The following is a 461373-nucleotide window of genomic DNA, read 5'->3' as shown; positions in this document are numbered from 1 at the left end:
AGCCAAGTTTGAAATGATCCCACTCGCTTTGTTGGAGAGCTGCATCAGATCGCGTTTGCTGTAGCTCTGCTAACCAAGCCGGAATGCGCCGCTGCCGAATGTCTACCACGTCTTCTTTAAGTGCATTTAATGCACGCAATCTCGCCTGTATTACATCAAGTTCTCGCCGCCGCAAATCAAGTGTCTTTGCGAGTTGTTCGTGTCGTTTAGCTCTGACTTCTTGGCCTTTGCCAACAAGGACATTACGATCATTTTGATCCTGCGCGATTTGTTTTGTTAACTCTGATTGCTGCTTAATTAGCGCAGGTAGCTCTTGCTTTAACTGTCTTTCCTGCGTCAGTGCATTTGATGCAGCTTCAAACTCTTGTTCATGTCGAACGCGCTGCTCGATAGCAGCAGCGGATCGTATCGCATAAAGTTCCTTGAATGAGCTGGTACCTTCACGTTCCTCTACCGGGTGTGCACTGAAAATGACACGTTCAATTTCATCTACTAATGAGTCCGCCATACCTTCTGCCGAACACAAATTTTCAACAAATTGTTGTGACAGATATTGAACCCTTGGTGTGTCCTGTAGCTCTTCAAAGTCAATATGTATAAGATCGTTTCCAGTTTCCTCGTTGTTTTCCCATGAGAGGACAGAACGGCTGTCAACAAGATATTCCTTCGCACGCACAACAAAGGATTGCTTATTTAACCTCGCACTTACCGCCAGGCCGCCAGCCGCAATCAGATCAGCTAGAGCCGTCTTTCCAGACCCCCTTGCACCAATAACCGCGATAAGACCTGGATTCAAAGACACTGTCGATGGAATCATCCACGAGGCATTTGAAACTTTGAGCGTCTGTATGGTATGTCCAGCAAGCGAACCTCGCGGTGGCTGAGAACCGATATACACTCGTCCTTCAGGTTCTATGCATGCCTGACGCAGTGACTCAAAGGTCAAATCTCCCTTAATCCAGCAAAATCGCTCGTTGACTGGTGCCCCTACACGAACATCTTCGTGCGCATCGGAACCATGCATACAAGGTTTCATGCCACCCCACTTTGACTCAAGGTCATCTAATGTCGCACCCTTACGCCCTAGCCAGAACTCAATCTGGGATGGATTTGCAGAAAAAATGATGTGTGCAAAAGCCTCGATGTTTTTTCTCAAAGCGGCACCCGAGTCAGCGGCATCTCGTAGACCCGACGTACCGTCGCGCTCACCTGCCGCGACTGCTACAAGACAGTTCCGCCGAACCCACTCACTCTTGCGCCACTCATCCTGCAATTGCACGAAGTCAACCTTGAACTGGTTAACTCCAACAGACAATGCCGCGTCATCGGTATTGGCCGATGGATCATGCCTACGCCCAAGGCGAATTAAGTCGGCTTTGCAGCAGCAATAGCTTTCGCGCGGATCACGAAACTCTAGCTTATGGAGGAATCTATTGATTTCCTCGACGTGGTTTGGATCATCCGGGGAGAAGAGCAAGTGGACGTTAATCCATGATCCCTTGGACGTTTCGATTCCGAAACGCATCTCCACGTTTGGGAAGATGAGACCGACACCGGGTAGATGACCAGCATCACGCTGTCGAATGGCCTCCTCATACTGCTCGATAGATAAGTAGTCAGTGATGCCCAGTGCACGAATCGTGGGTTGGGACTTATTTACTTTGGTGAGGAATGATTCCCAGGGATTCTCGCCACCATACTGGTCATTCAGCAATGTTCCCGGCGTATGGATATGAGGATCCCATCGATTCCAAACTGATCCTCGACTATCAGAAACTGATGCTTTAGTTACCATGCTGCGCCTCCCCACCTAACTGCAATTTAGGTTGCTATACACGAAACACTTTCATCACCTCATCACCCAGATGATTGATGACCTTCACCGCGATCCGCCCGGACTTGGGTTTATCGAAAGGCCGCGAGGTGTCGCTGTTCAAGGTCGCCCACGCCTCCGGGTCAATCTCCGCTTTCAGCGTGGTCTTGAGCGCGCTGTAGGGGTCATTGGCTCCAAGGAAGTAAGCGTGGCGGACGAAGAAGCTCTCTTCGTTGTAGTCGGTGTCGATGAACCAGCAGGCGATGCCGTCTGCACCATCGCTGATGACTTCGCCGGTTTGGGGTTTGAAGACATCCACGCCGTTCACCTTCACGCATAGCTTGCCGTCTGCTTGCGGCAGCAGGTCGATGTCCGGCTCGCCGAAGATGACGAACAGGTTGCCCTTGCCGGTGTTCTTCAGGTCTTCGGCCATGTGCAGGTCGGCGTTCATGCGCGCCTTGAGCACGGGGATGCGCCCCAGCTTGCTGAACTCGGTGGCGTGCGCCTCGTAGTTGAAGGCGCAGGCGATCAGCACATCGAATCCGGCATCGCCACACTCGCGGGCGGCTTCCACCAGGTCACTGCGTTGCACGGTGCCAAATTCGGGACCGATGAAGATGCCGGCGCGTTTCTCGGTGTCGCCTTCCATGTAACGGCCTTCGGCACAAACCGATCCCTCGCCCGGCCACGGGGTGAGCGCGGTGAAGGTGATGCGGTCTTCCTTGTGCGCCTGCTGCACCCCGGCGGTCTTGAGGTTTTCCAGAATCATCTGCGGGAAGGATTGTTTGGCGGCGTATTCGGCGTTGTCCTGCTTGAGGGTGTCGATCAGTTCATCGTTCTCATCCACGCCCAGCATACGGTGAGGGCTCAGGCTCTCCACGGTGAAGGGGCCGGCCACGCGCACACACTTCTTGTTTTCGTAGGGCTTGTCGTAGAGGTACTCGAATTCGGCCTTGGCCGCGATGGACTTGTCGATCTCCTGCTGCCGGGCGATGCGCGCCTGCCACCAGTCGGCGTGCAGTTTCTTCGCGGCGTCTGGCCACTTGGCATCAGTTTCGCGCGGAATCTCCCATTCCTGCCAGGTCTTCTTCAGCGCCGCATTCAGATTCTCGCGCAAGGGCTCCAGCTTCGATTGCCACTGCTCCCAGATGACATCGATCTCGGCGTTCTTGGCAACGGAACTGAGCATGATGTGCGGCACGCGCTCATAGACAAAGCCGTGGCGAATGTTGCCGTGCACCGGCTGCGAACTCGGCGCGGTGCGGGTGACTTCGGCTTCCTTGAGCTGGCCTTCGCGGGAATCGGCCAGCAGGTAAAACGGATAGCGCGCGCCCATGATGCGGGCACGGGCCAGCGCCAGCGCCACGCGCGAGGTGTCTATCGTGATCCAGCGGCGGCCCCATTGCTCTGCAACGGTGGCGGTGGTGCCAGACCCACAGGTTGGGTCGAGTACAAGGTCGCCGGGGTCTGTGGCCATCTGGATGCACCGCTCGATTACCTTCGTAGAGGTCTGCACTACGTAAATCTTGTCCATTCCGCTACCTGAGGCGGTGTCGGCCCACAAGTTGGACACTGGATTGACAGGGTTGTCTGCAACGAACCGTACGTAATTAATCGTGCGGCCTGATTGGGCGACACGATCTGCGCGTGTCAATCGCTGCATGCCCTCCCGATTTGTAGACCAACTGCGACCGGCGGTTGGTTCATAGGTTTGGCCTTGAAAGTCTGTCGGATATACACAACTTGGCGTACGGCCAGCTGCCAACAGGATTTGGAACCTCGCGTATCTATTTGGATCAATTGACTCGCCGCTGGCCACTCGCCGGAAATGTCCGACAGTTTCCTTAACCAACGTGTATGCGCCATCGGACTCTGGATCTTTGTCGGTGAATAGCAATCGGCGCTTTGCGGCTTCCTTGCTCTTTGAATACCACAGCACAAAATCGGTGACTTCAGCCATCAAACCTTTCCCAAGGCCAGCAGTCTTCTTTACAGTGATTATGGTGACGAAATTATCATCTCCAAACACTTCATCCATCACCGCCCGAACTCGGTGGACATTTTCATCGCCGATTTGCACGAAGATCGAGCCGGACTCTGTGAGCAGATCGCGAGCGACGGTGAGGCGGTCACGCAGGTAAGTCAGATAGCTGTGGATGCCATCGCGCCAAGTATCGCGGAAGGCCTTGACCTGCTCCGGCTCGCGCGTGATGTGGTCGGCCTTGCCGTCCTTCACGTCGTTGCTAGTCGTGCTCCACTGGAAGTTGCTGTTGAATTTGATGCCGTAGGGCGGATCGAAGTAGATGCACTGCACCTTGCCGCGCAGCCCTTCGCGCTCGGCCAGGCTGGCCATGACCTGCAGCGAATCGCCGAGGATCATGCGGTTGGTCCAGTTCTGGTCGTGCTGGTAGAACTCGGTCTTGTCCACGCCCTTGGGGATGCCGTTGAAGTCGGCGAACAGGTCGGCGGTGATCTGCCCGGCTTCATGCTCGCGCTCCTTGGTTTCGCGCAGCAGGTCATCGATCAGCGCCTTGGGGTGCACCTTCTCCTGGATGTAGAGCGGCGGCGCGTGGACGACGAGGTCGCTCCAGTCCTGCTCGTCCTTGCCGCGCCAGACGAGCTGCGGGTCGAGGTCGGTGTTGCGCGGATATTTCACCTTGCGCGGCTGCTCATGCTCCTTCTGCACGATGGACTGCTGCTCGGCAGAGGGGATGTTCTTGCGCTTGGCCTCGTCGTGGGTGAGGGATTCGACGGATTTCAGTGTAGGTGGTTTCTTGGCCATGATTATTTCTTCCCTGCCCCGTTTGTGTTGCGGCGGACTCGATCATTTTGTTGAACTCGCTTTCGACCTTGGCTTTGAAGTCGGCCTCGATCTGGTACACCTCGGTGAACTCGGCAAACGCCCAGCGGCCATAGCTGCCGAGATGGTTTACGCCGGGCACCCAGTAGGTGTCCATGGTGGATTTTTTCTCCTTGGCGTCCTCGCGCCGGTAGCCCTTGATCTCGACGACGAGATGCAGCAGGTCATCGTCACCGTGGCCGTCATCCACCAGCACGATGAAGTCGGGCAGATACTTGCGCATCTCGGAGGCGTAGCGATACGGCACTTCCAAACCGAGGCCGTGGTTCTTCACATAGGCCAACACCTTGGGGTGCGACTCGGCGACCCGGCAGAATTCGGCTTCCCAGTCGCTGTCGAGCACCACCCAGTTGATGTGGCAATGCATTGAACTCGTCTCCCAGCGGTCGTGCTTGGATGTGTTGAAGCGCACATGCCGAGTCGAACCGGTGGGGTTGTAGGGATCGAGCAGTGCCTTGATCGGCCGCTCGTCGAGGAAGCGCCGGTGATGCCGGCGTGATCTTGTTGCAGGCCATGTCGGCCAGCTCTTGGTACATGAGCAAGCCCGGATAGGTGTCCCCCTTGCAGACCAGGCAGGTGTCGAGCCATTGCTTGGCGATCCGCTTGAGCTGGCCGAAGAGGGATAGCTTCGGTCCCTTCGCCCGGGTCGCGCCATTTGGTGTAGAGCAGGCGCTGGGTCAGCTGGAAGACAAGCGTGGAGGGCCGCAGGTCCCCAGGTGCTTGAGGCTCAGGTCCACGCCTTCGCCGATGATGCCGGAGTTGTGGGTGATGGATGGGCCGACCAGATCGGGGTCTGAGTATCAGGATGGAATCGTCGTTGAACTCGGCGGTCAGGCGTTCTTCCGGCAGCTCGACGCGATAGCCCTCGACGCGCGGGAACCGGATTTCCAGGTGGTCGCGATCCGGCCGCACGGCCTTCACCTGCACCGTTTCGCGCGGCGGCTGCGGCGGGGCGATGACCGGCTTGGCGGTGAAGTCGAAGGGGATGCCGAAGACGTCGGCGTATTCGACGTTGAACAGCCCTTCCTCGTTGAGGTCGTAGGACTGGCGGCGCAGCGCGCGGCCGATGACCTGCTCGCACAGGAGTTGCGTGCCGAAGGCGCGGATGCCGAGCACGTGGGTGACGGTGTTGGCGTCCCAGCCTTCGGTGAGCATCGAGACCGAGACGACGCAGCGGATCGAGCCGCCGAGCTGGCCCGCCTTGCCGACGGTGTTCATGACCTCGCGCAGCAGTTCCTGGTCGGTGATGTTGTCGCCGGCGTGCGCGTCGCCGGTGCGTTCGACGATCTCGCGACGGAAGCGCCCGATTTCGTCGGCGGCCATGCCGCGGAAATTGTCGTCGAGCGCGTCGCCGGCTTCGAGCTGCTCGCTGTCGATGAGCAGCGTATTCGGGCGCGGCAGCGGGTTGCCGGTGGTTTCGTCGAAGTTGCGGAACAGGGCGAGGCGGCCGTTTTCCAGCGTGGTGGTGCCATCGTCGTTCTTGCGCTGGAAGCCCGAGATGAAGTCGTAGACGAGCTTGGAGATGGCGGTGTTCTGGCAGACGATGATGAAGCAGGGCGGCACCTTGATGCCCTTCTCCTGCCACAGCTTGAAGGTCTTCTCGTAGTGGCCGTAGAGCGCTTGCAAGGCGGTCTGCAAGCGGGTGGGAAGCTTCAGCGGGTCGAGGTCCTGATTCGAACCCCGGCCCTTCTTCGGCATGTCCTTGCGGATGTTCTCCCACAGGTTGCGGAACACCGGCATCTCGTCGCCGGGGATGTTCTCCGCCACCGGCACACGCGGCAGCTTGACGATGCCGCATTCGATGGCGTCCATCAGCGAGAAGTCGCTCATCGTCCAGGGAAACAGCGTGCCTTCGGCATAGCCCGAGCCGCGCAGGAAGAAGGGCGTCGCCGACAGGTCGATGACGCGACTGAGGCCGAGCTTGCGGTTCACGGCTTCGAGGCCGGAGATCCAGAGGCGCGCGGCCTCGTTGTTCTTCTCCCTGGCCTCCTTCCTTCTCGTCCCCTTTGGCCTTTTCGTCGTCTCCGGTCATGCGGCTTTTCACGGTAGCAGTGGTGCGCCTCGTCGTTGATGACCAGGATGTTCTTCATGCCCATCAAATCAGGCATCACACGCTGGAGCATCTGGCCTTCGGTTTCGAGTGTTAGTGGTGCATCGCCAGTACGGCCCTGGAGCAGTTGACGTCCGCCCTTGGTCAGGTCAATGCGCTCGCGCAGCTTGAAGGCGTGGTAGTTGGTGATGACGATCTTGGCCCGATTCACGTCGTCGAGCATGTCGCCGGGCACCAGCTCGCGGTCTTTGTAATAGCTGTTGGGGTCGTTGGGTTGCAAAACACGTAGACGATCCTTGATGGTCAGGCCGGGGGCACAGATCAAAAATCCTCGTGTGAAATGTTTGCTGGTTGGGCGGCGTACCGCATTGATCGTCTGCCACGCGATCAGCATCGCCATGACGGTCGTCTTCCCCGCCCCGGTCGCCAGTTTCAAAGCCAGGCGCATCAACTCCGGATTGGCATCTTTGTTCGCGGCGGCGAGATGATCGAGCACGCGCTTGCCGTGCTTGGATTGGGGGGCGACCTCCGTTAGCCAGATCGCGGTTTCCACCGCTTCTACCTGGCAGAAAAAGGGGCGAATGGAGTTGAACTTATGATGGCGCCAGTGTTGTAAAAGCCGAACAGTCTCAGGGGTGACCTGCCACTGATTGGGATTGGGTAAGGCGCGCCAGGTATCCACATGGCCGCGCACCTCATTGATAATCGAAGTAGGGTCGTATTGCTGCTCCTTCGTCGAAAGTCCTGCGCCGTCATCGAAAACAAATCCATCCTGTTTGGCCGCGCCCTTGCGCTTCTTGGGCTTCGGGATCGGCGTGATGAACTTAGCGGGGCGGCGGGTTTCAAGAGTCTTCTGCGTGGGCTGACCGTCATCATCAAGCTCCCAATGTCTCATTGGACATTCGTAGGGTGAGTTCAGAATTGGGTGGTCAAAGAATGGATTGCTCATTGAAGTATTTATTGATTTTAGTTTTATCCCCTTTGGATGGTATCCCGAGGCGGACCGCTGAACAATACCTGAGAATATATAGGCCTTTCGAATCCCATTGTCCATCCCATGACAAGATGCAGCGAAATATTGAAGCCCAGGCATCGCTGCCCAGGCTTCTAATCAGGCGACGCTAACCCTGACCTCCTCTCGCATCTTCCCCCGATACTGCTCCAGATCGACACCCTGTAGCTCGACCACCTTCTTGTAGTCCACATTGCCCGCCTTCCAGTACCGGGTGACCGCCACACCGAAGCCAGACTCGCGCGAATGTTTCGTCAGCTCTACCAGCTTGGCTTTGGCGGCATCCGCCTTGGCCGAGGCTTCGTCGGCCACTGATTTCCAGCCTCGGTACTCCTCGGCGGCGGTCTGCCACTTGTGATCTGTTCGGATACAAGTGTCTTGGTCAGTGAGCGGTGGCGGTGTATCCCCGTCGAGGAACGGCTGAAACAATTCCCAGCACTCCCGAATCCGAGCAAAGATGATTTCGTCCGGCTGGATCAGGTTCTTGATGCCGACGTTGCCGTCGTACACCCAGAGATACGCTTGCCTTGCCCCCGTCACCATCAGCTGGTGCTGCACCTGAAGCTGGTAGTGCTCGGGCACCGTGCCTGACTTTACCGACTGCCATAGCTCGGATACCGCCCCCTTGAAGGGGCATTTGATCTCCAAGAGGGTATCGCCGCCTAGCGTGATGCCGTCCAAACTGGCTGAGTACAGCCCATCGACCACCACCTGTGGTTGCATGATGAGTCCGGAGACCTCCTCGAAAGCGGCACGCGCAGCGGGCTCCATCTGGGTGCCGTGGCGCATGGCTGCATTCTCCTCCACGACTTTGCGGCCAGTCTTCACCAGCCATAGTTCGTAGGGCGTCATCCAAGGCGACGCACCGCATACCGCTGCGGTCTCGCTGGCATTGCGGTACTGCGCACGATGCGCGTGCCACTCCGGGCTACCCTGTACCATCTTCATGAGCGCTTTCATGCTGCCTCCTTGCGGTTGCCTTCGAGCATCTTCAGGACACGGTTCACCTCGACCTTGGGGATGTTCTCCAGTGCGTCGAAGCCAAAGAAGCCAAGTAGCTGTTCTTCGTCAGTGCCGGTTTCAGAGATCAGTTTCTTGATGAAACGCAGCTGATTGACGGTCAGCGGCTCGGTTGAGTCGCTCACCGCTTTGGGCTTCTGGAACTGCCGTACCGTGGGTGACGATGGTGATGGTTGTGACGGTGTTTTAGGATCATTTTGTTCATCGGGTAAATCCTCTCCGGCATAGATATAGAGCCCCAAGCCGTGCAGGGCGATGGCCTTGACCAAGCAGCGCTGAATCGAGGTGTTGATGTCGAAGGCGCTGGGGGTGAGCAAGGGGCGGTTTTTACTGTCGAGCACCGGATGAATCTGTGAGAGCGTGATGCTGCGCACGGTGACGGAGACTTCGACATAGCAGCCGGTGTCTGTTGCCAGATACGGCAGGCCGTCGAAGCGTTTCACTTCCCACGTTGCGGTGGCGTCGAACTGCCGTAGCTGGGCGACAGCGAACGGCCAGCTCAGATAGGAGAACTGGCCTTTGCGTTCGATGTGTTCGTTGACGTTGATCTTCGCCAGCTCGGCGAAATAGTTGGATTCGATTTTCATGATGAGACCTCTCTAGTGTGTGTGACGGAAAGAAAGAAGCCCGGCAGACTTGCGTCAGGCCGGGCTTCGGGTTCAGCGATAAAGAGCTGCTGAGAGTGTTGCGACGTTTCCCTTTTTATCGAGCACCGTAAGTCGCCAAAGGCTCTTGTTGTTATGACTGCTCCGCGCGGCTGATCAGACCGCGAGGGTGTTGCTTATGCGGTGAGGGCTAATGCCTGTTCGAGCGCACGCTGCTTGATGGCAGCACCTTGTCCGAACCACGCAGAATCCAGCCGGTTGTCTGTGCTCCGCGCTCGGCGTTCATGGTCGACGAACTGCGTGACGGCATTGAGCAGCCCCCACGCGGTGTCGTTCGCGGCGGCAAGGTCGGCACCTTTGCCCGCCCCGGCGTACAGATCAAACACGCGGTTGGGGGCTTTGCCGTTGGGCTGGCTGTGGAAAGGCAGATTGGCATCTCCCATCAGTTCGACCAGATAGCGCCGCGCCTCGAACGGATGCACGGGCCTGTCGGACAGGCGCCGCATCTCTGCGATGAAGCGCTGCCAGCTGGTGATGCCGATGCCGAGCTGCTGCTTCACCTTGTCGGGGTCGAACTTGGTGGAGTGCGGCACTTTGATCGCGCCTGCACTGTCGCTGGTGGCGATAGCAAGGGTGTTGTTGCACACGACGCGGACGGAGGTGAACTGGGCGGTGGTCGCCAGCGTGCCGTCGCACGCGGTTGCCAGCAGCAGGTAGGCTTTCACTTGGTCGTTACCCTTGAGATATGTCTCTTGCCCTGTGCGGGCAAGTGCCCAGAGCTTCTTGCCGCCTTTGAGTACGCCTGCGGTTTCCAGCTCGAAGCCGCCGACCTCAACGAGATCGCGGTAGAACTCCAGCACTTCACGGGGTTGGACGACCTGATAGCGGTTGGAGACCACGGACAGGGCATCGTGGGTGTCGGAGCGATACAGCACCTTGGCGTCATTGAACTGACGCAGCGTGTCGCCTTGGTAATGCACGGGGGAGGATTGGATAGACCAGTCCATCCCGGCTTGGTGTAGCCAGACCTCCAAAGGTTGGTTGGGTGTGAGGGGGTTGCCGAGGCCGTGCCACGGGGTTTCGTTGGCATAGGCCATGGTTTGAACGAGATGCGCCATTTTATTTCTCCTTAAAATGAAAAAGCCCAGCTGGGTTAGCTGGGCGGTTAGAGCAAGATGCGCCATCCATTGCGGATGACTTGACGGGCAATCTCAGCGATTGCCGTCCAGAGGAAGACGTCGAGCAGCGGTTTTAATCCACGTTGAGCCTCCACTTTCCGATGTAGTAGAGGTCGCCGTCGATGTAACCGAAGAGTCTCTTCAGGCCCGAGGTCATGAGGCTGGTCATCAGGCCAGCGACGGTAGCGGCCATCACGCCGCTGAATGTCCCCCAGTGAATCAGCAGCACCAAACAGCTCACCAGTATGTCGATCAACATATCGTGCTTCAAAGCGCGCAGCAGTATCCGTCGCGGGAGCTTGACGAAAATAAGTGCAACGCCGAGAAAAACCATGAATCCGGTAATAAACATGATTTTTCTCCGCTATACGTTTGGGCGGGTTTCGACCCACGCATCACGCACCTCAGTGAAGCTTTGGGCCAGTGCTGAAGGCGCTTTCTTGCCTTGCTCGGCAACCGAGCGAACTGTTTTGAAAACGGTCAAGGCGCAGCGCTTGAGGAGGCTGGACTGGGAAGTAGGTTTGGCTGCTTTGCTTAGATGGATTGTGTTCATGATGGATCTCCTATGAGGTTGTGTAAGTGAGATTACTTACATGAAGCTCGTAGGCCGCAGCGCGGCTTTTCGCGCTGCGTAGATTTCAGAAATCAGAAACCGAATCCGAAGTGGGGTGGCTGTTTGGGACGGGGTGGGAGGGGATGCTGGCGCGAGGGAGTTGAAAAAAAAATTATAAAAATTTGGGGGAGCGAATAAGTTGTCCGAACTAAGGGCTGTGTGAGTCAGCTTATAGGATCAGTGCTATGGTCTCCCAAACTAGCATGTGGAACTGACGGCAATTCGGCCATAGCTGAGAGCTCTGTAACCGCGTTATAGAACGTTCGTCCTGTCAATTGCATCGTAGAAAACGGATGACTTTCATACCACCAACCGTAGACCACCACACAGATACTGCGACGCGCCAGAAACAAAACCCTGGAAAAATCCGTGAGCGCAAAAGTGTTATATCAGACGAAGATTATCTGGCTTGTGAACTGAATTCTCCAAGCGATAGGACGTTTGAGGTAAACCTGCCACCCGTGCCATCAGAACCCCATGTATTTGACAAAGACGGACGCCCGGGCTATCCAGAGAACTGCAGATGGCTGTCGCCGTCCGAGTGGTCGTGTAAATGAGCGGCCTGCGGTGAACAGTTTCAAATGCTCAGTTGCGGCAGCCACTTATTCTGCATCACCCCCAGCGCCCCCCGCAGCGCCTCATACTGTTCTCGCTTCCCGTGCCCGCTGGCAGCCAGCCAGCTCGACCCCACCCCCGCAACCAGTCCCAGCCACCAAGTCTGCGTCACGACCATAGCAACTTTGCCCACCGCGCTAGACACACCCGCCTTGGCCGAGCGAGTACCAAACACGGCACCCTTTTCGCGCAGGCTGCCTTCCTTGTTCATAAACACTGAGAGCGCAATCACCGCCAGGCCGATGCTGGATGGCACCAGGTCGCTTGCATCAAAAGCAGTACCTCCATGAGTGGCTGCATCAACTTTGGCCTGCAAAACTGTTTCGCTGATTCCGCTGTCATGTGCGTTCTGCGCCAGGCCCATGGCCACCAACTGGCCGTGCACTTCGCTGGTCGTCATCACATCAATGTTGGGGTAACGTTCCAGCGCGTCCTGCACGTAGCTGGCCGACTCTGTCGCTTTGGCTTGCAGTAGTTCGTTGACGTTCCCTTGTGCATCCGTGATCTGGATATCCCAGCCCGGCTGGGTAACACTCTGGGCAAGTTCAGCGCGGAACCCGTCCGGCAGTCCACCTTCGTTCAGGTGGTCCACCAGTTCAATTTCAAAGAGCTTGCCCTTAATGCTGGAAACCAGCCCAGTCAACTGGTCGCTGGACATGCGGTTGACGGCATCCGCAAACGATTCAGTTTGTGTCAGCCCTGGATAGGCCAAGTCGAAAGCACGTTCGATCTCTGGTGGCACGCCCGCAGGGTTGCGGATGGCTTGGGCCAGGGTAATGCCGCCGACCACCAGCAAGTCGAGCAGTTCGGCTTTTCGTTTGCCGCGCTTGGCAGATGCGATCTTCCGCATCAGTACCTCGGCCCGCTGCATTTCTTTCTGGCCCAAGGTGCGCAACTCTGAGCGCATGGCGTCGATGCGGGACGCGGGCAGTGCTGCTGCGTCCACAGCGTTGGATGTGATCTCGACAGCACCGCGCACAACACCACCTACTGCGCCGCCAATCGCTGGTGCTGACCGTTCGGTAACACGGCCCGTAGCGGCTGTCACCTTGCCCAGCACCGTGGCGGCATTTGCAGTCACCCCTACGGTGTGGGTGGCAACCTTGGTAAGCCCCCATGCCAAGAGACCTGCGCCCTTGCGCCAGCCGCTTGCTGGCCCTGTACCGACGATGGAGTTTTGTGCTGCATCGGCCAGACGCGATGCGTTGCTGTGGAGGGATTGGCTGGCCTGCTGGGACGCTGCGGCGAGGCTGCCGCCCATTTTATCGAGGCCGCCGCCAAGCACCTGGGTGACTACCTGCGCACCATCAGCGACGCGCCCGTCATTGCGGGCGACGAAATTGGTGGCAGTGTGTATGCCGTTAGCCGTGGCTTCGGCGCCGCGCTTGACGGCGCTGGCGGCGGTTCGACCTCGCTCGTTCCATTTTTCGGACATGGTCATTCTCCCTACGTCAGCACTGTGGCAGACGTTTGTGGAAACGTCAACGGATAGACTCTGGGCGTTGATGCGCGCATCAAATTACCCATACTGCGCGATTAAGACTACCCATCAGATTTTGCTGTACTGTGTTGCCCAGTACGGGAAATATGCCATATCACTCTGGGTAGTTAGGCTTACGCAAACTGGGTAATCCGACCTGCGCAAAACAACAGAGCTTGAAGCCTTGGCGTGAGATTGCAATGCTGTTATGGGGTCGGAGCGGTTCATTACTGATGTTTGTGGTGGCTGATATTGAAATTACTAGATTTAAAGATTTTCATCTAGTACATTTTTATAGAACCATTCTCGGTCAGATAGGTTGGCCAATAATGATATAGGTGCAATCTTGGCCCCTAGCGCTAGCAAACGAAGACATATGGCTAATTGCCTATAATGTACTGCCCAAACAAGCGGCATATTTTCTAACGAAAACGCGTCGAGGCTCTCGTTGGGGTCTGCCCCCTTGAGAACCAGATTCTCAAACTCATCAATAAATCCATATCGCGCAGCGATACAAAGCTGCACACAATACCCATTTGGAGTTTTAACTCGGTCTGTGGATGATGCAGTGTGGAGCATCGCTCTTGCGATAATAGGTTCACAACGTTTAGCTCCGGTGGCAATTGACTCCAACCATAAATTGTTAAGTTTAACAAATGCACTCAAACCATTTGGTGTGTAATCAATCAACTTTTGCAGGAGTGCCGAGTTATCGTTATACAGCACAACTTTGCTCGATTCATGCGCAAGCATCGCCCCATGCTGCATCAGCCAATCACAGATATACAACTCATTCTGCGATACAGCACTTGCAAGCAACATGTCATATCCAGCATCATCCGCACTAACAGCCCCCCCCGATAATGCCCGTCCACTTAGTGCTTCTCGTAGTAGCGCACGACCTGTTGGTGGGTTTGTGCTCTGAGTGTCGCGGCGATGTTGCCAGAGTCATCGAAAAAGCATAAGCGGGCGCATCACATAGCAATCTGAGCAGGATTTATGCTTTGGATGCTGCCAGCGGATGCTCATATAAACCCATACAATACATGGTATTAGCGGTATAATCCGCACATCGCACGAAGCACTTCGAACGATGATCTGTGTGCGAAGAAGGGAGTTGTCAGCCATGCAGAAACTTACAGCCCGCCAAGCCCGTTTTGTCGAAGAATATTCCATCAGCCGCTGCGCTTCGGACGCCGCGCGAAGAGCGGGGTTCGCTGTATCCTCGGCCCATGTTACCGGCTCGCTGCTGTTAAGAAATCATAAGGTTTTAGCCGCTCTAGCCGTGCGCGAGGCACAGACCGCCAGAGAGCTCGATTTAACGCGCGCAGAGGTGCTTCTGGAGCTTCAGGATGCCATCCATGTGGCGAAACTTAAGAACGACCCCGCCACGGTCATAGCAGGCTGGCGTGAGATCGCGAAGATGTGCGGGTTTTATAGCCCAGAACGGCACACGGTTGATGTGACCGATAGCGGCAAAGCCTATCTCTCCAGACTTGAGGCTATGAGCGACGAGGAACTGCTGGAAATAGCGCGCGCTGAGCCATTTTGAGTGAATAGGAAGGGTGGGGCTTAGTGATTTGTGCGTGACAATGACTACCCAGGCCTTAGTGTTTTGTGCGTGACTTTTGCGTAAATCAGTTATGAACGGTTATGCATTGTGGTGCAACAGTTGCAACGGTCGCCACGGCATTATCGGTTAATAATCATATGGATACGCTTTCAGTTTGGAACTACGAACCAAGGGGTCAGGAGTTCGAATCTCTTCGGGCGCGCCATATAATCAATGGGTTAGGTCAAATATGATCTAACCCATTTTTCTTTCCACTGGGACTTTTTTGGGACTTTCATTCCCAAGCCTTTCCCGTCGATTCATGGCTAGGCTGCGATTCATCCGACTGCGTTTATCAGTGATGCAGTTTGACGCATCCACAAGCTCATCAAGCTGTACGACTGAACAATGAGCCCATGCATTGGCGCGTGTGCCGCAGGATGTCGGAAATTGTTTCTTTGCGACTAAACCGGAGCGGGCTCAGGCCACGTTTTTTCCTGCATCTATGGATGCCGCGTTGTCTGCTTGGCATTATGGTTTGGCAATTGATGCATTCCTCATACAATACACATCCATATGCCTATCCTTTCTGTTCGATCTCTCATCACTTCTTTGCACAGCGGTGCGGCCATCGTCAATGGCATCTCGTTCGACATCGAGGCTGGCGAGACTTTCGCACTGCTCGGCGAATCGGGTTGCGGCAAGTCGATGTCGGCGCTGTCATTGATGCGGTTGCTACCGGACGGGGTGGAGAACGCAAGCGGATCCGCGAAGCTGGGAGACGTGTCTTTGTTCGAACTTGCCGAACGTGACATGCGCGAGGTGCGCGGCGGCAGGATGGCGATGATCTTCCAGGAGCCGGGGCTGAGCCTGAATCCGGTGATGACGGTAGGAGAGCAGATCTCTGAATCGCTGGCGCTGCACAAGGATTTGCAGGGTAACGCCGCGCTTGCACGTAGTATCGATTTGCTGGAGCAGGTGGGCATCCCGGACGCGGCGCGGCGTGTGCATGAGTATCCGTTCCAGATGTCTGGCGGCATGAAGCAGCGCGTGATGATCGCGATGGCGCTGGCGGGAGAACCAGAACTACTCATCGCCGACGAGCCGACCACCGCACTGGATGTAACGATACAGGCGCAGGTGCTGCAACTGCTACGCGAGACACAGCGGCAGAGCGGCATGGGGGTGCTTCTCATCACGCACGACCTGGGTGTGGTGGCGGAGAATGCACACCGCGTCGGCGTGATGTATGCCGGGCAGATCGTGGAGCAGGCGACGCGTGAACAATTGTTCGAGCAGCCGTTGCATCCGTATACCCGGAAATTGTTTGCTGCCTTGCCGGATGCAAGCCACAGCGGAAAACCATTGGTGGCTATTCCGGGCAGTGTGCCGCCGTTGGACGGCATCACGGAGGGCTGTCGTTTCGCGCCGCGTTGCGACCGGGCATGGATGTTGTGCCATGAGCAGGCGCCGGAGTGGACGGTTATCGATGGGAAGGGGGTACGGTGCCATCTTTATCGGGATGCGGGATACAGGATACGGGATACAGAAACTGGCACCTCCCGCATGCTTGCGGAGGAGGGATCCCCGAATCCTGTATCCCGTATCCTGAATCCTCTTCTGCAAGTCGCCGACTTGCGCGTTCATTTCCCGATCCGCAAGGGTTTGCTGCAGCACACGGTGGGGCAGGTGAAGGCGGTGGATGGCGTTTCCCTGGAGATACCGCAGGGACGCACGCTGGCACTGGTGGGGGAGTCGGGCTGCGGCAAGACGACGCTGGGCAAGGCGTTGCTGAATTTGAACAGGCCGACTGCAGGACAGGTAATGTTCGATGGCGTAACACTGGATGGTGCGAGACATTATGCCGGGATGCAGATGGTGTTCCAGGATCCCTATGCCTCGCTGAATCCCAAGATGCGCGTGGCGGAGATACTGGAAGAGGGTATGAGTGCGCTCGGCATCGGCGGCGACAGCGCTGCGCGTCAGGTACATATCGATGAGCTGCTGGACAAGGTGGGGCTGGCGCGCGACAGCAAGTGGCGCTATCCGCACGAGTTCTCCGGCGGACAACGGCAACGTATTGCCATCGCGCGCGCGCTGGCGGTGTCGCCCAGACTGCTGATCTGCGACGAGCCGACTTCGGCGCTGGATGTATCGGTGCAGGCGCAGATACTGAACCTGCTGAAGTCGCTACAGGATGAGCTGGCGTTGAGCTACCTGTTCATCACACACAATCTGGCGGTAGTCGAATATCTCGCGCATGAAGTATGTGTGATGTATCTGGGACGTATCGTCGAACGGGGCACGACGGAAGAGGTGATGCACAATCCCCAACATCCTTACTCGCAGGCATTGTTGTCGGCTGTGCCGCGCATAGACACCAAGGGCCGGAAATTCATCCGGCTGGAGGGCGATCTGCCATCGCCGGCGAACCCTCCCCCCGGTTGCCATTTTGCGCCGCGTTGTCCGCAGGCGGACGAACGTTGTCGCCGTGCCTATCCCGAAGAAGCCATGTTGTCATCGGCGCATGCAGTCCGGTGTCATTTATACACGCGATAACGGTACTTCGGTTGACGGGGATAGGTAATTGGTTTAAAAAGAGGCAGGGGTATCTGGAAGCTTTCTGGATGTTTCCGGGTACTGGTTGCAAATCTTTCAGTTACTACTAAAAGGAGTGGATCATGAGCACCAAGTCGGTAAGCGTGACAAGGGATGTCAGCAAGGAAAAACTCGCGCAGGACATGCGCGCAGTGGTGAATGACGCGGAAGAGCTGTTGCATGCAACCGCCGGACAGGCTGGCGAAAAAGTGGCTGCTGTGCGTGAGCGCATCCAGAAGAATCTCGCTGTTGCCAAGGAACGGCTGCTGGAAGCGGAAGAGGCTGTGATCGAGACAACGAAGCAGGCGGCCAAGGCGACTGATGAGTATGTGCACGAGAATCCTTGGTATGCGGTGGGAATCGCTGCGAGCGTCGGTTTGGTCGTCGGGATGCTGATCGGGCGCGGTCGCTAAGTGATGTCGGAGGCTGGTCAAGGACTGATGGCATCTGCCAGACAGTTGCTTTCCACGCTGGTTTCTATCGCTTCGACGCGGCTCGAGTTGCTGGCGAACGAGTGGCAGGAGGAGCGTCTGCGTCTCTCGCAGATGCTGCTCCTTGCTCTGCTGGCGTTATTCTGTTTCGGTGTAGGCGCGTTGCTGCTGACGTTGTTCATCGTGCTGTTGTTCTGGGATGAACACCGGCTTGTGGTGACTGCCGTGATGAGTGTGCTTTTCATTACGGCCGGCACCCTCATTGGGGCATTGCTGCACCGCATGTTGCAGGAAAAATCAAGATTGTTTTCCGTCAGTCTGGCCGAGTTGGCCAAAGATCGTGAGCATCTCGATGCCGACCGCGAATAGAAAAATGGCCGATGTGATGCAGCGTCGCAGCGAATTGCTGGCGAAGATTTCCGCGCAGCGCGAAGAAGTGGCCGGGGTCGGCGCGCGCTGGCAAACACCTCTGGCATTCGCCGACCGTGGCTTGGCTGTGCTGAATTATCTGCGCGCCAGGCCGGTGCTGGTGGCGGGTGCGGTGATGCTGTTCGTGATCCGCCGCCATGGCGTCGTTGGCTTGTTGCGGAGCGGCTGGCTGGTATGGAAGGGATATCGCTATTTTGCCGCGTTTTCCGAAAGGTTTGCTTCGCGTCACTTGTCTTCGTGAGGTGCGCTCACGCGGCGTAGCGTCCATCCGGTACGACTACCGAATCGACGCTTTCTATATCAACCGCCGGATCCCGACAGGCGGATAACCTGGCCTACCCTGATCCTTTTCAAAGAACCATTCCATCTTTTCAGCTTGGCGATGCTGACATGATAGCGGCGCGCGATCTGTGACAACGTCTCGCCCTTGCGTACCCTGTGTTTGATTGCGCGTCCACGGTCATTGGTGGGGGAGAGATGCATGTTGAAAGCCGTGAACTCGTCGTCCGTTTCGCTCTCTTCGCCATTGATGGGAACCAGCAGGGTCTGCCCGGTACTGATGTTCGAGCGGCGTGACAGGCCGTTCACCGATTTCAGTTTTTCAACGGAAAGTCCCAGACGCGGGGCCAGCCGGTCAAGGCGTTCGCCTTTTTTGGGTTGGTAGGCCTGCCAGCTGACCAGCGGCTTGTCATATGCTTCCAGATTCGCGCGGAAGGTTTCCATCTTGTCGATCGGCAGCAGGATCAGGTCGCTGTTGTCCTGCAGGATCACCGGACGGTTGTGCGCGGGGTTGAGTGCGGTGAATTCCTCCACCGAGATGTCCGCCAGCTGCGCGGCCAGTTCCACATCGATATGGTGAGCGGTGGAAACAGCGGCAAAATACGGTTTGTTGGGGATGTCCTGCAATACCAGGCCAAAGCTGGCCGGATTCGCGATGATGTTTTTGATGGCCAGCAATTTGGGTACATAGTTGCGCGTTTCATTCGGCATCTTCAGGCTGGTGTAATTCACCGGTAGCCCGCGCCTCCGGTTGCGTTCCTGCGCGCGCTGTACGGCGCCCTCGCCCCAGTTGTAGGCAGCCAGTGCCAGTTCCCAGTCTCCGAACATGTCGTGCAGTTTCTGCAGGTAATCGAGCGCACCGTTGGTTGCGCTGACGATATCGCGCCGGCCGTCATACCACCAGTTCTGCTGCATGCCGAAGTTCTTGCCGGTGGACGGGATGAATTGCCAGATACCGGATGCGCGGCTGGTCGAGTAGGCGCCGGGGTTGAAAGCGCTCTCTATCATCGGCAACAGGGCGATCTCGCTAGGCATGCCGCGCCGTTCGACTTCACCGGTGATGTAGTAAAGATAGAGGCGCGCCCGGTCGGTCATCCGCGCGACGTAATCGGGGCGGTTGGCATACCAGTGCTCATGTCTGGCTACCAGAGTGCTGTCAAGATCGCGCATCGCGAATCCGCTGCGGATGCGTTCCCACAGATCGCCCATGACGGCATCATCGTCTGGGATGATATCGAGTTTGATGTTGCGTGCCGAGGTGAGGGACAGCGGAGCCGAGGGAGTTTGCAGCGAGGTACTGAGTGCGAGGCTTTCATCCGCATGTGCGAGCAGTTCTTGGTCTGCATGAGCGAAGGGGGTGAAGAATAAAATTCCGCTGGCGAGCAATGCAGAAAAAAACTGCCGGATCAATGACACAGACACAACTCCTAGAGTAAATTCGGATTTGCGCGATGTTAGCCGAGAGGCTATGGCAAGGTCAACCGAAATAACGTCAGATAATCAGGCGAGATGCCGCAAAAAAGCGGGATTCATCCGGATGCCCGATTGGCGGGGAAGGATGGCATGGTTTTGGCTCCGACATAACGCCCGCCTTGGCGGGCATGAGTCTTCACCGAAACCCGGTCGTGAGCTATTTGATTACTTCCCTCAACTGTTCGAGTATGGCCGGGTTTTGGCTCCGACATAACGCCCGCCTTGGCGGGCATGAGTCTTCACCGAAATCCGGTCGTGAGCTATTTGATTACTTCCCTCAACTGTTCCAGTATGGCCGGGTTTTGGCTCCGACATAACGCCCGCCTTGGCGGGCATGAGTCTTCACCGAAACCCGGTCGTGAGCTATTTGATTACTTCCCTCAACTGTTCGAGTATGGCCGGGTTTTCCAGTGTCGAGGTGTCCTGCGTGATTTCCTGACCCTGTGCGATGGAGCGCAACAGACGGCGCATGATCTTGCCGGAGCGCGTCTTGGGCAGGTTGTCGCCAAAGCGGATGTCGTCCGGTTTGGCGATGGGGCCGATCTCCTTGCCTACCCAATTGCGCAGCGTGTCGACTAGTTCTTTTGCCTTGACCGCATCGGTCGGGCGTGCGCCCTTCAGCACGACGAAAGCGACGACCGCCTCGCCCTTGATGTCGTGCGGGCGACCGACCACGGCGGCTTCCGCTACCAGCGGGTTGGCAACCAGGGCCGATTCGATCTCCATCGTGCCCAGGCGATGACCGGAGACTTTCAGCACGTCATCGTTGCGGCCCATGATCCAGACATAGCCGTCTTCATCGCGATAGGCCGAATCGCCCGCCAGGTAGTAGCCATGCAATTCTTCCGGGAAATAGTTCTTCCTGAAACGATCCGGGTCGCCCCAGATGGTGCGGATCTGTGAAGGGAACGGTTTCTTGATGACCAGTGAGCCGCCATGTCCCTGTTCGACATCGGTGCCGGTTTCGTCCACCACGGCGACCTCGATGCCGGGAATCGGCAGGGTGCAGGAGCCGGGCTTGATCGGCAGGGCGCCGGGCACGGGCGCGATCATGTGGCAACCGGTTTCGGTCTGCCACCAGGTGTCGACGATGGGGCAACGGTTCTGGCCGACGGTTTCGTAGTACCACATCCAGGCTTCCGGGTTGATCGGCTCACCGACGGTACCGAGCAGGCGTAGCGAGGACAGGTCGTATTGTTTGGGCAGTTCACCGCCCAGCTTGATCAGCGAACGGATCGCGGTCGGCGCGGTGTAGAACGTGGTGACCTTGTGGTCCTGGATCATTTTCCAGAAACGCCCGGCATCCGGCCAGGTCGGAATGCCTTCAAAGATGACTTCGGTGGCGCCCATCGCCAGCGGGCCGTAGGTGACATAGCTGTGACCGGTGATCCAGCCCACGTCTGCGGTGCACCAGAATATGTCGGAATCCTTGTAGTCGAACACCCATTGCATGGTGACCATGGTACCCAGCAGATAGCCTGCGCTGGAGTGTTGCACGCCCTTGGGTTTGCCGGTGGAACCGGAAGTGTAGAGGATGAATAACGGATGTTCGGCATCGACCCATTCGGGTTCGCAATGGGTGGGTTGCGAATTGAACAAGTCGTGCCACCAGATATCGAGGTCGTCGTCCCATTCGACATCGTTGCCGGCGCGGCGATAGACGATGACGCTATGCACGCATTCGCAACCGTCCATCGCGAGTGTCTCGTCGACGATGGGTTTCAGCGGCATCAGCTTGCCGCCGCGCATCTGCGCATCGGCGGTGATGACGGCGCTGGCCTGTGCATCAACGATGCGTTCGTGCAGGCTTTTGGAGGAGAAGCCGCCGAACACCACCGAATGGATCGCGCCGATGCGGGCGCAGGCCTGCATGGCGACCACGGCTTCGACGCTCATCGGCAGGTAGATGACGACACGGTCGCCTTTCCTGATGCCGCGCGACTTCAGGCCATTGGCGAACTGGCTGACGCGTCCGTGCAACTCGCGGTAGCTGACCTTGCTGACCTTGCCGTCGTCCGCCTCGAAGATGATCGCGGTCTTTTCCGGCTGGGTGGCGAGGTGTTTGTCGAGGCAGTTCCACGAGACGTTGAGCTTGCCGTCCTCGAACCATTTGTAGAATGGCGCGCTGCTGTCATTCAGGGATTTTTCAAAAGATTGGTGCCAATGGATGTTTTTGCGCGCCAGTTCAGCCCAATAACCGGCGTAGTCATTTCTGGATGCATCGACCATCGACTGGTAGGCGGTCATGCCTGAAATGTTGGCATGGCTGACAAATTCATCGGAAGGGCTGAAAACACGGGTTTCATGCAATACGGACTGGATGTTGGACATGCTGACTCCTGAATGGCGGTTCTGCGTGCTGGATGTAATTACATTGCCATCCAATGTAGTTTTTTTGAGGTTTTCAGTCAACCGCAGAGCCGTGATAAATTACGCGCAGGAATTTTGATGGGAGTCGCTTTTACGGTATCATCGCGCCCCATGACCAAGTACATCTTTATCACCGGCGGCGTTGTCTCTTCTTTGGGAAAAGGCATCGCCGCCGCTTCTCTGGCAGCCATCCTCGAATCGCGCGGGCTCAAGGTGACGATGCTCAAGCTCGATCCTTATATCAACGTCGATCCGGGGACGATGAGTCCGTTCCAGCACGGCGAGGTGTTCGTCACCGAAGACGGCGCGGAAACCGACCTGGATCTGGGGCATTACGAGCGATTCATCTCGGCCAAGATGCGCAAGGCCAACAATTTCACCACCGGACAGATATACGAAAGCGTGATCCGCAAGGAGCGGCGCGGCGAGTATCTGGGCAAGACGGTGCAGGTGATCCCGCATATCACCAACGAGATACAGACTTTCGTCGAGCGCGGCGCGGCCGCTTCGCATGACGGCAAGGCCGACGTGGCGATCGTCGAGATCGGCGGCACGGTGGGCGACATCGAATCGTTGCCGTTCCTCGAGGCCGCGCGGCAGATGGGTTTGCGCAAAAGCCGCAATCAGGTGGCCTATGTGCACCTGACGCTGGTTCCCTATATCGCGACTGCCGGCGAACTGAAAACCAAACCTACACAACATAGCGTCCAGAAGTTGCGCGAGATCGGAATCTTTCCGACCGCGCTGTTGTGCCGTGCTGACAGGCCAATCCCGGACGACGAGCGGGCCAAGATCTCGTTGTTCGCCAACGTGCGTGAAGATGCGGTGATCTCGATGTGGGATGCGGCGAGCATCTACATGATCCCGCAGATGCTCAATCGGCAAGGCCTGGACCGCATCATCTGCGAAGAACTGGGTCTGGACCTGCCGCCCGCGGATCTGTCGGTGTGGATGAAACTGGTGGATTCGCTGGAGAACCCACAGCACCGGATCACCATCGGCATGGTCGGGAAATATGTCGATCTGACCGAATCTTACAAGTCGTTGATCGAGGCGCTCCGCCATGCGGGCATACACACCGCGACCAAGGTCGAGATCGAGTACATCGATTCCGAGGATATCGAGGCGTCGGGTACGCAAAGCCTGGCGCATTTCGACGCGATCCTGGTGCCGGGAGGCTTTGGTAAACGCGGTACGGAAGGAAAGATCGCCGCGATCCGCTTCGCACGCGAGAACAAGGTGCCGTATCTGGGCATCTGTCTTGGAATGCAGCTTGCGGTGATCGAATATGCACGCCACGTGGCGGGCATGGCCGACGCGAACAGCACCGAATTCAATCCCGATACCGAACATCCGGTCGTCGCATTGATCACCGAGTGGCTGGATCGCGATGGCAAGGTCGAGACGCGTAGCAGCGATTCCGATCTGGGCGGCACCATGCGCCTCGGTTCGCAGCGCTGTCCGGTCAAGGCCGGTACGATGGCGCAACGCATCTACGGTGACGAGGTGAACGAGCGTCATCGCCATCGCTATGAGGTCAATAACCATTACGTGCCCGAGCTGGAAAAGACCGGGCTGGTCATTTCTGCGCGCACGCCATCCGAGAATCTGCCGGAGATGATGGAACTGCCGCAATCCCTGCATCCATGGTTCGTCGGCGTGCAGTTCCACCCAGAATTCACCTCCACGCCGCGTGACGGACACCCGTTGTTCAAGTCGTTCGTCGAGGCTGCCTTGCAGCGTCAATCGGCCGTTAAACCAGAGAAGGCGACGGTATGAAGCTGTGCGGATTCGATGCCGGGCTGGATAGCCCGCTGTTCCTGATTGCCGGACCGTGCGTGATCGAGTCGCAGCAGATGGCCATCGATACGGCCGGACAGTTGCAGGAAATCTGTCGCGAATTGAACCTTCCGTTCATTTACAAGTCTTCATACGACAAGGCCAACCGCAGTTCCGGGAAATCCTTTCGGGGTTTTGGAATAGATGAGGGTCTGAAGATCCTCGCTGAAGTGAAAGCGCAACTGGACGTGCCGGTTCTGACTGACGTGCACGGCATCGAAGAGATCGAGCCGGTCGCAGCGGTCGTGGATGTGCTGCAAACCCCTGCATTCCTGTGCCGCCAGACGGATTTCATCCACGCGGCGGCGAGATCCGGCAAGCCGGTGAACATCAAGAAGGGGCAGTTCCTGTCCCCGTGGGACATGAAGAACGTGGTGGACAAGGCGCGCGAAGCAAGCAGTGCCGACAACATCATGGTGTGCGAGCGCGGCGTGTCGTTCGGCTACAACAACCTGGTTTCGGACATGCGCTCGCTGGCGGTGATGCGCAATACCGGTTGCCCGGTGGTGTTCGACGCCACGCATTCGGTGCAGTTGCCAGGCGGGCAGGGTACGGCCAGCGGCGGACAGCGCGAATTCGTGCCGGTGCTGGCGCGCGCGGCGGTGGCGGCCGGGATCTCCGGCCTGTTCATGGAGACGCATCCGGCCCCGTCGCAAGCGCTGTCGGACGGGCCGAATGCCTTTCCGCTGGGACAACTGAAAGCACTGTTGAAGACGTTGATGGTGCTGGATGAAACGGTCAAGCAGCAAGGTTTGATTGAAGAAGCAGTCGATTTGAGAAACGTTTAGAAAATTAAAGGAAATAAGGAAAAGTATGAGTGCAATAGTTGATGTGATCGCCCGCGAGATTCTGGATTCGCGCGGCAACCCTACCGTGGAAGCGGACGTATTGCTGGAATCCGGCGTGATGGGACGTGCGGCGGTGCCGTCCGGCGCCTCCACCGGAACGAAGGAAGCAGTCGAACTGCGCGATGGCGACAAGCAACGCTATCTGGGCAAGGGCGTATTGCAGGCCGTCGAATATGTGAATACCGAGATCGCCGAAGCGATCATCGGTCTGGATGCCTCCGAGCAGGCATTCATCGACCAGACCATGATCGATCTGGACGGCACCGAGAACAAGTCGCGTCTGGGTGCGAACGCCATCCTGGCGGTTTCCATCGCGGTCGCCAAGGCGGCAGCGGAAGAATCCGGCCTGCAACTGTATCGCTACCTCGGTGGCGCGGCGCGCATGGAGATGCCGGTGCCGATGATGAATATCATCAATGGCGGCGCGCATGCCACCGGCGGCGCGGACATCCAGGAATTCATGATCGTGCCGGTCGGCGCGCAGAGTTTCCGCGAAGCGCTGCGTTGCGGCGCTGAAGTGTTCCATAACCTGAAGAGCATCCTGCACAGCCGCGGACTGAGCACCACCGTCGGCGACGAAGGTGGTTTCGCACCGGCGCTGGGCTCCAACGAAGCGGCGCTGAAAGTGATCGTGGAAGCGATCGAGGCTGCCGGTTATGTGCCGGGTGCAGACGTGGCGATCGGTATCGATGCGGCCGCGTCCGAGTTCTACAAGGACGGGCAATACCACCTGAAGGCGGATGGGCTGGTGCTGAGTTCCGCGCAGATCATCGACCTGTATGCGACCTGGGTGGACAAGTACCCGATCATCACCATCGAAGACGGCATGAGCGAACACGACTGGGACGGCTGGAAGGCGCTGACCGACCGTTTGGGCAAGTCCGTCCAGTTGGTCGGCGACGACGTGTTCGTCACCAACACCAAGATCCTGCGCGAAGGCATCCGCAAGGGCATCGCCAATTCCATCCTGATCAAGGTCAACCAGATCGGCACGCTGACCGAGACGTTCGCCGCCATCGAGATGGCGAAACGCGCCGGGTACACCGCCGTCATCTCGCATCGCTCCGGCGAGACCGAAGACTCGACCATCGCCGACCTGGCTGTTGCCACCAATTCGCTGCAGATCAAGACCGGCTCGCTGTCGCGTTCCGACCGCATGGCCAAGTACAACCAGCTGCTGCGCATCGAAGAGGATCTGGGCGACAGCGCCTCCTATCCGGGGCGTGAGGCCTATTACCAGCTTGGCTGATGCGTCGTGCGGTCACACTGATACTGGTCGTCCTGCTGCTGCTGTTGCAGTACCCCCTGTGGCTTGGCAAGGGCGGCTGGTTGAAAGTGTGGGACCTGAACAATCAGGTCGAGGCACAGAAACAGGCCAACCAGCAGACCCAATCGCGTAATGCGTTGCTGGATGCCGAGGTGCGTGATCTGAAGCAGGGCACCGAAGCCATCGAGGAACGTGCGCGCAGCGAGCTGGGCATGATCAAACGCGACGAGGTTTTTTTCCAGATACTGGAAAGCCCATCATCTCAAGCAACAGGGAAGCAGGCGGCAGCATCGCCTGCTTCTGCTGTTTCTGGCGTTCACCGTTAGAGCGCATCTCTTAAGTGATACCCGCAGCTTTCACTGCACAGGATATGGGCAGTGATTTGCTTTTCCGGAGCAAGTTCGATGGACATCAAAGATTTTTCAGAAGCCAAGACCAACATCCTGAGCGGCCTTACCGTCGCACTCGCACTGGTACCCGAAGCCATCGCCTTCGCCTTCGTTGCACAGGTCCATCCACTGGTGGGGCTGTATGCCGCCTTTATGGTCGGCCTGATCACCTCGCTGATCGGAGGACGCCCGGGCATGATCTCCGGTGCGGCCGGTGCGCTCGCGGTGGTGATGGTGGCTCTGGTGGTGCAGCACGGCGTGGAATATCTGTTCGCCGCCGTGGTGCTGATGGGGATATTGCAGATCGGCTTCGGGCTGGCCAAGCTGGGCAAGTTCATCCGCATGGTGCCGCATCCGGTGATGCTGGGCTTCGTGAACGGCCTGGCGATCGTGATCTTCCTGGCGCAACTCGGACACTTCAAGACACCGACGGGCGAATGGATGACCGGCGTGCCGTTGTACACCATGCTGGGGCTGATCGCCGTGACCATGGCGATCATCTACCTGCTGCCCAGGCTGACCAACGCGATCCCATCCGCTCTGGCTGCCATCGCTGCGGTGTCTGCCTTGGTGATCTTCACCGGCATCGAGACCAGGACCGTGGGCGAACTGGCATCCATCGCGGGCGGCTTGCCGACCTTTCACCTGCCTGATGTCCCGCTGGATTGGGAGACACTGAAGATCGTGTTCCCCTACAGCCTGATCCTGGCCGGCATCGGCCTGATCGAGTCCTTGCTCACACTGAACCTGATCGACGATATGACACAGACTCGCGGCAAACCGAATCGCGCCTGCGTGGGGCAGGGCGTGGCCAACGTTGCGACCGGTTTCTTCGGTGGCATGGGCGGCTGCGCGATGATCGGCCAGAGCATGATCAACGTGACCAACGGTGCACACAAGAATCTGTCCGGCATTTCGGCGGCGCTGTTTCTGCTGAGCTTCATCCTGTTCGCCTCGGAGTGGATCGAGATGATTCCGCTCGCCGCCCTGATCGGCCTGATGTTCGTGGTGTCAGAAAAGACCTTCGAGTGGGGCAGCTTCCGCCTGTTCGGGAAAGTGCCCAATGCTGATGTGTTCGTCGGTATCACCGTTGCCGTAGTCACCGTGCTGACCGATCTGGCGATTGCGGTGATCGTCGGGGTGATCATCTCGGCGCTGGTGTTCGCCTGGCAGCACGCCAAGAACATCGAGGTACGCGTCTCGACCGAAGAGCACGGCTGGAAAGTGTATGACTTGCACGGCTCGTTGTTCTTCGCTTCGACGCAGAATTTTCTCGGACTGTTCTCGCCCAAGGACGACCCTGAAGAAGTGGTGATCGATTTCAGGAACGCGCGCGTCAAGGATCACTCCGCGCTGGAAGCCATCGACCTGCTCGCGGAGCGCTACACGCAACTGGGCAAGAAACTGCATCTGCGCCACCTCAGCCCGGACTGTCTGGAGTTGCTCGACAAGGCCAAGGGCATGATCGAAGTGAACGTGCTGGAAGACCCGCTATATCATCCGGCAGACAATCGTCTGGGTTGACGATCCAAAGTTCGGCCTTTGTTCAAGAACGGTGCGACTACGGAGCCTTTGGCGGTTCCGCATCATCATCTGAGTCTTCCGTGGACTGTGCTTTTTCCATCCCCATGGACTGGGCTTTCAGGGCCGCCACTAGGGGCACGATGAAGACGACCCTACCATCAGAAAAACAATACCCATTTCTTATCCCATCTCACTAGTGTCCGGTTAAAAACGATTCCATGACTCTGAAATCCTTATTTGATGCCGCATCCGGAGATTTTTATAGTGTCTCCGACTTGAACGGCGAACCAGCCTTGGTGCAGTCTGGCAGCTTTCCTGCTGCTGGAGACTGCGATGTACGTTGGCAAGCCCTTGTTCGCCCAAGTCATGGACTTCCTGCCATGGAAGACCTTTCATCGCATCGTGGCTCGGCATGGCGGCGATCATCGCGTCAGGACATTGTCCTGTGCCGAACACTTCCGTATTCTGGCCTTCGCTCAACTCACCTATCGCGAGAGTTTGCGCGACATCGAGGCCTGCCTCTCGGCACAGGCTGCCAAGCTCTACCACATGGGCATCAGAAGCACGGTATCCCGTTCGACACTGGCCGATGCCAACGAACTGCGCGACTGGCGCATCTACGCCGAATTCGCTCACCGTTTGATTGCTCAAGCCAGAACGCTTTACGCCAGCGAAGACTTGGGCTTGGATTTGACCAACACAGTGTACGCACTGGATTCGACCACCATCGATCTGTGCCTGTCGGTATTTCCATGGGCGCATTTCAGAACGACCAAGGCAGCGGTGAAGATGCATACGCTGCTGGACTTGCGCGGCAGCATTCCCAGCTTCATCCACGTCTCCGATGGCAAGATGCACGACGCCCGCATCCTCGACTTGTTGATCCCGGAGCCGGGTGCTATCTATGTCATGGATCGGGGCTACGTCGATTTCGTGCGTTTGCATCGGCTGCATCTGGCCGGGGCGTTCTTCGTCACCCGCGCCAAGTCGAATCTCGACGCGCACCGGATGTATTCTGCCAAAACCGACCGCAGCCTCGGCATCATCTGCGATCAGACGATTGCGCTCGACGGGTTTTATACCCGACAGGATTACCCGGAGCCGTTGCGCCGCATCCGCTTCAAAGACCCGGAAACCAACAAGACGCTGGTGTTTCTCACCAACAACTTCACGTTGCCGGCGGCAACGATCTGCGCGCTCTACAAGAGCCGCTGGCAGGTGGAGTTGTTCTTCAAATGGGTCAAGCAGCATCTTCGTATCCAACGTTTCTATGGCACGTCCGAGAATGCGGTGAAGGCGCAAATCTGGATCGCCGTCTCGGTCTACGTCCTCGTCGCCATCATCAAAAAGCGCCTCAATCTGGACGCTTCGCTCTACACTTTGCTACAGATTCTATCGGTCACGCTGTTCGAGAAAATGCCCATCCAGCAAGCCTTGCAGGGCATCGGTGGGCAGCCAGAAAACACCGATTTCAACAACCAACTGAATCTATTCGATTCTTAACCGGACACTAGTGATCCCATCTAAAAAATCACATTGGGACTGAGTCCCGTTCTTTTCACAAAATCACGGGCTCCGTCCCCATATCACCCGTTTGTACGCTTATAAATAATTCGACTCCGGTACCTTTTACCTCCGGGTAATTAATTCGATGCTGACCCGTTTAGCTTGGTACATCAATGCCGAAGTCATAATCACCGCTGCTGATTTTCTTCTGCGCTTTCTTGAAAAAACGCTCTGGTGGAGTAAGGCTACTGATGCGGATAGCATCCATGCGTGCCATGAGTGAATCAAATTCCGCTTTAAATGAATCAAAGCCATCCAGCGCGGTAACGCACCACGCTTGGCGGAAACGATCTTGTAACACCTTAAATTGGTGGGCATCCTTCGCTAGTGTGCCGAGGTTTACGTCGAAATCAAGTGCCTTATAGACCGCAGGCATCAGGCCTGCTAGTAGGGCGCAAACAGCAGTGACCCACTGGAAATCATTTTGGTTCGAAAGCAGCGGCCAAGTTGCTATGCCACCCATGATGATCGGTAACACGACAAAAATTACGCGCCACCAGCGCATCGACTTCAACCACTCAAAAAGAGTAGTTGAAGTATAGAGGCAGGATTCTTCTTGGCGCTTGCACTCTGCGATGAGGTTTTGTGTCTGTTCGTTCATCACGAGGTTCGTGGAATATCTGTCCCGAATATCTTCTGCCATTCATCGCCAGCTTCAATAATGCGATTATCGTACTCATACGAGCACGCTTTTAAGGCGCGGCGATAGGCAGACTCCACTCGGCTCTGCCAATCGTTCCCCAACGACATGATCTCGAAAGTACCTGGCACCAAAACTACGCCATTTGCCCGATGGTAGATGAAGTAGAAAAAATCCCGAATGATCCAGTCGAAGTAAAACCAGCTGTTTAGCCGCCAAGGCGATTGTGCGATAAATTCGGCTGCTAACAGTTCAAGGTGGAATGACTTAATTGGCACCGAACAATATGCCTGCCATGCCTTCAACATGCGGATGAGTGGTCGCAAATTTCCCGCATTAGTCATATCGGCAGTTTCGAGATGACCCATCTCGCTCCAAGGTGCAGTTTCCTTATACAAACCGCCGTTGTGAGTGTCGCAAATCCAATAGCGCCCTTCTGTCGCGAGTGCGAAGGCAGGGACAACCTCCACACAGTAACTTCCAAAGTTGACTACGACCACTTGGCCGTCGCCGCTCATGTCAGTGTTTGTGTAGGTGAGTGAAAGCTGGTTCTTTACTTCCTGTAGGAGCGCAGACTGCCGGTTATAGGTGTAATTCTGAAAGCGGTGGTAAACCGCGGCGGGGAGTAGGAAATACACATCTATGTCACGCGGCGGACGAATAGTTGTGTTCTTTCCCCAAGAGCCAACGAAAAAACTATTATCGCTTTCAGAGCTCGTCCCATAGTAAGCACGATTGAGGCAGCTTACGACGCCGGCATATTTGGTGTAGCCATCCAGCTGCTGCGTTGGAGTTAGTCCCAAGTTGCTGTGAAATTGTTCGAAGCGCTGCGAAACTGCAACCCAAGGTAGAGCGGCGGAAACTGCAAGTGGATTCAGCAATCCCAAAGCCCCCAAGCTAGGACTCCGGGGAGCAATTACCTGTTGTGCAGAGAATAAGCCGCTCATGGATCACCCACACGCCCCGATCGCGCCGCAACTGGTGCAGAACTCGCAGCCGTCCTTCTTGATCAGCGTGGCGTTGCCGCATTCCTTGCAGTGCTTGCCGGTCAGCGGTTTGATCGAGGTTGGCTTGATCTGGCCTTCCGGGATCTCCAGCACGCCCATCTGTTGCACCGGGTAGCCATGCTGGTCGAGGATGCCGAGCATGGAGTAACGGTGGATGATGAGCCGCGCGACGTAGGATACGGTCGAGGGGTAGCTCTCCATCTTGGCGTCGCCCGGCACGCGTGCCATGAAGTCGCCGAGCGGTTCGCCGAAGTTGAGCAGCTTGCGCAGTTTCATGCCGATCCAGGCCGGATCGATCACGCGCATGTCCAGGCTCAACACCTTGCACAATCCGTCCAGTGCGCGCGGATACACGCCGGATAGCCACATCGAATAGGGACGGCGCTGTCCGTCCGGCAGCACCAGTTCTTTCAATCCCAGCACGAAGTCGTCGCCCGAGCCCCCATTGGCGATGTCCACCGTCCAGCTCATCGTGCCGTCGGTTCCGGTCTTGGGTTCCTTGCGGGCGAACAGCGCATCCATCATCGGCGTGGTCATGCCGTCGCAGATCTCCAGCGCCCCCAACTCTTCGATGCGGTATTTCAGCAGGTGCGCGAACGCGGCTACCAGGCTCGGCATGCGCATCACTTCGCCGGTGGGCGGCATCGGCATGTCGAACGCGTCGTCGCCGGCCGATTTCATCAGCATCTCCAGCTTCATGCGGATCCACACCGGGTCGCGCGTGCGCATGTCCATTGACAGCGATTTGGCCAGCGCGCCGAGGCCGCGCGGTTGTTCGGAGCCGTTCACCCATACCTCGAACGGATGGTTGCAGCCGTTCTTCGTGTGCGACACGAATGCGACGAAGCTGCCGAGCGGATGCTTGACCACTTGCGAGGTCCAGCCTTCGCTACCGGCGGGCAGTTCCGGACGGCCCGGCCAGCGCAGCGAGGCGAGCGCCGGTTTCGGCGTGGATTCCAGTACGATGCGGCGGTCCTGGTCGAACACGAAGTCCTGCGGCTGTTCTTCCTTCTTCTCCGGCGTGACCGACAGTACTGCGCCCAGTACGCTGTTCGGCCTGTAGGTCGCCAGGCCTTTCAGCCCGGCCTTCCAGGCTTCGGTATAGAGGTCCTTGAAATCCTCGTAGGGATAGTCGGCGGGCACGTTGACGGTCTTGCTGATCGAGGTGTCGATGAATGGCGCGACCGCAGCCACCATCTTCATGTGGTCGATGGCGCTGATCTCCAGCGCGGTGACGAAGGAGGACGGCAGGTTCTCCACGTCGCCGCCCATCTGCTTGAACACGCGCCAGGCGTGGTCTTCCACCGGATAGTCCTTGGTGGTGCCGTCCATCATGCGCTTCTTGCGCGTGTAGAACCACGAGAACGCCGGTTCGATGCCGTTGGAGGCGTTATCGGCAAAGGCCAGCGAGATGGTGCCGGTGGGCGCGATGGAGAGCAGGTGACTGTTGCGGATGCCATGCTTGCGGATGTCGTTCTTCAGTTCATCCGGCAGGCGCGAGGCGAAGCGCGGTGCGGCCAGATATTGGTCGGCATCCAGCAGCGGGAACGCGCCGCGTTCCCTGGCCAGTTCGACCGAGGCGCGGTAGGCCTCGTCGCGCATGATGCGCGTGATGTCGGAGGCAAAGGCACGCGCCTCGTCGGTGTCGTAACGCAGGCCGAGCATCACCAGCGCATCGCCCAGGCCGGTGAAGCCCAGCCCGACGCGGCGCTTGTTCGCCGCCTCTTGTTGTTGCTCCGGCAACGGCCATGCGGTCACGTCCAGCACGTTGTCCAGCATGCGGATCGAAGTGCGCACCAGTTGCTTGAACGGCTCGTAGTCGAAACCGGCATGGTTCGAGAACGGGTTCTTCACCATGCGCGTCAGATCGATGGAACCGAGACAGCAGCAGCCATACGGGGGCAGTGGTTGCTCGGCGCAAGGATTGGTGGCCTCGATCACTTCGCAGTAGGACAGGTTGTTGTCGCGGTTCATCAGGTCGATGAACAGTACGCCCGGCTCGGCGTGGTCGTAGGTGCTCTCGATGATCTGCTTCCACAGGTCGGTGGCGCGCACCTTGCGATACACCCATTTGCCGTCGGCACGCTGTGCTGCTCCGGCCTCCCTGAGCGCGGCGGAAGGTTCGGCGGCATGCACCAGTTCGAATTCCTGGTCGGCTTCGACAGCCTGCATCAACGCGTCGGTCACGCCGACCGAGATGTTGAAGTTGCGCAGGTCGCCCTTGTCCTTGGCGCTGATGAATTTCTCGATGTCTGGATGGTCGCAGCGCAGCACGCCCATCTGCGCACCGCGCCGCGCACCGGCTGATTCCACCGTCTCGCAGGAACGGTCGAACACGCGCATGTAGGAGATCGGGCCGCTGGCGCGCGAATTGGTGCCCTTAACGTGCGCGCCTTCGGGACGGATCGAGGAGAAGTCGTAACCGACGCCACCGCCGCGCCGCATGGTCTCGGCGGCCTGCTGCAATGCGTCGTAGATGCCCGGTCTGCCGTGATGGATGCCGGAGATAGCGTCGCCCACCGGTTGCACGAAACAGTTGATCAGCGTGGCCTGTATCTTCAGCCCGGCTGCCGAATTGATGCGTCCGGCCGGCACGAAACCGTTCTCCTGCGCTTCAAAGAATACCTGCTCCCATTTGGCGCGGTCGGCGGGTTTTTCTGCCTGCGCCAAGCCGTGTGCCACGCGGCGACGCACATCCTGCAACGATTTTTCGTCCGCTTCCGCGTATTTTTCCAGCAGGACTTCGGTGCTGATCTCTTGTGGCATGGCTGTGCCTCCTTCCAGAGCCGTATCGCTGGCGATGTTATTGGTGAGTTTGGCAAGGAACGACTGTCCGGTCATGGGTGGCTTGGAGGTGCCTTCAGATGCGGAATCGTTACGGGTGGAGGCTGGTGACAAAACATTTTCGGTATTCAACACGAGACATTCCCCTGGTTGCGCGGGCTGCTTGGGCCCAAAAAACAAAACCACTATATGTAGTGGTTGATCGCTTGGTTTGAACTAATTCTAGTGGCCGAGCTGTTTTTTGCAAGCGAAATATTGCCCTGAATATATTTGACTTTGATATCCAACAGCTTAGGCGATTTTGCGTAAAAATGACCGGCCGGGACTCTTGACAGCCCGGTCAACTGGTGTTTTTGCGGGCGCAAAATCCACATGAATGATCCCGTCAATGGTTGTCGAAATCTGCCGAAGATGCTTTGCGCGCTTCCTTGGCGAGTGCGCTGCGGAACCCTTCCAGCTTGCCGTGGAAGTCGTCGGCCTCGCCGTATTCGAGGAAGCGGTCGTAGCGCGCATGCGCGGTGTGCATCTTGCGCGCATGCTTGATCGGGCAGAAATATTCCTCGGTACGCGCGATGACCTCCTGTGCATAGGCGACCAGCCCGACCGCATATGAGCAGTACAGACAATGCGCCTTTTCGACGATGTTCAGGTAGGCAAGGTGCTGGTGGTCGAACACGATGTAATCGCCGCGCCTGACCCTGGCGATGCGATACACGGGGAAGCAGATCGATTGGTACAGGGTAATGCTCAGGTCGAACAACGCCAGCGGAATGCCGGCGCCGTAGATGACCGGCATGGTGAGGTAGTTCTGCGGGCGTATCGTGAGGAACCAGCGGAACACGCCCATCCTGACGCGTTGGTGCGCTTCGCGCAGGGCCTGTTCGAACACCACGCGCCGGCCCTCGATCTGGTAGCGAAGGCGTGCCTCGCGTTCGGCGATGAGCGAGTCCAGTTCGCTCTCGAGAGTGGCGATCTGTTCGACGACCTGGCTGATCCGGCTGTTCATTGCGCTGCCCCCTTCAAGGTTGCGGCGCGTGTGCGCCGGATGCCGTGCCGTCCCGGGACAGGATCAGTCCAGCACGTGGGAAGCCATGCCGTCCGCCAGCTTGGGCTCGAACCAGGTGGACTTGGGCGGCATCACCTCGTTGGCGTCGGCGACCGCCATCAGGTCTTCCATGCGGGTGGCGAACATCGAGAAGGCTACCGCCATCTCGCCGCTGTTGACGCGTTTCTCGAGTTCCGCCAGGCCGCGGATGCCACCGACGAAATCGATGCGCTTGTCGCGGCGCGGGTCGCTGATGCCGAGCACCGGCGCGATCAGATGGTTCTGCAGCAGGCTCACGTCGAGGCTGGCTACCGGGTCGCCGGCCGGGATCAAATCCGCGCGGATGTTCAGGCGGTACCACTGGCCCGGCAGGTACATGCCGAACTCGCCGGGTTGTGCGGGTTTGACCTGTTCGCCACTGGGTTGTACCGAGAAGTTTTCGCCGATACGTTGCAGGAACGCAGCCGTGTCCATGCCGTTCAGGTCGACCATCACCCGGTTGTAGTCGAAGATCTTCATCTCGTGGTGCGGGAAGATCACCGACAGGAAGTAGTTGTAACTTTCCTCGCCGTTGTGCGCCGGATTGGCGGCGCGGCGCGCGGCAGCCACGCGCGAGGCGGCGGCCGAGCGGTGGTGTCCGTCGGCGATATAGATGGCATGCATGGCGTCGAATGACTCGGTCAGTTGCCGGATCGCGGCAGCATCGCGGATCACCCACAGGCTGTGGCGGATGCCGTCGTCTGCCCTGACATCCGCATCGGGCGTGTCGCCGGAAACTGCCTTCAGGATCGCGTCCACTTGCGGCGCATCGGGGTAGGCCAGCAGTACCGGGCCGGTCTGCGCGTTCAGCGCATCGATCTGGCGCACCCGGTCGTCCTCCTTGTCGGGGCGGGTGAACTCATGCTTGCGGATGCGGTTGGTGTCGTAATCCGCCACCGAAGCCGCTGCGACCAGGCCGGTCTGGATGTGGTCGCCCATCACCAGCCGGTAAGCGTAATAGCAGGGTGTCGTGTCGCGCGCCAGCACGCCTTCCGCCAGCATCCTGCCGAGGTTCTCCGCCGCCTTGGCATAGACCTCGGGTGCATAGGGGTCGGTGCCGACGGGCAGGTCGATCTCCGGCTTGGAGATATGCAGGAAACTCCATGGCTTTCCATCGGCGCGCGCGCGCGCCTCTTCAGTGGAAAGCACGTCATAGGGCGGCGCGGCGACTTCGGCGGCACGTGACGGGGCGGGGCGCAAAGCTGTAAAAGGGCGGATCAGGCTCAATTGAAACTCCTCGGGATTATCGATATGACAAGAATAACGGGTGGGCTATTTTACCGTTCTGTCCAGGCTCGGTTCATAATAATTCGCATGAGTCGGCGTAACCGGCATTACCGACCCGCACTGCATCTTGTTGGCGGAGCCTGGCTGTCCTGATAACGAGCCCTCCTGCCGGGGAGGACGATGCCACTCCTTTCTCGGTTGATCGGATTGATGGCTTTATATCCCGGACCGGGCCGCATATGATGTACGCACATTCCGGATACTGAACCAACCACCCTACCTGTCGATCATGCCAAAACATACCATCCCCGATCATGCGCGGCTTGACCGTGTTGTCGCCGAAGCGCGTCGGCAACGCGAAGAACGGGAGTCGAGCTATCGCGAGCGGGCACTCAAGTTGTTTCCATGGATATGCGGTCGTTGCGGCCGCGAGTTCTCAGGAGTCCGCCTGCGCGAGCTGACGGTGCATCACAAGGATCACAATCACGACAATAATCCGGCAGATGGCAGCAACTGGGAACTGCTGTGCCTGTATTGTCATGAGAACGAGCATGCGCGCGTTCTGGACGAGGCGGCAAGGGGGAGGGCTTCGGGCGATCAGCCTGCGGCGGCGACCCACAACCCATTCTCGGTTTTGCAGGAAATGCTGAAAAACAAGGGCGGATAGTTGCGCGGTCGTCGTTGTCGACTTTAGCATTCCGGAAAATTCCTTGTTTCCCGGGTAAATGTGTTCACAGTTGCGCCGGAATCCAGTAAAGTGCGGTTCCCTATCCTCAATACAAAGAAGAGCAATGGCATGAGTGCGAAAGGACAGCAATTACAGGATCCGTTCCTCAATACGCTGCGCAAGGAGCATATTCAGGTTGCGATCTATCTGGTGAACGGCATCAAGCTTCAGGGCCATGTCGATTCATTCGACCAATATGTGGTGTTGTTGAAGAATACCGTTACCCAGATGGTCTATAAACACGCCATTTCCACTATCGTTCCGGTGCGCGCAGTCAATATTCCACAAGACGACGCAGCCGAGTAATGCAACAAAAATCCGCCGGGGACAAAAAGCCTTTGTCCGGGCGCGCGTCCGAGGTTGCCGTTCTGGTCAGCCTTGATTTCGGCGAACCTGATTATGTCGAGAACCGGGAGGAACTCCGCCTGCTGGCTGCCACGGCGGGTGTGCGCACCGCGGCCATCGTCGAGGGCAAACGGCAACGTCCGGATGCGGCCTTGTTTGCCGGCAGCGGCAAGGTCCAGGAAATCGCCGACGCGATCGAAACGCATGGCGCAGACGTCGTCATTTTCAACCATGACCTCACCCCGGCGCAGATGCGCAACCTGGTCGCCAAACTGGATACCCGTGTGATCGACCGGACCATGCTGATCCTGGACATCTTTGCGCAACGGGCGCAAAGCCACGAAGGCAAGGTGCAGGTGGAGCTGGCGCAACTCAAATACCTCGCCACGCGGCTGGTCGGGCAGGGTGTCGACATGGGGCAACAAAAATTCGCGGTGGGCGCGCGCGGTCCGGGCGAAACCAAACTGGAGCTGGACAGGCGCAAGCTGGCCAAGCGAGTGGACCTGCTGAAAGGACGGCTGGAAAAACTCAGGCACCAGCGCGTGGTGCAGCGCCGCGCGCGCAGCCGCGCCGATGTGATGTCGGTTTCCATCGTCGGTTATACCAATGCGGGCAAGTCCACCCTGTTCAATCAGTTGACGCGTGCCGGCGTATATGTGGCCGACCAGTTGTTCGCCACGCTGGATACCACTTCCCGCCGCATGTTCCTCGAGGGGCCGTGCGACATCGTGGTGTCGGACACGGTCGGTTTCATACGCCATCTGCCTCACTCGCTGGTTGCGGCCTTCCGCAGCACGCTGGAGGAGACGGTGCGGGCCGATCTGTTGCTGCATGTGGTGGACGCCAACAATGCGAATCGGGACGACCAGATCTCGGAGGTGAACAAGGTGCTGGCCGAGATCGGCGCGGCGGACATCCCGCAAATACTGGTATTCAACAAAATCGACTTGCAGGATGTGCCGCCAAACGTGCAGCGTGACGACTATGGTAGAATCTCACGCGTTTTTCTGAGTGCCAAAAGCGGCGCGGGGCTGGACGGTTTGCGGCTCTCCCTGGCGGAAGCCAGTGCCGCGCGTCATGCATCCGGAACAATCGAAAATCAAACTAGCCAAGCGAGTAACGAGTTATGGGATTGAACGATCCGCAATGGGGCAACAAGAATAGTGGCGGCCCGCCAGACCTGGAAGAATTGCTGCGCAAACTGAATGAAAAGGTTGCGTCGCTGATGGGCGGCAAGAATGGGCCGGGCAGAGGAGGTTCAGACGATACCGGCAGAACCCGGGAGCAGGGCTTTGGTGGCGGCATCGGACTGATCGCCTTGATCGCCGCCTTGATCTGGATGGGAAGCGGCTTTTACATCGTCGACGAGAGCCAGCGCGGCGTGGTGCTGCGTTTCGGCAAGCTGGTCGAGACGACACAACCCGGCCCGCGCTGGCATCTGCCGTTCCCGGTCGAGACGGTCGAGATCGTCAACCTGAGCCAGGTGCGTACCGTGGAGGTCGGCTACCGCGACAACGTCAAGAACAAGATGCTGAAGGAGTCGCTGATGTTGACCGACGACGAGAACATCATCGACATCCAGTTCGCGGTGCAGTACTTCCTGAAGGACCCGGCCGATTACCTGTTCAACAACCGCACGCCGGACGAGAACGTGCGCCAGGCTGCTGAAACCGCGATCCGCGAAGTGGTCGGCAAGAGCAAGATGGACTTCGTGCTGTACGAGGGGCGCGAACAGGTGGCCGCCTCGGCGACCAAGCTGATGCAGGACATCCTGGATCGCTACGGTTCCGGCATCGTGATCAGCAAACTGACCATGCAGAACGCACAGCCGCCCGAGCAGGTGCAGGCCGCGTTCGACGATGCAGTGAAAGCGGGGCAAGACCGGGAGCGCCAGAAGAACGAGGGGCAAGCCTATGCGAACGATGTGGTGCCGCGTGCGCGAGGCACTGCGGCGCGCCTGATCCAGGAGGCGGAAGGTTACAAGCAGAGCGTGATCGCCAACGCCGAGGGTGATGCCAGCCGCTTCAAACAGATCCTCGTCGAATATGAAAAAGCACCCGCCGTGACGCGTGAACGGATGTATCTGGACATGATGCAACAGGTGATGGGCAACGTCAGCAAGGTGATGATCGACCAGAAGAACGGCAACAGCCTGCTGTACCTGCCGCTGGACAAATTGATGGAAAGTACGCGCGCACCCGCCGGGACTCCGGAAACGGCGGCTCCGCCCACTACGGAATCGAACGATAGCGAGGCGGCGCAACGCGCAAGAGACTCATTGTTGAGTCGCGACAGGAGGGCTCGTTGATGAACAGGAATGTGACTAATGTATTGATCGGCGCCGTCGCCGCGCTGATTTTACTGAGCATGACCGTGTTCGTGGTGGATCAGCGCCAGAACGCCATCGTGTTCCAACTGGGTGAGGTGGTCAGCGTGAAGACCGAACCCGGGCTGCATTTCAAGATCCCGCTGATGCAGAACGTGCGTTATTTCGATTCGCGCATCCTGACGCTGGATGCCGGCGAGCCGGAGCGTTTTATCACGGCTGAAAAGAAGAACGTGCTGGTGGATTCGTTCGTCAAATGGCGCATCGTGGATGTGAAACAGTATTACGTCAGCGTTGGCGGTGATGAGGAACGCGCCAAGACGCGGTTGCTGCAAACGGTCAATTCCAGCATGCGCGAGGAGTTCGGCAAGCGCACCATCCACGAGGTGGTGTCGGGCGAGCGCGACATGATCATGGAAGTGCTGCGCACCAAGACCGATAGCGATGCACGCAAGATCGGCGTCGAGGTGCTGGATGTGCGACTGCAGCGCGTCGACTTCCCGTCCGAGATCAGCGATTCGGTCTATCGCCGCATGGATGCCGAGCGCAAGCGCGTTGCCAACGAGTTGCGCGCTTCCGGCGCGGCCGAGGGCGAGAAGATCAAGGCCGATGCCGACAAGCAGCGCGAGGTGATCCTGGCTGAAGCCTATCGTGAAGCGCAGAAGACCAAGGGTGAAGGTGATGCCCGTGCCTCGGCGATTTATGCGGCAGCTTTCGGGCGCAATGCCGAGTTCTACTCGTTCTATCGCAGCCTGGAAGCCTACAAGCAGAGCTTCAAGGACAAGAACGACATGATGGTGCTGGACCCGAGTTCGGCATTTTTCAAATACCTGAAGAATTCGAACAAGTCGGGTAGGTAGTGTGCTCGAGTACTGGCTGCTCGGTTTTGCGATGATGCTGGTGATCGAAGGTTTGATGCCGTTCCTGTTTCCGGATCAATGGCGCGAGACCTTCCGCAGGTTGCTGGCGATGTCTGACGGGCAGTTGCGTTTCATCGGCCTGACCTCGATGCTGGCCGGATTGATGTTGTTGTACTGGATGAAATGATGCAGAACTGGTTACTTCCCGAATATGTCCAGGACATGCTGCCCGACGAGGCATGGCGTGTCGAGCGGATGCGCGCGCAATTCCTGGAGTTGATGCGCCGTTCCGGATATCAGTTGGTCGCGCCGCCATTGCTGGAGTACGCCGAATCGTTGCTGATCGTAGACAGCCACGACATGGATCTGCGCACCTTCAAGCTGGTGGATCAGCTCAGTGGCCGCACCCTGGCGGTGCGCGCCGATATCACCCCGCAAGTGGCGCGCATCGATGCGCATTTGCTCAACCGCCGGGGCGTTGCTCGACTGTGTTATGCGGGCAGTGTGCTGCATACCCAGCCGGTCGGCCTGACGCGTACCCGCGAGCTGTTGCAGATTGGCGCGGAACTGTACGGCCACAGCGGACTGGAAAGCGACCTCGAGATCCAGCAACTGATGCTGCAATCGTTGACCCATCTGGGTGTGGAAGGCGTGCATCTCGACCTCGGGCATGTCGGCGTATTCCGCGCGCTGATGAACCACGCAAAACTCGACCAGGATATGGAGAACACACTGTTCTCGGCACTGCAAGGCAAGGATGGTGCGGCTTTGCATGTCCTGACGCAACCGCTGGAAGCGACGTTGCGCAACGCACTGTTGGCATTGGCGACGTTGTATGGCAGTTGCGCGGAAGTGTTGGCGCGTGCGCGCGCTGAGCTCCCGGATTATCCGGGAATCCGCGCCGCGCTCGACGACCTGCAGGCCGTCTCCGGAAAATTGCAACCGCTGGTTGCCAGCGTGGGCATCGATCTGGCCGACCTGCGCGGCTATCACTATCACAGTGGCATGGTGTTCGCCGCCTACCATTCGGGCAGTCACGACGCGATTGCGTTGGGAGGGCGTTACGACGATCTGGGCAAGAGCTTCGGGCGGTCCCGTGCCGCGACCGGGTTCAGCATGGACCTGCGCCAGTTGTATCGCCTGCTGCCCGCGCAATCCCCGAAAAAAGGAGTGAGAGCTCCGTATTCGGACGATGCTGCACTGCATGACAGGATCGCCGGATTGCGCGCTACCGGCGAAGTGGTGGTCGTAGACCTGCTGGGCAATGCGGATGCCGAGCTGCAATGTGATCGTGAACTGGTGTTGCGCGACGGCGCATGGCAGGTTGTCTCCCTATAAAATTATTTAATCCGGAAGCTTTGCAATGGCTAAGAACGTGGTGGTAATCGGCACCCAGTGGGGTGATGAAGGCAAGGGCAAGATCGTCGATTGGCTGACAGATCATTCTCATGGCGTGGTGCGCTTCCAGGGCGGCCACAATGCCGGACACACGCTGGTGATCGGCGGCAAGAAGACTGTGCTGCACCTGATCCCGTCCGGCATCCTGCGCGAAGGAGTCATGTGCTATATCGGCAACGGCGTGGTGCTGTCGCCGCAGGCGCTGCTCAAGGAAATGGACGAGCTCGAAAAGGCCGGTATAAACGTTTACGAGCGCCTGAAGGTCTCGGAAGCCTGCCCGTTGATCCTGCCTTACCATGTGGCGCTGGACCAGGCGCGCGAAGCGGCCAAGGGCAGCGGCAAGATCGGCACCACCGGGCGCGGCATCGGCCCGGCGTATGAAGACAAGGTCGCGCGTCGCGCGATCCGGCTGCAGGACATCTTCTACCGCGAGCGTCTGGCTGCCAAGCTGGGCGAGGTACTGGACTACCACAACTTCGTGCTGAAGAATTATTTCAATGCAGATCCGGTGGATTTCCAGCAGACGCTGGATGACACGCTGGCGCTGGCAGAACGCATCGAGCCGCTGGTGATGGACGTCCCGCGTGCCCTGTATGAGGCCAACCAGGCGGGCATGAATCTGTTGTTCGAGGGCGCACAGGGTGCGTTGCTGGACATCGACCATGGCACCTATCCATTCGTCACTTCCAGCAACTGCATCTCCGGTGCCGCTTGCGCGGGCGCGGGTGTGGGACCGCAGATGCTGCATTATGTGTTGGGCATCACCAAGGCCTATACCACGCGCGTCGGCTCCGGGCCGTTCCCGACCGAGCTGTACGACGCGGTGGATAAATGCGACCCGGTCGGCGAAGGGCTGGCCAAGCGCGGCCACGAGTTTGGCTCCACCACCGGACGTCCGCGCCGTTGCGGCTGGTTCGATGCGGCCGCGCTCAAGCGCTCGATCCAGATCAACGGCGTATCCGGACTGTGTATCACCAAACTGGATGTGATGGACGGCATGGAGACCGTGCAACTCGGTATCGGCTACCGGATCAACGGCGTCGCCAGCGATATATTGCCGGCAGGTGCGGATGCTTTGGCCGATTGCGAGGCAGTGTACGAAGAAATGCCGGGCTGGAGCGGCAGTACGGTCGGCGTAAAACGCTACGAAGACCTGCCACAGGCCGCACGCGATTATCTGGAGCGGATCGCGCAGGTCTGCGGTGTGCCGGTGGACATGGTTTCGACCGGCCCGGACCGCGATGAGACCATCGTGCTGCGCCATCCGTTCGAATAAGGTTCGTGCCGCCCGCGACACAACCGGCGGCACTTCGGTGTTCCGCGCGCGAAAAATAAAATGGCCCGCTTGCGCGAGCCATTGTTTGTAACTGGTGCCCAGAAGAGGACTCGAACCTCCACACCTTGCGGCACACGGACCTGAACCGTGCGCGTCTACCAATTCCGCCATCTGGGCTTCGTTTTACCGAAGGCGCGCAATTTAATTGTTAAAGGATTTATTGTCAATGAAAAAGAAAAATAATTTGCGTCTGCAGGACCCTCATCTGGAGCGCGAGCGCGAGAAATATCCGCATCCGTTGCCCAGTCGCGAGTTCGTTTTGCAGGTGCTTGCCGAGCAGGGCGGTCCGGTCGGAGAAGAGGAGTTGCTGCAACTCCTGCACATCGCGCAGCATGAAGAGGAATCGTTCCTGCGCCGGCTGGGTGCGATGGAACGCGACGGCCAGGTGATGCGCAACCGCAAGCGCGCGATCTGCGTGGTGGACAAGCTCGACCTGGTCAAGGGCAAGGTGCAGGGTCATCCGGACGGTTTCGGGTTCCTGATACCGGAAAACGGCAGCCCGGACATGTTCCTCAGCGAGAAGGAAATGCACAAGGTGCTGCACGGAGATGTGGTGATGGTGCGGCAATCCGGCGTGGACCGGCGCGGTCGTCCGGAAGCCAAGATCGTCGAAGTGCTGGAGCGCGCCAACAGCCGCGTGGTGGGCCGCCTGTACGAAGAGCACGGCATCCAGTACGTGGTGGCGGAGAACCGCCGCATCACCCAGGATATCCTGGTCGCATCGGGCCAATCGGGCGATGCCACGACCGGGCAGGTGGTGATCCTGGAGATACTCAAGCATCCCGATAAACATGCGCAGCCGATCGGGCGCATCGTGCAGGTGCTGGGCAACTATGCCGATCCGGGCATGGAGATCGAGATCGCGCTGCGCAAGCACGACCTGCCGCACGAGTTTCCCAAGGATGCCGAGAAACAGGCCAAACACTTTGCTCCCGAGGTCAGGCCGGAGGACTGGGCCGGACGCGAGGATATCCGCAGCCTGCCGCTGGTCACCATCGACGGCGAGACGGCGCGCGATTTCGACGATGCGGTGTATTGCGTGCCGGAGAAGGGCGGCTACCGGCTGGTGGTGGCGATCGCCGACGTCAGCCACTATGTGCAGACCAACGATGCGCTCGATCGAGAGGCGATCCTGCGCGGCAACTCGGTATATTTTCCGCGCCGCGTGATCCCGATGCTGCCGGAGGAACTATCCAACGGCCTGTGTTCGCTGAACCCCCAGGTGGAGCGCCTGTGCATGGTGTGCGACATGCACGTCAGCAACAGCGGCAAGATCGGCAAGTACCGTTTCTATCCTTCGGTGATGTATTCCAACGCGCGCCTGACCTATACGCAGGTCGCCGAGATGCTGGGCCAGCCGGACGGAGAACTGGCAAAGCGCAATGCAAAGATCCTGCCTCACCTGCAACATCTCCATGAATTGTTCCAGAAGCTGCTGCATGCGCGCGAGAAGCGCGGTGCGATCGACTTCGAGACGGTCGAGACGCAGATGATCTTCACCGACCAGGGCAAGATCGAGCGCATCGTGCCGGTGGTGCGCAACGACGCGCACAAGCTGATCGAGGAATGCATGCTGGCGGCCAACGTCTGCGCCGCCGACTTCCTGCACGCGCACAAGCACACCGTGCTGTATCGCATCCACGAAGGGCCCACGCCCGAGAAACTGGAAGCCCTGCGCGAATTCATGAAGGAATTCGGATTGCAGTTGACGGGGGAAGATGACCCGCAGGCGGCCGATTATTCAAAACTGCTCAAGCGCATCAAGGGACGTCCCGATGCGGGCTTGTTGCAGACCGTGATGCTGCGCTCACTGAAACAGGCCAAGTACGAGCCGGAGAACGTCGGCCACTTCGGTCTGGGATACGAGGCCTACACCCATTTCACCTCGCCGATCCGCCGCTATCCCGACCTGCTGGTGCATCGCGCCATCAAGGCCGTGTTGCACGGCAAACAATACAAGCCGGCACAGAAATGGTCCGAGCTCGGCATGCACTGCTCGATGACCGAGCGCCGTGCCGACGATGCGACGCGCGATGTCGAAGCCTGGCTGAAATGTTTCTACATGCGTGACCATCTCGGCAGCGTGTTTACCGGCACGGTTTCGTCGGTCACGGGTTTCGGCATGTTCGTCTCGCTGGACGACCTGTACGTCGAAGGGTTGGTACACATCTCCGAACTCGGCAAGGACTACTACCAGTTCGATGCCGCCAAACACCAGTTGCTCGGCGAACGCACCGGACAGCGCTATCGCCTCGGCGATCGCGTACAGGTGCGCGTGGTGAAGGTGGATATGGAAAGTACCAAGATTGACTTTGTGCTCGATGGACTGATCGAAACCGGCGGAGAAGGGCGCAGCACAGGCAAAGCAGCAAAAGGAAAATCCAGAGGAAAGAAACACCATGGCTGACCTGCGTCTCATCTACGGCTTCCATGCCGTCACCTCGCGCATTCGCCAGAACCCGGACGGCGTGCTGGAAATCTACCTGCAGGCGCAGCGTCACGACCCGCGCATGCGCGACCTGGTCAAGCTGGCGGAAGACAACGGCGTGCGCGTCATCCCGGTGGACGCGAAACGTCTCGACGGCATGGCGGGCGGCTCGCGGCATCAGGGCGTCGCCGCGCGCGTCGATGCGGCTCGCCGTGTACAACACCTGTCCGATGTGCTGGACACGCTGGAAGAACCGCCGTTGCTGCTGGTGCTGGACGGCGTGCAGGATCCCCACAATCTGGGCGCCTGCCTGCGCAGCGCCGACGCGTTCGGCGTGCATGCGGTGATCGCACCCAAGGATCGCGCGGTCGGCATCACCGCAACGGTGGAGAAAGTCGCCTGCGGCGCGGCCGAGACCGTGCCCTACATCACCGTTACCAATCTGGCGCGTACGCTGCGCGAATTGCAGGAACGCGACATCTGGGTGGTCGGTGCGGCGGGCGAGGCGGAGCAGGATCTGAACAGCTTCAGGCACACCCGCGCGCTGGCCTGGGTGCTGGGCGCGGAAGGCGAGGGCCTGCGCCGCCTGACGCGCGAGACCTGCGACGAACTGGTACGCATTCCGATGCTCGGCAGCGTGGAAAGCCTCAACGTCTCGGTCAGCGCCGGCATCTGCCTGTTCGAGGCACGGCGTCAGCGGCAGGGTGGGGCGTAAGCCCCGGGCACCCACCGGCGTACTCCTTGCGGGTGCAGCGGCAGGGTGGGGCGTAAGCCCCGGGCACCCACCGGCGTACTCCTTGCGGGTGCAGCGGCAGGGTGGGGCATAACCCGGGGTAACCACCGGCCTACTCTTTAAGCGGAGGGCAGTCGGAAAAATGATATTTCGCGATCGTGAAGATGCAGCACGGCGGCTGGCGAAAGCGCTTGTGCAGTATCGCGGACAGCATCCGCTGGTACTGGCGATCCCGCGCGGGGCGGTGCCGATGACACGGATCATCGCGGACGAACTGGGCGGCGAGATAGACGTGGTGCTGGTGCGCAAACTGCGCGCGCCGGCCAATCTAGAATTCGCGCTCGGCGCGGTGGACGAGACCGGCTGGACCTATCTGGCCGATTACGCGGAACAGGTAGCGGGCAGTCCGCGCTACATCGAAACCGAGATAACCGCACAGCTTGAAACGATGCGCGAACGGCGCGCCAGCTATACGCCGGTGCGCCCGCCGCTCGACCCTGCGGGCCGTATCGTTATCGTGGTGGACGATGGACTGGCAACCGGCGCTACGATGATTGCCGCGCTGCACACGCTACGCGCCAGACATCCGCAAAAACTGGTCTGCGCGGTGCCGGTCGCACCACCCGACACGCTGGAAAAGGTGAAACCATATGCCGACCAAGTGATTTGCCTGACCGCACCGGCGATGTTCTATGCGGTGGGCCAGTTCTACCAGTCGTTCCCGCAGGTGGACGATGACGAGGTGATTGCACTGCTGGGCGGCACTGCGTAACCCGTAACCGGAATTCTCGCGCGAATCCAACGACTGCTGCTGGAAACAATGCCTGCCTAATCCATGGTCAGGAGCGTGCCACAAGGAGACATTGGACGGTGCTGTCCAGTATGACTGGCCTTGTTATTCATAGAGAAGTTAGATAGCCTTCGCCACTTCAATAGGTTATGGAAAACTGCCGTGTCCGTATTATCAAAACATGCCCTGACGAGTCTGTCATATGAATTTAATAACGGTTAGCCACATGAACGAAGCTCCTTTTCGATATACCCACACTTGGCCTGCAAAACCTTTGGTAGCTGTTCTGGCGGTGATAGGCGCAACGGTTTTTACTTTTGCCGTTTATTCCGTAGAAGAGGCTCCAGTATTTATACAAATTGCCCTTGGATTATTTGCGCTGATAAGCCTGATGGTTGCGATGGGCGCGGCGATCGGTACCACCGTCGAAGTAGATGCCGATGGTAACCTTGCCATCATCAAAATGATGGCTGGCTTTCCATTCAATAGCATCCGCATTCAATCGGGCGAGATTATAAAAGTTGAATTGAATCGCCAAATGTCAGCGGGGTCTCCCAAATCAAGTGATATGGGTTCCAACCCAAGCACTCCACGGTTTCGTATTGATATAGTGCATGCGCAAGGAAAAGTTCTGGTTGTAGCCAACTCGGGAAATTTAGATACCCAAGCCAATCGTCTTGCTGAAGCCATGAATTGTCCTATGGAGAAAATAGGCGACTGGAGATGACTGTTGGCTTTTCCAAAACATAAACCTAGCCCAGAACCTATAATGAACCGTCAATGGCGGCTTTATGGCGATGATTCCAGCGAGTTGACTAATTGCTATGTGCCAATTGCGGAAGTACAGCTTCTGGTTCTGATTGGCTCCCCAGTTCGTACCAGAACCAGCACTAAAAATGCATAGACTTTTTTCCGCTTGTGCCTGAGGGTTTTTGCCGATAGATTGCGTTCCCATGTCACCGAAGTACTATTTTCCTGCCGACCCCTCGTGGCGTGAACGTCAGCTTTTCCGCTACTTGCGGGGGATACATGTACTCACCCTTCAGGAAGAAGGCCGCTTAAGAGTCAAGAAACAGCATAGCTATCAAACAATTGGAGATATACGGCAAGATTCAACAGAAGGAACCAAGTCGACTTTCATCCAAGGTCCTGGCTACTTTACTGGCCCACAGGCTAAGGCCATCCTTGGCTTCAATGTTCACTCAGTCACAGTCAACGATGGAGGGCTCATGCGTTTTCAACATAAGCTGTCCTTGCCGCCCGCATATATGGTGAGCACCTCTGCAACCCGTGGAACGCACCTGTTGAATCGCTTCGGCGTGAACGACTACTTTACGATTACAAACGTTGAACTCTTTCTGACAATATTGGCCCGCGAGATTTATAAGCAGATAAAAATAGAAATTGTAGCCTTCGACAAAGTGACATACGTCAGACAAAAGTCACGCACTTATACGATGCCGCAGGCTGCCAAGCTGCCCAATACAATCCACAGCGTAGATGTCGCAGAATATTTCAAGAAGACACTCAACTACGCGGTAGAGGCCGAATACCGCTTTTTATTCTTGACCGATGCTAAAGATGCGCCCGAGTATCTGGACTTGCAGCTTCCGCTATCAGAAGTCCATGCTTGCTGCCACTTTAATCACGAAATGGGGACGGAGCCCAAATAATTTCAGTGGCTCATCCCTATCTGCGTTGAACTTCCGCAACGTGTCGATAGCGCCATGCCACGACAATCCGCTTTCTGGTGGCAATGAATACACAATACTGTAATGAGCAATCCCGGCAGTTAATATTCGCCCATCCTGACTGATTGGCGTTAATATCGGCACATGTCTTGCGCCTGCATTCCTTTCCCGTTATCCATTTTTTCACGACATGTTTTCATGGCTGATTAAACTGAAACTGCACTGGCAGATTCTGATCGCGCTGGTGCTTGCCGTCATTGCCGGTACGCTGGCCGGGACGGATGCGGGGTTGTTCGGCGTGCGCTTTTATGCGGTGTTCGATTTTATCGGTACACTGTTCCTGAATGCGTTGAAGATGCTGATCGTGCCGCTGGTGGTGTCGTCCATCATCGTGGGTGTCGCGGGCATCGGTTCGGGCGGCGCATTCGGCAGGCTGGGTCTGAAGACGCTGACGTATTACATGGTAACCAGCCTGTTTGCGATTCTGGTCGGTCTCGTCATCGTGAACATGGTGGCACCCGGCATGACGGACGGCGTGCCGGCAAAGGATATGGTCAGCATGTCCGGGAATGTCGATGAGGTGGTCGCCAGGGTGGAAGGCAAGGGTACCGGCGACCTGGTCGGGATTTTCCTGCGTATGGTGCCGGCCAATGTGGTCGCGGCGGCGGCAGAAGGGCAGATGCTCGGGCTGATCTTCTTCAGCCTGTTGTTCGGCTTTTTTATGACGAGGGTCGAGACTGCCCATGCCGAGACCCTGTATAAATTCTGGCAGGGCGTGTTTCAGGTGATGATGAAGATCACCGATTGGGTGATGCTGTTCGCGCCGATAGGCGTGTTCGGTCTGGTCGCCAAGGTGGTCGCCAGTACGGGCTACGCTGCGTTCGTGCCGCTGGCGTGGTTCTTCGCCAGCGTGATTGCCGGTCTCGCGGTGCATTTTATGATCGTGTTGCCGTTGCTGCTGTTCTTTGTCGGGCGGGTCGATCCGCGACGCCACTTCCGCGCGATGGCGCCTGCGCTGCTGACCGCGTTCTCCACCAGTTCTTCCGCCGCCACTTTGCCGCTTACGATGGAATGCGTGGAGAAGAAGGCGGGCGTTTCCAACCAGACCAGCAGCTTTGTGCTGCCGCTGGGGGCGACGGTCAACATGGACGGCACCGCGTTGTATGAATGTGTTGCGGCGATATTCATCGCGCAGGCTTATGGGATCGAGCTGGGTTTCGTGCAGCAATTCACCATCGTGCTGATGGCGCTGGTCACTTCCATCGGCGTGGCCGCGATCCCCTCGGCGAGCTTGGTCGCGATTGCGATCATTCTGTCTGCTGTTGGCTTGCCGGTTGAGGCGATCGGCCTGATCCTGGCGGTGGATCGTGTGCTGGACATGTGCCGCACGTCGGTGAATGTGTTCAGCGATTCATGCGGGGCGGTGATCATCGCGCGCCTGAGCGGCGAAGCCAATGTGCTCGGATCGCGCCCGTATGCGGGGAATAGTTTTTTTAAAAAAGCTGGAAGAGATAAATGATCGCAATATTATTAATGATTGCCGGGATACTGTTCCTGGCTTTGCAACTGGAAGATAAATTAAAGGTGCCATCGCCGCTGGGCCTGATCGCGCTATCTTTTGTGGCCCACTACGGTTTCCAGCAGGTGCCGGTGCTGACCGGAGACGCCGAACACTTTGCGACACTGGTGATCTTCCTGCTGCCGATCCTGCTGATTTCGGACTCGCTCGAAGTCAGGCTTGCCGACCTTAAAGAACACAAGTTCAGCCTGCTCTATCTGGCGGTGGTGGCGGTCGTGCTGTCGGTATTGATGGCGCTCGCGATTTCCGATTGGCTGTTCGCCGACTACGCGCTGTCCAATGCCGCGGTCATCGTGCTGTTCGCGATGGTGCTGGCAACCGATCCGGTTTCCGTGGTCAGTATCTTTTCCAAGTTCGAACTTCCGCACCGGCTCAAGATACTGGCAGAGGGCGAAAGCCTGCTCAACGATGCCACCGCGCTGATCGTGTTTGTCTTCGTCGGCCTGTTCGCGTTGTCCGGCGGCGAGATCGGCACCGCCTATGTGGCGGGCATCAGCGGTGAAGTGGTGCTCGGTTCGGTCGCGGTGGGTCTGCTGGTCGGCTTTGCCGGACTGATCGTGATGAAGTCGACGGAGAACCGCATCGCCGAGATGATGGTGTTGATCATCACCGGCTACGGCGCATTCGTTATCGCCGAGCATTTCTACGAGATTCTCAACCTGCTGGGAGGTCACTCGCACCTGCACCTGTCCGGGATACTCGCGGTGATCATCGCGACGATCACGGTCAATCACGTGATGACGCAGGCGGTCATCGAGGAAAGCGCGCAGATCGAGCGTGACGAGGCGGAACTGCAACTCGAGGCCCGGAATCAAAACAGTTCATCCGGCGTCATCGGCAATGTGCTGAACCGCATCAAGGCGACCGTCGAGGAGCGCGACCGGCATCTGCGCAGCAAGGAGGACGTCCAGTTGCTGGCGCTCGTCGCCAATACCATCCTGTTCATCGCGATGGCGGAGATGATCGACCTGAACCTGTTGTGGCACTACAAGGTGGAGATACTGGCGATGTTCCTGGCTACCACGCTGATCCGCGGCACGATGATGGGGCTGTTTGCATGGCTCGCCAACAAGACAGGAAAGATGGTCAACATCAGTTTCCGCTGGTGGAGTGTCCTGACGTTCGCCGGCATCAAGGGCGGATTATCCATCGTGATGCTGACCATGATCCCGGACTCGTTCGAACACCTCGAGATGTTCAAGGCGGTGGTGATCGGGATCATCATGCTGTCCACCTTCCTTTATTCCACAGCCCTGTTGTTCGTCATCGGCAGCAACAAGGAGCGTTTCCTCGCGGAAAAGCTTGAAGAAGGACATTAAGGCCGTTTCCGGGATCAGCGATGCGGCTTTGCCGATCTTCCCAACATCACCGGGATGCGGCGCGCACCGAACGGCTGGCCGAATGACTCGAAATGCCCGGCGATCTTCGCGTTGCAGTCCGGGCAGTGGCCATCGGGCGTAAGGCGGTAGCGGTTGATCTCGTACCAGTCGCGCTCGATCAGCTTTGCATGGCAAGACGGGCAGAAGGTCGTGTCGCCTTCCTTGTCATGCACGTTGCCGGTGTAGACGTAATTCAGCCCGGCATTCATGGCGATGGCGCGCGCGCGGGTCAGCGTGGCGGGCGGCGTGGGCGGCACGTCGGCCATCTTCCAGTCCGGGTGGAACGCGGAGAAGTGTAGCGGCACGTCCGGCCCGAGTTCCTGCGCCACCCATTTCGCCAGTGCGGTGAGTTCGGCGTCGCTGTCGTTGTGGCCGGGGATCAGCAGCGTGGTGAGTTCCAGCCAGCAATCGGTTTCGTGGTGCACATAGGCCAGCGTATCGAGCACTGGCTGCAAGTGCGCACCGGTCAGCTTGACATAGAACTGGTCGGTGAAGCCTTTGAGGTCGATGTTAGCCGCGTCCATGCGGGCAAAGAATTCGCGTCGCGGCGCGTCGTGAATGTAACCGGCAGTCACCGCGACGGTCTTCAGGCCCTGTGCATGGCAGGCGTCCGCTGCATCCAGCGCATATTCAAAGAACACCACTGGGTCGTTGTAGGTGAACGCGACGCTCTTGCTACCGTATTGATGTGCGGCCTGCGCGATGGCTGCAGGCGAGGCGCTGTCCATCAGCCGGTCCATGTCGCGCGACTTGGAGATGTCCCAGTTCTGGCAGAACTTGCAGGCGAGGTTGCAGCCGGCGGTGCCGAAGGAGAACACGCTGCTGCCCGGATAGAAATGGTTGAGCGGCTTTTTCTCGATCGGGTCGATGCAGAAGCCGGACGAGCGCCCGTAAGTGGTCAGTACCATCTGATGGTCTGCGACGCCGCGCACGAAACAGGCGCCGCGCTGCCCCTCGTGCATCTTGCAGTCGCGCGGGCACAGGTCGCACTGGATGCGCCCATCGTCCAGCTTGTGCGAGTATTTCGCGGGATGACGTTCGTCAGGATGGATGGCTTCATCCATGTCATTTCCCTTCGCGGAATTTCTGCACGCCGTAGCGTGACAGTCGGACATCGTGCGACCAGAATCCGGCGGGCAGCCCGGCCTTGTTCTTCAGATGTGCCATGAACAGTTCGGGTTGCGGTAGTTGTTCCCAGACCTGCGGCAAAAAGGTGCTGCGATATCTGCCGTATTCAAACACGACGCCGTCGATATCCGGGCGCAACTGCGCCAGCGCGTCGGCCTCATCCCGGAATGTCATCGGCTGGCTCGGCGTGAGCAGCGAGACCTCTACCGCTACGTTATCGAATTCCGCTGCGGTCAGCGGTGCGAAGCGCGGATCCTGGAAGGCGGCTGCCAGCGCATTGCCGCGCACGTCGTCGATGAGCGGGCGGTAGGCTTCCAGTGAGCCGATGCAACCGCGCAATTGTCCGTTCAGCGTCAGGGTGACGAATACCGCACCGCGGGTTTTCAGCCAGTCGTGATGCGGCAATTCTGGCTCGGGCGTGCCGAAGTGTGCGGCAATGGCATTGCGCGCCAGCGCCAGCAGCGTCTTGCCTTGTTCATTGTCCAGCATGCTCATGTTCTCCGGTGAAGGCGAACGCGGAGTAACCCACGACCCGGTCGGGCGTGCCCGCCGTGTCACCGGAATTGCGCAGGTCGAGGAGATGGGGCTTCAGGCCGTGCCGGTGTGCCGCCAGGATCAGGCCGCTGATCGGCGTGCCTCCGCAGGCGTGATCGTGGGGAATGGGTTGGTGCAGTTGCAGGATGTCGTTGGCGGTCTGCGCGTCCACGCTTTGCGCGCGGGCATAGGGCAGGTAGTGTGACAGGTCGGAACTGATGACGATCAGTGTCTCATCGCCACCCCACACGGTCTCAAGCACTTCCGCGACCTCTTCCGGCGTAGCCATGCCGACCGCCAGCGGCAGCAGGATGAAGTCCGGCAGTACGCTTTGCAGGAACGGCAACTGCACCTCCAGGGAATGCTCCAGTTCATGGGCTTCGCTGCTGACGACCACTTGCGGCAGATAGGCGACGGCGCGCATCGCCTCCGTGTCCAGTGTCACTTGTCCGAGCGGGGTCTCGAAGGCTTCGGCATCCGGCAAGGCCAGGCCGCGCACCGCGACGCGATGGGTCGGGCCGAGCAGCACCACGCGCCGGATGCGCGTGGCGATCGGGAGTAGCGTGGCATAGGCAGTGGCTGCGATGGCGCCGGAATAGACGTAACCGGCATGCGGCACGATCAGTGCCTTGGGGGTGAGTTCGAACGGGCGTGCCCCGGACAGGAAATGTTGCACGTCATGCGCGAGTTTCCCGGGTTCGGCGGGGTAGAACATCCCTGCAACGGCAGGGGGGCGGATGGCAGACATGGCGACCTCCTTTTGGCTATATCTCGGATATGAGGACAGTCCGGGAAGAATCAAGTCGGGTAGCAGTGGAACGGCTTACCCCAGCAGATGCTTCACATGTTCGCGTTCTTCGAGCAGTTCGTTATGACTGTCCTGCATGTGCTTGCGCCCCAGTTCGCTGATCGGCAGTCCCTGCACGATGGTGTAATGACCGTGTTTGCAGGTGACGGGGAAACCGTACAGCACGCCCTCGGGGATGCCGTAGCTGCCGTCGGAGGGGACGCTCATGGTCACCCAGTCGTTGTGGTGCGAGCTGAGCATCCAGTCGTGGATATGCGAGACTGCGGCGTTGGCGGCACTGGCCGCGCTGGACAGGCCGCGCGCTTCGATCACCGCCGCGCCGCGCTTCTGCACGGTCGGGATGAATTCGCTTTCGATCCAGTCTTCCCAGTTGTTCTGGATCAGCACGTCCCGCACCTTGCGGCCGCGGATCTCGGCGTGGTCGAGGTCGGGATACTGCGTACCGGAGTGATTACCCCACACCACCATCTTCTTGATATCGCGTATCGGCTGGAACAGCCTGAGAGCGACCTGCGCGATGCCGCGGTTGTGGTCGAGGCGCATCATCGCGGTGAAGTTGCGCGGGTCGAGGTCGGGCGCGTTCCTCATCGCGATCAGCGCGTTGGTGTTGGCGGGATTGCCGACCACCAGCACTTTGACGTGGCGCGCGGCATATTCGTTGAGCAGTTTGCCCTGCGCGGAGAAGATCGCGCCGTTGGCTTCGATCAGGTCCTTGCGCTCCATGCCCTTGCTGCGCGGGCGGGCGCCGATCAGCATGGCGATCTCGGTGTCGCGGAAGGCAACCTTGGGATCGTCGGTGACGATAACCTGTTGCAGCAACGGGAAGGCGCAGTCCTCCAGTTCCATCGCCACGCCGCGCAGCATTTGCTGGGCCTGTGGCAGATCGAGCAGTTGCAGGATGATCGGTTGTTCGCGTCCCAGCATGTCGCCGTTGGCGATGCGGAACAATGTAGCGTAACCGATCTGTCCGGCGGCGCCGGTGATGGTGATGCGGACGGGGGCTTTCATCGGGTATCTTCCGGACAAAACAATATGCGCATGATAATTCTTTTGCACGGCCTCTGCATGGCGTACGGCGCAGGTACTTTTCGTTTTATCAAAATCATACAAAGGTGTAGCATGGCGGCCTTCGTTTTTATGTTGCAGAGATCGGCCATGAATCAGAAACGCCCGAAGCACCTTGCGCTGCATTTGATCAAGTTACCGCTTCCCGGTTTTGTCTCCATCCTGCATCGCATCAGCGGCCTGTTTCTGTTTTTGGCGTTGCCGCTGTTCTTGTGGATGCTGCAATGCAGCCTGCGCTCCATCGAAACCCATACCCGATTGATGGAGTTGTTGGCCCAGCCGTTGCTCAAGTTGATGTTGCTGGGCTTGCTGTGGGCGTTCCTGCATCATTTCTGCGCCGGACTGCGTTATCTGGCCATCGACCTGCATTATGCGAGCAATCTCGTGCGGGCACGCAGCAGCAGTTGGGCGGTGATGGTGGTGAGCCTGTCGCTGACGGTCTTCTTCGGGGTGAAACTATGGTGAATCGCGTTGTGGTCGGCGCGCATTACGGATTGCGCGACTGGCTGATCCAGCGTATCTCGGCTGTGGTGATGGCGCTGTATGGCACGGCATTGGCGGGCTATCTGCTGTTGCAACCCCGCATGGACTACAACGCGTGGACGGCGCTGTTTTCCAGCCAATGGGTGCGCACCTTTACCTTGTTGTTCCTGTTGAGCGTGTTCTATCACGCGTGGATCGGAATGCGCGACATCGTGATGGATTACGTGAAGCCTGCCGGGATCAGGTTGCTCATCCATGTGCTGGTGATCCTGGTGCTCATTATTTATTCGATCTGGTCGATGCAGATCCTGTGGGGAATGTAATGACGGTCGCAAAACGGACATTCGATGTGGTGGTGGTGGGTGCGGGCGGTGCCGGGATGCGCGCGGCGCTGCAATTGGCCGAGGCAGGCTTGAAGGTGGCGGTACTGTCCAAGGTGTTCCCGACCCGTTCGCACACCGTCGCGGCACAGGGCGGTATCGCCGCCTCGCTGGGCAACGTCAAGGAAGACAGCTGGCACTGGCACATGTATGACACCGTGAAGGGCTCGGACTATCTTGGCGACCAGGACGCGATCGAGTTCATGTGCCGCGCAGCGCCGGAAGTGGTATACGAACTGGAACATTACGGCATGCCGTTCGATCGGCTGGCCAGCGGCAAGATCTACCAGCGGCCGTTCGGCGGGCACATGCAGGAATACGGCAAGACGCCGGTGGACCGCGCTTGTGCGGCGGCGGACCGCACCGGCCACGCGCTGCTGCATACGCTGTACCAGCAGAACGTGAAGGCAAACACGCATTTCTTCATCGAGTGGATGGCGCTGGATCTGATCCGCGACGAGGACGGTGATGTGCTCGGCGTGACTGCGCTGGAGATCGAGACCGGCGAGGTGATGATCTTTCAGGCGCGTGCGACGCTGTTCGCCACCGGCGGGGCGGGACGCATCTTCCAGTCCAGCACCAATGCCTACATCAATACCGGCGACGGGTTGGGCATGGCGGCGCGCGCGGGGATCCCGCTGGAGGACATGGAATTCTTCCAGTTCCATCCGACCGGCGTGTATGGCGCGGGGGTGCTGATCTCCGAGGGCGTGCGCGGCGAGGGCGGTTACCTGCTCAACAAGAACGGCGAGCGGTTCATGCCGCGCTATGCGCCGACCGCGAAAGACCTGGCCAGCCGCGACGTGGTGTCGCGCGCGATCACCGTGGAGATCAACGAGGGACGCGGCTGCGGTCCGCACGGTGACCACATCCTGCTCAAGCTCGATCATCTCGGCGATGAAATGATCCGCAGCCGCCTGCCGGGGATACGCGAGATCGCGCTGAAGTTCGCCCATGTCGACCCGGCTGTTGAGCCGATCCCCATCGTGCCGACCGCGCATTACATGATGGGTGGTATCCCGACCAATTACCACGGGCAGGTGGTCGCGCCCTACAAGACCGGTCCGGACGAAGTGGTGCACGGGTTGTATGCGGTGGGCGAATGTGCCTGCGTGTCGGTGCATGGCGCGAACCGGCTGGGCTGCAATTCGCTGCTCGACCTGCTGGTGTTCGGCAGGGAAGCGGGCAGGCAGATCATCGAGGACCTGAAGAACAACCCGCATCCCAAGTTGCTGCCGGCGAATTCCGCCGACTATTCGCTGTACCGGCTTGCGCGTCTGGAAGACCGGAAGGATGGCGAGTCGGTCGCGGAAGTCGGCGATGCGATGCGCAAGACCATGCAGAAGCATTGCGGCGTGTTCCGTTTCCCCGGCTTGCTGGCCGAAGGCGTGGAGCAGATCAAACAGGTTGCCGGGCGTGTCGCGCAGACTGCTATCCGGGACAAGAGCAAGGTGTTCAATACGGCGCGCATCGAGGCGCTGGAACTGGATAACCTGATCGAGGTGGCGCAGGCGACGATGCATGCCGCCGAAGCACGCAAGGAAAGCCGCGGCGCGCATGCGCGCGACGATTTCCCGGAACGGGACGATGCGAACTGGCTGAAGCACAGCCTGTATTTCCGCGAAGGGAACCGGCTGGACTACAAGCCGGTGCGCCTGAAACCGCTGACGGTGGAATCGTTCCCGCTCAAGGCGCGGGTGTACTAGAGAGGTCGAGCCGATGAAATTCAGGATTTACCGCTACAACCCCGATACGGACAGCGCGCCGTACATGCGGGACTATGAACTGGAACCCGGGCCGAACGACAAGATGTTGCTGGATGCGTTGCTGAGACTCAAGGAGCAGGACGATAGCCTGTCATTGCGCAAATCCTGCCGAGAGGGTGTGTGCGGTTCGGATGCGATGAACATCAACGGACGCAACGGCCTGGCGTGCATCACGCCGCTGGCCGGTTTGCATGAGCCGGTGGAATTGCGTCCGCTGCCGGGATTGCCGGTGATCCGCGACCTGATCGTGGATATGACGCAGTTCTTCAAGCAGTATCATTCCATCAAGCCGTACCTGATCAACAACGATCCGCCGCCGGAGACCGAACGCCTGCAATCGCCGGCGCAACGTGCGCACCTGAACGGCCTGTATGAATGCATCCTGTGCGCCTGTTGCACGACTTCGTGTCCCTCGTTCTGGTGGAACCCGGACAAGTTCGTCGGTCCGGCCGGACTGCTGCAGGCCTACCGTTTCATCGCCGACACGCGCGACCAGGCGACCAGCGAGCGCCTGGATGATCTGGAAGACCCGTATCGCCTGTTCCGTTGCCACACCATCATGAACTGCGCGGATGTGTGCCCCAAGGAGTTGAATCCGACCGAGGCGATCAGCCACATCAAGGATCTGATGACCAAACGCATGGTCTAGGAGATGCCGTGAAACATCTGGAGCGCGTGCGTTGGCGGAGCAGAAGGGGATTGCTGGAACTGGATATCGTGCTGGCGCGTTTCGTCGGGGCGTATTACGCGCAGCTCGCCGATGATGAGAAGCGGGTGTTCGAGACGATGCTGGATATGCCCGACAACTTGCTCTGGGATATGATTGCGGGCAGGAGGGAGGCGACGCAGGGGGAACAGCACGCGTTGCTGGAAAAAATCAGATCGGCGTGAACCACAATGCCGTATTTATGAACATTGATCGAGAAGGGTAGAGAGACGGATGGAAAACAATAACAGTAATCTTCGCCAGAGTGGCCGCATCGCAACCTTGACGCTGGATGATGGCCGCAATATCGAGCTGCCCATCCTGTCTGGCACACTGGGGCCGGAAGTGATCGATATCCGGTCCCTGAGCAAGCTTGGCATCTTTACCTATGACCCGGCTTTCGTCTCGACCGCCAGTTGCACGTCCGAGATTACTTTCATCGACGGGGAGGTTGGGCTGCTGTATTACCGTGGCTATCCGATCGAGCAGCTGGCCGAACGGTCGGATTTCCTGGAAGTCTGTTATTTGTTGCTGAACGGCGAGTTGCCGACCGGAGAACAAAAGAAAAGATTCACCGACCTGGTCTCCCACCACACCATGGTGCATGACCAGTTGGCGCGTTTCTATAACGGTTTCCGCCGCGACGCGCACCCGATGGCGGTGATGGTCGGCGTGGTCGGAGCGCTATCGGCGTTCTATCACGATTCGCTGGATATCAATAACCCGAGCCACCGCAAGGTGTCGGCGCACCGCTTGTTGTCCAAAGTGCCGACGCTGGCTGCGATGGCCTATAAATACAATGTCGGCGAGCCGTTCATGTATCCGAAGAACAAGTACAGTTACGTGGAAAATTTCATGTACATGATGTTCGGCACGCCGATGGAGGACTATGTCCCCAACCCGGTGCTGGTGCGTGCGCTCGAGCGCATCCTGATCCTGCATGCGGACCATGAGCAGAATGCTTCCACCTCGACCGTGCGTCTGGCCGGTTCGAGTGGCGCCAACCCGTTCGCCTGTATCGCTTCCGGTATCGCGGCGCTGTGGGGGCCGGCGCACGGCGGTGCAAACGAGGCTGCGCTGCGCATGCTGGAAGAGATCGGCGACGTGTCGCGCGTGGAGGAATACGTGCAGGGCGTAAAGGACAAGAAATACCGGCTGATGGGCTTCGGTCACCGCGTCTACAAGAATATGGATCCGCGCGCCAACGTGATGCGCCAGACCTGCCATGAAGTGCTGAAAGAGCTGCATCTGGAGAACGACAAATTGTTCGAACTGGCGATGGTGCTGGAAAAGACCGCCCTGAGCGATCCGTATTTCATCGAGCGCAAGCTGTATCCGAACGTGGATTTCTATTCCGGTATCGTGTTGCGCGCGCTGGGCATCCCGCTCAACATGTTCACGGTGATCTTTGCCGTGGGGCGCACCATCGGGTGGGTGTCGCAATGGAACGAGATGATCGCCGATGCCGAGCAGAAGATCGGCCGTCCGCGCCAGTTGTATCGCGGCGAAGTCCGTCGTGATTTTGTGCCGATCGATCAGCGTTGACCCGGATCATGCCGAAATGACCGCCCCGGAAGACAATTATCTGCGACAGATGCAGGATACCTCGTTGTTGTTCGGCGGCAACAACGTATTCGTGGAGAGTCTTTACGAGGACTATCTGCGCAGCCCTGCCAGCGTGCCTGCCGAGTGGCGTGATTACTTCGACCGCATGCAGGCAAGTGGTACGCAGCCGGATATTGCGCATAGCCCGATCCAGCACAGTTTCGCGGCCTTGCCCAGGAGCGATGCGGCGGCGGCGACGCGGACCGACGAGATGCGCAAACAGGCTTCGGTGTTGCAGTTCATCAACGCCTACCGGTTCCTTGGCGTGCGCATTGCCAACCTTGATCCGCTGGCACGGCATGTCAAGCCGGCGGTGGCCGAACTGACCCTGTCTTATTACGGACTGGGCGAATCCGACCTGGATTCGACTTTCCATACCGGTTCGCTGGTGGGTGGCGCACGCATGACGTTGCGTGAAATCGTGCAGCGTTTGCGCCGCATCTACTGCAGCAGCGTCGGCGCGGAATACATGTACATCAGCAATGTGCCGCAGAAGCGCTGGATACAGGCGCGCCTGGAAGGTCCGGACGGCGAGCCCAGCTACCCGGTGGAGGTGAAGAAACGCATCCTCGAACGGCTGACTGCCGCCGAAACGCTGGAGCGTTACCTGCATACCAAATATGTCGGGCAGAAACGTTTCTCGCTGGAAGGCGGCGAAACGCTGATCCCGTTGCTCGACCATCTGATGCAGCGTGCGGGAAGCCTTGGTGTCAAGGAATGTGTGATCGGTATGGCCCACCGCGGACGTTTGAACGTGCTGGTGAATACGCTGGGCAAATTGCCGCAGGTGTTGTTTTCGGAATTCGAAGGCGTCCATCTCGGGCAGCTCACTTCCGGGGACGTCAAGTACCATCAGGGCTTTTCGTCGGATATCGCGACGCCGGGAGGACCGATGCACGTCACGCTGGCCTTCAATCCGTCGCATCTGGAGATTGTCAACCCGGTGGTGGAAGGTTCGGTGCGCGCTCGCCAGCATCGCCGTCTCGACCATAAAGGCAAGCAGGTCATCCCCATCCTGTTACACGGCGACGCCGCTTTTTCCGGCCAGGGTGTGAATCAGGAGACGTTCAGTCTGTCCCAGACGCGCGGTTACGGTACCGGCGGAACGGTGCATATCGTCATCAACAACCAGATCGGGTTCACCACATCGGATGCGCGCGATTCGCGTTCTTCGCCGCACTGCACGGACGTGGCCAAGATGGTCGATGCGCCTATCCTGCATGTGAATGCGGACGATCCCGAGGCGGTGCTGATGGTCGTCGAGATCGCGCTCGATTTCCGCATGCAGTTCGGCAAGGATGTCGTGATCGACATGGTGTGTTTCCGCAAGCTGGGGCACAACGAACAGGACGAGCCGCTGGTCACCCAGCCGTTCATGTATCGCTATATCAACCAGCATCCAAGCACGCGCGCCTTGTATGCCAAACATCTGGTGGATCGTGGCGTCCTGTTGGCGGATGCTCCGGACGAGATGATTGCCGCCTACCGCCGCGCGATGGATGAGGGCCGCAATCCTGCCCAGCCGGTATTGACCGATTTCAAGCATGAGCATGCCGTGGACTGGAAGCGGTTCCTGGGCGGGCTACCCTGGCATACACCGGTCGAGACAGGTTTACCCCTGGCGCGCTTGCAGCATCTGGCCGAACGGCTCACCGCCATCCCTGATAATTTCAAACTGCATTCGCGCGTGGAGAAGATCATCTCCGACCGGATCGCGATGGGACGGGGCGAGTTGCCGCTGGATTGGGGGATGGCGGAGAATCTGGCTTATGCCAGTCTGGTTGCGGAGGGTTATCCGGTGCGCCTGTCGGGAGAGGACAGCCAGCGGGGCACGTTCTTCCACCGCCATGCCGTTCTGCACGACCAGAACCGCACCCAGTGGGACAAGGGCTACCACGTTCCCCTGCAGAACATCGCGCCCGATCAGGCGGATTTCGTGGTGATCAATTCCATCCTGTCGGAGGAGGCGGTGCTGGCGTTCGAATACGGCTATGCCATCGCGGAACCCGACACGTTGACCCTTTGGGAAGCGCAGTTCGGTGATTTCGCCAACGGTGCGCAAGTGGTCATCGACCAGTTCATCACGTCCGGCGAAGCCAAGTGGGGCAGGCTGTGCGGGTTGGTCATGCTGCTGCCGCACGGCTACGAAGGACAGGGACCGGAGCATTCTTCGGGACGCATCGAGCGCTATCTGCAATTGTGCGCCGACTACAACATCCAGGTGTGCGTTCCTTCCAATGCGGCACAGATATTCCATCTGCTGCGCCGCCAGATGCTGCGCCCGATGCGCAAGCCGCTCATCGTATTCACGCCGAAGAGTTTGCTGCGCAGCAAGGATGCGGCTTCGCCGCTGGACGATTTCGTCAAGGGCGGTTTCCAGCCGGTGATTCCGGAGGTGGACGCGCTGGATGCCGGCAAGGTGAGACGGATCATCGCCTGTTCCGGGAAGATCTATTACGAACTGCTCAAGCTGCGGCGTGAACGCGATATTGGCAACATGGCGATCATCCGGCTGGAACAGCTCTATCCTTTCCCGCACGATGGTCTTGCCGCGCAGATCGCCGCCTACCCGAATGCAAGCGAGGTGGTGTGGTGCCAGGAAGCGCCGGGCAACCAGGGCGCATGGCACCGCATCCAGCATTATCTGTTGCGTCATATGCGCCCCGGCATGAAGCTTGGCTATGCGCTGCGACCGTCTTCCGCGTCGCCGGCCGCCGGTTATCTCGCGATTCACAACGAACAGCAGAAGGCGGTGATCGAAGCCGCGTTCCGCCCCGATCTTGAAATCAAGAACAATCCAGGAGCAAGACGCCATGAGCATCGTTGAAGTCAAAGTCCCGCAGCTTTCCGAATCCGTTTCCGAAGCGACGCTGCTTGTCTGGCACAAGAAGGAAGGCGAGGCCGTCAATGAGAGCGAGAACCTGATCGATATCGAGACCGACAAGGTGGTGCTGGAGCTGCCTGCGATCAAAAGCGGGGTGCTGGTCAACATCATCAAGGGCGATGGCGCGAAGGTGACGGGCGGCGAGGTCATCGCCCGGATCGATACTGCCGCGGCGCTACCCGCATCCTCCGCGCCCGTCCACGAGAAAACGGCAGAGGTGGCGCCTGCGGCATCGCCTTCTGCACGCAAACTTGCCCATGAACATGATGTGAACGTCGGCCAGTTGAAGGGTAGCGGGCGGCATGGCCTGGTGACCAGGGAAGACGTGCTGAATGCTGTGCAGCATGCCGCACCGGCCCTGCCGCAGGCCGCCGCATCCGTGGCGCCGGCAGGTAGCCGTCCGGAGCAACGCGTGCCGATGACGCGCATCCGCCAGCGCATCGCCGAACGCCTGCTGCAATCGCAACAGAACGCTGCGATCCTGACCACCTTCAACGAGGTGAACATGCAGCCGGTGATGGATCTGCGCAACAAGTACAAGGATGCCTTCGAGAAGAAATACGGCGTGAAACTGGGTTTCTCCTCTTTCTTCGTCAAGGCGGCGGTGATGGCCTTGCATAAATTCCCCGTCGTCAACGCCTCGGTGGACGGTACTGACATCATCTACCACGGTTATTTCGACATCGGCGTGGCCATCGGCAGCGAACGCGGCCTCGTGGTGCCGGTCATTCGCGATGCAGACAGGTTGTCGCTTGCCGATATCGAGAAGCGCATCGTGGATTTCGGCGCGCGCGCCAGGGATGGCAAGATCACCATGGAGGAATTGAGCGGCGGCACGTTCTCCATTTCCAACGGCGGTGTGTTCGGTTCCATGTTGTCCACGCCCATCATCAATCCGCCGCAAAGCGCCATTCTCGGCATCCACGCCACCAAAGAGCGTCCAGTCGTCGAGAACGGCCAGATCGTCATTCGTCCGATCAATTACCTCGCCCTGTCCTACGACCATCGCATCATCGACGGGCGCGAAGCCGTATTGTTTCTGGCCGCCATCAAGGAGGCTCTGGAATATCCCGGGCGGGTGTTGCTAGACCTGTAAATAGTTTGGAATCATTTCACGCTTACCGGATCTTTGAGGAGGGCGGAAGATCCGCCGGGCGCTTCGTCGAGCTTCAGCTTTCCGACCTCGACCCCGGCGAGGTCGTCATCCAGACCCATTACTCCAGCGTGAACTACAAGGATGCCCTCGCGGCGACAGGCGCGGGCAAGGTGGTGCGCCGCTTTCCCTGCGTGGGTGGCGTGGATGTGGCGGGGACGGTGGCCGATTCGTCCGATGTCCGATTCAAGCCGGGCGATGAGGTGATTGTGACCGGCTATGGCATGGGCGTGGACCATGACGGCGGGTTTGCCGGATATGTGCGCGTCCCGGCGGACTGGGTTGTACCGCTGCCGCAAGGTCTGACGCTGCTTGAGGCGATGGCGCTGGGCACGGCGGGTTTTGCTGCGGCATTGTCTGTCCATCGCCTGGAACAGAACGAATTGACGCCCGGGAATGGCCGGGTGATCGTGACGGGTGCGACTGGCGGGGTGGGCAGCTTGGCAGTCCAGATGCTGGCGCAACTGGGCTATTCGGTCGTGGCATTGACCGGGAAGGACGGCGAGCACGCTTACCTGGAATCGCTCGGCGCTTCGGAGATCCTGTCGCGCAACGATTTGGCGATGGGCGTTCGGCCGCTGGAAAAGGCGCAATGGGCCGGCGCAGTGGATACGGTGGGCGGCGAAACGCTGGCATGGCTGACACGCACCATGCGCCAGAACGGCGCGATTGCGAGCGTCGGCAACGCGGGAGGCATCGAACTGCATACCACCGTGATGCCCTTCATTCTGCGCGGCGTGCGGTTGGTCGGCATCGACTCCGCCGCGACTGCGATGGCGTTGCGCCGTATTATCTGGCAGCGACTGTCTTCCGACCTGCACCCCGGCTCGCTGGACAAAGTGACGCGCATCGAGTCGTTTGGCGATTTGCCGCAGGTGTTTGCCGGATTGCTGCAAGGCAAGCTGCGCGGACGCACGGTAGTGGGAATAAAACCCGAAGCTTAGTGCTATAATCCGCCCCCAAAGCTGGAAGCGAAAACAGCGCGGAAGTGGCGGAATTGGTAGACGCACTGGATTTAGGTTCCAGCGCCGCAAGGTGTGCAGGTTCGAGTCCTGTCTTCCGCACCAGCACCTAATTCAACTTAAATCTCAAGGAAATACAGTATGTCCAGCGTAGAAACCGTAAGCGCATTAGAACGTCGCCTGAACGCATCGATCCCTCAGGAAGCTATTCGCGGCCAGATTGCCGCACGTTTGAAGAATATCGGGCGCACCGCGAAGATTGCAGGATTCCGCCCCGGCAAGGTACCGACAAAGATTCTTGAGCAATACTATGGCGAGCAGGTCCGCCAGGAGGCGTTGGGCGAAGCGCTGCAACAATCGTTCGATGCCGCCGCGCAGTTGAATAACCTGAGGGTGGCCGGTTATCCGCAGTTTGAGGTCAAGACCCAAGACCTGAGTGCGGACCAGATCGAGTACAGCGCGACTTTCGAGGTGTACCCGGAGGTAGTAATCGGCGATGTTGGCGCGGAGTCGATTGAGCGTGTCACTTACGAATTGAACCAAGCGGATGTGGACAATACGATTGCCACTTTGCGCAAAAAACACGCCACTTATCATCCGGTCACGCGCGCCGCACAAGTCGAGGACAACGTAGTCGTCGATTTCGTCGGCAAACTCGATGGTGAAGCGTTTCAGGGCGGTGAGGGCAAAGGTTATCCGGTACTGCTGGGCTCGGGCAGCATGCTGCCCGAATTCGAGGCGGCCATCGTCGGCATGCAGCCGGGAGAGACCAAGTCTTTCGACATGACTTTCCCTGAGAATTATCACGGCAAGGATGTGGCAGGTAAGCAAGTCACATTTTCGATTACTTTGCAGAGTGTCGAGGAGCCCAAACTGCCGGAAGTGGATGCGGGGTTTGCAAAGTCGATCGGCATCGAAGATGGCGACGTCAGCAGAATGGAAGATGAGATTCGCAGCAACCTGGCGCGCGAAGTATCGCGTCGCCTGAAAGTGCGCAACAAGGAAGAGGCGATGAATGCATTGCTGAAGGTATCCAATTTCGATCTGCCCAAGGCGCTGGTTGAATGGGAATCGCAGAGCCTGATGCAGCAAACCATGCAGGATATGGAGGCGCGCGGGATGAAGATCGGAGGCGTGAGGCTGCCACTGGAACTGTTCAGGGAGCGTGCCGAGAAACGCGTCAAACTGGGGCTGGTCCTGGCCGAACTGACGCAGAAGTATGAACTGAATGCCAAGCCGGAACAGGTCCGTGCGCTGGCCGAAGATTACGCGCAGAGCTTCGATCACCCGGAGGAAGTGGTGCGCTGGTACTATGCCGATCCTGCCCGTTTGCAGGAAGTGGAGAATCTGGTGCTGGAAGAGAACGTGGTGGCTTGGGTGATGTCGCATGCCAAGGTGACCGATAAGGCGCTGGCCTTTTCCGATCTGATGGGGAATTGATATGCAGCGTGATGAGCCGCAAAACATTGGCCTGATCCCGATGGTTGTGGAGACCAGCGGGCGCGGCGAACGGGCGTATGACATCTATTCTCGCCTGCTCAAGGAGCGCGTGGTATTTCTGGTCGGCGAGGTCAACGATCACAGCGCGAACCTGATCGTGGCACAGATGCTGTTCCTGGAATCGGAGAATCCGGACAAGGACATCCATTTCTACATCAACTCTCCGGGTGGTTCGGTGACTGCGGGCATGGCGATTTACGATACCATGCAGTTCATCAAGCCGAATGTCAGCACACTGTGCGTCGGACAGGCGGCAAGCATGGGGGCGTTCCTGCTGACGGCCGGCGAGAAGGGCAAGCGTTTCTGCCTGCCCAATTCACGCGTGATGATCCATCAGCCGCTCGGCGGTTTTCGCGGACAGGCTTCGGATATCGAAATCCACGCAAAAGAGATCCTGTACCTGAAGAAGCGATTGAACGAATTGTTGGCGCAGCATACCGGGCAATCGGTGGAAACAATCGAACGCGATACGGATCGCGACAATTTCCTGAGTGCCGGAGATGCGGTGAAATACGGATTGGTGGATCAGGTGCTGGAAAAGCGCGTTTGAAGGACAGATTTTGTGTGCCGATAACACGACGAAAGGTTGAACTATGACTGGCGATAAGAAATCCGGTGACAAGTTGCTTTATTGCTCATTTTGCGGAAAGAGCCAGCATGAGGTGCGCAAGTTGATTGCGGGGCCTTCGGTGTTCGTGTGCGACGAGTGCATCGCGCTGTGCAACGACATCATGCGCGAAGAAAATCAGGGTGAGGATGTCAAGGGTGTCAAGACGGATCTGCCCGCGCCGAAAGAGATTTGCTCGACGCTGGACGAGTATGTGATCGGTCAGGAAAGAGCCAAGCGCATCCTGTCCGTTGCGGTGTACAACCATTACAAGCGTCTCAAGAGTGATGACAAGGATGGTGTGGAGCTGGCCAAGAGCAATATCCTGCTGATCGGTCCGACCGGTTCCGGCAAGACCTTGCTGGCGCAGACACTGGCGCGTTTGCTCGATGTGCCGTTCGTGATGGCGGATGCGACCACGCTGACCGAAGCGGGCTATGTGGGCGAGGATGTCGAGAACATCATCCAGAAACTGTTGCAGGCTTGCGATTATGATGTTGAAAAAGCGCAGCGCGGCATTGTGTACGTGGATGAGATCGACAAGATTTCGCGCAAGTCGGATAACCCTTCGATCACCCGCGATGTGTCCGGGGAGGGTGTGCAACAGGCGCTACTCAAGTTGATCGAAGGTACCAAGGCATCAATCCCGCCGCAAGGCGGGCGCAAGCATCCGAATACGGAATTCCTGCAAGTGGATACGACCAACATCCTGTTTATCTGCGGCGGGGCGTTCGATGGTCTGGAAAAGGTCATTCGCAACCGCTCGGTAAAGGCGAGCATCGGTTTCGGCGCGACTATCAGCAGCAAGGACGATCGCAAGACCGGTGAGACGTTGCGCGATGTGGAACCGGAAGATCTGATCAAGTTTGGCTTGATCCCGGAGTTCGTGGGGCGTCTGCCGGTGGTGGCGACGCTGGAGGAACTGGATGAGCCCGCTTTGGTGAAGATTCTGACCGAACCGAAGAATGCGCTGACTAAGCAGTATCAGAAACTGTTTTCGATGGAAGGGGTGGAGCTGGAATTCCGCGAAGGCGTTCTGCTGGCGATCGCCAGTAAGGCATTGGCGCGCAAGACCGGCGCGCGCGGGTTGCGCTCGATACTGGAACAGTCGCTGCTGGATGTGATGTTCGATCTGCCTTCGATGGAGGATGTCAGCAAGGTGGTGCTGGACGAATCCGGTTCTGGTGGAGAGATCAAGCCCATGGTCATCTATGCCGACACTCCCAAAGCAGCCTGATTGAACAGGCCGAGTACGACATCAGGCGGTTTGTTCTTTAATGTCTTGTTGTGATGCGGATGCTTGAATTCCATCAGGCCGTCCCCATCTGGCCTCCCAGTTAACGAATTAAGGTTATTGCCATGATTGAACAGGATTCTCCAGGCATCACGACTGCCGATTTGCACCCGCTATTGCCATTGCGAGACGTGGTGGTGTTTCCGCACATGGTCATCCCGTTGTTTGTCGGTCGTGCCAAATCCATCAAGGCGCTGGAGACCGCCATGGAAGCCGGCAAGGGTATCGTTCTGGTGGCGCAAAAATCGGCCGCCAAGGATGAGCCGGGCACGGACGATCTGTACACTATCGGCAGCATGGCCAATATCCTGCAAATGCTCAAATTGCCCGACGGTACGGTCAAGGTGCTGGTGGAGGGTACGCAGCGTGTCAACGTATTGCGCGTGTTCGATGCCGAAAGCCATTTCAATTCCGAGGTGCAGGTCGTGCCTGTCGAGGATGGATCGGACAGTGAGTCCGAGGCGATGCGCCGCGCGCTCATTGCTCAGTTCGACCAGTATGTAAAACTCAACAAGAAAATCCCCCCGGAAATCCTGACTTCGCTGGCTGGCATCGATGATGGCGGGCGTCTGGCCGATACGATTGCAGCGCATCTGCCGCTCAAGCTGGAGCAGAAGCAGGAAGTGCTGGAGATTTTTGGCGTCCGTAAACGCTTGGAACATTTGCTTGGCTTGCTGGAGGCGGAGATCGATATCCTTCAGGTGGAAAAGCGCATCCGTGGCCGGGTCAAACGCCAGATGGAAAAAAGCCAGCGCGAGTACTATCTGAACGAGCAGGTGAAAGCGATCCAGAAAGAGTTGGGAGAGGGCGAAGAGGGTGCCGACCTTGATGAAGTCGAAAAGAAGATCAAGGCCGCCCATATGCCGAAAGAGGCACGTGCCAAGGCAGAAGCCGAATTGAAGAAGCTGCGCATGATGTCGCCGATGTCGGCCGAAGCAACGGTGGTGCGTAACTATATCGATGTCTTGGTAGGTTTGCCGTGGAAGAAAAGAACCAAGATCAGTGCCGATCTGAAACAGGCCGAGGTGGTGTTGGAAGAGGATCATTACGGCCTGGATAAGGTCAAGGAACGTATCCTCGAATATCTGGCTGTACAACAGCGCGTCGACAAGCTGAAGGCACCGATCCTGTGTCTGGTGGGCCCGCCTGGTGTGGGCAAGACTTCGCTGGGGCGATCCATCGCGCGTGCCACCAACCGGAAGTTCGTGCGCATGTCGCTGGGGGGGGTGCGCGACGAGTCCGAAATTCGTGGCCATCGTCGCACTTACATTGGCTCCATGCCGGGCAAGATCTTGCAGAACATGAGCAAGATTGGTGTCAAGAATCCGCTGTTCCTGCTCGATGAAGTGGACAAGATCGGTATGGATATGCGCGGCGACCCTTCGTCTGCCTTACTGGAGGTGCTCGATCCGGAACAGAACAGCACGTTCGTCGATCATTATGTCGAGGTGGAATACGATCTTTCGGATGTGATGTTCGTGGCGACGGCGAATACCCTGAACATTCCTGAACCGTTGCTGGATCGCATGGAGATCATCCATGTTTCCAGTTATATGGAAGACGAGAAGATCAATATTGCTACGCGCTATCTGGTGCCCAAGGCCATCAAGAATAACGGTCTGAAGCCGGAAGAGATTCACATCTCCGAAAGCGCATTGCGAGACATTGTGCGTTATTACGTGCGTGAGGCGGGCGTACGTGGGCTGGAGCGCGAGATTTCCAAGGTTTGCCGCAAGGTGGTAAAGGCACTTTCGTTGAAGGAGCGTGACAAGAAGGTCGTCATCAATGCGCGTAATCTTGACAAATATCTCGGGGTGAGGCGCTATTCTTATGGTATTGCAGAAAAGAACAACCAGATCGGGCAGGTGACCGGACTGGCGTGGACGGAAGTTGGCGGTGAGTTGTTGACCATCGAAACGGCGGTGCTGCCAGGCAAGGGCAAGACCACCACGACCGGCAAGCTTGGCGAGGTGATGCAGGAGTCCATCCAGGCCGCTCTCAGTGTAGTACGCAGTCGCGCCAAGCGGCTGGGAATAGACGAGGAGTTCTATCACAAGACCGATCTTCACATCCATTTGCCCGAGGGCGCGATTCCCAAGGATGGGCCGAGCGCGGGGATCGGTATGTGCACGGCGATGGTCTCGGCATTGACCGGTATTCCTGTGCGTGCAGATGTGGCAATGACAGGCGAAATTACATTGCGCGGAGAAGTATTGCCAATCGGCGGGTTGAAAGAAAAACTTCTGGCGGCACAGCGTGGTGGAATCAAGAAGGTATTGATACCCGAAGAAAATACCAAGGATCTGGCGGAGATTCCGGACAATATCAAGAATAAACTGGACATTCACCCAGTGAAGTGGATAGATCAGGTGTTTGAAATGGCGCTGGAACGTAAGCCTGAGCCTTCAGGCGAGTCCGACGGAAAGGCTTCGGTCATCGAATTGGCGGCGGATGCGGGTCAATCTGAGCCGGTTGTTGCAACGAAACATTGAGTTGAAATTGCTATCAGTTCGCATGATGCAACGCAAGCCGAAATATTTTCCAGTAATATCTTGACCAAAGCCGAGAAGCCTTGATATAAAGCCGTTGCAGGGCTTTCCCTGTTTTCGATAACCAATAGCAAAGGGGACATACGTGAATAAATCTGATTTGATTGACGCAATTGCAAAATCCGCTGATATCTCTAAGGCAGCTGCAGGTCGCGCATTGGATGCAACTGTCGAGTCCATCAAGAAGGCTCTCAAGAAGGGTGATACAGTTAGCTTGGTTGGTTTCGGTACTTTCAAGGTTGGCAAGCGCGCCGCACGCACTGGCCGCAATCCTCGCACTGGCGCGACGATCAAGATCAAGGCTGCCAAGGTTCCAAAGTTTTCCGCTGGCAAAGGTTTGAAGGATGCTGTAAACTAGCCGACTTTGTCGGGTGCTTAGCTCAGTTGGTAGAGCGTCGCCCTTACAAGGCGAATGTCGGCGGTTCGACCCCGTCAGCACCCACCAGACGAAATAGTTATTGGAGTGGTAGTTCAGTTGGTTAGAATACCGGCCTGTCACGCCGGGGGTCGCGGGTTCGAGTCCCGTCCACTCCGCCAATATTAGTTAAGCCGTTGAGAAATCAACGGCTTTTCTTTTTTCATATTCTCGAGGCGTGCCATTTTGGCGTCTCAATCCTTTTGGGGATTGAAATGAGATTACTTTCTCATCTAGTCAATAACCGCTTCGGCGTGCTTTATTCCAGGATCTCCATGCAGGGAAGAGAGGCGCTGATTCGGTCAGAATAACTGGCGACCGAAAAACTGGTAGCATGAAACACGAAACTGCCAAGACGAAAAACTGAGTGAAGGTTGCAGATATTTTGATTTGGAATTTATTTTGAATACATATCTTACTTCGAGCAGGAATCCATGGGTTGTTCTGTCCCAGTCAGTCAATGGTGAGAACTTGTTCCCGACGTGGCTGGATTCCCTGGTAGAAGGGCTCGATAATGTACACGAGGCCGTGCTGGTGTTGCGCGAGGAGGATGCTTTTCGTCCCGTCGCCTTGTGGCCTGAAGGGCGGCCCTGTGGCGCGGGTCTAATGGGGCTGTGCGAACGTTCGCTCGATCTTCGCCTGCCGGTAACGCAGTCGTCTGAAGGCCATGCCGCTATGGCAATGCCCATCCATATTGGCGATGAGTTATACGGCGTGGTGGCGCTGGCGTTTGCCGTCGCCGAGGTGCCCAAGGGAGCTTCGGACTGGATCCAGTGGGGCTTTGGCTGGCTGGCGATACGCTCGGCACACGGCGGGGATTCCTCTAGCGAGCAGTTGCGTGAGCGTTTGCTGATATCGCTGGACTTGACCCTGAGCGCACTGGAAGAAAAGATTTTGAGGCCGCCTGCCATGGCGTGGTAACCGATGCGGCGGTGCGCCTGAAGTGCGACCGTGTTTCCATGGTGGCGAGACGCATGGTTGCGTCTTGTGGCTATTCCCATACGGCGGATTTTTCACACCGTCTGGACATGGTGCATGCGCTTGAAGCGGTGATGGATGAGGCTGCGGATCAGGGCGTGAGCTTTTTCATCAGCGGTGAGAAAGGCGGGAACAAGGAAGAAGAAAACTACCTTTGCACCAGGGAGCATGAGCAACTGGTGCGTAATTACGGCAGCGGTGCGTGCTTTCCGTACCGTTCTTCGTCAGCGATGAGCAGTCGGCTATCCGTTTGAGTGGCGGAGCCGCAAGTGGAGCCCTGGAATTGCGGAGGGTTTGCCGCCGATCCTGGGCCGTGTTGCTGGAGAAGCGCGCAACGATCGTTCGCTGTATCAGCGCGAAAGATGCCCCAGGAAGAGGGTGGTTGTTCGACCCTACACGGGGCGCAAACGGCGGCGTCAGTACGGCTGCTGTGGCGTTCTTGGCTTGCGACCGGGGAATCGCGTTTCCCGAAATGTGAAGGCTCCCTCCCATACGACGGTTTTGTCGCCAGTGCCCCATTGCCGTGAACGGCGCTGCAACCCTGAGATCTACGTGGAAGCGTCTGTGGTCGGCCGCAGAGCCGTACCGCAGCGACCTACGTGCCCAGGCGCAGCATAATCGGCGCAGATGCGCCCGCGGCGCAGCCCCGCAGTCCGCAGCGCCTCGCCCGACGCCCGTGTCCCCTCGTGAGCACACGGCGTGGTGACGACGCGACCCGCCCCCCCCCGGCCCATAACGCGGCGTTGAGCAAGGCAGGTCTGGTGACGACGAACAGCGATATTTTGTCGGAACCGTTAATGGCGGACTGGCGGTGACGCAAGCGATCAATCCGGGCGCGGCGAATGTGACTTTACAAACGCGTGGGGTCGGCTCGACACTCAGCCTGGCCGCGAATGTGGCGGCCAATATTCTGACTCTGGATGCCGGGTTGGATATCTCCCAGCCGGCCGGAAGCGTGCCCGCATCCAGCGCGGGAAGTGCTGGCAGCAGGGAACGCCAGCCTGACCAGTAATACCAATGACCTGGTAAATCTGGCGGCGAACGTTACAGGTAATTTCGCTTATTACGATGCGAATGATCTGACCATTGCTGTGGTAGGCGTGACTACGGGTGTAGATGCCGGTACCGTGTGGATACGCGATGGTCGAGACCTGTTCCTGAATGCGCCCGTGATTGGCAGGTCTGCCGGCAATGCCGTCGTGCTGGCCGCCACGCGCCAGTTCTGGAACACCGCCGGAGCAAATGCTGTTTCTGCTCCCGCCGGGCGCTGGCTGATTTACGACGACAATCCGGCTCTTGAGAATCGCCTTGGTGGTTTGACTTACAGCTTCCTGCGTTTGGGTACCACATACGATGGCTATCCACCTGCAAGCGTCAGCGAGAGCGGGAATGGCTACCTGACTACGGCGCAGCAGTACATACCGCTGCAAATGGCCAGGCCGATTGGAGGAGCGCCGACTGTGGCTTCTTCCTCATCCTCCGGCAATTCATCAACCTCGATAATGCTGGCTTCCTTCACCTCGCCTCTTACCTTGAGCGATGTCGGCGGGCAGGTTGCCGGAATGAGAGAGGCGCTCAGTGTGTCTGTAAACGATGTCGTGATTGACTTGCCCGGTTCCACGACTGCGACTTCGTCGGCATTGACGCCACTGGTGGTTCAAGTTACGCCAGAGCGTTCCTTCGAGAGTTCTTTTGCTTCCTTTGTCCGGCAAGAACAGATGGTGGTGGACTTGGGGATGGATGATGGCGCGCCGATGCCATCCTGGCTGAAGCTGGATGCAGACAAGAAGTCGGTCCGCGGAGTGATGCCTGCAGGAATCGGGGATGGGGTACAGGTTCTGGTAACGTTGCGGAATTCCAGCACTGGGGAAGAAGGCAAGTTGCTCCTGAAAATTATTCAGCGTAATTGATGACAATGAAAAAAAATCGTGTCGTAAACCGTTTTACAGGATGCACTCTGGTGTTGGCTCTTGCCATGGTCTTTCCGGCATGGGGGGGTGATTTCGATACATTCAGACTGGAAACCCGTGGCGATGACGAGGTCCTGCGTTTGATGCTGGACGTGAAGGCCGGAGTGCTCCATGACGCCAGATTCGATGCCAGCGGCAAGGGATTCGTCATAGACCTCAAGAGTTCGGATCGGGAACAACTGGAAAAAATACTGCGTGAGCATCCTCCCGCGCATCCACTGGTGAAAGGCATCAGGATGAGGCCGCATGGAGATACGGCGACTTATCTGACGGTTGATCTTGCTAAACCCATGGATGTGCTGGATGAGACGGTGGTGGCGACTGGCGATGACATGTCGCAATGGGAAATCGTGATGTCGCCACACTCGGAGGCGCCGGCACCGGGGTTACCGGACGGCGTGGCGGTGATCGAAGCCAAGGAAGAGGAAGGATTGGTAGACCTGGCTTTCCTCAGCAAACAGAAGCTCGACACCGAAGTCTCGGTGAAACATGACCCGGAATCCGTGGTGATAGATATCCGTGGCATGAACCCCAAACAGGTGGAACAGGCTGTGGCAGAGTTTGTGAGCTTTACACCTCTGGTGACGCGGGCGCGCCTGAGCAAGGCGGGCAGGAACGTTGCGCGGGTGGTATTTGATCTGGCCGAGGAAGTTTCAGTGGTTGCCCAAAGTGCGGAGGGAGGTACGGGGGGCGAGAACTTGTGGGTGACCATAGGCACGCGGCGGCAAGTGGCGGCATACAAACAGGCGAAGGAAGCGGCCATGGCCGGTTTGCCTTCCGATCTCGATCTTAGGTTGAGAAAGGAAGTGCTTGAACTCAGCGGCAGCATTCCTCCCTTCGCGCTCAATCCGGTTGCACTGGACAAGGCTACGACAGGTCAAGAGGAGTCGGGATTGGCGGGCCTCGTCCACAAGGCAGTACGGGTTGCTGGCGTTATTCGATCGAGCTGTGGAGGCCGATCCCAAGTACTTGGCAGCGAAGGCGGAATACAAGGCCAACCTGGAGGCATCCCCGCAGGCCATAGCCGCTTACCTGCCAACCGCAACCTATGATTACCAAAGATCGAGTGCGCAGCAGAACGTGAAGCAGTCCTCCAATCCGGTCTATGCCCTGGGAAAACAGTCCTACTCTTCAGTGACCCACACGCTGACTATCACTCAGCCGATCATCAAGCCACAGGCTTTTGCCAAGATCAGCCAGGCAAAAGTGTCGGAGGAACAGGCTAAAGTGAACCTGCTGGCGGCCGAGCAGGATCTGATCGTGCGTTTGTCCAGCGCGTACCTAGGGTTGGCCGCAGCCCGCGACAGTCTGACCTTGTCCAAGGCCGAGCGCGAAACGATTGCGAAGCAACATGAATTGGCTCAGGCGCGCCTGAAGAACGGTATGGGTACGCTTGTAGATGTGAGCGATACTGCGGGGCGTCTGGCGTTGTCCGAAGCCAAGGAAATAGACGCGCAGAACAAGCTTGACGATGCGCGACTGGCGATCAAGGAGATCGTCGGATTTGAAGCTGAGGCATTGCCCAGATTCCGGACAAATTTTGATGCCCGGCCGCCGTTGCCGGCAAAGGTGGAATCGTGGGTGGTTGCGGCACTGGATCAGAATCTGGCGTTGCAGTCACGCGCCATGGCAGTGGAGATAGCGGCTATCGAAATAAACGGCCAGCGTGCGGGGTACTTGCCGACACTTAATCTGGTGGGAACTTCCACAGCACAGGATTCGGGAGGCTCCCTGTATGGGGGGGGCAGCAAGGTCAATACAAACGATATCTCGTTCAAGTTGAATTTCCCGCTGTTTGAGGGAGGAGAACCAACTCTCTGGTGCGGGAAGCGGTTGCGCGCAAAGAAAAGAGTGAGCAGGAGCGCAATCAGGAATACCGGCATACCGAACGTCTGGCGCGCTCGTCCTTCCTGAATGTGACGGCTGGCGCAAAGAGCATAGAGGCCTTGAGAAAAATGGTGATCGCACAGGAAAGCGTGCTGCAGAGCAAGGTCAAGGGATTTCATTACGGGATTTACACGATAGTTGCGGTAGTGGATGCCTATCGTTTGTACTATGCCGCGAAGCGGGATTATTTCCAGGTGCGTTACGACTATCTCGCGAACCGTCTGAAACTCAAGCAGGCGGTCGGAGCGTTGAGCCGCAAGGATCTCGAAGATATCAACCGGCTTTTCTACTAATCTTTCCCCGGTAATATATAATGCGCGTGTTGCAGCTTGGCGGTGCGCAAATTTTGTGAGACTTTGAGCAAAGTAAACAAAATCAGCTCTGGTTTTCAAACAGTTTTGCTTGGTAGGTGGAGTGTCCTTGCGCTCCGCCAAACAAAGGCGAACGAAAGTTCGCCTTTTTTATCTGTTGTTTCTTGAATAATTTCAGGTGTCATCGTTATGTTCGATTTTGTCCATGAGAAAAAGCGGCTGGTGCAGATAGTTCTGGCGGTAATCATCCTCCCGTTTGCATTCTGGGGCGTGGATTCATACAACAAATCCAGCAATGCAGTCGTAGAAGCTGCCAATGTGAACGGTTCGAAAATCACCCTGCAGGAATTTGAAACTGCGTTGCGGCAGCAGCAAAACAATTTGCGCCAGATGTTGGGGCCGAATTTCGACGCGAAGATGCTCGACAATCCGGAAATAAAGACAGCCGTTCTGGATAATCTGGTCGCGCAACGTTTGCTGGTTGAGCGTGCCAAGGCTGCCGGCTTGACGGTGACCGATGACCAGGTGGCGCAGGTGATTGGCAGTATAGAAGCATTTCAGGAGAACGGAAGCTTCGACAATAAGCGCTATGAATCCGCTCTGGCCGAGCAGTCTATGTCGCCCCTGATGTTCGAGGCTCGCTTGCGTGATGATCTGCTCGCTCAGCAGGTGCGCGGCGCCTACTTGCAAAATGGTTTTGCTTCAAATGCCGTGGCGGATAATCTCGCACGGTTGAACGAACAACGACGCCTGATCAGTGTGGCATACATATCCTTGCAGCCTTTTATGGCGCAGGCAAAGGTGGATGAGGCTGCACTGAAGAAATATTACGAGTCGAATCCGAAAAAGTTTCAACTGCAAGAGCAGGCCAGGGTCGAGTATGTGAAGTTCTCAATGCCTGATTTGATGGCGAAAGTTGATGTCAGCGCCGAAGATGCGCGCAAATACTACGCTGAACATCAAAGCGATTTTGGCAGCGCTGAGCAGCGTCAGGCTGCACATATCCTGATTGCCGTACCGCTTGCCGCCGCCCAAGCTGAACAGGACGTAGCAAAAGCCAATGCCGAGAAACTGCTGCAACAAGTCAGGCAGGCTCCGGACAAGTTTGCCGATCTGGCCAAGCAACATTCTCAGGATCCTGGCTCGGCGGGCAACGGTGGTGACCTTGGGTTTTTCGGACGCGGTATGATGGTCAAGCAATTTGACGAGGCTGTCTTTGCGCTTAAGCAAGGCGAGATCAGCGGTCTGGTCAGATCGGACTTCGGTTATCACATTGTCAAGTTGATTGCAGTGCGCCCATCGCGTGCGTTGCCATTTGACGAGGTGCGTGAAAGTATCGTGAATAAATTGCGCCAGCAAAAAGGGGCGACAAGTTCGCAGAATTGGCGGAAGCCTTCAGCAATACCGTTTATGAGCAAAGCGACACATTGAAACCTGCTGCGGAGCTTGTCGGTGCAGATATCATGCAAAGCGGCTGGCTGGCGAGCGGTATGGCAGGCGAGGAGCCTTGGACAGAGAAGATGTTGCAGGCGATTTTCAGCGAAGATGTGCTGAAGCATGAGCGTAATACAGCGGCTATCGAGGTGTCTCCGGATACGCTGGTTGCAGCGAGGATACTTGAATATAAACCAGCTACTGTGCGCGCCTTCGCTGAAGTGCGGGATACGATCCATCAGGAGCTGTTGCGTCAGCAGGCAATCGAGCTTGCCGGCAAGCAGGGCAAGGCCGTTCTGGAGCAATTGCAACACGGAGAACAAACTGCATTAGACTGGAGCAAAGCGCAGGAAATTACGCGCGCACAACACGGCGACCTGGATGTTGATCTGGTACGGCAGATATTCCAGGCCAACGCAGCCAAACTTCCCGGGTTTGTCGGGGCGGAAGCAGCGCAGGGCGGTTATCTGCTGGTGCGTATTGCGGCTGTCAAGGACGGGGAGAAGCCCGATGAATTGAAGCGCAGCCGTTACGTGCAGCAATTGCGCCAGATGACCGGAGAAGAGATGTTCCGGGCGTACATGGCTGATGTCCGACAGCAGTCGACAATCAAGACGAATCTTCCCGAGACAGTGACGGACGTGGAACCCTGAACTTCCCGTTTTCCCGGGTATGAAAATGACAACGCCACATTTTATGTGGCGTTGTCGATTGCGGCAGTGAACAGGGATTGCTATGTTGCTTGCTTGCAGTGATTCTCGACAAGCTGCTTTGCGATGATGTCGTGATTCAGCCAGATGACCGGGGCCGCAGGTTCGGAAGTTTCATAGAACATTAATGGTCCCGTTCCTTCCAGCACCAGAGCACTCAGAAGATCGGTCACCAGAACCTTGCGGTCCTTGTGCATCTGGGTGATCCCGTCCGAGGTGCCTATCATCAGATCGGCCAACTCCCTGTTGTTGTCCATCGGCCAAGCCTCGAAATTGCGGAAGCCTGTCATGACATCGCTTGCATTGTAGGCATCGATCTTTTGCAGCAGACCCTCCAGCGTAGAGCTTTCCTGCAGCAGTTCTCGGCAAGTCTGCCATTGCGTTTCGGCCCATTCTCCGCCATTTTCGCGCTTCAATGCATTGAGTAGCGGAAACAATGAAAGCTCCACACCGACGAATATGTCGGAAGAGTTGGTGCGTATTTCCGGGCAGTTATATACCGTTGCCCTGATGCCGTTAGCCCAGGCAGCCTCTGCGATACGTTCGAGAAGCATCTTGGCGTAGCCTTGGGTGTAGTTGGTGTAGGTCTGCCACTGGTAGCCGCCATCGATCAGTATTTCGGTGCCATGGTAACCATACGCCGTGTAGCGTACCTGACCGCCGGTTTTTTCCAGCCGCGTCCGTATTGCGGAACTACCCTCGATCAAATGCTGGAAGGTATTGGCGGTAACCTCGTCGAAGTTCATCAGGATCAGCTTGCCGAGGTCACTGTCCAGCAAGGCTCGCGAAGACATGAAGCGATCTCCCTGGCCCTTATAGATGCGGTTTGCGATGGCCAGAAACACCTTTACCTTGGGGATGCCGCCTGCCATGGTGTGGGCGAAGAATACATTGCTGCCGTCCGCAATCATGCCGTCCAGCTCGGCCATCACCTTTGCGACAGAATCCTTGAAGCGTTTCACGCCGGCTTCGCGACACTTTTCGATATGTTGCCAGTCGAGTTTGTCCTCCTGCCAGCTTTTCAGGGTCATGTTGCCAAGCAGATCGGTGGGAGTGGCTTCGCCTGCAGGCGCATCCAGATCGAATCCTGCCATCAGCGGGACATTGATGATGCGCCCGCCGAGATTGGTTTCGGCCAAAGCCAGTTCTTCGCCGGTCAGCGGACGCAAGGCGTTGTTCTCGTCGCGTCGACCTACGGTTATGCCGATGAGTGTCATGCCCGACTTGCGGGCTTCGTCAACCAGGCCATTGGCATACCCCCGGCCGAACAACTCGCCAAAAAGTACAAAAACATCACCCTTCCGAAAAATATTTTTCTTCGGGATATCCCTTAACGAAACTCGTGAAGTCATAAAACCAGCCTTTCAGCTTTAACGAACAATTAAAAAGTATTCCGCTAATGATAGCCTGATTTGGCTTCTAACCAAACTGAATGAGAACTCATGCTGGCGCGGATGGGTCGAAAACGGTAATGTCGATCGCACTTCCAGTAATTTCCCGATCGTTCCAAAAGCTTGCTGATGGTGTGGGAATCGGGCCGCGCGGTAGGCTTTTCCGGGAGCCATCGTATATAATCCCGCGCTGTGAAATAACCGGGTTATCCCTCCATGCTGGAAATCAGCAATCTTGCCTGCAGTCGTGGCGATCACCGCCTGTTTTCCGGATTAAGCTTTACGCTTCATCCCGGGCAGATCATGCAAGTGCAGGGTGCGAACGGCAGCGGCAAGACCAGTTTGCTGCGCACGTTGTGCGGCTTCATGACGCCGGATGAGGGGGATATTGTCTGGGATGGCGAGAATATCCGTGAGCTGGATGAGGATTATTACGCGCAAATGCTGTACCTCGGGCACCTGAATGCCATCAAGGATGAATTGAGCGCGCTGGAGAACTTGCATATTTCGGCTGGACTATCCGGCATCGAGCTTGATGAAAGAGAAGTGATCACTGCTTTGCGCCGCATGGGTTTGCGCGGTCGTGAAATGTTGCCTACCAAGGTGCTTTCGCAAGGCCAGAGACGGCGCGTTGCGCTGGCGCGCTTGCTGGTGAGCGATGCCCGACTGTGGGTGCTGGATGAACCATTGGCCGCACTGGATGTCGGAGCAGTGTCCTTGATCCAGGAATTGATCGCGGAGCACCTGACTGGCCACGGGATGGTGATTTTTACTACCCATCAGCCCTTGCAGGTGGCGGGAATGGATATGCGCAGTCTGTCGCTGTCATGAGGATGCGCAGCATGGAAGTCATGGCGGCATGAAAAAATCGACGATGCTCGGCCTGTTGGTGTTGGTGGTACGCCGCGATCTGGTACTGGCGATGCGCCGCCGCGCAGATGTGCTTACCACGCTGATCTTCTTCGTGATGGTGGTCAGCCTGTTTCCGCTGGGTGTCGGGCCGGAGATGGAGATGCTGCGCAAAATGGCTCCCGGTGTGTTGTGGGTCGCTGCACTGCTATCTTCGATGTTGTCGCTGGGGCGGCTGTTTTCTGCCGACTATCTTGACGGCACGCTGGAACAGATGATGCTGGCGCCGCAGTCGCTATCGATGCTGGTGTTGGGCAAGATAACCGCGCACTGGATGGTGTCCGGCCTGCCGCTGGTGCTGATGGCTCCGGTGCTGGGACTGCAGTTCGATATGTCGGCGCAGGCAATTGGTGTGCTGATCGTCGGGTTGTTATTGGGGACACCGATCCTCAGCATGATCGGCGCGATCGGCGCAGCCCTGACGTTGGGTTTGCGCGGCGGCGGCGTACTGTTATCGCTGCTGGTGTTGCCGCTGTGCATTCCGGTGCTGATCTTTGGCACCGGAGCGGTTGAGGCGGTTTCAAGCGGACTGAACACGACGCCGCACCTGTCCTTGTTGGGTGCGTTACTGGTATTGGCGCTGGTATTCACCCCTTGGGTGAGTGCGCAGGCGTTGCGAATTTCGATGGAGTAATGACTTTGGCAATAAACTGGTTCAAATATTCAGCACCTACGACCTTTTACGGCTTGGCCGGAAAAATGATTCCGTGGTTCGCGGTTTCTGCTGCGATTCTGTCTGCGGTTGGCCTGTATATCGGTTTTGCGGTCGCGCCGACGGATTATCAGCAAGGCGAGTTTTACCGCATCATCTTCATCCACGTTCCTGCGTCCATCCTGTCCATGTTCCTGTACTTGATCATGGCGGGCTACGCCGCACTGGGGCTGATCTTCAATACCCGCTTGTCGGCGATGATGGCAACCGCGATCGCGCCGACCGGTGCGCTGTTCGCCTTCATCTCGCTGTGGACCGGTGCGTTGTGGGGCAAGCCGATGTGGGGTGCATGGTGGGTGTGGGATGCGCGCCTGACGTCCGAACTGATCCTGTTGTTCCTGTATCTGGGGTTCATTTCGCTGCACGCCTCCATCGATGATCCGCGCCGCGCCGACCGGGCCGCTGCGCTGCTGGCCATCGTGGGTTCGGTGAATGTGCCGATCATTTATTTTTCGGTGAAGTGGTGGAATACCCTGCATCAGGGATCGACCATCAAATTCAGCGGAACGAGCATGCATATCGCGATGCAACAGGCAATGTTCATCATGCTCGCAGCATGCTGGCTGTATGCCATTGCGGTGGTGCTGGCGCGAGTGCGCAGTATCATTCTCGAGCGTGAGAGGCATACCAAATGGATTTCGGAATTGCCGGAGGTGCGGTCATGAATCTGGATATCTGGATGAGAGAAAACCCGCTTGCCTATGTCTGGCTGGGCTCGTATGCCGTTGCACTGCTTGTTTTCGCGGTCGAGATCGCGCTGGTCATGCATAAGAGAAAAATAACCCTGCAACAGGCGCGCCTGTTGCGTGATGCAGAAGAATCGGAAGAGGATTGATTGAATGAAACCGCGTCAGAAAAGATTCGTATACATCGTTGTCGCCGTTGCTGCCATAGGTGTGGCGGTGGGTCTGGTATTGAATGCGCTCAAGGATAATGTCAGCCTGTATTTCACGCCGACCCAGATATTCAACAAGGAAGCGCCGCAAGGGCGCAGCTTCCGTATCGGCGGACTGGTCGAGGAAGGCAGCGTTAAACGCCAGACGGACGGTTTGACGGTGCATTTCGTGATCACCGATACGGCAAAGAGCATCCCGGTCGTTTACAAGGGCATCCTGCCTGACCTGTTCAAGGAAGGTAAAGGCGTGGTCGCTCAGGGCAAGGTGGAAGCGGATGGCGTGATGCATGCAGACGAGGTGTTGGCCAAGCATGATGAGAATTACATGCCGCCGGAAGCTGCCGATGCACTGGAAAAGGCTGAAAGCGCCAATGCCGCCGCGGCAAGCGCCGCGCCTTCTGCTGCACAATAACCAGGAAAGTCTCCCCATGATTCCAGAGCTAGGCCATTTTTCCCTGATCGTCGCATTGTGTCTGGCGCTGATCCTCGGCGTCCTGCCGTTACTCGGTGCCGCGCGCAACAACCCGGTGTTGATGGGGACCGCACGTCCGCTGGCATACGGGCAGATGGTGTTCATCGGTCTGGCGTTCGCCGCACTGGCGCAGGCGTTCCTCGGCAACGATTTTTCTGTGCTGTACGTTGCGCAGCATTCCAATTCCCAATTGCCGACCGAGTATCGTTTTTCTGCAATCTGGGGCGGACATGAAGGTTCGCTGTTGTTGTGGGCGTTGCTGCTGTCCGTGTGGACTGCGGCGGTTGCCACATTCAGCAAGCATCTGCCAGAAGAAATGGTGGCGCGCGTGCTGGGCGTGATGGGATTGATCTCGGTCGGTTTCCTGATGTTCATGCTGTTCACTTCCAGCCCGTTCGAGCGCCTGTTGCCGGCTGCGACCGATGGCCGCGACCTGAATCCGCTGTTGCAGGATCCCGGTCTGGTGATCCATCCGCCGATGTTGTACATGGGGTACGTCGGGTTCTCGGTCGCGTTCGCGTTCGCCATCTCCGCCCTGCTGGGCGGCAAACTGGATGCGACCTGGGCGCGCTGGTCTCGTCCCTGGACGACGGTGGCATGGGTGTTCATGACGCTGGGTATCGCGCTCGGCAGCTGGTGGGCCTATTACGAACTGGGCTGGGGTGGCTGGTGGTTCTGGGATCCGGTCGAGAACGCGTCGTTCATGCCTTGGCTGCTGGGTACCGCGCTGATCCATTCGCTGGCTGTGACTGAAAAGCGCGGCGCATTCAAGAGCTGGACGGTGCTGCTTGCCATTGCGGCGTTTTCATTCAGCTTGCTCGGCACTTTCCTGGTGCGCTCCGGCGTGCTGACTTCGGTGCATTCATTCGCCGCCGATCCCAAGCGCGGCGTCTTCATCCTGAGCTTCCTGGTCTTGGTGGTGGGCGCATCGCTGCTGCTGTTCGCCTGGCGCGCACCAAAGGTCGGTTTGGGCGGTCAGTTCGACGCGCTGTCTCGCGAATCGTTGCTGCTGGCCAATAACGTGCTGCTGTCAGTGGCTGCCGCTTCCGTGTTCATCGGCACCCTGTATCCGCTGTTCATGGATGCGCTGGGCTACGGAAAGCTGTCGGTAGGCGCGCCGTATTTCGAAGCCGTGTTCGTGCCGCTGATGATGCCGATGATATTCATGATGGGGCTGGGCCCGCTGGCGCGCTGGAAAAAGATGGCCGTGCCCGATCTGGCGCGGCGCGTACGCTGGGCTTTCGGTAGCGCGCTGGTACTGGCTTTGCTGCTGCCATTGACGATGGGCAGTTTCCTGTCGCTGGAGTCGGGGAAATGGTCGTTCATGATCGCGGCCGGTTTGCTGATGGCTTTCTGGATCATTGCGACACTGGTGGTCAGCCTGAACCAGCGCTGGGCGGGGCAGGGTTCCTTCATGCAACGCGTGCGTCAGCAGAGCCTGAGCTACTACGGCATGCAGCTGGCACATCTGGGTGTGGCATTGTTCATCATCGGCGTGACCTTGGTGAAGGGCTATGAGACCGAGCGCGATGTACGCATGAATATCGGCGATACCGTCCATGCAGGTGGCTATGAGTTCCGTTTCAATGGCGTGACGGAAACGGAAGGCCCGAACTATATCGCCGGAGTGGGGCGTGTGACGGTACACAAGGACGGCGACCTGGTCGGTGAACTGGCTCCCGAGAAACGCCAATACAATGTATCGGGCATGCCATTGACCGAAGCGTCCATCCAGACCGGTTTTTTCCGCGATCTGTATGTATCGCTGGGCGAGCCGATCCCGGAATCGGAGGGTGCGTGGGCCGTGCGGGTCTACATCAAACCTTTTGTGGACTGGATCTGGGCGGGTTGCCTGTTCATGGCGCTGGGTGGGGTGTTGGCGGTCAGCGACCGGCGTTACCGCATCCATCGGAAAGCGGATGCCAGGGCGAAACTTGACCATCCTTCCCTACCGGGTGCTATCAGCAATCCGCAAGGACAGACATCATGATGCGTTTCATACTTCCGTTGGCCATATTCCTGGTCGTCTCGGTCTTCCTGTATATGGGACTGGGCCGCGATACGCGCGAAGTGCCTTCGCCACTGGTCGGCAAGTCGGCCCCCGCTTTCGTGCTGCCGATGCTGCATGAGCCGGACAAGCAGTTCTCGCCGAAAGAGATGCAGGGCAAAGTGTGGCTGTTGAATGTATGGGCATCCTGGTGCGGTGCCTGCAAGGACGAACATCCCTTGCTGATGCAGTTGTCTCGCCGGAATATCGTGCCCATCATCGGACTGGACTACAAGGACAAGCCTGAGGACGGCAAGGCCGTGCTGCGCAGGGCGGGCGATCCCTATACCCTGAGTATCGTCGATCTGGATGGCAAGGTTGGCTTCGATTACGGCGTATACGGCGTGCCCGAGACCTATGTCATCGACAAGCAGGGCATCATCCGCTACAAACTGATCGGCGCTGTCACGTCGCAAAACCTGCAGGAAACCATCCTGCCTCTCGTCGCGGAGTTGCAAGCCAAATGAAATACCTTTCAATAGTGCTGTTATGCCTGTTGCCGGCCTGGTCTTTTGCCGGTGAGGCGAAAGACATCGCCGATGATCCCGTTATGGAAGCCCGCATGATCAAACTGGCGGAAAAGGTGCGCTGCCTGGTCTGCCAGAGCGAACCAGTATCCACCTCGCATGCCGACTGGTCGAACGACGTGCGCGCCATCATGCGCGAAAAGATGAAGGCCGGCGCGACCGACCAGGAAATCCTGGATATGCTGGTCGAGCGCTTCGGCAAGTCGGTGCTGTTCGATCCGCCGGTCGACAAGGAAACCATTCCCTTGTGGTCGGCCCCGTTCGTCCTGTTGCTGGCGGGCAGCGCAGTCCTGATCCATCAATTGCGTAAACGCCGGGGGCTGGTTGCGGAAGCCGAGTTGTCTGCACAAGACGAACAGCGTGCCGCAGAATTACTGGACGAAGCCCCGGCGGAAAAACAGACAACTGCCTCACCAACTCAGGCGAAAGACTCCCAAGCATGACCTTATTCTGGATAATCTGTGCGGCGATACTGGCTGCGGCATTGCCGTTCGTGGTGTGGCCGCTGTTGCGCAAATCGGCCGTGAACAACGATGTGCTGCGCGATGCAGCCAATCTCGAGATCCTGCGCGACCAGTCGGCGGAACTCGAGAGGGACTTGCAGAATCGCCTGTTGACCCCGGATGCTTTCGAGCAAGGGAAACGCGAATTACAGGTGCGTCTGCTGGAAGAGGTCAGGACAACGGAAGCACCCGCAACGCAGGTTCGCAGTCCCGCAAGGATACTGGCTGTCGTCCTGTCGGTGGTGGTTTCGCTGGGCAGCGTGTTGCTCTATTTGCAGATCGGCAACAGCCGCGCGCTGCAGCCGGAACCGCAACAGACCGAAAGTGCGGACGGGTTCGGCCTGCTTCGTTCGGAAACGGCGCTGCAGGAACTGGAAGCCAGGCTGGTGAAGATACCGGAGAACCCGGATGGCTGGGTGACGCTGGCGCGTTCCTACGTCGAATTGCAGCGCTATGCCGATGCGGTGCGCGCCTATGGCGAACTGGTCAAACTGGTGCCGAACGAGTCGCAGATATGGACGAGTTACGCCGATGCGATGGCGATGAACAACAACCAGTCCTTGCTGGGTGAACCGACCAAATTTCTCGACAAGGCGCTTGAGCTGGATCCGGAAAATCCAACGGCGTTGGCATTGTCCGGGTCGGCCGGGATGGAGCGCGGTGATTACGTTGCGGCGATCACCCACTGGCAAAAGCTGGTCAGCCTGCTGCCGCCCGATTATCCCGAGATACAGATGATCCATGGCGGCATCGACCAGGCGCGGCTATTCCTGTCGATGCAGAAGGGCGGCAAGGAAAAGCTGGCCAAGCTGTCTTCCCCCGATGCGCCCGCGAAGCCGGCGGCTGATCCGGCCATGGCGATCACCGGCAAGGTATCGCTGAGCCCGGCGCTAATCGGCAAAGTTTCACCGGACGATTTCGTGTTCATCCTGGCGCGCGCGGCCGAAGGCCCGAGGATGCCGCTTGCCGTGATCCGCAAGCAGGTCAGGGATCTGCCGATGGACTTTGTGCTCGACGACAGCCTGGCCATGCAACCGCAGATGAAGCTGTCCGGTTACGAGCAGGTCGTCGTTATGGCGCGTGTTTCCAAATCGGGCAGTCCGATGTCGCAGCCGGGCGATCTGGAAGGCACGGCTGGAGTAGTCAAACCGGGCAAAAATGGACTGGACATCGTAATCGATTCGGTCGTGAAATAACGCTTCGCACTCCATCGGCGCGGCATCCGGTTGCAAAGCCGGATGCCGTTTCATTTTGAAGGCTGAACTGCGACGCGTATTCAATTGACAGCCGGTACAGTGCGACATAGCATTCGTGGCGATACATGGCATGAATGGAAACGGTCGTGTCGTTTGCCATGTGGCGCAACGCCGCAATTCAACCCGCTATCTCAACCAGAACAGAACGATGAACGTATCGGTCACGTCGCGTTCCACCGCAACTCAGACAGCCGCAGATATCCGTCCCGGCGCGACATCGCGCGAACTGCACTGCACGGGCGCGTGGTTGTTGCGTTCGGCAGCACGGACCGAAATCCGCATCAAGGCCTGTCTGGAGGATCTGGCGGTGGGCGAAGGCGAGGTGCGGATCGATGCGCACGCCATCAGCGCACTGGACACATCGGGCGCATGGCTGCTGTGTCGCATCCGGCGCGATCTGGAACTTGGCGGGTACACCGTGATCTTCATCGGGCTGAAACCGGAATTCGAGGCACTGCTTCGCCTGATCGCCGCGCGCACCATACAGACCGGTAGCGCAACCTCGCCTGCGATCGGTGCGCTGACGCGTTTCGGCAGCAATGCCTGGCAGGGGGTGCTCGGCGCCTTCGGGCTGTTGTCCTTCCTCGGCGAAAGTACGATCGCGCTGCTGCGTGCCCTGATGCAGCCGCGCCGCATCCGCTGGCGATCCATCCTGTACAACCTGCAGAACACCGGTGTTGCGGCATTGCCTATCACCGGCCTGCTCTCTTTCCTGCTCGGCATCGTCATCGCCTATCAGGGCGCGGAACAACTGCGCCGCGTCGGGGCCAATATCTATATTGCCGACCTGGTCGGCCTTTCGATGGTGCGCGAACTGTCGCCGCTGATCACCGCCATCATCATCGCCGGTCGTTCCGGTTCGGCCTATGCGGCGCAGATCGGCACCATGAAGGTGACCGAAGAGATCGATGCGCTGCGTACCATCGGCATCGGGCCGTTCGACCTGCTGGTATTGCCCAAGGTACTCGCACTGGTGATCGCATTGCCGCTGCTCACCGTTTATACCGACATCATGGGCATATTCGGCGGCATGGTCATGGCGCGTGCCCAACTCGATGTGGGTTTCACCACCTTCATCGAGCGTCTCAATGAGGCGATCAGCCTGAAATCTTTCCTCATCGGCGTCGGCAAGGCCCCGGTATTCGCGATGATCATCGCACTGGTCGGCTGCTATCAAGGGTTCCAGGTAAGCGGTAGCGCAGAAAGCGTCGGACACCGGACCACGGTCAGCGTGGTGCAGTCGATCTTCCTGGTGATCCTGGTGGATGCGCTGTTTTCCATCATCTTCAGCTGGCTGAAACTATGAGTGCCGCAGTGGATAACGTGGTGAGCTACGCGGAGCAACCGGGCCCGGATGCGGATGTCATCGAGATACGCGGCCTGAACACATGCTTCGGCGATGCGGTGGTGCATCGGAACGTGAGCCTTTCGGTGCACCGCGGCGAAATATTCGCGCTGGTCGGCGGCAGCGGTTGCGGAAAATCCACCATGCTGCGCGAGATCATCATGCTGCAGCAACCGGTATCGGGTTCGATCCGTGTGTTCGGGCAGGAAGTGATCGGATTGTCCGATGAACAGGCGTTGCCGCTGAGACGGCGCTGGGGAATGATGTTCGAGCGCGGCGCACTGTTCAGTTCGATCACCGTGACGGAGAATGTCGCCATGGTGATCCGGGAACATACCAGGCTCGGCGCGGTGCTGGCCAACGAGATTGCCGCCCTGAAGATCGCGCTCGCCGGACTTCCGGCCGATGCCGGTGCAAAATATCCGAGCGAACTTTCCGGCGGCATGCGCAAGCGCGCGGCACTGGCGCGGGCGCTGGCACTGGATCCGGAACTGCTGTTCCTGGACGAACCGACAGCCGGCCTTGACCCGTTGAGTGCCTGCGGCATCGACGAACTGGTACGTCATCTGCGTGATGCGCTCGGACTCACCATCATGATGGTCACGCATGACCTTGACCTGTTGTGGCGCGCGGCGGATCGCGTCGCGGTACTGGGGGACGGGCACATTCTCGGCGAGGGTTCGATGCAGCAACTGGCGCGCTCGGAGGATGCGATGATACGGGAATATTTTTACGGCCCGCGCGGTCGCGGGGCAATGGAGCAGGCATGGAATCGAAAGTGAGTTTCGCGGCGGTCGGGGTGTTCGTGCTGCTGCTCGGCGCCGCATTGATCGGCAGCGTGCTGTGGCTCTCCAGCAGCGAGTCCTACGGCAAAACCTACGATACCTATCTGGTTTACATGAGCGAATCGGTATCGGGGCTGAACCTGGATTCACCGGTGCGCTATCGCGGCGTGCAGGTCGGCAGGGTACGCCACATCGCGCTTGCGCCGGACAATATCGAACAGGTGCAACTCACGCTGGATATCGAACGCGGTACACCGGTGAAAGTGGATACCGTGGCCATGCTGCAGGTGCAGGGACTTACCGGGATCGCCCATATCAATCTTGTCGGCGGCAGCCGCGATTCGCTTTCGCTGAAGCCGGGGCCGGACAGAAAATATCCGGTGATCAGCACCGGACCGTCGCTGATGATGCGCCTGGATAGCGCGGTGACCACACTGCTCGGCAATCTCAACCGCAGCAGCGAAAACGTCAATGCGCTGCTGGACGAACAGAACCGTGTCGCGCTGCGCCATACGCTGGCCAATCTGGAGCGGTTGTCGAATACGCTTGCGAATGCAGAATTGCCGCAACTGCTGCGCCGCCTCCAGCACAGTGCCGATGCATTCGACCGGATGGCCAAAGAGGTCGAACGTGCCGGGGCCAGTACCGCGAACACTGCCGAAAGCGTGCGCGCCGAAGCCTTGCCGGAAGCGCGTCAGGCGATCGCCGAACTGCGCGAGCTGACTGCATCATTGCGCCGTTTCAGCGAGGAACTCGAACGCAATCCCGGCATGCTGTTGCAGGGGCAGCCCGGCATACCGCCGGGACCGGGTGAATGACACCAGAATGGAGCCGATAAATGAAACCGGATGATATGGCCTGGTACACACGTTTTGCAGCGATGATCCCGACCGCAACGATGCTGGCGCTGCTTGCCGGCTGTTCATCGCTATTGCCCCCTCCGCCGCCCCCTGCAAGCATCTATCTGCTCGATATTCCAGCGCTTGCCGACCTGCCGCGTTCCGTGTCTTCGCCCAAGCGCGACATTGTGCTTGAGGTCGCCGCACCCAAGGCGCGTGCCGGTTTTGATACAGCCCGGATGGTATGGGTGCGACGGACGCACGGGCTCGAGGTCTATTCGAGCAACCGCTGGGCGGATGCGCCGGCACGCATGCTTGCACCTCTGCTGGTTCAGGCACTGGGACGTTCCGGAACATTCCGCGCGGTCGTGTCGTCGCCTTCAGGCGCATCGGCCTCGCTGCGACTGGATACCGAACTCATCCGCCTGCAACAGGACTTTGGTACACAACCGAGCAAGGTGCGCTTCACGCTCGGTGCGCAACTGGTGGACATCGGCGATCGGCGCGTCATTGCCACGGCTGAATTCGACGAGGTCGAGGACTGTGTGAGCGAGGATGCTTACGGCGGTGTACTTGCTGCCAACCGTGCGCTGGAACGGCTGCTGGCGAGAATCTCCGACTTTTGCGCTGAACATGTGCGCTGAGATCCATGGGGATTGTGTTGTTACGTCCGGGAAAGAAAAAGGGCCAGCGGTTGAACGCTAGCCCTTGGATATCCTGGCTCCCCGACCTGGACTCGAACCAGGGACCTGCGGATTAACAGTCCGTCGCTCTACCGACTGAGCTATCAGGGAATTGAGAGGTGCGCATGATAGTGATATTGACCCGTCCGGTCAACCTCAAATTGGGTCTTTTATGAAGTTGCTGAAGCGTTCGATCATTGCATTGTTTGTCCTGCTGATACTGGCAGGAGTGGCGGTTTACCTGATTCCGCTGGACGCTTACGTGCCGCAGATCGAGCGGAGTCTGGGCGAACAATTGCATACGCCGGTCAGCATCCGGCATGCGCGCGTTGCGGCGCTGCCTTTGCCGCATCTGGAGTTGCAGGGGGTGCGCCTGGGCGAACGGGAAGGGATTGCCGCACAGTCGGTCGAGGTGGAACTGGATATGCGCGGCCTGCTGGAAGGCAAGGTGGTACTGCGGCGCATTGCGGTAAAAGAGGGTACGGCACATCTGGCGCAGGTTCGCCAGCTGGTGGAAGGGTTCAGCAACCAGTCTGATGCTGCGCAAGTCGTGACCGTGCGCGAGTTGCAATTGTCCGGCATGAGCCTGCTGGTCACGCCGGAGCTGACGATTGGGCCGCTGGAGGGGAAGCTCGAATTCGAGCAGAACGGACAACTGGAGCGCGTCTGGTTCGCGATGGACGAACAAAAGGCGATGCTTGTACTGCAACCGCTTCCGGAAAGACGCTTTTCGCTGTTGATGCAGGCACGCGGCTGGATGTTGCCGCAACTCCGGAAATTTCCGCTGGACGATTTGCAAATCGAGGGAGTGCTGAGCGAACAGGATTTCACCGCACGGAAATTTGTCGTTGCAACGCGAGGCATTCGCGCAGAAGGGGATGGCAAGGTCGAGTTCTCGGACGGGTGGCGCTTGCAAACGAAACTGGCTCGGGTCGATACAACGCTGGAACGGGCGATGGCCCTGCTGGAAAAGCAGATCGAACTGACCGGCCCGTTGTCTGTGACGGGAACGCTCAGCAGCAAGGCAGACACCGCGCGTGCGCTCCAGGATCATTTCCGCTTTGACGGGAAAGTGCGTATCGGCAATGCCACGGCACGTATCGTCGCGAATGCACAATCTCCGTTGCGGTTCAAGGAGATCAGGTCGCTGGTTTCGGTGCGTCCGGAACGTCTGGAGATGCGCGACCTGAAGGTGAAGCTTTATGGTGGGGAGCTTTCCGGCACGGTGAGCATCAATCGCAGCGATACCCTGCTGGATGCGGAAATCGCCGTGTCAAATGTTGCCATGCAACCACTGGTCGAAGCTTTGACCAATGAGGTTCTGTTTACCGGGAATATGGATAGCAAAGCGAAATTTTCCATGAGACTGGACGCCTTCGAGCGGTTTCCCGAAAACATGAAGTTGGCCGGCGAGTTCCACCTGCGTAACGGCATGCTGAGCAAGGTGGATCTGGTGCAGGCGGCAAGCAGTTCCGGAACGGCCAACGCCAAGGGAGGAAAAACCGGTTTCGACGACTTGAGCGGCTTGCTCAATATCGATGCGGGTGGTTATCATTTCAGGCGTTTGAAAATCTCCTCCGGATCGCTGAGCGCCGAGGGCAAGATCGACATCAGTCCGTCGTTGCAGCTCAACGGAATGCTGGACACCGACGTCAAGGGGACGATAGGACTGGTCAGCATGCCGATGGTGGTTGCGGGTACGCTGGATGATCCGGTCGTCCGGCCCAGCGGATCGGCCATGGCAGGTGCGGCAGTAGGGACCGCGTTGCTCGGACCGGGGATCGGGACAGCGGTGGGGATCAAGGTCGGTGGGTTTTTGAACAAGCTGTTCGGCAAAAACGATGACAAGAAGGGCGAAGGGAAAACTCCGGTCAAGCCACCGGAAAAAAAGTGATTTCCAGTCAGGATACGTACACGCTATCAGTTAGAATGAGACATGGACGATAAAGCCGTTTATATCAAGACAAGCAAAGGCGAAGACGAGATGCGCGGCACCGCCAAGCAACTCTATGGCGATGCCAAGCGCGCCTTGATGCTGGTGGACGGAAAATCCACCTATAGCGAGATCAGCAAACGCGCCGCACCGAGTTTGCGCAGCATACTGGACGAACTGTTCGCAGAGCTGGAAAAGGGCGGCTTCATCCAGGACAAGGATAAGGCGGCCAATATCCCGAAAATGGCCGTTCCGAGCAAGTTAGTCACCCCGAAAAAAACTGAAATCGACGAAAGTGCCGAGGAGTTGGACTTTACCTCGGTGTTCCGCGCGCCTTCTGCGGAAGACTTGGCCGCCGCCGCCGCCGCGGCGGAAGCGGAAGATAAAGCCAAGGCGGAGGCAAAAGCCAAGGCGGCAGCGGAAGCAAAAGCCAGAGCAGCAGCCGAAGCCAAGGCCAAGGCAGAAGCGGAAGCAAAAGCCAGAGCAGCAGCCGAAGCCAAGGCCAAGGCAGAAGCGGAAGCAAAAGCCAGAGCAGCAGCCGAAGCCAAGGCCAAGGCAGAAGCGGAAGCAAAAGCTAGAGCAGCAGCCGAAGCCAAGGCGGAAGCGGAAGCCAGGGAACGTGAAGAAGCCGAGCGTCGCGCCAAAGAAGAGGCCGAAGCTGCCCGCCTGAAAGCGGAAGAGGAAGCCGCCAAAGCCAAGGCCGAGGCAGAAGCCAAAGCGCGTGAAGAAGCCGAGCGCCGTGCCAAAGAGGAGGCCGAAGCTGCCCGCCTGAAAGCGGAAGAGGAAGCCGCCAAAGCCAAGGCCGAGGCAGAAGCCAAAGCGCGTGAAGAAGCCGAGCGCCGTGCCAAGGCAGAAGCTGAAGCCAGGGAACGTGAAGAAGCCGAGCGCCGTGCCAAAGAAGAGGCCGAAGCTGCCCGCCTGAAAGCGGAAGAGGAAGCCGCCAAAGCCAAGGCCGAGGCAGAAGCCAAAGCGCGTGAAGAAGCCGAGCGCCGTGCCAAGGCAGAAGCTGAAGCCAGGGAACGTGAAGAAGCCGAGCGCCGTGCCAAAGAAGAGGCCGAAGCTGCCCGCCTGAAAGCGGAAGAGGAAGCCGCCAAAGCCAAGGCCGAGGCAGAAGCCAAAGCGCGTGAAGAAGCCGAGCGCCGCGCCAAAGAAGAGGCCGAAGCTGCCCGCCTGAAAGCGGAAGAGGAAGCCGCCAAAGCCAAGGCCGAGGCAGAAGCCAAAGCGCGTGAAGAAGCCGAGCGTCGCGCCAAAGAAGAAGCCGAAGCCAAGGAACGCGAAGAGGTCGAAGCTGCAGTATTATCTGCCGAAGCTGCGCAACCGGAAACGGCCGGGAAGACATCATCGATCAAGCTGGAACCGTTCACTATCGGTGCGACAGAAGACACTCCTGCACCGCCGGAAGAACATGTACATCATGTACAGCATGAAGATAAAGAAGAGAAACAGGATACCGACGCGCAACTGATGGGTGGCATAGAGCTGTTCAATATGCAGGAAGAAAAAACAGAACAGCCAGTTGCAGATGCGCCCGTTGAAGCGGAGCCGTCACAGCCTAAAAGCAAGCTGGAGGAAGAACCGGTTCCACCGAAAGAACTGACGCCAGAGCCTGAATCACAGGCGCCCGCGGAAGAACCGGCTAAGCCGGTTGCCGCCGAACCGAGAATGCCGTCTGAAGAAGATGTGCAGGCGCTTGCCGGTGCTCAGGCAAAAGCATGGGCGGAAGCGGAACAGCGCGCGGCTGAAGCAGCAGCCAAGGCGCAGGTCGACCTCGAGGCGAAGAAGGCGGAAGAAGCGCGCAAGGCTTCCGTGAAAGAAGCGGCTGCCGCGCGTGCAGCACGCAAGCCGCTGCCGTGGGGAAAGATCGGCGCGGGATTGTTCGTATTATTGCTGGTGGCACTGTTCGCCGTTCCGTCTGTGATGCCGATGCAGGGCTACGTGACCGGTATCGAACAGACGCTCACTGCGGAATTGCAGCAGCCAGTGCATATCGGAAAGGCATCCGGGCGTTTGCTGCCCACGCCGCGCCTGGAATTGAGCGATGTGTCAGTAGGCGGATCCGGCCAGATCACGGTGCAGCGGGCGCAGCTTGATTTCGCCTTCTCTGCGTTGTTCTCGGCGAACAAGCAGGTCAGCGGCATCGAACTTGAGGGGCTTCAGGTGGACGGCGCCGCGTTGCAGCAGGTGGCCGGATGGTTGCAGCAGGTCGCTGCGGAAAGTCAGCATCCGGTTGCGCACATCAAACTGATTCAGGGCAAGCTGGAAGCGGAAGGCATACAGTTCTCCGGAATCGACGGGGAACTGGATTTCGACGCAGCCGGTAAGTTCACCAAGGCACGGTTGACTTCCGACGGAGGGAAAATCTCCGTGGACATCGACGCCATACCGGGCAACAAATTCCAGACTGCCATTTCAGTGCGCGGCAGCGCATTGCCGCTATTGCCGAACTGGACATTCGACGACCTGAATGCGAAGGGAGAATTGAGCGCTGATGGGCTGTTGATCACCGATATCGACAGTCGCGCCTTCGGTGGGGTGCTGCTCGGCGATGCACGCCTTGACTGGCGTTCCGGTTGGAGCGCGCAGGGGACGCTGGTCGGAAAGGCTATCTCGTTGCAGAACGTGAGTCCGCTGCTGACCGGCGACATGGACGGCAAGGCGAAGTTCAGGATGCAGGCCGACAGCCTGTCGAAACTGGCCGATAGCGTGGTGACGGAAGGCACTTTTGTCGTCAGCAAAGGCATCATCACCGGAATCGATATCGTCGAAACCACGCGCCTGCACAGCAAGAGCACCCTGCCGGGCGGACGCACGCACTTCGACGAATTGAGCGGCGAGTTGAACTATGCCAACGACGCGTATTCATTCGGACAGTTGCGGATGAAGGCCGGTGTACTGAATGCGACCGGCGCGCTGGATATTTCCAGGCGCCAACTGTCGGGCAAGATGTTTGCGGAATTGAGCTTGCGCGGCGGGATGGGTACCGTGCCCCTGCAGATCGGCGGAACGATCGACGGCCCGACCCTGGTTGCCACCCGTTAATCACCAGCATTACTTCCGATAATAAAAAACCGCCGGCGTTCTGCCGGCGGTTTGGTTTTTAGCGCTACGTTTCAGTGCGTTCTTGAGATTGTGGTTGCGACATAACCTGAAGGTTAGTCTTCACCGAAATATCAAGAAAGCGCCTTCGCAATCCGCTCCAGTGCGTTCTTGAGATTTTCCATCGAGGTGGCGAAGGAGATGCGGAAGTAGCCTTCGCTGCCGAACGCCGAGCCGGGCACCACCGCCACACCCGCTTCGAGCAGGTATTCGGTGAGTGCCAGATCGTTCGTTTCCTTGATCTTGCCTTGCTTGTGCAGACGGGCGATGGCCTCGCGCGCATCGGGGAATGCATAGAACGCGCCGCCGGCCTTGATGCACTTCACGCCCGGTATCTTGTTGAATGCATCCACTACGAATTCATGGCGCTCACGGAATGCGGCGATCATCGGTGCGAGGCAGTTCTGGTCTCCGTTCAGCGCGGCTTCAGCGGCCACTTGCGAGATCGAGGTCGGGTTCGAGGTGCTTTGCGACTGCACGTTCTCCATCGCGGTGATGATGTGCTCCGGGCCGGCCGCATAGCCGATGCGCCAGCCGGTCATGGCGTAGGCTTTGGATACGCCGTTCATCACCATGGTGCGGTCGTACAGGTCGGGGCAGGCATTCAGGATGTTGTAGAAGTTGTCCGAACCGAGCCGGATGTGTTCATACATATCGTCGGTGGCGATGAGGATGTTCGGATGCTTGCGCAACACTTCGCCCAGCGCCTTCAGGTCTTCCAGCGTGTACATCGAGCCGGAAGGATTGCTCGGGCTGTTGATGACGATCATGCGCGTCTTCGGGGTGATGGCCGCTTCCAGTTGTGTGGCGGTCAGTTTGAAACCCTGCGCGATGTCGGCCTGCACGATCACCGGCTTGCCTTCCGCGATGATGACGATGTCCGGATACGACACCCAGTACGGTGCGGTGATGATGACTTCGTCACCGGGGTTGATGGTCGCCAGTGCCAGATTGAAGAAGCTCTGCTTGCCGCCGCAGGAAACCAGGATCTGCTTCGCGGTGTAGTCCAGCCCGTTGTCCCGCTTGAACTTGGCGATGACCGCCTGCTTCAGCGACGGCGTGCCGCCCACGGCGGTGTATTTGGTGAAACCCTTGTTGATGGCCGCGATGGCGGCGTCCTTGATGTGTTGCGGGGTATCGAAATCCGGTTCGCCGGTACCCAGTCCGATGATGTCCTTGCCTTCGGCTTTCAGCTTGGCCGCGCGGGCGGCGACGGCGAGGGTGGGGGAGGGCTTGATGGCTTGTACGCGATTGGAGAGAGACACGATATTTCCTCGATGGTTGGGTTGGACAATGGCGCGGATTATATCCTGTGCCGCACAAAGGTGGCATCCCACATCATGCATGACCATTTGGCAATCCACCCTTTCCCCGTACAATATGCCGCTCGACATGACCACCATCACCTTCCCCGACAGTCCCTACATCCTGCACCAGCCGTTCGAGCCGGCGGGCGACCAGCCCGCGGCCATCGCGAAACTGGTGGAGGGCATCGCGGACGGCCTGTCGTTCCAGACGTTGCTCGGCGTGACCGGCTCCGGCAAGACCTTCACGATGGCCAACGTCATCGCGCGCACCGGCCGCCCGGCCATCGTCATGGCGCCGAACAAGACGCTCGCTGCGCAGTTGTATTCCGAACTGCGCGACTTCCTGCCCGAGAACGCGGTCGAGTATTTCGTTTCCTATTACGACTACTACCAGCCCGAGGCCTATGTGCCGTCGCGCGACGTGTACATCGAGAAGGATTCCAGCATCAACGAGCAGATCGAGCAGATGCGGCTGTCCGCCACCAAGGCGCTGCTGGAACGCGAGGACGCGGTGATCGTCGCGACCGTCTCGGCGATCTACGGTATCGGCGACCCGGTCGATTACCACGGCATGATCCTGCACCTGCGCCACAACGAGAAGATGCACCAGCGCGACGTGATCAAGCGCCTGGTCGAGATGCAGTACGAGCGCAACGAGACCGACTTCTCGCGCGGCAAGTTCCGTGTACGCGGCGACGTGATCGACATCTTCCCGGCGGAAAGCAGCGAACACGCGCTGCGCGTCACACTGTTCGACGACGAAGTGGAGACCCTGTCGCTGTTCGACCCGCTCACCGGGCACATCCTGCAGAAGGTGCCGCGCTACACCGTCTATCCGTCCAGCCATTACGTCACGCCGCGCAGCACCGTGCTGGCCGCACTGGATACCATCAAGGTCGAGCTGGCCGAGCGCATCGCGTTCTATATCCGCGAGAACAAGCTGGTCGAGGCGCAGCGCATCGAGCAGCGCACCCGCCACGACCTCGAGATGCTCAACGAGATCGGCTTCACCAAGGGCATCGAGAACTACTCGCGCCATCTGTCCGGGCGCAAGCCGGGCGAGCCGCCGCCGACACTGATCGACTACCTGCCGCCCAACGCGCTGATGTTCATCGACGAGAGCCACGTCACCATCCCGCAGATCGGCGGCATGTACAAGGGCGACCGCGCGCGCAAGGAAAACCTGGTCAACTACGGCTTCCGCCTGCCGTCCGCGATGGACAATCGCCCGTTGCGTTTCGACGAATTCGAGAAGGTGATGCGCCAGACCGTGTTCATCTCCGCCACGCCTTCGGTGTACGAAGCCGAACATGCCGGGCAGGTGGTCGAACAGGTGGTGCGTCCCACCGGACTGATCGACCCGCAGATCGAAGTACGTCCCGCCACCCATCAGGTGGACGACCTGATGTCCGAGGCCAACCTGCGCATCAAGGCGGGCGAGCGCGTGCTGGTCACCACGCTGACCAAGCGCATGGCCGAACAGCTCACCGAATACTTTTCCGAGCACGGCATCAAGGTGCGCTACCTGCACTCCGACATCGAAACCGTCGAGCGCGTCGAGATCATCCGCGACCTGCGCCTCGGCCAGTTCGACGTGCTGGTCGGCATCAACCTGCTGCGCGAAGGGCTGGACATCCCCGAAGTGTCGCTGGTCGCGATCCTGGACGCCGACAAGGAAGGCTTCCTGCGTTCCGAACGCTCGCTGATCCAGACCATCGGCCGCGCCGCGCGCCACATCAACGGCAAGGCCATCCTGTACGCCGACCGCATCACCGACTCGATGAAGCGCGCCATCGACGAGACCGAACGCCGCCGCACCAGACAGGTGGACTACAACTTCGCGCACAACATCACCCCGCAGGGCGTGCAGAAACGCATCAAGGACATCATCGAAGGCATGTACGAACCGGAAGCCGCGCGCAGCCAGCTCAAGGCCGCCCAGACGCAGGCGAAATACCTGGCGATGAGCGAAAAGGAAGTCGCGAAAGAGATCACCCGGCTGGAAAAGGAAATGCTCAAGGCCGCAAAGAACCTCGAATTCGAGCGCGCCGCCGCATTGCGCGACGAACTGAAGAAACTGCGCGACGGCGTGTTGCTGTCGCCGTTGTGATATTGCCTGCAACGAAGGTCGGGGTGAGGTATGGACCAAGTTGATCATCAGCACCTCGAACTGCTGGTCACGCGCGAGATGCCCTACGGCAAGTACAAGGGGCGCCTGATCGCCGATCTGCCGGGCAATTATCTCAACTGGTTCGCGCGCACCGGGTTTCCGCCCGGCGAACTGGGGCAGTTGCTGGCGCTGATGCAGGAGCTGGATCACAACGGGCTGTCGGCTTTGCTCGATCCGTTGCGCAAGAAGCGGCGGCCGTGAATCCCCCGCAGGGGCGTATAATGCCGGGACATTGAAACGACACACAGGAAGAGAACAGACATTGAGTACCGTTAGTTTTGCCGATCTGAACCTCGCGCCGGAAATCCTCAAGGCGCTCACCGATTCCGGTTACACCACGCCCACTCCGATCCAGGCACAGGCCATCCCGCTGGTGCTGCAGGGTTTCGACCTGATGGCGGGCGCACAGACCGGGACTGGCAAGACGGCCGCGTTCGCGCTGCCGATATTGCAGCAGCTGTTGCCGCATGCCAGTAACAGTACTTCTCCGGCGCGCCATCCCGTGCGCGCGCTGATCCTGGTGCCGACGCGCGAGCTGGCGGTGCAGGTGGAAGAGAACATCAAGGCTTATGCGAAGCACACGCAGGTGCGTTCGCTGGTGGTGTACGGCGGGGTGGACATCAAGACGCAGTCGCCGACGCTGAAGCGCGGCGTGGAGATTCTGGTGGCGACGCCGGGCCGCCTGCTGGATCACATCGAGCAGAAGACAGTGTTGCTGAACACGGTGCAGATGCTGGTGCTGGACGAAGCGGACCGTATGCTGGACATGGGGTTCATGCCGGCGCTGAAGCGAATCCTGGCGCTGTTGCCGAGGAAGCGCCAGAGCCTGATGTTTTCCGCCACGTTCTCGGACGAGATCAAGAAGCTGGCGGATGATTTCCTGATCTATCCGACGCTGATCGAGATGGCGCGCAGCAATGCGACCGCCGAGAACGTCACGCAGAAGGCCTACATGGTCGAGCAGTCGGACAAGCATTATTTGCTGACGCAGTTGCTGCAGGGGGACGATGCGAAGCAGGCGATCGTGTTCACCAAGACCAAGTTGACGGCCAGCCGCCTGGCGCGCCAGTTGCAGCGCGAAGGGGTGTCCGCCGACGCGATCCATGGCGACAAGAGCCAGCTGGAGCGCATGCAGGCGCTGGATGCGTTCAAGGAGGGCAGGGTGGCGGTGCTGATCGCGACCGACGTGGCGGCACGCGGACTGGATATCGACCATCTGCCGATGGTGATCAATTACGAGATCCCGCATGCGCCGGAGGATTATGTGCATCGCATCGGCCGCACCGGGCGGGCCGGCGCTTCCGGCACGGCGATCTCGCTGGTGTCGCCTGAGGAGGAGAAGTACCTGAAGGAGATCGAGAAGCTGATCAAGACCGATATCCGCAAGGAGGCCGCGAATATTCCCGCGCACGACTATGCACCAAAGCCGCACCGTGCGCCGCGTAGCGAGCACCGCGAACACGGCCGCGAGTACCATGTGCCCGCAAACAAGAAACCGCTGCACGATCCGTGGTTCGACAGGCCGTATGAACCGAGCGTCGCCAGCCCGAGCGCGCCGATCGAGAAACCCGAAGTGCCGACCGGAAAGCCCAAGGTGCAGATTCCGGCGCTGTTCAAGCGCCCAGGTTAGAGACTTGCGGAATTACCCAGTGCGGCAGGGGATAGGCGGAAGCCACTCCGCCATGATGCGATTCAGACGCAGCCGGTCGGTTTCGGCAGGCCGCCGTACTTGGTGATGGGTTTCATCGGGCCGGTCATCCACAGGTCGAAGAGTTCTTTCTGGTCCTGCTCGATATATTTCGCGAACTTGCGAATCGGCGGAACAGTGCCGAATTCTTCGTAGAATTCGCGGGCTTTCATGATGTGTGCCCATTTCTCATCGTTCAACTCGTAACCGTCGGCATCAGCCATCGCCTTTGCGATCTCCGGGGTCCAGTCATTCATGCTTTCGAGATAACCGTCTCCATCGCGTGTCGGGATTTCCATTATCGTTGCTCCTTGGGAATTGATTGAATACGGCAGATGGTAAATAACCCGAGTTAAATAGTCAAGTAAAGACCGCCGTGTGGCGATACAGTTACAATGGATTTGAGCAGGGCTAGAGTTGTTAATACAAGGTGATGGCTGGTTGAGATGATGAAAAAAGTTTCTGTCGTGTTTGTCTGCATGGGCAATATCTGCCGCTCGCCCACGGCCGAGGCGGTGTTCCGCCAGTATGTCGAGAATGCGGGTTTGTCCGGGAACATCCTGATCGATTCGGCGGGGACGCACGATTACCACATCGGCGAGCCGCCGGACCGGCGCACGCAGCGGGCGGCGCAGCAGCGCGGTTACGATATGGGCGGATTGCGCGGGCGGCAGGTGGCAGAGGACGATTTCCGCCGTTTCGATTATGTGCTGGCGATGGATCGGGCCAATCTTGCCATCCTGCAACGCATCGCGCCGCCGGATAGCGGAACGCAGACGAGACTGTTCCTCGAGTTTGCGCGCCATCATGCGGAGCGCGAAGTTCCCGATCCCTATTATGGCGGCGCGGACGGGTTCGAGCGGGTGCTGGATATGGTGGAGGATGCGGCGGAAGGGTTGTTGCAGCATATCCGAGAGCGGCATCTGTAGCCGTCGCGATTCGCTCCGATGATAAAAAAACCGCACGGCTTGCACCGTGCGGTTTTTGTTTTGCCGGATGGCAGGATTACGCTTGCGGGTGTTGCGTTTCGATCTGCACCAGCGGTTCGTTTTCCACATACACCTCACGTGGACGTACCCTGCGGCGGTTGGCCGGTTGCGCGGGTGCTTCCTGAACAACGGCCGAGACGGTCTTGAGCTTTTCTGCGGCGGTCTCGATCTGCACCAAGCCTTCGCTCATGACAGCGGGTGCGGCAACGGGTTTTGCTGCTGCGACTTCCGGCGCGCGCGGGGGCGTCACAACCGTTGGCATCGCGATGTACTCGGTCGGTTTCACCGGCGGCGTGTAGCCTTGCGGATAGGCGATGTATTCCGTCGGCTTCAGCGGCGGGGTATAGCCTTCCGGATACGCGACATATTCCGTGGGCTTGACGGTGGCCGGCTTAGCCGCGACTGCGGTTTCGGCATTCGTCATCGGGGTCTCTGCGTTTTGCGTACCTTGTTCGCGACGTTCGCGTTCGCGTCGGCCACCGCGGCGACCGCGACGGCGACTGCCTTCACGTGCGCCGCCTTCTTCGGTCTGTTCCGCAGCGGCTGGCGCTGCCGATTCGATCACCGGCTTCTCTTCGGCGACACGCGGCGGACGCGGCTGCCTGGGCTGGCGTGGTTCACGCTGTTCTTGTGGCTTGGCCTCGGCCTGAGTCTCTTTTTCGCCGCGCTCCGCACGTTCACGGCGTTTGCCGCCTTCGCCGCGCTCACCGCGTTCACGGCGTTTACCACCCTCGCCGCGCTCGCTGCGTTCAGCGCGTTCGCGACGCGGCTGGGCACGCGATTTCTTCGCGGCGGGCTTGGGCTGCTTCTCCTCGTCCTCGCCCAGCGATTTGAGCCAGCCGAACAGTTTGCCGAGCAGGGAAGGTTGGGCGGGTTCCGTCTTTTGCGGGGCCGGTTGCACCGGGGTGATGCCCTGCACCACAGCCTGTGCGCGGGTGGCTTTCTGCTGCTCTTGTGCAGCGCCCAGCGGCTTGTCTTCGGGTTTTTCCACCAGTTTGTAGCTGGCCTGCATGATTTCCGGCGTCATGTCGTCCAGACGCAGGCGGTTGATGCTGTAGTTCGGGGTTTCCAGATGCGGATTGGGGATCAGCGTGACCGAGACTTTCAGGCGCGATTCGATGCGGTGGATGTCGGAACGCTTTTCGTTGAGCAGGAAGGTTGCGACATCAACCGGGACCTGCACATGGATCGCCATACTGGTTTCCTTCATCGCTTCTTCCTGGATGATACGCAGGATGTGCAGCGCGGAGGATTCGGTGCCGCGGATATGGCCGATGCCGCTGCAACGCGGGCAGGCGATGTAGTTGCTTTCGCCGAGGCTGGGTTGCAGTCGCTGGCGCGACAGTTCCAGCAGGCCGAAGCGCGAGATCTTGGCGGTCTGCACGCGGGCACGGTCGTAGTGCAGCGAGTCGCGCAGGCGGTCTTCAACGGCACGCTGGTTGCGGCTGCTTTCCATGTCGATGAAATCAATCACGATCAGGCCGCCCAGGTCGCGCAGGCGCAACTGGCGGGCGATCTCTTCGGCCGCTTCGAGGTTGGTGTTGAACGCGGTTGCTTCGATGTCCGAGCCGCGAGTGGCGCGCGCCGAGTTGATATCGATCGCGGTCAGCGCTTCGGTATGGTCGATCACGATCGCGCCGCCGGATGGCAGGCGCACTTCGCGCGCATGGGCGGACTCGATTTGGTGCTCGATCTGGAAGCGCGAGAACAGCGGCACGTCGTCCACATAACGCTTGATGCGGTTCACGTTGTTCGGCATGACCGTGCTCATGAACGCATGGGCTTGCTGGTAAACGTCTTCAGTGTCGATCAGGATCTCGCCGATCTCGGGATTGAAGTAGTCGCGGATCGCGCGCACCACCAGGCTGCTTTCCAGGTAGATCAGCGACGGCGCCTTTTCAGCTTCCGCTGCGCCTTCGATCGCGTCCCACAATTGTTTGAGGTAGTTCAGGTCCCATTGCAGTTCTTCCTCGTTGCGGCCGATGCCTGCGGTGCGCGCGATGATGCTCATGCCCTGCGGCACTTCGACGCGCGACAGCACGTCGCGCAGCTCGTTGCGCTCTTCGCCCTCGATACGGCGCGATACACCGCCACCGTTCGGATTGTTCGGCATCAGCACGATGTAGCGGCCGGCCAGGCTGATGTAGGTGGTCAGCGCCGCGCCCTTGTTGCCGCGTTCGTCCTTTTCGACCTGGACCAGCAGTTCCTGGCCTTCCTTCAATGCTTCCTTGACAGTGGGGCGGTTGCCGCAACCGGGCAGATAGAACTGCGGTGAGACTTCCTTGAAGGGGAGGAATCCGTGGCGGGTGCCGCCGTATTCGACGAAGCAGGCTTCGAGGCTGGGCTCGACGCGGGTGATGACGGCTTTGTAGATGTTGCTCTTGCGTTGCTCTTTACCGGCGGTTTCGATGTCGAGGTCGATGAGTTTCTGACCGTCAACAATGGCGACGCGGAGTTCTTCCGGTTGCGTCGCATTGAATAGCATGCGTTTCATTTATATTGTCTCCCGCGCTCTGACACGGGCAGGACATCGCTACACGCGGTCAGGCGTGAGAGAGGATCAATCGTGCAAACAGTCGTAATTTGTGCAAACGGTTGGTCAAAATCAGTTCTCTGTCAGTAGCTTGTCTTGGTAATCTTTTTGGTGCTGCAGCATTGGTTGCGGACACGGAGGGGGAGAATTCCCGGATACGTGCAGGGCGGCCAGATGGCGGCTCCTGCAATCATCCGGCTCGACCAGATAAGGTGTCCCAACGCTTGCTCCAGCGCATAAAATCCACGGGTGCTTCGAGCGCGTAAATCAATTACTATCGCTGCTGGTTCCGGTGAGCGATATTAACCGGGCTGCGGCTGGTCGGGTGGCGGCGCATGTCGCCGTCGCTTGTGCCAAATTTCCTGGCGTGGAAGAGTACTTCCCTAATTGACCCGATACCAAAAACGCGCGAGCGACGAAGTATAAGCATAATGAATGGTTTAAGCAAAGAATCTGTCACCTTTCTCGAAATAGACGAAAGTGGCGAGTCGCAACGCATCGACAATTTCCTGTTCCGCCATCTGAAAGGCGTTCCGAAAAGCCACGTCTATCGCATCCTGCGCGGCGAGGTCCGGGTGAACAAAAAGCGTGTCGACCAGACCTACCGCCTGCAATTGGGCGACGTGCTGCGCATCCCGCCGATCCGCGTGGCGGCCAAAAACGAGGCGGTCGAACACCTCATTCCGGCGCTCGAATTCCCGATCTTGTACGAAGATGACGCCATTCTGGCGATAGATAAGCCATCCGGCGTTGCGGTGCACGGTGGCAGCGGGGTGAGCTTCGGGGTCATCGAACAGTTGCGCCGGGCGCGTCCGCAAGCCAAGTTCCTGGAACTGGTGCACCGCCTTGACCGCGAAACTTCGGGGGTGTTGCTGGTGGCCAAGAAGCGTTCGGCCCTGACCGGTCTGCACGAGATCATGCGCGAAGGGAACAGCGACAAGCGTTACCTGACACTGGTGCTCGGGAAATGGCAGAACGCCCGGCAGCATGTCAAATTACCGCTGCACAAGTTCGATACCCCGCAGGGCGAGAAGCGCGTGATCGTCAAGGAGGGGGGGCAGGCCGCGCATACCATCTTTAACCTGCAGAAAAACTGGGCGCCGCAAAACAATGGAACCGGGTTCAGTTTGCTGGAGGCGCATCTCAAGACGGGGCGTACCCACCAGATACGCGTGCATCTGTCTCACCTCGGCTTTCCGATCGCGGGCGACGACAAGTACGGCGACTTCGCGCGCAACAGGGAACTGATGAAACAGGGGCTGAAGCGCATGTTCCTGCACGCGCATTCGATCGCGTTCAACCATCCGCTGACCGGCGAGCCGCTGCAACTGACAGCGCCGCTGCCCGGGGAATTGCAGAAGTTCATCGCCCGGCTGGATGCCGGGGCTAGTTCTTGATCCGCGTCAACAATACCGTGATCTCTTCGCGGTCGTGGTAGAGCTGCCTGGCGAGCATCCGGTAGTTGATGCCCTCTTCATCCAGACGGTTCCGGATGCTGCCGAGAGCGCTGTCGATTGCGGCAAGGCGCTGTTTCATCGGTAGTTTCAGGTTGAATATGGCGTATTTGCACCAGCCCGGCACGAACCATGTTCCGACCAGGTCGGCGACCCTGGACGGCTTTTCCACCATATCGCAGACCAGCCAGTCCACCGCCTTGCGTGGCACGTATTTGAAGCCATCCTGCCTGAGGTGCTGCACCAGCGGGTGCCGGGCCATCGTGCCTTTCATCGGACCGTTGTCCACCGCCGCAACGCGCAGGCCGCGTTTGACCAGTTGCCAGGTCCAGCCGCCGGGGGCCGCGCCCAGGTCCACCGCGCTCATGCCCTGCCGCAACAGGCGCGACTGCTCGCTTTTGTCCATGAACACCTCGATGGCCTCGGCCAGTTTCAGCGTGGAGCGGCTCGGTGCCTCGGCGGGCATGGACTGGCGGGCGATGCCCATCACGTAAGGCGCGCTGTTGTACGGGTCGCTGGTGCCGACCAGCACGGTGGATCTGTCGGGAAAGAACAGGTGCAGCCGCACGGCGCGCGGATCGTCCGGCAACCGCCCCTGTTCGCGCAACGCGCTGTCCAGCAGCGGCTGGAAGCGGCGGGTGAAAGCGGACAGGGTCTTGCCGTCGTTGGTGTCGGGCACTTCCAGCCACAACGTGCTGAAATGTCCGGGCAACGACGCGACGGCAGCGAGGACGGGGGTGAGGCGGTCGCGCTCCGGCAACGATTCGATGGTCTGCTGCAGGCGGATCAACTGGCGCGCGAAGACCAGTTCACGATAGCGCAGTTGCTGTCCGTTGAGCGCGACCACGACGTAGCCGCTGTCGGCGGTCACGTCGGGCTGTTCGGCAATGACCGGACGTTGCGAGCGCGCCTGGCGCAACGCTTCCTGCGCGCAGTCCCGTTCGAAGCCGGGACGGCAATACAGCAGCCAATGAATGATCTCTGGAGTTTGCATGGCGCGCATTGTGTCATAGCTGATGGTAATATCCGCGCCTCTTTTTTTGAGGATGGGCGATGGACAGGCGTTACGATCTGATCGTGTTCGACTGGGACGGAACGGTGATGGATTCGACCGCAGTGATCGCGGGTTCGATCCAGGCGGCGTGCCGCGACCTTGACCTGCCCGTACCCAGCGACGAGGCGGCGCGCCATGTGATCGGGCTGGGCCTGACCCAGGCATTGCGCCATGCCGTGCCGGCAGCACCGGAATCGATGTACCCGCCGCTGGTGGAACGTTACCGGCATCATTTTCTGGCGCAGGATCAGGATATCCCGCTGTTCGACGGCGCGCGCGAAACGATAGCGGAATTGCACGATGCGGGTTATTGTCTCGGTGTGGCGACAGGCAAGAGCCGCGCCGGGCTGGACAGGGCGCTGGAGGCGACCGGCATGAAGCGCTATTTCCACGCGACACGCACGGCGGACCAGACGTTTTCAAAGCCGAATCCGGCGATGCTGTTTGAACTGATGGACGAATTGGCGGTCAGTGCCGAACGCACCCTGATGGTGGGCGATACCACGCACGATGTGCAGTTGGCGCACAACGCCAGCGTGGACGTGGTGGCCGTGGGACACGGCGCGCATCCGCCGGAGCAGTTGCAGGAACTGGAGCCGCTGGCGCTGGTGGAGGATTTCGCGGCATTGCGGGCGTGGCTGGGAGCGAATGCCTGATAATTCATGTCACCACGAAGGCCACAGAGATCACGAAGACTTTTTACGAGTCTGCCGTCCTTGGACGATATCCCCGCCAACCCGGATCCATGGAGCGGCATGAGGGTGAATGTTTATCGGCAAGGCGAATTTCATTTGCGGAACAACCTGTCGTTGTTCTTCGCGGCCTTCGTGCTCTTCGTGCTCTTCGTGGTGCCAGGGTTTAGTTTGGTTTATTTCTAAGGAGTCGTAATGTCAGAGGAAAACAACAACTGGGAACGCGGCGTGATGGAAAAGCTGGCGATGTCGGCCATCCAGGAGCAGCGTCGCGCGCGCCACTGGAGCATCTTCTTCAAGGTGCTGACGTTCGGTTACCTGTTCATCCTGTTGTTCCTCTTCATGGGTTGGTCCGACAAGAGCGAGACCTCGCTGGGCACCGGCAAGCACACCGCACTGGTGGATATGCAGGGCGTGATCGCGGCGGACAGCGTGGCCGGCTCGGACAATATCATTCCCGGCCTGCAGGAAGCCTTCAAGGATAAGGGTACCAAGGGCGTGATCCTGCGCATCAACAGTCCGGGCGGCAGCCCGGTGCAGGCCGGCCAGATCAACGATGAGATGCGCCGCCTGCGCGCCAAACATCCGGACATCCCGCTGTATGTGGTGGTCGAGGACATCTGCGCGTCCGGCGGCTATTACGTGGCGGTTGCGGCGGACAAGATCTTCGTGGACAAGGCCAGCCTGATCGGCTCCATCGGCGTGCTGATGGACGGCTTCGGTTTCACCGGGACGATGGAAAAGGTCGGCGTCGAGCGCCGCCTGATCACTGCCGGCACCAACAAGGGTTTCCTCGATCCGTTCTCGCCAGCCGATCCGGGTCAGCAGGAATACGCCAGGCAGATGCTGGCCGAGATCCACCAGCAGTTCATCGACGTGGTAAAGCAGGGGCGCGGCAAGCGCCTCAAGGAAACGCCGGACACCTTCAGCGGTCTGGTGTGGAACGGCCAGCGCGGCATCGAGATGGGACTGGCGGACGGTTACGGCAGCATCGAGTCGGTGGCACGCGACGTGATCAAGGAAGAGAATATCGTGGACTTCACCGTCCAGGAGAACTTTGCCGACCGCCTGGCGAAACGCTTCGGCGCGGGCGTGGCGAGTGCCTTCCCCGGATTCGGTGCACAAGTGGGGGGCGTGACGCTACGCTAGTTCTGCGCGCAGTTCGTCCAGCCGGGTGATCGGCGGCAGGCATTGCGTGCCGAGGCACAGCCAGGCCGTCGTGGTCGGGCTGCCGGGTTTGTCCAGCGGGGCAGGCAATCCAGTCTCGTAGCCAGTCAACGCGATGATCATCAGTCCCGGCCGGTATTCTTCCGCGACAGCCGCCTGCCAGGCGGCTGTTTCCTTTTCGTCTCCGCATAACACCAGCAGTGAGGCCGGTTGCAACAGTTCCCCCAGTGCCGTGTTCAGGCTGCAACACTGGCTGGCTGCCTGCCGCATCAGCGGGTAGAACAATCGCAGGCAACGCTCGGCCGCTGCGGCGTAACGCGTTTCGCCGCTCAGGAGGGACAACCGCAGCAGGCTTTGTGCGGCAATGCCGTTGCCGGAAGGCGTGGCGTTGTCCTGTCCGGTCTTGTTGCGCTGGATGAGCGCCTCATGGTTGTGGCTGGTGAAGTAGAAGCCGCCGTTCTCCCGGTCTTCGAAACGTGCCAGCAGTGCATCGGCGAGTTGCAGCGCGAACTGCATGTCGCCGGCACGATATTCCGTTTGCAGCGATTCCAGTACGGCAGCCAGCAGGAAGGCATGGTCGTCCAGATAGGCGTTCAGGTGGGTCTTGCCATCCTTGTGCGTGGCGTACAGCCTGCCGTCCTGCCACAGGGTTTCGCGCACGAAATCCAGGGCGCGTTGTGCCGAGATCTTCCACTCTTCACGTCCGAGCACGCGTGCCGCTTTGGCCATGCCCGCGATCATCAGGCCGTTCCAGCTTCCCAATATCTTTTCATCCCGGCCGGGGCGGACGCGCTGCTCGCGCGCGGCGAACAGCCTGGCCCGGGCCGAGGCCAGCAGGTCGGCCGCCTGCTGCTGGTCAAGCTTGAGCGATTGCGCGATCTCGTTCAGCGGCCGGCTCACGCGCAGGTTCCATGCGTGGTTCTCGAAGTTGGGCGAGCCATCCACACCGTAATAGGGTGCGGCTACGGCATATTCATCCGCGCTCAACAGGCTGCGTACTTCCTCGCGCTGCCAGACATAGAACTTGCCTTCCTCATGTTCCGAGTCGGCATCCAGCGAGGCGTAGTAGCCACCAGAATCGTTCATTTCGCGTAGCGATCTGTTCGCCCCCTTTCCCGCAAGCGGGAGAGGGTTGGGGAGAGGGGAGCCAGGCGACTGCATCTCGCGCATCACCCATCCGGCGGTCTGTTCCACCACACCCGCGAAGAACGGGTCGTTGCTGCAGCGCCAAGCGTCGCAATACAGGCCGAGCAGCAGGCCGTTGTCATACAGCATCTTCTCGAAATGCGGGATGTCCCAGAATTCGTCCACACTGTAACGGCAGAAGCCGCCGCCGAGCTGGTCGTACAGCCCGCCCAATGCCATCCGTTGCAGCGTGAACAACGCGACGTAACGGGTCTGTTCGTCGTGCTTTGCATGCGCCTGCCGCAGCAACAGATCCAGTTCTGCGGGATGCAGGAACTTGGGCGCGCCGCCGAAGCCGCCGTGCATACGGTCAAAGTCCCTGCTGAGCTGCTGCACGGCTGTCGCGACCGGAGAAACATCCAGTACAGCGTCATCCGGGTTTTTTTCCGGTTGCCATGCGGCGAGGGCAGCGACAAGTTGCCCGCCCTGTGCTGACAGTTCGCCGGGTTTGTCCCGGTAGGTCTGAGCGATGTGCAGCAGCAGTTGCGGGAAACCGGGCAGGCCGTAGCGTGCCTGTTTCGGGAAATACGTGCCGCCGAAGAACGGCGTGCCGTCCGGCGCGAGGAACATGGTCAGCGGCCAGCCGCCGCTGCGCCGCGTCAGCAGGTAATGCGCGTTCTGGTAGACCTGGTCGAGGTCGGGGCGTTCTTCCCGGTCCACCTTGATGTTGACGAAGTGTTCGTTCATCACGGCGGCAACGTCCTCGTCCTCGAACGATTCATGCGCCATCACATGGCACCAGTGGCAGGCGGAATAACCGATGGAAAGCAGGATGGGCTTGTTCTGATCGCGCGCCAGTTGCAGCGCCCCGGCATTCCACGGATGCCAGTCCACCGGATTGTCGGCGTGTTGCAACAGGTAGGGGCTGGTCTCGTGGATGAGGTGATTGGTCATGGCGTCAGCGCAGCAGCGGCGCCAGTTCCTTCAGCACGTTGTTCATCAGCCGCAGCTGAGCCTCGGCAGTGGGGTGCAGGTTGTCGGCCTGGAATTGTTCCGGCGGCACGCCTTCCAGCAGGAACGGCAGCAATCCTATGCGGTGCCTTTTCGCGATTCTGGGGAACAGGTTCTGGAATCGAGTGATGTATGGCTCGCCGTAATTGGGCGGCAACCGGATACCGAGCAACAGCACTCTCGCGCCTGCCTTGCGTGATCGCGCAATGATCGAGCCCAGATTCCTTTCCGTTTCCGCCAGCGCCGTGCCGCGCAACCCGTCGTTCGCACCGAGTTCCACGATCACGATGGCGGGGCGGTGTTCCTGCAACGCCCTGCCGATCCGGCGCAATCCGCCGGCGGTGGTTTCGCCGCTGATGCTGGCATTCACCACCGCGTATCCGGGATGATCCCTGTCCAGTTCCTGTTGCAACAGGCTCGGCCAGGATGCATCGCGTGCAATTCCGTAGCCGGCTGATAAACTGTCGCCAAACACCAGGATGTTGTTCGCGGCGAGTGCGGAAAGCGGCAGCCACAACACAATGGACAGCAAGATAAACATTAAGGCCGTCATTCCGGGCTTGACCCGGAATCCAGCGTTTTGATCGAACTGGGTTCCCGCTTTCGCGGGAACGACAAACCCTGAACTTTTTGAGGTATCGACAATATTCATGGCAACGATTGTGCAGGCAGTTGATCTGACCAAGCAAGTATTAAGCGGCAACCAACCGCTGACCATCTTGCATGAAGTAAGTTTCACCGTCGCGGCTGGCGAGAGCCTGGCCATCCTCGGTGCATCCGGTTCCGGAAAATCGACCCTGCTCAGCCTGCTGGCCGGGCTGGATGTGCCGAGCGGCGGCGGCGTGCACCTGAACGATACGGACCTGTTCGCGCTGGACGAAGACGGGCGCGCCCGGTTGCGCGGCGAACTGGCGGGTTTCGTGTTCCAGTCCTTCCAGTTGCTGCCGGCATTGAATGCGCTGGAGAACGTGATGCTACCGCTGGAACTGGCCGGCGCGAAAGATGCGCGGCCACGTGCTGAAGAATCGTTGCGCCAAGTCGGCCTGACTGCCCGCGCCCATCACTTGCCCAAGCATCTCTCCGGCGGCGAACAGCAGCGTGTGGCACTGGCTCGTGCCTTCGTCACCCGCCCGAAAATCCTGTTCGCCGACGAACCCACCGGCAACCTCGACGCCGCCACCGGTGCACAGGTCATCGAACTGATGCTGGAACTCAACCGCGCGCAGGGCACAACGCTGATCCTGGTGACGCACGACGAAGCGCTGGCGCGACGTTGCGGCCGGCAATTGCGGCTGGAAGCGGGGCGGGTGGTATAAATGACTGGCCAACTCTCCGACTTCTACAACAGCCTCGATGCTGATCCCGCCAAGCGCGGCAAGCAATTCGAGGCAACCAATCGAGTCTGAACACCCAGACGTGCTATTCAAACCATTTTGCAATTACACTGTTCAAGTCAGCTGAAAAATACAGGCCTAATCATCATTATCGCAAGGCTGATATACAGGCCCATATTCAGCCAGTTATGCCACTTCCATGCTTCCGGCTTTCTGGTTTTCAGGATGCCCCACAGAATCAAGGCCAAAACCATGCCGATGGCAAAAGAGGGAAACAGGGCGATTTCCAGATTCGGCAGCACGCCATCAGTCAATACTTCCAGGTAGCCACCCGATGGGGCACCATATTTCAAGGTGTTGGTCGCTAGCCCAAGCGAAATGCCAACTGCCATGACAATGGGAAGCATTAGCCAATGATGTTTCTTCAGAACACCCAAGAGGCTTGTAGATTCTGCGGGGATCTCGTTGTTGCTGAACAGTTGTTGAGTCATTTGGACATTCTCCTTTGGATGGTCGGGGATAGGCTGCGGATGTCATCTTCCCTGCTGCCTGATTGACAGTTTCCTCGTCCCATAACACCACGTCAATAGGCCTAAATGACCAGATATCCAAGACAAAATGCGACAAGTGAGACCTTTTGGTCAGAATCGCATTTGATTCCCATTCATGTGTTGACGCTCTCGCACATGATGTATAGGCTCAAGTTTGTAGATTAATAGGGGGGCGGTCATGTCTGAGGCTGTGCTCGATATCAAAAAGTGGGGAAATAGTTTGGGGGTGAGGTTGCCGGCGGCTGTGGCAAGAGCGGCTCATTTGCATGTCGATCAGCGTGTGCGTATTTCGGTCGATGGCGATCAGGTTGTCATTAAACCGTTTGTGGATGCTGGTCTGACGTTGGAGCGGCGTGTTGCGGCTTACGATGCCAAGCGACACGGCGGCGAGCAGATGGCTACGACGCAAGCTCTGGGGGTTGAGCATTGGTAGCCGCGACTAAGAGGCCGCAGACGTCTCGCTGGGCACCGGATCGGCAGGAAATCATCTGGATCGATCGCAATCCGCAAGCTGGGCGGGAAATGCGCGATGTCCATCCGTTTCTGGTTTTATCTCCAAAGCACTTTAACGAGAAGAATTCTCTGGTTATCGGCTTGCCAATGACGACAGCCGAATATAATTCAGATAACCCTTTTGCCGTTGCCGTGGGTAAGGCATCAGGGGAAAAAACGGGGCAAACGAGTTATGTGCTTTGCCACCAACCCAAATCTTTTGATTGGCGTTTGCGCAAAGCAAAAGCTCATTCTGCAAAAGCTTTGCCGTATGATTTGTTCGCGCAGGTTTGTGAACGCCTGAATCAGATCATTCAGTTGTGAGCTTAACCTCCTTTTTTACCGTGAATCTCTTCCGACTCTCCCTCAACCTGTTGCGCCGCGACTGGCGTGCCGGGGAGTGGCGCGTGTTGCTGCTGGCGCTGGTGCTGGCAGTCGGTAGTCTCGCCACTGTTGGCCTGTTCGCCGACCGTGTGCGTCAGGCATTGCAGCAGCAGGCGCAAAGCCTGATCGGCGCCGACCTGCGCATCACTTCGACGCGTCCTTTCCCGCCCGATTATCGCAAGGCGGCCGAAGCCCAAGGGTTGCGAGCAGTGCAAAGCCGCAAATTTCCGAGCATGGTGGCGCATGACGAGCGGGTGTTGCTGGGCGAGATACAGGCGGTGGAGGCGGGGTATCCGTTGCGCGGGAGGATCGATGTTGACGATGGTAAGGGTGGCAGTGCGAACACAAGGATTTCACCCTCTCCCCAGCCCTCTCCCTTGAAGGGAGAGGGGGCGATAGGTTCTATTCCATCTCGCGGTACGGTGTGGGTGGATGAGCGCCTGTTGCGACGCCTCGACTTGAATGTGGGCGACGAGGTGGGGATCGGCACGCAGAACTTCAGGGTGGCGGCGCGTGTGGTGAAGGACATCGACCAGACGGTCGGCTTCGCCAGCTTTGCGCCGCGCGTGCTGATGAACGAAGCCGACCTGGAGGGTACCGGCCTGTTGCGGGAGGGCAGCCGCATTTCGTATCGCCTGATGATCGCGGGCGATGCGCCGCAGGTGAAGGCATTGCGCGAGGCGTTGGAGAGCAGACTTTCCGGCAACGAGAAGATGGAGGATGTGCGCGATGCGCGTCCCGAGATCCGCACCGCACTGGAGCGCGCCGAACATTTCCTCGGCCTTGCGGCGCTCACCGCAGCGATCCTGGCGGGCGCGGCGATGGCGCTTGCTGCGCGACGTTTCGTGTTACGCCACCTGGACGGCTGCGCGGTGATGCGCTGTCTCGGTGCGCAACAGCGCCAGGTGCTGTGGCTGTTCCTGTACCAGTTCATCCTGCTCGGCATCGTCGCGGTGCTGCTTGGCGGGTTGCTGGGTTATGCCACGCAGGCGTTGCTGGTGGAGAGCATTGCCGGTATGCGCGAGGCGGGCCTGCCGCAGCCGGGCCTGCTGCCGCTGTTGCAGGCATCGGTCAGCGGCTTCGCGTTGTTGCTGGGCTTCGCTTTCCTGCCGCTGCTGCAATTGCGCAAGGTGTCGCCGCTGCGCGTGTTGCGCCGCGAACTGGGCGCGCCGGAAGCCGGCGGCTGGCTGATCTACGGCGTGGCGACGGCGATACTGGCGGGATTGTTCCTGTGGCATGCGGGGTCGCTGAAACTGGGGCTGGCGGTGCTGGGCGGATTGCTGGCCGGGCTGCTGCTGTTCGGCTGGCTTGCCTGGCTGGCGGTGCGCGGACTGGCGCGTTACGCGTCAGTCTTTCCGTCGCATTGGCGGCAGGCATCGCATAACCTCGCGCGCCACGGGCGCAGCGCGGCGGTGCAGGTGGTGGCGCTCAGCCTGGGCGGGATGGCGTTGCTGGTGCTGACGCTGGTGCGCGCCGACCTGTTGCAGGGCTGGGAGAGCAAACTGCCGCCGGATACGCCGAACCGTTTCGTGGTGGGCATCCAGCCCGACCAGGTCGCGGCGGTGCAGGGATTCTTTGCGCGGCGGTCGCTGCCCGCGCCGGAACTGTTGCCGATGGTGCGCGGCAGGCTGGTCGCGATCAACGGGCACAACATCAACGGCGACAGTTATCCCGATTCGCGGGCGCGCCGCCTGGTGGAGCGCGAATTCAATCTTTCCTGGATGGAGCGGATGCCGGCCTGGAACGAACTGGTCGGCGGAAGATGGTGGACGGACAAGGGGGCGGCGGAATTGTCGGTGGAAGAGGGGATCGCCGAAACGCTGGGCATCCGCCTCGGCGACAGGCTCGACTACGATGTGGCGGGCAGCCGCTTTACCGCGCAGGTCACCAGTTTACGCAAGGTGGAGTGGGATTCGATGCGGGTGAATTTCTTCGTCATCGCCGCGCCGGGACTGCTCCGGGACTTTCCGGCGAGCTACCTTACCAGTTTCTATCTGCCGCCGGACAGGGCCCGCGCGGGCGACGAGTTGTCGCGCGAATTCCCGAACTTGCTGCTGATCGACACCGGTGCGGCCATCGCGCAGGTGCGCGGCATCATGGACCGGATCGCGCAGGCGGTCAGCGCGGTGTTCCTGTTCACGTTGCTGGCCGGTCTTGCGGTGCTGTATGCCGCGTTGCTTGCCACGCAGGACGAGCGCACTTTCGAGGCGGCCGTGTTGCGCACCCTCGGTGCGGATGGGGCCTACCTGAGGCGTCTGCATTTTTCCGAATTTGCCGTGCTGGGCGGCTTGAGCGGGGCGTTCGCGGCCGGCGGTGCGGTCCTGCTGGGCTGGGCGCTGGCGCATTTCGTGCTGGAGGTACCCTACCGCCCGGGTATCGCGATCTGGCTGATCGGCGTGCCCGGCGGCATGGCGATGGTGATGCTGGCCGGATGGCTGGGCACGCGGAAACTGGCGGCGCTGCCGCCGCTGACGATCCTGCGCGAACAATAAGACGGGTTGAGCGATGCCGGGCTTTGATGCTAGAATGCGCGCCGCTTCGGGATAGCCCGTAGCAAATTTCCCGTTCGCGCAAGTTGGGGTGCCCGTCGATCAGGCGGGTCGGGCTGGCGAACGGTAGTTCATAACCCTTGACAACAGGAGTAATCATGGCAGTAACCATGCGTCAAATGCTGGAAGCCGGTGTCCATTTCGGCCACCAGACCCGTTTCTGGAATCCCAAGATGGCACCGTACATCTTCGGTCACCGCAACAAGATCCATATCATCAACCTGGAAAAGACCGTCGCGATGTTCGCCGAGGCGGAGCACTTCGTGCGCAAGCTGTCCGCAAAGAAGGGCTCCATCCTGTTCGTGGCGACCAAGCGCCAGGCACGTGACATCATCCAGGAAGAGGCGGTCCGCGCCGACTGCCCGTTCGTCAACTACCGCTGGCTGGGCGGCATGCTGACCAACCACAAGACCGTGCAACAATCCATCAAGCGCCTGCGCGAACTGGAAGAGTTGACTTCCGAAGGCGCGTCCGAGAAGCTTTCCAAGAAGGAAGCGCTGATGATGAAGCGCGAACTGGAGAAGCTGGAACGCAGCCTGGGCGGCATCAAGGATATGGCCGGCTTGCCTTCCGCCCTGTTCGTGATCGATGTCGGCTACCAGAAGGGCGCCATCGTCGAGGCACAGAAACTGGGCATTCCGGTGATCGGCATCGTCGATACCAACAATTCCCCGCTGGGCGTGGATTACGTCATTCCCGGTAACGACGATTCGACCCAGGCGATCCGCCTGTATGCGCGCGGTATCGCCGACGCGGTGCTGGAAGGTCGCGCTCAGGCGATGACCGAACTGGTCGAGCAAGTCGCGTCCGAAGAAGCTGCCTGAGTATCGGCAGGGCGCATAAAGGGGCGCGAGCCCCTTTTTTTGTAGGTTTTTTTAAGAATTCGATGGAGCAATCAAGATGGCTGAAATTACTGCAAGTATGGTCAAGGAACTGCGCGAGGCGACCGGCCTCGGCATGATGGAATGCAAGAAGGCGCTGGTGGAAGCCAACGGCGACTTCAAAATTGCCGAAGAACAACTGCGCATCAAGAGCGGCGCCAAGGCAAGCAAGGCAGCATCTCGCGTGACCGCCGAAGGCGTGGTCAGCGCGTTCATCGCGCCTGACTGCAAGACCGGCGCCGTGGTGGAAGTGAACTGCGAAACCGATTTCGTGGCCAAGAACGAAGACTTCATCGCGTTCGCGAAGAACGTCGCCGAGACCGTGGCGAAGAACGATCCCGCCGATATCGAGGCATTGTCCGGAATGGCGCTGGTCAATGGTTCCGGTACCGTGGAAGAGGTGCGCAAGGCGCTGGTGATGAAGATCGGCGAAAACCTCTCGATCCGCCGCTTCGAGCGTTACGCGACCACGACGGGCAAGCTGTCCAGCTATCTGCACGGCAGCAGGATCGGCGTGCTGCTGGAGTTCGCCGGCGGCGACGAGACGCTGGGCCGCGACATCGCGATGCACATCGCGGCGAGCAAGCCGAAGTCGGTGGATGCCTCCGGCGTGGATGCTGAACTGATCGCCACCGAGCGCCGCATCGCCATCGAGAAAGCCAAGGAATCCGGCAAGCCGGAAGCGATGCTGGAAAAGATCGCCGAAGGCACCGTGCAGAAATTCCTGAAGGAAGTCACGCTGCTGGGCCAGGTGTTCGTCAAGGCTGAGGACGGCAAGCAGACCGTCGAGCAACTGCTGAAGAACAAAGGCGCATCGGTGACCGCGTTCCAGATGTTCGTGGTCGGCGAAGGTATCGAGAAGAAGGTGGAAGACTACGCGGCTGAAGTGGCTGCCGCCAAAGGCTGATCGTCATGAGCGTGCCGGCATACAAGCGCATCCTGCTCAAGCTCTCTGGCGAAGCCCTGATGGGCGACGACAATTACGGCATCAACCGCGCCGTGATCGAACGCATCGTTGCTGAAATCAAGGAAGTGGTCGATCTGGGCGTGGAAGTGGCGATGGTGATCGGCGGCGGCAACATCTTCCGCGGCGTCGCTCCGGCGGCGGCGGGGATGGACCGGGCGACCGCCGATTACATGGGTATGCTGGCCACGGTGATGAACTCGATGGCCTTGCAGGATGCGATGACCCGCGCCGGGCTGGAGTGCCGCGTGCAGTCCGCACTGAGTCTCGAGCAGGTGGCCGAACCGTTCATCCGCGGCAAGGCGATGCGTTATCTGGAGGACGGCAAGGTGGTGATCTTCGCGGCCGGTATCGGCAGCCCGTTCTTCACCACCGATACCGCAGCCGCGTTGCGCGGCGTCGAGATGATGGCCGATGTGGTGATCAAGGCGACCAAGGTGGATGGCGTCTATACCGATGATCCGAAGAAGAATCCGGATGCGATCCGCTACCAGAGCCTGAGCTTTGACGAAGCGATCGGCAAGAATCTCAAGGTGATGGACGCGACGGCGCTGACCCTGTGCCGCGACCAGAAGCTGCCCATCATCGTGTTCAGTATTTTCAAGCCGGGCGCGCTGAAGCGCGTGGTGTTCGGCGAAGGCGAGGGTACGCTGGTACGAGTGGATTAGGAGAAAACCATGATTGCTGATCTCAGGAAATTGACCGAACAGAAGATGCAGAAATCGCTGGAGGCGCTGAAGACGGACCTGGGCAAGGTGCGTACCGGACGCGCACATACCGGCCTGTTGGACCATGTGATGGTGGATTACTACGGCAATCCGACCCCGGTGAACCAAGTGGCCAACGTGACGCTGGCCGATGCGCGTACCATCGGGGTGCAACCTTACGAAAAGAACATGATTGGCCCGGTCGAAAAGGCAATCCGCGATTCCGATCTGGGCCTGAATCCGGCCACCAACGGCGAAATGATCCGCATCCCGATGCCGATGCTGACCGAAGAGCGCCGCCGCGACCTGATCAAGGTGGTCAAGTCTGAGGGGGAAGATGCGAAGATCGCGGTGCGCAACATCCGTCGCGATGCCAATAACACTTTGAAAGAGGCGTTGAAGAAGAAGGAAATCTCCGAAGACGATGAGCGTCGTTCGCAAGACGAGATCCAAAAACTGACCGATCGTTTTGTCGCGGAGATCGACAAGGCGCTGGCGACCAAAGAAGCCGACTTGATGGCGGTATAAACAGTGGCTTCGCTGCCCAGCTCGACCCAAACCATCCCGGATGTGGCGAGCATTCCGCGCCATATCGCCATCATCATGGACGGAAACGGGCGCTGGGCGAAGAATCGTTTGATGCCGCGCGTGATGGGGCATCAGCGCGGCGTCGAAGCATTGCGCGAGATCGTGAAGGCCTGCCGCAGCCTGGGCGTCGAATACCTGACCGTGTTCGCGTTCAGCAGCGAAAACTGGCGGCGTCCCGCCGACGAGGTATCGTTCCTGATGTCGCTGTTCCTCAAGATGCTGGAACGCGAAGTCGCCAGGCTGCACGAAAACAACATCCGCCTGAGGATCATCGGCGACCGCAGCCGTTTCGACGAACGGCTCAGGAAGACGATGCAGGATGCCGAGCAGCTGACGGCAAACAATTCCACACTGACGCTGACCATTGCCGCCAATTACGGCGGACGCTGGGACGTGATGCATGCGGTGCGCAGCATGCTGAAGGAACAGCCACACCTGGCGCAGACTTTCACCGAGGATGACATGCGGCCGTTCCTGTCGATGAGCGATGCGCCCGAGCCGGATCTGTTCATCCGCACCGGCGGCGAAAAACGCATCAGCAATTTCATGCTGTGGCAACTGGCCTACACCGAACTGTATTTCACCGATGTGCTGTGGCCTGCGTTCGGCCGCAAGGAACTGGAGGAGGCGATCGCTTCCTACCAGAAACGCGAGCGACGCTTCGGGCGTACCAGCGAACAATTGCAGGACAATCCGGAACAGGGGGAACAGAATGCTTAAATCACGGGTGATCACCGCCATCGTGCTGCTGGCCTTGTTGCTGACGGCGCTGTTCCTGTTGCCGCACATCGCATGGGCGCTGCTGGTCGCGGCGATGGTGATGCAGGGCACCGCGGAATGGTCGCGCCTGGCCGGCCTGAGCGGCGGGAAGGCCAGTCTCTACTGGTGGCTGACATTGCTGCTGATACTGGCGCTGGCCTGGTTCGATGCCCGTTACACGCCCGCGCAGCAGGTGCCATTGCATTTGCTGGTCTATGCCGTCTCGGCCTTGCTGTGGCTGATCATCGTGCCGACCTGGCTGATCGTCGGCTGGAAAGTGACCAATCCGTTTCTGATGGCGCTGGTCGGGTGGGCGGTGATCCTGCCGACCGGGCTGGCGATGCTGGACCTGCGAGCCGTCAGCCCATGGATATTGCTGTTCATCATGTGCCTGGTATGGGTCGCGGACAGCGCGGCTTATTTTGCCGGGCGCAGGTTCGGGAAGAACAAGCTGGCGCCCAGCATCAGTCCCGGCAAGACCTGGGAAGGCGTGGCGGGGGCGATACTGGGAGTTTCCGTATATGTCGTGCTGGTGTGGAGCTTCGGCGGGGAAGTCGTGCGCCGAGAGGTATTGCCCATTCTGCTGCTGGCCGCCTGGTGGTGGGTGGGTCTGGCGGTGATCGGCGACCTGTTCGAGTCGGCGATCAAGCGCCAGGCGGGCGTCAAGGACAGCGGCGCGCTGCTGCCGGGACATGGCGGCCTGCTGGACCGCATCGACGCCCTGACTTCCACGCTGCCGCTCGCCGCGCTGGTGATCCTCTCGCAATACAACCCCTGAGGCATTGCCATGCAATCCCTGACCGTATTGGGTTCCACCGGCAGTATCGGCACCAGCACACTGGACGTGGTGGCACGCCATCCGGACAAGTTCCGTATCGTTGCGCTGACCGGCCATAGCCAGGTTGACCTGCTGTTCCGCCAGTGCCTGCAATTCGGGCCGGCCTATGCCGTGCTGCTGGACGAAAGCGCCGCGACCGGTCTTCGCCAGCGCCTGAAGGAGGCCGGTTCCGGCACGGAGGTATTGTACGGTGTCGAAGCGCTGGAACAGGTTTGCGTATTGCCTGAAGTGGATGCGGTGATGGCCGCGATCGTCGGTGCGGCGGGTTTGCGTCCCACCCTGGCTGCGGCGAAAGCGGGCAAGAAAATCCTGCTGGCCAACAAGGAAACGCTGGTGATGGCCGGCAACGTGTTCATGGATGCGGTACATGCCAGCGGATCTGCACTGTTGCCGATCGACAGCGAACACAACGCGATCTTCCAGGCACTGCCGCGTGGCTACGACGGGAATCTGGCACGCAACGGCGTGCGCCGCATCCTGCTCACCGCGTCGGGCGGCCCGTTCCGCAATACGCCGCTCGGCGAACTGGAGAACGTCACGCCGGAGCAGGCCTGTGCGCATCCGAACTGGAGCATGGGCAGGAAGATTTCCGTAGACTCGGCCAGCATGATGAACAAGGGGTTGGAGGTGATCGAGGCACACTGGTTGTTCAATGCGGGGGCCGACGACATCCAGGTGGTGGTGCATCCGCAGAGCGTGATCCATTCGCTGGTCGAATATGTGGACGGCTCGGTGCTGGCGCAACTCGGCAACCCGGACATGCGCACGCCGATCGCCTATGGCCTGGCCTGGCCGGAACGCATCGATGCCGGCGTGGCGCCGCTGGACCTGTTCAAGGTGGCGACGATGAACTTCATTGCGCCGGATTTCGAGCGCTTCCCCTGCCTGGCTTTGGCGTACCAGGCATTGCGTGCGGCGGGCACCGCGCCCGCCGTGCTGAATGCTGCCAATGAAGTTGCCGTTGCAGCCTTTCTCGACAGGCGCATTCCTTTCCTTGCCATTCCGCGCGTCATCGCCAGCGTGCTGGACAGCCTGCCGGTCCATGCGGTCGCTGCGCTCGAAGACGTACTCGGGGCCGATGCCGAGGCGCGCAGCATGGCCGTGCGGCAAGTGGAACAACTGGCCGGATGACGACACTGCTGGCATTCATCGGCGCGATCGCGCTGCTGGTGGTGTTCCATGAATTCGGGCACTACTGGATGGCGCGCCGCTGCGGCGTGAAAGTGCTGTGCTTCTCGGTGGGATTCGGCAAGGCCATCTACAAGAAGCGCTTCGCCGGCAGCGATACCGAATGGGTGATTTCCGCCATTCCACTGGGCGGCTACGTCAGGATGCTGGACGAGCGCGAAGCCGAAGTGGTGCCGGAAGAACTGGAATACGCCTTCAATCGCAAGCCGGTGTTGCAGCGCATGGCCATCGTGGCGGCGGGGCCGCTGGCGAATCTGCTGCTGGCCGTCTTGCTGTACTGGATATTGTTCATCCAAGGCGTGCCCGGCTTGAAGCCGATCCTGGGGGATGTGCCGAAGGGCACGCCGGCCGCGGTCGCGCAGATGCAATCGGGCGAGACCATCGTCAGCGTCAATGGCACGGCGATCCCGACCTGGCAAGAACTGCGCTGGAAGGTGCTGGAGCTGGCGTTGCAGCAGGAATCTGGCAGGGAACGGCAAGCTGTCGAGGTGAGTGTCGAAACGCTCAATGCGCTGGGCGACCATCGGTTCTACATGCTCGATATCGGCAGCCTGGAAGCGCGGGACATGGACGGGGAGTTCCTCGGCAAACTGGGCCTGCATCCCTATCAGCCGGTCATCCTGCCGGTCATCGGCAAACTGGACGAAGGCAATGTGGCGCAACTTGCCGGATTGCGCGAGGGGGATCGCATCCTGAGTGTCGATGGTGTCGCGGTACAGTATTGGCGTGAAGTAGTGGAAGTGGTGCGTTCGCATCCCGGGCAGTCGTTGCGGTTCGATATCCGGCGCGGCGAGTTGATGCTGGACGTGACGTTGATCCCGCAAGCCGTTGTCGAATCCGGCCTGACGATAGGCAAGATCGGTGCAGCGCCGCAAATAGACCGCGCGGAGTGGCTGGCGCTGTTCACCGAGGTGAGCTATGACCCGCTGGAAGCGTTCGTCCAGTCGTTGCGCAAGACCTGGGATACCTCCGTCATCAGCCTGAAGATGATGGGCAAGATGGTGATGGGCGAAGTGTCGATGAAAAACCTGAGCGGTCCGATCACTATTGCGGATTACGCCGGGCAGTCTGCCGAAATGGGCATGGTGGCTTATCTGGGTTTCCTCGCGCTGATCAGTGTCAGCCTGGGCATATTGAATTTATTGCCCATACCCTTATTGGACGGGGGGCACTTGCTGTATTATGTCGCCGAATTGATCAAGGGTAGTCCGGTTTCCGAACAGGCTTGGGAGGTCGGCCAGAAAATCGGCATCGCGCTTCTCGGCACCTTGATGGTGTTTGCCCTGTACAACGATATTAATCGCCTCATTCCAGGTTAAAAGATGAACAAGAAAAAACTGGCGGGAATCCTTTCACTGCTTTTCGTGTCTCCCGCCTGGGCGATCGTGCCCTTTACCGTCACGGATATCCGTGTCGAGGGAATCCAGCGTACCGAAGCGGGTACGGTCTTCAGTTACCTGCCGGTCAAGGTTGGTGATGTCATGGATGACGAGCATGCCGCCACGGCGATCCGTACCTTGTATGGAACCGGGTTCTTCAAGGATGTGCGCCTGGAGGTCGAGCAGGGTGTGCTGATCGTACTGGTGCGCGAACGTCCTTCGATCGCCAGCATCGAGATCAGCGGTGTGAAGGATTTCTCCAAGGACCAGCTCAAGGACAACATGAAGTACGCCGGCCTGGCCGAGGCGCGCATCTTCGACAAGAATGCGCTGGACAAGGCTGCTCAGTCGTTGAAGCGCCAATATGTGGCACGCGGGAAATATGGCGTGACCGTCACGACCACCGTCACCGAACTGGAGCGCAACCGGGTCGGCATCGCATTCAACGTCGTGGAGGGTGAGGTTTCCAAGATCAAGCAGATCAACCTGGTCGGCAACAAGGCGTATGAAGAGGATGAGTTGCTGGAAAAAATGAAACTCAGCACGCCCGACTGGATGAGCTGGTTCAGCAATAACGACCAATATTCCAAGCAGAAGCTTTCCGCCGACATGGAAGTGTTGCGTTCGTTCTATATGGACAACGGTTACCTGGAGTTCAACATCGATTCCACGCAGGTTTCCATCACGCCGGACAAGAAGGACATCTATATCACCATCAATTTCAGCGAGGGCGAGAAATACACCGTCTCCAAGGTCGAGGTCGGAGGCAACACGCTGATCCCGAAGGAGGAGGTCGAGAGCCTCATCCAGGTGAAGGCGGGCGATACCTTCTCGCGCAATGCCCTGACCGAGACCAGCAAGCTGGTCGGAGAGCGTCTGGGGAAAGAAGGGTATGCCTTCGCCAACGTGAACGCGATCCCCGAAATTAACAAGGAAAAGCATGAAGTGGCATTCAACTTCGTGGTCGATCCCGGCCAGCGTGTCTATATCCGTCGCATCAATATCGCAGGCAACGACAAGACGCGCGATGAGGTCATCCGCCGCGAATTCCGCCAGGTGGAAGGTGCCTGGTTCGATATGGACAAGATCAAGAAGTCCAAGCAGCGCGTGGACAGGCTGGACTTCTTCGATGAAGTGAATGTGGAGACCCCGCCGGTACAGGGAACTGTCGACCAGATGGACGTGAATGTCTCGGTAAAGGAAAAGTCAACGGGCAGCATCTCGGCGGGTGCGGGTTATTCGCAAGGTGATGGCTTCTCACTCTCGGGAGGTATTACACAAGCCAACCTGTTCGGCAGCGGCAATCATGCGGCCGTCCAACTCAATACGGGCAAGGTCAACCAGGTTTATTCATTCTCATATACCAACCCGTACTTTACCGACGAAGGCGTGAGCCGCGGCTTCAATCTTTTTAAGCGCAATACCGATTCTCGCAGCACGGCGGTCAGCCAGTATTCCTCACATACTTTAGGGGGCGGCGTGCAGTTCGGGGTGCCCATTGCCGAAGAAGAGACCATCCGTTATGGCCTGTCGTTCGAGCGGACTCATCTGGGCGTGCTGCCTACAGGTCCGGCGCGTCTGGTCAACTATGTCAACACCTTCGGGGCCACCAACAGGAACCTGCTGGGAACGATAGGCTGGGGAAGGGACAGCCGGGACAGCGCGATCTACACCACCTCAGGGACGATGCAGAGTGCCTTTGCGGAGATCGCATTGCCGGTGTTCGATATGCGCTACTACAAGCTGAATTACCAGCATCAGTGGTTCCATCCGGTGAATGACGATATCACCCTGATGATGAACGGAGAGTTTGGTTTGGCCGGCAGTTATGGAAGCAAGCCGTTCCCGTTCTTCAAGAACTTCTATGCCGGCGGCACCGGTTCGGTACGGGGGTATGAATCCAATTCGCTGGGGCCTCGCGATTCCACCGGCGCGGTGTTGGGCGGTACGCGACGCGTAGTGGGTAACGCAGAATTGCTGATGCCGTTCCCGGGTATGAAGGATACGAAGTCGGTTCGCCTGAGCGGTTTTATCGATGCGGGCGCGGTCTATGGGCCGGGCGACCTGCCGGGCAGTGCGGGATTGCGGTATTCTACGGGCGTGGCGATCACATGGATCTCTCCGGCGGGACCGCTCAAGTTCAGCTACGGCGTACCGCTGAACAAACAGTCGGTGGACAGGGTGCAGAAGTTCCAGTTCAACATCGGTTCGATGTTCTGATGCATGGCTTTGCCTGACTGCCGATAGAAGGTAGCATGGCCGCTGGCCATGATGGAACGACTGGATATCCACCAGACGGGATCATGAAGCAGTCGCATGGTGGCCGGTCAATGAAATATGTAAGGAGTGTGTGATGAGAATGACGATTAAAGCGGGACTCTTGGCTGTGTTGCTCGCTGCGGCACCGGCTTATGCGGATGATTTCAAGGTGGGCGTAGTGGATACCGAGCGCGTGCTGCGCGAATCGGCGCCGGCCATGAAGGCGGAAAAAAAGATCGAGAAGGAATTCTCCGGGCGCAATCAGGAAATCAAGAAACTGATGAAGCAGGCGAAAGAATTGCAAACCATACTGGAAAAAGAAGGCAACAAGCTGTCCGATGCCGATCACCGCAACAAGGAACGTGAACTGATCGGCTTGAATGTCAACCTGCAACGCATGCAGCGCGAGTTCCGCGAGGATCTGAACCTGCGCAAGAACGAGGAACTGGCCGTTGTGCTGGAACGTGCCAACAAGGCGATCCAGGCGATCGCCGATGCCGAGAAATACGACCTGATCCTGCAGGAAGCGGTGTATCGCAATCCCGCTATCGATATCACCGAAAAGGTGATCAAGTATCTCGCCGACGACAAGACGAACGGCGGCAAGGACGGCAAATAAGCCGCATGTCCACCTTTAGCTTGGCTGACATCGCGGCCCGGCTCGGCGGGCGCGTGCTGGGTGACGGCGGTGTGCGCGTCGCGCAGATCGCCACACTGGAAAATGCACAGCCCGACCACATCAGTTTCCTGACCAACAGCAAATATCGCGCGCAACTGGCCGGTACAAAAGCGGGGGCCGTGATCCTCGGTGAGGCGGATGCGGATTCGACCCCTTTGCCGCGCATCGTCTCGGACAATCCTTATGCCTATTTCGCCAGGGTTTCCGCCTTGCTCAATCCTCTGGCAGAAATCAGGCCCGGAGTACATCCCGATGCGGTCGTTGCCGGGACGGCGAAAATTGCAGCGTCGGCCAGCATCGCGGCGACAGCCGTGATCGGTGAGGGGGCGAACATAGGCGAGTCCAGCGTGATCGGCGAAGGCTGTTGCATCGGCGCCAATGTCACCATCGGCAGCCATGCGCGCCTGTATCCGCGCGTGGTGGTCTACCACGACTGCGTGATCGGCGATAACCTGATCGCGCATTCCGGCGCGGTGATCGGCTCGGACGGGTTCGGCATCGCGATGGACGAAGGGCGCTGGATCAAGATCCCGCAGATCGGCCGGGTGGTGATCGGCAACGACGTCGAGATCGGCGCGAATACCACCATCGACCGAGGCGCACTGAACGATACGGTGATCGAGGACGGGGTCAAGCTGGACAACCAGATCCAGGTCGCACATAACGTGCGCATCGGCGCGCACACCGCGATCGCGGGTTGCGCCGGCATTGCGGGCAGCGCGGTGATCGGGCGCTATTGCCTGATCGGCGGCGGCGCGCGGATACTGGGACACCTGCAACTCGCCGACCACGTAGAGGTCGCGGCGCATACGCTGATCGGCAAATCGATACGCGAGCCGGGCAATTATGCGGCGATCTACCCATTCGCCAGGCTGGACGACTGGCGCAGGAATGCCGTGCATCTGCGCCATCTCGACGAACTGGCCAAACGCATCAGGGCTCTGGAACAAGAACTCGAATTATTGAAAAGGAAAGAATGATGAGCATTCAAATGGACATCCACGCAATTCTTGAGAATTTGCCGCACCGTTATCCGTTCCTGCTGGTGGACCGCGTTCTGTCGCTGGAACCGGGCAAGAACATCGTCGCGCTGAAGAACGTCACCATCAACGAGCCGTTCTTCCCGGGACACTACCCGCATCATCCGGTGATGCCCGGCGTCCTGATCATCGAGGCGATGGCGCAGGTCGCCGCGTTGCTGTCGTTCAAGTCGATGGAATCCAAGCCGGATGAAAAATCGGTGTATTACTTCGCCGGCATCGACGGGGCACGCTTCAAGCGTCCGGTCATGCCCGGCGACCAGCTGATCTTCAAGGTCGAACTCACCCGCAGTATGCGCGGCGTGTTCAAATTCAAGGCATCTGCAGAAGTCGATGGACAATTGGCCGCAGAAGCCGAATTGATGTGCACGGTCAAGTCGGTGGCTTGATCCCGGATTCGCCAGAGGTTCACATGATCCACCAGACAGCTATCATCCATCCGAACGCGCGGCTCGCCGACGATGTCGAGGTCGGCGCATATTCCATCATCGGCGAACATGTCGAGATCGGCGCGGGCACAGTGATCGGCCCGCACGTCGTGATCGACGGCCACACGCGCATCGGTTGCCACAACCGCATCTTCCAGTTCTGTTCGCTGGGCGAGATCCCGCAGGACAAGAAATATGCCGGCGAACCGACCCGTCTGGAGATCGGCGACCACAACACCATCCGCGAGTTCTGCACCTTCAATCTCGGCACTGCGCAGGATGTCGGCGTGACGCGTGTCGGCAATCACAACTGGATCATGGCCTACGTGCATCTTGCGCACGACTGCCAGGTCGGCAACCACACCATCTTCGCCAACAACGCGCAACTGGCCGGACACGTCGAAGTCGGCGATTACGCGATCCTCGGCGGCTTTACCGTGGTGCACCAGTTCGTCAAGATCGGCGCGCACATCATCACCGGCATGGGCACGATCCTGCTGCAGGACGTGCCGCCCTATGTGCTGGCTTCCGGCAATCCTTCCGCGCCGCACGGCATCAATGCGGAGGGACTGAAACGTCGCGGTTTTTCCAGCCCGGCGATCATGGCGATCAAGCGCGCCTACAAGACGCTGTACAAGTCCGGCCTGAGCCTGGACGAGGCGAAGGCCGCCATCGAAGCGCAACTGGCCGAACATGCCGAGTTGCAGTTGCTGTCGGACTTCCTCGCGACCTCCACACGCGGCATCGTCCGCTAACTCTGCAAACTGCAATTAACCACGAAGAACACGAAGGCCTCGAAGAGAAATATATGGCAACTTTTTTCGCTATACCCATCAGGATTTTCCTGTCAGGCCATTTGATCTGCTGGCTTTCTTCGTGAACTTCATGTCCTTCGTGGTTAGAGCTGTTTTTCTGAATCTACAGGTTTCCCCATGCAGCAGAAAAGAATCGTAATCGGCATCGTCGCGGGCGAAGCGTCCGGCGACCTGCTCGGCAGCCACCTAATGAAGGCACTCAAGGAAGCGCGTCCCGGGATCGACTTCATCGGCATCGGCGGCCCGAAGATGCAATCCGCCGGGATGGAAGTGCTGTTCCCGATGGAAAAGCTCGCGGTGCGCGGCTATGTCGAGGTATTGCGCCATTACCGCGAGATCGTCGGCATCCGCCGCAAGCTGCGCGAACGCTTCCTGTCAGACCGCCCGGACCTGTTCATCGCGATCGATGCGCCGGACTTCAACCTCGACCTGGAAATGTCGCTCAAGCAGCACGGCATCCCGACCATCCATTACGTCAGCCCGTCGATCTGGGCATGGCGCGGCGAACGCATCCACAAGATCAAGCGTGCCGTAACCCACATGCTCGCGCTGTTCCCGCATGAACCCAAGCTCTACCAGCAGGCCGGCGTACCCGTCGATTATGTCGGGCATCCGCTCGCCGACATGCTGCCCGAACAGCCCAACCGTGCCGAGATGCGCGAGACGATGCGCATCCCGCTGCTGGCCAGGGTTTTCGCGTTCCTGCCCGGCAGCCGCCAGAGCGAGGTCAAACATCTCGCGCATACCTACATCGAGACCGCCCGGCTGATCCTGAACCAATTCCCCGAGGCGCGCTTCCTGGTGCCGCTGGTCAGCCGCGAGACGCGCGGTATCTTCGAGCAGGCGCTGTACGATTGCGATGCGCAACAACTGCCGATCACGCTGCTGTTCGGCCATGCGCAGGACGCGATGATCGCCGCCGACGGCGTGTTGGTCGCGTCCGGCACCGCCACGCTGGAATGCGCCCTGCTCAAGCGCCCGATGGTGATCACCTATCGCATGCCGGCGTTCTCCTGGTGGATGATCAAGCGCAAGCGCTACCAGCCTTATTTCGGACTGCCGAATATCCTGTGCGAACGCTTTGTCGTGCCGGAACTGATCCAGGAAGACGCCACGCCGGAGAATCTGGCGCAAGCGCTGCTGAACCTGGTTAACGACGAAGATGCGGTAACGGAGCTTGAAGAGACGTTCCATGCCCTGCATGGCACGCTGCGTCAGAACACCGCGCAGAAAGCGGCGGCGGCTATCCTTCCATATTTACCCGCATGACCAATGTCGTGCTTATCTGCGGCGTGGATGAGGCAGGGCGCGGCCCGCTGGCCGGACCGGTGAGCGCGGCGGCAGTCATCCTCGACGAGGCCAATCCCATCGCGGGGCTGGCCGATTCCAAGAAACTGTCCGAGAAGAAGCGCGATGCGCTGGCGCCCGTCATCCGCGAACGCGCGCTGGCCTGGGCGGTCGCGTATGCCGAAGTCGGGGAGATCGACCGGCTCAACATCCTGCAGGCCACGCTGCTGGCGATGCGCCGTGCCGTGCTGGCGTTGGACATCCAGCCGCATCAGGTGCTGGTGGACGGCCTGTATTGCCCGCAGACCGGCATCCCCAGCCAGGCCATCGTCAAGGGCGACAGCAAGGTTGCGGCGATCTCCGCTGCCTCCATCCTGGCCAAGACCGCGCGCGACGAACTGATGCTGCAACTGCACCAGCAATACCCGCACTACGGCTTTGCCGACCACAAGGGTTATCCCACCGCATCGCACCTCGCAGCATTGCGCGAACACGGCGTCAGTGATGTGCACCGCAGGAGTTTCAAACCGGTGCGGGAACTTTTATCCCATCATCATGGATGAGAAAGCGGTTTTTCAGGTATCGTATTACCTCATCGTAGGAGCCCGATTTATCGGGCGATTCAATCGCGCAACGAGTTGCGCTCCTACATTCTAAATAGACCGGAATCAAACCATGATCCTGTTCAAACTCATTCATCTGTTTGCCGTGCTGGTCTGGGTGGGGGGCATGTTCTTCGCCTACATGGTGCTGCGTCCCGCTGCCGTGGACGTCCTGCAACCACCGGAGCGCCTGCGCCTGTGGGACAACGTGTTCCACCGCTTTTTCGGCTGGGTGTGGGGCGCGGTCGGCGCGCTGCTGGTCACCGGTTTCTACCTCATCTACCTGTACGGCGGCATCGCCCATGTGCCGCGCCACGTGCATATCATGCTGGTGCTGGGATTGGCGATGATGGCGATCTACGGCTACGTGTTCTTCGGCTGCTACGTGCCGTTCAGCCTGCATGTCGCCAAGCAGCGCTGGAAGGAAGCGGGCGAACTGCTCGGCAGGATACGCAAGCTGGTCGCGGTCAATCTGGCGCTGGGGCTGCTGACCGTGAGCGTAGTGGTGATCGGGGTGGCGTGGGGTTAGCCGGTTCCGCTACTTGTCTTCGCCCAGACCGTATCGCCGGATGTAGTGACAGGTATACCCCTGCGGGTGCTTGACCAGGTAGTTCTGGTGGTATTCCTCGGCGCGCCAGAATTCGCGGTATGGCACCACTTCCGTCACCACCTTCGCACCCCAATCCCCTGAAGCATCCACGGTGCGGATCACTTCCTCGGCTGTGTGTTTCTGTTCATCACCGACATAAAAGATCGCCGAGCGATACGAAGTTCCGACATCGTTGCCCTGCCGGTTACGGGTGGTCGGGTTGTGCATGCGGAAGAACTCGAACAGCAGATGGCGGTAGGTAAGCCGCGAGGGGTCGAACACGATCTTCAGTCCTTCGGCATGGCCGTTGTGATTTTCATAGGTCGCGTTCTGCACATTGCCGCCGGTATAGCCCACCTCAGTCTCCAGCACGCCGGGAATCTGGCGCACCAGTTCTTCCATACCCCAGAAGCAGCCCCCGGCGAGGTAGGCGGTTTGTTGTTTGTTGGCGGTCATGGCGGCTCCTTGGGGTTGGGCGAGGCTGGCGGTGGAGAAGAGGGTCAGCAGGAGGATGAGGGGGAGGGGCATTTGGAGAAGGGCAGGCTTCAACGTCTGAGTTTAGTGGCCTGCACGGCTTTATCGTGTAGCGTCCCTTGGAGCGCAGTGTTAGGCGTCAGAATCAGTGCAGAGCCCACGATACAAGCCGTCCCAACCCGTAGAAAGCCCCTGACAACAGGCAGTTTCCGACAATTAGATAAACTAAGGCCAATAGGATCTTTGCACCGTTTCGCTGATAGGTCGCAAGCATCTGAGGAAGACGGACAAAAATGTAGCCCACGGTAAACAGGACGGATCCGGTGAGAATGCCCTCTAGTGCAGGCCAGACAATGAAGCCCAGGGCGGCGGAAGCAATAGCGGCAATTACTTGGAAGAAGGTGCCGACGGGGCCTAGATGGTGAGAATGCACAGACTAGCCTTCTTCACGGTATATGCGAAGCCACTCGCTCGGTGTGAGCACTATCGCCGGACTCACTTCGCGTAACTCATCCCGCTTGTCAAGGACGCGACGATCTGCAGTAATGAAGTAGCCGATGTATTTTCCTGCTTCAAAGACATGCGTCGCATCAGCGGCATATTTCTCGGGCTTCCCATTCCCAGTTAGGATGCGGTGAATTTCCGCCTTCTGCGTACGCTCCCCGGACGTCAAAGCGGTCTCGACCGTATAGATCATCGATCGTGCTTCGCGCTTTACGTCCTCCGGAGTATTCGGATGCTCAATCTCCTTTTGGTTGGAGTGTGCCAGTAGGACGCTAATGCTTCCTTCCTTGGCAATGCGATGGATTTCCCGCGCTGCTTCGTCCTCGGGGGCGTATTTCGGATCAAAGGCGCACGTATCTAGGAAGCTATTGGTCCGTCGAGGGTCATGGTAACTTCTTCCAAAGGGAACTCGTGCCACGATTCCTCCTGACGCCTAACGAATGAAAGGGACTTCCCCGTCCCGAGGTTGCGGAGAAGTATCCGCAGGCGGCAACGAGTGCCAAGATGGAATTTCTAACATTTCATCAACACCACGAAAGGAGAAGTCCATGAACATTATCACCGTAGGAATCGATCTCGCCAAGAACGTGTTTGCCAGTACTGAAATGTGCCGGAGTCGAATTGTTTCCGGGATGTGATGTGTTCATAGAAAAACCGACTCCTTTCGATTGATGACAACGCGAGCCTGAATGCTGCAATAAATCTGCCTTAAGGACAATATGCCGAACGGCCTATTTTGTGCCTCATGTTCGCTCGCCCGCTTGTGGCTCCGGCCGCCCGAGTTGCGGGCTTAACATGCGCAAGCGCATGTGAGCCTGCGCCGCAAGCTCGCAAACCTATACTACCGGCGTTCCTTCTTCATTGCGGCGGCAGCTTCCCGCTTCGCATCCTTTTCTTTTTCAGTGGCTCTCTTATCATGCTGCTTCTTGCCTTTGGCTAGGCCGATCTCGAGTTTGACGCGGCCGCGCTTGTAGTGCATGTCCAGCGGCATCAGGGTATAGCCGGCGCGCTGTACCTTGCCGATGATCTTGTCGATCTCGGCCTTGTGCAGCAGCAGTTTGCGGGTGCGGGTGGGGTCGGGGTGGATGTGGGTGGAGGCGCTGGCCAGCGGGCTGATGTGCGAGCCGAGCAGGTACAGTTCACCGTCCTTGACGGTGACGTAGGCTTCCTTGAGCTGCGCGCGTCCGGCGCGGATGGCCTTGATTTCCCAGCCTTCCAGCATGATGCCGGCTTCGTATTTGTCCTCGATGAAGAATTCGTGGAAGGCTTTTTTATTCTGGATGATGCTCATATCAGGTGAGTTTTGCGGTGTGTTCGGCTATTCTACCAGCCTTTGGAATACGGCTTTGTTGCGCCAGCTCATTCTCGCTGGTTCCGCTTCGCGTTCAAAGCGAGAACGAGGTGCCGCGCAGCGTAGTCAACAAGGTTATCGCGAAGAAGGCGAATTGGAATGGCGTTAGTGGAGAAAACAGTGCTGGTTCCGCACAGCGCGGAGCAGATGTTCAACCTGGTGGATCGCGTGGAGGAATACCCGCAGTTCCTGCCCTGGTGCGGCGGTGCGGACGTGACCCATCTGGATGGTTCGACGGTACACGCCACGGTGCATATCAATTACCACCATATCAAGCAGCATTTCACCACCGAGAACGTGCGCACGCCCCCGCACCAGATCGACATGACGTTGCAGGAGGGGCCGTTCCAGCATCTGGATGGACACTGGCGATTCATCCCGCTGAACGATTCGGCCTGTAAAATAGAATTCCGCCTGCACTATGAGTTTTCCAGCAAGCTGCTGGAGAAGCTGATCGGGCCGGTGTTCCATTACATTGCAAACAGTTTCGTGGATGCCTTCATCCATCGAGCGGAAAAGGTTTATCCAAGCGTATGAGCGACAAGATCGACATCGAGGTGGTTTATGCCCTGCCCAACGAGCAACTATTGCTCAAACAAGCCGTGCCTGCCGGAACGACGGTGACGGAGGCGATCAAGGTGTGCGGCATTCTCGACAAGCATCCCGAGATCGACATTTCCACCAGCAAGCTGGGCATCTTCGGCAAGCTGACCAAGGGGGATTCCGTGTTGCGCGACAGGGACCGCATCGAGATCTACCGTCCGCTGATCGCCGATCCGAAGGAGGTGCGACGAAAGCGGGCCGAGGAGGGGAAGGTTATGAAGAAGGGTGGCGGCGATGCATGAATGCTGCCGTGAATTTTTGAATATGCGAAATCCGGAAATTTCTATCCCCGCCTTGATCCTCCCCCTGCAAGGGGGAGGAAAATCTGCTCCTTCCCCCTTGCAGGGGGAAGGTTGGGATGGGGGTAAGGGGCTGTCGGTTAATGAGCGGCTCTGAAGATGCTTGACTACGATTTGCATTGCCATTCCCGTCATTCCGACGGTGCGCTCACGCCGGCCGAGGTGGTTGCGCGCGCTGCCGAGCGCGGCGTGAAAGTACTGGCACTGACCGACCATGACGATGTCGACGGGCTCGATGAGGCGCGCGCGGCTTGCGTGCAACATGGCATGGCCTTCATCGACGGCGTGGAGATTTCCGTGACGTGGCGCAGCCATACCGTGCATGTCGTCGGCTTGCGCATCGACGCGCATTACCCGCCGCTGGTCGAGGGTCTGTCCACCGTCCGTAGCGGTCGCGGCGAGCGGGCGCAAAAAATGTCCGACTCGCTGGCCAAGGCTGGCATCGGCGGCGTGTTGCAGGGCGCATACCGCCATACCGGCAATCCGAACATGATCGGGCGCACCCATTTCGCGCGCTATCTGGTCGAGGCTGGACATTGCAAGGATGTGAAGAGCGTGTTCAACCGTTATCTGGTGAAAGGCAAGCCCGGCTATGTGCCCCACCAATGGGCGGTGCTGGCGGATGCGGTCGGCTGGATACGCGGCAGCGGGGGCGTGGCGGTGCTGGCTCACCCGGGACGGTATATGTGCGGCCGCAACGGCATGGGCAAGAAGACCATGCACGAGTTGCTGGCGGAGTTCGTCGAGTGCGGCGGGCAGGCGATCGAGGTGGTGACCGGCAGCCACACGCCGGAGCAATATGCCGAGTTCGCGCGCTATGCCGGCGAGTTCAATCTGATGTGTTCGTGCGGTTCGGATTTCCACGGACCGGGGGAAAGCTGGCGCGATATGGGACGGCTGCCGGATTTCCCGCTGGGTTGCCGTCCGGTATGGGAAAGCTGGGAGCACACTCCCGGTCTGAAGGTGGCCTGATGGCACAATTCTTTACCATCCACCCCGACAATCCGAATCAGCGGCTGATCCGCCAGGCGGCGGCGATGCTGCGCGACGGCGGTATCGTGGTGTATCCGACCGATTCCTGTTATGCGTTGGGCTGTCATCTGGATGACCGGGACGCGGTGAAGCGCATCCGCCAGATCCGCCAACTGGACGAGCAGCACAATCTGACTTTGATGTGCCGCGACCTGTCGGAGATATCGCGTTTCGCGCGCGTGGACAACAGCAAGTTCCGCCTGCTGAAGGCCAATACGCCGGGCAGTTACACATTCATCCTGGAAGCGACCAAGGAGGTGCCGAAACGCCTGCAGCACCCCAAGCGCAGCACCATCGGCATCCGTATCCCCGACCATCCGGTCGCGCTGGCGCTACTGGAGGAACTGGGCGAGCCGATGTCCAGTTCCACGCTGATCCTGCCCGACGAGGTCTGGCCGCTGAACGATGCCGAACTGATCCGCGACCTGCTGGAGAAGAAAGTCGATCTGGTGATCGATGGCGGGCACGCGGGGGCGGATTTCACCACCGTGATCGATCTGACCGGCGATACGCCGCAGTTGTTGCGCCGGGGCAAGGGCGCAATCGCGCCGTTCGGAATCGAGGAATAATCTTGGAAAAAGCACTTGTCCACGAAAGACACGAAAAGACACGAGCAGAGTCTTGCGATGATTCCCGGAGTCATCATGCGGGTGAGTATGCTTCGCTCGGGAAGCAGTCGATTTGTTTCGTGACTTTCGTGTTTTTCGTGGATGAAAAATTATGCAAATCGATCAACTGATACAGACCGTAATCATCGCCGCGATCCCCATCCTGTTCGCCATCACCCTGCACGAGGCGGCGCATGGTTTTGCGGCCCGGCATTTCGGCGACATGACGGCTTATGCGGCGGGGCGCATTTCGCTGAACCCGATGCGCCACATCGATCCGGTCGGTACAATATTGCTGCCGTTGCTGACACTGATGCTGGGCGGCGTGCTGTTCGGCTGGGCCAAACCGGTTCCGGTAAACTTCAGCGCGTTGCGCCGGCCCAAGCAGGACATGCTGTGGGTGGCGATCGCCGGACCGGCATCGAATCTGCTGATGGCGCTGGGCTGGGCGTTGCTCTATAAAATGGCATGGGCGTCCCCGGATAATTATTTTGCCGATCCGTTGATGGGTATGGCGGTGATCGGGATCAAGATCAATGTCATATTGCTGGTGCTGAACCTGTTGCCGTTGCCGCCGCTGGATGGCGGCAGGGTCGCGGTCAGCCTGTTGCCGCATCGCCAGGCTTACCAGTTGAGCTTGATCGAGCCTTACGGCTTGTTCATTTTGATATTCATGGCCATCACGCCGGTGCTCGGCTGGATACTGTTCCCGCTGGTCGGAATGGTGGAACGGATTCTTTTCATGTTAGTTGGACTTTAAAAGTATGTTTGCTGATCGCGTGTTATCGGGTATGCGTCCCACCGGAAGTCTGCATCTGGGGCATTACCACGGAGTATTGAAAAACTGGGTGCAGATGCAGCACGAATTCGAATGCCTGTTCTTCGTGGCCGACTGGCATGCGCTGACCACGCATTACGACACCCCGCAGGTCATCGAGCAGAACGTATGGGATATGGTGGTGGACTGGTTGGCGGCAGGTGTCGATCCGGCCCACGCCACGCTGTTCATCCAGTCGCGCGTGCCGGAACATGCCGAGCTGCACCTGCTGCTGTCGATGATCACGCCGCTGGGCTGGCTGGAGCGCGTGCCGACCTATAAGGACCAGCAGGAAAAACTGTCCGAAAAGGACCTGAGCACCTATGGTTTCCTGGGATATCCGTTGTTGCAGAGCGCGGACATCCTGATCTACCGCGCCACCCATGTGCCGGTCGGCGAGGACCAGGTGCCGCATATCGAATTCACCCGCGAGATCGCGCGCCGCTTCAACCATATCTATGGACGCGAACCCGGCTTCGAGGAAAAGGCGGAAGCGGCAGTCAAAAAACTGGGCGGCAAGAAATCCAAGCTCTACAGTGAACTGCGTACCCGCTATCAGGAGCAGGGCGACGACGAGGCACTGGAAGCAGCCAAGTCATTGCTGGACGAACAGCAGAGCCTGAGCCACGGCGACCGCGAACGGCTGTTCGGTTATCTGGAGGGCGGCGGCAAGATGATCCTGTCCGAGCCCGAAGCGATGCTCACGGCCGCTTCAAAGATGCCCGGTCTGGACGGGCAGAAGATGTCCAAGTCCTACAACAACACCATCACCCTGCGCGAGGATGAAGTCAGCGTCAGCAAGAAGATCAAGACCATGCCGACCGACCCGGCGCGCATCCGCCGTACCGATCCGGGTGATCCGGACAAGTGCCCGGTATGGTCGTTGCATCAGGTCTATTCCAACGAAGCCACCCAGCAATGGGTGATGCAGGGCTGCAAGAGCGCCGGTATCGGCTGCATCGAATGCAAACAGCCGGTGATCGATGCGGTGCTGGAGGAGCAACGCCCGATGCGGGAGCGCGCCCAACTGTACCTGGACGATCCGACCCTGGTACAGAACATCATCGCGGACGGCTGCGAGAAAGCACGCAAGCTGGCTTCCGAGACGATGCGCGATGTGCGCGAAGCGGTCGGCCTGAGCTATAACTGAGCGGCCATGAGCGGCGAACAACTCATCCTTCATCCGGTCGCCCGCATCCATGGCGAACCCATGCTGGAGTTGCCGCGCGACCTTTATATCCCGCCGGATGCGCTGGAACTGGTGCTGGAGAACTTTCAGGGGCCGCTGGATCTGTTGCTGTACCTGATCCGCAAGCACAATCTTGATGTGCTGGACATCCCGATGGCGGAACTGACCCGGCAATACATGGGGTATATCGAAATGATGCAGGAGCATCGCCTCGAGCTGGCGGCGGAATACCTGCTGATGGCGGCAGTGCTGATCGAGATCAAGTCGCGCATGTTGCTGCCGCGCCCGCCCAGGGCCAGCGAGGAAGAGGGCGACGACCCGCGCGCCGAACTGATGCGCCGCCTGCTGGAATACGAGCAGATGAAGCTGGCCTCACAGCGGCTCAACGAACTGCCGCAGGCCGGGCGCGATTTCGAGGTGGTGCAGGTGATGATCGAACGTACCGTGCAGGCGCGCCTGCCGGATGTCGGCGTCGAGGATCTGCGCCAGGCATGGCTGGGGCTGCTGGCGCGCGCGAAACTCAACCGGCACCACAAGGTGTTGCGTGAACAGCTTTCGGTGCGTGAGCAGATGACGCATGTCCTGCGCCGTCTGAAAGGCGGCGAATACGTCGCGTTCGACCAGTTGTTCGATGTGGAAAGCGGTGTGGCCAAGCTGGTGGTGACCTTCATCGCCATCCTCGAACTGGCCAAGGAATATCTGGTGGAAATTCAACAAAGCGAAACATTGGGGAGCATCTATGTCCGATCAAATCGAGCCATTGCCGAATGAGGCGTCGTCGCCCGTGGAGGGCGGAACCGGCGTGAACGACGGTGGTGATATCCGTATCGACCTGTTTGGCGGAAAGATGAACACACAACAGTTCAAACATGTGATGGAGGCTGCGCTGCTGACTTCCACGGAACCGTTGCCCGTACCGGAATTGAAGAAACTCAGCGATGTATCGCTGGATAACCGCCAGATCGAGACCCTGCTCGATGAACTGGCACAGGAATGGCAGGGGCGCGGAGTGGAACTGACCCGTGTGAGCAGCGGCTGGCGCTTTCGCGCCAAGCCGGAGATGCAAACCTATCTTGACCGGCTGAACCCCCAGAAGCCTCCGCGTTATTCCCGCGCGGTGCTGGAGACGCTCGCCATCATCGCCTATCATCAACCCGTCACCCGTGGCGATATCGAAGAGATACGCGGCGTAGCGGTCTCGGCACAGATTCTCAAGACGCTGGAGGCTCGCGGCTGGATAGAAGTGGTCGGCAACCGGGATACGCCGGGCAAGCCCGAGCTGTTCGCCACCACCCGGCAGATGCTCGACGACCTGAACCTGCGCACCCTGCAGGAATTGCCGCCACTGGAAGAGATCGGCGCATTGCTCGAACAGGATGCAACGGATAACGGCCCCACCGAAACCGGCGCTCAAGAACAACCCATTGACTCGTCAACCCCTTTTCAGGGCGATAACAACCCTGAGAAACAGTGAGCTACAGCAACCCGGGCGATTGCAAAAGTTGTTATTTGGAATTCAGGGCAACTTTGATACAATCGCCACGCTTTTCAACTTCAATTAACAACTAGGGTGGGAGATATAAATGTCTATTGAACAACGCGTTAAAAAGATCGTGTCCGAACAGCTTGGCGTGAATGAAGCCGAGGTCAAGAACGAGTCTTCTTTCGTTAACGATCTGGGCGCAGATTCGCTGGATACCGTCGAACTGGTGATGGCCCTCGAAGAGGAATTCGAATGCGAGATCCCCGACGAAGACGCAGAGAAGATCACTACCGTACAGCAGGCCATCGACTACGTGCTGGCGCATCAAAAGTAATCAAGCCGCATCTTCTTTAATTTCTGTTCTGAAACGGGGTCAGTTTGTCTAAACGCAGAGTCGTCATTACCGGGCTGGGGATCGTTTCCCCGGTCGGGCTCGGGATTCCTTTGGCTTGGCAGAATATCGTCGCCGGGAAGTCTGGTGTAACCAATATCACTCACTTCGACGCCAGCGCGATGGCCTCACAAGTTGCCGGAGAAGTGAAGGATTTTGATGTCACGCAGTTCATTTCCGCCAAGGATGCGCGCCGCATGGACCGATTCATCCATTTCGGTCTTGCGGCAGGCATCGAAGCGTTCAAGGACTCAGGCCTGGAAGTCAATGAGCAGAATGCCGAACGCATCGGCGTGAACATCGGTTCCGGCATCGGTGGCCTGCCGATGATCGAAGACACGCATAACGATTATCTGGCGTCCGGCCCGCGCAAGATTTCCCCGTTCTTCATTCCCGGCACCATCATCAACATGATCTCCGGCAACCTGTCAGTCATGTACGGCCTGAAGGGGCCGAACCTGGCGATGGTTTCCGCCTGCACCACCGGTACACACTGTATCGGCGAATCCGCACGTATCGTCGAATATGGCGATGCGGACGTGATGATCGCGGGCGGTTCCGAGGCGACAGTCAGCGCCTTGGCCGTCGGCGGTTTCGCTTCGGCACGTGCGTTGAGCACGCGCAACGACGATCCGGCCACGGCCAGCCGTCCATGGGACAAGGATCGCGATGGTTTCGTGATCGGCGAAGGTGCCGGCGTGCTGGTTCTGGAAGAGTACGAACATGCCAAGGCGCGCGGGGCAAAGATTTACGCGGAACTGGCTGGTTACGGCATGAGCGGTGATGCCTACCATATCACCTCACCGAATACCGACGGCCCGAAGCGTAGCATGTTGTACGCGTTGCGCAACGCCGGGCTGAATCCGGACCAGGTGCAATACGTCAATGCGCACGGCACTTCCACGCCACTGGGGGACAAGAACGAGACTGACGCGATCAAGCTGGCTTTCGGCGATCATGCCAAAAAGCTGGTGGTGAATTCCACCAAGTCGATGACCGGCCACTTGCTGGGCGGTGCGGGCGGCGTGGAATCAGTGTTCTGCGCGCTGGCGGTCCATCACCAGATCTCGCCACCGACCATCAATATCTTTGAGCAGGATCCAGAGTGCGATCTGGACTATTGTGCGAACGCCGCGCGCGACATGAAGATCGATGTGGCGGTGAACAACAATTTCGGTTTCGGCGGAACCAACGGCTCGCTGGTGTTCCGCAAAATTTAGCGTTCTGCCTCCTTAAAACGTATTTGAACCGCGAAGAACACGAAGGAGGCGAAGAAAAATCTGCTGGTTGCTCGAAAAAATCGAGCAACCAGCAGGTGATAGCCAACCTTGTTCAATCCCATGAAAAATCTTCGTGATCTCTGTGCCCTTTGTGGTGAAGTGTTTTTTCCCGGCTGATCACGATGCTGATCAACGGAGTCCCCGGTAGTTCGATCAGCATCCGCGACCGCGGTCTGCTCTACGGCGATGGCGTGTTCCGCACCCTGCGTATCGAACAGGGCAAGGCTTCACACTGGCCCTTGCATTACCTCAAGCTTCAGCACGACTGCAATGCACTGGGTATCGCCTGCCCGGACGTGGCTACGCTTTCCGCGGAGTTGGATGTCCTTCTCGAACGATATTCCGCCGGGGTGGTGAAGATCATCGTCACGCGGGGCGCGGGCACGCGCGGGTATTCTCCTTCCGCACATGCCTCACCGACCAGAATCTGGGATGTTTCACCGCTGCCAGCCTATCCTGCCGACCATGCAACAAAAGGAATCAAGGCGGGAATTTGCCGCTTGCGCCTCAGTCATCAACCCTTGCTGGGGGGCGTCAAGCATCTCAATCGGCTGGAAAACGTGCTGGCATCCGCAGAACTGCAAGGTACTGAGCTCGCTGAAGGGGTGTCGCTGGACACGGCGGATAACGTCATCGAGGGAACGCGCAGCAACCTGTTCCTGATGTCGCGGGGAGAACTCATTACCCCAGACTTGTCGAATTGCGGTGTGGCAGGCGTGCAGCGCGACCGTGTCATGGCATGGGCGGCGCATCACAATATCCCGTTGAACATACGCGAAGTGAAGCTGGATGAAGCGATGGATGCAGACGAACTGTTTGTCGTAAACAGCATCATCGGGTTGTGGCCGATACGCGAACTGGGGCAGCGTCGCTGGACCGATTTTCCCGTTGCGACACGGATCCGCAATCACCTTGAAACGACCGGTTCGTGATGCGCAAGCTGTTCCTCCCTTTTGTGTTATTGATATTGCTCGCAGTATCCGCGACGGGATATTACGCATACCGCCCGTTGATATTGCCTGCCACGCCTTTCGAGTTCGAACTGAAGCAGGGCAGCAGTCTGAAGGGGATGGCGCGGGAAATGCGGCAGGCTGGACTGCTGGAACAGGACTGGGCGTTCGTCTGGCTGGTACGATTGCTCGGTAAATCCGGTCAGCTCAAGGCAGGGAGCTATGAACTGTCTCATCCGGTTTCGCCGCTGGAGCTGATGAAGATCATCAGCGATGGTCAGGTCAGGCAGCGCCGGATAAGCATCATAGAGGGATGGACATTCAAGCAGCTGCGCGCCGCACTGGATGCCAGCCCGGACATAAGGCATGAGACTTCGAACCTGGACGATTCCGAGATCCTGAAACGTATCGGCGCTACGGAACCCCATCCAGAAGGACTGTTCTTTCCAGACACTTATCATTTTGCTGCGGGCAGCAGCGACTTGGCCATTTTCCAGCGCGCCTATCAGGCCATGCAACAACATCTGCGGACGGTATGGGAAATGCGCGAAGCCAATCTGCCGCTGGAAAACCCTTATCAGGCATTGATCCTGGCCTCCATCGTCGAAAAAGAGACCGGCGCGGCGGCGGATCGCGCCATGATTGCCGGGGTGTTCGTGAACAGGCTGCGCAAGGGAATGTTGCTGCAAACCGATCCGACGGTGATCTACGGCATTGGAGACAAGTTCGACGGAAACCTGCGCAAGCGGGATCTGCTTGCCGATACCGCCTACAATACCTATACCCGTGCCGGGCTGACGCCAACGCCAATCGCCTTACCCGGGCTGGACTCGCTACGGGCTGCGTTGCATCCGGCACAGACCAACGCGTTATACTTCGTGGCGCGCGGTGATGGCAGCTCCCATTTCTCCAGCAGTCTGAGCGAACACAACCGCGCGGTGAACCAGTATCAAAAATAACGATATCGCCCGATATTAGTTTTCCGTGATGATGCGCAAGGAGCCGCGCAACGAATGACGAAACATATCGATTTGATAGACGAGGAATGACCGGGCACGCAATACCGCGGCTCGCTCTGAGAACGGATTTATGAGTAAATTCATTACGCTAGAGGGTGTGGACGGGGCTGGGAAGAGTACCCATCTGGATTGGTTCGCCGATCAATTGCGCAGGCGCGGTATTGATGTGGTGGTGACGCGTGAGCCGGGCGGCACGCAGTTGGGCGAGCAACTGCGGGAAATCCTGCTCAATCAGCCGATGAGCATTGGCACCGAGGCGATGCTGATGTTCGCGGCACGGATGCAACACATCGACCAAGTCATCAAACCGGCCCTGCAAAGCGGAAAGTGGATCCTGTCGGATCGTTTCACGGATGCCAGTTTTGCCTATCAGGGTGGCGGACGGGGAATGGACTGGGAAAAACTGGAGCGACTGGAACAATGGGTGCATCCAGATCTGCAACCCGACCTGACCCTGTTCTTCGATGTGCCGGTCGAAGTTGCAAGGGAACGACTGTCGAACAATCTTTCTCTGGATCGCTTCGAGCAGGAGCAGGCCGATTTCTTCGAGCGGGTACGTGCCGGATATCACAGGCGTGTTCAACAGAATCCGCAACGCTATGCCGTAATCGACGCCACACGAACCATAGAAGAAATCAAGAAAGAGCTTGAAAATATAGTTTCATCTATTTGATATGAAAAATAATTATCCTTGGCAGAAAGATGATTGGGGGCGTCTGCAAGAGCTACTCAAGCGCCCGCCGCATGGCCTACTGTTAAAGGGCAATAAAGGTATCGGAAAGTTCGATCTGGCGATGAATCTGGCTTGCTCCATGTTGTGCCAACAGCCAAAGGGGGCCAGTCTTGCCTGCGGAAAATGTCCTTCTTGTCACTGGTTCGAACAAGGCTCCCACCCCGATTTTCGCTTGCTGCAGCCGGATGCGTTAAGCCAGGCTGTCGATGAACACGAATCCGGCAAAAAACCCAGCAAACAGATTTCCGTGGGGCAGGTCAGAAGCCTGGCCGATTTCCTTGGCATGTCCGCCCATCAGGGAGGCCGGCGTGTGGTTCTCATCCATCCCGCCGAGGCGATGAACGTCAATGCCGCGAATGCATTATTGAAAAACCTCGAGGAACCGCCGCAGGATCTGCTGTTCATCCTGGTATCACACAAGCCACAACAGTTGTTGCCGACCATTCTGAGCCGCTGTTTATCCTTTGCGCTACCGGCTCCCGATACTATAAGCGCTACCGGATGGCTGAAAGAGCAGGGGGTAGAAAATCCAGGTGAAGCGCTGGCCGCTTCCGGATTTGCACCGCTGCAAGCCGTGCAACTGGATGAGCAACTGGGCAGCGAAGAACGCGCCAAACTACTGCGCGCAGTGCGCCAACCCTCCGCGCTGGATGTGTTCGCGCTGGCCGAGGCGCTGCAGAAGACCGAGCAGACGCTGGTCGTGCAGTGGTTGCAGCAATGGTGTTACGACCTGAGTTCGATGAAACTGGCGGGCAGGCTGCGCTATCATCCCGGCGAAGAAGCGACAATCAAAAAACTGATCGAGCCCATTGAACCGCTAAATCTCGCACGGTTGCAGAAGTACCTGCAAACCGCAAAACGCGAGGCGCAGCACACTCTTAATTCCAGATTATTTTTCGAGTCCATACTGCTGGCGTATCGCCAGTTGATGCTTGCATAGCCATGCCTTTTGTCGATTCGCACTGCCATCTCAATTTTCCGGAACTTGCTGACGATCTGGACAATATCCTTGCGCATATGCGCCAGAACGATGTGATCAACGCGCTATGCGTTTCGGTCAACCTGAAGGATTTTACGCAGGTGCTGGCGCTTGCCGAACGACATGGGCATCTCTATGCCTCGGTCGGCGTACATCCCGACTACGAGGATGTTGAGGAACCCAGCGTTGCCGGCCTGGTCGAGCTGGCCCGCCATCCAGAAGTCATCGCCATCGGTGAGACCGGTCTGGATTATTTCCGACTGAAGGGCGACCTGGAATGGCAGCGCGAGCGCTTTCGCACCCACATACGCGCGGCACGGGAGACCGGCAAGCCGCTGATCGTCCATACTCGCGAGGCTGCTGCCGATACATTGCGCCTGATGGCCGAGGAGAAGGCGGGGGAAGCTGGCGGCGTGATGCACTGCTTCACCGAAACATGGGAGGTGGCGGAGGCCGCGCTCGCGATGGGCTTCTACATCTCCTTTTCCGGCATCGTCACGTTTAAAAATGCGAAACAACTCAAGGAGGTAGCCAGGCGCGTGCCTTTGGAACGCATCCTGATCGAGACCGATGCGCCTTATCTGGCACCCGTGCCGCATCGCGGCAAGCTCAATCAACCTGCTTATGTGAAACACGTCGCAGAAGAGATTGCCGCGCTGCGCGGCATCAGTCTGGAAGAAACTGGCAGATGTACCACGGAAAATTTCATGCGTTTATTCGGGCTGGAGAATTGAGCAAGGAAGTCTCCCGTAATAATTTTTCAGCAAGATTATTGACAGGGATTTGAATATCCCTATAATGCGCAACTCGTTTCGCGGGAGTAGCTCAGTTGGTAGAGCGATACCTTGCCAAGGTATAGGTCGAGAGTTCGAGACTCTTCTCCCGCTCCAAATCCGAGGGAAAGCATTCTGGCTTTCCCTCACTCATTTCAAGCCGTTGAATTGCAACAGGGCGAGATAGCAAAATGGTTATGCAGCGGATTGCAAATCCGCCTATCCCGGTTCGATTCCGGGTCTCGCCTCCAAAGAACCCGCCCGGGTGGTGAAATTGGTAGACACAACGGACTTAAAATCCGTCGATCCGAAAGGATTGTACCGGTTCGATTCCGGTTCCGGGCACCATAGAATCAAGGACTTACGATTTCGTAGGTCCTTTTTTTATTTCCAAAAAATATTTGGTGGGGGTGGTATGGGGGTGGTATGGGGGTGGTATGGGGGGGGTATGGGGGTGGTTTTTAACTAGAAAATTGTTCCCGACAAAGCAATTCTTATCTGAAGAGTTATTCGTTCTCACAATGAATCAATTAGATACTATTGATATGATTCATCGAGTAATGTTTCATAAGGACTCTTGATCCGTTGTGTCTGTATTCACTTTGAGTAATTGGTACGGTATTGTTTGACCTCTTCTCGGCCATAACGCCCGTTTTTGATGTGACGGTAAAATGTCTGCTCTGCGCAGAAAAGCAGGCAGCCCCCTCTAAACAAATGCAGATCAAATACATATGAAAACGCCATATATGCCGCATTTATTTGGTGATGAGGCCACGTCGAAGGTGCAAGCTCGGCAAGGATGGGCGACCGTTGGCGTTATATCATCCATTGCTTGGCCTCAGGATGATGTTTGGCTCCAATACGATGGGCAGGAATACTTTCTGCACGGTGTTAAGCAAAGAGCCGATCACACCACATCGCCTTGCGTAAGCGCACCCTGCGATCGTGAGTATGTTGACGATGCCATTGCGCGGCTTTACCGCTTTGTTTCGGTACTGGGATATTTCAAACGCGGTTATGTCGATATTACTAGTCGAATGTGGGGGACCTTTCCGATTCCGAACGTATCCATCAATGACTCTTTGATGACGATAACACAGGCTGGGAACAAGACCTTCAGTTGCAATCATATGCCAATCATCGAAGATGATCAGGTACGTAAAGCGCTTGCATTTCTTCGGGAAGGTCGCCGTCTGCGCCATTTGCATGAGCCATATTCATTTCTCAGTTTTTTTAAGGTGCTTGAGAGCCAGTTTGAAGCAAAGGATCGAAAATCGTGGTTTGAGAAAAATATGGATCATCTGGGCGGTGATGCGGCGAAACGGGTCGCTGAGCTTAAAGCACAGGGTATTGACGTTAGCGACCACCTTTACGTGTCGGGTCGCTGTGCCGTTGCCCATGCTAGTCTTTCTGGGGAAATCGTCGACCCAGATATTCCCGCAGATCGGAAACGCATTGCCGCAGATTTAGACGTCATGGCGTCTTTAGCGACTCGCTATGTAAAGCTCGATGCTGGCGTGCCTGACGAAATGGACCTTTATGAAAATAGGGACCGCGTAGCACCTTGGCATACCCTTATGACGCCCAAGGCAGTCGAAGTTCTAAAGTCCGGTGGTTGTTTGGATGATGTCGTAGGCTTGGGGCAGCTTGAAGGTACTACCGTGGAAATTAGGCTGTGGCCCGATCCACCGGCCACACAGTTCCAAGCCATGAATCTACTTCCGATTGGAAGCGGAAAAGGTTTTATTAAGCTCATTGCGCTTAACGCTCGCAATACTATTGTCCTGTCATTTGGGATGGATGTTGCGAATGGTCGAATGCACACGTTGCTCAACGAGAGCGGCATTCGGCAAGGCTCCAAAGTTACCGAACAGGATGTGGAAGATTTTACCCGTTACTTTCACAATGTTATTGGTAACCGTATTGTCGAACTGACCATTGAGGGGGCAGAGCCCGTAGACTGTGAAGTAGTTATACCTGTAAATATTATTCCCCAGACGCCTGAAGAGGCCGTAGTTCGTGCATTGGAGAAATTCCGTTGTGCGAAACGTCCAAGCTGTTGAGAATTTACTACTCCAGCGATGGAAACCCCAAGTGCTGGCTGCGCCCGAGGTAATTGATATGCTTACCAAAATTCCGAGGCGGGGCGTGCTTGGCTGACCGTTTGTTCGTAGCGCCCCAGGAGTCCAGATGGAAGACATTGAAATATACGAATTAGGCTGCAATGTGTTGTCCACTCTCAATAGGGAGCTTGGAGAGGGAATTTACGCGGAAGTCAAAGGTGAACTCGCAATTCAGTGGGGTTACGACCCCATATTCGGAGCCTACGCTTCCTCGTGTGGTTCTATCGACCAGCCACCGCAGCATTGCGTCACAATCCGCTTTGAGTTCATCCGCCAAATGTGGCGCGATGCAGAAAATTTTTGCGACTTTCTTAATGCTATTCCAGCTGGATCGGACACAGACAGACTGTACGATTTTTACGGTGATAGTGCGAAACTCCCCTCATGCTTCTCGAAGGAGGAGCAGATAAAGAACTTGTTCATGGCCGCATTGACCTGGGTATATTTCCACGAAATCGGTCATCTGATGCAGGAGCATGGAGTCATACGTGCTAGACATGGGGCAATAGATGATCAGAAGTCAAGCGAAGTTCATGAATTTAACGCATATGGGAACAACGCTCTCACCGGACATGCTGCGGTGGTGTCTCACACAACAGAGTTGGCGGCCGATTTCGAAGCCACCAATTTCTATTTGATGGAGCTGTTCCGCCACATCTCTGATCCAAGATTTGTGCGCCAAGAAAACAGAGCAGAAGTATTTAGCGGACTTCTCTACCTCATGATATGCGGGCTATCCATTGTATTTTACAGATTCAATGGAGCTTTTCCGCTAGCACCGTCAACCTTTCCGGAGGGGTCGCACCCAAGCCCACTTACTCGGTTGGAAATTAACATTCCCCATATTTTTGAGATATTGAGCGCCCCACAAATGGGGGAATTTATGGGCCACAATCTTGACAGAAAACAACTTGTCCAGCTTTCTCAGAAAGCTGCGCTATCGGTTGCTTTATATTGGTCAATGACCAATACAGACGAAAGAAAGTTTGATGATCGTTTCTTGATCAGAGGACTATTGAGCAATTTGGCAGACCTGCAATATCTCACGCATATCGTGAAATGTTGGGATGAGCTTCTCCCTGAGATTTTAGCTATTAGACGATTCGGCAGTACTCTCGGCCTGCTAACCTTTACTGACGAATTCAGAGAACGGATAACAAAGAATGTTATCTGGGGCGAAGGCGCTGAACGCCATCTATCATAGCTCCTTATAGAAACGTTGCAGTATCATACCCTCGACAACCTCACAATCTTTGAAAGATCGCAATGGTAGATTTCAAGAAACGCTTATCTGGAAATAAGGTAATTGCGCCGACCGATCCGGTTGTCTTGTACGACACATTGGATCGTACTCATGACAAGGGACCTTTACGCCCCGCGCAGCAAGCGGTTCTTTCAGAGTGGTTCACATCACGTCGTGAACAGCGCGATGTGATCGTTAAGTTGCACACAGGTCAGGGCAAAACGCTAATTGGTCTGTTGATGCTCCAATCTCGCCTCAACGACGGCAAAGGACCAGCGGTTTACCTTTGCCCAAATAACTTCTTAATTGCGCAAACTTGCGAGCAAGCTAGGCAATTTGGTATCAAAACTTGCATCGCCGAACCAGACTTGCCAGAAGATTTTCACAACGGGAAGGCTATTCTCGTCACATCAGTTCAAAAGTTGTTCAACGGCCAGACGAAATTTGGCATCAACCGTAATTCGATTGATGTGGGGACATTGCTGATGGATGATGCCCATGCTTGTTCAGACTCAATTCGGGAGCAATGTCGCATTCGAATCCCCAAAGAGGATGCGGCTTACCAAACAATTCTCACTCTCTTTGGGACAGATCTGGAACATCAAGGTGTTGGTACGTTTGCTGACATTCAAAATGACAAGCGTGACGCAATATTGCCAGTGCCGTATTGGGCATGGATGGATCGTGAATCTGAAATAGCACGGATACTGTCGGCGGCGGCTGACAGAAAGCCAGTGAAATTTGCATGGCCAGTTTTGAAAGACAATCTGGCAAACTGTCAATGCGTGGTTTCAGGGGTGGCTCTGGAAATCGAGCCATACATCCCACCTTTATCAGTATATGGCTCATATTGGAAAGCGGCACACCGCATTTTCATGTCTGCCACTGTGACGGACGATGCATTCCTGATCAAAGGATTGCAGCTGTCGCCGGACACCATTACTAAGCCTTTGACGTATAGCAAAGAGAGCTGGTCTGGTGAGAAGATGATCCTGTTGCCCTCACTGATCGCTTCCGAACTTGATCAGAATGCCATTGTTAAATGGTTAGGTGTATCCACACCTAGCAGAAACTCCGGAGTAGTTGCTCTTGTGTCCAGTTTTCCCAACGCGCGTATTTGGGAAGCGAATGGGGCAATCGTCGCAAAAACAGAGACCGTAGAAGGCATCATTGATAGGTTGCGACGGCGTGAGTTTGAAAAGGCTGTTGTTTTGGCCAATCGCTACGATGGCATTGATCTGCCAGATGATGCTTGTCGTATTCTGGTTTTCGATGGCAAGCCCTACTCAGAAAGCTTGATAGATTTATACCAAGAAGATTGTCGCCCCGATAGCGAAGTAACTTTGATGCGAACAGTTCGCACTATTGAGCAAGGAATGGGGCGAAGTGTTCGTGGCGAAAAAGACTACTCTGCAATAATCATTATTGGCGGAGACATTACGCGTTTACTTCGGGAAAATCGCTCACGAAAGCACCTGTCGTCTCAATTGGCAAAACAAATTGAAATTGGCTTACAGTTAGCGGAAATGGCCGATGAAGAAATTAAGGAAGGCAAGGAACCGATACTTGCGTTACAAGGCTTGGTCAACCAATGCCTTGGTCGAGACGCCGGCTGGAAGGCTTTTTATTCTGAGCAAATGGCTGAGGTGAAACCTTCATTGCCAAATGATCGAATCCTTAAGTCTTATGTGGCAGAACTTAATGCAGAAATCACCTATGCCAAAGGTGACTATCAGGGGGCAGTGACTCAACTGCAAGGTTCGCTAGATAATGGGCTGATAGACAAAGGAGATGTCGGCTGGTATTTGCAAGTCATGGCTCGTTACCAGTATCGTGCAAACAGAAATGAATCAGTGCGTCTGCAACTTGCCGCGCATACTTCCAACCATCTTTTGTTGTTGCCCTCTGAGGGGGTGACCATCGCTAAGCTTACTCAAGTATGTCAAGGGCGAATGGAGCGCATTATTGCGTGGATAACAAAATTTGAGAATTACCAACAGCTTGACGCTACGTTATCGGACATTCTTGGGCGGCTTAATTTTGGTGTAAAAGCAGACCGGTTTGAAGAGGCACTCCATGAACTCAGTGAAGCATTAGGATTTTCCAGCGAGAGACCAGATAAGGTATGGAAAGAGGGGCCAGACAATCTTTGGGCGCTTGATGCTACCCATTACTTACTTTGGGAGTGCAAGAACGAAGTTGAGCTTACAAGAGCAGAAATAAACAAAAGAGAAGCAGAGCAAATGAATCGATCATACGCATGGTTCCTTAAGCACTACCTAGGAGCTGAAGTAACAAACATCTGGATTCATCCAACGAATGATTTGCAGAGTGCGGCCGGATTATTGCAGCAGGCAGTGGTTATGAGAGAAGCTGAATTACGTCAATTCGTTAAGCGAGTTCGCCTATTTTTCAAATCGCTGGAATCGCAGGATTTTAATAGCTTGTCTGCGGCACATTTACAGGGCTTGGCGGATCGACACATATTAAGCACAGCAACCATCCTCAAGGATGTCACTAAGCCAGTGCGCAACTTAAAATGACAGGCGTGTCAAACCAAAGAATACCAAACTGAAGGGGGCAGCTTAGCAATACTATTCAGCAACGACCGTTACGCAATCAGTAGCAGCCGTTATTTCCAACCATAACTAATGACGGCAAAGCCCACATGGCGGAAGTTCTTAATCGCAACCTTGAGTGGCTGCTTTGAGCTTGGCCAATTACTCGCAAGCCAAACTTAATGCAGTAGCGAGGAAATTGAATGAGCGTCCAAGAAAGACACTAAGCCCAAGTCGATTCATTGATGCGATAACCGTCCTAGTTGTCACATGGCTGGCAACAGTAAATATGTACGATATTCTTCGACTTGCGAAATTTCATCAACGCGAGGATAGAAGAAATGAGAAGCGTATCTCCAATACCGAATGATGTGCTCTTGGAAAAATTTGACAGCCTTTCTGGAGAAATTCGAATTACGCCAGAACAGTTGTCCCTGATATTGGGTATCAGTGTTTATTCTTTGCAGGAAAAGAGGCGTCACGGAAACCTATTGCCTCACGTCAGGGAGGGGGCGAAAGTGTTGTACCGAATAAAGGATGTCAGAAAGTACCTAAAGGAACAGCCTTTGTACGAAAATTATCTCGCATACTATCAGGCGAGAAAAGATGCGATCTGGGATGTCCCGCAAAAGTCAGATAGTGATCGCTGAAGCGGATATCTGGCTGAACTATCCCCAATACTTTCTAGTGGTTTTTTTCTTCATTTTGCTTACCGCCACTTAAAAAAATGGTTGGAACTGTTGTGAAAAGTTGGGGGTGGTATGGAGGTGGGATTTAAAGAAGTTTTCCCCCCTATAACGACCTTTCGAAGATTTGACTCGCTTACGGAAAAAAATTAAAACCACAACAAAACAATGCGTTACAAAATAATTGGCGGATAATATAATGGGACTTAAAATCCGTCGAGGCTTAACCCCTCGTACCGGTTCGATTCCGGTCCCGGGCACCATTTCTCCAACGCATCTCGCATGCCCCCCCCAAGCCAGGCAAATCCCCTCCAACTCTCTTTTCAGAGCCAGTATTCCGTCCTTCAGGTAGAATCACGCTCGGACCATAACATTTTCCGAGCAACAACGTGTTCAGGGCCGACATCCCATGAGTACCTTTAAAACACCATGTTTCAGGTTGTTCGTTCTCTCCCCTTCAAATAGCTGCTGACCAACCTCGATCTATCCCATCATCATGTACCGGATTCTTGCAGGCGACATAGGAGGAACCAAGACACGCATCGCGATCATCGATGTCGCGGAAGCGCAAACGCATATCCGGCGCGAAACCAGCTACCCCAGCCGCAATTATGTCCAGTTCGACGAATTGCTGGACGATTTTCTTGGCGGAGAGCAAGTTCCTGAATATGCAGCCTTTGGCATTGCCGGGCCGGTGCAGGGCAGGGTGGTGAGAACCACCAATTTGCCATGGCGTATCGATGCGGATGCGTTGCAGCAACGTTTCGGGTTCAAGCACTGCACTTTACTCAACGATCTGGAAGCGACCGCCTACGGCTTGCGCGCATTGAACACGGCTGATCTGTTGACTTTGCAAGCCGGGATGCCGAAGGAAGGGGGCAATGCCGCAGTCATTGCCGCAGGTACGGGATTGGGCGAGGCAGGCCTGTATTGGGACGGACAACTGCAACGACCGTTTGCCACCGAAGGCGGGCATGCCAGTTTCAGTCCTGGCAACGAACTGGAGATGGAACTGCTGCGTTATCTCTGGAAGGATCATCGGCATGTCAGTTGGGAACGTGTCGTTTCCGGCATGGGATTGGTCAGCATGCATGAATTCCTGCGCGCATACCGACACGCTGCCGCCCCCCAGTGGCTTGTCGAGGAAATGAACCATGGCGATGCGGCGGCGGCCATTGCCAATGCCGCGCTATCCGGCCGTGACGAAATCTGCGCCGAGACCTTGAACTGGTTCGTAAGTCTGTATGGAGCAGAGTCCGGTAATCTCGCTCTCAAGACGATGAGTACCGGAGGGCTGTATCTGGGTGGCGGGATCGCGCCGAAGATTCTGCCGTTATTACGGGAAGGGGTATTCATGAACGCTTTCCTCGATAAGGGGCGGATGCGTCCTTTGCTGGAAGCCATGCCTGTACGGGTGATTCTGAATGACCGTGCCGCTCTGTTCGGCCCGGCTTTATGCGCCGCACAACTCGTCGATATTGCGCCATGTGATGCCGAATGACGGGGCAATTGCGCTATAATCCGCCGCTTGTGTGCAGCCCCAGGATATTGTTCTTGAGCGAGTAGCGTAAATGGAAAAAAACACCACGTACATTCTTCAGGTTCGACCGAAGATTCCGAAGCGTCTGGCCCGCTTGGAGGAATTGGCGAACAATCTCTGGTACAGCTGGGATCGCCCCACACGCGCCCTGTTCGCGCGCTTGCATCCTGGCTTGTGGAAGGCGACCGGGCAAAGTCCCAAGGCATTCCTGAAGCGCGTCGCGGAACAACGCTTGCTTGAAGCGGCCGAAGATCCGGTATTCATTGGCAACCTCAACCGCGTCATGGCCGCCTATGACACCTATCACGACAATCGCTTCCCTGGAAGCAGCATGGATTGGCTGCGCAAGGACGATCTGATTGCCTATTTCTGCGCCGAATTCGGTTTTCACGAGAGCTTTCCGATTTACTCGGGAGGCTTGGGCATTCTGGCCGGAGACCACTGCAAGGCGGCAAGCGATTTGCGCCTGCCGTTTATCGGCGTTGGACTGCTGTATCGCCAGGGCTATTTCCACCAGACCATCGATAGCGATGGCAACCAGATCGCCACCAATACCGATTCCAGTTTCGATGATTTGCCCATTACTCCGGCCAAACGGGCCGACGGTACCGATGCCTATACTTCGGTAGAACTGCCGGATCGCACACTCAATCTCAAGATATGGCAGGCGAAGATCGGCCATATCACACTGTATTTGCTGGATACCGATCTGGAAAGCAACAATGCCCATGATCGCGACATTACCCATCGCCTGTATGGCGGGGACAAGGTGATGCGCATGGAACAGGAGATTGTGCTGGGTATCGGAGGGGTGCGCGCGTTGCACGAACTGGGATTAAGGCCGACCGTCTGGCATATCAACGAAGGTCATGCGGCCTTCCTGGTGCTGGAACGCATCCGCCATAAAATCAGCAATGACGGCCTGGATTTTGCCACCGCACTGGAATGCGTCGCAGCCAATACGGTTTTCACCACGCACACGCCCGTCCCGGCAGGCCACGATCACTTCAGCGAAGGCATGGTGAAATCCTACTTCGAGAAATATTACCCGGCACTCAAATTGAACCATGATGAATTCATGGCGCTGGGGCGCACCAAGGACAGTCCGGAATTCAATATGACAACCTTGGCGATTCGCGGCACGCGTTTCCACAATGGTGTGTCGCGCATCCACGGAGATGTATCTGCCCAGATATGCAGCGACATGTGGCCGGAAATCGAACACCGCGAGAACCCGATAACCTATGTCACCAATGGTGTGCATGCTCCCACTTTCCTGGCAACGGAATGGATCGAGGTGCTGGAACGACATCTGGGGTCGGAATGGAATATGCGCATGAATGACGTGGAATTCTGGGAGGATGTCGATAACATCCCGGACCATGCGTTCTGGAGCGTCCACCAGTCGCTGAAAGCCAAAATGCTGAATATGGTGCGCGAACGTATCAGCGCACAGCATTTCCGCAATCATGGTTCAGAGGCGCATCTGGACCGTTTGCTCAAATATGTCAATCCGGAGAACCCGAACATCCTGACGATCGGTTTTGCGCGCCGCTTTGCAACTTACAAGCGCGCAACCATGCTGTTTGGCGATCTTAATTGGCTGCGCGAGATCCTGCACAACCCGGAGCGCCCGGCAGTCTTCATTTTTGCCGGCAAGGCACATCCGGCGGACGTGCCTGGACAGGACCTGATTCGCCGCATCACGCAGATTTCCAAGATGCCAGATTTCATCGGCAAGGTGCTGATCGTGGAGAATTACGATCTGGCACTGTCTCGCAAGCTGGTGTCCGGCGTCGACGTATGGCTGAACAATCCGCTTTATCCGCTGGAAGCGAGCGGTACTTCCGGGATGAAAGCGGGACTGAATGGCGTGATCAATCTGTCGGTGCTGGATGGCTGGTGGGGAGAAAGCTACGATGGCAAGAACGGTTGGGCAATCAAGCCGGTATCTGAATTCCTGAACGAGGATATCCGCACACGCGAAGAAATGCGCACGCTTTATGAATTGCTGCAGGATCAGGTCTTACCGTTGTACTACGAACACGGCAAGATGGGGTTTTCGCAAAACTGGGTGAAGATGGCCAAGCGCTCGATGGCAACCATCATGCCGCGCTTCAATTCCAAACGCATGGTGGGCGAGTACCTTGCCAAGTGCTATTTGCCGGCCAGCCAGCAACATCGCCTGTACAAGCAGGGCCAGTACGAGAACTCACGTGCCATTTCCGAATGGAAGAGGCGTATCCGCCAGGCATGGCCTGTCATCAAATTGCGGCGCCTGGATGCCGGCCAAACCGCGATCAACTATGGAGATACGCTACGCTTTGAAGTGGCGGTCGCATTGGACGGTCTCAACCCGAGCGATGTCCTGGTGGAAATGCTGATGGGTTTCCATACGCGCAGGGAATTGCTGCAATCCGCGCGGCGCTATCGCTTCGAGGCGACCGGCACAATGACAGATGCGGGCGAAACCATATTCGCCGCCGAAGTGCAGCCCGAGCTGTGCGGCAAGCTGGTATATCACATTCGCGCCTACCCCTATCACGAGATGCTGACCCATCCGTTCGAGATGGGCATGATGCGTTGGCTCTAGACATAGAGAACGTTGTTAACGAACGGAGAGTAATGGCATGGCCGAATTGAAAATCCTGTTTGCGACTTCTGAAGTCGCTCCGCTGATCAAGACCGGAGGCTTGGCCGACGTCAGTGGCGCCTTGCCAGCCGCGTTGCGCTCCATTGGTGTTGACGTTCGCATACTGGTGCCCGGCTATCCGAAAGTCATGTCGCAGCTCGGCCCGAACGAGGTGGTGGCACATTTTGCGCACTTGCCGGGTTTTCCGCCTTCCCGCCTGATCTTCAGCATCATGGGCAATGGAGTGCCGTTGCTGGTATTGGACTGCCCGGATCTGTACCAGCGCGACGGCGGACCATATCAGGATTCCCACGGCCAGGACTGGATGGATAATCCGCAACGTTTCGGATTGCTGTCCCAGGTTGCGGCGATATTGAGTTGCGCGAAGTCACCATTGAGTTGGCATCCTGACCTGTTGCATTGCAACGACTGGCAAACAGGCCTGGCTGGCGCCTACCTGAGTGTCGCGCCGGGCGCCAAACCGAATGTCATCACCATCCACAATCTCGCCTTCCAGGGTAATTTCTCGGCCGATACCGCCAGACACCTGCATTTGCCACCTTCCAGTTTCGGCATCCACGGGATCGAGCTCTACGGCAACATGTCCTTCCTCAAGGCGGGTCTCTTTTACGCGTACCACATCACAACCGTCAGCCCGACCTACGCCAAGGAGATACAGCATCCCGAACTCGGTTTCGGCTTGCAGGGATTGATTACGGCACGCAACAACGATCTCACCGGCATCCTGAACGGCATCGATACCGACGAGTGGAATCCGGAAACCGATCGGCACCTGCAACATCATTACAGCAGCGCACGAATGATCGGCAAGGCCGCCAACAAAAAAGCATTGCAAACCAAAATGGGGCTGGATGTCGACCCGGATGTGCCGCTGCTGGGCGTGGTCAGTCGTTTCACCTACCAGAAGGGACTGGACCTGTTGCTCGAAATCGCGCCACGCTTGGCCGAATTGCCGGTGCAATTGGCCATGCTCGGTAGCGGGGAGGCGACCATGCAGAAAACGGCAAGCAACTTGTCGCATCGTTATCCCGGAAAGATGGCCGCTTATATCGGCTTCAACGAAGATCTCTCGCACCTGATCGAGGCGGGAGCCGATATGTTCATCATGCCATCGCGCTTCGAGCCATGCGGCCTGAACCAGCTATACAGCCAGCGTTACGGTACTCCGCCTGTCGTCCATGCTACTGGAGGACTGGCCGATTCGGTCATCGACTGCACCGAGGACACGCTCAAGGACGGGACAGCCAGCGGCTTCGTATTCGGTGGCATGACCGCAGAAAACCTGTTCGCCACGGTCAAACGTGCTGTCGACCTCTACCAGGACCAGCGCAAATGGAAAGTGCTGCGCAAGAACTGCATGGCCAAGGATTTCAGTTGGGAAACCAGTGCCAAGGCATATCGCGCGGTATACCTGAAAGTATTGGGGAGGTCGTAGCAGACACATCACCGGCGCGGTTAGTATATATATCGGCCTTATTGTTCGAACAGGCCCTATGCTGCAAACCATATTCCAGATGAACCACTTTAACATTTGATCGAAAAACTCATGGCATCCAAACAAGTAATCAAAAGTAATCCGAAAAATACACTCACTAAATTACCTGCACTCGGAATGGACCATGGCAGTATAGCGACGGATTTCCGGCGTTATTACAGCCATACGCTGGGGCGGGACAAAAATTGCAGATCCCTCCATTACCTGTATACCGCTTTGGCTTACACACAGCGGGATCGTTTGATGGAACGCTGGAAAAATACCAAATACGCCTGCGATGAAAGCGGTTGCAAACGGGCTTATTACCTGTCTCTGGAATTCCTGATGGGAAGGGCTCTTGGCAATGCCATGCTGAACCTGGGAATCCAGGACGAAACGGAACGTGCCATGCTCGACCTCGGCATCGAACTGGAAGAGATCGCCGAACGTGAACATGATGCAGGATTGGGCAACGGTGGCTTGGGACGTTTGGCTGCCTGCTTCCTCGACAGTTGCGCGACCTTGCAGTTGCCCGTGATGGGCTATGGCATCCGTTATGAATACGGGATGTTCCGCCAACGCATCGAAAGTGGATACCAGGTCGAAGAACCGGATCACTGGTTGAGAGACGGAAACCCCTGGGAACTGGAACGCCCCGAATTCACTCAGCGGGTTCGATTCGGCGGGCGCACTGAACGTTTTCACAACCATGCGGGAGAATTGCGCGTGCGCTGGGTAGACGCGCAAGCTGTACTTGCTGTCCCCTATGACGTCCCCATTCCGGGATACCGGAACAGCACGGTAAATACCTTGCGGCTATGGAGTGCGGCCGCTACCGACGAATTCAATCTTGGCGAGTTTAATGCCGGCAGCTACACCGAATCCGTCGCCGCCAAGAACGATGCCGAACATATCACCATGGTGCTCTACCCGAACGATTCCAGCGAAAACGGCAAGGAGTTGCGCCTGCGCCAGCAATATTTTCTGGCTTCAGCGAGTCTGCAGGACATCCTACGCAACTGGGTGAGACGGCATGGCATGAATTTTACGAATTTTGCGGAAAAGAACCACTTTCAGCTCAACGATACCCACCCGACCTGCGTCGTGCCGGAATTGATGCGCCTGTTGATGGATGAGTATGAGCTTGACTGGGATATGGCTTGGGCGATTACCAGCAACACGGTCGCCTACACCAATCACACCTTGCTACCCGAAGCGCTGGAAAAGTGGCCTGTGCGAATGTTCAGTAGCCTGTTGCCGCGCCAGCTAGAAATTATCTATGAGATCAATGCCCGTTACCTGATGCAGGTCTCAAGGCAGTGGCCTGGAGACAATGATCGACTGAGGCGCATGTCGATTATCGAGGAAGGGTCAGAGTCGCAGATCAGAATGGCCTATCTGGCCATCGTGGCCAGTTTTTCGGTAAATGGCGTCGCGGCCTTGCACTCACAGTTACTGGAACAAACCCTGTTCCACGACTTTTACGAACTGTGGCCTCACAAATTCAACAACAAAACCAATGGCGTTACCCAGCGACGCTGGCTCGCTTGGGCAAATCCATCACTTGGGCAATTGATCACCAAGAAAATTGGCGATGGCTGGATAACCGATCTTGCACAGTTGCAACGACTAGCTTCCCATGCTGACAATCAGGCATTCGGGACGCAGTGGCGCAAGGCCAACCAGACAAACAAGGCGCGCCTTGCGCAGTTGGTGAAACAGGATTGCGGCGTTACTTTCAATACCGATGCGTTGTTCGACGTCCAGGTCAAACGTATCCATGAATACAAGCGCCAGCTGTTGAACATCCTGCATGTGATACACCTATATGACCGCATCAAGCGCGGCGATACCGCCAACTGGACACCCCGTTGCGTGCTCATCGGCGGCAAGGCAGCCCCTGGTTATGCGATGGCAAAGAACATCATCAAGCTGATTTGCAATGTTGCCAAGGTTGTCAACGAAGATCCGGAGATCGGCGATCAACTCAAGGTGGCCTTCCTGCCGAATTACCGCGTGACGGCAATGGAGATCATCTGTTCCGGCACTGATCTGTCCGAGCAGATATCCACGGCCGGAAAGGAAGCATCGGGTACCGGAAACATGAAGTTCATGATGAATGGCGCGCTGACTATCGGCACACTGGACGGGGCCAACATCGAGATGCGCGAAGAAGTCGGTGCGGAAAATTTCTTCCTGTTCGGACTAACGGCGGAAGAGGTCGAGAGCAGAAGAGCGAGCCATAATCCATCTGAGATCATCGAAGCTGACGAAGACCTGCGTCGGGTGATGCACCTGTTAAGCTCTGGACATTTCAATCAGTTCGAGCCGTACATCTTCGATCCCATCATCCAGTCCCTGACCGCATACGGCGATTACTGGATGACGATAGCCGACTTCCGCAGTTATGTTGATGCACAGCAGCGAGCCGCCGATTCGTTCCGTGACAAGGAGCGCTGGACGCGAATGAGCATCCTCAATACGGCTGCCAGTGGCAAGTTTTCCAGCGATCGCACCATCCAGGAATACAATGAAGAAATCTGGAAGCTTGAGCAGATCAAGGCGTTTCCGGTAAGCTGAAAACCGTCAGAAAACCGCGTCGGGATGTTGCAATGGAAAGGATACCGGCAGATTGACCCAAGCCGCTGATAACCTGATTGAAGTCAATGATCTTCATTTCGCTTATGGCGAACATGAAGTACTCAAAGGCATCAATCTCACCATCCCGCGTGGCAAGATTGTCGCGTTGCTTGGCGTAAGCGGATGCGGTAAAAGTACGTTGCTACGCCATTTTGGAGGCCAGTTGCGCCCATCGCGCGGCAGCGTGAAATTCATGGGGCAGGTAGTCCACGAACTTGACAGCGACGAACTATACGCAATGCGCCTCAAGATGGGGATGATGTTCCAGGTGAGCGGACTGTTCACCGACCTGTCGGTCTATGACAACCTCGCTTTCCCGATGCGCGAACACACCAATCTTCCGGAAGAGTTGATCCGTGACCTGGTGTTGATGAAACTGCATGCCGTGGGGCTGCGCAACGCCCGCGACCTGATGCCGAGCGAGTTGTCCGGCGGTATGGAGCGTCGCGTGGCGTTGGCGCGTGCCATCGCCACCGATCCGTCACTGATCATTTACGACGAGCCATTCGCCGGCCTCGACCCGATCTCGCTCAATACCATCGCGAACCTGATCCGAAAGTTGAACGACGCACTGGGTGTGACTTCGGTCGTGGTGACCTATGATCTTTCGGAATCTCTGAAAGTCGTCGATTACGTTTACTTTATCCACAACGGCGTCGTCATGGCCGAAGGGAAGGCAAGCGATATGTATGAATCGGATGACCCTTTCGTCCGACAATTTGTCCACGCAGAGCCGGACGGCCCGGTCGCCTTCCAGTATCCGAGCCGGCCGTATGCGGATGATTTGAGAATATTGCGCTAACCTGGACGACGAAACCTGATCAATCCGGCAAGCCCGGAACACCTGCAGATCAGGTTCATGAACATGAACGGAGGGTTAAGGGTTATTGGAATTCCTTTTGTCTTCAATGGGATGCCACCAGACTGGATTATTTGCCTGTTTCCCGGTAGTGAGCTATCAACCCGCTGGTGGACGCGTCATGCATTGATACCATCCCCGCATCACTCAGTTCCGGCAGAATCTTGCCGGCCAGTTGCTTGCCCAACTCTACGCCCCACTGGTCGAACGGGTTGATGTTCCAGACCACGCTTTGTACGAACACCTTATGCTCATACAACGCGATCAGCATGCCCAGCGTATGTGCATCGAGCTTATCGAACAACAGGGTGTTGGTGGGTTTGTTGCCAACGAATACCTTGTGCGGCAGCAGGCTTTCCAGTTCTTCTCCCTGCAAACCCTGCGCAATCAGTTCTGCGCGTGCTTCCTCGGCAGTTTTGCCAAGCATCAGCGCTTCGGTCTGCGCAAAACAGTTGGCCAGCAGGATGGCATGGTGTTCGCCGATCGGGTTCTGGCTGTGCATGGGAGCAAGGAAATCCGCCGGTATCATGCGCGTACCCTGATGGATCAATTGATAGAACGCGTGCTGACCGTTGGTGCCGGGTTCGCCCCAGACCACCATCCCGGTATCGTAATTAACCGGATTGCCGTCGCGATCCACGCCCTTTCCATTGCTTTCCATATCCAGTTGCTGCAAGTAGGCGGGAAAGCGATGCAAATACTGGTCATAGGGAAGCACGGCATTCGACCCTGCGCCGAAAAAATTACCGTACCAGATACCGAGCATACCCATCAGCACGGGGATATTCTGCTTCAGTGGCGCACTGCGGAAGTGCTCATCCATTGCATAGGCGCCGCCCAGCAATTCCTCGAACCCGTCCATGCCGATATACAGCGCGATGGGCAGGCCGATGGCTGACCACAGAGAATAGCGCCCGCCAACCCAATCCCAGAACTCGAACACGTTGTCCGGATTGATGCCGAATTTCGTAGTGGCTTCCAAATTGGTGGAGACCGCGGCAAAATGCTTAGCCACGGCTTGTTCGTTGCCTAGTTTTCCAACCAGCCATGCACGCGCAGATCGACCATTGGTAAGGGTTTCCTGTGTCGTAAAGGTCTTCGAGCTGACAATGAACAGGGTGGTTTCGGCATCCAGTTTCTTGAGCGTTTCAGCAAGGTGGGTACCATCCACGTTCGAGACAAAATGCGCACGCAAATCTTCCCTGCCATAAGGCTTGAGTGCCTCGCACACCATTAGTGGCCCAAGATCCGATCCGCCGATACCGATATTGACGATATCGGTGATTGGCTTGCCGGTATGGCCGAGATGCCGGCCGTTGCGTACCGAATCGGAGAATTGCCGCATCTTCCCGAGGACACGGATGACATCGGGCATCACATTCTTGCCATCCACCAGCACAGGCCGGTCCGAACGGTTGCGCAGTGCGGTATGCAGTGCGGCACGCTGCTCGGTAATATTTATCTTTTCACCGCCGAACATGCGCTCGATGGAAGCGGATAGCCCGGATTGCTCGGCAAGTGAAATCAGCAATTCAACCGTCTTCTCGTTTATGCGATTCTTGGAGTAATCGAAAAGCAGCCCCCCCAGTTGTACTGAGAATGTTCTGAAGCGTGCAGGATCATCCTGAAACATCTTGCGCATCTGAAGCGGTTCGATGGCGGAAAAATGAATCCCAAGTGCCTGCCAGGCAGCGGACTGAGTAAGTTTTGACATGATGGTCTAATTCAAATCAATATTAAAGCGAATCCCAAGAATCTCTTTCAACACCCTTGACCTTGGTGGGTCATGCCTCCGGCACGAGAACCACACCGGCTAGCGGTGGCAGGGCGATCTCGGCAGAGTAGGGCAGTCCCATCCATGGAATGGGCTCTGCCTGTATCAGACCAGCATTGCCTACGTTGCTGCCCGCGTAATATTGCGAATCACTGTTCAGCGCTTCGCGATACCGTGTATCCGTGGGCAACCCGATACGATAATGATTGCGCGGTACGGGAGTCAGATTCAGCGCAACGATGACAATGGACCCGTCGCGTGCGCGCCTCTGATAGGACAGCACTGATTTTTCCGCATCATTGCAATCAATCCAGTCGAATCCTTCATGCTGGAAGTCGAGATCATGTAACGCGGGTAATTTGCGGTAAAGATGATTAAGGTCGCATACCAGATTCTGCATGCCGCGATGGAATTCATCGCCTAATTGCCACCATTCGAGTTCCCACTTGGACTGCCATTCACGCCCCTGTGCGATTTCATTGCCCATGAAATTGAGTTTTTTCCCCGGGCTGGTCATCTGGTAGGTAAGCAGCAGGCGCAGATTGGCGAATTTCTGCCAGCCATCGCCCGGCATCTTCGACAACAAGGAACCCTTGCCATGCACCACTTCGTCATGCGAGAAAGGCATTACAAAGTTCTCGCTGTAGGCGTAGACCTGTCCGAATGTCAGCTGGTTGTGGTGATAACGGCGATGTACCGGATCATGCTGGAAATAGCCCAAAGTATCGTTCATCCAGCCCATGTTCCATTTGATCGAGAAACCCAATCCACCCAGATAGACCGGGCGGGATACACCCGGCCATGCGGTCGACTCTTCGGCAAAGGTCAATGCGCCGGGGAATTCCTCATGCACCATGATGTTCATTTCACGCAGGAAGTCCACTGCATCGAGATTTTCGCGACCGCCGTATTTATTCGGGATCCATTCGCCCGCCTTGCGCGAATAATCCAGGTACAGCATTGACGCTACCGCGTCGACGCGCAATCCGTCGAAATGGAATTCGGAAAGCCAGTAATGCGCGCTGGACAGCAAGAAGGTCTTAACTTCGTTGCGGCCAAAATTGAAAATATGTGTACCCCAATCCTGATGGAAGCCGAGGCGGGGATCTTCATGTTCGTATAGCGCCGTACCGTCAAAACGTGCCAGAGCCCAGCTGTCCTGAGGGAAGTGCGCCGGCACCCAGTCGAGAATCACGCCGAGCCCGGCCTGGTGACAAGTATCGATCAGATGACGCAATTCATCCGGAGAACCGAAACGGCTGCTTGGAGCGAAGTAGCCGGAACACTGGTAGCCCCAGGATTCATCCAGTGGATGTTCCGAAACGGGCATCAGCTCGATGTGTGTGTAACCCATCCCCTTGACATAGGGAACAAGGTCAATGGCCAATTCGCGATAGCTGTAGAAGCGGCCATCCGGGTGGCGTTTCCATGAGCCGACGTGCACTTCATAGATATTGATTGCGCCGTGCAACCAGTCCCACTGTCCGCGCTGCTTCATCCATTGTTCATCCTGCCAGGCATGCGCATGGGTCGGAGAAGTCAATGCTGCAGTACCAGGACGCAATTCATAGCCTTGTGCGTAGGGATCCGTCTTGGTCAATAAATTGCCCGTATCACGATTGCGGATCTCATAGCGGTACAGCGCATGTCGCTGAATCTCGGGAATGAACAATTCCCACACACCGCTGGAACCGTGCGAGCGCATCGGATGCAAGCGGCCATCCCAACGATTGAATTCACCGACGACACTGACACGCTCCGCGTTCGGTGCCCAGACAGCGAAGCGCATGCCTCTCACGCCGTTAATTTCGACCTGGTGCGAACCCAGCATGCGATAGCCTTGGCGCAGCCTGCCTTCGCTGAACAAATACAAATCCTGTTGGGACAGATGGGGGGGGAACTGGTATGGGTCGTAAACTTCACGCTCTGCCGTACCTTCGTTGATACGCAGGCGGTAGGGGCGTGTCGGCTCGTTCTTTCCGCGCCATTCGAAGATGCCGCCATTATGGGTGCGTTTGAGCGGCTCGCTCCCTTTTTGTGTGATCAAAGCGACTTCGGTTGCATAGGGCTCATAGACACGAACGATCCATTCCTGCCCTTCACGGTGCAACCCGAGCAAGCCAAACGGGTCATACATGCGGGCTTGCAGCAGCGCTTCCATCAACGTTTTCACTTTAAATATCCTCTTTAATTGTTCTTGTCTAAGTGACCAATTGTAAACGATAATGGCTGCACTAAATACGATATTAGATGAGGGGATGTGAAATATGAATGCCGAGTTGGGTTATTTGCAGAAAAAATATCATGTTGCATCCGGCGATCCTGCGCCGCGTTTCGTTAGTCGCATCACCAAGAATACCTATGCGATGGTACTGGCCGGCGGGCGAGGTAGCCGTTTGCATGAGCTGACTGACTGGCGCGCCAAGCCTGCTGTTCCGTTCGGCGGGAAGTTCCGCATCATCGATTTCGTCCTCTCCAACTGCGTGAATTCAGGCATACGCCGGATCGGCGTAGCTACCCAATACAAATCACACAGCCTGATCCAGCATCTGCAGCGTGGCTGGTCTTTCCTGAATGGCCAATTCGGCGAGTTCCTTGATTTGCTGCCAGCGCAACAGCGCGTCAGCGAGGATCAGTGGTACAGAGGTACAGCCGATGCGGTATTCCAGAACCTGGATATCATCCGTGAGAGCAATCCCGATTTTGTCGTGATATTGGCGGGCGATCACATTTACAAAATGGATTACGGCAAGCTGCTTGCCTTCCATGTGGAAAGCAAGGCAGACATGACGGTTGCGTGCCTGGAAGTCCCTGTTTCAGAGGCGAAAGCATTCGGTGTGATGGGCGTGGACGAAAACTCGCGCGTCGTCGAATTCGTTGAAAAACCTGCCAATCCACCGTCCATTCCGGGCAATCCGGAAAAATCCCTGGCCAGCATGGGTATCTATGTATTCAACAGCGGTTTCCTTTTTGAACAACTTATCCGGGATGCGGACGCCCCCAACTCAAGTCATGACTTCGGTAAAGACCTGATTCCTCATATGGTTGAAAAATATCGGGTATTTGCCCAGAGCTTCGAGCAAAGCTGCGTTGGGATGGGCGATGACAATATTCCGTACTGGCGCGACGTGGGTACCATTGATTCCTACTGGGAAGCCAGCATGGAACTGACCAAAGTGATTCCGGACTTGAATATGTACGATCAGGAATGGCCGATCTGGACGCATCAGGAACAACTGCCGCCGGCAAAGTTCGTGTTCGACGAGGATGACCGTCGCGGCATGGCGATTGACTCACTGGTTTCCGGCGGATGTATCGTCAGCGGTTCAACTGTAAGGCACTCGCTACTTTTTTCGGATGTGCGCGTGAACAGTTATTCCAATATTGAGGACTCTGTACTATTGCCTAACGTGGATGTGGGCCGTCATGTCGTGCTCAAGAAGGTGATCGTAGATAAGAATTGCAGGATTCCGGAAGGCATGCAGATTGGCGTCAATCCAGAAGAGGATCGTAAACGTTTTCACGTCAGCCAGAATGGCGTGACGCTTGTTACGCCCGACATGCTTGGGCAGAAGATACACAATAATCGTTAATACAACATCCAACCGCCCCCGCCACCACATGGCGGGGGGGGCTGCCGTTATGAAAAAAAATATTGATCTGATCTTTCTCTGGCACATGCACCAGCCGGACTACCGCGATTATGCCAGCGGGGATTTCGTGTTGCCGTGGACTTATCTCCACGCCATCAAGGATTACACCGACATGGCCTATCATCTGGAGCGGCATCCGAAGGTGCGAGCCGTGGTGAATTTTGTGCCCATTCTGCTCGATCAACTGGAAGATTACGCCGAACAGTTTGCCACGAAACGATTGCGCGACCCATTGCTGCGCCTGCTGATACATGAAGATGCCTGCGATCTGACTCCTAAAGATCGCCATCTGGCGCTTGACGCCTGTTTCCGCACCTATCATTCCAAGATGATTTCTCCTTACCCTGCCTATAACCGCTTGCTGGAGTTGTATAACCGCTTGCAACCCGACGGTGAGACTGCATTGTCTTATTTGTCCGGGCAGTACGTGAGCGATTTGCTGACTTGGTATCACTTGGCATGGTGTGGCGAAAGCGTGCGTCGCGAACATGCACTGGTGCCTCACTTGATGAGCAAAGCGGAAGGCTTTACCTATGAAGATCGCAGGCAGCTGCTTGACCTCATAGGCGAATTGATTGCCGACATCATCCCGCGTTATCGCAAGTTATCCGAGTCTGGACAAATCGAAATTTCGGCGACACCGCATTACCACCCGCTGGCACCGCTGATGATAGATTTCGACAGCGCCAAGGAAGCCATGCCGGATGCACCCTTACCCAACTCTCCTCATTATCCCAAAGGACGACAACGTGTAACAGAACATGTCCGATTGGCCAAGCAAAGTCATCAACGCCGTTTTGGTACCGAGCCGCATGGAATGTGGCCAGCCGAAGGATCGATCTCCTCGGAAACGCTGGAAGTTCTGGCTGCCGAAGGCTGCCTCTGGGCAGCCAGCGGAGAGGGCGTTTTGGTGAACAGCTTGCGCAAATCGCTGCATACCGTTCCCGACCGCCATCAGTATTTGTACCGGCCATATCGTTTGAATAACGGCGCTGAAGATTTGAGCTGTTTTTTCCGGGATGATCGCTTGTCCGATGCCATCGGTTTCGAATATTCAAACTGGCACGGAAAAGATGCAGCCCACCATTTTATCGATCAACTCAACGATATCGCCAAACATGCGCCTGATGGAGAAACTCCTGTCGTCAGCGTCATTCTGGATGGCGAAAACGCATGGGAATATTATCCTTACAACGGTTTTTACTTCCTCGACGAGCTGTACTCCCAGCTTGAGGCACAGACAAAAATTCACACCACGACTTTTAGCGATTATCTGAAGTTGAGTCAGATACGCTCCGATAGCGCACGCCCACAGAACCTTTCCGATATCGTCGCGGGCAGTTGGGTATATGGTAATTTTTCGACATGGATCGGTTCCAAGGATAAGAATCGCGCATGGGACTTGCTCTGCGTCGCCAAGCAAAGCTTTGACATGGTCATGGCCAGCGGTCGTCTCAGCAAGGCAGAACAAGAGGCAGCTGAAAAGCAGCTTTGTTCTTGCGAAAGTTCGGATTGGTTCTGGTGGTTTGGCGATTACAACCCATCTCTCTCGGTAGCCAGTTTTGATCGTTTGTTCAGACACAATTTGACCGAGTTGTACCGTCTGCTGAAATTGCCCGCTCCGCGCAATCTGTCCGAACCAGTAAGCCAGGGAAGTGCAGTAGAAACCGAAGCCCACGGAGCAATGCGCCGCGCATCCGAGTAATTTCAGAACCTCAAGACTCTTTCCGGTGCATTAGCCTCGGATTTACCAGACGATATTTATGCTTAACAACCGAGCCAGCGGAATACTACTTCATCCCACCTCCCTTCCAGGTATGTTTGGCATTGGCGACTTCGGTAGCGATGCATACCGGTTTATAGACTGGCTGGAAAGCGCAGGGCAGACCTATTGGCAGTTTCTGCCGCTTGGAGAAATCGGACCGGGCAACTCCCCCTATATGAGCAGTTCCGCCTTCGCAGGCAATATTCTGCTTATCGATATTATCGAGCTCGCTGACCATGGTTGGTTGCGTCAGGAGGATATGATCCCCCTTCCCGAGTTCGACTCGAACCGTGTGAATTACCTGCTGGCGCAGCCATTCCGCATGGAACGCTTACGTCGTGCGTCAAGAAAGTTCTTTACGGATGGCATCCAGAACATGCGAGATTCTTACGCCGAATATTGCGATGCCGAAAAAGACTGGCTTCATGACTACGCGCTATTCATGACAATCTCCGAGCTCGAAAATTGGCGCGAGTGGAATCACTGGCCGAAGGAATTTGTCCGCCGCGATCCGGAATGGCTATCCAGAATCGAAAATGATTATTCCAATGAACTGAATTTCTGGAAATTTTGCCAATGGTGCTTTGCACGTCAGTGGCTGAAATTAAAGCAATATGCCCACGATCATAACGTCCGCATCATTGGGGATGTTCCAATATTCGTTGCCTATCAAAGTGCAGACGTATGGGCGCATCAAGAATTGTTTGAGTTGGACGGGAGTGGACTACCCTCCGTTGTGGCTGGGGTACCCCCGGATTATTTCAGCGAAACCGGTCAACTATGGGGCAATCCCTTATATCGCTGGGAAGCACATGAGGCCACTGATTATTCATGGTGGGTGGCCCGCCTGAGACATGCCCTGCAACTGGCAGATACGGTACGCATTGATCATTTCAGAGGCTTTTCAGCTTACTGGGAAATCTTGGCAGATTCTCCTAATGCAATGAATGGAAAGTGGAAAGAAGGGCCTGGCGAAAAGTTGTTTGAAACATTCAAACACATTTTTCCAGACCTGCCCATCATTGCTGAGGACTTGGGGATCATTACGCCTGATGTTGTAGAACTTCGCGACAAATTCAATCTTCCTGGCATGCGTATTTTGCAATTTGCTTTTGGTGAGGGGGAGGGGAATCATTACTTGCCTCATCACTATATCCCCAACACTGTTGCCTACACCGGAACTCATGACAACGATACAACCTTAGGCTGGTGGAACTCCATGCCCGAGGAAATCCGGAGTTTTGCCATGCAGTATTTGAATAGCGACGGAGCAGCGATCCACTGGGACATGATGCGAAGCTTATCTAGCTCTATTGCCAATACCGTTATCTTCCCAATGCAGGATGTCCTTGGTCTTTCCGGAGAACATCGCATGAACTTCCCAGGTCAGCCCATTGGCAACTGGGAGTGGCGCTTTAGCTGGAACCAGATTCAAGAGGGCCATACCGCCATGTTGGCGCAGATGTCTTCCGCAAACAGGCGCCTCCCGGTCGGCATCAATTAAGAAATGCTAACCTGATGTATCCGAATAGAATTAATTATCTTTATCGTTTGACATAATATACATTATGCGAATATCAGGGCAGGACAAGCCGGTATGAATTCGCGTTTAACATGCTGTCGGTTAACCGCCCCCAAGCGGCACTCTCCAGATGATTACCCCACGTTAAGTAAGTATTCAACCAGCGACCTGAGCTTGGCGGGTCTGACAGGTTTGTGCAATAACCGATAACCCCCTACGCTGGCAAGTTTAAGAATCGTCGGACTTGTATCGCCGCTGATCAGAATACAGGGAATATTGACATCAAGGTTCTGGCGTACCATTGTGACCACATCGATACCGTTCGTACCCCCCTCCAACTGGTAATCGCTGATAATCAAATCCCACTTTTCGCCGCTCTGCAATAGTCGCTCGACCTGCTCCAGAGAGGCTGCCGTACTGACCTTGCCACCCCATGCAGTCAGAATGCCGGATGTGCTCGATAACACCATCTCGTCATCATCTACCACCAACAACCTTTTGCTCGTCAAAACCAGATGGTCGTTTCCTGCTCCGTCATCCCCATTCGAGTCCGGATCGTCAGTTAAATCCTGATTAGTGACAGGAGTTGCCATCGGCAATTCCAAAGAGAATACGGAGCCTTTACCCGGTGCAGAGCGCAATTCGATACGGTGATTGAGCAACTTGACCAGACGCTCGACTATGGACAATCCCAGTCCCAATCCCTTCTCGTCAGTTAACGTAGGATGATTCAACTGGAAAAATTCGCGAAAAATATTGGACTGGTCTAATTTTGGAATGCCCGGACCATTGTCGCGAATCTCAATGCGCAGGAACCGCCCACGTCGGCGGCAAGCAACAAGGACGCGCCCGTTCGGATGGGTGTAGCGTATTGCATTGCTGACCAGATTCGTCAGAATGCGTTCCAAGAGTAGCGGATCGCTGGTTACATGCCACGAACACGACCTGACGGCCAACTGGATGTTCTTAATGCTGGCAAGCATTCGATAATCCGCAATAACATGCTCCACGATGCCTTTTACACTGCAAGTTTGCTGTTGCGGCACAACCACACCCGCGTCCAGTTTGGAAATATCGAGCAAAGCATTCATAAGAGCAGAAAGCGCCTCAACGGAGCTTTCCACCTGGACAAGCAGATGCCGTTGTTCGTCGCTGGTTATTTTGCGTTGCAATTCCGCGACATACAGGCCTAATGCATGTAATGGCTGGCGTAAATCATGGCTGGCCACCGCCAGAAAACGACTTTTTTCATGATTTGCCTGTTCCGCTTCCTCTTTCCTGTCACGCAGCTCCCGCGTCGCTTCCTCTATCCGTTGCTGAAGGATCGAGCGCTCCTGCTGCAACTGAGCGGCTGTATCGTTCAGGCCTTCTGCCAGCGTGGCAAGTTCCTTCACACGTGTTGTCAAAGAAACCCGTGTATCGAGATCACCGATGCCGATCGCCTTCACCGCGTCACTGAGCCTCCGGATCGGGTAAGTGATGCTGCGACTGGCCAGAAAAACAAGGAACAGGGACATTGCCAGAAATATCCCGGCAACGATAATCGTCAACCAGAGCATATGGCTCTTGGTGGCACTGGCGTTCACCTTGGTCATTTCCACGATGACGGCGCCAACCTGCCCGACAACCTGCCCTGATTCGAATTCGTCAAATTCCACTTGGGCAGGAATAATCGGCTGATATATCCAGAAGCTATTCTTGTTGCTGCGAATCGGGGTCAGAAGGTTGACCGCCTCCTTGATTTCACCGGCAGACGATATTTGCGACTGCCCGGAAGGATAACCAGCCACAGCGAAGTTGGCATCCTCAACGGCACCTCTAAGCGGTGCGGAAAATCCCCCCGCTTCGATCAATATCTCGGAAGCTGAATTCAGGACAATCACCCCGCTCACATCCTGCTCCTGCAGAACCCCGTCTGCGATATTCTGCAGAAATACCTGGTTGTTCGAGAACACACCATATTCACTACTGGATGCCAGTTGGCGCGCTATCAGCTTTCCGCGCTCCAGCAAATTTTCGTCGATATCCTGGAAACGGCTGGTCAAAAAGAAATATCCCAAGCTGATCGAAATGAGGAGTAGCGGAGCAAGAGTCAGCAATGCTACCTGCTGGCGAATGCCGAATCGATTCATCGTGCACCCTCCCCGGTCTTACCCATACGCTTACGAATGTCTTCAGGGGGCGACAAGACGACCCCCATGGATCGCGCAACCTCATGATTTAAGGAAATATCATAGGCATCCGGATGGGTTGGTTCAGGCAGTCGCCGATTGGTTTCGAATGAACCAATCACCCCGGCAGTTTGCCCGGCAATCTGTTCTGGCGTGGAAAAGATTGCGCCAAGTGCACCAGCGTTCACATAGGCTTTCGATATTCCAATCAAGGGGACTTTCAGGTGATAACTGGTCAGCAGGATGTTGCGAATATTGCTGGCGTTGTAAATCGCACTGTCTGGGATGGCAAGAAGTACCTCAGCCTCATTCAGGAGCTCTTCCAGAACAGGAAACAGCATATTGGAAGAAGCAACCTCTCGTCTGTCCAATAATAGACCCCGTTTTTTCGCAATCGAACCCAGTGTGGCAAGTTCGATTGCATTCCCGGGTGAATGCAGTATGCCGATCCGCTGGCAGTCTGGCAGGCTGGCCCGGATGAAGTCCAGTTGCCGCTCCCACGGCTGGTCGAGATATATCGCGGAAACTCCTGTGGAGCGCGCTTTGACACTGGACTTCCTCAATAAATACTCATAGCCCGCCTTGGGAACCATCGCTCCCAACACCGGAACATCATACTTCGCAAGTGCCGATTCCAGCGCTTTCATTCCAACTGCGACGACCAGATCGGCATACGGCAAAGGGGAGTCTGCATCAAGAGGGACTTCCTGCACCACAACCGACGCCTCGGATGCCTGTTTCAACGCCGTGGCAAACGACTGGTAAGGAGGAGTGCTATCACTCAACACCAGCAGGACGTGCGTTTCTCCAGCCCACGACGATAACGGCGTCGCAATGAATGCGGCCGACAGGGCAAGGATTCGGAATAAACGCCGCAAGTTCATCATGCCAGTCAGAATTCCAGCGTTGCGGTCAGGTAGGCGCGGCGATTAGCGACGAACCCAGATTTCTGGGGTACGTTGGAATACTCTGTGTAATTATCCTGCAGAGCATTCTGCACCGCCAGGGCGACCTCTCCCCCTCCCGGAACACCTTGACGGCCAAACGCATAAGCCACCCTCAGATCCAGCCTGCGCATCAGGTTTTGTGGCCATTGCGCATCAAGTACCTGTACCTTTTCCTGATGGTAATACCCGGCACTGACTTGGAGATTGGGTGTCAATTGCTCGGTCAGCAGAATACTGCCGCTGTCTGGAGGTACCAGAAAAGGGCATTGGTCGACATAAGTCTGAAGAAGGGGCATAAAAGCTGGCATCGTCATCGTGCCGCTGATCGCACAGCTGGCGCGCTGATGAGAGTAATTGAAAACCAGATGGCCTTGTTCGCTCCAGCGATACTTGAGCGTACCTTCTATCCCCTGGAATTTTGCCCCATACAGGTTGCTGAAACTGAAAGACAACGGCGCGGTCGGTTGCGGGTCAAGGAAGATATAGTCACTGACGTGATCCTGATAAACCCTTGCATCCACCGAAATTCCCAGTTCCCTGAACTCGCCCAGATAACCGATCTCCCTGGACGATACTTTTTCCGGCGACAAGTTGCCGACACTTCTGAACGGCCTTGAGACCGTGTAAGAAGTATTTGCAGACTGCTCAACCATTACTGGACTGCGATATGCCACCGAGGCGCTTGCGCGCAACGTATGGTCAGGTGTGACGTGATAGTTCAGCGAGGCACGCGGCGAAAGGTTTTGATGCCCCATTCCATCGTCTTCGAACATCGCTCCAAGATTGACCAGCAGCGAATGGTTTATCCTCAATTCGTCATGCGCAAAGACCTGGAGCAGTTGCAGGGACTGCGGCTGTTTGAAAAGCATCGTGCTTGCGGCAGTGTCATAACGTGCCGTTCCACCCCACACCAAACGGTTTGAATCACCCATCAGTATGGTATGTTGCAGACCAAGCTCGTGGCGATGGGCCTGGAACTCATCTTTATCAATGGCTTGCGATGAGTTGTCCATGTAGCTGCGGGAGATGTGGTAATACTTCAGCTTGAGTTCCCCACCATCCGACAGTGCGCGGGACCAGTCGAACTGCTGGAAGTCCGACGAAGTCCTGACATCCCGGAACAGTTCTGTCAATCTCAACAAATTGCCTGCACCGCGAGTCCCGTCGCTATAGCCTAGCTGGAAATCGAGGTTGTCCCGAGTATTGAAACGGTAGTTCCCGCGCAGATTGATCTGGCGCGTCTCGCTGCCATCGTTCAGCACTCTCAGGTCGTAACCATCATCCACTCGGTTTGACAACGTGAGGCGGTAATCCAGATTGTCGCCATGGACACCCAAATGTGCGGATGCATCGGCAATCCCTCCGTTACCTCCGGTCAGCGTGACCGCCGCTCCCTCCCTGGATGCCGCATCACGGGTGATGATGCTGATCACACCCTGTAGTGAATTCGCACCGTACGATGCGGCAGCCGGGCCACGTATCACTTCGATCCGTTCGATGTCATCCATGTGCAAGGGGATATCCAGCCAGTCGACCCCTCCCAATGGCGGCAGGAACACGGTTCGTCCATCCACCAGCACCTGCATGCGTCTGGCGTATTGATCCGTTGTGCCGTGGTAACTGACAAAAGGCAAATGGCCGCTGTCGTATCCCACATACATTCCAGGCACCAACCTGAACAATTCCGCGATGGTGCGGAACCCGGAAGCGGCGATCATCCCTCGGTCGATCACCGTCATCGCATTCGGCGCCTCCGATAAAGGCTGCGTCAATCGCGAAGCACTGAGCACAACGGGGAAGTCCTGAAAATACGCTTGTTCGCTCGGATATTCAGAAGCGGCAAAAGCCTGCGGAGCAAATGCTGAAACAAGCAGCATCGCTGACAATCGATACCGTTTCATGCGAGAACACCCTCCCCTGCTGAGCTTATTTTAGGTATGGCGAAGTGTCGCACTCGGAGAGGAGCCTGTCCATATGCCTGAAGGCCTATGTATTTTCTGGGGCACCCCAAGAAAAACGCCGCAATTGCGGCGTCATCTCGAGTGTTTATGGGGTGGCTGATGGGACTCGAACCCACGACAACCGGAATCACAATCCGGGACTCTACCAACTGAGCTACAGCCACCATTGAACATTTCTGGCGGGACACTGGCATGCCCGACAGGAATCGAACCTGCAACCCCCAGCTTAGAAGGCTGGTGCTCTATCCGGTTGAGCTACGGGCACAATTCTTTTCGCGGTGCGATACTTTTCGAATCTGGTCGGGGTGGAGAGATTCGAACTCCCGACATCCTGCTCCCAAAGCAGGCGCGCTACCAGGCTACGCTACACCCCGAAGGGTGCGCATTATACAGACGCAGACTGATAAATCAATTCAGTTTTGATGTTTCTTGAGCTGTGGCGAAGCCAGCATCAGGTAGTAGCCCATCGACCATAACGTCAGCAACGCGGCGAGATACAGCAACAAGGAGCCGATTGCGAGGCAATCGATCCCGAACAGGCGATCATGGTAGAGCAGCAACAGTATCGCGATCATCTGGAATGTGGTCTTGATCTTGCCCAGCATGGATACCGCGATGCTCTTGCTCTCGCCTACCTGCGCCATCCACTCGCGCAACGCGGAAATGGTGATCTCGCGCCCGATGATGATGAACGCGATGATCGCATCGGCCCGTCCCAGTTTGACCAGCAGGATCAGCGCGGCAGCCACCATCAACTTGTCCGCCACCGGATCCAGGAATGCGCCAAAGGCAGATGACTGGTTCAGTTTGCGCGCCAGATAGCCATCCAGCCAGTCGGTAACAGCCGCCAGCAGGAAAACGCCCGTGCTGACCCAGTTCTTCATATGGGGGCTGAGCGTGCTGTCCGATAAATAAAAGACGGCGACAAAAACCGGAATCAGCAGAATTCTCAGCCAGGTAAGCAGATTGGGGATGTTGAGGCGCATGGGGAGCTAGTGTAGCTGCTGGTAAATCTTCTCGGCAAGCGATTTGCTGATACCTTGCACCTGACAAAGCTGCTCGACGCTGGCCAGCGCCACTTCGCGCAGGCCGCCGAAGTGGGTCAGCAGACTGCGCCGCCGCTTGTCCCCTATTCCGCTGATCTCTTCCAGACTGGATGCAGTGCGTACCTTGCCGCGCTTGGCCCGATGGCCGGTGATGGCGAAGCGGTGCGCCTCATCGCGTATCTGCTGGATCAGGTGCAATGCCGGTTCGTCGCCGGACAATCGCTTTGCGCTACCGTCGGGAAAGATCAACTGCTCCAGTCCGGCCTTGCGTTCCTCGCCCTTGGCCACACCAACCAGAGCCAGTTCGTTCAGCCCCAGTTCCTGCATCACCTCCATCGCGACGCGCAACTGCCCCAACCCGCCATCGATCAGGATCAGGTCGGGCCGCGCGCCCGCACCCTCATGGCTGTTCTCCGCCAGCTTCTGGTAACGGCGCATCAGCGCCTGGCGCATCGCAGCATAATCGTCGCCGGGCGTGATACCGGCAATGTTGTAGCGGCGGTATTGCGCCGGGCGCATTTCCTGGTTCTCATATACCACGCAGGATGCCTGCGTCGCCTCGCCCATCGTGTGGCTGATGTCGAAACACTCGATGCGCTGCAGATCCGGCATATCCAGGAATTCGCGCAACCTGTCCAGCCGCAGCTTCTGCCCACCCTGCTGCATCGCACGTTGCTGCACAGCCAGCAGCGCGTTGCGCTGCCCCATTTCCAGCCACTGGCGGCGCGCCCCGGATGTGGCACTACTGATCCTGATGGTGCGCCCCGCCTGTTCGCCGAGCAATTGCGCCAGCGTCTCATCCTGACATTCCCCGTCCAGCACCAGCAAAGGTGGCACGCTGCGATCCAGGTAGTGCTGCGCGATGAACGCCTGCATGATCTCGTCCGCTGCCAAGCCTTCGGCATGTTCCGGAAAAAAACTCTTGTCGCCCAGATGCCGCCCGCCGCGCACCATTGCAAGATTGACGCATGTCAGTTCGCCCTGTTGCGCCAACGCAATGATGTCTGCATCGGTCGCGCTACCGGTGGACTCGACGAACTGTCTCTGCTGCACGGTGTGCAAAGCACGCAACTGGTCGCGCAGGGCCGCTGCCTGTTCGTAATGCTGCGCCCCGGACGCCCGCTCCATTGCATCCCGCAAGGCCTGCTCGACCTCCTGATGCCTGCCCTGCAACAACAGTTCTGCATTACGGATATCGGCCTGGTAATCCCGTTCCGTGACCAGTTTCACGCAAGGCGCGGTACAGCGGTGGATCTGGTGCAACAGGCAGGGACGGGTGCGATTGTTGAACACGCTGTCCTCGCAGGTGCGGATGCGGAATATCTTCTGCAAAAGCTGGATGCTCTCCTTGGCCGCATACGCATTCGGGTAGGGGCCGAAGTACTGGTGCTTGCGGTCAGGCGTTCCACGGTAATAGGTCAAGCGCGGGAATCGCTCTCCAGTCAACACAATATACGGATATGACTTATCGTCACGAAACAATATGTTGTATCTCGGTCTTAATGATTTAATTAAGTTATTTTCCAGCAGCAACGCCTCCGCTTCGGTACGCGTCACGGTGGTTTCGATGCGCGCGATATGCGACACCATCATCCTGATGCGCGGCGAAACATTGGCCTTCTGGAAATAGGAGGCGACCCGCTTCTTCAATTGTCGCGCCTTGCCGACATACAGCACATCGCCCTTGTGGTCATAAAAACGGTACACGCCCGGCAGCAAAGGGAGGCTGGCCAGGATGGGCTTGGGATCAAATATATCTGTCTTGGCCGACATGATCTGCAACAGCCCCGATCACCGCATCGAACATCGGCGTGGTCAGGCGTCTGGTCTGGGTGTTGTAGCGACTGCAATGGTAGCTGTCGAACAGCGACAGGCCGCCGGGCAATTCGTGCCTTGCGCCATGCGCAAAGGCAAAGCTGCTCTTGCGCACCCCCAGCGCCATCAACACTGCCTGGTGGGCGATCGTGCCGAGCGCCAGCACGGCCGCGCCTGCCGGAAGCAAGGACAGTTCATCGGCCAGATAACCGTTGCAGTCGCGAATCTCGGAAGGTTCGGGCTTGTTCTGAGGTGGCAGGCAGCGCACCGCATTGCAGATGCGGCAGCCTTTCAGATACAGGTCCGGATTCGCATCTCCGGCTGCATCCAGCGGCTCGGCGCTGGTGGAGAATCCATACTTGTGCAACGAGCCATATAAAAGGTTGCCCGCATAATCCCCGGTGAACGGCCTGCCGGTACGGTTCGCGCCGTGCATGCCGGGAGCCAGTCCGACGATCAGGAAACGGCTGCCCGCCTCGCCGAACGAACTGACCGGCAGCGCATGGTAAGCGGGATGCTCGGCGCGCACCCGCTCAAGGAATCCGGCCAGACGGGAACAACGGCGGCAATCTTCTGAAAACGCCATCAACCGAAGATACCGAAGTACCAAAGGGAGACGAGTGTAGCGATTGCGGCCAGCGCAAGCACGTAATATGGCCAGACGATCGGCTTCTCGGCGAACGGATCGACCAGTGAACGGGTCGCGCCCTTGGGCAGATCGGCCAGCGCGGTCAGCGAAGTCCCGAACGGGATATTGACCAGCACCCGCGCGTTGATGGCCCATCCGCATGCATCCAGTATCGGGCCCAGGTTGCGCTTCTTCAGCTTGAACCAGGCCAACGCCATCGACGGGCCGGAGACCAGTAACATCAGCCCGGCCAGCGCCAGCGGGATCTGCCAGAACTCCAGCCCGAGGATACCGCTGACGATCGAGGCCAGGATGCCGCCGATTGCGCCGATCGCCAGTCCGATCGCCGCAAAGATACCGGCGAACTTGCCGACATCGAAAGCCGGTTTGGCCGGAGTGGCGACAGAGGCATCCGCAACCGGTTTGCCGTTATCCACAACTGCCTTGATCATCTTGCCTTCCACCGAACTCGCCTTGGATGCGGCGAATTTCTGCAATTGCTCGCTGATCATCTTGGTGAGTTTCTTGTAGGGCGACCAGAACGCCTGCCGGATGCTGATCGGGTGATCGATGATGCGCACGATGGTCGCATCCCAGTCCTGTCCCTTGCGGTCATAGAAGATCCCGTTGCGCCCCACCAGCAGGAAGTCAGAATCGCCTGCGGTAAACGCCGCCGCAACATTGAATTTCTCGGTACCGCCCTTGCGCACGCATTCGCAGTAAGCCAGGCACATCCCGCTCATGTTGGCGAATCCGGCATGCTTGTTCACATCCTCGACCCGGATGCACAGCTCGCAACTGCGCCCGTCCAGATACAGCGTGCCCATCTGGAAGATCGCCTTCTCCTTGCCGGTATAGAAGTTCCGGAACGACACGAAGTTGTTCACCAGCCCGAACAGATCCCGGTTGTAACGCAATAGTCTTTCCACCGAGCGGATCGCCTTGACCTCCGCCTCGACCGCCTTGTCACTCGCCATCAGGTCGTCGATCGTCGCCTTGTATTCGCTGCCGAGCAGCGCGCGCACGCGCGCGATACCCAAAGGCTCCACGCTGTTTGCCGGCTTCTTCGCCAGCCAGGCCTCGAACGCGGTGAACCGGGCACATACGGTCGCCCATTCGGCGGCATCCAGACTTTCCTTCTTGCCGAACAGCGGCACGATGACCCGTTCGCGCAGGTCGCCCACCTTCTCCTGCCACGCCGGATTGATGCCGGAAAGCAAGGGCAGCGGCTTGTTCGCCTCCACCGTAGCCAGCGGAAAATTCGCCACCTCCTGATGTTGCGGGGACAGGCTTTGCGCGGCCAGATTCCCGTAATCGTCGGCAGAACGGCTCAGCGGAACAGCGGCGCGCGCATCGTAGGCGGCCAGCTGGCAGCGGGTGAAATAATCGCCGACCTTGTCCTTCACGGCACGGAAGGCGTCTGCCGCCGCCAATGTGCTGTCGCCCGAGAACAGGATATCCGCATCGCCCTCGCCCTGCGCATACCATTCCGCATAGGCGGCAGCTTCGGCGAAGAATTTGTCCGACAACTCCTGGTTGATGCCGACCTCGCCGCTCAAGTCGGCCGCCGAACCCATGCACTTGACGATATCCTCGATCGCGGTTCGCAATCCGTCGTCATGCGCCTGTTTGGCGCCGATCACTCCGTCGCCGTTGAACTCCTGGTTTGCAACGAGTTTCTCGATATCATCCATGTCCGCCAGCGAGATCCCGGTTGCATCCGGCTTGCCTAGGCTCTTCAGGATATGTGCTGCGGAAGCGAATATCTGCCTGCCCTCGTCGCTGCTATCGTCGATGTCGGCGAGCGCCAGACGATCCGAGCCCCTGACCAGCAGGTCGGCATCCTTGAGCAGTCCGCCGGTCCATGCGATGGCCGCCAGCACCTCGTTCGCGCGCACGCGCCCATCCGCATCGCTGTCGATCATGTCCAGCGTCTTCGAATCGAACTCGATGCCGCGCGTCGGGCAACTCAGCGCCACCCACAACTTCTGATCCAACTCCTTGAGCGCCAGCAGGTCTGCGCCGGTATCCAGTTGCACCTGGTCGAAACCGCCGGCGCGGAAGAACTTCCATTTGTGATGAGTATTCATAGTCTGTTCGTCTTCGCAAGTTAAGAACGGGGCGATTATACAAGCCTAATCCGGGTTTTCATGCTGCTCCAGCACGAACCCGCCAGCGCCGTCCCGCCCCAGCATCCCGGCCAGATACGGCATGGTCTCCTGCAATACGCCATGCAATGTCCACGGTGGATTGAGGACGAACATCCCGCTGCCGTGCATGCCGAAGCCGTCCTCGCCCGGCGGTTGCACGGTGAGCGCGACATGCAGCCAGCTTTTCACCGGCAACCGCTTGAGTTGTTCCGGCAGCTGCCGCGCCTCGGCGCGCTGCAACATCGGATACCACACCGCATAGACCCCGTTGGCGAAGCGTTTCAATCCCTCGCGCAACGCTTCCGGCACACGGCGATAATCCTGCTTGTCCTCATAGGGCGGGTCGATGAGTACCAGTGCGCGGCGCGGCGGAGGCGGCAGCAAGGCTTTCAGTGCGCCGAATCCGTCCTCTTCCCGGATCATGACCTGCGCCTCGCGTCCGGGGAAATTCTGCCGCAGCAGGTCGCTGTCCGCCGGGTGCAACTCGAACAGCCGCATCCGGTCCTGTTCGCGCAACAGTTCCAGCGCGACCAGCGGCGAACCGGGATACAGCTTCAACTCCCCTTCCGGGTTGATACGTTTCACCAGCGCCACATACTCCGCCAGCGCGGGGGGCAGGTCGTCCCGACCCCAAAGCCGTGCGATACCGCTCTCGTATTCCGCATTCTGCGTCGCATAGCCGCTGTCCAGCGCGTAACAGCCGGCGCCCGCATGGGTGTCGATATACCAGAACGGCTTGTCCTTCTGCGCCAGATGGCGCAGCAACTGCATCTCAACGAAATGCTTCAGCACATCGGCATGGTTGCCGGCATGGAAGGCGTGGCGGTAACTGAGCATCTACGCCTCCCCGCCCTTGTTCAGCATCGCCTTCAGTTTCGCCAGTTTATCCATCCCTTCATCTTTGGTCACAGTTGGGACAGCTCCGGCACGGTCGCCCGCATAGACCAGCTCGCTTTCCGGCATCTCCTCCAGAAAACGGCTCGGTTCGCTGGCCAGCCAGTCCCTGCCGCGCTTGCGGCGGTTGCAATAACTGATCTGCAGGCTGCGCTCGGCGCGGGTGATGCCGACATACATCAGGCGACGCTCTTCCTCGATCTGCCTCTCGTCGCTGTCGCGGAACGGCAATATCTCCTCTTCCGCGCCGACGATGAACACATGCGGAAACTCCAGCCCCTTGGCCGCATGCAGCGTGGACAACGCGACGGCGTCAGGCTCCTGATCCTTGCCGTCCAGCATGTTGATCAGCGCGATGGTCTGCACCATCGCCAGCAGCGACCGCTGCTCGGCCTCGGCCTTGCGCTTGAGCCAGCCGGTGAAATCGTCCACGCTCTTCCATTTGCCCTCGGCCTGCGCCGGGTCATATGTGTCATATAGCCATGACTCATAGTTGATCGCGCGCAGCAGTTCGTCGAGCAACTCACCGCACGGATCCTTGTCGGCACGGTCCTGGATGCGGTTGATGAAATTGCAGAAAGTCATCAGCTCCTCGTACTGGCGCGGCTGGATGTCATGCTGCACCTGCGGCGCAAAGGCCGCCTCGAACAGGCTGATGTGGCGTGTCCCGGCGTAGCTGCCCAGCTTCTCCAGCGTCGTATTGCCGATGCCGCGCTTCGGCGTGGTGATCGCGCGGATGAAGGCCGGATCGTCGTCTGGATTCGCGATCAGGCGCAGATAGGCGGTGATATCCTTGATCTCCGCCTTGTCGAAGAACGATGTGCCGCCGCTGACGGTATAGGGCACGCGCTGGGCGCGCAGCTGCTCCTCGAAGGCGCGCGACTGGTGGTTGCTGCGGTACAGGATCGCGTAATCGGAAAACCGGGTGCGATGCTCGAACTTGTGCGACAGCAGCTTCAGCACCACGCTCTCGGCCTCATGCTCGTCGTCGCGCGCCGCATAGACGCGGATCGGATCCCCGATACCGTGGTCGCTCCACAGCTTCTTTTCGAACACCTTGGTATTGTGCTTGATCAGGTGGTTCGCCACCTTCAGGATGCGCTGCGACGAGCGGTAGTTCTGCTCCAGCTTGATGACCTTCAGGTTCGGGTAATCGTTGCGCAGGTTGTGCAGGTTCTCGACGCTGGCGCCGCGCCAGGCGTAGATGGACTGGTCGTCGTCGCCCACCACGGTGAACGCCCCGCGCATGTCCGCCAGCAACCTGACCAACTGGTACTGGCAATCGTTGGTATCCTGGTATTCGTCCACCAGCAGGTAGCGCAACTTCATCTGCCAGCGCAACAGGACTTCCGGATGCTGCCTGAACAGCACCACTGGCAGGTGGATCAGGTCGTCGAAATCCACCGCCTGATAGGCGCGCAGCGTCTCCTGATAGCGAGCATAGATGCGCGCCTGCACCCTCGCCTCGTCGCTTTCCGCGATTCCGGCCGCCTGCTCCGGCGAAACGAAGGCCGACTTCCAGTTCGAGATGCGCACCTGCAGGTCGCGCAGCTCCTGCTTGTCCGGGGAATTGGTCAACTCGCCGAGTATCTTCCAGGTGTCGCTGCTGTCGAAGATCGAAAAGCGCGGCTTGTAGCCCAGCCACTTCGCCTCGGCGCGCAGGATGTTCATGCCCAGCGAGTGGAAGGTACTGACCAGCAGCCCCGTGGTATCCACGCCTTTCAGCAACTGCCCCGCCCGCTCGCGCATCTCGTTCGCCGCCTTGTTGGTGAAAGTGATCGCCGCGATGTGCTTCGGTTCGTAGCCGCACCCGTTCACCAGATGGGCGATCTTGTGGGTGATCACGCGCGTCTTGCCGCTACCCGCCCCGGCCAGCACCAATAACGGGCCGTCGAGATATTTCACGGCCTCGCGCTGCACGGGATTGAGTTTGTCTGACATTCTGGAAAACTTGTGGATGGGATTGCGGAAAGGCCGGCATGATACCAAAGGAACCCGGGGGAAATCCGGATCGGACTCTTAACCGGCGGGTTAACAAGTTAAATCGCGACCCTTACTTCAATACCCAATGCGCGGATCCGTGTGGCGAACGCCTCAATCTGCTCATTCGACAGGGCCGACAGACGCGGCGCCTCGGGTTGCATCGAAGGCCGTGCCAGACCATAGAGCAGCACGCCTTGCGGCCGGTCCCCGTCGCGCAACAGTCCCGCAAGGAACTCGAGATAGTCGTCCTCGTCCTGCCGCGACGGTGGGGTGCCGTCCAGCGCGAACCAGCAGGTCTGCAACCAGGTCGGGCATAGTTGGATGGATGCGGTCAGGTTGGAACGCACCTTGTCCAACGTCATCCGGATGTCGTTGACCCGTTGCATCCCCGCCTCGCTGGCGCGATCCAGCTTGAACCAGACCTCTCCGTTGAGTTGCGCCATGCGGCGTATCCCTTCCCGGACCTCTTCGCGGTACAACAGGCTGCCGTTGGTGATCAGAACGGTCTTGACCTCTTCCGGCAATCCTGAGTCGCGTCGTACGCGCCCGATGAGTTCGATGACCTGCGCGAATTCCGCCGCGCTGGTTGATTCACCGTTACCGGACAGTGCAATATCGTTGATGCGCCGCACTTTCTCAGGGACGCGTTCCTGCATGAAATTTCCATACAGTAATTCTTTAAGAAACCATCTTAACTCGCTCTCTAATAACAACAAGTCAACATGTGGTGCACTGCCGCGCTGTAGGTCTGGAACCTGACAGTAGAGGCAGCGCCAGTTGCAGGCGTTGTTGGTGTTGAGGTTGATACCGACCGAGACGCCGCCCGCGCGGCGCGACACTACCGGGTAGACGTAGCGCAGTTCCGCGTTGTCGCGGCCGTGCTCAACAGTGCTGAGTTTTTTTTCGCTCAAGGACACCCCTGAAAATTCTACAATGTCATTCCCGCGCAAGCGGGAGTCCGGCGGTTTTATTCAACATGCCTTGATGTACTTCCATAAGTTTTCCGGAAGAGTTTGTCCTTGCTGCGCAAGGGAATTTTTTCTTTGACTGGATTCCCGCCTGCGCGGGAATGACGGTCAATTAAAGATCACTCAAGATTTGCCGAGCGGCAGGTACTTGGCCGGATCGACCGGTTTGCCGAAGCGCCGCACCTCGAAATGCAGTTTGACCTGATCGGCATCAGTATTGCCCATTTCGGCGATCTTCTGGCCGCGCGTGACGGTCTGCCCCTCCTTCACCAGCACCTGGTCGTTGTGCGCATAGGCGCTGAGGTAGGTCTTGTTGTGCTTGATGATGACCAACTTGCCGTAGCCGCGCAGGCCGCTGCCGCTATACACCACCTTGCCCGGCGCGCTGGCCGTGACCGGTTGGCCGCGCTTGCCGGCGATGTCGATGCCCTTGCGGTTGGCCGACTCGGAAAATTCCCCGATCACCTTGCCCTTGGCAGGCAGGCTCCATTCCAGCGCCTCGTCCTCGCTGTCATCGGCGGCAGATTTGCCGTCCGCAACGGGCTTGGCGGCGGGCTTCGGCATTTCCGGCTTGGGCGGCTCAGCCTTGGCAACGGCCACGGGTGCCGGCTTGGCCGGTTCTGCCTGCACCTTGTCGATCTGCGCCAGGGCCGCTTCGCTATAGGCGTACTTCACCAGTTTGGGCTGTTCCTTGATCGACGGCGCGATTGGCTTGGTCTCAACTGCCACCGGGCGTCCGATGGTGGCGGTGGAGGACGGGAACAGGCGGATCTCCTGTCCGACCGAGATGACACTCGGATCCTTGATGCCGTTCAGTTCGGCCAGTTCGTGATAATCGAAGCCGTAGTTGAAGGCGATGCTGTACAGCGTATCGCCCTGTTGCACGACATAGACCTGCGGGCGCCAGTCCTGCTCGCGCGCGATGTTCCTGCGTGCCGCACCGGCCATGACGGGCCCTTTCTTGGCGGCCGTGTTGCGCTCGACGACCGGGGCGCGATGCCCGCTCGATGCGCAGCCCGCCAGAAACACCGCCATCGCCAGCCATGTGAACATCCGATTCAGTCTCATTCTTTCCCCATCAATAGCGGTACAAATCTCACCGGTTCCAGCCGTGTCTCGCGGAAACCATTGGCATCGCGCTCGACCAGATACAGCCACTGTTCCTGAACCCCGACCGGCAGCACCATTCTACCACCGACCGCCAACTGTTCCCGTAGCGTTGCCGACAGTGCCGGGGCCGCGGCTGTCATGATGATGCCATCGAACGGTGCCTGTTCAGGCAACCCTGCGCTACCGTCCGCATAACGCACGCTGACGTTGCGCAGCTTCAGATCGCGCAATTGCCTCCGGGCGCGTTCATACAGGGGCTGGATGCGCTCTACCGTATAGACTTCTTTCGCCACATGCGCCAGCACCGCAGCCTGATAGCCGCAGCCGGTCCCGATCTCAAGCACACGGCCCAGCGGTCCGCCGGCACGCAATGCTTCGGTCATGCGCGCGACGATGTAAGGCTGGGAGATGGTCTGCCTGAAATTGATCGGCAACGACACGTCGTCGTAGGCACGGCTTGCCAGGGCTTCATCCACGAACAGGTGGCGCGGCACCTCGAACATTGCCGCCAGCACCGCCTCGTCCCGGATGCCCTGCTCGCGCATGCGCTCGATCATGCGCATGCGGGTGCGCTGCGAAGTCATGCCGATACCGTTGAGCCGCGTATTCATCGTCCGAGCCAGCCGCGCACCGCATCGAGCTGGGCGTATTGCGTCAGGTCGATCTGCAGCGGGGTGAGCGAGACACGCTGTTGCGACAGCGCATGGAAATCGGTGCCCTCGCCCGCATCCTGCGCCTTGCCCGCCGCGCCGACCCAGTACACGGTCTCGCCGTGCGGGTTGCTGGCCTTGACCACCGGTTCGGCCTTGTGGCGCTTGCCGAGCCGGGTCACCTCCATGCCTTGCAGATGGCTGTATGGCATATCCGGCACGTTCACGTTGAGCAGCCAGGGATGGCTGTGTGTCTGCCCGGAAAAACGCTGTGCCAGTTCCGCGGCAACCTTGGCGGCCGTCTCGAAGTGGATGAAATCCTTGCCGGTCAGCGAAACCGCAATGGACGGGATACCCAGCAGAAAACCTTCCGTCGCGGCTGCCACCGTACCGGAATAGATGGTGTCGTCGCCCATGTTGGCACCGGCATTGATACCGGACACCACCATGTCCGGCTGGTGGTCGAGCATGCCGGTCACGGCCAGATGCACGCAATCTGTGGGCGTGCCGTTGACATAATAGAAACCGTTCGCGGCACGGCGCAACTTGAGCGGACGATCCAGCGTCAGGGAATTGCTTGCACCGCTGCGATCCCTTTCCGGCGCAACCACGGTGATGTCGGCGACTTTTGCGAGATGCTCGGCAAGACAGGCGAGGCCGGGCGCGAAATAACCGTCGTCATTGCTGATCAGGATACGCATCGGCGGATGTTTGTAATCGGATTAGAGGTGGCTGGATGATTGATCTTTAGTCTGGTCGGGGCAAGAGGATTTGAACCTCTTCCGAGCTGGGCGATGATAACCCATGATAAATGAAACCGCCAATAACAACGAATCGCGTCGAGCATAGTTCATTACATTTCGGCTACTGAGCAACACAAAAATGCCACGAAATTCAACACAGGTCACTTGAATCAGTCCCTCCAAAGCGCCCCCCCGGAAACACGTCATGGCCTTGCACATCCGGGACGTTCGTGCCTCTGTCGACCGGATAAGCAGAAATAGCGCTATACAGAAACAAATAATAATATTACAATGTTCTAATAGTTTAATAATTAGTGGTCGCCAATTGGACGGATGGTTGTATTCGACCTGTTTATTTCAGGGTCGGTACATTGCAGGTAAATCAAGAACAATTGGCTGAATGATGCAAAAAGTTCCTAGTCTGCTGTTGTTGTTCGCGTCGCTCATTCTGTTCTGGGTCTGGCTAAACGGTGCGCTCGTCAATGACGTACTTATCATTGGACTTGCCATTTCCATCGTCATTGCGTGGTTTTTCCGGGGTGGTCTTGCGGTTTTTTCTGACCTGAATCCCACTCCGCGCGCGCTCGGTTACGCGGTGATGTACGTATTCTTCTTTATCAGTGAGCTGGTCAAGTCCAACCTCAAACTCGCAGCCATCGTGTTATCGCCCGACCTGCCGGTCAACCCGGGCATCGTCAAGGTACGCACCAGACTGAAGAGCAAGATGGGGCGATTGCTGCTGGCCAATTCGATCACCCTCACGCCTGGCACCCTGACGGTCGAGCTGTCCGGCGAATGGCTCTACATCCACTGGGTCACTGTGGATTCACCGGATATTGAGGGTGCGACCGCCAGCATCGTAGCTGGATTCGAACGGTATCTTGAGGTGATGTATGACTGACCTCCTCGTTTATATGGCGGCAACGCTGACCGGATGGGCATTTCTGCTGGCGCTCTACCGCTTCCTGCGGGGGCCGTCGGATGCCGACCGGGTGGTGGCGTTCGATGTCCTGACCATCGTTTCCATCACCGGCATCGTGATTGCCGCGCTGGCTGAAGGCCGAGGAATTTATCTTGATGTGGCGCTTGTTTACGCATTGTTGTCCTTCCTCGGCGTAATCGTGGTTGCCCGCTATCTGGAGCGGGGGCTTTAATGGGTACACTCCTTCCCGTACTTGGCGGATTACTGCTCGTCACCGGCGCGACCTTCCTGCTTCTGGGCGGTCTGGGTCTGGTGCGCATGCCCGACCTGTTCAATCGCATCCAGGCCGGCACCAAGGCAACGACATTGGGAACCCTGTTGACGCTGGCCGGCGCCGCCTGCCTGCAACCCGCGTGGGGGCTGAAATTGCTGCTCATCGGCCTGTTCATCCTGTTCACCAACCCGCTCTCATCGCAGGTGCTTGCCCGTGCGGCACACCGCATCGGCACCGAAAAGTCGCCGCAAACGATGGTCGACCGGCTGGCCGAGGATACCGGAGAGAAGCCATGACTGTATTGATGACAGCAATGAGCATCGTGTTCTGCTCCGCGATGATCGGTGCGGCACTTGTGGCCATCCATGCCCGGAATGGCCAAAGCCTGCCCATCGCCATTCTCGCCGCCGGCCTGGTCAGTCTGTTTGCCTCTGTACTTTTCCTGATCCTGGCTGCGCCCGATGTCGCGATGACGGAAGCGGCCATCGGCAGCGGACTCACCACTTTCCTGTTCTTCTTCGTGCTGGCCCGCATCCGGGCCAGTGCCCAATCTGGCACCAGTCATAGCGGAGGGGAATATGATTAAGCGCTTCATCGCTCTCCTGTTTCTCGCCGGCATCGGCACGATCTTCGCCAGTCTGCTGTTCACATACGAACCCGATACGAACCTGAACCTCACTGCCCGCTACTATGCCGAACATACCGCCAGCGACATCGGTGCGGCCAATATCGTCACCGCCATCATCGTCACCTATCGCGGTCTTGATACCCTCGGTGAAGTCACTGTCCTGTTCCTCGCTTCCACTATCGTCGGCCTGGTACTGGCACTCGGCCGGAAATCGGGCAGCGCACAACGCGTCCCGGTTCCCGTCGGGGAATTACTGACTACCGGCAGCCTCTTCCTCGTGCCCCTCATCATGCTGCTGGGTGCCTATGTCTTCGTGAACGGACATCTGACTCCCGGTGGCGGCTTTCAGGGCGGCGCCATCCTGGCTTCGGGCATACTCCTGATGCTGCTGGTCGATCCGGCCAAGCGTTTCAGTCATTCATTGATCGCCACCCTGGAATCATTCTCGGGTCTCAGCTATGTCGCACTCGGTGTGCTGGGCATTTTTCTGGCGGGAGGCTTTCTCGACAACCGTATCCTGCCGACCGGTGCCTTGGGCAGCCTCGTTTCGGCCGGCGCGATACCGCTGATCTATACACTCATCGGCCTCAAGGTCGGCGCCGAGTTCTCCTCGATGCTCGCCAGCCTGTCCGAAACGGAGGAACCTTGATGGCCTATATCGCAATGGCAACCGGCTTCCTCCTGATCCTCATCGGTTTTTATGGCGCACTGACCAACCGTAACCTGTTGCGCATGATCATCGCCTTCACCATCGCCGATACCGGCGTCAATATCGTCATCGTCGCCATCGGTTACATGCACGGTCGTACTGCGCCGATCCTGGATTCCACGGTTTCGGCAGCCGAGGCTGTCACCCGCATCATCGACCCGGTACCGCAGGCACTGGTGCTTACCGCCATCGTCATCGGCGTCGGCGTGACGGCATTGATGCTCACTTACGCCTACAAGCTCTACGAGCGCAAAGGTACGCTCGATATCGCACAGCACACGGAGCTTAAATGGTGAGCCCGCTCTATATCATCGTCGCGGCACTTGCTGCTGCTTTCCTGCTGGGATTCCTGAACCCGGCACGGCGTGCCGCCGCCTACACGATCACTCTGGCCGCCCTGGGCTTCATGAGCCTGGTTTCGGCCGGGTGGGTCTGGACGTTCGTCTGCGATAATGGCGCGCCAGTCGATATCCTCACTGCCGGCACCGCACCGCCCTTTGCGATCAACCTGCGCATGGGCCTGCCCGAAGCGGCACTGACGCTGCTCGTCAACCTGACCGGCCTGCTCTCCGCCCTATACCTTAAAGATGCGCTGTTCGCGCAAGGACGGCGCGCGATGGCGGTGCTGCTCATCGCGGTCATGGCGCTGGGCGGCATCATCCTCACCCGCGATATCTTCAACCTGTTCGTATTCTTCGAACTTGCAGTCATCTCGGTCGCCGGCCTGATGCTGCTTTCCGAAGACGGCCGGGCATTGGCGGCGGGATTCAAATACCTCGTCGTCTCGCAGATACTGTCGGTGTTCTTCCTGATCGGCATCATCTTCGCCTACCACGCTACCGGAACACTGAACATCGACGGCATGGCCGGCGCTACGCTGAGCCTGAAGGCAGGCGGATCCGTCGCCTTTTTCCTGCTCTTCATCGCTGTCGTTGCCGAACTGAAGCCCTTCCCGGCCAACGGCTGGGCACTCGATATCTATGAATCGGCGCATCCCGCCTTCTCGGCCATTTTCTCCGCCGCAACCGGCACCGCTGCGCTCTTCGCCGTCGACAAACTGCTACTCATCGGCGGCGCCGAATGGCTGCCGATGGCAACCGGTATCGGCATCGCCACCTTCATCGCCGCCAATCTTCTTGCGTTACCGCAGACCAATGACCGGCGCTTGCTCGGTTATTCCTCGATCGCGCAAACCGGCCTGATCCTGGCCGTACTCGGCCAGCGCGACATCCTTGGCGACAGTACACTCTTCATCGCCGGTGGCCTGTTGTTCTCGCACGCCATCGCCAAGGCGGGGCTGTACTGGCTGTCAGGCCTGATCGCCGGGCGCGAGCTTCCCGATTGGGCCGCACTCCGCGGGCGCCCGTTGCTCATCTTCGCTTTCGTTACCTTCATGGCCATGCTCAGCGGCCTGCCGCCTTTCCCCGGCTTTTACGCCAAGTGGGAACTGGTGCACATGCTTGCCGGCGAAGGCCGGCTCGCGCTGCTCGCACTGATCCTGACCGGCGCGCTGCTCGAGGCGGGTTACCTGTTCCGCTGGTTCGGCTACATCATCAAGCGCGAACCGCCAGCCCAGCCGGTTTCCTGCACACCGTTCCATATCGCGCCTATCATGGCCGCAGTCATCGGCGGCTGGGCACTCGGTTTTGTCTGGGGCGACCTGTCCGGCGACCACTTTGGCCGCAGCAACCTGCTGCTCTCGCTACCGCTGCTGTTCGCACTCGGCTTCCTGCTGCTGGACTGGCTACCCGCCTGGATAAAGAACACGCTCGCCATCGCCGGGATGGTCAGCTTCTTTTTCCTCACTTACACGGAATACGATCCGCTGCGTCTGATCTTCGCCATCATCTTCCTGATCGGCGGGGCGATCATTTTCCTGGCAAGTTACGATGCACATGGCCGGCGCATCGGCTTCTATCCCTCGGCAATGTTGATGTACGCCGGACTCACGATGCTCATCCTCGCCACCGACACCTTCAGTTTCTTCGCGGCGTGGGAGTTGCTGACGCTGGGTTCGTATTTCCTCATCCTGCGCGGCAAACGCTCCGAGCCGCACGCACTTTCCTACATCATCTTCTCGCTCGGCGGCGCCTTCCTGATACTCACCGGTTTCGCGCTGGCGGCACAGGGCGCACCACAGTTTGATATCGCCTCGCTCGGCCAACTGGTCGCCCCCGTCGCACCCTGGGTGTTCCTGCTGCTCGCGGTCGGCTTCATGACCAAGACCGCCGCGATCGGACTGCACATCTGGCTGCCGGGTGCGCATGGCGAGGCCGAGACCGACGTGTCGCCGATGGTATCCGGCATCCTGCTCAAAGCCGGACTGTTCGGCCTGATGGTGTTGCTGATGTCGATGGGCAAGCAGCAGCTTTACGGTGTCGAACTCACCCATGTCATGCTCTGGATTGGCGCCCTGTCCGCCCTCCTGGGCAACCTGATGGCGATCTTCGAGGAGGACGCCAAGCGCCTGCTCGCCTACTCTTCCATCGGACAGATGGGCTATGCCCTGTTCGGCCTGGCACTGATGAACCATCTCGGCTGGCTGATGGCGCTGATGTTCGTCATCAACCACTACATCTACAAATCGATGCTGTTCCTGTCGGCAGGCGGTGTCGCCAAACGTACCGGCACGCGCGACATGTACCGCATGGGCGGCCTGATCACGCTGATGCCGCTGTCATTCATCGCAACCCTCATCGGCATCATCGCCGTGTCGGGTGTGCCGCCACTGTCGGGCTTCGGCGGGCGCTGGATCTTCTATAACGCCATCCTGTCCACCGACTATCGCCTGCCGATGATCATCATCTTCTTCGCCGGACCGATCGCCTTCCTTTACCTGTTCCGCCTGATCCACACCATCTTCCTGGGGCAGTTGAAGGACGAGCACCGGAAAATCAAGGAAGCGCCGTTCTGGATCATCCTGCCGCAGATGATCTTCGTCGGCCTGCTGATGGTCTTTGCGGTCGTTCCGGGTCTTGCGCTGCGCCACGTCGATACCTATCTCAACCAGTTCTTCCCCGAAGGCGGACTGGGCTGGGCAAGCGCCGAAATCACCAGCGCCTACGGCTACTGGAATCCGGTCGCCATCATGATCACCGTCTGCGTGATCTTCGGCACGCTGTTCGCCTGGCTGCTGTTCGTGAACCGGCGGGCGCAGAAGGTCAAACAGTTCAATATCGTGTATGCGGCAGAACGTCCCTTCCGGCCGGAGACCACCCACTTTGCGTGGAACTTCTTCGCCCCCTATCGCAAGGCGCTGGGTTTCCTCGTGCAACCCTACGCCACGCGCTTCTGGGAGTTACAGACCAATCTGCTGCACACGGTGGCGGATCTGACGCGGCGACTCTATGACGGCAATGGGCAAAGCTATGCCTTCCACTTCCTCGCGTTTGTCGTCATCGTCTATTTGTTGAAGATGGGAGCCTGAGCATGCAGTTCGACTGGATGAAAATCCCCTATGCCTTGCTGACGCTGTTCATCGTTGTCAATTACGGCTTTCTGCTCGGCGCACTGATCCAGAAGATCGGCGCACGGGCAGGCAGACGCTACGGCATCCCGATCTGGCAGAACTATGTCGACATGATCAAGAACTACGGCCTGCGCTCGTCGATCACGCATGGCGCGATGTTCTACCTCGGCCCGGTGTTCCGGTTGTCCGGCGGGGTCGGCCTGTTGCTGTTCGTGCCCACCATCTACGGTTCGTACATGTTCTCGAACCTGTCGTTTGCCGGCGACCTGATCCTCGCGCTGTATTTCGTGTTCTTTGGCACGCTCGGCATGGCGCTCGGCGCCGGTGAAAGCGGTCATCCCCATGCCGCCATCGGCATCACGCGCGGGTTATCTCAGGTGACCACCGCAGAACTGCCGTTCGCGCTCGCGGTGTTCTCCGTTGCACTCCAGTATCAGACCCTGTCCGTGACGGACATCGTCGCAGCGCAACAGGGCGGCATGCTGAACTGGACACTGTTCACCAACCCGCTGGCGGTTGCGGCAGCGATGCTGGGTTTCCTCGGCTCGATGATGCGTCCGCCCTTTGATGTGGTGATCGCGCCGCAGGAGATACCGATCGGGCCGCCGACCGAGTATCACTCCTCATACCTCGCACTGATGCAGACCAACCGCGCGATCTTCCCGATAGCCAAGATCGTGATCTACATGAACCTGTTCTTCGGCGGTGCGGACAATTGGCCTGTCTTCTTCTTCAAGGTATTCCTGATCTATCTGTGGTCTGCCTTCGTCGGCGTGGTATTCCCGCGTTTCCGTGTCGAGCAGTCGATACGCTGGTTCCTGATCTGGGCGGTCCCGCTGGGCATTCTTTCAATCGTATGGATATGAGATGACATGAAGGAAGAACTCAAAATACGCGTTGTCAAAGGACCCGACGGAGTCGAATTCGAAGTCGAGCCATTGCGCGACTACTACTGCGAAGCAGCACCCACCGTCATGCCGGCGGCGTACAGCAAGATCGTCGAAGACATGTTCAACTGGGCGCGCTCCGAATCGATCTGGATACTCGGCTTCGGCACCGGCTGCGGCGCCATCGAGATGCGGCCGCTGATGACGCCGCGCTTCGATGCCTATCGCTACGGTGTGCAGTGGCGGCCCACGCCGCGCCAGGCCAACCTGCTCATCATCTCCGGTTACCTGTCGACCAAGACGCTCAAGCGCGCGATCCGCTCGTACGAGCAGATGCAGAGTCCGAAATACGTGATCGGCCTCGGCTCCTGTACCATCAACGGCGGCATGTACTGGGATTCCTACAACACCATCAAGCGTCTGGACGATTACCTGCCGGTCGATCTTTATATCGCCGGCTGCATGCCGCGCCCGGAAGCGCTGCTGGCAGGTTTTCAGGACATGAAGAAGCTCATCCGTGCCGGCAAGGCCGAAGGCGCCAATCTGTATGCCGAGAATTTCGCCTGGTACAAGGAAAACCAGAAACGGGTGATCCACGACTGGGACATGCCGGATTACAACTGGTAGATATCGAAGATGAACGAACTCCACACCAGACTCAAGAACCTGTTTCCGCTCGGCGAGCTGACCGAACAGCGGCCTGATCTGTCTTTTGTCACCGTGCCGCAGGAACACCTCAGGTCGTTATTGCTGCATCTGCGCGATCATGAAGGCTTTAGCCATCTCATCCTGCTGACCGCCGTCGACTGGCTGGAGGAAGGGCAGTTCCAGCTCACCTATCTGCTGTCGAATCGGGGCAAGGCCTACGACATCGGCGTGCGGGTGATGATCCCGCGCGATGCCGCGACAATGCACAGCATCCATGAGATATGGCCCACCGCGGCCACCTATCAGCGCGAACTGCGCGAGATGTTCGGCATCGACTTTCCCGGCAGTCCGCGCATCGAGGAGGAATTCATCCTGGAGGGCTGGAACGATATCCCGCCGTACCGGCGCGACTTCGACACCCTGAAATATTCAGATGAAAACTACAGGCAGCGTCCGGGACGCGAGACCCGCGACCCGGCACAGCACATGAAACAGCAACTCTACCCGGACGGAACAACATGAGCTACGTTCCAGACCGCAGCCAGTACCCCGCCCGCAAAGCCGACGGCACGCTCGACATCGACCTGACCTCGGGCAAGTACCTGAAACTCTGGCAGGGACCGAACCATCCCGGCATCACCGGCAACATGTCGGTGGAACTCACCGTCTGTGGCGACGAAGTGGTGGAAGGCAAGACCCACGTCGGCTACCTGCACCGCGGTTTCGAGAAACTGATGGAGCGCCGCACCTTCATCCAGTGCTTCCCCATCGTCTGCCGCATCTGCGTGCCCGAGCCGGATTTCAACGAATACTGCTATGCCGCCGCTGTCGAGGAACTTGCCGGTATCCAGTCGCCGGAGCGCGCCGACTGGATACGCACCCTGATCCTCGAGATGGGGCGCATCAACAGCTACATGATGTACCTCGGCGGTCAGGCCGGTGCCCTGGGATTGGGCGTCATCGGCCAATGGACCACCTACGTCCGCGACCTGATGCTCGACCGCTTCGAGGAGCTCACCGGCGCGCGTATCTACCACATGTTCATCCTGCCCGGCGGCGTCCGCGACGGTCTGCCAGACGGCTTCGAGAAACGCATGGAAGAGACCCTGCGCGAGATCGAAAGCACGATGCAGGATGTCTACGAGGTGATGTTCTGCAACGCCGTGTTCAAGAAACGCACCATCGGCGTGGGTGTCATCGATCCGTCGTGGCTGGAGTCGTACGGTGTCACCGGGCCGAATGCGCGTGCCGCCGGCGTGGCCAAGGATGTGCGCAAGGATCAGCCCTACCTTGTCTATCCACAGCTCGATTTCGAGCCGGTGATCGGTCATGACTCCGACATCTATACCCGTGCCGATGTGCGCCGCCGCGATGTCTTGGTGTCCGTCGATCTGGTGCGCCAGATCCTTGCCAAAATGCCGCGCAGCGGCCCGCTGATGGCCACCGTCCCGAACGTGCTGCACTGGAAGATCCCGCGCGGCGAAACCTATATCCGCGGCGAATGTTCGCGCGGCGAGTACGGCTACTACCTGGTCACCGACGGCAGCGGTTATCCGCGCCGCGTCAATGTGCGCGGGCCTTCCTACACCCACGCCATGGCGTTGCTGGAACGGATGATCGTGAACCTGAATATTGCCGATGTCGCCGCGCTGATGGTGTCGTTGCACACCTATCCGCCGGAGATTGAGAGATAGCCATGAGTGTACGTGACGTCCTTTCCCCTTTTACCGCGTGGAAGAACCTGTTCCGCGATCCGGTGACGATCCTCGATCCGATCAACGACCGGCCCGGCGCGCCGCGCTATCGCGGTTTCCACCAGAACGACATCGAGAAGTGCATCGGTTGCGGCACCTGCGAGACGATCTGCCAGAACGGCGCCATCGACATGGTTCCAGTCGAGGGCATCCCGACGAAACAGGGCGATTCGGGTCTGCGTCCGCGCATCGACTACGGCCGTTGCTGCTGGTGCGCGCTGTGCGTCGACGTCTGCATGACCAAGTCGCTCACCATGTCCAATGCCTATACCTGGGTGGAGAGCGATCCCGATGCCTACCGCTTCACGCCGGGCGTGGACAAAAAGGACTGGGACAACGCCGAACTGGGCTACTACCGTCCCGAAGGCCATCGTCTGATGGCGGAAGCGCGCGTGGACATGGGCGAGATGGAACCCGAGACACGCATCGAATCGTTTGCCGAGATCGTCGAAGGCTACTCCATCGAACAGGCACGACTGGAAGCCGACCGTTGCGTCGCCTGCGGCCTGTGTGTCGCCACCTGTCCGACCCACATGGCGATCCCCGACTACATCGCTGCCGTGCGCGACGGCGACTATTTGCGCGGGGTCGAACTGCTTTACGACACCAATCCATTCTCGGGCGTCTGCGGCAGCGTCTGCACGCACAAGTGCGAAACCACCTGTGCCTCGCGCCACGAAGGCGACCCCATCGCCATCCGCTGGCTCAAGCGCCACATCATGGATCAGGTCACCCCCGAGCAGATCCGCACGGTCGTCGGCAAACCCGAAGCCAACACCGGCAGGAAGATCGCCATCATCGGCGCCGGACCGGCCGGCCTCACTGCCGCCTTCGATCTGGCCAAACTGGGACACAGCGTCACGGTCTTCGAGGCACTGGATAAACCGGGCGGGATGACACGCTGGGGTATTCCCGAATACCGGCTGCCGTATGCACGCATCGATCAGGATATCGATGTGATCCGCTCGCTTGGTGTGGATATCCGTTGCAATGTGCGTATCGGTCGGGACATCACGCTGGACGAACTGCACAACACCCACGACGCGGTGCTGCTCGCCCTCGGCCTGCAACTCGGCCGTGCCACGCGCACCCCGGGTAGCGAACATGCCGATGTGCGCAAGGCCGTCGACTTGCTGCGTCAGGCCACCGCCGGTGAAGACTTCGGCACGCCGCGCCAGGCGGTGGTGATCGGTGGCGGCAACGTCGCGATGGACATCGCACGCACACTGGCCCGTTTGCAGAAGAAGGCTTACGGCCAGGTGCAGGTGACGCTGACCGCACTCGAGGATCGTGCCCACTTCCTCGCCGATCCGGACGAGGTCAAGGAAGCCGGCGAAGAAGGTGTCGTCATCCTCGACGCGCGCGGCCCGCAGCAAGTGGTCGTGGAAAATGACAGGGTCACGGGACTGCGAACCTGGCGCGTCAAGGCCATCTTCGACGAACAGGGCCGCTTCGCACCCAGCTATGATGAGAGCGATGAGCAGTTCCACGCGGGATCAATGGTGGTCGAGGCCATCGGCCAGATGACCGATGCCAGCCTGCTGGGTGATGCACTGACCGAACAACTGGCCTGGAATCGCGGCCGCTTGCAGATCGATGCGGGCGGGCGCACCAGCGAACACTGGCTGTGGGCAGCCGGTGACATGGTACGCGGCCCGGATGTCGTGACAGCCGTAGCCGACGGTCACCGCGTCGCAGCCAGCATCCATGAAGCGATCACCATCAAGGAGCAAACGACATGACGCAAACCGGAGAAGGAACCGCGCACGGCATCGAGCGCTTGCGCGGCAAGACGACATTGCGGGAAATCCTGGAAGTGGCGACCGGGTTCGAGAAAAGTGCCCGCGACTTCTACAGTTCGATGATTCCCAAGGTGAGCAAGCGCATCCGCTATCTGGTCGAGGAACTGGCGGCGGAAGAGCAGGTTCACTTCGACCTGTTCAGCGCGATGTCTCAACGTGCCGACATCGCCGAACAGGTCAAGGTCGAGATCGAACGCCCCGCCAGTGACAGCAAGTTTTCGGATTGCCTGCATCTGCCCAACCTGGGCGAACAACCGGACGACCAGGCCGTGCTGCAATATGCGATGGGGCGCGAACATGCCGCGATGATGCATTACGGCGAGTTGGCGGAAACCACGCCGCCCGGCCCGATCCGCGATCTGTTCCAGTATCTTGCCAGCGAAGAGACCAAGCACAAGCTGGAGCTGGAAAAAATCTATTACGCCACTGTGCACCGTGGCGGTGGCGTATAGCCCAACCGGATAGTTTCAAACCTGAAATGACCTCCCCCCGGTTTTTTGTCCTCCAACAGGCGGGGGGCCATGCCGCCTGTTTCTCTTTCGGTTGAGAATTCAACCATTGAATTAAAGGGGTTAGCTCATGCTGACCCCTTTAGTTTGTGCAACCAGTGGAGGTAGCAGTGGTAATCCTCCTCGGCGAAAAAACACGGCTCGCGATTGATTCCGCGCTGCACGACGTGCTGCGGAATGTCGGCTAATCGTGGTAATTTGCTTCAGCCACAGTTGATGGGTTCTCATGCTGCGTTCCTCCATTCAGAATCATTTGTAGCATCGCCGCCGAGCAAGACCGCAGGGGTCTTCCCCAAAAAAACATAGTCGCTTCGCCCGGAGTTATTCACCGTGTTACAATTAAGCACACTTAATCTGGAGGTTGCCATGAGTGCTACGTTAAGTATTCGTATTGATGATGCGCTGGAACGTGAACTTACGCAGGCGGCCTTGGCTGCACACCGCCCCAAAGGCGATATTGTGCGCGAGGCACTGCGCCGCCAACTAGCCTTGACGCGGTTTCGCTCAGTGCGTAATGAGGTCATGCCGCTCGCCGAACAGAGTGGATTTTTAACCGACGAAGATGTGTTTAAGGCTATTTCGTGAAAGTGTTTTTGGACACCAACGTGGTGGTCAGTGCATTGGCGACACGCGGGCTGTGTGCGGATTTGTATGAGCGGTTGTTGACCGAGCATGAGGTGGTGATCGGCGAACCCGTGATTATGGAGGTGCTGGATATTTTGCAGCGCAAGTTTCGCGCTAAGAGCGAGTTGCTGATTAAAGTCGAGGCCGAGTTGCGGTTGTTGCGGGTGATTCCGGCCCAAGCCGCTGCACCTGTGCTGCCGATTCGTGACGTGGATGATCCGTGGATTATTGCCTGTGCATTGCAGGTTGACGTGGATTATTTTGTCACGGGTGATGCCGAGCTGCTGGGACTTAAAGTGGTGGATGATCTGCCCATTATTTCGCCTAGAGTGTGCTGGGAGAAATTGGGCAACTAAAGCCGTTTTAGTTGAAAAGCGGTCGTTGCCCGCACCGCCTGCCATCGTGTCGATATCAGTTAAAGCAGTTAAAGGGCTCAGCTTTGCATTCTGTTTTTGCATTTCTCGTCTCCTGTTCAAAATCCAAAATCAGATTGATCCTCAATTTGCTCACTCTGCTCGTGCTTGACTATCGGCCTACCCGGCCTTCTTTGCGCACGCCTCACGCCAACAGCAGCACACATCATCTCGCTGAACCGCTCACTCCCCAGCGGCTGACCCTGTGCCAGTGCGAGGCGTATGTCTGCTAATGCCTCATCATCCAGTTCACTGCGAAACAGCGCGCGATAGGCAGCCAGCCTGTCACCTTCATTCTTTCCCAACTCAAGGTATAGCGGGTGCGGCGCGATGCGTTCATCCACCTGCCCCAAACCGTTGTGCCGATAGCTTGACCAGCGATACTGCGCCGGGTCATTCACCATGTTTGCGCGCACCGGATTGAGTTCGATGTAGCGCATACAGGTCAGCAGATATTCTTCTACCTGGACCAGACCGGATTTGAATCGCCCTTCCCACAAGCTGCCTGTGCGGTGATAGCTGCGGTTGATGTATTGCACGTAGCGTCGCCCGATGGATTGCATCAGCTTGGCAATCCCGTCCGGCTTTTCCGAAGTCAGCAGCAAATGCACATGGTTGGTCATCAGCACATAGGCGTGAATGGCACAGTGCCAATCGGCAGCCGATTTCTTTAGCCAGTGGAGGTAACAGTGATAGTCCTCCTCGGCAAAGAAGCACGGCTCGCGATTGATTCCGCGCTGCACGACGTGCTGCGGTACATCGGCTAACTTAATGCGCGGGCGACGTGGCATGGCTGTTTAGAAAGTATTGTGATGCTGACCCCTTTAATCCATTTAATCAGTGACGCTGAGTGTAGCGTCCGCAGGCAATAGTCCAGTGCTTTTAAGTTGCGTGTAGTAGTCTTCCATATCCAATATTTGGCCGAGCGCAAATCCATAGCTATTGATCTCGCCATCCGCACCAGGCAATCCATCTCGCAACCAGTCGCCCCCCTGATCGGGATCAGCGTATTCCGTCGAACGCATTGAGAGGGTGTATTCGCCAGTTGTGGTATTGCGCATCAATGTTGCAGAGAAGCCGCTCGCAGTGTTGGAAAGCTGATCGACAATTTCGTAGTTCTGCAAGAAGTAATCTGCTTGGCTGGCGGTCATGCGGGTGGCGCCGGGGAGGGTGGGAAGATTAACGGGATTAAGGCCTACGTATTGATTTGGATTGTTGCTGCCGAACATCAGCACATCCGCTGCCGTTCTATTGCCACCAAATAGTTCAGATTGACCCCAGTAAGATTCAGCAGCCATCTGCTCTAGAACGAAGTTGTACCAAGTATTGATATTCGTGCTCATTATTAATCTCCCTTATTCCGCTGGATTGATAGGAACTAAAACTTGCTGAACAAAACTTGTTGGATAAGAACCGGGATTACAGACAGCTCTGTTTGTTAATCGTAATTGTCTTGAATCTGGTCTAGGCCAAACTCGTACAAAAGAACGCTTGAAAGCCAGCACCTCATTAGTTGTGCGATCAAAGATTATTAGCTCACTCCCCGCAATACCGTTCTCTGTGGCGTCATTGCCTAAGACTTGCCGCCATGTGAACGCATAACGGCTCTTGAGCATATCGGTCTGCTCTTTGTTGACAACATAAGGTACATAAACAGGCATCTTGTTCTTTTGCGTACCAACCTTGTAATGTTCCAGTGCTTCCGCGCCACGAAAGAACCGAACATATGGTTTGCCTGTTTCATTCCAGTCACGCGGACGCTCCATGTAGTTGTAGCGACCGTGATAAGGTTGCACCAAACTGTCCTGCATATCTTTCGTAGAAATATAGCCTGCCTCTTTATACGAAATAATCAAATCGGAATATCCAGCCGAAGGAGCTTCTGTATTCAAGTTTCTCCCCTGAAACACCCCCTCCACCCCCTCCACAGTCTTGAACACCCACTCCCCCGCATCCTTCCCACACAGCTCCTTGAAATAACTCTCCGCACTCATCCCCTTGCGGTATTCGGTTTTCACCGTGCCGTGCGGCTCGGGCAGCTTGATGGAATAGGCAAACCGTCCTTCCTCCGTCGCCAGCGGGTCGGCAGGTTTAATCTTGAGAATGTCGCAGTCGGTGCGCGCTCTTTTGCTTTTGTACCCGGGATCGTTCTTGTCCAGGTACGGCCCCATCTTGTCTTTTCTGCACTGCGCGTCGATCTGCGCCAAGATGTTGCGGAATTGCTGCCCGATTGTTTCTTGCGTACACCCCGTAAGAGGTACGCCAAGTAGCGCCGCAAACAGCCAGGCAATGACGATGTGTTTTCCAGCTAAAGGGGTCAGAAGCGGAGCGTAGTTGATAGTCATGGTTTTTTCTCCTGTAAATTTGGATTAATTGCCGCACACCATCTTCGCCCCGGCGGGCGTAATCAGATAAAGTCTGCCGAGGTGAGAACCATGACGTATGGCTTCATCCGGCGATTCTGGGCAGCAGCTAAAGGGGTCACCCATTAGCCGACCTGCGTCAAGCGAGTAAACGATTCCATGGCAGCAACCGCCGCCAGTATTTTCAATCCTCAATTCCCGATCAACTAACAAATCGCGCCCGTTTCTTCAATTCATGGCTACGAACGAATCGCGCCAGTCACCCATCAGGATCAAACGATCAGCGGTGTTCTGCTTTCGCCCTGGCGGCTTTTGCCGCCCCAGAAGAACGTTGGTGCCGCTTCGCGTCCAATGGTTATCACAGCTTTCGTGGCTACCGACTTGCGGTGCCAACCCCTCGCTGGCTCGCGTTGCAGGCGATCCGTTTACTGCCCGGGTGACGGCGAACGGCATCCCATTCAGCTTCATGGCTAACCTGCCAACCCCTTTGCCGGGCTTGCCGTCGCCGTCGTAACTCATGCAAAACAGCGCGTCACATCAAAGGGCTTCTGCTCCTTCAGGATGTGGTAACACGCCCGTGCCAGTTTGTGCGCCAATGCCTTGGTGGCAACCGTCGTGTTTGTCTTTGTTTTTTTGCGTTCGTAAAACCGTTTGGCCTCCGCATTGAAGCGTTGTGCAAAGTTGGCCGCTTCGATAAATGCCCAAGCCAGATACTTGTTGCCGTTCTTGGTGTTGCCTTCGCTCTTCTTTTTGCCATTGCTCATGTGCTGACTGTCGACACAGCGGGCGTAGGAGGCGAAGTTGCCTACTTCGGCAAAGCGATCGATGGTGCCGATCTCCAGCAGGATGATGGTCGCCAAGATGCGGCCTATGCCAGGTACGCTGCTCAGTAAAACGAACTCCTTCCGTTCGCCCACCTTTTTTTGCAAGTGCTTTTCCAAAACGTCGATTTGCGCATTCAGTGTGAGGATGACAGCAAGGTTGCTTTTGATTGCCAGCGCCACATCTGGTGGCAACCCCATTTGATCCACTACGTCCGCCGTCAACTGCTTGATCTGACGACCGCCAATCTTCGCTCCTTGTTGCCGTGCCACGATGTTCTCGACAGCCAATATGTGGCTGGTGCGACTGCGCACCAGTTGCATGCGCTTTCTCGCCAGATCACGTAGTGCGCGCTGTTCGGGCGGAAGGATGGTACCGGTGGGCAGAATGCCCAATCGCAGCAGGTGCGCCAGTTGCCGGGCATCGGCTTCGTCGCCGCTGTGTTTGAGGCCATCGTATTTGCGGATGGCCGAGGTGTTGGCCAGCTTCACGATAAATCCGGCTTCCTGCAAACCATCCACCAGCCAGTACCAGTTGTAGGTCGACTCGACCACAACCGCTTTCAATTCATCGCGCCACGGCAACAAAAACCCCACGATCCGCGTCAAGTCGTTCGGCAATCGCTTCTCGGCAATCACGCGATCCTCTTCATCTGTCACTGTCACCACGCTGTTGTTCGAGTGCAAATCAATTCCGCTATACTTCATGATGTCGGCCTCCTGTGGTTATCGCAAGTTCGCAAACTCACTTTAACCCCACCGCCATCGGCGGTGGGAGGCCGGCTAGATGATTTTCAGCATCGCATTAAGTTTTTTCATATTGCATCTCCAGTTCAATATTCAAAATCTGATCAAATTGAGTGTGTGGGTAACATGACTTGGTTGTTCAAAAAGAAATGCGATGCTGACCCCTTTAGTTTGGTCGTCATGATTATTTCCCCTTGAATAGTCTGTTGCATGGACAATCTTGTGCCGATACTTCTTTCCGCTCACAGTATTTCAAACACGCTTCTTTGGATGGCTGATCGCTAAACCAGCCAATCCCATCCCAACCGCCATTGCCTTTGCGAATCATTTCACCGCAACCACTCCACACATTCGGTATCGCCTCCCTCAGGATGGTTTTGTATTCGGGTGTGCGGACATAGTAGTTCTTCGAGTTCACACCTTCGACGGTGTAAAAGGGTTTCAGGAGACTAGATGCGGGCCTGCCGACAATGACGTTGGCTGATGTGCCGACGAGCTCAGGCGGCAGTTCGGCCAGTGCGATGCGTCTCCACTGTTCGCCTTCATACTTGAACAACACTTGCGGCGGATTGGGCCTGCCCCATTTGTTGTAGGAAATGCAGCCCGCCGGATAAGTGGCGAGGTAAGGTATGCCTTTAACCACATCGAAGCGGAAGTGGTTGAGGCTGTTCGGCTCGGGCACGGCATCGTTGAAATCGTTTTTCCAGATGATCTGCTTGTTTGTGCCAGGCAGGTTGAAGGTCACGGTTTCATTCAGCGGCGTGCGCTCAGAGCTATCAAGATAGGCATAGCCGCCCAGGTTATAGTGGCGTTCCGCGACGATGACTTGCCCGTCGTGCAACAACACCTCTTCTTTCCAACGCATCGTTGCGGAACATGCACTCATGCTCACCCCCATCATCAACATCAATCCGAGTTTCGCAAACCGCTTAATCCACAGGTGAATGGTTTTCATGCTGCGACCCTCCATGCATAGGTTGTCTCATCATTCTCCGCAGTCCTTTTGCCAAGATTTCCCGCACGGGTTTTCCATCGCAACCTAGAAATTAAAGGAATTAAAGGGGTCAGTATCACATTATGTTTTTGCATTTCTCGTCTCCTGTTCAAAATCCAAAATCAGATTGATCCTCAATTTGCTCACTCTGCTCGTGCTTGACTATCGGCCTACCCGGCCTTCTTTGCGCACGCCTCACGCCAACAGCAGCACACATCATCTCGCTGAACCGCTCACTCCCCAGCGGCTGTCCCTGTGCCAGTGCGAGGCGTATGTCTGCTAATGCCTCATCATCCAGTTCACTGCGAAACAGCGCGCGATAGGCAGCCAGCCTGTCACCTTCATTCTTTCCCAACTCAAGGTATAGCGGGTGCGGCGCGATGCGTTCATCCACCTGCCCCAAACCGTTGTGCCGATAGCTTGACCAGCGATACTGCGCCGGGTCATTCACCATGTTTGCGCGCACCGGATTGAGTTCGATGTAGCGCATACAGGTCAGCAGATATTCTTCTACCTGGACCAGACCGGATTTGAATCGCCCTTCCCACAAGCTGCCTGTGCGGTGATAGCTGCGGTTGATGTATTGCACGTAGCGTCGCCCGATGGATTGCATCAGCTTGGCAATCCCGTCCGGCTTTTCCGAAGTCAGCAGCAAATGCACATGGTTGGTCATCAGCACATAGGCGTGAATGGCACAGTGCCAATCGGCAGCCGATTTCTTTAGCCAGTGGAGGTAACAGTGATAGTCCTCCTCGGCAAAGAAGCACGGCTCGCGATTGATTCCGCGCTGCACGACGTGCTGCGGTACATCGGCTAACTTAATGCGCGGGCGACGTGGCATGGCTGTTTAGAAAGTATTGTGATGCTGACCCCTTTAGTCCCTGACCCCTTTAGTCCCCTTAATGCGCGGGCGACGTGGCATGGCTGCTTAGAAAGTATTGTGATGATGACCCCTTTAGTCCTGTCATGCTGCCCCCTTTAGTCCTCTCTCCGACAAAGCTACACAACGCGCGCGATACGATTCATTATCACAAGCCGCAACCGTTTCTGTACCTATCAGAAGTGACAGGTTTGCCAAATAAAAAGGTGGGCCGCACCCGCTCCGCCCGACAGCTCATTGTTGCCGTCGTTGCCGAGGATATAGTTGTCCAGCACGTTCCCGGTGCCGTCGATGTTGTCCGTGCCGGTCAGGACGAGGTTCTCAACATGGTTGCCCAGCGTGTACGCGCGGCCGCTTGAGCAGGGCGAGGGCGCTCCCCTCTCCCCCTAGCACCTCTCCCTGAAAAGCCCTCTCCCCAACCCTCTCCCGCTTGCGGGCGAGGGGGCAAAGAAGAGTCCGGCTCCTTCGCTTCGTCTTCCCTCACAAATGCCACTACCGGAAACGGGGTGCGCTCGAGCGTGGCGATCCCCTCTTCGTCCAGTTCCATCTCGCCGACCTTTAAGTCCAGCGCCTGCAGGGCGTTGAGCAAGGCAGTGCGGGAATACGGCGGCGGGAATTGCTGGAGGATGAGCTGCGGGTCGAACGGAATGCGGAATACCCTGGACAGGCTGCCGATCAGCCATAGCATGTCCTGCCCGGTGTAGTGCATTCCCAAACCTTTCAAGGAATTCATCGGTTGCGCCCGAGGAAGCTCGTGTGTACGAACAATAACAGGCTATCCGAGTCAAGCATCGGGACGCAGGCCGGATTCTGCAACAAGCCGGGCAACCTGACCATAGGCCGGATTATCTATGCATTTCGGCTTATGGTCTTAATTCGAGGCAAATGGAACAGATAACGGTTACCGGCTATGGGGAGTGAATATCCGATCCAGCCATGAAGCCGGGGCGGAAACCAGAAAACAAAAAAGCCAGCAAACATGCTGGCCTTGATTATTTATTCTGACTGGTCGGGGCGAGAGGATTCGAACCTCCGACCACTTGCACCCCATGCAAGTACGCTACCAGGCTGCGCTACGCCCCGAGGGCGCGGATTATAGCAGAGCAACGCAAATGATGAAGCGTTTTTACGCGCCCAACAGCGCGATGATCTCGCGGATTTCATGGCGCAACGCGGCAACGTTCACCGGCGTTTGCGTTGCGACTGCCCCGTTCTTTTGCTCACTCACATTATCGAGCCGGTTGCGCGCGCCGCTGATGGTGAAACCCTGCTCGTACAGCAATTCGCGGATGCGCCGAATCAGCAATACTTCATGATGCTGGTAGTAGCGGCGGTTGCCGCTGCGCTTGACCGGCTTGAGTTGCGTGAATTCCTGTTCCCAATAGCGCAGCACATGCGCCTTGACCCCGCACAGTTCGCTGACTTCCCCGATGGTGAAGTAGCGCTTGGCGGGAATCGGCGGAAGTTCGGAATTAGGCTTGTGGGGTTCCATGATAGGACTTTTCCACCATGGTCTTCAGTTTCTGGCTGGGATGGAAAGTCACCACGCGGCGTGCCGTGATCGGGATCTCCTCGCCGGTCTTGGGATTGCGTCCGGGACGTTGCGGCTTGTCGCGCAACTGGAAATTGCCGAAACCGGACAGTTTCACGCTTTCGCCGTTTTCGAGCTGCACGCGAATCTGTTCAAAAAACGCTTCCACCATATCCTTGGCTTCGCGTTTGTTGAGTCCAACCTTGTCAAACAAAAGATCGGCCAGTTCGGCCTTGGTCAGTGTTGTTGTCATTTTTCTCCCTTACATACGCAGTTGCGCGCCCTGCTTGTTCATTGCTTCTACCAGTAATTCAATATTCGGCTCGATTTCAGAATCTGTAAGCGTTTTTTGAGTATCTTGTAATAACACACGGAATGCAAGGCTTTTTTTGCCTTTTTCCACGCCCTTGCCGCGATACACGTCGAATAGCGCGACCTCGACCACGCTTGGCGCGGACACCAGTCGCATCGCGTCCAGCAAGGCCTGTACGCTGACCGTCTCGTCCACCACGACCGCCAGGTCGCGGCGCACCAGCGGAAAGCGGGAGACCTCGCTGAATCTGGGCAATCCGGCTTGCAACAGGGCGGTCTGTTCGACTTCGAACCATTGCACCGGTTGAGGCAGGTCATACTGTTGCTGCCACTGTGGATGCAATTCACCGATCCAGCCCACCGCCTGCCCGTCCAGCAGGATACGGGCCGACCTGCCCGGATGCGACGCAGGATGCGCTGCTGCTTCGAAACGCAAATCCCGCGGCGCAAACAGCGCCTCGATATCGCCCTTCACATCATAGAAATCCACATTGCGCGCCGCGCCGCCCCATTGCTCCGGGAACACGCTGCCATATGCCAGGCCGGCCACTCGCTCGTGCTGTACATAGCCGCCTGCTGCCTCGGCAGCAAAACAGCCACCGATCTCGAACAGCCGCACGCGCGACTGCTTGCGTGCCAGGTTGCCGCGCAAGGCGCCGAACAGGCCGCCCAGCAGGCTGCTGCGCATCACGCTCATCTGGCTGGCGATGGGATTCTTCAGTGCGATGGGAGCGTCGTTGCCGCACAGGTCGCGTTCCCACTCCGCTTCCACGAAAGCGTAATTGATGGTCTCCTGGTAATCGCGGCGCACCAGTGCCTGTCGCACCAGCGCCAGCGGACGCTGCGTCCCGGCCAGCGGCAATATGCTCATGCGGCCCTGCGGAGAACTGGGCACGATCTTCTCGTAACCGTAAACGCGCGCGACTTCTTCGATCAGGTCTTCTTCGATGGCGATGTCGAAGCGGTAGCTGGGCGGCGTCACCAGGAATTCATCGCCCTGCTGTTGCAGCGTCATGCCAAGCTTGGCCAATGTCTGCGCGATCTCCGCGCCGGACAATTCCACTCCCAGCACATGCCGCACACGTGCACTGCGCAATTTCACCGCTTGGCGCGCCGGCAGTTCGCCGAGCGCTTCGCTCGCTGTGCCTGCCCGGCCGCCGCAGATATCCACGATCAGTTGCGTGGCGCGATCCAGCGCAATTTGCGTGGCTGCAAAATCCACACCGCGTTCGAAACGATAGGATGAATCGGAGCCGAAGCCGAGACGGCGGGATTTCCCGACGATCACGCCGGGCGCAAAGAATGCGCTTTCCAGGAAGATGTCAGTCGTCGCATCGTCCACCGCGCTGTCCGCGCCACCCATGATGCCCGCCAGCGCGACAGGCGCCGTTTCGTCGGCGATCACCAGCATATCGTCCTGCAGCTGGATCGTCTCGTCGTTCAACAGCCGGAGGCTTTCGCCGTTGCGCGCGAAACGCACTTCGATGCTGCCGTTCAATTTGTTCAGGTCGAACGCGTGCAGCGGCTGCCCCTGCTCCAGCAACACATAGTTGGTCACGTCCACCAGCGCGCTGATGCTGCGCAGGCCGCAACGTTCCAGACGTTGCACCATCCAGGATGGCGTCACCGCCCGTGCGTTCACCCCGGAGATGACTCGACCGGTATAGCGCGGACAGGCGTCGGGGGCTTTCACCTTGATGCCGACGCCGCACTCGTCGCCTTGTCCAAATGAATTGTCAGGAAGACCGGACAGCGGTGCGCCGGTCAGCGCGGCGACCTCGCGTGCGATACCCAGCAAAGACAGGCAATCGCTGCGATTCGGCGTGAGTTTGAGCGTGAGCAGATGGTCGTCCAGATCGAGGTGCCGGCGTATGCTCTGCCCCACTACGGCATCGGTCGCCAGTTCCAGCAGCCCGCTGCTTTCCTCCGCCAGACCCAGTTCCTTCTCCGAGCACATCATGCCGAAGGATTCGATGCCGCGCACCTTGGCCTGTTTGATCTCGAAGGCTTTTCCATCATCACCTGGCAGTTTCGCGCCGACCAGCGCGCATGGCGCCTTCATGCCCACGGTCACGTTCTGCGCGCCGCACACGATGGCCAGCGGTTCGCCCTGCCCCACGTCCACCGTCAGCAGATTGAGCCGGTCAGCGTCCGGATGCTTGTTTTTGCTCAGTACCTGTGCCACGACCACCTTGTCGAAGGTGGGCGCGACCGGCGACATCTCTTCCACCTCCAGTCCGGCCATGGTCAACAGGTGTGCCAGCTCCTCGCTGGAGAGCGCCGGGTTCACGAAGGTACGCAGCCAGGATTCGGAAAATTGCATGTTCAGTTGAATTGTTTCAGGAATTGCAGATCGTTCTCAAAGAAAAGGCGCAGATCGTTCACGCCATAGCGCAGCATGGCCAGGCGCTCCACGCCGAAGCCGAAAGCAAAACCGACGTATTTCTCGCTGTCGATGCCGACATGTCCGAGTACGTTCGGATGCACCATGCCGCAGCCCGCCACTTCCAACCACTTGCCCTGGCGCGGCCCGCTGGTGAATGCCAGGTCGATCTCCGCCGACGGCTCGGTGAACGGAAAGAACGAGGGGCGGAATCGCACCTGCATGTCCCCGGTCTCGAAATAGTTGCGCAGGAAATCGGCGATCACGCCTTTCAGATCGGCAAAACTCACCCGCTCACCGATCCACAATCCCTCGACCTGATGGAACATCGGCGAGTGGGTGGCATCGGAATCCACGCGATAGACGCGCCCCGGTGCGATGATGCGGATGTCCGGCATACTCTCCAGATGTCTGTATCGTGCCACGTGTGCCTGCATGTAGCGGATCTGGATCGGCGAAGTGTGGGTGCGCAACACATGCTGTTCGTCGATGTAGAAGGTATCGTGCATGGCGCGCGCCGGATGGTCGTCCGGAATGTTCAGCGCCGTGAAATTATAGAAATCGTTTTCGATCTCCGGCCCTTCCGCCACGGCATAGCCGATGGAATGGAACAGCGTTTCGATACGTTCCAGCGTGAGGGTTACCGGATGCAACCCGCCCGTTCCGGAACCGCGGCCCGGCAGGGTGACGTCCAGCGATTCCGCCGCCAGTTTCTGCGCCAGCTTACCTTGCAGCAGCGCCGCGCGACGATCCTGCAAGGCGGCCTCAATGCGCTGTTTGACCTGGTTGATGCGCGCGCCCGCTGCAGGGCGTTCCTCGGCAGACAGTTTCCCCAAACCCTTGAGCAGTACGGTCAGGCTGCCTTCCTTGCCCAGATAGCGTGCCTTGACCTGTTCCAGCTCTGCGTCGTCGCCGATCTCAGCGAACTGCTGCAGGGCCTGATCGAGAATTTTTTGGAGCTCGTCCATTTATGACACCAACATCCCCAAAGGGCTACCGCAAACGAAAAAGGAGGCGCGGAACGCCTCCTTTGCCTTTCAATCTTTCCAATCAAACACCGAGGCTGGCTTTGGCTTGCACCACGAATTGTGCAAACGCCGCCTTGTCGAACACGGCGATGTCCGACAACACCTTTCGATCGACCTGGATCGACGCTTTTTTCAGGCCGTTCATGAAGGTGCTGTAGCTCATGCCCTGCTCGCGTGCGGCCGCATTGATACGCGCGATCCACAAGGTGCGGAACTGACGCTTCCTCTGGCGACGGTCACGATAGGCATATTGTCCGGCTTTCATCACCGCCTGCTTGGCGATGCGGTACACGTTCTTGCGGCGACCGCGATAACCCTTGGCCTGCGCGATCACCTTCTTGTGGCTGGCGCGCGCGACTACTCCACGTTTTACTCTTGGCATGATCGGCTCCTTAAGCGTAAGGCATCATGGCGCGAACCGATGATGTATTGGTTGCATGGACCTCGGTCGTACCGCGCAGCTGGCGTTTGCTCTTGGTGGTCTTCTTGGTCAGGATGTGGCGCTTGAACGCTTGCGAGCGCTTGACGCTGCCACCGGCGCGAACCTTGAACCGCTTGGCCGCTCCGCTTTTGGTTTTCATCTTGGGCATGACTGCTCCTTAAGTTATGGTGCCAGGTGTTTTCCGGTGGAAAAACTTGATGACCCGCACACCACTTTTTATTCGGGGATCTGTTGTACCGCTATCGTTCCAGCCGGCCCCTGCTGCTGAAGCGATATGAAACTTATTTCTTCTTGGCTTTGGGCGATAACACCATCACCATCTGCCGGCCTTCCATCTTGGGAAACTGCTCGACCACACCATGTTCTTCCAGGTCAGCCCTGACACGTTCGATCAGGCGCATGCCGATCTCCTGGTGGGCCATCTCACGACCGCGAAAACGCAGCGTGATCTTGGTCTTGTCGCCGTCCTGCAAGAATTTGATCAGGTTGCGCAACTTGATGTTGTAATCGCCTTCGTCGGTACCCGGGCGGAACTTGATCTCCTTGATCTGTACCTGCTTCTGCCTGAGCTTGGCCTCATGCTGTTTCTTGCTTTCGGCATATTTGAACTTGCCGAAATCCATGATGCGGCATACCGGCGGCTCCGCCAACGGAGAAATCTCCACCAGGTCCAGCTCTGCTTCGCCTGCCAAACGCAAAGCTTCTGCAATGTTAACAATCCCGAGGGGCTCTTTTTCGACACCGATGAGTCGCACCTGTGGTGCCGTGATCATCTCGTTCAAGCGCTGCGATTTATCCTGTGCTATTGCAATATCTCCGTTTGACAATACTTAAGCCGTGCTACCCGACCTGACTTCGGAAACCAGACGCTGAAGCAAAGCTTCCAGCGTCATCTGTCCGAGATCTTCACCGCCACGGGTACGCACGGCCACCAAATTCCCTGCCATCTCCTTATCACCGACAATCAGCTGATAAGGCATTTTCTGCAGGCTATGTTCGCGTATTTTATAGGTAATCTTCTCGTTGCGCAAATCTAGTTGCACGCGCAGCCCGGCTTCGCGCAAAACTCGCGCCACCTGCGTCGCATATTCTTCCTGCGCCTGCGAAATATTCATCAGCACCACCTGCATCGGCGACAGCCACAACGGGAATGCACCCGCATGATGCTCGATCAGGATACCGATGAAACGCTCCATCGAACCGAGGATGGCGCGATGCAACATCACCGGTGGTTTGCGCGCGTTGTCCTCGTCGACGAACTCCGCCCCGAGACGTACCGGCAGGTTGAAATCCAGTTGTATCGTGCCGCACTGCCACAGGCGGCCGAGGCTGTCTTTCAGCGTGAACTCCGCCTTGGGACCATAGAATGCCCCCTCGCCCGGCTGCACTTCGTATTCAAGTCCGTTCTGCTGCATGGCAGCGGCCAGCCCGGCCTCCGCCCTGTCCCATGTCTCGTCCGACCCGACCCGCTTATCCGGGCGGGTGGACAATTTGACGATCACCTCGTTGAATCCGAAGTCGCGATATACCTCGTTCAGCATCACGATGAAATGCGACACTTCCGATTCGACCTGCTCTTCCGTGCAGAAGATATGCGCGTCGTCCTGCGTGAATCCGCGCACCCGCATCAGGCCGTGCAGGGAACCCGATGTCTCGTTGCGGTGGCAGGAGCCAAACTCGGCAAGACGTAACGGCAGGTCGCGATAACTGTGCAGACCGTGGTTGAAAATCTGCACATGACCGGGGCAGTTCATCGGCTTCACGGCATAGTCGCGATTCTCCGATGCCGTGGTGAACATGTGTTCATGGTAATTTTCCCAGTGTCCCGATTTTTCCCACAGCGCCTTGTCCATGATCGACGGCGTGCGAACCTCCTGATAGTCGTACTCGCGGAACTTCGTGCGCATGTACTGCTCGACTTCCTGCCACAAAGTCCAGCCCTTGGGATGCCAGAACACCATACCCGGAGATGAATCCTGCATGTGGAAAAGATCCAGCTGTTTCGCCAACTTGCGATGGTCGCGTTTCTCGGCCTCTTCGAGTTGATGCAGATAGGCATCCAGCTCTTCTTTTTTCGCCCATGCCGTACCGTAGATACGCTGCAGCATCTCGTTCTTCGAGTCGCCGCGCCAGTAGGCTCCGGCCAGCTTCATCAGCTTGAAGGCTTTCAGTTTGCCGGTAGACGGCACGTGCGGGCCGCGGCACAGGTCGGTGAAATCACCCTCGGTATAGAGCGACACATCCTGGTCGGCCGGAATGGATGCGATGATCTCGGCCTTGTAATGCTCGTTGATACCCCTGAAGTAATCTACCGCCTCGTCGCGCGGCAATACCTTGCGCGTTACCGGGATGTCCTGCTTGGCGAGTTGCGCCATGCGTCTCTCGATGGCGAGCAGATCTTCCGGGGTGAACGGGCGATGATATGAAAAATCGTAGTAGAAGCCGTTTTCGATGACCGGCCCGATGGTCACCTGCGCATCGGGAAACAACTCCTTCACCGCGTAGGCCAGCAAGTGCGCTGTCGAATGGCGGATGACCTCGATCCCATCCGCATCCTTGTCAGTGATGATGGCCAATGCCGCGTCCTGCGAAATCAGGTGCGAGGTGTCCACCAGCTTGCCGTCCACTTTTCCGGCCAGTGCGGCGCGCGCCAGACCCGCCCCGATGCTGAGCGCAACGTCAGCAACAGTGACAGGCTGCGCGAAACTGCGCTGTGAACCGTCCGGCAAAGTAATGACAGGCATGCTTCTATTCCAAAAATACAAAGTGCGGCCATGCCGCACTCGAAATGTTGGTAGGCACGATTGGACTCGAACCAACGACCCCTACCATGTCAAGGTAGTGCTCTAACCAGCTGAGCTACGCGCCTAAAAGGACGCGCATTGTATCCGAAACAAATGCGCGCTTCAAACAAAATCGCATTGATCAATAACTGCCGGAAGCCAGATTGTCGAAGCGCGTATATTCGCCGCGGAACGCCAGCTCCACCTTGCCGATCGGCCCGTTGCGCTGCTTGCCGATGATGATCTCCGCCTTGCCCTGATCGGGCGAGTCGCTGTTGTAGACTTCGTCGCGATAGATGAACAGGATCAGGTCGGCATCCTGCTCGATCGCGCCGGATTCGCGCAGGTCGGACATCACCGGACGCTTGTTGGGACGCTGCTCCAGGCTGCGGTTGAGCTGCGACAGCGCGATCACCGGCACTTCCAGTTCCTTGGCCAGCGCCTTCAGCGAGCGGGAGATTTCCGAAATCTCGGTCGCCCGGTTCTCGCTGGCCTTGCTCGAGTTGGAACTCATCAACTGCAGATAATCCACCACGATCAGTCCGAGCCCCTGATTCTGGCGATGCAGGCGACGCGCCCGTGCGCGCACTTCCAGCGCCGTCAGCGCGGCACTCTCGTCGATATGGATAGGCGCGTCGTTAAGCTTGCCGAGCGCATGGGTCAGCCGCCCCCAATCGTCATCCTGCAAACGCCCGGTGCGCAGATCGTGCTGGTTTAGTTTGCCGACCGAGCCAAGCATGCGCATCGCCAGTTGCGTGGCGCCCATCTCCATACTGAAGATCGCCACCGGCAACTTGCTGTCCAGCGCCACGTTCTCGGCGATGTTGATCGAGAACGCCGTCTTGCCCATGCTCGGACGGCCTGCCACGATGACCAGATCGCCTTTCTGCAGCCCCGACGTCATACGGTCCAGATCGGTGAAGCCGGTTGCCGTGCCGGTCACATCACTCTGATTCTCGCGACTGTATAGCGTCTCGATGCGCTCCACCACCTCGTTCAACAGCGGCGGCATGCCTTTGAAACCCTGCTTGCCGCGCGAGCCTGCCTCGGCGATCTCGAATACCATGCTTTCAGCTTCGTCCAGCAATTGCGCGGCATCGCGTCCGACTGGGTTGTATGCGCTGTTCGAAATATCGGTGCCGACTTTCGCCAGCCTGCGCATGATGGAACGTTCGCGCACGATCTCGCCATAGCGGCGGATATTGGCTGCCGACGGCACGTTCTGCGCAAGGCTCCCCAGATAAGGCAAGCCGCCGACCTTGTCCAGGTCGCCGGCGATCTCCAGCGCCTCGGCCACCGTGATGACATCCACCGGCTTGGCCATCTCGCTCAGCCGGACGATCTGGCGATAGATCAGACGATGCTCGCTGCGGTAAAAATCATCGTCGGTGACCAGATCGGCGATCTTGTCCAGTGCGCTCGCCTCGAGCAACAGGCCACCCAACACCGACTGCTCGGCCTCCACCGAATGCGGCGGCAGTTTGATCTGGTCGATCTGTGCATCTGAGTTGGAAAAGTTCTGCATTGGAATAAACCGGTCACCTGCCATGAGGGGGAATGCATTTTACCCGCCCCGCTCCGATTTATGGAAACAAAAAAGGACTGTCGCCAGTCCTTTCTTGTCGCCTTGATAACGGGAACGGATTACTGTTCGCCGAGTACCGACACGGTGATGTCCACGACCACATCGGTGTGCAACGCGATGCTGGCAGGATGGTCGCCGATCTGCTTGAGATGGCCTTCCGCCATGCGCACTTGCGACTTTTCCACGTCGAAGCCCTGCGCTGCCAGTGCAGCCGCGATATCGGCATTGGTAACGGAACCGAACAGCTTGCCGTCCACGCCCGCCTTTTGCACGATCTGTACGGTCAATCCGGCCAGCTTTTCACCGCGCGCTTGCGCATCGGCCAGCTTGGCCTTGTCGGCCGCTTCCAGCTCGGCACGGCGCGCTTCGAACTCGGCCATGTTGGCAGCGGTCGCACGCTTGGCCTTACCTTGCGGGATCAGGTAGTTACGCGCAAAACCGTTCTTGACCTTGACCACATCGCCCAATTGACCGAGGTTGGTCACCTTTTCCATCAAAATAATCTGCATGACTTCGCTCCTTAGTGCAAATCAGTATAGGGCAACAAAGCCAGGAAACGCGCGCGCTTCACCGCGGTGCTCAATTGACGCTGATAGCGCGTCTTGGTGCCGGTGATGCGAGCCGGGATCAGCTTGCCGTTCTCGGAGATGAACTCCTTGAGGATGTTCACGTCCTTGTAGTCCACCTCGGCGATCTTCTCGACCGTAAAGCGGCAGAACTTGCGGCGCTTGAAAAGGTTGTTGCGGGAAGAACGCTTGTTCTTGTCGTCTTTCTTTTTGTCTATGCGTGCCATGTTGTTTCCTTAGAATTCCAAATATTATCGATGCGCCAACGCTCAGGCGGCAGCTTCTGCGACAGGGGCAGCAGTCTCGCTCAGCACGGAACGGGATTTTTCGTCCTTCATCATCGCGGACGGCTCGGTGACGGCAGCCTTGGTCTTGACGGTCAGATGACGCAACACGGCATCATTGAAGCGGAACGCGTGTTCCAGCTCGTCCAGTGTTTCCTGGTTGCATTCGATATTCATCAGCACGTAGTGTGCCTTGTGGATCTTCTGGATCGGATAAGCCAACTGGCGGCGCCCCCAGTCTTCCAGACGGTGGATATGGCCGCCGTTGCCGGTGACCAGCGTGCGATAACGCTCGATCATCGCGGGCACTTGCTCGCTCTGGTCGGGATGCACGATAAAGACGATTTCGTAATGACGCATTAACATCTCCTTGTGGTTATAAAGCCCCCCGCCATGCGAAGCGGTGGAGCAAGGTATGCGAGGCCGATCTCAGCCTCACAGGGGCGCGCATTATAGCGAAATGAGCTTGTTGGTCAAGGCATTTGACCCGTCCGCGCCCGAAAAACCGGCGAAAACCGACGAGGTCAGTGCGCCCGTCGCTGCCGTACCGCCTCGAACAGGCAGATTGCAGCGGCAGCAGCGGCATTCAGCGACTCGATCTTGCCGGACATGGGAATGATGATCGTGCGCGTGGCGAGATGCAGCAACCCATCGGACAATCCCGCGCCCTCGTTGCCGATCATGAAGGCGACATTGCCGGACAGGTCGCAATCGTACAGACTGCGCCCACCCCGCAAACCGGTCGCCAGCAATGCACCTGCGAACGACCTGGCGACATCCGGCAAATCCTGTCGTTCATGGATATGCAGCGCAAAATGTCCGCCCATCGCGGCGCGCAGTACCTTGGGCGACCACGCGTCCGCACACCCCTTGGACAGGAATACGGCATCGCATCCTGCCGCAGCGGCGGAACGCAATATCGAGCCCAGATTGCCGGGATCCTGGATATCTTCCAGCAGTAATGAAAAACGACTGTCCGCAACCGGCACTTCCGGTTGCGGCAAATCGATCAGCGCGAGAATGCCCGTCGGCGTCTTCAATTCGCTGAGTTCCGCGAACAGCCTGTCGTCCAGTTGGGCGACCGGCACCCCGTTCGCGCGTTCGAGCAGCGCAGCGATCTCGGCATCCTGCAATGCCGCCGCATTCAAAAGAATGTGTTTTGGCCGCCTGCCGCTATCCAGACAGGCCGCCAGCAAATGCGTGCCGTCCAGCAACGTCTGGTTGGCCTTGCTGCGCTGGCGCGCCGAACCGGCAAGCCGGGAAAGCTCCCTGAAAAAAGGATTGTCGCGGGACTGGATGATTTTCATGGAAAAACTCGGTAGCGCGTCAATCCGACGGCGGCGCGACCTTGATGATCTCCTCGGCGGTAGTCTGCCCGGTCGCAACCTTCTCCGCCCCGCTCAGGCGCAACGGCATCATGCCCTCTTGCCGCGCCAGCGCCTTGATCCGGTTCAACTCGGCATCCCTGACCACCAGCTTCTTCATCTCTGCGCTGAGCGGCAGCATCTCGTAGATACCGGTGCGCCCCCGATAGCCGGTCATGCGGCATTCGAGACAACCGCTGGCCACGCTCACTTGCGCAGGTTTTGCGGACTTCCAGGGGCTGACCAGTTCCTGCCAGACCTCGTTACTGATCTCGCCCGTTGCCTTGCAATGGGGGCACAAGGTGCGCACCAGGCGTTGCGCCATCACCCCCAGCAGCGTCGAATTGAGCAGGTAGGGCGGCACGCCCAGTTCCAGCAGACGCGTAACTGCGGAGGGGGCATCGTTGGTATGCAGCGAAGACAGCACCAGATGCCCGGTCAGCGCGGCCTGGATCGCCATCTCGGCAGTTTCCATGTCACGGATCTCGCCCACCATGATGACATCCGGGTCCTGCCGCAACAGGGTACGGATCCCGTCTGCGAAGTTCAGTCCTATGCTGCGTTGCACCTGCATCTGGTTGAACGCCGGTTCGATCATCTCGATCGGGTCTTCCACCGTGCAGACATTCACCTCCGGGGTGGCGAGCTGCTTCAGCGTGGAATACAGCGTGGTGGTCTTGCCCGATCCGGTCGGCCCGGTCACCAGGATGATGCCGTTGGGCTGGCATGTCCAATCGTTCCACAGCACGGTCTGTTCGCGCGAGAAACCCAGGTCGGCAAAATTCTTCACCAGGATCTCCGGATCGAAGATACGCATCACCAGTTTCTCGCCGAAAGCGGTCGGCATGGTGGACAGGCGCAGTTCGATCTCGTCGCCGTCCGCGCTTACCGTCTTGATGCGTCCGTCCTGCGGCCTGCGCTTCTCCACCATATCCATGCGCCCCAGCAGCTTGATGCGGTTGGTGATGGCGTTGGTGACCGGGATGGGCAACTGATAGACCTGATGCAACACCCCGTCGATGCGGAAACGCACGACGCAGGCGTCCCGGCGCGGTTCAAGGTGGATATCGCTGGCCCGCTGCTCGAAGGCATACTTGAACAGCCAGTCGACCAGCGTGACGACATGCTGCTCGTTGGCATCCAGATTCTTGTTCTTACCCAGTTCAACCAGTTGCTCGAAATTCTGCACGCCGACGGACGATCCGGTCTTCGCCTTGTTCGCAAGCTGCACCGAGTGGGCAAGACTGTAGATTTCGGGCAGGTAACGGTTGATGTCGAGCGGACTGGCCATCACCAGCCTGACCTTCATATTGAGAATGCGCTCCAGATCGCCCACCCAGTCGGTGATGAACGGCTCGGCGGTAGCGATCGTCACCTCGCGGTCGCCGACCTTGACCGGCATGATCTTGAGCCGTTCGGCGTAGGATTTTGAAACGATGTTGGCGACGCCCCCGAAATTCAGTTGCAGCGGGTCGATATGGAAATACGGCATGCCGATATGTGCCGACAGCCACTCGGTGAGGAATTCGATGGTCAGCAGCTTGTTGGGCGGCAGGGAACTGCGCCACTTCTGTTCACCCAGCACGATCAGCGGATGCGCGTGACCAGCCTTGTGATTCCTGATCAGCCGCTCCGCCTCGGCTTCCGACACCATATCGTCGCGCACCAGCCAGCGCAGCACGAACGCCAGAGTCAGTTTCTGTCCCTGCTGCGCAGCGATGAAGTTCTCTTTGCTCATGTCACACCACCTTACGGGCATGGCAAACATGCCACCCCTGATGATGAAACCCGCCATGCCCGTTTCCCCTCTCTCCTTGCTCTCTCCCGCAAACGGGAGAGAGGGACGCGGTCCCGCTGCGCGAGTTTCTAATTAATCGAATGGCGCAAGTCTAATAGCTTATGAAAGGAAGTGGAAATGCTTCTGACAGGAATGGTCGCGGAGCAAGTATCCGTCGGCTCAGGAGTCGCTCGCCTCGTCAACGGGTGGCTGTGTTCCCCCGGATTCAGGGGCTTCTTTCTGCGCCAGTTTCTTCAGGCGCTTTTCTTCCTGTTTTTTCTTCTTGGCGAGTTCTTTCTGGCGCTTCTCGAAAGTGTAATTTGTCTTGGCCATTGGTAATCCTGTTCGATGAATGGGTGGCGTTCCTACTCCATGTACATCCCGCCGTTCACATGCAGCGTGACGCCGGTGATGTAAGCAGCACCAGGGCCGGCAAGGAAGGCGGCGGCGGCGGCAATGTCAGCAGGCTGACCGAGGCGCTTCAACGGTACATGCTCGACCAGTTTGGCGCGCTGTTCTTCGCCCAGTGCATGGGTCATGTCGGTGTCAATGAAGCCCGGCGCGATGCAGTTCACGGTGATATTGCGGCTGCCGATCTCCTGCGCGAGGGATTTGCTGAAACCCGCCATGCCGGCCTTGGAGGCGGCGTAGTTCGACTGGCCGGGGTTGCCCATACTGCCGACCACCGAAGAGATGTTGATGATGCGCCCGCCCCGCGCCTTCATCATCGCGCGCAGTACGGCGCGGCTCATGCGGAACACGGACTTGAGGTTGGTCGCCAGCACGTCGTCCCATTCCTCGTCGCTCATGCGCGCCAGCAGGTTGTCCCTGGTGATGCCGGCATTGTTGATCAGAATGGAGACTTCGCCGAACTGCTGGCGGATCGCGCCCAGCACCTGCTCGGTCTGCGCCGCGTCGTTGACGTTCAGCGCCATGCCCGCGCCCTTGATACCCGCCGCCGCCAGATATTCGCCGATGGCTTGCGCGCCCTTGTCGCTGGTCGCGGTGCCAACCACCGTCGCGCCCTGCTTGCCGAGTTCCAGTGCGACGGCCTGTCCGATGCCACGGCTGGCGCCGGTCACCAATGCGATCTGTCCTTGCAGTGTCATATCCCTCTCCTTATGCGAGTGCGGTCAAAGCGGTCTTCAGCGCTTCGCCGTCGTTGATGGCCAATGTCTGCTGGTTGGTGTCGATGCGCTTGTTCAATCCGGCCAGTACCTTGCCGGGCGCGCATTCGGCATTGTGCGTGAGGCCCTGTTTGCCGAACTCCAGAACGGTCTCGACCCAGCGCACCGGCGAATACAGCTGGCGCACCAGCGCATCCTTGATCGAAGCGGCGTCGCTATAGGCGGCCACGTCGGCGTTGTGTAACACCGGGATGGACGGCGCATGCACCGAGACGTTGCCAAGATACTCGCGCAACTGCTCGGCAGCGCCCTTCAACAGGCTGCAATGCGACGGCACGCTCATCGGCAGCATGATCGCGCGCTTCGCGCCTTTGGCCTTGGCAAGTTCCATGCCGCGTTCGACCGCGGCGCGGTTCCCGGCAATCACCACCTGTCCGGGCGAATTGTAATTCACCGCTTCCAGCACTTCGCCCTGCGCGCCCTCGGCACACACCGCGCGTACCGTGTCGTCATCCAGTCCGAGGATCGCAGCGATGCCACCCACGCCTTCGGGCACGGCCTGCTGCATGCATTGCGCGCGGAAGCGCACCAGCGGTAGCGCGTCGGCGAAGCTCAGCGCGCCGGCTGCAACCAGCGCGGTGTATTCGCCCAGGCTATGTCCTGCCATCATCGCCGGCAGCGCTCCGTTCTGCGACTGCCAGGCGCGATAGACCGCCACGCCTGCGGTCAGCATGATCGGCTGGGTGTTCACCGTAGTATTCAGCTCGGCATCCCCGCCCTCGGCGACCAATTGCCACAAGTCCTGTCCAAGCACGTCGGATGCTTCGGCAAAGGTATCCCGCACTGCCGGAAAATCGGCGTAGCCGTTCATCATGCCGCGCGACTGGGAACCCTGTCCGGGAAATACGAATGCGAATTTAGTCATGGGATCACCTACCACTTGATAAGAATAGCGCCCCAGGTGAACCCACCACCCACGGCTTCGATCAGGATGTTATGTCCGGCCTTGATGCGGCCGTCGCGCACCGCGGTATCCAGCGCCAGCGGGATCGACGCGGCCGAGGTATTGCCATGTCTCGCGACTGTCACCACCACGTTGTCCATACCGAGACCCAGCTTCTTCGCGGTCGCCTCGATGATACGGATATTGGCCTGGTGCGGCACCAGCCAGTCGATGTCGGCGCCCTTCAATTGTTGAGCTTCCAGGACCTCTTCGACCACGTCGCTCAGTACCTTCACCGCGAACTTGAAGACCGCCTGCCCGTCCATCTTGATGAACGGGTCGCCGTCGATTTCACCGTTTCGGACATTGCCTTCGGCCTTGAGCATGCCGCGGTGGCTGCCGTCGGAATGCAGTTTGGCGGCGACGATGCCCGGTGTCCCGGAGGCTTGCAGCAACACCGCGCCCGCGCCGTCGCCGAACAGCACGCAGGTGGTGCGATCGTTCCAGTCCAGCATGCGCGACAGCACTTCCGCGCCGACCACCAATGCGGTCTTCGCCTGTCCGCCGCGGATATACATGTCGGCGGTGTTCAGCGCGAAGACGAAGCCGCCGCACACGGCCTGTATGTCGAATGCCGCACCGCCGTTCTTGATGCCGAGTTTGTCCTGCAGCACGCAGGCCGTGCTGGGAAACAGGTGGTCGGGAGAGGTGGTCGCGACGATGATCAGATCGATCTCGTCAACTGCGACGCCCGCGGCCTCGATGGCCTTGCGGCTGGCTTGCAGGGCGAGGTCGCTGGTCAGCTCGCCTTCGGCGGCGATATGGCGCTCGACGATGCCGCTGCGGGAAAAGATCCAGTCATGCGTGGTATCGACCATCTTCTCGAGGTCGTAGTTGGTCAGCGTCCTGGCCGGCAGGTAACTGCCGGTTCCAATAATTTTCGAATACATCAGGACACTCCTTCCGCTGTGCTCTTGCGCTCGTGGTGCCACTTCTCGATATGCTCACTGATGTGCTGCAACATGCCTCCACGCGCCTCCTCTGCGGCCCGCTCGATCGCACAGCGAAAAGCCAGTTTGTCCGCCGATCCGTGGCTTTTCACTACGATCCCTTTCAAGCCAAGGAAACTCGCGCCATTGTAGCGGCGGTGGTCGACCCTGCGCTTGAACGCGTTCAGCACGGGCAACGCGACGACAGCGGCCAGCCTGGTGAAGATATTGCGCTTGAACTCCTCCTTCAGGAAACCGCCCAGCATCTGCGCCAGCCCTTCGGTAGTCTTCAGCGCGACGTTGCCGACGAAGCCGTCGCACACCACCACGTCGGTCGTACCCTTGAAGATGTCGTTACCCTCGACGTTGCCGTAGAAGTTCAGGTCGCTGTTACGTAGCAGTTCGGCGGCCTGTTTGACCACCTCGTTACCCTTGATGTCTTCGCTGCCGATGTTGAGCAACCCAACCGAGGGATTGGGCTTTTGTTCCAGCGCGGTGACCAGCGTGGCGCCCATTATCGCGAACTGCAGCAGATGCTCGGCATTGCAATCGGTATTGGCACCCAGGTCCAGCATACAGACCTGGCCTTTCACGGTGGGCAGATAGGAAGCGATTGCGGGACGATCGATGCCGGGAATGGTTTTCAACACATAGCGCGCCGTCGCCATCAATGCGCCGGTGTTGCCTGCACTCACGCAGGCCGATGCTTCGCCGCTCTTGACCAGATTGATGCCGACGCGCATCGAGGAGTCTTTCTTGCCGCGCAACGCAGATTGGGGCTGTTCGTCCATACCCACCACTTCGCTGGCCGGATGGATGCGCAAATGCACACCCGTTTGCACGCCCAAGGAGCGCAATTCCGCCTCGATGGCATCGGGGATGCCCACCAGGACAATGGTATCGCCGGGAACCCGCTTCAGGTATTCAATCGCAGCCGGGATAGTGACCGTAGTACCGTGGTCGCCTCCCATCGCATCTATGGCCAATGTGACATCCACTTAAGCGGCCTCTCAGGTAACAAGAAGTTCAGGAACAAACTAAATAAAACGCAGCCGACTGTTGCAATCGGCTGCGCTACCCAATGCTTATTCGCCCTTGATCTTGACTACCTTTTTGCCACGGTAGAAACCGGTCGGACTGATGTGGTGACGCAAATGGTTTTCGCCAGTGGTCGGTTCGACCGCTGTCGCTGGATTGCTCAGGAAGTCATGGGCGCGGTGCATGCCACGCTTGGACGGGGATTTCTTGTTCTGTTGAACTGCCATGCTAAATACTCCTCAAAAAACTGTTTAATTACGCTTCAATTTTGCCAAAACCGCAAAAGGATGCTGTTCTTCCACTTGCCCATTTTCGCTATCTGTCTCCCTGCAATCGCCCGGTTCATGCCTGGGCGCGATTGGCAGGCTTAACAAAATCTCTTCTTCCAGCATGTCCGTCACATCCAGATGCGTATCTGCCAGAATGCTGTCGAACGTATCTTCCTCACCGTCCAGCGCATTCAGCGATTCCTGATCGCGCAACAACAACCGGGTGTCGATGCTCACCGCATGATCCAGCGCTTCCAGACAACGCTGGCAGCGCAATCGGCAGCTTCCGGTTATGCTGACATCCAGATACGGAATGCCTTGCGGGTCCATGCCACCTTGAACCATGTAGCCCAAATCCCCACTGGAATCCTCAAGCATATCCCGCAGGCGCGGCATCTCGGCAACCGGCACTTTACCGTCTACTTTCCTGCCGTTCCGGGCAAAATCCAGACTGTCGATGAAAGGCCGTGCGAACATGAGGCGCGCATGATATATTTTTCGCCGCACCCTGTCAAAAATCCCAAGGAATTATTGTTGAATTCTCAGTTGCTTGTCCTCGCTTCCACTTCCGTCTACCGCAGCGAACTGCTCAAACGGTTACAACTCCCGTTCGAGACCGCCGCGCCGAATGTCGATGAGACTCCCATGCCAGGCGAATCGGCGCGTGCCACTTCGATGCGATTGGCACAGGAAAAGGCCCGTGCCGTGGCCGCCGAATACCCCGACGCGCTGGTCATCGGCTCCGATCAGGTCGCTTTGCTGGAAGGACGGCAACTCGGCAAGCCGCTTACCCACGATAATGCGGTCAGACAATTGCAGGCGATGCGCGGCAAGACCACCTGTTTCTATACCGCACTGGCCCTGTTGAACGGCAAGACCGGCAACATGCAGACCGAAGTGGCGGAAAATTTGGTCACCCTGCGCGAACTGAGCGATGCCGAGATAGAAGGTTATTTGCGCAAGGAACAGCCCTATCACTGCGCGGGCAGCGCAAAATCAGAAGGCTTGGGGATAGCCCTGATGAGTTCAATGGCCGGCAACGATCCGAACGCACTGATCGGACTTCCGCTCATTCTGTTGATTGAAATGCTGCGCCGCGAAAACGTGCGCCTGTTCTGACCATGGGCACCGTTCCGACCATAAATAAAGGTATCCTGTACCTGATCCCGTGTACGCTTGGCGATACACCCGCCGGACAGGTATTGCCGCAACATGTCATCGGCATCGCGCGCGGGTTGCGGCATTTCGTGGTGGAAAAACCCAAAAGCGCGCGCCAATTCCTCGCTACGCTCAAGCCTGAGCATCCGATCCAGTCACTTGATCTGGCCAGTCTCAACGAACATACCGCCGCGAACGAAATGGCCGGGCTGCTTGCCCCGCTGCTGGCCGGACACGATGTCGGCCTGATTTCCGAAGCAGGCTGTCCGGGCATCGCCGACCCGGGAGCCGACCTGGTCGGCCTGGCACACCGCAACGGCATCCGTGTCGTGCCCCTGGTCGGGCCGTCCTCAATCCTGCTGGCCTTGATGGCCTCGGGATTGAACGGCCAGTGTTTTGCCTTCCACGGCTACCTGCCCATCGAGGAAGCGGAACGCAAAAGAACGATCGTCGCGCTGGAAGCCGAATCCGCCAAACGGAAACAGACCCAGTTGTTCATCGAAACCCCCTATCGCAACCGTAAATTGTTCGAGGCCCTGCTCGCGCACTGCCGACCGCAAACGCAACTCTGCATCGCGACCCATATCACACTTCCCGATGAACAGATAAACACACGTTCGATCGCACGGTGGAAATCACAACCGGCCCCGCCCCTGGACAAGCGTCCCAGCCTGTTTCTGCTGCTCGCCTGACATCAATAAAGTTGCTCAAAAACCCGCTTTCTGGTATTAAAGCGGACTTGATTTATCCTGTTGGAGAAGTGCAATGCCGATACAGCCTCAAAAACCCATCGCCCCATACAAATCCAAGAAGGGCGAGGCCTACATGAACCCCAAGCAACTGGATCATTTTCGCAAGATATTGAACGATATCAAGGCGGAATTGGGTGAGGACATCGACCGCACCGTGCATACCATGCAGGACGAGGCAACCGTGTTTGCCGACCCGAACGACCGCGCCACACAGGAATCCGATATGGGACTGGAACTGCGCAACCGCGACCGTGAACGCAAGATGATCAAGAAGATCGACGAGATGCTTACCAGAATCGATGCGGGAGAATATGGCTATTGTGAAAATTGCGGCATCGAGATCGGGCTGAACCGTCTGGAAGCACGCCCCACCGCCACCCTGTGCATCGACTGCAAGACGCTGGACGAGATCCGTGAAAAGCAGATTGCCAAATAATTTTGGCAATCTACTTTCGGCGGAGACTAACCTTCAGATTATGTCGGAGCCCAAAGCCCCAATGAACATTTCGCGATCTGCTTTCAGTGCAGGCTAACATACGCGAAGCTTATGTTATGCCGGAACTAAAAACAAAAAGGCCAAGGTTTCTTTGGCCTTTTGTTTTCGACGAAGATCAGCCTTCAGGTTCGGATGGACTGAACGACGCATAACAAACAGAAAAGCCCCGATTTCCGGGGCTTTTCTGTTTTGTTGCTGACAGACTACTCGGCAGACCTGGTTTCTTTTGGTTCTGGCGGAGCCAGCAGTGCCTTCATGCTCAACTTCATGCGTCCCTTGTCGTCCACTTCCAACACCTTGACTTTGACGACCTGACCTTCCTTGAGGTGGTCGGACACTGCATTCACCCGTTCGTGCGCGATCTGGGAGATATGCAACAGGCCATCCTTGCCTGGTAGCACGTTGACCAAAGCCCCGAAATCGAGCAACTTGACTACCGGGCCTTCGTATATCTTGCCCACTTCCACTTCGGCCACGATATCCTCGATGCGCTTCTTGGCCAGGCTCCCCGCTTCACCGCTTACGCAGGCGATGGTGATATTACCGAGGTCGTCTATATCAATGGTCGCTCCGGTCTCTTCGGTCAGCGCACGGATCACCGCCCCGCCCTTGCCGATCACGTCGCGGATCTTTTCCGGGTTGATCTTCATCTTGATCATGCGCGGTGCGAATTCGGAAACTTCGGTGCGCGCATTAGGCATGGCCTGCTTCATCAGACCGAGGATGTGCATACGGCCCTCGCGCGCCTGTGCCAATGCCGCCTGCATGATATCGCGGGTGATGCCGTTGATCTTGATGTCCATCTGTAGCGCAGTCACGCCGCTCTCGGTACCCGCCACCTTGAAGTCCATGTCGCCCAGGTGATCTTCGTCGCCGAGAATATCGGTCAGCACCGCAAAACGGTTGCCTTCCTTGATCAACCCCATCGCGATACCGGCTACATGCGCCTTGAGCGGCACACCGGCATCCAGCAGCGACAGGCAGCCACCACATACCGACGCCATCGAACTGGAACCGTTTGATTCAGTGATTTCCGAGACCACGCGCATCGCATAGCCAAAATCCTCCTCGCCTGGCAATACCGCAACCAGCGCGCGCTTGGCCAGACGACCATGGCCAATCTCGCGGCGCTTGGGCGAACCTACGCGCCCGGTCTCACCGGTGGAATACGGCGGGAAATTGTAATGCAGCATGAAGCGGTCACTGTATTCGCCCTGCAACGCATCGATCTTCTGAGAATCGCGCATGCTGCCGAGTGTCGCCACGACGATCGCCTGCGTTTCACCGCGGGTAAACAGGGTAGAACCGTGCGTGCGTGGCAGCACGCCGTTGCGGATCGTGATCGGACGCACGGTACGGGTGTCACGGCCATCGATGCGCGGTTCGCCGCTGAGGATCTGCCCACGCACGATCTTGGCCTCCAGCGCACTGAACAGGTCATTGACATGATTCTTCAGGCCGGGGGCCGCATCGGACGTGATGATCTCGGAGATGACCTTGTCGTGGATCGCAGCGACCGCATCGGTGCGCGCCTGCTTGGCGCGGATCGCATAAGCCTGTTGCAACGGTGCCTCGGCAAGTGCCGCGATTCTGGCGATCAGCGCCTCGTCCTTGGCAGGAGGCGTCCAGTCCCATGCAGGCGCGCCGACGGCTTCGACCATCTCGTTGATCGCCTGGATCACGATTTGCATCTGTTCGTGACCGAACATCACCGCACCCAGCATCACCTCTTCTGATAATTGTTGCGCCTCGGATTCAACCATCTGTACCGCGCGGTCGGTGCCCGCCACAACCAGGTCCAGTTGCGAAGTGGTGAGTTCAGTCGCAGTCGGGTTGAGCAGGTACTGGCCGTCCGCATAACCGACGCGCGCCGCACCGACCGGGCCGTCGAACGGAATGCCGGACAGTGCCAGCGCGGCGGATGCGCCGATCATGGCCGGGATATCCGAATCGATCTCGTTGTCGGACGACATCACCGTCGCGACGATCTGCACTTCGTTGTAGAAACTTTCCGGAAACAGCGGGCGCAACGGACGATCGATCAACCGGGAGGTCAGGATCTCCTTTTCGCTCGGACGTCCTTCGCGCTTGAAGAACCCTCCGGGAATCTTGCCGGCCGCATAGGTCCTTTCCTGATAATCCACGGTCAACGGGAAAAAGTCCTGTTCGGGCTTGGCATCTTTCCGGCCGACCACCGTAACCAGCACAACGGTGTCATCGAGACTGACCATCACCGCACCGCTGGCCTGGCGCGCGATCTCGCCAGTTTCCAGGGTAAGCTGATGATTTCCGTAAGTTAATGTTTTCTTGTAATGACTCAAAATAGACCCCTTTGTGCATGGCATGATGCGCAACCGCACCACACGAAAATAGACGTAAAAACGACGCGGGCCGCATTCGCGACCCGCTTGGTATGACTGTTACTTGCGAATTTCCAGACGCTGGATCAGTGCGCGATAGGCGGCGTCATCCTTGCTCTTGAGATAATCGAGCAATTTGCGACGACGACTCACCAGTCGCAACAGGCCGCGACGGGAATGGTGATCCTTGGCATTGTCCTTGAAGTGCGTAGTCAGATAACTGATGCGTGCAGTAATCAGCGCCACTTGCACTTCGGGGGAACCCGTGTCGTTCTTGGCACGTTGAAAGTCGTTAACGATTTGCGCTTTTTGCGCAGCGGTAATTGCCATTGGTTTTACACTCCTGAAAAAAGTTGCGCATTCTACCCCTGAAACCCCTTGTTGCTCAACCCCGAATTTTACGCCGAATCCACCCCGGCAGCCCGCTTCGCCACAGTGGACAGCAATCTTTCCGGCGCGAGCCTGCGGCCTTGTAGCAGCCCCACCCCAATGAAACCCTGCGGGCCATGCAACCTGACCCTGCCATCCGGCAAATCCGCATCCAGCGCCAGTCGCTGACCTTGCGCCAACCGTCTGATCTGGACGTCATCCAGTCGCAGCAGGTGCATATCCGGCATCAGCGATTCCAGCGGCAACACGCAGGTGTCGCGCTCGCTGTCGGTCATCGCCTCAAGTTGCTGCCAGGAATAGCCATCCCGCAGATCGAAATGGGCGATTGCGGTACGGCGCAACGCGCTCAGGTGTGCGCCGCAACCCAGCGCCGCACCGATATCCTCGGCCAGTGTGCGCACATAAGTCCCCTTGCTGCAACGCACGGTGATATCGAGCGCATCACCTTCGAAACGATCCATGTGCAACTCGTGAATCACCACGTCGCGCAGTTTGCGCTCGACCGTCTCGCCGTTACGTATGTATTCGTAGAGCGGTTTGCCATGGTGCTTGAGCGCGCTGTGCATCGGCGGCAACTGCTGAATCCCGCCACGGAACCTCCCCAGCACGGCATCGATCTCCGGCTGCGTCACCGCGACTGCGGATTCACTGACAATCTCGCCCTCCGCGTCGCCGGTCGTCGTGACCCGTCCCAGACGCAACGAGGCACGATAGGTCTTGTCTGCGTCCAGCAGCGCATTGGAAAACTTGGTGGCCTCGCCGAAACAGACCGGCAACAGACCGCTGGCAAGCGGGTCTAGCGTTCCTGTATGGCCGGCCTTCGCAGCGTTGAACAGCCGGCGTACCTTTTGCAGCGCAGTGTTGGAACTGAGTTCCAGCGGCTTATCGAACAGCAATACGCCGTCGAGCGGGCGCTTTGTCGGAGTCATACCCATTTTATATGCAGAGAAATCAGAACCGTCACGAGCACAGGCTGAACTAGGCGCGAAATCGCGAAACAGCGGAGTTTACAAGGAATAAATGAGCTTCTTGAGCCATTGAACAACACCGTTATGCCAAACGCAGCAGGTTCAGTGTTTGTCGCTGGCGACCGCCTGGTCGATAAGCTGCGACAAATGGCTGCCGCGTTCGACCGAAGCATCGTAGACGAAATGCAATTGCGGCATGATGCGCAGTTTCAGGCTGCGCGCCAGCTGGCTGCGCAGGAAACCGCCGGCGCGTTCCAGTCCCTGCTGTGCCTCTTCGTGCTTTCCGTCGAGCCGGGTAAAGAATATCTTGGCGTGGGAATAATCGCGCGCCACCTCGACACCGGTGATCGTCACCAGACGCACGCGTGGATCGTTGACCTCGAGTCGCACCAGCTCGGCCAGCTCGCGCTGGATCTGCTGTGCGACCCGGTCTGTCCTCGCGAAATTTCCCATCAAAGCGCGCGCGCGACCTCGACGATCTCGTAGACCTCGATCTTGTCGCCGACCTGGAGATCGTTGAAGTTCTTCACCGACAGACCGCATTCGAAATTGGCCTTGACTTCCTTCACGTCATCCTTGAAGCGCTTCAGGGAATCCAGCTCACCGTCATGTATCACCACATTGTCTCGCAACACACGAGCTTTCGAGCCGCGTTTCACCATGCCTTCCAGCACATAGCAACCGGCGATCGTGCCCACCTTGGAAACGGTGAACACCTGGCGTATCTCGACCATACCCAGAACGCTCTCACGTTTCTCCGGAGCCAGCATGCCGGACAGCGCAGCCTTGATCTCGTCCACCATCGCATAGATGATGTTGTAGTAACGGATATCCACGCCCGTGGTTTCCGCCAGCTTGCGCGCAGCCGCATCGGCACGGGTGTTAAAGCCGATGATGATCGCCTTGGAGGCCAGCGCCAGATTAATGTCGGACTCGGTGATCGCCCCCACGCCGCCATGGATCAGGTTGACCTTGACCTCGCTGGTGGAAAGCTTCTGCAACGACTGCGCAATCGCTTCCGCAGAACCCTGCACGTCGCATTTCACGATCAGCGACAGGGTACGCACCTCGCCTTCGGACATCTGCTCGAACATGTTTTCCAGCTTGGCGGCCTGTTGCTTGGCGAGTTTCACACCGCGATACTTGCCCTGCCGGAACAATGCGATCTCACGGGCACGCTTCTCGTCCGCAAGCACCATCAGTTCCTCGCCGGCAGACGGCACTTCCGACAATCCCTGGATCTCGACCGGAATGGAGGGACCCGCATCCTCGATCGCCTTGCCGCTCTCGTTCAACATGGCGCGTACGCGTCCAAATACCGATCCCACCAGCACCGCATCGCCGCGCCGCATGGTACCCGACTGGATCAGCACGGTTGCGACCGGCCCCTTACCCTTGTCCAGGCGCGCCTCGATGACCAACCCCTTGGCGTGAGTCTCGCGCGGCGCTTTCAGTTCCAGCACTTCGGCCTGCAACAAGACACCCTCAAGCAACTGGTCGATACCCAGACCGGATTTGGAGGATATCTCTACGAACATCGCATCACCGCCCCAATCCTCCGGAACCACCCCTTCGGCGACCAGTTCCTGCTTGACGCGCTCGACATTGGCCTCGGGCTTGTCCACCTTGGTCACGGCCACCACCATTGGCACATTGCCGGCCCTGGCGTGATGAATGGCCTCTTTGGTCTGCGGCATCACGCCGTCATCGGCGGCCACGACCAGAATCACGATATCGGTAGCCTTGGCGCCGCGCGCGCGCATCGCAGTGAACGCCTCATGGCCCGGCGTATCGAGGAAAGTGATCATGCCGCGCGGCGTGTCCACGTGGTATGCACCGATGTGCTGGGTGATGCCGCCCGCTTCGCCCGAGGCCACCCGGGTGCGGCGAATATAGTCAAGCAGCGAGGTCTTGCCGTGATCGACGTGCCCCATCACAGTGACGACAGGCGCCCTTGGTTCCAGTGGCACGTCTTTGTGTTCCCCCTGTTCGCTGAGGAAGGCATCCGGGTCGTCCACCTTGGCGGCCTTGGCGATATGCCCCATTTCCTCCACTACGATCATCGCAGTTTCCTGATCCAGCACCTGATTGATGGTCACCATCGAACCCATTTTCATCAGCGTCTTGATGATCTCTGCGGCCTTGATCGACATCTTCTGCGCCAGTTCCGCAACGGTAATGGTTTCGGGAACAGCTACTTCATGCACCACCGGTTCGGTCGGCATGGAAAAAGCATGGCTTGGCTCGGCAGGCGTATGCCGGGAGTGCTTGTCATGACGATGCGCACGCACCGGTGTCGTCCAGATAGGTGTCTTTTCGCCGGTCTTGAGCGGGGTGCGTTTCTTGTGCCCCTTCTCGTCCCAAGGACTGTTCTTGGTATCGGTCTTGGCTTTCTTGCCGGGTCTTTCCACCTTGTCGCCTGGCTTGATCGCGGGCTTGTGCAATGTTCCTTCCGGTAGTGCAGGTGCCGCAACAGCAGCTTCACCGGGCTTCGGAGCTGCCGGTTCGGCAGGCTTTTCTTCGGGTTCCGCAGCCTTGACTACCTTGCGCTTGTTGCGTTCCTGTTTGGCCTGCAATTCGGCAGCCTGGCGCGCCGCCAATTCCGCCTGCAGGCGGGCTTCTTCTTCGCGTGCCGCCAATTCCTGCTCATCCAGCAGCGGGATCTCGGCAACGGGGGCGGCCGGGACGGCTGCGACCGGAGCGTCCGCAGCACTCACCGGCGCGACCACACGGCGTTTGCGCACTTCCACCTGGATGGTGCGCGCGCGCCCGGTACTATCGGCCTTCTTGATCTCGGTCGTTTCGCGACGGGTCAGCGTGATCTTTTTGGCGGGTTTTCCGGCGCCGTGAGCCTGACGCAGATGTTCCAGCAATTGCGCCTTGTCCTTTTCGGAAATCGGGTCGGTCTCCTGTTCCTTGCTGACCCCGGAAGCCTTTAACTGCTCGAGCAGTGTAGCAACCGGCAATCCCAGTTCCGTCGCAAACTGCGCTACATTCAATTTTCCCATTACCGTCCTTTAGCTACCACCTAACTTAAGCAAACCACGGTGCACGTGCCGCCATGATCAACGTATTGGCCCGTTCGCCATCCATGCCGGAAAGCTCCACCAGTTCGTCCACGTCCAGATCGGCCAATTCCTCCTGGGTTGTCACACCCTTGCCAGCCAGCGTACGCGCGGTCTCTTCGTCCATGCCGTCCAGCTTGAGCAGATCCTCGATGCCGTGTTCCACCTTCTCTTCGCTGGCGATCGCTGCCGTCAACAAGATATTGCGCGCACGACTGCGCAGTTCGTTCACGGTCGCCTCGTCGAACGCCTCGATCTCCAGCATTTCTTCCAGCGGCACGTAAGCCACTTCTTCCAGCGTATTGAAACCTTCCTGCACCAGAATATCGGCGACCTCTTCGTCCACATCCAGCTTTTCCATGAACATCGCGCGCGTCTCGCTGAACTCTTCCGCATGTTTCGCGGTGGACTGCTCGACGGTCATGATGTTGAGTTCCCATCCGGTCAGTTCGCTGGCCAGGCGCACGTTCTGTCCGCCGCGGCCGATCGCCTGCGCCAGATTCTCTTCCTCGACCACCACATCCATGCTGTGCTTCTCTTCGTCCACCACGATGCTGCTCACCTCGGCCGGCGCCAGCGCGTTGATGACATAGGTGGCGGGATCGGACGACCACAGGATGATATCCACACGCTCTCCGGCCAGTTCGTTGGTCACACCCTGAACGCGCGAACCGCGCATCCCGACGCAGGTACCGATCGGATCGATGCGAGGATCGTGCGACAGCACAGCGATCTTGGCGCGCGAACCGGGATCGCGCGCCGCGCTGACGATATCCAGCAACTTTTCTTCGATCTCGGGGACTTCCAGTTCGAACAGCTTGACCAGTAACTCATTGGAAGTGCGCGACAGGATCACCTGCGGCCCGCGGGCGCTGCGATCCACGCGCAATAGATGCGCCCTGACACGGTCTCCGACGCGCAGGTTCTCTTTCGGGATCATCTGCTCACGGGGCAGCAGCGCTTCGATCTTGCCAAATTCGATGATCGCGTTGCCGCGCTCAAGACGTTTCACCGCGCCGGAAACCAGATGCTCCTTGCGATCCATGAAGTCGCTCAGCACCTGTTCGCGCTCGGCGTCGCGGATCTTCTGGAAGATCACCTGCTTTGCCGCCTGTGCGCCGATACGGCCGAAATCGATCGACTCCAGCGGCTCCTCGATGAACTCCCCGAGCTGGATATCGGCCTTGCGCTTCTGCGCCTCTTCCAGCTTGATGTGCAGGTCGGGCGTTTCGAAGGTCTCGTCGTCCATCACCTCCCAGCGGCGGAAGGAATCGAATTCACCGCTTTCGCGATCGATGGCAACACGCACATCCGCTTCGTCAGGAAAACGCTTCTTGGTCGCCGAGGCCAGCGCAGACTCCAGCGCCTCGAACACAACCTCCTTGTCCACGTTCTTTTCGCGCGACAGCGCATCCACCAGCAACAAAATATCACGACTCATACCATTCTCCGGCTATATACCCGCCTGTCAGCGACAGACGCCAAAAAAATTAAAAAGTGGGCACCAGGCGCGCCTTGTCCAGATTCGACAACTCGATCGCCACCTGATTGCCATCTACATCCAACTGCAACACACCCTCGTTGACCGCACCGATGATGCCGGTGAAATTCTTGCGTCCCGCCAGCGGCATGCGCAGCTTGAGCAGCACCTTCTCTCCGGCGAAACGCACGAAATCGGCCTCTTTCTTCAGCGCCCGATCCAGTCCGGGCGATGACACCTCAAGGCGGTCGTAATCCACGTTCTCGACCGTGAACAGACGGGTCAACTGGTTACTCACCACCTGGCAATCGTCCACGGAAATCCCTTCCGGCCGGTCGATGAACACGCGCAACAGCCCGCGACCCGAGCGTTCTAAATCCACCAACTCGTAGCCCAGACCGCCCACAGTCGTTTCAACCAGTTTCAGCACATCCATGATTGCAACCCACAAATAAAAAACGGGCCCGAAGCCCATCTCAAAACGCGGCGCATTGTAGCAAACCTCGCAGGCAAATGGAACAGAATTCAGAAAGTCGACCGGCAACGCCAAAAGGCGCGGCCGCAAATCGCACCGGATCTAAAAATCATCCTGGTAACGCACGGTGATCGGATAGCGCCAGTCCTTGCCGTAACTGCGCTCGGTGATGCGGATTCCCACCGCGGATTGGCGGCGCTTGTATTCGCTGATGCGGATCAGGTGTGCCACGCGCCGCACGTCCGCCTCCGCGTAGCCGAGTGCAACGATCTCGGGGATCGCCAGGTTCTGCTCCACATAACATTCCATGATGGCGTCCAGCACTTCGTAGGGCGGCAGGCTGTCCTGATCGGTCTGGTCGGCGCGCAATTCGGCGCTCGGCGCCCGCGTGATGATGCGCTCCGGGATCGCATACCCCAGCGTGTTGCGGTAACGCGCCAGACGGTACACCAGCATCTTGCCGACATCCTTCAGCACCGCAAAACCGCCCGCCATGTCGCCGTACAGCGTGGCATAGCCCACGGTCATCTCGGACTTGTTGCCGGTGGTCAGCACCAGCGCGCCGAACTTGTTCGACATCGCCATCAGCAGGGTGCCGCGGATACGCGCCTGCAGATTCTCCTCGGTCGTGTCCACGGCGCGCCCGGCGAAAGCACCATCCAGCGTATCCATAAAGCTCTGGAACATCGGTTCGATGGAGAATTCGTCATAGCGCACGCCCAGGATGCGCACCATCTCGCGCGAGTCGTCCAGACTGATCTGCGCGGTATAGGGCGACGGCATCATCACCGCATGGACCTTGTCCGCACCCAGCGCATCCACCGCGACCGCCAGCGTCAACGCGGAATCGATCCCGCCCGACAGCCCCAGCAGCACACCGGGAAAGCGGTTCTTCCCGATATAGTCACGCACGCCGAGACACAGGGCGCGATATACCCCGGCATCGTCGTCCAGTAGCACGACCTTCTCGCCGACCGGCTGCAACCCATCCTGCAGTTCCAGCAGCAATAACGCTTCTTCAAAATGCGCACCCTGCGCCGTCAGGTTCCCGTAACGATCCATCGCGAACGAGCCGCCGTCGAATACCAGCTCATCCTGTCCGCCCACAAGGTTGGCATACACCACTGCAATACCGGTCTCGGCTATCCGCTCGCGGATGATGCCATAGCGTGCCGCATGCTTGTTCATCGCATAGGGTGACGCATTCAGCACCAGCAAGACCTGCGCCCCCGCAGCCTGTGCACGCCGTGCCGCTTCCGGTTGCCAGACATCGGCGCAAATGTTCAACGCAAAGCGGATGCCTTCCAGCTCGAACACGCACGGTTCGCTACCGCAATTGAAATAGCGTTTCTCGTCGAACACCGAATAATTCGGCAACTCATGCTTGAGATAGGTTGCGGCAACGGCGCCATCCTGCAACAGCGAGGCCGCGTTGTAGCGTTTTCCATCACGTTCGTGCGGATGTCCGACCACGACCGCAATGCCGGAAATCCTCGCGGCAAGATCAACCAGGGATTGTGCGCAAACCTCATAAAAACCGTCGCGCAACAGCAGGTCTTCCGGCGGGTAACCGCACAGGCTCAATTCGGGCGTCACCAGCAGCCGTGCACCGCCCTGTCTGGCAAGCTCCGCCTGCTCCAGAATCTTCGCGCAATTGCCCTCAAGGTCGCCTAATACACAATTGATTTGTGCGATTGCCAGTTTCATTGCTGTGCCTGAGAATGATCAACGGCGCGTATCTTAACATCGCGATGCCGCTTGTTACAGGCAACAAAAAAGCGGGCTGTCACCAGCCCGCTTTCGATGTGCCGCGAAGATGATTATTCTGTCACGCGCACTTTTTTCTCCACCTTGAGCACCGTGCAAACCTCGACACGGCGGTTCTGTTCACGGCCTTCGCGGGTCTTGTTATCTGCTACCGGTTTGGACTCGCCATAACCGACGACACTGATGCGATCCGCGGAAACACCCTTGTTGGTCAGATAATCCCTGACCGACGCTGCGCGACGCTCCGACAACTTCTGGTTATATTCCTCGCTGCCGATGCTACAGGTGTGTCCGCTCGATTCCAGTTTCGCATCCTTGTATTTCGCGGCGAAGCTGACCACCTCTTCAAGCTTCTTGATCTCGCCGCCACGCAGTTTGGCCGAATCGAACTCGAAGTTCGCGCCCTCGATGCATACCGGCTTGTTCTCCAGCAAGGTCTTCCATGTTTCCGGTACCGGCGCCGGCGCTGCCTTCGGCTCCGCCTTCATCGCGACAGGAGCCACCGGCGCAACAGCAGGCGCATCGAAGTAGTAATTGATGCCCAGCGTGAAATTGTTGTTGTTCAGCTTGGTTCCGGCGCTCTTCGCGCTGGCCGTCGTGTATTCGCCCGCCACGCTCCAGTGCGGCGCGAACTTGTATTCGACGCCCAGACCCAGATGCACGTCGCTGCCGCCGATCGCGCCGGCTGCGCCATTACCGTTGGTACGCGCATAACCCAGCTTGGCATACGGCAGCCAGTTGCCGGAAGGCAGACCCAGCTTGGCATCCAGACCGTAGGCACTGCTTCCGTAACTCACCGCACCGGGATTGTGCGTCGCCTTGCTGTTGGAATCGACGAAACCGTCCACACCCAGCAGAAACCCGCCCATGTTCCAGTTGTGACCGGCTTCCAGACCAGCCGCAGTCGCATTCTGGGTATCGACACCCGTCGCGCTGGAACGGTTGGAACCGATCTTGCCACCGATCCAGCCACCGTCGAATTCACTTGCCTGTGCTGCTGTCATGCCCAGCAATGCTGCCGACACAACGATTGCGATCGTGCTCTTTTTCATTATCTCTCTCCCGTCCTTCCATTGAACAATCCAGCCTCGGGGGGATTGTAAACCACACCTGACAGAAACGCACGGCGCGACAAGCTCCCCAAACAACGCATTGCGAACGCTTCCCGCCGATATCGCATCGCTCCTTGATAAAGGGTGCAGGCAATAAAAAAGCGGACTGTTTCCAGTCCGCTTCTCATGTCACGGATCAACCGTGGCTTACTGCACGCGCACGCGTTTTTCTTCGATGATGGTATAGCGAACTTCGACACGGCGATTCGCAGCGCGTCCGTCCTTTGTCTTGTTGTCCGCGACAGGCTTGGTTTCGCCATATCCAACGGCAGAAATACGATCTGCCGCAACCCCCTTGTTCACCAAGTGGGCTTTCACCGCAGTGGCGCGTTTCTCCGACAGCGACTGGTTGTAGGACTCATCGCCGCGATCATCGGTATGGCCGCTCACTTCCATGCCGGCTTCCGGATACTTGGCAGCGAAATCAACCACCTGCTGCAATCTGGCATCGGCCGTCGGACGCAACTTGGCGGAATCGAAATCGAAGTTGGCGCCATCCAGGCTCACCGGCTTTTCGTCCCGGATGACCTTCCATGACTCCTTGGGAGCAGGTGCGGCCACGACGGGTGCGACGGCGGCCACGACGGCAGGAGCGACATATGGATCGGCAAAATAGTAATTGATGCCCAGCGTGAAATTGTTGTTGTTCAGCTTGGTTCCGGCGCTCTTCGCGCTGGCCGTCGTGTATTCGCCCGCCACGCTCCAGTGCGGCGCGAACTTGTATTCGACGCCCAGACCCAGATGCACGTCGCTGCCGCCGATCGCGCCGGCTGCGCCATTACCGTTGGTACGCGCATAACCCAGCTTGGCATACGGCAGCCAGTTGCCGGAAGGCAGACCCAGCTTGGCATCCAGACCGTAGGCACTGCTTCCGTAACTCACCGCACCGGGATTGTGCGTCGCCTTGCTGTTGGAATCGACGAAACCGTCCACACCCAGCAGAAACCCGCCCATGTTCCAGTTGTGACCGGCTTCCAGACCGGCCGCAGTCGCATTCTGGGTATCGACACCCGTCGCGCTGGAACGGTTGGAACCGATCTTGCCACCGATCCAGCCACCGTCGAATTCACTTGCCTGTGCTGCTGTCATGCCCAGCAATGCTGCCGACACAACGATTGCGATCGTGCTTCTTTTCATTGTATTTCTCCAGAAAGTAACCGGTGACCGGTGATAAAGATGAATCAAGTGTTTGAAATATACAAAATTCCGGGCGGGATTGTACCCAAAAAAATCCGCCGCAAGTATTTTAATGTTGCGAAATTGCAACAGCACTCAGTGCCTGACTGGCCGGCCACGGATTGGCAACGGGCGATTTCATCCGTCATCCCTCGGCAATGCCGCAGGCTGCTCCAGCTCGACCTGCTCTATGCTGATAAATCTTCTCGATATCTTCTCGCTGGTGGTGCGCACGCTCTGCGCGTCCTCGTGCGCCTGGCGGATATGGTCGGCCAGCTTCTTCATGCGCTCGTCGAAGCGCCCGAACTCGCGGCCCAGCTTACCCAGTTCGTCCTTGATGATGTGTACCTGTTTGCGCGTCTCGACATCCTTCATCACCGCGCGCGCCGTGTTCAGCACCGCCATCAGCGTGGTTGGCGACACGATCCACACGCGGCGCTGCATCGCATAATCCACCACGTCCTGATGATAGGCATGGATCTCGGCGAACACCGCCTCGGCCGGAATAAACATCACCGCGCCGTCCGAAGTCACGTCGGGGATGATGTATTTGCTGCCGATATCATCGACGTGCTTCTTCACGTCGGCCTTGAACAACTTGTCCGCACCCGGCTCGTTGGCCAGCATCTTGTGAAAATTCTCCAGCGGGAACTTGGAATCCACCGCCACCATGCCGGTCGGCTCCGGCAGCTTGAGCACACAATCGGCGCGGGTGCCGTTGGGCAGGGTGTACTGCATCTCGTAGGAATTCGGCGGCATGATGTTGCGCACCAGCCCTTCCAGTTGCACCTCGCCGAACGCGCCGCGCGAACGCTTGTCGCCGAGCAACTCCTGCAAACTGACGACATTGGTGGTCAACCCGTCGATCTTCTTCTGCGCCTCGTCGATGGTCGCCAGCCGTGCCATCACGCTGACGAAAGTCTCGTTGGTCTTCTTGAAACCCTCGTCTAGGCGTTCGTTCACCTTGCCGCCGATCTGCTCCAGCCGCCCGTCCACCGTCTTCGACAAGGTCTCGATGCTGGTCGCCAGATGCTGGGTGGCATTGCGGAAAGAATTCTGGATCAATTCCTGATCGGCGCGACCCTGCTCCGCCAGTTTCGCCAGCGTCTGCGCCAGCATCTCGCTGCGTAGCGCATCCTGTTTGGCTTGCAGCGCATTGATCGCATCTCGGGTGGCGCGCAGTTCCTCGCCCACTGCGGTGCGCAAACGTTCCGACTCGGACGCCTGCGCCGCGATCAGGCGGTCGCCCTGCTTGTTCAACCCGTCGTACAGGTCGGTCAGCATCGCGCGGTGCTGTTGTTCGAGCATCTGTGCCGCCCGTGCGGGCTGCTTGAATTGCAATACCAAGAGCACGATCAGCAGCGACAGAACGGCGATTATGGAGAGTATTTCCAGCATGGTCAGTCGGGTAACATGGTTGCCGCAGAGTATAAATGACAAAGGGCGCCTGCGCGCCCTTGTCTTGTCGAAGCCTTCCCGCGAACCTACCCTCCGCGTGCTTGGCGCTTGCGGTCGTTCTCCGTCAGGAAACGCTTGCGGATACGAATGGAACTCGGCGTGATTTCCACCAACTCATCTTCGTCGATGAACTCGACCGCGGATTCCAGCGTCAGTCGGATCGGCGGGGTCAGACGCACCGCTTCATCGGTGCCGGAAGCGCGTACGTTGGTCAGTTGCTTGCCCTTGATCGGATTGACCACCAGATCGTTGTCGCGGCTGTTGATGCCGATGACCATGCCTTCATACAACTTGTCGCCGGGCGACACGAACATGCGTCCGCGCTCCTCCAGCTTCCACAGTGCGTAAGCCACAGCTTCACCTTTTTCCGCAGAGATCAGCACACCGTTGCGGCGTCCGGGCATATCGGCCTTGACCGGCGCATAGTCATCGAACACATGCGCCATGATGCCGGTACCACGCGTCATGGTCATGAACTCGGATTGGAAGCCGATCAGGCCGCGTGCGGGAATGCGGTATTCAAGTCGCACCCGTCCGTGTCCGTCCGGCTGCATGTCCTGCAGGTCGCCGCGACGGCGCCCGAGTTCCTCCATCACCGCGCCCTGATTGGTGTCTTCCACATCCACGGTCAGCACCTCGAACGGCTCGCATTTCTCGCCGTCGATGTCGCGGAACACCACGCGCGGCTTGCCCACACCCATCTCGAAACCTTCGCGGCGCATGTTCTCCAGCAGGATGGTCAGGTGCAATTCACCGCGACCCGCCAGCAGGAACACATCGGCTTCATCGGTGTCATCGACGCGCAATGCCACATTCACCAGCAACTCCTTGTTCAGGCGGTCGCGAATCTGGCGGCTGGTGATGAACTTGCCTTCCTGACCGCACAAGGGCGAAGTGTTCACCATCAGGTTCATCGTCAGCGTCGGTTCGTCCACCTTGGGTAACGGCAAAGCCTCGGGCTTGCTCACATCGGCGACGGTCACACCGATACCGATCTCCTCGATACCGTTGATCAGCACGATATCGCCGGCCAGCGCCTCGTCCAGCAACACCCGCTCGATACCGCGAAAACCCAGTACCTGATTGACACGCGCCTTCTTCGAAGCCTTGTCGCCGTTCATCACCATCACTTCCTGCCCGGGCTTGATGCGGCCGCGACGCACGCGCCCGATGCCGATGCGACCGACGAAGCTGGAATAATCCAGCGCGGATATCTGCAATTGCAGCGGTTCATCCACTGCGGCAACCGAAGGGGCCGGCACATGTTTCAGCACGGTATCGAACAACGGCCGCATGTCCGGGCTCGGTTTGTCCAGGTCCAGCGTTGCAAAACCGTTCAGCGCCGACGCGTACACCACCGGGAAATCCAGTTGCTCGTCCGAGGCGCCGAGCTTGTCGAACAGATCAAAAGTCTGGTTGATCACCCAATCGCAGCGCGCGCCGTCGCGATCCACCTTATTGATCACCACGATAGGCCGCAAGCCGAGCGCCAGCGCCTTCTTGGTCACGAAACGGGTCTGCGGCATCGGGCCTTCCACCGCATCCACCAGCAGCAGCACGCCGTCCACCATGCCCAGTACGCGCTCGACCTCGCCGCCGAAATCTGCATGGCCCGGTGTATCCACGATATTGATATGCACGCCCAGATAGTCGACCGCGCAGTTCTTCGCCAGAATCGTGATGCCGCGCTCCTTTTCCAGATCGTTGTTGTCCATCACGCGTTCGGCGACGTGCTGGTGAGCCGAAAAAGAACCTGCCTGGGAAAGCAGCTTGTCGACCATGGTGGTCTTGCCGTGGTCAACGTGGGCGATGATGGCGATATTGCGGAGTTCGCGGGACATGGGTAAAGCCTTGCTCAATTAGAAGGGGGCGCATTCTATCACAACGGCCACACCTCCCCCGCGCCGGAAACGCAACGGGCACCGTCAGATGCCAAGTGTCGTGCCGATAATTTAATGTATGGTCGGTTGCTCAATTAAAGAATGCGATGCTAACTCCTTATAGCTATTTTTTAGCATTTAGCTTCCCTCAAAAACAATTTGACTCCGGTACCTTTTGGCCTTCTTATCTCAATTCGTTAAAAAGAAATCGACTCCGGTACCTTTTGGCTCAGGAGTAGGGATACGATTAGCTAATGGGCGATTCGATCTGTAAGCTGCTCCAGCCATCAAAGCATATTGAATGTCTAATTGTGTAGTCATGATTATTCCGTTCCCTTAAAGATTGAGTTGCATGGGCAAGATTCAGCATTAACTTTTTTTTGATCACAAAATTTCAAGCAAGCTTCAAGCGAAGGTTGATCGGTAAACCAATCAAACCCCAGCCAACCACCTTTCCCATAGGGAATCAACTTCTCGCAATTCACCGACGACCCATCCCCGCCTTTCACCGCCTCCCTCATAAGGGTTTTATATTCCGGTTGTCGGCCTTCTTCGTTGTGTCGCCTGACGGTCTCTGCGAACAGCAAATCCCCCCGGTCAAATTTGACCTTTCTGTCCCGAATAGCCCAAGTCATCCCGAAATCTATATTGGCCGTTTTGAATTCGACGGGGAATTCGTCCAATGAAACGCGCTGCCATTCTTTACCGTCATACTTGAAAAATACATAAGGCGGATTTGGCCGCCCCCATTTGTTATAAGACAGGCAGAGGTTGGGCGATGCAACAACATAAGGTGTGTCATTCAGCACATGAACAGCCAGCAAGTTAAAGTTTGTTCGACCAATGTCTTCTCCGTACTCGCTGGCCCATGTAATAGTCTTACTGGAATTGGGTAACGCAAAAGTGATCTTGTGCTCCTTGATTGGCAGCGCCTGCCCGACCTCATGCCGTCCGCCATAACTTTGCGAGCGCTCCACGATGATTTTCTGCCCGTCATGCAGCAGCACTTCTTCCTTCCAACTATCCCCACCGAGTCCCAGGAATCCGGCACAGGCGCTCATGCTCACGCCAAGCATCATGAGCATTGCGAATTTTGTGATTCGTTTCATCATTCCGTTTTGCTTGTTCATGCTGCGATCCTCCATGCTTGGTTTGTCTCATCGTTCGCTGCAATGAGCCACCATCGCATTCGGTCGTTGCCTTCGGTGTAGATCGTGTCGTTGCCTTTGCCGCCGATCAGGATGTCGTCGCCTGAAAGTAAAAGGTACCGGAGTCGATTTCTTTTCTTCGTTCATCACATTTCCCCTTATAAATCCAATCCCATCTGTCCCGGCAGCACAACGTTTGATGGTTCGGCCTGGGACCAAAGGTACCGGAGTCGATTTCTTTTCAGTCATACATTACCTGCCAAAAACATTTCGACTCCCAGAGAATTAAAGGGGTCAGCATCGCATTAAGTTTTCGCATTTCACCTCTCCTATTCAAAATCCAAAATCACCCTGATCTTCAACGTCCGTCCATGAGTCTGATATTGCATTCGGTCTGCCCGCCCTTCTTTGTGCCCGGCGCACACCGGCTGCTGCACACATGATTTTGCTAAACCGCTCATTCCCCAGCGGCTGCCCCTGTGCCAGTGCAAGTCGTATGTCGCTCAACGCTTCGGCATCCAGCTCGCTACGAAACAATCCGCGATAGGCGAACTGCCTTTTCGCTCCATCCTCACCCAGCGCGAGGTACAGCGGGTGTGGTGCGATGCGTTCATCCGCCAGTCCCAGCCCGTTGTGCCGATAACTCGACCAGCGATATTGCGCCGGGTCGCTCACCATGTTCGCCCGCACCGGATTCAGTTCGATGTAGCGCATGCAGGTGAGCAGATATGCCTCCGCCTGCACCAGGCTCGATTTGAACCGCCCCTCCCACAGGCTGCCCGTACGGCGATAACTGCGGTTGATGTATTGCACGTAGCGCCGCCCAATGGATTGCATCAGCTTGGCGATGCCATCCGTCCTTGCCGGAGTCACCAGAAGGTGGACATGGTTGGTCATCAGCGCGTAGGCATGGATGGCGCAGTGCCAATCGGCAGCCGATTCCTGCAGCCAGTGGAGGTAGCAGTGATAATCCTCCTCGGCAAAGAAACATGGCTCGCGATTGATTCCGCGCTGCACGATGTGCTGCGGTATTTCGGCTAACTTAATGCGTGGACGACGTGGCATGATGGCTCCAGAAATAATGCGAAGCTGAAAATCATCTAGCCGGCCTCCCACCGCCGATGGCGGTGGGGTTAAAGTGAGTTTGCGAACTTGCGATAACCACAGGAGGCCGACATCATGAAGTATAGCGGAATTGATTTGCACTCGAACAACAGCGTGGTGACAGTGACAGATGAAGAGGATCGCGTGATTGCCGAGAAGCGATTGCCGAACGACTTGACGCGGATCGTGGGGTTTTTGTTGCCGTGGCGCGATGAATTGAAAGCGGTTGTGGTCGAGTCGACCTACAACTGGTACTGGCTGGTGGATGGTTTGCAGGAAGCCGGATTTATCGTGAAGCTGGCCAACACCTCGGCCATCCGCAAATACGATGGCCTCAAACACAGCGGCGACGAAGCCGATGCCCGGCAACTGGCGCACCTGCTGCGATTGGGCATTCTGCCCACCGGTACCATCCTTCCGCCCGAACAGCGCGCACTACGTGATCTGGCGAGAAAGCGCATGCAACTGGTGCGCAGTCGCACCAGCCACATATTGGCTGTCGAGAACATCGTGGCACGGCAACAAGGAGCGAAGATTGGCGGTCGTCAGATCAAGCAGTTGACGGCGGACGTAGTGGATCAAATGGGGTTGCCACCAGATGTGGCGCTGGCAATCAAAAGCAACCTTGCTGTCATCCTCACACTGAATGCGCAAATCGACGTTTTGGAAAAGCACTTGCAAAAAAGGTGGGCGAACGGAAGGAGTTCGTTTTACTGAGCAGCGTACCTGGCATAGGCCGCATCTTGGCGACCATCATCCTGCTGGAGATCGGCACCATCGATCGCTTTGCCGAAGTAGGCAACTTCGCCTCCTACGCCCGCTGTGTCGACAGTCAGCACATGAGCAATGGCAAAAAGAAGAGCGAAGGCAACACCAAGAACGGCAACAAGTATCTGGCTTGGGCATTTATCGAAGCGGCCAACTTTGCACAACGCTTCAATGCGGAGGCCAAACGGTTTTACGAACGCAAAAAACAAAGACAAACACGACGGTTGCCACCAAGGCATTGGCGCACAAACTGGCACGGGCGTGTTACCACATCCTGAAGGAGCAGAAGCCCTTTGATGTGACGCGCTGTTTTGCATGAGTTACGACGGCGACGGCAAGCCCGGCAAAGGGGTTGGCAGGTTAGCCATGAAGCTGAATGGGATGCCGTTCGCCGTCACCCGGGCAGTAAACGGATCGCCTGCAACGCGAGCCAGCGAGGGGTTGGCACCGCAAGTCGGTAGCCACGAAAGCTGTGATAACCATTGGACGCGAAGCGGCACCAACGTTCTTCTGGGGCGGCAAAAGCCGCCAGGGCGAAAGCAGAACACCGCTGATCGTTTGATCCTGATGGGTGACTGGCGCGATTCGTTCGTAGCCATGAATTGAAGAAACGGGCGCGATTTGTTAGTTGATCGGGAATTGAGGATTGAAAATACTGGCGGCGGTTGCTGCCATGGAATCGTTTACTCGCTTGACGCAGGTCGGCTAATGGGTGACCCCTTTAGTTGTTGCTGGGTTGGTGTTTGTTGCACCTACACCGAAGATGTTTTCGGCGAGGTATCTTGGAACTCGCTGTTGCGCGTCTGAATATGCGGCGTTAACTATGGCCTGTTTGTTAGTTGGGTTTGCCACATTGCTCAAGTCAATGTAGGCGGCTTGCGACAATTTTGCGTAGGTGTAGTAGGTCTCCAGAGTGTTCATTTTTGTATCCCCTTAAAATCAATTTGTGGAATGCTTCGGCAGTAGAATTTCTTCTGGCCAGCCAGAAAAATCCGAATTCCGGGTGCAACTTAGTGCCCCCCCTCCAGTTCCGAACCAGCGATAAACAAGCACCCTATCCAACCAACCTGCCATAGCACTAAAAAACAACCATTCAGCCATCACTTCTCCTGTGATTCTGTTACGGATCAACCAACGGGATTTTTTCGTATGCGTTTCTTGGTCGTAATGTCCATCCGGTTTTAAGCCTCTTAATTCGCTATAACCACCACCACCAGCAAAAACTTCATATTCAGCAGTTGGCTGCTCCAGTTTTTGCGTACTAATGCTGCCATCGGAATTTTTTTCTGCGCGCAGAAAGTAGTAAGTTCCATTAGTCCGCAATACAGGCTCTTCATTAAATTGGTATTGGGTATCACGCAAAGAAGTAGTACCAATAAACCCCTCCACCTCCACCGTCCTGTAAATATGCAACCCCGCACTGGGACAAACCTTAGCCATCGCTATTGAGTTGAAAGTCACATCGCCCAGCGGGATGGCATAAGCCAGCAGCAGGGTGAACATCATCAGCCCCGCCTGTCCTGCACCCCTCCATCGCGGACTTCGATATATCCGAAGCAACAACCACAGAACAACGGGCAGGTAAATAACAATCAGGACAAATACGGATGGTGCAGTGATGTAGAGCCTCATGCCTGCATCCTCCCTTCCGCATCGTTCGCCGCATTGCCCCATCGCATTCGGCCAAAGAGCTTGTCGTCTCCGATGCCGCCCGCGAGCACGTCGTTGCCGTCGCCCCATGCGGCAAGATCGTCGTTGCCGGTTCCGGCGAACAGGGCGTTGTTGCCGCCTGACGCCTCCAGGATATTAGTACCGTCGCCCGCATCGAGGGTGTTGCCGCCGCCCGCAGCGGAAATGTCGTCGTTGCCCGAGCCACCCAGCAGAAAGGTAAAAGGTACCGGAGTCGATTTCTTTTCTTCGTTCATCACATTTCCCCTTATAAATCCAATCCCATCTGTCCCGGCAGCACAACGTTTGATGGTTCGGCCTCGCGCCTGCCGCGCGGGCGCAAGCCAACCCGCAACACAAAAGATACCGGAGTCGCTTTCTTTCCAGCCATACCATCCTCATTGCTCGTAAGGGTAAGAGATAGCTTGCCAAAAAAACATAGGCCGAAATGCATATGCATTTCGGCCTATCTGTTGCGCGGGTGCGCAGTTACCGGTTTTGGTTTAGGGATGCGCTGAACAAGTATGGTTTTGTCGTTCCCGCGAAAGCGGGAACCCAGTTAAATCAACAAGCTGGATTCCCGCTTTCGCGGGAATGACGACTTGATCAGCGCATCCTTAGGAATGGTCGTCCGGCGGGTCAGCCCTGCATCTCCAGCATCAACTGGTTGACGCGCTTGACGAAGGTGGCCGGGTCGTCGAGTTGCCCGCCTTCGGCCAGCAATGCCTGGTCGAACAGCACGGCGGCCCAGTCGTCGAACCTGCCCTCTTCGGATCTCAGGCGCTGCACCACCGGGTGCTGCGGGTTGATCTCGAGGATGGGTTGCGACACGGGTGCATTCTGTCCGGCCGCCTTGAGCAGGCGCGCAAGGTTGCCGCTCAGGTCGTGCTCGCCGGCCACCAGACAGGCCGGGGAATCGGTCAGGCGATGCGTGACGCGCACTTCCTTGACACGATCAGCAAGGCTGGTCTTGATCTTGTCGGTCAGTTCCTTGAAGTCGTCCGCCTCTTTTTCCTGCGCCTGTTTCTCGGCTTCGTCCTCCAGCTTGCCCAGGTCGAGATCTCCCCGCGCGACCGACGCCAGTTGCTTGCCGTCGAATTCGGTCAGGTAGCCCAGTGCCCACTCGTCCACGCGGTCGGACAGCAGCAGCACCTCGATGCCCTTCTTGCGGAACACTTCCAGATGCGGGCTGTTCTTCGCCGCGTTGAAGGTATCGGCGGTGACGTAATAGATCTTCTCCTGTCCTTCCTTCATGCGCGCGATATAGTCGGCCAGCGACACGGTCTCGTCCGGCGTGTCGGACTGCGTCGAGGCGAAGCGCAGCAGGCCGGCGATCTTGTCCTTGTTGGCGAAATCCTCGCCGACGCCCTCCTTGAGCACCTTGCCGAAGGCTTCCCAGAACTGCGCGTATTTTTCCTTGTCGTTGGCAGCCATGTCCTCCAGCAGCCCCAGCACCTTGTTGGCGCAGCCCTTGCGGATCGCCTCGATGTCCTTCGATTCCTGCAATATCTCGCGCGACACGTTCAGCGGCAGGTCGGCGGAATCGACCACCCCGCGCACGAAGCGCAGGTACAGCGGCATCAGTTGCTCGGCGTCGTCCATGATGAACACGCGGCGTACATACAGCTTGATGCCGTGGCGCGCATTGCGGTCCCACAGGTCGAACGGCGCATGCGCCGGGATGTACAGCAACTGGGTGTATTCCTGCCGTCCTTCGACGCGCGCGTGGCTCCATGCCAGCGGGTCGTCGAAATCGTGGCCGACGTGCTTGTAGAACTCCTTGTACTGTTCCTCGGCGATCTCGGTCTTGCTGCGCGCCCACAGCGCGGAAGCCTGGTTCACCGTTTCGTCCTCGTCGGTGACCTGTTGCGCGCCATCCTTCCATTCCTCCTTCTTCATCACGATGGGCTGGACGATGTGGTTGGAATACTTGCGCACGATCTCGCGCAGCTTGAATCCGGCCAGCAGGTCGTCCTCTCCGTCGCGCAGGTGCAGCGTGATCTCGGTGCCGCGCGCGGCCTTGTCCACCATCTCGATGGAGAACTCGCCGCCGCCGTCCGATTCCCAGCGCACGCCCTGGTCGCTGTTCTCGCCGGCGCGGCGGGTCAGCACGGTGACCTTGTCCGCGACGATGAACGAGGAATAGAAACCCACGCCGAACTGGCCGATCAGGTGCGCGTCCTTCTGCTGGTCGCCGGACAACTGCGAGAAGAACTCGCGCGTGCCGGATTTGGCGATGGTGCCGAGGTTGTTGATGACTTCGTCGCGGCTCATGCCGATGCCGTTGTCGCTGACGGTCAGCGTACGCGCGTCCTTGTCGTAGCTCACGCGGATATTCAATTCCGAGTCACTCTCGAACAGCGCGTCGTTGTGCAGCCCCTCGAAACGCAGCTTGTCGCAGGCGTCGGACGCGTTGGAGATCAGTTCGCGCAGGAATATCTCGCGATTCGAATACAGCGAATGGATCATCAGCTGCAATAGCTGCTTTACTTCGGCCTGGAAGCCCATGGTCTCGCGGTTGATTGTTTCAGTCATGTTTGCTCCGTATCGTGGTTGCGATTTGTTAATGGGATGCGCGGTTAGCTTGGGGCTGCCCGCAAAATTTCAAGTGCCGGCACCTGCAAAAATATCGCTGGCAATTATTCCTTCCATCCGTATAATGCGCGCCTTGCCGCTACCAAGGCGGCATTGGTTCATCGTTATCTGACCTATCTCTCGCGCGTATTCAAATCGCGCCTGTCTAAAAACTCTGCATCATCTGAGGGTTTTCCGGTTAGCAACGATGTTTTATGCGCCGGTTAATCTTTCCCCGTTCAACGGGTTGCTTCACCACCTGCGCTCATACTGTGGAACCCGATCAGTTCGCCACGTTGGATTCGATCCGGCCCGGGCTTTGTTTAGCCCGGAGTCGGCCTGTATCCGCGTGACTGGACGGATTCCGCTTGATTCAAATACAAAGGAACAAAATGTCATTCGAGCAACTTCAATTAAATTCCGCGATCCTCAAGGCCATCGCCGACACCGGCTATACCGAGCCCACGCCGATCCAGTCGCAGGCGATCCCCGAGATCATCGCCGGCAACGACCTGATGGCCTCGGCGCAGACCGGCAGCGGCAAGACCGCCGCTTTCATCCTGCCCGCGCTGAACCGCCTGGCGACGCCATCCGCGCTGCCCGGCAAGGGCCCGCGTGTGCTGGTGCTGACCCCGACCCGCGAACTGGCGCAGCAGGTCTGCGACGCCGCCACCAAATACGGCAAGAACATGCGCTTCAAGATCATCAGCATCCTCGGCGGCATGCCCTACCCGGTGCAGAACCGTTTGCTGTCCGGTCATGTGGACATCCTGGTCGCCACGCCGGGCCGCCTGATCGACCATCTGGAGCGCGGCCGCATCGACTTCTCGCGTCTGGAAGTACTGGTTCTCGACGAAGCGGATCGCATGCTGGACATGGGCTTCATCGACGACGTGGAGCGCATCGCGGAAGCCACGCCCAAGACACGCCAGACCCTGCTGTTCTCCGCAACGCTGGAAGGCGTGGTCGGCAACCTGGCCTCGCGCCTGCTCAAGACGCCGAAGCGCATCACCGTTTCGGCCGCCAAGGACAAACACGAGAACATCGAACAGCGCATGATGTTCGCCGACGACGTGGCGCACAAGAACAAGATGCTCAGCCATCTGCTGACCGACACCGAAGTGAACCAGGCTCTGGTGTTCACCGCCACCAAGCGCGATGCAGACAGCCTCGCCGACCAGTTGTCCGCGCAAGGCCATTCGGTCGCAGCATTGCATGGCGACATGAACCAGCGTGAACGCAACCGCACCCTGCTCAACATGCGCAACGGCAACGTGCGCATCCTGGTGGCGACCGACGTGGCAGCGCGCGGCCTCGACGTGCGCGGCATCTCGCACGTCATCAACTTCGACCTGCCCAAGTTCGCCGAAGACTACGTGCACCGCATCGGCCGTACCGGTCGCGGCGGCGCTTCCGGCATCGCCATCTCGTTCGTCTCCAACCGCGATGCGCAAATGCTCAAACGTATCGAGCGCTACACGGAACAAGCCGTCAAGATGCACACCATCGAAGGGCTGGAACCGAAATACAAACTGCGCACCGGCCCGTCATCCGACCGTCCGCGCGGCAACGGCCCGCGTGGCGGCTTCGGCGGCAAGCCGGGCTTCGGCAACAAACCCGGTTTCGGCGGCAACCGCAGTTCTGCCTTCGCCGGCAATGGCAACAATGGCGGCGCAGGTTTCCACCACAGTGCGCCGGACAGCCGTCACAGCCACTTCGGCCGCAAGGAAGGCCACGGCCAGTGGCACGGCCAACCGGCCGGCAACACGCAAGGGGTCGGCGGACAGCGTCAGGAACGCTCTGGTTTTGCCGGGCAATCGCAACCGCGCAGCCAGGAACGCAGCTTTGGCAACAATGCTCCGCGCCGTAACAGCGATCGCCCGAGCTACTCGCTGGGACGCGGCCACAACAGCGGCAACAAACGCTAGACCGTCACACGCCGCACAACAAAAAAGCACGCTCCGGCGTGCTTTTTCCTTTTATATATTGGTGTTTCCCTGAATCGTGACATTCACCCTCTCCCCTGCCCCTCTCCCGCCAGCGGGAGAGGGGGAGGTTGCTGGAATACCCTCGCACGCAAGCGGGAGAGGGAGAGTTGCCGGGACACCCTCGCCCGCAAGCGGGAGAGAGGGAAAGTTGCCGAGCCACCCTCGCCCGCAAGTGGGAGAGAGTGGCTGAAAGGCCGGGAGAGGGTTTGCTTATTTCATATCGCAGCATCACGAATCACGGAAGACTCTATTCGTCCTCCGGCGGCTTCTTGACGAAGTATTCGTCCTGGTCGAAATGTGCGACCGCATCGGGCTGGAACGCCGCGAACCCGGAGATGATCGCGCCCGTCATCAGGGATTCGGTCGAACTGATGATCGGCAGGTAGGCCAGGTAGACGTTCTGGATGGTGAACCAGCTGTACGCGCCGAACGCGACGACCAGGAAGCCGTTGAGCAGGCCGACCGACAGCATCGTCAGGATGCCGCCGAGATAACCGTTCCACAGCACGAACGCGAAATAGTTCTTCTTTCCATAGCGGTCGAACAGGTACAGCAGTCCCCCGCTCATCGCGATCGGCATGGCGATCATCACCAGGCCGAGACTGCCCAGCGTCACCAGGCCAAACCCGCCATGCAACAGCGAAGCCAGCAACAGTGAGGAAAGCATCAGCGTGGCGATCTGCCAGCCGAACAACAGAAAGCACAGGGCCGCGCCGAGCGGATGCAACTTCAGCCCCGCATGCACGCCCACCGGGAGCAGCCACAGGATGCCCAGCCATATCGCCAGACCGATCAGCGCATTGAACCGCCCGTTGTTGCGCCACAGTTCGCGCCACGGCGCGGTCCATGCCGCACGCGCCAGCACGAGGGCGAACGCGAGATTGCCCAGTTGCAGCCAATCCGAACCGAGGATGCTGGCGTAGTAGTCCACCGTCTCACATGGCGCGGCGGGCGACTGACGTTCCCATCAGTGCGCCCCGGCGATGGTCATGAACGACAGCTTGTCCACGCCGGCATGCTGCGCGATCGCCATGATCTGCGCGACACGCCCGTAGGGAACCGCCTCGTCCGCATGGATGTGCAACTCGTAACCGTTGCGCGCGGCGGCGGCATCGGCCAGCCGCTGTGCCAGCGCCTCGTCGCTCAGCGCGCCATCGTCCAGGCTGATGCGCCCCTGCGCGTCGATGGAAAGGGTCTGCATCCGGGTATCCATGCGCCCCGCCACGGCCACCGTCTTCGGCAACTTGACCATCAGCGATTGCGACAGCAGCGGCGCGGTGACGATGAACACCACCAGCAGCACCAGCATCACGTCCACCAGCGGCGTGACGTTGATCTCGCTCATCATTTCCTGGTCCGAATTGTTCCGGAAGGCCATGGTCAGATCCTGTAATCGTGTTTGGCTGCCAGGCGCATGAAGTCATGCGCGAAATTCTCCAGTTCGGCCACCGACAGGCGCATCCGGCGCAGGAAGAAGTTGTACGCCAGCACCGCGGGCAGCGCGGTGGCGATGCCGATGGCGGTGGCGACCAGCGCCTCGCCGATGGGACCGGCCACCACATCCAGGCTGGCCGACCCGGTCTGGCTGATGCCCTGCAACGCATGCATGATGCCCCACACCGTTCCGAACAGACCGACGAACGGCGCGGTGGAACCCACGCTCGCCAGCGTCGCCATGCCGCCCTCCAGTTGCCGCTGCAGGTTCTGCACGGACTGGCGCAGGCTGCGCTCCAGGCCGTCCTGCGGCGACCCCAGATGGCGCAATTCACCGCTGTGCTGCTGCGATTCGCGCAATTCGGCGAATCCCGCCCGCGCCAGATAAGCCTGCTTGCCCGGCAACTCCTCACTGATGCGCGCCGCCTGCCGCCATTCTCCCGCCGCCCAGAAGGTCGCGGCGAACATGCGGTTGTCACGGTTGTCGCGCCAGTACTGCCACAACTTGATCGCGATGATCGACCAGGTCAGGATGGAAAAAAGCATCAGCAGCAACAATGTGGCGCTCACCACCGGAGAGGCGGAGGTCGTGAAAATATTCATTCGGTTTCTTTCAAGTCAAATGTGATCGGCACCAGTACCTGCCGGGCGACAGGCGATCCACCCTGCCGCGCCGCAACGAAACGCCAGTTGCGCACCGCCTGGAGCGCCGCGTTATCCAATGCTTCGTGCCCGCTGCCCTGTTGCAGGCTGACCTGCCCCGGCAAGCCGTTCGCCAGCACCTCGACGCGCAGCACCACCTTGCCCCGCCAGCCCATGCGCCGCGCCACTATCGGATAGGCCGGCGCAGGATTATTGAGGTAAGCCGCGCGGTAATCCGGCTCGCGGTCGGGCAGGCCGGGCATGGCATCCGCCGGTTGCGGCGGCGCGCTATCCGCCATCGGTAATGGCGGTTCGGCCTGTTCCGCAGCTGCTGCCGGCCTCTCGACTCGCGGCACCGGCCTGATCCGCTGCCGTTCCATCGGCTCCGGCTTTGCCGCCGGCTGCGGCTCGGGTTCCACTTCCACCGTGCGGGGGACTTCCGGCAACACGAAGCTGACCGACAATTCGCGATGGATATGCCTGGCCACGCCGGGCAATGTCGGCCATGCCGACAACAGCACGACATGCGCGAACACCACCAGTCCCACGACCAGCGAACGGTCGCGCAACGGGAGATCCATGGATGGCAAGCTGTTCACGGTGAGCCCATGCGGAAATTTCAAAACGCCGACGATACAAATACCGCGAAACTTTACCATAGCTGCCCGCCACGCGACCCGAAAACAATTCCTTACAATACAGGCGTTGTCCGCACAGGACGAATCGCCGATACTTGGCACCATCATCGACACGTTCGCTACCCAATGCACCGTCACCTGCACCGCTGCGCGATCCCTGCCCTGCTCTTCCTGTGGAGCGGTTCCGCGCTGTCCGCCGAAACCTCCGATCCGCTCGACACCGAGGAGGCGCTGCCGCTCAGGCCGGCATTGCGGCTGGGCGGCGCGATCGGCGACCCGTGCGCCGAAGCGCTGCCGGATCATGCGCTGAACCTGTCCGACGTGGTCAACCTGGCGCTGTGCGGCAATCCGCAGACCCGCGAGGTATGGGCGAGTGCGCGGGTGCAGGCGGCGCAGCTCGGCGTGAGCAAGGGAAGCTACCTGCCCAGCCTGAGCCTGAGCGCTTCCGGCAACCGCGATTCGCCGGGCACTTCGCAACGCAGCTTCGGCCTGACGCTGTCCTATCTGCTGTACGACTTCGGTTCGCGTGCCGCCGCGCTGGAAAGCTCACGCCAGTTGCTCGCGGCAGCCAGTGCGTCGCAGGACGGCACCGTGCAGGCGGTGTTCCTCGCCGCGGTGCAGGCCTTCTACCAGGCGCAGGCGACGCAGGCCGCGCTGGACGCCGCGCGCAGCGCAGAGCAGGCCGCGCAACAGAGCTTCGCCGCCGCCGAGGCGCGTTATGTTGCCGGCAGCGCGACCCCGGCCGACAAGTTGCAGGCCCGGACCGCATGGTCGCAGGCCACGCTGAACCGCATCACCGCCGAAGGCAACCTGAAGAAAGCCGGGGGCGCGCTGGCCAACACCATCGGACTGGACGCGAACCGCAGCGTGACACTGGCTTACCCTCTCCCCAACCCTCTCCCGGTAATCCCCTCTCCTCAATCCTCTCCCGCAAGCGGGCGAGGAAGCGAGCGAGAAAAGCAATTATCAATTCTGGCGGGAGAGGGGGCAAACGATGTTTCCCCAAGCGGGGAAACACTCATAAACTTTGAGCGCGACGTGGACGCGCTGATCGAGGCCGCCCGGCGCCAGCGCCCCGACCTGATCGCCGCCGAGGCGCAGGTGAAGGCCGCCGAGGCCGGCGCGGAAGCGGCGCGCGCGGCAGGCAAACCCTCTCTCTCGCTGAGCGCCTCGACCAACCGGAACAACAGCGCCGGCCTCACTTCGCGCGGCTCGTCGGTCGGGATCAACGTCAGCGTGCCGCTGTTCTCCGGCTACGCGCCGACCTACCGCATCCGCGCCGCCGAGGCACAGGTGGAAGCGCGCCAGGCACAACTGGAACGCGTGCGCCTGCAGGTCGCGCTGGACGTGTGGAACGCCTACCAGAGCCTGGTCACCGCGACGCAATCGCTGCGCACCACGGCCGACCTGCTGGACAGCGCCGAACAGTCGGAGCGTGTCGCGCGGGGACGCTACCAGGCCGGCGTCGGCAACATGCTGGATGTGCTGAACGCGCAGAGCGCGCTGGCCTCCGCCCGGCAACAGCGCGTCCAGTCGCTGCTCGACTGGAACGTCAGCCGCGCCACGCTGGCGCAGGCGATGGGCAACCTCGATGCCGACCTGTTGCAAACCCTGACACCTGACGTATCGAGACCGGGCGTATCGAAGCCGACCGCATCGAAGAAAGAACTGCCATGAATAATCTGTTGCGCTCCCCCGTCGCCCTCTCCCTGATCGCCGCCGCCGTGCTTGGCTCGGGCTTCGTCGCCTACCGCCAGTTCGTGCCCGCCGCACCGGAACAGCAATATCGCCTCGAGACGGTCGCGAAAGGCGGCCTCACCCAGACGGTCTCGGCCAACGGCACGATCAATCCGGTATCGCTGGTGAATGTCGGCACCCAGGTATCGGGCACGGTGAAGAAACTCTACGTCGATTTCAACAGCAAGGTCGAACAGGGTCAGGTGCTGCTCGAACTGGACGACGCGCTGCTCGCCGCACAGCAGAAGCAGAGCCGGGCCAGCGTGCTGGGCGCCGCCGCCTCGCTGGAACTGGCCACTGCCAACGAGAAGCGCATGCGCGACCTGTACGCGCAGGAATACGTGTCGCGCCAGGAACTCGATACCGCCGTGCAGGCGCGCAAGGCTGCCGAAGCGCAGTTGCAACTGGCCCGTGCGGCGGTGGAAAAGGACGGGGCCAACCTCGCCTACTCGGTGATCCGCTCGCCGGTGTCCGGCGTGGTGGTGGATCGCGCGGTGGATGTCGGCCAGACCGTAGCCGCCAGCCTGCAGACGCCGACGCTGTTCAAGATCGCGCAGGATCTTTCCCGGATGCAGATCGACGCGAACTTCGCCGAGGCGGACATCGGCAACATCCGCGTCGGCCAGACCGCGCGCTTCAACGTGGACGCCTTTCCCGACCGCGGCTTCCAGGGCAAGGTCCGCCAGGTGCGGCTGAACCCGACCACGCAGCAGAACGTCGTCACCTACGACGTGGTGATCGACGTGGACAATCCCGGACAGATCCTGATGCCCGGCATGACCGCCTATGTCAGCATCACCGTGGCGGAACGCAAGGACGTGCTGCTGGTGCCCAACGCCGCGCTGCGCTACAAGCCGGCCAACGGCGGCAAGCGCGGCGATGCGCCGGCCAGGGCCAGCGGTGCGAAACAGGGATCCGATGTCTTCACCGGCAAGGTGTACGTGCTGAAACGCGATGTACCGGAGCCGGTCGGCGTGACGCTCGGCATCACCGACAACCGCAGCACCGAAGTCTCCGGCGGCGCGCTCCAACCCGGCGACCGGGTCGTGGTCGGCGACGCACAGGCGACGAACGGCGCGGCCGGCAGCAGCACGCCGCCGATGCGCATGAGGTTCTGATGGGCAACGCCGTCATCCGCATCGAAGGCTTGCACAAATCCTACGAGACCTCCGCCGGGCCGTTCCCGGCGCTGAAGGATGTCAGCCTGACCATCGCCACCGGCGAATTTGTCGCGATCATGGGCCCGTCCGGTTCCGGAAAATCCACTTTCATGAACATCCTCGGCTGCCTCGACGAGCCGAGCGCCGGACGCTATGAACTGGACGGCCGCGATGTCGCGGGACTGGGCAGAAACGAACTGGCCGCGTTGCGCAACCGCACCATCGGCTTCGTGTTCCAGGGCTTCAACCTGCTGCCGCGCATGTCGCTGCAGGACAACGTCGCGCTGCCGCTGATCTATTGCGGCGTGGAACGCGCCGAGCGCCAGCGGCGTGCGCGCGACCTGCTTTCCAGGGTCGGGCTGGAAAACTATTTCGAGGCCATGCCGAACAAGATCTCAGGCGGGCAACAGCAGCGCGTCGCCATCGCCCGCGCACTGGTCAACCATCCGCGCCTGATCCTTGCCGACGAACCCACCGGCAACCTCGACAGCCACACCGGCGAGGAGATCATGGGCGTGTTCGACGCGCTCAACCGCGAGGGCATCACCATCGTGCTGGTCACCCACGAGGCCGACATCGCGCGGCATGCGCAACGGCAGGTACATTTCCTCGACGGGCGCATCGTCAGCGACCAGCCGACACCGCAACTGGAGCACGCAGCATGATCCGGAAAAAACTTATTCACCACGAAGAACACGAAGATCACGAAGGTTTTTGCGAGTTATCGCTCTTCAGCGATATCCCTGCCAATCCCGAATCATGTAACCGTATGATGCTGGACACTCGCCTGCAAGACCATTCCTGTTTGACAAAACCATGTGTTCTTCTTCGTGGCCTTCGTGTTCTTCGTGGTTCAAATGAGGTTTTCGCATGATCTTCGCGATGCTCGGTGAAGCCTGGCGCGCGATGGGCGCGAACCGCCTGCGCACTTTTCTCACCATGCTCGGCATGGTGATCGGCGTCGGCGCGGTGGTGCTGATGATGTCCATCGGACAGGGCGCGCAATACGCGATCAAGCAGAGCATCTCCGCGATGGGCAGCAACCTGTTCATCCTGCTGGCCGGCCACACCTCCAGCAGCGGCGTGCGCTCCGGCAGCGGCGGCGCGCACACCCTGACCGTCGAGGACGCCGCGGCCATCGCCGAACTGCCCGGCATGCAGTCCGTCGCGCCCATCCATCCCGGCAGCGCGCAGGTCGTCTACGGCGCGAACAACTGGAACACCTCCATCATCGGCACCACGCCGGGTTATCTGGATGCGCGCTCCTGGACCATCGCATCGGGAGCCGCCTTCACCGATTCGGACGTGCGTTCCGCCACGCGCGTCGCGCTGATCGGCCGGACCGCCGCTGAGAACCTGTTCGGCGACGAGAATCCGGTCGGCAAGACCATCCGCATCCGGCAAAGCCCGTTCGTGATACTCGGTACGCTGGGCCCCAAGGGGCAGAGCATGGACGGGCGCGACCAGGACGACACGCTCATCATCCCGCTCACCACCGCGCAGCGCCAGGTGTTCGGCGCCGAGTTCCCCGGCTCGGTGCGCATGATCATGGCGCAGACCGCCACGCAGGAGATCATGCCCGCCGTCGAAAAGGAAATGACCGCCCTGCTGCGCCAGCGTCACCGGCTGCGCGACGGCATGGACGACGATTTCTACCTGCGCAACCTGACCGCCGTCGCCGAATCCGCGGCGGAAAGCACACGCATCATGTCGCTGCTGCTCGGCGCGATCGCCTCGGTGTCGCTGCTGGTCGGCGGCATCGGCATCATGAACATCATGCTGGTCTCGGTCACCGAGCGCACCCGCGAGATCGGTATCCGCATGGCCATCGGCGCGCGCGAGCAGGACATCCTGATGCAATTCCTGCTGGAAGCCATCATCATCTCGGTGGTCGGCTGCTTCATCGGCCTGCTGCTCGGCGTCGCCGGCGCGCTGCTGGTCGAGCGACTGGCCGGCATGCTGGTCATCGTCTCGTTCATGTCGGTGGTGGTCGCGTTCGGCGTGGCCGCGACGGTGGGCATCTTCTTCGGTTTCTACCCGGCGAGGAAAGCCGCGCAACTCGACCCGATCGAGGCATTGCGCTACCAGTAGCCGCCGAGATGGATTGCCGGCTGCGAACGCGGTATCCTGTAAGGGACGCTACCGACCGGAACTTTCACGAGGAGGACAGGCATGGCGGACGAGACGCTCAAGCGCTTGCTGGAGGCCGAAACGAAGGCCGAACAGGTCATCGCGCGCGCCGACGCGGAGCGCCGCGCCATCATCGAGCAGGCGCAACATGACTCGCAGCTCGCCGAGCAGCATCATGCCGCACGCGTCGCCGATATCCACGCCACCTTCCGCAATCAGGCCGAACAACGCTCGCAACAGACCATCGCCGAACTGAAGCGCCGCCATGGCGAACGCTCCGCCGCATTGCGGCAGGCCGCGGAACGGAACCGGCAACAGGCGACGGATGCCGCCGTCGCGCTGCTGGTCGGGGACGAGAAGAACCTGCCATGAACGCTGCCGACCTCGCTTACCTGCACACCCGCGTCAGCATGCTCGAGGAAAAACTGCTCGATCCCGCGCGGATCCATGCCCTGATCGAGCTGCCCGCCGATTCCCGCCCGCCTGACGGGACGGGCACGACGGAAGCGGGCCGGGACGCCGTCGCCATCCAGTATGCCGGCGACCTGGACCAGAGCAACGTCACCATCCTGCTGCGGGAGCTGGCGCTGCTGATCCGCCCCCTGTCCGGGTCGTCGCGCGACCTGCTCGGCTACTGGGCGCACCGCTTCGAACTGAGCAACCTCAAGGCGATCATCCGCGGCAAGATGTCCGGCCAACCGCAACAGGCCATCGAGAAGAAGCTGCTGGACATGGGCAATTTCACCCGCCTGCCCACCGCCGAACTGCTGCAGAGCGACAACCCTGCGGAACTGATGCGCAGGCTGGAGCGCACCCCTTATGCCGACATCGCGCACCAGGCGCGGCACCTGCTCGATCAGGGCGAGGCGCTGTTCGCGCTCGACGCCGCCATCGACCGCCGCTATTTCGCCGGGTTGGCGCGGCGCGGCAACGACATCGGCAACCTGTCCGGCCAACTGCTGCGCGGCATCATCGGCAGCATCATCGACCGCGTGAACCTGGTCTGGCTGTTGCGCTACCGCTTCGCGTACAGCCTGCCGCCGGCCCAGGCCTACTACCTGCTGATCCCGGCCAGCCAGCGCCTCCCTGCGGCGCAATTGCAGCAACTGGCGCAACGCGCCAATTTCGAGGAAGCCATCGGCAACCTGCCGCGACCCTACGACACGCTGCTGGAAGGCACGCGCAACAACACCGAAGTGACGCTGCGGCTGGAATTCGAAACCTGGCGCATCGCCGGCAACGTGCTGCATCACAGTTCGTTCAACGTGGCGCGCGCGCTGGCCTACATGGTGTTGCGTGAACGCGACCTGCGCCGGCTGCGCGCCATCATCCGCGGCCGCAACCTGCATCTCGCGCCCCACCTGATACGCGCCGCGCTGGGCCTGCAACTGCCCGAAGACGCTGAAGCGGAACTGGTATAGGGAGCGCGCGATGTTCAAGCCGCAACCCATGCAACGCATCAGCCTCAGCCTGCTCAAGGACGACGCGCCGCAGGCCGCCCTGCTGCTGGCCAACTTCGGCAGCTTCGCCCCGGAGTTCGCCGAGGTGATCCCGGAGAACCTGCCGGAGCTGCCCGGCGAAAACTATCGCCGCGCCTACGAAGAGAACCGCTCGCGGCTGGACAAGATACTCGATCATTTCGCGATCGCCGCCCCGCTGGAGATCAGTACGCCGATGCAGCAGGTCACCCTGGCGCAACTGGACGAACTGAGCATCTGGCTCAGGCAGGTCTGGGCGCAATGCTCGGACGAGCAGGAACGCATGCGCAAGCTGCGCGACGAACACCGCCATACCGGACAACTGCTGCGCGCGCTCGACCAGTTCGCCGGGCTCAACATCGACCTGACCCGGCTGCAGAAAAAGGAAGGCTTGCTGGATGTCCGCGTCGGCACGTTGCCGCTGGCCAACTTCCAGCGCTTCGAAGAGGCGCTCAAACTGGCCGGCTATGTCGCCATCCGTTTCTTCACCAGCGCGGAACTGATCCACCTGATCATCGCCGGCGCCGGCGGACAGGCTGGCGGCATCGAGAACGTGCTACAGGCAGCCGGCTGGCGCGCGATGGACATCCCGGCGGAATTCCACGGCCAGCCCGCTCAGGTGCACCGCGAACTGGCCGGGCGCCTGAAGCGCATCGACGAGCAGACCCGGCAGGAAGAACGGCAACGGCGCGAACTGGCCGCACGCCCCGATTTCCACGCGCGCCTGGTCGATGCCGCGCAGACGCTGGCGCGCGCCGCGCCCTACGCGGAACTGGCCATGCAGATGCGCGGGCGCGGCAACCTGGTCACGGTCAGCGGCTGGATACCGGAGCGCCAGTTGCCGCATCTGCAGCAGATGCTGGAAAAGACGCTGCCCGACCGTTTCGTGCTGGCTGCGCGCGCACCGCGCCAGGACGAGCTCATGCTGGTGCCTTCGCTGATCAGTCACCAGCGCTGGCTGAAGCCGTTCGCCAGTCTGGTGCTGAACTACGGTGTGCCGCGCTACGGCGAGGTCGATCCCACCATCCTGTTCGCGGTCTCATTCGTACTGATGTTCGGCATGATGTTCGGCGACCTCGGGCAGGGCGCGGTCATCGCCCTGTCCGGCCTGCTGCTGCGCAAACGCCTCGGCCAGTATGCGCCGCTGGTCATCGCGGTCGGACTCAGCTCGTCCCTGTTCGGCGCGCTGTACGGCAGCGTGTTCGGCTATGAAAGCGTGATCCCGGCGCTGTGGATGTCACCGCTGAGCGACCCGATGCTGATGCTGGGCGTGGCGCTGGGCTGGGGCATCGGCTTCATCGCGCTGTCCACCCTGCTGACCATCCACAACCGGATCGTCGACGGGCGGCTGGCCGATGCATTGCTGGACAGTCATGGCGTGGCCGGGCTGCTGCTGTATGCCGGCCTGCTGGCCGCCGCCTGGCGCGCGGCCGGCGGCGATCCGCCGGGCGTCGCAGTCCCGCTGCTGGTCTGCGCGGCGCTTGCCGCCATCTTCATCCGCACCTGGCAACGCAACCGCGACAGCGCGACCGGCGAGCGCATACTGATCGTACTGGTGGAAGGGTTCGAGGCGATCATGGCCTATGTGTCCAACACGCTGTCGTTCCTGCGGCTGGCGGCGTTCAGCCTCAACCATGTGGCGCTGGCCATCGCCATCTTCACCGTCGGCAGCATGCTGCACACCGCGGGATACTGGATGACCGTGGTGCTGGGCAATATTTTCATACTGGTGCTGGAAGGCGCGATCGTCGCGATCCAGGCGTTGCGGCTGGAATACTACGAAGGATTCTCGCGCTTCTTCGGCGGCGACGGACGGCCGTTCCGCCCGCTCACGCTGGGCGGCGCACGTAAAATGGCAATGCAGGATTGATGGATAATTAAAACAGGAAAGGAGCAACCATGAACTGGCTCATCGCGATAATCGCATTAAACCTGATCGGCACCTTCGGGCTGGGCGCCTATATGGAACTCCGTCCGATGGCGGACGGCGCGCGCGCGCGCAAATGGTGGAAAGGCACGCTGGCCAGCAACATTCTGGTGTTCGCCGGCGCCAGCCTGGCATTGCTGGCCATCGGGATCGACACCGCACTGGCACAGGAAGCCGCCAGCGCACATGGCGAGATCTCCACCGGGCTGGGACTGGCGCTGCTGGGCGCGGGACTGCCGACCGGCCTGGCGGCGTTCGGCGCCGGGCTCGCGGTGGGCCCGGTCGGCGCGGCATCGCTGGCAATCATCTCGGAAAAACCGGAGATGTTCGGACGCACGCTGATCTATCTGGGCCTCGCGGAAGGCATCGCGATCTATGGCCTGGTCGTCACCATCCTGCTGCTGGGCAAGATCGCATGAACGACCTGCGACATGCCGGCGACGAACGCCGGCAGCCCACCTTGACCGCCCCGGCGCGCCTGATCGCGCTGGGCAGTGCGGCGCTGATGGAAGGATTCGAGTTGATCGGCTTCGAGACCTGGCCCGACCCGACGCCGGAGGCCGTGGAAGGACTGTTCCACGAATTGCTGCACGAGCAGCAGGCGGCGCTGGTGGTGATCGAACAGGCGCTGGCGCAGGATCCCGGCCGCAACCTGCTGCGCGCGCAGAGCGAAGGCGGCCGCATCATCATCACCGAGATCCCCGAGATCCTGCAATCCGCCAGCTACCATTCGCGCGTCGAGAGCCTGGTGCAGAACGTGCTCGGCGCCTCGGCACTGGAGGTTCCGGAATGAGCGACGCGACCCAGGTCGGCAGTCTGGAAGCGGCATTGCTGACACGCGCGCAGAAGCTCGCCGACGAATATATCGCCGGCGGTCACAATGCGCGCGAGCGGATATTGGCCGAGACCAACCAGCGCCTGCACATCGAGGAAGAGCGCGAGGTGCTGTCGGCCAAGGCGCATGCCGAGCGCATCTACCAGCAACACGTGCAGGCCGCCGAACTCAACCTGCGCGCCGAGCTCGACCGGCTGCGCTGGGGCATGGTCAATGACATACTCGCCGCCCTGCCTGCACGCATCGCGCAACTGGCACAGGACGAGCCGGCTTACCTGTCGCTGCTGCGCGGCTGGATCGCCGAGGGCGCCGCCTCGATCGAGCGCGACGCGCTGCTGGTGCAGGCGAATGCACGCGACCTGGCGCTGTTGCGGCGCGAATGGCCGACACTGGCGCGCCAGCTGGCGCCGGACAAGGACCTGCAACTGTCCGACCAGGCGATGGATCGCATGGGCGGCGTACTGATCGCCAGCATGGATGGCGACATCCGCCTCGACAATACTTTTGAGGGACGCATGGAAAGACTGGGCGAGCGATTGCAGCGCACCGTGGCCGACCGGCTGATCCCGGAGGAGCCTCCCGGTGGGTAAGGTCGTCGAGATCAACGGGCCGCTGGTCACGGTCGAACTGGCCGATGTGCCGACCGGCGAACAGGTGCGCATCGGCAGGCTCGACCTGATGGGCGAAGTCATCGCGCGCCACGGCAGGAACGCGCTGGTGCAGATGTATGAGCCCACCGAATCGCTGCGCCCCGGCGAACCGGTGGTCGCCCTCGGCCACCCGCTGTCGGTCGAACTCGGCCCCGGCCTGCTCGGCAACATCTTCGACGGCGTGCAGCGCCCCCTGCTGGAATATGCGAAACAGCATGGCGATTACGTGCCGCGCGGCGTGCACATCCCGCCGCTGAACCGCGACAGGACATGGCATTTCGAGCCGCTGCCGGAACTGCACGCCGGCATGCACGTTGCGGACGGCGCGGTGCTGGGCACCGTACCGGAAACGCCGAGCATCCTGCACCGCATCCTGGTACCGCCGGGCATGGGCGGCGAGCTGCTGGAGATCTCCGCCGCCGCCGACATCACCGTGGAGGCCGTGATCGCACGCATCAGAACCGGGGACGGCGCGACGCGCGAATTGCGACTGTTCCACCGCTGGCCGGTGCGCACGCCCCGCCCCTACCAGCGGCGCGACGACGCGGTGGCACCGCTGCTCACCGGACAGCGCATCCTCGATACCTTCTTCCCGCTGGTGAAAGGCGGGCGCGCCGCCGTACCCGGCCCGTTCGGTGCCGGCAAGACCATGGTGCAGCAGCAGATCGCGCGCTGGGCCGATGCCGACATCGTGATCTACGTCGGCTGCGGCGAGCGCGGCAACGAACTGGTGGACATCCTCGAGAGCTTCCCGCAGCTCACCGACCCCAACACCGGGCGCTCGCTGATGGAACGCACGCTACTGGTCGCCAACACCTCCAACATGCCGGTGGTGGCGCGCGAAGCGTCGATCTACGTCGGCGTCACGCTGGCCGAGTATTACCGCGACCAGGGCTACGACGTGGTGATGGTGGCCGACTCCACCAGCCGCTGGGCGGAAGCGTTGCGCGAAGTCGCCGGACGCCTCGGCCAGATGCCGGTCGAAGAAGGCTACCCGGCCTATCTCGCCTCGCGCCTCGCCGCTTTTTACGAACGCGCCGGACGGGTCGCCACGCTGTCCGGCGACAGCGGCTCGATCACGCTGATCGGCGCGGTCTCTCCGCCCGGCGGTGATTTCTCGGAGCCGGTCACCAGCCACACCAAGGAGATCGTCAAGACCTTCTGGGCGCTGTCCAAGGAACTGGCCGACGCACGCCACTATCCGGCGGTGGACTGGGTGGAGAGTTTCTCCGGCTATGTCGCGAGCTGTAGCGGCTGGTGGGCGCAACACGTCGATCCGCGCTGGGAAGCGCACCGCGCCAGCGCACTCGGCATCCTCGCGCAGGCCGACGAACTGGCGCGCATCGTCAACCTGGTCGGGCCGGAAGCCCTGTCGCCGCAGCAACGCTGGGCACTGGAAGGCGTCGCGCTGTTCAAGGAAGGCGTGCTGCAACAGAGCGCGCTCGACCCGGCGGACAGCTATTGCTCGCCGCAGAAACAGTTCGCGCTGCTCGACCAGATGTTGTCCATCTATCGCCACGGCCTGGAACTGCTCGACCACGGCGTGCCGGTGCAGGAACTGCTGCGCCTGCCGCTGCTGGCCGAAGCGCAACGGCTCAAGTCCAGCTACACCAACGACCGGATGGACGACCTGCGCGGCTTCACCGCACGGGTCGACGGCGAATTCGAGCGCCTGCGCAACGAATACGCGCAGCACGGAAAGGGGGCGTGATGATGCATATCGGAAAACCCGGCACATCAAGCTCCCCTCGCCCGGTTGCGGGAGATGCGCCCATGACCGTCACTTCCCTTCGGGTCGCTTGCTCCCCTCGCCCGCTTGCGGGAGATGCGCCCATGACCGTCACTTCCCTTCGGGTCGCTTGCTCCCCTCGCCCGCCTGCGGGAGATGCGCCCATGACCGTCACTTCCCTTCGGGTCGCTTGCTCCCCTCGCCCGCCTGCGGGAGATGCGCCCATGACCGTCACTTCCCTTCGGGTCGCTTGCTCCCCTCGCCCGCCTGCGGGAGAGGGGCTGGGGGAGAGGGCTGCGGAAGACAAGTCAGAGAAAAAAGCGCGGCGTCTATCCAACGCCAAAGCCCTGCGCACCCACCAGACCGATGCCGAGCAGCGACTGTGGTACCACCTGCGCGCGCATCGTTTCATGGACTTGAAGTTCAAACGGCAAAAACCGATGGGGCGCTACATTGTCGATTTCGTATGCATGGAACGGCGGTTGATCATCGAACTGGACGGTGGCCAACATGGCGAACAGATGGCCTATGACCGGCAACGGGATGACTGGCTGTGCGGTCAGGGTTATACGGTACTGCGTTTCTGGAACAACGAAGTGATGCAACAGATGGAGGAGGTGTTGGAGCAAATACATTGTGCGCTTACCCTCTCCCCCAACCCCTCTCCCGCAAGGGCACCCTCTCCTCAATCCTCTCCCGCAAGCGGGAGAGGAGGCGAACGAGAAAGGCCATGTTCAATCCCGGGGAGAGGGGAGCTAAAACGAGAGGCATTCGATGATCCTGCACGGGATGGAAGCAAAAACCAGTCCCCTCGCCCGCCTGCGGGAGAAGGCGTGACGCACCTCGCCAGCGTGGACCGCATCGGCTCCCCTCGCCACCCGCTTGCGGGAGAAGAGGTCATTGATTCCCCTGCCTCTGCGGAAAGGTTTGGGAGAAGCATGCCACCAAGCACAAGCAGGGAACTCAAGAATGAACCGTATGATGACCTGCTTCAGTCCCCTCGCCCGCTTGCGGGAGAGGGTCAGGGAGAGGGTCAGGGAGAGGGAATAACGCCATGAGCGACAAGGAATACCGTCTGGCTTCGGCGGCGCGCGGCGGGTTGCTGTTCATGCGCGGCGTGCCCGGTGTCGCGCTGGGAGACCGCGTGGTGGTACTCGACCACAGCGGGCGGCGGCGCAACGGCCAGGTGATCCGCACCTCGAATGAAACGGTCATGATCCAGGTACTGGAAGGCACCGACGGGCTCGACCTCGAACGCACCTGGGTGCGCTTCCTCGACCAGCCGTTCGAGATCCCGCTCAGTCCGGACATCCTCGGGCGCGTGTTCAACGGTCTGTGCCAGCCGCGCGACGACCGGCCGCCGCTGTTCTCGCGCCTGCAGCGCAACGTCAACGGCGCGCCGGTGAACCCCGCCGCGCGCGCCTACCCGCGCGAGTTCATCCAGACCGGCATCTCGGCGATCGACGGGCTCAACTCGCTGGTGCGCGGACAGAAGCTGCCGATCTTCTCCGGCTCGGGCCTGCCGCATAACCGGCTCGCCGCGCAAGTGGTGCGGCAGGCACGGCTGCCCGGCGAGGAATCGCAGTTCGCCGTGGTGTTCGCGGCGATGGGTATCTCGTTCAGCGACGCGCATTTCTTCCGCGAGACGTTCTCCGACAGCGGCGTGCTGCGCAACGTGGTGATGTTCCTCAACCTCGCCGACGAACCGGCGATCGAGCGGCTGATCCTGCCGCGCGCCGCGCTGACCGTCGCGGAGTACCTCGCGTTCGACCTCGACCTGCACGTGCTGGTGGTGATGACCGACATGACGCACTACGCCGAGGCGCTGCGCGAGGTCGCCACCGCCAAGGGCGACGTGCCCGCGCGCAAGGGCTACCCCGGCTACCTGTATTCCGACCTTGCGGAAATATATGAACGCGCCGGACGCATCCGCGAACGGCACGGCTCGATCACCATGATGCCGGTGGTCTCGATGCCGTCCGACGACATCACCCACCCGATCCCCGACCTCACCGGCTACATCACCGAAGGGCAACTGGTGCTGAGCCGCACGCTGAACAACCTCGGCGTCTACCCGCCGGTGGACATCCCGCCGTCGCTGTCGCGCCTGATGAAGGACGGCATCGGCAAGGAACTCACGCGCGAGGACCACGCCCGTGTCGCCAGCCAGTTGTACGCGTCCTACGCGCGCGCGCTGGAAGTGCGCAACCTCGCCTCGATCATCGGCGCGGACGAATTGTCCGAGACCGACCGGGACTATCTGGCGTTCGCCGGGGCCTTCGAGGGCCGCTTCGTCGGCCAGGGCGAGGACGAGGACCGCAGCATCGTCGAGACGCTCAACCTCGCCTGGGACCTGCTGGCGCTGCTGCCGCCGGACGCGCTGACCCGCGTCAGCGCTGACGACCTGGCCAAATACCACCAATGGCAAGGCACCGTTGCGAAGACGCCATGAAGACCCGGCTCAAAGTCCGCCCCACCAAGAACACGCTGCTGTCGTTGCGCCGCCAGGTGATCTCGCTGCAGCACGGGCACGACCTGCTGGAACGCAAGCGCGAACTGCTCACGCGGCTGGTGCAGCAGCGCCTGAAGAACTACCGCGAGCAGCGTCTCGCCGTCAGTCGCGCGCTCAAGGGCGCCTACCACTGGCTGGCCATCGCCCACATGCGCATGGGCAGCACGCAGTTGCGCCAGGCGGTGCTCGGACTCAAGCCGGTGCTGACGGTGCGCATCCTGCCGCGCAGCAGCATCGGCGTGGAATATCCCAGCGTGTCGGTGGAAAGCGCGCCGATCCTGCCGATCGGACTGATGTGGACCGATGCCAGCTTCGACGAGGCGCGCAGCCGCATGACCGAGATCGCCGCCCTGCTGGCGCAACTGGGCGAATCGGAAACCGCGTTGTGGCGCCTGCTGACCGAGCAGCGCAAGACGCAGAAGCGCGTCAACGCGCTCAAGTACAACGTCATCCCGCGCTACCAGGCCACCATCCGCCACATCGAATCGCTGTTGTCCGAGGAAGAGCGCAACACCCAGTTCCAGTTGAAGGTGATGCGCGAACAGTTGGAAACCAGCGAAGTCCAGTAGGGGGAAAAACACTTTCCAGGCATGCATCCACACATACCCTGTCATCGATCCCGCCAGTTGCGATGCGCAGTGGAATGTGCCCGAATCAGGCACATCGACCGGAAGCGTGTCATCATGCAGACCTCATGAAAGAAATCCTTCAATACCTGAAAACCCAAGGCGAGCGTTTTGACACGGAGATCGCAGAAGCCACAGGCATCCCACTCGCTTCCGTTCGTTCGCAATTGGCCGATCTTGCTGCCAGGTGTGAAGTGGTGGCGTGCCACTCGATCAAGTTCAACAAGGGCAAAAAGATCGAGCGCACCATCTACAGGGTTGCCGGCTACACGCCTCCCGCGTCGCCGGGCAGAAAATCAAAAGCGCAATTGAAGTTATCGTAGTCGTGTTTTCGCGGCAGACCGAATGGAATGTTGGCGACTAGGCCGAATTGCATAGATATTTCGGCATATACCCATAAAGGATGATCACTGCTAGATTGCGGCAGATTTTTCTGGCGTTTCATGTTATTGATCCTTCCATAAATCAGGACAAGATGATCAGAAATGAAGTCGAGTGAAATAAACCGCGTCATTCCCGCGCAAGCGGGAATCCAGCAAGAAAAAAATGCATTTTCATTAAACCCACTGGATTCCCGCTTGCGCGGGAATGACGGCGCGAATGTCATTAATTATGGAAACATCAATAGAAAAAATTTGACTCCGGTACCTTTCACCTTCAATTGAAGTTATCGTAGTTCGCGGCAGACCGAATGGGATTTTCGGCGGCTAGGCCGAATTGCATAGATATTTCGGCATATACCCACAGAGGATGATTACTGCTAGATTGCGGCAGATTTTTCTGGCGTTTCATGTTATTGATCCTTCCATAAATCAAGACAAGATGATCAGAAATGAAGTCGAGTGAAAAACCGCGTCATTCCCGCGCAAGCGGGAATGACGGCGCGAATGTCATTAATTATGGAAACATCAATAGAAAAAAATTTGACCCCGGTACTTTTCACCTTGAATGTCCGGCTCGCTTCATTTTCTTAAGGGAGGTTATATGTTTGTTACAAATCTTGAAGTCGTCCCCGGCAAGAGCATTGTGAAACACTTCGGTCTCGTTCAGGGAAGCACGGTAAGGGCAAAGCATGTGGGCCGCGACATCATGGCGGGCCTGAAGAACATCTTTGGCGGTGAACTCAAAGGCTATACGGAGTTGCTTCAGGAATCCCGCGAAGAGGCTGTCGAGCGGATGAAGCAGCAGGCAGAAGCACTCGGTGCGAACGCTGTCCTCAATGTCCGCTTCTCCACTTCAAGCGTAACCCAGGGCGCTGCGGAACTCTTTGCCTATGGAACGGCTGTCGTCCTCGAATAAATCCGCAACGAACCGACCTGGTGGAGATGATAAATCATGGATCTGCTCATATTCTTTACCCTTCTGGGACTTGGCTTCGTCTTCGGGCGATACGCAGAAAGCAGGCACTACAAGTCGATCATCCAGAGAGAAAAGACGTTCCTCGATCTGCCCGCCCTTCCGATCAGGGGTTCCCTCCCCCCGAACGCTTCTGTGAAAACGGTCCTGGTTGCCGGCAGCGTCGTTATTTCCGTCGATTTTTTCAAGAAGTTTCTCGCGGGCCTGCGCATGATCGTCGGTGGTCGTTTGAGAGCCTACGAAAGCCTTGTCGATCGCGCCCGCAGGGAAGCGATCCTGAGAATGAAGGAGGAAGCGCACAAGCTGGGAGCCGACATGATCCTGAACGTAAAACTGGAGACCTCCAGCATTTCAAAGGGCAACAAGGGTCAGATCGGCTCTGTCGAAGTACTGGCTTATGGAACGGCCATCATCCCTTCCACAAGGGCGCGCAATCAGTAAGTGACACGGCGTTAGCGTGGAAATAGAAAACAAGACCATCCCGGAAGGGATCAATTCATCGGACGACGATCCGCTGAAGGAATTTTTTCTGCTGACCTTTGGGATCATTGGCACGCTTGTCGTCCTGGTTGTAATCATCTCCCTTGCAGCGGAACTGCTCGCGCCCTTCGTTCCCTTCAGATGGGAAAAGAAAGTTGCAGAGCAATACCAGGAAGCCCTTTTGCAGAAAAGTCCGGGCAGCAAGCCAGACGGATCATCCGAAGCGCAACGGCAACTCACCGCCTACCTGCAACAATTGGCCAACCGCATTGCAAAAGCGCAGTCGTTGCCCGCCGACATGAACGTTACCGTTCACTACGTCGATACGGACACGATCAATGCCTTCGCAACACTTGGCGGTCATATCATTGTGTTCCGCGGCCTTATCGAAAAACTGCCTGACGAGAACGCCCTTGCGTGGGTCATGGCCCACGAAATTTCCCATATCAAGAACAGGGACCCGATCAAAAGCCTTGGGCGCGGCGTTATCGCCGGAACGGTCATATCCATTACCGGCGTGGCGATCGGCGACAGCATGGTCGAGAATGCCCTCGGACAAAGCGGTCTGCTCACCATATTGAAATTCAGCAGGGAGCAGGAAGAGAAAGCCGACATTGAGGCGCTTTATAGCCTCCATGCTCTCTATGGACATGTCGGCTCTGCCGGCGAGTTCTTTTTACAAGCCAGAAAACTTCAGGAAGAAAACAGCTCCGGGGAATTTGAATTCTTTGCAACCCATCCCCTCACTGAAAACAGAATAGGCAGGATCGGGGAGATCGCGCGCAAGCAAGGGTGGAAATCAAACGGGAAACCCCAGTCGTTACCGGAAGAATTTTTTAAATGGATTTGTACCGGCGGCAGCGTTGCCGTCAGCAAGGAAACGCCGCGCCAGGCACTTCCGCCTGCTGTCGGATCCCGGCGCTGCCCGAACGATCATTGACGTTTATCGATATGAATATCGACGAAGAGCGCAACACCCAGTTCCAGTTGAAGAAGATGCGAAAACAACTGGAAGCCGCAGAAACCTGAACGACCCGAAGCTGGCATTCGGCAATCCCGTGTCAGCCCCCGAACTCAAGCGGGACGCACCTTCACTCCTCATCATGCCGTCCGGTTCAGCCTCGGATCGAACGCATCGCGCACCGCATCGGCGAACAGGTTGGCCGCCAGCACCAGCACCAGCATGAACACGAAGGCTGAAGCCAGCGCCCACCACACCATCGGCTCGCGCCCCATCTCCAGCCGCGCGGCGTTGATCATGGTGCCGAACGAGATCATCGAAGGATCGACCCCCACGCCCACATAAGACAGCACCGCCTCGGCCAGCACCAAACCGGAGAAATCCATCACCAGCGCGATGAGGATGATGTGCATCACATTGGGCATGATGTGGCGCGTGAGGATGCGCATGGACGACACGCCGAAAGCCTGCGCCGCCTGGATGTATTCCATCTCGCGCAGCTTCAACGTCTCGCCGCGCAGCAGCCGGCACAGACCGGTCCAGCTGGTCAGGCCGAGGATCAGGCACAAGGCGACCAACCGCATGTCCGCCCGCGCCGCCGAGGTCTCGAACCATTCCGGGTGGGTATCCAGCGTGACCTGCATCATCAGCACCGCCGCCGCGATGAGCAACACGCTGGGGATGGAACTCAGCACCGTGTAGATGTACTGGATGACATCATCCACCCAACCCCGGAAGTAGCCCGCTGCCACGCCGAGGAACAACGCCAGCGGCAAGGTCACCAGCGTGGTCAATGTGCCGATGATCAGACCGGTGCGGATGCTCTTGAGCGAGAGGTAGAGCACGTCCTGCCCCACCTTGTCGGTGCCGAGCACGTGATAGACAGCGGCAAGGTTGGCGATGGCGCCGATGAGGGTGGTGATAACAAGGACTGCAATCAACAATGGGCTGCGCCATCCCCTCTCCCGCAGGCGGGAGAGGGTTAGGGAGAGGGCTGTGCATGTCTCGCCACTGCCCCCCTCTCCCCCGCCCTCTCCCTGCAAGGGAGAGGGGGTTGAACGGCACAGTATCCAGCTTGCCGCAACAAATATAAGCACGCCAATCAGCAATCCCAGCACCGCACCGATCAACGCCCGCTTCGCCACATCCACAGCGCGCTCCGATTCATCGGACAGGTGCGCGCCGCCATATTGCAGGCGCGGATAGTCGCGCACCACATTCCCGGCCTCGTCGGTCAGGCTCTCCTTGGCGTACAGGTGCAGCGCGAACGGTGCGGAATAGGTCTTCTCGGTATGCGTGCGCAGCGGCCCGGCCAGCTTGTCGAACACACTCAGCACCTCGGGTGAATATATCGTCTCACCGCTGTTGCTTTGCGGCATGGCGACCCGGTAATGCAGGGTATCCAGCAAGCCGATGACCAGGAACAGCGACAGCACCAGCATGGACACCATCGCCACGCTGCTCCGCCCCACCCGCTGCCACGGCAGCAGCAGATGCTCGCGCTTGCGCACATACAGGGCGGCCGCGATGACTGCCCCGATCAGCAGGAACACCAGCGCATCACTCCATAAAATCACAGGCACGAAACTCATGAAAAACCCGCCATCGTCATTCCCGCGCAGGCGGGAATCCAGCAAGATAAATAGCTCGCGAAGCGAACAACCGTCTTGTCTCGCTGCGCGAGAATGTTCTTGTTAACTGGATTCCCGCCTGCGCGGGAATGACGGAGGTCAGCAATGGCCGCCGCAGAGCCTTGAAGCGGATTCCCGCCTGCGCGGGAATGACGGATTCCTGTATGGCTTGTCATTGCAGCCTCACCCTCGGATCAACCATCGTGTACGAGATATCGGTCAGGATCAGCCCCGCGATGTACAGCACCGAGCCGAGGAACACCATCGCGCGCACCACGCTGAAGTCCTGCGCGTTGATGGCGTCGATGGTGTAGCTGCCAAGGCCGGGGATGCCGAAGAACGACTCGGTCAGCAGACTGCCCATGAACAGCAACGGGATCACCACCACCACGCCGGTCAGGATCGGGATCATCGCGTTCTTCAGCACATGGGTGAACAGCACGCGCAACTCGGAAAGACCCTTGGCCCGCGCAGTGCGCACATAATCCTTGCCGATCTCGTCGAGGAAGATGGTGCGATACCAGCGGCTGCTGGAACCGACGCTGCCGACCACGCCGATGAGGATGGGCAACACCACGAACTTGAAGCTGTCCGCCCCGCCCGCATAGCCGGAGATCGGCACCAGATGCCACAGTTTGCTGACCAGGAACTGCCCGCCGATGATGTAGAACAGGCTGGAGATGGACATCAGCAGCACGCACAGCGCCACACCCGCCCAATCCAGCGCGGTGGCACGGAACAGCGTCATCAGCAACGCAAAGCTGACATACACCACGAGGCCGATGAGGAAGGTGGGCAGCGCGATGGCCAGGCTGGGCCCCATGCGCGTCGCGATCTCGCGGCCGATGCTGCGCCCGTCGTCCGAATAGCCGAAATCGAAAGCGAACATACTGGCCGACTTCTGCCAGAAGATGGTATCGGTGACCTTGTCAACACCGCTCACCGCGCTGTTGACGAGCAACGGCTTGTCGTAGCCGCGCTGCTGCTTCCATTTCTCGATGGCCTCCGGCGTGACGCGCTTGATGCCGAGCTGCATGCGCGCCATGTCGTCCGGCGTGTTCACCACAAAGAACAAGATAAAGGTGAGCAGGTTCACCCCGATCAGGATGGGGATGGCGTAGAGGAAGCGGCGGACGAGATAGGCGATCAAAGTTTGGTCATGCCTTTACTTCTAATTATTGAGCCTTCCATAAATCAGGACAAGATGATCAGAAATGAAGTCGAGTGAAAAAACCGCGTCATTCCCGCGCAAGCGGGAATGACGGCGCGAATGTCATTAATTATGGAAACATCCATAATGAGTTACACGTATGACTAATCTTTCCAACCAAGCCACTGTGCATTCCTGAACATCTTCCTGATTTTCCAAACTACTTACAAATTGTCAATTGAATTTACCAATTGTAAATCCCCGTCCTATCTATCCAGCGGACTCACCACACCTCGCCCGCCTTTGTTCAGCACATGGGTGTAGATCATGGTGGTGGAAACATCGGAATGACCGAGCAACTCCTGCACGGTACGGATGTCGTAACCGCTTTGCAGCAGGTGCGTGGCAAAGGAATGACGCAAGGTATGCGGCGTGGCCGGCTTCGCCAGCCCGGCATCGCGCACGGCTTGTTTCACCGCACGCTGCACGCCCTTCTCATCCACATGGTGTCGGCGCGTCTTGCCGGAACGCGGATCGACCGACAGATTCCTTGACGGGAAAACATATTGCCAGCCCCATTCCCGCCCCGCATTCGGATACTTCCTATCCAGCGCGAAAGGCAGAAACACCTCACCAAAACCCGCTGCCAAATCCTCTTCATGCAGCGCTTTCACCTTGAGCAGATGAGCCTTAAGTTGCGCCACCACTGTTTCCGGCAACATCGTCACCCTGTCCTTGAACCCCTTGCCCTCGCGCACCAAAATCTCGTGCCGCTCGAAATCCACATCCTTCACGCGCAAACGCATCGCTTCCATCAAGCGCATCCCGCCGCCATACAACAAAGACGCGATCAACAAATGCGTGCCGCTCAAGCGTGACAACACCGCCTGCACCTCGGCCACCGTCAACACCACAGGCAAACGCTTGGGCGCTTTGGCCTGAGTCACGTTATCCAGCCACGGCAACTGAATCTCCAGCACCTCGCGGTAGAGGAACAACAAAGAACTCTTCGCCAGATTCTGGGTGGATGCCGAAACTTTGCCCGCGACTGCAAGATGAGTCAGAAAGGCTTCGATGTCCCGCGCCCCCAAATCTTTCGGGTGGGTCTTGTCGTGGAAGTAAATATAGCGTTTAATCCAGCCCAGATAAGCCTGCTCGGTACGGATGCTGTAGTGCTTGACACGCAACTTATCGCGAACCTGATCGAGTAATTTTGGAGGTTTAAGCGCGGTGCTTTTATCTGAAGAATTAGGGGTTGCCATAATTTCACCTCAAATGAAAACAAGGCATTGCAGCGTGGATGCCAGATTGTACACCGCCAAGGTGCCTTTCCCGGCATTTTTTAGGGTGTCTACTTTACGTTCAGCTGGATAGGTTGCGGCGTAGCAAGCGGGAGGAAACAGGATTGGTGGTAACACAAGCCGCCCAGATTCATGAACTGCAGTAATTGTGATAGCGTGCGAAGCGATGTTCGCACTGCCGCATAAAGCGAGCTTTGATGTCGGACAGTCGAGCCAACGCTTCGCGGCCTTGAATAAAATCATCGCGAATTTTCTGGAAGGGAATTGGTAATGCCCGCTTTACTGCTCTTTCCATATACAAGCCGCCCCCTCTCCCGCCGAACGTTCGTTCAAGCGGACACCGTTCGCTTTGCTCACGGCTACGCCCCACTGGTGCGGGCGCTGCCAACCACAAATCATGTTGGCATCGCACTGCCCCGCACTGCGGGGGTGCCGCTTAACTATATTCGTTCAGCTGGATAGGTTGCGGCGTAGCAAGCGGGAGGAAACAGGATTGGTGGTAACACAAGCCGCCCAGATTCATGAACTGCAGTAATTGTGATAGCGTGCGAAGCGATGTTCGCACTGCCGCATAAAGCGAGCTTTGATGTCGGACAGTCGAGCCAACGCTTCGCGGCCTTGAATAAAATCATCGCGAATTTTCTGGAAGGGAATTGGTAATGCCCGCTTTACTGCTCTTTCCATATACAAGCCGCCCCCTCTCCCGCCGAACGTTCGTTCAAGCGGACACCGTTCGCTTTGCTCACGGCTACGCCCCACTGGTGCGGGCGCTGCCAACCACAAATCATGTTGGCATCGCACTGCCCCGCACTGCGGGGGTGCCGCTTAACTATATTCGTTAGCGAATATTTCGCTCCTCTCCTACTCAAACATCACACATGAACATGGCCCACTTTTCCAACCTTCCCGATAAGTTCCCAGTATCGAATTTGGCAACTTTTGATTTTGGTGCTCCTGATGGAAAAGATGACCCACTGCTTGAAGCATGCGCGTTACAAATTACGCCAATCACGGAATTTTTGGAAGAAAACAAATCCATAGTAGTTGGTGAGCGGGGGACTGGAAAGACGGCTTTATTCCGCCTTCTCTCTGACGGCAAGTTAAGATTTCGTTCAACAGAAAAGTTTTCCCAAATCTACGTTGCCATTGACGAGGAGCTTGGATATAAAACTTTACGTGAGCACGTCGTTGCCCAAGTAAAGGATTCCACAAAATCACCGCACACATCTCACAGAATCGTTTGGGAACTCTATTTCTTCAGCCGATGTATTGAATCGCTCACGAAAAAATTCAGTAGTAACAGTCGCTTTGAATCATTGCGTGACAGATTCTACAAAACAATTGGTTGGACTCAGCACCAACGAGTTGGACTACTCGATATTTTGAAAGGGACAAAAAAGACGGTTGGCGTAAAGCTAGAAGGAGGCCACCTTGGTTATGTAATTCCTAATTTCTACACATCAGTTGAACCTGCAAAAGGCGATCCGTCGACCGACTCAACGCAGCTATTAGACGTCCCTCTGTTGAAATCCGAACTGAATTCATTTCTCAAGGATACTAAGACGGTTGTCTACTTGCTCGTCGACAAGCTTGATGAATTTGTCTCGGGTGAAGAGTACGAAACACAGAAGGAAATTCTTCAGGCTTTGGTGCAGTGCTGGCGTGACTATCAATCCTATCCAAATATTAAGCTTAAGCTGTTCATCCGCCGCGATTTATATGAACGCCTAGATTTCTCTGCAATTGGTCGCGACAAAATTGATCCAAAGAAAGTGGAGCTTAGGTGGTCTGCGGAGGACATCAGACAGTTTGCCGCGTTCAGGATATTTCACAATCTCGCTCCATGCCTAAAGAAAAAGGGGGGGTTGCGTCTGGAGTGCGACGAAAAATCACTAACTATCGACAAGGCGTTTCTAAAAGAAATTAAGGCACTAGATGCCGTGCCCAATGATCAGCTTTCCTGGGTTAGAAAACTAAGAAGGGTCTATTTGCGTCTCCGGGCACATTTAAAGCAGCGCAAACGCGATGAGTACGATGCTCGCACCATCAACATACATGATGCTGCGTTTCAAGCACTTATCACCGTAATATTTCCCACAAAGGTTACACACGTTAACAAGTCCAACAAGCAAGAACACATCGATTTGTCAGAGTATCTCGCCTCGCACTTCCAGTTTGCCTCGGGGTTTACGACACCTCGTGTGATTCTTTTATATCTCCAAAAGTGCCTAGAAAATGCGAAGGCGTATTACCGGAACAATCCTGATCAACAAATTCTGCTGAACGAGAAAGGAGAGTATCCAGTGTTCTTGCGTGAACAAATGGTGACCGCATATCATGACGTCCGAGAACTTTGCCTTACGACAATTCTTGGTTTAAACCGGGAGTTTGAAAAGGCAGCTACGATGCTCATTCAGCACATGAACAAAGGCAAATGCCACGATCAAATTACCTTCAAGGAGGCAAAGAAGATCATTGGAAAATCCATAGTGTCTGACACGCACTTGGTTGAAATACACTTAGATGAAGCATTGCGGAAGTTTTTCGCTTTTTATGAACATGCCGGTTTGTTTCGATGCATTAATAGAGCATTGCCTCCGGAAAGCAGAACATACGACCTCCCAATCTTTTTCCAACGAGTGCCTTTGGGTGCAGGACCAATTCGCTAACCCGGCAGTCCACACGGACGCTGCGCGATAAAGCCGCGCAGCGCCGGTGACTTCTACGTTAGCCCTCACTACACAAATCTAGGAGCGCACGATTTTCATGAACAAAGATTGGTTACAAATAGCGAAAGACTTTATCGTACCTTTGGTCGTTGCATTCTTACCGTTTGCGCCATCCATCTATTCAAAACTAACTGAGCCAACTTTACACTTCGTGTACGAAGTGAAGAATGAAAGAAATCCGGTTAACGAATGGAACCGGCAGCTATCCCACTTGTTTAAGCAAATCGACTCACCAGACCAAAAGATATCCGATAGTTTGCCTGCACCTCTTCTCAAAAAAATTGGCTCAGAGGTTTACAAGGCTCTCCCAGCCATGCTATCCGGGATCGGATACCATCCAACAGATAACAGCAAAGTTACGATTCTCAATGTTGGAGATCAGGAGCTTCGTAACATTCGTGTCTATTTCACAGGATGTGAAGGCTTCGACACTTATGAAACGTGGCCTGACTCATTGGGCAGCGCAAGCAACCCGCCACTTAATGGGCCAAGGTCAACGGGGCAAGTTACGCTACGCTATGACAAACTTTCACCGTCTGTCAATCATGCCAGCAGCATGGCTCAAATCTCCTTCTACGGAGAAAGCACATCAAATTGTGTCCCGACCGTTGAAGCAGAATTGGCTGATGGAAAGATTGCAGTCGGAAAGAAGACCCCAGCTCAAGAGTACCTGAATGAAGCTGCGTGGGATAGCTACAATAAAGAGAAACGCGTTGACTTCTTCTTCAAGCTGTTTCTTTCCTTTGCAGTTCTGTATTTGTTTATTCAGGTACGGAGCGTAAAGAAAGCGCGTCAACCGTGAGGGCTAACCCTACGCTCAAGCGGGACTGCGCAAAAGCGCGCAGCCCCTTAGCTCCACTACAAGGGCTTCCCCAAATTCTCAAGTGGTTTTGATTTTCTAATTCATTGCCATTCTCCGTTTCGTCTCATGTCGCGCCGCTTGCATCGTGCGAGAAGGTGAAGGACTGCTAAACTACAAACGGTCATGTTGGGCTATCGCCCGGACCCTGATGAAAGACGCGCGCCGGGGCCTCATTCGTTAGTCGGGTTCTACTGCTCCCCATGAAGCTAACCAGGCTCTCCCGGCGCGGGTCCAACCCGCTTCACATCAACGCTGGCAGTGCATCGGTGATTCCTTGTCGCCGCACGGCGGCGCATATATTCCTTTCAGGTTTCTTCTTTCTGGCAGACGGTTTTGGTTTTCACACTTTGCCCGGCTCCAGTCTGAAATCTTCGCCGTACTTCAGCACCGCCCACGCCAGCCTCGCATTCTTCGCCGCGATCGCGATCACCGCACGCCAGTAGCCGCGCCGTTCCTGCAACGATCTGGCCCAGCGGCTGAAACGATCCTGTTTGTCGCCGAGGCTGTTGAGTACGGCGCGTGCGCCCATGACGAGCAGGCTGCGCAGGTAGTTGTCGCCGGCTTTGGTGATGCGTCCGAGGCGCGCCTTGCCGCCGCTGCTGTATTGCCCCGGCACAAGGCCGATCCACGCCGCCACCTGGCGTCCGCTATCGAAGTCGTGCCCACCACCGATGCTGGCCAGCAAGGCGCTGGCAGTGGTGGGGCCAATACCGGGGAGTTTCATCAGGCGCTTGCTGCGTTCGTCGTCGCGTGCGGCCTGGGCGATGGCGCGGTCGTATTCGGCAATGCGCTCATCCAGCCGGTCGGCGTGGGTGAGCAGGTCGGCTACGCAGCGGTTGGCGTAGCCCGGCAGGTCTTCCAGATGCGCGCCGATCTCGCGGCGCAGGCAGGCCACTTTTTGCGGCAGGACGATGCCGAACTCGGCGATGAGGCCGCGCAGGCGGTTGTAGCTGGCGGTGCGTTCTTCGACGAATCCCTGTCGGGTGCGGTGCAGACACAGGATGATCTGTTGGTGTTCTTCTTTGATCGGGACAAACAGCATGGCCGGGCGCGTGACGGCTTCGCAGATCGCTGCGGCATCTGCCGCATCGTTCTTGCCGCGCCGGCCTGTCATGCGGTAGGGCGCAACGAACTTCGGGGCCATCAGTTTGACGGTGTGTCCGTGTTGCCGGAACAGCCGCGCCCAGTGGTGCGCACCGGAACACGCTTCCATGCCGATCAGGCAGGGTGGCAGTTGTGCGATCAGCGGTAACAAGTCCGCGCGTGAAACTTTCGGTTTGACCAATACTGGCTTGCCGTTATCATCTACGCCATGCACGGCAAACACGTTCTTGGCGAGATCGATTCCTACGGTGATAATGTTCATGGACTTCCCCTTTCGTGGTGTTGATGAAATGATCAGAATTCCATCATGGCACTCGTTGCCGTCTGCGGAAACTTCTCCGCTGCCTCGGGACGGGGAAGTCCCTTTCATTCGTTGGGGGGCTTGAAGTGAATGACGGAGGTTGCATCTGTGCCAAATAGTAAATTTCCCACATTACGCTTTACAGCTTTAGTATTTTTAGGCACTGCAATTTCGGTAATTGGCGGATTTTTTGTGGACATGCTTGCAAACTTTATTCCGCATCAAGGTGGCATTATTAGGTACGTAGGTGGATGGGCCGTTGGTGTGGTCGCTTTAGTGCTCGCGATAATCCCTCTATTTAAATTGTTTGGCGTGATTCCGCATAGGGGCAGCCGAAAACACGAAGAACGAGACTCGAGTTAATCGCAATAACTGCTGAGTACATCCCAACTCAAAAAAGGTGCTGGAAGATTGATGGCAATATTTAAATGGAGCTGCAATCCCCCCAACCCTGCGCTCAAGTTCGCTCCCTCCGGTCGCTGGGACGCGCCTTCGGCGCGCCCCTTAGCTCCATACATTAGGCCGCAAACATGAAGCGCAATATCGTTTGCCTTTCCTCAAGCACAATTGTCCTGCTCTGTACGTTGCAGGCTTTCTACTGGCCGCTTCTTTCGATTCCGGGCACCGTTATCGAGTGGTGGCAGGTCGGCTTCCTTGCAAAGGTCGGCTTCTTCGTTGGTGCGCCTGTGCTAGTGGCAGTCGCAAAGTCTCCGTTTTCTGGTTTGCCTCAAACCCTGCTTGGCTGGTCTCTTGCATTCATGTGGGCTGCTGTCGTTTTCTTCGTGCTTCGCGCTGGTTTCGGCGCGCTTAGTCAAAGGTCTCGCCATGCAGCCTAACCCTACGCTCAAGTTCGCTCCCTCCGGTCGCTGGGACGCGCCTTCGGCGCGCCCCTTAGCTGCACTACAAGGGCTTCCCCAAATTCTCAAGCGGTTTTGATTTTCTATTTCATTGCCATTCTCCGTTTCGTTTCAATTCGCGCTGCTTGCATCGTGCGAGAAGGTGAAGGACTGCTAAACTACAAACGGTCATGTTGGGCTATCGCCCGGACCCTGATGAAAGACGCGCGCCGGGGCCTCAATCGTTAGTCGGGTTTAACTTCTCCCCATGAAGCTAACCAGGCTCTCCCGGCGCGGGTCCAACCCGCTTCACATCAACGCTGGCAGTGCATCGGTGATTCCTTGTCGCCGCACGGCGGCGCTTCTGTCCTTTCAGGTTTCTTCTTTCTGGCAGACGGTTTTGTTTTTTTGTTCAGACCGTGCCCGGTTCCAGTTTGAAATCTTCGCCGTACCTCAGCACCGCCCACGCCAGCCTCGCATTCTTCGCCGCGATTGCGATCACCGCACGCCAGTAGCCGCGCCGTTCCTGCAATGATCTGGCCCAGCGGCTGAAACGATCCTGTTTGTCGCCGAGGCTGTTGAGCACGGCGCGTGCGCCCATGACGAGCAGGCTGCGCAGGTAGTTGTCGCCGGCTTTGGTGATGCGTCCGAGGCGCGCCTTGCCGCCACTGCTGTATTGGCCGGGCACAAGGCCGATCCATGCCGCCACCTGGCGTCCGCTGTTGAAGTCGTGTCCACTGCCCATGCTGGCGAGCAAGGCGCTGGCGGTGGTTGGGCCAATGCCGGGGAGTTTCATCAGGCGCTTGCTGCGTTCGTCATCGCGTGCGGCCTGGGCGATGGCGCGGTCGTATTCGGCAATGCGTTCATCCAGCCGGTCGGCATGGGTGAGCAGGTCGGCTACGCAACGGTTGGCGTAGCCCGGCAGGTCTTCCAGATGCGCGCCGATCTCGCGGCGCAGGCAGGCCACTTTTTGCGGCAGGACGATGCCGAACTCGGCGATGAGGCCGCGCAGGCGGTTGTAGCTGGCGGTGCGTTCTTCGACGAATCCCTGTCGGGTGCGGTGCAGACACAGGATGATCTGTTGGTGTTCTTCTTTGATCGGGACAAACAGCATGGCCGGGCGCGTGACGGCTTCGCAGATCGCTGCGGCATCTGCCGCATCGTTCTTGCCGCGCCGGCCTGTCATGCGGTAGGGCGCAACGAACTTCGGGGCCATCAGTTTGACGGTGTGTCCGTGTTGCCGGAACAGCCGCGCCCAGTGGTGCGCACCGGAACACGCTTCCATGCCGATCAGGCAGGGTGGCAGTTGTGCGATCAGCGGTAACAAGTCCGCGCGTGAAACTTTCGGTTTGACCAATACTGGCTTGCCGTTATCATCTACGCCATGCACGGCAAACACGTTCTTGGCGAGATCGATTCCTACGGTGATAATGTTCATGGACTTCCCCTTTCGTGGTGTTGATGAAATGATCAGAATTCCATCATGGCACTCGTTGCCGTCTGCGGAAACTTCTCCGCTGCCTCGGGACGGGGAAGTCCCTTTCATTCGTTGGGCACTGCTATGAATAAGTGGAAACGCTGGGTTCTGATTGCTGCAATTCTCACTGCTATTGCCTATCCTGGAGCGTGGTTGATGGTGCAACAGTCGGATGCATATATTGATGCCGAGACTTTCATACGCACCGATCCTCAAGTGGTCGAAGCTATTGGCACTGTCCGAAAGGTGTCGTTGTCACCGTTCGGGTATTCCCTCAGATACTCGGGTGCAAATGGGGATGCCTCTTTTGAGCTAACAGTGGAGGCTGAACGAGAATCGGCATCCGCATTTGTCGAGCTTCAAAAATGGGGAGTGTGGGAAGTTAAATTCGCCCGCCTGATACGCGCTGACAAGAAGTTCATTCAATTGGTGCCGCAACCATGAAGCCCAACCCATCATTCAAGCGGGACGCGCTACCGCGCGCCCCTTAATTTAACTACAAGGGCTTCCCCAAATTCTCAAGCGGTTTTGATTTTCTATTTCATTGCCATTCTCCGTTTCGTTTCAATTCGCGCTGCTTGCATCGTGCGAGAAGGTGAAGGACTGCTAAACTACAAACGGTCATGTTGGGCTATCGCCCGGACCCTGATGAAAGACGCGCGCCGGGGCCTCAATCGTTAGTCGGGTTTAACTTCTCCCCATGAAGCTAACCAGGCTCTCCCGGCGCGGGTCCAACCCGCTTCACATCAACGCTGGCAGTGCATCGGTGATTCCTTGTCGCCGCACGGCGGCGCTTCTGTCCTTTCAGGTTTCTTCTTTCTGGCAGACGGTTTTGTTTTTTTTTTCAGACCGTGCCCGGTTCCAGTTTGAAATCTTCGCCGTACCTCAGCACCGCCCACGCCAGCCTCGCATTCTTCGCCGCGATTGCGATCACCGCACGCCAGTAGCCGCGCCGTTCCTGCAATGATCTGGCCCAGCGGCTGAAACGATCCTGTTTGTCGCCGAGGCTGTTGAGCACGGCGCGTGCGCCCATGACGAGCAGGCTGCGCAGGTAGTTGTCGCCGGCTTTGGTGATGCGTCCGAGGCGCGCCTTGCCGCCACTGCTGTATTGGCCGGGCACAAGGCCGATCCATGCCGCCACCTGGCGTCCGCTGTTGAAGTCGTGTCCACTGCCCATGCTGGCGAGCAAGGCGCTGGCGGTGGTTGGGCCAATGCCGGGGAGTTTCATCAGGCGCTTGCTGCGTTCGTCATCGCGTGCGGCCTGGGCGATGGCGCGGTCGTATTCGGCAATGCGTTCATCCAGCCGGTCGGCATGGGTGAGCAGGTCGGCTACGCAACGGTTGGCGTAGCCCGGCAGGTCTTCCAGATGCGCGCCGATCTCGCGGCGCAGGCAGGCCACTTTTTGCGGCAGGACGATGCCGAACTCGGCGATGAGGCCGCGCAGGCGGTTGTAGCTGGCGGTGCGTTCTTCGACGAATCCCTGTCGGGTGCGGTGCAGACACAGGATGATCTGTTGGTGTTCTTCTTTGATCGGGACAAACAGCATGGCCGGGCGCGTGACGGCTTCGCAGATCGCTGCGGCATCTGCCGCATCGTTCTTGCCGCGCCGGCCTGTCATGCGGTAGGGCGCAACGAACTTCGGGGCCATCAGTTTGACGGTGTGTCCGTGTTGCCGGAACAGCCGCGCCCAGTGGTGCGCACCGGAACACGCTTCCATGCCGATCAGGCAGGGTGGCAGTTGTGCGATCAGCGGTAACAAGTCCGCGCGTGAAACTTTCGGTTTGACCAATACTGGCTTGCCGTTATCATCTACGCCGTGCACGGCAAATACGTTCTTGGCGAGATCGATTCCTACGGTGATAATGTTCATGGACTTCCCCTTTCGTGGTGTTGATGAAATGATCAGAATTCCATCATGGCACTCGTTGCCGTCTGCGGAAACTTCTCCGCTGCCTCGGGACGGGGAAGTCCCTTTCATTCGTTAGCCCTTGCGAATGAGGCGGATCAGCAAATATCTCTTGCTTTGCCAAGCCCCTATTCTGGGGTATTTCACCCTTCTGGGCCTTCTTCTAGGCGCTGGGGCAATGCTGCCCGCCCTAACAGGCAGCTTCTCCAAAGAGCATTTGAGCGCATTCGTTGCAGGAGTAACTATTCTTTTGGCACTTCTGGCCGGATGGAGAATTTGGTTCTGGGTAATGGCGGACGGTCCAGCCGAGCGTAGGCCAATACATGCAATCTGGTGGCTATTTGCCACCCTTGGCTTGTCGTCAACCCTGCTCTCCCTCCTGCTGCCACCGATTTCACGTCTCGTATACGCCGCCATTTCAATGCCGTACCAAGAATTGTTTGAGCTTGGCGTATTTTTCATCCCGTCTGCGCTGCACATAGTCTTCGAGATATGGTGGCAACGGCGGGCTAACCAATCATTCAAGCCGACGCCGCAAAGCGGCGCGGCTTAATTCAAACGTTATGCGCACTAATCGTACTCATCCGCAATGCCCAGAATGCAAGAAGACTATTTCTTTTTTGCAAGGAATGGCAATGTGGAATCCGTGGAATGTGTCTTGCCCTGCGTGTAAATCCACCCTTGAAATGTCTTGGGTTTTAAAGGTCTCTGGCGTTCTTTCAGTACCCGTCGGGCTGGCGCTGGCTGGTGTTGCCATTTACATGGAGGAAATGAAACGGTGGACTACAAGTGATAGCTTGGTTTACTTTGCTATCGTTTTCACTATTTTGATAGCAATCGGTTACTTCCTTTGGCCAAAAACTAAGCTATATGCAAAACGCAAAGTCGCATAACCCTGCGGTCAAGTTCGCCCTTCGGGCTGGGTCTGCGCTAAAGCGCAGCCCCTTACCTTCACGTTGGGCCTCTGTCAGAGGGTCTTCCAGATGATCTTGCGCATCATGTCTTTACTCTTGCTGTGTACTTTTTGTACTACGGCAATGGGTTTTACCTCTCGCACAGAAAGCCAGATCGAAGATGTTGCACTTCACGATGGGAGACATATCAAAGTAGAGCGCACGGCTCAATGGGAGACCGAATTTCGCATTTTTCATCCAATCACTGGTATTTTGCCGCGTTTTGAATCAAGTGGCCCTTCGTACCACCTCAAGTTTAAGCATCCAGACACGCAGGAAACAATTACCTGGCAAGGTGAGTTGCATTACACGCCAGTGCTTCTGGATATTGTGAGTGGCGTTCCATATCTTGTTATGTATGGCTTTACTTCCAAGCAAACAGAGGCAATTTATGGCTGCCCTGAGCTTCCGTACTTTTACCTAAAATACAAGTCGGGATTCTTTGGGAAATGGGTCGCGATTCCTGTTGAGGAGGCTCCTGACGTGCTGCGGGTAGCTAATCTTCCTAATCCTGACGGTTTATTCCAAGAAGATATTCCGAGAACATACGAAGAGTGGAATTACAGGTACAAAAATGAACACCGAAATGAAAGAAAGGTTGGGGATTGCCGACCGCCACTGCAACCACTTCCAGATGTTCCTCTGCCCAAGCCTGTAGATGTTGAATTAGAAACCGTTGAGAGCACTGTCTACATCGTAAAGAGTGCGGATGAAGGCAACAAATACCGGTGGGGAAAAAAAGGAACATTGATTCGCGCTAATTGTTTTACCTTATTCCGGCCTCCCAAGCCGGAAAATCTCATGCTCGGCGAACGATTCGTTAAAGATCCAACTGGAAGTAAAAGGCTGCCATATTCTGGGCCATCCCCTCTTCCATTGGGAATGCTAGAAACGAGAACCGAACGTTACTGCGATGACAAATTTGTCTGGTTTGTTGCTGGACATGAAGAGCTTGGAAAAACGATCATTACGAAATACTCAATCTCTGGTGATTTTATTTACAACACTCGAATATCTAATCCGAAGAATACGGATGGGAGAAGGTTTGCCGGGAAAATGGTGCTTGATTCGCTCACTACTGAAAACAATTTCTTCTATTTTTATTGGAACCAAGATATCAAAAGACCAGATGATCAGTCACTGGAATACCCAAACCGTATGTTGAAGCTCCGGTTTCGTGAGCCGATTAATGAAGCCGCCTCAAAGTGAACGAAAGCCCAACCCGACATTCAACCCGGACTCCGCAAAAGCGCGGAGCCGGTTAATTTTACGTTAGATAGCAAACATGAGCTTGATTGAGTTTGTTTTTGATGCCCTTTCGTACCCCTCACTTTGGATAGGTATTGCTCTGGGTATTTTGGTAGCAAGTATTGCGTGGTATCTACTACCTGAAACGTTTGATCGTGCATCATTCGCAGGTTGGGCTGTGGCTATCGGCTTTATTGGCGGTCTAGTTTTTTCTTTTCCATCCAAGGATCAAAAGTGATGCTATCTAACCCTACGGTCAAGTTCGCTCCGCTTCGCTGCGCTGGGACTGCGCTAAAGCGCAGCCCCTTACCTCCACTACAAGGGCTTCCCCAAATTCTCAAGCGGTTTTGATTTTCTATTTCATTGCCATTCTCCGTTTCGTTTCAATTCGCGCTGCTTGCATCGTGCGAGAAGGTGAAGGACTGCTAAACTACAAACGGTCATGTTGGGCTATCGCCCGGACCCTGATGAAAGACGCGCGCCGGGGCCTCAATCGTTAGTCGGGTTTAACTTCTCCCCATGAAGCTAACCAGGCTCTCCCGGCGCGGGTCCAACCCGCTTCACATCAACGCTGGCAGTGCATCGGTGATTCCTTGTCGCCGCACGGCGGCGCTTCTGTCCTTTCAGGTTTCTTCTTTCTGGCAGACGGTTTTGTTTTTTTGTTCAGACCGTGCCCGGTTCCAGTTTGAAATCTTCGCCGTACCTCAGCACCGCCCACGCCAGCCTCGCATTCTTCGCCGCGATTGCGATCACCGCACGCCAGTAGCCGCGCCGTTCCTGCAATGATCTGGCCCAGCGGCTGAAACGATCCTGTTTGTCGCCGAGGCTGTTGAGCACGGCGCGTGCGCCCATGACGAGCAGGCTGCGCAGGTAGTTGTCGCCGGCTTTGGTGATGCGTCCGAGGCGCGCCTTGCCGCCACTGCTGTATTGGCCGGGCACAAGGCCGATCCATGCCGCCACCTGGCGTCCGCTGTTGAAGTCGTGTCCACTGCCCATGCTGGCGAGCAAGGCGCTGGCGGTGGTTGGGCCAATGCCGGGGAGTTTCATCAGGCGCTTGCTGCGTTCGTCATCGCGTGCGGCCTGGGCGATGGCGCGGTCGTATTCGGCAATGCGTTCATCCAGCCGGTCGGCATGGGTGAGCAGGTCGGCTACGCAACGGTTGGCGTAGCCCGGCAGGTCTTCCAGATGCGCGCCGATCTCGCGGCGCAGGCAGGCCACTTTTTGCGGCAGGACGATGCCGAACTCGGCGATGAGGCCGCGCAGGCGGTTGTAGCTGGCGGTGCGTTCTTCGACGAATCCCTGTCGGGTGCGGTGCAGACACAGGATGATCTGTTGGTGTTCTTCTTTGATCGGGACAAACAGCATGGCCGGGCGCGTGACGGCTTCGCAGATCGCTGCGGCATCTGCCGCATCGTTCTTGCCGCGCCGGCCTGTCATGCGGTAGGGCGCAACGAACTTCGGGGCCATCAGTTTGACGGTGTGTCCGTGTTGCCGGAACAGCCGCGCCCAGTGGTGCGCACCGGAACACGCTTCCATGCCGATCAGGCAGGGTGGCAGTTGTGCGATCAGCGGTAACAAGTCCGCGCGTGAAACTTTCGGTTTGACCAATACTGGCTTGCCGTTATCATCTACGCCATGCACGGCAAACACGTTCTTGGCGAGATCGATTCCTACGGTGATAATGTTCATGGACTTCCCCTTTCGTGGTGTTGATGAAATGATCAGAATTCCATCATGGCACTCGTTGCCGTCTGCGGAAACTTCTCCGCTGCCTCGGGACGGGGAAGTCCCTTTCATTCGTTAGGCAAAAGATGCAAGGTATAGCTTTCTATGCAGAGTTGTTAAGTTTTCTTTCTCTTGCAATAAGCGCGCCATCAGCTTTGTTTTGTTTAATGACAGCGCTGTTAGATCGTGACTTCATGAGACTCAAAAAAGTACTCTTGGCAATTGCTTTGTGGACTGCCCTATTTTTCTTGTGGAGCAAAATTATTCCGAGTGGCGAGGTTCGTGCAGTTCAGTACTCCGGCATCGCAGGAATAGTTCAAATTCTGTTTTTTTCCGCGAACATGTTTTTTTTGTGGTATTTCGTGAAAGTTCTGAGAGAGCAGCAAAGTGGTTCAAGTTAAAACCAAGCCTAACCCTACGCTCAAGTTCGCTCCCTTTGGTCGCTGGGACGCGCCTTCGGCGCGCCCCTTACGCATACATAACTACCGGGGACGGAGCCCAATTGAAAAATGAATAGGGCTGTCCCCATGACGCTGGCGATGACCAGTCCGTCTTGGCGCTCCATTATTGTGACAGGTCTGCTTGCGGCGATATCCCTGATGGCGCCGGTTCCCGCCTATTCAGCCGGAGAAGATGTCCCGAAGAGCGAACGTGCCGCCTGTTCGACCTGCCTGGCCGACGCCGAACAGGTCGTCGAGCTGATCGAACGATCGAGGACGCTCCGGGACAAGATCCCGGCGTTTGTGGACGAAGCAGGCAAGGCCATCGATGCGCACCACGGTGCTTTGCCTGCGGCCTACTCCGTGCGCATCGCCAAGGCGATAGCGGAAGCCAATACCATACGCACCTCGCTTTTCCAGCACGCATTGCGCCACCGCAATGCCCTTTACCGGATGGACGACGGCCTGTCGGATGGCGACCGGATCAATTCCATCCTGGTCTCGATGTCGGCCGCCCTGACCCTGTTCGACAATATGCAGTTCGTGCAACAGCAGCTCGCCGGCAATTATGTGCTGCGCGACAAGCTCAACGAGGCGTATCCGGAAGCCGGCACGGAGGGCAACTATTACGATGATTCCTTGCTGCGCGCCAATTCGCTGACATATCGCGCCGCCATGCTCGACGCGATCCGATTTTTCCATGAAAACGAGAAGACCATCGCGTACCACATGAGCCATGCCGACAAGAACATCAGGACACTCTATGAGTATGTCGAACATAGCCCGTCGCGCAAGAGCCTGGGAGGCGACTCCGCATTCCGCCAGATCAGCGACCAGCTGGGCATCTTGCTGCAACGTTCTGTAGTCGGCTCGATCCGGCAGGTGGGCAAATTGAAATTCCTCACTTCGCAGGTGGTGGGCAATACCCTGGGCATGGTGCGCTGGCGTAACGGAAAGCTGAAGAACGACCGCGAGTTTCTTGCGCTGCTGTCCGCGAACCTCCAGCCGGGGGATATCCTCCTGGAAAAAACGCCCTTCGCGCTGACCGACAAAACCATCCCCGGACACTTCGGACATGCGGCGATCTACATCGGGACGGCGAACCAGTTGCGCAGCATCGGCGCGCTTGATCTGCCGCTGGTCCAGCAGCATATGGAGCGGATCGAGTCCGGCCATGTGGTGCTGGAAGCCCTGCGCGGCGGCGTCGTGCTCAACACCCTGGCGCAATTCATGAATATCGACGACATCGCCGTATTGCGCCCCCGGCATCTGTCGCAGGAATCCCTGCGGGAATCGATTTCGCTGGCGCTGAGCAACTACGACAAGCGCTACGATTTCAACTTCGACGTCAACACCACTGAAACCATCGTCTGCTCCGAACTAGTGTATGCCACCTACCCGCAGATCGACTTCGTCACCAGGCAGGTATTCTCCAGCTTCACCATCTCGCCCGACGACATCGCCCGCCTGTCCTCCGGCGACCCCGCCGATCCGCTCGAACTCACGTTTTTCGCCCACGACGGCAAACTGGTTTACCCGAAAGAGAGCGACTCTGCCGGGATAGCACTCTTCCGGAAACTGGTTGGATTGAAAGAAAAACAACGGCAGGCGCTCGTTACGGACGAATGAAGGAGAACAGCAGGCGGCATCGTTCAGGAACTTCCCGCTTCCGCTCCCGATGGCGGCCCGAATCTCCGAACCGACTCATCATGACAAGCGCGACTCATTGAAGCATTGAGCGCCAATAACATATTTGTTACTATCGTCCGTGACCTACACCATCACCTACTACAACGAAGCCTTGCAAGCAGAGATCATGACATTGCCTGCAACACTGCAAGCGCGCTACATCGGCTTGACGGCAAGAATGATGGTTTATGGTGCCAATCTCGGCAGTCCGCATACCGAAGCATTTGGTGGCGGATTGTTCGAGCTGCGGCTGAAAGGTGCGGAAGGCATCGCCCGCGTGTTTTATTGCACACTGATCGGCAAGCAAATCGTCATGCTGCATTGCTTCGTGAAAAAATCGCAGAAGACACCGGTCAGCGAACGCAAAATCGCCGAAGCGCGAATGAAGGAGATCAAGAAATGAAAACCAAAACCATGACGCACGAACAGATGGTCGCCAAGATGCTGAAAAATCCAGCCGTGCGCGCCGAACACGACCAACTCAACCGCGAAGAATTCGCCATTCTCGACGAAATCCTCGCCGCCCGAAAAGCCGCCGGATTATCGCAAGCACAAGTGGCCGAACTCATGGGCACCAAAGCCCCCGCCATCGCAAGACTCGAAAGCGCCCTGGCCACAGGCAAACACTCTCCCAGCTTGAGCACCCTGCGCAAATACGCCGCTGCACTGGGAAAGCGCGTAGAAGTGCATCTGGTTTGAACGGGCATGGAAAGTTTGCCGCCCCTCATGCTCAACTTGCCACGCCCGTTTCCCTCACCTCAATCCTCTCCCGCAAGCGGGCGAGGAGGCAAACGATACGCTACGCGTATTTCACGTTAAACGACGCAATGCAGGCGGCAGCCTGAACCACCGAACCGACTCACACCACGAAAAAGGTGGCCACCCGGTCGCCTTTTTCATCGCCCCCTGCCCGCACATTCCGGAGCCGATGCCGGGGAGTTTCATCAAACGTTTGCTGCGTTCATGCGATAGATCTCTCGCGCCAGTAGGTGACAATAGGCACACATCGCAGTAAACTTGCCATATGAAACCATTTCGCTGGAATCCTGCTAAAAATGAGGCGCTGAAAGTTGAGCGTGGCATTTCGTTTGAGGTGATCGCACTTGCGATTGAGGCCGATGGTTTACTGGATGAATTACGCCACCCGAATACGACAAAATATCCAAACCAGTCCGTTCTTGTCGTGGCGTTTGATAACTATGTTTACTTGGTGCCTTACGTTGAAGAGCCGGATCACTATTTCCTGAAAACAGTGATCCCAAGCAGGAAGGCCACCCGTGACTATTTACTTAAGGAGTAACCGAGATGAAAAAACTTGATGCATTTGAGAAAGAGATTCTGGATGCCTACGAAAAAGGTGAACTCAAATCCACCTCTCCGTCGAAAGCCAAATTGGCAAAATTCAAAGCCGCCGCTACAGCTACTTTTCTCAAAGAAAAACGGGTCAACATTCGCCTGTCCACGCCCGACCTGATGGATATTCAAGCCCGTGCACTCGAAGAAGGTATGCCATACCAAACATTGATAGCCAGCGTACTTCACAAGTTTGTGTCCGGCCGGCTTGTAGAATCACCGTCCAGTCTAACCCGACATTCAACCCGGACTCCGCAAAAGCGCGGAGCCGGTTAAACGGTAATTGGCGCGTTACGTTCGAGTTTGAAAACGGCAACGCATTAATTTTGGATTACGAGGATTATCACTAATGACTATGCACAATCCACCCCATCCTGGCGCATTTATTCAAGAGGTTTACCTTACGCCAAACGAGATCAGTTGCAGGGAGCTTGCCCTTAAATTGGGCGTTGCCGCCTCGACTCTCAATCGCGTTCTGAACGAAACCAGTGGCGTGAGTCCTGAAATGGCTCTTCGCCTTTCAAAAGCATTAGGGCACTCACCTGAAAGCCGGTTGACGATGCAAGACAATTACGACTTATGGCAAGCCAAGCAGACTGTGGACTTGAAAAAAGTCCGCAAGATTGAGTTCAGATATGCCTAACCCTGCGCTCAAGTTCGCTCCGCGTTGCGGCGCTGGGACTGCCAAAGCACAGCCCCCTACTATTACGTAGGCCCTACCCTTCCCGCTTCTTCAGCACCCGCCATATCCACCAGCCGAACCAGGCGAACAGGGCCACTCCGCTCACCAGCGGCCAGTGTGCCGGCCGGTTCCATTCGCTTCGCTTCTGTTCGCGCTGCGCCACGTCCACGCGCCAGTATTTGAGTTTGTTGTTGGCCATGATGTTGGGTTTGATGTTGTGCAGCCAGCCGTGTTGCAGCACGTAGTTCTTGGGATGGAACCCCCACAGCCAGGGTGAATCGCGGCGCAGTATTTCCTGCATGTCGTTGATGATGGCCTGCCGTTCCGGGCCGTTGTCCATGTTCTTCATCTGTTCGAACAGCCGGTCGTAGGCGGGGTTGCTGTAGTTCGCCGCGTTCTCGCCGCCGTATTTGACCTTGCCCTGCGGCCCGTGCAGCAGGAAGAAGAAGTTCTCGGGGTCGGGATAGTCGGCGTTCCAGCCGAAGTAGAACATCTGCGTGTCGCCGCGCCGTATCTTGTCCTGAAAACGGTTGTAGTCGGTGCTGCGCACGTCGAGCTGCACGCCGATCTTGTCGAATTGCTTGCGCATCCAGTCCAGTCGCGATTTGTTGCCTACACCGCTGGCTGTGGTGTCGAGGTGGATGACCAGCGGTTGCCCGGTCTCGGCATCCACACCGCCGGGATAGCCGGCTTCGGCCAGCAAGCGCTTGGCCGCTTCGATGGGTTTGCGTTTGGGTAATCCACGAAAGGTTTCAGGTTTTGTCATTCCGGGCTTGGCCCGGAATCCAGCGTTTTTATCTGACTGGATGGCCGTACCTCGAAACTCGCCATTCGTGGCTCGTTTTCCCGCTTGCGCGGGAATGACAGCCTCCGGTTCCATAGTTTCGCCGATACAGTCGTACACATATCGATTCAAACCCTCGCAGCCCCCGCGATGCCCGAAGATGCCGGGCGGCAGGGGCGACTGCGCGGCGATGCCGCGCCCGTTGGCGAAGATGGAGATGAATTCCTCGAAGTCCACCGCGATGGCGATGGCGCGACGCAGTTTGCGGGCACGGTCTGCACTGTCACATCCATCCCTCTCCCCGCCCATCTCCCGTTGGGAGAGGGAGTCAGGACAATTGCCACCCACCACCGGGTCGAGCCAGTTGAAGCCGGTGTACATGGTGGAGGTGGAGACGGAGGTGGAGAGGGTGATGCCCTGCTCCTTCATCCCGTCGGTGACATTGGCCTCGCCGCTGACGCTGACCTGCACCGCCTGGTCGAAGCTGTCGGAGCTGATGCCGGAGGCGTCGTAATAGCCCTGCAGGAATTTGTTCCAGTAGGGGATGGTCTCTTTCTCCAGCGAGTACACGATCCGGTCGATCAGCGGAAGGGGCTTGCCGGCGTCTTGCAGCAGGCCTGCCGCCGCATCGCCCGGCTCGCCCTCCGCCGGATACTGCTCGCTGTCGTAGTAGGGATTCTTCGTCAGCACCATGCGCCGGTTCGGGTCGTTCTCGGACAGGTAGTACGGCCCGCTGCCGATCGGCCACCAGTCGAGTGTGAGATTGCGCTCCTTCATGCCCGGTTGCGCATAGAAGCGTTCGGCTTCCTGGGGCATCGGCGCGAAGAACGGCATCGCCAGCCAGTAGGCGAACTGCGGGTATTTCCCCTTGATGGTGATGCGCAAGGTGGTGTCATTCACCACTTCCACACCGGGCAGCGGAATAGTGTTCAGGTCAAGGAATGTGTCCGGATGCGCTTGCAGTTCGGTCTGCAAGCGCCCGGCGTATTCCTTCAGGCCGTCGATGTATTCCATCATCACGCCGGCGATGGGGGTGTGCAGTTGCGGGTGCACCAGCCGCTTGATCTGGTAGGCGTAGTCGGCAGCGGTGACGCTGCGCGTGCCGGTCTTGTCGAAATCTGCGAGACCGTGGATGCCGTCCAGTTCCGCTTCGCCGAGTTTGAGATTGTCCGGCACGAAAGCCGGGTGCGGCTGGTAGCGCATGCCGGGCTTGATGTGCAATTCATACACGCTGTAGGCGATGTGTGCATCCGGTGTGCCGGGTGCCAAGGGGCGGCGCTCCTTGTCGAGATGGGTGATCTGCGGCATCGCACTCGCGGCCAGCGGCACCAACTGGTACGGCCGCTTCAGGTAGTGGTATTGCAGCGGCGGCGCGTAGATGTGCGCGAGGAATTCGTATTCGTTCTCGCTGTAGGCCTGCGCCGGATCGAGATGCTTGGGCCGTTCGGTGAAGGCCGTATACAGGATGGAGCTTCCCTGCTCTTCCGCCGGATAGGGATCGTTCCACCCGCCTCCACCGCAGGCGGAAAGCAGCAGGAATGACAGCGCGGCGAGCAGGGATTTCATGGCGCAAGAGTTTATCCGAAAGGCCGCGCTTCGCGGTAACATAACGCGACAACATTGAACGGATGCGGAAGATGGATCAGGACTGGCAGGATTTTCTCAAGGCTCGCGGCGCGCGCATGGAAGATGGTGTGGTGCGCGATTTCGGCGACGCAGCGGCAGAGCGCCTCGCGGCAGGCGAAGGCACGGTGCTGTGCGACCTGTCGCGGTTCGGCCTGTTGCGGGTGGGCGGCGAGGATGCGCAGTCCTTCCTGCAGAACCTGCTTTCCAACGATATCCGCGAGACGGATAACGGGCGCGCGCAGCTTTCCAGTTTCAACAACGCGAAGGGACGCATGCTGGCCAGCATGCTGATCTGGCGCGAAGGCGCCGATTACCTGTTGCAGATGCCGCGCGCGCAGTGCGAGTTCATCCGCAAGAAACTCTCGATGTATGTGCTGCGTTCCAAAGTGAAGATCGACGAGGCGGGCGATGAGCGGGTGATGCTGGGCATCGCCGGCAAGGGGGCCGCCGACCTGATGCGTTCGCTGTTCCCCGACTTGCCCGGTGAACCGATGCAGGTCGAGCAAGCGGTGAATGAGGCCGTGCTGTGCCGCGAGCCCGGCCGTTATCAGGTCGTCACGTCCGCATCGCGCGCAGAGACGCTGTGGGCCGCGCTCGCCACGCAGGCGACGCCCGTCGGCTCGCCCTGCTGGGACTGGCTGGAGATCCGCGCCGGCATCCCGTTCGTGCAACCGGAGACGCGCGAGGCTTTCGTGCCGCAGATGCTGAACTTCGAACTCATCGGCGGGGTGAACTTCAAGAAAGGCTGCTATCCCGGACAGGAGGTGGTGGCGCGCATGCACTACCTCGGCAAAGCCAAGCGCCGCATGTACCTTGCGCATGTCGATGGAGAATCTGCGCCACAGGCAGGCGATGAGTTGTCGAGTGCAGAGATGGAAGGCCAGTCATGCGGCGTGGTGGTCAACGCCGCACCTGCGCCGCAACAGGGTTTTGATCTGCTCGCCGTGGTACAGACTTCCAGCCACGACGCCTTTCCAGTGCATCTTGCCGGACTGACCGGTCCGCGCTTGCGGTTCCAGCCGCTCCCCTATCCATTGCCGCAAGGGTGACGCAACTCGCGGATGCGTCACGAAAGGGCGTTTATTTCTTGGGCGGGATGCTCAGGATGAATTTGACCAGAGCCTTCACGTCAGCCGGGGTCACATATTTCGGATCGCTTGGCGGCATGGGCATCCTGCCCCATCCACCGAAACCGCCTTCGGTCACCTTTTGTATCAGATAGTTGGTGGCATCCGGAGATTCCCGGTAGCGGTCCGCGATATCCCGGAAGGATGGCCCGAGATATTTTCCGTCAATCCGGTGACAAGCCATGCAGCCGTCGTCTTCGGCGATCTTCGGCACTTCAACCGCGCCGGCAATCGTTACTGAAGACAACAAGGCCCCCGCAACCACAATCTTCACCGCCATATTCATGCGCATCATCATAATCCCTTCCAAAAATGGCAGATATCTGAACAATCCACGTTCCCGACTGACCCATTCGCTCCGACTTGCCGACATCCGCATGGCGATTCTGGCAGTTCGGGAGTCTTTCTACAACCGCAATATCATCTTGATATGCGGCAGGTCGGCATCCATGAAAACCTCTCCCTGTTCGATAAAGTCAAAACTGCGATAAAAACGCAGCGCTTGTGTCTGCGCATCCACGTCGACCTGCTTGTATTCGTGGGTACGCGCATGATCGAGCAGCGCTTCCATGATCGCCGTGCCGACTTTCCGCTTGCGCCATTGCGGCATGACCGCGATACGTCCGATGTGGCCGTTTGCCAGCATCCGCCCGCAACCGACGGCTTCGCCCTGCTGGCTGAGCGCCAGCGCATGACGGCACGTCTCGTCATGTTCATCCCACTCCAGCTCTTCCGGGACACCTTGTTCGCGAATGAAGACCGCTTCGCGGATCGACCTCAGCAAAGGCTCGCCGTCGTGCCACGAGACCAGGCTGACTGTAAATGGATTACTCATGAATTCCCCTTCCGTTCATGCAAGGATCTCGACTTTTGTCCCCGTTGCCACCGCATCGAACAAATCGAGCAGGTCCGCATTGCGCATGCGGATGCAGCCGTGCGAAACGGGTGTGCCAACCATCTCTTCTTCCGGCGTGCCGTGGATGTATATATAGCGGCGCATGGTATCGCTTTCTCCGAGCCGGTTAAAGCCCGGCTCGCAACCGGACAACCACAGGATGCGCGTCAGGATCCAGTCCCGCCCCGGATGCGACGCTCCGAGCGCCGGCGTATAGATCTCCCCGGTCGGGCGGCGGCGCACGAACACCGAATTCACCGGCTGCCCGGCGCCGATCCTGGCGCGGATGACATGTCTGCCGCGCGGCGTGCAATGGCTGCCGCACAATTCCCCCGCACCGTTCGCGGCCGTGGATATCGCATAGGAACGGACCGGCTTTCCCGCATCGTCCAGCAGTTCCATTCGCTGACTGGCAATGTAAATGTTGATCTTCATTGCACCTTCTGCTGCGCGCGGCGCCGGGCGAAGAAATCACTGAGCAATTTGCCGCATTCGTCGGCCAGCACGCCACCTTCGATGCGCGCGTGATGGTTCAGACGCGGATCGGTGAACAGGTCGAGCACACTCCCCGCCGCGCCCGTCTTCGGATCACGCGCACCGAACACCACGCGACCGATGCGCGCATGAAAGATCGCGCCGGAGCACATCGCGCAGGGTTCCAGCGTCACGAACATCTCGCAGCCGACCAGACGATAATTGCCGAGACGTTGCGCCGCATCGCGCAATGCCATCATCTCGGCATGCGCGGAAGGGTCGTGACGAGAGATCGGCGCGTTATAGCCACGCCCGATGATCTCGCCGTCCTTCACCACCACCGCGCCGACCGGCACCTCGCCGGCAGCCTGTGCCTGGCCGGCAAGTTCCAGGGCTTGTCGCATGTAATCGCCATCGGTCATCTGGTTCGGCTCGCTCGAAACGGGCAGCAACCGTAGCACAACCGCGCCCGTTTGACGAGACTGCCATAACGCTTGCCTTTGCCGGGTTTTTTGACAAGAATGGCGCATCTTTAGCGAGTCCCTTCCATGTCAGAAAACACGGTTGCAGATTTTTCCCTCCCCGCCACCGGCGGCCAGACCTTCACCCTCTCCGCCGCGCGCGGCAAGCATCTGGTGATCTACTTCTACCCCAAGGACAACACCGCGGGTTGCACCACCGAAGCGCAGCAATTCCGCGATCTGTACGCGGAATTCGGCAAGGCGGGTTGCGAGGTCGTGGGAATCTCGCGCGACAGCATCAAGTCGCACGAGAATTTCAAGGCAAAGTTTTCCCTGCCATTCGAGTTGCTGTCGGATGCGGAAGAAACCGCATGCGGACTGTTCGGCGTGATCAAACAGAAGACCCTGTACGGCAAACAGGTGCGCGGCATAGAACGCAGCACCTTCGTGTTCGACCGTCGCGGCCTGTTGCGCCGCGAATGGCGCGGTCTCAAGGCCGACGGACACGCGCAGGAAGTGCTCGATTTCGTTACAACCCTCAACTGAAGGAACGCCATGTCACCCTCCCCAAACAGGAAGCCGGCCAAAGCGGCAAAAGGAACCGACACCAAGCTGTTCGTGCTGGATACCAACGTGCTGCTGCACGACCCGACCAGCCTGTTCCGCTTCGAGGAACACGACATCTGCCTGCCGATGTTCGTGCTGGAAGAGCTGGACAACAAGAAGAAAGGCATGACCGAAGTCGCGCGCAACGCGCGCCAGGCCAGCCGCTTCCTCGACGAGATCGTCAGCGATGCGCCGCACAACATGGAAGCGGGCATCGCACTGGAATCCGCCATGCACAAAAGCAGCACCGGACGGCTGTTCCTGCAGACCAGTTTCGTCAAGCACGAGCTTCCGCACAACCTTGAACTGGGCAAGGCGGACAATGCCATCCTCGGCGTGGTCATGGGCATGCAGAAGCAGCACGCCAACCGCCCGGTGATCCTGGTCAGCAAAGACATCAACATGCGCATCAAGGCGCGCGCGCTGGGACTCGAAGCGCAGGACTACTTCAACGACAAGGTCCTCGAAGATACCGATCTGCTCTACACCGGCGTGTTGTCGCTGCCGGCGGACTTCTGGGAACGGCATGACAAGGACATGAAGTCCTGGCAGAAGGAAGGCCATACCTACTACCAGATAAGTGGTCCGCTGTGCGCGGCGCTGTTCGTCAACCAGTTCGTCTACAAGGAAGACGACACGCCGTTCTATGCCGTGGTGCTGGAACAGGACGAAAAGACCGCGCTGTTGCGCACCCTCACCGATTACACGCACAGCAAGAACAACGTGTGGGGCATCACCGCGCGCAACCGCGAACAGAATTTCGTGCTCAACCTGCTGATGGATCCGGAGATCGATTTCGTCACGCTGCTGGGCCAGGCAGGTACCGGCAAGACGCTGCTGACCCTGGCGGCCGGCCTGTTGCAGACACTGGAGAACAAGCTGTACTCCGAGATCATCATCACCCGCGTGACGGTGCCGGTCGGCGAGGACATCGGCTTCCTGCCCGGCACGGAAGAGGAAAAGATGACGCCGTGGATGGGCGCGCTGGAAGACAACATGGATGTGCTGAACAAGTCCGACGAGGAAGGCGGCGACTGGGGACGCGCAGCCACGCGCGACCTGATCCGCTCGCGCGTCAAGGTCAAGTCGCTGAACTTCATGCGCGGCCGCACCTTTTTGAACAAATACGTGATCATCGACGAAGCGCAGAACCTGACGCCAAAACAGATGAAAACGCTGATCACGCGCGCCGGCCCCGGCACCAAGGTGGTGTGCATGGGAAATATCGCGCAGATCGACACGCCTTACCTCACCGAAGGCAGTTCCGGCCTGACCTATGTGGTGGACCGCTTCAAGGGCTGGGAACACAGCGGACACGTCACGCTGTTGCGCGGCGAACGCTCGCGCCTCGCCGACCATGCGGGAGAAGTCCTATAACAGACCTGACCAACAAGCCGGATGCCGAGTGGCGCGACGAACTGACGCCGGAGCAATACCGGATATGCCGTTGCTCGGACACCGAACCGCCGTTCAGCGGCGCATACTGGGATTGCCACGATGCGGGCATCTACCGTTGCGTATGCTGCGGCAGTGCCCTGTTCGATTCCACGGCGAAATTCGATTCCGGTACCGGCTGGCCGAGTTTCCGCCAACCGCACGAACCGGCAAATCTCGTCGCGCGGACCGATACCCGCCACGGCATGCAGCGCGTGGAAATCTGCTGCAAGCAGTGCGGCGCGCACCTCGGTCACGTGTTCCCGGACGGCCCGCAACCCACTGGATTACGCTACTGCATCAATTCCGCCGCGCTCGCGCTGGACCGGGAATGACCCGCCAGAAATCATTACACGAAGGTATTGGCAGGGACGGGCTGTTCCTTGCCCGATCCGCAAAATCGCGGGAGTGCTCAACGAGATTCAGCCCCCATACAATTTTTGTTTCAGCGCAAATGATCGGTTCGATGCGGGTAATCGGTTAGAATTTCGCGCCTTCAGTGTATTTTCCCGTGGACCTCATTACTTTTTAACAACCTGACGCTGCCGCCATGAAACTGCTGTTCGACCTGTTCCCCGTCATCCTGTTCTTCATCGCCTTCAAGGCGTTCGACATCTACGTCGCCACGGCGGTGGCCATCGCCGCGACGGTCGTGCAGATCGCCTGGATCCGGTGGCGGCACGGCAAGGTGGACACCATGCTGTGGGTGAGCTTTGCCATCATCGCCGTGTTCGGCGGCGCCACGCTGTTCCTGCACGACGCGACCTTCATCAAGCTCAAGCCCACGGTGCTGTACTGGCTGTTTTCCACCATCCTGCTGTTCTCCAGCCTGCTGTTCGGCAAGAACCTGATACGGTCGCTGCTGCACGAGAAGATCGCCCTGCCGCTGCACGTCTGGCACCGCCTCAACCTGTTGTGGAGCCTGTTCTTCGCCGTGCTGGGCATCCTCAACCTGTACGTGGCGTTCAATTTTTCCGAGGAAGCCTGGGTGAACTTCAAGCTGTTCGGCTTCACCGGTCTGATGGCGGTATTCATCCTGGCGCAGAGTGCATGGCTGGCGAAGTACGTGGACGAAAAGAAGGAAAACAACTGATGCTTACCCCCTCCTCGGCCTCCCCCCGCAAGCGGGAGAGAAAACAATCGTACAGGTGCTTATGATGTTATACGTGATCATCGGCCAGGACATCCCGGACAGTCTGGACAAACGCCTGTCGGCGCGTCCCGCCCATCTGGCACGCTTGCGGTCGTTACAGGATGAAGGAAGATTGCTGCTGGCCGGTCCCTTCCCGTCCGTGGATGCGATCGACCCGGGCGGCGCGGGGTTTACCGGCAGCCTGATCGTTGCCGAATTCGACTCGCTGACCGCTGCGCAAAGCTGGGCGGACGCCGATCCTTACATGGCGGCGGGTGTTTATGCGCAGGTCGACGTCAAACCGTTCAGGAAGGTCTTCCCGGCATGAGCGGCCGTATCGCCGCCATGCAGGCTCGTTTGGCCGTGCTGGAGCCGGTTTCCCTTGAAATAACGGACGAAAGCCACCAGCACGCCGGGCATGCCGGAGCCCGGGAGGGGGGAGGACATTTTTTGTTACAAATCACCTCCGCGCAGTTCGTCGGCAAGAGTACTGTCGCGCGCCACCGTATGATATATTCCGCGCTCGGCGAAATGATGAGGCGCGAGATTCATGCGCTCAACATTCAGGCGCATACGCCGGATGATATCTGATCGTATGTTTTTTATTTTTAAAAAAGGAAACACAATGTTGAAAACCGGTAAATTCGCAGCACTGGCAATCCTGGGCGCACTGATGATCAACCCGGCTTTTGCCGAAGACAAATCCGCCGCCATGGTGAACGGCGTCTCGATCCCGCAATCGCGTATCGACCTGCGCGTCAAGGCGGCCGCCGCACAAGGCCAGGCCGACAGCCCCGACCTGCGCAAGGCGATCCGCGAGGACATGATCAACATGGAAGTCATGGTCCAGGAAGCCGCAAAGCTCGGCCTCGACAGAAACCCGGAAGTGCAGCAACAGATCGAACTGGCCAAGCAGTCCGTGTTGGTCGGCGCATTCGTGCAGAACTACGCCAAGACCCACCCGATCGGCGACGATCAGCTCAAGGATTCATACGACAAGCTGAAGGCCAAGCTGGGCAACAAGGAATACAATGCACGCCATATCCTGGTTGAAACCGAAGGAGAAGCCCGGGACATCATCGCGCAACTGGGCAAGAAGGCCAAATTCGAAAAACTGGCTGAAAAATCCAAGGATGCCGGCTCTGCAGAACGCGGCGGTGAATTGGGCTGGACGGTACCGGGCAACTTCGTCCCGCCTTTCGCCAATGCACTGCTCAACCTGAAGAAAGGCGAATACACCAGGGAGCCGGTGCAGTCCCAGTTCGGCTGGCATGTCATCAGGCTGGATGACGTGCGCAACCTGAAAGTCCCCGCGTTCGAGGAACTCAAACCGCAGCTCCAGCAACGTTTGCAGCAGCAGGCCATCCAGGGCGTCATCACCGACCTGCGCGCAAAGGCCAGGATCGAATAACGATACGCTCCTGCAACACCCCAGAAGGGACGCCATCGGCGTCCCTTTTTCATTTCAGTTTCCCCCTGTCAGATCTCACGCTGTCATCATTTCGACACTACTAGACAACTTCCCGTCACGCCATCAGATAAAGTCACGACCCAGATTCTTCAGGCAACACAGAATGGAATGATATTCATGTTTTGTTTTAATGCATTACAAAAAGACTTAACGAACGGGCATGAATCATGCTTATACATATAAGGTTTGGACTAGATAAATTAGAAAATATCAATGAAGTCGGGTATAATCGCGCGCGTTTTGGATGTGATCTTACTTATGCGAGGGGTATTTGGAAGCTTGTTTGGAATCGTTACGCCATGGACCAATGACAACCGGATCGGCATGACACGCATGCTGCGTGCTGACAACCGCTCCGGACACACCTTCCGCACAAACCTGCCCGGTCTGTGCGGTTTTGTGCTTTTTGTCGTATCGCAATTCGGTCATGCAGCCACGCCTTCCGGCACCACGATCTCCAACCAGGCCTCGATATCCTACACGGTCGCCGCATCAGCGCCGCTCACCGCAACCAGCAACGTCGCGTCGTTCCTGGTGGACAAGAAAGTCAACGTGCTGGTGGCCGCCGGAACGGTCACCTCCGTGAGCGCCGGACAATCCGGCGCGGTGATCGCCTTCCCGGTCACCAACCTCGGCAACGACCCGCAGGGCATCGTACTGGCCGCCGCACCGGCCACCGGCAATCCGGCAACCGGCGGCAGCGCACCGTTCACCGCCAACGATTTCATCGCGACCGGGCTGGTCGCCTATGCGGACTCCAACAACAACGGCCTCTACGAACCGCTGCTCGATACCGCCACGACCATCCCCAGTCTGGCCGCCGGCACCTCGCAGAACGTGTTCGTCGTCGGCGACATCCCCGCCGCCACCCCGCTCAACCAGCAATCGGTCGTCAGCCTGGCTGCCGCCGCCGTCGAGGCCGCCACAATGGCCACTCTGGTCGCCACGGCAGGCGCGGATACCGCCGGTGTGGACGTGGTGTTCGTCGACAGCGCCGGCATGGCGGCGGGAGATGTCGCGCGCGATGCGATGCATTCCGCATACGGCGCCTACCTTGCCGATGGCGTGAACGTGGTGCTGACCAAGAGCGTGCTCAGCGTGCTCGACCCGCAGGGCACTGCCGTGGTCATGCCCGGCGCCGTGCTGACCTACCGGATCGCGGTAACGGTTTCCGGCACGGGCACCGTTACCGGCCTGACCATCACCGACCCGCTGCCCGCCAATACCAGCTACGTGCAACAAAGCATCGCGGTGAACGGCGTCGCCAGAACCGATGCCGCCGATGCCGACAATGCACAGCTCGTCGCCGTACCCGTACCAACCGTTTCCGTTTCGCTGGGGAATGTTGCCGCCCCGGCGAATTTTGTCATCACCTTTCGCGCAACGATCAACTGAAGGAGGCCGCCATGCGTATTTCCCGTTTACTGTCCACCGCCAACCTGCTCGTCCTGCTGTGCGGCTTTTCGCTCGGCGCGCAAGCGGCGGATGGTGCCATCAAGGTCAAGAGCGTCGCCGAGATCGAAGTCACAATGGTCGCCAAGGACGGCAAGAAGACCGTCAAGCGCGCCTCTCCCGATAAGGCCGTTCCCGGCACCGAGGTGATCTTCACCAACACCTTCGAGAACACCGGGGACAAGACGGCCAGCGACATCACCGTCGAGAACCCGATCCCGGCCAACACCGAATACGTTGGCGGCAGCGCGTTCGGCAAGGACTGCGTGATCCTGTTCTCCGTGGATGGCGGCATGCATTACGGCTATGCCGAAGACCTGAAGATCAAGGATGAAAAAGGCAACGCGCGCAACGCGCTGCCCAGGGAATACACCCATATCCGCTGGACCTACAAGGGACAGCTGGCTGGCGGCAAATCCGGCGAAGTCGGTTTCCGCGCAACGATCAAATAGGAGGCGGCCGTGAATATCTTCCAGTCGAGTTATCCCGGTCGTTACCTGATGCCCGAACCCATGACGGATCCCCCGAGGATCCGTTCACTGTTTTACAGGAGGTGCCTGCTCACAGGATCCGGACCTCCATGAAAGACAGCGATCCCGAATTTTTTCGAAGTGATTTTTAGTTGGCAGTTTCAGTTAGCAGCATTTTTTTATTTACACAAGGAGAAGCAAAATGAAACAAAACCGAACGAGCAGACCACACAAGCTCGTCGCACTGCTGGCCGGTGCGGCGTTGCTTGGCCTGGTCTCACAGGGGGCGGCGGCGGCAACCGCTGCCGGAACCTCCGTCACCAACATCGCCAAGCTGTCCTACTCGGTCAACGGCAACGCGCAGAACGAGATCTGTTCTTCGCCCACCGGCAACAGCACCGGCAACGGCGGCACGAGCGGCACCACCTGTACGGATGGAGCGAACGGAGCGGGCAACACGGCCTTCGTGGTGGACAACAAGATCAACCTGTCCGTAGCCGAAGTCGGTGGTTCTGCAACCACCGTCCTGCCGGGTGCAACGGGTGCGATCACCACCTTCACCGTTACCAACAACGGTAACGCGGCGCAAGGCTATACACTGTCGGCTACCAATGCGACCGGTAACCCGACGGTGTTCACCGTTGCCGACAACATCCAGGCAAGCGCCTTCCAGGTGTTCGTCGACGATCCGGGTGCGGGCGGTACGGCAGGCGTCTACGATGCTGCTTTCGACACGGCGACCGATATCAGTTCGCTGGCGGCAGGCTCGTCCGCAACCGTGTTCGTGCTGGCGACCATCCCATCTGTGGCCAACAACGGCGACCAGGCTGTCGTGACGCTGACGGCGACCACTACGGTTGACGGCAACACCGCGTCGGCCGTTTCGGAAACCGCCACCGCAGACACCGCAGGCGTTGACATCGTGTTCGCCGACCCGGCCAATACGATCAGCGACCCGCTGGCAGCCAACACGGCACGCGACGCGATCGGCATCGCACAGGACGCCTACCGCGTGGGTTCCGCCATCATCACCGTGACCAAGACCGTCACCCCGGTCTGCGATCCGTTCAACGGCACCACCAACCCGAAGAACATCCCGGGCGCGTACGTGCAATATGCGATCACCATCAAGAACACCGGAACCGCTCCGGCGACCTTGAGCGCGGTGACCGACGGACTGAATGCCGCGACGGCATTCGATGCGGAACTGATCTCGGGCGCTGCGGGTACCGGTGCAGCCTGCGCTACCGTTGCTTCGGGCGGCACGTCGCTGTCGGCAAGCGGCTTCGGCGCAGTGACCGGCGCCGGCGCCGGCCCCGGTGTCACCGCCCCCGGCTCGGCAGCGCATGAAACGACGGCAGGTGCAGCGCACGCGGCAGGGGTCGTTTCCGTCAACTTCGGCACGCTGTCTGTGACGCCCACCACCTTTACGCCGATGCTGTCATCCGGCTCATTGGCGGCCGGCAACTACATCACCGTCTATTTCAACACGATCGTGCAATAAGCGACGGGATAGACAGTGCTTGATAGTTTGACGATCACCACCTTCCTGACCCGCACGGTTCGCCGTGCGGCAGGGAAGGTGTCCGGCTGGTTGGCCGCAAGGCCAGCCCGCCTTTTGCTGCGCACTTCCCGTGTGCAGCAAAAGGCGTTCGCGTCTGTCTTCTGTCTTCTGTCCTCTGTCGCATTCGCGGCGACCCCGCCGAACACGGCGATCAGCAACACCGCCGCCGCGGCCTACAGCATCGGCGCGAACAACTTCAACATTTCCAGCACGGCAGCGGTGAATACCTCCGCGTGTATCGATACCGGCATCAGGATCGAACTGCTGCAATACGTCCCGCCGGTCCGCGCCGCGCAGGCGCCGGCAGGAACCGTGACCGAGCCGGTACAACCTGCCGGCTACGCGCCCGGCGGACTGACTGCCGGGCCGTTCGTCGCGCTGGCCAACCCGATCCTGCCGGGTAATGCCGCCGCCACGCCGTTGCCAGCCAACCTGCTGCTTACCCCGATGAGAGATGCGGCAGGCAATCCGATTACTTCGTACGCGCACAACGAAGCGATCTTTATCCGCGTGGTGAGCTTTGACGCAAACCTCAATCCCGGCGCCGCCGACCGGATCGTGGTGACGCTGACCACTTCCGGCGGCGACAGTGAAGTGCTGCAATTGACCGAGACCGGCGCATCCACAGGCACGTTCGTCGGATCGGTATCCTCGATATTCGCCGCAATCGGCAGCGCACCGACACCCAATGACGGCAATATCAGTATCACGTCGTTCAACGAAACCATCACCGGCGTCTACAACCATATCAATTGCGCCAATCCCGCCGCGACCATCGCCAGTTCCAGCAGCAGTCTGGTCGACCCGTACGGCATCGTGTTCGACTCCGGCACCGGCGCAGCGATCAACGGCGCGACGGTAACCTTGGTCGACGCCGTGACCAACCTGCAACCCGCAGTGTATTGCGACGACGGCGTCACCGTGATGCCGCAACCCATCATCAGCGGCACGCCGACGATCTGCGACGCCGTCGTGCCGGCAGGCGGCTTCCGCTTCCCGCTGGTCGCGGCGGGCAACTATAAACTGGTCGTCGCGCCCCCGGCCGGCCATGCCTTCCCGTCCGCCGTACTGCCCGCCAACCTGCCCGCGACGGTCGGCACGCCGGCCATCGCACCGGTCATCCTTGGCGTCCCAGGCCTGGTTCCGGGCGGTTCCTATGGCGGCGTGTTCACGCTGTGGGGTCCGGCGGTGAAGCTGGACATCCCGGTCGATCCGGGCAGCACCACCGTGACCATCCGCAAGACCGCCGACAAGGCCGTGGTCGGCACCGGAGAGTTCGTGCCGTACACCCTGACCGTCACCAACAACAGCGGTGTCGTGCCGGTGGCCGGCGGGCTGATCGCCGACCACCTGCCGCCCGGCTTCCGCTACCAGAAAGGCTCGGCGAAACTGAACGGCGTCGCGATGGCCGACCCGCTGGTCTCGGCCGACGCGCGCACGCTGACCTTCACGCTGAACCTCGCCCCCGCCGCGACCGCCAGCTTGCGCTATGTGCTGCAAGTGACGCCGGGCGCGCGCACCGGCATGGCGGAGAACACCGCCGTCGCAGCCGGCGGCATCACCTCCAACACCGCGCGCGCCAGCGTGACGGTGCGCGAGGACCTGTTCCGCAACAAGACCATCCTGATCGGACGCGTGATCGAAGGTTCGTGCGACGACCAGGCGGACAACGACGCCAAGGGACTGGCGAATGCGCGTGTGCTGCTGCAGAACGGCGCTTACGTGCTGACCGACAGCGACGGCCGCTGGCACATCGACAACCTGCGCGCCGGCACCCATGTGGTGCAACTCGACCTGGATTCCCTGCCGCGCGATTATGAGGTGGTGCGCTGCGAGCAGAACAGCCGTTTCGCCGGACGCATGTATTCGCAGTTCGTCAACCTGCGCGGCGGCAGCCTGTGGCGTGCCGATTTCCACGTGCAGAAGAAGGCCGTCATCGCCCCGCGCCTGGCGCAGACCCTGGACGCGAAACCGGACGGCGGCAAGTCAACGGTATCGCTGACACTGGTCGCCAGCACCGAAGTGACCGGCTATTCCGCCACCCTGCTCCTGCCCGACGCAGCCGGATATGTGCGCGGCAGCGCAAAACTGAACGGCGCGGCGATCGGCGATCCTGATGTCGCCGGAAGCGCACTGATCTTCCGCAGCCAGGCGCGCCCGGCCGCATGGCAGGACCAGTACCAGATCGAAGTGAACGGTGCGGCAGCAGGAGCCGAGATCAAGTCGATGGTGCGTTTCACCGCGCCGGAACGCGCCGCGAAGAACCTGCCCGCCGCCGCCGTCACGGTGGGCGACGCGCCATCCAGCAACGGGACCTTTGCCGAAGTGGCGGTGGAAGCAGCGGACAGCAAACCCGCCAAGTCCCCGCAGGACGACGACCCGACCCGCCTGGTGGAACGCCTGCCCTACGACGAGGCATGGTTGTCCCGCGCGCAACCCGGCAATGAATGGCTGCACCCGCTGGAAAGCTTCCACCCCGACCTGCCGGTGGTCAAGGTCGCGGTGAAGCACGATCCCAAGCACAAGCCGGCTCTGAACGTGAACGGCGAGGCGGTGAGCCCGCTGCTGTACGACGGCGCACAGGCGAACGCCGCGCAAACCGTGTCGCTCAGCACCTGGAACGCGGTACCGGTAAAGGAAGGCGACAACCGCTTCGAACTGGTCGTCAGCGACGCGCAAGGCAGGGAAGTCAGCCGCACCGTGCGCACCATCCATTACGCGCTGACGCTGGATCACGTCGAATTCGTGCCGCAACAATCGCGCCTGATCGCGGACGGCAAGACCCGCCCGGTGATCGCGGTGCGCTTCCTCGACAAGAACGGCGTGCCGGTACGCCGCGGCATCAGCGGCGAATTCCAGCTCAATGAACCGTACCGTTCCTGGGACCGCCGCGAACGCACCGAGCGCCAGCCACTGACCGGCGACCTGGGCGGCAAGGCGCGCTACGAAGTCAAGCGCGACGGCATGGCGATGATCGAACTGGAGCCGACCACGCAAACCGGCGAGGCCATCCTGAACTTCCAGTTCAACGACCGGCGCACCCAGGAAGTGCGCGCCTGGCTGGAACCCGGACATCGCGACTGGGTGCTGGTCGGTTTCGCCGAAGGCACGGCCGGGCACAAGACCCTGTCCGGCAACGTGCAGGCGCTCAAGGCTGCCGACACCGAAAAACAACTGTTCGACGGCAACAAGCTGGCGTTCTACGCCAAGGGCAGCATCCGCGGCGATTACCTGCTGACGCTGGCGTACGACACCGCGAAGGACACCGGCAACAAGCAGCTCAAGCAGACCGTCGACCCGACCCAGTATTACACGCTGTATGCCGACGCGACCCAGGCGGGCTTTGATGCCGCTTCCGCCGCGCGCCTGTACGTCAAGCTGGAACGCAAGCAGTTCTATGCGATGTTCGGCGATTACGATACCGGCCTGAGCGTCACCGAACTGTCCCGCTACAGCCGCACCCTGAACGGCGTGAAGAGCGAATACAAGGGCGAGAGCGCCGGCTACAACGCGTTCGCCAGCGTCACCTCGCAGGCCTACATCAAGGACGAGATCGCCGGCAACGGCACCTCCGGGGTGTACAGACTGTCGCGCACCAACCTGGTGACCAACTCCGACAAGATCCGCATCGAGACGCGCGACCGCTTCCAGTCGCACGTCATCGTCAGCACGCAGAACATGACGCGATATCTGGATTACGACATCGACTACGCGCTCGGCACGCTGACCTTCCGCGAGCCCGTCGCAACGCGCGACGCCAACCTCAACCCGACCTACATCGTCGCCGAATACGAATCCGCCGATCCTGCCGACAAGAAGGCCACCTTCGGCGGCCGCGGCAGCTTCAAGCCGAGCAAGGAAGCGGAGGTCGGCGCGACGCTGGTGCACGAAGGCACCGTGGGCGCGACCGGCAACCTGAAGGGCGTCGATGCCAGTTACCAGATCGACGAAAAAACCAGGCTGCGCGCCGAGGCCGCCTCCACCGACGGCAACCGCGCCGGTGTCGCATCCAGCGGCAGCGCATGGCTGGGCGAGGTGCAGCACCATGAAGACAAGTGGGACGCCAAGGCCTATGTGCGCGAACAGGCCGGCAGCTTCGGCATGGGACAACAGGCGCCGTCCGAGATCTCCACGCGCAAGATGGGCATGGACGGGCGGCTGAAACTGTCCGACACCCTGCAACTGCAAGGCCAGGCGTACACGCAGGAGAACCTGGCCACCAAGGCCAGCAACAGTGTGCTGGAAGGCCGCGTGAACCAGCGCCTGAGCGACGACCTCGACGCGTACTACGGTGCGCGCACCGCACAGGACAAAAACGCCGCCGGCACGGCGCGGAGCAACCAGGTCATCGCCGGTGCGTCCTACACCATGCTGGACAGGAAGCTGGCGTTGCGCGGCGCGGCCGAGGTCAGTTCCGGCACCGCAGGCAGCTTCACGATGCCGAACCGCCTGCTGCTCGGCGCCGACTACAAGATGACCGCGCAGACCAGCCTGTTCGCCGAACAGGAATTCGCGCGCGGCGGCAACATCTCCGCCAACACCACCCGCGCCGGACTGCGCACCCAGCCGTGGAGCGGCGGCGAAGTATCGGCTTCGGTGGGCAGCAACACCAGCAAGGATGCCGAGCGGCTGTACACCAACCTCGGTCTGGTGCAGCGCTGGCAGATCAACGAACAATGGCAGACCGACTTCAGCATCGACCGCAGCCAGACCCTGCGCAACACCGCCGTGCCGCTGAACCCGAACACTCCGCTGCCGTCCGGCTCGATGACCGGCGACTACACCGCCGCCGCACTCGGCGCGGCCTACCACAACGGCGCATGGAGCGGCAACGGACGCCTCGAGATCCGCAACGCCGGCGCCGACCATCAGCGTAACCTGCAACTCGGCATGCAGCGCGACCTGGACAAGGGCCGCACGCTGGCAGCAGGGTTCACCATGCGCAACGCCGACGGCATGCTGGCCAATACGCGCAGCAGCGACCTGCGCTTCTCCTATGCGCACCGTCCGAACGACAGCGAATGGGTATGGTTCGACCGCGCCGATTACATCACCCAGTTCAGCCAGGGCGCGGCCTCCTCGATCAAGGGCAAGAAACTGGTGAACAACCTGAACGCCAACTGGATGCCGAACCGCCGCACCCAGGTCGCGCTGCAATATGGCGCAAAATACGTGCTGGACACCATCGACGGCACGGACTATGCCGGCTACACCGACCTGTTCGGCGCGGAAGCGCGCTACGACCTGACGCAGGACTGGGACATCGGCGTGTACGGCTCGGTGATGCGCTCGGTGAACGCCGGCGTGCGCGACTACGGCCTGGGCGCGTCGCTCGGCTACAAGGTGATGGACAACGCCTGGCTGGCGCTCGGCTACAACGTGCGCGGCCTGAACGACCGCGACTTCGCCGGCGCCGCCTACCGCGCGAGCGGCCTGTTCGTCACGCTGCGCATGAAGGTGGACCAGGATACATTCGGCTTGAACAAGGGCAGCGAGATCACGCGCCCGACGACTACAGAGTGATACGCCCATGAACATCGCACACAGGATACGCCGGTACGTTTTGCTCACAGGGGCTTCCGCCCTGCTCTGTGGCGCGCAGCTCGCGCACGCGGACAGCGTGGGCCAGGTACAAACCACCAAATATTTCGCGCCGGAGACGGTCGCGATGATCAAGCAGCGCGTACAGGACGTGGCGAACGGCGTGCCGGGCGCGACGCTGGGCTTCAAGCAGGGCGATACGGTCAGCTACATCATCCAGTTCACGCCGATCGCCAACAACTCCGACATCGGCGCGGGCGGCTACATCACCGACTACATCCCGGCGGGCGCGCAAGTCGCCGGCGCCTGGTTCGTGCAGCCGGACGGGATGGGCGGCTTCTACCAGACCTCGCCGCCCGCCCCCGCGCAGATGGCCAACGGCTTCGGCAACGGCGGCGCCGGTACCTACACCGCCACCTGGACCAGCGACCCTTACACCATCGCCACCTGTACCGCAGCGGGACGCACGCTGGCCAACTGCACCGGCAACCTGGCGCAGCTCTACGCGGACACGGGACTGTTCTATTCCACCGACCCACGCACGCAACTGTTCATCGATCCCAGCATAGACGGCCGCGCGCTGCAATGGTCGGCGCCCACCGGCAACGGCTATTACATCTGTCCTGCGCGCGGGGCGCAACTGGTTCCCCTGATGGGCGGCCTGGTGAGCACCTGTGCGGCCGGTGGAGTATCCACGCACAACCTGTGGGATGCCGGAATGACCAACGGCTTCGGCACCACGGCCGCCAGCATCACCGCGCTGAACGCGCTACTGCCCAGCGCCGGGGTTCCCGCCATCGACACCAACGGCTCGGGCGTACCACCGTTCAATGCCGGCTCCCCGGTCGCCGGCCCGGACAGCGGCTACCAGCTCGACTATACCGGCACCGTCGGCCCGTGGCAGCGCATCAGCTACCCCGGCTCGATGGTCGGTTCCAATGCCTTCGTCCCGACCACCAATCCGGCGACCGTCGCGGGAACCAACACGGTATTGGCGACACCGACGATGAGCGGCGCCACCTTCCCGCTGCCTCCCAATACCAACGCGGTGCGCTGGGCCGCGGGGCGGCTCGTGGTGGGCACGCAGAGCTACGTCAAGATCAGTCTGCTGATGACCTCGCCACCGCCCGCCAACGGCCTGGTGAACAACTCCGAAGTGTTCGGTGGCGACACCAGTCCGGAGAGCTCTTTTGGTATAGGCGGAGGTGCTTTAGGGGTCGGCAACCGCGACAGCGCCTGGGTGTACAACGTGCCCAGCGTCGCCAGCAACGTCTCGACCTTATATATATTGAAAGAGGTCGTCTGCGTGTACGACGCGACCGGGACCTGCATGCCGAACAACGGCGCCAACCTGCCCACGACCGGCACGCCGGGGCCGGGACCCAAGGTGCGCTACCGCATCTCCTATATCAACACCAACAACGGCACGCAGCACAACGTGACGATCTGCGACCAGTTGCCGAACACCTTGACACCGGTCAATTTCGCCACCGGCGTGACCGCCGTCAGCACCAATCCGAACATCGGTCCGCCCTCCAGTCCGGCCATCGCGGCATGCGGTTTCGGCGCGGGCGGCACCACATTCAACTACCCCACGATACCGGTGATCTCCGGTGGCGGCGCCGGTATCCTCGAATTCGATGTGCAATTCCCGCTGCTCACGGCAGGCTCGACCATCGTCAACACCGCGAAGGCCGTCAGCACAGAGATCCCGGCAGGCGTGACATCCTATACGCCGTCCAACGTCGTCACCTCGCTGGCCGCCAACCTGCTGATCAACAAGATCGTCTCCCCCTCCACCCCCAACAAGGGCGAAACGGTGACCTATACCGTGACCGTCTCGAACACCGGCAGCACGGCCGCCTCCCTGGCGACACTGGTCGACGTGCTGCCCGGCAGGGCAACCGCCGTGCTGGCAAGCCAGGCGCCGAGCCGCTTCAATTATCTGGCCACCAGCAACGTGTCGGTGAACGGGACGCCGCTGTCCGGCGTGGTCGCTACCATGACCCCGCCGGCGGCGCCCGCCACGACCAACAGCGAAACCGTCACCTGGACCTTCCCGTCCGGGACGACCATCCCGGCCGGCGGGCAGCTGGCGGTCACGTTCACCGCGACGGCCGGCGACGCCACCGCCAACAACCTGATGCTTTATAACACCGCCTACCGCAACACTGCGACCATCAACTGCGCCGTCGCCTGCGTGCTGACGCCGGTCGCCCCCAACACCGCGACCTCCAAGACGACCGGCCTCACCGCAACAGCGACGCTGACCCCGCCATCGCTGCAACTGGCCAAGACCATAGACTGCGTGTTCGACGCGCTCGGCGTCTGCACGCCGGGTTCATACGCTCCGCCCGCAGCCATCCCGACCAATGCCAAACTGCGCTACAAGATCGTCTATACCAACCCGCAGGCCTACGCGCAGACCATCACGCTGACCGATACGCTGCCCGCTTCGACCACGGCCGCAGGCAACCTGTATGTGGAGAGCGGGCCGGAGATCCGGCCCAGCGCTCCCGTGATGTCGGTGAACCCGGCTGCGGCGGGTGCGCCGCGCGACCCGGATGCGCTGCTGACGGCAACGGCGGGTGGCACGCTGGTGACCCTTGCACCGACTGTCCTGCCGGGCGGCAGTTCCGGAACCTTGTATCTGGACGTGCAGACCAACGCGGCGGCGGCGGCCGTAGTGACCAACACCGCCTCGATCAACAGTGCCGAGCGGGTTGCGGCGGCTGGTGCAGCCATCACCAGCGCGGTGAGTGCGACCGCGACGGCGGTGAGGGTCACCAAGACGGCAAGCAATACGGTGATCGATGCGGCCGGCAACGTGAACTACACCATCACCGTTGCCAACGACGGCGCCGCTGCCGTCACCTTTAACCGGGTGGAGGATATCCTGCCGCTGGTCGCCGCACCCGGAACGGTGACCTGCGGCGCGACAACGGCGGCCTGCCAGGCCCTCACCGTGGCGACGCTGAACGGCGCCCCCGTCGCAGCCCCGTTGCCTACCTATAGCGCGGCGGCCCGGCGTTATCGCTGGACCTTTGCCGCGCCGAACAACTCCATCCTTCCCGGCCAGACCTTCACGCTGACGTTCACCGCAACCTATACCGGCGTCGCACCGGGCACTTATCTGAACACCGGCCGCGCCAGGATAGGCGGCGTGACGACCTCGACCCCGGCAACCGCACCGGTCACGGTGCCGCCGAACACCATCAGCGTGAGCAAGGCGGTGGTCACCCCCAGTCCGGCCAACATCACGCCGAACAGCCCGGTGACCTACGCGATCACCGTGACCAACACCGGCGCCCAACCTGCGCCGGTCACCAGCGTGGTGGATTCATTGCCTGCCGCTGCGGTCGGCACGATAGGCTATACCTCGACCGCCTCGGTGCTGGTCAACGGCGTTGCGCAGACCGGCGTGGCCGGCGCGCCGGCTGCCGGCCAGTACCAGAATCCCGCCCCCGCCGCTCCGGTCGCCGGCGCGCAACAGGCCGTGACCTGGACCTTCCCCGCAGCCACGACCATCAACCCGGGGCAGACGATGGTCATCACCTTCGTCGCACAGTTCGGCGCCGTCCCCACCGGACAGATCTACTACAACGACGTGAAGGCCAACTATACCGGCGGTGCGACGGCCAGCGAGATCGCGAACGACCTCGCGCCGGTGAACGTACCCGCGATGTCCCGGATCACCAAGACCATCGACTGCGTCTACAACCCGACCTGCACACCCGGCAGCTATGTGGATGGCACGCCGATCCCGGTGAACGCCAAGCTGGGCTACAAGATCGTCTATGAGAACCTGTCCGCTTCGGCTGCCAGCGGCATCACCATCACCGACACTCTGCCGACTCAGGTGGGAGCGAACGCGGTCAGCAACCTGATCGTGAACGGCACGCCGGCGGGGGCACCCGCGCATCCGGCGGGCGGCGGGACAGTGACACTGTTGACCGGCGGCACGCTGGCGGCGGGCGCGAGCGGCACCATCACCTTCGACCTGCAGACCACCGCAACCGCAGGCGCTGGCGTGACCAACACCGCCACGATGACCACCACCCAGGATCCGCTGGGTGCGACCGGTTCCACGACGGCGGCGGCGGCGGGCGGCAACCTGTCGGTGAGCAAGGCCGTCACCAACGGCACTTCGTCCACCGTGGCGCAGGGCGGCACGGTGTCCTACACCCTTTCGGTGACCAACACCGGGTCGGCGGACGCCACGCTGACGAGCCTGGTGGATACCCTGCCGGGTGTGGCGAATGCGGCGGGCGCGACCTGGCGCTTCGCGTATGCCGCGACCGGCGCGATGACGCTGAACGGGGCGACGGTCACGCCGGCCTATACGCCGACGGTCACGCCACCCGCTGCGCCCGCCACGCTCAACAAGGAGACCGTGACCTGGACGTTCACCGGCGGCGTAGTGATCCCGGCCGGGCAGACCTTCAAGCTCACCTTCACCGCCACCGTGGGAACGCTGGTGCCCAAGGGCGCGGCCGATCCCGGCGCGACCTACTACAACGACGTGACCGCGAATTACACCGGCGGCGCGTTCCCCAGTTCGACGGCGAACGGGCAGGCGCCGGTGCTGGTACCGTTCAACACGCTGACCATGAGCAAAAGCATCGACTGCGTGTACGACGCCGCGCTGACGACCTGCCAGCCCTATGTCGTGAACACCCCGCTGCCGCCGAACGCGAAGCTGCGCTACAAACTTCTGTACGGCAACCTGTCCCAGGCGGCGCAGATCGTGACCCTTAACGACACACTGCCCGCCTCGACCACGGCGGCAGGCAACTTGTATGTCGGCAGCGGCCCGGACGTGCGGCCCAGCGTGCCGGCGCTGTCGCAAAACCCGGCAGCCGCAGGCGCGGCGCGCGGCGCGGATGCGGCGCTCACCGCCATCGCCGGCGGAACGGCAGTCGCGATGACGGCCGCCAGTCTGCCGGGAAGCAGCTCCGGCACCCTGTACATCGACGTGCAGACCAACGCGCCCTCGGGCGGCTCGGTGATCAACTGCGCGTCGATCAGCACCGTGGCGACCGATACCTGCGCGACACCCGGCGTGGTCAAAAGCACCGCGACCGCCAGCGTGCAGAACGTGGCGATACTGAACATCGGCAAAACCACCAGCACTGCCAACGTCGCGCCGGGCGGCACGGCGACCTACACCATCACCGTCACCAACACCGGCACGGCGGCCACCACCGCGCTCAAGGTGTACGACTTCCTGCCGTACAACGGCACGGCGGTGAACGGGGCCAAGCGCCTGAACTATTCGGCGACGACCGCCTACACGGTGAACGGCACGCCGACCGCGCTGACGCCCGCGATCACCACCTCGGTCGCGCCGACCGTGCCGCCCTACGCCAGCAACCTCAACCAGCAGCAGGTGCAGTGGGACTTCGGCGCCTACGCGCTGGCTGCCGGCTCGTCGCTGACCATCACCTTCAACGCCACGATCGGCGCCGATATGCCGAGCGTGAGTTATTACAACAGTGTGCGGCACGAATACACCAGCGCCGGCATCAATTTCAGCGGCAACGTGGACAACAACGCGCTGATCACGATCAACAGCGCACAGCCTTCGCTGACTTTCCTGAAAACGGTCGATGTCTATTCCGATCCGGTCAATGACACGACAAATCCGAAATTGATCCCCGGTGCGATCGCGACCTACACCCTGACCGTGACCAATTCCGGTACCGGCCCGGTGGACAACAACACGCTGGTGATCACCGATCCGATCCCCGCCGAAGCATCACTGTACGTGAACGACCTCGGCGCGCCCGACTCCGGGCCGGTGATCTTCACGCCGGGCAGCAGCGGACTGACCTTCGATCCGGCGCTGCATGTCGAATACTTCGGCGGCTCGCCGACCCCGGCGTGGGGCTACACCCCCAGTCCCCAACCGGACGGCTGCGACCCGCTGATCAGCGAAGTACGCTTCAAGCCGCAAGGCAGTTTCGCCGGCGATCCGACACCGCCCAGCCCGAGCTTCTCGCTGGAATTCCGCGTATGTGTGAAATGACGACCTATCGAGGTATCGACCATGAACCAAAATAATCCATCAGCCCGTCATTCCGGGCTTGACCCGGAATCCAGTAGAAACAACATCGGCGCGCTTTGCGCGCCACTGGATACCCGCCTTCGCGGGTATGACGTGAAACTCTATAGATGCCGGATCAATAACTGGATTCCGGCCTGCGCCGGAATGACGAAGTCTGTTGTTAATGGATTATCTGTGATGAATAAGTTCGCCCTCCCGCTGTTGTTCGCTGCCCTGCTCGGCACCCTTGCGCCGGCACAGGCCGCCGAAACCCCGTTGCCGGAACGCCTGCAACAGATCGTCGAATTGCAGCGCCGCGCCGACAAGCTGGCGTTCGGCGGGCTCGGCTCGGACCACTATCATCTCGCCAAGGCGCGCACCTGGCTGGATCTGGCGACCAGCGAATACCACCAGACGGACAACAGCGGGATAGTCGATGCCGCCATCGGGCAAGCGAAAGCCCTGCTCGATGCGCTGGAGAACCGGCGCGACAGCATCAGCATGGAGACACCCATGCAACTGCAAGGCAGCGAAGCGGTGCGCCAGGACCTGTGGGAAAAGATCACCGTGTTGAAAGGCGACGCGAAATTCACCTGCGGACAGCGCCAGCTCGCCGAGGCCGAAGTGCAACTGGTCTGGACCGGCCACGAGAAGGCCGAATCCGGCTGGAGCCATGCGCAATCCTACGCGCGCGGCGTCGAAAACCTGGTCTACGAGGCGCAGGTGGCGATCGCCAATTGCGGCGGCGAGGCAGGCCGCAAGGTCATCGAAAAATACGTGCTGTCCACCGACACGCTGTTCGCCTTCGACAGCGCGGAACTGATCCCCGGCGCGACGGCACGACTGGACCGGCTCGCCGACACCGTCAAGGGCTGGCACTCCGCAGAATCCGTCACGCTGGTCGGCCACACCGACCGCTATGGTCCGCCGGCCTACAACCAGAAACTGTCCGAGCAGCGCGCCGAGCGCATCCGGCAATACCTGATCGGCAAGGGCATCGCGCCTGAGCGGATCCGCTCAGGCGGCGCGGGCTCGACGCAACCGCTGGTGACCTGCCCCACCGCGTTGTCCAAACAGGAACAGGTCAGTTGCCTGCAACCGAACCGCCGCGTGGAGATCATCTTGCGCGGCAGCGGACAGTAACGCCGGTTCCGTCGCTGTCATGAAAAAGGACATCCTTGCGATGTCCTTTTTTGTTTGTGCCTGCGCCGCGACGGATTCAGTCCGGCGGCCAGTCCAGTTCCACCCACTGGCAATTGTCGAGCTTGTCCAGCATCACCCGTTCCGGATCGTCGGCAAACAAGGCCAGCGCCGCGACGATGGGATTCTCGTGCGACACGGCCAGCACCAACCCTTGCGGGTGGCGCGCGGCGGTTTCGTCGAGGAATCCGCGCACCCGTTCCATCTGCCCGAGGAACGATTCGCCGCGCGGCGGCCTGATGCGCAGGTAATCGGGGCGCACCAGGTCGTTGAACGCGTCCACGTGCAACCCGTCCATGCCGGAGATGCGCTCGTTCAGGCGCGCGTCGATGTGCAGCGGGACGGCGTGATGGCGCAACAGGATGGCAGCGGTCTGTTGTGCGCGCGGGAACTGCGAGGCATAGGCATGCGTGAACGGCCTATCGCGCAACCGGTCCGATGCGGCAGCAGCCTGTTCCCTGCCGCGTGCTGTCAGGTTGACGATGCGTTGCGGGTCGTCGTTGATCTCGTGCCTGACGTTGCCCTCGCTCTCGCCGTGGCGCACCAGGATGATCTTCATGTTCTCAAAGATTGCGGTTCTTCTTGATCAGGTCGTAGGCCAGCTGGATCTCCTTCGCCTGCTCGGTCGCCATCGCGATCATGTCTTCCGGCATGCCCTGCCCGATCAGCTTGTCGGGATGGTACTGGCTCATCAGCTTGCGCCAGGCGCGCTTGACCTCCGCATCGCTGCTGTCCTTGCCGATGCCCAGCGCCTTGTACGCATCGTCCAGCGCATCGGCCGTGGCGACCTGTCCGCCGGCAAAATGGGTCTGGCTCAGCACCATGTCCATCAGGCGCTTGAACGCTTCCGGGCCATACCCGAGCCGGCCCGCAATGCCGGTCAGCAGTTTCTCTTCCCCGGGATGGAAATGTCCGTCCGCCAGCGCCATCACGATGAGATACACCAGCAACATCTCGCGCAGATGATGCGTGTGTCCGCAGATGGAAACGAATCTGTCGAGCGTCTGCTCGATGTCGAACGCCGGGTCAGCACCCTGCTTGAACAGCGCGATGGCCTGCTGGCGATGTTCCGCCGTCATGCCCAGCTTCTGCATGAACTGCTCGACATGCTCGATCTCGTCCTGCGAAACGCGCCCGTCCGCCTTGGCCAGCTTGCCCATCGAGATGAACACCGTCTCGAGGAACACCGTCTGGCGCAGCGCATTCTGCAGCGGATTGACGGCCCCCCCGCCGAACTTGCGCGCGCGATCGATCATCGCCCCGACGAAAAAGCCGAGCAGCGCTCCCCAGAAACCGAGAAAGTAATAACCGATGGCGATACCGACGAGCTTGAACAAGGTGCGACTCCAGAAAAATGAAGGGTGGAAAACAGTGCGTTTGCGGACGCGATTATACCGGCGCCGCCGAATTGACGCGCCTGATGAATTCGCCTACATTTCCCGACTTCGAGCGCATATCGCATACCGGCCGGCAACTGGCCGGGACACCATAACAAGAGCGCCATGGCAAGCTCGTATCCGGGGAGGAAGCGATGGGCAACAGGACCGACCTGATCTCGCACGAGATCGCCGTCACGCTCGACGGCATGTTCCACGAACGCGTCCGGCGCACGCCCGCAGCAACGGCGTATCGCCATTTCGACGAGCATCGCTGCGAGTGGCGCGCATTCACCTGGCAGGAAATGGCGCACGAGATCGCGCGCTGGCAGGCCGCCATGTCCCATGAGAGCCTGCAGCCCGGCGACCGCGTCGCGGTCATGCTCAAGAACTCTCCGCAGTGGGTGATCTTCGACCAGGCCGCGCTCGGGCTGGGACTGGTCACGGTGCCGCTGTACATGTCCGACCGCCCCGAGAACGTCGCGCACATCCTGCGCGATTCCGGCGCGAAGTTGCTGCTGATCGACAGCGCGGCGCACTGGCACCCGTTGCATGAAGCCTGTCACGGCATCGAATCGCTCGAACGCATCGTCACGCTGCGCACGCCGCCGGAAGGCGATGCCGATCCGCGCATCCGCGGCATCGACGAATGGCTGCCGGACGCGCACGAGGGCTTCCGCCATACCCGAGAGGACGGCGACGCGCTCGCCACCATCGTCTATACCTCGGGCACCACCGGAAAATCCAAGGGGGTGATGCTCAGCCACCGCAATCTGCTCAGCAACGCGCACGGGGTGTTGCAGACCTTCGACGTCTATCCGGACGATGTCTTCCTGTCCTTCCTGCCACTGTCGCATGCGCTGGAGCGCATGGCCGGATACTTCGCACCGGTGATGGTCGGCGCCACCGTCGCCTACGCGCGCTCGGTGCAACAACTGCAGGAAGACCTCGCGATCATCCGTCCGACCATCCTGGTCACCGTGCCGCGCATCTTCGAGCGCATCCAGGCCGGCATCCACAGCAGACTGGAGAAAGGCCCCGCACGCACGCGCAAGCTGTTCGAACTCGCCATCGAGGTCGGCCACCACCGTTTCGAACACGCGCAGAAACGCGCGGCATGGCACCCGAAGCTGCTGCTGTGGCCGGTGCTCAAGAAAGCGGTGGCGGACAAGGTCACCGCACGGCTCGGCGGCCGCCTGCGCCTGGCTGTCTCGGGCGGCGCGGCGCTATCGCCGCACCACGCGCGCACCTTCATCGGGCTCGGCCTGCCCATCGCCCAGGGATATGGCCTGTCCGAGACCAGCCCGGTGATCAGCGTCAACCGCATGCATGACAATCTCCCCAGCAGCGTCGGCACCCCCCTGGCCAATCTGGAGATCCGCTTGGGCGAGCACGATGCCCTGGAAGTGCGCGGCCCCAGCGTGATGCTGGGCTACTGGAACAACGAGGAAGCCACCCGTGCGGTGCTGGGCGAGGACGGCTGGCTGAACACCGGCGATGTCGCGCATATCGACGAACACGGGCGCATCACCATCACCGGGCGCATCAAGGAGATCATCGTGCTGTCCAACGGCGAAAAGGTGCCGCCCGGCGACATGGAAGCCGCCATCCTGAACGACCCGCTGTTCGATCAAGTCATGCTGGTCGGCGAAGGCAAGGCTTACCTCGGCCTGCTGGCCGTGGTGAACCGTGAGCGCTGGATCACCGCGATGCGCGAACGCGACCACCCGGCAGACTGGCCCGCCAGCCTGCAATCCCCGCAAGCCAGGGCCTACGCGCTGCAACGCGTCACGCAACAGATCCAGTCCTTCCCCGGCTATGCGCGCATCCGCCGCATCACCCTGCTGGACGAACCCTGGAGCCTGGAGAACGGGCTGCTGACCCCGACGCTCAAGCTCAAGCGCGCCAAGGTGCTGGAACATTTCCGCAACGATCTCGACGCGATGTACGACAGATATTGACACGGGTATGCGGCCCACCTAGAGTTACGCCCACTTGCACGACCGCCATACGCACATCGCACCGCACGCACGGTGAGAGGCAACCGGCGGCACCCCCAGAATAGGAGCTGGCGCAAGACGGCTGCCCCGCGCGGGAAACATCGCCGGCAGCCAGACTTGCTCAACAACGGGGATCCAATGGAACGCACTTCAACGAATTCGTATCCGGGCACCGCGAAGGTTCGCGGTCTGTCCGCAAGCTGTTTCGTCCGCTGAGGAGGAACCATGGCCACTGTCACTGTCATCAGCCCCGACCAACTGGAAGGCAACGGCGAGATCACCAGACCCGGCGTCTTCCGTTCATGGGGCGACTATGAACGGCATTACCTTGCCGAAGGCGACTCGTGGTTCTCGCTCAGCGACATCCTGTCGCCCAGCTTCCTGTACCGGCTCGGCAATCCCGTCCCGCTCAAGCAGGACACGCTGATCGTCAACTGCGCCTATCCCGGCGACACGCTGGCGCGGATGGTGGACTGGAGCACGGACGCCAACTTCTCCGACCTGCTGGCACGCAAGAACTTCGGCTGGAAATGGGATGGCATCCTGCTGAGCGCGGGCGGCAACGACATCATCGAAGCCGCACTTGCGCCCGACGGCATCCTAAAGTCGTGCCCCTCACCCTCCGGCTTTTCCGACTTCATCGACGAGACCGCCCTCGATGCGCTGGAAACCCACCTCCGATACTGCTTCCAGCGGCTCGTCCGCCTGCGCGACAACTCGGAGATAAGCGCGAACCGGGCCATCCCCATCCACTATCACAGCTACGGCTACCCCACGCCGCGCAACGCCCCGGCCTCGGTCTCCGGCCCGTGGCTCCACGAAGCGTTCACCCGGAAGGCCATCCCGGTCGCCTATTGGAACGATCTCTCGGACGCGCTGATGGGCAAGCTGTCCGGGATATTGCACCGCTTCGACGACCTCGGCGCGAACCTCCATCTGGCGGACACGCTGGCGGACGTCCCGCTGGTGCGCGCCGATGCGGACAGCACGGGCAGCAGCGGAGACTGGCTGAACGAGATCCACCTCAACGATGCCGGCAAGGACAAGATCGCCGCGTACTGGGCGGACTTCCTGTAAACGGATATGAGCAGATTCACTTCCATCCTGCTGGTCTCGCCGCTCTCCGACGGGCGCACCTGGCTCATCCGCAGCGAGTTCGGTTACGACGTCGGCACGGAAGGCAGCGGCGACACCATCAATGTCCCGGTCAATTTCCGCACCGACTTTGCCAGCACGCCGCGCTTCCTCTGGGTCATCTTTCCGCCATGGGGGAAATACGGCAACGCTGCGGTCATTCACGATTTCCTGTACTGGACCCGTGCCCGCCCCAGATCCGAATGCGACCGGATATTCCTCGAAGCGATGCAGGTACTCGAAGTGGGGACATTGACACGGCATGCGATGTATCGGGCCGTGCGCCTGTTCGGCTGGTTCGTTTGGTGGAACAACCCGAGGCGCAAACGGAAAGGCTACGACAAGATCGGCCAGCCCGTACCGGACAAGGCGGTAGCGCTGGTGCGGATGAAATGAATCCTGTCCGGGACGCTTGAATAATTACCATGGAGCTGCGATGAGCACGGAAGATCGTTTATCCAAAATCGAAGCAAGACTGTCGGCAATCGAGCGCCACCTCCGGCAGTCGGCGGCAACCGCACCTTCCGCGCCGGAAAAGCTTCAGGCAACGGTCGAAACGATTCCCGCCACGGCAATCGACACACCAGTCCGCCCCGCAACGTCCGCAAAGGTTCTGCAACCCCGGCAACCCAGTCAGGAAATCAGGCAGCCAACCTCCACTCCGGTGACCACCATCCTTGGCTGGGCCGGCGCGACGGCACTGGTGCTGGCTTCGGTCTATCTGGTAATCCTGGCCATCGATGCGGGATGGCTCACGCCCGTGCGCCAGGTGATGCTGTCCGTGCTCGGCGGCTTCGTGTGCATCGGCATCGGCCTGCTGCTGCGCGACAAGGACATGCACTACGCGAGCCTGCTGCCTGCCGCCGGCATCGTGGTACTGTTCCTGTCCCTGTACGGCGCACACAATTACTACCACCTGATCGACACGGTGTTCGCGACAAGCGGGATCATCGCGGTCTGCCTGATCTCGCTGTGGCTGAACCGCATGTTCCTCAGCGATCTGTATGCGCTGTTCGCTGTAGTCGGCTCCTATACCGCGCCGATGCTGCTCGGCGGCAGCAGTTATTCCATCACCGACCTGATCGTCTACTTCGCGTGCTGGAGCACGGTGTTCTCGATCTTCTCGATCTGGGTGCAACAGCGTAGCGTCTATATCCTCGCGATGTATCTGGCCCTGGTCATCTTCGATATCCAGTGGAGCGCCCACGTGCAGGATGCATGGCTGGAAGCGCTGGTGTTCCAGACGGTACATTTCGCGATCTTCGTCGCCGCCGCCTCGGTCTACAGCGCGCGCATCCGGGAAATGTCTGAGGAAATGGCGCTGGCGCACATTCCCGCGCTAGCGCTGTTCTACTTCGTGCAATACCACATCCTGGACAAGCACATACCGGCACTGGCACCCTGGATCGCGGTGGCGAGTGCAGCCATCCTGCTGGCGAGCTATTTTGCCGTGTATCGCATACTGAACAGGGACCTTGCCGGCGGGCGAACCCTGATCAGCGCCTATGTCGCGCTGGTGCTGGTTCACGCGGGCTACATCGAATCGGTACCGGACATATGGGCGCCGTGGGTCGGCCTCGCGGTCATTCCGCTGGCCGGCCTCTACGCCGCCCTGCGCGGCAACCTGAAAGCACCCGGCATGCCGCTGTGGTTCGCTGTGGCGATGATCTTCATCGCGAACTACTTCCGTATATTCACGGGGTACTCGATGTTCCTCGACAGCAGCAACGTACCCGCGCATGACCTGCTCGCCCTGTGCTATGCCATCGAGCTTTACCTCGGCTATTACTTCCTGCGCAAGTCCGGCGCAATGAACGACATGGGTACATTCGCCCTGTATGCCGGCCACATCGCGATCATGGCCTGGGCGATCCAGATATTCGACAGCCGCTTCGTCGTATCGCTGTTCTGGGGCGCGGTGGCGCTGGGCTGCCTGATGCTGTCGCTGAAGGTGCGCGACAAGACCCTAGGCCAATCCTCGCTACTGATCTTCGCTGCATCCGTGTTCAAGGCCCTGCTGTACGACATCGCGCTGGCCGCACCGCTGATCCGAATCGCCAGCCTGGTCGTGCTCGGTGCCAGCCTGTATCTGGGCGGGTGGCTGTACAAGAAAGTCTCCCGGCTGGAAGACGACTGACCGTGGTACCGTCAAACGGAGCTTGCCGGAGGATGGACTACCGTGACGCCACGGCCCAAATGAAACTGTTTGTTTAACTTGAAATCGGAAGAGACCATGAAAATCGTCCTGACATCCCTGCTCGCCGTATTCTTTTTCTGCAGCTCCGCACTTGCCGGCACCGGCGACCCGCTCGATCTTCAGACCCGCTACGACCGGTACTACGCGGGCTATCTCATCAACCGGGATGGCACAGCGGTGGAATCGCACGAATGGTCAATGTCCGTGCTGAAGGAAAGCGCGGTCGAATGGTCCAAGCGAGCTTCCGTGGGCTACAGCACCAGCGCCCAGAAAGCCGAGGTTATCGCCGCATATACTTTGAAAGCGGATGGGCGCCGGCTTGACGTACCCAGGAACAACTACCAGATCGAGGTCAACAAAGGCAAGGACAAGGACTCTCCCGTCTATTCCGACTGGACGACACTGACTGTCGTATTCCCGGATGTCGCGGTCGGCGACCAGGTCGTGCTTTCCTACAAGCTCATCCAGACCGAGCCGATGTTCCCCAACCACTATTCGACCGTGCATCACTTCTACGATCAGACGGCCTACGGCGATGTGCGCGTGCGATTCGACTATCCCGCCTCGATGTGGGCGCAATATGAGGCACGCGGCATGCAGGAAGCCGTCAACGAAACCAGGGGTGACCGCAGGATCATCGAGTGGCGCTATGCCAATCCGCAACCCGTCAAGACCGAACGCCGTGATTTCTCGGTATTCGACGCAGATAAAGTCACCGGGCTGGCCTTCTCCACTTTCAGAACCTATGCAGATATTGCAACCGCCTACGGCGAACGTGCCCTACCCAAGGCTGCCGTCACCGACCGCATCAGAAAACTGGCTGATGAAATCGTCAACGGCAAGACCGCTCCGAAAGAACAGGCGCGTGCGCTTTACGAATGGGTGTCCACCAACATCACCTATGCAGGCAACTGCATCGGCATCGGCGCAGTCGTACCGCGCGACCTGGATTTTATCCTCGACAACAAGATGGGGGACTGCAAGGACCACGCCACCCTGCTTCAGGCCCTGTTCGCCGCACGCGATATCAAAAGCACCCAGGCACTGGTAAACGCAGGCTCATCCTATCGTCTGGCCAAAGTCCCGGTCGTTTCTACCGTGAACCACGTCATCAACTATCTGCCCGCATTCGACCTGTACGTCGATTCCACATCGGACAACACGCCGTTCGGCATGCTGCCATTCACTGATCAGGACAAACCCGTGCTGCTGGTCGAAGGCTATCAGGAGGGCAGCAAGACGCCCGTCTCTCCCTTGGGAACCAACAAACAGCACATAAAGAGCAAAATCTCGATAGCAGAGGACGGTTCGGTCAGCGGCAGCATGGAAATCGTCCTGAACGGGATGAGTGCCGTTCAAGCGCGGTCATGGGCACGCAACATCACCAAAGACGCAGAGGATGACATGATTGAAAACATGTACCGTCGCCAAGGCATGATCGGCAGCGGAAAATTGGTCAAGGACGACCCGAAAGAACTTGTAGACAACTACCACTATAAAGTCGATTTCAATGCCGAAAAATTCATCAGGTTGCCCGGGGCAGGCGCGTTCTACATCTACCCGCCGCTCGGCCTCGCCGCACCCATTCATGCCTTCCTGCAGTCCGGGATGGAGCCCGAGAAAGAAGCCGATGTCACCTGCTCACACATCCACGCTGTTGAGGAATACGTCATCGAACTGCCGGGCAAGGTCAGGATACTGTCAATCCCGGACGACCTGAAAGTCGCCAACCAGTCCGTTGCCTACACCGCAACCTACAAACTCAAGGGCAACGTCCTTGCCGTAAAGCGCACACTGGACGACCGGACCGAAGGCAACGTCTGCTCCCCGCAGGTTTTCGTGGAGTACAGGAAAGTCGCAGAGAAGGCGATAGATAACCTGAAAGAACAGGTGCTGTACAAATAGCGACCCATCCGTACGGGGTCGGAATGATGATATGGGTAGTTGCGTGACCAATATGAATTTGGTCCCGTTACATATCCCATTCAGCCAAGGGCGATAAAGCGCGAAGAAAAAAGACTCTTCCGTTTCCAGCAGTTATAATCCCTCCAAATACGAGAAATATCAGGAGCAACATCATGGGACTGGGTCACTGGATCATGGATCACTTCTGGCTTGTCGCGATGGCCAGCCTGCTGGCAATGTTTGGCGTACACATGGCGATCACCAGACTGCTCAGGGCTGCGCGTAGCCAGCCAGAATGACCAACGACGAGCAAAGGGTTCGGTTCGAGCGTCGATTCACCTTGCTTGCCGAAATGGCAGCAAGCCACTCCATTCAGCAACCTGCACTGCGCCAATCCCTTCCCGATCACGCGGATCCCCTGTCATTTCAATGTGACGAGCGCATCATCGCTCGATAAACCTGTCCGCTTATCTGCCTGACGATGCAGATTGATTGTTTTCTGTTAGGTGTTGCGGATGTCAGCGGATATAATTCCGCCCGTTTGAATAAGCCTGTTGGAGATCTCCGCGTTTCCGACAGGTCATCGTGACTTCGGACAAAGCCCGCTGATTCCATAAAAAAGGTGCTCCGATAGCACATCAGTTATGGCTCAAGCCGGAATCTGGATTACAAAATTAGACTGGATATCCTGCTTCGCCGGCACGGCGCGGCAAGGGGTTGTCGAGTCACTTAGGAGAGAAAGTTTATGAGCAACCTGGACATCGCCCCCGATTTTGTGAAGCATGCAAGGCTCAAGGCATGGGTCTCCGAAATCGCCGCCCTGACCGAGCCGGACCGGATCGTCTGGTGCGACGGCTCGCAGGAAGAATATGACCGACTGTGCGCCGAGATGGTGGAAGCCGGCACGTTCATCAGGCTCAATCCGGAAAAGCGCCCCAATTCCTATCTGGCATGGTCCGACCCTTCCGATGTGGCGCGCGTGGAAGACCGCACGTTCATCTGTTCGCCGCACCAGGAAGATGCCGGGCCGACCAATAACTGGGAAGACCCGGATACGATGCGCGCCAGACTGCATGGCCTGTTCAAGGGCTCGATGCGCGGCCGTACCCTGTACGTGATCCCGTTCAGCATGGGGCCGCTGGGTTCGTCCATCGCGCACATCGGCGTCGAGATCTCCGATTCGCCCTATGTGGTGGTCAATATGCGCATCATGACGCGCATGGGCAACGCGGTACTGGATGTGCTGGGCGACGATGGCGAGTTCGTACCCTGCCTGCACAGTGTCGGTGCACCGCTGGAACCGGGACAGCAGGACAGCAAATGGCCGTGCAATCCCGCCACCAAATACATCGTGCATTTCCCGGCGACGCGGGAGATCTGGTCTTACGGTTCGGGCTATGGCGGCAACGCCCTGCTCGGCAAGAAATGCTTTGCGCTGCGCATCGCTTCCAGCATGGCACGGGACGAGGGCTGGCTGGCCGAACACATGCTGATCCTGGGCATCGAGTCGCCCGCCGGCGAGAAGAGCTATGTCGCTGCTGCGTTCCCGTCCGCCTGCGGCAAGACCAATCTGGCCATGCTGGTCCCGCCGCAGACCATGTCCGGCTGGAAGGTGACCACGGTGGGAGACGACATCGCGTGGATCAAACCCGGCGCGGATGGCCGCATGTATGCGATCAACCCCGAGGCCGGTTTCTTCGGCGTCGCGCCCGGCACCTCGGCCAAGACCAACCTGAATGCGCTGGAATCCCTCAAGGAGAACTGCATCTTCACCAACGTCGCGCTGACCGACGACGGCGATGTGTGGTGGGAAGGCCTGAGCGATGAACCGCCTGCGCACCTGATCGACTGGCAAGGCAAGGACTGGACGCCGGCGGACGGCAAGAACGGCCGCAAGGCTGCGCATGCCAATTCGCGTTTCACCGCGCCGGCCCGCCAGTGCCCTTCCATCGACAGCGAATGGGAGAATCCCAAGGGCGTGCCGATCTCGGCGTTCATCTTCGGCGGACGACGCGCCACGACCATGCCGCTGGTATTCGAGGCGCTGAACTGGAATTTCGGCGTCTATATCGCATCCACGCTGGGCTCGGAAACGACCGCCGCAGCCTTTGGCAAACAGGGTGTGGTACGGCGCGACCCGTTCGCCATGCTGCCCTTCTGCGGCTACCACATCGGCGACTATTTCAACCACTGGCTGCAGATCGGCCATGTGGTGGAACAGGCGCCGCGCATCTTCTGCGTGAACTGGTTCCGTCTCGACGAGCAGGGCGAATTCCTGTGGCCCGGTTTCAGCGACAACATGCGCGTGCTGAAATGGATCGTCGATCGCGTGACCGATCGCGTCACCGCACGCAAGACCCCGCTGGGCTGGATGCCGCATTTCCAGGACATCGACTGGTCGGGCACGGATATCACGCAGAAGGAATTCGACAAACTGAACCATGTGGATACCCAGGCATGGAAGATGGAACTGGATTCGCACAAGGAATGGTTCGAGAAGATCGGCGAAAAACTGCCCGACAATCTGTCGCACAACCATGAACTGGTCAAACTGTCGCTGATCGATTGATCAGCGCAGTTCCAGGGGGGATATCGTCGGGTGACCCGGCGGTATCTCCGGATATGGTTTACCCAGTCCTGTTTGTGGTAGCCTTCGCATATCCGACGTATCGAGCGTGAATAGTCGCCGTTGCTTATATTGACCATCAAAGGGAGAAAATAAATGACGCCACCCGAAAACGAACAGCCAGACAACAAGCCTGCTGACGATGATCACGAAAAGACGGTCCAGCTCAAGCGTTGCCCCAAGCATGGCCTGCCCTATCTGCCGAGCGAAGGTTGCCCCGAGTGCAACAAGGAAAAAAACGCATAACGCAAGTCAGCTGCAACCTACCAGACCACAACGACAAAAAGGCGACCGAACGGTCGCCTTTTTCATTCCGGATCCCCGCCTTCTCGGGATAACCAGCGACTTGTCCGCTTGCGGGCTTAGTCGAATGGCTAGTAGTTATATCAATGACATTTACCCCACCCACTTCCGCGCGTTCTGGAACATGCGCAGCCAGGCGCCGTTCTCGTTCCATTCCTTCGGGTACCAGGAGTTCTGCACGGCGCGGAACACCCGCTCGGGATGCGGCATCATGATGCTGAAGCGCCCGTCCGGCGTGGTCAGCCCGGTGATGCCCTGCGGCGAGCCGTTGGGATTGAGCGGGTAGGTCTCGGTCGGCTGACCGTAGTTGTCCACGTAGCGTAGCGTCACCAGTCTCTGCGCCGCCTTCAGCTGCTGCGCATCGCTAAAATCGGCACAGCCTTCGCCATGCGCGACGACGATGGGCATGCGACTGCCGGCCATCCCGTCGAACAGGATCGAGGGCGATTTCTGCACCTCGACCATCACGAAGCGCGCTTCGAACTGCTCGGACTGGTTGCGCCCGAAGTGCGCCCAGTTCTCCGCACCGGGAATGATCTCGTGCAGGTTGCTCATCATCTGGCAACCGTTGCACACACCCAGCGCGAAGGTGTCGTTGCGCTGGAAGAAAGCCTCGAACTCGTCGCGCGCGCGCGGATTGAACAGGATGGATTTCGCCCAGCCCTCGCCCGCGCCCAGCACGTCGCCGTAGGAAAATCCGCCGCAGGCCACGAAACCCTTGAAATCAGCCAACCTGACGCGACCGCTGATGATGTCGCTCATGTGCACGTCCACCGCGTTGAACCCGGCGCGGTCGAACGCGGCAGCCATCTCGACATGACCGTTGACGCCCTGTTCGCGCAGAATGGCCATGCGCGGACGCGGGATGACGACCCTGCCCTCGACGAACTCGTGGCGCACCGGCGGGGGCGGCGCATCGGGATCATAGGTCAGCTTCACATGCAGCCCGGGATCGGCGGCATCGAGGATGAGGTCGAATTCCTGCTGCGCACAGGCGGGATTGTCGCGCAGCTTCTGCATCTGGCACGTGGTCTCCGACCAGATGCGTTGCAGTGCCACACCGCTCACGCTGCACAGCGTTTCGTCGCCGCGCTGGATGTTGACCATGCCGGTGTCGTTCGGCACGCCCACCCTGTACACGTTCTTCAGCCCGGCATCGCGTGCCAGTTGCTGGATATGCGCCACATCGCGATTGCGTACCTGCACCAACGCCCCCAGTTCCTCGTTGAACAGGACGCGCAACGTATCGCCATGCGATTCGTCGAGGCAGATGTCGATGCCGATGTGCGATGCGAACGCCATCTCGCACAGCGCGACGAACATGCCGCCGTCGGAACGGTCGTGATAGGCGAGCAGCGCGCCGTCCGCATTCAGGCGCTGCACCAGCTCGAAGAACGCCTTGAGCAACGCGGCATCATCCACGTCCGGCGCGACATCGCCGACCTGCTTGAAGACCTGCGCCAGCGCCGAGCCGCCCATGCGGTTCCTGCCCTGCCCGAGGTCGATCAGCAGCAGTGCGGTATCGAGGTCGGCCACCATTTGCGGCGTCAGCGTGCGCCGCGCGTCCGCACATGGCGCAAAGGCGGAAACGATCAACGATAGCGGCGCGGTCACAGCCTTGTCTTCGCCGCCCTCTTTCCAGGTCGTCTTCATGCTCATCGAATCCTTGCCGACCGGGATGCCGATGCCGAGCTGCGGACACAGTTCCATGCCCACCGCGTGCACGGTATCGAACAGCGCGGCATCCTCGCCGTGGTGTCCCGCCGCCGCCATCCAGTTGGCGGACAGCTTGATATCGCCGATCCTGGCGATGCGTGCTGCAGCGATATTGGTGATCGCCTCGCCTACCGCCATGCGCCCGGAAGCCGGCGCATTCACCAGCGCCAGCGGGGTGCGCTCGCCGATCGCGAACGCTTCGCCGCGATGGGTGTTGAAGCCCATCAGCGTCACCGCGACATCCGCCACCGGCACCTGCCACGGGCCGACCATCTGGTCGCGCGCGGTCATGCCGCCGACAGTGCGGTCGCCGATACTGATCAGGAAGGTCTTGTTCGCCACCGACGGCAGGCGCAACACCCGCCCGATCGCGTCGCCCAATTCGAAGCGGCCGATATCGCAGGCATTCAGCCGGGGCGTTTCGCGCGTCGCGTTGCGCGTCATCTTCGGCGGTTTGCCGAGCAGCACCGACAGCGGCATGTCCACCGGGGCATTGCCGAATTCCGTGTCGTGCACGGTGATGCGGTCTTCGTCCATCGCGGTGCCGACCACTTCGAACGGACAACGTTCGCGCTCGCAGAAGGCGCGGAACTGTTCGAGGCGTTCCGGCGCGATGGCCAGCACGTAGCGTTCCTGGGATTCGTTGCACCAGATCTGTTTCGGCGACATGCCGGTCTCGTCCAGCGGGATCTTGCGCAACTCGAAGTCCGCGCCCTTGCCGCCGCCGTGCACCAGTTCCGGCAGCGCGTTGGACATGCCGCCCGCGCCGACATCGTGTATCGACAGGATCGGATTGTCGTCACCAAGCTGCCAGCAGCGGTCGATGACTTCCTGCGCGCGGCGCTGCATCTCTGGGTTGCCGCGCTGCACCGAATCAAAATCGAGATTCTCGGCATTGCTGCCGGTATCCATGCTGGATGCCGCGCCGCCGCCGAGGCCGATCAGCATGCCGGGGCCGCCCAGATGGATCAGCAGTGCACCGACCGGAAGTTCGTGCTTGTGGGTGTGCCCGGCATTGATGCTGCCAAGGCCGCCGGCCAGCATGATGGGCTTGTGGTAGCCGCGCATCTCGCCGCTGACGCTCTCCTCGAAGGTGCGGAAATAACCGGCCAGATTGGGGCGGCCGAATTCGTTGTTGAACGCCGCCGCACCGATCGGGCCGTCCAGCATGATCTGCAATGCGGAGACGATACGCGACGGTTTTCCATAAGTCGCACCCTCTCCCCCAGCCCCTCTCCCGCCAGCGGGCGAGGGGAACGTTCCCTCTCCCGCTGGCGGGAGAGGGTTAAGGAGAGGGCTGTATTGTTCCCACGGCTGTCTAAACCCCGGAATATTCAGGTTGGACACCGAGAAGCCGGTGAGGCCGGCCTTGGGCTTGGAACCGGTACCGGTCGCACCTTCGTCGCGTATCTCGCCGCCGCTGCCGGTCGCCGCGCCCGCGAACGGCGCGATCGCGGTCGGGTGGTTGTGCGTCTCGACCTTCATCAGCGTGTGGGTCAGTTCCTCGCTGAACGCATAGCCGCCATCTGCACGCGGATAGAAACGCTCGATGCGCGCGCCCTCGATCACCGAGGAATTGTCGGAATAGGCCACCACCGTGCCCTGCGGGCTCACCTTGTGGGTGTTGCGGATCATGCCGAACAGCGACATGTCCTGTGCCTCGCCGTCGATCACCCAGTCGGCATTGAATATCTTGTGGCGGCAATGCTCGGAATTGGCCTGCGCGAACATCATCAGCTCGACGTCGGTCGGATTGCGCTCCAGTTTGCGGAAATTCTCGACCAGGTATTCGATCTCATCGGCGGACAGAGCCAACCCCATCTCGCGGTTGGCTTTATTAAGCGCCTTGCCGCCCCCTTTCAGCACGTTCACCGTCTGCATCGGTTGCGGCTTGCCGTGCCGGAAGATTTTTTCCGCGGCACCGTCGATACTGTCCAGCACGGTCTCGGTCATGCGGTCGTGCAGCAACGGCAAAACTGCGGCCAGTTCCGCCTTTCCCAGCGGCTTGCCGTTGGCAGCGCGCAGGTAATACACCACGCCGCGTTCGATGCGTTCGATTCCGGTCAGACCACAATGCCGCGCGATGTCGGTCGCCTTGGTCGACCATGGCGAGATCGTGCCGAGGCGCGGCACCACCAGCAGGCGCTGGCATACCCCGGCGTCTGATGGTTCGCCGGACTTCCTGTCCAGGCCCAGCACCCTGCCCAGCAACCGTGCCTGCGCATTGCTCAACCCCGGCGAGAAGGAGGCCGCAAGAAGCCCGTTGCGCAACGACTTTCCGTGCAAGGCGCTGAAATAGAAATGGCGCGTGGCAACGACATCAATGCCCGGGACGGCGGCATTCAGCGCGGCGCGCAGCTTGTCGAGGCGGAAGGTGGATAACGCGGAATGACCGACAGAGACATGAAACATGGCAGGGATCGTGAAAATTTATTCGGGCCGCGATTATACTATGCGCCCCACCCATTGACCCGGCCAGATAATGAGCAAAAACATCCCCACCCTGACCCGCAAACAGGTTGCCGCCCGGTTGCCGAAACGCCCGCGCGACAGCCACAAAGGCATGTTCGGCACTGTCACGGTGATCGGCGGCGCATCCGGCATGGTCGGCGCGGCGCTGCTGGCCGGACGGGCGGCGCTGAAGCTGGGTGCGGGCTGCGTGCATGTCGGCCTGCTGGCGGACAATGCTCCGGCCGTCGATCCGCTGCAACCGGAACTGATGTTGCATCGGGCCAACGATGCAATGCGCGCACTCCCTCTCCCCAACCCTCTCCCGCAAGCGGGAGAGGGGGCAACCGTGAGAAGCATTTCCAATTCTGTACTGGCCATCGGCTGCGGGCTGGGAGGCAGCCTGGCCGCGCAGAAACTCCTCCACGACGCGCTGCGCAGCGATGCCGCGCTGGTGCTGGATGCCGATGCGCTGAACCTGCTGGCGTTGCGTCCCGACCTGCGCAGCCTGCTGTCAGCGCGCAAGGCTGCTTACGTACTCACCCCTCATCCCGGCGAAGCCGCGCGCTTGCTGGGCGCCGAAACCGGCACGGTACAGGCCGACCGCATCGCGGCAGTACAACGACTGGCACAGGAATATGGCGGCAGCATCGTGCTGAAGGGCGCGTACAGCCTGTGCGCAACCCGCGACGGCAGACTGTTCGTCAACCGCACCGGGAATCCCGGCATGAGCGCCGCCGGAATGGGCGATGTGCTGACCGGCATGATCGCAGCCTTCATCGCACAGGGACTGGATGCCGATGACGCGCTGCTGCTGGCGGTATACCTGCACGGTGCGGCGGGCGACGAACTGGCGAAACAGCAGGCCACGACTGGCATGAGTGCGACTGAAGTCACCGAATGGGCGCGCTGGTTATTGAACCAGTGGCAGATACGCTAGCATGCTGCAAGGGTGACAACCGGCCCTGCGGGGCCGGACACGGGGAAGCCTGAAAAAAATCGCTTGTCCCCCCGGCCAAATGTGTTTAACAATTCGCCACACTGGAAATACTGACGACATCGTATTATTCATCGAGCCTCATCTGGACAGGAGATTCGTATGCGCAAACGTGCCGAGTTGCTGATGGAGATCATCCAGAATCCACGCCCGGATGAATTTGTCATTCGTGCGCTGGAAGAACATGCTCCGGGCATCGAACTGCCCCGGGTCATCCTTTCCAGGACAGTGTTCCTCGAGGTTCTGCGCCAGTTCGAGGGCGGCATGCTGGATGCATCGGAACTGAAAGCCTGGGCAAGCCGGTTGTACGACCACCCGGATATCGGGTTCGAATTCGGGAATGAAGGCGCATTGGAAGAAGCGACATATATGCTGGCTTATAGCGAAATACACGGTATGGCGGACGATGAATTGTGCCGGCACATAGAAACCATGCTGGAAAGGCGCGAATCCGACAGGTTTTGACCCCGGCCCGCCATCCGGCATCGGCCACTCCGGCAATCCCGATTATCCACGCATGAGTTATCCCATCGACATCTCCGAAGAAGCCGGAGTGCGCTATCTGCACTTCGGGTCCACCTGGATACAGGGCGCGATGCGCATCGCGCGGCCGTGGAACCTGGAGCTGGAATATACCCGTGAAATGATGGCCAGCCTGCTGCTGCGGGAGGGTGGCGGCAAAGCCGCCGGGCACCCACCGGCGTACTCCTCGCGGGTGCTGCGGGAGGATGCGCGCTGGCCGCGCAAGGTGCTGCTGATCGGCCTGGGCGCGGCTTCGCTGACCAAGTTCCTGTACCGCCATCGTCCGCTCGCGCATCTCACCATCGTCGAGATCGAGCCGGCCGTGGTCGCCGCCGCACAGCAGTATTTCAAGCTGCCGGAAGACGACAAGCGCATCCATATCGTCATCGGCGACGGCGCGGAATATGTGCTGGGCACGAACAAGAAATTCGACCTGATCCTGGTGGACGGATTCAACGATCACGCGCACCCCGGAGAACTGAACACCCTGCCGTTCTATCAGGCATGCCGCACCCGGTTGAGCAACGAGGGCATCATGGCCGTCAACCTGATCGGCATCAGCCGCGGTGCGATGGGCGGCTTCAGGTATATCACCCAGGCCTTCGAAGACCGCGCGCTGATGTTCCCTTCCTGCGAAAGCGGCAATACCATCGCCTTCGCCGCCGGGGGTGAGCCGGTCGACATCACTTTCGATGAATTGAAGGAGAATGCGCTGGCCCTGAAGCAGCAGGCCGGGCTGAACCTGTTACCCACACTGGCGCGCCTGGCACAGGCCAGAACCTGTTTGAACGATACGCTGACCCTGTGATCGGTCAGGCGGATGTTCCGGCGATACGCCGCCAGACCAGCCTCACCCCGCGCCACAGTCTGGGCAGCACCCAGACCAGCACGGCGACGAACAGCACGATGAACACCAGGAACCACGCCGGGTGCGCCAGCGCCAGCCACAGTCCCATCACCAGCAGACCTTCTTCGCCGAACGAGGCGACCCAGTTGCTGAATGGCTCCGGCGAAGTATTGATCAGAGCGCGGCTGCCCGATTTGGCGAAATGTGTGCCGCCTGCCAGCGTGCCACCAAGCAACGCGAATGCTGCGGCAACGAGCGGATCGCTGCTGTCTATCGCGCCCATCGCCAGCAATGCCCCCGCCGGAATGCGGATGAAGGTATGGACGCTATCCCATGCGCTATCCACCACCGGGAACTTGTCGGCGAAGAACTCCACCACGAACAGCGCGCCGGACAGGCCGATGACATAAGGGTTGGACAGAACCTCAAGAGCTGCCGGAAGCCCGATATAACCGAGCCTTTCCAGCAGCCCGACGATGCACACCGTCGCATACAGCCGGATACCGCTCGCCCAGCCGAGTCCTGTCGCCAGCGCGATACTGGAAACCGCGTCCATCTCCCTGCCTCCTGTTGATACCACTTGCCGAGACGCGATTATCGCAGGTAAGCAATCGTTCCGGAACGAACGCAATCGTTACTTGCGCGCGGTTTTGTTTTAGCATGTAGCCTTGAGATCATGCCAAGGAGGAGATCATGTTGTTGCATTCCCTATTGCTGTGCGGCCTGTTGTCTTTCCCTTTGCTGGCCCATGCCGAAGCCGGGCCGTACAACCGGGTAGATTTCCAGGTCGAATCCGCGCGCGAGGTCGCCAACGACCTGTTGACGGCCACCATGCGGATACAAATCCAGGATCGGCAGCCGTCGCGCGTCGCGCAACAACTCAATACCGCGCTCAACGATGCGCTGAAGCAGGCCGCCGCCTTCGAACACGTCAAGGCCAGCAGCGGCAACCAGCACACCTATCCGGTATATGGCAAGGACAACCGGGTGGACGGCTGGCGCGGCCACGGCGAGATCCGCCTGGAGAGCCGCGATTTCAAGGCTGCGGGCGATCTCATCATGCGGCTGCAGCAAACTTTGCAGCTTGGTGACATCCACTTCTCCGTTGCGCCGGATACCCGCGCGAAGATCGAGAACGAACTGATCGCCGGAGCGATCAAGTCGTTCCAGGAACGCGCCGAGGCGATCCGCGCCGCGCTGGGCGCGCGCGCCTACAGGAGCGTCAACCTTTCCATCAACAGCGGCGGCAGGATGCCGGCACCCTACCCCATCGCCATGGCGCGTAGCGCGATGACGATGGAAGCGGCGATCCCGGCACCGGAATTCGCCGCTGGCGACAGCCGTATGGCGGTGCAGATCAACGGTACCATCGAGCTGCAGTGACGCGCAGTTTCGCCCGGCGATGTTCTTCATAAACGAAAAGGAGCACATATGTCTTCCCTGATCTTTCTCGGTTTCTTCGCAGTGGTGGTGTTCTACGGCATCACCCTGTACAACCACCTGGTCAACCTGAAGCATGCCGTCGCCAAGGCGTGGGCGAACATCGACGTGCTGCTCAAGCAGCGCCACGACGAATTGCCCAAGCTGGTCGAGGTGTGCAAGCAGTACAAGGAGTTCGAGCAGAGTACGCTGCAGAAGGTGATCGAAGCGCGCTCGCAGGTCCATGCGGCGCGCGAACGCCAGGACATCGGCGCGCTCGGCCAGGCGGAAGGCGCGCTGCGCATGGGGCTGGGCAGCATCTTCGCGGTGGCGGAGGCCTATCCCGAACTGAAGGCCAACGAGAACTTCATGCAGTTGCAGAACCGCATCACCGGCCTGGAGAACAGCATCGCCGACCGCCGCGAGCTGTACAACGAATCGGTGAACATCTACAACGTCGGCATCGAGCAGTTCCCCGCCGTGCTGGTCGCGAATATGTTCGGCTATGCCCCGAAGGCACTGCTGGAATTCTCCGCAACTGAAAAGGCTGACGTGGACATGAAACAGCTATTCAGCTGATTTCCCCATGCTGGCTTCGCTGCGCCGCGAATACGCGCACCTGGTCACGTCCGGTGCCCAGTTGCTGTTGCTGGTCATCGGCCTCAAGATGGAATCGCGCGAAGGCTGGATCGGCTGCCTGTCCCTGATGGCAGTCATCAGCTTCTTCGCCTGGCTGTCGGCGCTGCACCGGCTGCGCATGATCCGCGGCACGCCGACCTCGAAGGTCGCCTCCGCCGCGCAGGGTTATGTCGAGCTCGTCGGACGAGGCCAGTTCTTCGGCGGAACGCCACTCATCAGTAAACTGCGCGCATTGCCCTGCCTGTGGTACCGCTACGAAGTCGAAGAGGAATACCACACCAAGAACGGTCGCTCATGGCGCACCATCGATAGCGGCGAGAGCAGCGATTCGTTCATCCTGCGCGACGGCAGCGGGGAATGCGTGGTCGATCCGGAAGACGCGGAGATCGTCACCCGGCATCACGACCGGTGGATCGAGGGCCATTATCGTTACACCGAATGGAAACTCATCCAGAACGACAGCCTGTATGCCCTCGGGGAATTCCGCACGCGCAGCCTGGGCACCGAATTTGACGTCCGCGCCGAACTCAACGCGTTGCTGGCGGAATGGAAGCGCGACCTGCCCGCCCTGCATGCGCGCTTCGACCTGGACAACAACGGCGAACTGGATATGACCGAATGGATGCTGGCGAGAAGGGCCGCGCAACGTGAAGTGGCAAAGAAGAAGCGCGAGGCGCAGGCGCAGCCGGATATCCATATCATCAGCCGGCCGCGCGACGGCAAGCTGTTCCTGCTCAGCAACCTCACACCCGATAAACTCTCGCGTCGCTACCTGCTCTGGTCATGGGCGCATGTGACCATCTTCTTCGGCGCGCTCATCGGACTGGGCTGGATGCTGCAAATGAAACCGTTCTAGGATTTTTCCCTGACAGCGATCAACACCGCCCACACGCCCAGCGCGAGATAGCACAACAGCGACCATTCCGGGATGCCGAGCCCCAGGAAACTCCAGACCTTTTCCGCACATTCGCCCGAGCCGTGCAGCAACTCCTTCAGCACATCGGCCATCGGCATGGTCTCCAGCATGTAGTCGAGGCCGGGGCCACAGGCCGGCACCTGGTCCTTGGGCAGGTTCTGGATCCAGATATGGCGCGCGGCAACGGCCACGCCGGACAGTGACAACAATCCGATCAGCGCCGCATAGATGCGCTCGCCGGCGCGCTTCGGGCCATGTAGTGCGGCCACCGCGAACATCGCCAGGATCGCGATGAACGCCACGCGCTGCACCATGCACAACGGACAGGGATCCAGGTGCCTGACGTATTGCAGGAACAGGCCGAAGCCCATCAGTCCGCTGGCGAACAGCGCGCCTGCCAGGTACAGCCAGCGATTGGAAACGCCTTGCCAGAGCCTTAGGATATCCATCATATCTCCTCTATCCATGCAGCCTGTATCGCCTCGAGCACCTTCTCGCCGCCGCGCCCGTGATCGTCATCGAACCCCTCCAGGTCGACCACCCGGTTGTGCAGATCGACGAAGCGCACGGTGCGCGGGTCGATGTCTGGGTATTTTTCGCTCAGCGCGATGGCGATGTCGCGCACGTCTGTCCATTTCATACGGGAACCTCCGTCAGCCTTCTTTGACCATGTTGATCGTGTACTTCGGGATCTCCACGACCAGATCCCGGTCCGCCACCACCGCCTGACAGGACAGGCGTGACGCGGGCTCCAGCCCCCATGCCTTGTCGAGCAGGTCTTCCTCGGTCTCCTCGGCAGGATTCAGCGTGCTGAACCCTTCGCGCAAAATGACATGGCAGGTGGTACAGGCGCAGGATTTTTCACAGGCGTGCTCGATCTCGATGCCGTTCTGCAACAGCGCATCGCACAGCGAGATGCCAGGCTCGACATTGAACAGCGCGCCCTCCGGGCACAGTTCCTCATGCGGCAACACGATGATCTGCGTCATGATTTATTCTCCAGTTCGGATATCTTCCTGCCTGCCAGCGCGCGCGCGACGCTCTTGTCCATGCGCGCCTGCGCGAAGCGGACCGTGGCATCGTTCAACGCGACGATGCCGCGTTTGATGGCGAGGTGGTCGGATCGTTTCAAGGTTTCCTGCAATTTTTCCATCTGCGCCCCGATAATCGCGCGCTCGTCCGGCCCGAGCAGATCGCCGTCCTGTTCCAGCGCATGGCGCACCGCTTCCAGCAACTGTTCCGCTTCGGTCTGCTGTTCGCGCAACGCGCGCGCCTGCATGTCGTCCTGCGCATGTTGCGTGGATTCCTGCAACATGCGTGTGATCTCGGCATCGGACAGGCCGTAGGAAGGCTTGACGGCGATCGCCGCCTCGATCCCCGACCCGGTCTCGCGCGCCGACACGTTGAGCAAGCCGTCGGCGTCCACCTGGAAAGTCACGCGGATGCGCGCCGCCCCCGCGACCATCGCCGGAATGCCGCGCAGTTCGAACTTCGCCAGCGAACGGCAATCGCTCACCAGTTCGCGTTCGCCCTGCAGTACATGGATGCTCATCGCGGTCTGGCCGTCCCTGCAGGTGGTGAATTCCTGCGCGCGCGCGGTGGGGATGGTACTGTTGCGCGGCACGATCTTCTCGACCAGCCCGCCCATGGTCTCGATGCCCAGGCTGAGCGGGATCACGTCCAGCAGCAGCCAGTCGTCACCGCCGCGATTGCCCGCCAGCACATTGGCCTGGATCGCCGCACCCAGCGCCACCACTTTTTCCGGATCGAGGTTGGTCAGCGGCGTCTGCCCGAAGAACTCGGCCACCGCGCGCTGCACCTGCGGCATGCGGGTGGAGCCGCCCACCATCACCACGCCCTTCACCTCGTCCACGCTCAGCCCCGCATCGCGCAAAGCCTTGCGCGTCGGTTGCAGGCTGCGTGCCAGCAGGTTCCGGGTCATCTCGTAGAACGCCTCGCGCGTCAGCGTCACATCCACCAGTTCGCCGTTGCCCAGCACGGCGGTAATCTGCGTCTGCATGTGCTCGGTCAGCAGCTCCTTGGCGCCGCGCGCATGGGTCAGCAGCAAGCGTGTATCGTTCGCGCCGAGCTGCGACAGACCGGCTTCCTCCAGTATCCAGCAATAGATGCGCTGATCGAAATCGTCCCCGCCCAGCGCGGAATCGCCGTTGGTCGCCAGCACTTCGAACACGCCCTTGGACAGCCGCAGGATGGAGATGTCGAAAGTCCCGCCGCCCAGGTCGTACACCGCATATACCCCTTCCGAGGCGTTATCCAGTCCGTAGGCGATGGCCGCCGCGGTCGGTTCGTTGAGCAGGCGCAGCACGTTGAGTCCGGCCAGCCGCGCGGCATCCTTGGTGGCCTGGCGCTGGGCATCGTCGAAATAGGCCGGCACGGTGATCACCGCCCCGACCAGCTCGCCTCCGAGCGAACGTTCCGCCCGGTCGCGCAGCACCTTGAGGATCTCGGCGGAGACTTCCACCGGGCTCTTCACGCCGGCCACGGTGCGCAACTGCACCATGCCGGGCGTATCCACGAAACGGTAGGGCAGGTCGATCACCTCACCCACGTCCTTGAGGCCACGCCCCATGAAACGTTTGACCGAGACGATGGTGTTAACCGGATCCCGGCTCTGCTCCTGCTGCGCAGTCACGCCGACATGCACCGTGCCATCCGCAAGGTAGCGCACCACCGAGGGCAGCAGCGCACTGCCCTCCTCGTCGTTGAGCACCACGCTGATACTGTTGCGCACCGTCGCCACCAGCGAGTTGGTGGTGCCGAGGTCGATGCCGACCGCCAGCCGGTGCTGGTGCGGTGCGGCGCTCAGGCCGGGTTCGGATATCTGCAAGAGGGCCATGTAGAGTCGTAAGTCGTAAGTCGTAAGTTGTGAGTCGTGAGTGGTTTATAGCTTTGGGCTACTCACCACTTTCCACTCCCCACTTGCTAGCTGTCTATCGCGTCATAAGCGGAATGGATCTCTTCCGCAAGTTTTTCCATGAAGCGCAGTTTGCGCACCAGTCCGGCGGCAAACGCGTAATCCTTCTCGGTATCGATTTTAACCGCAAGCTGCGCTTCGAGTCCGCGCGTCTCCTCCCGCACGGCCGATCCGATGCGGTCGAGCGCACCGGCATCGCGCGCCTGCTGCGCATCCGCCACCGCCTCGCGCCATTCCATCTGCTGCATCAGGAAATCCGCCGGCATCGCGGTATGGGTGTCTTCCCCGGTGCTTACGCCGTGTAGCGACAACAGGTAGCGCGCGCGGCGCAACGGATTGCGCAACGTCTGGTAGGCCTCGTTCACCTGCGTGGAAAGCTGCATCGCGAGACGCTGCTCCGCTTCACCGAGATGCGCGGACTTGTCGGGGTGAACCTGCGCCTGAAGGGCGCGATACTCCCGTTCGAGCTGCGCCGCGTCCATCTGGCAGGACTGCGCAAGACCGAACAACTGGAAGTGGTTTTTCTGGAGATCGGGGCCGGCGGATGACATCAGACCTGGAAGCTCTCTCCGCACCCGCACTGGTTCTTGACGTTGGGATTGTTGAACTTGAAACCTTCGTTCAGTCCTTCGCGCGCATAGTCCAGCTCCATACCGTCGATATAGGGCAGGCTTTTCGGATCGACCAGCACTTTCACACCGTGGCTGTCGAAGAGGATGTCGTCGCTGCCGATCTCGTCGGCGAACTCCAGCTTATAGGCCATGCCGGAACAGCCGCTGGTGCGCACACCGATGCGCAGGCCGACGCCCTTGCCGCGTTTGGCGATGAAACCCAGCACATGGTTCGCGGCCTTGTCTGTCAATGTAATTGCCATGATGACTTCCTTGAAAACAATTCGTTGTCCACGAAATTCACGAAAATAAAATCCGTATTTTTGTTCGTGGCTTTCGTGTATTTCGTGGACCAATGGTTTTTGAACTACCTACTGCCCTTGCAGGCCGCCGTCTCGACGTTCTCGCCGTGCTTGGCCTTGTAATCGGCCACCGCCGCCTTGATGGCGTCCTCGGCAAGGATCGAACAGTGGATCTTCACCGGCGGCAGCGCCAGTTCCTCGGCGATCTGCGTGTTCTTGATCTCCAGCGCCTGCTCCACGGTCTTGCCTTTCACCCATTCGGTCACCAGCGAACTGGATGCGATGGCCGAACCGCAGCCGTAGGTCTTGAACTTGGCATCCTCGATCACGCCATCCTTGCCGACCTTGATCTGCAGTTTCATCACGTCGCCGCAGGCCGGCGCGCCGACCATGCCGGTTCCCAGCCCTTCCGCGTCCCTGGCGAACGAACCGACGTTGCGCGGATTCTCGTAGTGGTCCAGTAATTTTTCGCTGTATGCCATGATGCCCTCCTTAGTGCGCAGCCCATTGGACGGTGTCCAGGTCGATGCCGTCCTTGTACATTTCCCACAATGGCGATAACTCGCGCAGCTTGCCGATCTTGCTGTTGAGCAGCGCGATCACATAATCCACTTCCTCTATCGTGGTGAAACGCCCCACGCTGAAACGGATCGAGCTGTGCGCCAGTTCGTCGCTGCGCCCCAGCGCGCGCAGCACGTAGGACGGCTCCAGGCTCGCCGAAGTGCAGGCGGAACCGCTGGATACCGCGACATCCTTGATCGCCATGATCAGCGATTCGCCCTCGACAAAGTTGAAGCTGAGGTTGAGGTTATGCGGCACGCGCTGCTCCATGTCGCCGTTGATGTGCACCTCTTCCATGCTCATCAGGCCTTTCAGCAGGCGGTCGCGCAACATCCGGATGCGCTCGTTCTCCGTCGCCATCTCTTCCTGCGCGATGCGGAACGCCTCGCCCATGCCGACGATCTGGTGCGTCGCCAGCGTGCCGGAACGCATTCCGCGCTCGTGTCCGCCGCCGTGCATCTGCGCTTCCAGTCGCACGCGCGGCTTGCGCCGTACATACAGCGCGCCGATCCCTTTCGGGCCATAGGTCTTGTGCGCGGAAAAACTCATCAGGTCGACCTTGAGTTGCTGCAGGTCGATCGCCACCTTGCCGGTCGCCTGCGCCGCATCGACGTGGAACAGGATGCCCCGCTCACGGCAGATCTCGCCGATCGCGGCGATATCCTGGATGACGCCGATCTCGTTGTTGACCAGCATCACCGATACCAGCGAGGTATCGGGACGGATCGCGGCCTTCAGTTTATCCAGATCGAGCAGGCCGTCCGGCTCCGGATCGAGGTAGGTCGCGCTGTAGCCTTCGCGCTCCAGTTCGCGCACCGTGTCGATCACCGCCTTGTGCTCGATGCTCATGGTGATGACGTGTTTGCCCCTGCCCTGATAGAAGTGCGCCGCGCCCTTGATGGCGAGGTTGTTCGATTCGGTCGCGCCGGAGGTCCAGACGATCTCCCGTGGATCGGCATTGACCAGCGCGGCAACCTGCGCGCGCGCGCATTCGACGGCTTCATCCGCCTCCCAACCGAAGGCATGGGAACGGCTGGCCGGATTGCCGAACTTCTCGGTCAGGTAGGGGATCATCTTTTCGGCCACGCGCGGATCGACCGGCGTGGTCGCGGAATAATCCATGTAAATCGGTAACTTCATCTTTTCAATATCCCTGGTGATGCCGGCACGTAGCGTCCGTTGTCAGGCTCACGGGGCCGCAACGGCTCTGGCGGTTCCATTCTTGCCCGCCGTGACCGGCGCTATCCCCGACCTGTTTTTGGCATAGCTGTCAACCATCTGTTGCAGGCTGACGCCTTCGAGATAGTCGAATATCTTCTCGTTCAGCCCCATCCACAGATCATGGGTGATGCACGGCTTCATGTCCTGGCAATCCCCCCTTCCGCCGCAATTGGTCGCGTCCAGCGGTTCGTCCACCGCCACCACGATCTCGGCGATATTGATCTTGCCGGCCGGCCTGGCCAGGCAATAACCGCCGCCCGGGCCGCGCACGCTCTCGACGATACTGTTGCGGCGCAGCTTGCCGAATAATTGTTCCAGATAAGAGAGCGATATATTCTGCCGTTCGCTGATCGAAGCCAGCGTCACCGGCCCCTTCCCGCCGCGCATCGCAAGGTCAACCATCGCTGTCACGGCAAAACGTCCTTTGGTGGTCAATCTCATGTCATCTCTCCATTCAATATGAGTGAATCCGGTAATCCAGCATTGCCGAAGCGCATGCTGCATCAGCCATGGCTAATAATAGAATACCCAATCGTTTCAGTCAACAATCTTGTTCAAATGATTGGGATCGAACTTATCGGCGGTGGCGCGTTCCTCTTCGACGCGCACGCCCATCTTTTCGAGTTGCTGCAGAATGAAGTCGATGCGCTGGTCCACCGTCACGCTGTGCCCGATCAGGCCGTGCAGCGCCTTGTTCACCGGGTCGTTCTGATCGTTGCCGATGCCGTATGCATTGAAACCATGCACGACCTTTTTTTCCTCGTCGAGGATGCGCGCCGGAATGCCGGCCGCAGTCGCGCCTGCCGGCACGTCCTTCACCACCACCGCGTTCGAGCCGATCTTCGCCCCGTCGCCGACATGGATCGGGCCGAGTATCTTCGCGCCCGCACCCACCACCACGCCGTTGCCCAGCGTGGGATGGCGCTTGCCTTCCTTCCACGAAGTGCCACCCAGCGTCACGCCGTGATACAGCGTCACATCATCGCCGATCTCGGCCGTTTCCCCGATCACCACGCCCATGCCGTGGTCGATGAAGAAACGCCGGCCGATGGTCGCTCCCGGGTGGATCTCGATGCCGGTGAACCAGCGCGCAAAATGCGAGACGAAGCGTGCCAGCCATTTGAGGTTGGCATGCCACAGTGTGTTCGCCATACGATGCAGCATACGTGCATGCACCCCCGGATAGCAGGTCAGCACCTCGAAGGCGCTGCGCGCCGCCGGGTCGCGGTCGAAAACACTGGCGATATCTTCCCTGATATTTTCAAACATCCTTGTGCTCTTGCTGGTAGCGCGATTTGAGGCGCGCATTGTACTCGGTTGTGACGCTCAGGATACCTCTGAGGATATTGATCTCCTCCTGTTCCAGCCGTGCCCGCGCGTACAGGCGGCGCAGGCGCTGCATCAGCCGCGCCGGATTCTGCGTGGTGAAAAAACCGATCTCGTGCAACGTCTTTTCCAGATGTGCATAGAAACCCTCGGTCTGCTCATGTGCGGCAGGCTGCATCTCCGCAACGCGCGGCAGATGGCTTTGTCCCGCCACAGCCAACTCATATGCCATCACCTGCACCGCGGAAGCAACGTTGAGGGATGAGAATTCGGGGTTCGCCGGGATGTTCACACCCAACTGCGCCTTGCCCATCTCTTCGTTGGTCAGGCCGGACATCTCGGTGCCGAACAGCAGCGCCACCGGCCCCGCCTGTGCCTCCTGCAACACCAGAGGCATCCCCTCGCGCGGCGTCTTCACCTCGATCGAGATGTCGCGCAACCGCGCCGTCATCGCCGCCGTGAACACCACGCCCTGCAACGCCTCATCGATGGAACCGCACACCACCGCACGGTCGAGGATGTCGTCCGCTCCCGCCGCCATCGCCGATGCCTGGGGATCGGGGAAATGGCGCGGATTGATCAGGTACAGCCGGCTCAATCCCATGGTCTTCATCGCGCGCGCCGCCGCGCCGATGTTGCCCGGATGGGTGGTATGGCTCAGCACCACACGAACATTATTTAGCAGATCAGGTTTATTCAAAGGACAATACCAACTAAAATGCGCACCGGTTACTTCAATTCGAAACTTTGAGTAACCGTAGCGAGCGGCTTGAGTGCAAGGCGCACGGCGCACAGGAACCGGAGTGTACTCATCAGTACATGAGGATTCCGAGCACCGCGCAACGCAGCGAGCGGATGGGTGGCGGTGAAACCGCCGGGCACCCACCGGCCTGCCCCTTGCGGGTAAATCAAGACGCGCAGTAGGTTAATCAAAGTTTCGCGCTCATTAAAAAGGTCGTACTGATATGCACCCCATGCTCAACACAGCGGTAAAGGCCGCGCGTCGCGCCGGCAACCTGATCTACCGTTCCGCCGACAAGATCGACCACCTCACCATCACCAAGAAATCCCATGCGGACTTCGTCAGCGAAGTGGATCGCGCCGCCGAACGCATCATCATAGACACCTTGCTGGAGGCCTATCCCGGCCATGCGATTCTAGCAGAAGAGAGCGGCGTCCAAGGCGAGTCGGAGTATGTCTGGATCATCGATCCGCTGGACGGCACCACCAACTTCCTGCACGGCGTGCCGCAATATGCCGTGTCCATCGCCTTGCAGCACAACGGCGTGCTGACCCAGTCCGTGGTGTACGACCCGACCAAGAACGACCTGTTCACCGCCACGCGCGGACGCGGCGCTTTCCTGAACGACAAGCGCATCCGCGTCAGCAAGCGCAGGGAACTGGTCGACAGCCTGATCGGCACCGGCTTCCCCTACACCCGTTTCGAACACATGGACGCCTACATGGCGATCTTCCGCGACCTGATGCAGAAGACCGCCGGACTGCGCCGCCCCGGCGCAGCCTCGCTGGACCTGGCATGGATGGCGGCCGGCCGCTACGACGGCTTCTTCGAGACCGGGCTCAAGCCATGGGACATCGCGGGTGGCTGCCTGCTGATCACCGAAGCCGGCGGCATGGTCAGCGACCTGCACGGTTCCAACACCTTCCTCAAGACCGGACACATCTGCGCGGGCAATCCCGACATCCACCCGCAACTGCTGAAAGTCATCGCACCGCACCTCACGGTCGGATTGAAAAGCTGACAATATTTTCGGAAGGATCGGCATGATCGACATTTCCGGTTTGACTTTCGACTATCCCGGCCATCGCGCGCTCGACGATGTCACCTTGACGGTCGCCAAGGGCAGCGTCACCGCGCTGGTCGGGCCCAACGGCGCGGGCAAGACCACCCTGATACGCTGCATCGCCGGTCTCGAGATCCCGCTGACCGGCAGCATCACGGTGGACGGCATGGATGTCGTCGAACAACCGCGCGACGTGCATCGCATCATGGGTTACCTGTCCGACTTCTACGGCCTCTACCAGGACCTGACCGTCGCGCAATGTCTTGAATACGCCGCCGCTTCGCAGGGTATGGAAGAAAGAACCATCCCCGCAGCAGTCCAGCGTACCGCGAAGCAGCTCGACCTCGTTGCACAGCTCGCACAAGCCAGCGGCAGCCTGTCACGCGGACAACGCCAGCGCGTCGCCATCGGCCAGGCCATCATCCATCAACCGAAATTGCTGTTACTGGACGAGCCTGCATCCGGGCTTGATCCCGAAGCGCGCGCCAATCTCGCCGCGCTGTTCCGCCAATTACAGGCCGAAGGCATGACCTTGCTGGTGTCCTCGCACATCCTCGCCGAACTGGACGAATACTCCACCCATATCCTGGCGCTGCGCGAAGGCCGCATTCTGGAGAACCGTGCGCTGAACTCCCCGCACCAGCCGGACGTGAAGCGGCGCCTGACGCTTGCCCTTGCGCAAACCGATGCGCGTTTGCGCGACTGGCTGACCGCGACAGACAAGATCGACCTGATCAGCGCGACCGGGGATCATGCCGAATTCGATTTCCACGGCGACCTGGGGGCGCAAGCCGCGCTGCTGAAACTGATGATCCGCGAGGGTTTCGCAGTGAGCAGCCTGGCCGAGCACAAGGAGAATCTGCAGCAATCCTATCTGCGCTCCGTCGCGGCGCATCTGGAGGGGCAGCCATGAGCAATCCCGAATTCAAACGCAACCTGTGGCTGTCATTCTCCCTGCATCGCCTCATCGCCATGCCCGCACTGCTGGCGCTTACCTTCCTGACCGCCGCGCTCATGGCCAATGATGCAGGCGATGTTCCGAACAGTCTTTACGCGACATCGTCCACGTTGTTCATCTTCATCGTCTGGTTGTGGGGGGCACGGAACGCCCACGCCTGCATCGTCGACGAGCTGCGCGACAAGACATGGGACCAGCAACGCATGAGCGCGCTCGACCCGTGGACGATGACCTGGGGAAAACTGTTCGGCGCGACCGCGTTCAACTGGTATGGCGGCCTGATATGCCTCGCCGTCATGACCCTCTCCGGCATCGTCGCCGGCAAGCACGACGTGATGCACCTGCTGCTCACGCTGACCGCCGTCGGCATCATGATCCATGCGGCGCTGATCGCCCTGAACCTGCACAACAACCAGATCGAGACGCGTGTCGCCCAACGCAACGGGACGAACTGGATGGCGATCCTGCTGGCGCTGTTCCTGATCCAGGCCTCGTTCGCCTTCATCCCCATATTCATGGGCAGGAACGACCACGTCGTCTCATGGTGGAACATGGATTTCGATCGCGCCCTGTTCCTGCTCGACAGCGCGCTGCTTTTCGCTGCCTGCGCCATACTCGCCGCATGGCGTGTCACCTGCAACGCGCTGCAGGTGCGCACCCTGCCCTGGGCATGGCCGCTGTTCGCCTGCATCCTGACGCTCTATTTCGCGGGTTTCCTGCACGACGGGAGACTCTCGCAACACTTGCTGATCGGCCTGGTCATCGCCAGCATGCTGACCTATGCCACCCTGTTCAGCGAACCCAGCACCCTCATCCGCTGGCGAAAACTGCGCCTGTTGCAGGCGCGCGCCGACTGGCGCGGCTGGCTGGAACACCTGCCGCTGTGGACGACCACACTCGCGCTCACCTTCCTGTTCGCCCTGCTACTGGTACTCACAACGGGCAGCGATGACACAGGATTGGGCAGTACCGACTTCCTGAAACCGCAATACGCGCTGACACTGGCCTTGATGCTGCTGCGCGACGCCTGCATCCTGCTGTTCTTCGCGTTCTCACCGATCAACAGGCGCGTGGTCGCCGTCACCCTGCTGTACCTGATGGTGCTCGACCTGTTGTTGCCGTTCCTTGCGGGCGCCGCGCACCTGGATGCGGTACGGTTCTTCCTCATGCCGATCGATGCCAGCCACGATGCGTGGAGCAGCGTACTGGTCATGACCGTTCACACGGCCATTGCCATCGGCTTGTTGAACTGGCGGCTGCGCAACTCAGAACAGCTGTAACCGGCGTCATTCGCCAGTCATATCGGCGCGAGATCCAGCAACCTTTCCAGGATCGCCGCCCGTTCGGCGGGGGGCAGTTTGCACAGCTTGTCCGCCCAGCGCGCCTTCTTGCGCTTGATCCTTTCCCGCTCCCGGTAATTCTCGCCGAGGAAGGTCAGTTCCGACGGGACTGCCGGCGGCTCGTAATTCAGCCACAGCGATTCGGTTTTCAGGCCGCCGCGCGTCATGGCCTCGAAATCGATCCGCTTCCACTTCGCCAGCGCCTTGTCGTAAATATCGTTCCGGTATCCGGACAACATCACGGAGGCCGGTATCGTCAGCAGCACGGACACCAGATGCCGGTGCTGGTCGTCGGTCATCTCGTGGTTGTACAGGCGCCGCCCGGAACGGGTGGACATGATGTAAGGCGGATCGCAATAGATGAACTCGGTGCCGGTGAAGTGGTATTGCGCGAGTTCCGTGATCGCATCGCCGTGGATGATCGTCGTGGACAGGTTCACATGCGGTTTCAGTTTTTCGAGTGCCGCAGCATCCGCATCGATGATGACGCTGGCCAGCGCGGGACGTTTCGCCCGGTACACGCTGCCGCCGCCCACGAAGGGTTCGATATAAGTTGTGTGGGGGGGGATCAGGTTGATGATCTTCTGGTATATCCCCGCTCCGCCCTTGCCGCCTGGATAACGCATCTGGATCCTCCTGTCGTTCCTGATTAACGATGGCGACGAGTATCGTCAGAAATGACGATGCTGTCAAGCGATTCCCTGCCATGGATGATGTGGCCGTATCAAACTGATGGCATGTCCCGCCTTATTTTGGTAGATTGACTACAACGCCCGCCAGGCTTCGACTGTCCAGCTTGCCGTGGTCCGAGCGCCTATACGCAATGTAATGGTTTCGCCAGCATCGATGCCGATTCGCCCAGGAAGCAAGAGCTACTTTTGGAGGATGCAAGCATGAGATTCTTTATATGGATGTTCCTGCTAACGACATCCCTGCTGACCAACTCCGTCGCTGCCGATGAATCAAAGGTCGTCACTCCCGAGGAGGTCGGCCTGTCCTCTGCCCGGCTGGGGAACATCTCCGGTTTCATCGGCGATCATATCGAACAAAAGAAAATGGCCGGCGCGGTCGTGCTGGTCGCACGGCACGGCAAGATCGCCTACTTCGAGACCTTCGGCGTGGCCGACACCGGCAAACCGATGCAACGCGACACCCTGTTCCGCATCTGCTCGATGACCAAGCCGGTGGTCACACTGGCGATCCTGCAGCTCCAGGAAGAAGGCAAGTTGCTGCTATCCGACCCGGTCGCCAAATACATCCCCGAGTTCGCCCATCCCAAGGTGATCGAGATGCTGCCGCCCGGTTCGGATCCGGCCTTCAAGCTGGTGCCGGCCAAGCGCGACCTCACCATCAAGGACCTGCTCACCCATACCGCCGGCATGCCCTATTCGTTCGCCGCCGAGTGGTACCCGCAAGACCGTCTGTTGCGCCAGATGAACCTGCTCTATGAGGAGGCCGGCGTCAGCAGCGGCATGTACGAGACCGACGAGACGATAGGCGACATGGTCAAACGGCTGGCACGGCTGCCGCTGGCCAGCCAGCCCGGCGAGGCCTTCATCTACGGCATGGCGGCGGATGTCTCCGGCTATCTGGTGGAAGTGGTCTCAGGCCAGAAACTGGACGACTACATCACCGAGCACATCTTCAAGCCGCTGAAGATGAACGACAGCTATTTCTTCGTGCCGGAGAACAAACAAAGCAGGATGTCTGCGGTATGGAAGAGCGACTGGCACGGCAAGCTGGAAAAGGTCGCGCCCGGCCCGCATCAGGAAGGACTCTACCGTTATTCGCCCACCTTCCAGACCCATGGGCCGAAGAAGTTCCTGTCCGGTGGCGTCGGCATGGTCAGCACCGCCGGCGACTATTTCCGCTTCGCCCAGATGTTGCTGAACAAGGGCCGGCTGGACGGCGTGCGCGTCATCAGCCGCAAGACGGTCGAGCTGATGCTCACCAACCAGATCGGTGACCTTTCCGAGATCACGCTGCACGACGCGGGCTGGAAATTCGGCCTGGGTCTGGGCATCCAGGTGGACCGCGAACATAATGTGGATGCGGGCGGTGTCGGCACCTTCGAATGGGCCGGCCTGTATTCCACGCGTTTCAGCGTCGATCCGAAGGAAGAGAAGATCACCCTCTTCCTGTCCCAGACGCACCCCTTCGGACACCATTTCGGGCTGTGGGATAAATTGCTGCTGATGTCCGCTGCCAGCATCGATGATTGAGAACAGGGAGGCCGCCATGAACCACTCGAACCGCACCCGTCCATTCCGCCACATCGCCCACCTGCTCGCGATCGGCCTGATGCTGAACTCTTGGAGCGCACAAGCCACGGCGCCTCGCGTCGCCCCCAAGATGTTCGGCGAAGCGCAGCAGATCGACATCGTCGGCTATTCCTCGAACCAGATATCTGCCGCTTCAGAAATCGAGGGCAAGCTGACCGGCGACCTGCTGGAAGCCGCTTTCAAGGCGGGCGGCATGCAACCCAACATCGACGTCCTGCCCTCGAAGCAACTCGCCAAGTATGAGTTCGTCGTCAATCAGGTCCCCGCGCTGATCGTTGCGGCGGACGGTCTTTCCGCCAAGGAGAAGAAGCGCTATCGCACCGTCACCTACTTCCTGAGCGATGTAGTTCACGCCAAGTCACCCGTCTTGCTGGCCTTCGACCTGAACAATCCGCGCGGCGCGAAACTGTACAAGGCTTTCGACCAGGGCCTGCAAAAGATCGTCGGGAGCGGCCAATATCTCGAACTGATGCACAAACACCTCGGCCAGAAAGCGCTCCATGCCGACTACCTCAACCAACTCAAGAGCCTGAATCCCGGCTGGAAGTGAACATCGACATGCGCGGGCATACTGCACCTGCAAGGACTTCCGGATTACGCGTCCTGCTATCGTGCCTGTTTTTGACGCTGGCGTTGGAAGCCCATGCCCAGGAGGCAACGGTCGTCTTCGATTCCACCGAGACACCGCCGATCTGGTCGGCCTCAATACCCGGTGGCGGACTGGGCGGTGAGCTGCTGAGCCTGTTGTCGAAAAAGGCCGGCGTGAGCTATTCCATGCGCTACCTGCCCCCCGCCCGCTACAGTCGCAGCACCTCGCCCTTCATCGTCGGCAACCCCAACCTGCTGGTGAACGAACGCAACCGCGCCATCTTTCCCATCGGCCACATCCACCTGACGTATTTCTACTACCGCCCCGAACATGAGCCGAGCCCCATCAGGACGCTGGCCGACCTCGCCGGACACCGATTGGGGTTGCTGCGCGGGACGGTGGAAGATCTTGAGGCATTCGAGCGCCTCAAGGTCAAGGTGGAACAGGCCGACTCCGTCACCAGCCTGGTGCGCATGCTGAAGAAAGGACGGATCGACGTTGCCATCCTGACCGAACTCCCGGCGCTGCATGTGATACAGCAAGAATTCCCCGGCGCGCAGGATGATTTTGTTCGCCTGCACGTCCCGGGCGCCAGCCAGCCCATCGCGGTGATGGTGGATCTGGATGCCCCGGGCGGGCGCGACATCGCGAAACGCTATCGGCAGGCGCTGCTCGAGTATCACCGTAGCCCGCAGTATCTGGAGATACAACGCAAACACCATGACCATGATCCCGGCGGCGCCCGGACCGACAGCGATCTGCTGGAGCGGCTTTTGCTCCTGTACGAATCCACCTGGGATGAGTGACAACCTGCATGAGGATGACCTGATGGGCACACCTGCCACCAAACCGAAATCGTTCTCCCATGAACTCACGGTCGCACTGGCCGTTTCGATCACCTTGGTCGCGGCCCTGTTCGGCACATTGACCTTCTTGTACAACCAGCACAACCAGACCGGGCAATTCGCGGAAGGCGCAGCGCGATACGAAGATAATCTGCAATGGCTGCTGGAACCCGCGCTATGGAACGTCGATGACGATCTGGTCATGAGGATCGGCATCGCCCTCACCACTACCGGTAATTTCAGCAGCCTGACTATCCGGGACGAGCAGCAGCGCGACCTCTATCGATATGGCGAACCCGGCCTTGAAAAAGACACACACAAGATCGATATCCGCCATGACGGGGCCGTCATCGGCAGCGCCGAGTTCCGCCTCAACCTGCAGCCCTACGAGGATGAGCGCAGGCGCATCCTCTACACGACTGTCGGCTTCGCGCTGCTGCTCGTCACCCTGCTGTTCCTGTCGCTGCGCTGGACAATCAACAAAGTATTGCGGCGACCCATGGGTGTGCTGAACGCTGCGATCCATGAAGTCGTTGAAGGCAAGAGCCCACGGATTCCACCCGAGAATACCTATGAGGAGTTCTCCACCATCGTTGACAGCATCAATACCATGTCGATGGCCGTGGCCGAGCGTGAAGGGAGTCTGCGGGCCAGCGAGCAGAAACTGCTCACCATTCTGGACAACCTGGATGCCTACGTCTATCTGAAGGATACCGAGGGACGGTATCTGTTTGCCAATCGCAAGGTCCGTGAGCTTTGGCATGCAGATATGGATGGGATCGTCGGTAGCGGCGACGACAAGTTCTTCGATTCCTCAACCGCCAACAACATCCGCCGCAATGACCTCCGCGTTCTGGAACAGGGCGCGACCGTCAGGGAACTGGAAACCAATACCGTCACCGACACAGGGGTAACGCGCGTTTTTCAATCGACCAAGCTCCCGCTGCGCAATGAGAGCGGCGGCATCTATGCCTTGTGCGGCATTTCCGTCGACATCACCGAGCGCATCCAGACCGAACAGGAGCTGAATCGCTACAAGGACCATCTGGAAGAAGAGGTGGAGTCGCGCACCGCTGAACTGGTGCTGGCGCGCGACGCGGCGGAGACTGCCAACAAGGCCAAGAGCGTGTTCCTGGCCAGCATGAGCCACGAGCTGCGCACCCCGCTCAATGCCATCCTCGGCTTCTCCAGCCTGATGCTCAAGGACTCGGGGCGCAGAGAGGTTCAGCGCACCCATCTGGAGATCATTCACCGCAGCGGCGAGCACCTGCTGACCCTGATCAACGATGTGCTGGAAATGGCCAAGATCGAGGCCGGCAAAGTGCAACTGGAGAAGGCGCCGTTCGATCTCGGGGCGCTGGTGCGCGAGGTCACGGACATGATGCAGATCCGCGCCGAAGGCAAGGGGCTGCGACTGCTGCTGGACCAGTCATCCTCCTTCCCTCGCTTCATCAATGGGGACGAGGCCCGTCTGCGCCAGATCCTGCTCAACCTGCTCAGCAATGCGGTCAAGTTCACCGAACAGGGCGGCGTGACCCTGCGTCTGGGCAGCCGCATGAACGGCGGCTTGCATCTGCTCATCGAGGTCGAGGACAGCGGCCCGGGCATCTCGGCCGAAGACCAGAAACGATTGTTCCAGCCCTTCGTACAGTTTGGCAAACAGCCGGGAGACAATCAGGGCACCGGCCTCGGACTGTCCATCACCCGCCAGTTCGTGCAGTTGATGGGCGGGACGATCTCGGTCGAGAGCACGCCGGGCAAGGGCTCGATCTTCCGGGTGGTGCTGCCTGCGGAAACGACCAGCTCGACCGAAGTGGCCGGCACTCAGAACGGAACGGAGGATACCGTGCTCGGGCTGGCCCCCGGTCAACCCGAGTACCGCATCCTGATCGTCGAGGACCAGACGGAGAACCAGTTGCTGCTCAGGCGGCTGCTCGAAAGGGTGGGTCTGCAATCCGAGGTGGCGGATGACGGCAAGCAGGCTGTCGGGATGTTCCAGCGCTGGCAGCCGCACCTGATCCTGATGGACCGGCGCATGCCGGTGATGGACGGCATCGAGGCCACCAAGGCGATACGCGCCCTGCCCGGCGGCCAGGAGGTGAAGATCGTCGCGGTCACCGCCTCGGCGTTCAAGGAGCAGCAGACAGAGATGCTGGCAGCGGGCATGGACGATTTCGTGCGCAAGCCCTATCGCTTCAACGAGATCTACGATTGCCTGTCGCGGCAACTGGGCGTGCAGTTCATCCATGAGGAGGCACATGAGGATGGAGCCGCGCCCTCGATGGCACTGACCGCCGAAATGATGGCCGTGTTGCCGCCCGCCTTGCGCAATGAACTGAAGGTGGCCCTGCAAAGCCTGGACAGCGACCGCATCGCCGCCGCCATCGCGCGGGTCGCAGACCACGACACGACGCTGTGCAGGGCCCTGTCCCGCATTGTGGAGAATTTCGATTATCCTGTTATCCTTAACGCCATAGAGAACACCCATGGAAAATAACATGAGTAACAAGGGCAACATCCTCGCAGTGGACGATACGCCCGCTTCCTTGCGACTGCTGACCGATCTGCTGAAGAACGAAGGCTATGAGGTGCGTTCGGCCATCAATGGCGAGCTGGCCCTGCACGCGGCCCTCGAGGCGCCACCCGACCTGATGCTGCTCGATATCCGCATGCCCGGCATGGATGGATACGAGGTGTGCCGGCGCCTGAAGGCGGAAGATTCATTGCGTGACATCCCGGTGATCTTCGTCAGCGCCGCCTCCGAAATGGACGAGAAGCTGATGGGCTTCAGGGTCGGCGCCGTCGATTATGTGACCAAGCCCTACCAGCGCGCCGAACTGGTGGCCCGGGTCAGTACGCACATGGAACTGCATCAGCTGCGTGACCACCTTGAGGAGACGATACAGACCCGCACCAGCCAGTTGCTGGAAAGCGAGAAACGTTTGCGCGGCAGCCTGCTCAGTTCCATCGAAGCCCTGGCTTCCATGGTCGAGTTTCGCGATCCCTACACTGCCGGCCATCAGCGCCGTGTCGCAACGCTTGCGGACGAGATCGCCAAGGGGATGGGGCTGGACCCTAACCAGACCGAGGGAATCAAGCTGGCTGCCATCGTCCACGATGTCGGCAAGATCCAGGTCCCGGCCGAGATCCTCAGCATGCCACGTCGCCTGTCAGAGCTCGAATTCGGCCTCATCAAGACCCACTCGCAGATCGGCTACGACATCCTCAAGTCCATCGACTTCCCCTGGCCGATCGCGCAGATCGTGTGGCAGCATCACGAACGCATGGATGGAACGGGTTATCCGCAGGGACTCAAGGGTGAGGATATCCTGCTGGAAGCGCGCATCATCGGCGTGGCCGACGTGGTCGAGGCGATGTTCTCGCACCGTCCCTACCGTCCCGGGCTGGGTATCGGGGCTGCAATGGAGGAGCTATTGAATCACAGGGGCACGATGTACGATCCGGCGGTCGTGGATGTTTGCATCAAGTTGTTCCGGGAGGAGGGTTTCAATTTTCCGGACTGACCGGACTGTCGAATTTCCAGCGCGACAACCCCGCACTTTCCAGCCATCTCCGTTCAAACAGGAAAGCACAGGTTGCGTTCACGGCAAGCTACCGGTCCAGCCGCCGCAATTCCTTTGTCAGGTCAATCCGTGAAGCTGGAAGATATCGTCTTGCTCCAGTTTGTCTTCATCGGATTGATGGAACGAACACCAAACAAATGAATACTGAGTCTCAAACGAGATGACACAAGACATTGAAAGACACACGCCGATGATGCAGCAGTACCTGCGGCTCAAGGCCGACCATCAGGACAAGCTGCTGTTCTACCGCATGGGCGATTTCTACGAGCTGTTCCATGACGATGCGGTGCGCGTCGCCAGGCTGCTCGACATCACGCTCACCCAGCGCGGCGCCTCCAACGGCCAGCCGATCAAGATGGCGGGCGTGCCCTACCACGCCGCCGAGCAATATCTGGCGCGGCTGGTGAAGATGGGCGAATCGGTCGCCATCTGCGAGCAGATCGGCGACCCCGCCACCAGCAAAGGCCCGGTCGAACGCAAGGTGGTGCGCATCGTCACCCCCGGCACCGTCACCGACTCCGCGCTGCTGGAAGAGAAGCGCGACAACCTGCTGCTCGCGCTGCACCAGAACAGGAACGAGATCGGCCTCGCCTGGCTCAACCTCGCCTCGGGTCAATTCACCCTGGCCGAAGTGGATGCCAAGCAACTGCCCGCCGAACTGGAGCGCCTGCAACCTTCCGAGATATTGTTCGCCGAGAGCGCTGCCGCGCCGCAGTTCAAGAACGCCGCCAACAAATCCCTGCCCGACTGGCACTTCGAGCGCGACACCGCACACCGCGCGCTGTGCCAACAGTTCGGCACGCGCGACCTGGCCGGTTTCGGTTGTGAAGAATTCACGCTCGGCCTGAGTGCCGCCGGTGCCCTGCTCGGCTACGCCAAACTCACCCAGGGCCAGAGCATCGCCCACATCCGTGGTGCGCAGGTGTATCACGCCGACCAGTTCGTGCGCATGGACGCAGCGACAAGACGCAACCTGGAGATCACCCAGACCCTGCGCGGCGAACCCGCGCCGACCCTGCTCTCGCTGCTCGACACCTGCGCCACCAACATGGGCAGCCGATTGCTCACGCACTGGCTGCACCACCCGCTGCGCGACCGCGCAGCGTTGGGGGCAAGACTAGAGGCGGTTGAACAACTCCTACTCCCCTCTCCCGCTGGCGGGATAACCAATGACTTGGCTGGCGTTGTTTGCCAGCCTGGTCAGATGGCTGGTAGTTCCATCAGAGGGGCTGGGGGAGAGGGTTCACACAGCGCCGCCCCCCTCTCCCCAGCCCTCTCCCCTCAAGGGGCGAGGGAGCTGTTTGGCGTAGTCTACGACCAGCTCAAACCCAGCGTGGACGTGGAACGCATCACCGCGCGCATCGCCTTGAAGAGTGCAAGACCGCGCGACCTTTCCGGCCTGCGCGACACACTCAAGCAACTGCCCGAACTGCACAACACTTTGGCAGGCATCAGCGCACCGCGTTTGCAGCAACTCGCCTCCGAACTCAACCTTTCCGCATCCCACCAGACCGTTCGTCCTGAGCTTGTCGAAGGATCGGCGCAATGCGCCGGCCAGACAGATGAGCCCGCTCATGCTTCGACCTTGGCCTTTAGTCCTGAGCTTATAGAAGGGTCAGCACGAACGGGGTATGAATTAGTCGAGCTGCTGCAGAAGACCATCAAGGAAGAACCTTCAAGTGTATTGAGGGAAGGCGGTGTGATCGCCGATGGCTTCGACCCCGAGCTGGACGAGTTGCGTGGCATCCAGTCCAACTGCGGCGATTTCCTGCTGGCACTGGAGAAGCGCGAACGCGAACGCACCGGCATCGACAAACTCAAGGTCGAATACAACCGCGTGCACGGCTTCTACATCGAGGTGAGCACGGCCAATGCCGACAAGGTGCCGGACGACTACCGCCGCCGCCAGACGCTGAAGAACGTCGAGCGTTACATCACACCGGAACTGAAAGCCTTCGAAGACAAAGCGCTGTCCGCCAATGACCGCGCACTGGCGCGCGAGAAATATCTGTACGACCAGTTGCTGGACGCGCTCGCGCCGAGCATCCCGCAACTGCAAGCCATCGCCGCCGCCATCGCCGAACTGGACGTGCTCGCCACCTTTGCCGAACGCGCTGCCACGCTGAACTTCAGCGCGCCGCAATTCAGCGATGAAGCACAGGTGAGCATCAAGCAAGGTCGTCACCCCGTGGTCGAAGCGCAGGTGGATACCTTCACGCCGAACGACACCGCGCTCGGCGATGCGCGCCGCATGCTGCTCATCACCGGCCCCAACATGGGCGGTAAATCTACCTACATGCGACAGGTGGCCATCATCGCGCTACTCGCGCATGTCGGTTGCTTCGTGCCGGCACAGCAAGCCGTGCTCGGCGAAATCGACCAGATATTCACGCGCATCGGCGCATCGGACGACCTCGCCAGCGGACGTTCCACCTTCATGGTCGAGATGACCGAAGCCGCCAACATCCTGCACAACGCCACCGACAAGAGCCTGGTGCTGGTGGACGAGATCGGGCGCGGCACCAGCACCTTCGACGGTTTGGCATTGGCCTACGCCATCGCGCGCCACCTGCTGGAACTCAACCGCAGCTACACCCTGTTCGCCACCCACTACTTCGAACTCACGCGACTGGCCGAAGAATTCGCCCAACTCGCCAACGTCCACCTCGCCGCCATCGAACACCAGCACAGCATCGTGTTCCTGCACAGCGTCAACGAAGGCGCCGCCAGCCAGAGCTACGGCCTGCAAGTCGCCGCCCTTGCGGGTGTGCCGAACAGCGTCATCCGCAACGCCAAGAAACAACTGGTGAAGCTGGAACAGAACAGCGCCGCGCAGAACCCGCAAGGCGACCTGTTCGCCGCCGTGCCGGAAGCACCGGAGCCGGAAGAACATCCGCTGCTGTCGGCACTGCGCGACCTGCAGCCGGATGAGATGAGTCCGAAGGAAGCGCTGGAGAGGATTTATCAGTTGAAGAAGCTGGTGTAGCAAGCACAATGCTTCATTGATTTGCCAAGTACCTAAACACCAACATCATTTAGCACTATCCTTTGAAACGGAAACAAGACTATTAATACGGTCATGCAGATCAAGTGGAGCCATGAAAATGTAACGCACCCCAGAAAGCTCCTTATTAAGAAGTTTCATATCACTTAGAGCCAACAAATCAGTTCTAGCGGTTTGCGTTGCCACACCATGAACCTTTTGATGTCCTTGGATTGTATATTCTGCCCCGGCGTTTTTTAACGCATGCGTAAGTAGCGCAATTTGCCGATGATTGAGTCGATTTCGAAGTGCTGGCGAAGTAGAAAGTGTTCTATCAACAGCGCGCTGTTGCTCAGATATTTTGGATACATGCTTATGGAATTGTTCTATAGCTCTTCGAATAATTTCAAGCTGATGAATAACAAAGTATGAAGTATCGTTATCATCAGTTTCTGTATGAAGATATGCTTTGACATATTGAGAAGGCGCTTTTCGTAGGAAATGAGAAATAGATACATATTCCATGAGCCAATATCCACTTCTAGCCATTGACCAATAAAAAAGTGTCCGCGCTGTCCGACCGTTGCCATCTACAAATGGATGGTCATATCCGATCATAAAGTGAAGCAATATCGCTCGCACCACTGGATGGATAAAAGGTGTGGAATTTTCATCGGCATTTGCAAAATCACATATGGCCTTCAAGCGACCTTCCAACTCAGTATGTGGAGGAGGATTGTGAATTACGGTGCCATCCCGATTATCAATAACTTGTATGTCATTGGCAGTTCGCAACCGACCAGAATCCATTGGGTCGTCCATGGTGTTCTCTGTCAAGATTGCATGTAAATTGAGAATCCGATCAGGGGTTAGCGGATCTTTATACATGTTTCTGACAGCCTCCATAGCTCTGAAATTATTGAAAATCATGTGCTCGCTATGATCTTTAGGTTTTCGTCCTTGCCTCAGCATTGACTCGGCAACTTTTCGTGTTGTTGAGGCACCTTCGAGCTGACTTGAAGTAATAGCCTCTTCAATAAATGAGTTCAGCAAATATCGCTGTTGATGCTCCTTAGTCGGCAACTCTTTATTAAATGACGATAGAATTTTCCCTCCTGCCTCTTGGTCTATATGATGAAGATGCATTAGCACTGGTTCTGCCATTGCTGTAACAAATGGTTTGCCTAATTTGTTCAGTAAGGGCAATGGTCGATATAACGCTGATCGTGCAAATTTTATTGCGACCCACCAAGATTCGGTAGTCAATCCATCAGGTGGTGTGCGATATCTAATCTGATCCCAATGCCAATAATGATTGTCCAGTACTACGCTTCGACTCTCATATGCTTTAGCTAAAACATTCCCATTTACTTTCTTAAGTAACGATTTCAGATCAGGGGGCGCAAGTGGTAGTTTCATAGTGTTTTATTTAATAACCTATAGTTTCAGTCTACTAGCAACTTATATAGAAGCTACCTTTAGCTACAAAAATTTACTAATGCTAATTTGTAGATTGATTAGCAGTTATTAGCAATATACATAAGGTGGTTATTCCCGTCTACTAATTGCTGCTAATTTAGCACTAAATTAGCAGCAATTAGTAGACGGTCAAAACTTCATCGAGAGAATCAAAGGAGAGATTATTGAACCCAAAAATAGAAAGCAGCTAAAAGGGTCAGCTTGAGCTAACCCGCATTTAACGGACACTTTTAATAGTAGACAATACTACAGGAGGTGTCAGATGGGAAAAGAGATACAGAAGGTCAACGCGGAACGCAAACGTCAGCGCTACAGCAAGGAATTCAAGCTTGCGGCGGTCAAGCTGCTGCAATCTGGTGCCAACCGCATTCATCAGTCACTCGACTACCGCACCCCGGATGAGGTGGAGAGGTTGTACTATGGTGCTTAATTTAACTGTCCGTGAAATCGGGGTTAGCTCAGCTTCGAATTCGCCTCAGCCATCCCCCCCGATTTGACACGCATATAGCACATTGCTATATTCATCCCCAATGAACGTCATCAAGAAGAAAACACTGGATGGCTTTGCCGCTCGCCACGCCGATGTTGCGGAGGCGCTGGCGAGCTGGCGAAAGATATTCGAGAAGTCGGATTTCACAGATATCCATGCCGTGCGCGCCGTGTTGCCGACTGCGGATTTTGCCGACCCGTACACGGTGTTCAACATCAAGGGCAACAACTATCGGCTGATAACGATCATCCACTACCGGTTTGGGCGGGTCTATATCAAGGAATTTTTCACCCATGCCGAATACGACCAGTGGAACAAAGATCGCAAAAGGAGCAAACGAAAATGAGCATAGTCGCTGAACGTCATCTCGATCTCGCATCGGTGCAATCCGCCTGGCAGGGATTGAACAAGCTGGTGCCGCTCGGACCGATCACGAGCAAGAAGGATTATGAGCGCCGTGTGCAGGTGATGGACGAGTTGCTGGATCGCATCGGCGCGAATGAATCGCACCGGCTGATGCCGCTGCTCGACCTGATCACCAAAGAGGTCGAAGCCTATGAAACAAAGCAGTTTGCGCTGCCCGATGCCTCGCCTGCACAGGTGCTGGCTTTCCTGATGGAAGAACACGGGCTCAAGCAAACCGATCTGGCCGCAGAGCTGGGCGGGCAAAGCATCGTCTCCGCCATCCTGAACGGCAAACGCGAACTCAACACACGGCAGATCAAGGCACTGGCTGAACGCTTCAAGGTTTCGCCAGCGGTGTTCCTGTGATGGGTGACACAATCCAAGGTACCGGAGACGAATTGATTTCCGCTACGCCCAAGCCCGCGTCAGCATCTCATCCATCGCAGCAGTAATACGGTCGCCTTCTTGTTCAAGTGCGGCAATCTTTTCGCCGAGCTGATCGGTGGCGACGGAGACGATCTCCAGCGGATGCAGCACCACTTCGATTCCTTCGACCATAAGAACCGGGTTCAGCGGCGACCCGGCCAGCGATGGTTCATTGTCGAGATGGCTGCGGCGTACCAGGGGAATGACGACGCGGCGGCGGTAGCTGTCGAACAGGGATGATTGAACGATGACGACATAGGGAATGGCTTCCCGCTGTTTGCCGATGTTCCGGTGAACGTCGAACTGTGCCATTACAGCGTGGAGTGTTCGTCGGCAAACGACCCGGAACGCTCGTTGAAGGTATTCCACGCTTCCGCCGCGACTTTGGCGTGATGGACTTTTTCTTGCCGCACGCTATTCTGTTTCAATACGTAGTCGGCCAATAATTGCTCGACCACGCCGGAGAGATTGTTGGTCATTCCTTTGGCCTGAGTGACCAGCTCTTCGTTGAGCGTCAGGTTGACCGGGCGCTTACGTGCATGATTGCTTTGCTTTGATTTCATGGAGAATCTCCTTGTGCGCATGGTATGCGCATCACGGTGGTTTGTGAAGCACATTTTCCTTCCCGCTCCATACCCGCCAGATTTCCGCTCTCCCGGATTTCCTGTACCTTGGGCATAATCGCAACGGGGATCGGATACGATGATTGCAAAGGGGATAGCATGACCAACACCGACTGGATCGACCGCAACGAATATCCGTTCGCTTCGCACTATTTCCAGACTGCGGCGGGTCGCATGCATTACGTGGACGAAGGCAGCGGCGAGGTGGTGGTGATGCTGCACGGCAATCCGGCGTGGTCGTTCCTGTACCGCAAGCTCATCAAGAAACTCGCCCCTCTCCCCACCCCTCTCCCGCAAGCGGGAGAGGGGGTAAGCTACCGCTGCATCGCGCCCGACCACATCGGCTTCGGCTTGTCGGACAAGCCTTTCGACTGGAGCTACCTGCCGGAGGAGCATGCGAAGAATCTCGAAGCGCTCATCGAGCATCTCGGTCTCAAGGACATCACGCTGGTGGTGAACGACTGGGGCGGCCCCATCGGCATGCATTACGCGGTGAACCATCCGCACAACGTTAAACGGCTGGTGGTGCTGAACACCTGGGCGTGGCCGGTGGATGACGATTTCCACTATGTATCGTTCAGCGCGATGATGGGCGGGCCGATCGGACGCTTCCTGATCAGGCGCTTCAACTTCTTCGTCACTTCGTTCATGCGCGTGGCGTTCGGCGACAAGCGTAAACTCGAGGAGCATGCCCATCAGCATTACAAGGCCGCGCTGCCCACGGCGGAATCGCGCAAGGGTTGCCACGTCTTTCCGAAGCAGATCATCGCTTCCACGCCGTGGCTGGCACAGTTGTGGAGCAAGATCGGCACGCTGAAGGACAAGCCGACGCTGTTCGTGTGGGGCATGAAGGATGTGGCGTTCCGCAATAAGGAGTTGCAGCAGTGGCAACGTGCATTGCCCGATTCACGCACGGTGGAACTGCCGACCGTGGGGCATTTCGTTCCGGAGGAAGCACCGGAAGAATTGGGCAAGGCAGTGACCGAATTTCTCGCCGGGGAGACATGTCATGACTGACCGCTATTTCACCAAACAGACCTTCGCCTTCCTCTCCTCCCTCGCGGAGAACAACGAGCGTGAATGGTTCGCCGCGCACCAGCAGGAATACGAAACCCTGGTGTGCAATCCCGCGCTGGACTTCATCAGCGACATGTCGGACGAGATGCCGGCGATCTCGCGCCACTTCCTCGCGCAACCGAAGAAGGTCGGCGGTTCGCTGATGCGCGTGTATCGCGATACGCGCTTCAGCCGGGACAAGACGCCGTACAAGACCAACATCGGCATCCAGTTCCGCCACGAGCTGGGCAAGGATGTGCACGCGCCGGGCTATTACCTGCACATCGCGCCGGACGAGTGCTTCGTCGGCGTCGGCCTGTGGCACCCCGAAGCGGATGTGCTGTTCCGGATTCGCGACGCGATCGTGAAGAAGCCGGAGGCATGGCTGGCGGCGCGCGACGATGCCGCGTTCGCCGGGCATTACGAACAGGTCGGCGATGCGCTCGCCAATGCGCCGCGCGGTTTCGCGAAGGAGCATCCGCTGGTGGAGGACCTGAAGCGCAAGGATTTCATCGGCCTCGCGCCGCTGACCCGGACGGAAGTGACATCGGCCGGGCTGCGCCCGCTGGTGGTGGAGCGTTTCAGGCAGGCCGCGCCTTATATGCGCTTCCTGTGCCGGGCGCTGGATCTGCAGTTCTGAAAATGCCGGGTACATATAGTCTTGTCGTTCCCGCGCAAGCGGGAACCCGGTCAGATAAAGGCACTGGATCCCCGCTTTCGCGGGGATGACGACTCATTCAATGGATTACCAAGTCCAACAGGCAGGGAGGTGAACATGAGACTACGCGTATTGATCCTGGGGCATGGCCGGATGGGGCAAGCGATGGAATACCTGCTGGCCGCGCGGCACGATGTGCGCATCTGGGACGTCGGCGGCGTGCTCAGGGGCAGCCATGCGACGCTGGAGGAGGAAGTCGCCGAAGCGCAGGCAGTGCTGTTCTGCCTGCCGGTGAACCCGCACCATGAGATCGCAAGCCGCATCGAGCCGCATCTCGCAAAAGACAGCCTGTGCCTGACCATCGCCAAGGGGCTGGACGAATCGGGACGCACGGCGGCGCAGGTGTTCGAGGCCGCGTTCGGCAACCGTCATCGCTACGGCGTGATCTACGGCCCGATGATCGCGGAAGAACTCGGCGCGGGACAGCACGGCTTTGCCGATGCGGTGCTGTCCGACGCGGCGGATTTCGAAGCGATGGAGAGCCTGTTCCACGGCAGCACGCTGGTGTGCCAGCAGGCCAGCGACCTGCATGGCCGGAGCTGGTCGGTGATCCTGAAGAACGTGTACGCGATCCTGTTCGGCGTGGCGGACGAGCTGAAGCTGGGCAAGAACATGCGCGGCCACCTGATGGTCGCGGCGATGGCGGAACTGTCAGGCATCGTGCAGGCCTTCGGCGGGCAGGCGCACACGCCCTACAGTTACGCCGGGCTGGGCGACCTGATGACGACGGGTACCAGCGAGGATTCGCACCACCATACGCTGGGACGCAAGCTGGTGCGCGGCGAGTGGTCGGATATCTCCGGCGAAGGCGTGCATACGCTGCGGATGGTCGAGAAGTTCGGCCTGTTCGACTGGCGCGCGTACCCGCTGTTCTCGCTTTCGCACGACCTCGTCAGCGCGCCGGAGACGCTGCCGGAACGCGTCGAAGAATACCTGAAGACGCTGCGCGGCCTGGAGAGTTGCCCGATCTGAAGCGCTCCCCGGCGGGGCGCACAACCCATCCGGGTGATTGATTTCCATTGCCGCACGATGCAGGATGCCATTCCTGAGATCTTCCGGTTCCCGCCATGATCGAGTACATCTTTTTCGAAGCGACGTTGCGCGACAGATTCGTCGCGCATGCCGGACAGCGCGGTGTGTCGTGCAAGCTGGTCGACGATCCGATGGGTATGGTGGTGGAGATCCCCGAAGACCTGCCGGATGAACTGTCGGACGAGATCGAGGCGTTCTACGACAGTCTGGAGAAGGAGCAGGAAGGCATGAGCCTCGCCGGGGGCGAGTTGCACCGGCTGGCCGGTTTCGGTTTCAGCCTGCCGGACGGACAGGCGCGACTGGTACCCGTCAATACGGACATCGCGAACCGGTTGATGGCGAACTTCACGTTCGACGAGATCCGCGAACTGTTCGATTCGGTGGCGCGCTACGCGCTGGAGCCGCCCAACGAACATCTGTGCAGGATGCTCGCCGAGCAGATCGCAAAAAGAGAAGCGTAAACCCGCGCCCACCGATCTCCCGCATCGGGCTGCAGGCCTTTGTTTCAGCCAGTCTGCAAGGAACATCCCATGCCGCGCATATAGTTGAACGATACACTCTGGCATAGCGTGCCGATGGATTTTTTTCCCGAAAGAAATATGCTAAATTTCCACCGGGTCGAAATTTTTCACCCTTTTATAAACCACTTGGAGGAGGCCTGAATGAGCATTTTGACTACCATACTTATCGTTATCGGAATCGCTACAGTCATAGGCATCGTCGTGGCGACAGTGACTGAAAAGATGAGGGACTAAGCAACATCCTGCGGGCCCGGCCGAACGAAGCCGGGCTCGCCCCGTACCGCAGCATCCTCCGCAACTGACACGCCCCCGCACGGGCTAGGGTCGTACCCGTGCAGATGGCGTGTCGATTCGTTTTCATCCCTGCATTTTCATTTGTACCATGCCGGAAACTGCTGTTTCAGGCGCTCCAGCTTGGGGCGGTCATGGACGTAGATATAGGGATTGTGCGGGTGCAGCGTCGCAAAATCCTGATGGTAGTCCTCTGCGGGATAGAACACCGGCAACGCATCGACCCGCGTCACGATCTTTTTCGGATAGACGCGCGCCGCATCCAGTTGCGAGATGTAAGCCCGCGCGATGCGCTGTTGCCCGTCATCCGTGGTGAAGATCGCAGAGCGGTACTGCGGGCCGGTATCCGGCCCCTGCCGGTCGAGCTGGGTCGGGTCGTGCGCGACCGCGAAGAATATCTTCAGCAACCGGCCGTAGCTGACCTTGGACGGGTCGAAGACCACCTGCACCGATTCGGCATGGCCGGTACTGCCGCCGCTCACCGCATCGTATCGCGCCGAGTCCGCCGTGCCGCCCGCGTAGCCGGACGTGGCAGAGACCACACCCTTCACATGCTGGAACACCAGTTCCACGCCCCAGAAGCAACCGCCCGCGAACACCGCGGTCTGCTGCGTCGATCTCGCGGCGAGCGGCGCATCAACGACGGGATCGGGCAGGCGGGCAAGCTGTCCGTCGGCAAAGGCCGGTGCGGTCAGCAACCCTGTCAGGATAAGGACAAGCAAGCGATGCATGATGTGCTCCTTCCGGCTTCCGCCTCAAGAGCCGAAAGTGAAGGCGTACGCCTCCAGCCCCGGCTCGTTCGTTTCGATCTCCAGCATGCCGCCCTTCACCGCCTGCTGGTCGACCAGTTCATACAGCGTGTTGCGCTCGACGTTCAACACGCCCGCGGGCGCATCCTTGCCGGCGTTGCCACCGACCGGCTCGCCGTTCAGCCGGATATTCGCGCGCAGCGGTCTGCCGCTGGCGCTGCCGAGCACCAGGAACACCTTGCGCGCCTTGAAGTTCAGGCGCAGTGCCGCGCCCTGCCCCGCCGCGACGATGCGCTCGGCTTCGATCTTCCAATCACCGCGCAGCGCCCAATCGTCCTGCCCGAGCGACGCGGGAAAACTGTAGCGTTGCACTGCGTCCAGCGCAGGGTCTTCCGGGCTGGAAAAATTGCGTGCGCGCTCGTAACCCAGATAGGTTTCCGGTGTCTGTTCCGCAGAGAACGCGGACGCTTCCGCCATGACGGTCTCACCCTTCTCATCCAGCCCGAGCAGGTAGCGGATGTTGTTCTCCGTCACGTCGTATTCGCCCTCGCCGGAGTGGGTATAGACCACCTTGCCCTCGCGGTCGATCAGGTAATGCGCGGGCCAGTAGCGGTTGCTGAAGTTGCTCCAGGTATCGAGTTGGTTGTCCTGCGCCACCGGATACCGGATGCCGTGTTCCGCGATGGCTGCCTGCACGTTGTCCGCCTTCTTCTCGAACTCGAACTCCGGCGCATGCACGCCGACGATGACCAGACCCTGATCGCGATACTTGCGATCCCATGCGGTGAGGTAGGGCAAGGTGCGCACGCAGTTGATGCAGGAGTAGGTCCAGAAATCCACCAGCACCACCTTGCCTTTCAGCCCCGCCATGGTCAGCGGTTCGGAATTGAACCAGCGATCGATACCGGTGAACTCCGGCGCGGCATAGGGTTTGTCCAGACCGTGTTGCAACTTCAGTTCGCCGCGCGCCACTTCGGTGCGTTGGGCAGACATGAACAAGGACTCGATGTTCGCTCCCGATGCGATCCATGCCACCGAGGCCAGGATCAGCACGCCGAAACCGCGCCGCACCGCTTCCGCATGGCGCGTGAGAAAACCCAGCTTGTGCATCAGCCTGCGACCCGTCAGCGCGATGATGAGCATGGGGATTCCCGCCCCGAGACCGAACGACAGGATGACCAGATTGCCGGCGAAGTCACTCTGCTGGCGGATCACCTGCACCAGCACGGCAGCGAGGATGGGGCCCGCGCACGGTGTCCACACCAGCCCGATCAGCGCACCGATACCGATACCGCTGAGCAGCCCTTCACCGCGCGCCGATGCCAGCGTGTTGCCGAAGTTCGCCGCGCCCTGCGTCAGCGCACTGAAACGTTCGGACAGTTTCTCCGACAACAGCACCAGACCGAACAACGCCAGCAGCACCAGCGACACATCGCGGATCACATCCAGGTCGATGCCGAGCAGCGCCACCAGCTCGCGTGCCGCGATGGCGAACAGGCTGAACGCCAGCACGAAGCCGATGATGATGCCGTATGGCCTGCGCTTGCCGCCGTCCACCGAGGCGGCCAGCACCAGCGGCAGCACCGGCAGGATGCATGGGGAAACGATGAGCGCCAGCCCTTCCAGGAAGGCAAGGCCGATGTCGAGCGAATTCATATCAAGCTTTCTCCGGCACGAACCTCAACACCGCGCCGTTGTTGCAATAGCGGAGACCGGTCGGCTGCGGTCCGTCCTCGAACACGTGGCCGTGATGACCACCACAACGCGAGCAGTGATACTCGGTACGCGGATAGATCAGCTTGTAGTCGGTGCTGGTCTCGACCGCGCCGGGCAGCACATCGTAGAAGCTGGGCCAACCGGTGCCGCTGTCGAACTTGAAGCGCGACGGGAACAGCGGCTGGTCGCAGCCGATGCAATGGAACATGCCGCTGCGCTTCTCCTTGTCCAGTGCGCTGGTGAACGCGCGCTCGGTCCCTGCCTGGCGCAGGATGCCGTATTGCTGCGGTGTCAGCCGCTGCTTCCATTCCGCGTCGCTCAGAACCAGTCTGTCGCCGCGTTGTGCCGCAAACGCGCTGCGCCCGAGACCGGGCAACAGCATCAGGCCTGCGCCGCCGGCTACCAGTGTGATGAATGTGCGTCTGTCCATGATGTTCGCTCCGCGTGTGATCGTGTTCCTGACTGTTGATTCGGATGCGGCCGCGAAAAAGTTACTTGGCGAGCGCATCGTTGGTGCCGCCACTCGAAATCACCGCTCAAGCAAAGCGCCGTTGTAGGAGCCCGATTTATCGGGCGATAGCCAATCTTGAAATCGCCCGATAAATCGGGCTCCTACACTTAAGCATCAATCTTTTGCAGCTTTAAGGATGCGCTGATCAAGTCGTCATTCCCGCGCAAAGGGGTAAGCAGGCAAGCCGCGTAGCGGCGGCTCGCAAAGCGGGAATCCAGCTTATTGATTCGACCGGGTTCCCGCTTTCGCGGGAACAACGAAAACAGACTTGTTCAGCGTTTCCATAATTTATGACTGCCGTGTAATCCTCGCATCCTCAATTACATTCGCTGCATGGGGCGCTTTTCCATCTTGTCGTGCTCCATCATCTTTTCCTTCTCCATCGCCTTCTCTTTCTCCATCATCTTGTCCTTCTCCATCATCTTCTCCTGCTTGTGCTTCTTCTTCATGTCGTGCTTCTTTTCCTTCATGCCCTTATCCATCTTGTCCTGCTTCATTTCATCCTTCTTCATCATGGCGCCTTCCATCGCGCCGTTGTCCATGGAATCCTTCTTCATGCTGCCCTTTTCCATCTTCTGCATGGACATCGAGCCGTGATCCATATCGTCCATGGCCAGTGCCGCGCCACCGGACGCAGCCAGACAAAGGGCGATCAAGGGGGTGTAGATTCTGTTCATTTGAGTCTCCTGTATAAAAAGATGGCATCATTGCCACGGAACAATCCGACCGCCCCGTGCAACCATTGATTCGGGGCAAGCCCGGAAAAAGTTACATGCGATGACGAATGAGACCGGCAACCTGGAAACGCTGATGCGACTGTCGCTGGCAGGCGACCGGCAGGCCTACGCGGAACTGCTGCGCGAGACCGCGCGCCTGCTCAGGCCGTTCCTGTCGCGACGCCTCGGTTCCGGCAGCGAAGTGGACGACGTGCTGCAGGAGATCCTGATCTCCATCCACAAGGCCCGCCATACCTATGACGGACAGCGCCCCTACCGGCCGTGGGCCTTTGCCATCGCGCGCTTCCGCCTGCACGACCACCTGCGCGCGCACTACGCTGACCGCCTGCACCATGCGCAGGACATCGCCGAACTGGAAAATGATCTGCACGAAGATGTAACCGAATCAGCCCTCAGTTACGAATCCATCAGCGGGGAGGTCGAAAAACTCCCCGAAAAGCAGGCCACCATCCTGCGGCTGATGCATCAGGAAGGCTACACGGCGAAGGAAACAGCGCAGAAGATGGGCATGAGCGAATCCGCGGTAAAGGTTGCGGCGCACCGCGCATACAAGATACTGAGACAGAGACTGGAACGATGAGCAAAGACCTCGAACAACTGGTGACGGAACTGGCCGGCGACGCGGAAAAGATCGCGCCCGCGCCTCACCCCTACCTGCTGGGCCTGAAATGGATAACCGCGGCGTTCGCCTACCTGGCCGTGTCGCTGTCGCTTTCCGGCCTGCGCCCCGACCTGGCGCAAGCCCTGCAACAGCCGTGGTTCGCCGCCGAGCTTGCCCTGTTGCTGCTGGTCTTCATCGCCACCTCAATCAGCGCCGCATTGCTGGCCTTCCCCGACCTGCACCAGAAACGCTGGCTGGCGTTCGCGCCGGGGGCGCTGTTCGCGCTGTTCGTCCTGCTGCTGCTATCCGCCTGGCGCGCCGACGTACCGCCCGCACCGCTTCCGGTGCACAGCATCGAATGCACACAGGACATCACGCTGCTGTCGCTGCTGCCTGCCGCATGGGTGTTCTTCCTGCTGCGCGGTTATGCCAGCACGCACCCGCACTGGGCCGGCAGCATCGCGCTGCTGGCCGCATTCAGCGTCGGCGCTATCTGGCTGCGACTGTACGAAATCAACGACTCGATCATCCACGTCATCCAGTGGCACTACCTGCCGATGCTGGGGGTGGCGTTTTTCGGGTGGATAGCGGGGAAATACGTTCTGAAATGGTGAGGTAGTCTCACCACATTCCTTCCCGAACTCCACCACCGGAAGATATGGCTGGCCTGCGAAATATATAGGCCATTCGGCATATTGCTAATGCAAGACAATTCTGAAACACTCCCATCCGCAGGGAATTAGATTTGCGAAACCGCGGCTCCGATGATTCTGAAAAGAATTCGACTCCGGTACCTTTAGTTGATCGCGAACCTGATCGAGTAATTTTGGAGGTTTAAGCGTGGTGCTTTTATCTGAAGAATTAGGGGTTGCCATAATTTCACCTCAAATGAAAACAAGGCATTGCAGCGTGGATGCCAGATTGTACACCGCGAAGGTGCCTTTCCCGGCATTTTTTAGGGTGTCTACTTTACGTTCAGCTGGATAGGTTGCGGCGTAGCAAGCGGGAGGAAACAGGATTGGTGGTAACACAAGCCGCCCAGATTCATGAACTGCAGTAATTGTGATAGCGTGCGAAGCGATGTTCGCACTGCCGCATAAAGCGAGCTTTGATGTCGGACAGTCGAGCCAACGCTTCGCGGCCTTGAATAAAATCATCGCGAATTTTCTGGAAGGGAATTGGTAATGCCCGCTTTACTGCTCTTTCCATATACAAGCCGCCCCCTCTCCCGCCGAACGTTCGTTCAAGCGGACACCGTTCGCTTTGCTCACGGCTACGCCCCACTGGTGCGGGCGCTGCCAACCACAAATCATGTTGGCATCGCACTGCCCCGCACTGCGGGGGTGCCGCTTAACTATATTCGTTGGGCATTGAAGCCTTAAAGAGGAAATTATGAAAAGCACAGGATCATGCGAATACTGCAAAAAAGCCGTGGCAGAAAAGGCTTTGCCAGAAACAGCCAAGCCGATCGGTGATGACGTGATAATACGTACAGCCATTGGCCGTGGTCATGACCAAACAGCCCATAATTTTTCCCAATGTTCTGAATGTGGTTCTGTGTGGGTATCTCTTGTTGACAGCGGCGCTGGTGGTCACGGCCGTTTTCATCGCTGCTTAACAACCGGTTTGTTTTAATGCCCAACCCTACATACGAGAAGACCTGCGCAAAAGCGCGGCGCCCCTCAATTCCACATTTGGCTCTTGTACCTATCGTTTCTTGATTTTTTGAACTATGAAAACATCGCCATCACCTCTACCACCATTCGCCGAGCTTCGACCAGACTTGCTTAAGGAGTGGAATACCGAGAGAAACATAGGTCTTGATCCAAACTCATTTTCTGCTGGCAGCACACGAAAGGTCTGGTGGCGATGCACTGTTAATCCTCGCCACGAATGGGAAGCGATGATTGGGAATCGCGCACGAAAAGGCAAAGGTTGTCCTTTCTGTGTAGGTCAACGAACCCTACCCGATGAGACTTTTGCGGCTCTTTACCCTAAACAATTGCGCGAGTGGCACCCCACAAAGAACGCGCACTTAAATCCTGCAGTACTGTCACCCTCCAGCCAAGAACGGATATGGTGGCAGTGCAGCGTTGATCCCAGCCATGAATGGGATACCATGCTCTTCGTTCGCACCAAACGTGGTGACAAGGGGTGTCCATTTTGTACCGGAAGGCGGGCTTCCACCGAAAATTCACTAGAGACAATGTTTCCTGAAGTAGCTGCCGAATGGCATCCGACAAAAAATGGAGACATGACTCCGCGCGATGTGTTGCCAAAGGCTCACAACCGTGTATGGTGGAAGTGCAAGACCTGCCTTTTTGAGTGGCAAACCGCCATAAATATGCGGACAGTAAATAAGTCCAACTGCCCTCTCTGTTCGCGTGATTCGGGAGCGGTAGGCTCGAAACGGACACTACTTGAAAAGCAAGAGGCCGCAGAAGCCACATACGACTTCGATACGGAAGACACGTTGGTGTTCGACTACCGTGCTATCCAGACGTTGCTGACTTCGCGCGTAAAAATCACTCCTGAACTTAAAAAAATCGAGTCGGCTCTGAGCGCAAGGCTAGTTCTAAAAACCAACTACCAGCCTTACTACCAAAGAAACTACGTATGGGATACGGAGAAACAGACTTACTTCATTGAAAGCGTCCTAATCGGAACCGAAGTTCCCCCCCTGATTTTTTACGAGAAGAGTGACGGTTTTGAAGTGATAGACGGGCGTCAGCGCTTTGAAACCTTACTTCGATTCCAGAACAATCAACTTCAACTAAGCGCCAAGGGACTCAGCGTACGGCTTGACCTTGCACAGTTGCGATTTAAAGACTTAACCCCGCAAGATCAGGAAGCATTTTTCGAATCCAAACTCCGTTTGATCCAATTTGCCGTTGTCGACTCCGATGCCGTGGGTGAACGCCCTCAAGACATGCTGAAGAAGGAAATATTTCGTAGGTATAACTCGGGAATAACACCTTTGAAACAGGTCGAGGTGGATCGGGCGATTTACATTGAGGATGAACCTACCCAATTCATCAAAGAAAAACTTAGGCAGAATTCTTCGCTATACGGCATTTTCAGTTCACTGTTTTTGACGGGGAGCGCAGAGGCATCCGAGGCTAATCCGACCAACTTGGAAAAGGCATTGCAAGAAGTGCGATTCCTTCTTGTGTGCGCGCAAATGCCTATTCTATCTACCCGAAAGAAAGAATCGCTGCATAAGTTTTACGAGTGGTACAGCGAGAACAACCAAGACGCACATGCGATTTACCGTGAATTTCTCAAGCATGTGACTCTGGTAGACAAACTTCGTGCACGATTGCTGGAGGCTGGATGGGGCGTGAGCAGATTCTGGAACGAAGTCATGTATTGGGCAGCGGCAATAATGGAACGTGAAGGAAAGGGGGCTAATCGTCTTCTTGACGAAGGTGTCGCGAGTAAACTGATAGAGCTATATGCACAGAACGAACTGGCGTATGCCCCAGGCGAAGGGCAGTTTTTATACGGTCAGTTCTTGCACCGTTACTCGACCATCGCAGGTTTTATTGAACGGGAATTTGGACTAACGCTTGGGAGCTATCTAAGGCAACGTAAACAAGTCGGCCAACCTGAGACTGCACCTGCTGTCGAAGACAGTGATACGCAAGTATTTTCGCGGATTGAAAAGCAAGACCCAACGTCGCTCAATGTTGAGGATATTTGTAAGGACATTAAGCGAAGCAGATTTATGCTCCGCCCCTCGTATCAACGAGGAGAGGTAATCAACCGAGCAAAATCCAGTGGCATTATTGAAAGCATTCTCCTGGGAATCAAACTTCCGCCCCTTTACGTATTTCGTCGCAATGACGGCGTGTCTGAGGTTATTGATGGACAACAGCGCATTCTTTCTATCCTCGGCTTCTTAGGCCAACCGTTTTTAAACGAAAACAACGATCAGGTTTTCTCAGAGAAAAATGGTTTTCCACTAAGTCGACTTCGTATCCTTGACCATTTGAATGGCAAGTCATTTGGTGAGCTCGATCCGTCACAACAGGAACGTATTTGGGATTTTGGATTATCAGTCATCGCCATCGAAGAGCGGTTTAATCCAGGATTTAGCCCGGTTGACCTATTCATACGCTTAAATAGCCGCCCATATCCGATCAAGGAGAACACCTTTGAGATGTGGAACTCCTATGTTGATAAAGAGATTATTGATCTCATCAAAAAGACGGTATCGAACTGTGGCAATTGGTTCTACATAACCCGACAGAATGATCGCATGAGGAATGAAGAGCTTGTAACGCTCCTGTCGTATCTTGCTTTTACTCAAGTCGCACGCAACGGAAACAGAGCGCCTCTGGAAAGTGTGATCGATGTCTTTCGAAGGAGCTCTGGAATAAATGTGCGCGTTAAGCAAAAGACAGCGATAACTCGCGTACTCGACAATGCAACAGCTTTACCGGAAACAAAAGCAGATGTCATCGAAGCGCTCAAGAGAACGGATAGCTTCATTCGTAAGATACGAACACTCTTGATTGATGAAGATGCCGAACATGTTGAGAATGTTGAAGAGTATCTGAATGCGCAACTGACCCGTCTGTTCAATGTGGCCGGAACACGTTACTACGTGAGGAAGCTAAAGGACTTCTACGCCCTTTGGTACATCACATACGATCTAGGTAAAGAGGTATTGGTTCGCAGGCGAGCGGAAATACGTGGGGACGTGGACAGCCTATTCCAACTTATGCGGGAAGAATCCGCTGACGAAGATGGCGATACGACCGATTTCCTTGCCCGCGTTGAAAATTTCCGGAAGAAGTATGCGACCGAGGATCGCAAATTGAAACTGTCAATTCAAGAGAAGCGCGACATGATCCGCCGCCAAGGCAACAAGTGCCCGCTTTGCGGGGAGTACCTCTCTATACATGACGATTCTGAGGGTGACCACATTGTGTCACTCGCCGCTCAAGGAGCAGACGGCCATGAAAACCTTCAGGTAACCCACATGATATGTAATCGAAAGAAGGGGGTTTCCGGTTGAGGTTCTGTGCGATACCAGAAAAGCCCAACCCGGCAGTCGAGAGGGACTGCGCAAAAGCGCGCAGCCCCTCACTTTTACGTTGGGCACCGCACTTTCGAAGCGTCGATGGCAAACTTGGCAATTTACTCAGGGAATTACATGCCTAAAGAGATCAATAAGCTCCTACTAACAGCATTATTTTCTTTAGTAGTCGCCATACAACCGGGCATTGCTGACGAAATACTTAAGCCAACTGCTGACGGTGATCTGTTAATTGAGGCAATCGAAAAGGGTGATGAGGTTCATGTTGATGAGATTCTTTCAAAGAAAATAAACCCAAACTCGAGGGGACACAAAAATCAATTCATGAGTCCTCTAAAAATTGCTGTTAGTAAAACTAACAGGCATATCGTAGAAAGCTTGGTCAAGTATGGCGCGGATATAAAAGAAAGGGGAGTCGTCTGTTTTTCGATAAGCAATGCTGAAATGACCGAGCTGCTAATATCACTGGGTGTAGATATTCATGGTGCTGCCTGCGCATACAACTCCCCAATGCATGCAGCTATTAATTCAGAATCCCTAAATACTGCTGAATTGCTTCTCAAACATGGCGCTGATATCAACGATCAGAACAACATGTTCAAGCGAACTCCACTACAAGGTGCTGCGCTTTATGGGAGAACGCAGGCGGTCAAATGGCTTATTGAGCATGGCGCCGATGTAAATCGTCCAGACTCTCAAGGGCAAACCGCAATTTTGATTGGTGCCTCTTATAAAGGTAACGCTGAAATTCTCAAGATGCTGCTTGATCATGGCGCAAGTCTGCCTCCTCAAGAAATTCCGAAAATGACCCAGAGTGCTTGTCGCGCAGGAAGTCTTGATGTCCTGGAATTTTTTAGCGCCAAGGGAATTAGTCCAGATTTTGATGCCTGCTATTCGGCATTGGCTTATCTTCCCGCGCCCAATCAGGACTTACTTAAGTGGCTGACTGCTCGAAGCAAGATAAAAAACATCCAAGTGGGCAAGGAATCAATGCTTCATGTAGCAGTAGAAAATAACAGTATGGAAATCACCAAATTGCTTATTGCCTCAGGTGCAGACGTAAACATTAGAGGTGAATTTGGCAGACCACCATTGGATGGGGCTATATGGCATCGGTTTAAAGAATCAATAAAGAAAGCTGACTACAAGGAAATGATTTCTCTACTGGCTCGTCATGGTGCCGACTTGAATATCAAATATGGTCCCAACAAAAGAACTGCGCTGCACGAGCTTGTCGATGGGGCAGGCTGTGATGATCCAGAAGGGGTATGGAAAGAGCAATGCAAGAGCCTAGCCGAAACAGCTGGCGTACTAATAGCATCCGGAGCAGATGTTCATGCTCGTGATGCAAGCGGAAACACCCCGCTTCATCTCGCGGCGAATGCAAATAGCATTTTGTTGATAAAAATACTGATCGCTCATGGCGCCGATCTGACCGCAACCAACAATATGGGGCACACGCCCCTCATGTACTCAATGACTAGAGCGAGTTGGGGTAAAACAATAAATCGAGAACTCCTTATGATCGGAGCCCTGGTTTCACTTGAAAACAACATCGGAATCAAGCATGACTGGGCAAGCCTGAAAAATGTTGCCAGCAAAATATATGACTCACGAGATAAACAGCAAATTCTCACTTTGCTTGACCAGTTAGAGAAAAACCCATTGGAAGCTTCTCAAGGTGATAGCCTGGAAAAAGCTGTCAATAAAATTATTGATGAATCACCAAAAACAGTGAAGGAAAAACTGGAATCCTGCGATCCAAAAATCGCAGTAGCCGCAGCCGATGAACTTATAAAAAGCCCAAGCATGCTAAAGGAGCCATTAGAGCTATTCAGCCCAGCCTTCGTTCTATTTCTGAATGGAAAAAAGGATGACGCGGTATTCTGGTTCTACGCTGCTCAGTTACGTGTTCGATATCAACTTGTCTTTGAGAAAGGTGACCGGGGGCAACTTCTATCGGTAATGATGATGACCATGGGGGCGGCTATTAACAATTATGCATTTCAGGATGTCTCGAACCTTAGTCGGATATTGGATCGCGTATTGGAATGGGACAAAAAAACACCGAATCCATTTCACGACAGAATTAAATCGAAAGAGGACGATAAGCAGCTTGAACAGGTTTACTCTGGCTTTCGCGATCTGAAAACTAAACTTGTTGCCGAGAAAGATGATTTAGAGCAAAAAGCCAGGCTGGCAGCTCCGCAAATTCAAGCAATGAATACCGAGTTTGTTAATCGTTGCCGCAAGTCGGCCCAACAAAGCGCTCCAAGGGACGCGCCGCAAGCGGCGCGCCCCTGAGCTCCACGTTGGGCACTTAGTAACTGAACGTTGGTTTCTCTACATAAGGAAAGAAAAAATGAAACGCTGGTTCTTTGCAGTAGGAGTGATATGTGTGGCGGCGTCATGGCCAGTTTTGGCTTTGAACGCAGAGCCAGTCATGGTGCGAATCCCGGGGCGCGACTTTGAGATTGGAAAATATGAGGTAACTCAGAGGGAATGGCGCGATTTAATGGGCAACAATCCAAGCATGAAGAAATGTGGAGATAATTGCCCGGTAGATAGTGTGAGTTGGAACGACGTACAGGATTTCATTAAGAAGCTTAATGCAAGTACCAATAAGCGATACCGATTACCGACGGAAATTGAGTGGGAGTATGCCTGCTACGGTGGGAATCAGAGTGAATTCTGCGGCAGTGCCAATATCGACACGGTGGCTTGGTACAAAGGCAACAGTGATAGCAACACGCACCCCGTAGGGTTGAAGCAAGCCAATGGTTATGGTTTGTATGATATGAGCGGAAATGTGTGGGAATGGATGCAAGACTGTTCTGACAGTAAGTGTGGTAATAGTGTGCTTCGTGGCGGGTCGTGGTACAACGATCCACAGTACATGCTAGTTACAACGCGCTATGTCGCCAATACTGTCAACCGAGTTGGCTTTTATGGTTTTCGCTTGGCCAGAACACTCCCCTGAGCGAAGCAAAGTAGGTTATGAATGTTTTCAGGCCGCCTATTTTGCAGCAGCGATGCCCAACCCGGCATTCGAGCGGGACTCGCCGAGAAGCGCGGCGAGCCCCTCAATTTTACGTTAGATTGCTCATGATCTACCTCAACTGTTCAGGTGTTCGCTTCGGTTCGCAACTAGACGAAAAGCATTTGTTCGAGTGGGCGCGGGAAATTTCATGCGTCATCGGATGGGAACAGGACACCCTTGTTGTTCGGTCTCGCCGAGTCTCTGAGGCAGCCTTGCGCGATCTTCTCGCACTTTTTTGGCGGTACAACATTCCTATGGCGCAATTGGCGCAGTTCCGTAACAGCAATAACGAGGCTTGGTTTGCCAGCCCAAAGATGTACTGGCATGAGAAAGTTTTCAACCCGCAATCTAACCCTACGCTCAAGCGGGACTGCGCAAAAGCGCGCAGCCCCTTAGCTCCACTACAAGGGCTTCCCCAAATTCTCAAGCGGTTTTGATTTTCTATTTCATTGCCATTCTCCGTTTCGTTTCAATTCGCGCTGCTTGCATCGTGCGAGAAGGTGAAGGACTGCTAAACTACAAACGGTCATGTTGGGCTATCGCCCGGACCCTGATGAAAGACGCGCGCCGGGGCCTCAATCGTTAGTCGGGTTTAACTTCTCCCCATGAAGCTAACCAGGCTCTCCCGGCGCGGGTCCAACCCGCTTCACATCAACGCTGGCAGTGCATCGGTGATTCCTTGTCGCCGCACGGCGGCGCTTCTGTCCTTTCAGGTTTCTTCTTTCTGGCAGACGGTTTTGTTTTTTTGTTCAGACCGTGCCCGGTTCCAGTTTGAAATCTTCGCCGTACCTCAGCACCGCCCACGCCAGCCTCGCATTCTTCGCCGCGATTGCGATCACCGCACGCCAGTAGCCGCGCCGTTCCTGCAATGATCTGGCCCAGCGGCTGAAACGATCCTGTTTGTCGCCGAGGCTGTTGAGCACGGCGCGTGCGCCCATGACGAGCAGGCTGCGCAGGTAGTTGTCGCCGGCTTTGGTGATGCGTCCGAGGCGCGCCTTGCCGCCACTGCTGTATTGGCCGGGCACAAGGCCGATCCATGCCGCCACCTGGCGTCCGCTGTTGAAGTCGTGTCCACTGCCCATGCTGGCGAGCAAGGCGCTGGCGGTGGTTGGGCCAATGCCGGGGAGTTTCATCAGGCGCTTGCTGCGTTCGTCATCGCGTGCGGCCTGGGCGATGGCGCGGTCGTATTCGGCAATGCGTTCATCCAGCCGGTCGGCATGGGTGAGCAGGTCGGCTACGCAACGGTTGGCGTAGCCCGGCAGGTCTTCCAGATGCGCGCCGATCTCGCGGCGCAGGCAGGCCACTTTTTGCGGCAGGACGATGCCGAACTCGGCGATGAGGCCGCGCAGGCGGTTGTAGCTGGCGGTGCGTTCTTCGACGAATCCCTGTCGGGTGCGGTGCAGACACAGGATGATCTGTTGGTGTTCTTCTTTGATCGGGACAAACAGCATGGCCGGGCGCGTGACGGCTTCGCAGATCGCTGCGGCATCTGCCGCATCGTTCTTGCCGCGCCGGCCTGTCATGCGGTAGGGCGCAACGAACTTCGGGGCCATCAGTTTGACGGTGTGTCCGTGTTGCCGGAACAGCCGCGCCCAGTGGTGCGCACCGGAACACGCTTCCATGCCGATCAGGCAGGGTGGCAGTTGTGCGATCAGCGGTAACAAGTCCGCGCGTGAAACTTTCGGTTTGACCAATACTGGCTTGCCGTTATCATCTACGCCGTGCACGGCAAATACGTTCTTGGCGAGATCGATTCCTACGGTGATAATGTTCATGGACTTCCCCTTTCGTGGTGTTGATGAAATGATCAGAATTCCATCATGGCACTCGTTGCCGTCTGCGGAAACTTCTCCGCTGCCTCGGGACGGGGAAGTCCCTTTCATTCGTTATGCCTATGGACAAGCATAGAAAAATAATCGGCAACATTTACTTCGGCCTTGGAGTAATCCTCTTAGTGCTTCTTGCGCTGACTTGGAAAAATAGCTCTGAGAGCATTGAGCAAACAGTAGGCAGTTCTTTCTACCTAATTGGCATTGTTGCAATCATTCCATTTCTTGCAGCCGGAGTTTCACTATTGGGAAATTTTCGCAGGGCGCACTGGGTTTGTTTGCCGATTTCTGTGTTGTTCTTATTTTCCTTCCCTATTGGCACTATCATCGGAGGGTACTACCTTTGGTTTTATTGGAAGCTATCCAAGAGTGCGGCATAACCCTGCGGTCAAGTTCGCCCTTCGGGCTGGGACTGCGCTAAAGCGCAGCCCCTTACCTTCACGTTCAGCTGGATAGGTTGCGGCGTAGCAAGCGGGAGGAAACAGGATTGGTGGTAACACAAGCCGCCCAGATTCATGAACTGCAGTAATTGTGATAGCGTGCGAAGCGATGTTCGCACTGCCGCATAAAGCGAGCTTTGATGTCGGACAGTCGAGCCAACGCTTCGCGGCCTTGAATAAAATCATCGCGAATTTTCTGGAAGGGAATTGGTAATGCCCGCTTTACTGCTCTTTCCATATACAAGCCGCCCCCTCTCCCGCCGAACGTTCGTTCAAGCGGACACCGTTCGCTTTGCTCACGGCTACGCCCCACTGGTGCGGGCGCTGCCAACCACAAATCATGTTGGCATCGCACTGCCCCGCACTGCGGGGGTGCCGCTTAACTATATTCGTTAGGGTTACCAATGGATTCCAACGATTTAGCACTATTAGAAAAGCTCGGTGTTGAGGGCGTACTCGCTGAAATGGCAAAGGGCGAAGGAAGGCTTGGTCGCCCTGGTTCCGAAGTGCGCGAGGAAATTAACCATTGGCTTGCGGCTAAAATGTTGGCACGGCAAGAGGCTTCTTCGGCGGCTAATCTTTCCATTGCCCGCAACGCAGAGCGTTGGGCGATGTGGGCAACAATTATCGCTGTTATAGCAATAGCAGTTGGAATTAAAGACCAAATAATTTCGCTTTTCATATCATGACTCTCCGAATAAAAAACCCTAACCTTGCAGTCAAGAGGGACGGCGCAAAAGCGCGCCGCCCCTTACTTTTACTACAAGGGCTTCCCCAAATTCTCAAGCGGTTTTGATTTTCTATTTCATTGCCATTCTCCGTTTCGTTTCAATTCGCGCTGCTTGCATCGTGCGAGAAGGTGAAGGACTGCTAAACTACAAACGGTCATGTTGGGCTATCGCCCGGACCCTGATGAAAGACGCGCGCCGGGGCCTCAATCGTTAGTCGGGTTTAACTTCTCCCCATGAAGCTAACCAGGCTCTCCCGGCGCGGGTCCAACCCGCTTCACATCAACGCTGGCAGTGCATCGGTGATTCCTTGTCGCCGCACGGCGGCGCTTCTGTCCTTTCAGGTTTCTTCTTTCTGGCAGACGGTTTTGTTTTTTTGTTCAGACCGTGCCCGGTTCCAGTTTGAAATCTTCGCCGTACCTCAGCACCGCCCACGCCAGCCTCGCATTCTTCGCCGCGATTGCGATCACCGCACGCCAGTAGCCGCGCCGTTCCTGCAATGATCTGGCCCAGCGGCTGAAACGATCCTGTTTGTCGCCGAGGCTGTTGAGCACGGCGCGTGCGCCCATGACGAGCAGGCTGCGCAGGTAGTTGTCGCCGGCTTTGGTGATGCGTCCGAGGCGCGCCTTGCCGCCACTGCTGTATTGGCCGGGCACAAGGCCGATCCATGCCGCCACCTGGCGTCCGCTGTTGAAGTCGTGTCCACTGCCCATGCTGGCGAGCAAGGCGCTGGCGGTGGTTGGGCCAATGCCGGGGAGTTTCATCAGGCGCTTGCTGCGTTCGTCATCGCGTGCGGCCTGGGCGATGGCGCGGTCGTATTCGGCAATGCGTTCATCCAGCCGGTCGGCATGGGTGAGCAGGTCGGCTACGCAACGGTTGGCGTAGCCCGGCAGGTCTTCCAGATGCGCGCCGATCTCGCGGCGCAGGCAGGCCACTTTTTGCGGCAGGACGATGCCGAACTCGGCGATGAGGCCGCGCAGGCGGTTGTAGCTGGCGGTGCGTTCTTCGACGAATCCCTGTCGGGTGCGGTGCAGACACAGGATGATCTGTTGGTGTTCTTCTTTGATCGGGACAAACAGCATGGCCGGGCGCGTGACGGCTTCGCAGATCGCTGCGGCATCTGCCGCATCGTTCTTGCCGCGCCGGCCTGTCATGCGGTAGGGCGCAACGAACTTCGGGGCCATCAGTTTGACGGTGTGTCCGTGTTGCCGGAACAGCCGCGCCCAGTGGTGCGCACCGGAACACGCTTCCATGCCGATCAGGCAGGGTGGCAGTTGTGCGATCAGCGGTAACAAGTCCGCGCGTGAAACTTTCGGTTTGACCAATACTGGCTTGCCGTTATCATCTACGCCGTGCACGGCAAATACGTTCTTGGCGAGATCGATTCCTACGGTGATAATGTTCATGGACTTCCCCTTTCGTGGTGTTGATGAAATGATCAGAATTCCATCATGGCACTCGTTGCCGTCTGCGGAAACTTCTCCGCTGCCTCGGGACGGGGAAGTCCCTTTCATTCGTTAGGCATATATGGCGCTACTTGATACTTTTAGCGGTTCTGTTGCAGTTGGATGCCTTGGAAGCTTCATGATTTATGCGGGCAAGATTGCTACACGTAAGGGGGCTGAGTTCTATCGCGAACTTTTCAATAGAGATCCCATACGCACTACATCCTTTGATCTGTTGCTTGCCTTTCTCCAACGCCCAACATTAAATCCGGTTGTGTTTGGCATTACGCTTTGGTTGGGAGGGTGGTTCTTCGCACTACTGGGCTTCTTAAGTGCATTTGCTCGTTTTCATGAGTATTGATATGCCTAACCCGGCAGTCGAGAGGGACTGCGCAAAAGCGCGCAGCCCCTCACTTTTACGTTGGGCCCAATACTTAAAGTCGGAAGACAAATTGAAAAATAAAACCAATGTCATTTTCACCATTCTCATAATCACATTTGTTTCTATCGTGGTTTCCGTACAGCCGGGATTAGCTGATGAAGTACCCAAGCCGACTGTATCGAAATACAGCACGACTCAGTCAAAACCAGCCACTTCGCCTTTTACAGAAATCCAACTCAAAAAGCTCGCCAACCATTGGAATGACCCTAAGACGAAAATCACAATTCCTCCTCAATATGCGATATCACTTGGATTGACTAAGGGCGATGAAAAAATTTATGGTCGATGGATTTCTGGCATAAATGGGAGCAGATCACGCATTCACACTTTTGTTCGGCTCGATAACGGGCGCGGCTACTTTTTGTCACGTGAAGGGCCGATGGGTGAGAATGCTTTGGAGATACACGATTATTGGGTTGATCTTGGCTTCAAAATTATCGCCGCGATCTCAGTTTCCAAGGCCAATGGGATAGCAGTTCTTCCTTTGCATGACGCGCAGATAGAGCTTCAAGAGGAATTCAATGGCTGGGCTGTGATCGCCGATGAACTGCCTACCAGGAGGTACAACAGCCGTGGAGGTCAATTGTATCCATCGGAAAAGGGCGACTTCGAAAATGAGTGACGCCCAAGCGTATTTGTCATGGTTAGTCGCCCGAGGCCCAACCCATCATTCGAGAGGGACAGCCCAAAAGCGGGCTGCCCCTCAATTCAGACGTTGGTCGAGATAGACAGCTAGAGGGCAGCCGAAAAGTTTAGTGCAGGGAAAGGGGATGTATAAATGGCTGCCCTACCAATCAAAGGGGTCAGCATGAGCTACCCCCCTTTAATCGCTTTAATCTCGGATCCCTTTAATCTCGCAAGTCCGGTGAATTCAAACGTTGGTGGGGAGCAGGTATTTCGGAGTAAAATCAGGCCGTTCGCAAATTGAACAGGAGGACAAGATGAATTTCACCATAGAACAGGAACAAGAGTCTGACGGTCGCTGGTTGGCGGAGGTCATGGAGTTGCCTGGTGTCCTTGCTTACGGCGCAACCTCACTGGAAGCCGTATCAAAAGCTGAGGTTCTCGCACTTCGCGTAATTGCGGAACGGCTTGAGCACAGCGAAAGCCGTCCTTTTCCTATAAATATTTCCCTGCCGATTGCAGCATGAGCCAATGGCCGTCGGTTAAAGCCAAGCGCCTTCTTGCTGCGCTGCTTCGGCTTGGCTGGCAGATCAAGCGACAATCCGGTTCGCACAAAACACTTATCCGTAATGATTGGCCTGATTTTGTTTTCGCCTTCCATGATGGCGACGAGATAGGCCCGAAAATGTTGGCGCGCATAGCAAAGCATACTGGCCTATCTCCAAGTGACCTTTAGACCCAACCCGACATTCAACCCGGACTCCGCAAATACCAAAGGTACCGGAGTCGATTTGATTTTCAGTCATGTCAGCGTTTCACCAGCGCGTTCGAGATGCGCTGCAGCGCGTCGGCGACGACATGGCGCGGCGACGCGATGTTCAGCCGCATGAAGCCGCTGCCGCCGTTGCCGAACACGGTGCCGGGATTCATCCCGACTTTGGCCTGCTGCACGAAGAATTCGCGCAGTTGTTTATCGGCCATCCCTAACGCCCGACAATCCAGCCACAGCAGGTAAGTCCCTTCCGACGGGATGACGCTAATCCCCGGCAGATGTTCGCCGACGAATCCGGCAACGTAATCGCGGGTGTCGCGCAGGTAGGGCAGCAGGCTGTCCAGCCATTCTTCACCGCCGCGATAGGCGGCCTCGAACGCGGCGATGCTGAACGGGTTGTAGTTGCCGACATGCAAACTCTCGAAGACCTGTTTCAGCGCGTTGCGCCGTTCGGCATCGGACACGATCAGGCAGGACAGGCCGAGGCCGGGGATGTTGAAGGTCTTGCTCGGCGCGATGGCGGTGATGATCCTGCCCGGGTCGTCCGCCAGCGTGGCGAGTACGGTGTGCCGCTCGCCGGGATAGACCAGATCGGCGTGGATCTCGTCCGACAATATGGTCATGTCGTGGCGACGCGCGATGCGCAACAGTTCTTCCAGTTCCGTCCTGTCCCACACGCGCCCGACCGGGTTGTGCGGCGAGCACAGCAGCAGCAGGCGCGCGCCGTCTGCGGCGCACTGTTCCAGATGTTCGAAGTCGATGCGGTAGCGTCCCGCTTCCAGCCGCAATTCGTTCTGCACCAGACGGCGCTGGTTGGTGGTGACCGCCGAGAAGAACGGGTAGTAGACCGGCGGCTGGACGATGACGCCCTCACCCTGCCGCGTGCAGGCCAGCACGGTCGCGAACAGCGAGGGCACCACGCCGGGCGCCATCATGACCCACTCGCGCGGCACGGTCCAGCCGTGGCGCTTTTCCAGCCAGGCGATCAGCGCGTCGTACAGACTGTCCGGATGGAGGGTGTAACCATACACCGGATGCGCGGCGCGTTCGGCCAGCGCGCGCGTCACCGCTTCCGGCGCGGCGAAATCCATGTCGGCCACCCACATCGGCAACACGTCCGGCGTGCCGAAATACGCGGCGCGCCCGTCATGCTTGAGCGAGGCGGTGCCGCCGCGCGGGACGTCGCGGTCGAAGTCGATGCTCACGCGACGCGCTCCCACAGCGTGACCTGCGACAGGCTGTGCTGGAATTTGCGGCGCGTCTCGCGGATCACGAACGGCACGTCCACGGGTTCTCCGATCATGCGGAAGTGCGCGCCCAGTATTTCCTTCAGCCCGTCCAGCGTGGTGAAGTTCTCGGCATTCTTCTTGAACCCGCCCAGCCATTCCTCGCGCCGGGTGTGTTCCTCCAGCCAGGTACAGGGCGACGCGATCAGCAGGATGCCGCCGGGGTTGAGCCGCTCATACACGGTGGAGAGGAATCTTGCCGGGCTGTACAGGCGGTCGATCAGGTTGGCGGCGAGGATCAGGTCGTAACCGGCGAACACCGGCTTGAGGTTGCAGGCGTCGCCCTGGAAGAACTCGACCTTGTGCCTCACCCTGTCCAGCTCCAGGTCGGAAAGTTTGCGTTCCCTGTAGCTGACCAGTTCGCCCTCGTCGGCCAGCGTGTAGCGCAGCACGCCGTGTTCGGCGAGTTGCACGCCCGCGCCGATGAAGCGCGCGGAGAAGTCAACGCCGGTGACGCGGTCGAAATGCCGCGCCAGTTCGAACGTGGCGCGTCCCGATGCGCAGCCCAGGTCGAGTGCGCTGCGTGCCGGCCGGTCGCCCATCGCGCGGATCGCGATGTCGGCGAGCGCCTGCGGGAAGTTGGCCACGCCGAAATAGCTGTCACCGTAATGGAACTCGGCATATTCGGAGAGCATCTTGTCGGTCTCGTAATGCGATGCGACTTCGGCGGCGGGCGCATCGGCGACCACATAACGGAATCCGGCATGCTGGAAGAAATGGCGGCGGAACGCATAGCGCGCGCTGCGCAGCGTTTCGTTGCCGCACGATATCCACGAGCCGCCTTTGATCAGATTGTGCCGCCCGTCGAAGGTCGGCGTGGTGAAATCGTCGTACAGCGGATGCACCTCGAAACCGTCGAACGGATAGATCGGCGTCTCGGTCCATTGCCAGACGTTGCCGACCACGTCGTAAAGCTCGCCATGCCGGAACGTATCCACCGGACACGACGATGCGTAATGATCGAGATGGAGGTTGGCTGCGGCAGGTCGGTCGGATGGCACCTCGTCCACACCGGCAAAGTCGTACAAACGGTACCACTCGTCCTCGCCGGGCAGGCGCACAGGCTGCCCGGTGACGGACTTCTTCCAGTTACAAAATGCCTTGGCCTCGTGATAGTTCACTTCGACCGGCCAGTCCCACGGCATCGGCACTTCCCCGGTCATCAGGCGCAGTTTCCAGTCGTCGCCCTGTTTGATCCAGAAGGTGGGATGCGCAGCATGTTTATAGCTCTTCCAGTCCCATCCTTCTTTTTCCCAATGCGTCGCATCCGCATAGCCGCCCGCTTCGACGAAACCGAGGAATTCGCGGTTGCTGACCAGATAGCGGCTGGCCTGGAACGCCGGAATGCTCGCCTCGTGCGAACCGAACTCGTTGTCCCAGCCGTAACGGGCCGTCGGTCTTTCGTTGCTCAGCCTGACTTCGCCTGCCGGTATCGGCACGAGACGGTTCTGCGGCGCGTCATCGGGCTCACGGCAGGATTCGCGGCAGGGCTGCCAGTCCGGATGCGGCCTGACATATTCAAGCGCGTGCTGGCGGATCAGCACGGAAGAGGTCTCCAGATGGATGCGCTCGTGCTCGATGCCCATCAGGATGGTCCACCACGGATGGTCCCAACCGATCGGCATCGCCAGCGGCGCGGCGCGGATCAGGTTGTCGACGGTCGCGCGCACCTTGTTGCGGTACGCTCTCACTTCGTCGACTTCCGGCCAGTCGTAGTTGGCGTCGTCGAGATCGTCCCAGCTCATCTCGTCCACGCCCACCGCGAACATCGCTTCGAGGCGCGGGTCGATGCGCTCCTGCACCAGCCCGGCCAGCACCAGCTTGTTGATGAAGAACGTCGCAGTGTGGCCGAAGTAAAAGATCAGCGGATGGCGCAGCGGGATCGGTTTCCTGAACCAGGCCTGCTCGCCGGACAGCAACTCGAACAGTTGCTCGTAGCGATCGAAAGTCGACAGGAAATATTCGCGTATCTCGCGGCGCGACGCTTCCGCGTCGTTGCCGCTCAGCATCGGAGTCCTCGCAAATGGACGGTTCTGCATGCGTTACCTCGTTGACTGTCTGTGCCGGATTTTAACAGCGAATAACTTTGTTCTTGCACGGTGTGGAATAATCGCGATAAATAAACGATCCGTCTCATGACACACATCCCGCATCTCGTCGTCAGCATCTCCGGCCACGGCTTCGGCCATGTCGCACAGGCTGCGCCGGTCCTCAACGCGCTTTATGAACGCATGCCGCAGTTGCGCCTCACGGTGCGTTCCGCGGTGTCGCTCGCGCACCTGCGTTCGCGCATCCGTGTGCCGTTCGACCACCTGCCCAGCGAAGGCGACATCGGCATGGCGATGTCCTCGGCGATCGATGTGCTGGCGAACGAGAGCCGTGCCGCATATCGCGCCTTCCATGCGGACTGGGACAGGCGTGTCGCGGACGAGGCGCGCCTGCTGCGCGAGCTCGGCGCGGATGCGGTGTTCTCCAACGTCGGCTACCTGCCGCTGGCCGGCGCGCAGTTGGCTGACATCCCGAATACCGCGCTATGTTCGCTGAACTGGGCGGACATCTATCGCCACTACTGCGGCGATGACGACATCGCCGCGCAGATGCAGGCCTGCTATGCGAACGCCGACGCTTTCCTGCGCGCGACGCCGGGCATGGCGATGGAGACGTTACCCAATCTCATTCCGGTCGCACCCATCGCGGACATCGGCGAGAACCGGCGCGATGAATTGAACCGGCATCTGAAATTATCGAAGCAGGAGAAACTGGTGCTGGTCAGCTTGGGCGGGATCGCCAGCCGCCTGCCGATGGAGGACTGGCCGCGCATCGACGGCGTGCGCTGGCTGGTGCAGGCGAACTGGCAGGTGACGCATCCCGATGCGGTCGTGCTGGAATCGCTGCCGCTGGGTTTCAGCGACCTGCTCGCCAGCAGCGATGCGCTGCTGTGCAAACCGGGTTACGGCAGTTTCGTGGAATCGCCCTGCAGCGGTGTGCCGGTGCTGTATGTCAGCCGCGCCGACTGGCCGGAATCGCCGGCGCTGATCGAATGGCTGCAACAGAACGGCACGTGCCGCGAAGTCTCGCGACAGGCACTTGAATCGGGCGATCTCGCCGACGGACTGGAAAGCCTCTGGCGCGAACCTGGGCTGCGACCGGTCACCCCGGCAGGTGCGGTCCAGGCGGCGGAATGGCTGGCTGAAAGACTGGATGCTCAGTTTGGTGCGCGGAACTCGCCCCATACAGCCAAAAACCACTGAAAAACGTCGCGAGCGACGACCGGGCCAGGCGCACAAGGGCAAGGAAGCGGAATGTACATCCGGTACATGAGCATTCCGGGGTCTTGTGCAACGACGCCCCGTCGAGCGCAGCAGTTTTACAGGGGTTTTAGTGCATGTGCCCGTTTTCCGAGTCGTGCACATGCCCGTGCTCGATCTCCTCTTCGGTGGCGGGGCGCACGCTGGTGACAGTGCAGTTGAAGACCAGCGTCTTGCCGGCCAGCGGGTGGTTGCCGTCCACGGTCACTTCGTCGTCGGTCACTTCCACGACGGTGTAGAGCATGAAATCATCCTCTTCCGAATTCTCGGGGCCGCCTTCGAACTGCATGCCGACCGTCACCTCCCTGGGGAATGAGCTGCGCGGTTCGACTTCGACCAGTTCGTGGTCATATTCACCGAACCCATCCTCGGGTTCCATGGTCACCTTGCAGTGGTCGCCGGTCCGCTTGCCGTGCAGCGCTTCTTCGACCAGCGGGAAGATGCCGTCATAGCCGCCGTGCAGGTAGCTGACCGGGTCCTCCACCTTTTCGAGCAGTTCGCCGCCATCGTCGAACAATTCGTAGCGTAGCGATACCACGGTATCCTTTTCGATCTTCATTTAAGTTCCTTTATCAGATTGAACACTTCCTGCGCATGTCCATGTGCGTGGACGCCGTACATGACATGGCGCAACTTGCCCTGCTTGTCGATCACGAAAGTGGAACGCTGGATGGCATGTTTCCTGTGCCCGTCCACTTCCTTCTCGTACATCACTCCGTAACGCTTGCAGATGCGCGCGTCGGGATCGGAAAGCAGCAGCACCGACAGCCCGTACTTGTCGCGGAACGAGGCATGGCTCAGGCAATCGTCGCGGCTGATGCCGATCACCACGGTATCGAACTTGGCGAACTCCTCCTCGAGGTCGCTGAATTCATTGGCTTCCATCGTGCAGCCCGGCGTATCGTCCCTCGGGTAGAAATAAAGCACGATGTTATTCCTGCCCTGCAATGAAGTCAGCGCAAAAGTCTCCATGTCGGCATCCGGCAATTCGAAGTGCGGCGCTTCCATCCCGACGCTGAGCTGAACAGACTGCATTTGTGCTTCCCTCCTGTGGTTGCATTCTAAACATTTTTCCGGCGGACAATAAAATTTTTTGCCGCCATCGCGCCGGCTGCACAGGACGGCTATAATCCATACGATGAAACCTTTGAAGACCCTGCTCGGGGGAATGAGCGTCCAGGAATTCCTGCGCGATTACTGGCAAAAGAAGCCGCTGTTGATCCGCAAGGCGATCCCCGATTTCAACGGCCTGCTCGACCATCGCCAGTTGATCGACCTGGCCTGCACGGAAGATGTGCAATCGCGCCTGGTGACGCAGCAACGCGGCAAATTCGAATTGCGCCACTCGCCGTTCGAACGCGCGGATTTCGACAGGCTGGGTAAAACCAGATGGACGGTGCTGGTGCAGGGCGTGAACAACCACCTGCCGGAAGCGGCGGAACTGATCAAACGATTCTCCTTCATCCCGCATGCGCGCCTGGACGACCTGATGGTGAGCTATGCGCCCAAGGGCGGCGGGGTCGGGCCGCACTTCGATGCCTATGACGTGTTCCTGCTGCAGGGCATGGGACACCGGCGCTGGCAGATCTCCACGCAGCAAGACCGCACGCTGGTCGAAGGCGCGCCGCTGCGCATCCTGAAGGATTTCCGCATCGAACAGGAGTGGGTGCTGGAGGCGGGCGACATGCTGTACCTGCCGCCGCACTGCGCGCACAACGGCATCGCCGAAGACGATTGCATGACCTATTCCATCGGCTTCCGCACCCCGTCCCATCAGGAGCTCGCGGAGCAGTTCCTGGTGTATCTGCAGGACCGCATCGAAGTGGACGGCATGTATGCCGACCCGGACCTGAAAACACAGAAGCATCCATCGAAGATCAGCGAGGCGATGCTGCGCCAGGTGGAAAAAGCGATCAAGCAGGTGCGCTGGGACAGGGAAGACATCGCGAACTTCCTCGGTTGCTACCTGAGCGAACCCAAGCCACACATCTTCTTCGATGCGCCCGCGCGTCCATTGAGTCCGGCAAAATTCCGCCAGGCACTCCAGAAGCGCGGCGTGCGACTCGACCTGAAGAGCCAGATGCTGTGTCACGCCGGCCGGATATTCCTGAACGGCGAATCCTGCCAGCCGGATCATTCCGCTTACCCGCAGTTGCGCCGCCTGGCCGACGACCGCGAGTTGCCCGCCTTGCCGGAATGCGCGGACGCGTTGGCTGAAATGCTTTACCAGTGGTATCTGGACGGTTATATTCATCCTGCCTGACCCCCGGGAGATCATCATGGCAGACGAATCGCTGCAACACACCCACCTTGACGGCATCGCAGACTACACGTCTGCCCTTGATACGCTGTGCCAGCTGGCTCAGCACAACCTGTACCTGTTCGAAAAGGACTACGACGGACTGGGATTCAACAGCGAAGCGCGTTACGAGACCTTGCGCCACTTCCTGCTGTCCAGTCCCGCCAACCGGCTGTTCGTCCTGACACACGACAAGAACTACCTGTCCACGCGCTGCCCGCGCATGATGATGTTGCTGCGCCAGTTCAGCGGCAGCATGTTCATCCACCAGACGCCGCAACATCTGCGCCAGGTCTCCGAGCCGTTCGCCGTCGCCGACGACGCACATTGCCTGCGCCGATTTCATTTCGACGATCCGCGCGGCATTCTTGTGCAGCACGACCCGGAAGCCGCCCGCACCCTGAAAGCGCGTTTCCAGGAAATGTGGGGGTCATCGCAACCAGCTGTTTCTGCTACACAAATTGGCCTGTAAAAATAAATGTTGCCCACCCCCTAGCTTTCCTGTATGGACTTGCTAGAATGCGCCGCCTTCTGATTCGGGTCCCCCCTGAATTTAAGGGGGTATTAATAGACTTTTTAAACTTATCGAAACTTAATTATCTTCCCGAGGAAAAAATGAAACGCTCTGCTCTCGTTGTTGCCCTGTTGGCCCTGGCTCTGACCGCTTGCGGTGAAAAAGCTGCTGAAGCTCCTGTTGTTGAAGCTCCTGCCGTTGAAGCACCTGCTGCTCCTGCTGTTGAAGCTGCTGCTTCCGCTCCTGCTGCTGTTGAAGCTGCTGCTTCCGCTCCTGCTGCTGCCGAAGAACACGCGCCTCACTAAGCGGCCGGTTTTTCAAGCAACAAAAAAGCCGACGCAAGTCGGCTTTTTTGTTTTCCCCGTCCAGGCGTCAAAATATCTCGCGCCAGACGAAGCCCTCCTCCTGCGTCGCCACCCCCACCCATTCCCGTTCACAATCCAGCGCACCGCACAAAGCCTGCACGACCAGTTCCGGCAGATTGTTGTTGCGGCTGAGATGCGCCGCGACCAGGTGCTGCAGGCGGGTCGAATCAAGCCTGGCAAGGATGGCTGCTGCTTCGTCATTGCTGAGATGACCGAAACGCCCGGCGACGCGCTGCTTGAGTGAATAGTGATATTCGCCGTTCCTCAGCATGTCGCTGTCGTGGTTGCACTCCAGCACCAGCGCATCACAACCGTTCAGCGTCGCTTCGATGTAAGGCGTGCCGCAACCGGCATCGGTCAACACGCCCAGCCGCCTCGCTCCGTCGCCGAACACGAATTGCACGGGCTCGGCGGCATCGTGCGGCACCGGATAGGGCTGAACCTCCACATCGCCGACGGCGAACGACTGATGGGGATCGATCTCGTGGAGGAGGGAAAGTCCGGACAACCTTTTCGACTGCACCCGCAAGGTGCCGTGCGTCAGCCAGACTGGCAGCTTGAACTTGTGCGCCAGGCGCGCCACACCGCCGATGTGGTCGCCATGCTCGTGGGTGACCACGATACCGCTCAACTGTTCCGGAGAAACGCCCAGGCGCGCCAAGCGCAGCGTCGTATCCCGCAAGCCGAAGCCGCAATCCAGCAACACCAGCGTCCGTCCGGCGCCGACCAGCAAGGCGTTGCCTTCGCTACCGCTGCCCAGTGAAGCGAACCTCATGTACTTATTCCAATTCCATTTCGACGGTCAAACAAGGCGGCGAGGAGCAAACGACGCAGACAGTGCTGGCAGCACGGCAAGGAGTGCGCGGGAAAGCCAACACAGTTTCACCGATGAAACGGGATTGGAATTTACCGGTCGATGTTCTTGTAGATAGCCTCGATCATCCGTTTGGTCGCATCGTCGTGCGTACCGTCCTGATCGGTGACCGAAACCTCGCAGGACACGCCGCCGTCCTTGACGTTCACGCGATAGCGCAGCTCGGAGTTACTGTCCTTCCAGAACTGCAGCTTGTCCATCCAGCCGCTTTCCGCCTTGACCGGACGCAGGAAATAGATACCCCTGATACGATCCTTGTCCTCCACCGCCAGCCCGGCGCGCTCGATCGCCAGCCCGACCCTGCGCCAGCTCCTGTCGAAGGCATCGTTGATCACGACGATGCTGCTGCCATCGAATATCTCCAGCAGCTCCGCCTTGCCGTCGCCCGCCGGTGCCGCAGGCGTCGCGCCATGAGCGGCATCGCCTGCCGCGATCTCCTGTGCCGCCTGTACCTTGTTGCCGCCCAGATGCACCATCAGACGTTGCAATACCTCGGCTTCCATCTCCGGGTCTGCAGCGCGCGGCTGCCATTTGGAAGTATTGCCGTCGGCGGCAAGCACTTCCTCCATACCGCGATGGGTGACATAAATCTCGGTGCTACCGCCATCCTTGCCGCGTTCCAGGCGGATGCGATACTGGTCGCGCTCGCCCGACGAATAGATGTTGTCGAACACCTTGCCGATCGCGCTGCGGACCGGACCCTGCTGGATATTGGCGCGGTTCTCCGCCCAGTTGGTCTCCATCAGTCCCGCCGCCTGATCCTCGCTGGCGATGGTCAGCCCGATCCCCTGCCAGAACGCCTTGACCTCCGGCCATACCTTTTCGGCACGGTCGTTCACCACCAGCCAGCGTTGCGTGCCGTTGCGCTCCATGTGCACGTTGCGCATTTCCGGCAACACCCCGGCACTGACGCGCGGCGCTGACACCGAACCGCCCTTGCTGTAATCCGAGTAGGTCGCGAAGACCTCCTCGTCGGCGCCCGGCACCATATAACGTTCGTCCCGGCTCGGCGCCGTCAGGTCTGGCGGGATCTCGAGGGAGGGCACGTTCTCTGCGCCGCTCCGGTAATCGATACGCTTGCTGCCCAGCCCGATCGAGCTGCAGCCCACCAACGAAACCAGCGCCACGCCGGCAATCCCGATATGCAAAACTTTCATTGTCTCTCTCCTGCGCAACAGCCTGAATTTAGTTGAGTACGCCAGCCTGACGCATGGCCTGTTCGACGACTTCCTGTGCGCCTTGCGACAGCGGCGTCAACGGCAGGCGCAGATGGTTCTTCGCCTTGCCCATCCTGGCCACCGCCCACTTCACCGGGATCGGGTTGGCCTCGACGAACAGGTTGCGGTGCAAACCAAGCAACCGGAAATTGATCTCGCGCGCTTTCTCCACTTCGCCGTTCAGCGCGGCCATGCACATCCCGTGCATCAGCTTCGGCGCGACATTGGCCGTCACCGAGATGGTGCCGTGCGCACCGAGCAGCATCAGCGCCAGTGTGCTGGCGTCGTCGCCGCTGTAGACGGCGAAGTCATCCGGAGCGCGCCGCAACAGATCGCTGCCGCGCGAGATGTCGCCGGTCGCGTCCTTGATGCCGACGATGTTGGGGATCTGCGCCAGCCGCAGCACCGTGTCGTTGTTCATGTCCGCCACCGTGCGCCCCGGCACGTTATACAGGATGTGCGGCATGTCCACCGCTTCGGCGATGGCCCTGAAGTGGCGGTAGAGCCCTTCCTGGGTCGGTTTGTTGTAGTAAGGCACCACGCTCAGCGAGGCATCCGCCCCGGCCTTCTTCGCGAAGGCGGCCAGTTCGATCGCCTCGCGTGTCGAGTTCGCGCCGGTGCCCGCGATCACCGGGAGCCGCCCGGCGACATGCTTCACGGTCTCGGCGATCAGCAGTTCATGCTCTTCCACATCCACGGTCGGCGATTCGCCGGTGGTCCCCACCACCACGATAGCGTCGGTGCCCTGTTCGATATGGAAATCGATCAGCGCACGGAACGCTTCCAGGTCGAGACCGCTATCCTCATGCATCGGCGTGACGATTGCCACGATACTGCCTTTGATCATTTTTCAGGCCAACAAAAATAAAGGCCGCATTCTACCCCAATCCCCCTACCATCACCAAAGGGAACCCCGAAAAACCGTAGCGAGCGGCTCAAGTGCAAGGCGCACGGAACGGAACGACCGAGACATATCGAATAGATAGGCGAGGAAGTGAGTACCGCGCAACGCTGCGAGCGGATGGGTGGCGGCGAAGCCGCCGGACACCCACCGGCCTACCCCTTGCGGGTGAATCGAGTCGCGCAGTAGGTTTTCCGTGGTTTCCAAAGCCTTGCGCGACAAATGCCGCCAGGCTATGGAATAATGCGGGCACCTTCGAAACATACCCATCGTCATGTCCGGAACCACCCTTGCCGCATTGCATCCCGGCGATACCGCCACCATCGTCGCGATCCGCGCCGAAGAGGCGCTGCACCAGCGCCTGCTGGCGCTGGGCTTCCGCAATGGCAAGCGGGTCGAACTGATCCGCAAGGCCAGTTTCTCCGGCCCGCTGCAGGTGCGCATCGGCACGACCGACATCCTGCTGCGGCGCAGCGAAGCGGCAAAGATCGAGATCAGCAGAACATGAAGGCGATCCCATGAAACGCATCGCCATACTGGGCATGCCCAACACCGGCAAATCCACGCTGTTCAACCGCATCACCGGCGGCGCGGCGCGCGTCGGCAACTGGCCGGGCATCACGGTCGAACTGCTCAGCGGCAAGATCCTGCTGGGCGACGACATGGTGGAGATCATCGACCTGCCCGGCATCTACGACCTGCACGGGTTTTCCGACGACGAACAGGTGGTGCGCCATTTCCTGCACGACAACGTGCCGGACCTCGCGCTGGTCATCCTCAACGCCACGCAGATCGAACGCCAGATGAGCCTGCTGTTGCAGCTCAAGCAGCTCAACATGAACGTGGTGGTGCTGCTCAACATGGCCGACGAGGCGAAGAAATACGGCATCACCATCGACAGCAGGAAAATGTCCGAGATGATCGACATGCCGATCTACCTGCTCAGCGGCAAATACGGCACGGGTTATCCCGAGGCGATGCAGGCCGTCACCAGGGCGCTGCGCTATCCCACGCCGGGCATGGCGGAACAGTTGCGCAGCCAGCTGGAACAGGACGAACACATCGAGACGGAGATGGCGCGCCTGATGAAACACGCCGTGCAGGTCCCGGCGCGCCTGCCCGACAACCTCACCGAAAAACTCGACCACGTGATGCTGCACCCGTGGCTGGGACTGCCGATCTTTTTCGGCATCATGTACCTGCTGTTCCAGGGCATCTTCTTCCTCGGCCAGCCGTTGCAGACGGGCGTCGCGTTCGTGCTGGACTGGCTGCGCACCGCCGCGCTCGAACCGCTGTTTTCCGGACTGCCCGCGATGCTGAACGGGCTGCTGCTGGACGGCGTGTACAACGGCGTCGCCACCGTCGCCGCCTTCGTGCCAATCATCGTGCTGTTCTTCCTGTTCATGGCGCTGGTCGAGGACAGCGGCTACCTGTCGCGCGCCGCGTTCCTGATGGATGCGCTGATGGCGAAGATGGGGCTGGACGGCCGCGGTTTCGTGATGCTGCTGATGGGCTTCGGCTGCAACGTGCCCGCGCTGATGGGCACGCGCGTGATGCGCTCGCGCGCCATCCGTCTGCTGACCATGCTGGTGATCCCGTTCTCGCTGTGCTCGGCGCGCCTGCAGGTGTTCGTGTTCATCACCGCCGCGCTGTTCTCCCCGCAAGCCGCACCGCTGGTACTGTTCAGCCTGTACCTGTTCAGCTTCGGAGCCGCGATCCTCACCGCGCTGCTGTTCAAGGGCCAGTTCAGGAACAGCGAGCCCTTCGTGCTGGAACTGCCGCCGTACCGCTTCCCCACCACCCGGCAGATCATGATGCGCGGCTGGCTGGAAGTGAACCACTTCCTGCGCCGCGCCACCCAGTTCATCATCGCCGGCGTGGTGCTGGTCTGGCTACTCACCCACCTGCCGCCATCCGCCGTCCCCGCCAGCGCGGACACCCTGTCCGGCATGATCGGCGACTGGCTACGGCCGGTGTTCGCGCCGATCGGCATCACACCGGAACTCACCATCGCGCTGATCTTCGGCTTCGTCGCCAAGGAGATCGTGATCGGTTCGCTCGCGGTGATCTACGGTCTTTCCGGCGAAGCCCTCAACGGCGCGCTGGGTCTGCAACTGGACTGGGTGCAAGCCTACAGCTTCATGCTGTTCACCCTGGTCTACACGCCGTGCCTGTCCACCATCGCCACGTTGCGCAGCGAATCGAAGAACGCAGGCTTCACCCTGCTCTCCATCGGCTGGTCGCTGGCACTGGCCTGGCTGATCAGTTTCGCGTTCTATCAGGGCGCGCGCGCGCTCGGCTACTAGACTAACCCACTTCCACGAATCTACGTACTGCCGGCTACCGTTCGTTGCTCATCTCGGCGCCGCTCATCACCCGACGGATTGATATAAACACATATTTCAGGTACCATCCGCACGTGTAAGTACGTTACTTTATCCGGCATTAAATTATATAGTTATACCGGATTCACCCCATAGGGACGCAACCTTCGAAAGCCATGTATTCATGCGTACATCCCCTGTATAACCGAGCACAAATGAGAAAGATTCAAATGACACAAACCACCGACCTTAAACACGCCACAGCCTTCTTCGCACCGCGCGAAACGTTCAGGAAATTCCTGCTGCCGCTGTTGCTGGGTGGATTGTTGCTGGCCGGCATGCAGGGCGCGCAAGCCGTGACGGACGTCATCCCTGCCACCGGCACATGGACCGCACCGGCGGGCGTCACTTCGGTGGATGTCGAAGTCTGGGGTGGCGGCGGCGCGGGCGGCGGCAACCCGACCACTACCGATGGCGGCGGCGGCGGCGGCGGCGGCGCGTATTCGAAAACCACCGCCATCCCAGTGGTTCCCGGAACGATCTACACGGTTACCGTCGGCACCGGCGGCATCGGGGTCGCCGGCGGCAATGGCGGCGTGGGCGGGGATTCCTGGTTCAACAGTGCCGCGACCATCATGGCCAAGGGCGGCGCGGGCGGCGCGGTCCCCGTGGGCGGGGCAGGCGGTTTGGGCGGCGCCGGCGGGGCAGCCGCTGCCGGCGTCGGGGCGATAAAGTTCTCCGGCGGCAATGGCGGAACCGGACGCAACAGCAATACCGGGCGCGGCGCTCCCGGCGGTTCCTCGGCCGGCACGGCAGCCAACGGCACCAGCGGCCCGGTCACATGGGCGACCTGTACTGCTGCTGCCGCACCAGCCGGTGGTGGTATCGGTGGTAATGGCGGTTGTGCCAACAGTGTGAGCGGATTGGCACCGGCCTCCGGTATCGGCGGCGGCGGCGGCGGCGGCGCCGAAAGAAGCACTTCCGGAGGCAACGGCGCCCCCGGACTGGTGACCATCACCTATACCCCCGGCGGCGGTGGCGCAGTGCCGGTTACTTATTACCATGACACGACGAATGGCGTGAACATCGGATTCGATGGCACAACCAACGTGACAGGTGCGGATCAGAACATCCCGCCGGTTATCACTGCGTCGCTGAATCCGGTAAACACTTGTCCTGTAACCAGCGCCCGCTCAAGGAATCATCCTGTTGGTGCTTATACACATTCGAGGTGGTACCTCAATTCAGATTACGCAGTTGCCACCAATATCGGCGCAAACCCAACCGGTAGCGCCAGCCTCAGAGGCGGCGCGGTCACCGACACTGTGATCGTGAGTCTGTATGACTACGAACCGGTGACGGGCGTCAAAGTGTTGATCGGCTCGAGCGCGCCCATCACTCTGACAGGCGGCGCGACCACGACTACCTATACCTATGCAATCAGCAGTCCTCTCTACATCATGCCTGCCGCTCACAGGTTGATGCTGGAGTACAACTTCAATCAGTCCGTCGCGACTGATCGAGCCCGCGTCTATTGTTCGGCAACCGCTTCGTTCATCACAGTGACAGAAAGCCCGGCCGCGGTTGTTCCTGTGGCCGAGTACCACATGGATGAAGCAAGCTGGAACGGGACCGCGAATGAGGTGGCGGACAACAGCGTGAATGCACTGCACGGCACGGCGTTCCTGGGCGCGACGACTGCGCCGGCCAAACTCTGCAACGGCGCGAATCTGGCAGCCAACTATGTGCAGGTTGCGGACAATCCCCTGCTCGACCTGCCGACCGCCCTGACGGTCACCGCATGGCTGAAGCCGGCGCGCTGGGGCGGCGCGCCGGGCAAGGATGCGCTGATGACCTTTCTTTCCAAGGACACCAACTACGAGGCGCACATCAATGCCACCGGCAATGTGTTCTGGTGGTGGGGTACCGGCAGTTTTGCGTCCACCGCCACCGTGCCTATCGGCGCGTGGACCCATGTCGCACTGGTATACGCGAGCGGTTCGCAGACCATCTACATCAATGGCGCGGCCAGCGGCACCGCTGCATTCGCCGGCGCACTGCCGGTCAACGCGATGCCGTTGCAGATCGGCGACGACCAGGCGTTCGGCGGCGGTACGCGCCGCTTCGACGGCATGATCGACGAAGTGAAGATATTCAATACCGCGCTGACCCCGACGGAAATCTCCACCGGTTACGCGAACGAGAACGCCGGCAACAACTGGGACGGCTCGGCACGCACCTGCGTCTCCCTGATAGATCACGTCGCCGTCACTGCGCCGGCGAATGCGATGGCCTTCTCCGCCACCCCGGTCGAGCTTGCGCCGCATACCGCCGCGCATGGCGCCTTGACGGGCATGACGATCAACCTCTCCACCGACACCGGACTGGGCGACTGGAGCATCGGCACCGGCACCGGCACGCTGACACCCGGCCCGGCCAATAGCGGACAGGCGAACTATGTGTTCGATGCCCTAGAAAGTTCCGCGATCCTGTATTTCACCTATCAGACTGCCGGCACGGTGACGATCAACGTCACCGATGCGGGCGGGGCGGACATGCTGCTGAACACTCCGGTTGGCGAAAAAGCCAACACCATCGTCTATGCGCTGCCCGATTATGTGTTCACCGACAGCGCCTGTGTCCACAACATCGCGTTCGGCGCACCCGGACAGACCTGTGCGGTATTGAACTGGTCTCCGCAAGTAGCGGGCATTGATTTCTCCGGCATCTACCTCACCGCGTTGAGCGCCGGCGTCCCGACCCGCTTCCATCCGACCCAGCCACGGACTCGCGACATGCAGTTCGGCCTGTCCTGCCACAACCCGGTGGCGGATGCCGGTATCCAGGCGGTCTTTTCCACCGTGACCCTGCCGCTGTGCGAAGCCAACGGCGCGACACCCGCCTCCTGGTCGGCCACCACACTGACGGCCAGCTTCCCCGGCGGTGTGCCCTCGGCCGGCCCGTACACCTTCAACTATGCCGACGTGGGCAATGTGGAGTTGTGGACACGCGACAGCGCGGCCACAACCAAGGTCGGCGCAAGCGGCATCTTTACCGTCGCGCCGCACCACTTCGGATTCTCCGGAGTCACCGCCGTGCCCGCCCTCCCGTTCAAGGCGGGCAACGATTTCTCCGCCACGGTGACCGCCTACAACGGACTGGCGATACCCACTACCACGCCCAACTTCGGACAGGAGACACCGACTGCAGAAAGCGTGACGCTCTCGTTCAGCAAATGCCAGCCGACCGGCACCAATTCGGACCCCGGCACATTCAGCGGCACGGTCGGCGCATTCAGCGGCGGTGCGGCGAGTTCCGCCAACCTGAACTGGGACGAGGTCGGCAACGGCGACCTGATCGCCACCAACGATACCTATCTCGGCTCCACCATCTCGGCGACCGGCAACACCGGCACCGGCGGCACGGTCTGCAACGGCGCGGGCAATGTCGGCCCGTTCGTCCCCGACCACTTCAATACGGTCGTGACCGCGCCGATGGTCTGCCCCGGCGCGCTGACCTGCCCGGCTGGCGGCCTGGCCTATTCTGGACAGGCATTCACCGTCAACGTCTCGGCGATGAACGCCGCCGATGTCGTGACGAAGAACTACGACGGCACGGCGAACACCACGCCGAACTTCGCCAAGCAGGTGACGCTGACCGCATGGGACGCCCTGGGCAGCATCACCACACAGAATCCGCCGTCCGGCGATCCCGGTGCGCTGTCGAACGGCATCGTCCCTGCCGCTTCCTTCACACAGGGCAAAACGGAAACAGGTACGCCCGCCACGCCGTACTACAGGTTCGCCACCGTGCCGACCGCGCCGACCGACATCTATATCCGCGCGGCGGATGCCGACGCCAGTTCGTTGCGGGCGGTTCCCGCCAGTTCGATCGAGGGCGGTGCCAAGGTGGTGAACGGGCGCATCATGATCTCCAATGCGCACGGCTCTGAGTTGCTGAAACTGAGCATCCCGGTCAAAGCGCAATACTGGAATGGCACGACCTACCTGAACAGCGCCACCGACAGCGCCAGCAGTTTCGTCGCGGCCACGCCTCCGGCGGCCAGTGAGATCGGCTTCGCCAATTTCCTGAAGAATCTGGCGACCATCGCGGTAACCGGCACGCCCAAGACGGTAACGCTCACGAACGGTGCGGGCAACTTCCAGTTGGCCGCGCCGGGTGCCGGCAATGATGGCAGCGTGGACATGACCCTCCCCGCCGTGACCGGCATCGCTTGCGATGTCGTACCGACGCCGGCGGGCTGCTACCTGCTTGGCAACACCGCGCGCGCCACCTTCGGCGTGTACAAGGGCGACAAGGCGTTCATCTACCTGCGCGAAGCCTATTGACGGGTGGCAGAACCGCTAACAAAAGGGCAGCCGCTGGCTGCCCTTTTTCGTTCTATTCCGCCTGTCGCATCGCCATTGATATGGCCATGCGCAATGCGTATCATCCGCGCAACTTCATGCCATTGTTTGCAAGAATTTCAGCCACGTCCCGCCTACCCAACGAAAGCGTCCACATGACACAATTTGCCGGCTTTATGGATATTGAAGGATCCCGCGCAACCGCGACTGCCGATCGCCCCCGGCACAGGCTTTCCGCAAGATCACTGTTGCCGCTGTTGCTGGGCGGGACGCTGCTGGCTGCGGCAACCGGAACGCAGGCGGCAACCACCACGTTCACGGCTTCGGGCAACTGGGTCGCACCGCCGGGCGTAACATCGGTCACGGTCGAGGCATGGGGCGGCGGCGGCGCGGGCGGCGCGGCAACCGGCAACCCTGCGAAGGGCGGTGGCGGCGCGGGCGGTCAATATGCCAGCAAGGTGTTGACTGTCGTGCCGGGCAATACCTATGCGGTGGTGGTCGGTGCGGGTGGCATCGGCGGCGCCGGAAACGGTCCGGTCGGCGGCGATTCCACTTTCGGAGCAACTTTGGTGGTCGCCAAGGGCGGCGCGGGCGGCGGGCTTGCGTCAGCGAACAATAGCGCCGGGATCGCGGGTATCGGCTCTGCCGTCAATGGCGTGGGCACGACGGTCTTCGCCGGCGGTAGCGGCTCTTCCGGCATCCCGACCGGCGGCGCGGGCGGCGGCGGTGCGGGCAGCACCGGCGCGGGCGGCAGTGCAGCCGGCAATACCGCAGGAACGGGAACGGCCAATGGCGGCGGCGCGGGTGCTGCGGCAAGGACGACAGGCGGCACCTGCAACAATGTCGCAACGGTCGCGGGCGGCGGCGGCTGCGGCGGCTATGCCACGAGCGCCACCAACCGCAACGGCGGCAGCGGCGCAGCCGGCAAGGTGGCCATCAGCTATGTCGGCGCCGGCCCGGTCACTTATTATCATGACGTGACCGGCGGCGTGAACATCGGGTTCGATGGCACGACGAACGTCACGGCCGGGGTCAACCAGGTCATTCCGCCGATCATCACGGCCTCGCTGATCACCACGAACACCTGCACCAGCAATGCAAGGTCGGCCAGCCATCCCACCGGGCTGTACACCCACTCGAGGTGGTATCTCAATACCGGCTACGCGGCGGACACGGTCATCAGCGCGAATCCGGCCGGCAGCGCGCGCCTGCGGGGCGCGACCACGGCAGATAGCGTCACCGTCAGGCTGTATGACTACGATCCCACCCTCGCCCCTGCCGGGACGGGCGCCAAGGTGCTGATCGGTTCCAGCGCGACCATCCCCCTGACCGGCGCGGGAACGATAACCAACTATGCCTATACGATCAGCAGCGCGGCCTATACCGTACCGGCCGGACACCGGTTGATGCTGCAATACGATTTCAACCAGGCAAGCGCAACCTCCAATGCCAGGGTGTATTGCTCCGCAACCACGCCGTCGTATATCACCGTCACGGAAGGCCCGGCCGTGGTCGCGCCGCATCACATCCAGATCACCCACGACGGCAGCGGACAGACCTGCCGCGCGGAGACGCTGACGGTGACGGCCTGCAACAACTCCACCTGTACCGCACCGCATTTCAACGCAGCCACCGTGACCGGCAACGTGACCTGGAGTGGAACCCCGGGCGGCACGATCCCGTTCACCCTCGCCAGCGGCGGAACGGGACAAACGACCGTTTCGCTGCCGGTGACCACTGCGCAAACCGTGACGCTGGGCACAAGCACCATCGCGCCGTCCGAGACCACCCCGCCCAGCACCTGCGTCAACCTCGGCGGCGGCACGGCCTGCAATGTGGTCTTTACCACTGCAACGAGCTGTTTCGACGCGGTGGAAGTGGGCGCGGCAACGCCATCCAACCTCTATACCAAGCTTTCCGGCACGGCCTTTTCGCTGGACGTGACGGCAGGAACGGCGTACAGCGGCAACTTGCAGGTCGAACTGGTCGATGCCTCGACCGGCACTTGCACGGGATTCCCCAGCCTGGCTACGCAGAACACGACCTTCACCAGCCAGACCCGGAAGACGCTGGCCTTCAACTATGCGAATGCCGCCAAGAACGTCAAGGTGCGCGTCACCGGCGCGGCGGGCTCCAGTTGTTCGACAGACCGGTTCGCGATCCGGCCCACCTCGCTGGCGGTCACTTCGAGCGCCAATTCCGATCCTGCCGGTGGCAACGCGGCGGCCACGCCGGTCGTCAAGGCGGGCACTTCCTTCACGCTGAACGCGGCCTCGGGAATCGTCGCTTATAACGGAACACCCGCCGTGGACAACACCAAGCTGGTGGCGCATGCCGGCGCGGCAGCCAACGGCAGCGTGACCGGCGCGTTCAGCGCGGCCAATCCGGTAACCGGCACATCTACCGGCGTTAGTTTCAGCTATAACGAAGCGGGCTATTTCAAGCTGGGCGTGAACGGCGTCTACGACAGCAGCTTCACCACTGTAGATCAGCCGAACGACTGCACCAATGATTTTTCCAATACGCCGGTCGGCGGGCAATACGGCTGCAAATTCGGCAACACGGTCGCCAGCGCATTCTTCGGCCGCTTCATCCCGGACCATTTCAACATCACGACCGACCCGCTCAGCCCGGTCGTCTCGCATGCCGATTTCCTGCCGCAGACCATAACGACCGTCAGCGCACCCGCAGTGGCGGGCGATACCGTCATCAGCGTCGCCTCGACCGGCGGCTTCCATGCGGGCGGCAAGGTTCGCATCCCCGGCGCAGGCGCGGGCGGCAATGCATTGGTTGCGACCGTCACTGCGTCCGGTGCCGGTTCGCTTACGCTGAACCCGGGCATCGGCGCCAATCTGGCCGGGGACGGAAGCGAGGAGGTCGTCGCCGACTGGGGCAGTTACATGGGCGAAAAGATGATGGCCAAGTTCACCCTGCAGGCGGTCTCGCTGGGCGGGATCGTCACGAAGAACTATCAGGGTGCCTACGCGAAACTCGATCCTTCGGCTGCGGGCAACCCGTTGCGCTTCGGCGCGGTCGATGCCGCCGGGCCGACCGACCTGACCACACGCCTGGACACCTCGTTGCCGGCCAGCGGCAGTTTCGCCAACGGCAGCGCCGCGATCTCCGCGCCGCTGGGGATCACGCGGGGCGCGTCCGCGGACGGCCCGTTCAACATGCTGAAGATCGGCATCGCGCCGACCACTGCCGAAGCGGACGGCGTCAAGATGGGAGTCTATGACCTGAACGTGGGCGGCACTCCCGACCATGCCAGCATCATGGATCCGCAGGTCCAGGATGCCACGACGGTGCGCTACGGGCGGATGAAGATCTCCAATGCCCATGGTTCCGAACTGCAGTCCGCGTCGCTATCGCTGGCCGCGCAGTATTGGAACGGCACCTCCTACGTCCCCAACGTGAACGACAACGATACCGCGCTGGCGGTCGCCGATCTCACGCTGGGCAATTATCAGCGCAAGGCCGGGGACAACTGGACGACTTCCGCCGCCCTGCCGAATGCAAAAGCCTCTGCAGGCGCATGGACCGTAACGTTATCCAAACCCGCCGGAACGTTTACCGGCGTCGGCAGCGTGGATGTCTCGACCAATGCGCCGCTCTACCTGCCGGGCAACACCGCGCGCGCCACCTTCGGCGTGTACAAGGGCGACAAGGAATTCATCTATCTGCGCGAAACCTATTGATCCGGCGCACAAACACTATCACTGTCGTCATTCCGGGCTTGACCCGCAATCCAGCAAAAACAAACACAGCGCGCTTTGCGCGCCACTGGATACCCGCTTTCGCGGGTATGACGTGCTACTTTAAAGATGTTGATGGATTACTCAACCGATGACACGAGGGCAGCCGCTGGCTGCTCTTTTCGTTTCCGCTGTTGTTGTTCCGGCGGACGGCGAACATAATTTACAATAGCCCCGCTACGGCACGAGCAAATGTCTGTTTGATCTTTCAGGAGAGTGGTAATGGATTTCATTTCATGGTCGGTATTCGGCATCCTGTTCATCCTCGCGGAATCGGCGCTCGGATCGCGCTACCTGCTGGCGGTCGGGCTGGCCTTCTTCTACCCTGCCCTCGCCGATCTGGCGGGCGCGTCGGGCAGCATGCAACTTGCCGCGTTCTGCGTGGGAACGGTCGTTCACGTACTGATCGTCATGGTCTTGCGCAAAGGCAGATCGCCCGCAAAGGTCGAGATCGAAGATGCCGACAAGGGACAGCGCGTGGAAGTGATCGAATGGCTGGACGAAAGCACCGCCCGGGTGAAACATCGCGGCGGGGAATGGCTGGCGGAAAAGGTCGATGACGGCATGCCCAGCGCGTCCCATGGCACCATCCTCAAGGCGCAATATGGCCGTCTCCTCATTTCGACCGAGCAATCCGGCGCGGAGCAAGCCTGATGACCGTTTCCCACGGATCATTTTGCCCGGCATCCCGTTGTCGGGACAAAGCCGGCTTCGGCACAATCCGGCACAGCCATTCTTTGGGATATACTCGCCGCCGGCATACGGCACAGAATCACATGGACACGCGAATGATCCGGTATCGGCATGAACTTTGATGATCTTGAATTACAGAACTCGTTGATCAAGGCGATCAACGAGGCCTCGCCCGAAGGGATACTTGTCGTTGACGACAAGGGCATCATCGTTTCCCACAATCATCGCTTTGCCCAGATATGGAAAATTCCGGACCAACTCCTGGACAACACCGATCCCGCTATGGCCGGCCCCGATGACGCGCCGGTCCTGTCCATGGTCCTCGATCTCGTGGCCGATCCGGAGGCATTCCTGACGCGCGTAGCCGAGCTATATGACAACCCGGAGCTGACCGACCACTGCGAGATCGCATTGTGCGACGGCAGAACGATCGAGCGCCACTCTACGGCCCTGCGCAACGACAAGGGCCGGTATCTCGGACGCGCTTGGTTCTTCCGGGACATCACCGAACAGAAACGGGCCGGGGAAAAACTGCAGATCACCCAGTTCGTCAACGACCGCTCATCCGACAAGATCATCTGGGTGAATGAAGATTCCCGCATCGTCTATGCCAATGAAGCGGCATGTCGCAAATACGGCTATACAAAAGAAGAGATGCTCGCGTTGCACGTTTCGGACATCAATCCGGCGGCCACTCCCGAGAACTGGCGGAAACAGTGGCAACGACTGAAGCAGGCAGGACACCTGAACTTCGAGACGACACACAGACAACGGGATGGCTCGACCTTCCCGATCGAGATCACTTCCAACTTTGTCAATTTCGAGGGCACTGAACTGAATGTCGCCTTCATGAGGGACATCACCGACCGCAAAAAATCGGAGACCGAGCTGCTCATCGCTGCCGTGGCTTTCGAATCACAGGAGATGCTGGCCATCACCGATGCGGACGGCATCATCCTGCGGGTCAACCAGGCATTTGTCGAGAACACAGGCTATACGCCGGAGGAGTTGATCGGGAAAAAGCCGGGCGTCCTCAAGTCGGGGCGTCACGACAAACCGTTCTACGAAGAAATGTGGGAAACCCTCGAACGCACCGGGAAATGGCAGGGGGAAATCTGGGATCGGCGCAAGAACGGCGAGATCTACCCGAAATGGCTGACCATCTCGGCAGTAAAGGGACGCGATGGAAAAGTCACCCATTATGTCGGGTCGCATATCGACATCACCGAACGCAAGGCCGCCGAAGAGGAGATCCGGAACCTGGCGTTCTACGATCCGCTCACCCGCCTGCCGAACAGACGGCTGTTCATGGACCGCCTTCATCATGCAATAGCTTCCGGTGCGCGCAGCAACCGGAATTGCGCCCTGCTGTTCATCGACCTCGACCATTTCAAGACGCTCAACGACACCCTAGGCCATGATATCGGCGACCTGCTGTTGCAGGAAGTCGCAAAACGCCTCGAGTCCTGCGTGCGCGAGGAGGACACCGTGGCCCGGTTGGGCGGCGACGAGTTCATGCTGATACTGGAAAGTCTGAGCGAACAGGCCATAGAGGCCGGGACGCAGGCGGAAGTCATCAGTGAAAAGATCCTCGCCTCGCTCAGCCAGCCATACCTTCTGGCCGGACACGAATACCGCACCACACCGAGCATCGGCGTCACCCTGTTCGCCGGCCACGGTTCGACGATGGAGGAATTGATCAAACAGGCCGACATCGCGATGTACCAGGCCAAGAAAGCCGGCCGCAACACCCTGCGTTTCTTCGACCCCAAGATGCAGGACTTCATCAACGCCCATGCATTGCTCGAAAAGGAATTGCGCCATGCCGTGGAGCATGAGCAATTCCAGCTGTTCTATCAGGTGCAGGTAGACGCCACGCGCCGCATATTGGGTGCCGAAGCGCTGATCCGCTGGATGCATCCGGAACGCGGGCTGATCTCTCCGGACCAGTTCATCCCGATGGCGGAAGAGAACGGGCTGATCCAGCCCATCGGGAAATGGGTGCTGGACACCGCCTGCAAACAGCTCAGGATCTGGCAGCAGGATGCGATCACACGCGACTTCGTGCTGGCGGTAAATGTCAGCCCCAAGCGATTCCGCCATGCCGAATTCGTGGACCAGGTGCAGGAGGCCATCCGGCGCAATGCGATCGACCCGCGGTTCCTCAAGCTGGAACTCACCGAAAGCCTGTTGCTGGAGAATGTCGATGACGTCATCCTGACCATGAACAAGCTCAATGAGATCGGCGTGCAACTCTCGCTGGACGACTTCGGCACCGGTTATTCCTCCCTGCAGTACCTCAAGCGCTTGCCGCTCGACCAGCTCAAGATCGACCAGTCGTTCGTGCGCGACATCAACACCAACAGCAGCGACCGGGCCATCGTGCGCACCATCATCGCCATGGCCAAGGGCATGGATCTCGATGTCATCGCGGAAGGCGTGGAGACGGAAGCGCAACACCAGCAACTCGTGGTGATGGGCTGCAAGAACTTCCAGGGATACCTGTTCAACAAACCGTCCCCGGCCGCCGAGATCGACGCGATGCTGCGCAAGTAGCACCGCGGGGCGCTCCCCATCGCAACCGGAGCGGGCCCGCCGGCTGGCGCCCGTCCGCTATTCGCCCTGCACGGTCACCACGACGCGACGACTGCCGCCGAGGTTGCGGTGTTCGCACAGGTAGATACCCTGCCACGTTCCCAGCGAGGGACGTCCATCGGCGACCGGGATGCTCAGGCTGGGCCCCAGCAGGCTGGCCTTGATGTGCGCGGGCAGATCGTCCGGCCCCTCGTCCCGATGACGATAGTACGGCTCGCCTTCCGGCACCGCGCGATTGAACCAGTTCTCGAAATCCTGCCGCACCGTCGGGTCGGCATTCTCGTTCAGCGTCAGCGAAGCCGAAGTGTGCATGATGAAGATATTCATCATGCCGACCCGGAAGTCGCGCAACTCCGGCAGCACGCGCAGCACCTCATGGGTGACCAGATGAAAGCCGCGCGGCTTCGGGTCAAGGCGTATCTCTTTCTGTATCCACATGGCTCGTCCTCAGCGCCGCTCCCCGATGCGCGCCTCGTCCACCCGGATCGCTTCGCCCTCGATGATCTCGCCTTCATATACCTCGCCCGGCGCGGACGCCTCGCGGGAGGTCTGAGAATCCCGCATCTGCGCCTGCATCTGCCGGAACTGCTTGCGCACCTCGCGCGTCTTCCACCAGAAATACGCGCCCCCAACGACGGCGACGAACAGGAGGATCAGCAGCAACAGCGCCGAGAACATCAGCGCCAGCGTGCCCAGCACCACCGCCACGACCAGCGCGGCGATCTTCTGCAACAGGCCGGGACGGCGGGTACCGGAATAGGAGACATATTTGATCTGCATGACGCGATTCTATCGCATCGCCGCCTCCGGCGCGTCCGGCGGGCATGTCCGCACCGCGATCCCGAACTTCGCGCGCAGCCGCACACAATCCGGGTTCAGCGAACCGTCCGGCATCAGCGCCGGGAACTCGCGGCACACCGAAGGCCGCAACGCATAGATGCCGCAACGCAGATCATCCAGCAGCGAGATGCAACGCCCGTTGCCCGCTTCCGTGCCCTTCATGCAGACGCGGAACGGCGTGAACGACACTGTCAGGTCGGCCGGCACATGGCCGCCCGGCTGGGTATCCAGCTCGCCGTGGTAGAACGAAACGCGAAAATGGCGGCAGCACGCGCCGCAACCGGAACAGGGGTTGTCCACCCCCGTCATGTCGTAATAGACACGGCCATCCCCGGTGGGACTGGCGACCTGGATATGTTCCATATTGACCCGCGACTGAAAGACACTGCAAAACGTCCGTGTGGACGCACACGACGCGACGCGGCTCCATGCGGGAGCGCGACACGTCAGCCGGCAACAGCGCGGGAAGACTAGGTAAAGGGAAGCTCGGTCGTCGTGGAGGGGAACAGTGCCAGCACGCTCTCGAACGATACGCGCGTGCAAACCTCCGGCAGCACGCCCGGTGCGGCGGGGAGAAGGATGCGGGAAACTTCCGGTAAAGGATGATGACGATTCAAGCCGGGCTCCGTCGAAAATGCGGCAAGTCCCGATTCGGGACGGCGCATCATACCGGCCGCGCGGCGGTCTGGAAAGCGGCAGACAAGCGCGCGGATTCCGGGACGTGAAAGAATGAATGTATTGATTATCCGGAGGCGATTCGGGTATAACGATATCGATGGACACCACCCGAGAATCCTCCGTAACCGCTTTCTTCAAACTAGAATCCGCGAGCGGCATCCTGCTGATGCTCGCCGCCGCGCTGGCCATCGTCTGTGCCAACTCGCCACTGCATCCCTATTACGCACTGCTGCTGGACACTCCCGTCGAGGTGCGCGTCGGCACACTGGGGATCGCCAAACCGCTGCTGCTCTGGATCAACGACGGACTGATGGCGGTGTTCTTTTTCCTGGTCGGACTGGAACTCAAGCGCGAAGTGATCGAGGGCGAACTGTCCGACCGGCGCAACATCATCCTGCCCGGCATCGGCGCGATCGGCGGCATGGCCATCCCCGCGCTGATCTACCTCTACTTCAACATCGGCGACCCGCAGGCGGTCAGCGGATGGGCGATCCCGTCCGCCACCGACATCGCCTTCGCACTCGGCGTGCTGTCCCTGCTCGGCTCGCGCGTCCCCTCCTCGCTGAAGATATTCCTCACCTCGCTGGCGATCTTCGACGACATCGGCGCGATACTGATCATCGCGCTGTTCTACACCGCCTCGATCTCGTTTGTCGCACTGGTCGTATCGGCAGGCTGCATCGCCGCGCTCACCTGGCTGAACAGCCGCAACGTCGCCGCCCGGAGCCCGTATCTCGTGATCGGCATCGTGATGTGGGTCGCCCTGCTCAAGTCCGGCGTACACGCGACGCTGGCCGGCGTGCTCCTCGCGATGTTCATCCCGATGCGCTCGAAGACGGATGCGAACCACTCGCCGCTGAAAGACATGGAAGACGACCTGCATTCCGCGGTCGCGTTCCTCATCCTGCCGGTGTTCGCCTTCGCCAATGCCGGCATCAGCCTGATCGGCGTCGGCGCGGAACACCTGTTCCACAGCGTTCCCGTCGGCATCGCGCTCGGGCTGTTCCTCGGCAAGCAGATCGGCGTGTTCGGCTTCTGCTGGCTGACGATCAGGCTCGGCCTGTCCGCGCTGCCCAATGGGATGACCTGGCGCACCCTGTATGGCACCGCCGCGCTGTGCGGCATCGGCTTCACCATGAGCCTGTTCATCGGCTCGCTCGCGTTCGAAGAAAGCGGCATCAACCGGATGTTCGACGAACGCCTCGGCATCATCCTCGGCTCGCTTGTATCCGGCATCACCGGCTACCTGATCTTGCGCGCCACCCTGCCGCCGGACGGCGAAAAGCCGACCTGAGGGAGCGCAAACCTCCGGAAGAAGCAGAAGGCCGGACCGGATTCCGCAATGTCAGAATCTACAGGGTGACAAAGCCCCTCCCCGTCACTACCATCCCTGCATCCTCGGAAACCATGGGCAAAGCGGCGGGGCATCGCAGCAGACCAGTTGCAGGTTTGAGGAATCAATTGCGATGCTGCCCCATATCGCATGCCACGCCGCCCGAGATTCCGGATTTCGAACTGGAGAATTGAAATGCGAAGAAATATCCTGATGCTGATCCCTTTGATCGCGTTTTGCCTGCAAACGATCCCGGCTTTTGGCAGCACGCCCCCTCCCTCGCCTGAAGACATGGCCGATGCCATGCGAAAAGTGGGAGCGATCCTTGCACAGCCCCCCCTGGTACCTGTTCCCGCCGCCCCGCCCTCTTTAATCACCGCTGACGCCAAAATCATGCCCGTGCGTTTCGCCGACAAGGCCGGCGTCGTACTGATCAACACACAGCAGGAAATCGAAGTCATTGACCTGGGAACCCTGGAACGCATCTCCCGCTATCAAAGCAGCGTCGCCCCGTCGATGATGGGCTCCGTGACGCCCAACGGTCGCTTGTTCACCACAACCGATGGCGATCAATTGAATATTCGAGACACCCGGACAGGGGCCGCCATTGCCGGGATCCCCCTGGTTTGGCACTGGATGTTCCATTGGCTGGACGAAAGGACAGCGTTCTATGTCAACAAGCAGTTCCAGTCGTTCTTTATCGATTTTGTCTCGGGCCGGTCTGTACCGACAGGCCTGATGGCCATGCCTCTGTCGCATGCTGTCCGCGTCCCCGACAAGCGCGGCCAATATGTTGTACTGGCTGCAAACAAGGCATTCAAGTTCGAATTGGTGCGCAATAAACCGATGCCGGAGCTGAAGCTTCTGTCGGAAAAACCGGTCGACTCGTTGATGCTTGCTTCAAACACATCCGGCACGACATCCGACGGCAAATATTTCTTCGATGTCCGGTCGCATCTCACGCTGGTCAACCTGATCACGCTTGAAAGCGAAACCATTTCGCTCGAACCGTTCTATTTCCAGACGGCCATTGGGGGGCCGTCTCCGGACAACGTCGTCGTCACCGGATACTTCAATCCCGGCGATGGCTCGGGACCCAAAGACTACCTGTATTCGATCAGCCGCCGCACCCTGGCGCAGATCAGCCCGGACATACAAAGAAATTCGCAGCGAAGGATCTACATCAGTCCGTTCCGCAAGATGGGCATCATCAGCGAAAACAGGATCACGCTGACGGATGAACTGCAAACGGCAAAAGCCATGTCATTGGCGGATTTCCGCATCGGGGCCGTTGGCAAGTCGGAACAGAACAAAGTGGCGATCGCCGAAAAACAACGGGCGCTCGAAGAATCCTGCCACCCTTCCAGGGAAACGAATAAGGACGGACTGGAACTTCATGCGATCGGGATCTATGAAGGTCCCCTCGGGCGGGACGACAGTGCCCGAAACAAGGTCGATGTCGTTGTCCATCCATCGGCACAACCCGTCGCCCTCGCCCTGTTCAGTTATGAGAAAGTCACCTGGAACGTCACACTGGAAAAGGGATCATCGCTCAAGGAGATCTTCCTGAAGGCAACCGACGGGATCAGGGTGTCGGGAGCAAATAGCAAAGCCGTCAAAGTGACCCGGCAGGATATCCGCCTGACAGCCTACGAGGATTGCAATTTCTTCCGCATGGTCGCGCCCAAATTCAAGGAATTCAGCGGCCTTAACGTCACGTCGTTCCAGGGCAGCTATCGCGGTATCGGGTTCCCCGTCCGTCCGCAGCAACAGGCCGGCACGGCAGCGATCAAAACGACGCGGGCGATCGCCTCCAGCCCGATCACAAGGTTTGCCTCGGGACCGGACACTGGAAAATCCGTCACGGAACTGGATGATGGGCTGGCCGCCTATGCGCGGGGAGAATATCGCACCGCGCTGGAAAAGCTCACGCCACTGGCCGAGAACGGCAATGCCATGGCGCAGAACACCATCGGCAAGATGTATCTGTCCGGTTTCGGGGTGTCAAAGGATTACGACAAGGCCATGCAGCTGTTCCAAAGTGCGGCAAAACAGCGGTTGCCCAATGCCCAGAACAACGTCGGACTCATGTATGCCGGCGGCTTTGGCGTACCGCAGGATTTCAGGAAAGCGATTGCGTGGTTCGAAAAAGCGGCCGATCAGGGGTTCGTGAATGCAATGCTCAACCTGGTGGACATATATGAGAGCGGCATCGGGGTCGGCAAGGATCCGATAGCGGCCGAGAAGTGGCGACACCGCGCCCGGGGCCTGCCGCCCTCCGAAGAAAAGGGAACGGTAACAGTCGAACTGACCGGCAGCGAGCAATACAAGAAAGGGCTCGAGTTCTACCAGAGCTTCAGATTCAGGGAGGCCTTCTGCCACCTGCTTCCCGCTGCAAAAGATGGCAACCCGGAAGCCCAATTGAAACTGGCATCGATATACAAACACGGACAAGGCGGCGATAAAGATGAACGCCAGGCCCGGTACTGGAGCGAGAAAGGCAATGCCCGCATCAAGGAACTTGCACAAACGCCGAACACAGGAACCAAGATGGAGGAACCGGCCGGCGACAGGGAATTCAAGGAAGGGCTTGCGTACTACCGCACCGGAAAAGAAAGGGAGGCTTTCTGCTCCTTCCTCGCGGCAGCCGAACAGGGCCACCCGGAAGCACAATTGAAATTGTCCTCGATGTACCAGAACGGGAGCGGTGGCCGGAAAGACCTGGATCAGGCCAACTACTGGACCGTAAAGGCATCCAGCAAGGGCTACTCCGACAAGGACGGACGTGACAGGATATATTTCATCGACGCATCATCTGAAGAAGGGAAGCGCATGCTGCCGCCGCTACCGCCTGCTCCTTGCGGCTGCCCTGGCGGTGACCCGCCTTCCCCATGCTGTATCCAGAGCCGTTAAACATAGCCACCAAAGGTAGCGGAGTGAGCCAATCCGTCGAATTGAATTTGAAGTCGGCTAGGGTGTTTGAACATGAATCGACTCCGGTACCTTTTGCCGTTGACTTCGGATGCTTGGTTGGGAGTGGGGAATAAATGACGCTTCGCCCCTGTTATAAAACTTATAATTTACTTATACTCCCCACATGAACACCATCGAGTGGTCAGCCAAAGCAGTGCGGCAACTGCGCAAGATTGCAGATAAGCGCAAACGGCAAGGCATCTTCGCCGAAGTGCAGCAACTCGCGCATTGGCCCGATTGCACGGGAGATATCAAGCGCCTGCAAGGACGCGATGGCTTCCGCCTACGCATAGGCGACCACCGGGTGATATTCGAGATCGACCAGAGCGGCAACCCGATCATCGTCACCATCATGCAAGTGGAGAAACGAAATGAACGCACCTACTAACATCCAGATACTGAAAGACGCGAAAGGCAAACCCGCCTTCGTCGTGATTCCCTACCCGGAGTACATGAGCCTGACCAAACAAAACGCGCCAACCATCCCCAACGCCGTGGTCAACAAAGTCATCAACAAAGACATGACACCCATCCGCGCCTGGCGCGAACACCTCGGCCTCACCCAGACAGAAGTTGCGCGCCGTCTTGGTGTTTCGCAAAGCGCCTATGCCCAGCAGGAAGCCAAAGAGCCCGTGAGAAAAGCGACGCGCGAGAAGATCGCCCAAGCGTTGGGCATCGCAGCTGAGCAGTTGGCGGTTTGAAAAATCAATTGCGATGCTGAAAATCATCTAGCCGGCCTCCCACCGCCGATGGCGGTGGGGTTAAAGTGAGTTTGCGAACTTGCGATAACCACAGGAGGCCGACATCATGAAGTATAGCGGAATTGATTTGCACTCGAACAACAGCGTGGTGACAGTGACAGATGAAGAGGATCGCGTGATTGCCGAGAAGCGATTGCCGAACGACTTGACGCGGATCGTGGGGTTTTTGTTGCCGTGGCGCGATGAATTGAAAGCGGTTGTGGTCGAGTCGACCTACAACTGGTACTGGCTGGTGGATGGTTTGCAGGAAGCCGGATTTATCGTGAAGCTGGCCAACACCTCGGCCATCCGCAAATACGATGGCCTCAAACACAGCGGCGACGAAGCCGATGCCCGGCAACTGGCGCACCTGCTGCGATTGGGCATTCTGCCCACCGGTACCATCCTTCCGCCCGAACAGCGCGCACTACGTGATCTGGCGAGAAAGCGCATGCAACTGGTGCGCAGTCGCACCAGCCACATATTGGCTGTCGAGAACATCGTGGCACGGCAACAAGGAGCGAAGATTGGCGGTCGTCAGATCAAGCAGTTGACGGCGGACGTAGTGGATCAAATGGGGTTGCCACCAGATGTGGCGCTGGCAATCAAAAGCAACCTTGCTGTCATCCTCACACTGAATGCGCAAATCGACGTTTTGGAAAAGCACTTGCAAAAAAAGGTGGGCGAACGGAAGGAGTTCGTTTTACTGAGCAGCGTACCTGGCATAGGCCGCATCTTGGCGACCATCATCCTGCTGGAGATCGGCACCATCGATCGCTTTGCCGAAGTAGGCAACTTCGCCTCCTACGCCCGCTGTGTCGACAGTCAGCACATGAGCAATGGCAAAAAGAAGAGCGAAGGCAACACCAAGAACGGCAACAAGTATCTGGCTTGGGCATTTATCGAAGCGGCCAACTTTGCACAACGCTTCAATGCGGAGGCCAAACGGTTTTACGAACGCAAAAAACAAAGACAAACACGACGGTTGCCACCAAGGCATTGGCGCACAAACTGGCACGGGCGTGTTACCACATCCTGAAGGAGCAGAAGCCCTTTGATGTGACGCGCTGTTTTGCATGAGTTACGACGGCGACGGCAAGCCCGGCAAAGGGGTTGGCAGGTTAGCCATGAAGCTGAATGGGATGCCGTTCGCCGTCACCCGGGCAGTAAACGGATCGCCTGCAACGCGAGCCAGCGAGGGGTTGGCACCGCAAGTCGGTAGCCACGAAAGCTGTGATAACCATTGGACGCGAAGCGGCACCAACGTTCTTCTGGGGCGGCAAAAGCCGCCAGGGCGAAAGCAGAACACCGCTGATCGTTTGATCCTGATGGGTGACTGGCGCGATTCGTTCGTAGCCATGAATTGAAGAAACGGGCGCGATTTGTTAGTTGATCGGGAATTGAGGATTGAAAATACTGGCGGCGGTTGCTGCCATGGAATCGTTTACTCGCTTGACGCAGGTCGGCTAATGGGTGACCCCTTTAGCTCACGATAGAAGCCAAAGGTACCGGAGTCGATTCAATTTCTAATTCCAAAGGAGTGCCACTTGAAAATCGCTACATATAACTTGCATTTCGGCGGCCACATTAACAAAGGGAACCATTGGCAAAAATTAGACGCAGAATTCCTGCCGGATTTCATTTGTGCACAAGAGTCGTGGCATCCCACCAAGTACTTTTCACCCGATGAGTTTTCCCAATTCAAAGGCTGCATCCACGCCAATGTTTATCATGGCAAATGGGGGAGTGCCATTCTTTCGAGAAAGCACAAGCTCGAAGAGATTTCTTTATCGCTGCCCGAGTTTGATGGTTGGGTTGTTGGGGCGAAGATTCCAGACATGGTCATAGGTGATGCCGCCCAGCCTGTGTTGCTTTTTAGTATCCATGCCCCCTCGCCCGGCCCTTATGAACCCAGAGTTATTCGAATGATAGAAGCGATTGCCCAGCAATGGAGCGACGCACCGATAATCATCGCAGGCGATTTCAACGTAACCACCGCGATACGAAAAGAATCAGAGAGTATGAAAAACACGCCGGGTGAAATCAAGATTCTGAATCGGCTGAAAGATGACTTGGGATTGCTCAACGCATGGCAACACCTGCATCCGCAGGACGAGTTACCCCAGACACTGCGCTGGTCCAATAAACCATCGGACAAATTTCACTGCGATGCAGTCTTTGTAAGCAGCAATCTGGTTCCATATCTGTCAAGTGCCGAAGTAATCGGTACAGGAAATTGGGCAACGATGAGCGACCACAACCCATTGATCGTTACACTGAGATAGTCAGCGAACTCAATGAAGCCGAAGGTACGGGAGTCATTTAAAGAAAATCAACTCCGCCCCTTTGCCTCTCCCCTACATAACCACTACCCCCCATGTCCACCCTAATCCCCTCCCTCGGCGCCGCCCGCTTCGATGCACGCGGCGAGTTGCGCCTCGCCGAACGCCTGAAGGATTGCCTCGAAGACAACGCCTGGGTGTGGCACAACATTCCGGTCGGGCCTTTTGGCAGGCATCCTGATTTCGTGGCCTTGCATCCGCAGCAGGGCATTGTGGTGCTGGAGGTGAAGGATTGGCGACTGGATACGATAGGCAGTGCGAACAGCAAGCAGGTGGAGCTGATCACCGATCGCGGCAATGTGCTGACTGACAATCCGTTCGTGCAGGTGCGCAATTACATGTTCAACGTGGTGAACGCGTTGCAGCGCGATCCCTTGCTGGTGAACGAGGGCGGGAGCTTCAAGGGCAGGCCGGTGTTTTCTTTCGGGCATGGTGTGGCTTTCAGCAACATCACGCGCAAGCAGTTTGAGCAGACTGATTTACGGGAAGTATTCCCGCCGGATCGCTGCATCTTCCGCGACGAGATGGCGGAGAAGGTGGATGCGGATGCGTTTCGCGAGCGGGTGTGGCGCATGGTATCGCCGCGCATCGGGCCTGCCTTGTCTTTGCCGCAGATCGACCGGGTGCGCGCGCTGCTATTCCCTGAGATTCGCGTCACGCAGATTGCGCTGCCGTTTGACGATCCTGCGAAATCCTCGCCCGCCGCCGACCGCATACTGGAAGTGATGGACATGCAGCAAGAACAGGTGGCGCGCAGCATGGGCGAGGGGCACCGCATCGTGCGCGGCGTGGCGGGTTCCGGCAAGACGCTGATTCTGGCGTTCCGCGCCGAGCAGATCGCGCGCGCCCTACCGGGACCCGCACCCCGCCCGGTGCTGCTGTTGAGTTATGCGAACGGCATTTCGGGTCGGCTGGAGAATGCGATGCAGGACAGAGGTGTGGAGGACAAGGTGATCACTTCGACCTTCCATGCCTGGTGCTGGAAGATGTTGCGCACTTACGGCCTGCCGATAGCAACCGAGAAAGAGATTGCCGATTTTTCGGAGCGGCAGGCGGCCAATGTGCAGGCCGTGCTGGATGCCGCCGAGCGCGGGTTGATTCCGGGTGGCCAATACGATGCGGTGCTGATCGACGAGGCGCATAACTTCGAGCCACAGTGGCTGGCGCTGGCGGCGAAGATGGTAAACCCGGACACGAAGGCGCTGATGATCGTTTACGACGATGCGCAGGCGATCTACAAAGGGCGCAAGCGCCCAGTATGGAAGCAGCTCGGCATCGAGGCCGCCGGCCGCACCACGGTGCTCAAGGTGAATTACCGCAACACCGCGCAGATATTGCGCTTCGCGCGCAAATTCGCCGCCGATGTGATCGGTGCACCGGGCGTGTGCGCAGGTGACGAGAGCGCGATCCTGATGCCGGAAGACGGCGGGCGCGAGGGGGTGGAGCCGGTGGTGCGCCAGTGCGTGAGCCATGACGGCGAAGCGCATGCGATTGCGGAATGGCTGCTCGGACGCAAGGCCGCCGGTTACCAGTGGGGACAGATGGCGGTGCTTTATCCCCGAAAATTTCTCTGCGAAAGGTTCGAGAAAATACTGACGAAATCCGGCATACCGATTGACGTTGCAAAAGATCATGGCAACCGCATACAAATGGAACGGGATGAGGTGCGCTTACTGACCATGCACACCGCCCAAGGTCTGGAATTCCCCTGCGTAGCAATGGGCGGGTTGGGTGAGCTGAAGAAGGCTGAGGATATCGAAGACGATGTGCGCCTGACCTATGTCGCCATCACGCGGGCGACGCATGAGGCGTTTGTCACTTACTCGAATATGTCGGAGTTGGTGGGGAGGTTGGTGGTGTAGATCAAAACATCCGGTGCAATGCGCTGCGCTTATTGCACCCTACTCTGCTGGATTCCCGCTTGCGCGGGAATGACGGCGCGAATGTCATTAATTATGGAAACATCCTTAATCATGCTTTGACTGCAAACTGGCAATTAATGCTTGTGCAGGCGCCTGCTGCCAGTTTCGGGCACGGGCGCAAATGACAAAACGAGGCGCATGAAAAAACCCGGCACTGCCGGGTTTTTTGTTTGCCGCGTTCCGCTCAGTGATGCGACTTGGCGAGCAGCTTCAGGATCTTGAAGTTGATGGCCAGGAAGCGGATCACCTGCCAGAGGAAGCAGGTCCGCATGAATCGTGTGAGGCCTGTCGGTGCCGGCGGGTAGTACGCCTGCTGGTACGGTTCGCGATTGGTTTGGTTTCCCATGTTCTTTTCCTTGTGTATGTTTTGTCGATCAGTCCGGGATCACGGACCAGCCCGGTTTCAGCTTGGCCTGATAGATGAAGGCATGGTGCAGCAGGTACTTCATCCAGTGGCCTGCCAGGCCGATCTCGCCAAAGGTCAGCTCCATGTCGCGGCCGTATGCCGGATATTTCTCGTAGTCCGGCACGACGGGGAAGACGGTCATGGTCGCTGCGGTGCCCTTGAGGATGTGCGAGCCGGTGGAAGCGACACACGCGGCCCCCATCTCGGCCATCGAGGCGGTGTGCGTGGGCTGCTCTGCGCCATTCAGCATGTCGCGGATGCTCATGGCGACGGCCTTGGCCATCGATGCCGAGGGCATGCCGGTGCGCGGCGGCGCCGGATTGATCGGCGTGCCGTTGGCGCTCTGCATCGGCTTGCTGATCAGGTGCGGTGGCGCGAACGCGATGCCGACGGCGAAGATGTTGCGGTATGACGGTGTCTGGTAGGTGCGCGGCCAATCCTTGGCGCTCCACTCCATGAACGGGCGCTGGGTGTAGTCGGCATCGACCTTCATGAAACCGTTGGGCGCGAACATTTGGCTGGTGATGTCTTCACCCGCCTTGTTGAAGGCCTTCAGGCCCACGCCTGCGAACGGCGGGATCAGCATGGAGAAGTCGAATTCCAGTTCATGGAACTGGCCGTCTATGGTTTCGTAGTGGATCTTGCCGGCTTCCACTTTCTTGACGTGGGCACGGGTGATCCATTCGATGCCGCGTTCGACCATCAGCGATTCGGCGAAGGTCTTGCCGTTGGTGATATAGCCGCCGCGCGTGATATGTACGCCGCCCATGCCGAAATCGCCCAGCTCGTATTCATTGCTCAGCCAGACGATGCGCGCCTTGTCGCGGACGCCTGCCTCGCGCAACACGTGGTCCACGTTGTAGATATATTCGAACGCCGCGCCCTGGCAGGTGCACATGCCGTGACCGGTGCCGATGACGACGGTCTGACGTTGACCCTTGCGCATGGCCTCGATGCTGGCCTGCAGTTTCCGGTTCGCTTCCAGCGCATGGCCGGCGGTGCAGACGGAAACGGTGTGGCCATGCTCGGGGCCCAGGCCTTCGGTGGCGCCGAAGTTCAGCTTGGGGCCGGTGGCGTTCACCAGGAAGTCGAAGCTGATGTTCTCCTGCTGGCCCGCTTTTTCCGGGAGGGTGTATTCGACGGTGACGAAGGGCTGTGCGCTATCGGCGCTGCCTTCCGGATGGACCGACAGGGCCTTGGCCTGACGGAAATCGACATGCGTTTTCGCATACAGTTCGGCGAGATCGAATGTGACGTCCTTCTCGGTCATCTGTCCCACGCCCACCCAGATATTGGAGGGGATCCAGTTCCACTTTGCATTGGGCGACACCACGACGATCTCGTGCTGCTTGCCCACCCATTTGTTGAGATATCGGGCGGCGGTATGACCAGAGATGCCTGCGCCCAGGATTACGATACGTGCCATGTTCTCCCTTTCAGTAACGTTCAGACCCCGCGCTGCGGTCTGTTGAATCTGCCCTGTTCTGAAGCGGCATTCTGTGATGCCGCATCGCGATGTCCGACTGGTACGACGTCGAACCATACTCGCCGTGGTCGCCCGAATGATCCCGCAACGACCGGCATGACTTGCTGTACTGTCGAGCCCATCCAACGATTCCAGACTCGACTGCTGGAATAGTAATATAAGTGCGTTCTAATGTGTGGTGAATCACGCACTCCAGGAACGCACTTCAGGTATCGGAGTGGATATCCCTCAAACACGACCAAGGTGTAACGCGATTCCTGAAACCCGTATGAGACTGACATCCTGAGTTAAAATCCGCCGCGCCTTCTTTCTTCTCCGACACCTTCGATGCGCCTCTCACTCCTCCGCCAACGGCTTTACGACCTCGGCGCGAAACCCTGCCATGCAGACCGTTTGCTGCGCGGCTGGAGCCAGGTGCGATCTTACGACATCAAGGGCAGCCCGGCGGCGACTTTCTTCCCTGCTGCGATGCGCGATGCGTTGCCTGCCATCGAGGCGGAGCTGGAGGGGCTGGCGCGCTTGCATGGTGAGTATCCAGCTCCCGCCTCCCTCACTCCCCCCCTCTCCCCTGCCCTCTCCCGCCCTGCGGGAGAGGGGGTAAAGGTCTCCCCTGCCCTCTCCCGCCGCCCCTCTCCTCAATCCTCTCCCGCGAGCGGGAGAGGTGGCAATCGCGAAAAGCCTTGTTCAATTCCTGCGGGAGAGGGGGTAAAGGTCGCGCTGCGCGCATCTCCCCGATCCTCTCCCGGATACCCCCTATCCAACCTCCCTCCGCAAGCGGGAGAAAGAGCAAACGAGAAAAGCAATCTTCAACCCAGCGGGAGAGGAGGCAATCGCGAAAAGCCTTGTTCAATTCCTGCGGGAGAAGGGGTAAAGGTCGCGCTGCGCGCTTCTGCCGATTCTGATGAGGTGGCTCGGCTGCTGGTGGAACTGGCGGACGGGCAGATGGTGGAAAGCGTGCTGCTGCCACGCGGCGGCTTGTGCATCTCGACGCAGGTGGGTTGCGCGGTAGGTTGCGTGTTCTGCATGAGCGGCCGTGCAGGATTGATCCGCCAGCTCGGCAGCGCGGAGATCGTGGCGCAGGTGGTGCTGGCGCGCAGACGCCGCGCGGTGAGCAAGGTGGTGTTCATGGGCATGGGCGAGCCGGCGCACAATCTGGACAACGTGCTGGAGGCGATCGAGGTGCTGGGCATGCAGGGCAACATCGCGCACAAGAATCTGGTGTTGTCCACGGTGGGCGATGTGCGGGTGTTCGAGCGGTTGATGGAGGGGCGTGACTCTCGGAATGAACGCAATTCACTCCTTCCCCCATGCAGGGGGAAGGCTGGGATGGGGGTAGAGTTGCGTAACGATTACGTTTTTACCCCCACCCTACCCCTCCCCCTTCAAGGGGGAGGGAATGTGTCGGCGAATGAATTACTGTCAGTAAAACCCGCCCTCGCGCTTTCGCTGCACAGCACCGACGATGCGCTGCGCGCGAAGCTGTTGCCGCATGCGCCGCGCATCGCGGTGGAGGAACTGGTGGAACGCTGCGAGGAATATGCACGCGCCACGCACTATCCCACGCAGTACCAGTGGACGCTGATCGAGGGGGTGAACGATACGGATGCGGAACTGGCGCGCATCGTCGAACTGCTCGCCGGCAAGTACGCGATCATGAACTTCATCCCGTTCAACGATGTGGACGGCCTGCCTTACCGCCGCCCCGCCCCCGAGCGGCTGGCGCGCATGGTCGGCACGCTGAAGCAGCACGGCATCGTCACGCAGTTGCGCGATTCGGCGGGTCAGGAGGTGGAAGGCGCGTGCGGTCAGTTGCGGGCGCGGGCAGCACAGGCAAAACGCCCCGGCATCTCCGCCGGCATCGCGGTTTAAGGACCATGGCGCGCCGCAACCACTACAACGTCTATGTGATCGAGCTTTCGAAAGACGTGCTGCTCGAAGGCAAATTCAGGAAACGCAATCCCGGCTACATCCCCGGCAAGCCCTGCGTGTATGTCGGCATGACGGGACTCGACCCCGATGTGCGCTTCGACAAACACAAGGCGGGCATCCAGTCCAACCGCTACGCCAGGGATTACGGCCTGAGGTTGTGGCCGGACCTGTACGAGGCGTTCAACCCGATGTCCTACGACGAGGCGTGCGACAAGGAGGTGGAGATCGGCATCGACCTGCGCGGGGCGGGATTCGGGGTCTGGCAGGCTTAGCCGCACCCTTCGATGCGAATATCAGGTACGCTTCCCCCATGAGAAAACTCGCCCCGACCAAGACCGAGATCGCGCTGCTGGAACCCTTTCCCGGCCTGACGCTGGAGCAGATCCATGTGCCGGCGTGCAGGGAGGAGTTCGCGTCCGCCACGGCCGCGATCAAGGCTGCGGGCATCGCGGGGTTCGATACCGAATCGAAGCCGACCTTCGTTGTCGGCGATGTCAGCGAGGGGCCGCATCTGGTGCAGTTCGCGCTGCACGACAAGGCCTATCTGTTCCAACTGCATCGGGCGGAGGGGCTGCCGTTCCTGCTTGAACTGCTGCAATCGGAACAACTCATCAAGGTGGGCTTCGGTCTGAAATCGGATCGCAAGCATATCCTCGCGAAACTGGGCGTGCATTTCAACGCGGTGGTCGATCTCAATACGGTGTTCAGCATGGACGGCTACCACAAGGAGATGGGCGTGCGCGCGGCGGTGGGACTGGTGCTGAAGCAGCGCTTCGCCAAGTCCAGGTCGGTCACCACGTCCAACTGGTCGCAGCATCAACTTACCCCGCAACAATTGCGCTACGCGGCCAACGATGCCTATGCCGCGCTGAAAGTGCTGGAGGCATTGAACCTGCGCCGCGAGGATCTGCCGATCATGGGCGTGTCGCCGGAAGCGCCCGAGGCGGAGCCTGATCGATAAAAAGTAAAGCCCGGCGAACCGGGCTTTTTATTTGGCTGGATTCCCGCCTTCTCGGGAATGACGGCCGTGTGGTTACTTCTCGAAGCGCATCACCCCGCCCTTGCAGTCCACCCTGATGGTGTCCTTGGCGGCAAAGCGCCCTTCCAGTATCGCCTTGGCCAGCGGGTTCTCCAGTTGTGACTGGATCGCGCGCTTCAGCGGACGCGCGCCGTAAACCGGATCGAAACCGGCGTTGGCAATCTCGGATAGCGCGTCCTCGGTCACTTCCAGCTTCATCTCCATCGCGGCGAGGCGCTTTTCCAGATACTGCAACTGGATGCGCGCGATGGACTTGATGTTCTTCTCGTCCAGCGCGTGGAACACCACGACCTCGTCGATACGGTTGATGAATTCGGGACGGAAGTAGTTCTTCACCTCGGCCATCACGGCCAGCTTCACCACCTGATAGTCGTCGCCTTCCATCTGCTGGATCATCTGGCTGCCCAGATTGGAGGTCATCACGATCACGGTGTTCTTGAAGTCCACGGTGCGGCCCTGGCCGTCGGTCATGCGGCCGTCGTCCAGCGCCTGCAGCAGCACGTTGAACACGTCCGGATGTGCCTTCTCCACTTCGTCGAGCAGGATGACGCTGTAGGGTTTGCGGCGCACCGCCTCGGTCAGGCCGCCGCCTTCTTCATAGCCGACGTATCCCGGCGGCGCGCCGATCAGGCGCGCGACGGAATGCTTCTCCATGTATTCGCTCATGTCGATGCGGATCAGGTGATCCTCAGAGTCGAACATGAAACCGGCCAGCGCCTTGCACAGCTCGGTCTTGCCCACGCCAGTCGGGCCGAGGAACAGGAACGAGCCATAGGGGCGGTTCGGGTCGGACAGGCCGGAACGCGAACGACGGATGGCATCGGACACCAGGCGCACGGCCTCGTCCTGCCCCACCACACGCTCGTGCAGCTTGTCTTCCATCTTCAGCAGTTTGTCGCGCTCGCCCGTCATCATCTTGCTGACCGGGATACCGGTCGCGCGGCTCACCACTTCGGCGATCTCTTCCGCGCCCACCTGGGTGCGCAGCAGCTTGTTCTTCTGTTCGCCGCCTTCGGCCTCGCGTTGTGCCGCCTCTTTCAGTTTGGCTTCCAGTTGCGGCAATTTGCCGTATTGCAACTCGGCCACCTTCTCCAGCTTGCCCTCGCGTTGCAGCTTGTTGATCTCGACCTTGATCTGGTCGATCTCTTCCTTCACGTGCGCGGTGCCCTGGGCAGCGCCCTTCTCGGCCTTCCACACCTCTTCGAGGTCGGCATATTCGCGCGACAGTTTGGCGATCTCGTCCTCGATCAGCGTGAAGCGCTTCTGCGAGGCTTCGTCCTTCTCCTTCTTCACCGCTTCACGTTCGATCTTCAACTGGATCAGGCGACGGTCGAGCTTGTCCATCACCTCCGGCTTGGAATCGATCTCCATCTTGATGCGTGCGGCGGCCTCGTCGATCAGGTCGATGGCCTTGTCCGGCAGGAAGCGGTCGGTGATGTAACGATGCGACAGTTCGGCAGCCGCGACAATGGCCGGGTCGGTGATGTCCACACCGTGATGCAGTTCGTATTTCTCCTGCAAGCCGCGCAGGATGGCGATGGTGGATTCCACGCTGGGCTCGTCCACCAGCACCTTCTGGAAGCGGCGCTCCAGCGCGGCGTCCTTCTCGATGTATTTGCGGTATTCGTCCAGCGTGGTCGCGCCGATGCAATGCAGTTCGCCGCGCGCCAGCGCAGGCTTGAGCATGTTGCCCGCGTCCATCGCGCCCTCGGCCTTGCCCGCGCCGACCATGGTGTGCAGTTCGTCGATGAACACGATGTTGCGGCCTTCGTCCTGCGACAGTTCTTTCAGCACCGCCTTCAGGCGCTCCTCGAACTCGCCGCGATACTTGGCGCCGGCCAGCAGTGCGGCCATGTCCAGCGACAATACCTTCTTGCCTTTCAGCGTCTCGGGCACTTCCTCGTTGATGATGCGCTGCGCGAGGCCTTCGACGATGGCGGTCTTGCCCACGCCGGGTTCGCCGATCAGCACCGGGTTGTTCTTGGTACGGCGCTGCAGTACCTGGATGGCGCGGCGGATCTCGTCGTCGCGGCCGATCACCGGGTCGAGCTTGCCCTGGCGGGCACGTTCGGTGAGGTCCATGCAATATTTCTTCAGCGCCTCGCGCTGGCCTTCCGCTTCCTGCGAGCCGACCGATTCGCCGCCGCGCACGGCGTTGATGGCGGTCTCCAGCGCGGTACGGGTGATGCCGTGCTGCTTGTACAGACGGCCGCATTCGCCCTTGTCGCCGGTCAAGGCGAGCAGGAACATCTCCGAAGCGATGAACTGGTCGCCGCGTTTCTGCGCTTCCTTGTCGGTGAGGTTGAGCAGGTTGCCGAGGTCGCGGCCGACCTGCACCTCGCCGCCGTGACCTTCCACCTTGGGCAGGCGGTTCACCGCGTCGTTCAGCGCGGTCTTCAGCGCGTTGACGTTGCCGCCCGCGCGGGCCAGCAGCGAGCCTGCCCCGCTGTCGGCATCGTTGAGCATGGCGAGCAGCAGGTGCTGCGGCTCGATGAACTGGTTGTCGGCGCCCACGGCGAGACTCTGGGCATCGGACAGCGCCTGTTGCAGCTTGGTGGTGAATTTGTCGAAACGCATGGTGGCGTACTCCTCAAAACAATTCGGACTGGGAGGCAGATGGGGGGGGCTACAGGAATTTCAAGCCCCCGCTGCTTCACTTATACTACGCCCCTGGTCGTCATTCCCGCGCAGGCGGGAATCCAGTGATGGAAAAAGCTCTTGCGCAGCAAGAACAAACACCAAAGGCATTTTGGATAAAAACGCTGGATTCCCGCCTGCGCGGGAATGACGGAACTTGAACGATTGGCGGTACCCACAAGGAAGCGCACCATGCCACACCTGAACCTCGCGAAACATATCCATGCCAACGTCAGTGCGGCACTCGACGAAGACATCGGCAACGGTGACCTGACCGCGCAATTGATCCCCTATACGCAGACCGCGAAGGCCGGCATCCTTTCGCGCCAGGAAGCGGTGCTGTGCGGCACGCTGTGGTTCGAGGACTGTTTCCTCAGCCTCGACCCGCGCTGCGACATCCGCTGGTCGGCCGGGGAAGGCGACCTCGTGCAGCCCAACCAGCAACTTTGCACCGTGCACGGCAATGCACGCGTGCTGCTCACCGCCGAGCGCAGCTCGCTGAACTTCCTGCAACTGCTGTCCGCGACCGCCACGCTGACCCGGCGTTACGTGGAGGCCGTGGCGGGCACCCGCGCAAAGATCATGGACACGCGCAAGACGTTGCCCGGCATGCGCCTCGCGCAGAAATACGCGGTGCGTATCGGCGGCGGCCACAACCAGCGCGTCGGACTGTATGACGGCGTGCTGATCAAGGAGAACCATATCGCCGCCGCGGGCGGCATCCGCGCGGTGCTGGAGCACGCGTTCCGCATCACCCCGCCGGACATCCCGGTGCAGATCGAGGTGGAGAACATGGCGCAACTCGACGAGGCGCTGCTGGGCGGCGCCAGACTGATCCTGCTGGACAACTTCTCGCTGGCCGACATGCGGCTGGCGGTGGAACATGCCGCCGGGCGCGCCGAACTGGAAGCGTCGGGCGGCATCACGCTGGAAAACGTGCGCCTGGTCGCGGAGACCGGCGTGGACCGTATCTCCGTCGGTGCGCTGACCAAGGACGTGCAGGCGGTGGACCTGTCGATGCGGTTCGAATGAAAACGCCAGACTTCCCTATACCGTCATTCCCGCGAAAGCGGGAATCCAGTAAATCAAATTACCCCCGCGTAACGGACAACACCGGATTTTGTCAGCTTCGCTGAAACCTTTGTTTGCTGGATTCCCGCTTTCGCGGGAATGACAGCGTGGAGTACGCCATGTGCCAACTGCTCGGAATGAACTGCAACGTTCCCACCGACATCTGCTTTTCCTTCACCGGATTCCAGCAGCGCGGCGGCGGCACCGACGTGCATGCCGACGGCTGGGGCATCGCGTTCTTCGAGGGCAAGGGCGTGCGGCTGTTCCTCGACCCGCTGCCCTCCGCGCAATCGCCCATCGCGGAACTGGTGCGCCATTACCCGATCCGTTCGCTGAACGTGATCGCGCATATCCGCAAGGCGACGCAGGGCGTGGTGACGCTGGAGAACACGCACCCGTTCATGCGCGAACTGTGGGGGCGCTACTGGGTGTTCGCGCACAACGGCAACCTGCCGCAGTTCCAGCCGCAACTCGACGGCAGCTTCCTGCCGGTGGGCAACACCGACAGCGAGCGCATCTTCTGCTGGCTGTTACAGAGCCTGCGGCAGCGTTTCGGCGATACACCGCCGGAACGCGACGCGCTGTTCACCGCGCTGCATGAATTGACCGATCCGCTCGCCGGCATGGGCATCTTCAACTATCTGCTGTCCAACGGGCATTGCCTGTTCGCGCACTGTTCCACCGAGCTGAGCTACATCGAGCGGCGTGCACCGTTCAACATGGCGCACCTGAAGGACGAGGACGTGATGGTGGATTTCAGCGAGGTGACCACGCCGAACGACCGCGTGGCGGTGATCGCGACATTGCCGCTGACCGACAACGAGCCGTGGGTCACCATGCCGTCCGGCAGCCTGTGGCTGTTCCACGACGGCGCAGCGGTCTCGCACCTCGCCACCACGCCCAGCCCGGTCAGATCGCTGGGCGGGATCAATCCCGCCACAGGCTGAAATATCGGCATCGCCCTGTAGGAGCGTAATTCATTGCGCGATAACCATCTGCGGGGGTGCCATCGCCCGATGGATCGGGCTCCTACAAAAATCCCGGCGGTCGAACCGAACCACACTGCGGGTTGAATTTTTCTGCGACGCCCCCACTTGTGGCGCATCGTTGATTGAAAGGAACCCCCATGAGCGACTCCCTGCATATCGTCTGCCCGCACTGCAACGGCGTGAACCGTGTGCCTTCCGACAAGCTGGCCGCACAGCCCGCCTGCGGCAAATGCAAGCAACCCTTGTTCGACGCGCATCCGGTCGAGCTGGACGGTGGCAATTTCGCGCAACACATCAGCCGCAACGACATCCCGGTGCTGGTGGATTTCTGGGCGCCCTGGTGCGGCCCGTGCAAGATGATGGCGCCCGCCTTCGCGCAGGCAGCCGCGCAACTCGAACCTGAGATGCGGCTGGCCAAGCTGGACACCGAGCAGGCGCAGGAACTGGCGGCGCGCTACAACATCCGCAGCATCCCGACCCTCGCGCTGTTCAGGAACGGACAGGAGATCGCGCGCCAGGCCGGCGCGATGGATACGGCGGGCATCGTGCGCTGGGCGCGCGGCAAAGTTTATTGAACTGCCACTTGAATTAACTGCTACGTCATACCGGCGAAGGCCGCTATCCAGTAGCGCACAAAGGGCGCCGATGTTGTTTTTGCTGGATTCCGGGTCAAGCCCGGAATGACGAAAGCCCCGCGCAAAAAAATGCCGTGGCGTTCAGGCCACGGCATCGGATGTCACAGTCGGAAATGCGCGTCAGATCTTGCAACCACCCTCGGGTATGCCGCCACCCGGCTGACTCTGGATACCGCTTCCGGAAGGATCGAGTATCTGTGTCTCGCCGCCCATGAAGGCCGGCGTGACCGGCAGGCGCGACAACACCCGCTCTCCGGCAAAGCCGGTCTCGCCGCGCCCCAGATCCAGCTTGTCGCCGTCCTGCGCGATGACGACATGACCGTCATGCACCGTCACGTACAGCCCCGGATCACCCGCATTGGCTTCCGAGCCGAAGTTCTTGTCCATGTCGACCGGCACGCTGTCGGGACGCGGCACCGGATTCTCCAGCACCCTGTCGGGGACGCGTGACACCGGCACGGGCTTGCCGGAATCGCGCGCGATGATGGCGGCCTGCTGCATCGGCACGACGAACGAACCGGTCGGCGAAGCCAGTTCCACTTCGCCCGACCAGACATAGACCCCGGCGCCGTCCAGCGGATCGGCCTGAGTGGCACCCGGATTGTCGCCACCGCTCGCACAGGGCCCGTGACACCATGCATCGAAGCCGGTGCCACGGATGCCGATGGTGGCGTTCGAAACCTTGAAGCGGTAGTTGTCGTGCTTCACCCGTCCGATCAGCCCGGTGACCACGCGCACGCCACCCTTGAACAGGCGCAGCACCGCATTCTCCTCGCTGTCCTTCTTCTGGTACTTGAACTTCTCAACCTGGAACACGGTGTCTTCCTGCAGGCTGACGCGACTCTCGTCGCGGAACGCCACCACCGCGTACGCCTTCTTGCCGGTGATCAACACATCGCCCTCGTACACCGGCCCGCCCAGCACCACCCTGCGCAGCTTGCCGCTCTCGTCCTTGGCCGACAGGTCGCCCTGCGCCAGCATCACCCGGCCGACCACCGGGGATTGCACTTCCCGCGCCCTGATCGTCTGTTTCGACTCGTCGTTCTCTTCTTCGCGGCAGTCGCGGGTGGCACACAGGCGCGAAGTGAAATCCGTGCCGCGTATCCCGATGGTCGCGGCCGCCGCGCGCACCCGGTATGCGTCGGTATTGCCGCGCTTGCCGATCAGCCCCGTCACCGTGCGGAAGCCACCCTTGAGCAGGCGCAGCACCGCGTTGTCTTTCTTCGGTTCTTCCTTCCGGAACTGGAATTCCTCAATCCTCAGGTTGGAATGCGGACGCAGGGTCATCACCGCGCCGTCGTTCATCTTCACCTGCACGTAGCTGTCCTTTGCGGTGATCAGCATGTCGCCCGCCAGCACGTCCGATGCCCGGTTCAGCACCCTGACCGTTCCGTCCGCACGCTGCGCGACCAGCGTGCCGCTCATGTAGCCGACCTTGCCGACCACTTCCGCCGCCTGCACTGCGGTCGCGACCATCAACAGAATCGTTGCAATCAGAAGGTTGAGCTTTTTCATTTCACACCCCTTTTAAACCCAAATGAACCATTGGCTTCGTCATTCCCGCGCAGGCGGGAATCCAGCGATGGAGAATACTCCGCGCAGCGGACAAAACCCTGATATGGCCCGCTACGCGGGCATTTTTTATTAGCTGGATTCCCGCCTGCGCGGGAATGACAAGTTTGCGGTCCCATGGACGATCCGAGTTTATTTGCACGAACCGCACGATCAGAAATTCGCCGACAAACTCAGGTGCGCGCGCCAGTCGCCGACCTGCTGCAACGGGTCGGTGTCCGCATTGATGATGCGCGCCGCATCCAGCCGCAACGAGAAGCGCTCGGCATAATCCCCGCGCAAACCGATACCGGCGCCCGAGATCCCGGACCGCGTGCCGTCGGAGGCTTCCGTCTCGCCGGCGTCGAAGAACGCCAGCGCGCGCACCCGCAGGTCGCCCTTGCCCAGATCCGGCGTATAGCCTTCCAGATTCCAGCGCATGCCGGACTCACCGCCCGCGCTGCCCTCCGCGAAACCGCGCACCGCATCGGCGCCGCCCAGGCGCATCTGTTCGCCCTGTATCAGCACATCGCGGCTCCACTGTCCGTTCAGCACCGCCCTGACCTGCCAGTCGTCCCCGACCAGGGTCGAATAGCCGGCACCGTAGCGCACCACCTTGTAGTTCGCATCGGGCCGGGTGAAGCTGACCCGGTCATAGGCCGCAAAATCGGCCGCCCCGCCCTTGTTCGTCCCCGGCAGGTTGGCCGACAGCGAGGCGTTGAAGCTCAGGTCGCTGTGCGCGAACTTGCCCTGTGCGGAATAAGCGACGCTCACCGGCACCACGACGATCTCGTTGTACAGCACCGTCACCGGCACGGTCGTCGTCTGCTCGATGCGCTTGAAATCGCGCCAGTCCAGCCCGAACGACAGGCGCGGATCGAACACGCCTATCCTTTCCAGCGTGCGGTTGTAGCGCGCGCTGAAGATCACGCCGCCGCCCTTGAAATTGTCGATCCCGCCCACCACCGAGTTCACGTTGGAATAGCCGCCGAAGAAATCCACGCTGTCGCCCAGCTCGTACAGCGGGACATGGTAGCTGCCGCCGATCACGGTGACGCGGTCCACGTGTTGCGGCGAAGTCTGGAACTGCAGGCTGGCGACATGATCCCTGTCGAACAGGTTGGCATGGCGCCAGGAAAGCCCGACGCGCGAACGGCCGGTCTCCGGCGTGCCGGTGTTATCCACGTTCACCGCCCACGAGGACGGCGGGCTGTCGGTCACAACGACGTCCGCATCCACCTCGTCTTCCTTGTCGCCCGCCTTCAGCACCACGTTCAACTGGCGCGCCGGATTCTCGTTGGCGAATTTCAGCTCGCGCGCGATCTGCTTCGAGCGCGGCACCCCGCCGCCGCGCACCGAAGGCACCGCGTTCAGCGCGTTGGCCTCGCTGACATGGCGATTGTCCTTCACCGCCACCTTGCCGAAACGGCTTTCCACGACGCGGAAGCGCACCGCGCCCTTTTCCAGTTCCTGCTCCGGCAACAGCACGCGCACCGCCGAATAGCCGCGGCTGGCGTATGCATCCTCGACCGCCTCCAGCGCGCGCTGCACGTCGGAAAAATCCTTGTCCTTGCCGACATAGGGCGCGACCGCCGCGTCGATCTCGGACTGCGTCAACAGGGTCGCGCCTTCCAGCGTGTATCCGGTGATCTCGAAGCGCAATATCAGCGATTCCTCCGCCGCCGTGCCGGGAACCGGATCCTCGGCCAGCGCAGGAGACTGCATCCATGCGGATGCGGCCAACAGGAAAACAAACGTCAAAATATTTTTCATGGGATACCCGGTTGTTACAAATAAAAGCGGCTTCTGAAAATCAGTCATTCGCGCCTGCGCGGGAATGACAGGCCAATGGATCATTTAAAAACCTCATCACTGGCACACCGGCATCGGTTGTGCGGAGGCGGTGGTCTCGGCGACAGGCACTGCCGCATCCTGCGACGCGGCCACCTGCTCGGTTGCCGTGCCCTGCTGATCGCCGGTCGCCGTTCCGGTTGTTCCCGCTGTCGCGTTGCCCGTTTCCGTGCCAGTCGTGGTACCCGCTGACGTGCCAGTTGCGGTACCGGTCGTGGTACCGGTCGTGGTACCGGTCGTGGTTCCGGTCGTGGTTCCGGTCGTCGTACCCGTTGAGGTTCCTACGACCGGCGCCGGGGCGGGCGGCGGCGTCTGCATGATCACCGGCGGCGCGGGCGGGTTGATCGGGATGTTGATGACCGGCGCCACCGCGATGCTGTTGATCAGATTGTTAACAACGGGCTGGGCAGGTACGGGGGCCGGAGCGGGAGCAGGTGCGGGTGCAGCCACGATACCGAAGTTCGCCGCCACGTAGCTCATCGTGTAGTTGGTGCTCAATAGTGCCAGCGAGCCTTGATTGATCGGATACAGGCCTGCCGTCTCGCCAGCCAGACGCGCCAGTGCTCCGCTCAGCGTGGTGGCCGACGTGTCGGTGTATTTGAGTCCGGCCACCATGTAGGTGAGCAACGGATCTACGCTCCCTGCTGTCTTGCTCAGCGCGTTCGCCGTCACCGTCAGGACTGCAGGCGTGATTCCAAGGTTGTTACCGGTGTACGTGATGGCGTAATTGTTATTCGCCAGCGTTCCTTGACTGATGGCATAGTTGCCGACGATCTCGCCCGCCGCGCGGGTCTGCGCACCGCTCAGCGCGTCTACTCCAAGCAGGCCGGTGGCAACGTAGGTCAGCACTGGGTCAGCATTACCGTACACTTTGCTCTGGATATCGGCGACCACGGCCAGGGGCGCCGGGGTGATCGTGCCGACCGCAGGATTGGTCGTCACGACATAGTTCGCACCGCCGTTGCCATCATTCACCACATATCCCGCATTCACATTCAGAGTACTTCCACCCGCGCCCAGCACATTCTGGCTTCCAAAGGACTGCGTCAGGCTAGTGACAGTATTCCCGTTCACCAAGCCGGTTGCGCTTGGAATGAGAGTGGAAATCAAGCCGCCGTCATAGACCTTGCTGTCGCTCAGAGCAGACAGGGATAAAGCTGCGGGATTCACCACCAGAGTGCCATCTACAAAACTCAAGCTGTAGTTGCTGGCACTGCCCACGCTGAATATGGCGTTGCTCGGAGTGATCGCATAATTGCCGACATTGGCCGTATTGACGGCACCAAGACTAGTCAGAGACACACTACTGATGGCATCACTTCCCTGCAACCCGACCGGGGTGAATTCCGTCCCTGCAAAGGTCAACGTGTTGCCATAGATCTTGCTGGCGTTGTTGGCCGTGACACTCAATCCCAATGCGGCCTGGGTAATGGTCAGATTGCCACCGGTGATGTCGTAACCTTGTTGAGTGGAATAATAGCCGTTGTAGAAGCCCGCGTTGGTTCCGGTGGCGGCGGCACCCAGCACATTTGGAACGAGCGCGTAGGTGGCACCACTCTGGACTGTGCCGTTGTAAGTCACAGCCACATCCGGCGCGCTGATGAGCGTTAAAGGCGCAAGAAAGCTCGTGAGCAAGGGCGCTGTATGGCCTTCATAGATGCGCCACACGGCTCCGCTGCCGCCGGTGTTGGCGATGTTCCAGCCGGTAAAGCTGGACATCTGCATCATCTGTGCGTTGGTTAGGCCAGTTGTGCCCGTCTGCGCAGTCCCACCACCAATGCCAACTGCCATGAGAGATGTTGTAGTATCCCAGAAGCTCGCGGTGACATTGCCGCTATTAGACCCTAGCAGTCCACCCGCTTGTTTGCCGCCCGTGATAGAACCAGTCGAATAACTGTTGGAGATGCCACCAGCACCATTAACACCGACTAGCCCGCCGAGAACCGCGAGCGCGGTAGGGCCAGTCACACTTCCAGTGCTGTAGGAGTTACTGATACTGGGATTGGGATTCGCGGATGGAATAATACGGCCAACCAAACCACCAGCAACTAGGTCCCCAGCAACACTGACATTACCCGTTGCATAAACATTGTCCAGATTGGAGCCTAAGCGACCGACAAGCCCACCAACCCACTGTACCGTTCCAGCGCTCGTTCCAGTGACTGCCCCTGTTGCATAAGAATTGCTGATATTGCCAAGAGCCTCGGCAAAACCGACAAGCCCCCCGACATAGCCATTAACGGAACTAGTGACATTGCCCGTGCTGTACGCATTTGTGATCATGTTGACCACACCAGAACTTTCCGAAGAGTGGCAGCCAACCAGCCCGCCAGAGCATAAAGCGCCACCCGTAATATTGCCTGTTGAATAGACATTGGTCAGCGTCCCTGCAGCCATATTGAAACCGACGAGGCCACCCGCTGCACCTTGGGTGGGATCTGTCCCATTCACTGTCGCGGTACTGTAAGAATTGCTGATCGCCCCTGCGAAATTCGCTCCCACCAGTCCGCCCGCCCACGATCCACTAGTGATACTGCCTGTGCTGTATGCGCCACTGATCGCTACACCCCAGTTGTATCCTACAAGAGCGCCAGTCTTATAGAAGTTCGTTGACCCTCCGGAGATCGTGGCATTTACCAACCCTATATTGCGAATGAAGCTGGAGTTGCGTGCAAAACCAAACAAACCAACAAAATTTTCAGTGGGGCGGGAGATTGTCAGGTTGCTGATTACTTGCCCCAACCCATCGAACGTCCCGGTGAAAGAAGTAATTGCATCTCCGACCGGCTTGAACCCTGCCCCCCCATTCCAATTCACCGTGCCCGTGGCATCGACGTTGTTCGCCAGCACATACGAATTGCCCAACATGCCCGTGCTACCCATACCCTGCACGCCGTAGATGTCGGCCAGTTGGTACGGCGCAAGCGCTGTGCCGTCGCCACCGAGGGCGCGGATGAAGGTGCCGCCGGCAATCCTGAAATCGTTGACGGTGAAGCCAGGAAGCACGGCAGCGACCTGGTTCCAGGTGCCTCCGCCCAACGTGAAGATATCTGCGCTGACGCTGCCGGCGATATTCAGGTTGCCGCCCGTCGCAGTCAGATTGAGAGTCGCACCTGGGCCGGTGCTGATTGCACTGCCTGCATTCAGCGTGATGTTGCCAACCGTCGTACCAGTGAAATTGCCGTAACTTGACACGCCGGTCGTGGTGGTGGCCGCAGCCCCGTCGAAGCTGGTGACACTGCCGATGGCGAAGCCGTTGGTGTCGTTGTAATTGACAGCCCCCGTCACGTTTGCTGCAAGCGTAGCAACATTGTTGTTGGTGCCACCAAGGTTGAAGGTACCGCTTCCAAGCAGGCGAAGCGCGCCTGCAGTGATCGGATTGCTGTTGTCGTTGGCCGCCCCTCCCGCGAGCGTCAACGTCAATGCATTGACACCCGCATTGATCGAGGATCCCGCCGTGATATCGATATTGCCCGTATCATTGGCCATGATCAGGACATTTCCGCTGGATGCCCCACCGATGGTGGAGCCGTTGACGATGCCGACCGCGCCGCCAAGTCCCGCTCCAACCAGGCGAATCTCTCCGCCGTTCGAAAGCACATTGCCGCCCATTATCACCAGCCCGCCATCCGCCAAACCGGAAGCATTGGTTCCGTTCAGCGTGATCGCTCCGCCCCCGGCGGCGGTGCTACGGATGGTGCCACCCAACACCCCCACCCCCCAACTGGTGTTGAAACTGTTGGCGGTTCCATTGAAAGTCAGCGTCCCGGTGCCGGTCGTCTCGACGACCGTGCCCGTCTCCACCATGATGCCGTCGGCACGGTAGAAGGTCGGGTCAGCATTGGGTGCAGTGTTCAAACCGGTCACGGTGACCGTGCCGGTCTGCGTGGTGAGCCGCGTACCCGCATTGAGGAAGTCCACCCCTGCCGCAAACAGATTGGGGTTGACCGTCCCGGTACTGTAACCATGCGCGATGCCGTCGATGTTCACGAAGCCGTTGCTGGACAGCGTCCCCCCGGCGAATGTGATGCCATCGGCAAAATTATTTGCTGCGCCCTCGCCGCGCATATCCACGTTACCCGCACCTGCGGTGATATTGCCCAGCACGTAGATGCCGCTGTTGAAGGTGATACCGCCGGTCACGGTGCCGTTGCCGATGGCGCGCCCGATAGAGGGCATGCCGCCCATGCTGATGTTGCCGCCGTTGCTGTTGATGGAAGATCCGGTATTCAGGTAAATGCCGCCACCGCCCGTCCCGTTGGAATCGGAAGTCAGGTTGATATTCACCGCGCCCGCCACAGGCGCGAGTGAACTGTTCGCGGCGAACAGGATGTTGTTGGTCGCCGAGATGCCGGCGTTCACTCCCGCATTGATGACGGAACCGGTATCCACCACCACGTCGCCGGTACCGTTGACGCTCAAACCGCCTGCGGCATTCACCACCCCGCCCGCAGGCGCGCCGGACAACAGCACCGCGTCGCTGACACCTACGCCCGCCGTGCCGGACAGCGTCATTGCGCCCACCGTGTTCGTCAATTTCGCGCCGGTATCGACGACGATGCCGTGGTTGGTCGAGCCTGCCGTCGCGATGCTCGTTCCGGTGATGTTCAGGCCACCGCCGCTGGTCACCAGCGTACCCACCCCGTTGAGGTTGACCCCGCGCTCGAAGCCGGGGCCATCGCCGCTGGTGCCGGTGAGGCTGATCGCGCCTGTGCCGGACTGGATCACGCCGCCGCTCTGCACCACGATACCGTCGCCGTCCCGTCCGCCGGTGCCGGTCAGGCCGATGTTGGCCGCCCCGGTCGCAACGATCTGCGCGGACGAACCGATGCTCAAGCCGCGGTTGCTGGTGCCGGTCAGCGCACCGCTGGTGCCGCTGACGCTGATGTTTCCGCCGCCCGAAACCAGCGTGTTCAGGCCACTGATCCAGACACCGTAGTCGGAACCATTGCCGTTGGTACTGTTGCCAAGGATGTTGATGGCGCCCGTGCCTGCGGTCACTTGCGCACCGCCGAGCAATTCGAAACCGTCGCCGCTGGAATGGGTCGTGCCGCTCAGGTTGATATTCGAAGCGCCCAAACCCGCCACCTTGGCAGACGTCTCAATCACCAGACCGTTGTTGCCCACCCCGACCAGGCCATTGCTCGTTCCGGCGATGTTGATGTCTCCGTTGCTCGAAACCAGTGTATTCAGGTCGCTGATCCAGATGCCGTAGTCGTAACCCAGGCCGTCGCCGCCGGTACCTGTAATATCGATCAGCCCCGTGGTCGATTGCAGTTTGGAGCCGCCGATCAGATTCACGCCGTCGCCGTCATAGCCGCCTGAGCCGACAAGACCGATGTTGCCGCTTCCCGTGGTGATGGTCGAAGCCGTACTCAACCTGATGCCGCGATGCACACCTGAAACAGCCAGCGGATTCCCTGACCCATTCACGGTGACATTGCCGCTTGTCGTGGTCAGCGTTGCGCCGCTCAGCAACACGCCGTGATCGGTTCCGGCGCCGGCATCACCCACGCCGTTCAAGGTGATGTTGCCCGCACCCGAGTTCAGGCTTGCGCCATTCAGCTGGATACCGTCCACATAACTCAGATTGCCAACGGCATTGCCTGACCCGTCGCCCGCCACGCCGCCGCCCAGCGTGATGTTGCCGCCGTTGCTGGCGATGGACGTGCCCGCCGCCATCGAAATGGCGCCACCGTTCAGGGCGTCAGAATCGGAATTCAGCACCACGTTCAGTGGCGCAACCGTGCCGGTGATCGAACCGCTACCCAAGTTACCCAACAGGATGTTGTTGGCTGCTTGCAGGTTCAACGTGCCGCCCACGGTGCTGGCGATCGCACCGTTGATGGCCATGTCACCGGTGGATTTCAGCAATGTAGCGCCACCGATGTTCAGCGTGCCGGCAACCTGACTGAAGTTGGCTGCAGTCAATCCGGCATTAGATGTCAGCGTGCCGCCGTTCATGGTCAACGCGCCGTTGATGATGGAGGATGTGATCAGGGTCAATCCGGCACCCGGTGCGAGCGTAAGGTTGGCATCGCTAAACAAATAGTTGGCAGCTTGTCCGGGTGTCCAGATAGATACCGTTCCTGCATTCGCACCGATGTACAAATTATCGGCAGCAGTTGGCGTCAGGCTGTTACTCCAGTTCAACGCCGTTGCCCAGTTGTTGTCCGCTGCGGCCCCCGTCCAATAAATTGAGCCCGCTGCGGAATTTGCCGTGACGACCACACTTGTCGTCGGCGATGGCTGAATCGTGAAAGCGCCCGCATTCACTGCCGTATATGACCCGCCAACACCGCCAGCCGCACTGATGATGGGATAAGTACCTGCGCCCCCAACCCCGTAAAGATTGAGCGTGCCATTCAGGCCAATCATCCCCGCGCTTACGTTCACAATGTCGTATTGACCGGCAAGATTGGCATTCAGATCGATATTGAGAATCGACGAAGGCTGCAACTGCAACTGGCCATTGAATGTCAGCGTGCCCGTTCCCCCTATTCCAACGCCCGGAGAGATTGTGCCGAAGTTGGTAACACTGTTTGCTGCACCGCCAATATTGATTGTGCCTGAGCCTGCCAAAATACCGTTGTTGGCCCAGTTGCCCACCTTCTGGAAGGTTGCACCAGATGCAACGTTGATCGTGCCAGATTGAGTGAGTGCGCCGTTATCGACAAGAACCCCTGTCAACACATTGATACTGCCGCCAGCAGCGTTATTCAAGGCCGCGCTGATGTTGGTTGCGCCCGTGCCGCCGCTCTTGCCGAAGGTACCGGTGTTGGTGATTACGCCACCCGTGCCGTCGATGTGGGTTGAATCCATGCTCACCAGATAGCTGCCACGGTTGTCCAGCAGCCCGCCTGTGTTGATGGTGAAGTTATTCGAATACGTCCCATGAGAATGCGTCAGGCTGCCGTCGTTTTGCAGGACGCGGCTCAGTGTCGGGGTCCAACCAGCAACAACACCGGGAGTAATCGCGCCCGCTGCCACCGTGTTCGCCACGATGGTCTTGCCCGCGCCAGTCATGCTGCCGTTGCGCCAGGTGAAGCTGTTGGTCACCGTCATGTCGCCCGCACCATCCAAGGTACCGCCGTCCTGCCAATAGCCGGGAGTGCTGAAACCTGCCGCATCTATGGTGAGCGTACCGCCATCCAATTCCACTGAACCCGTTCCGTTCAAGGTGCCGCTGGCGGTGGCGGTGCCGCCGCTCATGATCAGGGTCCCGGTGATGCTGCCTGTCCCGCTGTAGTTGACACCTACGCTGTCGTTCATCCAGCCGCTGGTGATGTTGATCGTGCCGCTGTTGTTGTTGAATACCGCGCTGATGTTGGTTGCGCCCGTGCCGCCGCTCTTGCCGAAGGTACCGGTGTTGGTGATTACGCCACCCGTGCCGTCGATGTGGGTTGAATCCATGCTCACCAGATAGCTGCCACGGTTGTCCAGCAGCCCGCCTGTGTTGATGGTGAAGTTATTCCAATTCGCCCCATGCGATTGCGTCAGGCTGCCGTCGTTTTGCAGGGTGCGGCTCAGTGTCGGGGTCCAACCAGCAACAACACCGGGAGTGATCGCGCCCGCTGCCACCGTGTTCGCCACGATGGTCTTGCCCGTGCCAGTCATGCTGCCGTTGCGCCAGGTGAAGCTGTTGGTCACCGTCATGTCGCCCGCGCCAGCCAGTGTGCCGCCGTCTTGCCACCACCCCGGTGTGGTAAATCCAGCAGCGTCAACAGTAAGCGTGCCACCGGTTAGTTCGACATCACCTGTGCCACCCAGCGTGCCGCTGGCGGTGCCTGTGCCGCCGCTCATGATCAGGGTCCCGGTGATGCTGCCCGTCCCGCTGTAGTTGACACCTACGCTGTCGTTCATCCAGCCGCTGGTGATGTTGATCGTGCCGCTGTTATTGGTGAACGCCGCGCTGATGTTGGTTGCGACCGTGCCGCCGCTCTTGCCGAAGGTACCGGTGTTGGTGATTACGCCACCCGTGCCGTCGATGTGGGTTGAATCCATGCTCACCAGATAGCTGCCACGGTTGTCCAGCAGCCCGCCTGTGTTGATGGTGAAGTTATTCGAATACGTCCCATGAGAATGCGTCAGGCTGCCGTCGTTTTGCAGGACGCGGCTCAGTGTCGGGGTCCAACCAGCAACAACACCGGGAGTAATCGCGCCCGCTGCCACCGTGTTCGCCACGATGGTCTTGCCCGCGCCAGTCATGCTGCCGTTGCGCCAGGTGAAGCTGTTGGTCACCGTCATGTCGCCCGCACCATCCAAGGTACCGCCGTCCTGCCAATAGCCGGGAGTGCTGAAACCTGCCGCATCTATGGTGAGCGTACCGCCATCCAATTCCACTGAACCCGTTCCGTTCAAGGTGCCGCTGGCGGTGGCGGTGCCGCCGCTCATGATCAGGGTCCCGGTGATGCTGCCTGTCCCGCTGTAGTTGACACCTACGCTGTCGTTCATCCAGCCGCTGGTGATGTTGATCGTGCCGCTGTTGTTGTTGAATACCGCGCTGATGTTGGTTGCGCCCGTGCCGCCGCTCTTGCCGAAGGTACCGGTGTTGGTGATTACGCCACCCGTGCCGTCGATGTGGGTTGAATCCATGCTCACCAGATAGCTGCCACGGTTGTCCAGCAGCCCGCCTGTGTTGATGGTGAAGTTATTCCAATTCGCCCCATGCGATTGCGTCAGGCTGCCGTCGTTTTGCAGGGTGCGGCTCAGTGTCGGGGTCCAACCAGCAACAACACCGGGAGTGATCGCGCCCGCTGCCACCGTGTTCGCCAAAATGGTCTTGCCCGTGCCAGTCATGCTGCCGTTGCGCCAGGTGAAGCTGTTGGTCACCGTCATGTCGCCCGCGCCAGCCAGTGTGCCGCCGTCCTGCCAATAAGTAGCCAGCGAGGTCGTCCCGTTCAGCGTTAGCGAACCGCTACTTAGTATCACCGACCCGCTGTAGGTTGAAGCTCTGTCCACAGTAAGGCTGCCGCCACTGACCGTGAGGGGCGCTGTTCCTGCCAGGCTGTAGGCGTTGGCGCTGGTTCCTGCCAGAACGCTGGGGTTGTTGACGGCGGTGTTCAATGTCAGCACGTCCCATGAACCCGGCAATACGCTACGGCTCCAGTTGGCGGCATTGTTCCAGTCGGTATTCACAACACCCAACCAGTTGTTCATCCATGTCCCCAGCGTCATGGTGTTACTACCCGGCAGATAGTTCAAGTTCGTTACCGGACCTGCGCTATTGACGGTAGTAAAGGTGCCCGCCGCCGTGCCCGTTTGCGTCAGAAAGGTGAAAACATCCCCCGGGGTGCCGGTATAGCTTTCGATCAGTGACGTGTTCAGCACCGCTCCCGCGCCGATGGTGGTTGCGCCCGATACGGTCAGCAGGTCAGTGGTCGGTGCGGCATTGGTACCACCGAGTTCGATATTGAGGATGGAGCCGATGGTGTTGAGTTGCAGGTCGCCGGTGATTGCCAGTGTACCGATTGCGCCTGTTCCTCCCGGATTGATGGTGCCTAAATTGGTGAGCGTACCACCGGCAAGATTAAGCACTCCGTTACCACGGACGACACCTCCTGAGCTGTTGGTGAGCGCACCATTGGTCAGCGTCAGGGTGGCATTGTTCGCCGAAAAATCAAGCGTGCCGCTGTTGGTAGCCAAATTCGAAATCGTGAACGGGCGCAGGAGGTCGATCGTGCCCAGGTTCGCTACTTGTGCATTCAGCACATTCGGTCCACCGGCAGGGCCTGAGCTACGCAGCGTGCCATTGTTCGTCAATGTTCCGGTCGTCAGATTCAAGGTGGACGCCAATGACCCTCCACAACAGGTGTAGATCGAGTTCACCAAGTCGATGGTGCCATCATTGGTGAAGCTGTTGGCGACCGTGAGGGTCGTTGCCGTATCGGTCACTCCCTGCCCAATGTTGAAGACTGCACTGGAGGAATTAATCAGCCCTCCTTCAATAAAGCTGGTGCCGGCTCCCGTGCTGATCGTGCCCTGATTCACCAGATCAACGCTCGAGGCGATGGTGTCGCCTTTCAACTCAAGCGACGCACCGGCTGCGATGGTCAAGGTCTTGCCTGGCACCGCAGCACTCACCGTCGCCGCGCTGCTACCGTTCAAATCCAGCGTAATCGAACCCGATGGCAGCGTCAGGTTGCTGGCAAGATTCAGCGTCGGCGTGTTCGTCAGGCTCAGCGTGCCGGTACCCAGAAAGATTGTGCTGGTACCCAGCGTGGTAATGCCGCCATTCACCGTCAAGGTCTGCCCGGCGGCAATATTGAACGTGCCTGCATCACTGAACAAGGTTCGCCCTGTATTGGTGATCGACAAGGGGCGATCAACTTTGATCGTGCCCAGGTTCGCTACTTGTGCATTCAGCACATTCGGTCCACCGGCAGGGCCTGAGCTACGCAGCGTGCCATTGTTCGTCAATGTTCCAGTCGTCAGATTCAAGGTGGACGCCAATGTCCCGGAACAGCAGGTGGAGCCCGAGTTCACCAAGTCGATAGTGCCATCATTGGTCGAACTGCCCGCTAGGCTCAGCGTAAATGCCTGATCGGTCACCCCCTGACCGATGACCAGAGTATTCGTCGATGAAACCACCAGTGACTTGGCAGATTCGCTGCTGGTCAAGGTAACGGTATTCGTGCCACCCATTCCGATCACAGCGTCAGTGTTGGCATTGGGCGTACCGCGATCCCAGTTGGCGCCGACATTCCAGGTTGTCGAACCGGTAGCAATGTAGTTGGTTGAACCCGATGCCAGAGCGAACGACACATCGGTGACATTGTAGGTCGCACCGAACGCTGCAACCCCCGAAGCGACGGTCGTATTGACGGTGTCAAATGTTCCGATGCGCGAACCGAACAGGGCTGGAGTGATTGCATCAGAGAACTTCGTGGTGAAGCCGCCCTGCTCGATGACATTGACGGTACCCGCCAGCGTCGCCAGGCCAGTAATGGAGAGTCTGTCGTAGTCGATGCCCGGCGTGGTCACACCGGCAACATCAAGCTCCAAAGTACCACCGGTAAAGTTCACATTGCCGATGATGGAGAGCGTGCCGAGCGTACTCAGGCCACCGGGACGGAGGATGCCGTTGTTGGTCAGCGTACTGCTCGCGTTGACATCAATCGTGCCGGCACCGGCAATTGTTCCCGTATTGGTGAAGCCGCCGGTTTTCTTGTAGAAGCTGCTGCTTGCAACATTGATGGTTCCACTTTGGGTGAGCGCGCCATTCTGCTGCAAGGTGCCTGAATTGACATTGATGATGCCACCAACTTGATTGTTCAATACCGGGTTGACTGCACTCGTCGCCACAGCAGTGTTCAGGTTCTTACTTAGTTCGCCTGCGTTGTTGAACGTGCTAACACCGGTGATGTGCGTATCGCTGGTCGATGCATTGATATTGAACACACCGCCGCTCATATTATTAAACACCGCCGTGCCGTCGGCAGTCGTGTCATCGATTTGGAAATATGACAGGCCAGTGACGTTGGGGGTGAACGTGACCGTGCCGTAGTTGTTCCAGATGCGACTGCCACGCAGCGATGTGGTCTGATTGAAGCTGGGGGCGAGGGTCGTTGCGCCGCCGACCAGCGTATTCAGCGTTCCGCTACCGGCAATAGCTGAACTACCTGTCCAGCTGAACGCTCCTGAAACATCAATGTTGCCGCTGCCGGTGAGTGTGCCACCTGTAATATCAAGCGTGGTGAGCGTCAGATTGCTATTCGCCAAATCCAGTGTGCCGCCGCCCACCGTCAATGCTGTCAACCCTGTCAACGAGGTGCCGGTTTTGAACGTCAGTGTGCTGGCGCTGTTGATGCTGGTGAGGTTCGCAAAGGCGGTGGCTTCACCTGTGGTGATGCCCGCAAAATTGAGCGTCGTGCCACTGCTGCCGACTAGGCTGGTGCCAACATCGGTGACCGTGCCGGTGAAGTTGGCGGTCGTTGCACCGCTGATCAGTGTCGAACCACTGACGTTGTAGCTGCCAGAGACCGTTGCGGTGCCTCCGGTAAACGACATCGTGCCCGCACCGGAAATGCTACCAGGCACGGTACGAGATGCACCAAACTGCAGGGTGGTGCCGCTGGCGATGTTATAGGCGCTGCCCGCGATGTCCGTGCCGATGCCATTGAGCGCCAGCGACCCGCTAGTGACGTTGACGACGCCCGTGGCTTGGTTGTTGAAAACCGGGGCGAAGCTGCTGGCGAAACTCGCATTCTTGTTAAAAATTCCCGCGTTGTTAAACGTGCCAACGCCGATGGTGTGATTGGTGCTCCCTGGAGGATTGAGGTTAAATACGCCGCCACTCATGTTATTGAATACCGCCGTGCCGTCGGCAGTCGTGTCATCGATTTGGAAATATGACAGGCCAGTGACGTTGGGGGTGAACGTGACCGTGCCGTAGTTGTTCCAGATGCGACTGCCACGCAGCGATGTGGTCTGATTGAAGTTGGGGGCGAGTGCCGTCGTACTTCCACCCAGTGTCGTCAGCGTGCCACTACCGGCAATAGCTGAACTGCCTGTCCAGTTGAACGCTCCTGAAACATCAATGCTACCGCTCCCAGTGAGTGTGCCACCCGTTATATCAAGCGTGGTGAGCGTAAGATTACTATTCGCCAAATCCAGTGTGCCGCCCACCGTCAGTGCTGTCAGCCCTGTCAACAAGGTGCCAGCTTTGAACGTCAGTGTGCTGGCGCTGTTGATGCTGGTGAGATTCGCAAATGCGGTGGCTTCACCCGTGGTAATGCCGCTGAAATCGACTGAACTATTGGCGCCCCCAGTGAATGTTGTGCCAATGTTAGTCACCGGACCGGTGAAAGAGATGGCTGTGCTGCCACAGCAGTCTGCCCACACCGAGGTCGCACCAGAAACATTGTAGCTACCTGATATTCCTATTGCGACGACTCCACCAGAATTGTAAAAACCGACCGTTCCCGCACCGGCAATACTCCCCGCAATCGTGCGAGCCGCTCCAAAATTCAAGGTGCTGCCAAGCGGAACGTTATAGGCGCTGCCCGCCACATCCGTGCCGATGCCGTTCAGGGAGAGCGTCCCGCTAATGACGTTGACCACCCCCGTGGACTGGTTGTTGAAAACCGGGGCGAAGCTGCTGGCGAAACTCGCATTCTTGTTAAAAATTCCCGCGTTGTTAAACGCGCCAACGCCGATGGTGTGATTGGTGCTCCCTGGAGGATTGAGGTTAAATACGCCGCCACTCATGTTATTGAACACCGCCGTGCCGTCGGCAGTCGTGTCATCGATTTGGAAATATGACAGGCCAGTGACGTTGGGGGTGAACGTGACCGTGCCGTAGTTGTTCCAGATGCGACTGCCACGCAGCGATGTGGTCTGATTGAAGTTAGGGGCGAGTGCCGTCGTACTTCCACCCAGTGTCGTCAGCGTGCCACTACCGGCAATAGCTGAACTGCCTGTCCAGTTGAACGCTCCTGAAACATCAATGCTACCGCTCCCAGTGAGTGTGCCACCTGTAATATCAAGAGTGGTGAGCGTCACCGGCGAGGCACCAAGGTCAAGCGTGCCGCCTGATATGGCCAACGCCCCGTTCAAAGTGGCGGCACCAGCAACCGTCAGACTACCGCCGGTAATATTGAGGTTTTCATTACAAACCAGCGAGCCGATCGTCGTTGTACCTGCAGTGGCGGAGTAAAGGATCGTATTCGCGCCAACGATATCCAGAAATACGTTATCTGCCACACCGGGAACCAGGTTGGTCGTCCAGTTCGCCGCGTCCCACCAGTTCAACGTAGCCGCACCACCATCCCAACCCACTGCTCCACCGGCGGTGATCGCCAGTGTGATATCTGTCAGGTTATAGGTTGGTGTCGTAGTCAACGCGCCTGCGTTCACTGCCGCAAAGGCACCGCCTAGTGTGCTGGCATAAGTCACGAAAGGATAATTTCCAGAAGACCCCGCCCCGTTCACCGTCAGCGTTCCGCCCGGTGTGAACGCGCCGGAAACCGCCAGCACATCATAATTCCCTGCCGTCGGCGCATTCAGGTCAACCAGCAGGTCCCCGCCGGAAAGGATCACGTTGCCGGTGATACTCAACGTCCCGATTATCCCGGTACCGCCCGGCGAGATCGTGCCGGTATTGGTCAGCGTCGCCGCGCCGACATTAAAGGTTCCCGCGCCGCTCAGGATGCCTGCATTGGTAAAGCCAGCCGTGCGGGTAAATATCGCACCGGTAGCCACATCAACTGTGCCGGCTTGGGTGAAGTTGGTCGCACTGGCATTGACCGTACCTGTGGTCACTTTCAACGTGCCATTGTTGGTGAACGTGGTCGGGTTGATGGTCAATGTACCCGCGACGTTCATGTCGATCACGCCGTTGTTGATGATCGCCGCGTTGGCGGCGCTGTTCAATGTGCCACTTCCGGCAATCGTGACACCCGATCCTATGGTGAGCGAACCCGTTGTAGCAGTAGCAGCCTTCAGATAGTGACCACCCAAATTGACAGTGGACGCCCCCAGGCTACTGATCGAACTGGCACCGAATATATCCAAACCCACCCCAGCCCCCAGGTTCAGGGTAAAGCCATCGGCCAGGGTCAAGCTGTTGAGGAGTCGTGTGCCTGTGGTAGCGGCAGTGGTCGTCAGACTCGTATGCGTCGCATCGCCCAGTGTCACGCCATCCAGCGTCCCATAAAACGCATAGGCGTAAAGCGGGGTCGCGTCGCCCGAGACGAGGGTGCCGCCGACGATCGTACCGGACACCGTATTGATGCCCAGTGAAGTCAGGCCGCCGGTTCCGAATATCCCGGTGCCTCCGATATCCAGCGTGTTACCGGTGTTGTCCAGCGAGCCCGCAAGATTCACACTGCCGCCGGTGCGATTGAATGTGCCCAAGCCGGCGGCGGTCATGCTGCCTTTAAGATTTAACACACCTCCCGAGATATTGAAGGTGCCTGCATTACTGGCACCTGCGGGGGTAGTGAAATTCACCGTCCCACCCGCCAAATCGACCGAACCGGTATTGTTCAAACTGACTGTGGGCGTGAGCGAAAGCGTGCCGGTCGAGGGATTGGATATTGTTCCGGTATTGACCAGATTCTGTGTCGTAACGCCTATGGTTCCCGTTGAAAGATTGGTCAGTGTGCCGTTGTTGGTGAAATTGACATTGTTAGCTTGAACCGAAATGATCCCCGTCGAACTATTTTGCAGGGTGCCGTTGTTGGTGAAATTGACCGGGCTGATGACCAGGGTGTTTGCGGTGTTGTTGTCGATCACACCGTTATTGACCCAGCCCCCTGTCGTCACGTAATACGTCAGCCCTCCATTACCCAGCATCGTCACGCCATTGGCGATGGTGACCACGCCGCTGTTGTTTCCTTGGTTAGCCTGATACGTGCCCGTGTGGTTCACGGTCGCGGAAGTGGCACCACCTGCCAGACTGATATTCGATGCAACCCCATAAAAGTTGACTGCACTTGCGCCGGTATCGAATACGACGCCATCACCCAGGATCAAATCCTGGGTGATGCTGAGCGCGCCCGTTTCGGTCATGCTGCTGCCAATGGTGACCTGATTCAGCGTGCCAATATTGCTGGTCAGACTTCCTGCGGTCAGCGTGGCATTGGCTAAGGTGCCACTCCCGATATTCAGATTGCCGGTAGAAGTAACTCCTGCGTTCTGTACATCAAGCACGCCGTTTTTTAGATCGACGGTCACGCCGGCCGCGACGGAGGCGCCGCCAGCAGCACCATGATCCAACACGAGATTCAGCGCGGTCGGTGTCGCGTTGATGGAACTGATGTTGGCGTTAATCGCGATGTTGTTGACGGCCTGTAACGTTAACGTGGTGACGGCCGTATCGGTCTTGGTGATCGCATCGTTAACAAAGATATCGCCCAAGCCGGCCAGATTCACCGTGCCGGCACTACTTTGGATGAGGACGTTACCGCCTGCCAAGGCAATCGCAACGGCAACGCCGGTCATATCACCGCCTGATGCGGCGATGGTGAAGTCGGGCGGGTCGATCAGCCAGGTGCCGTGATTGCCATTCGCGGCCAGTGTGGTGACGCGGGCGCTATCGGCGATTTGCACATGGGCTGCCGAGGTATCAATGAAGCCGCCGTTGTAGGAGCCCGGTTCACCGGGCGATGGGGAGGAAGGATTTCGCGCAATGAATTGCGCTCCTACAGGAGCGGAGGCATCCAAGGTTCCGCTGACTTGTACCGTTCCGGTCTGCATGTCGGACAGGACTTTGATCTCGCCGCCGCCCGCACCCGTGGCGCTGACCGTGCCTGTGACGTCGGTGCGTTGGCTGGAGCGGAACACGATCTTGCCGCCCTGCAGGGTGGCGCTGTCGGCGCTGACGCTGCCGCTGTTTTTGACCACGGTGCCGAACAGGCCGAGGCTGCCGGCTTCGGCGACCAGTTGCCCGACGTTGGTGGCATCGCCCGCCGGGGCAGTGATGCTGACGCGCAGGTTGGGATCGAGGCTGTTGACGAGTTCGACGCTGTTGCCGGCGGCCAGCAGGATCTCACCACCGGGCGCGGTGATGATGCCGCTGTTCTCTACATTCGGAGCGATCAGGTAGATCTGCCCGCCCGGTTGGGCGGTGAGGTTACCGTTATTGACTACCCTCTCCCCCTGCCCCTCTCCCGCAAGCGGGCGAGGGGAGGAAAATTTGTAGCGTCCGGCGAGGAAGTCGGCGTTGGAGAGGTTGAGTGTGGTGGCGACCAGGCCGGCGACGTTGACGGTGGCGCCCGCACCGAACACGATTCCGCCCGGGTTGACGAGGAACACGCGTCCGTTGGATTGCAGGCTGCCGAGTATCTGGCTGGGATTGTTGGTGACGACGCGGTTGAGTACGGCGGAGCTGGCGCTCTGCTGGGCGAAGCGGGTGATCTCGTTGGCGCCGATGGAGAAGCCTTGCCAGTTGATGATGGTGCCGGGGGTGTTGGTGACGGTGAGTGTGCCGCCTGCCGTGGCGAAACTGGCCTGGCCGTTGACGACCGAGGGGCCGACCGGGTTGGCCTGGGTGGTCTGTACCGCGAACGCCAGCAGCACGGTGGCGCAAAGCGGTTTCAGGTTAAAGGATTGATTTTCCTTCTTGGTATTCTTTCCCATGCTGACTCGGTCTCCGAACTATCTCTGGCAGGTTTGCTCAAAAATTCCGCGCGATTATGCCCTACTTCGCACATGGTAACCATATGCCGAAAGGCCTAGATAGTTCGGCCTATTGAGCTTTCCATAAATCAGGACAAGACGATCAGAAATGAAGTCGAGTGAAGAAAAAACCGTGTCATTCCCGCGCAAGCGGGAATCCAGTGGTTTTAATGAAAATGCTTTTTTTCTTGCTGGATTCCCGCTTGCGCGGCGCGGATGTCATTAATTATTGAAACATCAATAGATGCTTTCGGCCTTGCGCGCCGCCAGATCGATCAGCGCCGACATGCCGCTGTGTCCCGTCCCTTCGCGGATGATGCTGTCGTGTTCGCGCAGGTGCAGGATCTCCATGCCGGCGCACAGTTCGCGCAGCATGGCTTCGGTATAAAGGTTCTCGGCCTGTGACGGGCCGCCGGTCCTGTATTCGAGCTGGCGCGGCGTGTATCCCTGCAGCAGCAGCAACCCGCCCGGCTTGAGGCAGCGCCTGATGTTTTCGAACATCTGTTCGCGCATGCCGGGCGGGGCGAACTGGATGAAGATGGCGGCGACCACATCGAAGCGTTCCTTGCCCCACTCCCACGAGAACAGGTCGGCCAGCTCGAACCGTACCGCAACGCCGCGTGCCGAGGCCAGCCGCTGTGCCTTGTCCAGCGCGACCGGCGAAGATTCCACCGACAGCACGTCCAGCCCCTGTTGCGCCAGCCACACGCCGTTGCGCCCTTCGCCATCGGCCACCGCCAGACAGCTCATGCCCGGTTCCAGCCTGTGCTGCTGCGAAACCAGGAAGGCATTCGGCTGTTCGCCGAACAGGTATTCCTCGCCCGCATAACGTTCGTTCCAGATGCTACTCAATTTATTTCTCCCTATCCATGAACCCGTCATTCCCGCGTAGGCGGGAATCCATTGGTTTTATCAAAAATGCCTTTTGGCCTTGTCCCTCGCGTTGCGAGGGCGTTCTTTATTGATCCTTCCATAAATCAGGACAAGATGATCAGAAATGAAGTCGAGTGAAAAAACCGCGTCATTCCCGCGCAAGCGGGAATCCAGCAAGAAAAAAATGCATTTTCATTAAACCCACTGGATTCCCGCTTGCGCGGGAATGACGGCGCGAATGTCATTAATTATGGAAACATCAATAGTTGGACTGGATTCCCGCCTGCGCGGGAATGACGTCACAGGTGAAGTTTATACCGCTCTCCACACATACCACCACGCACTGAGCGTGAAGAAAGAAACGATCAGTCCGACCGCCACCATCAGGTTGGCCAGCGGCGGGTCGAGGTCGTGTTCACTGGCCACGATGGCGGCGGTGATCATCGGCGGCATCGCCGCCTCGAACAGCGTGACCTGGATGGGCAGGCCGCGCGCGCCGAGCATCTGCACATACAACAGGTAAACCACCAGCGGCGCGAGGATGAGCTTGAAGCCCAGCCCCAATGCGAGGTTGCGCCTGTGTTCCGCGACATGCCCGAGGCGCAGTTGCAACCCCACCGACAACAGCGCCAGCGGCGCCAGCGTGTCGCCCAGCCGCTTCAATAACAGCGTGAACCAGTCCGCATACTCGACCGGGATCAGCAGCAGGGCGATGACCAGCGCGATGAACGGCGGGAACAGCGCGATGCGTTTCGCGATCTCCGCCATCGTCGGCCTGCCCGACGAATAGATGCCGGCGACCGTGATGCCGAGGATGGACAGTGCAAGGAAGGAACCGAGCTGGTCGGCGATGATGGCGGTACCCAACCCCTCCTTGCCGTAGAAAGCCTCGACCATCGGCAGGCCGAAGAACGAGGTGTTGCCCAGCCCGCCGACCACGATCAGCGCGCCCGTCGTCCGGCGCGGCAACGACAGCCAGCGCCCGACCGACCAGAAGAAACCCGCCGACAGGCCGAACACGATCCATGCCATCAGCGCGGTCAGCACGACATCGCCGGACAGGTGCAGTTCGTGGATGTACAGCAGTGTCAGCGCCGGCAGCGAGACGTGGATGATGAAGCTGTTGAGCGTGGCCGGCGCGTTGTCCGGCATGCGCCGCAGATGGCGCAACAGCATGCCGGCGAGGAAGCAGAGGATGAGCAGGATGAGATTGTTCATTCCATCGTCATTCCCGCGCAAGCGGGAATCCAGTCAATTCAACAGACCTCGCGCAGCGAGACAGTACATAAAATTTTCCCGCTACGCGGCATTGGTATTTTTGCTGGATTCCCGCTTGCGCGGGAATGACAGATATATTTACAGTCAGCATCAGGCAATTTCTTCCCATAAATCCCGCCATTCCGGATTCGTTGATTCGATCAGTTCAACTTTCCATGCACGATTCCACTTTTTTAGCTGCTTTTCACGAGCAATCGCAGCAACCATGTCATCGCATTGTTCAAAATAAACCAGGGAATGGACGTCGTACTTCTTGGTAAATCCATCGGCCAAGTCATTCTTGTGTTCCCACACCCGTTTCACAAGATCACCAGTCACCCCGATGTAAAGCGTACCGTTGCGCTGGCTGGCGAGGATATAGACACAAGGCTGTTTGGACATGACACTCCTTGATCTCCTACTGCACTGTACGAAGAATCTCCGTCATTCCCGCGCAAGCGGGAATCCAGCTTGTTGATTTAACTGGGTTCCCGCTTGCGCGGGAACGACAAAACCATACTTGTTCAGCGCATCCCTAACTGGATTCCCGCTTTCGCGGAAATGACGGCAAGGCTAGTGCGGAACGTTCGCGCTGATGAATGACTTCAGCTTCGCCACATCCGCATCCATCACTTCCACGCGCTGCGGCAGGTCTTCGATGCCGACCATGGATTCCGGACGCTCGGGTTCGCGGCCCAGCGCTTCCCGGATGGTCTCGGCGAACTTGGCCGGCAGTGCCGTTTCCAGGCAGATCAGCGGCAAACTCGGGCGGCGCTGTTCCAGACCGACCTTCAGGCCGTCGGCGGTGTGCGTATCGATCATCACGCCGTATTCCTCCCACAATTCGCGGATGGTCTTCAGCCTGTCCTGGTGGGCGCTCTTGCCGGAAGCGAACTCGAACTTCGGCAGCGCATCCCAATAAGGCGTGTGCTTGATGTCGAACGCAGCCACGTCGGCGTTGCCGGCGGCGCGATCGACGTTGGCCCAGAACTCGCGCACCTTGGCGCCGTCGCGTCCGACCAGATCGAACACGAAGCGCTCGAAGTTGGACGCCTTGGAAATGTCCATCGACGGGCTGCTGGTCTCGTAGGTATGCGCCGTGCCGCGCGGACGATACACGCCGGTGCGGAAGAACTCGTCCAGCACGTCGTTCTCGTTGGTGGCGAGGATCAGTTGCCCGATCGGCAGGCCCATCATGCGCGCGATGTGGCCGGCGCAGATGTTGCCGAAGTTGCCGGACGGCACCGAGAACGCGACCTGTTCGTCGTTGGAGGTCGTCGCCGCGAAGTAGCCCTTGAAGTAGTACACCACCTGCGCCGACACGCGCGCCCAGTTGATGGAGTTGACCGTGCCGATCTTGTATTTCGCCTTGAACGCATGGTCGTTGGATACCGCTTTCACCATATCCTGCGCGTCGTCAAAGAAACCGTTGACGGCGATATTGTGGATGTTGGGGTCTTGCAGCGAATACATCTGCGCGCGCTGGAACGCGCTCATCTTGCCGTTCGGCGACAGCATGAACACGCGGATGCCGCGCTTGCCGCGCATCGCGTATTCGGCGGCGGAGCCGGTGTCGCCCGAGGTCGCGCCGAGGATGTTCAACTCCTCGTGCTGCTTCGCCAGCGCATACTCGAACAGGTTGCCCAGCAACTGCATCGCCATGTCCTTGAACGCCAGCGTCGGGCCGTTGGACAGTTCGAGCAGGTACACGCCACCGGTCAATTTGCGCAATGGCGTGATCTGCGAAAAATCGGAGTCTGTGCGGCCGTTGCCGTACACCTCGGCGGTGTAGGTCTTGCTGACGATGGCTTTCAGGTCGGCTGCCGGGATGTCGGTGATGAACTTCGACAACACCGCGAATGCGAGATCGGCATAGGACAGCTTGCGCCACGCATCCAGTTCGGCGCGCGTCACCTGCGGATATTGCTCCGGCAGGTACAGGCCGCCATCGGGTGCAAGACCCCCCAAGAGGATCTCGGTGAAAGTTTTTGCGGGCGCGTTGCCGCGGGTGGAGATGTATTTCATGGATACCTCAATAAATGGCTTTTGCGGGCGAATCGCTGTGTCGCGTGCTCGCTTATTCCTCGTCTATCAATGCGATATGCCTCGTCATTCGCTGTGCGGCTCCTTGCGCGTCATCCCGCAAAAATCATTTCTTGAGGCAGCCAGCATTTTTTCATATTCTTCCAGCACATCCGGTGCAATGCGCTTCGCTTATTGCACCCTACGGGTTCATCAGTTCCCTCTCCCTTGCAGGGAGAGGGTCAGGGAGAGGGTAGAATTTCCACGCCCTCTCCCCCAGCCCCTCTCCCGCTTGCGGGCGAGGGGAGTTTAATCACTTTCCCAACTCTTCCATCCTCAGCCTGGTCACATTGCCCGCCACCACGCCCAACGCTTCGATCTTCTTGATCGCGGCATTGATGCGCTTCTCGCGCGTCTGGTGGGTGAGCATGATCAGGTCGGTCTGTTCCTCGCCTTCCGCCGGTTCCTTCTGCAGTACCGCTTCGATGGAGATCTGCTCATCGGCGAGGATGCGCGTGATGTCGGCCAGCACGCCGGACTTGTCCAGTACGCGCAGGCGCAGGTAGTAGCTGGACCGCACCTCGTCCATCGGCAACACCCGGATGTCGGCCATCCGGTTGGGCTGGAACGCCAAGTGCGGCACGCGGTTCTGCGGGTCGGCGGTATGCATGCGCGTCACGTCCACCAGATCGGCGATCACCGCGCTGGCGGTCGGCTCGGCGCCCGCTCCCTTGCCGTAATACAGCGTCGCGCCCACCGCGTCGCCCTGCACCAGCACCGCGTTCATTGCGCCTTCCACATTGGCGATCAGGCGCTTGGACGGGATCAGGGTCGGATGCACGCGCAGTTCGATGCCCTCGTCGGTGCGCTTGGTGATGCCCAGCAGCTTGATGCGGTAGCCCAGCTGTTCGGCATAGCGGATGTCCGCCGCGTCCAGTTTTGAGATGCCTTCGATGTGCGCCTTGTCGAATTGCACCGGGATGCCGAATGCCAGCGACGCGAGCAGAGTGATCTTGTGCGCCGCATCCACGCCCTCGATGTCGAAGGTCGGGTCGGCTTCGGCGTAACCCAGACGTTGCGCTTCTTTCAGCACGGTGTCGAAATCCAGTCCCTTGTCGCGCATCTCTGACAGGATGAAGTTGGTGGTGCCGTTGATGATGCCGGCGATCCACTCGATGCGGTTCGCGGTCAGACCTTCGCGCACCGCCTTGACGATCGGGATGCCGCCGGCGATCGCCGCCTCGAACGCGACCATCACGCCCTTGTCCTGCGCGGCCTGGAAGATCTCGTTGCCGTGTGTCGCCAGCAGCGCCTTGTTGGCGGTGACCACATGCTTGCCGTTGGCGATGGCCTTCAGTACCAGCTCCTTCGCCACGCCGTAGCCGCCGATCAGTTCGATGACGATGTCCACTTCCGGGTCGGCCACCACGGAGAACGCGTCGTCGGTGACGCGGCAGGCTCCGCCGGTGGTTTTTTTCGCCAGTTCGACATTCTTGTCCGCCACCACGGTGATGCGGATCGGACGGCCTGCGCGGCGCGCGATCTCTTCCGCGTTGCGTTGCAGCACGGTGAACGTACCGCCACCCACCGTGCCGATACCGAGGAGTCCTACGTTGATTGGTTTGATGCTCATTGACGATTACCTTTTCACTTGTGCCGTCATTCCCGCGAAAGCGGGAATCCGGCGATTCATTTCAAAATGCTTCTGTTTTTTGTCCCGCTACGCGGGGCCAAATCCAATTACTGGATTCCCGCTTTGCGAGCAGCCACTACGCCGCTTGCCTGTTTACCCCTTTGCGCGGGAATGACATTGTATTAATTCGTGCCGTGACGTTTGCGATAGTTCTCGAGGAACCGCGCAAGCCGCCCGAAGGCATCGGTCAGGTCGTCCTCGATCGGCAGGAACACGATGCGGATATGGTCCGGATGGACCCAGTTGAAACCGCTTCCCTGCACCACCAGCACCTTCTCCTCTTCCAGCAACTCCAGAATGAACTGCTGGTCGTCCTCGATCGGATAGACCTTGGGATCGAAACGCGGGAACAGGTACAGCGCCGCCTTCGGTTTAATGCAGGTCACGCCGGGAAGCGCGGTCAGCATCTGGTAGGCGAGATCGCGCTGCTTGGCCAGGCGCCCGCCCGGCGCGACCAGGTCGTCGATGCTCTGGTAGCCGCCCAGCGCGGTCTGGATCGCGAACTGACCCGGCACGTTGGAGCACAACCGCATCGACGCCAGTATCGTCAGGCC

405 protein-coding genes, 13 tRNA genes and 5 pseudogenes (2 of these 423 running past the window's edge) are annotated in these 461373 nt (G+C 58.9%); 257 read left to right on the top strand and 166 right to left on the bottom strand.

Going from position 1 to position 461373, the window contains the following annotated elements:
- From IPM27_02410 to IPM27_02365, 10 genes and pseudogenes are all read right to left on the bottom strand, one after another.
- Positions 1–1795 carry the 5' portion of an AAA family ATPase gene (locus IPM27_02410; GenBank protein MBK9160412.1) on the bottom strand. Its footprint begins 1232 nt before the window's first position, so 1795 of the gene's 3027 nt are visible here — the first part of the coding sequence; the start codon lies at positions 1793–1795; its stop codon lies beyond the left edge, outside the window.
- Positions 1796–1829: 34 nt separating this feature from the next.
- The gene (locus IPM27_02405) at positions 1830–4595 is read right to left on the bottom strand and encodes a site-specific DNA-methyltransferase (GenBank protein MBK9160411.1); all 2766 of its coding nucleotides are present in this window, start codon (positions 4593–4595) and stop codon (positions 1830–1832) included.
- Positions 4483–7672 (bottom strand): annotated as a pseudogene (locus tag IPM27_02400) (DEAD/DEAH box helicase family protein). Before IPM27_02400 ends, IPM27_02405 begins: the two are co-directional and overlap by 113 nt.
- 162 nt (positions 7673–7834) lie before the next feature.
- On the bottom strand, positions 7835–8695 hold the full coding sequence (locus IPM27_02395) for a YqaJ viral recombinase family protein (GenBank protein MBK9160410.1): 861 nt from the start codon (positions 8693–8695) through the stop codon (positions 7835–7837).
- On the bottom strand, positions 8692–9342 hold the full coding sequence (locus IPM27_02390) for a DUF1071 domain-containing protein (protein ID MBK9160409.1): 651 nt from the start codon (positions 9340–9342) through the stop codon (positions 8692–8694). The genes IPM27_02395 and IPM27_02390 overlap by 4 nt, the downstream gene beginning before the upstream one ends.
- A gap of 194 nt (positions 9343–9536) precedes the next feature.
- Positions 9537–10478 carry a DUF932 domain-containing protein gene (locus tag IPM27_02385; protein MBK9160408.1) on the bottom strand — a complete coding sequence of 314 codons (942 nt, stop codon included), beginning with the start codon at positions 10476–10478 and terminating at the stop codon, positions 9537–9539.
- A 133-nt stretch (positions 10479–10611) separates the two neighbouring features.
- Positions 10612–10890: a hypothetical protein gene (locus IPM27_02380; protein ID MBK9160407.1), complete on the bottom strand. Its 279-nt coding sequence runs from the start codon at positions 10888–10890 to the stop codon at positions 10612–10614.
- Between the two features lie 12 nt (positions 10891–10902).
- The gene (locus tag IPM27_02375; protein MBK9160406.1) at positions 10903–11091 is read right to left on the bottom strand and encodes a hypothetical protein; all 189 of its coding nucleotides are present in this window, start codon (positions 11089–11091) and stop codon (positions 10903–10905) included.
- Between the two features lie 637 nt (positions 11092–11728).
- Positions 11729–13027 carry a hypothetical protein gene (locus IPM27_02370; GenBank protein ID MBK9160405.1) on the bottom strand — a complete coding sequence of 433 codons (1299 nt, stop codon included), beginning with the start codon at positions 13025–13027 and terminating at the stop codon, positions 11729–11731.
- 486 nt (positions 13028–13513) lie between these two features.
- Complete coding sequence (locus IPM27_02365; protein ID MBK9160404.1) at positions 13514–14068, bottom strand: hypothetical protein; 555 nt, start codon at positions 14066–14068, stop codon at positions 13514–13516.
- A gap of 304 nt (positions 14069–14372) precedes the next feature.
- Between IPM27_02365 and IPM27_02360 the strand changes: the two genes are divergently transcribed.
- The 5 genes from IPM27_02360 (at position 14373) to IPM27_02340 (ending at position 18497) form a co-directional block, all read left to right on the top strand.
- Positions 14373–14798, top strand: a complete 426-nt coding sequence (locus tag IPM27_02360) for a terminase small subunit (protein ID MBK9160403.1) — start codon at positions 14373–14375, stop codon at positions 14796–14798.
- Between the two features lie 576 nt (positions 14799–15374).
- Entirely contained in the window at positions 15375–17357 is a 1983-nt protein-coding gene (locus tag IPM27_02355; GenBank protein ID MBK9160402.1) for an ABC transporter ATP-binding protein, read from the top strand.
- Between the two features lie 122 nt (positions 17358–17479).
- The gene (locus IPM27_02350; protein ID MBK9160401.1) at positions 17480–17809 is read left to right on the top strand and encodes a DUF883 domain-containing protein; all 330 of its coding nucleotides are present in this window, start codon (positions 17480–17482) and stop codon (positions 17807–17809) included.
- Between the two features lie 27 nt (positions 17810–17836).
- Positions 17837–18196, top strand: coding sequence for a phage holin family protein (locus tag IPM27_02345; GenBank protein MBK9160400.1), 360 nt, complete (start codon positions 17837–17839; stop codon positions 18194–18196).
- 4 nt (positions 18197–18200) lie between these two features.
- Complete coding sequence (locus IPM27_02340; GenBank protein MBK9160399.1) at positions 18201–18497, top strand: YqjK-like family protein; 297 nt, start codon at positions 18201–18203, stop codon at positions 18495–18497.
- A gap of 59 nt (positions 18498–18556) precedes the next feature.
- Here the strand turns inward: IPM27_02340 and IPM27_02335 are convergent, their stop codons facing one another.
- Positions 18557–19906 (bottom strand): transglycosylase SLT domain-containing protein, encoded by a 1350-nt coding sequence (locus IPM27_02335; GenBank protein ID MBK9160398.1) that lies wholly within the window; start codon positions 19904–19906, stop codon positions 18557–18559.
- 465 nt (positions 19907–20371) lie between these two features.
- The gene (acs, locus tag IPM27_02330) at positions 20372–22339 is read right to left on the bottom strand and encodes an acetate--CoA ligase (protein ID MBK9160397.1); all 1968 of its coding nucleotides are present in this window, start codon (positions 22337–22339) and stop codon (positions 20372–20374) included.
- Positions 22340–22489: 150 nt separating this feature from the next.
- Here acs and IPM27_02325 point away from each other — a divergent pair, with 150 nt between their 5' ends.
- From IPM27_02325 to IPM27_02300, 6 genes are all read left to right on the top strand, one after another.
- Positions 22490–24157, top strand: coding sequence for a CTP synthase (locus IPM27_02325; protein ID MBK9160396.1), 1668 nt, complete (start codon positions 22490–22492; stop codon positions 24155–24157).
- Positions 24154–25005: a 3-deoxy-8-phosphooctulonate synthase gene (gene kdsA, locus IPM27_02320; GenBank protein ID MBK9160395.1), complete on the top strand. Its 852-nt coding sequence runs from the start codon at positions 24154–24156 to the stop codon at positions 25003–25005. Before IPM27_02325 ends, kdsA begins: the two co-directional genes overlap by 4 nt.
- A 25-nt stretch (positions 25006–25030) precedes the next feature.
- Positions 25031–26314: a phosphopyruvate hydratase gene (gene eno, locus IPM27_02315; protein MBK9160394.1), complete on the top strand. Its 1284-nt coding sequence runs from the start codon at positions 25031–25033 to the stop codon at positions 26312–26314.
- Complete coding sequence (ftsB, locus tag IPM27_02310) at positions 26314–26658, top strand: cell division protein FtsB (protein ID MBK9160393.1); 345 nt, start codon at positions 26314–26316, stop codon at positions 26656–26658. The genes eno and ftsB overlap by 1 nt, the downstream gene beginning before the upstream one ends.
- A 78-nt stretch (positions 26659–26736) precedes the next feature.
- A complete protein-coding gene (locus IPM27_02305; protein MBK9160392.1) occupies positions 26737–28245 on the top strand; it encodes a SulP family inorganic anion transporter in 1509 nt (502 codons plus the stop codon).
- 333 nt (positions 28246–28578) lie between these two features.
- A complete protein-coding gene (locus tag IPM27_02300; protein MBK9160391.1) occupies positions 28579–29748 on the top strand; it encodes an IS4 family transposase in 1170 nt (389 codons plus the stop codon).
- A gap of 160 nt (positions 29749–29908) precedes the next feature.
- Here IPM27_02300 and IPM27_02295 read toward each other — a convergent pair whose 3' ends face one another.
- The 5 genes from IPM27_02295 to IPM27_02275 form a co-directional block, all read right to left on the bottom strand.
- Positions 29909–30412 (bottom strand): hypothetical protein, encoded by a 504-nt coding sequence (locus IPM27_02295; protein ID MBK9160390.1) that lies wholly within the window; start codon positions 30410–30412, stop codon positions 29909–29911.
- Positions 30412–31398 (bottom strand): nucleotidyltransferase, encoded by a 987-nt coding sequence (locus IPM27_02290; protein MBK9160389.1) that lies wholly within the window; start codon positions 31396–31398, stop codon positions 30412–30414. Before IPM27_02290 ends, IPM27_02295 begins: the two co-directional genes overlap by 1 nt.
- A 3-nt stretch (positions 31399–31401) precedes the next feature.
- Complete coding sequence (locus tag IPM27_02285) at positions 31402–34224, bottom strand: adenosylcobalamin-dependent ribonucleoside-diphosphate reductase (GenBank protein MBK9160388.1); 2823 nt, start codon at positions 34222–34224, stop codon at positions 31402–31404.
- A gap of 403 nt (positions 34225–34627) precedes the next feature.
- Positions 34628–35248: a hypothetical protein gene (locus IPM27_02280; GenBank protein ID MBK9160387.1), complete on the bottom strand. Its 621-nt coding sequence runs from the start codon at positions 35246–35248 to the stop codon at positions 34628–34630.
- A gap of 63 nt (positions 35249–35311) precedes the next feature.
- Positions 35312–36553, bottom strand: a complete 1242-nt coding sequence (locus IPM27_02275; GenBank protein ID MBK9160386.1) for a DUF1015 domain-containing protein — start codon at positions 36551–36553, stop codon at positions 35312–35314.
- A 289-nt stretch (positions 36554–36842) separates the two neighbouring features.
- Here IPM27_02275 and IPM27_02270 point away from each other — a divergent pair, with 289 nt between their 5' ends.
- From IPM27_02270 to IPM27_02235, 8 genes are all read left to right on the top strand, one after another.
- Positions 36843–37220: an HNH nuclease family protein gene (locus IPM27_02270; protein ID MBK9160385.1), complete on the top strand. Its 378-nt coding sequence runs from the start codon at positions 36843–36845 to the stop codon at positions 37218–37220.
- Between the two features lie 129 nt (positions 37221–37349).
- The gene (gene hfq, locus IPM27_02265) at positions 37350–37586 is read left to right on the top strand and encodes an RNA chaperone Hfq (protein MBK9160384.1); all 237 of its coding nucleotides are present in this window, start codon (positions 37350–37352) and stop codon (positions 37584–37586) included.
- Positions 37586–38761 carry a GTPase HflX gene (gene hflX, locus IPM27_02260; GenBank protein MBK9160383.1) on the top strand — a complete coding sequence of 392 codons (1176 nt, stop codon included), beginning with the start codon at positions 37586–37588 and terminating at the stop codon, positions 38759–38761. Before hfq ends, hflX begins: the two co-directional genes overlap by 1 nt.
- Positions 38752–39933 (top strand): FtsH protease activity modulator HflK, encoded by a 1182-nt coding sequence (hflK, locus tag IPM27_02255; protein ID MBK9160382.1) that lies wholly within the window; start codon positions 38752–38754, stop codon positions 39931–39933. The genes hflX and hflK overlap by 10 nt, the downstream gene beginning before the upstream one ends.
- Positions 39933–40811, top strand: a complete 879-nt coding sequence (hflC, locus tag IPM27_02250) for a protease modulator HflC (GenBank protein MBK9160381.1) — start codon at positions 39933–39935, stop codon at positions 40809–40811. Before hflK ends, hflC begins: the two co-directional genes overlap by 1 nt.
- 31 nt (positions 40812–40842) lie before the next feature.
- Positions 40843–40998 (top strand): DUF2065 domain-containing protein, encoded by a 156-nt coding sequence (locus tag IPM27_02245; GenBank protein ID MBK9160380.1) that lies wholly within the window; start codon positions 40843–40845, stop codon positions 40996–40998.
- Positions 40998–42149, top strand: a complete 1152-nt coding sequence (locus IPM27_02240; protein ID MBK9160379.1) for an ATP phosphoribosyltransferase regulatory subunit — start codon at positions 40998–41000, stop codon at positions 42147–42149. Before IPM27_02245 ends, IPM27_02240 begins: the two co-directional genes overlap by 1 nt.
- A gap of 25 nt (positions 42150–42174) precedes the next feature.
- A complete protein-coding gene (locus IPM27_02235; protein MBK9160378.1) occupies positions 42175–43485 on the top strand; it encodes an adenylosuccinate synthase in 1311 nt (436 codons plus the stop codon).
- 92 nt (positions 43486–43577) lie between these two features.
- On the opposite strand, the gene IPM27_02230 is transcribed toward IPM27_02235, so the two are convergent.
- Positions 43578–43662: transfer RNA gene (locus IPM27_02230), tRNA-Leu, on the bottom strand.
- A gap of 49 nt (positions 43663–43711) precedes the next feature.
- On the opposite strand from IPM27_02230, the gene rnr reads away from it, so the two are divergent.
- The 7 genes from rnr (at position 43712) to IPM27_02195 (ending at position 52085) form a co-directional block, all read left to right on the top strand.
- Positions 43712–45952 (top strand): ribonuclease R, encoded by a 2241-nt coding sequence (gene rnr, locus IPM27_02225; protein ID MBK9160377.1) that lies wholly within the window; start codon positions 43712–43714, stop codon positions 45950–45952.
- Positions 45945–46688 carry a 23S rRNA (guanosine(2251)-2'-O)-methyltransferase RlmB gene (rlmB, locus tag IPM27_02220; GenBank protein ID MBK9160376.1) on the top strand — a complete coding sequence of 248 codons (744 nt, stop codon included), beginning with the start codon at positions 45945–45947 and terminating at the stop codon, positions 46686–46688. Before rnr ends, rlmB begins: the two co-directional genes overlap by 8 nt.
- Before the next feature lie 160 nt (positions 46689–46848).
- A complete protein-coding gene (locus tag IPM27_02215) occupies positions 46849–47478 on the top strand; it encodes a phosphoribosyltransferase (GenBank protein ID MBK9160375.1) in 630 nt (209 codons plus the stop codon).
- 244 nt (positions 47479–47722) lie between these two features.
- Complete coding sequence (locus tag IPM27_02210; protein MBK9160374.1) at positions 47723–48223, top strand: hypothetical protein; 501 nt, start codon at positions 47723–47725, stop codon at positions 48221–48223.
- A gap of 226 nt (positions 48224–48449) precedes the next feature.
- Positions 48450–49169 (top strand): hypothetical protein, encoded by a 720-nt coding sequence (locus IPM27_02205; GenBank protein MBK9160373.1) that lies wholly within the window; start codon positions 48450–48452, stop codon positions 49167–49169.
- 208 nt (positions 49170–49377) lie between these two features.
- Positions 49378–50706: a dicarboxylate/amino acid:cation symporter gene (locus tag IPM27_02200; GenBank protein MBK9160372.1), complete on the top strand. Its 1329-nt coding sequence runs from the start codon at positions 49378–49380 to the stop codon at positions 50704–50706.
- Complete coding sequence (locus tag IPM27_02195; GenBank protein MBK9160371.1) at positions 50703–52085, top strand: cation:proton antiporter; 1383 nt, start codon at positions 50703–50705, stop codon at positions 52083–52085. Before IPM27_02200 ends, IPM27_02195 begins: the two co-directional genes overlap by 4 nt.
- A gap of 14 nt (positions 52086–52099) precedes the next feature.
- Here IPM27_02195 and amrS read toward each other — a convergent pair whose 3' ends face one another.
- The 4 genes from amrS to IPM27_02175 all read right to left on the bottom strand — a co-directional run bounded on the left by amrS (position 52100) and on the right by IPM27_02175 (position 55623).
- Entirely contained in the window at positions 52100–53209 is a 1110-nt protein-coding gene (gene amrS, locus IPM27_02190; protein MBK9160370.1) for an AmmeMemoRadiSam system radical SAM enzyme, read from the bottom strand.
- A 1-nt stretch (position 53210) separates the two neighbouring features.
- Positions 53211–53768, bottom strand: a complete 558-nt coding sequence (gene amrA, locus IPM27_02185; GenBank protein ID MBK9160369.1) for an AmmeMemoRadiSam system protein A — start codon at positions 53766–53768, stop codon at positions 53211–53213.
- The gene (gene amrB, locus IPM27_02180) at positions 53749–54555 is read right to left on the bottom strand and encodes an AmmeMemoRadiSam system protein B (protein MBK9160368.1); all 807 of its coding nucleotides are present in this window, start codon (positions 54553–54555) and stop codon (positions 53749–53751) included. The genes amrA and amrB overlap by 20 nt, the downstream gene beginning before the upstream one ends.
- A 75-nt stretch (positions 54556–54630) precedes the next feature.
- Positions 54631–55623 carry a malate dehydrogenase gene (locus IPM27_02175; GenBank protein MBK9160367.1) on the bottom strand — a complete coding sequence of 331 codons (993 nt, stop codon included), beginning with the start codon at positions 55621–55623 and terminating at the stop codon, positions 54631–54633.
- Between the two features lie 147 nt (positions 55624–55770).
- On the opposite strand from IPM27_02175, the gene sdhC reads away from it, so the two are divergent.
- From sdhC to IPM27_02055, 24 genes and pseudogenes are all read left to right on the top strand, one after another.
- Positions 55771–56145 carry a succinate dehydrogenase, cytochrome b556 subunit gene (sdhC, locus tag IPM27_02170; GenBank protein ID MBK9160366.1) on the top strand — a complete coding sequence of 125 codons (375 nt, stop codon included), beginning with the start codon at positions 55771–55773 and terminating at the stop codon, positions 56143–56145.
- On the top strand, positions 56139–56486 hold the full coding sequence (gene sdhD / locus IPM27_02165) for a succinate dehydrogenase, hydrophobic membrane anchor protein (protein ID MBK9160365.1): 348 nt from the start codon (positions 56139–56141) through the stop codon (positions 56484–56486). Before sdhC ends, sdhD begins: the two co-directional genes overlap by 7 nt.
- Entirely contained in the window at positions 56486–58249 is a 1764-nt protein-coding gene (locus IPM27_02160) for a succinate dehydrogenase flavoprotein subunit (protein MBK9160364.1), read from the top strand. The genes sdhD and IPM27_02160 overlap by 1 nt, the downstream gene beginning before the upstream one ends.
- A 13-nt stretch (positions 58250–58262) precedes the next feature.
- The gene (locus IPM27_02155; GenBank protein ID MBK9160363.1) at positions 58263–58958 is read left to right on the top strand and encodes a succinate dehydrogenase iron-sulfur subunit; all 696 of its coding nucleotides are present in this window, start codon (positions 58263–58265) and stop codon (positions 58956–58958) included.
- A gap of 8 nt (positions 58959–58966) precedes the next feature.
- On the top strand, positions 58967–59200 hold the full coding sequence (locus IPM27_02150) for a succinate dehydrogenase assembly factor 2 (GenBank protein ID MBK9160362.1): 234 nt from the start codon (positions 58967–58969) through the stop codon (positions 59198–59200).
- A gap of 49 nt (positions 59201–59249) precedes the next feature.
- The gene (gltA, locus tag IPM27_02145) at positions 59250–60560 is read left to right on the top strand and encodes a citrate (Si)-synthase (protein ID MBK9160361.1); all 1311 of its coding nucleotides are present in this window, start codon (positions 59250–59252) and stop codon (positions 60558–60560) included.
- 16 nt (positions 60561–60576) lie between these two features.
- The gene (locus IPM27_02140) at positions 60577–63447 is read left to right on the top strand and encodes a 2-oxoglutarate dehydrogenase E1 component (protein MBK9160360.1); all 2871 of its coding nucleotides are present in this window, start codon (positions 60577–60579) and stop codon (positions 63445–63447) included.
- The gene (gene odhB, locus IPM27_02135; GenBank protein ID MBK9160359.1) at positions 63434–64600 is read left to right on the top strand and encodes a 2-oxoglutarate dehydrogenase complex dihydrolipoyllysine-residue succinyltransferase; all 1167 of its coding nucleotides are present in this window, start codon (positions 63434–63436) and stop codon (positions 64598–64600) included. Before IPM27_02140 ends, odhB begins: the two co-directional genes overlap by 14 nt.
- Before the next feature lie 5 nt (positions 64601–64605).
- Positions 64606–65601 (top strand): oxidoreductase, encoded by a 996-nt coding sequence (locus IPM27_02130; GenBank protein MBK9160358.1) that lies wholly within the window; start codon positions 64606–64608, stop codon positions 65599–65601.
- 38 nt (positions 65602–65639) lie between these two features.
- Positions 65640–65724: transfer RNA gene (locus tag IPM27_02125), tRNA-Leu, on the top strand.
- A gap of 36 nt (positions 65725–65760) precedes the next feature.
- On the top strand, positions 65761–67059 hold the full coding sequence (locus tag IPM27_02120; GenBank protein MBK9160357.1) for a trigger factor: 1299 nt from the start codon (positions 65761–65763) through the stop codon (positions 67057–67059).
- A 1-nt stretch (position 67060) separates the two neighbouring features.
- Positions 67061–67669 carry an ATP-dependent Clp endopeptidase proteolytic subunit ClpP gene (clpP, locus tag IPM27_02115; protein ID MBK9160356.1) on the top strand — a complete coding sequence of 203 codons (609 nt, stop codon included), beginning with the start codon at positions 67061–67063 and terminating at the stop codon, positions 67667–67669.
- A 43-nt stretch (positions 67670–67712) separates the two neighbouring features.
- Positions 67713–68963 carry an ATP-dependent Clp protease ATP-binding subunit ClpX gene (clpX, locus tag IPM27_02110; protein MBK9160355.1) on the top strand — a complete coding sequence of 417 codons (1251 nt, stop codon included), beginning with the start codon at positions 67713–67715 and terminating at the stop codon, positions 68961–68963.
- A gap of 122 nt (positions 68964–69085) precedes the next feature.
- Entirely contained in the window at positions 69086–71512 is a 2427-nt protein-coding gene (lon, locus tag IPM27_02105; GenBank protein MBK9160354.1) for an endopeptidase La, read from the top strand.
- A 142-nt stretch (positions 71513–71654) separates the two neighbouring features.
- Positions 71655–71927, top strand: a complete 273-nt coding sequence (locus tag IPM27_02100) for an HU family DNA-binding protein (GenBank protein MBK9160353.1) — start codon at positions 71655–71657, stop codon at positions 71925–71927.
- Between the two features lie 11 nt (positions 71928–71938).
- Positions 71939–72014, top strand: a tRNA-Val gene (locus tag IPM27_02095).
- A 15-nt stretch (positions 72015–72029) separates the two neighbouring features.
- A tRNA-Asp gene (locus IPM27_02090) sits at positions 72030–72106 on the top strand.
- A gap of 349 nt (positions 72107–72455) precedes the next feature.
- Positions 72456–72905: a hypothetical protein gene (locus IPM27_02085; protein MBK9160352.1), complete on the top strand. Its 450-nt coding sequence runs from the start codon at positions 72456–72458 to the stop codon at positions 72903–72905.
- 53 nt (positions 72906–72958) lie between these two features.
- Entirely contained in the window at positions 72959–73216 is a 258-nt protein-coding gene (locus IPM27_02080; GenBank protein ID MBK9160351.1) for a hypothetical protein, read from the top strand.
- Between the two features lie 723 nt (positions 73217–73939).
- Positions 73940–74872 (top strand): hypothetical protein, encoded by a 933-nt coding sequence (locus IPM27_02075; protein MBK9160350.1) that lies wholly within the window; start codon positions 73940–73942, stop codon positions 74870–74872.
- The gene (locus IPM27_02070; protein ID MBK9160349.1) at positions 74872–75984 is read left to right on the top strand and encodes an AMIN domain-containing protein; all 1113 of its coding nucleotides are present in this window, start codon (positions 74872–74874) and stop codon (positions 75982–75984) included. The genes IPM27_02075 and IPM27_02070 overlap by 1 nt, the downstream gene beginning before the upstream one ends.
- Positions 75902–76846 (top strand): TolC family protein, encoded by a 945-nt coding sequence (locus IPM27_02065; protein MBK9160348.1) that lies wholly within the window; start codon positions 75902–75904, stop codon positions 76844–76846. The genes IPM27_02070 and IPM27_02065 overlap by 83 nt, the downstream gene beginning before the upstream one ends.
- The gene (locus tag IPM27_02060; GenBank protein ID MBK9160347.1) at positions 76753–77112 is read left to right on the top strand and encodes a TolC family protein; all 360 of its coding nucleotides are present in this window, start codon (positions 76753–76755) and stop codon (positions 77110–77112) included. Before IPM27_02065 ends, IPM27_02060 begins: the two co-directional genes overlap by 94 nt.
- Before the next feature lie 207 nt (positions 77113–77319).
- A pseudogene (locus IPM27_02055) lies at positions 77320–79217 on the top strand (SurA N-terminal domain-containing protein).
- Positions 79218–79297: 80 nt separating this feature from the next.
- Here the strand turns inward: IPM27_02055 and IPM27_02050 are convergent.
- Positions 79298–80626, bottom strand: coding sequence for a hypothetical protein (locus IPM27_02050; GenBank protein ID MBK9160346.1), 1329 nt, complete (start codon positions 80624–80626; stop codon positions 79298–79300).
- A gap of 255 nt (positions 80627–80881) precedes the next feature.
- Here IPM27_02050 and ccmA point away from each other — a divergent pair, with 255 nt between their 5' ends.
- The 13 genes from ccmA (at position 80882) to IPM27_01985 (ending at position 91599) form a co-directional block, all read left to right on the top strand.
- On the top strand, positions 80882–81496 hold the full coding sequence (gene ccmA / locus IPM27_02045) for a cytochrome c biogenesis heme-transporting ATPase CcmA (GenBank protein ID MBK9160345.1): 615 nt from the start codon (positions 80882–80884) through the stop codon (positions 81494–81496).
- Between the two features lie 28 nt (positions 81497–81524).
- Positions 81525–82208: a heme exporter protein CcmB gene (gene ccmB / locus IPM27_02040; protein MBK9160344.1), complete on the top strand. Its 684-nt coding sequence runs from the start codon at positions 81525–81527 to the stop codon at positions 82206–82208.
- A gap of 5 nt (positions 82209–82213) precedes the next feature.
- Complete coding sequence (ccsA, locus tag IPM27_02035) at positions 82214–82951, top strand: cytochrome c biogenesis protein CcsA (GenBank protein MBK9160343.1); 738 nt, start codon at positions 82214–82216, stop codon at positions 82949–82951.
- Positions 82948–83121: a heme exporter protein CcmD gene (ccmD, locus tag IPM27_02030; protein MBK9160342.1), complete on the top strand. Its 174-nt coding sequence runs from the start codon at positions 82948–82950 to the stop codon at positions 83119–83121. Before ccsA ends, ccmD begins: the two co-directional genes overlap by 4 nt.
- 4 nt (positions 83122–83125) lie before the next feature.
- Complete coding sequence (ccmE, locus tag IPM27_02025; GenBank protein MBK9160341.1) at positions 83126–83593, top strand: cytochrome c maturation protein CcmE; 468 nt, start codon at positions 83126–83128, stop codon at positions 83591–83593.
- Positions 83594–83609: 16 nt separating this feature from the next.
- The gene (locus IPM27_02020) at positions 83610–85643 is read left to right on the top strand and encodes a heme lyase CcmF/NrfE family subunit (protein MBK9160340.1); all 2034 of its coding nucleotides are present in this window, start codon (positions 83610–83612) and stop codon (positions 85641–85643) included.
- Entirely contained in the window at positions 85640–86167 is a 528-nt protein-coding gene (locus IPM27_02015) for a DsbE family thiol:disulfide interchange protein (protein MBK9160339.1), read from the top strand. Before IPM27_02020 ends, IPM27_02015 begins: the two co-directional genes overlap by 4 nt.
- A complete protein-coding gene (locus tag IPM27_02010; GenBank protein ID MBK9160338.1) occupies positions 86164–86670 on the top strand; it encodes a cytochrome c-type biogenesis protein CcmH in 507 nt (168 codons plus the stop codon). Before IPM27_02015 ends, IPM27_02010 begins: the two co-directional genes overlap by 4 nt.
- Positions 86667–87926 carry a c-type cytochrome biogenesis protein CcmI gene (ccmI, locus tag IPM27_02005; protein ID MBK9160337.1) on the top strand — a complete coding sequence of 420 codons (1260 nt, stop codon included), beginning with the start codon at positions 86667–86669 and terminating at the stop codon, positions 87924–87926. Before IPM27_02010 ends, ccmI begins: the two co-directional genes overlap by 4 nt.
- Before the next feature lie 208 nt (positions 87927–88134).
- The gene (locus IPM27_02000; GenBank protein MBK9160336.1) at positions 88135–89292 is read left to right on the top strand and encodes an MlaE family lipid ABC transporter permease subunit; all 1158 of its coding nucleotides are present in this window, start codon (positions 88135–88137) and stop codon (positions 89290–89292) included.
- Positions 89289–90113, top strand: coding sequence for an ATP-binding cassette domain-containing protein (locus tag IPM27_01995; protein ID MBK9160335.1), 825 nt, complete (start codon positions 89289–89291; stop codon positions 90111–90113). Before IPM27_02000 ends, IPM27_01995 begins: the two co-directional genes overlap by 4 nt.
- Entirely contained in the window at positions 90098–90934 is an 837-nt protein-coding gene (locus IPM27_01990; protein MBK9160334.1) for an MCE family protein, read from the top strand. Before IPM27_01995 ends, IPM27_01990 begins: the two co-directional genes overlap by 16 nt.
- 20 nt (positions 90935–90954) lie before the next feature.
- Positions 90955–91599, top strand: coding sequence for a membrane integrity-associated transporter subunit PqiC (locus tag IPM27_01985; GenBank protein ID MBK9160333.1), 645 nt, complete (start codon positions 90955–90957; stop codon positions 91597–91599).
- A 74-nt stretch (positions 91600–91673) separates the two neighbouring features.
- Here IPM27_01985 and IPM27_01980 read toward each other — a convergent pair.
- Positions 91674–91749: transfer RNA gene (locus tag IPM27_01980), tRNA-Asn, on the bottom strand.
- 61 nt (positions 91750–91810) lie between these two features.
- Between IPM27_01980 and IPM27_01975 the strand changes: the two genes are divergently transcribed.
- Complete coding sequence (locus IPM27_01975) at positions 91811–93532, top strand: AsmA family protein (protein MBK9160332.1); 1722 nt, start codon at positions 91811–91813, stop codon at positions 93530–93532.
- A gap of 42 nt (positions 93533–93574) precedes the next feature.
- The gene (locus IPM27_01970; protein MBK9160331.1) at positions 93575–96610 is read left to right on the top strand and encodes an AsmA family protein; all 3036 of its coding nucleotides are present in this window, start codon (positions 93575–93577) and stop codon (positions 96608–96610) included.
- Positions 96611–96741: 131 nt separating this feature from the next.
- On the opposite strand, the gene IPM27_01965 is transcribed toward IPM27_01970, so the two are convergent.
- Positions 96742–97932 carry a pyridoxal phosphate-dependent aminotransferase gene (locus IPM27_01965; GenBank protein MBK9160330.1) on the bottom strand — a complete coding sequence of 397 codons (1191 nt, stop codon included), beginning with the start codon at positions 97930–97932 and terminating at the stop codon, positions 96742–96744.
- A 127-nt stretch (positions 97933–98059) separates the two neighbouring features.
- Between IPM27_01965 and uvrB the strand changes: the two genes are divergently transcribed.
- The 3 genes from uvrB to IPM27_01950 all read left to right on the top strand — a co-directional run bounded on the left by uvrB (position 98060) and on the right by IPM27_01950 (position 101774).
- On the top strand, positions 98060–100084 hold the full coding sequence (gene uvrB / locus IPM27_01960) for an excinuclease ABC subunit UvrB (GenBank protein MBK9160329.1): 2025 nt from the start codon (positions 98060–98062) through the stop codon (positions 100082–100084).
- 30 nt (positions 100085–100114) lie between these two features.
- Positions 100115–100345 (top strand): DUF3820 family protein, encoded by a 231-nt coding sequence (locus IPM27_01955; protein ID MBK9160328.1) that lies wholly within the window; start codon positions 100115–100117, stop codon positions 100343–100345.
- 61 nt (positions 100346–100406) lie between these two features.
- Positions 100407–101774 carry a DEAD/DEAH box helicase gene (locus tag IPM27_01950; GenBank protein ID MBK9160327.1) on the top strand — a complete coding sequence of 456 codons (1368 nt, stop codon included), beginning with the start codon at positions 100407–100409 and terminating at the stop codon, positions 101772–101774.
- Between the two features lie 62 nt (positions 101775–101836).
- Here IPM27_01950 and IPM27_01945 read toward each other — a convergent pair whose 3' ends face one another.
- A complete protein-coding gene (locus IPM27_01945) occupies positions 101837–102130 on the bottom strand; it encodes a TusE/DsrC/DsvC family sulfur relay protein (protein MBK9160326.1) in 294 nt (97 codons plus the stop codon).
- Between the two features lie 147 nt (positions 102131–102277).
- On the opposite strand from IPM27_01945, the gene IPM27_01940 reads away from it, so the two are divergent.
- Positions 102278–102760 carry a low molecular weight phosphotyrosine protein phosphatase gene (locus IPM27_01940; GenBank protein MBK9160325.1) on the top strand — a complete coding sequence of 161 codons (483 nt, stop codon included), beginning with the start codon at positions 102278–102280 and terminating at the stop codon, positions 102758–102760.
- A 76-nt stretch (positions 102761–102836) separates the two neighbouring features.
- On the opposite strand, the gene IPM27_01935 is transcribed toward IPM27_01940, so the two are convergent.
- On the bottom strand, positions 102837–105314 hold the full coding sequence (locus tag IPM27_01935; GenBank protein ID MBK9160324.1) for an Rne/Rng family ribonuclease: 2478 nt from the start codon (positions 105312–105314) through the stop codon (positions 102837–102839).
- 470 nt (positions 105315–105784) lie between these two features.
- Between IPM27_01935 and IPM27_01930 the strand changes: the two genes are divergently transcribed.
- Positions 105785–106750, top strand: a complete 966-nt coding sequence (locus tag IPM27_01930; GenBank protein MBK9160323.1) for an RluA family pseudouridine synthase — start codon at positions 105785–105787, stop codon at positions 106748–106750.
- Here IPM27_01930 and rlmM read toward each other — a convergent pair.
- The gene (gene rlmM / locus IPM27_01925; protein ID MBK9160322.1) at positions 106740–107801 is read right to left on the bottom strand and encodes a 23S rRNA (cytidine(2498)-2'-O)-methyltransferase RlmM; all 1062 of its coding nucleotides are present in this window, start codon (positions 107799–107801) and stop codon (positions 106740–106742) included. The two genes, IPM27_01930 and rlmM, sit on opposite strands and share 11 nt — an antisense overlap.
- Before the next feature lie 59 nt (positions 107802–107860).
- Here rlmM and IPM27_01920 point away from each other — a divergent pair, with 59 nt between their 5' ends.
- Genes IPM27_01920 through IPM27_01910 form a run of 3 tightly spaced genes read left to right on the top strand, consistent with a single transcriptional unit; the run spans position 107861 to position 109702 of the window.
- A complete protein-coding gene (locus IPM27_01920; protein MBK9160321.1) occupies positions 107861–108517 on the top strand; it encodes an HAD-IA family hydrolase in 657 nt (218 codons plus the stop codon).
- Between the two features lie 60 nt (positions 108518–108577).
- A complete protein-coding gene (locus IPM27_01915) occupies positions 108578–108739 on the top strand; it encodes a hypothetical protein (GenBank protein MBK9160320.1) in 162 nt (53 codons plus the stop codon).
- Positions 108740–108748: 9 nt separating this feature from the next.
- Positions 108749–109702, top strand: coding sequence for a S49 family peptidase (locus IPM27_01910; protein MBK9160319.1), 954 nt, complete (start codon positions 108749–108751; stop codon positions 109700–109702).
- On the opposite strand, the gene IPM27_01905 is transcribed toward IPM27_01910, so the two are convergent.
- Together IPM27_01905 and IPM27_01900 are read right to left on the bottom strand one after the other, a co-directional pair.
- Complete coding sequence (locus IPM27_01905) at positions 109694–111799, bottom strand: thioredoxin domain-containing protein (GenBank protein MBK9160318.1); 2106 nt, start codon at positions 111797–111799, stop codon at positions 109694–109696. The two genes, IPM27_01910 and IPM27_01905, sit on opposite strands and share 9 nt — an antisense overlap.
- Positions 111800–111803: 4 nt before the next feature.
- Positions 111804–112409: an arylesterase gene (locus IPM27_01900; protein MBK9160317.1), complete on the bottom strand. Its 606-nt coding sequence runs from the start codon at positions 112407–112409 to the stop codon at positions 111804–111806.
- Positions 112410–112506: 97 nt separating this feature from the next.
- On the opposite strand from IPM27_01900, the gene IPM27_01895 reads away from it, so the two are divergent.
- Positions 112507–113172: an ATP-binding cassette domain-containing protein gene (locus IPM27_01895; GenBank protein MBK9160316.1), complete on the top strand. Its 666-nt coding sequence runs from the start codon at positions 112507–112509 to the stop codon at positions 113170–113172.
- Positions 113173–113309: 137 nt separating this feature from the next.
- On the opposite strand, the gene IPM27_01890 is transcribed toward IPM27_01895, so the two are convergent.
- Positions 113310–113681, bottom strand: coding sequence for a hypothetical protein (locus IPM27_01890; GenBank protein ID MBK9160315.1), 372 nt, complete (start codon positions 113679–113681; stop codon positions 113310–113312).
- Between the two features lie 238 nt (positions 113682–113919).
- Here IPM27_01890 and IPM27_01885 point away from each other — a divergent pair, with 238 nt between their 5' ends.
- From IPM27_01885 to IPM27_01795, 19 genes are all read left to right on the top strand, one after another.
- Positions 113920–114174 (top strand): AbrB/MazE/SpoVT family DNA-binding domain-containing protein, encoded by a 255-nt coding sequence (locus IPM27_01885; protein MBK9160314.1) that lies wholly within the window; start codon positions 113920–113922, stop codon positions 114172–114174.
- Positions 114168–114557 carry a type II toxin-antitoxin system PemK/MazF family toxin gene (locus tag IPM27_01880; GenBank protein ID MBK9160313.1) on the top strand — a complete coding sequence of 130 codons (390 nt, stop codon included), beginning with the start codon at positions 114168–114170 and terminating at the stop codon, positions 114555–114557. The genes IPM27_01885 and IPM27_01880 overlap by 7 nt, the downstream gene beginning before the upstream one ends.
- Positions 114558–114577: 20 nt before the next feature.
- On the top strand, positions 114578–117109 hold the full coding sequence (locus IPM27_01875) for an FtsX-like permease family protein (GenBank protein ID MBK9160312.1): 2532 nt from the start codon (positions 114578–114580) through the stop codon (positions 117107–117109).
- Positions 117110–117264: 155 nt separating this feature from the next.
- Complete coding sequence (rpsB, locus tag IPM27_01870; GenBank protein ID MBK9160311.1) at positions 117265–117990, top strand: 30S ribosomal protein S2; 726 nt, start codon at positions 117265–117267, stop codon at positions 117988–117990.
- Between the two features lie 76 nt (positions 117991–118066).
- Positions 118067–118954 carry an elongation factor Ts gene (locus tag IPM27_01865; protein MBK9160310.1) on the top strand — a complete coding sequence of 296 codons (888 nt, stop codon included), beginning with the start codon at positions 118067–118069 and terminating at the stop codon, positions 118952–118954.
- Between the two features lie 5 nt (positions 118955–118959).
- Positions 118960–119679, top strand: a complete 720-nt coding sequence (locus IPM27_01860) for a UMP kinase (protein MBK9160309.1) — start codon at positions 118960–118962, stop codon at positions 119677–119679.
- Between the two features lie 9 nt (positions 119680–119688).
- Positions 119689–120246, top strand: a complete 558-nt coding sequence (frr, locus tag IPM27_01855) for a ribosome recycling factor (protein ID MBK9160308.1) — start codon at positions 119689–119691, stop codon at positions 120244–120246.
- A 3-nt stretch (positions 120247–120249) separates the two neighbouring features.
- Positions 120250–121026: an isoprenyl transferase gene (locus tag IPM27_01850; GenBank protein ID MBK9160307.1), complete on the top strand. Its 777-nt coding sequence runs from the start codon at positions 120250–120252 to the stop codon at positions 121024–121026.
- On the top strand, positions 121019–121843 hold the full coding sequence (locus IPM27_01845; protein ID MBK9160306.1) for a phosphatidate cytidylyltransferase: 825 nt from the start codon (positions 121019–121021) through the stop codon (positions 121841–121843). Before IPM27_01850 ends, IPM27_01845 begins: the two co-directional genes overlap by 8 nt.
- 9 nt (positions 121844–121852) lie before the next feature.
- Positions 121853–123034, top strand: coding sequence for a 1-deoxy-D-xylulose-5-phosphate reductoisomerase (locus IPM27_01840; protein MBK9160305.1), 1182 nt, complete (start codon positions 121853–121855; stop codon positions 123032–123034).
- Complete coding sequence (gene rseP / locus IPM27_01835) at positions 123031–124410, top strand: RIP metalloprotease RseP (GenBank protein MBK9160304.1); 1380 nt, start codon at positions 123031–123033, stop codon at positions 124408–124410. The genes IPM27_01840 and rseP overlap by 4 nt, the downstream gene beginning before the upstream one ends.
- Before the next feature lie 3 nt (positions 124411–124413).
- Positions 124414–126690, top strand: coding sequence for an outer membrane protein assembly factor BamA (gene bamA, locus IPM27_01830; protein ID MBK9160303.1), 2277 nt, complete (start codon positions 124414–124416; stop codon positions 126688–126690).
- A 139-nt stretch (positions 126691–126829) separates the two neighbouring features.
- The gene (locus tag IPM27_01825; GenBank protein MBK9160302.1) at positions 126830–127348 is read left to right on the top strand and encodes an OmpH family outer membrane protein; all 519 of its coding nucleotides are present in this window, start codon (positions 126830–126832) and stop codon (positions 127346–127348) included.
- Between the two features lie 5 nt (positions 127349–127353).
- Positions 127354–128388 carry a UDP-3-O-(3-hydroxymyristoyl)glucosamine N-acyltransferase gene (gene lpxD, locus IPM27_01820; protein MBK9160301.1) on the top strand — a complete coding sequence of 345 codons (1035 nt, stop codon included), beginning with the start codon at positions 127354–127356 and terminating at the stop codon, positions 128386–128388.
- Between the two features lie 11 nt (positions 128389–128399).
- Complete coding sequence (gene fabZ / locus IPM27_01815) at positions 128400–128837, top strand: 3-hydroxyacyl-ACP dehydratase FabZ (GenBank protein ID MBK9160300.1); 438 nt, start codon at positions 128400–128402, stop codon at positions 128835–128837.
- Positions 128838–128860: 23 nt separating this feature from the next.
- Positions 128861–129631 carry an acyl-ACP--UDP-N-acetylglucosamine O-acyltransferase gene (gene lpxA, locus IPM27_01810; protein ID MBK9160299.1) on the top strand — a complete coding sequence of 257 codons (771 nt, stop codon included), beginning with the start codon at positions 128861–128863 and terminating at the stop codon, positions 129629–129631.
- Positions 129632–129808: 177 nt separating this feature from the next.
- Complete coding sequence (gene lpxB, locus IPM27_01805) at positions 129809–130960, top strand: lipid-A-disaccharide synthase (protein ID MBK9160298.1); 1152 nt, start codon at positions 129809–129811, stop codon at positions 130958–130960.
- Positions 130957–131541, top strand: a complete 585-nt coding sequence (gene rnhB / locus IPM27_01800; protein MBK9160297.1) for a ribonuclease HII — start codon at positions 130957–130959, stop codon at positions 131539–131541. Before lpxB ends, rnhB begins: the two co-directional genes overlap by 4 nt.
- Before the next feature lie 112 nt (positions 131542–131653).
- Positions 131654–132109: a DUF4149 domain-containing protein gene (locus tag IPM27_01795; GenBank protein MBK9160296.1), complete on the top strand. Its 456-nt coding sequence runs from the start codon at positions 131654–131656 to the stop codon at positions 132107–132109.
- A 9-nt stretch (positions 132110–132118) separates the two neighbouring features.
- Here the strand turns inward: IPM27_01795 and msrA (IPM27_01790) are convergent, their stop codons facing one another.
- The 3 genes from msrA (IPM27_01790) to smpB all read right to left on the bottom strand — a co-directional run bounded on the left by msrA (IPM27_01790) (position 132119) and on the right by smpB (position 134438).
- Positions 132119–132625 carry a peptide-methionine (S)-S-oxide reductase MsrA gene (gene msrA / locus IPM27_01790; GenBank protein MBK9160295.1) on the bottom strand — a complete coding sequence of 169 codons (507 nt, stop codon included), beginning with the start codon at positions 132623–132625 and terminating at the stop codon, positions 132119–132121.
- 454 nt (positions 132626–133079) lie between these two features.
- Entirely contained in the window at positions 133080–133565 is a 486-nt protein-coding gene (locus IPM27_01785) for a hypothetical protein (GenBank protein MBK9160294.1), read from the bottom strand.
- 423 nt (positions 133566–133988) lie between these two features.
- Positions 133989–134438, bottom strand: a complete 450-nt coding sequence (gene smpB, locus IPM27_01780) for an SsrA-binding protein SmpB (protein MBK9160293.1) — start codon at positions 134436–134438, stop codon at positions 133989–133991.
- Positions 134439–134597: 159 nt separating this feature from the next.
- Between smpB and IPM27_01775 the strand changes: the two genes are divergently transcribed.
- The 27 genes from IPM27_01775 (at position 134598) to IPM27_01645 (ending at position 162373) form a co-directional block, all read left to right on the top strand.
- Complete coding sequence (locus tag IPM27_01775) at positions 134598–135035, top strand: type II toxin-antitoxin system RatA family toxin (GenBank protein ID MBK9160292.1); 438 nt, start codon at positions 134598–134600, stop codon at positions 135033–135035.
- The gene (locus IPM27_01770) at positions 135032–135343 is read left to right on the top strand and encodes an RnfH family protein (GenBank protein ID MBK9160291.1); all 312 of its coding nucleotides are present in this window, start codon (positions 135032–135034) and stop codon (positions 135341–135343) included. The genes IPM27_01775 and IPM27_01770 overlap by 4 nt, the downstream gene beginning before the upstream one ends.
- Positions 135344–135499: 156 nt before the next feature.
- Positions 135500–136372, top strand: a complete 873-nt coding sequence (locus IPM27_01765) for a PHP domain-containing protein (protein MBK9160290.1) — start codon at positions 135500–135502, stop codon at positions 136370–136372.
- Positions 136372–137001, top strand: coding sequence for a threonylcarbamoyl-AMP synthase (locus IPM27_01760; GenBank protein ID MBK9160289.1), 630 nt, complete (start codon positions 136372–136374; stop codon positions 136999–137001). The genes IPM27_01765 and IPM27_01760 overlap by 1 nt, the downstream gene beginning before the upstream one ends.
- Before the next feature lie 151 nt (positions 137002–137152).
- Complete coding sequence (locus IPM27_01755) at positions 137153–137800, top strand: site-2 protease family protein (GenBank protein ID MBK9160288.1); 648 nt, start codon at positions 137153–137155, stop codon at positions 137798–137800.
- 4 nt (positions 137801–137804) lie between these two features.
- Positions 137805–139007, top strand: coding sequence for a tryptophan--tRNA ligase (locus IPM27_01750; protein MBK9160287.1), 1203 nt, complete (start codon positions 137805–137807; stop codon positions 139005–139007).
- 6 nt (positions 139008–139013) lie between these two features.
- Entirely contained in the window at positions 139014–139817 is an 804-nt protein-coding gene (locus IPM27_01745) for a segregation/condensation protein A (GenBank protein MBK9160286.1), read from the top strand.
- A gap of 76 nt (positions 139818–139893) precedes the next feature.
- Entirely contained in the window at positions 139894–140520 is a 627-nt protein-coding gene (gene scpB / locus IPM27_01740; protein MBK9160285.1) for an SMC-Scp complex subunit ScpB, read from the top strand.
- A gap of 109 nt (positions 140521–140629) precedes the next feature.
- Positions 140630–140863, top strand: coding sequence for an acyl carrier protein (gene acpP, locus IPM27_01735; protein ID MBK9160284.1), 234 nt, complete (start codon positions 140630–140632; stop codon positions 140861–140863).
- A gap of 44 nt (positions 140864–140907) precedes the next feature.
- Entirely contained in the window at positions 140908–142140 is a 1233-nt protein-coding gene (gene fabF / locus IPM27_01730; GenBank protein MBK9160283.1) for a beta-ketoacyl-ACP synthase II, read from the top strand.
- A gap of 182 nt (positions 142141–142322) precedes the next feature.
- Positions 142323–143132: an aminodeoxychorismate lyase gene (pabC, locus tag IPM27_01725; protein MBK9160282.1), complete on the top strand. Its 810-nt coding sequence runs from the start codon at positions 142323–142325 to the stop codon at positions 143130–143132.
- Positions 143132–144109, top strand: coding sequence for an endolytic transglycosylase MltG (gene mltG / locus IPM27_01720; protein MBK9160281.1), 978 nt, complete (start codon positions 143132–143134; stop codon positions 144107–144109). The genes pabC and mltG overlap by 1 nt, the downstream gene beginning before the upstream one ends.
- 130 nt (positions 144110–144239) lie before the next feature.
- The gene (locus IPM27_01715) at positions 144240–144842 is read left to right on the top strand and encodes a dTMP kinase (GenBank protein MBK9160280.1); all 603 of its coding nucleotides are present in this window, start codon (positions 144240–144242) and stop codon (positions 144840–144842) included.
- A 1-nt stretch (position 144843) separates the two neighbouring features.
- Positions 144844–145842: a DNA polymerase III subunit delta' gene (gene holB / locus IPM27_01710; GenBank protein MBK9160279.1), complete on the top strand. Its 999-nt coding sequence runs from the start codon at positions 144844–144846 to the stop codon at positions 145840–145842.
- Between the two features lie 2 nt (positions 145843–145844).
- Entirely contained in the window at positions 145845–146615 is a 771-nt protein-coding gene (locus IPM27_01705) for a TatD family hydrolase (protein MBK9160278.1), read from the top strand.
- 80 nt (positions 146616–146695) lie between these two features.
- Positions 146696–146771: transfer RNA gene (locus IPM27_01700), tRNA-Gly, on the top strand.
- Positions 146772–146831: 60 nt separating this feature from the next.
- Positions 146832–146905, top strand: a tRNA-Cys gene (locus IPM27_01695).
- 8 nt (positions 146906–146913) lie between these two features.
- Positions 146914–147002, top strand: a tRNA-Leu gene (locus IPM27_01690).
- 383 nt (positions 147003–147385) lie between these two features.
- A complete protein-coding gene (locus IPM27_01685; GenBank protein ID MBK9160277.1) occupies positions 147386–148717 on the top strand; it encodes a hypothetical protein in 1332 nt (443 codons plus the stop codon).
- A gap of 127 nt (positions 148718–148844) precedes the next feature.
- The gene (locus IPM27_01680; GenBank protein MBK9160276.1) at positions 148845–149981 is read left to right on the top strand and encodes a hypothetical protein; all 1137 of its coding nucleotides are present in this window, start codon (positions 148845–148847) and stop codon (positions 149979–149981) included.
- Positions 149982–150043: 62 nt separating this feature from the next.
- Positions 150044–152563 carry a DEAD/DEAH box helicase family protein gene (locus tag IPM27_01675; protein ID MBK9160275.1) on the top strand — a complete coding sequence of 840 codons (2520 nt, stop codon included), beginning with the start codon at positions 150044–150046 and terminating at the stop codon, positions 152561–152563.
- A 356-nt stretch (positions 152564–152919) separates the two neighbouring features.
- Positions 152920–153228 (top strand): helix-turn-helix domain-containing protein, encoded by a 309-nt coding sequence (locus IPM27_01670; GenBank protein ID MBK9160274.1) that lies wholly within the window; start codon positions 152920–152922, stop codon positions 153226–153228.
- Positions 153229–153760: 532 nt separating this feature from the next.
- Positions 153761–154765, top strand: coding sequence for a glucokinase (gene glk, locus IPM27_01665; GenBank protein ID MBK9160273.1), 1005 nt, complete (start codon positions 153761–153763; stop codon positions 154763–154765).
- Between the two features lie 70 nt (positions 154766–154835).
- Positions 154836–157397: an alpha-glucan family phosphorylase gene (glgP, locus tag IPM27_01660; GenBank protein MBK9160272.1), complete on the top strand. Its 2562-nt coding sequence runs from the start codon at positions 154836–154838 to the stop codon at positions 157395–157397.
- A 37-nt stretch (positions 157398–157434) separates the two neighbouring features.
- The gene (gene glgA, locus IPM27_01655) at positions 157435–158892 is read left to right on the top strand and encodes a glycogen synthase GlgA (GenBank protein MBK9160271.1); all 1458 of its coding nucleotides are present in this window, start codon (positions 157435–157437) and stop codon (positions 158890–158892) included.
- Between the two features lie 111 nt (positions 158893–159003).
- On the top strand, positions 159004–161511 hold the full coding sequence (locus tag IPM27_01650; protein ID MBK9160270.1) for a glycogen/starch/alpha-glucan phosphorylase: 2508 nt from the start codon (positions 159004–159006) through the stop codon (positions 161509–161511).
- A 52-nt stretch (positions 161512–161563) separates the two neighbouring features.
- The gene (locus tag IPM27_01645) at positions 161564–162373 is read left to right on the top strand and encodes an ABC transporter ATP-binding protein (protein ID MBK9160269.1); all 810 of its coding nucleotides are present in this window, start codon (positions 161564–161566) and stop codon (positions 162371–162373) included.
- Between the two features lie 127 nt (positions 162374–162500).
- Here the strand turns inward: IPM27_01645 and pgi are convergent, their stop codons facing one another.
- Positions 162501–164144 (bottom strand): glucose-6-phosphate isomerase, encoded by a 1644-nt coding sequence (pgi, locus tag IPM27_01640; GenBank protein MBK9160268.1) that lies wholly within the window; start codon positions 164142–164144, stop codon positions 162501–162503.
- Between the two features lie 70 nt (positions 164145–164214).
- On the bottom strand, positions 164215–166365 hold the full coding sequence (gene glgB, locus IPM27_01635; GenBank protein MBK9160267.1) for a 1,4-alpha-glucan branching protein GlgB: 2151 nt from the start codon (positions 166363–166365) through the stop codon (positions 164215–164217).
- Between the two features lie 106 nt (positions 166366–166471).
- Between glgB and glgC the strand changes: the two genes are divergently transcribed.
- From glgC to malQ, 3 genes are read left to right on the top strand one after another with little or no spacing between them, the layout of a single operon-like run.
- The gene (gene glgC / locus IPM27_01630) at positions 166472–167797 is read left to right on the top strand and encodes a glucose-1-phosphate adenylyltransferase (protein MBK9160266.1); all 1326 of its coding nucleotides are present in this window, start codon (positions 166472–166474) and stop codon (positions 167795–167797) included.
- A 49-nt stretch (positions 167798–167846) separates the two neighbouring features.
- A complete protein-coding gene (locus IPM27_01625) occupies positions 167847–169562 on the top strand; it encodes a glycoside hydrolase (protein ID MBK9160265.1) in 1716 nt (571 codons plus the stop codon).
- A 58-nt stretch (positions 169563–169620) separates the two neighbouring features.
- The gene (malQ, locus tag IPM27_01620; protein MBK9160264.1) at positions 169621–171126 is read left to right on the top strand and encodes a 4-alpha-glucanotransferase; all 1506 of its coding nucleotides are present in this window, start codon (positions 169621–169623) and stop codon (positions 171124–171126) included.
- Positions 171127–171278: 152 nt separating this feature from the next.
- Here the strand turns inward: malQ and IPM27_01615 are convergent, their stop codons facing one another.
- The 16 genes from IPM27_01615 to surE form a co-directional block, all read right to left on the bottom strand.
- Positions 171279–173276: a response regulator gene (locus IPM27_01615; GenBank protein MBK9160263.1), complete on the bottom strand. Its 1998-nt coding sequence runs from the start codon at positions 173274–173276 to the stop codon at positions 171279–171281.
- On the bottom strand, positions 173273–174202 hold the full coding sequence (locus tag IPM27_01610) for a hypothetical protein (protein MBK9160262.1): 930 nt from the start codon (positions 174200–174202) through the stop codon (positions 173273–173275). The genes IPM27_01615 and IPM27_01610 overlap by 4 nt, the downstream gene beginning before the upstream one ends.
- A gap of 5 nt (positions 174203–174207) precedes the next feature.
- Positions 174208–176001, bottom strand: a complete 1794-nt coding sequence (locus IPM27_01605; GenBank protein ID MBK9160261.1) for a TonB-dependent receptor — start codon at positions 175999–176001, stop codon at positions 174208–174210.
- Positions 176002–176311: 310 nt separating this feature from the next.
- Positions 176312–176387 (bottom strand) — tRNA-His (locus tag IPM27_01600).
- 24 nt (positions 176388–176411) lie between these two features.
- A tRNA-Arg gene (locus IPM27_01595) sits at positions 176412–176488 on the bottom strand.
- A 32-nt stretch (positions 176489–176520) separates the two neighbouring features.
- Positions 176521–176597 (bottom strand) — tRNA-Pro (locus tag IPM27_01590).
- Between the two features lie 39 nt (positions 176598–176636).
- Positions 176637–177209 (bottom strand): CDP-diacylglycerol--glycerol-3-phosphate 3-phosphatidyltransferase, encoded by a 573-nt coding sequence (gene pgsA / locus IPM27_01585; protein MBK9160260.1) that lies wholly within the window; start codon positions 177207–177209, stop codon positions 176637–176639.
- Between the two features lie 6 nt (positions 177210–177215).
- The gene (gene uvrC / locus IPM27_01580) at positions 177216–179042 is read right to left on the bottom strand and encodes an excinuclease ABC subunit UvrC (protein ID MBK9160259.1); all 1827 of its coding nucleotides are present in this window, start codon (positions 179040–179042) and stop codon (positions 177216–177218) included.
- Complete coding sequence (locus IPM27_01575) at positions 179017–179670, bottom strand: uracil-DNA glycosylase (protein MBK9160258.1); 654 nt, start codon at positions 179668–179670, stop codon at positions 179017–179019. The genes uvrC and IPM27_01575 overlap by 26 nt, the downstream gene beginning before the upstream one ends.
- On the bottom strand, positions 179670–181802 hold the full coding sequence (locus IPM27_01570) for a hypothetical protein (protein ID MBK9160257.1): 2133 nt from the start codon (positions 181800–181802) through the stop codon (positions 179670–179672). The genes IPM27_01575 and IPM27_01570 overlap by 1 nt, the downstream gene beginning before the upstream one ends.
- A gap of 45 nt (positions 181803–181847) precedes the next feature.
- Positions 181848–182699 carry a 23S rRNA (adenine(2030)-N(6))-methyltransferase RlmJ gene (locus tag IPM27_01565; protein ID MBK9160256.1) on the bottom strand — a complete coding sequence of 284 codons (852 nt, stop codon included), beginning with the start codon at positions 182697–182699 and terminating at the stop codon, positions 181848–181850.
- Positions 182700–184697: a UvrD-helicase domain-containing protein gene (locus IPM27_01560; GenBank protein MBK9160255.1), complete on the bottom strand. Its 1998-nt coding sequence runs from the start codon at positions 184695–184697 to the stop codon at positions 182700–182702.
- A 98-nt stretch (positions 184698–184795) separates the two neighbouring features.
- On the bottom strand, positions 184796–185650 hold the full coding sequence (locus IPM27_01555) for a radical SAM protein (protein ID MBK9160254.1): 855 nt from the start codon (positions 185648–185650) through the stop codon (positions 184796–184798).
- Between the two features lie 180 nt (positions 185651–185830).
- Positions 185831–186775 (bottom strand): peptidoglycan DD-metalloendopeptidase family protein, encoded by a 945-nt coding sequence (locus IPM27_01550; protein MBK9160253.1) that lies wholly within the window; start codon positions 186773–186775, stop codon positions 185831–185833.
- Positions 186772–187428: a protein-L-isoaspartate(D-aspartate) O-methyltransferase gene (locus IPM27_01545; GenBank protein ID MBK9160252.1), complete on the bottom strand. Its 657-nt coding sequence runs from the start codon at positions 187426–187428 to the stop codon at positions 186772–186774. The genes IPM27_01550 and IPM27_01545 overlap by 4 nt, the downstream gene beginning before the upstream one ends.
- The gene (gene surE / locus IPM27_01540; GenBank protein MBK9160251.1) at positions 187425–188168 is read right to left on the bottom strand and encodes a 5'/3'-nucleotidase SurE; all 744 of its coding nucleotides are present in this window, start codon (positions 188166–188168) and stop codon (positions 187425–187427) included. The genes IPM27_01545 and surE overlap by 4 nt, the downstream gene beginning before the upstream one ends.
- A 442-nt stretch (positions 188169–188610) precedes the next feature.
- On the opposite strand from surE, the gene IPM27_01535 reads away from it, so the two are divergent.
- The 15 genes from IPM27_01535 (at position 188611) to IPM27_01465 (ending at position 200792) form a co-directional block, all read left to right on the top strand.
- Entirely contained in the window at positions 188611–189111 is a 501-nt protein-coding gene (locus IPM27_01535; protein MBK9160250.1) for a Na+/H+ antiporter subunit E, read from the top strand.
- Positions 189104–189364, top strand: coding sequence for a cation:proton antiporter (locus IPM27_01530; GenBank protein MBK9160249.1), 261 nt, complete (start codon positions 189104–189106; stop codon positions 189362–189364). Before IPM27_01535 ends, IPM27_01530 begins: the two co-directional genes overlap by 8 nt.
- Positions 189364–189702 carry a Na+/H+ antiporter subunit G gene (locus IPM27_01525; protein MBK9160248.1) on the top strand — a complete coding sequence of 113 codons (339 nt, stop codon included), beginning with the start codon at positions 189364–189366 and terminating at the stop codon, positions 189700–189702. Before IPM27_01530 ends, IPM27_01525 begins: the two co-directional genes overlap by 1 nt.
- The gene (locus IPM27_01520) at positions 189699–189992 is read left to right on the top strand and encodes a DUF4040 domain-containing protein (GenBank protein MBK9160247.1); all 294 of its coding nucleotides are present in this window, start codon (positions 189699–189701) and stop codon (positions 189990–189992) included. Before IPM27_01525 ends, IPM27_01520 begins: the two co-directional genes overlap by 4 nt.
- Positions 189985–190683, top strand: coding sequence for a Na(+)/H(+) antiporter subunit B (locus IPM27_01515; GenBank protein ID MBK9160246.1), 699 nt, complete (start codon positions 189985–189987; stop codon positions 190681–190683). The genes IPM27_01520 and IPM27_01515 overlap by 8 nt, the downstream gene beginning before the upstream one ends.
- Positions 190683–191039, top strand: a complete 357-nt coding sequence (locus tag IPM27_01510) for a cation:proton antiporter subunit C (GenBank protein ID MBK9160245.1) — start codon at positions 190683–190685, stop codon at positions 191037–191039. Before IPM27_01515 ends, IPM27_01510 begins: the two co-directional genes overlap by 1 nt.
- Positions 191033–194170, top strand: a complete 3138-nt coding sequence (locus IPM27_01505; GenBank protein ID MBK9160244.1) for an NADH-quinone oxidoreductase subunit F — start codon at positions 191033–191035, stop codon at positions 194168–194170. Before IPM27_01510 ends, IPM27_01505 begins: the two co-directional genes overlap by 7 nt.
- A 2-nt stretch (positions 194171–194172) precedes the next feature.
- Positions 194173–195078, top strand: coding sequence for an NADH-quinone oxidoreductase subunit H (locus IPM27_01500; GenBank protein MBK9160243.1), 906 nt, complete (start codon positions 194173–194175; stop codon positions 195076–195078).
- 6 nt (positions 195079–195084) lie between these two features.
- Positions 195085–195726: an NADH-quinone oxidoreductase subunit NuoB gene (gene nuoB, locus IPM27_01495; protein MBK9160242.1), complete on the top strand. Its 642-nt coding sequence runs from the start codon at positions 195085–195087 to the stop codon at positions 195724–195726.
- A gap of 9 nt (positions 195727–195735) precedes the next feature.
- Positions 195736–196269 carry an NADH-quinone oxidoreductase subunit C gene (locus tag IPM27_01490; GenBank protein ID MBK9160241.1) on the top strand — a complete coding sequence of 178 codons (534 nt, stop codon included), beginning with the start codon at positions 195736–195738 and terminating at the stop codon, positions 196267–196269.
- The gene (locus IPM27_01485; GenBank protein MBK9160240.1) at positions 196266–197441 is read left to right on the top strand and encodes an NADH-quinone oxidoreductase subunit D; all 1176 of its coding nucleotides are present in this window, start codon (positions 196266–196268) and stop codon (positions 197439–197441) included. Before IPM27_01490 ends, IPM27_01485 begins: the two co-directional genes overlap by 4 nt.
- Positions 197442–197443: 2 nt before the next feature.
- Positions 197444–199243: an FAD-dependent oxidoreductase gene (locus IPM27_01480; protein ID MBK9160239.1), complete on the top strand. Its 1800-nt coding sequence runs from the start codon at positions 197444–197446 to the stop codon at positions 199241–199243.
- Positions 199240–199755 carry a ferritin family protein gene (locus IPM27_01475; GenBank protein ID MBK9160238.1) on the top strand — a complete coding sequence of 172 codons (516 nt, stop codon included), beginning with the start codon at positions 199240–199242 and terminating at the stop codon, positions 199753–199755. The genes IPM27_01480 and IPM27_01475 overlap by 4 nt, the downstream gene beginning before the upstream one ends.
- Before the next feature lie 423 nt (positions 199756–200178).
- Positions 200179–200397, top strand: coding sequence for a ribbon-helix-helix protein, CopG family (locus IPM27_01470; protein MBK9160237.1), 219 nt, complete (start codon positions 200179–200181; stop codon positions 200395–200397).
- Positions 200394–200792 (top strand): putative toxin-antitoxin system toxin component, PIN family, encoded by a 399-nt coding sequence (locus IPM27_01465; protein MBK9160236.1) that lies wholly within the window; start codon positions 200394–200396, stop codon positions 200790–200792. Before IPM27_01470 ends, IPM27_01465 begins: the two co-directional genes overlap by 4 nt.
- Before the next feature lie 116 nt (positions 200793–200908).
- Here IPM27_01465 and IPM27_01460 read toward each other — a convergent pair whose 3' ends face one another.
- From IPM27_01460 to IPM27_01310, 31 genes are all read right to left on the bottom strand, one after another.
- Positions 200909–201640, bottom strand: coding sequence for a transposase (locus IPM27_01460; protein ID MBK9160235.1), 732 nt, complete (start codon positions 201638–201640; stop codon positions 200909–200911).
- 42 nt (positions 201641–201682) lie between these two features.
- Positions 201683–202192 (bottom strand): hypothetical protein, encoded by a 510-nt coding sequence (locus tag IPM27_01455; protein MBK9160234.1) that lies wholly within the window; start codon positions 202190–202192, stop codon positions 201683–201685.
- A gap of 12 nt (positions 202193–202204) precedes the next feature.
- Positions 202205–203194 (bottom strand): hypothetical protein, encoded by a 990-nt coding sequence (locus IPM27_01450; protein ID MBK9160233.1) that lies wholly within the window; start codon positions 203192–203194, stop codon positions 202205–202207.
- Positions 203195–203440: 246 nt separating this feature from the next.
- Positions 203441–203731: a hypothetical protein gene (locus IPM27_01445; GenBank protein ID MBK9160232.1), complete on the bottom strand. Its 291-nt coding sequence runs from the start codon at positions 203729–203731 to the stop codon at positions 203441–203443.
- Complete coding sequence (locus IPM27_01440; protein ID MBK9160231.1) at positions 203728–204741, bottom strand: IS110 family transposase; 1014 nt, start codon at positions 204739–204741, stop codon at positions 203728–203730. Before IPM27_01440 ends, IPM27_01445 begins: the two co-directional genes overlap by 4 nt.
- A 223-nt stretch (positions 204742–204964) precedes the next feature.
- The gene (locus IPM27_01435) at positions 204965–205735 is read right to left on the bottom strand and encodes a hypothetical protein (protein ID MBK9160230.1); all 771 of its coding nucleotides are present in this window, start codon (positions 205733–205735) and stop codon (positions 204965–204967) included.
- A gap of 148 nt (positions 205736–205883) precedes the next feature.
- A complete protein-coding gene (locus IPM27_01430) occupies positions 205884–206615 on the bottom strand; it encodes a transposase (GenBank protein ID MBK9160229.1) in 732 nt (243 codons plus the stop codon).
- 346 nt (positions 206616–206961) lie between these two features.
- Positions 206962–207387 (bottom strand): hypothetical protein, encoded by a 426-nt coding sequence (locus tag IPM27_01425; GenBank protein MBK9160228.1) that lies wholly within the window; start codon positions 207385–207387, stop codon positions 206962–206964.
- Between the two features lie 273 nt (positions 207388–207660).
- A tRNA-Pro gene (locus IPM27_01420) sits at positions 207661–207737 on the bottom strand.
- A gap of 43 nt (positions 207738–207780) precedes the next feature.
- On the bottom strand, positions 207781–208146 hold the full coding sequence (locus tag IPM27_01415; protein ID MBK9160227.1) for a MerR family transcriptional regulator: 366 nt from the start codon (positions 208144–208146) through the stop codon (positions 207781–207783).
- Complete coding sequence (locus IPM27_01410; GenBank protein ID MBK9160226.1) at positions 208127–208438, bottom strand: integration host factor subunit alpha; 312 nt, start codon at positions 208436–208438, stop codon at positions 208127–208129. Before IPM27_01410 ends, IPM27_01415 begins: the two co-directional genes overlap by 20 nt.
- A 9-nt stretch (positions 208439–208447) precedes the next feature.
- Positions 208448–210820 (bottom strand): phenylalanine--tRNA ligase subunit beta, encoded by a 2373-nt coding sequence (locus IPM27_01405; GenBank protein MBK9160225.1) that lies wholly within the window; start codon positions 210818–210820, stop codon positions 208448–208450.
- 2 nt (positions 210821–210822) lie between these two features.
- A complete protein-coding gene (gene pheS / locus IPM27_01400) occupies positions 210823–211848 on the bottom strand; it encodes a phenylalanine--tRNA ligase subunit alpha (GenBank protein MBK9160224.1) in 1026 nt (341 codons plus the stop codon).
- An 82-nt stretch (positions 211849–211930) separates the two neighbouring features.
- Positions 211931–212290 (bottom strand): 50S ribosomal protein L20, encoded by a 360-nt coding sequence (gene rplT / locus IPM27_01395; protein ID MBK9160223.1) that lies wholly within the window; start codon positions 212288–212290, stop codon positions 211931–211933.
- Between the two features lie 10 nt (positions 212291–212300).
- Complete coding sequence (rpmI, locus tag IPM27_01390; protein ID MBK9160222.1) at positions 212301–212498, bottom strand: 50S ribosomal protein L35; 198 nt, start codon at positions 212496–212498, stop codon at positions 212301–212303.
- Between the two features lie 133 nt (positions 212499–212631).
- Positions 212632–213156, bottom strand: a complete 525-nt coding sequence (gene infC, locus IPM27_01385) for a translation initiation factor IF-3 (protein MBK9160221.1) — start codon at positions 213154–213156, stop codon at positions 212632–212634.
- 24 nt (positions 213157–213180) lie between these two features.
- The gene (gene thrS / locus IPM27_01380; GenBank protein MBK9160220.1) at positions 213181–215094 is read right to left on the bottom strand and encodes a threonine--tRNA ligase; all 1914 of its coding nucleotides are present in this window, start codon (positions 215092–215094) and stop codon (positions 213181–213183) included.
- A gap of 48 nt (positions 215095–215142) precedes the next feature.
- A tRNA-Val gene (locus IPM27_01375) sits at positions 215143–215219 on the bottom strand.
- Positions 215220–215275: 56 nt separating this feature from the next.
- On the bottom strand, positions 215276–216658 hold the full coding sequence (dnaB, locus tag IPM27_01370; GenBank protein MBK9160219.1) for a replicative DNA helicase: 1383 nt from the start codon (positions 216656–216658) through the stop codon (positions 215276–215278).
- Positions 216659–216777: 119 nt separating this feature from the next.
- The gene (locus IPM27_01365) at positions 216778–217227 is read right to left on the bottom strand and encodes a 50S ribosomal protein L9 (GenBank protein ID MBK9160218.1); all 450 of its coding nucleotides are present in this window, start codon (positions 217225–217227) and stop codon (positions 216778–216780) included.
- A gap of 11 nt (positions 217228–217238) precedes the next feature.
- A complete protein-coding gene (locus tag IPM27_01360) occupies positions 217239–217511 on the bottom strand; it encodes a 30S ribosomal protein S18 (protein ID MBK9160217.1) in 273 nt (90 codons plus the stop codon).
- A 42-nt stretch (positions 217512–217553) separates the two neighbouring features.
- Positions 217554–217928, bottom strand: a complete 375-nt coding sequence (gene rpsF / locus IPM27_01355; GenBank protein ID MBK9160216.1) for a 30S ribosomal protein S6 — start codon at positions 217926–217928, stop codon at positions 217554–217556.
- A gap of 164 nt (positions 217929–218092) precedes the next feature.
- A complete protein-coding gene (locus IPM27_01350) occupies positions 218093–218875 on the bottom strand; it encodes an RNA methyltransferase (GenBank protein ID MBK9160215.1) in 783 nt (260 codons plus the stop codon).
- 19 nt (positions 218876–218894) lie between these two features.
- A complete protein-coding gene (locus IPM27_01345) occupies positions 218895–220670 on the bottom strand; it encodes a type II/IV secretion system protein (protein ID MBK9160214.1) in 1776 nt (591 codons plus the stop codon).
- A gap of 219 nt (positions 220671–220889) precedes the next feature.
- Complete coding sequence (locus IPM27_01340; GenBank protein ID MBK9160213.1) at positions 220890–221042, bottom strand: hypothetical protein; 153 nt, start codon at positions 221040–221042, stop codon at positions 220890–220892.
- Positions 221043–221074: 32 nt separating this feature from the next.
- Positions 221075–221818, bottom strand: a complete 744-nt coding sequence (gene fabG, locus IPM27_01335) for a 3-oxoacyl-ACP reductase FabG (protein MBK9160212.1) — start codon at positions 221816–221818, stop codon at positions 221075–221077.
- 10 nt (positions 221819–221828) lie between these two features.
- Positions 221829–222761 (bottom strand): ACP S-malonyltransferase, encoded by a 933-nt coding sequence (fabD, locus tag IPM27_01330; GenBank protein ID MBK9160211.1) that lies wholly within the window; start codon positions 222759–222761, stop codon positions 221829–221831.
- 8 nt (positions 222762–222769) lie between these two features.
- Positions 222770–223729 (bottom strand): ketoacyl-ACP synthase III, encoded by a 960-nt coding sequence (locus IPM27_01325; protein MBK9160210.1) that lies wholly within the window; start codon positions 223727–223729, stop codon positions 222770–222772.
- Positions 223729–224766, bottom strand: a complete 1038-nt coding sequence (gene plsX / locus IPM27_01320; GenBank protein MBK9160209.1) for a phosphate acyltransferase PlsX — start codon at positions 224764–224766, stop codon at positions 223729–223731. The genes IPM27_01325 and plsX overlap by 1 nt, the downstream gene beginning before the upstream one ends.
- An 87-nt stretch (positions 224767–224853) precedes the next feature.
- Entirely contained in the window at positions 224854–225033 is a 180-nt protein-coding gene (gene rpmF / locus IPM27_01315) for a 50S ribosomal protein L32 (protein ID MBK9160208.1), read from the bottom strand.
- Between the two features lie 24 nt (positions 225034–225057).
- Entirely contained in the window at positions 225058–225552 is a 495-nt protein-coding gene (locus tag IPM27_01310; GenBank protein ID MBK9160207.1) for a DUF177 domain-containing protein, read from the bottom strand.
- A gap of 9 nt (positions 225553–225561) precedes the next feature.
- Here IPM27_01310 and maf point away from each other — a divergent pair, with 9 nt between their 5' ends.
- The 3 genes from maf (at position 225562) to dksA (ending at position 227421) form a co-directional block, all read left to right on the top strand.
- Positions 225562–226194 (top strand): septum formation inhibitor Maf, encoded by a 633-nt coding sequence (maf, locus tag IPM27_01305; protein MBK9160206.1) that lies wholly within the window; start codon positions 225562–225564, stop codon positions 226192–226194.
- Positions 226195–226214: 20 nt separating this feature from the next.
- Complete coding sequence (locus tag IPM27_01300; protein MBK9160205.1) at positions 226215–226925, top strand: SAM-dependent methyltransferase; 711 nt, start codon at positions 226215–226217, stop codon at positions 226923–226925.
- Positions 226926–226998: 73 nt separating this feature from the next.
- Positions 226999–227421: an RNA polymerase-binding protein DksA gene (gene dksA, locus IPM27_01295; GenBank protein MBK9160204.1), complete on the top strand. Its 423-nt coding sequence runs from the start codon at positions 226999–227001 to the stop codon at positions 227419–227421.
- Positions 227422–227684: 263 nt separating this feature from the next.
- On the opposite strand, the gene pnp is transcribed toward dksA, so the two are convergent.
- The 15 genes from pnp to IPM27_01220 form a co-directional block, all read right to left on the bottom strand.
- The gene (gene pnp / locus IPM27_01290) at positions 227685–229802 is read right to left on the bottom strand and encodes a polyribonucleotide nucleotidyltransferase (GenBank protein MBK9160203.1); all 2118 of its coding nucleotides are present in this window, start codon (positions 229800–229802) and stop codon (positions 227685–227687) included.
- 99 nt (positions 229803–229901) lie between these two features.
- Complete coding sequence (gene rpsO / locus IPM27_01285) at positions 229902–230171, bottom strand: 30S ribosomal protein S15 (GenBank protein MBK9160202.1); 270 nt, start codon at positions 230169–230171, stop codon at positions 229902–229904.
- Positions 230172–230239: 68 nt separating this feature from the next.
- The gene (truB, locus tag IPM27_01280) at positions 230240–231160 is read right to left on the bottom strand and encodes a tRNA pseudouridine(55) synthase TruB (protein MBK9160201.1); all 921 of its coding nucleotides are present in this window, start codon (positions 231158–231160) and stop codon (positions 230240–230242) included.
- Between the two features lie 141 nt (positions 231161–231301).
- Positions 231302–231655 carry a 30S ribosome-binding factor RbfA gene (gene rbfA, locus IPM27_01275; GenBank protein ID MBK9160200.1) on the bottom strand — a complete coding sequence of 118 codons (354 nt, stop codon included), beginning with the start codon at positions 231653–231655 and terminating at the stop codon, positions 231302–231304.
- Complete coding sequence (gene infB / locus IPM27_01270) at positions 231652–234207, bottom strand: translation initiation factor IF-2 (GenBank protein ID MBK9160199.1); 2556 nt, start codon at positions 234205–234207, stop codon at positions 231652–231654. The genes rbfA and infB overlap by 4 nt, the downstream gene beginning before the upstream one ends.
- 25 nt (positions 234208–234232) lie before the next feature.
- Complete coding sequence (gene nusA / locus IPM27_01265) at positions 234233–235705, bottom strand: transcription termination/antitermination protein NusA (GenBank protein ID MBK9160198.1); 1473 nt, start codon at positions 235703–235705, stop codon at positions 234233–234235.
- Between the two features lie 49 nt (positions 235706–235754).
- On the bottom strand, positions 235755–236180 hold the full coding sequence (rimP, locus tag IPM27_01260) for a ribosome maturation factor RimP (protein MBK9160197.1): 426 nt from the start codon (positions 236178–236180) through the stop codon (positions 235755–235757).
- A gap of 141 nt (positions 236181–236321) precedes the next feature.
- Entirely contained in the window at positions 236322–237926 is a 1605-nt protein-coding gene (locus IPM27_01255) for an NAD+ synthase (GenBank protein MBK9160196.1), read from the bottom strand.
- A 113-nt stretch (positions 237927–238039) separates the two neighbouring features.
- Positions 238040–239038, bottom strand: coding sequence for an OmpA family protein (locus tag IPM27_01250; GenBank protein ID MBK9160195.1), 999 nt, complete (start codon positions 239036–239038; stop codon positions 238040–238042).
- A 207-nt stretch (positions 239039–239245) separates the two neighbouring features.
- A complete protein-coding gene (locus IPM27_01245; protein ID MBK9160194.1) occupies positions 239246–240235 on the bottom strand; it encodes an OmpA family protein in 990 nt (329 codons plus the stop codon).
- Positions 240236–240412: 177 nt separating this feature from the next.
- Complete coding sequence (rmuC, locus tag IPM27_01240) at positions 240413–241672, bottom strand: DNA recombination protein RmuC (GenBank protein MBK9160193.1); 1260 nt, start codon at positions 241670–241672, stop codon at positions 240413–240415.
- Between the two features lie 86 nt (positions 241673–241758).
- Complete coding sequence (gene typA, locus IPM27_01235) at positions 241759–243573, bottom strand: translational GTPase TypA (GenBank protein MBK9160192.1); 1815 nt, start codon at positions 243571–243573, stop codon at positions 241759–241761.
- Between the two features lie 362 nt (positions 243574–243935).
- Entirely contained in the window at positions 243936–244673 is a 738-nt protein-coding gene (locus IPM27_01230) for a hypothetical protein (protein MBK9160191.1), read from the bottom strand.
- A gap of 65 nt (positions 244674–244738) precedes the next feature.
- The gene (locus IPM27_01225; protein MBK9160190.1) at positions 244739–244855 is read right to left on the bottom strand and encodes a hypothetical protein; all 117 of its coding nucleotides are present in this window, start codon (positions 244853–244855) and stop codon (positions 244739–244741) included.
- 238 nt (positions 244856–245093) lie between these two features.
- Positions 245094–245825 carry a transposase gene (locus IPM27_01220; protein ID MBK9160189.1) on the bottom strand — a complete coding sequence of 244 codons (732 nt, stop codon included), beginning with the start codon at positions 245823–245825 and terminating at the stop codon, positions 245094–245096.
- Positions 245826–245939: 114 nt separating this feature from the next.
- Between IPM27_01220 and IPM27_01215 the strand changes: the two are divergent.
- Together IPM27_01215 and IPM27_01210 are read left to right on the top strand one after the other, a co-directional pair.
- Positions 245940–246951 (top strand): annotated as a pseudogene (locus tag IPM27_01215) (IS110 family transposase).
- Positions 246948–247238: a hypothetical protein gene (locus IPM27_01210; GenBank protein ID MBK9160188.1), complete on the top strand. Its 291-nt coding sequence runs from the start codon at positions 246948–246950 to the stop codon at positions 247236–247238. Before IPM27_01215 ends, IPM27_01210 begins: the two are co-directional and overlap by 4 nt.
- 99 nt (positions 247239–247337) lie before the next feature.
- On the opposite strand, the gene IPM27_01205 is transcribed toward IPM27_01210, so the two are convergent.
- The 4 genes from IPM27_01205 to htpG all read right to left on the bottom strand — a co-directional run bounded on the left by IPM27_01205 (position 247338) and on the right by htpG (position 250835).
- Positions 247338–247553, bottom strand: a complete 216-nt coding sequence (locus IPM27_01205) for a hypothetical protein (protein ID MBK9160187.1) — start codon at positions 247551–247553, stop codon at positions 247338–247340.
- Between the two features lie 18 nt (positions 247554–247571).
- Entirely contained in the window at positions 247572–248264 is a 693-nt protein-coding gene (locus IPM27_01200) for a hypothetical protein (GenBank protein ID MBK9160186.1), read from the bottom strand.
- Positions 248261–248557, bottom strand: a complete 297-nt coding sequence (locus IPM27_01195) for a hypothetical protein (GenBank protein ID MBK9160185.1) — start codon at positions 248555–248557, stop codon at positions 248261–248263. The genes IPM27_01200 and IPM27_01195 overlap by 4 nt, the downstream gene beginning before the upstream one ends.
- A 382-nt stretch (positions 248558–248939) precedes the next feature.
- Positions 248940–250835: a molecular chaperone HtpG gene (gene htpG, locus IPM27_01190; protein MBK9160184.1), complete on the bottom strand. Its 1896-nt coding sequence runs from the start codon at positions 250833–250835 to the stop codon at positions 248940–248942.
- Between the two features lie 431 nt (positions 250836–251266).
- Between htpG and IPM27_01185 the strand changes: the two genes are divergently transcribed.
- The gene (locus tag IPM27_01185) at positions 251267–252802 is read left to right on the top strand and encodes a DEAD/DEAH box helicase (GenBank protein MBK9160183.1); all 1536 of its coding nucleotides are present in this window, start codon (positions 251267–251269) and stop codon (positions 252800–252802) included.
- Between the two features lie 307 nt (positions 252803–253109).
- Here the strand turns inward: IPM27_01185 and IPM27_01180 are convergent, their stop codons facing one another.
- The 4 genes from IPM27_01180 to IPM27_01165 are packed head-to-tail and all read right to left on the bottom strand — an operon-like array spanning position 253110 to position 255537.
- Positions 253110–253793, bottom strand: a complete 684-nt coding sequence (locus tag IPM27_01180; protein MBK9160182.1) for an energy-coupling factor ABC transporter permease — start codon at positions 253791–253793, stop codon at positions 253110–253112.
- A 36-nt stretch (positions 253794–253829) separates the two neighbouring features.
- The gene (locus IPM27_01175) at positions 253830–254240 is read right to left on the bottom strand and encodes a biopolymer transporter ExbD (GenBank protein ID MBK9160181.1); all 411 of its coding nucleotides are present in this window, start codon (positions 254238–254240) and stop codon (positions 253830–253832) included.
- Positions 254241–254242: 2 nt separating this feature from the next.
- Positions 254243–254899 (bottom strand): MotA/TolQ/ExbB proton channel family protein, encoded by a 657-nt coding sequence (locus IPM27_01170; protein MBK9160180.1) that lies wholly within the window; start codon positions 254897–254899, stop codon positions 254243–254245.
- Positions 254896–255537 (bottom strand): energy transducer TonB, encoded by a 642-nt coding sequence (locus IPM27_01165; protein MBK9160179.1) that lies wholly within the window; start codon positions 255535–255537, stop codon positions 254896–254898. The genes IPM27_01170 and IPM27_01165 overlap by 4 nt, the downstream gene beginning before the upstream one ends.
- A 165-nt stretch (positions 255538–255702) precedes the next feature.
- Between IPM27_01165 and IPM27_01160 the strand changes: the two genes are divergently transcribed.
- The 19 genes from IPM27_01160 to IPM27_01070 all read left to right on the top strand — a co-directional run bounded on the left by IPM27_01160 (position 255703) and on the right by IPM27_01070 (position 273136).
- Entirely contained in the window at positions 255703–257253 is a 1551-nt protein-coding gene (locus tag IPM27_01160; GenBank protein ID MBK9160178.1) for a TolC family protein, read from the top strand.
- Complete coding sequence (locus IPM27_01155) at positions 257250–258431, top strand: efflux RND transporter periplasmic adaptor subunit (GenBank protein MBK9160177.1); 1182 nt, start codon at positions 257250–257252, stop codon at positions 258429–258431. The genes IPM27_01160 and IPM27_01155 overlap by 4 nt, the downstream gene beginning before the upstream one ends.
- Complete coding sequence (locus IPM27_01150) at positions 258431–259138, top strand: ABC transporter ATP-binding protein (GenBank protein ID MBK9160176.1); 708 nt, start codon at positions 258431–258433, stop codon at positions 259136–259138. Before IPM27_01155 ends, IPM27_01150 begins: the two co-directional genes overlap by 1 nt.
- A gap of 205 nt (positions 259139–259343) precedes the next feature.
- Positions 259344–260564: an ABC transporter permease gene (locus IPM27_01145; GenBank protein MBK9160175.1), complete on the top strand. Its 1221-nt coding sequence runs from the start codon at positions 259344–259346 to the stop codon at positions 260562–260564.
- Between the two features lie 81 nt (positions 260565–260645).
- Complete coding sequence (locus tag IPM27_01140) at positions 260646–260975, top strand: ATPase (GenBank protein MBK9160174.1); 330 nt, start codon at positions 260646–260648, stop codon at positions 260973–260975.
- On the top strand, positions 260972–262024 hold the full coding sequence (locus IPM27_01135) for a V-type ATPase subunit (GenBank protein MBK9160173.1): 1053 nt from the start codon (positions 260972–260974) through the stop codon (positions 262022–262024). The genes IPM27_01140 and IPM27_01135 overlap by 4 nt, the downstream gene beginning before the upstream one ends.
- Before the next feature lie 10 nt (positions 262025–262034).
- Positions 262035–263951 (top strand): hypothetical protein, encoded by a 1917-nt coding sequence (locus tag IPM27_01130; protein MBK9160172.1) that lies wholly within the window; start codon positions 262035–262037, stop codon positions 263949–263951.
- A 29-nt stretch (positions 263952–263980) separates the two neighbouring features.
- Entirely contained in the window at positions 263981–264427 is a 447-nt protein-coding gene (locus tag IPM27_01125; GenBank protein MBK9160171.1) for an ATPase, read from the top strand.
- Positions 264424–264801 carry a hypothetical protein gene (locus tag IPM27_01120; protein MBK9160170.1) on the top strand — a complete coding sequence of 126 codons (378 nt, stop codon included), beginning with the start codon at positions 264424–264426 and terminating at the stop codon, positions 264799–264801. The genes IPM27_01125 and IPM27_01120 overlap by 4 nt, the downstream gene beginning before the upstream one ends.
- Positions 264798–265433 (top strand): V-type ATP synthase subunit E, encoded by a 636-nt coding sequence (locus tag IPM27_01115; protein ID MBK9160169.1) that lies wholly within the window; start codon positions 264798–264800, stop codon positions 265431–265433. Before IPM27_01120 ends, IPM27_01115 begins: the two co-directional genes overlap by 4 nt.
- Positions 265426–267204, top strand: a complete 1779-nt coding sequence (locus IPM27_01110) for a V-type ATP synthase subunit A (GenBank protein ID MBK9160168.1) — start codon at positions 265426–265428, stop codon at positions 267202–267204. The genes IPM27_01115 and IPM27_01110 overlap by 8 nt, the downstream gene beginning before the upstream one ends.
- Before the next feature lie 242 nt (positions 267205–267446).
- Positions 267447–268280 carry an endonuclease domain-containing protein gene (locus IPM27_01105; GenBank protein MBK9160167.1) on the top strand — a complete coding sequence of 278 codons (834 nt, stop codon included), beginning with the start codon at positions 267447–267449 and terminating at the stop codon, positions 268278–268280.
- Positions 268277–269674, top strand: coding sequence for a V-type ATP synthase subunit B (locus IPM27_01100; GenBank protein MBK9160166.1), 1398 nt, complete (start codon positions 268277–268279; stop codon positions 269672–269674). The genes IPM27_01105 and IPM27_01100 overlap by 4 nt, the downstream gene beginning before the upstream one ends.
- The gene (locus IPM27_01095; protein MBK9160165.1) at positions 269671–270303 is read left to right on the top strand and encodes a V-type ATP synthase subunit D; all 633 of its coding nucleotides are present in this window, start codon (positions 269671–269673) and stop codon (positions 270301–270303) included. The genes IPM27_01100 and IPM27_01095 overlap by 4 nt, the downstream gene beginning before the upstream one ends.
- Before the next feature lie 125 nt (positions 270304–270428).
- Positions 270429–270683 (top strand): ArsR family transcriptional regulator, encoded by a 255-nt coding sequence (locus IPM27_01090; GenBank protein ID MBK9160164.1) that lies wholly within the window; start codon positions 270429–270431, stop codon positions 270681–270683.
- A 162-nt stretch (positions 270684–270845) separates the two neighbouring features.
- Positions 270846–271025, top strand: coding sequence for a hypothetical protein (locus tag IPM27_01085; GenBank protein ID MBK9160163.1), 180 nt, complete (start codon positions 270846–270848; stop codon positions 271023–271025).
- 319 nt (positions 271026–271344) lie between these two features.
- The gene (locus tag IPM27_01080) at positions 271345–271659 is read left to right on the top strand and encodes a YbjQ family protein (GenBank protein ID MBK9160162.1); all 315 of its coding nucleotides are present in this window, start codon (positions 271345–271347) and stop codon (positions 271657–271659) included.
- Between the two features lie 36 nt (positions 271660–271695).
- Positions 271696–272157 (top strand): YbjQ family protein, encoded by a 462-nt coding sequence (locus IPM27_01075; GenBank protein MBK9160161.1) that lies wholly within the window; start codon positions 271696–271698, stop codon positions 272155–272157.
- A 16-nt stretch (positions 272158–272173) separates the two neighbouring features.
- The gene (locus IPM27_01070; GenBank protein MBK9160160.1) at positions 272174–273136 is read left to right on the top strand and encodes a M48 family metallopeptidase; all 963 of its coding nucleotides are present in this window, start codon (positions 272174–272176) and stop codon (positions 273134–273136) included.
- Positions 273137–273297: 161 nt separating this feature from the next.
- Here the strand turns inward: IPM27_01070 and IPM27_01065 are convergent, their stop codons facing one another.
- The 3 genes from IPM27_01065 to IPM27_01055 all read right to left on the bottom strand — a co-directional run bounded on the left by IPM27_01065 (position 273298) and on the right by IPM27_01055 (position 277200).
- Positions 273298–274749 carry an ABC transporter permease gene (locus IPM27_01065; protein ID MBK9160159.1) on the bottom strand — a complete coding sequence of 484 codons (1452 nt, stop codon included), beginning with the start codon at positions 274747–274749 and terminating at the stop codon, positions 273298–273300.
- Positions 274750–274960: 211 nt separating this feature from the next.
- Positions 274961–275938, bottom strand: coding sequence for an ABC transporter permease (locus IPM27_01060; GenBank protein MBK9160158.1), 978 nt, complete (start codon positions 275936–275938; stop codon positions 274961–274963).
- 266 nt (positions 275939–276204) lie between these two features.
- Positions 276205–277200: an integron integrase gene (locus IPM27_01055; protein MBK9160157.1), complete on the bottom strand. Its 996-nt coding sequence runs from the start codon at positions 277198–277200 to the stop codon at positions 276205–276207.
- A gap of 917 nt (positions 277201–278117) precedes the next feature.
- On the opposite strand from IPM27_01055, the gene IPM27_01050 reads away from it, so the two are divergent.
- Positions 278118–279908, top strand: a complete 1791-nt coding sequence (locus IPM27_01050; protein MBK9160156.1) for a hypothetical protein — start codon at positions 278118–278120, stop codon at positions 279906–279908.
- Between the two features lie 97 nt (positions 279909–280005).
- Positions 280006–280770: a hypothetical protein gene (locus IPM27_01045; GenBank protein ID MBK9160155.1), complete on the top strand. Its 765-nt coding sequence runs from the start codon at positions 280006–280008 to the stop codon at positions 280768–280770.
- A 400-nt stretch (positions 280771–281170) separates the two neighbouring features.
- On the opposite strand, the gene IPM27_01040 is transcribed toward IPM27_01045, so the two are convergent.
- Positions 281171–282196 (bottom strand): IS110 family transposase, encoded by a 1026-nt coding sequence (locus IPM27_01040; protein MBK9160154.1) that lies wholly within the window; start codon positions 282194–282196, stop codon positions 281171–281173.
- A 569-nt stretch (positions 282197–282765) separates the two neighbouring features.
- On the opposite strand from IPM27_01040, the gene IPM27_01035 reads away from it, so the two are divergent.
- Positions 282766–283071: a hypothetical protein gene (locus IPM27_01035; protein MBK9160153.1), complete on the top strand. Its 306-nt coding sequence runs from the start codon at positions 282766–282768 to the stop codon at positions 283069–283071.
- 412 nt (positions 283072–283483) lie between these two features.
- Here IPM27_01035 and IPM27_01030 read toward each other — a convergent pair whose 3' ends face one another.
- The gene (locus IPM27_01030; GenBank protein MBK9160152.1) at positions 283484–284509 is read right to left on the bottom strand and encodes an IS110 family transposase; all 1026 of its coding nucleotides are present in this window, start codon (positions 284507–284509) and stop codon (positions 283484–283486) included.
- A gap of 45 nt (positions 284510–284554) precedes the next feature.
- Between IPM27_01030 and IPM27_01025 the strand changes: the two genes are divergently transcribed.
- The gene (locus IPM27_01025) at positions 284555–284992 is read left to right on the top strand and encodes a hypothetical protein (protein ID MBK9160151.1); all 438 of its coding nucleotides are present in this window, start codon (positions 284555–284557) and stop codon (positions 284990–284992) included.
- A 400-nt stretch (positions 284993–285392) separates the two neighbouring features.
- Here the strand turns inward: IPM27_01025 and IPM27_01020 are convergent, their stop codons facing one another.
- A complete protein-coding gene (locus tag IPM27_01020; GenBank protein MBK9160150.1) occupies positions 285393–286418 on the bottom strand; it encodes an IS110 family transposase in 1026 nt (341 codons plus the stop codon).
- Positions 286419–286542: 124 nt separating this feature from the next.
- Between IPM27_01020 and IPM27_01015 the strand changes: the two genes are divergently transcribed.
- The 3 genes from IPM27_01015 to IPM27_01005 all read left to right on the top strand — a co-directional run bounded on the left by IPM27_01015 (position 286543) and on the right by IPM27_01005 (position 288893).
- Positions 286543–287007, top strand: a complete 465-nt coding sequence (locus IPM27_01015; GenBank protein ID MBK9160149.1) for a hypothetical protein — start codon at positions 286543–286545, stop codon at positions 287005–287007.
- Between the two features lie 430 nt (positions 287008–287437).
- Positions 287438–288616 (top strand): hypothetical protein, encoded by a 1179-nt coding sequence (locus IPM27_01010; GenBank protein MBK9160148.1) that lies wholly within the window; start codon positions 287438–287440, stop codon positions 288614–288616.
- Between the two features lie 76 nt (positions 288617–288692).
- Positions 288693–288893 carry a hypothetical protein gene (locus IPM27_01005; GenBank protein MBK9160147.1) on the top strand — a complete coding sequence of 67 codons (201 nt, stop codon included), beginning with the start codon at positions 288693–288695 and terminating at the stop codon, positions 288891–288893.
- Between the two features lie 425 nt (positions 288894–289318).
- Here the strand turns inward: IPM27_01005 and IPM27_01000 are convergent, their stop codons facing one another.
- Positions 289319–290344, bottom strand: coding sequence for an IS110 family transposase (locus IPM27_01000; GenBank protein MBK9160146.1), 1026 nt, complete (start codon positions 290342–290344; stop codon positions 289319–289321).
- Positions 290345–290889: 545 nt separating this feature from the next.
- Here IPM27_01000 and IPM27_00995 point away from each other — a divergent pair.
- The 6 genes from IPM27_00995 to IPM27_00970 all read left to right on the top strand — a co-directional run bounded on the left by IPM27_00995 (position 290890) and on the right by IPM27_00970 (position 294505).
- A complete protein-coding gene (locus IPM27_00995; GenBank protein MBK9160145.1) occupies positions 290890–292449 on the top strand; it encodes a hypothetical protein in 1560 nt (519 codons plus the stop codon).
- A 139-nt stretch (positions 292450–292588) separates the two neighbouring features.
- Positions 292589–292912, top strand: a complete 324-nt coding sequence (locus IPM27_00990) for a type II toxin-antitoxin system RelE/ParE family toxin (GenBank protein MBK9160144.1) — start codon at positions 292589–292591, stop codon at positions 292910–292912.
- An 11-nt stretch (positions 292913–292923) separates the two neighbouring features.
- Entirely contained in the window at positions 292924–293208 is a 285-nt protein-coding gene (locus IPM27_00985) for a helix-turn-helix transcriptional regulator (protein MBK9160143.1), read from the top strand.
- 325 nt (positions 293209–293533) lie between these two features.
- The gene (locus tag IPM27_00980; GenBank protein ID MBK9160142.1) at positions 293534–293809 is read left to right on the top strand and encodes a BrnT family toxin; all 276 of its coding nucleotides are present in this window, start codon (positions 293534–293536) and stop codon (positions 293807–293809) included.
- Positions 293810–293814: 5 nt separating this feature from the next.
- Positions 293815–294138, top strand: coding sequence for a hypothetical protein (locus IPM27_00975; protein ID MBK9160141.1), 324 nt, complete (start codon positions 293815–293817; stop codon positions 294136–294138).
- A gap of 73 nt (positions 294139–294211) precedes the next feature.
- Positions 294212–294505 (top strand): HigA family addiction module antidote protein, encoded by a 294-nt coding sequence (locus tag IPM27_00970; GenBank protein MBK9160140.1) that lies wholly within the window; start codon positions 294212–294214, stop codon positions 294503–294505.
- A 73-nt stretch (positions 294506–294578) separates the two neighbouring features.
- On the opposite strand, the gene IPM27_00965 is transcribed toward IPM27_00970, so the two are convergent.
- Complete coding sequence (locus tag IPM27_00965; GenBank protein MBK9160139.1) at positions 294579–296894, bottom strand: ABC transporter substrate-binding protein; 2316 nt, start codon at positions 296892–296894, stop codon at positions 294579–294581.
- Between the two features lie 71 nt (positions 296895–296965).
- Here IPM27_00965 and IPM27_00960 point away from each other — a divergent pair, with 71 nt between their 5' ends.
- Positions 296966–298003 (top strand): folate-binding protein YgfZ, encoded by a 1038-nt coding sequence (locus tag IPM27_00960; GenBank protein ID MBK9160138.1) that lies wholly within the window; start codon positions 296966–296968, stop codon positions 298001–298003.
- 31 nt (positions 298004–298034) lie between these two features.
- On the opposite strand, the gene IPM27_00955 is transcribed toward IPM27_00960, so the two are convergent.
- The 4 genes from IPM27_00955 to tadA all read right to left on the bottom strand — a co-directional run bounded on the left by IPM27_00955 (position 298035) and on the right by tadA (position 299872).
- A complete protein-coding gene (locus IPM27_00955; GenBank protein ID MBK9160137.1) occupies positions 298035–298379 on the bottom strand; it encodes a c-type cytochrome in 345 nt (114 codons plus the stop codon).
- Between the two features lie 108 nt (positions 298380–298487).
- Positions 298488–298916 (bottom strand): GNAT family N-acetyltransferase, encoded by a 429-nt coding sequence (locus IPM27_00950; protein ID MBK9160136.1) that lies wholly within the window; start codon positions 298914–298916, stop codon positions 298488–298490.
- Between the two features lie 15 nt (positions 298917–298931).
- On the bottom strand, positions 298932–299411 hold the full coding sequence (locus IPM27_00945) for a L,D-transpeptidase (GenBank protein ID MBK9160135.1): 480 nt from the start codon (positions 299409–299411) through the stop codon (positions 298932–298934).
- The gene (gene tadA / locus IPM27_00940; protein MBK9160134.1) at positions 299408–299872 is read right to left on the bottom strand and encodes a tRNA adenosine(34) deaminase TadA; all 465 of its coding nucleotides are present in this window, start codon (positions 299870–299872) and stop codon (positions 299408–299410) included. Before tadA ends, IPM27_00945 begins: the two co-directional genes overlap by 4 nt.
- A gap of 126 nt (positions 299873–299998) precedes the next feature.
- On the opposite strand from tadA, the gene IPM27_00935 reads away from it, so the two are divergent.
- From IPM27_00935 to IPM27_00875, 13 genes are all read left to right on the top strand, one after another.
- Positions 299999–300457 carry a peroxiredoxin gene (locus IPM27_00935; GenBank protein ID MBK9160133.1) on the top strand — a complete coding sequence of 153 codons (459 nt, stop codon included), beginning with the start codon at positions 299999–300001 and terminating at the stop codon, positions 300455–300457.
- A gap of 9 nt (positions 300458–300466) precedes the next feature.
- On the top strand, positions 300467–301894 hold the full coding sequence (locus IPM27_00930) for a PhoH family protein (protein ID MBK9160132.1): 1428 nt from the start codon (positions 300467–300469) through the stop codon (positions 301892–301894).
- Positions 301891–302286, top strand: coding sequence for a peptide-methionine (R)-S-oxide reductase MsrB (gene msrB / locus IPM27_00925; protein MBK9160131.1), 396 nt, complete (start codon positions 301891–301893; stop codon positions 302284–302286). Before IPM27_00930 ends, msrB (IPM27_00925) begins: the two co-directional genes overlap by 4 nt.
- A gap of 215 nt (positions 302287–302501) precedes the next feature.
- Positions 302502–303044, top strand: a complete 543-nt coding sequence (locus IPM27_00920) for a septation protein A (GenBank protein ID MBK9160130.1) — start codon at positions 302502–302504, stop codon at positions 303042–303044.
- 64 nt (positions 303045–303108) lie between these two features.
- The gene (locus IPM27_00915) at positions 303109–303411 is read left to right on the top strand and encodes a YciI family protein (GenBank protein MBK9160129.1); all 303 of its coding nucleotides are present in this window, start codon (positions 303109–303111) and stop codon (positions 303409–303411) included.
- On the top strand, positions 303408–303674 hold the full coding sequence (locus IPM27_00910; GenBank protein ID MBK9160128.1) for a BolA family transcriptional regulator: 267 nt from the start codon (positions 303408–303410) through the stop codon (positions 303672–303674). The genes IPM27_00915 and IPM27_00910 overlap by 4 nt, the downstream gene beginning before the upstream one ends.
- 34 nt (positions 303675–303708) lie before the next feature.
- Positions 303709–304494, top strand: a complete 786-nt coding sequence (locus tag IPM27_00905; protein ID MBK9160127.1) for a peptidylprolyl isomerase — start codon at positions 303709–303711, stop codon at positions 304492–304494.
- 339 nt (positions 304495–304833) lie between these two features.
- A complete protein-coding gene (locus IPM27_00900; protein ID MBK9160126.1) occupies positions 304834–305949 on the top strand; it encodes a DUF11 domain-containing protein in 1116 nt (371 codons plus the stop codon).
- 11 nt (positions 305950–305960) lie between these two features.
- A complete protein-coding gene (locus IPM27_00895; GenBank protein ID MBK9160125.1) occupies positions 305961–306458 on the top strand; it encodes a DUF11 domain-containing protein in 498 nt (165 codons plus the stop codon).
- Positions 306459–306678: 220 nt separating this feature from the next.
- Complete coding sequence (locus tag IPM27_00890; protein MBK9160124.1) at positions 306679–307980, top strand: hypothetical protein; 1302 nt, start codon at positions 306679–306681, stop codon at positions 307978–307980.
- 15 nt (positions 307981–307995) lie between these two features.
- Positions 307996–313563, top strand: coding sequence for a DUF11 domain-containing protein (locus tag IPM27_00885; protein ID MBK9160123.1), 5568 nt, complete (start codon positions 307996–307998; stop codon positions 313561–313563).
- Positions 313564–313570: 7 nt separating this feature from the next.
- A complete protein-coding gene (locus IPM27_00880) occupies positions 313571–319609 on the top strand; it encodes a DUF11 domain-containing protein (GenBank protein ID MBK9160122.1) in 6039 nt (2012 codons plus the stop codon).
- Positions 319610–319825: 216 nt separating this feature from the next.
- Entirely contained in the window at positions 319826–320770 is a 945-nt protein-coding gene (locus IPM27_00875) for an OmpA family protein (GenBank protein ID MBK9160121.1), read from the top strand.
- 76 nt (positions 320771–320846) lie between these two features.
- Here IPM27_00875 and IPM27_00870 read toward each other — a convergent pair whose 3' ends face one another.
- A complete protein-coding gene (locus IPM27_00870; GenBank protein ID MBK9160120.1) occupies positions 320847–321386 on the bottom strand; it encodes a histidine phosphatase family protein in 540 nt (179 codons plus the stop codon).
- Between the two features lie 4 nt (positions 321387–321390).
- Positions 321391–322164: a co-chaperone DjlA gene (gene djlA / locus IPM27_00865; protein MBK9160119.1), complete on the bottom strand. Its 774-nt coding sequence runs from the start codon at positions 322162–322164 to the stop codon at positions 321391–321393.
- Between the two features lie 194 nt (positions 322165–322358).
- On the opposite strand from djlA, the gene IPM27_00860 reads away from it, so the two are divergent.
- From IPM27_00860 to IPM27_00830, 7 genes are all read left to right on the top strand, one after another.
- Positions 322359–324164, top strand: coding sequence for a long-chain fatty acid--CoA ligase (locus tag IPM27_00860; protein MBK9160118.1), 1806 nt, complete (start codon positions 322359–322361; stop codon positions 324162–324164).
- A gap of 264 nt (positions 324165–324428) precedes the next feature.
- Positions 324429–325280, top strand: a complete 852-nt coding sequence (locus IPM27_00855; GenBank protein ID MBK9160117.1) for a hypothetical protein — start codon at positions 324429–324431, stop codon at positions 325278–325280.
- Positions 325281–325286: 6 nt separating this feature from the next.
- Positions 325287–325733 carry a DUF1353 domain-containing protein gene (locus tag IPM27_00850; GenBank protein MBK9160116.1) on the top strand — a complete coding sequence of 149 codons (447 nt, stop codon included), beginning with the start codon at positions 325287–325289 and terminating at the stop codon, positions 325731–325733.
- 40 nt (positions 325734–325773) lie between these two features.
- Positions 325774–327474 carry a DUF2339 domain-containing protein gene (locus IPM27_00845; GenBank protein MBK9160115.1) on the top strand — a complete coding sequence of 567 codons (1701 nt, stop codon included), beginning with the start codon at positions 325774–325776 and terminating at the stop codon, positions 327472–327474.
- Positions 327475–327570: 96 nt separating this feature from the next.
- Positions 327571–329439 (top strand): DUF3857 and transglutaminase domain-containing protein, encoded by a 1869-nt coding sequence (locus IPM27_00840; GenBank protein MBK9160114.1) that lies wholly within the window; start codon positions 327571–327573, stop codon positions 329437–329439.
- Between the two features lie 745 nt (positions 329440–330184).
- Positions 330185–332008: a phosphoenolpyruvate carboxykinase (GTP) gene (locus IPM27_00835; GenBank protein ID MBK9160113.1), complete on the top strand. Its 1824-nt coding sequence runs from the start codon at positions 330185–330187 to the stop codon at positions 332006–332008.
- Positions 332009–332161: 153 nt separating this feature from the next.
- A complete protein-coding gene (locus tag IPM27_00830; protein ID MBK9160112.1) occupies positions 332162–332311 on the top strand; it encodes a hypothetical protein in 150 nt (49 codons plus the stop codon).
- 150 nt (positions 332312–332461) lie between these two features.
- Here the strand turns inward: IPM27_00830 and purL are convergent, their stop codons facing one another.
- The gene (gene purL, locus IPM27_00825; GenBank protein MBK9160111.1) at positions 332462–336496 is read right to left on the bottom strand and encodes a phosphoribosylformylglycinamidine synthase; all 4035 of its coding nucleotides are present in this window, start codon (positions 336494–336496) and stop codon (positions 332462–332464) included.
- 70 nt (positions 336497–336566) lie between these two features.
- Here purL and IPM27_00820 point away from each other — a divergent pair, with 70 nt between their 5' ends.
- The 3 genes from IPM27_00820 (at position 336567) to IPM27_00810 (ending at position 338859) form a co-directional block, all read left to right on the top strand.
- On the top strand, positions 336567–337472 hold the full coding sequence (locus tag IPM27_00820) for an NAD(P)H-hydrate dehydratase (protein MBK9160110.1): 906 nt from the start codon (positions 336567–336569) through the stop codon (positions 337470–337472).
- Positions 337473–337631: 159 nt separating this feature from the next.
- Positions 337632–337994 (top strand): hypothetical protein, encoded by a 363-nt coding sequence (locus IPM27_00815; protein MBK9160109.1) that lies wholly within the window; start codon positions 337632–337634, stop codon positions 337992–337994.
- A 52-nt stretch (positions 337995–338046) separates the two neighbouring features.
- Positions 338047–338859 (top strand): fused MFS/spermidine synthase, encoded by an 813-nt coding sequence (locus IPM27_00810; GenBank protein ID MBK9160108.1) that lies wholly within the window; start codon positions 338047–338049, stop codon positions 338857–338859.
- A gap of 4 nt (positions 338860–338863) precedes the next feature.
- Here IPM27_00810 and IPM27_00805 read toward each other — a convergent pair whose 3' ends face one another.
- Positions 338864–339454: a DUF4126 domain-containing protein gene (locus tag IPM27_00805; protein ID MBK9160107.1), complete on the bottom strand. Its 591-nt coding sequence runs from the start codon at positions 339452–339454 to the stop codon at positions 338864–338866.
- A gap of 137 nt (positions 339455–339591) precedes the next feature.
- On the opposite strand from IPM27_00805, the gene IPM27_00800 reads away from it, so the two are divergent.
- From IPM27_00800 to IPM27_00790, 3 genes are read left to right on the top strand one after another with little or no spacing between them, the layout of a single operon-like run.
- The gene (locus tag IPM27_00800; GenBank protein ID MBK9160106.1) at positions 339592–340281 is read left to right on the top strand and encodes an SIMPL domain-containing protein; all 690 of its coding nucleotides are present in this window, start codon (positions 339592–339594) and stop codon (positions 340279–340281) included.
- Between the two features lie 48 nt (positions 340282–340329).
- Complete coding sequence (locus IPM27_00795) at positions 340330–340896, top strand: LemA family protein (GenBank protein ID MBK9160105.1); 567 nt, start codon at positions 340330–340332, stop codon at positions 340894–340896.
- 7 nt (positions 340897–340903) lie between these two features.
- Positions 340904–341812 (top strand): hypothetical protein, encoded by a 909-nt coding sequence (locus IPM27_00790; GenBank protein MBK9160104.1) that lies wholly within the window; start codon positions 340904–340906, stop codon positions 341810–341812.
- On the opposite strand, the gene IPM27_00785 is transcribed toward IPM27_00790, so the two are convergent.
- The 11 genes from IPM27_00785 to IPM27_00735 all read right to left on the bottom strand — a co-directional run bounded on the left by IPM27_00785 (position 341809) and on the right by IPM27_00735 (position 349528).
- A complete protein-coding gene (locus IPM27_00785; protein MBK9160103.1) occupies positions 341809–342321 on the bottom strand; it encodes a disulfide bond formation protein B in 513 nt (170 codons plus the stop codon). The genes IPM27_00790 and IPM27_00785 overlap by 4 nt on opposite strands.
- On the bottom strand, positions 342321–342512 hold the full coding sequence (gene iscX, locus IPM27_00780; protein MBK9160102.1) for a Fe-S cluster assembly protein IscX: 192 nt from the start codon (positions 342510–342512) through the stop codon (positions 342321–342323). Before iscX ends, IPM27_00785 begins: the two co-directional genes overlap by 1 nt.
- A gap of 13 nt (positions 342513–342525) precedes the next feature.
- Positions 342526–342861 carry an ISC system 2Fe-2S type ferredoxin gene (gene fdx / locus IPM27_00775; protein MBK9160101.1) on the bottom strand — a complete coding sequence of 112 codons (336 nt, stop codon included), beginning with the start codon at positions 342859–342861 and terminating at the stop codon, positions 342526–342528.
- Complete coding sequence (gene hscA / locus IPM27_00770; protein ID MBK9160100.1) at positions 342858–344729, bottom strand: Fe-S protein assembly chaperone HscA; 1872 nt, start codon at positions 344727–344729, stop codon at positions 342858–342860. The genes fdx and hscA overlap by 4 nt, the downstream gene beginning before the upstream one ends.
- Before the next feature lie 86 nt (positions 344730–344815).
- Positions 344816–345358: a Fe-S protein assembly co-chaperone HscB gene (gene hscB, locus IPM27_00765; GenBank protein MBK9160099.1), complete on the bottom strand. Its 543-nt coding sequence runs from the start codon at positions 345356–345358 to the stop codon at positions 344816–344818.
- On the bottom strand, positions 345358–345681 hold the full coding sequence (iscA, locus tag IPM27_00760; protein ID MBK9160098.1) for an iron-sulfur cluster assembly protein IscA: 324 nt from the start codon (positions 345679–345681) through the stop codon (positions 345358–345360). The genes hscB and iscA overlap by 1 nt, the downstream gene beginning before the upstream one ends.
- Positions 345682–345785: 104 nt before the next feature.
- Positions 345786–346202, bottom strand: coding sequence for a Fe-S cluster assembly scaffold IscU (gene iscU, locus IPM27_00755; GenBank protein ID MBK9160097.1), 417 nt, complete (start codon positions 346200–346202; stop codon positions 345786–345788).
- 10 nt (positions 346203–346212) lie between these two features.
- Entirely contained in the window at positions 346213–347421 is a 1209-nt protein-coding gene (locus IPM27_00750; GenBank protein ID MBK9160096.1) for an IscS subfamily cysteine desulfurase, read from the bottom strand.
- A 48-nt stretch (positions 347422–347469) separates the two neighbouring features.
- Positions 347470–347943 carry a Fe-S cluster assembly transcription factor gene (locus tag IPM27_00745; protein ID MBK9160095.1) on the bottom strand — a complete coding sequence of 158 codons (474 nt, stop codon included), beginning with the start codon at positions 347941–347943 and terminating at the stop codon, positions 347470–347472.
- A gap of 96 nt (positions 347944–348039) precedes the next feature.
- A complete protein-coding gene (gene cysE, locus IPM27_00740) occupies positions 348040–348810 on the bottom strand; it encodes a serine O-acetyltransferase (GenBank protein MBK9160094.1) in 771 nt (256 codons plus the stop codon).
- Positions 348764–349528: an RNA methyltransferase gene (locus tag IPM27_00735; GenBank protein MBK9160093.1), complete on the bottom strand. Its 765-nt coding sequence runs from the start codon at positions 349526–349528 to the stop codon at positions 348764–348766. The genes cysE and IPM27_00735 overlap by 47 nt, the downstream gene beginning before the upstream one ends.
- 265 nt (positions 349529–349793) lie before the next feature.
- Here IPM27_00735 and IPM27_00730 point away from each other — a divergent pair, with 265 nt between their 5' ends.
- Genes IPM27_00730 through IPM27_00720 form a run of 3 tightly spaced genes read left to right on the top strand, consistent with a single transcriptional unit; the run spans position 349794 to position 352871 of the window.
- On the top strand, positions 349794–350591 hold the full coding sequence (locus IPM27_00730) for an inositol monophosphatase (protein MBK9160092.1): 798 nt from the start codon (positions 349794–349796) through the stop codon (positions 350589–350591).
- Positions 350592–350613: 22 nt separating this feature from the next.
- Positions 350614–351546, top strand: coding sequence for an ABC transporter ATP-binding protein (locus tag IPM27_00725; GenBank protein ID MBK9160091.1), 933 nt, complete (start codon positions 350614–350616; stop codon positions 351544–351546).
- Positions 351543–352871, top strand: a complete 1329-nt coding sequence (locus tag IPM27_00720) for a hypothetical protein (protein MBK9160090.1) — start codon at positions 351543–351545, stop codon at positions 352869–352871. The genes IPM27_00725 and IPM27_00720 overlap by 4 nt, the downstream gene beginning before the upstream one ends.
- Before the next feature lie 17 nt (positions 352872–352888).
- Here IPM27_00720 and IPM27_00715 read toward each other — a convergent pair whose 3' ends face one another.
- Positions 352889–353557, bottom strand: coding sequence for a DNA adenine methylase (locus tag IPM27_00715; protein MBK9160089.1), 669 nt, complete (start codon positions 353555–353557; stop codon positions 352889–352891).
- Positions 353558–353842: 285 nt separating this feature from the next.
- Between IPM27_00715 and IPM27_00710 the strand changes: the two genes are divergently transcribed.
- The 6 genes from IPM27_00710 to mutS all read left to right on the top strand — a co-directional run bounded on the left by IPM27_00710 (position 353843) and on the right by mutS (position 363217).
- Positions 353843–355153 (top strand): beta-lactamase family protein, encoded by a 1311-nt coding sequence (locus IPM27_00710; GenBank protein MBK9160088.1) that lies wholly within the window; start codon positions 353843–353845, stop codon positions 355151–355153.
- Between the two features lie 16 nt (positions 355154–355169).
- Positions 355170–355763 carry a hypothetical protein gene (locus IPM27_00705; protein MBK9160087.1) on the top strand — a complete coding sequence of 198 codons (594 nt, stop codon included), beginning with the start codon at positions 355170–355172 and terminating at the stop codon, positions 355761–355763.
- A gap of 8 nt (positions 355764–355771) precedes the next feature.
- On the top strand, positions 355772–356608 hold the full coding sequence (locus tag IPM27_00700) for a transporter substrate-binding domain-containing protein (protein MBK9160086.1): 837 nt from the start codon (positions 355772–355774) through the stop codon (positions 356606–356608).
- The gene (locus IPM27_00695; GenBank protein ID MBK9160085.1) at positions 356601–359144 is read left to right on the top strand and encodes a response regulator; all 2544 of its coding nucleotides are present in this window, start codon (positions 356601–356603) and stop codon (positions 359142–359144) included. Before IPM27_00700 ends, IPM27_00695 begins: the two co-directional genes overlap by 8 nt.
- Before the next feature lies 1 nt (position 359145).
- A complete protein-coding gene (locus IPM27_00690) occupies positions 359146–360171 on the top strand; it encodes a response regulator (protein ID MBK9160084.1) in 1026 nt (341 codons plus the stop codon).
- A 220-nt stretch (positions 360172–360391) separates the two neighbouring features.
- Positions 360392–363217 carry a DNA mismatch repair protein MutS gene (gene mutS / locus IPM27_00685; GenBank protein MBK9160083.1) on the top strand — a complete coding sequence of 942 codons (2826 nt, stop codon included), beginning with the start codon at positions 360392–360394 and terminating at the stop codon, positions 363215–363217.
- Positions 363218–363262: 45 nt separating this feature from the next.
- Here the strand turns inward: mutS and IPM27_00680 are convergent, their stop codons facing one another.
- Positions 363263–364633 carry a Fic family protein gene (locus IPM27_00680; GenBank protein MBK9160082.1) on the bottom strand — a complete coding sequence of 457 codons (1371 nt, stop codon included), beginning with the start codon at positions 364631–364633 and terminating at the stop codon, positions 363263–363265.
- A 322-nt stretch (positions 364634–364955) separates the two neighbouring features.
- Between IPM27_00680 and IPM27_00675 the strand changes: the two genes are divergently transcribed.
- The 3 genes from IPM27_00675 (at position 364956) to IPM27_00665 (ending at position 365954) form a co-directional block, all read left to right on the top strand.
- A complete protein-coding gene (locus IPM27_00675) occupies positions 364956–365123 on the top strand; it encodes a hypothetical protein (GenBank protein ID MBK9160081.1) in 168 nt (55 codons plus the stop codon).
- Positions 365124–365223: 100 nt separating this feature from the next.
- Positions 365224–365529, top strand: coding sequence for a type II toxin-antitoxin system HigB family toxin (locus IPM27_00670; GenBank protein MBK9160080.1), 306 nt, complete (start codon positions 365224–365226; stop codon positions 365527–365529).
- A complete protein-coding gene (locus IPM27_00665) occupies positions 365526–365954 on the top strand; it encodes a helix-turn-helix domain-containing protein (protein ID MBK9160079.1) in 429 nt (142 codons plus the stop codon). Before IPM27_00670 ends, IPM27_00665 begins: the two co-directional genes overlap by 4 nt.
- Positions 365955–365996: 42 nt before the next feature.
- On the opposite strand, the gene IPM27_00660 is transcribed toward IPM27_00665, so the two are convergent.
- Together IPM27_00660 and IPM27_00655 are read right to left on the bottom strand one after the other, a co-directional pair.
- Positions 365997–366326, bottom strand: coding sequence for a CcdB family protein (locus tag IPM27_00660; protein MBK9160078.1), 330 nt, complete (start codon positions 366324–366326; stop codon positions 365997–365999).
- Entirely contained in the window at positions 366326–366577 is a 252-nt protein-coding gene (locus IPM27_00655; protein MBK9160077.1) for a type II toxin-antitoxin system CcdA family antitoxin, read from the bottom strand. The genes IPM27_00660 and IPM27_00655 overlap by 1 nt, the downstream gene beginning before the upstream one ends.
- A 159-nt stretch (positions 366578–366736) precedes the next feature.
- On the opposite strand from IPM27_00655, the gene IPM27_00650 reads away from it, so the two are divergent.
- From IPM27_00650 to IPM27_00635, 4 genes are all read left to right on the top strand, one after another.
- Positions 366737–367654, top strand: a complete 918-nt coding sequence (locus IPM27_00650) for an alpha/beta fold hydrolase (GenBank protein MBK9160076.1) — start codon at positions 366737–366739, stop codon at positions 367652–367654.
- Entirely contained in the window at positions 367647–368333 is a 687-nt protein-coding gene (locus tag IPM27_00645; GenBank protein MBK9160075.1) for a DUF2461 domain-containing protein, read from the top strand. The genes IPM27_00650 and IPM27_00645 overlap by 8 nt, the downstream gene beginning before the upstream one ends.
- A 135-nt stretch (positions 368334–368468) precedes the next feature.
- Positions 368469–369383 (top strand): hypothetical protein, encoded by a 915-nt coding sequence (locus IPM27_00640; GenBank protein MBK9160074.1) that lies wholly within the window; start codon positions 368469–368471, stop codon positions 369381–369383.
- 95 nt (positions 369384–369478) lie between these two features.
- Complete coding sequence (locus IPM27_00635) at positions 369479–369904, top strand: hypothetical protein (GenBank protein ID MBK9160073.1); 426 nt, start codon at positions 369479–369481, stop codon at positions 369902–369904.
- A 431-nt stretch (positions 369905–370335) separates the two neighbouring features.
- On the opposite strand, the gene msrA (IPM27_00630) is transcribed toward IPM27_00635, so the two are convergent.
- The 4 genes from msrA (IPM27_00630) to IPM27_00615 all read right to left on the bottom strand — a co-directional run bounded on the left by msrA (IPM27_00630) (position 370336) and on the right by IPM27_00615 (position 373908).
- Positions 370336–370986, bottom strand: coding sequence for a peptide-methionine (S)-S-oxide reductase MsrA (msrA, locus tag IPM27_00630; GenBank protein MBK9160072.1), 651 nt, complete (start codon positions 370984–370986; stop codon positions 370336–370338).
- Positions 370987–371010: 24 nt separating this feature from the next.
- Positions 371011–372660, bottom strand: coding sequence for a cytochrome c biogenesis protein DipZ (locus tag IPM27_00625; GenBank protein ID MBK9160071.1), 1650 nt, complete (start codon positions 372658–372660; stop codon positions 371011–371013).
- A gap of 1 nt (position 372661) precedes the next feature.
- Positions 372662–373150, bottom strand: coding sequence for a peptide-methionine (R)-S-oxide reductase MsrB (gene msrB, locus IPM27_00620; protein ID MBK9160070.1), 489 nt, complete (start codon positions 373148–373150; stop codon positions 372662–372664).
- Between the two features lie 401 nt (positions 373151–373551).
- On the bottom strand, positions 373552–373908 hold the full coding sequence (locus tag IPM27_00615) for a hypothetical protein (GenBank protein ID MBK9160069.1): 357 nt from the start codon (positions 373906–373908) through the stop codon (positions 373552–373554).
- A gap of 100 nt (positions 373909–374008) precedes the next feature.
- On the opposite strand from IPM27_00615, the gene IPM27_00610 reads away from it, so the two are divergent.
- The 7 genes from IPM27_00610 to IPM27_00580 all read left to right on the top strand — a co-directional run bounded on the left by IPM27_00610 (position 374009) and on the right by IPM27_00580 (position 383090).
- Positions 374009–374548: a sigma-70 family RNA polymerase sigma factor gene (locus tag IPM27_00610; protein MBK9160068.1), complete on the top strand. Its 540-nt coding sequence runs from the start codon at positions 374009–374011 to the stop codon at positions 374546–374548.
- Entirely contained in the window at positions 374545–375183 is a 639-nt protein-coding gene (locus IPM27_00605; GenBank protein ID MBK9160067.1) for a DUF1109 domain-containing protein, read from the top strand. The genes IPM27_00610 and IPM27_00605 overlap by 4 nt, the downstream gene beginning before the upstream one ends.
- Positions 375184–375961: 778 nt before the next feature.
- On the top strand, positions 375962–376204 hold the full coding sequence (locus tag IPM27_00600) for a hypothetical protein (GenBank protein ID MBK9160066.1): 243 nt from the start codon (positions 375962–375964) through the stop codon (positions 376202–376204).
- 97 nt (positions 376205–376301) lie between these two features.
- On the top strand, positions 376302–379592 hold the full coding sequence (locus IPM27_00595) for a DUF262 domain-containing protein (GenBank protein MBK9160065.1): 3291 nt from the start codon (positions 376302–376304) through the stop codon (positions 379590–379592).
- Positions 379593–379730: 138 nt separating this feature from the next.
- Positions 379731–381917 (top strand): ankyrin repeat domain-containing protein, encoded by a 2187-nt coding sequence (locus IPM27_00590; protein ID MBK9160064.1) that lies wholly within the window; start codon positions 379731–379733, stop codon positions 381915–381917.
- A 58-nt stretch (positions 381918–381975) separates the two neighbouring features.
- Complete coding sequence (locus IPM27_00585) at positions 381976–382593, top strand: formylglycine-generating enzyme family protein (GenBank protein ID MBK9160063.1); 618 nt, start codon at positions 381976–381978, stop codon at positions 382591–382593.
- 125 nt (positions 382594–382718) lie between these two features.
- Positions 382719–383090: a hypothetical protein gene (locus IPM27_00580; protein ID MBK9160062.1), complete on the top strand. Its 372-nt coding sequence runs from the start codon at positions 382719–382721 to the stop codon at positions 383088–383090.
- Between the two features lie 312 nt (positions 383091–383402).
- Here IPM27_00580 and IPM27_00575 read toward each other — a convergent pair whose 3' ends face one another.
- Positions 383403–384428, bottom strand: a complete 1026-nt coding sequence (locus IPM27_00575; GenBank protein MBK9160061.1) for an IS110 family transposase — start codon at positions 384426–384428, stop codon at positions 383403–383405.
- 119 nt (positions 384429–384547) lie between these two features.
- Between IPM27_00575 and IPM27_00570 the strand changes: the two genes are divergently transcribed.
- Complete coding sequence (locus IPM27_00570) at positions 384548–384862, top strand: hypothetical protein (protein MBK9160060.1); 315 nt, start codon at positions 384548–384550, stop codon at positions 384860–384862.
- A gap of 464 nt (positions 384863–385326) precedes the next feature.
- Positions 385327–385611: a hypothetical protein gene (locus IPM27_00565; protein ID MBK9160059.1), complete on the top strand. Its 285-nt coding sequence runs from the start codon at positions 385327–385329 to the stop codon at positions 385609–385611.
- Between the two features lie 419 nt (positions 385612–386030).
- Here the strand turns inward: IPM27_00565 and IPM27_00560 are convergent, their stop codons facing one another.
- The gene (locus IPM27_00560; protein MBK9160058.1) at positions 386031–387056 is read right to left on the bottom strand and encodes an IS110 family transposase; all 1026 of its coding nucleotides are present in this window, start codon (positions 387054–387056) and stop codon (positions 386031–386033) included.
- Positions 387057–387177: 121 nt separating this feature from the next.
- Here IPM27_00560 and IPM27_00555 point away from each other — a divergent pair, with 121 nt between their 5' ends.
- The 4 genes from IPM27_00555 to IPM27_00540 all read left to right on the top strand — a co-directional run bounded on the left by IPM27_00555 (position 387178) and on the right by IPM27_00540 (position 388897).
- A complete protein-coding gene (locus IPM27_00555; GenBank protein MBK9160057.1) occupies positions 387178–387456 on the top strand; it encodes a hypothetical protein in 279 nt (92 codons plus the stop codon).
- A gap of 1 nt (position 387457) precedes the next feature.
- Positions 387458–388159: a hypothetical protein gene (locus IPM27_00550; protein ID MBK9160056.1), complete on the top strand. Its 702-nt coding sequence runs from the start codon at positions 387458–387460 to the stop codon at positions 388157–388159.
- Between the two features lie 319 nt (positions 388160–388478).
- On the top strand, positions 388479–388688 hold the full coding sequence (locus IPM27_00545; protein MBK9160055.1) for a type II toxin-antitoxin system HicB family antitoxin: 210 nt from the start codon (positions 388479–388481) through the stop codon (positions 388686–388688).
- A complete protein-coding gene (locus IPM27_00540; GenBank protein ID MBK9160054.1) occupies positions 388685–388897 on the top strand; it encodes a type II toxin-antitoxin system HicA family toxin in 213 nt (70 codons plus the stop codon). The genes IPM27_00545 and IPM27_00540 overlap by 4 nt, the downstream gene beginning before the upstream one ends.
- Before the next feature lie 71 nt (positions 388898–388968).
- Here IPM27_00540 and IPM27_00535 read toward each other — a convergent pair whose 3' ends face one another.
- On the bottom strand, positions 388969–390138 hold the full coding sequence (locus tag IPM27_00535) for a pyridoxal phosphate-dependent aminotransferase (protein MBK9160053.1): 1170 nt from the start codon (positions 390136–390138) through the stop codon (positions 388969–388971).
- Positions 390135–392258 carry a 5-histidylcysteine sulfoxide synthase gene (gene ovoA, locus IPM27_00530; GenBank protein ID MBK9160052.1) on the bottom strand — a complete coding sequence of 708 codons (2124 nt, stop codon included), beginning with the start codon at positions 392256–392258 and terminating at the stop codon, positions 390135–390137. The genes IPM27_00535 and ovoA overlap by 4 nt, the downstream gene beginning before the upstream one ends.
- Positions 392259–392354: 96 nt before the next feature.
- Between ovoA and IPM27_00525 the strand changes: the two genes are divergently transcribed.
- The gene (locus IPM27_00525) at positions 392355–393470 is read left to right on the top strand and encodes a hypothetical protein (GenBank protein MBK9160051.1); all 1116 of its coding nucleotides are present in this window, start codon (positions 392355–392357) and stop codon (positions 393468–393470) included.
- Positions 393471–393597: 127 nt separating this feature from the next.
- Here IPM27_00525 and IPM27_00520 read toward each other — a convergent pair whose 3' ends face one another.
- Positions 393598–394086 carry a peptidylprolyl isomerase gene (locus IPM27_00520; GenBank protein MBK9160050.1) on the bottom strand — a complete coding sequence of 163 codons (489 nt, stop codon included), beginning with the start codon at positions 394084–394086 and terminating at the stop codon, positions 393598–393600.
- Positions 394083–394562, bottom strand: a complete 480-nt coding sequence (locus tag IPM27_00515; GenBank protein ID MBK9160049.1) for a peroxiredoxin — start codon at positions 394560–394562, stop codon at positions 394083–394085. Before IPM27_00515 ends, IPM27_00520 begins: the two co-directional genes overlap by 4 nt.
- Positions 394563–394665: 103 nt before the next feature.
- Between IPM27_00515 and IPM27_00510 the strand changes: the two genes are divergently transcribed.
- The 3 genes from IPM27_00510 (at position 394666) to IPM27_00500 (ending at position 396645) form a co-directional block, all read left to right on the top strand.
- Positions 394666–395790, top strand: coding sequence for a cupin domain-containing protein (locus IPM27_00510; protein ID MBK9160048.1), 1125 nt, complete (start codon positions 394666–394668; stop codon positions 395788–395790).
- A 16-nt stretch (positions 395791–395806) separates the two neighbouring features.
- The gene (locus IPM27_00505) at positions 395807–396298 is read left to right on the top strand and encodes a hypothetical protein (GenBank protein ID MBK9160047.1); all 492 of its coding nucleotides are present in this window, start codon (positions 395807–395809) and stop codon (positions 396296–396298) included.
- A gap of 143 nt (positions 396299–396441) precedes the next feature.
- Positions 396442–396645: a hypothetical protein gene (locus IPM27_00500; GenBank protein ID MBK9160046.1), complete on the top strand. Its 204-nt coding sequence runs from the start codon at positions 396442–396444 to the stop codon at positions 396643–396645.
- Between the two features lie 67 nt (positions 396646–396712).
- On the opposite strand, the gene IPM27_00495 is transcribed toward IPM27_00500, so the two are convergent.
- The 3 genes from IPM27_00495 to IPM27_00485 form a co-directional block, all read right to left on the bottom strand.
- Positions 396713–397480, bottom strand: a complete 768-nt coding sequence (locus IPM27_00495) for an MBL fold metallo-hydrolase (protein MBK9160045.1) — start codon at positions 397478–397480, stop codon at positions 396713–396715.
- A gap of 131 nt (positions 397481–397611) precedes the next feature.
- Positions 397612–398736, bottom strand: a complete 1125-nt coding sequence (bamC, locus tag IPM27_00490) for an outer membrane protein assembly factor BamC (protein ID MBK9160044.1) — start codon at positions 398734–398736, stop codon at positions 397612–397614.
- 28 nt (positions 398737–398764) lie between these two features.
- Positions 398765–399643: a 4-hydroxy-tetrahydrodipicolinate synthase gene (locus IPM27_00485; protein ID MBK9160043.1), complete on the bottom strand. Its 879-nt coding sequence runs from the start codon at positions 399641–399643 to the stop codon at positions 398765–398767.
- A gap of 328 nt (positions 399644–399971) precedes the next feature.
- Here IPM27_00485 and IPM27_00480 point away from each other — a divergent pair, with 328 nt between their 5' ends.
- From IPM27_00480 to IPM27_00455, 6 genes are all read left to right on the top strand, one after another.
- Positions 399972–400205: a ferrous iron transport protein A gene (locus IPM27_00480; protein MBK9160042.1), complete on the top strand. Its 234-nt coding sequence runs from the start codon at positions 399972–399974 to the stop codon at positions 400203–400205.
- Between the two features lie 10 nt (positions 400206–400215).
- Complete coding sequence (gene feoB, locus IPM27_00475) at positions 400216–402003, top strand: ferrous iron transport protein B (protein MBK9160041.1); 1788 nt, start codon at positions 400216–400218, stop codon at positions 402001–402003.
- Positions 402004–402236: 233 nt separating this feature from the next.
- A complete protein-coding gene (locus IPM27_00470) occupies positions 402237–406370 on the top strand; it encodes a LamG domain-containing protein (GenBank protein ID MBK9160040.1) in 4134 nt (1377 codons plus the stop codon).
- Positions 406371–406543: 173 nt separating this feature from the next.
- Positions 406544–410086: a hypothetical protein gene (locus IPM27_00465; protein ID MBK9160039.1), complete on the top strand. Its 3543-nt coding sequence runs from the start codon at positions 406544–406546 to the stop codon at positions 410084–410086.
- 279 nt (positions 410087–410365) lie between these two features.
- The gene (locus IPM27_00460; GenBank protein ID MBK9160038.1) at positions 410366–410797 is read left to right on the top strand and encodes an NfeD family protein; all 432 of its coding nucleotides are present in this window, start codon (positions 410366–410368) and stop codon (positions 410795–410797) included.
- Positions 410798–410947: 150 nt separating this feature from the next.
- Positions 410948–413392 (top strand): EAL domain-containing protein, encoded by a 2445-nt coding sequence (locus IPM27_00455; GenBank protein ID MBK9160037.1) that lies wholly within the window; start codon positions 410948–410950, stop codon positions 413390–413392.
- 57 nt (positions 413393–413449) lie between these two features.
- Here the strand turns inward: IPM27_00455 and IPM27_00450 are convergent, their stop codons facing one another.
- The 4 genes from IPM27_00450 to IPM27_00435 form a co-directional block, all read right to left on the bottom strand.
- The gene (locus IPM27_00450; GenBank protein MBK9160036.1) at positions 413450–413869 is read right to left on the bottom strand and encodes a YjbQ family protein; all 420 of its coding nucleotides are present in this window, start codon (positions 413867–413869) and stop codon (positions 413450–413452) included.
- A gap of 9 nt (positions 413870–413878) precedes the next feature.
- Positions 413879–414211, bottom strand: coding sequence for a hypothetical protein (locus tag IPM27_00445; protein MBK9160035.1), 333 nt, complete (start codon positions 414209–414211; stop codon positions 413879–413881).
- Between the two features lie 9 nt (positions 414212–414220).
- Positions 414221–414634 (bottom strand): YkgJ family cysteine cluster protein, encoded by a 414-nt coding sequence (locus tag IPM27_00440; protein ID MBK9160034.1) that lies wholly within the window; start codon positions 414632–414634, stop codon positions 414221–414223.
- Between the two features lie 107 nt (positions 414635–414741).
- Complete coding sequence (locus IPM27_00435; GenBank protein ID MBK9160033.1) at positions 414742–414888, bottom strand: hypothetical protein; 147 nt, start codon at positions 414886–414888, stop codon at positions 414742–414744.
- Positions 414889–415046: 158 nt separating this feature from the next.
- Between IPM27_00435 and nhaA the strand changes: the two genes are divergently transcribed.
- The 8 genes and pseudogenes from nhaA (at position 415047) to IPM27_00395 (ending at position 424199) form a co-directional block, all read left to right on the top strand.
- Complete coding sequence (gene nhaA, locus IPM27_00430; GenBank protein MBK9160032.1) at positions 415047–416243, top strand: Na+/H+ antiporter NhaA; 1197 nt, start codon at positions 415047–415049, stop codon at positions 416241–416243.
- A gap of 234 nt (positions 416244–416477) precedes the next feature.
- Entirely contained in the window at positions 416478–419195 is a 2718-nt protein-coding gene (locus IPM27_00425; GenBank protein MBK9160031.1) for a sel1 repeat family protein, read from the top strand.
- A 184-nt stretch (positions 419196–419379) separates the two neighbouring features.
- Positions 419380–419643: a type II toxin-antitoxin system RelE/ParE family toxin gene (locus IPM27_00420; protein MBK9160030.1), complete on the top strand. Its 264-nt coding sequence runs from the start codon at positions 419380–419382 to the stop codon at positions 419641–419643.
- A complete protein-coding gene (locus IPM27_00415; protein ID MBK9160029.1) occupies positions 419627–419956 on the top strand; it encodes a helix-turn-helix transcriptional regulator in 330 nt (109 codons plus the stop codon). The genes IPM27_00420 and IPM27_00415 overlap by 17 nt, the downstream gene beginning before the upstream one ends.
- A 106-nt stretch (positions 419957–420062) precedes the next feature.
- Positions 420063–421075: pseudogene (locus IPM27_00410) on the top strand (IS110 family transposase).
- A complete protein-coding gene (locus IPM27_00405; protein MBK9160028.1) occupies positions 421072–421362 on the top strand; it encodes a hypothetical protein in 291 nt (96 codons plus the stop codon). The pseudogene IPM27_00410 and the gene IPM27_00405 overlap by 4 nt, the downstream one beginning before the upstream one ends.
- A 180-nt stretch (positions 421363–421542) precedes the next feature.
- Entirely contained in the window at positions 421543–422280 is a 738-nt protein-coding gene (locus tag IPM27_00400; GenBank protein MBK9160027.1) for an endonuclease/exonuclease/phosphatase family protein, read from the top strand.
- Positions 422281–422372: 92 nt separating this feature from the next.
- Positions 422373–424199: an NERD domain-containing protein/DEAD/DEAH box helicase gene (locus IPM27_00395; GenBank protein MBK9160026.1), complete on the top strand. Its 1827-nt coding sequence runs from the start codon at positions 422373–422375 to the stop codon at positions 424197–424199.
- Positions 424200–424443: 244 nt separating this feature from the next.
- Here the strand turns inward: IPM27_00395 and IPM27_00390 are convergent, their stop codons facing one another.
- Positions 424444–424605 (bottom strand): hypothetical protein, encoded by a 162-nt coding sequence (locus tag IPM27_00390; GenBank protein ID MBK9160025.1) that lies wholly within the window; start codon positions 424603–424605, stop codon positions 424444–424446.
- Between the two features lie 28 nt (positions 424606–424633).
- Complete coding sequence (locus IPM27_00385; protein ID MBK9160024.1) at positions 424634–426091, bottom strand: FAD-dependent oxidoreductase; 1458 nt, start codon at positions 426089–426091, stop codon at positions 424634–424636.
- 387 nt (positions 426092–426478) lie between these two features.
- Here IPM27_00385 and IPM27_00380 point away from each other — a divergent pair.
- From IPM27_00380 to IPM27_00365, 4 genes and pseudogenes are all read left to right on the top strand, one after another.
- Positions 426479–426718, top strand: a pseudogene (locus IPM27_00380) (50S rRNA methyltransferase).
- A gap of 282 nt (positions 426719–427000) precedes the next feature.
- Positions 427001–428020 carry an RNA methyltransferase gene (locus IPM27_00375; GenBank protein ID MBK9160023.1) on the top strand — a complete coding sequence of 340 codons (1020 nt, stop codon included), beginning with the start codon at positions 427001–427003 and terminating at the stop codon, positions 428018–428020.
- 5 nt (positions 428021–428025) lie between these two features.
- Complete coding sequence (locus IPM27_00370; protein ID MBK9160022.1) at positions 428026–428352, top strand: hypothetical protein; 327 nt, start codon at positions 428026–428028, stop codon at positions 428350–428352.
- A 38-nt stretch (positions 428353–428390) separates the two neighbouring features.
- Complete coding sequence (locus IPM27_00365; GenBank protein MBK9160021.1) at positions 428391–429041, top strand: 3'-5' exonuclease domain-containing protein 2; 651 nt, start codon at positions 428391–428393, stop codon at positions 429039–429041.
- A 72-nt stretch (positions 429042–429113) separates the two neighbouring features.
- Here the strand turns inward: IPM27_00365 and clpB are convergent, their stop codons facing one another.
- Positions 429114–431696, bottom strand: a complete 2583-nt coding sequence (gene clpB, locus IPM27_00360; protein ID MBK9160020.1) for an ATP-dependent chaperone ClpB — start codon at positions 431694–431696, stop codon at positions 429114–429116.
- A gap of 252 nt (positions 431697–431948) precedes the next feature.
- Between clpB and IPM27_00355 the strand changes: the two genes are divergently transcribed.
- From IPM27_00355 to trxC, 3 genes are all read left to right on the top strand, one after another.
- The gene (locus tag IPM27_00355; GenBank protein MBK9160019.1) at positions 431949–432788 is read left to right on the top strand and encodes a carboxylating nicotinate-nucleotide diphosphorylase; all 840 of its coding nucleotides are present in this window, start codon (positions 431949–431951) and stop codon (positions 432786–432788) included.
- A gap of 158 nt (positions 432789–432946) precedes the next feature.
- Positions 432947–433774 (top strand): class II glutamine amidotransferase, encoded by an 828-nt coding sequence (locus tag IPM27_00350; GenBank protein ID MBK9160018.1) that lies wholly within the window; start codon positions 432947–432949, stop codon positions 433772–433774.
- Between the two features lie 179 nt (positions 433775–433953).
- A complete protein-coding gene (gene trxC / locus IPM27_00345; GenBank protein ID MBK9160017.1) occupies positions 433954–434391 on the top strand; it encodes a thioredoxin TrxC in 438 nt (145 codons plus the stop codon).
- A 180-nt stretch (positions 434392–434571) separates the two neighbouring features.
- Here trxC and IPM27_00340 read toward each other — a convergent pair whose 3' ends face one another.
- The 9 genes from IPM27_00340 to IPM27_00300 form a co-directional block, all read right to left on the bottom strand.
- Positions 434572–435966 carry a FecR domain-containing protein gene (locus tag IPM27_00340; protein ID MBK9160016.1) on the bottom strand — a complete coding sequence of 465 codons (1395 nt, stop codon included), beginning with the start codon at positions 435964–435966 and terminating at the stop codon, positions 434572–434574.
- Positions 435967–436176: 210 nt separating this feature from the next.
- Complete coding sequence (locus tag IPM27_00335; protein MBK9160015.1) at positions 436177–437775, bottom strand: ShlB/FhaC/HecB family hemolysin secretion/activation protein; 1599 nt, start codon at positions 437773–437775, stop codon at positions 436177–436179.
- Between the two features lie 96 nt (positions 437776–437871).
- Positions 437872–454935 carry a filamentous hemagglutinin N-terminal domain-containing protein gene (locus IPM27_00330; protein MBK9160014.1) on the bottom strand — a complete coding sequence of 5688 codons (17064 nt, stop codon included), beginning with the start codon at positions 454933–454935 and terminating at the stop codon, positions 437872–437874.
- Between the two features lie 276 nt (positions 454936–455211).
- On the bottom strand, positions 455212–455856 hold the full coding sequence (locus tag IPM27_00325; GenBank protein MBK9160013.1) for a class I SAM-dependent methyltransferase: 645 nt from the start codon (positions 455854–455856) through the stop codon (positions 455212–455214).
- 303 nt (positions 455857–456159) lie between these two features.
- Entirely contained in the window at positions 456160–457065 is a 906-nt protein-coding gene (locus IPM27_00320; GenBank protein ID MBK9160012.1) for an AEC family transporter, read from the bottom strand.
- Positions 457066–457215: 150 nt separating this feature from the next.
- On the bottom strand, positions 457216–457506 hold the full coding sequence (locus IPM27_00315; GenBank protein MBK9160011.1) for a GIY-YIG nuclease family protein: 291 nt from the start codon (positions 457504–457506) through the stop codon (positions 457216–457218).
- A 171-nt stretch (positions 457507–457677) separates the two neighbouring features.
- The gene (locus IPM27_00310; GenBank protein MBK9160010.1) at positions 457678–459129 is read right to left on the bottom strand and encodes a threonine synthase; all 1452 of its coding nucleotides are present in this window, start codon (positions 459127–459129) and stop codon (positions 457678–457680) included.
- Between the two features lie 310 nt (positions 459130–459439).
- Positions 459440–460753 (bottom strand): homoserine dehydrogenase, encoded by a 1314-nt coding sequence (locus IPM27_00305; protein MBK9160009.1) that lies wholly within the window; start codon positions 460751–460753, stop codon positions 459440–459442.
- A 188-nt stretch (positions 460754–460941) separates the two neighbouring features.
- On the bottom strand, positions 460942–461373 hold the 3' end of the coding sequence (locus IPM27_00300) for a pyridoxal phosphate-dependent aminotransferase (GenBank protein MBK9160008.1). 798 nt of this gene lie beyond the right edge of the window; the window shows 432 of its 1230 coding nt (coding positions 799–1230); its start codon lies beyond the right edge, outside the window; the stop codon is at positions 460942–460944.

It is taken from the genome of Nitrosomonadales bacterium (assembly GCA_016716325.1).
Lineage (GTDB): Bacteria > Pseudomonadota > Gammaproteobacteria > Burkholderiales > Gallionellaceae > Gallionella.
This window is presented reverse-complemented; position numbering and strand designations above follow the sequence as displayed.

Excerpts from the sequence above, each read along its gene's own strand:
- IPM27_02405 (MBK9160411.1), bottom strand. The coding sequence starts at position 4,595 with ATGGCCAAGAAACCACCTACACTGAAATCCGTCGAATCCCTCACCCAC.
- IPM27_02395 (MBK9160410.1), bottom strand. The coding sequence starts at position 8,695 with ATGAAAGCGCTCATGAAGATGGTACAGGGTAGCCCGGAGTGGCACGCG.
- IPM27_02390 (MBK9160409.1), bottom strand. The coding sequence starts at position 9,342 with ATGAAAATCGAATCCAACTATTTCGCCGAGCTGGCGAAGATCAACGTC.
- IPM27_02385 (MBK9160408.1), bottom strand. The coding sequence starts at position 10,478 with ATGGCGCATCTCGTTCAAACCATGGCCTATGCCAACGAAACCCCGTGG.
- IPM27_02380 (MBK9160407.1), bottom strand. The coding sequence starts at position 10,890 with ATGTTTATTACCGGATTCATGGTTTTTCTCGGCGTTGCACTTATTTTC.
- IPM27_02375 (MBK9160406.1), bottom strand. The coding sequence starts at position 11,091 with ATGAACACAATCCATCTAAGCAAAGCAGCCAAACCTACTTCCCAGTCC.
- IPM27_02370 (MBK9160405.1), bottom strand. The coding sequence starts at position 13,027 with ATGGGCGGCAGCCTCGCCGCAGCGTCCCAGCAGGCCAGCCAATCCCTC.
- IPM27_02365 (MBK9160404.1), bottom strand. The coding sequence starts at position 14,068 with ATGTTGCTTGCAAGTGCTGTATCGCAGAATGAGTTGTATATCTGTGAT.
- IPM27_02360 (MBK9160403.1), top strand. The coding sequence starts at position 14,373 with ATGCAGAAACTTACAGCCCGCCAAGCCCGTTTTGTCGAAGAATATTCC.
- IPM27_02355 (MBK9160402.1), top strand. The coding sequence starts at position 15,375 with ATGCCTATCCTTTCTGTTCGATCTCTCATCACTTCTTTGCACAGCGGT.
- IPM27_02350 (MBK9160401.1), top strand. The coding sequence starts at position 17,480 with ATGAGCACCAAGTCGGTAAGCGTGACAAGGGATGTCAGCAAGGAAAAA.
- IPM27_02345 (MBK9160400.1), top strand. The coding sequence starts at position 17,837 with ATGGCATCTGCCAGACAGTTGCTTTCCACGCTGGTTTCTATCGCTTCG.
- IPM27_02340 (MBK9160399.1), top strand. The coding sequence starts at position 18,201 with ATGGCCGATGTGATGCAGCGTCGCAGCGAATTGCTGGCGAAGATTTCC.
- acs (MBK9160397.1), bottom strand. The coding sequence starts at position 22,339 with ATGTCCAACATCCAGTCCGTATTGCATGAAACCCGTGTTTTCAGCCCT.
- IPM27_02325 (MBK9160396.1), top strand. The coding sequence starts at position 22,490 with ATGACCAAGTACATCTTTATCACCGGCGGCGTTGTCTCTTCTTTGGGA.
- kdsA (MBK9160395.1), top strand. The coding sequence starts at position 24,154 with ATGAAGCTGTGCGGATTCGATGCCGGGCTGGATAGCCCGCTGTTCCTG.
- eno (MBK9160394.1), top strand. The coding sequence starts at position 25,031 with ATGAGTGCAATAGTTGATGTGATCGCCCGCGAGATTCTGGATTCGCGC.
- ftsB (MBK9160393.1), top strand. The coding sequence starts at position 26,314 with ATGCGTCGTGCGGTCACACTGATACTGGTCGTCCTGCTGCTGCTGTTG.
- IPM27_02305 (MBK9160392.1), top strand. The coding sequence starts at position 26,737 with ATGGACATCAAAGATTTTTCAGAAGCCAAGACCAACATCCTGAGCGGC.
- IPM27_02300 (MBK9160391.1), top strand. The coding sequence starts at position 28,579 with ATGTACGTTGGCAAGCCCTTGTTCGCCCAAGTCATGGACTTCCTGCCA.
- IPM27_02295 (MBK9160390.1), bottom strand. The coding sequence starts at position 30,412 with ATGAACGAACAGACACAAAACCTCATCGCAGAGTGCAAGCGCCAAGAA.
- IPM27_02290 (MBK9160389.1), bottom strand. The coding sequence starts at position 31,398 with ATGAGCGGCTTATTCTCTGCACAACAGGTAATTGCTCCCCGGAGTCCT.
- IPM27_02285 (MBK9160388.1), bottom strand. The coding sequence starts at position 34,224 with ATGCCACAAGAGATCAGCACCGAAGTCCTGCTGGAAAAATACGCGGAA.
- IPM27_02280 (MBK9160387.1), bottom strand. The coding sequence starts at position 35,248 with ATGAACAGCCGGATCAGCCAGGTCGTCGAACAGATCGCCACTCTCGAG.
- IPM27_02270 (MBK9160385.1), top strand. The coding sequence starts at position 36,843 with ATGCCAAAACATACCATCCCCGATCATGCGCGGCTTGACCGTGTTGTC.
- hfq (MBK9160384.1), top strand. The coding sequence starts at position 37,350 with ATGAGTGCGAAAGGACAGCAATTACAGGATCCGTTCCTCAATACGCTG.
- hflX (MBK9160383.1), top strand. The coding sequence starts at position 37,586 with ATGCAACAAAAATCCGCCGGGGACAAAAAGCCTTTGTCCGGGCGCGCG.
- hflK (MBK9160382.1), top strand. The coding sequence starts at position 38,752 with ATGGGATTGAACGATCCGCAATGGGGCAACAAGAATAGTGGCGGCCCG.
- hflC (MBK9160381.1), top strand. The coding sequence starts at position 39,933 with ATGAACAGGAATGTGACTAATGTATTGATCGGCGCCGTCGCCGCGCTG.
- IPM27_02245 (MBK9160380.1), top strand. The coding sequence starts at position 40,843 with ATGATGCTGGTGATCGAAGGTTTGATGCCGTTCCTGTTTCCGGATCAA.
- IPM27_02240 (MBK9160379.1), top strand. The coding sequence starts at position 40,998 with ATGCAGAACTGGTTACTTCCCGAATATGTCCAGGACATGCTGCCCGAC.
- IPM27_02235 (MBK9160378.1), top strand. The coding sequence starts at position 42,175 with ATGGCTAAGAACGTGGTGGTAATCGGCACCCAGTGGGGTGATGAAGGC.
- rnr (MBK9160377.1), top strand. The coding sequence starts at position 43,712 with ATGAAAAAGAAAAATAATTTGCGTCTGCAGGACCCTCATCTGGAGCGC.
- rlmB (MBK9160376.1), top strand. The coding sequence starts at position 45,945 with ATGGCTGACCTGCGTCTCATCTACGGCTTCCATGCCGTCACCTCGCGC.
- IPM27_02215 (MBK9160375.1), top strand. The coding sequence starts at position 46,849 with ATGATATTTCGCGATCGTGAAGATGCAGCACGGCGGCTGGCGAAAGCG.
- IPM27_02210 (MBK9160374.1), top strand. The coding sequence starts at position 47,723 with ATGAACGAAGCTCCTTTTCGATATACCCACACTTGGCCTGCAAAACCT.
- IPM27_02205 (MBK9160373.1), top strand. The coding sequence starts at position 48,450 with ATGTCACCGAAGTACTATTTTCCTGCCGACCCCTCGTGGCGTGAACGT.
- IPM27_02200 (MBK9160372.1), top strand. The coding sequence starts at position 49,378 with ATGTTTTCATGGCTGATTAAACTGAAACTGCACTGGCAGATTCTGATC.
- IPM27_02195 (MBK9160371.1), top strand. The coding sequence starts at position 50,703 with ATGATCGCAATATTATTAATGATTGCCGGGATACTGTTCCTGGCTTTG.
- amrS (MBK9160370.1), bottom strand. The coding sequence starts at position 53,209 with ATGGATGAAGCCATCCATCCTGACGAACGTCATCCCGCGAAATACTCG.
- amrA (MBK9160369.1), bottom strand. The coding sequence starts at position 53,768 with ATGAGCATGCTGGACAATGAACAAGGCAAGACGCTGCTGGCGCTGGCG.
- amrB (MBK9160368.1), bottom strand. The coding sequence starts at position 54,555 with ATGTCTGCCATCCGCCCCCCTGCCGTTGCAGGGATGTTCTACCCCGCC.
- IPM27_02175 (MBK9160367.1), bottom strand. The coding sequence starts at position 55,623 with ATGAAAGCCCCCGTCCGCATCACCATCACCGGCGCCGCCGGACAGATC.
- sdhC (MBK9160366.1), top strand. The coding sequence starts at position 55,771 with ATGAATCAGAAACGCCCGAAGCACCTTGCGCTGCATTTGATCAAGTTA.
- sdhD (MBK9160365.1), top strand. The coding sequence starts at position 56,139 with ATGGTGAATCGCGTTGTGGTCGGCGCGCATTACGGATTGCGCGACTGG.
- IPM27_02160 (MBK9160364.1), top strand. The coding sequence starts at position 56,486 with ATGACGGTCGCAAAACGGACATTCGATGTGGTGGTGGTGGGTGCGGGC.
- IPM27_02155 (MBK9160363.1), top strand. The coding sequence starts at position 58,263 with ATGAAATTCAGGATTTACCGCTACAACCCCGATACGGACAGCGCGCCG.
- gltA (MBK9160361.1), top strand. The coding sequence starts at position 59,250 with ATGGAAAACAATAACAGTAATCTTCGCCAGAGTGGCCGCATCGCAACC.
- IPM27_02140 (MBK9160360.1), top strand. The coding sequence starts at position 60,577 with ATGACCGCCCCGGAAGACAATTATCTGCGACAGATGCAGGATACCTCG.
- odhB (MBK9160359.1), top strand. The coding sequence starts at position 63,434 with ATGAGCATCGTTGAAGTCAAAGTCCCGCAGCTTTCCGAATCCGTTTCC.
- IPM27_02120 (MBK9160357.1), top strand. The coding sequence starts at position 65,761 with ATGTCCAGCGTAGAAACCGTAAGCGCATTAGAACGTCGCCTGAACGCA.
- clpP (MBK9160356.1), top strand. The coding sequence starts at position 67,061 with ATGCAGCGTGATGAGCCGCAAAACATTGGCCTGATCCCGATGGTTGTG.
- clpX (MBK9160355.1), top strand. The coding sequence starts at position 67,713 with ATGACTGGCGATAAGAAATCCGGTGACAAGTTGCTTTATTGCTCATTT.
- lon (MBK9160354.1), top strand. The coding sequence starts at position 69,086 with ATGATTGAACAGGATTCTCCAGGCATCACGACTGCCGATTTGCACCCG.
- IPM27_02080 (MBK9160351.1), top strand. The coding sequence starts at position 72,959 with ATGGTTGCGTCTTGTGGCTATTCCCATACGGCGGATTTTTCACACCGT.
- IPM27_02070 (MBK9160349.1), top strand. The coding sequence starts at position 74,872 with ATGACAATGAAAAAAAATCGTGTCGTAAACCGTTTTACAGGATGCACT.
- IPM27_02050 (MBK9160346.1), bottom strand. The coding sequence starts at position 80,626 with ATGACTTCACGAGTTTCGTTAAGGGATATCCCGAAGAAAAATATTTTT.
- ccmA (MBK9160345.1), top strand. The coding sequence starts at position 80,882 with ATGCTGGAAATCAGCAATCTTGCCTGCAGTCGTGGCGATCACCGCCTG.
- ccmB (MBK9160344.1), top strand. The coding sequence starts at position 81,525 with ATGAAAAAATCGACGATGCTCGGCCTGTTGGTGTTGGTGGTACGCCGC.
- ccmD (MBK9160342.1), top strand. The coding sequence starts at position 82,948 with ATGAATCTGGATATCTGGATGAGAGAAAACCCGCTTGCCTATGTCTGG.
- ccmE (MBK9160341.1), top strand. The coding sequence starts at position 83,126 with ATGAAACCGCGTCAGAAAAGATTCGTATACATCGTTGTCGCCGTTGCT.
- IPM27_02020 (MBK9160340.1), top strand. The coding sequence starts at position 83,610 with ATGATTCCAGAGCTAGGCCATTTTTCCCTGATCGTCGCATTGTGTCTG.
- IPM27_02015 (MBK9160339.1), top strand. The coding sequence starts at position 85,640 with ATGATGCGTTTCATACTTCCGTTGGCCATATTCCTGGTCGTCTCGGTC.
- IPM27_02010 (MBK9160338.1), top strand. The coding sequence starts at position 86,164 with ATGAAATACCTTTCAATAGTGCTGTTATGCCTGTTGCCGGCCTGGTCT.
- ccmI (MBK9160337.1), top strand. The coding sequence starts at position 86,667 with ATGACCTTATTCTGGATAATCTGTGCGGCGATACTGGCTGCGGCATTG.
- IPM27_02000 (MBK9160336.1), top strand. The coding sequence starts at position 88,135 with ATGAACGTATCGGTCACGTCGCGTTCCACCGCAACTCAGACAGCCGCA.
- IPM27_01995 (MBK9160335.1), top strand. The coding sequence starts at position 89,289 with ATGAGTGCCGCAGTGGATAACGTGGTGAGCTACGCGGAGCAACCGGGC.
- IPM27_01990 (MBK9160334.1), top strand. The coding sequence starts at position 90,098 with ATGGAATCGAAAGTGAGTTTCGCGGCGGTCGGGGTGTTCGTGCTGCTG.
- IPM27_01985 (MBK9160333.1), top strand. The coding sequence starts at position 90,955 with ATGAAACCGGATGATATGGCCTGGTACACACGTTTTGCAGCGATGATC.
- IPM27_01975 (MBK9160332.1), top strand. The coding sequence starts at position 91,811 with ATGAAGTTGCTGAAGCGTTCGATCATTGCATTGTTTGTCCTGCTGATA.
- IPM27_01970 (MBK9160331.1), top strand. The coding sequence starts at position 93,575 with ATGGACGATAAAGCCGTTTATATCAAGACAAGCAAAGGCGAAGACGAG.
- uvrB (MBK9160329.1), top strand. The coding sequence starts at position 98,060 with ATGACCACCATCACCTTCCCCGACAGTCCCTACATCCTGCACCAGCCG.
- IPM27_01955 (MBK9160328.1), top strand. The coding sequence starts at position 100,115 with ATGGACCAAGTTGATCATCAGCACCTCGAACTGCTGGTCACGCGCGAG.
- IPM27_01945 (MBK9160326.1), bottom strand. The coding sequence starts at position 102,130 with ATGGAAATCCCGACACGCGATGGAGACGGTTATCTCGAAAGCATGAAT.
- IPM27_01940 (MBK9160325.1), top strand. The coding sequence starts at position 102,278 with ATGATGAAAAAAGTTTCTGTCGTGTTTGTCTGCATGGGCAATATCTGC.
- IPM27_01935 (MBK9160324.1), bottom strand. The coding sequence starts at position 105,314 with ATGAAACGCATGCTATTCAATGCGACGCAACCGGAAGAACTCCGCGTC.
- IPM27_01930 (MBK9160323.1), top strand. The coding sequence starts at position 105,785 with ATGAATGGTTTAAGCAAAGAATCTGTCACCTTTCTCGAAATAGACGAA.
- rlmM (MBK9160322.1), bottom strand. The coding sequence starts at position 107,801 with ATGCAAACTCCAGAGATCATTCATTGGCTGCTGTATTGCCGTCCCGGC.
- IPM27_01920 (MBK9160321.1), top strand. The coding sequence starts at position 107,861 with ATGGACAGGCGTTACGATCTGATCGTGTTCGACTGGGACGGAACGGTG.
- IPM27_01910 (MBK9160319.1), top strand. The coding sequence starts at position 108,749 with ATGTCAGAGGAAAACAACAACTGGGAACGCGGCGTGATGGAAAAGCTG.
- IPM27_01905 (MBK9160318.1), bottom strand. The coding sequence starts at position 111,799 with ATGACCAATCACCTCATCCACGAGACCAGCCCCTACCTGTTGCAACAC.
- IPM27_01900 (MBK9160317.1), bottom strand. The coding sequence starts at position 112,409 with ATGACGGCCTTAATGTTTATCTTGCTGTCCATTGTGTTGTGGCTGCCG.
- IPM27_01895 (MBK9160316.1), top strand. The coding sequence starts at position 112,507 with ATGGCAACGATTGTGCAGGCAGTTGATCTGACCAAGCAAGTATTAAGC.
- IPM27_01890 (MBK9160315.1), bottom strand. The coding sequence starts at position 113,681 with ATGACTCAACAACTGTTCAGCAACAACGAGATCCCCGCAGAATCTACA.
- IPM27_01885 (MBK9160314.1), top strand. The coding sequence starts at position 113,920 with ATGTCTGAGGCTGTGCTCGATATCAAAAAGTGGGGAAATAGTTTGGGG.
- rpsB (MBK9160311.1), top strand. The coding sequence starts at position 117,265 with ATGGCAGTAACCATGCGTCAAATGCTGGAAGCCGGTGTCCATTTCGGC.
- IPM27_01865 (MBK9160310.1), top strand. The coding sequence starts at position 118,067 with ATGGCTGAAATTACTGCAAGTATGGTCAAGGAACTGCGCGAGGCGACC.
- IPM27_01860 (MBK9160309.1), top strand. The coding sequence starts at position 118,960 with ATGAGCGTGCCGGCATACAAGCGCATCCTGCTCAAGCTCTCTGGCGAA.
- frr (MBK9160308.1), top strand. The coding sequence starts at position 119,689 with ATGATTGCTGATCTCAGGAAATTGACCGAACAGAAGATGCAGAAATCG.
- IPM27_01845 (MBK9160306.1), top strand. The coding sequence starts at position 121,019 with ATGCTTAAATCACGGGTGATCACCGCCATCGTGCTGCTGGCCTTGTTG.
- IPM27_01840 (MBK9160305.1), top strand. The coding sequence starts at position 121,853 with ATGCAATCCCTGACCGTATTGGGTTCCACCGGCAGTATCGGCACCAGC.
- rseP (MBK9160304.1), top strand. The coding sequence starts at position 123,031 with ATGACGACACTGCTGGCATTCATCGGCGCGATCGCGCTGCTGGTGGTG.
- bamA (MBK9160303.1), top strand. The coding sequence starts at position 124,414 with ATGAACAAGAAAAAACTGGCGGGAATCCTTTCACTGCTTTTCGTGTCT.
- IPM27_01825 (MBK9160302.1), top strand. The coding sequence starts at position 126,830 with ATGACGATTAAAGCGGGACTCTTGGCTGTGTTGCTCGCTGCGGCACCG.
- lpxD (MBK9160301.1), top strand. The coding sequence starts at position 127,354 with ATGTCCACCTTTAGCTTGGCTGACATCGCGGCCCGGCTCGGCGGGCGC.
- fabZ (MBK9160300.1), top strand. The coding sequence starts at position 128,400 with ATGGACATCCACGCAATTCTTGAGAATTTGCCGCACCGTTATCCGTTC.
- lpxA (MBK9160299.1), top strand. The coding sequence starts at position 128,861 with ATGATCCACCAGACAGCTATCATCCATCCGAACGCGCGGCTCGCCGAC.
- lpxB (MBK9160298.1), top strand. The coding sequence starts at position 129,809 with ATGCAGCAGAAAAGAATCGTAATCGGCATCGTCGCGGGCGAAGCGTCC.
- rnhB (MBK9160297.1), top strand. The coding sequence starts at position 130,957 with ATGACCAATGTCGTGCTTATCTGCGGCGTGGATGAGGCAGGGCGCGGC.
- IPM27_01795 (MBK9160296.1), top strand. The coding sequence starts at position 131,654 with ATGATCCTGTTCAAACTCATTCATCTGTTTGCCGTGCTGGTCTGGGTG.
- msrA (MBK9160295.1), bottom strand. The coding sequence starts at position 132,625 with ATGACCGCCAACAAACAACAAACCGCCTACCTCGCCGGGGGCTGCTTC.
- smpB (MBK9160293.1), bottom strand. The coding sequence starts at position 134,438 with ATGAGCATCATCCAGAATAAAAAAGCCTTCCACGAATTCTTCATCGAG.
- IPM27_01775 (MBK9160292.1), top strand. The coding sequence starts at position 134,598 with ATGGCGTTAGTGGAGAAAACAGTGCTGGTTCCGCACAGCGCGGAGCAG.
- IPM27_01770 (MBK9160291.1), top strand. The coding sequence starts at position 135,032 with ATGAGCGACAAGATCGACATCGAGGTGGTTTATGCCCTGCCCAACGAG.
- IPM27_01765 (MBK9160290.1), top strand. The coding sequence starts at position 135,500 with ATGCTTGACTACGATTTGCATTGCCATTCCCGTCATTCCGACGGTGCG.
- IPM27_01760 (MBK9160289.1), top strand. The coding sequence starts at position 136,372 with ATGGCACAATTCTTTACCATCCACCCCGACAATCCGAATCAGCGGCTG.
- IPM27_01755 (MBK9160288.1), top strand. The coding sequence starts at position 137,153 with ATGCAAATCGATCAACTGATACAGACCGTAATCATCGCCGCGATCCCC.
- IPM27_01750 (MBK9160287.1), top strand. The coding sequence starts at position 137,805 with ATGTTTGCTGATCGCGTGTTATCGGGTATGCGTCCCACCGGAAGTCTG.
- IPM27_01745 (MBK9160286.1), top strand. The coding sequence starts at position 139,014 with ATGAGCGGCGAACAACTCATCCTTCATCCGGTCGCCCGCATCCATGGC.
- scpB (MBK9160285.1), top strand. The coding sequence starts at position 139,894 with ATGAACACACAACAGTTCAAACATGTGATGGAGGCTGCGCTGCTGACT.
- acpP (MBK9160284.1), top strand. The coding sequence starts at position 140,630 with ATGTCTATTGAACAACGCGTTAAAAAGATCGTGTCCGAACAGCTTGGC.
- pabC (MBK9160282.1), top strand. The coding sequence starts at position 142,323 with ATGCTGATCAACGGAGTCCCCGGTAGTTCGATCAGCATCCGCGACCGC.
- mltG (MBK9160281.1), top strand. The coding sequence starts at position 143,132 with ATGCGCAAGCTGTTCCTCCCTTTTGTGTTATTGATATTGCTCGCAGTA.
- IPM27_01715 (MBK9160280.1), top strand. The coding sequence starts at position 144,240 with ATGAGTAAATTCATTACGCTAGAGGGTGTGGACGGGGCTGGGAAGAGT.
- holB (MBK9160279.1), top strand. The coding sequence starts at position 144,844 with ATGAAAAATAATTATCCTTGGCAGAAAGATGATTGGGGGCGTCTGCAA.
- IPM27_01705 (MBK9160278.1), top strand. The coding sequence starts at position 145,845 with ATGCCTTTTGTCGATTCGCACTGCCATCTCAATTTTCCGGAACTTGCT.
- IPM27_01685 (MBK9160277.1), top strand. The coding sequence starts at position 147,386 with ATGAAAACGCCATATATGCCGCATTTATTTGGTGATGAGGCCACGTCG.
- IPM27_01680 (MBK9160276.1), top strand. The coding sequence starts at position 148,845 with ATGGAAGACATTGAAATATACGAATTAGGCTGCAATGTGTTGTCCACT.
- IPM27_01675 (MBK9160275.1), top strand. The coding sequence starts at position 150,044 with ATGGTAGATTTCAAGAAACGCTTATCTGGAAATAAGGTAATTGCGCCG.
- IPM27_01670 (MBK9160274.1), top strand. The coding sequence starts at position 152,920 with ATGAGAAGCGTATCTCCAATACCGAATGATGTGCTCTTGGAAAAATTT.
- glk (MBK9160273.1), top strand. The coding sequence starts at position 153,761 with ATGTACCGGATTCTTGCAGGCGACATAGGAGGAACCAAGACACGCATC.
- glgP (MBK9160272.1), top strand. The coding sequence starts at position 154,836 with ATGGAAAAAAACACCACGTACATTCTTCAGGTTCGACCGAAGATTCCG.
- glgA (MBK9160271.1), top strand. The coding sequence starts at position 157,435 with ATGGCCGAATTGAAAATCCTGTTTGCGACTTCTGAAGTCGCTCCGCTG.
- IPM27_01650 (MBK9160270.1), top strand. The coding sequence starts at position 159,004 with ATGGCATCCAAACAAGTAATCAAAAGTAATCCGAAAAATACACTCACT.
- pgi (MBK9160268.1), bottom strand. The coding sequence starts at position 164,144 with ATGTCAAAACTTACTCAGTCCGCTGCCTGGCAGGCACTTGGGATTCAT.
- glgB (MBK9160267.1), bottom strand. The coding sequence starts at position 166,365 with ATGGAAGCGCTGCTGCAAGCCCGCATGTATGACCCGTTTGGCTTGCTC.
- glgC (MBK9160266.1), top strand. The coding sequence starts at position 166,472 with ATGAATGCCGAGTTGGGTTATTTGCAGAAAAAATATCATGTTGCATCC.
- IPM27_01625 (MBK9160265.1), top strand. The coding sequence starts at position 167,847 with ATGAAAAAAAATATTGATCTGATCTTTCTCTGGCACATGCACCAGCCG.
- malQ (MBK9160264.1), top strand. The coding sequence starts at position 169,621 with ATGCTTAACAACCGAGCCAGCGGAATACTACTTCATCCCACCTCCCTT.
- IPM27_01615 (MBK9160263.1), bottom strand. The coding sequence starts at position 173,276 with ATGAATCGATTCGGCATTCGCCAGCAGGTAGCATTGCTGACTCTTGCT.
- IPM27_01610 (MBK9160262.1), bottom strand. The coding sequence starts at position 174,202 with ATGATGAACTTGCGGCGTTTATTCCGAATCCTTGCCCTGTCGGCCGCA.
- IPM27_01605 (MBK9160261.1), bottom strand. The coding sequence starts at position 176,001 with ATGACGGTGATCGACCGAGGGATGATCGCCGCTTCCGGGTTCCGCACC.
- pgsA (MBK9160260.1), bottom strand. The coding sequence starts at position 177,209 with ATGCGCCTCAACATCCCCAATCTGCTTACCTGGCTGAGAATTCTGCTG.
- uvrC (MBK9160259.1), bottom strand. The coding sequence starts at position 179,042 with ATGTCGGCCAAGACAGATATATTTGATCCCAAGCCCATCCTGGCCAGC.
- IPM27_01575 (MBK9160258.1), bottom strand. The coding sequence starts at position 179,670 with ATGGCGTTTTCAGAAGATTGCCGCCGTTGTTCCCGTCTGGCCGGATTC.
- IPM27_01570 (MBK9160257.1), bottom strand. The coding sequence starts at position 181,802 with ATGAATACTCATCACAAATGGAAGTTCTTCCGCGCCGGCGGTTTCGAC.
- IPM27_01565 (MBK9160256.1), bottom strand. The coding sequence starts at position 182,699 with ATGCTCAGTTACCGCCACGCCTTCCATGCCGGCAACCATGCCGATGTG.
- IPM27_01560 (MBK9160255.1), bottom strand. The coding sequence starts at position 184,697 with ATGTCAGACAAACTCAATCCCGTGCAGCGCGAGGCCGTGAAATATCTC.
- IPM27_01550 (MBK9160253.1), bottom strand. The coding sequence starts at position 186,775 with ATGAGACTGAATCGGATGTTCACATGGCTGGCGATGGCGGTGTTTCTG.
- IPM27_01545 (MBK9160252.1), bottom strand. The coding sequence starts at position 187,428 with ATGAATACGCGGCTCAACGGTATCGGCATGACTTCGCAGCGCACCCGC.
- surE (MBK9160251.1), bottom strand. The coding sequence starts at position 188,168 with ATGCGTATCCTGATCAGCAATGACGACGGTTATTTCGCGCCCGGCCTC.
- IPM27_01535 (MBK9160250.1), top strand. The coding sequence starts at position 188,611 with ATGATGCAAAAAGTTCCTAGTCTGCTGTTGTTGTTCGCGTCGCTCATT.
- IPM27_01530 (MBK9160249.1), top strand. The coding sequence starts at position 189,104 with ATGACTGACCTCCTCGTTTATATGGCGGCAACGCTGACCGGATGGGCA.
- IPM27_01525 (MBK9160248.1), top strand. The coding sequence starts at position 189,364 with ATGGGTACACTCCTTCCCGTACTTGGCGGATTACTGCTCGTCACCGGC.
- IPM27_01520 (MBK9160247.1), top strand. The coding sequence starts at position 189,699 with ATGACTGTATTGATGACAGCAATGAGCATCGTGTTCTGCTCCGCGATG.
- IPM27_01515 (MBK9160246.1), top strand. The coding sequence starts at position 189,985 with ATGATTAAGCGCTTCATCGCTCTCCTGTTTCTCGCCGGCATCGGCACG.
- IPM27_01510 (MBK9160245.1), top strand. The coding sequence starts at position 190,683 with ATGGCCTATATCGCAATGGCAACCGGCTTCCTCCTGATCCTCATCGGT.
- IPM27_01505 (MBK9160244.1), top strand. The coding sequence starts at position 191,033 with ATGGTGAGCCCGCTCTATATCATCGTCGCGGCACTTGCTGCTGCTTTC.
- IPM27_01500 (MBK9160243.1), top strand. The coding sequence starts at position 194,173 with ATGCAGTTCGACTGGATGAAAATCCCCTATGCCTTGCTGACGCTGTTC.
- nuoB (MBK9160242.1), top strand. The coding sequence starts at position 195,085 with ATGAAGGAAGAACTCAAAATACGCGTTGTCAAAGGACCCGACGGAGTC.
- IPM27_01490 (MBK9160241.1), top strand. The coding sequence starts at position 195,736 with ATGAACGAACTCCACACCAGACTCAAGAACCTGTTTCCGCTCGGCGAG.
- IPM27_01485 (MBK9160240.1), top strand. The coding sequence starts at position 196,266 with ATGAGCTACGTTCCAGACCGCAGCCAGTACCCCGCCCGCAAAGCCGAC.
- IPM27_01480 (MBK9160239.1), top strand. The coding sequence starts at position 197,444 with ATGAGTGTACGTGACGTCCTTTCCCCTTTTACCGCGTGGAAGAACCTG.
- IPM27_01475 (MBK9160238.1), top strand. The coding sequence starts at position 199,240 with ATGACGCAAACCGGAGAAGGAACCGCGCACGGCATCGAGCGCTTGCGC.
- IPM27_01470 (MBK9160237.1), top strand. The coding sequence starts at position 200,179 with ATGAGTGCTACGTTAAGTATTCGTATTGATGATGCGCTGGAACGTGAA.
- IPM27_01460 (MBK9160235.1), bottom strand. The coding sequence starts at position 201,640 with ATGCCACGTCGCCCGCGCATTAAGTTAGCCGATGTACCGCAGCACGTC.
- IPM27_01455 (MBK9160234.1), bottom strand. The coding sequence starts at position 202,192 with ATGAGCACGAATATCAATACTTGGTACAACTTCGTTCTAGAGCAGATG.
- IPM27_01450 (MBK9160233.1), bottom strand. The coding sequence starts at position 203,194 with ATGACTATCAACTACGCTCCGCTTCTGACCCCTTTAGCTGGAAAACAC.
- IPM27_01445 (MBK9160232.1), bottom strand. The coding sequence starts at position 203,731 with ATGAGTTACGACGGCGACGGCAAGCCCGGCAAAGGGGTTGGCAGGTTA.
- IPM27_01440 (MBK9160231.1), bottom strand. The coding sequence starts at position 204,741 with ATGAAGTATAGCGGAATTGATTTGCACTCGAACAACAGCGTGGTGACA.
- IPM27_01435 (MBK9160230.1), bottom strand. The coding sequence starts at position 205,735 with ATGAAAACCATTCACCTGTGGATTAAGCGGTTTGCGAAACTCGGATTG.
- IPM27_01430 (MBK9160229.1), bottom strand. The coding sequence starts at position 206,615 with ATGCCACGTCGCCCGCGCATTAAGTTAGCCGATGTACCGCAGCACGTC.
- IPM27_01425 (MBK9160228.1), bottom strand. The coding sequence starts at position 207,387 with ATGAATTCCTTGAAAGGTTTGGGAATGCACTACACCGGGCAGGACATG.
- IPM27_01415 (MBK9160227.1), bottom strand. The coding sequence starts at position 208,146 with ATGGAACCCCACAAGCCTAATTCCGAACTTCCGCCGATTCCCGCCAAG.
- IPM27_01410 (MBK9160226.1), bottom strand. The coding sequence starts at position 208,438 with ATGACAACAACACTGACCAAGGCCGAACTGGCCGATCTTTTGTTTGAC.
- IPM27_01405 (MBK9160225.1), bottom strand. The coding sequence starts at position 210,820 with ATGCAATTTTCCGAATCCTGGCTGCGTACCTTCGTGAACCCGGCGCTC.
- pheS (MBK9160224.1), bottom strand. The coding sequence starts at position 211,848 with ATGGACGAGCTCCAAAAAATTCTCGATCAGGCCCTGCAGCAGTTCGCT.
- rplT (MBK9160223.1), bottom strand. The coding sequence starts at position 212,290 with ATGCCAAGAGTAAAACGTGGAGTAGTCGCGCGCGCCAGCCACAAGAAG.
- rpmI (MBK9160222.1), bottom strand. The coding sequence starts at position 212,498 with ATGCCCAAGATGAAAACCAAAAGCGGAGCGGCCAAGCGGTTCAAGGTT.
- thrS (MBK9160220.1), bottom strand. The coding sequence starts at position 215,094 with ATGCCTGTCATTACTTTGCCGGACGGTTCACAGCGCAGTTTCGCGCAG.
- dnaB (MBK9160219.1), bottom strand. The coding sequence starts at position 216,658 with ATGCAGAACTTTTCCAACTCAGATGCACAGATCGACCAGATCAAACTG.
- IPM27_01365 (MBK9160218.1), bottom strand. The coding sequence starts at position 217,227 with ATGCAGATTATTTTGATGGAAAAGGTGACCAACCTCGGTCAATTGGGC.
- IPM27_01360 (MBK9160217.1), bottom strand. The coding sequence starts at position 217,511 with ATGGCACGCATAGACAAAAAGAAAGACGACAAGAACAAGCGTTCTTCC.
- rpsF (MBK9160216.1), bottom strand. The coding sequence starts at position 217,928 with ATGCGTCATTACGAAATCGTCTTTATCGTGCATCCCGACCAGAGCGAG.
- IPM27_01350 (MBK9160215.1), bottom strand. The coding sequence starts at position 218,875 with ATGAAAATCATCCAGTCCCGCGACAATCCTTTTTTCAGGGAGCTTTCC.
- IPM27_01345 (MBK9160214.1), bottom strand. The coding sequence starts at position 220,670 with ATGAGCAAAGAGAACTTCATCGCTGCGCAGCAGGGACAGAAACTGACT.
- IPM27_01340 (MBK9160213.1), bottom strand. The coding sequence starts at position 221,042 with ATGGCCAAGACAAATTACACTTTCGAGAAGCGCCAGAAAGAACTCGCC.
- fabG (MBK9160212.1), bottom strand. The coding sequence starts at position 221,818 with ATGACACTGCAAGGACAGATCGCATTGGTGACCGGCGCCAGCCGTGGC.
- fabD (MBK9160211.1), bottom strand. The coding sequence starts at position 222,761 with ATGACTAAATTCGCATTCGTATTTCCCGGACAGGGTTCCCAGTCGCGC.
- IPM27_01325 (MBK9160210.1), bottom strand. The coding sequence starts at position 223,729 with ATGTATTCGAAAATTATTGGAACCGGCAGTTACCTGCCGGCCAGGACG.
- rpmF (MBK9160208.1), bottom strand. The coding sequence starts at position 225,033 with ATGGCAGTTCAACAGAACAAGAAATCCCCGTCCAAGCGTGGCATGCAC.
- IPM27_01310 (MBK9160207.1), bottom strand. The coding sequence starts at position 225,552 with ATGTTCGCACGGCCTTTCATCGACAGTCTGGATTTTGCCCGGAACGGC.
- maf (MBK9160206.1), top strand. The coding sequence starts at position 225,562 with ATGATATATTTTTCGCCGCACCCTGTCAAAAATCCCAAGGAATTATTG.
- dksA (MBK9160204.1), top strand. The coding sequence starts at position 226,999 with ATGCCGATACAGCCTCAAAAACCCATCGCCCCATACAAATCCAAGAAG.
- rpsO (MBK9160202.1), bottom strand. The coding sequence starts at position 230,171 with ATGGCAATTACCGCTGCGCAAAAAGCGCAAATCGTTAACGACTTTCAA.
- truB (MBK9160201.1), bottom strand. The coding sequence starts at position 231,160 with ATGACTCCGACAAAGCGCCCGCTCGACGGCGTATTGCTGTTCGATAAG.
- infB (MBK9160199.1), bottom strand. The coding sequence starts at position 234,207 with ATGGGAAAATTGAATGTAGCGCAGTTTGCGACGGAACTGGGATTGCCG.
- nusA (MBK9160198.1), bottom strand. The coding sequence starts at position 235,705 with ATGAGTCGTGATATTTTGTTGCTGGTGGATGCGCTGTCGCGCGAAAAG.
- rimP (MBK9160197.1), bottom strand. The coding sequence starts at position 236,180 with ATGGATGTGCTGAAACTGGTTGAAACGACTGTGGGCGGTCTGGGCTAC.
- IPM27_01255 (MBK9160196.1), bottom strand. The coding sequence starts at position 237,926 with ATGAAACTGGCAATCGCACAAATCAATTGTGTATTAGGCGACCTTGAG.
- IPM27_01250 (MBK9160195.1), bottom strand. The coding sequence starts at position 239,038 with ATGAAAAAGAGCACGATCGCAATCGTTGTGTCGGCAGCATTGCTGGGC.
- IPM27_01245 (MBK9160194.1), bottom strand. The coding sequence starts at position 240,235 with ATGAAAAGAAGCACGATCGCAATCGTTGTGTCGGCAGCATTGCTGGGC.
- rmuC (MBK9160193.1), bottom strand. The coding sequence starts at position 241,672 with ATGCTGGAAATACTCTCCATAATCGCCGTTCTGTCGCTGCTGATCGTG.
- typA (MBK9160192.1), bottom strand. The coding sequence starts at position 243,573 with ATGTCCCGCGAACTCCGCAATATCGCCATCATCGCCCACGTTGACCAC.
- IPM27_01230 (MBK9160191.1), bottom strand. The coding sequence starts at position 244,673 with ATGAGCGCCTGTGCCGGATTCCTGGGACTCGGTGGGGATAGTTGGAAG.
- IPM27_01220 (MBK9160189.1), bottom strand. The coding sequence starts at position 245,825 with ATGCCACGTCGTCCACGCATTAAGTTAGCCGAAATACCGCAGCACATC.
- IPM27_01210 (MBK9160188.1), top strand. The coding sequence starts at position 246,948 with ATGAGTTACGACGGCGACGGCAAGCCCGGCAAAGGGGTTGGCAGGTTA.
- IPM27_01205 (MBK9160187.1), bottom strand. The coding sequence starts at position 247,553 with ATGAACACTCTGGAGACCTACTACACCTACGCAAAATTGTCGCAAGCC.
- IPM27_01200 (MBK9160186.1), bottom strand. The coding sequence starts at position 248,264 with ATGAGGCTCTACATCACTGCACCATCCGTATTTGTCCTGATTGTTATT.
- IPM27_01195 (MBK9160185.1), bottom strand. The coding sequence starts at position 248,557 with ATGAACGAAGAAAAGAAATCGACTCCGGTACCTTTTACCTTTCTGCTG.
- htpG (MBK9160184.1), bottom strand. The coding sequence starts at position 250,835 with ATGACTGAAACAATCAACCGCGAGACCATGGGCTTCCAGGCCGAAGTA.
- IPM27_01185 (MBK9160183.1), top strand. The coding sequence starts at position 251,267 with ATGTCATTCGAGCAACTTCAATTAAATTCCGCGATCCTCAAGGCCATC.
- IPM27_01175 (MBK9160181.1), bottom strand. The coding sequence starts at position 254,240 with ATGGCCTTCCGGAACAATTCGGACCAGGAAATGATGAGCGAGATCAAC.
- IPM27_01170 (MBK9160180.1), bottom strand. The coding sequence starts at position 254,899 with ATGAATATTTTCACGACCTCCGCCTCTCCGGTGGTGAGCGCCACATTG.
- IPM27_01160 (MBK9160178.1), top strand. The coding sequence starts at position 255,703 with ATGCACCGTCACCTGCACCGCTGCGCGATCCCTGCCCTGCTCTTCCTG.
- IPM27_01155 (MBK9160177.1), top strand. The coding sequence starts at position 257,250 with ATGAATAATCTGTTGCGCTCCCCCGTCGCCCTCTCCCTGATCGCCGCC.
- IPM27_01150 (MBK9160176.1), top strand. The coding sequence starts at position 258,431 with ATGGGCAACGCCGTCATCCGCATCGAAGGCTTGCACAAATCCTACGAG.
- IPM27_01145 (MBK9160175.1), top strand. The coding sequence starts at position 259,344 with ATGATCTTCGCGATGCTCGGTGAAGCCTGGCGCGCGATGGGCGCGAAC.
- IPM27_01140 (MBK9160174.1), top strand. The coding sequence starts at position 260,646 with ATGGCGGACGAGACGCTCAAGCGCTTGCTGGAGGCCGAAACGAAGGCC.
- IPM27_01135 (MBK9160173.1), top strand. The coding sequence starts at position 260,972 with ATGAACGCTGCCGACCTCGCTTACCTGCACACCCGCGTCAGCATGCTC.
- IPM27_01130 (MBK9160172.1), top strand. The coding sequence starts at position 262,035 with ATGTTCAAGCCGCAACCCATGCAACGCATCAGCCTCAGCCTGCTCAAG.
- IPM27_01125 (MBK9160171.1), top strand. The coding sequence starts at position 263,981 with ATGAACTGGCTCATCGCGATAATCGCATTAAACCTGATCGGCACCTTC.
- IPM27_01120 (MBK9160170.1), top strand. The coding sequence starts at position 264,424 with ATGAACGACCTGCGACATGCCGGCGACGAACGCCGGCAGCCCACCTTG.
- IPM27_01115 (MBK9160169.1), top strand. The coding sequence starts at position 264,798 with ATGAGCGACGCGACCCAGGTCGGCAGTCTGGAAGCGGCATTGCTGACA.
- IPM27_01105 (MBK9160167.1), top strand. The coding sequence starts at position 267,447 with ATGACCGTCACTTCCCTTCGGGTCGCTTGCTCCCCTCGCCCGCCTGCG.
- IPM27_01100 (MBK9160166.1), top strand. The coding sequence starts at position 268,277 with ATGAGCGACAAGGAATACCGTCTGGCTTCGGCGGCGCGCGGCGGGTTG.
- IPM27_01095 (MBK9160165.1), top strand. The coding sequence starts at position 269,671 with ATGAAGACCCGGCTCAAAGTCCGCCCCACCAAGAACACGCTGCTGTCG.
- IPM27_01090 (MBK9160164.1), top strand. The coding sequence starts at position 270,429 with ATGAAAGAAATCCTTCAATACCTGAAAACCCAAGGCGAGCGTTTTGAC.
- IPM27_01085 (MBK9160163.1), top strand. The coding sequence starts at position 270,846 with ATGAAGTCGAGTGAAATAAACCGCGTCATTCCCGCGCAAGCGGGAATC.
- IPM27_01080 (MBK9160162.1), top strand. The coding sequence starts at position 271,345 with ATGTTTGTTACAAATCTTGAAGTCGTCCCCGGCAAGAGCATTGTGAAA.
- IPM27_01075 (MBK9160161.1), top strand. The coding sequence starts at position 271,696 with ATGGATCTGCTCATATTCTTTACCCTTCTGGGACTTGGCTTCGTCTTC.
- IPM27_01065 (MBK9160159.1), bottom strand. The coding sequence starts at position 274,749 with ATGAGTTTCGTGCCTGTGATTTTATGGAGTGATGCGCTGGTGTTCCTG.
- IPM27_01055 (MBK9160157.1), bottom strand. The coding sequence starts at position 277,200 with ATGGCAACCCCTAATTCTTCAGATAAAAGCACCGCGCTTAAACCTCCA.
- IPM27_01050 (MBK9160156.1), top strand. The coding sequence starts at position 278,118 with ATGAACATGGCCCACTTTTCCAACCTTCCCGATAAGTTCCCAGTATCG.
- IPM27_01045 (MBK9160155.1), top strand. The coding sequence starts at position 280,006 with ATGAACAAAGATTGGTTACAAATAGCGAAAGACTTTATCGTACCTTTG.
- IPM27_01040 (MBK9160154.1), bottom strand. The coding sequence starts at position 282,196 with ATGAACATTATCACCGTAGGAATCGATCTCGCCAAGAACGTGTTTGCC.
- IPM27_01035 (MBK9160153.1), top strand. The coding sequence starts at position 282,766 with ATGAAGCGCAATATCGTTTGCCTTTCCTCAAGCACAATTGTCCTGCTC.
- IPM27_01030 (MBK9160152.1), bottom strand. The coding sequence starts at position 284,509 with ATGAACATTATCACCGTAGGAATCGATCTCGCCAAGAACGTGTTTGCC.
- IPM27_01025 (MBK9160151.1), top strand. The coding sequence starts at position 284,555 with ATGGCACTCGTTGCCGTCTGCGGAAACTTCTCCGCTGCCTCGGGACGG.
- IPM27_01020 (MBK9160150.1), bottom strand. The coding sequence starts at position 286,418 with ATGAACATTATCACCGTAGGAATCGATCTCGCCAAGAACGTATTTGCC.
- IPM27_01015 (MBK9160149.1), top strand. The coding sequence starts at position 286,543 with ATGAGGCGGATCAGCAAATATCTCTTGCTTTGCCAAGCCCCTATTCTG.
- IPM27_01010 (MBK9160148.1), top strand. The coding sequence starts at position 287,438 with ATGATCTTGCGCATCATGTCTTTACTCTTGCTGTGTACTTTTTGTACT.
- IPM27_01005 (MBK9160147.1), top strand. The coding sequence starts at position 288,693 with ATGAGCTTGATTGAGTTTGTTTTTGATGCCCTTTCGTACCCCTCACTT.
- IPM27_01000 (MBK9160146.1), bottom strand. The coding sequence starts at position 290,344 with ATGAACATTATCACCGTAGGAATCGATCTCGCCAAGAACGTGTTTGCC.
- IPM27_00995 (MBK9160145.1), top strand. The coding sequence starts at position 290,890 with ATGAATAGGGCTGTCCCCATGACGCTGGCGATGACCAGTCCGTCTTGG.
- IPM27_00985 (MBK9160143.1), top strand. The coding sequence starts at position 292,924 with ATGACGCACGAACAGATGGTCGCCAAGATGCTGAAAAATCCAGCCGTG.
- IPM27_00980 (MBK9160142.1), top strand. The coding sequence starts at position 293,534 with ATGAAACCATTTCGCTGGAATCCTGCTAAAAATGAGGCGCTGAAAGTT.
- IPM27_00975 (MBK9160141.1), top strand. The coding sequence starts at position 293,815 with ATGAAAAAACTTGATGCATTTGAGAAAGAGATTCTGGATGCCTACGAA.
- IPM27_00970 (MBK9160140.1), top strand. The coding sequence starts at position 294,212 with ATGACTATGCACAATCCACCCCATCCTGGCGCATTTATTCAAGAGGTT.
- IPM27_00965 (MBK9160139.1), bottom strand. The coding sequence starts at position 296,894 with ATGAAATCCCTGCTCGCCGCGCTGTCATTCCTGCTGCTTTCCGCCTGC.
- IPM27_00960 (MBK9160138.1), top strand. The coding sequence starts at position 296,966 with ATGGATCAGGACTGGCAGGATTTTCTCAAGGCTCGCGGCGCGCGCATG.
- IPM27_00955 (MBK9160137.1), bottom strand. The coding sequence starts at position 298,379 with ATGATGATGCGCATGAATATGGCGGTGAAGATTGTGGTTGCGGGGGCC.
- IPM27_00950 (MBK9160136.1), bottom strand. The coding sequence starts at position 298,916 with ATGAGTAATCCATTTACAGTCAGCCTGGTCTCGTGGCACGACGGCGAG.
- IPM27_00945 (MBK9160135.1), bottom strand. The coding sequence starts at position 299,411 with ATGAAGATCAACATTTACATTGCCAGTCAGCGAATGGAACTGCTGGAC.
- tadA (MBK9160134.1), bottom strand. The coding sequence starts at position 299,872 with ATGACCGATGGCGATTACATGCGACAAGCCCTGGAACTTGCCGGCCAG.
- IPM27_00935 (MBK9160133.1), top strand. The coding sequence starts at position 299,999 with ATGTCAGAAAACACGGTTGCAGATTTTTCCCTCCCCGCCACCGGCGGC.
- IPM27_00930 (MBK9160132.1), top strand. The coding sequence starts at position 300,467 with ATGTCACCCTCCCCAAACAGGAAGCCGGCCAAAGCGGCAAAAGGAACC.
- IPM27_00920 (MBK9160130.1), top strand. The coding sequence starts at position 302,502 with ATGAAACTGCTGTTCGACCTGTTCCCCGTCATCCTGTTCTTCATCGCC.
- IPM27_00915 (MBK9160129.1), top strand. The coding sequence starts at position 303,109 with ATGTTATACGTGATCATCGGCCAGGACATCCCGGACAGTCTGGACAAA.
- IPM27_00910 (MBK9160128.1), top strand. The coding sequence starts at position 303,408 with ATGAGCGGCCGTATCGCCGCCATGCAGGCTCGTTTGGCCGTGCTGGAG.
- IPM27_00905 (MBK9160127.1), top strand. The coding sequence starts at position 303,709 with ATGTTGAAAACCGGTAAATTCGCAGCACTGGCAATCCTGGGCGCACTG.
- IPM27_00895 (MBK9160125.1), top strand. The coding sequence starts at position 305,961 with ATGCGTATTTCCCGTTTACTGTCCACCGCCAACCTGCTCGTCCTGCTG.
- IPM27_00890 (MBK9160124.1), top strand. The coding sequence starts at position 306,679 with ATGAAACAAAACCGAACGAGCAGACCACACAAGCTCGTCGCACTGCTG.
- IPM27_00880 (MBK9160122.1), top strand. The coding sequence starts at position 313,571 with ATGAACATCGCACACAGGATACGCCGGTACGTTTTGCTCACAGGGGCT.
- IPM27_00875 (MBK9160121.1), top strand. The coding sequence starts at position 319,826 with ATGAATAAGTTCGCCCTCCCGCTGTTGTTCGCTGCCCTGCTCGGCACC.
- IPM27_00870 (MBK9160120.1), bottom strand. The coding sequence starts at position 321,386 with ATGAAGATCATCCTGGTGCGCCACGGCGAGAGCGAGGGCAACGTCAGG.
- IPM27_00860 (MBK9160118.1), top strand. The coding sequence starts at position 322,359 with ATGGGCAACAGGACCGACCTGATCTCGCACGAGATCGCCGTCACGCTC.
- IPM27_00855 (MBK9160117.1), top strand. The coding sequence starts at position 324,429 with ATGGCCACTGTCACTGTCATCAGCCCCGACCAACTGGAAGGCAACGGC.
- IPM27_00850 (MBK9160116.1), top strand. The coding sequence starts at position 325,287 with ATGAGCAGATTCACTTCCATCCTGCTGGTCTCGCCGCTCTCCGACGGG.
- IPM27_00845 (MBK9160115.1), top strand. The coding sequence starts at position 325,774 with ATGAGCACGGAAGATCGTTTATCCAAAATCGAAGCAAGACTGTCGGCA.
- IPM27_00840 (MBK9160114.1), top strand. The coding sequence starts at position 327,571 with ATGAAAATCGTCCTGACATCCCTGCTCGCCGTATTCTTTTTCTGCAGC.
- IPM27_00835 (MBK9160113.1), top strand. The coding sequence starts at position 330,185 with ATGAGCAACCTGGACATCGCCCCCGATTTTGTGAAGCATGCAAGGCTC.
- IPM27_00830 (MBK9160112.1), top strand. The coding sequence starts at position 332,162 with ATGACGCCACCCGAAAACGAACAGCCAGACAACAAGCCTGCTGACGAT.
- purL (MBK9160111.1), bottom strand. The coding sequence starts at position 336,496 with ATGTTTCATGTCTCTGTCGGTCATTCCGCGTTATCCACCTTCCGCCTC.
- IPM27_00820 (MBK9160110.1), top strand. The coding sequence starts at position 336,567 with ATGAGCAAAAACATCCCCACCCTGACCCGCAAACAGGTTGCCGCCCGG.
- IPM27_00815 (MBK9160109.1), top strand. The coding sequence starts at position 337,632 with ATGCGCAAACGTGCCGAGTTGCTGATGGAGATCATCCAGAATCCACGC.
- IPM27_00810 (MBK9160108.1), top strand. The coding sequence starts at position 338,047 with ATGAGTTATCCCATCGACATCTCCGAAGAAGCCGGAGTGCGCTATCTG.
- IPM27_00805 (MBK9160107.1), bottom strand. The coding sequence starts at position 339,454 with ATGGACGCGGTTTCCAGTATCGCGCTGGCGACAGGACTCGGCTGGGCG.
- IPM27_00800 (MBK9160106.1), top strand. The coding sequence starts at position 339,592 with ATGTTGTTGCATTCCCTATTGCTGTGCGGCCTGTTGTCTTTCCCTTTG.
- IPM27_00795 (MBK9160105.1), top strand. The coding sequence starts at position 340,330 with ATGTCTTCCCTGATCTTTCTCGGTTTCTTCGCAGTGGTGGTGTTCTAC.
- IPM27_00790 (MBK9160104.1), top strand. The coding sequence starts at position 340,904 with ATGCTGGCTTCGCTGCGCCGCGAATACGCGCACCTGGTCACGTCCGGT.
- IPM27_00785 (MBK9160103.1), bottom strand. The coding sequence starts at position 342,321 with ATGGATATCCTAAGGCTCTGGCAAGGCGTTTCCAATCGCTGGCTGTAC.
- iscX (MBK9160102.1), bottom strand. The coding sequence starts at position 342,512 with ATGAAATGGACAGACGTGCGCGACATCGCCATCGCGCTGAGCGAAAAA.
- fdx (MBK9160101.1), bottom strand. The coding sequence starts at position 342,861 with ATGACGCAGATCATCGTGTTGCCGCATGAGGAACTGTGCCCGGAGGGC.
- hscA (MBK9160100.1), bottom strand. The coding sequence starts at position 344,729 with ATGGCCCTCTTGCAGATATCCGAACCCGGCCTGAGCGCCGCACCGCAC.
- hscB (MBK9160099.1), bottom strand. The coding sequence starts at position 345,358 with ATGTCATCCGCCGGCCCCGATCTCCAGAAAAACCACTTCCAGTTGTTC.
- iscA (MBK9160098.1), bottom strand. The coding sequence starts at position 345,681 with ATGGCAATTACATTGACAGACAAGGCCGCGAACCATGTGCTGGGTTTC.
- iscU (MBK9160097.1), bottom strand. The coding sequence starts at position 346,202 with ATGGCATACAGCGAAAAATTACTGGACCACTACGAGAATCCGCGCAAC.
- IPM27_00750 (MBK9160096.1), bottom strand. The coding sequence starts at position 347,421 with ATGAAGTTACCGATTTACATGGATTATTCCGCGACCACGCCGGTCGAT.
- IPM27_00745 (MBK9160095.1), bottom strand. The coding sequence starts at position 347,943 with ATGAGATTGACCACCAAAGGACGTTTTGCCGTGACAGCGATGGTTGAC.
- cysE (MBK9160094.1), bottom strand. The coding sequence starts at position 348,810 with ATGCGCGCCTCAAATCGCGCTACCAGCAAGAGCACAAGGATGTTTGAA.
- IPM27_00730 (MBK9160092.1), top strand. The coding sequence starts at position 349,794 with ATGCACCCCATGCTCAACACAGCGGTAAAGGCCGCGCGTCGCGCCGGC.
- IPM27_00725 (MBK9160091.1), top strand. The coding sequence starts at position 350,614 with ATGATCGACATTTCCGGTTTGACTTTCGACTATCCCGGCCATCGCGCG.
- IPM27_00720 (MBK9160090.1), top strand. The coding sequence starts at position 351,543 with ATGAGCAATCCCGAATTCAAACGCAACCTGTGGCTGTCATTCTCCCTG.
- IPM27_00715 (MBK9160089.1), bottom strand. The coding sequence starts at position 353,557 with ATGCGTTATCCAGGCGGCAAGGGCGGAGCGGGGATATACCAGAAGATC.
- IPM27_00710 (MBK9160088.1), top strand. The coding sequence starts at position 353,843 with ATGTTCCTGCTAACGACATCCCTGCTGACCAACTCCGTCGCTGCCGAT.
- IPM27_00705 (MBK9160087.1), top strand. The coding sequence starts at position 355,170 with ATGAACCACTCGAACCGCACCCGTCCATTCCGCCACATCGCCCACCTG.
- IPM27_00700 (MBK9160086.1), top strand. The coding sequence starts at position 355,772 with ATGCGCGGGCATACTGCACCTGCAAGGACTTCCGGATTACGCGTCCTG.
- IPM27_00695 (MBK9160085.1), top strand. The coding sequence starts at position 356,601 with ATGAGTGACAACCTGCATGAGGATGACCTGATGGGCACACCTGCCACC.
- IPM27_00690 (MBK9160084.1), top strand. The coding sequence starts at position 359,146 with ATGAGTAACAAGGGCAACATCCTCGCAGTGGACGATACGCCCGCTTCC.
- mutS (MBK9160083.1), top strand. The coding sequence starts at position 360,392 with ATGACACAAGACATTGAAAGACACACGCCGATGATGCAGCAGTACCTG.
- IPM27_00680 (MBK9160082.1), bottom strand. The coding sequence starts at position 364,633 with ATGAAACTACCACTTGCGCCCCCTGATCTGAAATCGTTACTTAAGAAA.
- IPM27_00675 (MBK9160081.1), top strand. The coding sequence starts at position 364,956 with ATGGGAAAAGAGATACAGAAGGTCAACGCGGAACGCAAACGTCAGCGC.
- IPM27_00670 (MBK9160080.1), top strand. The coding sequence starts at position 365,224 with ATGAACGTCATCAAGAAGAAAACACTGGATGGCTTTGCCGCTCGCCAC.
- IPM27_00665 (MBK9160079.1), top strand. The coding sequence starts at position 365,526 with ATGAGCATAGTCGCTGAACGTCATCTCGATCTCGCATCGGTGCAATCC.
- IPM27_00660 (MBK9160078.1), bottom strand. The coding sequence starts at position 366,326 with ATGGCACAGTTCGACGTTCACCGGAACATCGGCAAACAGCGGGAAGCC.
- IPM27_00655 (MBK9160077.1), bottom strand. The coding sequence starts at position 366,577 with ATGAAATCAAAGCAAAGCAATCATGCACGTAAGCGCCCGGTCAACCTG.
- IPM27_00650 (MBK9160076.1), top strand. The coding sequence starts at position 366,737 with ATGACCAACACCGACTGGATCGACCGCAACGAATATCCGTTCGCTTCG.
- IPM27_00645 (MBK9160075.1), top strand. The coding sequence starts at position 367,647 with ATGACTGACCGCTATTTCACCAAACAGACCTTCGCCTTCCTCTCCTCC.
- IPM27_00640 (MBK9160074.1), top strand. The coding sequence starts at position 368,469 with ATGAGACTACGCGTATTGATCCTGGGGCATGGCCGGATGGGGCAAGCG.
- IPM27_00635 (MBK9160073.1), top strand. The coding sequence starts at position 369,479 with ATGATCGAGTACATCTTTTTCGAAGCGACGTTGCGCGACAGATTCGTC.
- msrA (MBK9160072.1), bottom strand. The coding sequence starts at position 370,986 with ATGCATCGCTTGCTTGTCCTTATCCTGACAGGGTTGCTGACCGCACCG.
- IPM27_00625 (MBK9160071.1), bottom strand. The coding sequence starts at position 372,660 with ATGAATTCGCTCGACATCGGCCTTGCCTTCCTGGAAGGGCTGGCGCTC.
- msrB (MBK9160070.1), bottom strand. The coding sequence starts at position 373,150 with ATGGACAGACGCACATTCATCACACTGGTAGCCGGCGGCGCAGGCCTG.
- IPM27_00615 (MBK9160069.1), bottom strand. The coding sequence starts at position 373,908 with ATGAACAGAATCTACACCCCCTTGATCGCCCTTTGTCTGGCTGCGTCC.
- IPM27_00610 (MBK9160068.1), top strand. The coding sequence starts at position 374,009 with ATGACGAATGAGACCGGCAACCTGGAAACGCTGATGCGACTGTCGCTG.
- IPM27_00605 (MBK9160067.1), top strand. The coding sequence starts at position 374,545 with ATGAGCAAAGACCTCGAACAACTGGTGACGGAACTGGCCGGCGACGCG.
- IPM27_00600 (MBK9160066.1), top strand. The coding sequence starts at position 375,962 with ATGAAAAGCACAGGATCATGCGAATACTGCAAAAAAGCCGTGGCAGAA.
- IPM27_00595 (MBK9160065.1), top strand. The coding sequence starts at position 376,302 with ATGAAAACATCGCCATCACCTCTACCACCATTCGCCGAGCTTCGACCA.
- IPM27_00590 (MBK9160064.1), top strand. The coding sequence starts at position 379,731 with ATGCCTAAAGAGATCAATAAGCTCCTACTAACAGCATTATTTTCTTTA.
- IPM27_00585 (MBK9160063.1), top strand. The coding sequence starts at position 381,976 with ATGAAACGCTGGTTCTTTGCAGTAGGAGTGATATGTGTGGCGGCGTCA.
- IPM27_00580 (MBK9160062.1), top strand. The coding sequence starts at position 382,719 with ATGATCTACCTCAACTGTTCAGGTGTTCGCTTCGGTTCGCAACTAGAC.
- IPM27_00575 (MBK9160061.1), bottom strand. The coding sequence starts at position 384,428 with ATGAACATTATCACCGTAGGAATCGATCTCGCCAAGAACGTATTTGCC.
- IPM27_00570 (MBK9160060.1), top strand. The coding sequence starts at position 384,548 with ATGGACAAGCATAGAAAAATAATCGGCAACATTTACTTCGGCCTTGGA.
- IPM27_00565 (MBK9160059.1), top strand. The coding sequence starts at position 385,327 with ATGGATTCCAACGATTTAGCACTATTAGAAAAGCTCGGTGTTGAGGGC.
- IPM27_00560 (MBK9160058.1), bottom strand. The coding sequence starts at position 387,056 with ATGAACATTATCACCGTAGGAATCGATCTCGCCAAGAACGTATTTGCC.
- IPM27_00555 (MBK9160057.1), top strand. The coding sequence starts at position 387,178 with ATGGCGCTACTTGATACTTTTAGCGGTTCTGTTGCAGTTGGATGCCTT.
- IPM27_00550 (MBK9160056.1), top strand. The coding sequence starts at position 387,458 with ATGCCTAACCCGGCAGTCGAGAGGGACTGCGCAAAAGCGCGCAGCCCC.
- IPM27_00545 (MBK9160055.1), top strand. The coding sequence starts at position 388,479 with ATGAATTTCACCATAGAACAGGAACAAGAGTCTGACGGTCGCTGGTTG.
- IPM27_00540 (MBK9160054.1), top strand. The coding sequence starts at position 388,685 with ATGAGCCAATGGCCGTCGGTTAAAGCCAAGCGCCTTCTTGCTGCGCTG.
- ovoA (MBK9160052.1), bottom strand. The coding sequence starts at position 392,258 with ATGCAGAACCGTCCATTTGCGAGGACTCCGATGCTGAGCGGCAACGAC.
- IPM27_00525 (MBK9160051.1), top strand. The coding sequence starts at position 392,355 with ATGACACACATCCCGCATCTCGTCGTCAGCATCTCCGGCCACGGCTTC.
- IPM27_00520 (MBK9160050.1), bottom strand. The coding sequence starts at position 394,086 with ATGAAGATCGAAAAGGATACCGTGGTATCGCTACGCTACGAATTGTTC.
- IPM27_00515 (MBK9160049.1), bottom strand. The coding sequence starts at position 394,562 with ATGCAGTCTGTTCAGCTCAGCGTCGGGATGGAAGCGCCGCACTTCGAA.
- IPM27_00510 (MBK9160048.1), top strand. The coding sequence starts at position 394,666 with ATGAAACCTTTGAAGACCCTGCTCGGGGGAATGAGCGTCCAGGAATTC.
- IPM27_00505 (MBK9160047.1), top strand. The coding sequence starts at position 395,807 with ATGGCAGACGAATCGCTGCAACACACCCACCTTGACGGCATCGCAGAC.
- IPM27_00500 (MBK9160046.1), top strand. The coding sequence starts at position 396,442 with ATGAAACGCTCTGCTCTCGTTGTTGCCCTGTTGGCCCTGGCTCTGACC.
- IPM27_00495 (MBK9160045.1), bottom strand. The coding sequence starts at position 397,480 with ATGAGGTTCGCTTCACTGGGCAGCGGTAGCGAAGGCAACGCCTTGCTG.
- bamC (MBK9160044.1), bottom strand. The coding sequence starts at position 398,736 with ATGAAAGTTTTGCATATCGGGATTGCCGGCGTGGCGCTGGTTTCGTTG.
- IPM27_00485 (MBK9160043.1), bottom strand. The coding sequence starts at position 399,643 with ATGATCAAAGGCAGTATCGTGGCAATCGTCACGCCGATGCATGAGGAT.
- IPM27_00480 (MBK9160042.1), top strand. The coding sequence starts at position 399,972 with ATGTCCGGAACCACCCTTGCCGCATTGCATCCCGGCGATACCGCCACC.
- feoB (MBK9160041.1), top strand. The coding sequence starts at position 400,216 with ATGAAACGCATCGCCATACTGGGCATGCCCAACACCGGCAAATCCACG.
- IPM27_00470 (MBK9160040.1), top strand. The coding sequence starts at position 402,237 with ATGAGAAAGATTCAAATGACACAAACCACCGACCTTAAACACGCCACA.
- IPM27_00465 (MBK9160039.1), top strand. The coding sequence starts at position 406,544 with ATGACACAATTTGCCGGCTTTATGGATATTGAAGGATCCCGCGCAACC.
- IPM27_00460 (MBK9160038.1), top strand. The coding sequence starts at position 410,366 with ATGGATTTCATTTCATGGTCGGTATTCGGCATCCTGTTCATCCTCGCG.
- IPM27_00455 (MBK9160037.1), top strand. The coding sequence starts at position 410,948 with ATGAACTTTGATGATCTTGAATTACAGAACTCGTTGATCAAGGCGATC.
- IPM27_00450 (MBK9160036.1), bottom strand. The coding sequence starts at position 413,869 with ATGTGGATACAGAAAGAGATACGCCTTGACCCGAAGCCGCGCGGCTTT.
- IPM27_00445 (MBK9160035.1), bottom strand. The coding sequence starts at position 414,211 with ATGCAGATCAAATATGTCTCCTATTCCGGTACCCGCCGTCCCGGCCTG.
- IPM27_00440 (MBK9160034.1), bottom strand. The coding sequence starts at position 414,634 with ATGGAACATATCCAGGTCGCCAGTCCCACCGGGGATGGCCGTGTCTAT.
- nhaA (MBK9160032.1), top strand. The coding sequence starts at position 415,047 with ATGGACACCACCCGAGAATCCTCCGTAACCGCTTTCTTCAAACTAGAA.
- IPM27_00425 (MBK9160031.1), top strand. The coding sequence starts at position 416,478 with ATGCGAAGAAATATCCTGATGCTGATCCCTTTGATCGCGTTTTGCCTG.
- IPM27_00420 (MBK9160030.1), top strand. The coding sequence starts at position 419,380 with ATGAACACCATCGAGTGGTCAGCCAAAGCAGTGCGGCAACTGCGCAAG.
- IPM27_00415 (MBK9160029.1), top strand. The coding sequence starts at position 419,627 with ATGAACGCACCTACTAACATCCAGATACTGAAAGACGCGAAAGGCAAA.
- IPM27_00405 (MBK9160028.1), top strand. The coding sequence starts at position 421,072 with ATGAGTTACGACGGCGACGGCAAGCCCGGCAAAGGGGTTGGCAGGTTA.
- IPM27_00395 (MBK9160026.1), top strand. The coding sequence starts at position 422,373 with ATGTCCACCCTAATCCCCTCCCTCGGCGCCGCCCGCTTCGATGCACGC.
- IPM27_00390 (MBK9160025.1), bottom strand. The coding sequence starts at position 424,605 with ATGGGAAACCAAACCAATCGCGAACCGTACCAGCAGGCGTACTACCCG.
- IPM27_00385 (MBK9160024.1), bottom strand. The coding sequence starts at position 426,091 with ATGGCACGTATCGTAATCCTGGGCGCAGGCATCTCTGGTCATACCGCC.
- IPM27_00370 (MBK9160022.1), top strand. The coding sequence starts at position 428,026 with ATGGCGCGCCGCAACCACTACAACGTCTATGTGATCGAGCTTTCGAAA.
- IPM27_00365 (MBK9160021.1), top strand. The coding sequence starts at position 428,391 with ATGAGAAAACTCGCCCCGACCAAGACCGAGATCGCGCTGCTGGAACCC.
- clpB (MBK9160020.1), bottom strand. The coding sequence starts at position 431,696 with ATGCGTTTCGACAAATTCACCACCAAGCTGCAACAGGCGCTGTCCGAT.
- IPM27_00355 (MBK9160019.1), top strand. The coding sequence starts at position 431,949 with ATGCCACACCTGAACCTCGCGAAACATATCCATGCCAACGTCAGTGCG.
- IPM27_00350 (MBK9160018.1), top strand. The coding sequence starts at position 432,947 with ATGTGCCAACTGCTCGGAATGAACTGCAACGTTCCCACCGACATCTGC.
- trxC (MBK9160017.1), top strand. The coding sequence starts at position 433,954 with ATGAGCGACTCCCTGCATATCGTCTGCCCGCACTGCAACGGCGTGAAC.
- IPM27_00340 (MBK9160016.1), bottom strand. The coding sequence starts at position 435,966 with ATGAAAAAGCTCAACCTTCTGATTGCAACGATTCTGTTGATGGTCGCG.
- IPM27_00335 (MBK9160015.1), bottom strand. The coding sequence starts at position 437,775 with ATGAAAAATATTTTGACGTTTGTTTTCCTGTTGGCCGCATCCGCATGG.
- IPM27_00330 (MBK9160014.1), bottom strand. The coding sequence starts at position 454,935 with ATGGGAAAGAATACCAAGAAGGAAAATCAATCCTTTAACCTGAAACCG.
- IPM27_00325 (MBK9160013.1), bottom strand. The coding sequence starts at position 455,856 with ATGACGGGTTCATGGATAGGGAGAAATAAATTGAGTAGCATCTGGAAC.
- IPM27_00320 (MBK9160012.1), bottom strand. The coding sequence starts at position 457,065 with ATGAACAATCTCATCCTGCTCATCCTCTGCTTCCTCGCCGGCATGCTG.
- IPM27_00315 (MBK9160011.1), bottom strand. The coding sequence starts at position 457,506 with ATGTCCAAACAGCCTTGTGTCTATATCCTCGCCAGCCAGCGCAACGGT.
- IPM27_00310 (MBK9160010.1), bottom strand. The coding sequence starts at position 459,129 with ATGAAATACATCTCCACCCGCGGCAACGCGCCCGCAAAAACTTTCACC.